At 67.6% G+C, this 453,074-nt stretch carries 421 protein-coding genes, 3 tRNA genes, 2 pseudogenes and 1 riboswitch (1 of these 427 running past the window's edge); of the genes and pseudogenes, 181 read left to right on the forward strand and 245 right to left on the reverse strand.

Translation table 11 applies throughout. The features are described from left to right. Positions 1-536: the start of a DNA topoisomerase III gene (locus CAL25_RS01285; protein ID WP_094798131.1), read on the reverse strand. Its footprint begins 2,155 nt before the window's first position; only the first 536 of its 2,691 coding nucleotides appear in the window; its start codon is at positions 534-536; the stop codon falls past the left edge of the window. Positions 537-598: 62 nt separating this feature from the next. Between CAL25_RS01285 and CAL25_RS01290 the strand changes: the two genes are divergently transcribed. After that, the gene (locus tag CAL25_RS01290) at positions 599-3,283 is read left to right on the forward strand and encodes a GDYXXLXY domain-containing protein (RefSeq protein ID WP_094798132.1); all 2,685 of its coding nucleotides are present in this window, start codon (positions 599-601) and stop codon (positions 3,281-3,283) included. Here CAL25_RS01290 and gluQRS read toward each other — a convergent pair whose 3' ends face one another. The 4 genes from gluQRS to CAL25_RS01310 form a co-directional block, all read right to left on the reverse strand. Beyond that, positions 3,284-4,195 (reverse strand): tRNA glutamyl-Q(34) synthetase GluQRS, encoded by a 912-nt coding sequence (gene gluQRS, locus CAL25_RS01295; protein ID WP_094798133.1) that lies wholly within the window; start codon positions 4,193-4,195, stop codon positions 3,284-3,286. 30 nt (positions 4,196-4,225) lie between these two features. Next, positions 4,226-4,684 (reverse strand): DUF494 family protein, encoded by a 459-nt coding sequence (locus tag CAL25_RS01300; protein ID WP_094798134.1) that lies wholly within the window; start codon positions 4,682-4,684, stop codon positions 4,226-4,228. Positions 4,685-5,023: 339 nt separating this feature from the next. Beyond that, a complete protein-coding gene (locus tag CAL25_RS01305) occupies positions 5,024-7,045 on the reverse strand; it encodes a TRAP transporter permease (RefSeq protein WP_094798135.1) in 2,022 nt (673 codons plus the stop codon). Between the two features lie 138 nt (positions 7,046-7,183). Further along, the gene (locus CAL25_RS01310; RefSeq protein ID WP_094798136.1) at positions 7,184-8,146 is read right to left on the reverse strand and encodes a TAXI family TRAP transporter solute-binding subunit; all 963 of its coding nucleotides are present in this window, start codon (positions 8,144-8,146) and stop codon (positions 7,184-7,186) included. A 181-nt stretch (positions 8,147-8,327) separates the two neighbouring features. Here CAL25_RS01310 and CAL25_RS01315 point away from each other — a divergent pair, with 181 nt between their 5' ends. Beyond that, positions 8,328-9,473: a DSD1 family PLP-dependent enzyme gene (locus CAL25_RS01315; RefSeq protein ID WP_283162753.1), complete on the forward strand. Its 1,146-nt coding sequence runs from the start codon at positions 8,328-8,330 to the stop codon at positions 9,471-9,473. Positions 9,474-9,532: 59 nt separating this feature from the next. On the opposite strand, the gene CAL25_RS01320 is transcribed toward CAL25_RS01315, so the two are convergent. The 5 genes from CAL25_RS01320 to CAL25_RS01340 form a co-directional block, all read right to left on the reverse strand. Continuing rightward, complete coding sequence (locus CAL25_RS01320; RefSeq protein WP_094798137.1) at positions 9,533-10,264, reverse strand: amino acid ABC transporter ATP-binding protein; 732 nt, start codon at positions 10,262-10,264, stop codon at positions 9,533-9,535. After that, positions 10,245-10,901 (reverse strand): amino acid ABC transporter permease, encoded by a 657-nt coding sequence (locus CAL25_RS01325; protein WP_094798138.1) that lies wholly within the window; start codon positions 10,899-10,901, stop codon positions 10,245-10,247. The genes CAL25_RS01320 and CAL25_RS01325 overlap by 20 nt, the downstream gene beginning before the upstream one ends. Next, a complete protein-coding gene (locus CAL25_RS01330; protein ID WP_094798139.1) occupies positions 10,898-11,566 on the reverse strand; it encodes an amino acid ABC transporter permease in 669 nt (222 codons plus the stop codon). Before CAL25_RS01330 ends, CAL25_RS01325 begins: the two co-directional genes overlap by 4 nt. A gap of 13 nt (positions 11,567-11,579) precedes the next feature. Beyond that, positions 11,580-12,362 carry a transporter substrate-binding domain-containing protein gene (locus tag CAL25_RS01335; RefSeq protein ID WP_094798140.1) on the reverse strand — a complete coding sequence of 261 codons (783 nt, stop codon included), beginning with the start codon at positions 12,360-12,362 and terminating at the stop codon, positions 11,580-11,582. A 186-nt stretch (positions 12,363-12,548) separates the two neighbouring features. Beyond that, the gene (locus tag CAL25_RS01340) at positions 12,549-13,511 is read right to left on the reverse strand and encodes a Bug family tripartite tricarboxylate transporter substrate binding protein (RefSeq protein ID WP_094798141.1); all 963 of its coding nucleotides are present in this window, start codon (positions 13,509-13,511) and stop codon (positions 12,549-12,551) included. A gap of 193 nt (positions 13,512-13,704) precedes the next feature. On the opposite strand from CAL25_RS01340, the gene CAL25_RS01345 reads away from it, so the two are divergent. Beyond that, the gene (locus CAL25_RS01345) at positions 13,705-14,895 is read left to right on the forward strand and encodes an acetylornithine transaminase (protein WP_094798142.1); all 1,191 of its coding nucleotides are present in this window, start codon (positions 13,705-13,707) and stop codon (positions 14,893-14,895) included. 102 nt (positions 14,896-14,997) lie between these two features. Then, positions 14,998-15,246 (forward strand): DUF1653 domain-containing protein, encoded by a 249-nt coding sequence (locus tag CAL25_RS01350; RefSeq protein ID WP_094798143.1) that lies wholly within the window; start codon positions 14,998-15,000, stop codon positions 15,244-15,246. Positions 15,247-15,364: 118 nt separating this feature from the next. Here the strand turns inward: CAL25_RS01350 and CAL25_RS01355 are convergent, their stop codons facing one another. Further along, positions 15,365-16,342, reverse strand: a complete 978-nt coding sequence (locus tag CAL25_RS01355) for a tripartite tricarboxylate transporter substrate binding protein (protein ID WP_094798144.1) — start codon at positions 16,340-16,342, stop codon at positions 15,365-15,367. Next, a complete protein-coding gene (locus CAL25_RS01360) occupies positions 16,339-17,178 on the reverse strand; it encodes an amidohydrolase family protein (RefSeq protein ID WP_249278907.1) in 840 nt (279 codons plus the stop codon). The genes CAL25_RS01355 and CAL25_RS01360 overlap by 4 nt, the downstream gene beginning before the upstream one ends. A gap of 140 nt (positions 17,179-17,318) precedes the next feature. Here CAL25_RS01360 and CAL25_RS01365 point away from each other — a divergent pair, with 140 nt between their 5' ends. Continuing rightward, complete coding sequence (locus CAL25_RS01365) at positions 17,319-18,209, forward strand: LysR family transcriptional regulator (protein ID WP_094798146.1); 891 nt, start codon at positions 17,319-17,321, stop codon at positions 18,207-18,209. A 227-nt stretch (positions 18,210-18,436) separates the two neighbouring features. Here CAL25_RS01365 and CAL25_RS01370 read toward each other — a convergent pair whose 3' ends face one another. The 6 genes from CAL25_RS01370 to CAL25_RS01395 form a co-directional block, all read right to left on the reverse strand. Further along, positions 18,437-20,473, reverse strand: a complete 2,037-nt coding sequence (locus CAL25_RS01370) for an acetyl/propionyl/methylcrotonyl-CoA carboxylase subunit alpha (protein ID WP_094798147.1) — start codon at positions 20,471-20,473, stop codon at positions 18,437-18,439. 72 nt (positions 20,474-20,545) lie between these two features. Then, positions 20,546-22,153 (reverse strand): carboxyl transferase domain-containing protein, encoded by a 1,608-nt coding sequence (locus CAL25_RS01375; RefSeq protein ID WP_094798148.1) that lies wholly within the window; start codon positions 22,151-22,153, stop codon positions 20,546-20,548. A gap of 152 nt (positions 22,154-22,305) precedes the next feature. Beyond that, a complete protein-coding gene (locus tag CAL25_RS01380) occupies positions 22,306-23,487 on the reverse strand; it encodes an acetyl-CoA C-acetyltransferase (RefSeq protein ID WP_094798149.1) in 1,182 nt (393 codons plus the stop codon). A gap of 36 nt (positions 23,488-23,523) precedes the next feature. Further along, positions 23,524-25,338, reverse strand: coding sequence for a bifunctional isocitrate dehydrogenase kinase/phosphatase (gene aceK / locus CAL25_RS01385; protein WP_094798150.1), 1,815 nt, complete (start codon positions 25,336-25,338; stop codon positions 23,524-23,526). Positions 25,339-25,345: 7 nt separating this feature from the next. Further along, a complete protein-coding gene (locus CAL25_RS01390; RefSeq protein ID WP_094798151.1) occupies positions 25,346-26,524 on the reverse strand; it encodes an isovaleryl-CoA dehydrogenase in 1,179 nt (392 codons plus the stop codon). 191 nt (positions 26,525-26,715) lie between these two features. Then, on the reverse strand, positions 26,716-27,096 hold the full coding sequence (locus CAL25_RS01395; RefSeq protein ID WP_094798152.1) for a MerR family transcriptional regulator: 381 nt from the start codon (positions 27,094-27,096) through the stop codon (positions 26,716-26,718). A gap of 77 nt (positions 27,097-27,173) precedes the next feature. On the opposite strand from CAL25_RS01395, the gene CAL25_RS01400 reads away from it, so the two are divergent. Next, complete coding sequence (locus CAL25_RS01400) at positions 27,174-28,238, forward strand: MBL fold metallo-hydrolase (RefSeq protein ID WP_094798153.1); 1,065 nt, start codon at positions 27,174-27,176, stop codon at positions 28,236-28,238. Between the two features lie 91 nt (positions 28,239-28,329). On the opposite strand, the gene CAL25_RS01405 is transcribed toward CAL25_RS01400, so the two are convergent. Beyond that, complete coding sequence (locus tag CAL25_RS01405) at positions 28,330-28,956, reverse strand: LysE family translocator (protein ID WP_094798154.1); 627 nt, start codon at positions 28,954-28,956, stop codon at positions 28,330-28,332. A gap of 118 nt (positions 28,957-29,074) precedes the next feature. On the opposite strand from CAL25_RS01405, the gene CAL25_RS01410 reads away from it, so the two are divergent. Next, positions 29,075-29,770, forward strand: a complete 696-nt coding sequence (locus CAL25_RS01410; RefSeq protein ID WP_094798155.1) for a nitroreductase — start codon at positions 29,075-29,077, stop codon at positions 29,768-29,770. A 4-nt stretch (positions 29,771-29,774) separates the two neighbouring features. On the opposite strand, the gene CAL25_RS01415 is transcribed toward CAL25_RS01410, so the two are convergent. Continuing rightward, entirely contained in the window at positions 29,775-30,461 is a 687-nt protein-coding gene (locus CAL25_RS01415) for a lipopolysaccharide kinase InaA family protein (RefSeq protein ID WP_094798156.1), read from the reverse strand. A gap of 283 nt (positions 30,462-30,744) precedes the next feature. On the opposite strand from CAL25_RS01415, the gene metC reads away from it, so the two are divergent. Continuing rightward, on the forward strand, positions 30,745-31,938 hold the full coding sequence (metC, locus tag CAL25_RS01420; protein WP_094798157.1) for a cystathionine beta-lyase: 1,194 nt from the start codon (positions 30,745-30,747) through the stop codon (positions 31,936-31,938). Between the two features lie 155 nt (positions 31,939-32,093). On the opposite strand, the gene CAL25_RS01425 is transcribed toward metC, so the two are convergent. The 3 genes from CAL25_RS01425 to argS form a co-directional block, all read right to left on the reverse strand. Further along, positions 32,094-32,726, reverse strand: a complete 633-nt coding sequence (locus CAL25_RS01425) for a thiol:disulfide interchange protein DsbA/DsbL (RefSeq protein ID WP_094798158.1) — start codon at positions 32,724-32,726, stop codon at positions 32,094-32,096. Positions 32,727-32,840: 114 nt separating this feature from the next. After that, positions 32,841-33,572, reverse strand: a complete 732-nt coding sequence (locus CAL25_RS01430) for an SPOR domain-containing protein (RefSeq protein WP_094798159.1) — start codon at positions 33,570-33,572, stop codon at positions 32,841-32,843. 7 nt (positions 33,573-33,579) lie between these two features. Further along, positions 33,580-35,265 (reverse strand): arginine--tRNA ligase, encoded by a 1,686-nt coding sequence (gene argS, locus CAL25_RS01435; protein ID WP_094798160.1) that lies wholly within the window; start codon positions 35,263-35,265, stop codon positions 33,580-33,582. 268 nt (positions 35,266-35,533) lie between these two features. Here argS and CAL25_RS01440 point away from each other — a divergent pair, with 268 nt between their 5' ends. Beyond that, complete coding sequence (locus CAL25_RS01440; protein WP_094798161.1) at positions 35,534-35,881, forward strand: DUF1840 domain-containing protein; 348 nt, start codon at positions 35,534-35,536, stop codon at positions 35,879-35,881. Between the two features lie 112 nt (positions 35,882-35,993). Then, positions 35,994-36,311 (forward strand): hypothetical protein, encoded by a 318-nt coding sequence (locus CAL25_RS01445; RefSeq protein ID WP_094798162.1) that lies wholly within the window; start codon positions 35,994-35,996, stop codon positions 36,309-36,311. A gap of 66 nt (positions 36,312-36,377) precedes the next feature. On the opposite strand, the gene CAL25_RS01450 is transcribed toward CAL25_RS01445, so the two are convergent. The 10 genes from CAL25_RS01450 to CAL25_RS01495 all read right to left on the reverse strand — a co-directional run bounded on the left by CAL25_RS01450 (position 36,378) and on the right by CAL25_RS01495 (position 46,144). Further along, positions 36,378-37,187, reverse strand: coding sequence for a carbohydrate ABC transporter permease (locus tag CAL25_RS01450; RefSeq protein ID WP_094798163.1), 810 nt, complete (start codon positions 37,185-37,187; stop codon positions 36,378-36,380). Further along, a complete protein-coding gene (locus CAL25_RS01455; protein ID WP_094798164.1) occupies positions 37,184-38,059 on the reverse strand; it encodes a carbohydrate ABC transporter permease in 876 nt (291 codons plus the stop codon). The genes CAL25_RS01450 and CAL25_RS01455 overlap by 4 nt, the downstream gene beginning before the upstream one ends. 17 nt (positions 38,060-38,076) lie before the next feature. Then, entirely contained in the window at positions 38,077-39,369 is a 1,293-nt protein-coding gene (locus CAL25_RS01460; protein ID WP_094798165.1) for an ABC transporter substrate-binding protein, read from the reverse strand. Positions 39,370-39,415: 46 nt separating this feature from the next. Continuing rightward, positions 39,416-40,468 carry an ABC transporter ATP-binding protein gene (locus CAL25_RS01465; RefSeq protein WP_094798166.1) on the reverse strand — a complete coding sequence of 351 codons (1,053 nt, stop codon included), beginning with the start codon at positions 40,466-40,468 and terminating at the stop codon, positions 39,416-39,418. 110 nt (positions 40,469-40,578) lie between these two features. Then, positions 40,579-41,400: a phosphodiesterase gene (locus tag CAL25_RS01470; RefSeq protein WP_094798167.1), complete on the reverse strand. Its 822-nt coding sequence runs from the start codon at positions 41,398-41,400 to the stop codon at positions 40,579-40,581. Between the two features lie 26 nt (positions 41,401-41,426). Continuing rightward, positions 41,427-42,410 carry an ABC transporter ATP-binding protein gene (locus tag CAL25_RS01475; protein WP_094798168.1) on the reverse strand — a complete coding sequence of 328 codons (984 nt, stop codon included), beginning with the start codon at positions 42,408-42,410 and terminating at the stop codon, positions 41,427-41,429. 2 nt (positions 42,411-42,412) lie between these two features. Next, on the reverse strand, positions 42,413-43,252 hold the full coding sequence (locus CAL25_RS01480) for an ABC transporter permease (protein WP_094798169.1): 840 nt from the start codon (positions 43,250-43,252) through the stop codon (positions 42,413-42,415). A gap of 21 nt (positions 43,253-43,273) precedes the next feature. Beyond that, positions 43,274-44,089 carry an ABC transporter permease gene (locus CAL25_RS01485; protein ID WP_094798170.1) on the reverse strand — a complete coding sequence of 272 codons (816 nt, stop codon included), beginning with the start codon at positions 44,087-44,089 and terminating at the stop codon, positions 43,274-43,276. Between the two features lies 1 nt (position 44,090). Beyond that, entirely contained in the window at positions 44,091-45,101 is a 1,011-nt protein-coding gene (locus CAL25_RS01490) for an ABC transporter substrate-binding protein (protein WP_094798171.1), read from the reverse strand. Beyond that, complete coding sequence (locus CAL25_RS01495) at positions 45,098-46,144, reverse strand: LacI family DNA-binding transcriptional regulator (RefSeq protein ID WP_094798172.1); 1,047 nt, start codon at positions 46,142-46,144, stop codon at positions 45,098-45,100. Before CAL25_RS01495 ends, CAL25_RS01490 begins: the two co-directional genes overlap by 4 nt. A gap of 405 nt (positions 46,145-46,549) precedes the next feature. On the opposite strand from CAL25_RS01495, the gene CAL25_RS01500 reads away from it, so the two are divergent. Then, positions 46,550-47,836 (forward strand): amidase, encoded by a 1,287-nt coding sequence (locus tag CAL25_RS01500; protein ID WP_094798173.1) that lies wholly within the window; start codon positions 46,550-46,552, stop codon positions 47,834-47,836. 130 nt (positions 47,837-47,966) lie between these two features. On the opposite strand, the gene leuA is transcribed toward CAL25_RS01500, so the two are convergent. Next, positions 47,967-49,676 (reverse strand): 2-isopropylmalate synthase, encoded by a 1,710-nt coding sequence (gene leuA, locus CAL25_RS01505; protein WP_094798174.1) that lies wholly within the window; start codon positions 49,674-49,676, stop codon positions 47,967-47,969. A gap of 497 nt (positions 49,677-50,173) precedes the next feature. Further along, positions 50,174-50,800 carry a hypothetical protein gene (locus CAL25_RS01510; protein WP_170948357.1) on the reverse strand — a complete coding sequence of 209 codons (627 nt, stop codon included), beginning with the start codon at positions 50,798-50,800 and terminating at the stop codon, positions 50,174-50,176. On the opposite strand from CAL25_RS01510, the gene rpoN reads away from it, so the two are divergent. Beyond that, positions 50,799-52,241: an RNA polymerase factor sigma-54 gene (rpoN, locus tag CAL25_RS01515; protein WP_094798175.1), complete on the forward strand. Its 1,443-nt coding sequence runs from the start codon at positions 50,799-50,801 to the stop codon at positions 52,239-52,241. The genes CAL25_RS01510 and rpoN overlap by 2 nt on opposite strands. A gap of 218 nt (positions 52,242-52,459) precedes the next feature. Further along, a complete protein-coding gene (locus tag CAL25_RS01520) occupies positions 52,460-52,783 on the forward strand; it encodes a (2Fe-2S)-binding protein (protein WP_094798176.1) in 324 nt (107 codons plus the stop codon). A 168-nt stretch (positions 52,784-52,951) separates the two neighbouring features. Here the strand turns inward: CAL25_RS01520 and CAL25_RS01525 are convergent, their stop codons facing one another. Further along, complete coding sequence (locus tag CAL25_RS01525) at positions 52,952-53,818, reverse strand: LysR family transcriptional regulator (protein WP_094798177.1); 867 nt, start codon at positions 53,816-53,818, stop codon at positions 52,952-52,954. Positions 53,819-53,958: 140 nt separating this feature from the next. Here CAL25_RS01525 and CAL25_RS01530 point away from each other — a divergent pair, with 140 nt between their 5' ends. Both CAL25_RS01530 and bfr read left to right on the forward strand, forming a co-directional pair. Continuing rightward, positions 53,959-54,867 carry a DMT family transporter gene (locus tag CAL25_RS01530; protein ID WP_094798178.1) on the forward strand — a complete coding sequence of 303 codons (909 nt, stop codon included), beginning with the start codon at positions 53,959-53,961 and terminating at the stop codon, positions 54,865-54,867. A 367-nt stretch (positions 54,868-55,234) separates the two neighbouring features. Then, complete coding sequence (bfr, locus tag CAL25_RS01535; RefSeq protein ID WP_094798179.1) at positions 55,235-55,711, forward strand: bacterioferritin; 477 nt, start codon at positions 55,235-55,237, stop codon at positions 55,709-55,711. Between the two features lie 233 nt (positions 55,712-55,944). Here bfr and CAL25_RS01540 read toward each other — a convergent pair whose 3' ends face one another. The 4 genes from CAL25_RS01540 to CAL25_RS01555 are packed head-to-tail and all read right to left on the reverse strand — an operon-like array spanning position 55,945 to position 60,492. Further along, positions 55,945-56,625 carry a hypothetical protein gene (locus CAL25_RS01540; protein WP_094798180.1) on the reverse strand — a complete coding sequence of 227 codons (681 nt, stop codon included), beginning with the start codon at positions 56,623-56,625 and terminating at the stop codon, positions 55,945-55,947. Between the two features lie 32 nt (positions 56,626-56,657). Beyond that, positions 56,658-58,265 (reverse strand): peptide chain release factor 3, encoded by a 1,608-nt coding sequence (locus CAL25_RS01545; RefSeq protein ID WP_094798181.1) that lies wholly within the window; start codon positions 58,263-58,265, stop codon positions 56,658-56,660. A 52-nt stretch (positions 58,266-58,317) separates the two neighbouring features. Further along, positions 58,318-58,947, reverse strand: a complete 630-nt coding sequence (locus CAL25_RS01550) for a LysE family translocator (RefSeq protein WP_094798182.1) — start codon at positions 58,945-58,947, stop codon at positions 58,318-58,320. Between the two features lie 30 nt (positions 58,948-58,977). Continuing rightward, positions 58,978-60,492: a DEAD/DEAH box helicase gene (locus CAL25_RS01555; protein WP_141217872.1), complete on the reverse strand. Its 1,515-nt coding sequence runs from the start codon at positions 60,490-60,492 to the stop codon at positions 58,978-58,980. Between the two features lie 393 nt (positions 60,493-60,885). Between CAL25_RS01555 and CAL25_RS01560 the strand changes: the two genes are divergently transcribed. Next, a complete protein-coding gene (locus CAL25_RS01560) occupies positions 60,886-61,542 on the forward strand; it encodes an N-acetylmuramoyl-L-alanine amidase family protein (protein WP_249278944.1) in 657 nt (218 codons plus the stop codon). A gap of 9 nt (positions 61,543-61,551) precedes the next feature. Here CAL25_RS01560 and CAL25_RS01565 read toward each other — a convergent pair whose 3' ends face one another. The 7 genes from CAL25_RS01565 to CAL25_RS01595 all read right to left on the reverse strand — a co-directional run bounded on the left by CAL25_RS01565 (position 61,552) and on the right by CAL25_RS01595 (position 70,558). Further along, positions 61,552-63,279, reverse strand: coding sequence for a dipeptide ABC transporter ATP-binding protein (locus CAL25_RS01565; RefSeq protein ID WP_094798184.1), 1,728 nt, complete (start codon positions 63,277-63,279; stop codon positions 61,552-61,554). A 19-nt stretch (positions 63,280-63,298) separates the two neighbouring features. Further along, positions 63,299-64,243 carry an ABC transporter permease gene (locus CAL25_RS01570; RefSeq protein ID WP_094798185.1) on the reverse strand — a complete coding sequence of 315 codons (945 nt, stop codon included), beginning with the start codon at positions 64,241-64,243 and terminating at the stop codon, positions 63,299-63,301. 9 nt (positions 64,244-64,252) lie between these two features. Further along, positions 64,253-65,224 (reverse strand): ABC transporter permease, encoded by a 972-nt coding sequence (locus CAL25_RS01575; protein ID WP_094798186.1) that lies wholly within the window; start codon positions 65,222-65,224, stop codon positions 64,253-64,255. Between the two features lie 71 nt (positions 65,225-65,295). Continuing rightward, on the reverse strand, positions 65,296-66,903 hold the full coding sequence (locus tag CAL25_RS01580) for an ABC transporter substrate-binding protein (RefSeq protein ID WP_094798187.1): 1,608 nt from the start codon (positions 66,901-66,903) through the stop codon (positions 65,296-65,298). A gap of 347 nt (positions 66,904-67,250) precedes the next feature. Then, positions 67,251-68,753, reverse strand: coding sequence for a GTPase/DUF3482 domain-containing protein (locus CAL25_RS01585; RefSeq protein WP_094798188.1), 1,503 nt, complete (start codon positions 68,751-68,753; stop codon positions 67,251-67,253). Further along, on the reverse strand, positions 68,746-70,200 hold the full coding sequence (locus CAL25_RS01590) for a DUF2868 domain-containing protein (protein WP_094798189.1): 1,455 nt from the start codon (positions 70,198-70,200) through the stop codon (positions 68,746-68,748). The genes CAL25_RS01585 and CAL25_RS01590 overlap by 8 nt, the downstream gene beginning before the upstream one ends. Then, positions 70,190-70,558 carry a YkvA family protein gene (locus CAL25_RS01595; protein WP_094798190.1) on the reverse strand — a complete coding sequence of 123 codons (369 nt, stop codon included), beginning with the start codon at positions 70,556-70,558 and terminating at the stop codon, positions 70,190-70,192. Before CAL25_RS01595 ends, CAL25_RS01590 begins: the two co-directional genes overlap by 11 nt. 232 nt (positions 70,559-70,790) lie before the next feature. Here CAL25_RS01595 and CAL25_RS01600 point away from each other — a divergent pair, with 232 nt between their 5' ends. Next, positions 70,791-71,741 carry a hypothetical protein gene (locus tag CAL25_RS01600; protein ID WP_094798191.1) on the forward strand — a complete coding sequence of 317 codons (951 nt, stop codon included), beginning with the start codon at positions 70,791-70,793 and terminating at the stop codon, positions 71,739-71,741. A gap of 30 nt (positions 71,742-71,771) precedes the next feature. On the opposite strand, the gene CAL25_RS01605 is transcribed toward CAL25_RS01600, so the two are convergent. Then, positions 71,772-72,557, reverse strand: coding sequence for an AraC family transcriptional regulator (locus CAL25_RS01605; protein WP_283162754.1), 786 nt, complete (start codon positions 72,555-72,557; stop codon positions 71,772-71,774). A gap of 266 nt (positions 72,558-72,823) precedes the next feature. Here CAL25_RS01605 and CAL25_RS01610 point away from each other — a divergent pair, with 266 nt between their 5' ends. Then, positions 72,824-73,717: a DMT family transporter gene (locus CAL25_RS01610; protein ID WP_094798193.1), complete on the forward strand. Its 894-nt coding sequence runs from the start codon at positions 72,824-72,826 to the stop codon at positions 73,715-73,717. 161 nt (positions 73,718-73,878) lie between these two features. Here the strand turns inward: CAL25_RS01610 and CAL25_RS01615 are convergent. From CAL25_RS01615 to petA, 7 genes are all read right to left on the reverse strand, one after another. After that, positions 73,879-73,954 (reverse strand) — tRNA-Asn (locus tag CAL25_RS01615). A 202-nt stretch (positions 73,955-74,156) separates the two neighbouring features. Then, positions 74,157-74,232: transfer RNA gene (locus tag CAL25_RS01620), tRNA-Thr, on the reverse strand. Between the two features lie 81 nt (positions 74,233-74,313). Continuing rightward, positions 74,314-74,757: a ClpXP protease specificity-enhancing factor gene (locus CAL25_RS01625; RefSeq protein WP_094798194.1), complete on the reverse strand. Its 444-nt coding sequence runs from the start codon at positions 74,755-74,757 to the stop codon at positions 74,314-74,316. Positions 74,758-74,766: 9 nt separating this feature from the next. Further along, positions 74,767-75,378 carry a glutathione S-transferase N-terminal domain-containing protein gene (locus tag CAL25_RS01630; RefSeq protein WP_094798195.1) on the reverse strand — a complete coding sequence of 204 codons (612 nt, stop codon included), beginning with the start codon at positions 75,376-75,378 and terminating at the stop codon, positions 74,767-74,769. 161 nt (positions 75,379-75,539) lie between these two features. Next, the gene (locus CAL25_RS01635) at positions 75,540-76,388 is read right to left on the reverse strand and encodes a cytochrome c1 (protein WP_094798196.1); all 849 of its coding nucleotides are present in this window, start codon (positions 76,386-76,388) and stop codon (positions 75,540-75,542) included. Positions 76,389-76,413: 25 nt separating this feature from the next. Beyond that, positions 76,414-77,802, reverse strand: coding sequence for a cytochrome b (locus tag CAL25_RS01640; RefSeq protein WP_094798197.1), 1,389 nt, complete (start codon positions 77,800-77,802; stop codon positions 76,414-76,416). A gap of 86 nt (positions 77,803-77,888) precedes the next feature. Further along, the gene (petA, locus tag CAL25_RS01645) at positions 77,889-78,530 is read right to left on the reverse strand and encodes a ubiquinol-cytochrome c reductase iron-sulfur subunit (RefSeq protein ID WP_094798198.1); all 642 of its coding nucleotides are present in this window, start codon (positions 78,528-78,530) and stop codon (positions 77,889-77,891) included. Positions 78,531-78,669: 139 nt separating this feature from the next. On the opposite strand from petA, the gene mscL reads away from it, so the two are divergent. Then, complete coding sequence (mscL, locus tag CAL25_RS01650) at positions 78,670-79,179, forward strand: large conductance mechanosensitive channel protein MscL (RefSeq protein WP_094798199.1); 510 nt, start codon at positions 78,670-78,672, stop codon at positions 79,177-79,179. Positions 79,180-79,304: 125 nt separating this feature from the next. Here mscL and CAL25_RS01655 read toward each other — a convergent pair whose 3' ends face one another. Then, positions 79,305-80,081: a Nif3-like dinuclear metal center hexameric protein gene (locus tag CAL25_RS01655; protein WP_094798200.1), complete on the reverse strand. Its 777-nt coding sequence runs from the start codon at positions 80,079-80,081 to the stop codon at positions 79,305-79,307. Between the two features lie 20 nt (positions 80,082-80,101). Between CAL25_RS01655 and CAL25_RS01660 the strand changes: the two genes are divergently transcribed. Beyond that, a complete protein-coding gene (locus CAL25_RS01660) occupies positions 80,102-81,250 on the forward strand; it encodes a trypsin-like peptidase domain-containing protein (protein ID WP_094798201.1) in 1,149 nt (382 codons plus the stop codon). Here the strand turns inward: CAL25_RS01660 and CAL25_RS01665 are convergent. The 28 genes from CAL25_RS01665 to CAL25_RS01800 form a co-directional block, all read right to left on the reverse strand. Next, the gene (locus CAL25_RS01665) at positions 81,247-81,642 is read right to left on the reverse strand and encodes a helix-turn-helix domain-containing protein (protein ID WP_094798202.1); all 396 of its coding nucleotides are present in this window, start codon (positions 81,640-81,642) and stop codon (positions 81,247-81,249) included. The genes CAL25_RS01660 and CAL25_RS01665 overlap by 4 nt on opposite strands. A 223-nt stretch (positions 81,643-81,865) precedes the next feature. Then, positions 81,866-82,660 carry a twin-arginine translocase subunit TatC gene (gene tatC, locus CAL25_RS01670; RefSeq protein WP_094798203.1) on the reverse strand — a complete coding sequence of 265 codons (795 nt, stop codon included), beginning with the start codon at positions 82,658-82,660 and terminating at the stop codon, positions 81,866-81,868. Continuing rightward, entirely contained in the window at positions 82,657-83,229 is a 573-nt protein-coding gene (tatB, locus tag CAL25_RS01675) for a Sec-independent protein translocase protein TatB (protein WP_094798204.1), read from the reverse strand. Before tatB ends, tatC begins: the two co-directional genes overlap by 4 nt. A 93-nt stretch (positions 83,230-83,322) precedes the next feature. Then, positions 83,323-83,556: a Sec-independent protein translocase subunit TatA gene (gene tatA / locus CAL25_RS01680; RefSeq protein ID WP_094798205.1), complete on the reverse strand. Its 234-nt coding sequence runs from the start codon at positions 83,554-83,556 to the stop codon at positions 83,323-83,325. A 15-nt stretch (positions 83,557-83,571) separates the two neighbouring features. Then, positions 83,572-83,940 (reverse strand): histidine triad nucleotide-binding protein, encoded by a 369-nt coding sequence (locus tag CAL25_RS01685; protein WP_094798709.1) that lies wholly within the window; start codon positions 83,938-83,940, stop codon positions 83,572-83,574. A gap of 14 nt (positions 83,941-83,954) precedes the next feature. Continuing rightward, a complete protein-coding gene (locus tag CAL25_RS01690) occupies positions 83,955-84,305 on the reverse strand; it encodes a phosphoribosyl-ATP diphosphatase (protein ID WP_094798206.1) in 351 nt (116 codons plus the stop codon). Next, positions 84,302-84,706: a phosphoribosyl-AMP cyclohydrolase gene (gene hisI / locus CAL25_RS01695; protein ID WP_094798207.1), complete on the reverse strand. Its 405-nt coding sequence runs from the start codon at positions 84,704-84,706 to the stop codon at positions 84,302-84,304. The genes CAL25_RS01690 and hisI overlap by 4 nt, the downstream gene beginning before the upstream one ends. A 7-nt stretch (positions 84,707-84,713) precedes the next feature. Then, complete coding sequence (hisF, locus tag CAL25_RS01700) at positions 84,714-85,517, reverse strand: imidazole glycerol phosphate synthase subunit HisF (protein ID WP_094798208.1); 804 nt, start codon at positions 85,515-85,517, stop codon at positions 84,714-84,716. Further along, positions 85,514-86,254 (reverse strand): 1-(5-phosphoribosyl)-5-[(5-phosphoribosylamino)methylideneamino]imidazole-4-carboxamide isomerase, encoded by a 741-nt coding sequence (hisA, locus tag CAL25_RS01705; protein ID WP_094798209.1) that lies wholly within the window; start codon positions 86,252-86,254, stop codon positions 85,514-85,516. Before hisA ends, hisF begins: the two co-directional genes overlap by 4 nt. Positions 86,255-86,519: 265 nt before the next feature. Next, positions 86,520-87,206 carry an imidazole glycerol phosphate synthase subunit HisH gene (gene hisH, locus CAL25_RS01710; RefSeq protein WP_094798210.1) on the reverse strand — a complete coding sequence of 229 codons (687 nt, stop codon included), beginning with the start codon at positions 87,204-87,206 and terminating at the stop codon, positions 86,520-86,522. Positions 87,207-87,294: 88 nt separating this feature from the next. After that, on the reverse strand, positions 87,295-87,882 hold the full coding sequence (hisB, locus tag CAL25_RS01715; protein ID WP_094798211.1) for an imidazoleglycerol-phosphate dehydratase HisB: 588 nt from the start codon (positions 87,880-87,882) through the stop codon (positions 87,295-87,297). Position 87,883: 1 nt separating this feature from the next. Then, positions 87,884-88,987, reverse strand: coding sequence for a histidinol-phosphate transaminase (gene hisC, locus CAL25_RS01720; RefSeq protein WP_094798212.1), 1,104 nt, complete (start codon positions 88,985-88,987; stop codon positions 87,884-87,886). A gap of 66 nt (positions 88,988-89,053) precedes the next feature. Continuing rightward, positions 89,054-90,358, reverse strand: coding sequence for a histidinol dehydrogenase (hisD, locus tag CAL25_RS01725; RefSeq protein ID WP_094798213.1), 1,305 nt, complete (start codon positions 90,356-90,358; stop codon positions 89,054-89,056). Between the two features lie 51 nt (positions 90,359-90,409). Continuing rightward, positions 90,410-91,084 (reverse strand): ATP phosphoribosyltransferase, encoded by a 675-nt coding sequence (hisG, locus tag CAL25_RS01730; protein ID WP_094798214.1) that lies wholly within the window; start codon positions 91,082-91,084, stop codon positions 90,410-90,412. Beyond that, on the reverse strand, positions 91,081-92,349 hold the full coding sequence (gene murA, locus CAL25_RS01735; RefSeq protein WP_094798215.1) for a UDP-N-acetylglucosamine 1-carboxyvinyltransferase: 1,269 nt from the start codon (positions 92,347-92,349) through the stop codon (positions 91,081-91,083). Before murA ends, hisG begins: the two co-directional genes overlap by 4 nt. Continuing rightward, positions 92,349-92,594: a BolA family protein gene (locus CAL25_RS01740; RefSeq protein ID WP_094798216.1), complete on the reverse strand. Its 246-nt coding sequence runs from the start codon at positions 92,592-92,594 to the stop codon at positions 92,349-92,351. Before CAL25_RS01740 ends, murA begins: the two co-directional genes overlap by 1 nt. Positions 92,595-92,597: 3 nt before the next feature. Then, the gene (locus CAL25_RS01745) at positions 92,598-93,401 is read right to left on the reverse strand and encodes an ABC transporter permease (protein ID WP_094798217.1); all 804 of its coding nucleotides are present in this window, start codon (positions 93,399-93,401) and stop codon (positions 92,598-92,600) included. Beyond that, positions 93,398-94,210: an ABC transporter ATP-binding protein gene (locus tag CAL25_RS01750; RefSeq protein ID WP_094798218.1), complete on the reverse strand. Its 813-nt coding sequence runs from the start codon at positions 94,208-94,210 to the stop codon at positions 93,398-93,400. The genes CAL25_RS01745 and CAL25_RS01750 overlap by 4 nt, the downstream gene beginning before the upstream one ends. 199 nt (positions 94,211-94,409) lie before the next feature. Continuing rightward, positions 94,410-95,039: an MlaC/ttg2D family ABC transporter substrate-binding protein gene (locus CAL25_RS01755; RefSeq protein ID WP_094798219.1), complete on the reverse strand. Its 630-nt coding sequence runs from the start codon at positions 95,037-95,039 to the stop codon at positions 94,410-94,412. 27 nt (positions 95,040-95,066) lie between these two features. Further along, complete coding sequence (locus CAL25_RS01760) at positions 95,067-95,855, reverse strand: MlaA family lipoprotein (RefSeq protein ID WP_094798220.1); 789 nt, start codon at positions 95,853-95,855, stop codon at positions 95,067-95,069. Between the two features lie 86 nt (positions 95,856-95,941). Continuing rightward, positions 95,942-96,487, reverse strand: coding sequence for an outer membrane lipid asymmetry maintenance protein MlaD (gene mlaD / locus CAL25_RS01765; RefSeq protein WP_094798221.1), 546 nt, complete (start codon positions 96,485-96,487; stop codon positions 95,942-95,944). Between the two features lie 12 nt (positions 96,488-96,499). Next, the gene (gene mlaE / locus CAL25_RS01770) at positions 96,500-97,288 is read right to left on the reverse strand and encodes a lipid asymmetry maintenance ABC transporter permease subunit MlaE (RefSeq protein ID WP_094798222.1); all 789 of its coding nucleotides are present in this window, start codon (positions 97,286-97,288) and stop codon (positions 96,500-96,502) included. Then, positions 97,285-98,121, reverse strand: a complete 837-nt coding sequence (locus CAL25_RS01775; protein ID WP_094798223.1) for an ABC transporter ATP-binding protein — start codon at positions 98,119-98,121, stop codon at positions 97,285-97,287. The genes mlaE and CAL25_RS01775 overlap by 4 nt, the downstream gene beginning before the upstream one ends. A 409-nt stretch (positions 98,122-98,530) precedes the next feature. Continuing rightward, complete coding sequence (locus tag CAL25_RS01780; RefSeq protein ID WP_094798224.1) at positions 98,531-99,514, reverse strand: Bug family tripartite tricarboxylate transporter substrate binding protein; 984 nt, start codon at positions 99,512-99,514, stop codon at positions 98,531-98,533. 92 nt (positions 99,515-99,606) lie between these two features. Then, the gene (locus tag CAL25_RS01785) at positions 99,607-100,251 is read right to left on the reverse strand and encodes an OmpW/AlkL family protein (RefSeq protein WP_094798225.1); all 645 of its coding nucleotides are present in this window, start codon (positions 100,249-100,251) and stop codon (positions 99,607-99,609) included. 244 nt (positions 100,252-100,495) lie between these two features. Next, positions 100,496-101,962, reverse strand: coding sequence for a glutamate synthase subunit beta (locus CAL25_RS01790; protein WP_094798226.1), 1,467 nt, complete (start codon positions 101,960-101,962; stop codon positions 100,496-100,498). 9 nt (positions 101,963-101,971) lie between these two features. After that, the gene (locus CAL25_RS01795) at positions 101,972-106,711 is read right to left on the reverse strand and encodes a glutamate synthase-related protein (protein WP_094798227.1); all 4,740 of its coding nucleotides are present in this window, start codon (positions 106,709-106,711) and stop codon (positions 101,972-101,974) included. Between the two features lie 345 nt (positions 106,712-107,056). After that, entirely contained in the window at positions 107,057-107,884 is an 828-nt protein-coding gene (locus CAL25_RS01800; RefSeq protein WP_249278908.1) for a hypothetical protein, read from the reverse strand. Between the two features lie 177 nt (positions 107,885-108,061). Here CAL25_RS01800 and fghA point away from each other — a divergent pair, with 177 nt between their 5' ends. After that, positions 108,062-108,916 (forward strand): S-formylglutathione hydrolase, encoded by an 855-nt coding sequence (fghA, locus tag CAL25_RS01805; protein ID WP_094798228.1) that lies wholly within the window; start codon positions 108,062-108,064, stop codon positions 108,914-108,916. A gap of 85 nt (positions 108,917-109,001) precedes the next feature. Here the strand turns inward: fghA and CAL25_RS01810 are convergent, their stop codons facing one another. Both CAL25_RS01810 and CAL25_RS01815 read right to left on the reverse strand, forming a co-directional pair. Then, entirely contained in the window at positions 109,002-109,610 is a 609-nt protein-coding gene (locus CAL25_RS01810) for an FMN-dependent NADH-azoreductase (RefSeq protein WP_094798229.1), read from the reverse strand. Positions 109,611-109,624: 14 nt separating this feature from the next. After that, on the reverse strand, positions 109,625-110,059 hold the full coding sequence (locus CAL25_RS01815; protein WP_094798230.1) for a GNAT family N-acetyltransferase: 435 nt from the start codon (positions 110,057-110,059) through the stop codon (positions 109,625-109,627). A 156-nt stretch (positions 110,060-110,215) separates the two neighbouring features. Here CAL25_RS01815 and CAL25_RS01820 point away from each other — a divergent pair, with 156 nt between their 5' ends. Further along, a complete protein-coding gene (locus CAL25_RS01820) occupies positions 110,216-111,724 on the forward strand; it encodes a PLP-dependent aminotransferase family protein (protein WP_094798231.1) in 1,509 nt (502 codons plus the stop codon). 86 nt (positions 111,725-111,810) lie between these two features. Here CAL25_RS01820 and CAL25_RS01825 read toward each other — a convergent pair whose 3' ends face one another. After that, positions 111,811-112,290, reverse strand: coding sequence for a carboxymuconolactone decarboxylase family protein (locus CAL25_RS01825; protein WP_094798232.1), 480 nt, complete (start codon positions 112,288-112,290; stop codon positions 111,811-111,813). Between the two features lie 249 nt (positions 112,291-112,539). Here CAL25_RS01825 and CAL25_RS01830 point away from each other — a divergent pair, with 249 nt between their 5' ends. Next, positions 112,540-113,229: a hypothetical protein gene (locus CAL25_RS01830; protein ID WP_094798233.1), complete on the forward strand. Its 690-nt coding sequence runs from the start codon at positions 112,540-112,542 to the stop codon at positions 113,227-113,229. A gap of 234 nt (positions 113,230-113,463) precedes the next feature. Further along, the gene (rpoH, locus tag CAL25_RS01835) at positions 113,464-114,348 is read left to right on the forward strand and encodes an RNA polymerase sigma factor RpoH (protein WP_094798234.1); all 885 of its coding nucleotides are present in this window, start codon (positions 113,464-113,466) and stop codon (positions 114,346-114,348) included. Between the two features lie 421 nt (positions 114,349-114,769). Here rpoH and CAL25_RS01840 read toward each other — a convergent pair whose 3' ends face one another. Beyond that, positions 114,770-115,621: a phosphodiesterase gene (locus CAL25_RS01840; RefSeq protein WP_249278909.1), complete on the reverse strand. Its 852-nt coding sequence runs from the start codon at positions 115,619-115,621 to the stop codon at positions 114,770-114,772. Between the two features lie 174 nt (positions 115,622-115,795). Here CAL25_RS01840 and CAL25_RS01845 point away from each other — a divergent pair, with 174 nt between their 5' ends. Then, positions 115,796-118,480 (forward strand): cation:proton antiporter, encoded by a 2,685-nt coding sequence (locus CAL25_RS01845; protein WP_094798236.1) that lies wholly within the window; start codon positions 115,796-115,798, stop codon positions 118,478-118,480. Positions 118,481-118,494: 14 nt separating this feature from the next. On the opposite strand, the gene CAL25_RS01850 is transcribed toward CAL25_RS01845, so the two are convergent. Then, the gene (locus tag CAL25_RS01850) at positions 118,495-119,523 is read right to left on the reverse strand and encodes a substrate-binding domain-containing protein (RefSeq protein WP_094798237.1); all 1,029 of its coding nucleotides are present in this window, start codon (positions 119,521-119,523) and stop codon (positions 118,495-118,497) included. Positions 119,524-119,666: 143 nt separating this feature from the next. Here CAL25_RS01850 and CAL25_RS01855 point away from each other — a divergent pair, with 143 nt between their 5' ends. The 4 genes from CAL25_RS01855 (at position 119,667) to CAL25_RS01870 (ending at position 124,444) form a co-directional block, all read left to right on the forward strand. Further along, complete coding sequence (locus CAL25_RS01855; protein WP_249278910.1) at positions 119,667-120,218, forward strand: TRAP transporter small permease; 552 nt, start codon at positions 119,667-119,669, stop codon at positions 120,216-120,218. 31 nt (positions 120,219-120,249) lie between these two features. Next, positions 120,250-121,527, forward strand: a complete 1,278-nt coding sequence (locus tag CAL25_RS01860; protein WP_094798238.1) for a TRAP transporter large permease — start codon at positions 120,250-120,252, stop codon at positions 121,525-121,527. 46 nt (positions 121,528-121,573) lie between these two features. Next, on the forward strand, positions 121,574-122,590 hold the full coding sequence (locus CAL25_RS01865; RefSeq protein WP_094798239.1) for a TRAP transporter substrate-binding protein: 1,017 nt from the start codon (positions 121,574-121,576) through the stop codon (positions 122,588-122,590). Positions 122,591-122,656: 66 nt separating this feature from the next. Continuing rightward, positions 122,657-124,444, forward strand: coding sequence for an IlvD/Edd family dehydratase (locus CAL25_RS01870; protein WP_094798240.1), 1,788 nt, complete (start codon positions 122,657-122,659; stop codon positions 124,442-124,444). A 6-nt stretch (positions 124,445-124,450) separates the two neighbouring features. Here the strand turns inward: CAL25_RS01870 and CAL25_RS01875 are convergent, their stop codons facing one another. Next, complete coding sequence (locus CAL25_RS01875; protein WP_094798241.1) at positions 124,451-125,281, reverse strand: NUDIX hydrolase; 831 nt, start codon at positions 125,279-125,281, stop codon at positions 124,451-124,453. A gap of 279 nt (positions 125,282-125,560) precedes the next feature. On the opposite strand from CAL25_RS01875, the gene coxB reads away from it, so the two are divergent. The 5 genes from coxB to CAL25_RS01895 all read left to right on the forward strand — a co-directional run bounded on the left by coxB (position 125,561) and on the right by CAL25_RS01895 (position 129,717). Then, positions 125,561-126,718, forward strand: a complete 1,158-nt coding sequence (coxB, locus tag CAL25_RS01880) for a cytochrome c oxidase subunit II (RefSeq protein WP_094798242.1) — start codon at positions 125,561-125,563, stop codon at positions 126,716-126,718. A 95-nt stretch (positions 126,719-126,813) separates the two neighbouring features. Further along, positions 126,814-128,421: a cytochrome c oxidase subunit I gene (gene ctaD, locus CAL25_RS01885; protein ID WP_094798243.1), complete on the forward strand. Its 1,608-nt coding sequence runs from the start codon at positions 126,814-126,816 to the stop codon at positions 128,419-128,421. 17 nt (positions 128,422-128,438) lie between these two features. Continuing rightward, positions 128,439-128,564: a cytochrome oxidase small assembly protein gene (locus CAL25_RS24160; RefSeq protein WP_212590865.1), complete on the forward strand. Its 126-nt coding sequence runs from the start codon at positions 128,439-128,441 to the stop codon at positions 128,562-128,564. A 1-nt stretch (position 128,565) separates the two neighbouring features. Continuing rightward, positions 128,566-128,790: a DUF2970 domain-containing protein gene (locus tag CAL25_RS01890; protein ID WP_094798244.1), complete on the forward strand. Its 225-nt coding sequence runs from the start codon at positions 128,566-128,568 to the stop codon at positions 128,788-128,790. 51 nt (positions 128,791-128,841) lie between these two features. Then, positions 128,842-129,717, forward strand: a complete 876-nt coding sequence (locus tag CAL25_RS01895) for a cytochrome c oxidase subunit 3 (RefSeq protein ID WP_094798245.1) — start codon at positions 128,842-128,844, stop codon at positions 129,715-129,717. Positions 129,718-129,753: 36 nt separating this feature from the next. Here CAL25_RS01895 and CAL25_RS01900 read toward each other — a convergent pair whose 3' ends face one another. Beyond that, positions 129,754-129,954, reverse strand: a complete 201-nt coding sequence (locus CAL25_RS01900) for a twin transmembrane helix small protein (protein WP_094798246.1) — start codon at positions 129,952-129,954, stop codon at positions 129,754-129,756. 34 nt (positions 129,955-129,988) lie between these two features. Between CAL25_RS01900 and CAL25_RS01905 the strand changes: the two genes are divergently transcribed. From CAL25_RS01905 to CAL25_RS01925, 5 genes are all read left to right on the forward strand, one after another. Continuing rightward, positions 129,989-130,774 carry an SURF1 family protein gene (locus CAL25_RS01905; RefSeq protein WP_094798247.1) on the forward strand — a complete coding sequence of 262 codons (786 nt, stop codon included), beginning with the start codon at positions 129,989-129,991 and terminating at the stop codon, positions 130,772-130,774. Positions 130,775-130,864: 90 nt separating this feature from the next. Next, entirely contained in the window at positions 130,865-131,494 is a 630-nt protein-coding gene (locus CAL25_RS01910; protein ID WP_094798248.1) for an SCO family protein, read from the forward strand. Between the two features lie 3 nt (positions 131,495-131,497). Then, positions 131,498-132,526 carry a COX15/CtaA family protein gene (locus tag CAL25_RS01915; protein WP_094798249.1) on the forward strand — a complete coding sequence of 343 codons (1,029 nt, stop codon included), beginning with the start codon at positions 131,498-131,500 and terminating at the stop codon, positions 132,524-132,526. Positions 132,527-132,551: 25 nt separating this feature from the next. Next, complete coding sequence (cyoE, locus tag CAL25_RS01920; RefSeq protein ID WP_094798250.1) at positions 132,552-133,448, forward strand: heme o synthase; 897 nt, start codon at positions 132,552-132,554, stop codon at positions 133,446-133,448. A 26-nt stretch (positions 133,449-133,474) separates the two neighbouring features. Continuing rightward, positions 133,475-134,086: an SCO family protein gene (locus CAL25_RS01925; protein WP_094798251.1), complete on the forward strand. Its 612-nt coding sequence runs from the start codon at positions 133,475-133,477 to the stop codon at positions 134,084-134,086. A 48-nt stretch (positions 134,087-134,134) separates the two neighbouring features. Here CAL25_RS01925 and CAL25_RS01930 read toward each other — a convergent pair whose 3' ends face one another. Continuing rightward, entirely contained in the window at positions 134,135-134,377 is a 243-nt protein-coding gene (locus CAL25_RS01930) for a DUF3717 domain-containing protein (RefSeq protein ID WP_094798252.1), read from the reverse strand. A 167-nt stretch (positions 134,378-134,544) separates the two neighbouring features. Here CAL25_RS01930 and CAL25_RS01935 point away from each other — a divergent pair, with 167 nt between their 5' ends. From CAL25_RS01935 to CAL25_RS01960, 6 genes are all read left to right on the forward strand, one after another. Further along, positions 134,545-135,237, forward strand: coding sequence for a glycine zipper 2TM domain-containing protein (locus CAL25_RS01935; RefSeq protein WP_094798253.1), 693 nt, complete (start codon positions 134,545-134,547; stop codon positions 135,235-135,237). Between the two features lie 30 nt (positions 135,238-135,267). Beyond that, on the forward strand, positions 135,268-136,170 hold the full coding sequence (locus CAL25_RS01940) for a PhaM family polyhydroxyalkanoate granule multifunctional regulatory protein (protein WP_249278911.1): 903 nt from the start codon (positions 135,268-135,270) through the stop codon (positions 136,168-136,170). A gap of 70 nt (positions 136,171-136,240) precedes the next feature. After that, positions 136,241-137,614 carry a bifunctional UDP-N-acetylglucosamine diphosphorylase/glucosamine-1-phosphate N-acetyltransferase GlmU gene (gene glmU / locus CAL25_RS01945; RefSeq protein ID WP_094798254.1) on the forward strand — a complete coding sequence of 458 codons (1,374 nt, stop codon included), beginning with the start codon at positions 136,241-136,243 and terminating at the stop codon, positions 137,612-137,614. Continuing rightward, complete coding sequence (locus CAL25_RS01950; RefSeq protein WP_249278912.1) at positions 137,611-138,990, forward strand: MFS transporter; 1,380 nt, start codon at positions 137,611-137,613, stop codon at positions 138,988-138,990. Before glmU ends, CAL25_RS01950 begins: the two co-directional genes overlap by 4 nt. Before the next feature lie 178 nt (positions 138,991-139,168). After that, positions 139,169-140,488, forward strand: coding sequence for a UDP-glucose dehydrogenase family protein (locus tag CAL25_RS01955; RefSeq protein ID WP_094798255.1), 1,320 nt, complete (start codon positions 139,169-139,171; stop codon positions 140,486-140,488). Then, positions 140,488-141,558, forward strand: coding sequence for a glycosyltransferase family 4 protein (locus tag CAL25_RS01960; RefSeq protein ID WP_094798256.1), 1,071 nt, complete (start codon positions 140,488-140,490; stop codon positions 141,556-141,558). Before CAL25_RS01955 ends, CAL25_RS01960 begins: the two co-directional genes overlap by 1 nt. Before the next feature lie 21 nt (positions 141,559-141,579). Here CAL25_RS01960 and CAL25_RS01965 read toward each other — a convergent pair whose 3' ends face one another. Further along, a complete protein-coding gene (locus CAL25_RS01965; RefSeq protein ID WP_094798257.1) occupies positions 141,580-142,089 on the reverse strand; it encodes an Lrp/AsnC family transcriptional regulator in 510 nt (169 codons plus the stop codon). Positions 142,090-142,241: 152 nt separating this feature from the next. Between CAL25_RS01965 and glmS the strand changes: the two genes are divergently transcribed. Further along, on the forward strand, positions 142,242-144,074 hold the full coding sequence (gene glmS, locus CAL25_RS01970; protein WP_094798258.1) for a glutamine--fructose-6-phosphate transaminase (isomerizing): 1,833 nt from the start codon (positions 142,242-142,244) through the stop codon (positions 144,072-144,074). 1,378 nt (positions 144,075-145,452) lie between these two features. Here the strand turns inward: glmS and CAL25_RS01975 are convergent. Beyond that, entirely contained in the window at positions 145,453-146,394 is a 942-nt protein-coding gene (locus CAL25_RS01975; RefSeq protein WP_094798259.1) for a LysR family transcriptional regulator, read from the reverse strand. A gap of 120 nt (positions 146,395-146,514) precedes the next feature. Between CAL25_RS01975 and CAL25_RS01980 the strand changes: the two genes are divergently transcribed. Continuing rightward, positions 146,515-147,360, forward strand: a complete 846-nt coding sequence (locus CAL25_RS01980) for a nitroreductase family protein (protein ID WP_094798260.1) — start codon at positions 146,515-146,517, stop codon at positions 147,358-147,360. Between the two features lie 216 nt (positions 147,361-147,576). Beyond that, positions 147,577-148,449: an AraC family transcriptional regulator gene (locus CAL25_RS01985; RefSeq protein ID WP_094798261.1), complete on the forward strand. Its 873-nt coding sequence runs from the start codon at positions 147,577-147,579 to the stop codon at positions 148,447-148,449. A 35-nt stretch (positions 148,450-148,484) separates the two neighbouring features. On the opposite strand, the gene CAL25_RS23955 is transcribed toward CAL25_RS01985, so the two are convergent. The 11 genes from CAL25_RS23955 to CAL25_RS02045 form a co-directional block, all read right to left on the reverse strand. Continuing rightward, positions 148,485-148,715: a hypothetical protein gene (locus tag CAL25_RS23955; RefSeq protein WP_141217873.1), complete on the reverse strand. Its 231-nt coding sequence runs from the start codon at positions 148,713-148,715 to the stop codon at positions 148,485-148,487. A gap of 263 nt (positions 148,716-148,978) precedes the next feature. Continuing rightward, positions 148,979-149,116, reverse strand: a complete 138-nt coding sequence (locus tag CAL25_RS01990; RefSeq protein WP_249278913.1) for a hypothetical protein — start codon at positions 149,114-149,116, stop codon at positions 148,979-148,981. 297 nt (positions 149,117-149,413) lie between these two features. Continuing rightward, on the reverse strand, positions 149,414-149,626 hold the full coding sequence (locus tag CAL25_RS01995; RefSeq protein WP_094798262.1) for a hypothetical protein: 213 nt from the start codon (positions 149,624-149,626) through the stop codon (positions 149,414-149,416). Then, positions 149,623-150,792: a PepSY-associated TM helix domain-containing protein gene (locus CAL25_RS02000; protein WP_094798263.1), complete on the reverse strand. Its 1,170-nt coding sequence runs from the start codon at positions 150,790-150,792 to the stop codon at positions 149,623-149,625. The genes CAL25_RS01995 and CAL25_RS02000 overlap by 4 nt, the downstream gene beginning before the upstream one ends. 10 nt (positions 150,793-150,802) lie before the next feature. Beyond that, positions 150,803-152,938 (reverse strand): TonB-dependent receptor, encoded by a 2,136-nt coding sequence (locus CAL25_RS02005; RefSeq protein WP_249278914.1) that lies wholly within the window; start codon positions 152,936-152,938, stop codon positions 150,803-150,805. A 536-nt stretch (positions 152,939-153,474) separates the two neighbouring features. Further along, positions 153,475-154,134, reverse strand: coding sequence for a GntR family transcriptional regulator (locus CAL25_RS02015; RefSeq protein ID WP_094798265.1), 660 nt, complete (start codon positions 154,132-154,134; stop codon positions 153,475-153,477). 35 nt (positions 154,135-154,169) lie between these two features. Further along, positions 154,170-155,240 (reverse strand): hydroxyacid dehydrogenase, encoded by a 1,071-nt coding sequence (locus CAL25_RS02020; protein ID WP_094798266.1) that lies wholly within the window; start codon positions 155,238-155,240, stop codon positions 154,170-154,172. A gap of 2 nt (positions 155,241-155,242) precedes the next feature. Beyond that, positions 155,243-155,914 carry an RraA family protein gene (locus tag CAL25_RS02025; RefSeq protein WP_094798267.1) on the reverse strand — a complete coding sequence of 224 codons (672 nt, stop codon included), beginning with the start codon at positions 155,912-155,914 and terminating at the stop codon, positions 155,243-155,245. A 36-nt stretch (positions 155,915-155,950) separates the two neighbouring features. After that, positions 155,951-156,916: a Bug family tripartite tricarboxylate transporter substrate binding protein gene (locus CAL25_RS02030; RefSeq protein WP_094798268.1), complete on the reverse strand. Its 966-nt coding sequence runs from the start codon at positions 156,914-156,916 to the stop codon at positions 155,951-155,953. Between the two features lie 59 nt (positions 156,917-156,975). Beyond that, on the reverse strand, positions 156,976-157,851 hold the full coding sequence (locus tag CAL25_RS02035; protein ID WP_094798269.1) for an NAD(P)-dependent oxidoreductase: 876 nt from the start codon (positions 157,849-157,851) through the stop codon (positions 156,976-156,978). Between the two features lie 474 nt (positions 157,852-158,325). Next, positions 158,326-158,793 (reverse strand): DUF1348 family protein, encoded by a 468-nt coding sequence (locus CAL25_RS02045; protein ID WP_094798271.1) that lies wholly within the window; start codon positions 158,791-158,793, stop codon positions 158,326-158,328. A gap of 120 nt (positions 158,794-158,913) precedes the next feature. Here CAL25_RS02045 and CAL25_RS02050 point away from each other — a divergent pair, with 120 nt between their 5' ends. Further along, positions 158,914-159,483, forward strand: coding sequence for a TetR/AcrR family transcriptional regulator (locus CAL25_RS02050; protein WP_141217875.1), 570 nt, complete (start codon positions 158,914-158,916; stop codon positions 159,481-159,483). Between the two features lie 17 nt (positions 159,484-159,500). Here the strand turns inward: CAL25_RS02050 and CAL25_RS02055 are convergent, their stop codons facing one another. Further along, positions 159,501-160,748, reverse strand: coding sequence for a benzoate/H(+) symporter BenE family transporter (locus tag CAL25_RS02055; protein WP_094798272.1), 1,248 nt, complete (start codon positions 160,746-160,748; stop codon positions 159,501-159,503). 284 nt (positions 160,749-161,032) lie between these two features. Between CAL25_RS02055 and CAL25_RS02060 the strand changes: the two genes are divergently transcribed. Continuing rightward, entirely contained in the window at positions 161,033-162,520 is a 1,488-nt protein-coding gene (locus CAL25_RS02060) for a PLP-dependent aminotransferase family protein (RefSeq protein WP_094798273.1), read from the forward strand. A gap of 23 nt (positions 162,521-162,543) precedes the next feature. Here the strand turns inward: CAL25_RS02060 and CAL25_RS02065 are convergent, their stop codons facing one another. Both CAL25_RS02065 and CAL25_RS02070 read right to left on the reverse strand, forming a co-directional pair. Further along, positions 162,544-162,882 (reverse strand): hypothetical protein, encoded by a 339-nt coding sequence (locus CAL25_RS02065; protein ID WP_141217876.1) that lies wholly within the window; start codon positions 162,880-162,882, stop codon positions 162,544-162,546. Positions 162,883-162,895: 13 nt separating this feature from the next. Continuing rightward, entirely contained in the window at positions 162,896-163,363 is a 468-nt protein-coding gene (locus tag CAL25_RS02070) for a hypothetical protein (RefSeq protein ID WP_094798275.1), read from the reverse strand. A gap of 172 nt (positions 163,364-163,535) precedes the next feature. Between CAL25_RS02070 and CAL25_RS02075 the strand changes: the two genes are divergently transcribed. Further along, complete coding sequence (locus CAL25_RS02075; protein ID WP_094798276.1) at positions 163,536-164,744, forward strand: MFS transporter; 1,209 nt, start codon at positions 163,536-163,538, stop codon at positions 164,742-164,744. 39 nt (positions 164,745-164,783) lie between these two features. On the opposite strand, the gene CAL25_RS02080 is transcribed toward CAL25_RS02075, so the two are convergent. Beyond that, positions 164,784-165,680 (reverse strand): oxidoreductase, encoded by an 897-nt coding sequence (locus CAL25_RS02080; protein WP_094798277.1) that lies wholly within the window; start codon positions 165,678-165,680, stop codon positions 164,784-164,786. A 172-nt stretch (positions 165,681-165,852) separates the two neighbouring features. Here CAL25_RS02080 and CAL25_RS02085 point away from each other — a divergent pair, with 172 nt between their 5' ends. After that, a complete protein-coding gene (locus tag CAL25_RS02085; protein WP_094798278.1) occupies positions 165,853-166,830 on the forward strand; it encodes a hypothetical protein in 978 nt (325 codons plus the stop codon). A 39-nt stretch (positions 166,831-166,869) separates the two neighbouring features. On the opposite strand, the gene CAL25_RS02090 is transcribed toward CAL25_RS02085, so the two are convergent. Both CAL25_RS02090 and CAL25_RS02095 read right to left on the reverse strand, forming a co-directional pair. Then, positions 166,870-167,292, reverse strand: coding sequence for a hypothetical protein (locus CAL25_RS02090; protein ID WP_094798279.1), 423 nt, complete (start codon positions 167,290-167,292; stop codon positions 166,870-166,872). Between the two features lie 52 nt (positions 167,293-167,344). Further along, positions 167,345-168,268 (reverse strand): LysR family transcriptional regulator, encoded by a 924-nt coding sequence (locus tag CAL25_RS02095; protein WP_094798280.1) that lies wholly within the window; start codon positions 168,266-168,268, stop codon positions 167,345-167,347. Positions 168,269-168,376: 108 nt separating this feature from the next. Here CAL25_RS02095 and CAL25_RS02100 point away from each other — a divergent pair, with 108 nt between their 5' ends. After that, entirely contained in the window at positions 168,377-169,261 is an 885-nt protein-coding gene (locus CAL25_RS02100; protein WP_094798281.1) for an aldo/keto reductase family oxidoreductase, read from the forward strand. Between the two features lie 55 nt (positions 169,262-169,316). On the opposite strand, the gene CAL25_RS02105 is transcribed toward CAL25_RS02100, so the two are convergent. Both CAL25_RS02105 and CAL25_RS02110 read right to left on the reverse strand, forming a co-directional pair. Continuing rightward, positions 169,317-169,817 carry a hypothetical protein gene (locus CAL25_RS02105; protein ID WP_094798282.1) on the reverse strand — a complete coding sequence of 167 codons (501 nt, stop codon included), beginning with the start codon at positions 169,815-169,817 and terminating at the stop codon, positions 169,317-169,319. A gap of 250 nt (positions 169,818-170,067) precedes the next feature. Then, on the reverse strand, positions 170,068-176,964 hold the full coding sequence (locus CAL25_RS02110) for an autotransporter outer membrane beta-barrel domain-containing protein (protein ID WP_094798283.1): 6,897 nt from the start codon (positions 176,962-176,964) through the stop codon (positions 170,068-170,070). A 269-nt stretch (positions 176,965-177,233) separates the two neighbouring features. Between CAL25_RS02110 and CAL25_RS02115 the strand changes: the two genes are divergently transcribed. The 6 genes from CAL25_RS02115 to CAL25_RS02140 all read left to right on the forward strand — a co-directional run bounded on the left by CAL25_RS02115 (position 177,234) and on the right by CAL25_RS02140 (position 182,497). Beyond that, positions 177,234-178,238, forward strand: a complete 1,005-nt coding sequence (locus CAL25_RS02115) for a helix-turn-helix domain-containing protein (protein WP_094798284.1) — start codon at positions 177,234-177,236, stop codon at positions 178,236-178,238. 56 nt (positions 178,239-178,294) lie between these two features. Beyond that, complete coding sequence (locus CAL25_RS02120; RefSeq protein WP_094798712.1) at positions 178,295-178,597, forward strand: ArsR/SmtB family transcription factor; 303 nt, start codon at positions 178,295-178,297, stop codon at positions 178,595-178,597. 87 nt (positions 178,598-178,684) lie between these two features. Next, on the forward strand, positions 178,685-179,659 hold the full coding sequence (locus CAL25_RS02125) for a zinc-dependent alcohol dehydrogenase family protein (RefSeq protein ID WP_094798713.1): 975 nt from the start codon (positions 178,685-178,687) through the stop codon (positions 179,657-179,659). 95 nt (positions 179,660-179,754) lie between these two features. Beyond that, positions 179,755-180,183 carry a DUF2231 domain-containing protein gene (locus CAL25_RS02130; protein WP_094798285.1) on the forward strand — a complete coding sequence of 143 codons (429 nt, stop codon included), beginning with the start codon at positions 179,755-179,757 and terminating at the stop codon, positions 180,181-180,183. After that, complete coding sequence (locus CAL25_RS02135) at positions 180,180-181,484, forward strand: PQQ-dependent sugar dehydrogenase (RefSeq protein WP_094798286.1); 1,305 nt, start codon at positions 180,180-180,182, stop codon at positions 181,482-181,484. The genes CAL25_RS02130 and CAL25_RS02135 overlap by 4 nt, the downstream gene beginning before the upstream one ends. A gap of 116 nt (positions 181,485-181,600) precedes the next feature. Then, a complete protein-coding gene (locus tag CAL25_RS02140) occupies positions 181,601-182,497 on the forward strand; it encodes a LysR family transcriptional regulator (protein WP_094798287.1) in 897 nt (298 codons plus the stop codon). Here the strand turns inward: CAL25_RS02140 and CAL25_RS02145 are convergent. The 3 genes from CAL25_RS02145 to CAL25_RS02155 form a co-directional block, all read right to left on the reverse strand. Beyond that, on the reverse strand, positions 182,482-183,522 hold the full coding sequence (locus tag CAL25_RS02145) for a Kelch repeat-containing protein (RefSeq protein ID WP_094798288.1): 1,041 nt from the start codon (positions 183,520-183,522) through the stop codon (positions 182,482-182,484). The genes CAL25_RS02140 and CAL25_RS02145 overlap by 16 nt on opposite strands. 138 nt (positions 183,523-183,660) lie before the next feature. Further along, a complete protein-coding gene (locus CAL25_RS02150) occupies positions 183,661-184,332 on the reverse strand; it encodes an FISUMP domain-containing protein (RefSeq protein ID WP_170948358.1) in 672 nt (223 codons plus the stop codon). 185 nt (positions 184,333-184,517) lie between these two features. Continuing rightward, positions 184,518-185,531, reverse strand: a complete 1,014-nt coding sequence (locus tag CAL25_RS02155) for an alpha/beta hydrolase (RefSeq protein ID WP_094798290.1) — start codon at positions 185,529-185,531, stop codon at positions 184,518-184,520. 101 nt (positions 185,532-185,632) lie between these two features. Between CAL25_RS02155 and CAL25_RS02160 the strand changes: the two genes are divergently transcribed. Both CAL25_RS02160 and CAL25_RS02165 read left to right on the forward strand, forming a co-directional pair. Beyond that, positions 185,633-186,478: an AraC family transcriptional regulator gene (locus CAL25_RS02160; RefSeq protein WP_094798291.1), complete on the forward strand. Its 846-nt coding sequence runs from the start codon at positions 185,633-185,635 to the stop codon at positions 186,476-186,478. 85 nt (positions 186,479-186,563) lie between these two features. Next, positions 186,564-187,259, forward strand: coding sequence for a hypothetical protein (locus tag CAL25_RS02165; RefSeq protein ID WP_094798292.1), 696 nt, complete (start codon positions 186,564-186,566; stop codon positions 187,257-187,259). 97 nt (positions 187,260-187,356) lie between these two features. Here the strand turns inward: CAL25_RS02165 and CAL25_RS02170 are convergent, their stop codons facing one another. Both CAL25_RS02170 and CAL25_RS02175 read right to left on the reverse strand, forming a co-directional pair. Continuing rightward, on the reverse strand, positions 187,357-188,175 hold the full coding sequence (locus tag CAL25_RS02170; protein WP_094798293.1) for a hypothetical protein: 819 nt from the start codon (positions 188,173-188,175) through the stop codon (positions 187,357-187,359). 100 nt (positions 188,176-188,275) lie between these two features. After that, positions 188,276-188,833, reverse strand: coding sequence for a hypothetical protein (locus CAL25_RS02175; protein WP_170948359.1), 558 nt, complete (start codon positions 188,831-188,833; stop codon positions 188,276-188,278). A gap of 87 nt (positions 188,834-188,920) precedes the next feature. Here CAL25_RS02175 and CAL25_RS02180 point away from each other — a divergent pair, with 87 nt between their 5' ends. Together CAL25_RS02180 and CAL25_RS02185 are read left to right on the forward strand one after the other, a co-directional pair. Continuing rightward, entirely contained in the window at positions 188,921-189,184 is a 264-nt protein-coding gene (locus tag CAL25_RS02180) for a hypothetical protein (RefSeq protein ID WP_094798295.1), read from the forward strand. 5 nt (positions 189,185-189,189) lie between these two features. Next, on the forward strand, positions 189,190-189,660 hold the full coding sequence (locus CAL25_RS02185) for a YaiI/YqxD family protein (protein WP_094798296.1): 471 nt from the start codon (positions 189,190-189,192) through the stop codon (positions 189,658-189,660). Between the two features lie 3 nt (positions 189,661-189,663). Here CAL25_RS02185 and CAL25_RS02190 read toward each other — a convergent pair whose 3' ends face one another. Further along, positions 189,664-190,392, reverse strand: coding sequence for a GntR family transcriptional regulator (locus CAL25_RS02190; protein WP_249278915.1), 729 nt, complete (start codon positions 190,390-190,392; stop codon positions 189,664-189,666). Positions 190,393-190,577: 185 nt separating this feature from the next. Between CAL25_RS02190 and CAL25_RS02195 the strand changes: the two genes are divergently transcribed. The 5 genes from CAL25_RS02195 to CAL25_RS02215 are packed head-to-tail and all read left to right on the forward strand — an operon-like array spanning position 190,578 to position 195,713. After that, positions 190,578-191,552, forward strand: a complete 975-nt coding sequence (locus CAL25_RS02195) for a Bug family tripartite tricarboxylate transporter substrate binding protein (protein ID WP_094798298.1) — start codon at positions 190,578-190,580, stop codon at positions 191,550-191,552. Positions 191,553-191,570: 18 nt separating this feature from the next. Continuing rightward, on the forward strand, positions 191,571-192,713 hold the full coding sequence (locus tag CAL25_RS02200; protein WP_094798299.1) for a mandelate racemase/muconate lactonizing enzyme family protein: 1,143 nt from the start codon (positions 191,571-191,573) through the stop codon (positions 192,711-192,713). A 4-nt stretch (positions 192,714-192,717) separates the two neighbouring features. After that, a complete protein-coding gene (locus tag CAL25_RS02205) occupies positions 192,718-193,602 on the forward strand; it encodes a fumarylacetoacetate hydrolase family protein (RefSeq protein ID WP_094798300.1) in 885 nt (294 codons plus the stop codon). A gap of 3 nt (positions 193,603-193,605) precedes the next feature. Then, positions 193,606-194,553: an NAD(P)-dependent oxidoreductase gene (locus CAL25_RS02210; RefSeq protein WP_094798301.1), complete on the forward strand. Its 948-nt coding sequence runs from the start codon at positions 193,606-193,608 to the stop codon at positions 194,551-194,553. Positions 194,554-194,570: 17 nt separating this feature from the next. Beyond that, positions 194,571-195,713, forward strand: coding sequence for a mandelate racemase/muconate lactonizing enzyme family protein (locus CAL25_RS02215; protein ID WP_094798302.1), 1,143 nt, complete (start codon positions 194,571-194,573; stop codon positions 195,711-195,713). Positions 195,714-195,791: 78 nt separating this feature from the next. Here CAL25_RS02215 and CAL25_RS02220 read toward each other — a convergent pair whose 3' ends face one another. The 4 genes from CAL25_RS02220 to CAL25_RS02235 all read right to left on the reverse strand — a co-directional run bounded on the left by CAL25_RS02220 (position 195,792) and on the right by CAL25_RS02235 (position 200,830). Next, the gene (locus tag CAL25_RS02220; protein WP_094798303.1) at positions 195,792-196,751 is read right to left on the reverse strand and encodes a Bug family tripartite tricarboxylate transporter substrate binding protein; all 960 of its coding nucleotides are present in this window, start codon (positions 196,749-196,751) and stop codon (positions 195,792-195,794) included. A 56-nt stretch (positions 196,752-196,807) separates the two neighbouring features. Beyond that, positions 196,808-198,010 (reverse strand): CaiB/BaiF CoA transferase family protein, encoded by a 1,203-nt coding sequence (locus CAL25_RS02225; protein WP_094798304.1) that lies wholly within the window; start codon positions 198,008-198,010, stop codon positions 196,808-196,810. Positions 198,011-198,090: 80 nt separating this feature from the next. Beyond that, the gene (locus CAL25_RS02230; RefSeq protein WP_094798305.1) at positions 198,091-199,236 is read right to left on the reverse strand and encodes an FAS1-like dehydratase domain-containing protein; all 1,146 of its coding nucleotides are present in this window, start codon (positions 199,234-199,236) and stop codon (positions 198,091-198,093) included. A 22-nt stretch (positions 199,237-199,258) separates the two neighbouring features. Beyond that, positions 199,259-200,830, reverse strand: a complete 1,572-nt coding sequence (locus CAL25_RS02235) for an acyl-CoA synthetase (RefSeq protein WP_094798306.1) — start codon at positions 200,828-200,830, stop codon at positions 199,259-199,261. A gap of 165 nt (positions 200,831-200,995) precedes the next feature. Here CAL25_RS02235 and CAL25_RS02240 point away from each other — a divergent pair, with 165 nt between their 5' ends. Next, a complete protein-coding gene (locus tag CAL25_RS02240) occupies positions 200,996-201,790 on the forward strand; it encodes an IclR family transcriptional regulator (RefSeq protein WP_094798307.1) in 795 nt (264 codons plus the stop codon). Between the two features lie 2 nt (positions 201,791-201,792). Further along, positions 201,793-202,248, forward strand: a complete 456-nt coding sequence (locus CAL25_RS02245) for a PaaI family thioesterase (protein WP_094798308.1) — start codon at positions 201,793-201,795, stop codon at positions 202,246-202,248. Positions 202,249-202,299: 51 nt separating this feature from the next. Here the strand turns inward: CAL25_RS02245 and CAL25_RS02250 are convergent, their stop codons facing one another. The 5 genes from CAL25_RS02250 to CAL25_RS02270 form a co-directional block, all read right to left on the reverse strand. Beyond that, a complete protein-coding gene (locus tag CAL25_RS02250; RefSeq protein WP_094798309.1) occupies positions 202,300-202,479 on the reverse strand; it encodes a DUF3606 domain-containing protein in 180 nt (59 codons plus the stop codon). Positions 202,480-202,674: 195 nt separating this feature from the next. Then, positions 202,675-206,424, reverse strand: coding sequence for a trifunctional transcriptional regulator/proline dehydrogenase/L-glutamate gamma-semialdehyde dehydrogenase (gene putA / locus CAL25_RS02255; RefSeq protein ID WP_249278916.1), 3,750 nt, complete (start codon positions 206,422-206,424; stop codon positions 202,675-202,677). A 192-nt stretch (positions 206,425-206,616) separates the two neighbouring features. Further along, complete coding sequence (locus CAL25_RS02260; RefSeq protein WP_094798311.1) at positions 206,617-207,156, reverse strand: GAF domain-containing protein; 540 nt, start codon at positions 207,154-207,156, stop codon at positions 206,617-206,619. Continuing rightward, positions 207,153-208,508 carry an MFS transporter gene (locus CAL25_RS02265; RefSeq protein ID WP_094798312.1) on the reverse strand — a complete coding sequence of 452 codons (1,356 nt, stop codon included), beginning with the start codon at positions 208,506-208,508 and terminating at the stop codon, positions 207,153-207,155. Before CAL25_RS02265 ends, CAL25_RS02260 begins: the two co-directional genes overlap by 4 nt. Positions 208,509-208,539: 31 nt before the next feature. Then, a complete protein-coding gene (locus CAL25_RS02270; protein WP_094798313.1) occupies positions 208,540-209,769 on the reverse strand; it encodes a metal-dependent hydrolase family protein in 1,230 nt (409 codons plus the stop codon). Between the two features lie 177 nt (positions 209,770-209,946). Between CAL25_RS02270 and CAL25_RS02275 the strand changes: the two genes are divergently transcribed. Next, positions 209,947-210,930, forward strand: coding sequence for a LysR substrate-binding domain-containing protein (locus tag CAL25_RS02275; RefSeq protein ID WP_094798714.1), 984 nt, complete (start codon positions 209,947-209,949; stop codon positions 210,928-210,930). A 25-nt stretch (positions 210,931-210,955) separates the two neighbouring features. On the opposite strand, the gene CAL25_RS02280 is transcribed toward CAL25_RS02275, so the two are convergent. Next, positions 210,956-211,480, reverse strand: coding sequence for a ferritin-like domain-containing protein (locus tag CAL25_RS02280; RefSeq protein WP_094798314.1), 525 nt, complete (start codon positions 211,478-211,480; stop codon positions 210,956-210,958). Positions 211,481-211,540: 60 nt separating this feature from the next. Continuing rightward, positions 211,541-212,434: a manganese catalase family protein gene (locus tag CAL25_RS02285; RefSeq protein WP_094798315.1), complete on the reverse strand. Its 894-nt coding sequence runs from the start codon at positions 212,432-212,434 to the stop codon at positions 211,541-211,543. Positions 212,435-212,882: 448 nt separating this feature from the next. Between CAL25_RS02285 and CAL25_RS02290 the strand changes: the two genes are divergently transcribed. Further along, complete coding sequence (locus CAL25_RS02290; protein ID WP_094798316.1) at positions 212,883-213,161, forward strand: hypothetical protein; 279 nt, start codon at positions 212,883-212,885, stop codon at positions 213,159-213,161. Here the strand turns inward: CAL25_RS02290 and CAL25_RS02295 are convergent. Further along, entirely contained in the window at positions 213,158-214,081 is a 924-nt protein-coding gene (locus CAL25_RS02295; protein WP_094798715.1) for a LysR family transcriptional regulator, read from the reverse strand. The genes CAL25_RS02290 and CAL25_RS02295 overlap by 4 nt on opposite strands. Before the next feature lie 115 nt (positions 214,082-214,196). Here CAL25_RS02295 and CAL25_RS02300 point away from each other — a divergent pair, with 115 nt between their 5' ends. Both CAL25_RS02300 and CAL25_RS02305 read left to right on the forward strand, forming a co-directional pair. Next, positions 214,197-214,673: a (R)-mandelonitrile lyase gene (locus tag CAL25_RS02300; RefSeq protein ID WP_094798317.1), complete on the forward strand. Its 477-nt coding sequence runs from the start codon at positions 214,197-214,199 to the stop codon at positions 214,671-214,673. Between the two features lies 1 nt (position 214,674). Next, positions 214,675-215,433 (forward strand): carboxymuconolactone decarboxylase family protein, encoded by a 759-nt coding sequence (locus tag CAL25_RS02305; RefSeq protein WP_249278918.1) that lies wholly within the window; start codon positions 214,675-214,677, stop codon positions 215,431-215,433. A 71-nt stretch (positions 215,434-215,504) separates the two neighbouring features. Here the strand turns inward: CAL25_RS02305 and CAL25_RS02310 are convergent, their stop codons facing one another. The 3 genes from CAL25_RS02310 to CAL25_RS02320 all read right to left on the reverse strand — a co-directional run bounded on the left by CAL25_RS02310 (position 215,505) and on the right by CAL25_RS02320 (position 218,723). Then, a complete protein-coding gene (locus CAL25_RS02310) occupies positions 215,505-216,512 on the reverse strand; it encodes a 3-hydroxybutyryl-CoA dehydrogenase (protein ID WP_432759221.1) in 1,008 nt (335 codons plus the stop codon). Between the two features lie 17 nt (positions 216,513-216,529). Continuing rightward, positions 216,530-217,633 (reverse strand): NAD/NADP-dependent octopine/nopaline dehydrogenase family protein, encoded by a 1,104-nt coding sequence (locus CAL25_RS02315; RefSeq protein WP_094798319.1) that lies wholly within the window; start codon positions 217,631-217,633, stop codon positions 216,530-216,532. A gap of 109 nt (positions 217,634-217,742) precedes the next feature. Then, positions 217,743-218,723, reverse strand: coding sequence for an AraC family transcriptional regulator (locus CAL25_RS02320; RefSeq protein WP_094798320.1), 981 nt, complete (start codon positions 218,721-218,723; stop codon positions 217,743-217,745). A gap of 169 nt (positions 218,724-218,892) precedes the next feature. On the opposite strand from CAL25_RS02320, the gene CAL25_RS02325 reads away from it, so the two are divergent. Next, the gene (locus tag CAL25_RS02325) at positions 218,893-220,311 is read left to right on the forward strand and encodes a spinster family MFS transporter (RefSeq protein WP_094798321.1); all 1,419 of its coding nucleotides are present in this window, start codon (positions 218,893-218,895) and stop codon (positions 220,309-220,311) included. Here CAL25_RS02325 and CAL25_RS02330 read toward each other — a convergent pair. Next, complete coding sequence (locus CAL25_RS02330; protein ID WP_094798322.1) at positions 220,270-221,184, reverse strand: LysR family transcriptional regulator; 915 nt, start codon at positions 221,182-221,184, stop codon at positions 220,270-220,272. The two genes, CAL25_RS02325 and CAL25_RS02330, sit on opposite strands and share 42 nt — an antisense overlap. A 143-nt stretch (positions 221,185-221,327) precedes the next feature. On the opposite strand from CAL25_RS02330, the gene CAL25_RS02335 reads away from it, so the two are divergent. After that, positions 221,328-222,452, forward strand: coding sequence for a mandelate racemase/muconate lactonizing enzyme family protein (locus CAL25_RS02335; protein WP_094798323.1), 1,125 nt, complete (start codon positions 221,328-221,330; stop codon positions 222,450-222,452). Positions 222,453-222,502: 50 nt separating this feature from the next. Here the strand turns inward: CAL25_RS02335 and CAL25_RS02340 are convergent, their stop codons facing one another. From CAL25_RS02340 to CAL25_RS02350, 3 genes are all read right to left on the reverse strand, one after another. After that, on the reverse strand, positions 222,503-222,928 hold the full coding sequence (locus CAL25_RS02340) for a hypothetical protein (protein WP_249278919.1): 426 nt from the start codon (positions 222,926-222,928) through the stop codon (positions 222,503-222,505). Between the two features lie 7 nt (positions 222,929-222,935). After that, positions 222,936-224,468, reverse strand: coding sequence for a glycine betaine/L-proline transporter ProP (gene proP / locus CAL25_RS02345; protein ID WP_094798324.1), 1,533 nt, complete (start codon positions 224,466-224,468; stop codon positions 222,936-222,938). A gap of 152 nt (positions 224,469-224,620) precedes the next feature. After that, positions 224,621-225,385 (reverse strand): sulfite exporter TauE/SafE family protein, encoded by a 765-nt coding sequence (locus tag CAL25_RS02350; protein WP_094798325.1) that lies wholly within the window; start codon positions 225,383-225,385, stop codon positions 224,621-224,623. Between the two features lie 128 nt (positions 225,386-225,513). On the opposite strand from CAL25_RS02350, the gene CAL25_RS02355 reads away from it, so the two are divergent. From CAL25_RS02355 to CAL25_RS02365, 3 genes are all read left to right on the forward strand, one after another. Beyond that, positions 225,514-226,851, forward strand: a complete 1,338-nt coding sequence (locus CAL25_RS02355; RefSeq protein WP_094798326.1) for a cytochrome P450 — start codon at positions 225,514-225,516, stop codon at positions 226,849-226,851. A 60-nt stretch (positions 226,852-226,911) separates the two neighbouring features. Next, the gene (locus CAL25_RS02360; protein ID WP_094798327.1) at positions 226,912-227,688 is read left to right on the forward strand and encodes a fused MFS/spermidine synthase; all 777 of its coding nucleotides are present in this window, start codon (positions 226,912-226,914) and stop codon (positions 227,686-227,688) included. A 323-nt stretch (positions 227,689-228,011) separates the two neighbouring features. Next, positions 228,012-229,628, forward strand: a complete 1,617-nt coding sequence (locus tag CAL25_RS02365) for a methyl-accepting chemotaxis protein (RefSeq protein WP_094798328.1) — start codon at positions 228,012-228,014, stop codon at positions 229,626-229,628. Between the two features lie 138 nt (positions 229,629-229,766). Here the strand turns inward: CAL25_RS02365 and ttcA are convergent, their stop codons facing one another. The 6 genes from ttcA to apaG all read right to left on the reverse strand — a co-directional run bounded on the left by ttcA (position 229,767) and on the right by apaG (position 235,636). Then, positions 229,767-230,675, reverse strand: a complete 909-nt coding sequence (gene ttcA / locus CAL25_RS02370) for a tRNA 2-thiocytidine(32) synthetase TtcA (RefSeq protein WP_094798718.1) — start codon at positions 230,673-230,675, stop codon at positions 229,767-229,769. Between the two features lie 117 nt (positions 230,676-230,792). Continuing rightward, positions 230,793-231,755 carry a D-2-hydroxyacid dehydrogenase family protein gene (locus CAL25_RS02375; RefSeq protein ID WP_094798329.1) on the reverse strand — a complete coding sequence of 321 codons (963 nt, stop codon included), beginning with the start codon at positions 231,753-231,755 and terminating at the stop codon, positions 230,793-230,795. Between the two features lie 99 nt (positions 231,756-231,854). After that, a complete protein-coding gene (locus CAL25_RS02380; RefSeq protein ID WP_094798330.1) occupies positions 231,855-232,685 on the reverse strand; it encodes a DsbC family protein in 831 nt (276 codons plus the stop codon). Positions 232,686-232,757: 72 nt separating this feature from the next. Further along, entirely contained in the window at positions 232,758-233,927 is a 1,170-nt protein-coding gene (locus CAL25_RS02385; protein ID WP_094798331.1) for a UbiH/UbiF family hydroxylase, read from the reverse strand. Further along, positions 233,924-235,216, reverse strand: coding sequence for a murein transglycosylase A (gene mltA / locus CAL25_RS02390; protein WP_094798332.1), 1,293 nt, complete (start codon positions 235,214-235,216; stop codon positions 233,924-233,926). The genes CAL25_RS02385 and mltA overlap by 4 nt, the downstream gene beginning before the upstream one ends. Positions 235,217-235,261: 45 nt before the next feature. Beyond that, complete coding sequence (gene apaG, locus CAL25_RS02395) at positions 235,262-235,636, reverse strand: Co2+/Mg2+ efflux protein ApaG (protein ID WP_094798333.1); 375 nt, start codon at positions 235,634-235,636, stop codon at positions 235,262-235,264. 127 nt (positions 235,637-235,763) lie between these two features. On the opposite strand from apaG, the gene rpe reads away from it, so the two are divergent. The 6 genes from rpe (at position 235,764) to trpC (ending at position 241,508) form a co-directional block, all read left to right on the forward strand. After that, positions 235,764-236,492: a ribulose-phosphate 3-epimerase gene (rpe, locus tag CAL25_RS02400; protein ID WP_432759215.1), complete on the forward strand. Its 729-nt coding sequence runs from the start codon at positions 235,764-235,766 to the stop codon at positions 236,490-236,492. A 22-nt stretch (positions 236,493-236,514) separates the two neighbouring features. Further along, positions 236,515-237,219, forward strand: coding sequence for a phosphoglycolate phosphatase (locus CAL25_RS02405; RefSeq protein WP_249278920.1), 705 nt, complete (start codon positions 236,515-236,517; stop codon positions 237,217-237,219). A gap of 313 nt (positions 237,220-237,532) precedes the next feature. Continuing rightward, positions 237,533-239,053, forward strand: coding sequence for an anthranilate synthase component I (gene trpE / locus CAL25_RS02410; RefSeq protein ID WP_094798335.1), 1,521 nt, complete (start codon positions 237,533-237,535; stop codon positions 239,051-239,053). A gap of 52 nt (positions 239,054-239,105) precedes the next feature. Beyond that, positions 239,106-239,669, forward strand: coding sequence for an anthranilate synthase component II (locus CAL25_RS02415; RefSeq protein ID WP_094798336.1), 564 nt, complete (start codon positions 239,106-239,108; stop codon positions 239,667-239,669). 19 nt (positions 239,670-239,688) lie between these two features. Beyond that, positions 239,689-240,720 (forward strand): anthranilate phosphoribosyltransferase, encoded by a 1,032-nt coding sequence (gene trpD / locus CAL25_RS02420; RefSeq protein ID WP_094798337.1) that lies wholly within the window; start codon positions 239,689-239,691, stop codon positions 240,718-240,720. After that, the gene (gene trpC / locus CAL25_RS02425; protein ID WP_094798338.1) at positions 240,717-241,508 is read left to right on the forward strand and encodes an indole-3-glycerol phosphate synthase TrpC; all 792 of its coding nucleotides are present in this window, start codon (positions 240,717-240,719) and stop codon (positions 241,506-241,508) included. Before trpD ends, trpC begins: the two co-directional genes overlap by 4 nt. A 61-nt stretch (positions 241,509-241,569) precedes the next feature. Here trpC and CAL25_RS02430 read toward each other — a convergent pair whose 3' ends face one another. Beyond that, the gene (locus tag CAL25_RS02430; protein WP_094798339.1) at positions 241,570-243,519 is read right to left on the reverse strand and encodes a sigma-54-dependent Fis family transcriptional regulator; all 1,950 of its coding nucleotides are present in this window, start codon (positions 243,517-243,519) and stop codon (positions 241,570-241,572) included. 326 nt (positions 243,520-243,845) lie between these two features. On the opposite strand from CAL25_RS02430, the gene adh reads away from it, so the two are divergent. The 10 genes from adh to puuE all read left to right on the forward strand — a co-directional run bounded on the left by adh (position 243,846) and on the right by puuE (position 255,004). Then, positions 243,846-245,375 carry an aldehyde dehydrogenase gene (gene adh, locus CAL25_RS02435; protein WP_094798340.1) on the forward strand — a complete coding sequence of 510 codons (1,530 nt, stop codon included), beginning with the start codon at positions 243,846-243,848 and terminating at the stop codon, positions 245,373-245,375. A gap of 93 nt (positions 245,376-245,468) precedes the next feature. Beyond that, positions 245,469-245,840 carry a DUF779 domain-containing protein gene (locus tag CAL25_RS02440; protein ID WP_094798341.1) on the forward strand — a complete coding sequence of 124 codons (372 nt, stop codon included), beginning with the start codon at positions 245,469-245,471 and terminating at the stop codon, positions 245,838-245,840. A 207-nt stretch (positions 245,841-246,047) separates the two neighbouring features. Next, entirely contained in the window at positions 246,048-247,319 is a 1,272-nt protein-coding gene (locus CAL25_RS02445) for a Zn-dependent hydrolase (protein WP_094798342.1), read from the forward strand. Between the two features lie 355 nt (positions 247,320-247,674). Then, positions 247,675-249,342 (forward strand): ABC transporter substrate-binding protein, encoded by a 1,668-nt coding sequence (locus CAL25_RS02450; protein ID WP_094798343.1) that lies wholly within the window; start codon positions 247,675-247,677, stop codon positions 249,340-249,342. Positions 249,343-249,398: 56 nt separating this feature from the next. Further along, entirely contained in the window at positions 249,399-250,352 is a 954-nt protein-coding gene (locus CAL25_RS02455; RefSeq protein WP_094798344.1) for an ABC transporter permease, read from the forward strand. 4 nt (positions 250,353-250,356) lie between these two features. Beyond that, positions 250,357-251,253, forward strand: coding sequence for an ABC transporter permease (locus tag CAL25_RS02460; RefSeq protein WP_094798345.1), 897 nt, complete (start codon positions 250,357-250,359; stop codon positions 251,251-251,253). Between the two features lie 11 nt (positions 251,254-251,264). Next, complete coding sequence (locus CAL25_RS02465; RefSeq protein WP_094798720.1) at positions 251,265-252,296, forward strand: ABC transporter ATP-binding protein; 1,032 nt, start codon at positions 251,265-251,267, stop codon at positions 252,294-252,296. Beyond that, positions 252,293-253,297, forward strand: a complete 1,005-nt coding sequence (locus CAL25_RS02470) for an ABC transporter ATP-binding protein (protein ID WP_094798346.1) — start codon at positions 252,293-252,295, stop codon at positions 253,295-253,297. Before CAL25_RS02465 ends, CAL25_RS02470 begins: the two co-directional genes overlap by 4 nt. After that, entirely contained in the window at positions 253,297-254,016 is a 720-nt protein-coding gene (locus CAL25_RS02475; protein WP_094798347.1) for an aspartate/glutamate racemase family protein, read from the forward strand. Before CAL25_RS02470 ends, CAL25_RS02475 begins: the two co-directional genes overlap by 1 nt. A 13-nt stretch (positions 254,017-254,029) precedes the next feature. After that, a complete protein-coding gene (gene puuE, locus CAL25_RS02480) occupies positions 254,030-255,004 on the forward strand; it encodes an allantoinase PuuE (protein WP_094798348.1) in 975 nt (324 codons plus the stop codon). Here puuE and CAL25_RS02485 read toward each other — a convergent pair. Both CAL25_RS02485 and CAL25_RS02490 read right to left on the reverse strand, forming a co-directional pair. Beyond that, complete coding sequence (locus CAL25_RS02485; RefSeq protein WP_094798349.1) at positions 255,001-255,756, reverse strand: SDR family oxidoreductase; 756 nt, start codon at positions 255,754-255,756, stop codon at positions 255,001-255,003. The genes puuE and CAL25_RS02485 overlap by 4 nt on opposite strands. A 41-nt stretch (positions 255,757-255,797) precedes the next feature. Continuing rightward, on the reverse strand, positions 255,798-256,421 hold the full coding sequence (locus tag CAL25_RS02490; RefSeq protein WP_170948362.1) for a 2-hydroxychromene-2-carboxylate isomerase: 624 nt from the start codon (positions 256,419-256,421) through the stop codon (positions 255,798-255,800). Between the two features lie 156 nt (positions 256,422-256,577). On the opposite strand from CAL25_RS02490, the gene CAL25_RS02495 reads away from it, so the two are divergent. Further along, positions 256,578-257,087 (forward strand): acyl-CoA thioesterase, encoded by a 510-nt coding sequence (locus CAL25_RS02495; protein ID WP_094798351.1) that lies wholly within the window; start codon positions 256,578-256,580, stop codon positions 257,085-257,087. On the opposite strand, the gene CAL25_RS02500 is transcribed toward CAL25_RS02495, so the two are convergent. The 8 genes from CAL25_RS02500 to CAL25_RS02535 form a co-directional block, all read right to left on the reverse strand. Then, positions 257,047-258,099, reverse strand: a complete 1,053-nt coding sequence (locus tag CAL25_RS02500) for a sterol desaturase family protein (protein ID WP_094798352.1) — start codon at positions 258,097-258,099, stop codon at positions 257,047-257,049. The genes CAL25_RS02495 and CAL25_RS02500 overlap by 41 nt on opposite strands. Positions 258,100-258,110: 11 nt before the next feature. Beyond that, complete coding sequence (locus CAL25_RS02505) at positions 258,111-258,917, reverse strand: polysaccharide deacetylase family protein (protein WP_094798353.1); 807 nt, start codon at positions 258,915-258,917, stop codon at positions 258,111-258,113. After that, complete coding sequence (locus tag CAL25_RS02510; protein ID WP_094798354.1) at positions 258,901-259,935, reverse strand: beta-propeller fold lactonase family protein; 1,035 nt, start codon at positions 259,933-259,935, stop codon at positions 258,901-258,903. Before CAL25_RS02510 ends, CAL25_RS02505 begins: the two co-directional genes overlap by 17 nt. Before the next feature lie 256 nt (positions 259,936-260,191). Then, a complete protein-coding gene (locus CAL25_RS02515; protein ID WP_094798355.1) occupies positions 260,192-261,220 on the reverse strand; it encodes a 2Fe-2S iron-sulfur cluster-binding protein in 1,029 nt (342 codons plus the stop codon). A gap of 17 nt (positions 261,221-261,237) precedes the next feature. Further along, positions 261,238-261,717: a GlcG/HbpS family heme-binding protein gene (locus CAL25_RS02520; RefSeq protein WP_094798356.1), complete on the reverse strand. Its 480-nt coding sequence runs from the start codon at positions 261,715-261,717 to the stop codon at positions 261,238-261,240. Positions 261,718-261,741: 24 nt separating this feature from the next. After that, positions 261,742-263,202 carry an aldehyde dehydrogenase family protein gene (locus tag CAL25_RS02525; protein ID WP_094798357.1) on the reverse strand — a complete coding sequence of 487 codons (1,461 nt, stop codon included), beginning with the start codon at positions 263,200-263,202 and terminating at the stop codon, positions 261,742-261,744. Between the two features lie 73 nt (positions 263,203-263,275). Then, positions 263,276-264,007: a TenA family transcriptional regulator gene (locus CAL25_RS02530; protein ID WP_094798358.1), complete on the reverse strand. Its 732-nt coding sequence runs from the start codon at positions 264,005-264,007 to the stop codon at positions 263,276-263,278. A gap of 139 nt (positions 264,008-264,146) precedes the next feature. Continuing rightward, the gene (locus tag CAL25_RS02535) at positions 264,147-265,661 is read right to left on the reverse strand and encodes a hypothetical protein (protein ID WP_094798359.1); all 1,515 of its coding nucleotides are present in this window, start codon (positions 265,659-265,661) and stop codon (positions 264,147-264,149) included. A 223-nt stretch (positions 265,662-265,884) separates the two neighbouring features. Here CAL25_RS02535 and CAL25_RS02540 point away from each other — a divergent pair, with 223 nt between their 5' ends. Together CAL25_RS02540 and CAL25_RS02545 are read left to right on the forward strand one after the other, a co-directional pair. Beyond that, positions 265,885-266,643 carry a sulfite exporter TauE/SafE family protein gene (locus tag CAL25_RS02540; protein WP_432759216.1) on the forward strand — a complete coding sequence of 253 codons (759 nt, stop codon included), beginning with the start codon at positions 265,885-265,887 and terminating at the stop codon, positions 266,641-266,643. Positions 266,644-266,729: 86 nt separating this feature from the next. Continuing rightward, on the forward strand, positions 266,730-267,449 hold the full coding sequence (locus tag CAL25_RS02545) for a GntR family transcriptional regulator (protein WP_094798361.1): 720 nt from the start codon (positions 266,730-266,732) through the stop codon (positions 267,447-267,449). 149 nt (positions 267,450-267,598) lie between these two features. Here the strand turns inward: CAL25_RS02545 and CAL25_RS02550 are convergent, their stop codons facing one another. The 4 genes and pseudogenes from CAL25_RS02550 to CAL25_RS02565 form a co-directional block, all read right to left on the reverse strand. Further along, a complete protein-coding gene (locus CAL25_RS02550) occupies positions 267,599-268,528 on the reverse strand; it encodes an ornithine cyclodeaminase family protein (RefSeq protein WP_094798362.1) in 930 nt (309 codons plus the stop codon). Continuing rightward, positions 268,525-268,824 carry a 2Fe-2S iron-sulfur cluster-binding protein gene (locus CAL25_RS02555; RefSeq protein WP_094798363.1) on the reverse strand — a complete coding sequence of 100 codons (300 nt, stop codon included), beginning with the start codon at positions 268,822-268,824 and terminating at the stop codon, positions 268,525-268,527. The genes CAL25_RS02550 and CAL25_RS02555 overlap by 4 nt, the downstream gene beginning before the upstream one ends. 7 nt (positions 268,825-268,831) lie before the next feature. Next, positions 268,832-269,131: a ferredoxin gene (locus tag CAL25_RS02560; RefSeq protein ID WP_094798364.1), complete on the reverse strand. Its 300-nt coding sequence runs from the start codon at positions 269,129-269,131 to the stop codon at positions 268,832-268,834. A gap of 290 nt (positions 269,132-269,421) precedes the next feature. After that, positions 269,422-269,733 (reverse strand): annotated as a pseudogene (locus tag CAL25_RS02565) (2Fe-2S iron-sulfur cluster-binding protein); the annotation flags it as partial. Positions 269,734-270,004: 271 nt separating this feature from the next. Here CAL25_RS02565 and CAL25_RS02570 point away from each other — a divergent pair. The 4 genes from CAL25_RS02570 (at position 270,005) to CAL25_RS02585 (ending at position 273,099) form a co-directional block, all read left to right on the forward strand. Next, positions 270,005-270,196 (forward strand): hypothetical protein, encoded by a 192-nt coding sequence (locus CAL25_RS02570; protein ID WP_094798365.1) that lies wholly within the window; start codon positions 270,005-270,007, stop codon positions 270,194-270,196. A 196-nt stretch (positions 270,197-270,392) separates the two neighbouring features. Beyond that, complete coding sequence (locus CAL25_RS02575; RefSeq protein ID WP_094798366.1) at positions 270,393-271,271, forward strand: heme/hemin ABC transporter substrate-binding protein; 879 nt, start codon at positions 270,393-270,395, stop codon at positions 271,269-271,271. Next, entirely contained in the window at positions 271,268-272,314 is a 1,047-nt protein-coding gene (locus tag CAL25_RS02580; protein WP_094798367.1) for a FecCD family ABC transporter permease, read from the forward strand. The genes CAL25_RS02575 and CAL25_RS02580 overlap by 4 nt, the downstream gene beginning before the upstream one ends. After that, positions 272,311-273,099 (forward strand): heme ABC transporter ATP-binding protein, encoded by a 789-nt coding sequence (locus CAL25_RS02585; RefSeq protein WP_094798368.1) that lies wholly within the window; start codon positions 272,311-272,313, stop codon positions 273,097-273,099. Before CAL25_RS02580 ends, CAL25_RS02585 begins: the two co-directional genes overlap by 4 nt. Before the next feature lie 9 nt (positions 273,100-273,108). Here the strand turns inward: CAL25_RS02585 and CAL25_RS02590 are convergent, their stop codons facing one another. From CAL25_RS02590 to CAL25_RS02620, 7 genes and pseudogenes are all read right to left on the reverse strand, one after another. Next, the gene (locus tag CAL25_RS02590) at positions 273,109-273,942 is read right to left on the reverse strand and encodes an IclR family transcriptional regulator (protein WP_094798369.1); all 834 of its coding nucleotides are present in this window, start codon (positions 273,940-273,942) and stop codon (positions 273,109-273,111) included. A 78-nt stretch (positions 273,943-274,020) separates the two neighbouring features. After that, positions 274,021-274,740 (reverse strand): SDR family NAD(P)-dependent oxidoreductase, encoded by a 720-nt coding sequence (locus tag CAL25_RS02595; RefSeq protein ID WP_094798370.1) that lies wholly within the window; start codon positions 274,738-274,740, stop codon positions 274,021-274,023. A gap of 153 nt (positions 274,741-274,893) precedes the next feature. Further along, positions 274,894-275,868 (reverse strand): tripartite tricarboxylate transporter substrate binding protein, encoded by a 975-nt coding sequence (locus CAL25_RS02600; protein WP_094798371.1) that lies wholly within the window; start codon positions 275,866-275,868, stop codon positions 274,894-274,896. A 52-nt stretch (positions 275,869-275,920) separates the two neighbouring features. Beyond that, complete coding sequence (locus CAL25_RS02605) at positions 275,921-276,682, reverse strand: SDR family NAD(P)-dependent oxidoreductase (protein WP_094798372.1); 762 nt, start codon at positions 276,680-276,682, stop codon at positions 275,921-275,923. Beyond that, a complete protein-coding gene (locus tag CAL25_RS02610) occupies positions 276,660-277,157 on the reverse strand; it encodes a 2,4'-dihydroxyacetophenone dioxygenase family protein (protein WP_170948386.1) in 498 nt (165 codons plus the stop codon). The genes CAL25_RS02605 and CAL25_RS02610 overlap by 23 nt, the downstream gene beginning before the upstream one ends. A 430-nt stretch (positions 277,158-277,587) precedes the next feature. Then, positions 277,588-278,064, reverse strand: coding sequence for a MarR family winged helix-turn-helix transcriptional regulator (locus CAL25_RS02615; RefSeq protein ID WP_094798373.1), 477 nt, complete (start codon positions 278,062-278,064; stop codon positions 277,588-277,590). 317 nt (positions 278,065-278,381) lie between these two features. After that, a pseudogene (locus CAL25_RS02620) lies at positions 278,382-278,888 on the reverse strand (DUF523 domain-containing protein); the annotation flags it as partial. Positions 278,889-279,142: 254 nt separating this feature from the next. Here CAL25_RS02620 and CAL25_RS02625 point away from each other — a divergent pair. The 7 genes from CAL25_RS02625 to CAL25_RS02655 all read left to right on the forward strand — a co-directional run bounded on the left by CAL25_RS02625 (position 279,143) and on the right by CAL25_RS02655 (position 286,358). Next, positions 279,143-279,913 (forward strand): 2OG-Fe(II) oxygenase, encoded by a 771-nt coding sequence (locus tag CAL25_RS02625; protein ID WP_094798375.1) that lies wholly within the window; start codon positions 279,143-279,145, stop codon positions 279,911-279,913. Positions 279,914-279,939: 26 nt separating this feature from the next. After that, a complete protein-coding gene (gene alkB / locus CAL25_RS02630; RefSeq protein ID WP_094798376.1) occupies positions 279,940-280,623 on the forward strand; it encodes a DNA oxidative demethylase AlkB in 684 nt (227 codons plus the stop codon). Between the two features lie 56 nt (positions 280,624-280,679). Then, positions 280,680-281,792 carry a bifunctional DNA-binding transcriptional regulator/O6-methylguanine-DNA methyltransferase Ada gene (gene ada / locus CAL25_RS02635; RefSeq protein WP_094798377.1) on the forward strand — a complete coding sequence of 371 codons (1,113 nt, stop codon included), beginning with the start codon at positions 280,680-280,682 and terminating at the stop codon, positions 281,790-281,792. Then, positions 281,785-282,459: a 2OG-Fe(II) oxygenase gene (locus CAL25_RS02640; RefSeq protein ID WP_249278921.1), complete on the forward strand. Its 675-nt coding sequence runs from the start codon at positions 281,785-281,787 to the stop codon at positions 282,457-282,459. Before ada ends, CAL25_RS02640 begins: the two co-directional genes overlap by 8 nt. A gap of 105 nt (positions 282,460-282,564) precedes the next feature. Further along, positions 282,565-283,707, forward strand: coding sequence for a GGDEF domain-containing protein (locus CAL25_RS02645; protein ID WP_094798378.1), 1,143 nt, complete (start codon positions 282,565-282,567; stop codon positions 283,705-283,707). A gap of 270 nt (positions 283,708-283,977) precedes the next feature. After that, positions 283,978-285,033, forward strand: coding sequence for an Lnb N-terminal periplasmic domain-containing protein (locus CAL25_RS02650; RefSeq protein WP_249278922.1), 1,056 nt, complete (start codon positions 283,978-283,980; stop codon positions 285,031-285,033). A 71-nt stretch (positions 285,034-285,104) separates the two neighbouring features. Continuing rightward, positions 285,105-286,358 carry an Hsp70 family protein gene (locus CAL25_RS02655; RefSeq protein WP_094798724.1) on the forward strand — a complete coding sequence of 418 codons (1,254 nt, stop codon included), beginning with the start codon at positions 285,105-285,107 and terminating at the stop codon, positions 286,356-286,358. Between the two features lie 22 nt (positions 286,359-286,380). Here the strand turns inward: CAL25_RS02655 and CAL25_RS02660 are convergent, their stop codons facing one another. Further along, positions 286,381-286,668, reverse strand: a complete 288-nt coding sequence (locus tag CAL25_RS02660; protein ID WP_094798379.1) for a hypothetical protein — start codon at positions 286,666-286,668, stop codon at positions 286,381-286,383. Positions 286,669-286,905: 237 nt separating this feature from the next. On the opposite strand from CAL25_RS02660, the gene CAL25_RS02665 reads away from it, so the two are divergent. Beyond that, positions 286,906-287,397, forward strand: coding sequence for a hypothetical protein (locus tag CAL25_RS02665; protein ID WP_141217877.1), 492 nt, complete (start codon positions 286,906-286,908; stop codon positions 287,395-287,397). 22 nt (positions 287,398-287,419) lie between these two features. Here the strand turns inward: CAL25_RS02665 and CAL25_RS02670 are convergent, their stop codons facing one another. Then, a complete protein-coding gene (locus CAL25_RS02670) occupies positions 287,420-288,673 on the reverse strand; it encodes an MFS transporter (protein ID WP_094798381.1) in 1,254 nt (417 codons plus the stop codon). 185 nt (positions 288,674-288,858) lie between these two features. Further along, positions 288,859-289,509 (reverse strand): TetR/AcrR family transcriptional regulator, encoded by a 651-nt coding sequence (locus CAL25_RS02675; RefSeq protein ID WP_094798382.1) that lies wholly within the window; start codon positions 289,507-289,509, stop codon positions 288,859-288,861. 138 nt (positions 289,510-289,647) lie between these two features. On the opposite strand from CAL25_RS02675, the gene CAL25_RS02680 reads away from it, so the two are divergent. From CAL25_RS02680 to CAL25_RS02690, 3 genes are read left to right on the forward strand one after another with little or no spacing between them, the layout of a single operon-like run. Then, positions 289,648-290,796, forward strand: coding sequence for an efflux RND transporter periplasmic adaptor subunit (locus tag CAL25_RS02680; protein ID WP_432759217.1), 1,149 nt, complete (start codon positions 289,648-289,650; stop codon positions 290,794-290,796). Further along, entirely contained in the window at positions 290,793-294,002 is a 3,210-nt protein-coding gene (locus CAL25_RS02685) for an efflux RND transporter permease subunit (protein WP_094798383.1), read from the forward strand. The genes CAL25_RS02680 and CAL25_RS02685 overlap by 4 nt, the downstream gene beginning before the upstream one ends. After that, the gene (locus CAL25_RS02690; protein WP_094798384.1) at positions 293,999-295,486 is read left to right on the forward strand and encodes an efflux transporter outer membrane subunit; all 1,488 of its coding nucleotides are present in this window, start codon (positions 293,999-294,001) and stop codon (positions 295,484-295,486) included. Before CAL25_RS02685 ends, CAL25_RS02690 begins: the two co-directional genes overlap by 4 nt. 89 nt (positions 295,487-295,575) lie before the next feature. Here CAL25_RS02690 and CAL25_RS02695 read toward each other — a convergent pair whose 3' ends face one another. Next, positions 295,576-296,742: a mandelate racemase/muconate lactonizing enzyme family protein gene (locus CAL25_RS02695; protein WP_094798385.1), complete on the reverse strand. Its 1,167-nt coding sequence runs from the start codon at positions 296,740-296,742 to the stop codon at positions 295,576-295,578. A gap of 106 nt (positions 296,743-296,848) precedes the next feature. Between CAL25_RS02695 and CAL25_RS02700 the strand changes: the two genes are divergently transcribed. Continuing rightward, positions 296,849-297,757 carry a LysR substrate-binding domain-containing protein gene (locus tag CAL25_RS02700; protein WP_094798386.1) on the forward strand — a complete coding sequence of 303 codons (909 nt, stop codon included), beginning with the start codon at positions 296,849-296,851 and terminating at the stop codon, positions 297,755-297,757. On the opposite strand, the gene CAL25_RS02705 is transcribed toward CAL25_RS02700, so the two are convergent. From CAL25_RS02705 to folB, 5 genes are all read right to left on the reverse strand, one after another. Continuing rightward, positions 297,744-299,351 (reverse strand): methyl-accepting chemotaxis protein, encoded by a 1,608-nt coding sequence (locus tag CAL25_RS02705; RefSeq protein WP_094798387.1) that lies wholly within the window; start codon positions 299,349-299,351, stop codon positions 297,744-297,746. The genes CAL25_RS02700 and CAL25_RS02705 overlap by 14 nt on opposite strands. 314 nt (positions 299,352-299,665) lie before the next feature. Next, positions 299,666-301,957: an FdhF/YdeP family oxidoreductase gene (locus tag CAL25_RS02710; protein ID WP_094798388.1), complete on the reverse strand. Its 2,292-nt coding sequence runs from the start codon at positions 301,955-301,957 to the stop codon at positions 299,666-299,668. A gap of 198 nt (positions 301,958-302,155) precedes the next feature. Then, a complete protein-coding gene (locus CAL25_RS02715) occupies positions 302,156-302,782 on the reverse strand; it encodes a YiiX/YebB-like N1pC/P60 family cysteine hydrolase (protein WP_249278923.1) in 627 nt (208 codons plus the stop codon). Beyond that, complete coding sequence (locus tag CAL25_RS02720) at positions 302,761-303,168, reverse strand: DUF4878 domain-containing protein (protein WP_170948363.1); 408 nt, start codon at positions 303,166-303,168, stop codon at positions 302,761-302,763. Before CAL25_RS02720 ends, CAL25_RS02715 begins: the two co-directional genes overlap by 22 nt. Before the next feature lie 274 nt (positions 303,169-303,442). Beyond that, a complete protein-coding gene (gene folB, locus CAL25_RS02725) occupies positions 303,443-303,832 on the reverse strand; it encodes a dihydroneopterin aldolase (protein ID WP_094798727.1) in 390 nt (129 codons plus the stop codon). Between the two features lie 240 nt (positions 303,833-304,072). Here folB and CAL25_RS02730 point away from each other — a divergent pair, with 240 nt between their 5' ends. Then, the gene (locus CAL25_RS02730) at positions 304,073-304,972 is read left to right on the forward strand and encodes an NAD(P)/FAD-dependent oxidoreductase (RefSeq protein WP_094798390.1); all 900 of its coding nucleotides are present in this window, start codon (positions 304,073-304,075) and stop codon (positions 304,970-304,972) included. A 24-nt stretch (positions 304,973-304,996) separates the two neighbouring features. Here CAL25_RS02730 and CAL25_RS02735 read toward each other — a convergent pair whose 3' ends face one another. After that, complete coding sequence (locus CAL25_RS02735; RefSeq protein ID WP_094798391.1) at positions 304,997-306,772, reverse strand: M61 family metallopeptidase; 1,776 nt, start codon at positions 306,770-306,772, stop codon at positions 304,997-304,999. A gap of 34 nt (positions 306,773-306,806) precedes the next feature. Here CAL25_RS02735 and CAL25_RS02740 point away from each other — a divergent pair, with 34 nt between their 5' ends. Both CAL25_RS02740 and CAL25_RS02745 read left to right on the forward strand, forming a co-directional pair. Next, on the forward strand, positions 306,807-307,583 hold the full coding sequence (locus CAL25_RS02740; RefSeq protein ID WP_094798392.1) for an enoyl-CoA hydratase: 777 nt from the start codon (positions 306,807-306,809) through the stop codon (positions 307,581-307,583). A gap of 361 nt (positions 307,584-307,944) precedes the next feature. Beyond that, positions 307,945-309,450 (forward strand): DUF1254 domain-containing protein, encoded by a 1,506-nt coding sequence (locus CAL25_RS02745; RefSeq protein WP_094798393.1) that lies wholly within the window; start codon positions 307,945-307,947, stop codon positions 309,448-309,450. Here CAL25_RS02745 and CAL25_RS23965 read toward each other — a convergent pair whose 3' ends face one another. Next, complete coding sequence (locus CAL25_RS23965) at positions 309,451-309,849, reverse strand: hypothetical protein (protein ID WP_141217878.1); 399 nt, start codon at positions 309,847-309,849, stop codon at positions 309,451-309,453. Between the two features lie 158 nt (positions 309,850-310,007). On the opposite strand from CAL25_RS23965, the gene CAL25_RS02750 reads away from it, so the two are divergent. From CAL25_RS02750 to CAL25_RS02810, 13 genes are all read left to right on the forward strand, one after another. Further along, complete coding sequence (locus tag CAL25_RS02750) at positions 310,008-310,424, forward strand: ATP synthase subunit I (RefSeq protein WP_094798394.1); 417 nt, start codon at positions 310,008-310,010, stop codon at positions 310,422-310,424. Between the two features lie 69 nt (positions 310,425-310,493). Beyond that, the gene (gene atpB / locus CAL25_RS02755; RefSeq protein WP_094798395.1) at positions 310,494-311,375 is read left to right on the forward strand and encodes a F0F1 ATP synthase subunit A; all 882 of its coding nucleotides are present in this window, start codon (positions 310,494-310,496) and stop codon (positions 311,373-311,375) included. Positions 311,376-311,490: 115 nt separating this feature from the next. Then, complete coding sequence (gene atpE / locus CAL25_RS02760; protein ID WP_003815363.1) at positions 311,491-311,733, forward strand: F0F1 ATP synthase subunit C; 243 nt, start codon at positions 311,491-311,493, stop codon at positions 311,731-311,733. Between the two features lie 138 nt (positions 311,734-311,871). Next, entirely contained in the window at positions 311,872-312,342 is a 471-nt protein-coding gene (locus CAL25_RS02765) for a F0F1 ATP synthase subunit B (protein ID WP_094798396.1), read from the forward strand. Between the two features lie 12 nt (positions 312,343-312,354). Then, the gene (locus CAL25_RS02770) at positions 312,355-312,894 is read left to right on the forward strand and encodes a F0F1 ATP synthase subunit delta (RefSeq protein WP_094798397.1); all 540 of its coding nucleotides are present in this window, start codon (positions 312,355-312,357) and stop codon (positions 312,892-312,894) included. Between the two features lie 34 nt (positions 312,895-312,928). Beyond that, positions 312,929-314,470 carry a F0F1 ATP synthase subunit alpha gene (gene atpA / locus CAL25_RS02775; protein ID WP_094798398.1) on the forward strand — a complete coding sequence of 514 codons (1,542 nt, stop codon included), beginning with the start codon at positions 312,929-312,931 and terminating at the stop codon, positions 314,468-314,470. A 100-nt stretch (positions 314,471-314,570) separates the two neighbouring features. Beyond that, entirely contained in the window at positions 314,571-315,476 is a 906-nt protein-coding gene (gene atpG, locus CAL25_RS02780; protein ID WP_094798399.1) for a F0F1 ATP synthase subunit gamma, read from the forward strand. A 36-nt stretch (positions 315,477-315,512) separates the two neighbouring features. Next, the gene (atpD, locus tag CAL25_RS02785; protein WP_094798400.1) at positions 315,513-316,913 is read left to right on the forward strand and encodes a F0F1 ATP synthase subunit beta; all 1,401 of its coding nucleotides are present in this window, start codon (positions 315,513-315,515) and stop codon (positions 316,911-316,913) included. A 9-nt stretch (positions 316,914-316,922) separates the two neighbouring features. Beyond that, the gene (locus CAL25_RS02790; protein WP_094798401.1) at positions 316,923-317,348 is read left to right on the forward strand and encodes a F0F1 ATP synthase subunit epsilon; all 426 of its coding nucleotides are present in this window, start codon (positions 316,923-316,925) and stop codon (positions 317,346-317,348) included. A gap of 307 nt (positions 317,349-317,655) precedes the next feature. Beyond that, positions 317,656-318,699, forward strand: coding sequence for a hypothetical protein (locus tag CAL25_RS02795; protein WP_094798402.1), 1,044 nt, complete (start codon positions 317,656-317,658; stop codon positions 318,697-318,699). Between the two features lie 126 nt (positions 318,700-318,825). After that, positions 318,826-319,899, forward strand: coding sequence for a uroporphyrinogen decarboxylase (hemE, locus tag CAL25_RS02800; protein WP_094798403.1), 1,074 nt, complete (start codon positions 318,826-318,828; stop codon positions 319,897-319,899). Between the two features lie 401 nt (positions 319,900-320,300). Further along, entirely contained in the window at positions 320,301-322,331 is a 2,031-nt protein-coding gene (locus CAL25_RS02805) for a primosomal protein N' (protein WP_249278948.1), read from the forward strand. Positions 322,332-322,378: 47 nt separating this feature from the next. Then, positions 322,379-324,442: a UvrD-helicase domain-containing protein gene (locus CAL25_RS02810; protein WP_094798404.1), complete on the forward strand. Its 2,064-nt coding sequence runs from the start codon at positions 322,379-322,381 to the stop codon at positions 324,440-324,442. 6 nt (positions 324,443-324,448) lie between these two features. Here the strand turns inward: CAL25_RS02810 and CAL25_RS02815 are convergent, their stop codons facing one another. Then, positions 324,449-324,838, reverse strand: coding sequence for a CPCC family cysteine-rich protein (locus tag CAL25_RS02815; protein ID WP_094798405.1), 390 nt, complete (start codon positions 324,836-324,838; stop codon positions 324,449-324,451). Between the two features lie 16 nt (positions 324,839-324,854). Further along, positions 324,855-325,868 (reverse strand): alpha/beta hydrolase family protein, encoded by a 1,014-nt coding sequence (locus CAL25_RS02820; protein WP_094798406.1) that lies wholly within the window; start codon positions 325,866-325,868, stop codon positions 324,855-324,857. A 234-nt stretch (positions 325,869-326,102) separates the two neighbouring features. Between CAL25_RS02820 and CAL25_RS02825 the strand changes: the two genes are divergently transcribed. Beyond that, entirely contained in the window at positions 326,103-326,873 is a 771-nt protein-coding gene (locus CAL25_RS02825; RefSeq protein WP_249278924.1) for an enoyl-CoA hydratase, read from the forward strand. A 74-nt stretch (positions 326,874-326,947) separates the two neighbouring features. Here the strand turns inward: CAL25_RS02825 and CAL25_RS02830 are convergent, their stop codons facing one another. Beyond that, positions 326,948-327,868 carry an AraC family transcriptional regulator gene (locus tag CAL25_RS02830; protein ID WP_212590863.1) on the reverse strand — a complete coding sequence of 307 codons (921 nt, stop codon included), beginning with the start codon at positions 327,866-327,868 and terminating at the stop codon, positions 326,948-326,950. 225 nt (positions 327,869-328,093) lie between these two features. On the opposite strand from CAL25_RS02830, the gene CAL25_RS02835 reads away from it, so the two are divergent. Beyond that, positions 328,094-328,834 (forward strand): SDR family oxidoreductase, encoded by a 741-nt coding sequence (locus CAL25_RS02835; RefSeq protein WP_094798407.1) that lies wholly within the window; start codon positions 328,094-328,096, stop codon positions 328,832-328,834. 48 nt (positions 328,835-328,882) lie between these two features. Then, on the forward strand, positions 328,883-329,356 hold the full coding sequence (locus CAL25_RS02840) for a nuclear transport factor 2 family protein (RefSeq protein WP_094798408.1): 474 nt from the start codon (positions 328,883-328,885) through the stop codon (positions 329,354-329,356). A 118-nt stretch (positions 329,357-329,474) separates the two neighbouring features. On the opposite strand, the gene CAL25_RS02845 is transcribed toward CAL25_RS02840, so the two are convergent. The 12 genes from CAL25_RS02845 to CAL25_RS02900 form a co-directional block, all read right to left on the reverse strand. Continuing rightward, a complete protein-coding gene (locus CAL25_RS02845; RefSeq protein WP_094798731.1) occupies positions 329,475-329,909 on the reverse strand; it encodes a DUF695 domain-containing protein in 435 nt (144 codons plus the stop codon). 136 nt (positions 329,910-330,045) lie between these two features. Further along, positions 330,046-331,050, reverse strand: a complete 1,005-nt coding sequence (gene dapD / locus CAL25_RS02850; protein WP_094798409.1) for a 2,3,4,5-tetrahydropyridine-2,6-dicarboxylate N-succinyltransferase — start codon at positions 331,048-331,050, stop codon at positions 330,046-330,048. Between the two features lie 54 nt (positions 331,051-331,104). Continuing rightward, the gene (locus tag CAL25_RS02855; RefSeq protein WP_094798410.1) at positions 331,105-332,235 is read right to left on the reverse strand and encodes a M20 family metallopeptidase; all 1,131 of its coding nucleotides are present in this window, start codon (positions 332,233-332,235) and stop codon (positions 331,105-331,107) included. 38 nt (positions 332,236-332,273) lie between these two features. Next, complete coding sequence (locus CAL25_RS02860; RefSeq protein WP_094798411.1) at positions 332,274-333,179, reverse strand: alpha/beta hydrolase; 906 nt, start codon at positions 333,177-333,179, stop codon at positions 332,274-332,276. A 2-nt stretch (positions 333,180-333,181) separates the two neighbouring features. Then, positions 333,182-334,192, reverse strand: coding sequence for an ABC transporter ATP-binding protein (locus tag CAL25_RS02865; RefSeq protein ID WP_094798412.1), 1,011 nt, complete (start codon positions 334,190-334,192; stop codon positions 333,182-333,184). Beyond that, a complete protein-coding gene (locus tag CAL25_RS02870) occupies positions 334,189-335,172 on the reverse strand; it encodes an ABC transporter ATP-binding protein (protein WP_094798413.1) in 984 nt (327 codons plus the stop codon). The genes CAL25_RS02865 and CAL25_RS02870 overlap by 4 nt, the downstream gene beginning before the upstream one ends. Next, on the reverse strand, positions 335,169-336,086 hold the full coding sequence (locus CAL25_RS02875) for an ABC transporter permease (RefSeq protein ID WP_094798414.1): 918 nt from the start codon (positions 336,084-336,086) through the stop codon (positions 335,169-335,171). The genes CAL25_RS02870 and CAL25_RS02875 overlap by 4 nt, the downstream gene beginning before the upstream one ends. A gap of 10 nt (positions 336,087-336,096) precedes the next feature. Next, on the reverse strand, positions 336,097-337,074 hold the full coding sequence (locus CAL25_RS02880; RefSeq protein ID WP_094798415.1) for an ABC transporter permease: 978 nt from the start codon (positions 337,072-337,074) through the stop codon (positions 336,097-336,099). Between the two features lie 81 nt (positions 337,075-337,155). Next, positions 337,156-338,127 carry a succinylglutamate desuccinylase/aspartoacylase domain-containing protein gene (locus CAL25_RS02885; protein ID WP_094798416.1) on the reverse strand — a complete coding sequence of 324 codons (972 nt, stop codon included), beginning with the start codon at positions 338,125-338,127 and terminating at the stop codon, positions 337,156-337,158. 124 nt (positions 338,128-338,251) lie between these two features. Then, positions 338,252-339,883, reverse strand: a complete 1,632-nt coding sequence (locus CAL25_RS02890; protein ID WP_094798417.1) for an ABC transporter substrate-binding protein — start codon at positions 339,881-339,883, stop codon at positions 338,252-338,254. An 868-nt stretch (positions 339,884-340,751) separates the two neighbouring features. Beyond that, entirely contained in the window at positions 340,752-340,985 is a 234-nt protein-coding gene (locus CAL25_RS02895; protein ID WP_094798418.1) for a hypothetical protein, read from the reverse strand. A 163-nt stretch (positions 340,986-341,148) separates the two neighbouring features. Further along, the gene (locus CAL25_RS02900) at positions 341,149-342,084 is read right to left on the reverse strand and encodes an NAD(P)H-hydrate dehydratase (RefSeq protein ID WP_094798419.1); all 936 of its coding nucleotides are present in this window, start codon (positions 342,082-342,084) and stop codon (positions 341,149-341,151) included. Positions 342,085-342,195: 111 nt separating this feature from the next. Between CAL25_RS02900 and CAL25_RS02905 the strand changes: the two genes are divergently transcribed. Beyond that, positions 342,196-343,071 (forward strand): enoyl-CoA hydratase/isomerase family protein, encoded by an 876-nt coding sequence (locus tag CAL25_RS02905; RefSeq protein ID WP_094798420.1) that lies wholly within the window; start codon positions 342,196-342,198, stop codon positions 343,069-343,071. 4 nt (positions 343,072-343,075) lie between these two features. Here the strand turns inward: CAL25_RS02905 and CAL25_RS02910 are convergent, their stop codons facing one another. Both CAL25_RS02910 and CAL25_RS02915 read right to left on the reverse strand, forming a co-directional pair. Continuing rightward, the gene (locus CAL25_RS02910; protein ID WP_094798421.1) at positions 343,076-343,825 is read right to left on the reverse strand and encodes an enoyl-CoA hydratase-related protein; all 750 of its coding nucleotides are present in this window, start codon (positions 343,823-343,825) and stop codon (positions 343,076-343,078) included. Continuing rightward, positions 343,822-344,814: an NAD(P)H-dependent flavin oxidoreductase gene (locus CAL25_RS02915; RefSeq protein ID WP_094798422.1), complete on the reverse strand. Its 993-nt coding sequence runs from the start codon at positions 344,812-344,814 to the stop codon at positions 343,822-343,824. The genes CAL25_RS02910 and CAL25_RS02915 overlap by 4 nt, the downstream gene beginning before the upstream one ends. Before the next feature lie 252 nt (positions 344,815-345,066). Between CAL25_RS02915 and CAL25_RS02920 the strand changes: the two genes are divergently transcribed. The 4 genes from CAL25_RS02920 (at position 345,067) to CAL25_RS02935 (ending at position 349,790) form a co-directional block, all read left to right on the forward strand. Beyond that, the gene (locus tag CAL25_RS02920) at positions 345,067-345,702 is read left to right on the forward strand and encodes a TetR/AcrR family transcriptional regulator (RefSeq protein WP_094798423.1); all 636 of its coding nucleotides are present in this window, start codon (positions 345,067-345,069) and stop codon (positions 345,700-345,702) included. 37 nt (positions 345,703-345,739) lie between these two features. Then, positions 345,740-346,888: an acyl-CoA dehydrogenase family protein gene (locus tag CAL25_RS02925; protein ID WP_094798424.1), complete on the forward strand. Its 1,149-nt coding sequence runs from the start codon at positions 345,740-345,742 to the stop codon at positions 346,886-346,888. Between the two features lie 112 nt (positions 346,889-347,000). After that, on the forward strand, positions 347,001-348,230 hold the full coding sequence (locus CAL25_RS02930) for a CaiB/BaiF CoA transferase family protein (protein WP_094798425.1): 1,230 nt from the start codon (positions 347,001-347,003) through the stop codon (positions 348,228-348,230). A 36-nt stretch (positions 348,231-348,266) separates the two neighbouring features. Next, positions 348,267-349,790, forward strand: a complete 1,524-nt coding sequence (locus tag CAL25_RS02935) for a 3-hydroxyacyl-CoA dehydrogenase (RefSeq protein WP_094798426.1) — start codon at positions 348,267-348,269, stop codon at positions 349,788-349,790. 155 nt (positions 349,791-349,945) lie between these two features. On the opposite strand, the gene CAL25_RS02940 is transcribed toward CAL25_RS02935, so the two are convergent. Continuing rightward, a complete protein-coding gene (locus CAL25_RS02940; protein WP_094798427.1) occupies positions 349,946-350,947 on the reverse strand; it encodes a c-type cytochrome in 1,002 nt (333 codons plus the stop codon). A gap of 278 nt (positions 350,948-351,225) precedes the next feature. Between CAL25_RS02940 and CAL25_RS02945 the strand changes: the two genes are divergently transcribed. Further along, positions 351,226-351,300: transfer RNA gene (locus CAL25_RS02945), tRNA-Arg, on the forward strand. 158 nt (positions 351,301-351,458) lie between these two features. Continuing rightward, on the forward strand, positions 351,459-352,580 hold the full coding sequence (locus CAL25_RS02950; protein WP_141217879.1) for a hypothetical protein: 1,122 nt from the start codon (positions 351,459-351,461) through the stop codon (positions 352,578-352,580). A gap of 90 nt (positions 352,581-352,670) precedes the next feature. Here CAL25_RS02950 and CAL25_RS02955 read toward each other — a convergent pair whose 3' ends face one another. The 3 genes from CAL25_RS02955 to CAL25_RS02965 form a co-directional block, all read right to left on the reverse strand. After that, positions 352,671-353,219, reverse strand: a complete 549-nt coding sequence (locus tag CAL25_RS02955; protein ID WP_094798429.1) for a lipocalin family protein — start codon at positions 353,217-353,219, stop codon at positions 352,671-352,673. Between the two features lie 202 nt (positions 353,220-353,421). Further along, positions 353,422-355,008: a glutamate--cysteine ligase gene (gene gshA / locus CAL25_RS02960; RefSeq protein ID WP_094798430.1), complete on the reverse strand. Its 1,587-nt coding sequence runs from the start codon at positions 355,006-355,008 to the stop codon at positions 353,422-353,424. Positions 355,009-355,044: 36 nt separating this feature from the next. Continuing rightward, a complete protein-coding gene (locus CAL25_RS02965) occupies positions 355,045-355,947 on the reverse strand; it encodes an alpha/beta hydrolase (RefSeq protein ID WP_094798431.1) in 903 nt (300 codons plus the stop codon). A gap of 66 nt (positions 355,948-356,013) precedes the next feature. On the opposite strand from CAL25_RS02965, the gene CAL25_RS02970 reads away from it, so the two are divergent. After that, a complete protein-coding gene (locus tag CAL25_RS02970; RefSeq protein WP_249278925.1) occupies positions 356,014-356,532 on the forward strand; it encodes a hypothetical protein in 519 nt (172 codons plus the stop codon). Here CAL25_RS02970 and CAL25_RS02975 read toward each other — a convergent pair. Then, positions 356,527-356,763, reverse strand: coding sequence for a response regulator transcription factor (locus CAL25_RS02975; protein ID WP_094798433.1), 237 nt, complete (start codon positions 356,761-356,763; stop codon positions 356,527-356,529). The two genes, CAL25_RS02970 and CAL25_RS02975, sit on opposite strands and share 6 nt — an antisense overlap. Before the next feature lie 137 nt (positions 356,764-356,900). On the opposite strand from CAL25_RS02975, the gene CAL25_RS02980 reads away from it, so the two are divergent. From CAL25_RS02980 to CAL25_RS03000, 5 genes are all read left to right on the forward strand, one after another. After that, entirely contained in the window at positions 356,901-357,794 is an 894-nt protein-coding gene (locus tag CAL25_RS02980) for an AEC family transporter (protein ID WP_094798434.1), read from the forward strand. A 55-nt stretch (positions 357,795-357,849) separates the two neighbouring features. Beyond that, positions 357,850-357,930: riboswitch (SAM riboswitch) on the forward strand. Further along, positions 357,921-359,192, forward strand: coding sequence for a homoserine O-succinyltransferase MetX (gene metX, locus CAL25_RS02985; RefSeq protein WP_094798435.1), 1,272 nt, complete (start codon positions 357,921-357,923; stop codon positions 359,190-359,192). It overlaps the preceding riboswitch by 10 nt. After that, entirely contained in the window at positions 359,189-359,803 is a 615-nt protein-coding gene (gene metW / locus CAL25_RS02990) for a methionine biosynthesis protein MetW (protein WP_094798436.1), read from the forward strand. The genes metX and metW overlap by 4 nt, the downstream gene beginning before the upstream one ends. A 98-nt stretch (positions 359,804-359,901) precedes the next feature. Continuing rightward, entirely contained in the window at positions 359,902-361,152 is a 1,251-nt protein-coding gene (locus tag CAL25_RS02995) for a muropeptide transporter (RefSeq protein WP_094798732.1), read from the forward strand. A gap of 173 nt (positions 361,153-361,325) precedes the next feature. After that, the gene (locus CAL25_RS03000) at positions 361,326-362,393 is read left to right on the forward strand and encodes a porin (protein WP_094798437.1); all 1,068 of its coding nucleotides are present in this window, start codon (positions 361,326-361,328) and stop codon (positions 362,391-362,393) included. Positions 362,394-362,592: 199 nt separating this feature from the next. Here the strand turns inward: CAL25_RS03000 and CAL25_RS03005 are convergent, their stop codons facing one another. Further along, the gene (locus CAL25_RS03005; RefSeq protein WP_094798438.1) at positions 362,593-363,462 is read right to left on the reverse strand and encodes a universal stress protein; all 870 of its coding nucleotides are present in this window, start codon (positions 363,460-363,462) and stop codon (positions 362,593-362,595) included. A 151-nt stretch (positions 363,463-363,613) separates the two neighbouring features. Here CAL25_RS03005 and CAL25_RS03010 point away from each other — a divergent pair, with 151 nt between their 5' ends. Further along, the gene (locus CAL25_RS03010; protein WP_094798439.1) at positions 363,614-364,252 is read left to right on the forward strand and encodes a trimeric intracellular cation channel family protein; all 639 of its coding nucleotides are present in this window, start codon (positions 363,614-363,616) and stop codon (positions 364,250-364,252) included. 173 nt (positions 364,253-364,425) lie between these two features. Here CAL25_RS03010 and gdhA read toward each other — a convergent pair whose 3' ends face one another. Then, positions 364,426-365,769, reverse strand: coding sequence for an NADP-specific glutamate dehydrogenase (gdhA, locus tag CAL25_RS03015; RefSeq protein ID WP_249278927.1), 1,344 nt, complete (start codon positions 365,767-365,769; stop codon positions 364,426-364,428). A 390-nt stretch (positions 365,770-366,159) separates the two neighbouring features. Next, positions 366,160-366,948, reverse strand: coding sequence for an exodeoxyribonuclease III (locus CAL25_RS03020; RefSeq protein ID WP_094798440.1), 789 nt, complete (start codon positions 366,946-366,948; stop codon positions 366,160-366,162). 301 nt (positions 366,949-367,249) lie between these two features. On the opposite strand from CAL25_RS03020, the gene pyrE reads away from it, so the two are divergent. After that, positions 367,250-367,924, forward strand: coding sequence for an orotate phosphoribosyltransferase (pyrE, locus tag CAL25_RS03025; RefSeq protein ID WP_094798441.1), 675 nt, complete (start codon positions 367,250-367,252; stop codon positions 367,922-367,924). 115 nt (positions 367,925-368,039) lie between these two features. Here pyrE and gatB read toward each other — a convergent pair whose 3' ends face one another. Genes gatB through gatC form a run of 3 tightly spaced genes read right to left on the reverse strand, consistent with a single transcriptional unit; the run spans position 368,040 to position 371,382 of the window. Then, the gene (gene gatB, locus CAL25_RS03030) at positions 368,040-369,497 is read right to left on the reverse strand and encodes an Asp-tRNA(Asn)/Glu-tRNA(Gln) amidotransferase subunit GatB (protein WP_094798442.1); all 1,458 of its coding nucleotides are present in this window, start codon (positions 369,495-369,497) and stop codon (positions 368,040-368,042) included. A 1-nt stretch (position 369,498) separates the two neighbouring features. Beyond that, positions 369,499-371,070 carry an Asp-tRNA(Asn)/Glu-tRNA(Gln) amidotransferase subunit GatA gene (gatA, locus tag CAL25_RS03035; protein ID WP_094798443.1) on the reverse strand — a complete coding sequence of 524 codons (1,572 nt, stop codon included), beginning with the start codon at positions 371,068-371,070 and terminating at the stop codon, positions 369,499-369,501. 3 nt (positions 371,071-371,073) lie between these two features. Beyond that, a complete protein-coding gene (gene gatC / locus CAL25_RS03040; protein ID WP_094798444.1) occupies positions 371,074-371,382 on the reverse strand; it encodes an Asp-tRNA(Asn)/Glu-tRNA(Gln) amidotransferase subunit GatC in 309 nt (102 codons plus the stop codon). 254 nt (positions 371,383-371,636) lie between these two features. Here gatC and CAL25_RS03045 point away from each other — a divergent pair, with 254 nt between their 5' ends. The 5 genes from CAL25_RS03045 (at position 371,637) to rodA (ending at position 377,252) form a co-directional block, all read left to right on the forward strand. After that, entirely contained in the window at positions 371,637-372,680 is a 1,044-nt protein-coding gene (locus tag CAL25_RS03045) for a rod shape-determining protein (RefSeq protein ID WP_094798445.1), read from the forward strand. A gap of 86 nt (positions 372,681-372,766) precedes the next feature. After that, positions 372,767-373,651, forward strand: a complete 885-nt coding sequence (mreC, locus tag CAL25_RS03050; protein ID WP_094798446.1) for a rod shape-determining protein MreC — start codon at positions 372,767-372,769, stop codon at positions 373,649-373,651. A 34-nt stretch (positions 373,652-373,685) separates the two neighbouring features. After that, complete coding sequence (gene mreD / locus CAL25_RS03055) at positions 373,686-374,204, forward strand: rod shape-determining protein MreD (protein WP_094798734.1); 519 nt, start codon at positions 373,686-373,688, stop codon at positions 374,202-374,204. Between the two features lie 10 nt (positions 374,205-374,214). Next, the gene (mrdA, locus tag CAL25_RS03060; protein WP_094798447.1) at positions 374,215-376,119 is read left to right on the forward strand and encodes a penicillin-binding protein 2; all 1,905 of its coding nucleotides are present in this window, start codon (positions 374,215-374,217) and stop codon (positions 376,117-376,119) included. Beyond that, a complete protein-coding gene (gene rodA / locus CAL25_RS03065) occupies positions 376,116-377,252 on the forward strand; it encodes a rod shape-determining protein RodA (protein ID WP_094798448.1) in 1,137 nt (378 codons plus the stop codon). The genes mrdA and rodA overlap by 4 nt, the downstream gene beginning before the upstream one ends. 71 nt (positions 377,253-377,323) lie before the next feature. Here rodA and CAL25_RS03070 read toward each other — a convergent pair whose 3' ends face one another. From CAL25_RS03070 to argB, 5 genes are all read right to left on the reverse strand, one after another. Beyond that, positions 377,324-378,382 (reverse strand): Ldh family oxidoreductase, encoded by a 1,059-nt coding sequence (locus tag CAL25_RS03070; protein ID WP_094798449.1) that lies wholly within the window; start codon positions 378,380-378,382, stop codon positions 377,324-377,326. A gap of 9 nt (positions 378,383-378,391) precedes the next feature. Continuing rightward, the gene (locus tag CAL25_RS03075; protein ID WP_094798450.1) at positions 378,392-379,882 is read right to left on the reverse strand and encodes a DASS family sodium-coupled anion symporter; all 1,491 of its coding nucleotides are present in this window, start codon (positions 379,880-379,882) and stop codon (positions 378,392-378,394) included. A gap of 325 nt (positions 379,883-380,207) precedes the next feature. After that, positions 380,208-380,780: a nucleoid occlusion factor SlmA gene (gene slmA / locus CAL25_RS03080; RefSeq protein WP_094798451.1), complete on the reverse strand. Its 573-nt coding sequence runs from the start codon at positions 380,778-380,780 to the stop codon at positions 380,208-380,210. Positions 380,781-380,825: 45 nt separating this feature from the next. Beyond that, a complete protein-coding gene (locus CAL25_RS03085; RefSeq protein ID WP_170948364.1) occupies positions 380,826-381,590 on the reverse strand; it encodes a pyrimidine 5'-nucleotidase in 765 nt (254 codons plus the stop codon). Next, positions 381,590-382,492 (reverse strand): acetylglutamate kinase, encoded by a 903-nt coding sequence (gene argB / locus CAL25_RS03090; protein WP_094798453.1) that lies wholly within the window; start codon positions 382,490-382,492, stop codon positions 381,590-381,592. The genes CAL25_RS03085 and argB overlap by 1 nt, the downstream gene beginning before the upstream one ends. Before the next feature lie 263 nt (positions 382,493-382,755). Here argB and CAL25_RS03095 point away from each other — a divergent pair, with 263 nt between their 5' ends. Next, positions 382,756-383,544, forward strand: a complete 789-nt coding sequence (locus CAL25_RS03095) for a MetQ/NlpA family ABC transporter substrate-binding protein (protein ID WP_094798454.1) — start codon at positions 382,756-382,758, stop codon at positions 383,542-383,544. Positions 383,545-383,646: 102 nt separating this feature from the next. On the opposite strand, the gene CAL25_RS03100 is transcribed toward CAL25_RS03095, so the two are convergent. The 4 genes from CAL25_RS03100 to CAL25_RS03115 form a co-directional block, all read right to left on the reverse strand. Next, on the reverse strand, positions 383,647-384,141 hold the full coding sequence (locus tag CAL25_RS03100; RefSeq protein ID WP_094798455.1) for a peroxiredoxin family protein: 495 nt from the start codon (positions 384,139-384,141) through the stop codon (positions 383,647-383,649). Further along, positions 384,138-384,878, reverse strand: a complete 741-nt coding sequence (locus tag CAL25_RS03105) for a BON domain-containing protein (RefSeq protein ID WP_094798735.1) — start codon at positions 384,876-384,878, stop codon at positions 384,138-384,140. Before CAL25_RS03105 ends, CAL25_RS03100 begins: the two co-directional genes overlap by 4 nt. Further along, complete coding sequence (locus CAL25_RS03110; protein WP_170948365.1) at positions 384,878-385,471, reverse strand: phosphoheptose isomerase; 594 nt, start codon at positions 385,469-385,471, stop codon at positions 384,878-384,880. The genes CAL25_RS03105 and CAL25_RS03110 overlap by 1 nt, the downstream gene beginning before the upstream one ends. 108 nt (positions 385,472-385,579) lie before the next feature. Continuing rightward, positions 385,580-386,083, reverse strand: coding sequence for a YraN family protein (locus tag CAL25_RS03115; protein WP_170948366.1), 504 nt, complete (start codon positions 386,081-386,083; stop codon positions 385,580-385,582). Between the two features lie 43 nt (positions 386,084-386,126). On the opposite strand from CAL25_RS03115, the gene rsmI reads away from it, so the two are divergent. Then, positions 386,127-387,059 carry a 16S rRNA (cytidine(1402)-2'-O)-methyltransferase gene (rsmI, locus tag CAL25_RS03120; protein ID WP_094798457.1) on the forward strand — a complete coding sequence of 311 codons (933 nt, stop codon included), beginning with the start codon at positions 386,127-386,129 and terminating at the stop codon, positions 387,057-387,059. After that, the gene (locus tag CAL25_RS03125; protein ID WP_170948367.1) at positions 387,056-387,733 is read left to right on the forward strand and encodes a methylated-DNA--[protein]-cysteine S-methyltransferase; all 678 of its coding nucleotides are present in this window, start codon (positions 387,056-387,058) and stop codon (positions 387,731-387,733) included. Before rsmI ends, CAL25_RS03125 begins: the two co-directional genes overlap by 4 nt. A 57-nt stretch (positions 387,734-387,790) precedes the next feature. On the opposite strand, the gene CAL25_RS03130 is transcribed toward CAL25_RS03125, so the two are convergent. Continuing rightward, the gene (locus tag CAL25_RS03130; RefSeq protein WP_094798458.1) at positions 387,791-388,738 is read right to left on the reverse strand and encodes a septal ring lytic transglycosylase RlpA family protein; all 948 of its coding nucleotides are present in this window, start codon (positions 388,736-388,738) and stop codon (positions 387,791-387,793) included. A gap of 16 nt (positions 388,739-388,754) precedes the next feature. After that, positions 388,755-389,627 (reverse strand): RNase adapter RapZ, encoded by an 873-nt coding sequence (gene rapZ, locus CAL25_RS03135; RefSeq protein ID WP_094798459.1) that lies wholly within the window; start codon positions 389,625-389,627, stop codon positions 388,755-388,757. Positions 389,628-389,799: 172 nt separating this feature from the next. Here rapZ and CAL25_RS03140 point away from each other — a divergent pair, with 172 nt between their 5' ends. Together CAL25_RS03140 and CAL25_RS03145 are read left to right on the forward strand one after the other, a co-directional pair. Beyond that, a complete protein-coding gene (locus tag CAL25_RS03140; protein WP_094798460.1) occupies positions 389,800-390,543 on the forward strand; it encodes a c-type cytochrome in 744 nt (247 codons plus the stop codon). 8 nt (positions 390,544-390,551) lie between these two features. Continuing rightward, complete coding sequence (locus tag CAL25_RS03145; RefSeq protein WP_432759222.1) at positions 390,552-391,823, forward strand: cytochrome c; 1,272 nt, start codon at positions 390,552-390,554, stop codon at positions 391,821-391,823. 110 nt (positions 391,824-391,933) lie between these two features. On the opposite strand, the gene hprK is transcribed toward CAL25_RS03145, so the two are convergent. The 8 genes from hprK to CAL25_RS03185 form a co-directional block, all read right to left on the reverse strand. After that, on the reverse strand, positions 391,934-392,860 hold the full coding sequence (gene hprK / locus CAL25_RS03150; protein WP_094798462.1) for an HPr(Ser) kinase/phosphatase: 927 nt from the start codon (positions 392,858-392,860) through the stop codon (positions 391,934-391,936). 18 nt (positions 392,861-392,878) lie between these two features. Continuing rightward, the gene (locus tag CAL25_RS03155; protein WP_170948368.1) at positions 392,879-393,334 is read right to left on the reverse strand and encodes a PTS sugar transporter subunit IIA; all 456 of its coding nucleotides are present in this window, start codon (positions 393,332-393,334) and stop codon (positions 392,879-392,881) included. Positions 393,335-393,613: 279 nt separating this feature from the next. Next, entirely contained in the window at positions 393,614-393,946 is a 333-nt protein-coding gene (gene hpf, locus CAL25_RS03160; protein ID WP_094798464.1) for a ribosome hibernation-promoting factor, HPF/YfiA family, read from the reverse strand. A gap of 438 nt (positions 393,947-394,384) precedes the next feature. Next, the gene (gene lptB / locus CAL25_RS03165; protein ID WP_094798738.1) at positions 394,385-395,179 is read right to left on the reverse strand and encodes an LPS export ABC transporter ATP-binding protein; all 795 of its coding nucleotides are present in this window, start codon (positions 395,177-395,179) and stop codon (positions 394,385-394,387) included. 26 nt (positions 395,180-395,205) lie between these two features. Next, entirely contained in the window at positions 395,206-395,844 is a 639-nt protein-coding gene (gene lptA, locus CAL25_RS03170) for a lipopolysaccharide transport periplasmic protein LptA (protein WP_094798739.1), read from the reverse strand. A gap of 5 nt (positions 395,845-395,849) precedes the next feature. Further along, positions 395,850-396,470 (reverse strand): LPS export ABC transporter periplasmic protein LptC, encoded by a 621-nt coding sequence (lptC, locus tag CAL25_RS03175; protein ID WP_094798465.1) that lies wholly within the window; start codon positions 396,468-396,470, stop codon positions 395,850-395,852. A gap of 31 nt (positions 396,471-396,501) precedes the next feature. Then, on the reverse strand, positions 396,502-397,110 hold the full coding sequence (locus CAL25_RS03180) for a KdsC family phosphatase (protein WP_432759218.1): 609 nt from the start codon (positions 397,108-397,110) through the stop codon (positions 396,502-396,504). After that, positions 397,107-398,093: a KpsF/GutQ family sugar-phosphate isomerase gene (locus CAL25_RS03185; protein ID WP_094798466.1), complete on the reverse strand. Its 987-nt coding sequence runs from the start codon at positions 398,091-398,093 to the stop codon at positions 397,107-397,109. Before CAL25_RS03185 ends, CAL25_RS03180 begins: the two co-directional genes overlap by 4 nt. A gap of 183 nt (positions 398,094-398,276) precedes the next feature. Here CAL25_RS03185 and purT point away from each other — a divergent pair, with 183 nt between their 5' ends. The 8 genes from purT to CAL25_RS03225 all read left to right on the forward strand — a co-directional run bounded on the left by purT (position 398,277) and on the right by CAL25_RS03225 (position 407,346). After that, entirely contained in the window at positions 398,277-399,500 is a 1,224-nt protein-coding gene (gene purT / locus CAL25_RS03190; RefSeq protein ID WP_094798467.1) for a formate-dependent phosphoribosylglycinamide formyltransferase, read from the forward strand. Positions 399,501-399,760: 260 nt separating this feature from the next. Next, positions 399,761-400,306, forward strand: a complete 546-nt coding sequence (locus tag CAL25_RS03195) for a GbsR/MarR family transcriptional regulator (RefSeq protein WP_094798468.1) — start codon at positions 399,761-399,763, stop codon at positions 400,304-400,306. Positions 400,307-400,431: 125 nt separating this feature from the next. Next, positions 400,432-402,009 carry a cytochrome ubiquinol oxidase subunit I gene (locus tag CAL25_RS03200; RefSeq protein WP_170948369.1) on the forward strand — a complete coding sequence of 526 codons (1,578 nt, stop codon included), beginning with the start codon at positions 400,432-400,434 and terminating at the stop codon, positions 402,007-402,009. 15 nt (positions 402,010-402,024) lie between these two features. Continuing rightward, a complete protein-coding gene (gene cydB, locus CAL25_RS03205) occupies positions 402,025-403,176 on the forward strand; it encodes a cytochrome d ubiquinol oxidase subunit II (RefSeq protein WP_094798470.1) in 1,152 nt (383 codons plus the stop codon). Positions 403,177-403,190: 14 nt separating this feature from the next. Then, on the forward strand, positions 403,191-403,316 hold the full coding sequence (gene cydX / locus CAL25_RS03210) for a cytochrome bd-I oxidase subunit CydX (RefSeq protein WP_094798471.1): 126 nt from the start codon (positions 403,191-403,193) through the stop codon (positions 403,314-403,316). Next, positions 403,313-405,052 carry a thiol reductant ABC exporter subunit CydD gene (gene cydD, locus CAL25_RS03215; RefSeq protein WP_094798472.1) on the forward strand — a complete coding sequence of 580 codons (1,740 nt, stop codon included), beginning with the start codon at positions 403,313-403,315 and terminating at the stop codon, positions 405,050-405,052. Before cydX ends, cydD begins: the two co-directional genes overlap by 4 nt. Continuing rightward, complete coding sequence (gene cydC, locus CAL25_RS03220) at positions 405,049-406,743, forward strand: thiol reductant ABC exporter subunit CydC (RefSeq protein ID WP_094798473.1); 1,695 nt, start codon at positions 405,049-405,051, stop codon at positions 406,741-406,743. Before cydD ends, cydC begins: the two co-directional genes overlap by 4 nt. Positions 406,744-406,797: 54 nt before the next feature. Further along, positions 406,798-407,346 (forward strand): adenine phosphoribosyltransferase, encoded by a 549-nt coding sequence (locus tag CAL25_RS03225; RefSeq protein ID WP_094798474.1) that lies wholly within the window; start codon positions 406,798-406,800, stop codon positions 407,344-407,346. A 48-nt stretch (positions 407,347-407,394) separates the two neighbouring features. Here the strand turns inward: CAL25_RS03225 and CAL25_RS03230 are convergent, their stop codons facing one another. Then, on the reverse strand, positions 407,395-408,294 hold the full coding sequence (locus CAL25_RS03230) for a LysR family transcriptional regulator (RefSeq protein WP_094798475.1): 900 nt from the start codon (positions 408,292-408,294) through the stop codon (positions 407,395-407,397). A 322-nt stretch (positions 408,295-408,616) separates the two neighbouring features. Between CAL25_RS03230 and CAL25_RS03235 the strand changes: the two genes are divergently transcribed. Together CAL25_RS03235 and CAL25_RS03240 are read left to right on the forward strand one after the other, a co-directional pair. Next, entirely contained in the window at positions 408,617-408,973 is a 357-nt protein-coding gene (locus tag CAL25_RS03235) for a DUF4148 domain-containing protein (RefSeq protein ID WP_094798476.1), read from the forward strand. Between the two features lie 263 nt (positions 408,974-409,236). Next, positions 409,237-410,343 carry a porin gene (locus CAL25_RS03240; RefSeq protein WP_094798477.1) on the forward strand — a complete coding sequence of 369 codons (1,107 nt, stop codon included), beginning with the start codon at positions 409,237-409,239 and terminating at the stop codon, positions 410,341-410,343. Between the two features lie 228 nt (positions 410,344-410,571). Here CAL25_RS03240 and ilvA read toward each other — a convergent pair whose 3' ends face one another. Then, entirely contained in the window at positions 410,572-412,080 is a 1,509-nt protein-coding gene (gene ilvA / locus CAL25_RS03245) for a threonine ammonia-lyase, biosynthetic (protein WP_094798478.1), read from the reverse strand. Positions 412,081-412,147: 67 nt separating this feature from the next. Between ilvA and CAL25_RS03250 the strand changes: the two genes are divergently transcribed. From CAL25_RS03250 to CAL25_RS03260, 3 genes are all read left to right on the forward strand, one after another. Beyond that, the gene (locus tag CAL25_RS03250; protein WP_094798479.1) at positions 412,148-412,765 is read left to right on the forward strand and encodes a YqaA family protein; all 618 of its coding nucleotides are present in this window, start codon (positions 412,148-412,150) and stop codon (positions 412,763-412,765) included. A gap of 183 nt (positions 412,766-412,948) precedes the next feature. After that, positions 412,949-416,911, forward strand: coding sequence for a DUF3683 domain-containing protein (locus tag CAL25_RS03255; protein WP_094798480.1), 3,963 nt, complete (start codon positions 412,949-412,951; stop codon positions 416,909-416,911). Positions 416,912-417,263: 352 nt separating this feature from the next. Then, positions 417,264-417,962, forward strand: a complete 699-nt coding sequence (locus tag CAL25_RS03260) for a GntR family transcriptional regulator (protein WP_432759223.1) — start codon at positions 417,264-417,266, stop codon at positions 417,960-417,962. Between the two features lie 78 nt (positions 417,963-418,040). On the opposite strand, the gene CAL25_RS03265 is transcribed toward CAL25_RS03260, so the two are convergent. The 4 genes from CAL25_RS03265 to CAL25_RS03280 are packed head-to-tail and all read right to left on the reverse strand — an operon-like array spanning position 418,041 to position 421,023. Next, on the reverse strand, positions 418,041-418,811 hold the full coding sequence (locus tag CAL25_RS03265) for a LamB/YcsF family protein (protein WP_094798482.1): 771 nt from the start codon (positions 418,809-418,811) through the stop codon (positions 418,041-418,043). Continuing rightward, complete coding sequence (locus CAL25_RS03270; protein ID WP_094798483.1) at positions 418,808-419,830, reverse strand: biotin-dependent carboxyltransferase family protein; 1,023 nt, start codon at positions 419,828-419,830, stop codon at positions 418,808-418,810. Before CAL25_RS03270 ends, CAL25_RS03265 begins: the two co-directional genes overlap by 4 nt. Then, positions 419,827-420,564 (reverse strand): 5-oxoprolinase subunit PxpB, encoded by a 738-nt coding sequence (gene pxpB / locus CAL25_RS03275; RefSeq protein ID WP_094798484.1) that lies wholly within the window; start codon positions 420,562-420,564, stop codon positions 419,827-419,829. Before pxpB ends, CAL25_RS03270 begins: the two co-directional genes overlap by 4 nt. Positions 420,565-420,591: 27 nt before the next feature. Continuing rightward, on the reverse strand, positions 420,592-421,023 hold the full coding sequence (locus CAL25_RS03280) for a VOC family protein (RefSeq protein WP_094798485.1): 432 nt from the start codon (positions 421,021-421,023) through the stop codon (positions 420,592-420,594). A gap of 123 nt (positions 421,024-421,146) precedes the next feature. On the opposite strand from CAL25_RS03280, the gene CAL25_RS03285 reads away from it, so the two are divergent. After that, entirely contained in the window at positions 421,147-422,010 is an 864-nt protein-coding gene (locus tag CAL25_RS03285; RefSeq protein WP_094798486.1) for a LysR family transcriptional regulator, read from the forward strand. A 51-nt stretch (positions 422,011-422,061) separates the two neighbouring features. Here the strand turns inward: CAL25_RS03285 and serA are convergent, their stop codons facing one another. From serA to phoB, 7 genes are all read right to left on the reverse strand, one after another. After that, positions 422,062-423,261: a phosphoglycerate dehydrogenase gene (serA, locus tag CAL25_RS03290; protein WP_094798487.1), complete on the reverse strand. Its 1,200-nt coding sequence runs from the start codon at positions 423,259-423,261 to the stop codon at positions 422,062-422,064. Positions 423,262-423,563: 302 nt separating this feature from the next. Beyond that, positions 423,564-424,058 carry a DUF411 domain-containing protein gene (locus CAL25_RS03295; protein ID WP_094798488.1) on the reverse strand — a complete coding sequence of 165 codons (495 nt, stop codon included), beginning with the start codon at positions 424,056-424,058 and terminating at the stop codon, positions 423,564-423,566. A gap of 59 nt (positions 424,059-424,117) precedes the next feature. After that, on the reverse strand, positions 424,118-424,645 hold the full coding sequence (locus CAL25_RS03300) for a cupredoxin domain-containing protein (protein WP_094798489.1): 528 nt from the start codon (positions 424,643-424,645) through the stop codon (positions 424,118-424,120). Positions 424,646-424,715: 70 nt separating this feature from the next. Then, complete coding sequence (locus CAL25_RS03305) at positions 424,716-426,125, reverse strand: heavy metal sensor histidine kinase (protein WP_249278928.1); 1,410 nt, start codon at positions 426,123-426,125, stop codon at positions 424,716-424,718. Further along, the gene (locus tag CAL25_RS03310; RefSeq protein ID WP_094798490.1) at positions 426,122-426,796 is read right to left on the reverse strand and encodes a heavy metal response regulator transcription factor; all 675 of its coding nucleotides are present in this window, start codon (positions 426,794-426,796) and stop codon (positions 426,122-426,124) included. The genes CAL25_RS03305 and CAL25_RS03310 overlap by 4 nt, the downstream gene beginning before the upstream one ends. 79 nt (positions 426,797-426,875) lie before the next feature. Next, on the reverse strand, positions 426,876-428,186 hold the full coding sequence (phoR, locus tag CAL25_RS03315) for a phosphate regulon sensor histidine kinase PhoR (protein WP_094798491.1): 1,311 nt from the start codon (positions 428,184-428,186) through the stop codon (positions 426,876-426,878). A 13-nt stretch (positions 428,187-428,199) separates the two neighbouring features. After that, positions 428,200-428,898: a phosphate regulon transcriptional regulator PhoB gene (phoB, locus tag CAL25_RS03320; protein WP_094798492.1), complete on the reverse strand. Its 699-nt coding sequence runs from the start codon at positions 428,896-428,898 to the stop codon at positions 428,200-428,202. A 161-nt stretch (positions 428,899-429,059) separates the two neighbouring features. Here phoB and ubiE point away from each other — a divergent pair, with 161 nt between their 5' ends. The 6 genes from ubiE to rfaE2 all read left to right on the forward strand — a co-directional run bounded on the left by ubiE (position 429,060) and on the right by rfaE2 (position 435,131). Next, positions 429,060-429,833: a bifunctional demethylmenaquinone methyltransferase/2-methoxy-6-polyprenyl-1,4-benzoquinol methylase UbiE gene (ubiE, locus tag CAL25_RS03325; protein WP_094798493.1), complete on the forward strand. Its 774-nt coding sequence runs from the start codon at positions 429,060-429,062 to the stop codon at positions 429,831-429,833. Between the two features lie 231 nt (positions 429,834-430,064). After that, a complete protein-coding gene (locus CAL25_RS03330) occupies positions 430,065-431,099 on the forward strand; it encodes a Tim44 domain-containing protein (protein WP_094798494.1) in 1,035 nt (344 codons plus the stop codon). A gap of 197 nt (positions 431,100-431,296) precedes the next feature. Further along, positions 431,297-431,962 (forward strand): ubiquinone biosynthesis accessory factor UbiJ, encoded by a 666-nt coding sequence (locus CAL25_RS03335; protein WP_094798495.1) that lies wholly within the window; start codon positions 431,297-431,299, stop codon positions 431,960-431,962. Continuing rightward, positions 431,959-433,512 carry a ubiquinone biosynthesis regulatory protein kinase UbiB gene (ubiB, locus tag CAL25_RS03340; RefSeq protein ID WP_094798496.1) on the forward strand — a complete coding sequence of 518 codons (1,554 nt, stop codon included), beginning with the start codon at positions 431,959-431,961 and terminating at the stop codon, positions 433,510-433,512. The genes CAL25_RS03335 and ubiB overlap by 4 nt, the downstream gene beginning before the upstream one ends. 169 nt (positions 433,513-433,681) lie before the next feature. Continuing rightward, positions 433,682-434,563, forward strand: coding sequence for a ferritin (locus CAL25_RS03345; RefSeq protein WP_094798497.1), 882 nt, complete (start codon positions 433,682-433,684; stop codon positions 434,561-434,563). Between the two features lie 76 nt (positions 434,564-434,639). Next, the gene (gene rfaE2, locus CAL25_RS03350; RefSeq protein ID WP_094798498.1) at positions 434,640-435,131 is read left to right on the forward strand and encodes a D-glycero-beta-D-manno-heptose 1-phosphate adenylyltransferase; all 492 of its coding nucleotides are present in this window, start codon (positions 434,640-434,642) and stop codon (positions 435,129-435,131) included. Between the two features lie 51 nt (positions 435,132-435,182). On the opposite strand, the gene CAL25_RS03355 is transcribed toward rfaE2, so the two are convergent. The 6 genes from CAL25_RS03355 to CAL25_RS03380 form a co-directional block, all read right to left on the reverse strand. Then, positions 435,183-436,511 (reverse strand): TolC family outer membrane protein, encoded by a 1,329-nt coding sequence (locus tag CAL25_RS03355; RefSeq protein WP_094798499.1) that lies wholly within the window; start codon positions 436,509-436,511, stop codon positions 435,183-435,185. 4 nt (positions 436,512-436,515) lie between these two features. Then, on the reverse strand, positions 436,516-437,196 hold the full coding sequence (locus CAL25_RS03360; RefSeq protein ID WP_094798500.1) for a protein-L-isoaspartate O-methyltransferase family protein: 681 nt from the start codon (positions 437,194-437,196) through the stop codon (positions 436,516-436,518). A 148-nt stretch (positions 437,197-437,344) separates the two neighbouring features. Next, positions 437,345-438,169, reverse strand: coding sequence for a bifunctional hydroxymethylpyrimidine kinase/phosphomethylpyrimidine kinase (gene thiD / locus CAL25_RS03365; RefSeq protein ID WP_094798501.1), 825 nt, complete (start codon positions 438,167-438,169; stop codon positions 437,345-437,347). Further along, positions 438,166-438,963, reverse strand: a complete 798-nt coding sequence (locus CAL25_RS03370) for a thiazole synthase (RefSeq protein WP_094798502.1) — start codon at positions 438,961-438,963, stop codon at positions 438,166-438,168. Before CAL25_RS03370 ends, thiD begins: the two co-directional genes overlap by 4 nt. Before the next feature lie 147 nt (positions 438,964-439,110). Then, entirely contained in the window at positions 439,111-440,025 is a 915-nt protein-coding gene (locus CAL25_RS03375; protein WP_094798503.1) for a cobalamin-binding protein, read from the reverse strand. 235 nt (positions 440,026-440,260) lie between these two features. Continuing rightward, a complete protein-coding gene (locus tag CAL25_RS03380) occupies positions 440,261-442,312 on the reverse strand; it encodes a TonB-dependent receptor (RefSeq protein WP_094798504.1) in 2,052 nt (683 codons plus the stop codon). Positions 442,313-442,716: 404 nt separating this feature from the next. Here CAL25_RS03380 and metH point away from each other — a divergent pair, with 404 nt between their 5' ends. After that, on the forward strand, positions 442,717-446,490 hold the full coding sequence (gene metH / locus CAL25_RS03385) for a methionine synthase (protein ID WP_094798505.1): 3,774 nt from the start codon (positions 442,717-442,719) through the stop codon (positions 446,488-446,490). A gap of 45 nt (positions 446,491-446,535) precedes the next feature. On the opposite strand, the gene CAL25_RS03390 is transcribed toward metH, so the two are convergent. Next, positions 446,536-447,306 carry a class I SAM-dependent methyltransferase gene (locus tag CAL25_RS03390; protein ID WP_094798506.1) on the reverse strand — a complete coding sequence of 257 codons (771 nt, stop codon included), beginning with the start codon at positions 447,304-447,306 and terminating at the stop codon, positions 446,536-446,538. 76 nt (positions 447,307-447,382) lie between these two features. Here CAL25_RS03390 and CAL25_RS03395 point away from each other — a divergent pair, with 76 nt between their 5' ends. Further along, positions 447,383-448,213, forward strand: coding sequence for a helix-turn-helix transcriptional regulator (locus CAL25_RS03395; RefSeq protein WP_094798507.1), 831 nt, complete (start codon positions 447,383-447,385; stop codon positions 448,211-448,213). Here the strand turns inward: CAL25_RS03395 and mutY are convergent. Then, entirely contained in the window at positions 448,206-449,285 is a 1,080-nt protein-coding gene (gene mutY, locus CAL25_RS03400) for an A/G-specific adenine glycosylase (protein ID WP_094798508.1), read from the reverse strand. The two genes, CAL25_RS03395 and mutY, sit on opposite strands and share 8 nt — an antisense overlap. Before the next feature lie 157 nt (positions 449,286-449,442). Here mutY and CAL25_RS03405 point away from each other — a divergent pair, with 157 nt between their 5' ends. Then, entirely contained in the window at positions 449,443-453,054 is a 3,612-nt protein-coding gene (locus CAL25_RS03405) for an indolepyruvate ferredoxin oxidoreductase family protein (RefSeq protein WP_094798509.1), read from the forward strand. Positions 453,055-453,074: the final 20 nt, after the last annotated feature.

Here is a 453,074-nt window from a genome sequence, read left to right on the forward strand (position 1 = left end):
GCCGTCATGGCGCGCGTGCCGTTGATGCCCACCAGCCAGTCGGCTTCGGCGCGCGAACGTGCGGCGGCCTCCAGCGGCTTGAGCTGGCTGTCGTCGCGCAGGTTGGCGAAGGCCTCGCGGATGGCCGCCTGGGTCATGGATTGCAGCCACAGGCGCTGGATCGGCTTGTTCACGCCCGCGTACTGGACGATGTAGCGGAAGATCAGCTCGCCCTCGCGTCCCGCGTCACAGGCGTTGATGATCGCATCGACGTCCTTGCGCTTGACGAGCTTGACGAGCAGCTTGAGCCGTTCGGCCGATCGCTTGTCGGTCGGACCCAGTTCGAAAGCGGGCGGAATCACGGGCAGGTGCGTAAAGCTCCACTTTCCCTTGACCGGATCGTTAGGCGCGACGAGACCGAGCAAATGCCCGATGCTGGACGCGAGCACGTAACGTTCGCTTTCAAAATAGTCGCCCTCGCGCGCAAAGCCTCCCAGGGCGCGTGATATATCGAGGGCTACCGAGGGCTTCTCGGCAATAATCAGCGTTTTGTTCATGTGTTTCCAGTGGCGGCAGTCCCGCCGTAGTAGCGCGGATGATAAGAGGGGAGATTCGCGAGATGCAAGTCGGCACCAATGGACACGCGGGATCGGAGTTGCACGCCTGGCGCGGATTTCTTGCGCGAACCACCCTCTGGCTGGGCGTTTTGCTCCTGGGCAGCGCCGTGGTTTGTGGCGTTGCAGCAAACTGGCAGGGCCTCTCGACGACACAGCGTTTCGCGCTGGCGCAGGGCCTGCTGATCGTCTCGACGCTGGCGGCCCTCTGGCTGCGGCTACGGCTTCGAGCCGTCCCCGATACCCGGCGCCGGGTCGCCGGCGCCGTCCTGACACTCTCAGGGCTGTTCCTGGGCGCCCTGCTCGCCCTCGTGGGTCAAACCTACCAGACCGGGGCCGACACGTGGGAACTCTTCGCCCTCTGGGCGGCCCTGCTGATTCCGTGGTGCCTCGCCGCCGCCAGCCAGGTGCTTTGGCTCTTGTGGGTGCTGGTGCTCAACCTGGCGGTGGCACTCTGGCTGGGCGAACAGGTGTTTTCCTGGTGGACCACGTTCGACGGCGCCGGCTTCCCCAGCCTGGTCATGGCCCTGCTCAATCTGGTGCTGCTGGCGGGCTGGGAGCTCGCTGCGCGCCGCCATCACCTTAGCACCAAGGTCGGGCCGCGCGTGCTGGTCCTGCTGGCCGTGGGCGTGCTGGTGTCGGGCCTGATCCTGGGCGATCTGTTCCTGGGCCTGCGCTCGCGCCACACGATGTACATCCTGCTGGCCTGGCTCGCCATCACCGGCGGCCTCGGCTACTACTATCAGCGGGTGCGCCTGGACCTGGTCATTCTGGCCGTCCTGGCGGCCGGCGTGATCGGTGTGTCGCTGCGCATGGTGGGCGAGTGGCTGGTGCGGCTGGAGCCCGGCGTGTGGGCCCTGTTGCCGCTGGCAGGCCTGCTGATGGCCGAGGCGGTCTGGGCGGCGCGCTGGCTGCGCCGGCTGGCCCAGCGCGCGCCCGCGCCTCTTGCCGGCGGCGTGGTGCGTGATCCCGCCGTCGCCGCGGATGCCGCGCTGGCGACCGCCGCCGACGCCGAGCCCGCCGGCGAATCGGCCGGCCTGGCCGTCGAACCGGCCGCGGCCGATGCCCCGGTCATCGCGCTCTCGGACAGCCCGGACGACGCCCATGCCGGTTCCCCGTGGTACATCCAGGGCCTGCTCGGCTTGTCGGCCTGGATTTCCACCCTGCTGCTGTTGGCTTTCCTTGCGCTGTCGGGCATCGTCATGAGCGCCGAGGGCGCCCTGGTCGTGGGCCTGGTGTTGTGCGCGGGCGGCGTGGCGGTGCTGCGCACCGAAGCGGGCCCCTTCTGGCGCCAATGCGCGATCGCCTCCGCCTTCGCCGGCCAGATCATGATCATGTACGGCCTGAGCGAGAGCACCTCGTTCTCGGGCGCCTGCCTGGCGCTGCTGGTGCTGGGCGCCGTGATCTACGTGGCCGCCCCCGATCATCTGCTGCGCTTCCTGAGCACCTGGATCATGGCGTTCGGCGGCACCGGTCTGCTGTGGGAGGCGCTGCGCCCGAACGTGATGGGCGACGGCATGATCGAACTGTTTTTCGCGTTCGACATGCTGCGCGCCACGTTCATCTGGCTGCCGGTCACGGTGATCGGCGCGTGGTGGGCCGCGGTCGCCTTCTGCGCCGACCGGCATTTCAAGCGGCGCTCGCATGTGCTCGACCCCATGGGCTGGGCGCTCGTTATCGCCGTGCAGGCGGTGGTCTGGCAGGCCGGCGGCGTGGCGCTGCGGCAGTTTCCGTCGCTCTGGAGCCTGCATCCGCAGACGGCCATCCTGAGTCTCGCGGGCGCGCTGTTGCCCGTGATCGCGGCGCTGTGGGTGTTGTGGCCGCGTCGGCGCGTGCTGACGCGCGCGCTGGTGTTCGGCGTGCCGCTGGGTCTGCTGGTGCTGGCGTTGTTCTGGCTGCCCAGTCCCGGTATCGCCTTCGCCCTCACGTGGCTCCTGCTGGGCTTCGGCCTGAACAAACCGCGTCTGACGGTGTTCGGCGTGCTCGCCATGCTGAGCTACCTGATGTTCTATTACTACCAGCTCGATGTGCCGCTGCTGGACAAGGCGATCTGGCTGGCAGGCGCGGCCGGCCTGCTGCTGGTGATGCGGCTGCTGGTGTGGCTGCTGCCGCGCTGGATGCGCACGGCCCCCGCGCCGCTCGCGCCGCGCGGGCCCATTCCCGGCGGGCTGCGCTGGCGCAGCGCCGTGATCCTTGGCGGCCTGGTGCTGGTGCTCGGCCTGACCAACTACGGCATCTGGCAGCGGGAACAGCTGCTGGCGCAGGGTCGCGTGGCCATCCTGGCGCTGGCGCCGGTGGACCCGCGTTCGATCATGCAGGGCGATTACATGGCACTGCGTTTTGCCGCCGGTGACGACGTGTACCGCCTGCGCGGGGATCTGCCCGCCTCCGAGACGCAGGCGCCGGGCGGGCTGCTGCGCACCGACGGCTATGTGGTGCTCAAGGCCGACGATCGCGGCGTGGCGCAGGTGCTGCGCGTGCAGGACGGCAAGGCGCCGTCGGCCCAGGACGAGATCGTGCTGCGATATCGCGTGCGGCCGATGGGGGTGCGCATCGTGACCGACGCGTATTTCTTCCCCGAGGGCGAGGCGCCCCGCTACGAGGCCGCGCGCTTCGGCGAAGTGCGCTACGACGGCAGCGGCACCGCATTGCTGGTGCGCATGCTCGACAAGGACCTGAAGCCGCTCTGATCAGCGCGGGAAGCGCGTGCGCCAGGGCGCCTGGGCACGCGCAAGAAAATCCCCGGCGCTGGTGGCCGAGATGGCCTCGAAACCCAGGCGCTGCCAGGCGCGCTGCAGCGTGGCCAGGGGATCGGCCAGGTCGAGCGCGGGCGCGTTGTTCTGTTTCGAGAGCTTCAGCCCGGATGCCGGATCGGTCACGAGCGGCACGTGCATCATGCGCGGCATGGGCACCTCCAGCAGCCGGCACAGCACGCGCTGACGCGCGGTCGATGACAGCAGGTCGGCCCCGCGGACCACATCGGTGACGCCCTGCGCGGCGTCGTCCACCACCACCGCGAGCTGGTAGGCCCACAGGCCATCGGCCCGCCGCAACACGAAGTCGCCGACGGCGCGCGCGACATCCTGCGTCTGCGGACCGAGCCAGCGATCCTCGAAGGCTTCCACGCCGTCGGGCACGCGCACACGGTACGCCCGCGCGCTGCGGCCGGGCGCCAGGCCGTGGCGGCAGGTGCCGGCATAGGGGCGCTCGCCATCGGCCGAGGCCGGCCCGCGCAGGGCCGAGTCGGCGATTTCGCGACGGGTGCAGCCGCAGCCATAGATCAGGCCGCGCTCGGCAAGCGCGTCGAAGGCGGCCTGATAGGCGTCGAAACGCTGCGATTGCCACCAGACCTCACCGTCCCAGTGCAGCCCCAGCGCGCGCAGCTGATCCATGATGACCTGATCGGCGCCCGGGACGGTGCGCGGCGTGTCCACGTCTTCGATGCGCAGCAACCAGCGGCCCGCGTGCGCGCGGGCGTCGAGCCAGCTCGCGAGAGCGGCCACGAGCGATCCCTCGTGCAAGGGGCCGCTCGGGCTGGGCGCGAAGCGCCCGACATAGGGGACAGCGGAACCGCGCGTGGCGGCGGATGACGTGACGATCACGGACGGCGCGGGCGGGCGTGGACGCCCTGCTCAATGCAGGCGGCGGCCGGCTTCGTCGTCGAGCAGCTCTTCGAGCACCAGGTTGTCGATCTCGGCTTCCTGGCTCCAGAGGACCATCAGCGCGATGATCTTGATCTTGGAGAGGGACACCGGCGCTTCGGGCGAGGCCAGGGCGCGGTCGATCACGATCTCGCGCAGCGGTGCGGGCAGCACGCCGGCGGTCTCGAGGAAGGTGATGAAGCCGATCGAATCGGTCCCGAGCTGCTGGTACTCGGCATCGGTGTAGATGCGGGTACCGGTGACGGGCGCCTGAGCGAGCTCGACGCAACGCTCGGTGGTTTCGGCCAGCCCGTAGAGCCAGCCCAGCGCGTCGTCGATGTCTTCGTGCTCGAAGCCGGCAGCGGCGAGGCGCTTTGCCAGCACGTCGGCCGCAGGACAGGCTTGCGGCGTGTAGTAATTCTCGAACAGATAAACCAGGATATCGAACATATGGCGCTTCAGGGTGCCTGTTTGCACAGTCGGCCCGCATATCGGCAGACCAGCAAACGTGATTTTACTGTACGCCGAAACCCGGACCGCGGCAACCGCGTCCCCCGAGGGGATTTCCCCTGAACGTTGCGCCCGCGGCACGGTGTTATTGGTCATGCGCGACCCCTCCTCTCGATAAAAAAGGGCCGCAGCTTTTGGGCTGCGGCCCCGATTGCCGGGCTGCGCTGCGGAGGGCCGGTCCGTGGCCGCTTGTCGCCCAGCCGCCCAGCCGCCCACCGCCCACGGCCCACCGCTCAATCGCGCGGCAGCCCGGCGACCGGGGCGGGGCCGGCGCGGGCGTCAGGCGGGCGCGACCCGCGCCAGGCGCAGCTGGCGATACTGGTTGATGAACACCGGCGTGCTGATGAGCAGCCCCACCAACCCGCTGGTCACCCCGGGCATGATGGTGAGCAACGCGCCCAGCGTGAACACCCAGCGTTCCCACGATTTCATCAGCACCAGGAAGTAGCGCGAGAAGGCCGCCGACAGCAACACCAGGCCCACCATGCAGCCGAACAACGTCACGAAGAAGTCGTACCAGGTGAAGCCCTGCACGGAGATCAGGAGCGACGGCGAGAACACGAACACGAACGGCACGATCAGCTTGGTGATACCCAGCCTGAACGCGGTGTTGCCGGTCTTGAACGGGTCGCTGCCGGCCATGCCCGCCGCCGCATAGGCGGCAAGCGCCACCGGGGGCGTGATGTCGGCCAGGATGCCGAAATAGAACACGAAGAAGTGCGCGGCGATGGGCTGTACGCCGAGCTGCACCAGGATCGGCGCGGCCACCGTCACCATGATCAGGTAGTTGGCGGTCGTGGGCACACCGCAGCCCATCAGCACGCACACGATGCCGGTCATGACCAGCGCGGCGATGAGCGTGAGCGTCTGCGCGTTGGCCACGACATCCGGGATGACGGCACCGAGGCCGCCGGAGATCGCCTGGGCCGCGCTGATCACGATGAACGAGATCTTGAAGCCCACCCCGGTGAGCGTGACGACGCCGATGACCAACCCCACCGTGCCGGCCGCCGCACCGACCGCCAGCGCGTACTTCGCGCCGGTTTCGAAGGCTTCGTAGAGGTCACGCCATTTCAGGCGCTGGAACGGATTGAGCAGGCCCACCACGATGCAGCCCGTGATGCCGGCGAACGCCGCGAGATACGGCGTGCGGCCGCTGGCCAGCACGCCGACCAGCAACACGAGCGGAATCAGCGTCGGCCAGCGCTTCTTGAACGATTCCTTCAGTCGCGGCATTTCGGCTTCGGTCAGGCCGCGCAGGCCCTCGCGCTTGGCCTCGAAGTGCACCTGCACGAACATGCCGAAGAAGTACAGGAAGGCCGGGAAGATGCCGGCGATCGCGATCTGCTGATACGGGATGCCCAGGAACTCGATCATCAGGAACGCGGCCGCGCCCATGATGGGCGGCGTGATCTGACCGCCCGTGCTCGAGGCCGCCTCGACGCCCGCCGCGAAGTGGCGCGGGTAGCCGATGCGGATCATCGCGGGGATGGTCAGCGAGCCCACGGTCACGGCGTTGGCCACCGATGAGCCCGACAGCATGCCGAACATGGCCGAGCCGAACACCGACACCTTGGCCGGGCCGCCGGCATAGCGCCCCGCGACCGTGGACGCCACGTCGAGGAACAGCTGGCCCAGGCCGATGCGGGTGGCCAGCACGCCGAACAGCACGAAGTGGAACACGTAGGTCGCCACCACACCCACCGCCACGCCGTAGATGCCCTGGCTGGTGAGGTACATGTGGTTGACGATCTGCGGCCAGCTGTTGCCCGCGTGCTGCAGCAAACCGGGGAACCAGGGGCCGAACGCCGCGTAGGCCACGAACACCAGCGCGATGATGGGCAGCGGCCAGCCCATCGCACGGCGCGTGGCCTCGAGCAGGCCGACGATCAGGATCGTGCCCATCGCCACGTCCATCGGCATGGGGTTGCCGACGCGGAACGCCAGGTCATCGAAGATGTAGGGGATGTACAACACGCTCAGCGCGAGCGCGACGGCGATGATCCAGTCGTAGAGCGGCACGCCGCCAGGCGCATACCAGGTCGACCGCGGCTCGCGCTGGTAGTGCGCCTTGGAGAAGCCGAAGACCAGGAAGATCAGCGAGAGCACGAAGGCGAGGTGCACGCCGCGATGCGTGGACTCGCGCAGCAGGCCGAAGCCCGCGGTGTAGTAATGGAAGATCGACAGCGTGACGAGCAGGATCGAGATGATCCAGGTCGCGGTCTTGTCGAGCGGGCGAAAGCGGATCTCGGCGTCGTATTTCTCGGCGAGCCGCTGGGTCTTTTCGTGATCAATTTCCATGGCGGAATCTTCAGGAGAACAGCTTGCGCCGTTCGCGCGGCGGGGCCGCGCAATGCGACGTCCGCTGCCAGGCAGCGGACGTCGGGGGCGCGGGCGAGCCGCGCGACTACCGTGGGGGCGATCGAGCGCCCGCGCGGCTTACTTCAGCAGGCCGATTTCCTTGTAGAACTTCTCGGCGCCCGGATGGAACGGGATGCCGGCGCCCTTCACCGCGTTTTCCTTGGTGATGAGCTTGCCCTTGGCGTGACCGCTGTCGAGCGTCTTGCGGGTGGCGTCGCTATACAGGGCCTTGGTGATGTCGTAGATGGTCTGTTCGGTCTGCTTGGCCGAGGTCACCATCTGCGCATTGACCGAGATCGTCTTGATCTCGCCCACGCCCTGATAGGTGTTGGCGGCAATCGTGTCGGGCGTGAAGAAATCCTGCTTGGCGCGCAGCGCGTCGATCTCGGCACCCACCAGCGGCACCAGCTCGATACCCGCGCCGCCCGAGGCGAGCTCGGAGATCGCGCCGGCCGGTGCGCCGCCCACGAAGAAGAACGCGTCCAGGCCGCCGTCCTTGAGCTTTTCGCCGGCCTGGTTCGGCTTGAGGTATTCGGCCTTCACGTCCTTGTCGGACATGCCATAGGCGCCGAGGATCAGGCGCACGTCGACCAGGGTGCCCGAGCCGGGTTCGTCCATCGACACGCGCTTGCCCTTCAGGTCGGCCACCGACTTGATGCCGGCGCCCTTGCGCGTGACCAGGTGGATGCTTTCGGGATACAGCGTGGCGATCAGGCGCAGGTCCTGAGCCTTGGGCTTGCCCTCGAAGGTGCCCGTGCCGGTATAGGCCCAGTAGGCCACGTCGGATTGCGTGAAGCCCGCTTCGAGCGAGCCGCCCACGATGCCGTTGATGTTGGCCACGGAGCCGTTCGAGGCGACGGCGGTGGCGATCAGCTTGCCCGGCTGGGACACGGCGTTGGCGATCATGCCGCCCACCGGGTAATAGGTGCCGGCCGTGCCGCCGGTGCCGATGCGGAAGAATTGCTGGGCTTGTACCGAGGTGGCGGCGCCAGCGAGGGCGACGGCGAGGGTCAGGCTTTTGATCCAGGTCTTGAGGTGCATGAGGGCTTCTCCAGGAGGGGACAAAGGCTCTCCCCATAGGAGGCCTTTCAACGCGCAAAATTTTGTCATGATGGCCGCTCGTGCGAAGCTATCGTTTACGCGAGGCTACCTACCCCGCAAAGTTATGGTTGCCCCCGTCCTGGTTATGGTCATCGCCCCCCTTCTGTTCTAGGAGTTTTCCGTGCACGCCTCTGTTTCTTCCGCCGATGACCTGCCGCTGCCGCCGCCCGCGCGGCCGGGCGATGCCTGGGACACCATCGATACGCCGTCGCTGATGCTCGATCTGGCCGCATTCGAGCGCAATCTGGCCGCGATGCAACGCTGGGCCGATGCGCACGGTGTGGCGCTGCGGCCACACGCCAAGGCGCACAAGTGCCCCGAGGTCGCGCTGCGGCAGATCGCGTTGGGCGCGCGCGGCATCTGCTGCCAGAAGGTCAGCGAGGCTCTGCCGTTCCTGCAGGCCGGCATTCGCGACATCCACATCAGCAACGAAGTGGTGGGCCCGGCCAAGCTGGCCCTGCTGGCGCAACTGGCGCTGCGGGCCGAGCTGAGCGTGTGCGTCGACCATCCCGACAACCTGGCCGCGATCGCGCGCGCCATGGCGCAGGCCGGCGCGCACATCACCGTGCTGGTCGAGGTGGACGTGGGCCAGGGCCGCTGCGGCGCGAGCGATGCCGAGACCGTCGTGGCCCTGGCGCGAGCCGCCCAGGCCGATCCGCATCTGCGCTTCGGCGGTCTGCAGGCTTACCACGGCTCGGTGCAGCACGAGCGCACGCGCGAAGCCCGCGCCCGCATCTGCGCATCGGCCGCGGCCACCGCGGCCGGTTACGCGGAGCTGCTGCGCGGCCACGGCATCGCCGTGGATCGCATCACCGGCGCCGGAACGGGCAGCGCGGAGTTCGACGCGGCCAGCGGCGTCTACACCGAGCTGCAGGCCGGCTCGTACGCCTTCATGGACGGCGACTACGGCGCCAATCAGTGGTCCGACACGCTGCGCTTCGACAACAGCCTGTTCCTGCTTTCCACCGTCATGAGCACGCCCACGCCCGAGCGCGTGGTGCTCGACGCCGGCCTGAAGTCCACCACCATCGAATGCGGCCCGCCGCGCGTGTGGCAACGCGACGGCCTCACGTACGTGGCCACCAACGACGAGCACGGCGTGGTCAAGGTGGATGCCGGCGCGCGTGCGCCGGCGCTGGGCGAGGTGGTCAAGCTGGTGGCCTCGCACGTGGATCCCACCTTCAATCTGCACGACAGGCTCGTGGCCGTGCGCGACGGCGTGGTCGAGGCCATCTGGCCGGTGGCCGCGCGCGGCCTGAGCCGCTGACGCGCACGCGCACGACCGGCGCGCCGGTCCGCCGGTCGGACCGCACAGGCGCCGCGGCGTCAGGCGCCGGTCACGCCCAGGAACTGCCGCAGTTCGGGCGTGACCGGTGCGCCGAACACGCGTTCGGGCGCGCCCTGCTCGTGGATGCGGCCTTCGTGCATGAACACCACGCGGTCGCACACCTCGCGCGCGAACCGCATTTCGTGCGTCACCATCAAGAGCGTCATGCCGTCGGCGGCAAGCTTGCGCACCACGCCCAGCACCTCGTTGACGAGTTCGGGATCGAGCGCCGACGTGATCTCGTCGCACAGCAACGCCAGCGGCTGCATCGCGAGCGCGCGGGCGATCGCCACGCGTTGCTGCTGGCCGCCCGAGAGCTCGCTGGGCCAGGCATCGAAGCGATGGGCCAGGCCCACCCGCTCGAGCATGTCGCGCGCCAGGCTGGCGGCCTCGGCCTCAGGCATCCTGCGCGCCACGATGGGCGCGAGCATGACGTTGCGCCCCGCGCTCAGATGCGGGAAGAGGTTGAACTGCTGGAACACCATGCCCACCTTCAGCCGCAGCGCGCGCAGGTGCAGATCGTCGGGCACGAGCTTGGCGTCGGCCACCATGACCGCGCCGCTGTCGATGTCTTCCAGCCCGTTGATACACCGCAGCAGCGTGCTCTTGCCCGAGCCGCTCTTGCCGATGATCGCGATCACTTCGCCGGGCTCGACCCGCAGGGTCACCCCTTTGAGAACCGTATTCGCGCCGTAGCTTTTGCGTACGTCTTCAAGAGCGATGAGAGGCATGCAACTTCCTTTCCAGCCGCAGGCTGAGACGTGACAGGGGCCAGCACAGCGCGAAATAGATCAGCGCGGTGCAGGCATAGACGGTGAAGGGACTGAAGGTGGCATTGGTGATGATCGTGCTGGCCTTGGACAGCTCGGTGAAGCCGATGATGGAGGTGAGCGCGGTGCTCTTGACGATCTGCACCGCGAAGCCCACGGTGGGCGCGACCGCCACGCGCGCGGCCTGCGGCAGGATGACGTAACGCATCTGCTGCATGCGGTCGAGCGCCAGGCTGGCCGAGGCTTCCCACTGACCGCGCGCGATCGACTCCACGCAGCCGCGCCAGATCTCGGCCAGGTAGGCGGCCGACCACAGCACCAGCGCCGCGCCCGCCGCGACCCAGGCCGGCACCTCGATGCCCACCAGCGAAAGCCCGAAGAACGCGAGAAACAGTTGCATCAGCAACGGTGTGCCCTGGAACAGCTCGATGTAGGCCCAGCTCGCGCGGCGCAGCAAGGGGGCGCGGGAGGTGCGCGCGAAGAGCAGCGCCAGGCCCAGCAGCGCACCGCCGATGAAGGCCGCGAGCGACATCAGCACGGTCCAGCGCGTGGCGAGCAGCAGATTGCGAACGATGTCCCAGAGGCTGAACTCGATCATGATCCCGGGCTCCGGAACAGCCGCGCGCCGGCCAGCCGCAGCAGCTGGCGCAACACGATGGCCAGCGCCAGGTAGATCGCCGTCGTCACGAAGTACACCTCGAAGGCGCGGAAGTTGCGCGACTGGATGAAGTTGGCGGCGAAGCTCAGGTCTTCGACGGCGATCTGCGAACACACCGCCGAGCCCAGCATCACCACCACGATCTGCGACGACAACGCAGGCCAGACGCGCTTGAGCGCCGGTGCCAGCACGATGTGACGGAACACCTGCAGGCGTGTGAGCGCCAGGCTGGCGCCGGCTTCGAACTGCCCTCGCGGCGTGGTGGCCACGCCGGCCCGCACGATCTCGGCGCTGTAGGCGCCCAGGTTGAGCGCCATGGCGAGGCAGGCCGCGGTCATTTCGCCCATCTGCACGCCCAGCGACGGCAGGCCGAAGAAGATGAAGAACAGCTGGATCAGGAAGGGGGTGTTGCGCATCGTCTCGATGTACGCCACCACCGCCAGGCGCGCCCAGCGCGGCCCCTGCGTGCGCACCCAGGCGCAGGCGATGCCCAGGGCCACCCCCGCCACCCCGCCCACGCCGATCAGCGTGCACGTCACCCCCACGCCCTTCATGAGCACGGGGGTGTAGCCGGCGAGCGCGCCGAAGTCGAACGCGTAGCCCATGACGTGCGCTGGCTCAGAGACCGGCGGGCAACGGCGCGCCCAGCCAGCGCTGCGCGACGGCGTTCAGCGAGCCATCCTGCTTGGACTGCGTGATGATCTCGTTGACCTTGGCGAGCAGCGCCGGCTCGTTCTTGGCCAGGCCGATGAAGCACGGCGAGTCCTTGATGAGGAACTTGGTCTCCGGCTTCTTGGGCGGATTCCTGGCCAGGATGGCCGCGGCGACGACGTTGCCGGTCGCCACCAGCTGCACCTGACCCGACAGGAAGGCGGTGATGGTGCCGTTGTTGTCTTCGTAGCGTTTGATGGTGGCGTCGGCCGGCGCGATCTTCGAGAGTTCGATGTCTTCGACGGCGCCGCGCGTGACGCCCACGGTCTTGCCGGACAGATCCGCCGCCGCCTTCACCGCCTGATCGGCCGGGCCGAACACGCCGTTGAAGAACGGCGCATAGGCCACCGAGAAGTCGATCGCCTTCTCGCGCTCGGGATTCTTGCCCAGGCTGGAGATCACGAGGTCCACCTTGCCCGTTTGCAGGTAAGGCACGCGATTGGCGCTCGTGACCGGCACGAGCTCGAGCTTGACGCCCATTTTCTTGGCGATCAGGGCGGCGGTATCGACGTCATAGCCGAGCGGCTTCATGTCGGCGCCGACCGATCCGAACGGGGGAAAGTCCTGCGGCACCGCCACCTTGAGGACGCCGCGCTTCTGGATGTCGGCCAGGGCGTCGGCGTGGCTTGCGCCCGCCGACAGCGTCAGCGCGCCGGCGATCAGGGTCAACAACACATGTCTGCGATTCATGGAGGTCTCCGGCGCCTGAGCGGCGCGATGTTGCACACCAGATCGGTATACAAAACAGAGCAAAGCAACATCCATGCCAATCGCGTTGCCCCGGCACCCTTGCCGGAGCGGCCTTACTTTGTGCGCCGTGGCGGTGCGGCGCGCCCCACGAGAAGGCGTGCCGCACCATCCTGGGCCGGTCGGGTATCAGTCGACCTGCGCGCCCGAGCGGCGGACCGTGTCACCCCACTTGGTCACTTCGCTGGCGACGAACGTGGCCGTGGCTTCGGGCGTGGTGGGCATCGGCTCGGCGCCGCGGTCACGCAGGAAGCGCGCCATATCCGGGTTGCGCAGCACGCGGCCGATGTGCTCGCTCCAGTAGGTGATGCGATCGGCCGGCGTGTCGCGCGGCGCCATCACGGCGGCCCAGCCGATGGCCTCGAAGCCGGGGTAGCCGGACTCGGCGACGGTCGGCACCTTGGGCAGCTGGGTCAGGCGCTTCGAGGTCGTGACCGCGAGCGGCACGGCCTTGCCCGTCTGGATGTGCGGCAGCGCGGCCGTCACCGAGTCGACCATCAGCGGCACCTGGTGGCCCAGGAAGTCGGCCTGGGCGGGGCCGCTGCCCTTGTAGGGGATGTGGCGGATGTCGATGTTGGCGGCCGCGCGGAACATCTCGGCCGAGAGGTGCTGGGTGCCGCCGATGCCCGCGCTGGCATACGCGAGGTCGCCGGGCTTGGCGCGGGCCTGCTTGACCAGCTTGTCGAGGCTGTCGATGCCGGAGGTGGGCGTGGCGAGAAACACCAGCGGCACGGAGAACACGCCCGAGACCGGCGCGAAGTCCTTCGTCAGGCTGTAGTTGATGTTTTTGTAGAGCGTCTGGTTGACGGCGGCGGCGCTGCCGGCCACCACGAGCGTGTAGCCGTCGGGCGTGGCGCGCGCGGCCTGCTCCATGCCGATGTTGCTGCCGGCGCCGGCGCGGTTCTCGACGATCACGGGCTGGCCGGTGTCGGCGCCTAGCTTTTCAGCCAGCGCGCGCGCGAAGATGTCGGTGGCCTGCCCCGGCGGGAACGGCACGATCAGGCGCAGCGGGCGCTCCGGAAAATCGGCGTGGGCGGTGGCGGCGAGGGTCAGGGCGACGCCGGCCAGAAGGCTGGGAAGAAGACGGTTCATGGTGCGTAGGATGGAATGATGGCAAGAAAAAAGCGCGGCCACGCCGGGATAGGAGGCCGCCTTTGCGATCCGTGACGCGCCTTGTGGGCCGCTTGCGGGAATGCAGGAAGGGATGCCGTCACGATAGCATTGCCCCGAGGGTGCTAAATTTCAGGTTTCCCCTCCCCTGTTTCTTTCCCTCGCAGGAACCGCCATGGAATTCAGCCAGTTCAACGTCAACACCCTCATGGAGATCACCTCCCGTCCGGACCTCGTGTTCGTGCGCGGCGAGGGATCCTGGCTGGAGGATCAGTCGGGCAAGCGATATCTCGACTTCGTGCAGGGCTGGGCGGTCAATTCGCTGGGCCACAGCGCGCCCGAGATGGTGCGCGCCCTGCAGGAGCAGGCCGGCAAGCTGATGAATCCGTCGCCCGCCTTCTACAACGTGCCCTCGCTCGAGCTTGCGCAGCGTCTGACCGACGCCTCGGTGTTCGATCGCGTGTTCTTCGCCAACAGCGGCGCCGAAGCCAACGAAGGCGCGATCAAGCTGGCGCGCAAGTGGGGCCGCGTGAATCGCAATGGCGCCTACAAGATCATCACGATGAACCACGGCTTCCACGGCCGCACCCTGGCCACGATGTCGGCATCGGGCAAGCCGGGCTGGGACACGATGTTCGCGCCGCAGGTCGAGGGTTTCCCGAAGGCCGAAATCAATGATCTGGATTCGGTGCGCGCGCTGATCGACGCGCAGACCGTCGCCATCATGCTCGAGCCGGTGCAGGGCGAGGCCGGCGTCATCCCCGCCACGCGCGAGTTCATGCAGGGCCTGCGCAAGCTGGCCGACGAGCACGGCATTCTGTTCATCGTCGACGAAGTGCAGACCGGCATGGGCCGCACCGGCACGATGTTCGCCTACCAGCAGTTCGACGTGACGCCTGACATCATGACGCTGGGCAAGGGCATTGGCGGCGGCGTGCCGCTGGCCGCCCTGCTGGCGCGCGAATCGGTCAGCGTCTTCTCGCCGGGCGAGCAAGGCGGCACCTACAACGGCAACCCGCTGTGCACGGCCGTCGGCGTGGCGGTGTTCGACGCGCTGGCCAAGCCGGGCTTCCTGGAATCGGTGCAGGCGCGTGGCCGCCAGCTCTCCGAAGGCCTGCTGGCACTGTCGGCCAAGCATGGCATGGGCGGCGAACGCGGCCTGGGTCTGCTGCGCGCGCTCGTGCTCGACCGCGACGACGGCCCCGCCATCGTCGACGCCGCCCGCAAGCAATCGCCGCAGGGCCTGCTGCTCAACGCCCCGCGCGGCAACCTGCTGCGCTTCATGCCCGCGCTCAATGTTTCCGAAGGCGAAATCAGCAGCATGCTGGAACAGCTCGACGCGCTGATCGTGGCTGTGCGCAAGTAAGCCTGCACGGCACGAGACAACGGCCGCGCGAGCGGCCGTTGTCGTTTTCACCCGCGCATTCCCAGCCGCACCGGTTGCGCGCACAACCTTTTGCACAATCCTATGACGAACGATCCCATCGACAGCTTCCGCCCCGGCGTCTATCGCCACTACAAGGGCCAACAATATCTGGCCCTGGGCCTGGCCCGCGCCGACGAGACCGACGAGACCGTGGTGGTCTATGTGCGGCTCTATCCGCGCGACGGCATGCCGATGAACACGCGCCTGCTGCGCATCTGGAACGAAACGGTGGAGACGGATGCGGGCGTGGTGCCGCGCTTCGCCTACGTGGGCCCGCAGAGCCCGGCGTGAGCCGCCGCGGCGCCGCCGCGCCACGCGTCCGCGCGCCCGCCGTACGCCGCGCGTCGGCGGGGCGGACCAAAAAAACGCCCGGCGAACCGGGCGTGTGATGCAGGTGAGGCGGCACTAATCAGTCGAGCTTGAGGTTCGCTTCGGTCACGACCTTCTTCCACTTGTCGATCTCGGCGCGGCGGAAGGTGTCGAGGTCGGCCGGGGTCGAGCCGATGGTCTCGGCGCCGATGCCGGCGAGCGTGTTGGCGACGGCCGGGTCCTTGAGCACTTCGGCCAGGGCCTGCGACACCTGGTCGATGATCTCGGGCGGCGTGCCGGCCGGCGCGAACACGGCGTTCCATTCATACGATTCGTAGCCCGGCACGCCCGCTTCGGCGAGCGTGGGCAGGTCGGGCGCGGTCGCCGAACGCTGGCTGCCGCCGACAGCCACGGCGCGCAGCTTGCCGTTCTTCACGTGCTGCCAGGCCGAGCCCATGCTGGCGAACATCACCGGCACCTGGCCGGCCATCACGTCGATCATGGCGGGGCCGCCGCCCTTGTAGGCCACGTGTTCGAGATGCGTCTGAGCCAGCAGGTTGAACAGCTCGCCGCCGAGATGCTGCGCCGAGCCGGGGCCGGCCGAGGCGAAGTAGATCGGCTTGTCCTTGTCCTGACCGGCCTTGATCAGGTCGGCCACGCTGTTGATCGGCGAATTCGGCGTGACCACCAGCACGTTCGGCACGCGCAGCAGCAGCGACACCGGCGCGAAATCGGCCAGCGTGTCGAACTGCATCTTGCTGTGGATCGCGGGATTCTGGGCGTGGTTCGAGGCGTCCAGCATCAGCGTGTAGCCGTCGGGCTTGGCCTTCGCGACGGCGGCACCGCCGATCATCCCGCCCGCGCCACCGCGGTTCTCGATCACGACCGGCTTGCCGAGCTTCTCGGCCAGCTTGGGACCGATGAGGCGGGCCACCACGTCGACGGTGCCGCCGGGAGGATAGGTGACGACCAGCGTCACGGGGCGGTCGGGGTAGGCGGCCATCGCGCTGGCCGAAGCGAGCAGGGTCGCGCCGAGGGCAACGGCGGCGCGACGCGCGAACGCGTTCAGAATGGTCATGGGTGGTCTCCTGTTATGCCAAATAGTGCCGACGGCGTGTCGGCCAATATGATGTGGCGCGTGGCGTCGTCATCGATCCAGGCGCGCAGCCAGTCGCACGCCAGACGGTAGTCGGCGCGGTCTCGGTTCTCGGTATGTGGCCAATCGCTGCCCCAGAGCAGGCGCTCGGCCGGGAATGCGGTCAGCAGTTTATGCGTTGCCTGGCGGCCCAGGGGCGCGCAGTCGGCCGGCTGCCAGATCCGATAGGGAGCGGACAGCTTGACCCACACGCGTTGGGTATCGGCCTGGTCCAGCAGGTACGTGAAACCCGGGTCGGCGATGCCCAGGGCCGGATCCGGCCGGCCGAAGTGATCCACCACCACGCGGCAACCCGCGGCCAGCAGCGGCGTCACGGCCTCGGGGAGGCGCGATGCCGGCATGTACACCTCCACATGCCAGCCCAGGGCATTGATCGCCTCCAGCAGCGTCTGCCACGGCGCGCTGTCGAGCGCCGGCGTCTCGCGGCCCATGAGGTTCAGCCGGATGCCGCGCACCCCGGCCAGATTCATGTCCGAGAGCTCGGCGGGCGTCGTGTCCGTGTCGATCACGGCCACGCCGCGCAACCGGCCGCGGGCCTGTGCAAGCGCGGCCAGCATGAAGCTGTTGTCCGTGCCCAGAAAGCTGGTCTGCACCAGCACGCCGTGTCTCAGGCCATGGGCGTCGAGCAGCGCCAGGTAATCGGCCAGCGTCGCGTCGTAATCGGGGGTGTAGCGGCGCACGCCGGCCAGCGGCAGCCCGCGGACAAAAATATGCGCGTGGGTGTCGATGGCGAGGGTGTGCGGGCGGGGCTGAGCCAAACCGATGTCTCCGGCGATGCCTGCCGCGGGGCCTCGAGGGGCGCGTCGCGCGGGGCGTGGGTTCTTTTGATGGCCGGATTCTAGGCACCCCATGTATATTGATCTATCCAGATAAAACGCTTTTTATATATCGTTTTGATATGCAAACCCGCCACCTGCGCCATTTCCTGGCCGTGATCGACTACGGCAGCATCAGCGCCGCGGCCGATGGCCTGGGCATCGCCCAGCCTGCCTTGTCGCAATCCCTGGCCCGCATGGAGCGCGAACTCGGCGTGAAATTGTTCGAGCGCAGCCGACGGGGCGCCGAGCCCACGACCGCGGCGCTGGCGATCCTCGAAGATGTGCGCGTGAGCATGACCCGCATCGACGCGGCGCAGCGCCGCGCGCAGGAGATCGCGCGCGGTAGCGCCGGCCAGCTCACCATCGGGCTGGTTTCGTCGGCGCTGTTCGATATCCTGCCGCGCGCGTTGCGGGCCTTGCGACGCGAGGCGCCGGGCGTGCGCGTGGTGCTGCGCGAGATGAGCAACGAAGAGCTCGCCGAGGCGCTGGTCAGCGGGTCGATCGATCTGGCCTTGATGCACACGCCGGTCGCCATGGGCGGGCGCATGCGCGAACGCCAGTTGCAGCGCGATTACCTGGTGGCGGCGGTGCCCGATGATTTCCCGGTGGGGCCCGACGGCAGCGTGACGCTGGCGCAGATCGCGCGGGCGGGACTGGTGCTGTTTCCGCAGGTCCAACTGCCGGTGCTCAATGCCGGCATTCTCGACACCATGCGCAAGGCCGGCCTGGAGCCGGTGGTGGCGCAGGAAGCCAACCGCACGCTGACGGTGCTGTCGTGCGTGGCGGGCGGCTGCGGCGTGGCGCTACTGCCGAGCTGGATCCGCGCGCTGGATTTTCGTGGGGTGCGTTTCTGCGAAGTGAGCGACGGCGCCGCCCTGCCCTCGTTCGACCTGAGCGCCATCTGGCCGGCCCGCTCGGTACCGACCCTGGCCGACCTGTTCGCCGACCTGAAGCTCGATCCGGCGCACTGAACAAACGCCGGGCCGTCCCAACGAAAAAGCGCCCCCTCGGGGGGCAGCAAGCCGCAGGCGCAGCGTGGGGGGCCCTTTTTCCGCCGGGCCGTCCCAACGAAAAAGCGCCCCCTCGGGGGGCAGCAAGCCGCAGGCGCAGCGTGGGGGCCCTTTTTCCGCCGGGCCGTCCCAAGGAAAAAGCGCCCCCTCGGGGGGCAGCAAGCCGCAGGCGCAGCGTGGGGGCCCCCCTATTTTTCGAGAGGGCTCACCGCGATCAGCGCGGCGCCCTCGGCCACCTGATCGCCGATGCCGTAATGCACCGTCTCGACGCGGCCGGCGGCCGGCGCCGTGATGGTGTGCTCCATCTTCATGGCCTCCATCACGAGCAGCGCCTGGCCCTTCTCGACCGTGTCGCCCACGGCGACCGACACCGCAATGATCTTGCCCGGCATCGGCGCCGTCAGGCCGCCCGCGTGCCCGTCCGCGGCGTCGTCGGCGTGCGCCAGCGCATCGTAGCGTTCGAGCACGTACGTGGCGCCATCGCGGAACACATGCGCGCGATCCGCATGCAGCACCACGTCGCCCGTGATCTCGCGCTCGTCGAGCGACACGCGCAGACCATGGCACAGCTCGGGATTGGCGCCGCGCACGGCCTGCCAGCGCAGGGTGTGGCTGCGTTCGCCGATCGACAATGTCCAGGTGGTGCCGTGGCGCGTCAGCACGACGTCGCGCGCTTCGCCCTGATCGATCCAGCGCAGCGTCTGGCGATAGTGGTCGCCGAGCCGCCAGCCGTCGCGCGCGCCCCAGGGATCGGCGGCCTGATCGCGCGGCGCGCGATCGCCGGGCGCGGCCAGACCCTGGCGCACCAGCGCGGCCGCGCTCGCCAGGGCGAGCGTGGCATCGTCGACCGGTTGCGGTTCGGGCAGCAGCGTGGCGCGACGGCGCTCGATGAGACCGGTGTCGAGATCGGCCGCGGCAAAAGCCTCGTCGCGCATGAGGCGCGTGAGAAACGCCACGTTGGTCTGCACGCCGACCGCCTGCGTCTGCGCCAGCGCCTGAATCATGCGGGCGCGCGCCTGATCGCGGTCGGCGCCATGCACGATGAGCTTGGCGATCATCGGATCGTAGTACGGCGTGATGGTGTCACCCATGCGCACGCCGCCGTCGACCCGGATGTCGCCGCGGGCGAACGCCGTGTGCGGGGGCAGGCCCAGGTAGCTCAGCGTGCCGATCGAGGGCAGAAAGCCCTTTTCGGGGTTTTCGGCATAGATGCGCGCCTCGATGGCGTGACCCTGGATGCGCAGGTCTTCCTGGCGCGCAGGCAGCGGTTCGCCCGCCGCCACGCGCAACTGCCATTCGACCAGGTCGTGGCCGGTGATCATTTCGGTCACCGGGTGCTCGACCTGCAGCCGGGTGTTCATTTCCATGAAGTAGAAGCGGCCATCGGGCTCGGCGATGAATTCCACCGTCCCCGCGCCCACGTAGCCCACGGCCCGTGCGGCGGCGCAGGCGGCCTCGCCCATCGCGCGGCGGCGCTCCTCGGTCATGCCGGGGGCGGGCGCTTCTTCGATCACCTTCTGGTGGCGGCGCTGTACCGAGCAGTCGCGCTCGAACAGGTACACGCAGTTGCCGTGGGTGTCGGCGAACACCTGGATCTCGATATGGCGCGGCTTCTGCAGATAGCGTTCGATCAGCACGCGGTCATCGCCAAAGCTGGCGGCGGCCTCGCGCTGGCAGGAGGTCAGCGCGTCCAGAAAGGCCGCGCCGGATTCCACCACGCGCATGCCCTTGCCACCGCCGCCGGCGCTGGCCTTGATCAGAACGGGATAGCCGATGGCGTCGGCCTGATCCTTGAGGAAGGCGGGGTCCTGGTTGTCGCCGTGGTAACCCGGCACCAGCGGCACGCCGGCGGTTTCCATCAGCGCCTTGGCCGCCGACTTGCTGCCCATGGCCGCGATTGCGCTGGCGGGCGGGCCCACGAACACGATGCCGGCGTCGGCGGCGGCGCGGGCGAAGGCCTCGTTCTCGGACAGGAATCCGTAGCCGGGGTGGATGGCCTGCGCGCCTGTGGCGCGCGCGGCGGCCAGGATCACGTCGGCACGCAGATAGCTCGCGCGCGGCTCCGGGCCGCCGATGTGCACGGCGGTATCGCAGGCGCTGACGTGGCGCGCATGCGCGTCGGCGTCGGAATACACGGCCACGGTGCGCAGACCGAGGCGCTGGGCGGTGGCGGCGACGCGGCAGGCGATTTCGCCGCGATTGGCAATCAGCAGGGTGGAGAACACATTGACTCCTTCTGCGCGGCGCTTCGGGCGCCGCGCGCGACAAGCTCGGGATGCGGGATACGGAATGCGGAATTACATGCGGAACACGCCGAATCGCGTGTCCTCGATGGGCGCGTTCAGCGCGGCCGACAGCGCCAGCGCGAGCACGCGGCGGGTCTGTGCGGGCGCGATGATGCCGTCGTCCCAGAGCCTGGCGGTCGCGTAGTACGGATGCCCTTCGCGCTCGTACTGCTCGCGGATCGGCGCCTTGAAGCCTTCTTCTTCCTCGCTGCTCCATTGCCCGCCGCGAGATTCGATGCCATCGCGGCGCACGGTGGCGAGCACGCTGGCGGCCTGTTCGCCGCCCATTACCGAAATGCGCGCGTTGGGCCACATGAAGAGCATGCGCGGCGAGTAGGCGCGCCCGCACATGCCGTAGTTGCCGGCGCCGAACGAGCCCCCGATCAGCACGGTGAACTTGGGCACATTGGCGGTGGCCACGGCGGTCACCATCTTGGCGCCGTGGCGCGCGATGCCTTCGTTTTCGTACTTTCGGCCCACCATGAAGCCGGTGATGTTCTGCAGGAACACCAGCGGGATCTTGCGTTGCGCGCAGAGCTCGATGAAGTGCGCGCCCTTCTGGGCCGACTCGGAAAACAGGATGCCGTTGTTGGCGACGATGCCGACCGGCATGCCGTGGATGTGCGCGAAACCCGTGACCAGCGTGGTGCCGTAGCGGGCCTTGAACTCGTCGAACTCGGAGCCGTCGACGATGCGGGCGATGACCTCGCGCACGTCGTAGGGCTTGCGGGTATCGGCCGGGATCACGCCGTTGAGCTCCGCGGGGTCGTAGCGCGGTTCGCGCACCGGCGCCAGCGCCAGCTGCGCGGGCTTGACGCGGTTGAGCCGCGCCACGGCGTTGCGTGCCAGCTGCAGCGCATGCAGGTCGTTGGCGGCCAGATGGTCGGCCACGCCGGACAGGCGCGTGTGCACGTCGCCGCCGCCCAGGTCTTCGGCACTCACTTCTTCGCCGGTGGCCGCCTTCACGAGCGGCGGACCGCCCAGGAAGATCGTGCCCTGGTCCTTCACGATGATGGACTCGTCGCTCATGGCGGGCACGTAGGCGCCGCCCGCCGTGCACGAGCCCATCACCACGGCGATCTGCGCGATGCCGCGTGAGGACATCACCGCCTGGTTATAGAAGATGCGGCCGAAGTGATCGCGATCGGGAAAGACTTCGTCCTGGCGCGGCAGGTTGGCGCCGCCCGAATCGACGAGATAGACGCACGGCAGGTTGTTCTGGGCGGCGATCTCCTGCGCGCGCAGATGCTTTTTCACCGTGACCGGGTAGTAGGTGCCGCCCTTGACCGTCGCGTCGTTGCAGACGATCACGCATTCGGTGCCCGACACGCGGCCGATGCCGGTGATGATGCCGGCGCCCGGGGCCTCGCCCTCGTACATGCCGTGCGCGGCCAGCGGGGAAAGCTCCAGAAACGGGCTGCCGGGGTCGATCAGCTGCTCGACGCGATCGCGCGGCAGCAATTTGCCGCGTGCCACGTGCTTGGCGCGCGCGGCCTCGTTGCCGCCCTGCGCGGTCTGCGCGAGCTGGCGGTCGAGGTCGTCGAGCGCGCTCTGCATGGCGCGCGCGTTGTCGGCGTAGTCGGCCGATCTCGGGTCGATGCGGGATTCGATGATGGGCATGGAGCCTGCCGTTTCTGCGTAGTGGAACTGCGGTGCCGCGCCGGCAATGGCCTGCCGGCGGGCTTGTCTCGTTGCCGCGCTGGCGGGCCTGCCGCCGCGCGGATTCTTGGAACACCGGCGGCGCGGGCGAGGCGCCCGCGCCGGCCCGGCGCTTACACCATCTCGATGGCCATCGCGACCGCTTCGCCGCCGCCGATGCACAGGGTGGCGACGCCGCGCTTGGCCTGCTTCTGGCGCAGCGCGCCGACCAGCGTGGCGACCAGGCGGGCACCCGACGCGCCGATGGGATGGCCCAGCGCCGTCGCGCCGCCGTGCACGTTGACCTTGTCGGCCGGCAGATCGAATTCCTTCATGGCGGCCATCGTGACTACCGCGAAGGCTTCGTTGATCTCGTACAGATCCACGTCGGACGCCGACCAGCCGGTCTGCTCGAACAGCTTCTTGAGCGCGCCGACCGGTGCGGTGGTGAACCATTGCGGATCGTGCGAGAACTGCGTCTTGCCGACGATGCGGGCCAGCGGCTTGACGCCGAGCTTCTCGGCCGTCGAGGCGCGCATCAGCACCATCGCGGCGGCGCCGTCGGAGATCGACGAGGAATTGGCGGCGGTGACGGTGCCGTCTTTCTTGAAGGCGGGCTTGAGCGTGGGGATCTTCTCCGGCATGGCCTTTTGCGGCGCTTCGTCGGTATCGATCACGGTGTCGCCCTTGCGGCCGGCCACCGTGACGGGGGCGATCTCCCACTTGAAGCTGCCGTCTTCGGTGGCGGCACGCGCACGGCGCAGCGACTCGAGCGAGAAGGCGTCCTGCTGCTCGCGCGTGAAGCTGTACTTGCCGGCGCAGTCTTCGGCGAACACGCCCATGGCCTTGCCGCGATCGTAGGCATCTTCGAGGCCGTCGAGGGCCATGTGGTCATACACGGTGTTGTGACCGTAGCGGTAGCCCTGGCGGCCCTTGAGCAGCAGGTAAGGCGCGTTGCTCATGCTTTCCTGGCCACCGGCCACGACGATATCGACCGAACCCGCGGTGAGCAGGTCGGCGCCGAACATGGCGGCCTTCAGGCCGGAGCCGCACACCTTGTGGATGGTGGTGCACGACACGCCGCGCGGCAGGCCCGCGCCCAGCGCAGCCTGGCGTGCCGGCGCCTGGCCCTGGCCGGCTTGCAGGACGTTGCCCATGATGACTTCATCGACCTGCTCGGGCTTGATGCCGGCGCGCTCGACCGCGGCCTTGATGGCGATGGCGCCGAGTTCGTGCGCGGCCAGGCCGGACAGGCTGCCCAGCATGCCGCCCATCGGGGTACGGGCAACGGAAACAATGACAATGGGATCGGACATGACGTGCTCCATGAAAACGTGGACAGATGATGCGGATCAGGCGGCGTGCGCCGCGACGGACCGCAGACGCCTGTCGGTATCGTAAGGGAAAAAATCGTCGATCCGGCCACGCGCGACACGCGCCTGGCAGGCCTGCCACCAGTCGGGCTGCAACAGCTCGGCATGGTGACGCATGAAGGCGCGCCGCACCCGCGGATCGCCCAGCAAGAAGGACTCGAACTCCTCCGGGAAGACATCGTTGGCGCCGACCGGGTACCAGGCTTCGCCCGACATCTCGGCTTCTTCGTCCGGCGCGGGCGGAATGGCACGAAACTGCATCTCGGTCAGGCGCTGGATTTCATCGTAATCATAGAAAACGACGCGGCCCAGCCGGGTCATGCCGAAGTTCTTGTACAGCATGTCGCCCGGAAAAATATTGGCGCTGGCCAGCTGCCGGATCGCGTCGCCGTAATCGCGCACGGCGCGGTCCACGTGCGTATCGCTGGCATGGCGCAGGTACAGATTGAGTGGCGTCATGCGGCGCTCGATGTAGACGTGCCTGATGATCAGCGTGTCGTCGGTTTCTTCGAGCAGGCTGGGTGCCGCGGCCCGCAGCTCGGCCAGCAGGCGCGGCGCGAAACGCGCGCGCGGCAGCGCCACCTGAGAGTACTCCCAGGTGTCCGCGAGCCGTCCGACGCGGTCGTGCAGCTTCACCATCTGGTATTTGCGCCGCACGGTGGCGGGCGTCATGCCGTCTTTTTCGCTGCGGTCGCGGATCAGCTTGAAGACATAGGGATACGACGGCAAGGTAAACACGCACATCACCATGCCGCGGATGCCCGGCGCGACATCGAAGACATCGTGCGAGTGCGCCAGATGCTGCAGGAAGTCGCGATAGAACAGCGTTTTGCCCTGTTTCTGCAGGCCGATCATGGTGTAGAGCTCGGCGGGTGGCTTGCGCGGCACCAAGCTCGCCAGAAACGCCACCACCGCCGACGGGGTCTCGGTGTCGACCAGAAAATAGGCGCGCGTGAAAGAAAACAGCGCCGAAAGATCGTCCGGCCCGGCGAGCAGCGCGTCGATCTCGGCCTGACCGGCCGCGTTGCGCACCAGCGCCAGCGCGAACGGATACACCATGCCCTGATTCACCAGCCGGCCCACCACGTAGGCGGCCGTGTTGCGAAAGAACAGCGTGGACAGCACCTGGATCTGGCAGTCGGCCGAGAGCCGGTTCGGACCGAGCCGGGGCAGTTGCGCGCGCAACTTGCCTATCGCCGCCCGCGCGAGCTGGCGCACGTCGCGCGGCAGATCGGCGAAAGGCAAGGCCAGCCCGAAGTCGGCCACCAGGCGTGTCAGGCTGGGCCGCAGGCCGTCGGCGAGTGGGTAGTACACGCGCCAGGCCGGCAGCCGGCTGTCGAGATAGTCGGTCGCGACGGCCGGCCGCACGAACAGGAAGGTGTTGTGAAAGTAATCGCGATGCAGCACGCGGCACGACACCGAGTTGTAGAAGGTCTCGGCGCATTCGGGCTGACGGTGGCCCGCCAGCAGCGACACGTATTCCTGCTTCACCGCCTGCCACAACGCGGTGTGCGCGGGTTCGCCGGTGACCGCGGCGCTCGCGGCAAGCGCCTGCTCGAGCTGGCGGGCGCATTCGCGCACCCGCGTGTCGTAGTACTCGATCCGCTCGCGCGAGAGCTGCGCGATGCCGTGCCAGTCACCCGACTCGAACAAGGCCTTGGCCCGCTGCGCGCTGTAGCGGAACAGCGCGTAATGACGATCGAAGCCGTCGAGGATCAGGCGCGCCAGCGCGGCAGGGGCCGGCGGCGCTGGCGCGGCCGGCTCGATGCGCAGGAGGTCGCCCGATGCGCTCATGGCAGACTCAGGCGGTCTCGGCGTAGAGTTCGCGGCCGATCAGCATGCGGCGGATCTCGCTCGTGCCCGCGCCGATTTCATAGAGCTTGGCGTCGCGCCACATGCGGCCCACCGGGTATTCGTTGATGTAGCCATTGCCGCCGAGCAGCTGAATCCCCTCGCCCGCCATCCAGGTGGCCTTCTCGGCGGTGTAGAGGATCAGCGCGGCGCAATCCTTGCGCACCTGGCGCACGTGTTCGCGGCCGAGGCGATCGAGATTCTTGCCCACGGTGTAGGCAAACGCGCGGCTGGCCTGCAGCGCCGTGTACATATCGGCGACCTTGCCCTGCACCAGCTGAAACTCGCCGATGGCCTGGCCGAACTGCTTGCGGTCGTGGACATAGGGCATGACGACGTCCATCACCCCCTGCATGATGCCCAGCGGACCGCCCGACAGCACGGCGCGCTCGTAGTCGAGGCCGCTCATCAGCACCTTGACGCCGCCATTGAGCTGGCCCAGCACGTTCTCTTCGGGCACTTCGCAATCCTGGAACACCAGCTCGCCGGTGTGGCTGCCGCGCATGCCGAGCTTGTCGAGCTTTTGCGCCACCGAGAAACCCGCGAAGCCCTTCTCGACCAGGAAGGCCGTGATGCCGCGCTGATTGGCCTCGGGGTCGGTCTTGGCGTAAACCACCAGGGTGTCGGCGTCCGGACCGTTCGTGATCCACATCTTGCTGCCGTTGAGGACGTAGCGGTCGCCCTTTTTGTCGGCGCGCAGGCGCATGCTCACGACGTCGGAGCCCGCGCCCGGCTCGCTCATCGCGAGCGCGCCCACGTGCTCGCCGGAGATCAGCTTGGGCAGGTAGCGCGCCTTCTGCGCGTCGGTGCCGTTGCGGTAGATCTGGTTCACGCACAGGTTGGAGTGCGCGCCGTACGAGAGCGCGACCGAGGCGCTGGCGCGCGAGATTTCTTCCATGACCACCATGTGGGCGAGGTAGCCCAGACTGGTGCCGCCGTAATCTTCGCTCACGGTCATGCCCAGCACGCCCAGGTCGCCGAACTTGCGCCAGAGATCCATCGGGAACTGGTCGTCGCGATCGATCTGGGCCGCCCGCGGGGCGATCTCGGCATCGGCGAAGGTGCGCACCGCGTCGCGCAGCATGTCCAGGTCTTCACCCAGATCGAAATTCAAACCAGGAATATTCATCGGCGTCTCCGTGATAGTGAACACCCACATTCTTGTGGTGGAGCAGGTCTGCGGCAGACGCGCGACCTCGCTCTCATCATGCGCTGGCGGTGGGCTATGGGGCAATGATGCAGTGCAAATATTACGTTTACGTAAACGTAAAGTTCAGTCGGGTTTTCCCGTAGCTTGGGATCGTGAGCACGGGGCGGGAATCAGCCGCGGCGGGCGAGCAGTGCCTGGCACTGCGCTTCCTGCTGGGCGATTTCCTGGAGGGTTTCGTCGATGTCGCGGCGCTGCTGCTCGAGCGTGGCGCGATGGCTGTCGAGCACGCTCAGGTACTGGCGCAGCTGGGGCTCGGTGGTGCCCGGGCCGTCGTACATGTCGATGAGGCTGCAGATCTCGGAGAGCTGCAGGCCGAGCCGCTTGCCGCGCAAGGCGAGCTTGAGCCGCGTGCGGTCACGCGCACCATACACCCGGTTGCGACCGTCGCGCTGCGGGCTCACGATGCCCTGATCCTCGTAGAAGCGGATCGTGCGGGGCGTGATGTCGAACTCGCGGGCGAGCTCCGAGATGGTCCAGGTTGACGAGGACATGCGGCGTGTGGCAGTTTACGTAAACGTAAATTATGACGGTTCGGCCGACCCGTCAAGCCAGAACACGAGACAGCGCCATGAATCCCAACGAGAGCAAACTGGAGTACCCCTGGGGCGACACGCAGCCCGAGCCGGGCCGCGCGATGGAGGTCGCGCCGGGCGTCAAATGGCTGCGCATGCCGCTGCCCTTCGCCCTGGATCACATCAACCTGTGGCTGATCCGCGATGAGCGCGACGGCCAGGCCGGCTGGACCATCGTCGACTGCGGCATCTCGCGCGACGAGGTCAAGGCGCGCTGGGAAGAGGTGTTCGCCAACGAACTCGAAGGTCTGCCCGTGCTGCGCGTGCTGGTCACCCACATGCACCCCGACCACATCGGCCTGGCCGCCTGGCTGTGCGAGCGCTGGAACGCCGAGCTGTGGATGAGCATGACCGACTACATGGTGGCGTCGCTGTGGTCGTCGCGCCAGGGCGAGAGCGGTGGCGGCCCCGGTGGCCAGTCCGCGGTCGAGCATTTCGCGCGGCATGGGTTGCTGGACCCCGAAGCGCAGGAGCAGATCCGCCAGCGCGCCGGCTATTACCCGGGTCTGGTGCCGTCCGTGCCGCGCCGCTATACCCGCCTGCTGGACGGCGATGTGGTGCGCATCGGCACCCACGGCTGGCGCGCCATCGTGGGCTACGGCCACGCGCCCGAGCATCTGTCGTTCTATTGCGCCGACCTGGGCGTGCTGATCTCCGGCGACATGGTGCTGCCGCGCATTTCCACCAATGTGAGCGTGTTCGACTACGAGCCCGACGCCAATCCCCTGCCCCTGTACCTGCGCTCGCTGGATCACTACGACGGTCTGCCCGATGCGGCGCTGGTGCTGCCTTCGCACGGCCGCCCGTTTCGCGGCCTGCACGAGCGCATCGCGCAGCAACATGCCCACCATGCCGATCGGCTGGCCGAAGTGCTGGAGGCCTGCGCCACGCCGCAGTCCACGAGCGACATCGTGCCGGTGCTGTTCAAGCGCAAGCTCGACCTGCACCAACTCACCTTCGCCATGGGCGAGGCACTGGCGCACCTGCATGCCTTGTATTTCGAGGGCAAGCTCACGCGCCGGACGGATGCCGACGGCATCGTGCGCTTCACGCGGGCGTGATCGGGGCGGTGCCGCCGGCCTGCGCGGCCCGGCCTGCGCGGCCCGGCCTGCGCGGCCCGGCCTGCGCGGCCCGGCCTGCGCGGCCCGGCCTCTAGCGGCTGGCGGTGGCGAGCCGCACCGCCAATCCGATGAACACGATGCCGGCCACGCGGTTCAGCAGGCGCTGCGCCCGCGGTGAGCGTTGCAGCAACTGACCGAACGCGCCGGAAAAGAACGCGATCGCACCGAACACCAGCAGGGTCGCCAGCATGAACACGGCGCCCAGCACCACGATCTGCGCCGCCATCGGTCCCGCGTCGGGACGCGTGAACTGCGGCAGGAAGGCAAAGAAGAACAGCAGCACCTTGGGATTGGTGAGGTTCATGATGATTCCGCGCCGGTACAGCGCGGCGCCATTCAAACGCGGCGCGCGGCCGGTCTCGGTTTCGCCCACGGGCGCGCGCAGCACCTGCCAGGCCAGATAGAGCAGGTAGGCCGCCCCGGCGAGCTTGAGTGCGGTGAAGGCCATCGGCGAGGCCGCGAACACCGCGGCCAGCCCGACCGCCACGGCGGCGGTGTGTCCGAGCAGGCCGGTGCACAAGCCGAGCACCACCCACAATCCCGCCCGCCGGCCCCACAGGGCCGACTGCATGAGGACGAACAGGTTGTCCGGACCCGGCGTCAGCGCCAGCAGGACGGCGATGCCGAAAAACGCGATCAGGAGTTCAAAGGCGGGCATGGTGGGACTCGTCGGACGGCAGGGAGACCGGCTGCGCCATGCGGGCCGGCTGCAGGCATGATACGTTCAAATGATCCCGCCGACCCGCGCGCCGCTGGCGCGCTTTCCAGGAGTCCGTATGAACGATCGCGCGGCCAACCGGCCCGATGCCCTGCTCGAATCCCTGCTCACCCAGCGTCACAGCTGCCGCGCCTTCCGGCCCGAGCCGGTGCCGCGCGAGGTGATCGAGCGGCTGCTCACGCTGGCGCAGCGCACGGCCTCGTGGTGCAACTGCCAGCCCTGGCGCGTCACCATCGCCAGCGGCGCGGCGCGAGACCGGCTGCGCGATGCGCTGCTCGCGCGCGCCACGGCGGGCGGGGAGTTCAATCCGGATTTTCCGTTTCCCGCGCAATACCGCGATGAATATCTGGCGCGTCGCCGCGAATCGGGCTTTCAGCTCTACGGCGCCGTCGGTGTGCCGCGCGGTGACCGCGAGGCCTATCGCCGCCAGGAGCTGCGCAACTTCGCGCTCTTCGATGCCCCGCACGTCGCGGTGATCACCTCGGATGCCGAGCTCGGCGTGTATGGTGCGATCGACTGCGGCGCCTATGTGGCCGACTTTCTGCTCGCCGCGCAGGCCCTGGGCGTGGCCACGGTGCCGCAGGCCTCGCTCGCCATGTATCCCGAATTGTTGCGCGAACAACTCGACCTGCCGGCGACGCACAAGGTGGTGTGCGCCATCTCGTTCGGCTTCGAGGACGAGACGCATCCGGCCAATCAGTACCGCACCCATCGCGCCGAGCTGGGCGAACTCGTCAGCTGGCGCGAGGCCTGAGCCTTCAGCGGCGGTTGAAGTCGCCCGGCAACGGCATGCCCTTGCGCGCGTAGGCGTCGCGGATCAGATCGAATTCCTGCGGGGCGAGACCGCGGCCCAGCAGCGAATTGACGAGCCTGCGCAGGTCGGAGCGCGCGGCGTGCCGGCGCGAGAGGTGGCGGCGGCTGAGTTCCAGATCGAGCAGGGCGACGTGCACCGTATCGGCCTGCGGCCGCACGAACACCTCTTTGGGATAAAGATGGCCGTGCTTGCGCCCCGCCGTGTGCAGCGGCGCGAGCGCCTCCAGCACGTGCGTCAGGATGCGCGCGCGCTCGGACTCGTCCCAGCGCGCACAGGAAAAGCCCTCTTCGAGGCTGATGTAACCCTCGAGCGCGCGCGTGACCAGCACGGCGTGCCAGCCATCGGCCTCGCGACGCATGTCGAAGGCCACGGCGGGGGCGGTGGGCACGCCCAGCCGGGCAAAAGTCTGAAGGTTGTTCCATTCGCGCAGCAGCGTGGGCGCGCCCAGCGGATAGCGCAGCGAGCGGAACGTGAAGTTGCGCTGCCGTTTGACGTAATAGCGCGTGCCGTCTTCGAGCGTGACGCGCTGGACCCCGCTCATGCCGCCGCGGCGCTCGTTCGGGGGCTCGGCCCATTCGCCCTGCACCGTCCACCAGAAATCGATCGGGGGAGTCTCGGGCGAATGCGTCATGGGGGCCTCCTGCGGTGTTGCTGCTTCTTGGAAATCGGCAATGGGGTACGCTTGGGGGCGACCCGCGTGGGGCGACCCGCTTGGGGCTGCCGCATCAGCAAGGCGCCTGCCCGTGGGTAACGCGTAACGGAATCCCGTCAGTGGCCGGATTAATACGGCATATTATGTAATTTTTCTGTAATAAATAGGGCGCCAAGCCGGGATTTTGAGCGAAATTCGGCTCAAATCGGCTCAGAAGTCGCGCTCTTGCGATCAGGTGTCTGTCTCACACCACATAACCGCCATGTCCAACGATACGTCCCACCACATCGATACCCTGCTCCAGCACATGGGCACCGCGCCCTTCGACCCCGCCACGGGCGCGGCGCCGGTCAATCTGCCTTCGATGCGCGCGAGCACGGTGCGCTTCCAGGATCTCAGCGCGCTCGAAAGCACGCAGCGGCGCAAGGCGGAGGGCACCCGTGCCGCGACCTACGGCCGCATGGGCATGGACACGCATGCGGCGCTCGAGCAGGTCTTCTGCGAACTCGAGGGCGGCACCCACTGCTATCTGGCGCCGTCCGGGCTGGCCGGGATCACGATGGCGATGATGGCGCTGCTGTCGGCCGGCGAGCATGCCCTGGTGGCCGATTGCGTGTACGGACCGGTGCACGAGCTCGACGCCGCCGTGCTCGAACGCATGGGCATCCAGACCACCTACTTCCATGCCGGCCAGGATCTGGAGGCGCTGCTGCGCCCCAATACCCGTCTGCTGTATGTCGAGGCGCCGGGCTCGCTGTTGTTCGAGATGCTCGATATGCCGCGTCTGGCGGCGTTCGCGCGCAAGCACAACCTCATCCTGGCCACCGACAACACCTGGGGCTCGGGCTATATCTATCGCCCGCTCACGCTGGGCGCGCAGGTGTCCATCATCGCCGGCACCAAGTATGTGGGCGGCCACTCCGACCTGATGCTGGGCGCCGTCGTCACCAACGACGAAGCGATCGCGAAGCGGCTCAATCGCACGCAATACGCCATGGGCTATTCCGTGAGCGCCGACGACGCCTGGCTGGCGCTGCGCGGCGTGCGCACGATGCCGATCCGCATGACCGAGCATGCGCGTCACGCGCTCGCGGTGTGCGAGTTCCTGGCGGCCCGCCCCGAGGTGGCGCGCATCTATCACCCGGCCTGGCACGCCGACCCCGGGCACGCCCTGTGGCAGCGCGACTGCACCGGCTCCAACGGCATGCTGGCCGTCCAGCTGCGCTTCAATCCGGCCCAGGCGCGCCGTTTCGTCGAGGCGCTCACGCTCTTCGGCATCGGCTTCTCGTGGGGCGGTTTCGAAAGCCTCGTGCAGCTCGTCACCCCCGGCGAACTCGCACGCCATGCCTACTGGACGGGCGGCAACGACGCCCTGGTGCGCCTGCACATCGGCCTCGAATCCCCGGCCGACGTCATCGCGGATCTGGAGCAGGCCCTGGCCCGCGCGGCAGGCTGATCCGGACCAAAAAAAAAGGCGGATGCATTGCTGCATCCGCCCTTTTTCTAATTGTCGGAGCCAAGTAGACCCCTTTTTCCGCCGGGCCGCCCCAAGGAAAAAGCGCCCCCCTGGGGGGCAGCAAGCCGAAGGCGCGGCGTGGGGGCCTTTCCGTTTTATTGCTGGCGTGCCATGGGGATCAGGCGATCGATCTCTTTCAGCGCGCCTTCGTAGCTGTTGCCCGCCAGCACCGGCGAGGTCATGAACTTGCCGCCCACCGAGAACGACGGCGTGCCTTCGATGCGGTAGGCCTGCGCGAGCTGGTTGGCGCGCTCGACCTGGGTCTGCACGCTGAACGAGTCGAAGACGGCGTCGAAGCGGGCGCGATCCACGCCTTGCGAGGCGGCCCATTCACCCATGGCTTTCTTGTCGAACAGGCGCTTGCGCTCGCCGTGGATGGCGGTGAAGACCTTGTCGTTCAGATCCAGGCGGTCGAGCGCGGCCAGCGTGTAATACAGCTGCTGCAGCGGCTTCATGCCGGCGTTGAAGGCGATCGGCACCTGCTTGAGCACGACGTCGGAGGGGGCGGTCTTGGCCCAGTCTTCGACCATGGGCTGCATGGCGGCGCAGTGCGGGCAGGAGTAGGCGAAGAACTCCAGGACCTCGATCTTGCCCGGGGTGTCGGACGGCAGCGGCGGATTGATGGCCACGTATTGCTGCGTGCCCTGCGCCTGGCTCATGGGGGCAAACAGGCTCGCCGCAGCCAGAGCGGTAGCGGCCAGCAGGCGGGAGAACGTATTGGACTGCATCGATCGATTTCCTGAGAAAGAAAGGGGGCGGTACCCGGACAGGGGCCGAACCCGAACGCGGGCTAGACCCGAACAGACCCGCGGACGGGCCGGAAGTTCCATCGCCCGCCGCGGCTACTGGCGCACGACGGCGGACTCGATTTTATTCTCGCCCAGCCGGCTGCGGGCGCGGTTCATCTCGTCGAGCTTGGCGAAGGGGCCCACCCGCACGCGGTTGAGCGCGACGCCATTGACCTCGGCGCGTTGCACGTTCACGGGCAGACCCATCATCAGAATCCGGGCCTTGAGCGCGTCGGCGTCTTCGGCCTTGCGGTAGGCACCGGCCTGCAGGAAGTACGTGCCGGACGATTGCGCGGCGGGTGCGGCGCTCGCCACGGCCGCCGGCTTGGGCGCGGGTTTGGCTGCCGGCTTGTCGGCCTGCGCCTCGCCACCGGAAAGGCCCGAGCCCGTGCCGGGCGCGGCCGGCGCGGCTTGCTCGCGCTGCTGCTGGCTGGGCAAGGTGGCGATCAGCGCGCCCAGGTCGTCGATCGGACCGGCGCGCGGCGTGTCGGGCTTGCCCGGCAGCGGCGTGGGCGCGGTGGCCGTGGGGCCGGTCGGCGCGGTGCCGGCGGGGCCGTCACGGCCATACAGGCCCTGATTGGGATCGGGCGCCGTACGCGGATCCGGAGGCTTGCTGTCGGAGGCGCCGCGCGAGGCGCGGTCGACGAAGGGCATGGGCGCCTTGGTGACGTAGAACGCCACCGCGGCCGCCACGACCAGGCCGATCAACAGACCGGCCAGGACGCCATACAGGGTGCTGCCGCCTTGGTTCGAGCGCTTGCTGCTGGGCTTGCGTTTGGTCGCCATGAATCCCTTACATCCGTTGCGGTGCGCTCAGGCCCAGCAATGCCAGGCCATTGGCCAGCACTTGGCGAGTCGAAGCGGCCAGGCGCAAACGGGCGAGCTTGAGCGACTCGTCGTCGACCAGCACGCGTTCGGCGTTGTACCAGCCATGGAAATCCGCGGCGCAGTCACGCAGCCAGAAGGCGATGTGGTGCGGCGCGAGCTCTTGCGCCGCCAGCCGGATCACCTGCGGGAACTCGGCCAGACGCTGCATCAGGGCGAACTCCGACGGGGCGGTCAGCAGGCTGATGTCGGCGGCCGCGATCGCGTCGTCGGCCATGCCGGCGTTGGCGATCATGGAGCAGATGCGCGCGTGGGCGTACTGGATGTAGTACACCGGGTTCTCGTCGCTCTTGGACAGCGCCAGATCGATATCGAACACGAATTCGGTATCGGCGCGGCGCTGGATCAGGAAGTAGCGCACGGCGTCGCGCCCGACCCAGTCGATCAGGTCGCGCATGGTCACGTAGCTGCCGGCGCGCTTGGAGATCTTGACCTCTTCGCCGCCGCGCATCACCTTGACCATCTTGTGCAGCACGTAGGCCGGGAATTCTTTCGGAATGCCCTCTTCGAGGCCTTGCAGCCCGGCGCGCACGCGCGCCACGGTGCCGTGGTGGTCGCTGCCCTGGATGTTCACGGCCTGGTGGAAGCCGCGCTCCCACTTGGCCTTGTGATACGCCACGTCGGGCACGAAATAGGTATAGCCGCCCTCGCTCTTGCGCATCACGCGGTCTTTGTCGTCACCGGTGCCGAGCTCGGTCGTGCGCAGCCACAGCGCGCCGTCCTGTTCGTAGGTATGGCCTTTGGAGACCAGCGTCTGCACGGTCTGCTCGACGCGTCCCGACGTGTACAGCGAGCTCTCGAGGAAGTAGTTGTCGAACTTCAGGCCGAAGGCCTGCAGGTCGAGATCCTGTTCGCGGCGCAGATACGCCACCGCGAAGTGGCGGATATCGTCGAGGCTGTCGACATTGCCGGTGGCCTGCACGGGCTCGCCGTCGGACGCCTGGACCGACTTGCCGGCCTTGAAGTCGTTGGCGATATCGAGGATGTAATCGCCCTTGTAGCCGTCGGCCGGCCATTCGGGGCTGTCGGTGCCCAGTCCGCGGGCACGCGCCTGGACGCTGATGGCCAGATTGTCGATCTGATTGCCCGCGTCGTTGTAGTAGAACTCGCGCGTGACGTCCCAGCCGGTGGCGTCGTACAGACGGCAGATGGCATCGCCGAGCGCGGCCTGGCGCGCATGGCCGACGTGCAGCGGGCCGGTCGGGTTGGCCGACACGAACTCGACCAGCACTTTTTCGGTGGTGCGCGGGGCGCGGCCGAACTCGGCGCCTTGCGTGTCGACGGCCTGGATCACGGCCTGGCGCGCGGCCGGCGTGATGCGCAGGTTGATGAAGCCGGGGCCGGCGATCTCGGCGCTCTCGACCAGCGCGCGGGCGGCCGGGTCGGCGGCCAGCGCATCGACGATCGCCTGCGCGAGTTCGCGCGGATTGCGTTTGGCGGGCTTGGCCAGCTGCATGGCCACGTTGGTGGCGACATCGCCATGGGCGGCCACTTTGGGGCGCTCGAGCTGGATCGTGGGCGTCGCGTCGGGCAGGCTCTGCGCAACGGCGGCCTGGATCAGGGAAATCAGTTGTTTCTGTTGCTCGAGGAGCATGTGCTGTCGGTCGTAAAAGGCGGCGGGCGGGACGGCGGCTCAGGGCCGGGGGCCGGGGCGCCAGGCAGGCCGCGGGGCCGTGTCTGGCGGGCGCCGGATCGGGTCCGGCGCGCACGGGCGCCGGGGGCATGGCCGAGGGTCCCGGAGATGGCTAGATCATAGCGTGAAATGGCTGGTTTCCCCTGCAACATGCTCGCAAACCGGCTTGGTTGGCAGGCTCGGCGCCTTGGGGTAGTGTATGTAATCACCCCCGACTGGAGACTATAAGATGCTGATCACCTTCCACTCCAAAGCCGCTCCTGAAGTGTTGATGCGTACCGAGGATGCCCTGCCCCTGCTGCAGGCCGCCGGCAAAGAATTCACCGATGCCATCCCCGAACGCGGCGTGTTCACGCCCGAGCAGCTGCGCGTCGCGGTGGCGGGCCTCGAGGCCGCCGCGCGTATCGACGGCAAGGCGGGCCGCCCCGACGACGACAACGATCCCGACAAGGATCCCGTGCACCCGATCGAGCGCCCGGTGGGCTTCTCGCAGCGCGCGTTTCCGTTGCTCGACATGATGAAGCAGTCGCTCCAGGCCGATACCGACCTCACCTGGGAAGTCAGCCGCGGCTGGTAACACCGGGCCAATGTCGCAGGCCTGACAGTCGGCGGCGCCGGTTTGCGGCATACTGCCGCGCCGGCCTCGCGCCGACGTCATCCGTCTTGACCGCCCGTTCCAGGAGAGCCCCATGCGCAGCGACGTCACCGTGATCTTCGATCCCCGTCACAAGCTCGACTTCAGCGTCGACGTCACGACCTCGCCGCAGGCCGCCGACGCGGCGCGCGACTGGTTCGACAGTGCCTGGGAAATGCTCGGCTGCGAGCCGCTGCGTCCGAGCGGCAAGGTGCTGCTGCTCGACAAGATCATGGGCGTGGCCGATGCGCTCGGCTACGACACCCTCTCGAGCGACACCAAAGAGAGCCGCGAGTTTGCCGAGCAGGCCGCGCTCGCGCTGGGCCGGCCGCGCATCACGGTCGATCTGCCCGGCCTCACCGTCGGCTATTGATCGCGCGATCGAATCGAAGTCGTGCCCAGACCGGCGCCGCGGCGCCGGTCTTTTCGTGTCCGCGCGTCAGCGTATGCCGGCGCGCATGAACGACTGCACGAACTGACGCTGGAACAGCAGAAAGGCCACCAGCAACGGCGCCGCCGACAGCAGCGTGGCCGCCGTGATCACCGACCAGTCGATGCCCTGGTCGGTCGACGAGAACACCTGCAGGCCGACCGTGAGCGGGCGCGACTCGACCGAGTTGGTGATGATGAGGGGCCACAGGAAGTTGTTCCAGTGGTGGCTCACCGACACCAGGCCATACGCGACGTAGATCGGCTTTGCCAGCGGCACGTATACCTTCATCAGGATCTGGAACGGGCTGGCGCCCTCCACCCGCGCCGCCTCTTCGAGCTCGCGCGGCACGGTCTTGAATGTCTGGCGCAGCAGGAAGATGCCGAACGCCGACGCAAAGTACGGCAGGCCCACCGCGAAGACGGTATCGCGGATCCCCAGCATGCTCATCGTGCGGTAGTTCTCGACGAGCAGCACGTCGGGCATGATCATCAGTTGCAGCAGCACCAGCATGAACACGAAATCGCGACCGCGGAACTCGAAGCGGGCAAAGGCGTAGCCGGCCAGCGTGGAAAGCACCAGCTGCGCGGCCAGCACCATCGTCACGAGCATGAAGGTGTTCAGGAAATAGCGCGGAAACGGCGCGGCATTCCAGGCACGCGCGAAGTTATCGAGCGTGAGCGGCGAAAACAGATCGAAGCGCGTGGCATAGGCCGGCGGATGGAATGCCGCCCATACCGCATAGGCCAGGGGCAGGATCCACAACAGGCCCAGAATCCAGGCGCCCAGGGTGTCGAGCAGTTCGGATTTGGTGTTCATTGGTAGTGCGTCCTGCGGTCGAGCCAGCGGAACTTGATCAGCGCCGTCACCGCGAGCAGGACCAGCAACACCACGGTCAGCGTGGCGGCATAGGCCGTGTCCCAGAAGCTGAAGCCCACCTGGTAGATGTAATAGAGCAGCAGCGTGCTGGCATTGTCGGGGCCGCCGCGGGTCATCACGACCACGTGGTCCACCAGACGGAAGGCATTGATCAACGCGTTGACCAGTACGAACAGCGTGGTCGGCATCAGGAGCGGCCACAACACACGCCGGAAATACTGCCAGCGTGAGGCCCCCTCCAGCATGGCCGCCTCGCGCAGCGACGGCGAGATCGTCTGCAGCGCGGCCAGGTAGAAGATCATGAAGAAGCCCGCTTCTTTCCAGACCGTGACGACCATCAGCGCGGGCAGCGCCGTGTCGCGGCTGCCCAGCCAGTTCGGGCCCTGCATGCCGAAGGTCTGCATCACCTGCGCGATCAAACCGTATTGCGGCGTGTAGAAAAACAGCCAGATATTGGCCACGGCCACCATCGGCAGCACAGTGGGCGTGAAGTACGCCATGCGCAGAAATCCGCGACCCGCCAGCTTGCGGTTCACCCACAAGGCCATCGCCAGCGCGATGCCGATCGAGGTCGGGATGGTGCCCAGCGCGAACCAGAGGTTGTTCCAGAGCGATTGCCAGAACACCGGGTCATCGCGCATGACGGCGTAGTTCTCCAGCCCCACGAACACCGCCGGGCGTTTGCCCTTGGGTGTCGTGAAGAAGCTGTGCCAGAAGGTGGCGATGGCCGGGTAGTGCGTAAAGGCGGCGAGCAGCACGACGGCTGGCAGCAGAAGCAGCCAGCCATAGACCGCCTGGCGTGTGCGATTCATCGTGCCGCCCTCCGTGCTTACTTGTACGGACGCAGGATGCGTTCCGCTTCGCGCTGCGCATCGCTGAGCGCCTGCTTCGGCTGCTTGGCGTCGGTCAGGATCGCCTGCAGCGCGTCGTTCAGCACCTTGGTCACGCGCTGGTTCTCGTGCGTCGAGAACTCAGCCACGCTCACGTCGAGCTGGTCGCGCGCCACGGCGGCCGCCGGCACTTCCTGCGCGTACTTCTTCATCTTCTCGGTTTCCCAGGCCGCCGGCGTGACGGCCACGTAGCCGGTCGCGATGCTCCAGTCGGCCGCGCGCTCCGGCGTGGTGACCCATTGCGCGAACTTCAGGGCCGCCTGTTGCTGCTCGGGCGTGCCGCTCTTGAAGATGTAGAAGTTGCCGCCACCCGTCGGGCTGCCGCCACGCTTCTGCTTGGGCATCATGGCCACGCCGAACGGGAAGTCGGCGTTCTTGCGGATGTTGGTCAGGTTGCCGGTGGTGGTCCAGACCATGGCGGCCTTCTTCTCGAGGAAGTCCTTGGGCGTGGTGCCCCAGTCGATCGTGCCCTTGGGCATGACGCCATGCTTGGCCGACAGGTCGTGCCAGTATTGCGCCGCCTCGATCACTTCGGGCTTGTCGAGGTAGGTCTGGTTGCCGGCCTCGTTCATGAGGATGGCGCCGTTCGGCGTGGTGAGCGCCTGGAACAGCCAGTAGGCGAATGCGCCGCCCGACGGGATCTCGAGACCCCATTGGGTCACGTTGCCCGAGGCGTCCTTTTTGGTGAGCTTCTTGGCGGTCTCGACCAGCTCGGCCCAGGTGGCCGGTGCACGCTCGGGATCCAGACCGGCCTGCTTGAACAGGTCTTTGTTGTAGTACATCACGATGGTCGAGCGCTGGAACGGCACGCCCCACACGTGGCCGCCGGTGCGGCTGTTCTGCATGAAGGCGTCGTAGAAGCCGCCGAGCCACTTCTTGTCGGCCTCGGTCTTGGCCAGGCCGTCGATCGGCACGATGGCATCTTCATCGATCAGCGTGAACATGTCGGTCGACAGCAGCACGGCCAGCTGCGGCGGCGTGCCGCCCTTGAGCGCGGTGAGCGCCTTGGCGATCGAGTCCTGATACGAACCCGCGTAGATCGGCTTGATCTTGATGCCGGGATTTTCTTTCTGGAAATCGGCGACCATGTCGTCGACGATCTTGGTGATGGGGCCGCCCACGGCGACGGGGTAGTAGAACTCGACCTCCACGGGCTTCTGCGCGAGCACGGGCATCGAGAGGAACGCGCCGGCCAGGCCGGCAACCAGAGTTTTCAGAACGGTGCGTCGCATGAGAGCAGTCCTAGAGAGGGGCAAAGTCGCGTGAAAGACAGCCGGCTCAGGCCGGCTGACGGATTGCCGCCTGATCGGCGGCGAAGAAATGCTGCGCGTCGCTGGCCCACGACAGGCCGACGCGCATGCCGGGGTCGGCGCGCAGGTGTCCATTGACGCGCACCGCGATCCCGCCGACGGCGCCGATGCGGCACACGGCGATCGAGTCGGCGCCGAAATACTCCACGCTCTCGATCTCGGCAGGAATGCCGTCGGCATTCAGCGTGATGTGTTCAGGACGAATGCCCATACTCGCGGCACCGGCGGGCGCCTGTTCGATCGCGGGCCCATGCGTGCCGGCGACGACCTGCTGGCCGTGCAGCGCGTCGAGCTTGATGATGTTCATGGGCGGCGTGCCGATGAAGCGCGCGGCGAACTCCGTCGCGGGACGCGCATAGAGTCCATCGGGGCTGTCGAGCTGTTCGATGCGGCCGCCACGCAGCAGCACCACTTGATCGGCCATGCTCATGGCCTCGGTCTGGTCGTGCGTGACATAGACCATCGTGATGCCCAGCTCGCGTTGCAGCGCGCGGATCTCGCGGCGCATCTCGTGGCGCAGCTGCGCATCCAGATTGGACAGCGGCTCGTCCATCAGACAGACCGGCGCATCGGAAATCACCGCGCGGCCGAGCGCGACGCGTTGCTGCTGGCCGCCCGACAGCTGCGAGGGCTTGCGATCCAGCAGGGCCGACAGGCCCAGCAGGCCCGCGACGCGATTCAGGCGGCGCTCGTAATCGCGCGCCGGCTCTTTACGCACCTTGAGGCCGAACAGAATGTTTTCGCGCACGGAGAGATGCGGGAACAGCGCGTACGACTGGAACACCATCGAGATACGCCGCTTCGACGGCTCGAGATGCGTGACGTCGCGGTCGCCGATCAGGATGCGTCCGCCGGTGGGCGTGTCCAGGCCGGCGATCATGCGCAGCGTGGTCGACTTGCCGCATCCCGACGGGCCCAGTAGGACCGTGAAGCTTCCCGCTGGCGCGGAGAAGCTCACCCCTTGTATGGCGGCGGCATCGCCATACTGTTTGCTCAGGTTTTCTAGGACGACATGGGACATGGCGGCTTTTCTTGTTCTGGAGATTTGCCATTCTGGCGGCAAATGAAATCCTTTTCATTCTGCGCTGCAAACATGACGTACGCGTTGCAGCGCAGCGACCGGGCCGTCGATTACTCGTCGATCAGCCCGCCGTCTTCATGAAACGGATACGGACCCGGGTAATCCCCGATGTAGGCGTGATGCGTGTTGAGCGAGCCGTCGAGGTAGTGATGCAGATGGAAGGCCGGCGGCTCCATGACGAAGGCGGACGGACCGCCCACGCGCAGGTCCAGCGCCACCTGATGCGCCGGGCTCGGGCAGGTCGAGGCGATGGTGCCGCCGAAGCGGCGGAAAATGGTGCGGTGCAAATGTCCGCACAGAATCCGCTCGATATTCGCGTAGCGGGAAACCAACGCTTCGAGCTCCGGCGCGCCCGCCAGCAGGCCGATGGCGTCCATGTGCTCGATCCCGGTGGCGAACGGCGGATGGTGCATCACGATGGCGGTCGGACGGCCGGGCTGTTCCGCCAGGCGATCGGCAAGCCAGTTCAATCGTTGCGCACACAACGAACCATGGCTCTGCATCGGCACCACCGTGTCGAGCACAATCAGACGCAAGGGGTGCTCTTCCACCGTGTATTGCAGGAACTCACCGGCCTCGCTCAGGTAGGCATGGTCGGGGAACGCATCGCGCAACCCGTCGCGGGCATCGTGGTTGCCGGGCAGCAGGAAGTACGGCATGCGCAGCGACTGCAACATGGCGCGCAGATGCGCGTACTCGGCCGGCCGGCCGAAATCGGTCAGGTCGCCGCTGATCATGACGAGATCGGGCGTCGGGTCCAGCGCGTTGAGCGCGACCACGGCCGGCGGCAGGTACTGATCCGTCTCGACCACGCGATAGGCCTTCTGGCCGGGCATGCGGATATGCAGGTCTGTGATTTGTGCGATGAGCATGATGAAACCGGAGTGAGGATGAAGGGTCAGTGGGCGGCGAGCGTCACGCTGACGCGCTGGCCGCGTTGATAGTGGCTGTCGGGACCGGTGATCGCGCTCAGGCGTTGCCCGTCGGCCAGGCCGATCTCGTAGCGCACCGAGCCGCCCAGGAAAAAGCGCGCCAGCACTTCGGCCTGGACCGCGTCCGCGCGCGGGTCGGCGAGGCCGACGTGATGCGGCCGAAAGCGCAGATCCTGGGCGCCTTCGATCAGCACGCCATCGCGCACGCCGCCGCGCAGCTTGCACAGCGTGCCCAGAAACTCGCCCACGAATTCCGTGTCGGGCTGGCGATAGAGCGTCTCGGCGTCGCCGATCTGCTCGAGCCGGCCGGCCGACATGACGGCGATGCGGTCGCCCAGCATCATGGCCTCGTCCTGGTCATGCGTCACGATGATGGTGGTGATGCCCAGCTGGCGCAGCATCTGCGCCAGCTCCACGCGCAGGTGCTCGCGCAGCTTCGCGTCCAGCGCGGTGAGTGGCTCGTCGAGCAGCAGCACGCGCGGCTCGATGGCCAGCGCACGCGCCAGGGCGACGCGCTGGCGCTGGCCGCCCGAAAGCTGGCTGACACGCCGTGTCGCGAAGCTTTCCATGCGCACCAGCGACAGCATTTCCATGGCGCGGGCGTTGCGCGTGGCGGCGTCCTGGCCGCGTACGCGCAGCCCATAGCCCACGTTGTCGAGCACGCTCATGTTGGGGAACAGCGCATAGCTCTGGAACACCACGCCCACGCCTCGCGCCTCGGGCGGAAGTTGCGTGACGTCCTCATCGCCATAGCGGATGCTGGCGCCGGCATCGGCCTGCTCCAGCCCGCAGATGAGGCGCAGCACCGTGGTCTTGCCGCAGCCCGAGGGGCCGAGCAACGCGAGGATTTCGCCACCGGGTATGTGCAGATCCAGCGGCTGCAGCGCACGGGTGCCGTCGGGCCAGGTCTTGCCGCATTGGCTCAGGGTGATCGAGACGGGAGCTTTCATGTTCAATGTCCTTGATTCTGGGCGGCCGCCTGGCGCTGCTGCAGGCGGGTGCGGCGTTCGCCGCGGGCGGCCAGCCATTGCAGGCCGACCAGCAGCGGCATCAGCATCAGCAGGAAGACCAGGGTGTACGCCGACGCGACTTCGAGGCGCATCGAGGCGTAGCTGTCGGCCAGGCCGACGGGCAGCGTCTTGGTGAGCGGCGTATGCAGCAACCAGGTGAGGTTGAACTCGCCGATGGAGAGGGTGAGCACGGTCAGGGCGCCCGTCACGATGCCGGGCATCGCATTGGGCACCACCACCGTCAGGAAGCGGTGCATGCGGCTGGCGCCCAGCGTGGCGGCGGCCTCGTCGAGCACGGCCAGGTCCGCGCCCGCCATGCTTGCACGCGCGGCCCGCACCATGAAGGGCAGCGTGAACAGCACATGGCCGATCACGATGAACCACATGCTGCCGCGCAGACCCGACACCGTGCCCCACGAGATGATCAGCGCGAGCGCCGAGGCGAGGCCCGGCACCGCGACCGGCAGGGTCAGCAATTCTTCGAGCGCGCGCGCGGCACGGCCGCGGTGCAACGTCAGCACCCAGGCCGCCGGCACGCCCACTAGCACGCAGACCAGCAGCGTGAGCAGCGCGACGGCGAACGAGCGCCAGATGGTGTCGCTATAGAGCTCCCACACCTGCTCGATCCAGCGCAGCGTGAAGCCGCTGGAAAAGCCGACGAAATAGTTGCGGGTCAGACCCGCCAGGATCGAGAGCACCACCGGTCCGATCAGGAAGGCGGCCACGGCGAGCGTGACGGCCAGTCCCAGGCGCATGTCGGTGCGCGAATGCAGTTCAGTCATGGCGATATGCGGTAAGAAATCTCAGGCCGCCGCGCCGGCGCGGGTGCCCGCGACGCTGTGCGCGACATACAGCACGGCCCAGGTCACCAGGCCCAACACGATCGACAGCGCGGCCGCGACCGGGATGTTGGCGTAGTTGGTGAACTCGTTGTAGATCGTGATGGGCAGCACGTCGATCTGCGTGGCCAGCGTGAACGCCGTGCCGAACGCGCCCATGCTCGTGGCGAAGCTCATGGCGCCCGCGCCCAGCAGCGCCGGCGTCAGCGCCGGCAATTCGATGTCGGCGAAGCGGCGCCATCCCGATGCGCCCAGCGTGCGCGCGGCTTCCAGCAGGCTGGTGTCGATCTGCTCGGCGGCGGCCGAGATCATGCCGATCGTGCGGGGCAACGAGAAGTACAGATAGCCCAGGAACAGACCCGCCATGCCGTAGGCGAACACCAGCGGCTCGGCGCCCAGCCAGCGGCTGATGGTGGCGGTCACGCCCTGGCGCCCGGCCAGCAAAATGATCAGAAAACCCACCACGACGCCAGGAAAGGCCAGCGGAAACATCAGCAGCGCGACCAGCGCGCGCCGGCCCGGAAACTCACGATGCCAGGCCAGGAAACGACCGACCGGCAAGGCGACCAGCAAGGTCGCCAGCGTGGCCACCAGCGACAGCACGACGGTATTGGCCAGACTGCGCCAGTACTGCATGCTGGTCAGCACCGTGACGTAGGCCGAGTGGCCCTCGGCGGTGCGCGCGCCGGTCAGCGCGAGCGCCGCCATGGGCAGCAGCCAGAACGCCAGAAAGAGCGCCGCGGCCGGCGCGGCGAACCAAAGCCATCCGCGGCGCGCCATCTCAGTTCACCTCTTTGGCGTAGCGCTCGGAGAAGCCGCGTTGCGCCGCCGCCATCTGCGCGTAGTCCACCGTGCCGGCACGGGCGTAGTCCGCGGCCGGGAGGAACTTCTTCTGCGCTTCGGCCGACATGGTTTCGGCGCGAACCGGGCGCAGGAAGGCATTGGCCCAGATCGCCTGGCCGGCATCCGAGAGCGTGAAGTCCAGCACCTTGCGGCCGTTGTCGGCGTGCGGGGCGTTGGCCACCAGGCTCATGGTGTAGGGCACCGCGATCGTGCCTTCGGCCGGGATCACGAACGCGACGTTGGCCTCGTCCTTGTACTTGGCGCGGTAGGCGTTGAAGTCGTAGTCGATCAGGATCGGGATCTCGCCGGACAGCACGCGCGCATAGGCGGTCTGCTTCGGCACGATGGGCTTGTTGGCCTGCATCTTCTTGAACCAGCCGATGGCCGGATCGAAGTTGTCCAGCGTGCCGCCCAGCGCGCCGTTCAGCGCCACCGCGCCCACGTAGCCGACGAAGGCCGACGACGGATCGAGGTAGCCCACCATGCCGCGGTACTCGGGCTTGAGCAGGTCATTCCAGGACTTGGGCACGGGCTTGCCGCGCAGCGCGTCCACATTGACCATGAAGCCCAGCGTGCCGGAGTGGATGGCGAACCACTTGCCGTTGGGATCCTTCATGCCGTCGGGGATCTTGTCCCAGTTTGCCGGCTTGTACGCCTGGATGAGATTGTCTTTGTCGGCCTGGATGCCGAAGGTCACGCCGTAGTAGACGACGTCGGCGACGGGATTGCCGCGCTCGGCCGCCAGCGAAGCGAGCGCCTGGCCGGAGTTCTTGTTGTCGCCCGGCACGGTGATGCCGGTGGCTTGTTTGATCGCCTTGATCTGCGTGGCCCAGTCGGCCCACTCAGGCGGACAGTTGTAGCAGATGGCGGATTGCGCCTGAGCGGCGCCGGCGCTCAGGGCCAGTACGGCCAAGGTGGCGCGCGTGAGGTTCTTGAGGAATCGTTTCATGCTTGCTTGATCCTGACGGAGGACGGTTTGGCGGGAGCGGCAGCGACCGTGCCGCCGGGGAAAACACGGTGCGCGAGCCGCACCGATTCAATGGGAATGTCGTTCTGCATGAAGTCGAGCAGACGCGCGCAGGCCTGCGCGCCGATCTCGCGGCTGGGCTGCGACACGCTGCTCAGCGGCGGCATCATCAGCGCGCCGATCGCGACGCCGTCGAAGCCGCACACCGACAGATCCTGCGGCACGCGCACGCCGAGCCCGATGAGCTGCGACAGCACCGAGCTGGCGAGCAGATCGTTGGAGCAGAACAGCGCGGTGGGCGCGTCCTTGCGGGTCAGGGCCATGCGCAGCACGCTGAGATCGGATTCGGTATGGGCCGGCATGGCGAGGTGGCCGACCGCGGGCAGCCCGAGCTTGCGGGCGCAGGCGCGCGCGCCTTCGAGCCGGCGGCGCGCGCGGTCGGACGCCGCCAGCGGACCGGTCACGAGCGCGATGCGCTGATGGCCCAGATCGGCCAGGCGTTGCACCATCTCGCTCGCGGCGGCGCGGTTGTCCACCGACACGAAAGGATGGTCCGGCGACTCGTTGTAGGCCAGCACATGCGGCATGCCGGTGTGCTGCAGAAACTGCAGCGTCGCGCTGTCGGCGGGATTGCCTACCGTGAGAATGAGGCCGTCGATCTGATGATCGATGAGCTCGCGCACGACACGATCTTCGATGTCGGGCTGGTAGCCCGTGGTGGCCATCATCACGCTGTAGCCCGCGGCGCGCGCGTATTGCTCCGCGCCTTCGAAGCAGTCGGCGAACACCGGATTGGTGAGCGTGGGCAGGATCAGGCCGATCGTGCGTGTGCTGCCGTTGCGCAGCGAGCGGCCGACGCGATTGGGCCGGAAACCGCTGCGCTGCGCCACGGCCTCGATGCGCGCGAGCGTTTCGGCACGCAGCAGCTCGGGCTGATTGAACGCCCGCGAGACCGTGGCGGGCGAGACGCCCGCCTTGCGGGCAATCTCGATGATCGAGGGCCGGCTTGGCGCTTTTTGGCTCACAGCAATCCTTGGCGACGAACAGCCTGATGAAAACGATTTCATTCTAGGAGCGCAGCATGACAGCGATATGTCATGCGCCAACTTAGTACAAATGCCGCATACCCGCCACAAGTGCGCGTGCCGCAGCGCCGCATACGCGCGGATCCGCAGTTGGCGAAAGCGCCGAAGGTCGTGGCGGTGCGCCGCATATCGCAACGCGTCACGGGCTTTGCCGGAGAGATGTCGCCGAATTGGTTGCGCACGCATCCTTCGCGGGTTAACCCGGAAACGCGATCCCGGTTCTTTGCATATACCCCGCGCTTGCTTCTACACTGGCCCCGATAGATTGAATGGCGGACGCTACATGGTCCGGCAATACACATACGCCAAGATAGGCGTACATCCGATGATCTGGGGAATTTGGGGATGGCGATAGCCTTGAATCAACTCGGTGCGCTCGATGCGGCGCGCCGGCTCAACCGCCGCGAACTCACCGCGGTGCAGATGGTGCGGGCCTGTCTGGCGCGCATCGAGCAGCGTGAGCCGCAGGTACAAGCCTGGGCCACGCTCGACCCCGCGCATGCGCTGGCGCAGGCGGAGGCACTCGACAACGGCCCCGTGCGCGGCGTGCTGCACGGTCTGCCGCTGGGCATCAAGGACATCTTCGATACGCATGACCTCCCCACGCGCTACGGGTCGAGCGTGTACAGCCAGCATCAACCCGTCGCGGATGCGGCCGCCGTTGCGCTCTGCCGCGAGGCCGGCGGGCTGGTGCTCGGCAAGACGGTCACGACCGAGCTGGCGGCCTATCAGCCGGGCCCGACGCGCAATCCGCGCAACGTCGCCTACACGCCGGGCGGCTCGTCCAGCGGCTCCGCCGCGGCGGTGGCCGACGAGATGTGCCCGCTGGCGCTGGGCACCCAGACCGCGGGTTCCATCATCCGGCCGGCCGCGTATTGCGGCGTGGTGGGCTTCAAGCCGACGGCCGGCCGCATCGCGCGCGGCGGCCTCAAATCCACGGCCGAGTCGCTCGATACGATCGGCGGCTTCGCGCGCAGCATCGACGATATCGGGCTGCTCGCCTCCGTGCTGATGCGCGACGCGCGCCTGCGCCAGCTCGACTACGACGGCACGCCGCGCATCGGCATGCTGCGGACCTTCCAGTGGCGCCTGGCACAGACCGAAAGCCGCGACGCGTTCGAGCAGGCCGCGCTGTTGCTCGCCCGGGCGGGCGCGGATGTGCAGGAGGCCGCGCTGCCCGCCGAAGATTGCGCGCTGGTGCAGTTGCACGCCGACGTCATGGCCTACGAAGCCGCGAGCGCCCTCACCTACGAGCGCACGCAGGCCCGCAAGCAGCTCAGCACGCGTCTCGTCGCCATGCTCGACGCGGGCGCGGAGATCGACACGGCGGCCCACCAGGAACGGCTCGCCCGTGCCGCCCGCGCGCGCGAGCGCGCGCTGCGCTGGTTCGACCAGTTCGACGTGCTGCTGATGCCCAGCACCACCGGCGAGGCGCCCTTCTTCGAGCAGGGCACGGGCGATCCGCTGTTCTGCCGGGTCTGGACCCTGTTCGGCTTCCCTGCCGTGCATCTGCCCTTCACGACCGGCCCGCAAGGCCTGCCCGTGGGCCTGCAGGCGGTCGGCGCGCCCGGCCAGGACCAGCGCCTGCTCGCCGTCGGGCGCTGGATGCACCGCGTGCTGCAGGAAGGTTGAGCGCGCAACCATAAAAAAACCCGGCGATCCGCCGGGTTTGTCTCTTGGGTGCTGCACCACCGGCCTTGTGGGACGGGGCTTGCCGCTGCCGCGCGCGCGATACGCCGCGCGCGGCCCTCGTGCCAGGTACTCAGGCGGCCTCGGCCTCCTGCGCCACGGGCATTTCGCCCTGGCTGGTGATGTGGCGGTTCACGGCGCTCAGGACAGCCTGGAACGACGCCGTCACGATGTCGCGATCGATGCCCACGCCGAAGCCGGTGGACGAGTCGCCCACGCGCAGCTCCACATAGCTCGCCGCGCGCGTATCCGTGCCGGTGCCGATGGCATGCTCGTGGTAATCCATGATGCGTACCGGTGCGCCCAGCGCGGCCACGAAAGCCGAGATGGCGCCGTCGCCGGTACCCGTGACGATGCGACGCTCGCCGTTGTATTCGAGTTCGGCCTGGATGCTGAAGTGCTTGCCTTCGCCCGCGCTGGGATCGCCGTCGATGCGATGGCGAATCAGCTTCCAGGGCGTGCGCTGGTCCAGGTACTCGGACTTGAAGATCGTGTAGACGTCGGCGCTGTTGACCTCGCGGCCGGTTTCGTCGGTGACGCGCTGGATGGCGCGGCTGAATTCGATCTGCAGACGGCGCGGCAACACCAGGCCGTGCTCTTGTTCGAGCAGGTACGACACGCCGCCCTTGCCCGACTGGCTGTTCACGCGAATCACCGCGTCGTAGCTGCGGCCCAGGTCGGCGGGGTCGATCGGAAGGTACGGCACTTCCCAGACCGCATCGGCCTTCTGCAGCGCGAAGCCCTTCTTGATGGCGTCCTGGTGCGAACCGGAGAAGGCCGTGAAGACCAGGTCGCCGGCATAGGGGTGACGCGGGTGCACGGGCAACTGATTGCAGTATTCGGCGCAACGGCGAACTTCGTCGATGTCGGAGAAGTCCAGGCCGGGATGCACGCCCTGCGTGTAGAGGTTGAGCGCGAGCGTGACCAGGTCGACGTTGCCGGTGCGCTCGCCGCTACCGAACAGGCAGCCCTCGATGCGATCGGCGCCCGCCATCACGGCGAACTCGGCGGCGGCCACGGCCGTGCCGCGGTCGTTGTGCGGGTGCACGCTCAGGATGATGCTGTCGCGGCGCTCGAGATTGTTGTGCATCCACTCGATCTGGTCCGCGTACATGTTGGGCGTGGTCGCCTCGATCGTGGCGGGCAGGTTGAGCGTGAGCTTGCGGGTGGGCGTGGCGTCCCATTCGCGGGCCACGGCGTTGGCCACTTCGAGTGCGAACTCGGGTTCGGTGGTCGAGAACACCTCGGGCGAGTACTCGTAGCTCCATTGCGTCTGGGGATGACGCGTCATGTGCTGCTTGATGAGCCGCGTGCCGGTCACGGCGATGTTCTTGATCTCGTCTTTCGACATCGCGAACACCACCTTGCGGAACGCGGGCGCCACGGCGTTGTACAGGTGGATCATGGCCTGCTTGGCGCCGGCTGCCGCGTCGGCGGTGCGCGAGATCAGGTCTTCGCGGGCCTGCGTCAGCACGATGATTTTCACGTCATCGGGAATGCGGTTTTCTTCGATGAGCTTGCGCACGAAGTCGAAGTCGGTCTGCGAGGCGGAGGGGAAACCCACCTCGATCTCCTTGAAGCCGATCTTCACGAGCTGCTCGAAGAAGCGCAGCTTGCGCTCCACGCTCATCGGCTCGATCAAAGCCTGGTTGCCGTCGCGCAGGTCGGTGCTCATCCAGATCGGCGGCTGCTCGATGCGGCGGCTGGGCCAGGTGCGCTCGGAAAAATCACGGGCGAACGGCTTGAACGGTACGTACTTGGTGGCGGGGTTGGCGAGCATCATCGGTACACCTCGGTCGGTATCTTGTGAATCCCGGGAACTTCCCTGCGCGACAGACCAGGATGGCGGTCCGTGTGCGGTGGCCAGGATGGCGGCCGGATTCGGTTTTAACGCGGATTCAAGTGGGTCGGCGTTGCGCTTTTGGGCGCGGCGCGGTCGGAATGCTTGTGTGTGGCGAACACGAGACGAACGTAGAAGGACGAACGTCGGGTTGCCGAGCTACCACTGGGGCACTAGGCCCGGCAACCGATCGGTAGGCGTAGCGATAGCGATAGCGCGCCGGCAGCGGGCACGAAGGCGGCGCGGGCGAGCTGTGCGAGAGGGGCGTGAGCAGGACGCAGGCCGCCGACCGAAGCACGGAAGGCTCCGGTGGTGTGCGCGAAAGAGGTGCGTTGAGCGGCCATAGACGCTAGTCAAACATATTTTTTCGGCCCGTGCAATCCTGTCGTGCCGGATCGGGATACCGGCCTCTGCATTGGGATTGCGGATCGCGGCGACGCTCAGCGATCGGGATCGTCGTTCAGGCGCGGCTCGACATAGCGGCCCGAGGGGCGGACCCGGTCGGCCTCGGGGCGGCCGCGGCTGGCATCGGCCACGGCGGGGGTATCGAGAATGACGGACTGCTCGGCCACGGCGGCGAGCTTGCCGATGCGGTTATGACGCAGCTCGGTACGGGCGCGCTGCAGGTCGCCGACCGTGAAGGGTTCGTCGCGATCGCCCCAGGTCCAGCGCAGCACGGCGACGGTCTCGTCGCTGAGCTGCGGGCGCAATTGCGCCAGCACGCCGGTGGGCAGCATGCGGGCGCGGGCGGCGGCCATATCGGCCATGAGCCAGGCACGCACCGCGAAGAACACGATCAGCGTCCAGATGCCGACCACGATCCACCAGAAGATCGGGTTGTAGCGGGTCAGCATGTCGACGGCCTGCTGGCCCATCGAATGCAGGCCCTCGAACGACAGATTGCGGCCGAAGGCCAGCAACCAGGAGGCGGCGAGCAGCCAGATCACGACCGCCACGGCGATGACGATCGCCCGGACGGTGAGGCGGGGGGCCGCTAATTTCAGCAAGGTTTGGCCGATCAACCGGCTGTCCTGGCGAATGCGTTCGGGCGAAGTGGGATTCATCATGCAAAATATTGTACCTATGACTCGTCCCGCACTAGAACTGCGTCCTGGTCAGCATCTGACGCTGACCCCCCAACTGCAACAGTCCATCCGGCTGCTGCAGTTGTCGTCGCTCGAGCTCGAGGCGGAGATCTCCCAGGTCCTCGCCGACAATCCGTTGCTTGAACGCGACGAAGACACGAGCGCTCAGGCCGAAAACGCCGATCCGCAACGCGAAGCCAGCGTCGAAAGCGACGATGCGCCCGACACCGAGCTGCGGATCGACGAGATGCCCGGCTCGGGCGGGGTGTATCCCGACGACGACAGCGAGACGCCGCAGCAGGCGCGCGACGACACGCTGCGCGAGCATCTGATCGCACAGCTCGCCCTCACCCGCGCCGCGCCGCGCGACCTGGCGCTGGTGTCGCTGCTGATCGACGAGCTCGATGACAACGGCTATCTGGGCTCGCCGCTCGACGAAATCCTGAGCTGGCTGCCCGCCGAGCTCGAGGTCGACGAAGACGAACTGCGCGCGGCGCTGACGCTGCTGCAATCGTTCGACCCCCCCGGTATCGGCGCCCGAGACATGGCCGAATGTCTGCTGTTGCAATTGCGCCACCCCGACCCGGTGCGCCTGCCCGAGGCGGTCAACCCCGCCGTGCTGGCCTGTGCCCGCGAAATCTGCGCGCGCCACCTGGCCCTGCTCGCCACCGGCAACCCCGCCCGGCTGCGGGAGGCGCTCTCGACCGATGACGCGACCCTGCGTGGCGCCCACGCGCTCATCCTGCGGCTCGAGCCGCGTCCCGGCCGTGCCTGGACGGTGCCCGCCGCCGACTACGCCATTCCCGACGTGATCGTGCGCAAGGGGCGTCATGGCTGGCAGGCGGTGCTCAACAGTGCCGTGGTGCCCCGGCTGCAGATCAACGGGCTGTATGCGCAGATGCTGGGCAACCAGCGCGAATCCAGCCATGCGGGCCTGCAGTCGCAGCTGCAGCAGGCGCGCTGGATGATCCGCAACGTGGAGCAGCGCTTCGACACCATCCTGCGCGTGTCGCAGGCCATCGTGGTGCACCAGGACGCGTTCTTCAGCCAGGGGCCGTCGGCCATGCGTCCGCTCATCCTCAAGGACATCGCGAGCGAGCTCGGCCTGCACGAGTCCACCATCTCGCGCGCCACGACCCAGAAGTACATGCTGACGCCGTTCGGCACGCTGGAGCTCAAACGCTTCTTCGGCACGGGGCTGGCCACCGAGAGCGGTGACTCCGCCTCCGCCACCGCCGTGCAGGCCCATATCCGCCAGATGGTCGCCGAAGAAAACCGCGCCAAGCCTCTGTCGGACAGTCAGATCATGGAGCGCCTGGCCGACCGCGGCATCGTGATCGCGCGCCGCACCGTGGCCAAGTACCGCGAAGCGCTGCGCATCGCGCCCGCGGCCGTTCGCAAGGCCCAGGCCTCGGCGCGCTGAGCGGGCCGGCGGGGCGCGGTTTGGCGAGGATCCCGGGTCAAAAAGTGACGGATTAGACGCCCGCAATGCTGCGCTGCGGTGTAAGCCGGGAGATCGCCGTCCGGGCCCGCGCCGCGCACTTTTGTCCCTTATTTCAAAGACATAGCCTCGAAACGCGTTGCAAATATTTCCTGCGGAAAGGCTTGCGTCCGACTGATTTATTTTCGATAATCATTCGCATGTACGTTTGTATCTGCAATGCGGTCACCGAACGCCAGATCCGCGCCTGCGTGGATTCCGGGGCCGCTACTCTGGGCGACTTGCAATTCGAGCTGGGTGTCGCATCCTGCTGCGGACGTTGTGCCTCCACGGCTACGGAATACCTGCCCGGTGGACGCAGCTCCAGCGTGTGCGATGTCCGTTCGCTCGCGGTGCCGGTCAATGCGCCGCCCGCGATGCTCGAGGCCGACGCGCTGGCCGCTAATGCCGGCGTCGATACCGAAGCCGCCGCGGCCAATTCGCCGTTGCGCGCGTTCCCGATCCCGCTGGTCGCCGCCGCCTGATTCCGCGCGCTCGCGGCGGGCCCCGGGCACTCAGGCCCCGTGCCTCGCTCGCCGACCCCCGAATCCCTGGCCCTCGCCGTCATGCATGCCGCCTGACGCCCGAGGGCCTTTTGCTGCCCGTTCGCCTGTGAGTGGGTTGCGTCGCCAGGCGCCTTGGCCGCGCCGCGCTCAGGCCACCTGACGCAGCGGCGCCCTGCCGGCTCCCTGATTGCAGAATGCCTGGATCCGCGCCGCCAGCCCGTGCGCGGCAGGCCCGGCATCGGGCGCCACGCGCAAGGCCAGCTCGCTCGGGGCGGGCGCCGGCAGGCGCTCGTCGTGGCGCAGTCCGGCGGCCTGACAGCGGGCCTCCAGCAGCGCCACCCCCAGCCCGCCCGCCAGCGCGGCCTGCAGGCCGTGCAGATTGGGGCTTTCGTAGCTGATGCGCCAGCGCAGGCCGGCGGATTCGAGCGCATGGATCGCGCGGTTGCGGTACAGGCAGCCTTGCGGAAACACGACCAGCGGCACGGGGTCGGGTAGAGGCAGCAGCACGCTGGCGTCGCTGCCCAGCCACAGCAGTTGTTCGGGCCAGGCGGCGATGCACGAGCCGCCTTCGGGTTCGCGCTTGTGGAGCACCACATCCAGCTCGCCACGGCTCATCGCGCGGACCAGCGCCACGCTCAGATCGCAGCGGACGGCGAGCCGTGCCTGCGGTTGCGTGCGGGCATAGTCGGCCACGAGCTCGGTGAGCGGCGCCACCGCGAAATCATCCGGAATGCCCAGCCGCACCACCTCCACCCGCTCCTGTCCGCCCACGGCCACTCGCAGCTCGGTCGAGAGCGCCAGCATGCGCCGCGCATAGCCGAGCAGGCGTTCGCCGTCTTCGGTGAGGCGCACCTGCCTGCCCTCGCGCACGAAGAGCGCGCAGCCCAGGTCGGCCTCGAGCTTGCGAATCTGCTGGCTGACGGTGGATTGCGTGCGATGCACGCGTTCGCCGGCACGGGTGAAGCCGCCCGCGTCGACGACGGAGACGAAACTGTGGAGCAGGTCGAGGTCCATGGTGGGGGGGATCACCCATCGATTTTTCAAATACTTTTGATCGGAATAAAGCGTTTGTCAATGGATTAGGGCAGGCACAGAATGCGCCTGACGCCTTGCCCGCCGGGCTGGCCCCCGCGGCAGGTTGCCCGCTTCCCGTCATGAACTCGACCCCGATCTCCGCTCCGACCGCCTCCCCCGACGAGGGCCGCACGGCCTGGGGCATGATCGCGCTGTTCTGTGTGCTGTGGAGCTCGGCGTTCGCGGCGGCCAAGATCGCGCTGCGCGACTGTCCGCCGCTCACGCTGCTGAGCATCCGCTTCGCCATCGCCGGCGTGCTCATGCTGGGCGTGGCCATGCTGACGCGGGCGTGGCGTCTGCCGGGCGCGCGCGACCTGGCGGTGCTGGCCGGTCTCGGTGCGCTCAACAACGGCATTTATCTCGGGTTGAGCTGGAGCGGCATGGCAACGGTGTCGTCGGCCTTCGCGGCCGTGCTCATCAGCACCAATCCCCTTCTCATCGGCATTCTCGCCGGCCCGATGCTGGGGGAGCGCCTGACGATGCGCAAGCTGGCGGGCCTGTGCCTCGGCCTGGTCGGCGTGATGATCGTGCTGCGCTCACGCCTGCAAGGCGGGCACGAAGCGCTGGAAGGCACCCTGATGGTCTGCGGCGGACTGCTGGCGCTGGTGCTGGGCACCCTCTGCTACAAGCGCGCCCGTCCCAGCGCGGATCTCTGGACCGCGACGGGCGTGCAGTCGCTCGCCGGCTGCCTGGTGGTGCTGCCCTTTGCGCTCGCCACGGAGTCGATCGGCGACGCCCATCTCACGCTGTCGCTGGTGCTGAGCATGCTCTACACCATCGTCGCCGTGTCGATGGGCAGCTATTACCTCTGGTTCCGCATTCTGAGCCGCACCAGCGCCACCTCGGCCAGCGCGCTGCATTTTCTGATGCCGCCGTTGGGCTTGTTGTTCGGCTGGGCGATATTGCGCGAGCCGGTATCGTGGATCGATCTGCTGGGCATCGTGCCGATCGCGCTGGGTATCTGGCTTGCCACGCGTGCGCGCACCTGACGTGCAATCGCCTTATTTGTTGGCCTGAGCCAACGCCGCGCGTTTGCCAAAAAAAGGCGCGCATATTCGCACTGCGCGGCGTGAGTCTGGAAGCGCTTGCGGCATTATCGGCGCGCGTTTTTCATCAAGCTCATGCCGTAGAGCACCACATGGCGTGATCCGGTGTCCAACGCATCCAGCATGCAGACTCATTCTCATTTTCTTATCGCTTTCTTGTTGCGCTCGTAAAGCGGTTTACCAAATGCAGAGCAAGGCTAGGCGCGGCCTGCCGGGCAGTGTTAGTCTGCCGGGGTTGCGCATGTCGCAAGCCGCATGCGTAGTGGTACCGCGCGGCCTAGCGCGCGCCAGACCGCATAAGGAGTCCATCATGAAAGGCGATAAAACCGTCATCCAGTATCTCAACAAGCAACTCACCAACGAGTTGACGGCCATCAACCAATACTTCCTGCATGCGCGCATGCTGAATCATTGGGGCCTGAAGAAACTGGGCAAGAAAGAATACGAAGAGTCGATCGGCGAAATGAAGCACGCCGACCGCCTGATCGAGCGCATTTTCATGCTCGATGGTCTGCCCAACCTGCAAGACCTGCACAAGCTGATGATCGGCGAAGACGTGCCCGAGCTGCTCGCCTGTGACCTGAAGCTGGAGCAAGGCGCCCAGCAAACGGTCAAGGACGGCATCGCTCACTGTGAGTCCGTGCGTGACTACGTCTCGCGCGATCTGCTGCAGGACATCCTCGACGACACCGAAGAGCACATCGACTATCTCGAGACCCAGATCGGCCTGATCGATCAGGTCGGCCTGCAAAACTACCTGCAGAGCCAGATGGAAGTCGAAGGCTGATCGCCGCGGGTGCGGCTTCGTTTCGCACCCCGCACCTGTCTTGCCCAAACCCCCGGTCCTCGCGCGAGGCCGGGGGTTTGTGTTTGGCCCACGCTGCACGGCGCGGCGTCATGGTCGCCAAGCTGATCGAAGGTGCCGCCGCGGGGCGACCGCGACCGGCGACTCGCGACCGGCGACCGGCGCGGGCAATAAAAAACCCCGCCGAGGCGGGGTTTGGCGCGATGCCGACGTGCTCAGGGGCGCGACGGGCATTCGGCGATGGTGCCCCAGGCGCGGTTGGGCGCGCAGTATTTATTGCGGGCGTTCCAGGAGCAGCTCGGGCGATCGAAGAAGCCCTGCTTCGCGCACTCGGCCAGTTCCTGGCGCAGCGCGCCCTGCCAGCCGGCTGCGGGAGCCGCGCCGCGGTTGGACACCGACCCCGGCACATTCTGGAGGGCGACCGGCGGATTCTGCTGGACCTGATTGCCGTTGCTGGGAATCTGCGGCACCGGGATGCCGAGCTGATTCTGCGATTGCACATCCAGCGTGGTGACGTCGGACGCACCGGACGGCAGCGGCACATCGGAATTGGCCGCGATCTCGCGCGCGCGATCCATCGAAATGGTGTCGCGCGAAATCTGCACGTTGGGATCGCTGTTCGAGTCGAACAGCGACACCGTGTTGACCTGCCATTCACGCGGCGGACCCTGTTCGGGCACGCCGAGCGTGCCGTCGACACGTGGCTGGGGTGGTTGCGCGGTATAGGGCCTGCCGTTGGCATCGAGGACGGGCTGCTGCGAGCCATCGCCGTCCTGGCCAGGGGCCGGGGCGGCCACGGGGGCGTGCGCCACCAGCCAGTCACCAAGTTGCAGGCCGCCCCAGGCGGCTGCGCCCAGAGCGATCAAAAGCGTTGCGATCAATAAACGCCAGGACATTGCTACCCTCTTCACTTCACGGTACGACCGGGTCAGGCCTTGTCTCCGAATACCTTACCGCCATGCTCGCGCATGGCGTGGAATTTCACATCCGGATACAGCTCTTCAGCGACCCGCAATTGCGCGGGCGACCCGATCAGGAATGCCGCGGCATCGACCACATCATAGGCGATATGGGCAGCATTGGCATCCATGAACTTACGCAGCGCGCGGGGATCTTCGGAGGTGATCCAGCGCGCCATGGTGTAGCGCGAAGGCATCATGCGCGCCTCCACGCCGTATTCGGTTTTGAGGCGATGCGCGACCACTTCGAACTGCAGTTGGCCCACCGCGCCGAGCAGCAGCGAACCGCCGGCGGCCTCGGGCCGGAAGACCTGAATCGCGCCTTCTTCGCCCAGCTGGGTCAGGCCGATGCGCAGCTGTTTGGTGCGCAGCGGATCCTTCACTTCGACGGCCTGGAACAGCTCCGGCGCGAAGAACGGCAGACCCGTGAAATGCAGGCTCTCGCCTTCCGTCAGCACGTCGCCCAGTTGCAGGACGCCGTGGTTGGGAATGCCGATCACGTCGCCGGCATAGGCCTCGTCGAGCAGCTCGCGCCGCTGCGACAGGAACGACACCACGTTGTTGGGACGCGTTTCTTTGTTGGTGCGCACGACCTTCAGGCGCATGCCGCGTTCGAAGCGGCCCGAACTCACGCGCACGAACGCCACGCGGTCGCGGTGCGCCGGGTCCATATTGGCCTGCACCTTGAAGACCAGGCCCGTGAACTTGGGCTCTTCGGGCTTGACCTCGCGCTCCATGGCCATGCGCGCGCCGGGCGGCGGCGCCAGCTCGACCAGCGCGTCCAGGACTTCCTGGACGCCGAAGTTGTTGATGGCCGAGCCGAAGAAAACCGGCGTCTGCCTGCCCGCGAGGAAGGCCTCGTGGTCGAAGGCCGGCGCGGCTTCGTTGATCAGCTCGATCTCGCCCGAGGCTTGTTCGAACGACGAGCCGAAGCGCTCGGCGATCGCCGGATTGCTCAGCCCTTCGATGAATTCGTCGTCGTCGTTGCGGCGCTCCTGACCGGCGCGGAACAGGCGCATGCGGTCGCGGCGGATGTCGAACACGCCGCCAAACGCCTTGCCCATGCCCACCGGCCACGAGAACGGCACCGCGTCCATGCCCAGATGCGCTTCGATCTCGGAGAGCAGTTCGAGCGGCTCGCGCACTTCACGGTCCATCTTGTTGATGAACGTGATGATGGGCGTGTTACGCGCCCGACAGACCTGCAGCAGGCGAATGGTCTGCGGCTCGACGCCGTTGGCGGCGTCGATCACCATCAGCGCCGCGTCGACGGCCGTGAGCACGCGATAGGTGTCTTCGGAGAAGTCCTGGTGACCCGGCGTGTCGAGCAGGTTGATGACGCAGTCGCGATATTCCATCTGCATCACCGACGAGGCCACCGAAATGCCGCGCTGCTTTTCGATCTCCATCCAGTCGGACGAGGCGTGGCGCGACGCCTTGCGCGCCTTGACGCTGCCGGCGATCTGGATCGCGCCTGCGAACAGCAGGAGCTTTTCGGTCAGCGTGGTCTTGCCCGCGTCCGGGTGGGAGATGATGGCGAAGGTACGTCGCCGCGCGACTTCGTTGGGTATGGTCATGGTCGAAGGATTGTACAGAGGCGCACACCGCGCCCCGGCGTGCGATGCAGGCTCAGGAATGGCGCCGGAACGTCGCGAGGAACACGCCGGCCAGGATGAACAGCGAGCCGAACACGCGATTCATCCAGCGGATGTGGCGCGCCTCGCGCAGCATGCGCAGCACCTTGGCCGCGAGCAGCGTGTACACGCCCATCGCGACCAGATCGGTGAACGCCAGGGTGCCGGCGAGCGTCACGTATTGCATGCTCAGCGGTTGCGCCGGATCCACGAACTGCGGCACCACGGCCAGCAGAAACACCGTGCCCTTGGGGTTCATGGTGTTGATCAGGAAACCGCGCATGACAAGCTCGCGGATCGACGCGCGCTGCGGATCGCCCGCATCGACGGCCACCGGGGCGGCGTCGGTGCGGATCTGGCGCCAGCCCAGATAGATCAGGTACGCCACGCCAAGATACTTGACGAGCGTGAAGGCCAGCTCGGAGGTGGCGAGCACGGCACCGAGGCCGACCGCCACGATCAGGAACTGGAACAGGATGCCCAGAATGAGGCCGGCCGTGTTCCAGTAACCGCGCGCAAAACCGTACTTCAATCCGGACGACATGGCCGAGATGGCCCCGGCCCCGGGCGAAAACGAGATCGCCCAGGAGGCGACAAAAAAGGTCAGCCAGGTGGATAGCGTCATGATGATCTCTGGTCTTGCGCGGTCGGGTCCTTATTTGCCGAGCAGCACGCCGCCGCGGCCGTTGCCGCTGGGCGCACGGCCCCCGCGGGGCGCGGCCGGACGGCTGCGCGCGGCGTCGTTGCCACCGGCAGCGTGGCGCGGCGCCGAGGCGCGGCCACCGTCGCCGCGCGGCGCGGCACCCGAGGCGTCGTTGCGGCGTTCGCCGCCCTGACCGGCCGGACGGCCCGCGGGCTTGGCGCCCTGACGCGGTTGCGCCGGGCGGCCTTCGCCACGTGCGGGGGCGCTGCTGCGCTGTCCCCGGCCACCGTCGCGGCCACCGCGGCCACCGGGGCGGCCACGGCCAAAGCCGCGCTCTTCGTCTTCCTCGTCGCGCTCGCGCTCGGCCGAGACGCCCACGGGCGGGACCCAGCCTGCGACGGTCTTGCGCTCGATGGTCTTCTTGATCAGGCGTTCGATGGCCTTGAGCAGTTTGACTTCGCTCTCATCGACCAGCGAGACCGCCGCGCCGGTGGCGCCGGCACGGCCGGTACGGCCGATACGGTGCACGTAATCTTCGGGCACGTTGGGCAGTTCGAAGTTGACGACCTGCGGCAGTTGATCGATGTCCAGGCCGCGCGCGGCGATGTCGGTGGCGACCAGCACGGTGACGGTGCTGTCCTTGAAGCCGGCCAGCGCGCGCGTGCGGGCCGATTGGCTCTTGTTGCCGTGGATCGCGGCGGCGGTCAGGCCGTCCTTGACGAGCTTTTCGGCCAGGCGATTGGCGCCGTGCTTGGTACGCGTGAACACCAGTACCTGGTGCCAGCCGCTTTCGCGGATCAGGTGGCTGACCAGGTCGCGCTTGTGATGCTGGGCGACCATGTGCACGGTCTGCGTCACGAGTTCGGTCGCGGTGTTGCGCGGGGTGACCGAGACTTCGCCCGGGTTCTTGAGCACGCCGTGCGCCAGCGCACGGATCTCGTCGGAGAACGTGGCCGAGAACAGCAGGTTCTGGCGCGTCTTGGGCAGCAGCGCGAGGACCTTGCGGATATCGCGGATGAAGCCCATGTCGAGCATGCGGTCGGCTTCGTCGAGCACGAGGATCTCGACGCCCGACAGATCGACCGTCTTCTGGCCCGCGTGATCGAGCAGGCGGCCGGGGGTGGCGACCAGGATGTCGAGCGGCTTGCGCAGCGCGGAGATCTGGGGATTGATGTTCACACCGCCGAACATGACCATCGAGGTCAGGTTGGTGTGCTTGCCGTACACCTGGACCGACTCGGCCACTTGGGCGGTCAGTTCGCGGGTGGGCGTGAGAATGAGGCAGCGCGGGCGTCCCGGCTTGCGCAGCTCGGGCTTGCTCGTGGACAGCAGATGCAGGATCGGCAGCGTGAAGCCAGCCGTTTTGCCGGTGCCGGTCTGGGCGGCGGCCAACAGGTCGCCTCCCTGCAGCACCAGCGGAATCGCCTGAGCCTGGATCGGGGTGGGTGCGGTATAGCCCGTGTCGGCGATTGCGCGCAAAAGCGAATCAGCCAGCCCGAGGTCGGCGAAAGTGGAAGAGGTAGTCAAAAAACAACTCCAGCGGCAGCCTGTCGCTCAAGTTGAGTGACTCCAATCCAGGCAACGTGTGAGGAGATAAAGGGATGAGCCGGCGGTTGTGCCGGACGGGGCGGCGCGCGCCCCGAATGACGTGTGCCGATTGGCACTGCACACGGGCTGGAATTGTAGCTGAAGGCCAGCCGCCTGCTGCACTGCAGCGGCCATAGTTGTAACCATGCAAGACAGCCCGCCGGCTCGGGCGGCCAAACGCGCGATTCCGGCATTTGCCGCGGGCCTCCCCGTGGGCGAGAATCCCGCGCAGCCGGCGTGGTCGCGCGCCGCCCCTTTTCGCCTTCCGAGGATGCTCCGTTGTTTCCTTCGTTGAACCGTACGTCGGCACGCCGTGCAGCCTGCGCGGCCTGGCTGGTCCTTCTGAGTGCATTCGTCCAGCCCGCGCTGGCGGCTCACATCGTGGTCGACACGGGGCACACCCCGAAGCGGCCCGGCGCGACCGGCGCCAGTGGCCGGGTCGAGTATCTCTACAACCTCGACCTGAGCGATGCCGTGGCGCGCGACCTGAAGGCGCTGGGCGCCACCGTGACGCGTGTGGCGGCCGACGGCAAGGAGATCGCGCTCACCCAACGCGCGACCCGCGCGCCCGGCGCGGATTTCTTCGTGTCGATCCATCACGACTCGATGCAGCAGCACTATATCGACGCGGGGCGGCAGCGCGAGTTCGCCGGCTTCGCGCTGTTCGTGTCGGAGAAGAATCCGCGCTATGAGCAAAGCCTGGCCTGCGCCCGCGCGATCGGCGAACAGCTGCTGGCCGCCGGCGAGAAGCCGTCGGAGTATCACGCCGAGCCGATCGAGGGAGAGAATCGGCCGTTCGTCGACCGGCGCCTGGGGATCCACCGCTACGATGGCCTCGCGGTGCTGCGCACGGCGCCGATGGCGGCCGTGCTCGTGGAGGCCGGCGTGATCGTCAATCCCGACGAAGAGCTGCGGTTGGCGCGGCCCGACACGATCGCGCGGCTGGCGCAGGCCATCGCGCAGGGAACGCAGGCCTGCCAGAAGCCGTGAAGAACGCGCTCAAGCCTCGACTTCGAGCCCGGCCTGCGACATCGCCTGCAGTTTAGGCATCAGGCCCAGCAGGTGCTGGCTGTAGGGGTGCCGGGGGGACTCGAACAGGGTCTCGGTGTCGGCCACCTCGAGCAGCTCGCCATGCCGCATCACGCCGACGCGATCGCACATCTGGCGGATCACGGGCAGGTCATGGCTGATGAACAGCATGGTGAGGCTCAGCTGCTCCTGCAGGTCTTTCAGCAGATTCAGGATCTGCGCCTGGATCGAGACATCGAGCGCCGAGGTCGGCTCGTCGCAGATCAGAAAGCGGGGGCGCGTGGCGAGTGCGCGTGCGATGCAGATGCGCTGGCGCTGCCCGCCCGAGAATTCATGCGGATAGCGCAGCGCCGCCTGCGCGCCCAGGCCCACGACGTCGAGCAGATCGGCCACGATGCGGCGCGCCTCGTCTTCGCTGGCGGCCAGGCGGTGAAAGCGGATCGGCTCCGCCACGATGTCGAGCACGCGCATGCGCGGATTCAATGACGAATACGGATCCTGGAACACCATCTGGATCTGGCGCCGGAACGCGTTGAGCTTGCGCTCGTCTTTCAGGCCGGTGAGCTCGGTGCCGGCGAAGCGCACCACGCCCGAGGTGGGCGTGTAGAGGCCGCTGATGAGGCGCGCGACCGTGGACTTGCCCGAGCCCGATTCGCCGACGAGGCCAAAGACTTCGCCTTCGCCGATATCGAGGTCGAGCTGTTTGACGGCGTCGAGGGTACGCCGGTTGCGCGGCAGCAGCGCGGGCCTGAGCACGAAGCGCATGCCGAGCTGCCGCACTTGTACCAGGGGCCCGTCGTGCTGCTGACCGAAGTCGCGGCGCTGTCCGAGCCAGTGGGTCGCGAGATCGAGCTCGACGCGCGCATGGCGCACGTCTTCGATGTAGGTCACCAGCGGAAAGCGCCGCAGTTTCACGTCGGGCCGGGGCACGGCCGAGATCAGGCTGCGGGTGTAGGGATGGTCGGGGTCGCCCAGGATCTTGCGTGTGGGCCCCTGCTCGACCAGCTTGCCGCGATACAGCACCGCCACGCGATCGGTGATGTCGGCAATCACCCCCATATCGTGCGTGATGATGATCATGCCGACCTGCTTCTCTTTGCAGAGCTTGCGCAGCAGCGCCAGGATCTGCGCCTGAATCGACACGTCGAGCGCCGTGGTGGGCTCGTCGGCGATGATCACCTCCGGCTCGCAGCACAAGGCCAGCGCGATCACCACGCGCTGGCGCATGCCTCCCGAAAACTGGTGGGGATACTGCTTCACGCGCAGCTCGGGCTGATCGATACCCACCTGGATCAGCAGCTCGACGGCGCGGGCGCGCGCCTGCTCCACGGTGAGGTCCAGATGCACCCGCATGGTTTCGACGAGCTGGCTCTCCACCGTCTGCAGGGGGTCGAGCGAGGTCAGCGGGTCCTGGAAGATCATGCCGATCCGCCGGCCCCGCACCTTGCGTTGCTCGGCGGGCTTGAGCGTGTCGATGCGCTGGCCGTCGAGGTTGACCTCGCCGCCCGTCACGCGGCCGGGCGCTTCGAGCAGGCCGATCACGGCATTGCCGATGGTGGATTTGCCGGCACCCGATTCGCCCACGATGCCGAGGATCTCGCCCTTTTCGAGCGAGAGCGAGACGTCGTCGATCGCCACCAGCGTGCCGCGGCGGCTCGGGAACTCGATGCGGATATGGTCGATGTCGAGCAAGGCCATGTGTTGTTCCTGAGGCGCCCTAGCGCAGCTTGGGGTTGAGCGCGTCGCGCAGCCAGTCGCCCAGCAGATTGACCGACAGCACCAGCATCACGAGCGCGATGCCGGGGAAGATCGAGATCCACCACATGCCGGAGAAGAGATAGCTGTTGCCGATGCGGATCAGCGTACCGAGCGACGGCGCCGTCGGCGGAACCCCCACGCCCAGGAACGAGAGCGTGGCCTCGGTGATGATGGCGACAGCGAGATGGATGGTGGCGATCACCAGCACCGGTCCCATGACGTTGGGCAGGATGTGCCGGCGCAGGATGGTGAACGGGCGGATGCCGATCAGGCGGGCGGCCTGGACATATTCTTTGTTGCGCTCGACCAGCGTCGAGCCGCGCACCGTGCGTGCGTACTGCACCCAACCCGAAATGCCGATGGCGAACACCAGCACGTAAATGGCGAGATCGTTGTGCATGTCGCGCGGCAGCAGACCGCGGGCCACGCCGTCGATCAGCAGCGCGACCAGGATGGCCGGGAACGACAGCTGCACGTCGGCCACGCGCATGATGAAACTATCGACGCGCCCGCCCGCGTAGCCGCTGATGAGGCCGAGCGTGACGCCCAGCACCATCGAGAACAGCACCGAGGCGAAACCCACCAGCAGCGACACGCGCGAGCCGTAGAGGATGGCCGACAGCACGTCGCGCCCCTGGTCGTCGGTACCGAGCAGGAAGCTCGCGCTGCCCTCTTCGGCCCAGGCGGGCGGTGTGTTGGCGTCCATGATGTTGAGCGACGCGAGATCGAACGGATTGTGCGGCGCCACGAGCGGCGCGCACACGGCGCCCAGCACGATCAACAGGGTGATGGCCGCCGAGATGATCGCGCTGGGTGATTGCTTGAAGCTGTGCCAGACGTCGCTGTCGGCGGCACGGGTCAGCCAGGCGCTCAGCCGCGACGGTGCGGCGATGGGTGTGGTCATGGCCTGTCCTTATTTGCTTTGCACGCGCAGGCGCGGATCGACGACGAAATACAGCAGATCGACGATGAGATTGATCACCACGAAGAAGAAGGCGATCAACACCAGATAGGCCGCCATGACGGGGATGTCGACCATGCTGATGGCCTGAATGAAGAGCAGGCCCATGCCCGGCCACTGGAACACCGTTTCGGTGATGATCGCGAACGCGATGATGGAGCCCAGCTGCAAGCCGGTGATGGTGATCACCGGCACCATGGTGTTCTTCAGCGCGTGGCGCACGTTGATGAGGCGTTCGGGCAGGCCGCGCGCGCGGGCGAACTTGATGAAGTCGGTGCGCAGCACCTCCAGCATCTCGGCCCGCACGAGCCGCATGATGAGCGTCATCTGGAACAGGGCGAGCGTGATGGCGGGCAGGATCAGCGCGGCGAGCCCGGAGGTCGTGAGCAGGCCGGTCGTCCAGCCACCGATCGATAGCACGTCGCCGCGGCCGAAGCTCGGCAGCCAGCGCAGTTGGACGCTGAACACAAGGATCAACAGAATGCCGATCAGGAAGGTCGGCAGCGAAATGCCGGCCAGCGACAGGGCCATGAAGGCCTTGGACAGCACGCCGTGGCGGCGCAGCGCGGTGTAGATGCCCATCGGAATGCCGAAGGCGAGCGCCATGACGGCCGACACGAAGGAGAGCTCGAGCGTCGCGGGCAGCCGCTCTTCGATCAGATCCGATACCGGCCGTCGATGGCGATACGAGATGCCGAAGTCGCCCTGCGCGGCATTGGCGACGAAGCGCGCGTATTGCACGACGAACGGATCGTTCAGGCCGAGTTGCTCGCGCAGCTCGGCGCGCTGCGCATCGGTGGTGTCCTGGCCCACCATGCTGGCGACCGGATCCCCGACATAGCGGAACATCGAAAAGGCGATCAACGCGACCGCCAGCATGACCAACAGCGACTGAAACAGGCGCCGCGCAATGAAACCTAGCATCTATGGGGCCCTGAAAGTTGGAACGACCACCGCCGTGGCCGGCGCGCAGGCGCGCCAGCCACGGAACGGCGTCAAGGCATCACCACGCTGCGCAGATCCAGCACGTCGTCGGGCCGCTGGATCAGCTGGATGCCGTCCTTGACGCCCCACGACATCGGCTGCTGGTGCAGCGGCAGGTAGCCCCAGTCCTTGCGGACGAGTTCGAAGGCTTCCTTGATCATGGCATTGCGCTTGGCCTGGTCGGTTTCGGTGCCGACCTTGGTCGTGAGCTCGTCGACCTGCTTGTTGCAGTAGCCGCCGAGGTTGAACTGCCCTGCCGCGGTCTTGGAATCGCGGCAGGCGGCCAGGTTGAGCAACGCGTTGTGCGCATCGATCGAGCTCGGCGTCCAGCCCAGCATGTACATGCTGGTCTGGTTGCCGGCCTGCAGCAGGATCTTGCCGAAGTACTTGGACTTGGTCTGCGCCAACAGGTTGATCTTGATCCCCACGCGCGCCAGCATGCCGGCAACGGCCTGGCACACCTTTTCGTCGTTCACGTAGCGATCGTTCGGGCAATCGAGCGTCACGGTGAAGCCCTTGGGATAGCCGGCATCGGCAAGCAGCTTCTTGGCGCGTTCGACGTCGGGCTTGAACGGGGTGCCGTAGGAGTCGTCGTAGCCGTTGATGGCGGTGGCCACCAGCGAGCCCAGCGGCTTGGCCGCGCCGCGCATGATCTTGTCGTTGATCGCCTTGGTGTCCACGGCAAGCACGACGGCCTCACGCACGCGCACATCCTTGAACGGGTTCTTGCCCTTCACGTCGGAGAAGAGCAGTTCGTCGCGGGATTGGTCCATGCCGATGAAGATGGCACGGGCCTCGGGCGCGGTCAGCGGCTTCACGCCGGGCGCGTCATCGAGGCGCTTCCAGTCCTGCACCGGCACCGGCTGCACGATGTCCATCTCGCCGGAGATCAGCGCGGCCACGCGGGTGGCTTCCTGCGTGATCGGCTGGAACACGACCTCGGTGACATTGCTCTTGATGTTTTTGTTCCAGTACCCGTCGTAGCGCTTGAGCACGGTCTTCACGTCGGGCTGGCGCTCGGTCAGCATGAACGGGCCGGTGCCGTTGGCGTGCAGGTTGGCGTAGTTGCCCTGGTTGTCGCCCTTGACGTTGGTGGCTTCGGTGGTCTTGTTTTTCTCGGCCCAGGCCTTGCTCATGATGTAGAGGAAGGTCCACTCGCGCGGCAGGATCGGATTGGGGGTGGGCGTGATCACCTCGATCGTGTGGTCGTCGACCTTGCGGATCTCGGAGGCCTTGGCGCCGTAGCCCTTCATGTCGGAGCCCGGCGTGAGGCTGCGCTTCCAGGAGAAGATCACATCGTCGGCGGTGAAGGGCGAGCCGTCGTGGAACGTGACGCCCTTGCGCAGCTTGAACACCCACTTGGTGGGCTCCGGATTTTCCCAGCTCTCGGCCAGCAGCGGCACCAGCTTGAGGTTGCCGTCGTAGCCCGCCAGCGTTTCGTAGATGTTGCCCTGGAAGCCGAGCGTGAACGTCTCGTTCAGTGCCATCGGATCCATCGAGGTGGCATCGCCCTGGTATGACCAGCGCAGCGTCTTGGCCTCGGCCGTGAATGCCACGCCCGCGCAGGCGCACAGGGCCACGGCGAGCGCCGTCTGCTTCAGATTGAGTTTGATACGCATAGCCCTTGAACTCCATGGCGCCGCGGTCTGCGGCTGAATTGAAAGACAGGCCCCGGCGGCGCGACGGCGCGGCCGGGCAAGGCGTACAGCTAGGGAGCAGGAAAGAAAAGGCGGGGGACGGGCAGCCAGGCGCCGGGCACGCCGGGGCTGGCGTCGCACGGGAAGACGCTCGCGGCGAGGCGAGCGGCGCGCCGCGTAAGGGCGTGCATGAATGATGCGCTGGACTTCGACAACACGATAGACCAACCCCTTGAGACGCGAAGGATCCGTTGTCCTTCGGTATGTAGGCGCATCTTATCGATGCGCTCGTTTAAGCGTCAATCGTTTTGGATTGGGGTTATCACGGGTTAGCGGGACGACGTGCCGCGTGCTTCATCCTGCATGAGCAGGCCGGCCAGCGCGGCGACGCATTGCTTGCGCCGTTCGTCATCGTCATGCCCCTGCGCCAACGCCGACCACTCGGGGCGGCTGCGCGCTTCTTTGAGCGGCGCGGGCAAGGGTGCGCGGCGCCAGTCGTCGTCGGTGGTGGTGGCCTCGCCCGCCGTGTGGGCCTGCAATTGCAGCGGCGCACGCGCCGCGTGGCCACGGCGTTCGAGCGCCGCGATGAGCTGGCGCGCGCGCAGCGCGAGCAGACGCAGCACGGGATCGTCGACGCTGAGTTCGCGGTAGCCGCGCACCTTGCCTGCCAGGCGCCGGCCATAGCGTTCGACGCCTTGCCACAGGCCGCCCGCGGCCGCGCCGATCAGGGTGCCGGTGCCCAGGCTCAGGCCGGCCGACAGCAGATCGACCGCTGCACCCGCCATGGCGCCGGCGGCCGCGCCCATGCTGACCTGCACGCCCATGCTTTTGAGCGCTTGCGGATGAAAGAGATCCAGCCCGAAGCGTTCGCCGCTGAGCGGGAGTTCGTCGGCGTGGTAATCGTCGGCGCGGAAGTTATAGAGCGCGAGCAGTGCCGTCACGCAGGCCTGCTCGCGTTCGCGCACGCGGTCGCGCAGTTGCGCGGCGGTGGCGGCCAGGGTGGCGTCGTCGTTGGCGCTCGTGAGGTGCAACGCGGCCACGTCCACCAGCAGTTCAGCGGCAAGCCGATACGCCGTGTCGCGCCGTGCCTGGCGGCCTTGCGCGAGTTGTTCGGCCAGGCGTTGCAGCATCGGCCCGTGCCGATCCAGCAGGACCACGAGCCGCGCGTAGAGCTGCTGCTCGCCGTCGAGCGCGGGTGCCACGGTATCGAACTCGAGCACCGCATGCAGGCCCAGCCGCGCCATCGCATCGCGCCAGGCCTGTGCTCGATGTGCCGGCGCGTTGACGAAGTTCAGCACCGGCAGCAGCGGGCGGCCACAGGCGGCCAGCAGCGCGAGTTCGTCGCGATGCTTGGCCAGCACCGGGTCGCGCGCATCGATCACGTACAGCGCGGCGTCGCAGTCGAGCAGCTTGGCCAACACCCGGGCCTCTTGTTCGAAGCGGCGATGCGCTTCGGGCGAAGCCAGAAAGCGCCGGATCCGCGCCGGGCCATCGAGCCGCTCGCGGGTGGCCTGCTCGGACGCCGTCGACGGATCCTGCGTGGCGTGAGCCGCGCCGTCGTCCTGCGCTGTCGGGCGCGTCGATCCGGGTGCGGGCGCGGCAAGCTGCTCCACATACTCGAGCAACGCGATGCTGTCTTCCATGCCGGGCGTGTCGAACCACTCGAGCGCGCCACCTCCGGTCACGCTGAGGCGCGCGCCCTCGACATGCCGGGTCGTGCCGGGCTGGTCGGCGACCTCGCCGAATCGGGGGTCGCGCGTGAGCGTACGCAGCAGGGAGGTCTTGCCGGTGTTGGTGTGGCCGACCACGGCGATACGCAGGGTGTCAGTCATGGCCCGTCTCCAGCCAGCGGATCGCGGCCTCGGTGTGCTGATGCAATGCCTGTTCCGGCAGCCCGGCCGCGTCGAGGCGCTCCTGCCATTGCCGGCGCCGCGTCTGCAACAGCTCCCGCGCTTCGTCGGTGGCGGGCGAGACCAGCAGGACGCGGGTCTGGCCGGCGTGCGCCGAGAGCGCGGCGATCAGCGCAAGCGTGCCTCGGTCGGGCGTCTGCCGGACATCGCAGGCCAGCAGCAGCCGCGGCGCTGGCGTTGTGGCCAGCGCGTCGAGGAGCGCATTGCGCTGCTCACGGTCATCGAGCATGCCGGCATCGTAATGCGCGGCATCGTTGGCGCTTGCGAGCGCGGGAGGCCAGGCGATGTCGTCCGGCAGCTCGAGCGCCGCGAGCACCGGGCGCTGGCCCAGGTCGGGCAGGCTTTGCCGCACGGTGACGCGAGGCGAATGCAGGGGATCCGCCGGGCGATCGATGCCGGTGTGCTGCGCCGGCGGCTCCAGCCGGTCGCGCAGGGCCGCGTAGCCGGGCAGATCCGGGTCGATGCGCAGCAGCGCCGCGCGGCGCAGGCACATGCCCAGGCAGAGCGCGGCGGCGAGCAGGCGCGGCAGCACGCCATAGCAGACCACCATGCCGATCAGCCAGATGGACCATTGCGTCTGCGCGATCGCGGGCAAGGCGGTGGTGCCGTCGCTCGCGGCCACGAACGCCGGGTCGGGCAAGGCGAAGCCCAGGGCCGCCGGAAACCAGCCGAGCAGCGCCGTGAGCTGCACGAAGGCCTGCGGATCGAGCAAGGTGGTGGCCCAGACGAAGCGATAGCTCTGCGTCGACAGGATCGTGAGCAGCGTGGCGAGCGCGGCCAGCATGGCGGCCAGCCACAGCAGATGGCTCACGGCGCCGAACAGCCACCGCAGCACGCCCGCGCGGCCGAGCAGGTTGAGCAGCGCCTGGGGAATCAAGGCGGCATCCGGACCGCGCGCGACGCGGCGCGTGGCCCACATCCAGATCCGGCCCAGGCCGGTCGCGCCCTTGGGCAAGGGCAGCAGCATGCCGACCAGCCACAGCAGGAACATGATGCCGTGCAGGCCCAGCAGGGCGCCCAGCGCCCACAGCACGTTGACCGGGCGGCTACCGTCGCCGAGCGCGCCGGCAGCGGTGGCTGCGCCTGCGCCCAGCACGAGCAATGTCAGCACCAGAAATGCGAGCGACGCCGATTGGCGCCAGCGGGCCAGCAGCGTGTCCAGCCCTTCCCGGCGGCCCAGCAGCGCGGCGCGCGTCAGGATCCGGTCGGACAGCGTGGGCGCCTTGCGCGCCACCCGCACGGCGCTGGCGTCTTCGAGCGGGCCCCAGTGTTCTTCGCGCAGCCGGATGGCTTCGGCCAGCCAATAGTGGCCGAGGGTCGGGCGCGTGGTGCGATCGGAGGCGGCGGGCGCCGCGGCGTCAGCCGGCACGATGGTCGGATTCCGCCGGACCGAACCATGCCGCGAGGCGCTCGCGGGCCTGTTGCTTGACGCTGTCGTCGATGGTGAAGGCCACGGTGGCGAGCGCCGCCGTCATCACGCTCAGATCGTCGGTGTAACCAATGAGCGGCGCGAGATCGGGAATCGCGTCCAGCGGCAGAATGAAGTAGCCGAGCGCGCCATAGATCACGCGGCGTGCCCACTTGGGCGTGGCGGGGTTCTGCAGCGCGTAGTAGAGCCACAGGGATTTTTCGAGTGCCTGCCGGCCCGCCTTGGTGGCGTGACCGCCCAGCTTGCGCCAGAAGCGCTGCTCGGAATAGGCGTTTTCGTAGCTTGCGTCCAGTGCCATGTCGTCTCCCGGTGAGATAAGAGGTCGCGTCCACGCGGCGCGCCGGGGGATATTCCATTGTAGGGCAAGGCCCGGTCCCGATCGGCACGGATACGCGTCGGCGCGGCGGCGATCGCGGCGTGCCGCCGGCGCGCGTCCGGTGGCGTCCGTATAAGATTCCGGGTCATCCGACCTGGCCCGGGCCCTTCCGGCCGGACCGCTTTCTCACCCCATACGAGACTCGCCCATCACAATGACCGTTACCGTCGACCGCGGTTCCCAGGATCTGCCTCGCGCGCTCGCGTTTGCCTGTGCGCTTGCGAGCGTGTTGTTCATCGGGCTGAACAATACGGTGTACCTGCGTCATGCGCTGCCGCCCGTCGACACGGTGCGTGCGCTGGCCTCCGCGCCGGGGTCGATCGTGCTGTCGGCGATCATCGTGTGGTGGACGGCGCATCGCTGGCTGGCCGCGCGCGGCTATCCCCCCATCGCCGCGGCCGTGGCGCTGCCCGTGTTCCTGGTCTTTCAGGTGCTCGCGATCATTCTGATGGCGTTGGCGGCGACGTTCGTGTTTTACACGGTCGATGCGGTGACGGCGATGTTGCGCGTGGTAGCGCTGCAGGGCGCGCTATCCCAGGTCGGTTGGTTCATCGTGATCTCCAAGCTGCAGGACTTGCTGCTGACGTGTGGGCTCGGCTGGCTGGCCACGCGAGCCACCCTCTTCCTGAGCGTGCGGCGCGCCGCGGTGCGCGCCCCGCTGCCCTGGAGACTGGATCGCGGCACGATCATCGCCGTGGCCGTGGGCACGCTGTACTTCTGGGAGACCTTCCTGGACGCGATGAACTTCGCCAACCTCGGCCTGCTCGATCAGACGCTGGCCGCCGCGATCCTCGACATGGTCGTGCAGCCGCTCATCTCCGCAGGCGTTGCCGCGCTCATCCTGCGCAAGCTGGTGCCGTTTGCCACGCGCGGCCTGACGGTGGGCAGCGCCTTCGGTCTGGGCAGTGCGATCGCGTGGCTGCTGTCAGGCAGCCTGGTGCTGCTGTTGGCGGCCGCGCTCTGGCTGTTGCCGGTCGGAGGTTCGTTGCAGGTGATCGGGCTGGTCCTGGCCAATCCGTGGCCGATGACGATCGTCTATGCGGCGTTGATGGGGCTGGCGACGCTGGGGCTGGGCATTCTGTTTCTCAAGCCCCGGCGGGCCTGACGCGGGCCGCCCGGCGTCGCGCCGGGTCGTTCAGCCGGTGGTTTTCAGACGCCGATACTGGCCGGGCGTGACGCCCAGGCTCAGCCGAAACGCGCGGCTCAAGTGGCTGGCGTTGCCGAATCCGGCCGACTGAGCCACGCTTTCGAGGTCGCCCGCGCGGCCGGTTTCGAGCAGCTCGCGCGCCCGCGCGAGCCGGCGCTGATGCACCCAGGCATGAGGCGTGGTGCCGAACGACACCGCGAACATGCGAGCAAAGTGATAGGTCGAGAGCGCGGCGATACCGGCCAGTTGATCGAGCGTGAGCGGCTCGGCCAGGTGTGCTTCGATGTGATCGCGTACCCGACGCCGCACGGCGGGCGCGAGGCCGCCTCGCAACGGGGCTGCGGCGCGGGCGGTATGGGGCAGCAGCTGATGCAGCACGTCTTCGGCGGCGCTGCTTGCGGCGAGCCGATCGGCCGGCGCATCCCAATGGCGGGTCAGCAAGGTGGCGCAGGCCTGCGCCAGCTCCGGCGCATCGATGTAGGTGCGGTCGCGCAGCTCGAGCGTGCGGGGATCGCGATCCAGCCGCAGCACGGCCTCGCTCGCGAGCCGCTCCGGCGCGATGTACAGATGCAGAAAGTGCACCTGGTCGTTCATGTTCCACAAGGAATAGTGCTCGGAGGGCAGCACGCAGAACTTGCCCGCGCCGCCGAAGCCGGGTCCGCCCACCCGAAACGACTTGTCGCCGCCTTGCAGATAGAGCGACACGGTGTGGTGCCCCGGCGCATCGTAGGCGATGACCTCATGGCCGTCGCGGCCCCAGATCGCCGCGGCCAGTCCCGCGCCCAGGTCGGTGGCACGGACGAGCCGGGCTCCCGTGCGCTGGGCCAGGGTGCCGAAAACCTTGAAATGGGACAGGCTCTGAGCCGGACTGCCGTTCATGATGGCCCTATGCTAGCCCGGCCGACCGCGCTGCGCGCGTGGACGCCGCCGGTCTGGCCGAAAAAGCGCAAGATTCGGCATTTCCGGGCCGGTGCTCAGGCGCAGACTCCCGTCTTCCGCGGCCGATGCCGTGACCCCGTCCGCCCCTCGCGCTCCTCGCCATGAACGCCTCGCTCTATCTCCTCACCGTCCTCATCTGGGGCACGACCTGGATCGCCATCAAGCTGCAGCTGGGGGAGGTCGCGATCCCCGTCTCGGTGTTCTATCGCTTCGCGCTCGCCGGCCTGTTGCTGTGGGGCGCCCTGGTCGTGATGGGCAAGCTGCAGCGGCTCGACCGCCGCGGCCATCTGCTGTGTCTCGGCCAGGGGCTGTGCCTCTTCTGCCTGAACTTCCTGTGTTTCTACACCGCGACCCAATGGATCCCGAGCGGACTGATCTCCGTGGTGTTTTCGGCGGCGACGATCTGGAACGCGATCAATGCGCGGATCTGGTTCGGTACGCCGATCTCGTCGCGCGTGGTGCTGGGCGGCGTCTTCGGTCTGGCGGGCCTGCTGCTGCTCTTCTGGCCCGAGCTCGCCACCCGCGAGGCCAGCCACGAAACCTGGCTGGGCCTGGGCCTCGCGCTGCTCGGCACGCTGTGTTTCTCGACCGGCAATATGTTGTCGAGCGCGCAACAGCGCATCGGCATCCGGCCGCTGACCGGCAACGCCTACGGCATGCTCTACGGATCGGCGCTGCTGCTGGCGGGCTGCGTGGCGAGCGGCCAGTCGTTCGCCTTCGACACCTCGCTGACCTACGTGGGCGCCCTGCTGTATCTCGCCGTCATCGGTTCGGTGGTGGGCTTTACGGCGTATCTCACGCTGGTGGGCCGCATGGGGCCGGCGCGCGCGGCCTACTGCACCGTGCTGTTCCCGGTGGTGGCACTGACCATCTCGAGCTTCGTCGAAGGCTATCAATGGACCGCCACCAGCCTGTGCGGCCTCGCCCTGGTCATGGGCGGCAATGTGCTCGTGTTCGCCCGCCTGCCGCGCCGGCGCGCGGCCCAGGCGGCCTGACATCGCGCCGCACACCGACACGCCGGATGCATGGCGACGCCAGGTGCGGATCTGATGCATGGCGCTGTGTCTGAGCGCGCGCCACGGACACCGCCAGGCGTGCGTCCGCGCGCCAAAGCAAAAAGCCCGGACGCTTGCGCGACCGGGCTTTTCTTGAATCTTGGCTCCCCGAGCTGGGCTCGAACCAGCGACCTGCGGATTAACAGTCCGTCGCTCTACCGACTGAGCTATCGGGGAACAGGTAGAGGGCCGCAATTATGCACGATTTTTTGACTTTGTGCAGAAGTGCCCACCAGCCGGCTTCGCCGACCGCGGAATCGCCTGGGCGCTGCGCCACGGCCGCGGGATTTCAGGCGTAGTCGGGGCGCGCGCATTCGAATCGGGATGGCTTGGGAGTGAGGTGCGCCGCGGAGGGCGGGCTGGCCGGGCGGCTGGAGAGTGGTGCCGGTGAAAGGAATCGAACCCTCGACCTTCTCATTACAAGTGAGCTGCTCTACCAACTGAGCTACACCGGCACGCGCGCTGCCGCCGGGAGGGGCGGCGCGAAGGGACTGTATTGTACGTAAAGATGCGCGAGCCTTGCGGCTCGCGCGGTCTTATTTGACGATGGTGAGGTGCGGGCGCTTGCCTTCGCCGCCCTCGTCGCCGTCGGCGGCGGGGGGCGCGACCGCGGGGGCCGCGGGTTCGGCGTCGGGCGTCTCGCCCTCTTCGCGCACCGGCGGCTCGTAGGGCTGCACTTCGAAGCCCATGCCGGCGCCGGTTTCGCGCGCGTAGATCGCGCTCACCGATGCCACCGGGACCAGCACGTTTTCGGTCACGCCGCTGAAGCGGGCCTGGAATTCGATGAATTCATTGCCCAGCAGCAGCTTGTTGGTCGCCAGCGTGCCGACATTGAGCGTGATCTGACCGTCGTGCACGTGGGCCATCGGCACCAGCGTGTGTTCGTCGACCTGCACGGTGATGTACGGCGTGTAGCCGTTGTCGGTGCACCACTCGTGCAGGGCGCGGATCAGATACGGTTTGGTCGAGGTCTCGCCCATGTCCCAGCCTTAGCGACGCATGACTTTTTCGGAAGGCGTGAGCGCCTCGATGTAGGCCGGGCGCGAGAAGATGCGCTCGGCGTACTTCTGCAGCGGTGCCGCGTTCTTCGGCAGTTCGATGCCGTAGTGATCCAGGCGCCACAGCAGCGGAGCCACGGCCACGTCGAGCATCGAGAATTCTTCGCCGAGCATGTACTTGTTCTTCAGCAGCAGCGGCGCGAGCTGAGCGAGACGGTCGCGGATGGCCTGGCGGGCCAGCACCATCTTCTTGTCGTCGGGCTTGGCGCTGCGGTCTTCGAGGGTCGAGACGTGAATGAACAGCTCTTTCTCGAAGTTGTACAGGAACAGGCGGGTGCGCGCGCGCATGACGGGGTCGGCCGGCATCAGTTGCGGGTGCGGGAAGCGCTCGTCGATGTACTCGTTGATGATGTTCGACTCATACAGGATGAGATCGCGCTCGACCAGGATGGGCACCTGGCCGTAGGGGTTCATCACCGCGATATCTTCCGGCTTGTTGTACAGGTCGATGTCGCGAATCTCGAAATCCATCCCTTTTTCGAACAGCACGAAGCGGCAGCGTTGCGAAAACGGGCAAGTGGTTCCGGAATAGAGCACCATCATGGCGGTAAGTCCTTCGTATTTAAAAGCGAAAGGCCAGCGCTGCCTTGAGGCGGGCGCTGGCCCCGGTTGCCAGGCGACGACAGGGGTGTAGCTTGCCGGTTTCGTCCGTCGCGCCAGGTTATGGGGACGGACGATACGTGCCGGGCGTTACGGTTTACAGGTTAGCGTACATGTTTCCAGTAGGAGGCATTCAGGCGCCAGGCGACGACCAGGAACAGCCCCAGGAAGATCAGAACGCCGACGCCGAGCTGGACCCGGAAGCGCTGAACCGGTTCGGACATCCACGTCATGAACGCGGTGAGGTCCGCGACGTCACGGTCGTAGGCAGCGGCTTGCGCGGGATTCAGGGCCTTGAATCGGGCTTCCGGGTGAGCGGCATGCCCGTGGCCGGCGACGGTTTCGACCTTGGAAGTGGAAAAACCTTGAGCATCATACAACGTCGTGACCTTTTCCCAGCTTTTCTTGCCGTCCGAGCCCTCGACGGACCGGGTGACGACCCGGGTCAGTTCGCGGGGGCCCTGGCGGTCCCAGAGGGCGTGCGGCATGCCCACGTTGGGGAAAACCAGATTGTTCCAGCCGGTGGCCGTGCTGGTGTCGCGATAGAACGTGCGCAGGTAGGTATAGATATAGTCGGACCCGCTCGGGCCGGCATTGATGGACTTCGCACGCGCGATCACGGACAGGTCGGGCGGCATGGTGCCGAACCACTTCTTGGCATCCGCCGGCGTCATGGCGACCTTCATCAGGTCGCCCACCTTGGTGCCTGTGAATAACAGGTTGTCCTGGATCTGCTTGTCGGTGAGCCCGATTTCCTGGAGCTTGTTGTAGCGCATCGATTGCGCGCTATGACAGTTCAGGCAGTAGTTGACGAACAGCTTCGCGCCGTTTTGCAGCGAGGCGAGGTCATTGACCTTGTTGGGCGCGCGGTCGAGGGGAGCGCCGAGCTCGGCGGCCTGCAGGGCGGTGCACGTGAGCATCAGGGCCACGGCGCCGATCAGTTTTTTGATCATGGTCGTTCCGTTTGCGTGTTGGGGCTCAATGGGCATGGAAGGTCACGCGATCCGGGACCGGCTTGAACGTGCCGAGCCGGCTCCAGATGGGCATCAGGAAGAAGAAGCCCAGGTAGATCAGCGTGCCGATCTGCGAAGTGAGGTTGAACGCATCACTGGGCGGCTGCGTGCCCAGGTAGCCCAACACCAGGAAGTTGACGATGAAGATGCCGTAGAGCCACTTGTGCCAGCCCGGCCGGTAGCGGATCGACTTGACGGGCGAGTGATCGAGCCACGGCAGGAAGAACAGGATCACGACGGCGCCGCCCATCGCGACCACGCCCCAGAACTTGGCGTCGATCTGGGTGAGCAGGACCGCGACCACGATCAGGATGACCGGCGGCACGAGGCGCATGATGCCGGTGGCCTTGCTCTTCCAGAGCAGCGCGATGGCACCGAGCAGGGCCAGGCCCGCCAGGACCCAGGTGAACTCCGCGGTGGTCGCGCGCAGCATCGAATAGAACGGCGTGAAATACCAGACCGGTGCGATGTGCGGCGGCGTCTTGAGCGGGTCGGCCGGCAGGAAGTTGTTGTACTCGAGGAAGTAGCCGCCCATCTCGGGCGCGAAGAACACGATCGCGAAGAACACGATCAGGAAGCCCGCCACGCCGACGATGTCATGCACCGTATAGAACGGATGGAACGGGATGCCATCCTTGGGCCGGCCGTATTTGTCTTTGGGGCCTTGCTTGATCTCGATGCCATCGGGATTGTTGGAGCCGACTTCGTGCAGCGCCACCAGGTGCGCGGCCACCAGACCGATCAGCACCAGCGGAATCGCGATCACATGGAAGGCGAAGAAGCGGTTGAGCGTGGCGTCGGACACGACGTAATCGCCGCGGATCCAGATCGACAGATCAGGACCGATGAACGGGATCGCGGAGAACAGGTTCACGATCACCTGCGCGCCCCAATACGACATCTGGCCCCACGGCAGCAGATAGCCGAAGAAGGCCTCGGCCATCAGACAGAGGAAGATCGCGACACCGAAGATCCACACCAGCTCGCGCGGCTTGCGGTACGAACCGTAGAAGAGGCCGCGCAACATGTGCAGGTAGACGACGACGAAGAACATCGAGGCGCCGGTGGAGTGCATGTAGCGCACCAGCCAGCCCCAGGGCACTTCGCGCATGATGTATTCGACCGACTGGAAGGCGCGTTCGGCGTCGGGCTTGTAGTGCATCACCAGGAAGATGCCGGTGACGATCTGGATCACCAGCACCAGCAGCGCGAGCGAACCGAAGAAGTACCAGAAGTTGAAATTCTTGGGCGCGTAGTACTCGGACAGGTGCGCTTTCCAGGTGGAGGTCACCGGGAAGCGTCGGTCCAGCCAGCCCAGCAGGCCTGTCGTCTCGACGATTTTGTCGCCAGCCATAACGGCTCCTTCTCTATTCTCTTGTATTGGCGTATTTGCTGCGATTACGAAGGCCTGAGTGTCCGCGGGAATGAATATTGCGGAGCTCAGGCCTTATTGTCTTCGTCGACGCCCACGATGATTCGGGTGTCGCTCAAATACTGATACGGAGGAACTTCGAGATTGTCTGGCGCAGGTTTGTTTTTGTAGACGCGGCCAGCGAGGTCGAACGTGGAGCCGTGGCAGGGGCACAGAAAGCCGCCTTGCCAGTTTGCGGGCATACCCGCGCCAGCACCGGATTCGAAATGAGGGGTGGGAGAACACCCGAGATGGGTACAGATGCCGACACAGACGAAGAGCTCGGGCTTGCGCGAGCGGTATTCGTTTTTGGCGTAGGCGGGAGTGTAGTCGGGGCGATCCGAGTTGGGATCGGCGACAAGGGCGTTTTGAGTCTGGATGCCCTTCAGCTGATCTTCGGAGCGGCGCATGATCCAGACCGGTTTGCCGCGCCATTCGACGGTGCGCAACTGGCCGGGAGCCAGATCGCCGACATCGACTTCGACGGGAGCGCCGGCGGCGCGAGCTTTTTCTGAAGGGGCGAATGTGCTGACGAATGGGACGGCTGCTGCGGCTCCTGCCACACCGCCCACCGCACAGGCGGTGGTTACCCAGAAACGTCGGGAAGGATCAGGCGGCAAATTGGGATCAACTGCACCGTCCTCGTCATGCAACAGCGTATCCTGACTCATTTCCTATCCTTGTTGGCACAGCATGGCCTGGACTAGCATCAGGACAGCTGCATCCGTTATGCGGGGAATATGTACAGCATAGCAACCGCGTATTATAGCCTTAGCCCAAGCACGGGCGTGTTGTTATTAGGGGGTATGCATGAGCAAAGCCAAAGGTTTTCTGCAGGAATTTCGTGATTTCGCCGTCAAGGGCAACGCAATCGACCTCGCGGTCGGTGTCATCATTGGCGCGGCGTTCGGTAAGATCGTCGACTCCATCGTCAAAGACATCATCATGCCCGTGGCCAACTGGATACTCGGTGGCCAGGTCGACTTCACGAACAAGTTCTGGATATTGCGGATGCCCGAAGGCTATACGGGCCCGATGAATTACGCCGACCTCACGAAGGCCGGCGCCGTCGTGCTCGCGTGGGGTAACTTCCTCACCATCTTCATCAACTTCATCCTGCTGGCCTTCGTGATTTTCTGGATGGTGAAGGCCATCAATTCGGCACGCCACAAGCCCGAACCCGCGCCCGCGAAGCCCGCCGCTCCGCCCGAGGACGTGGTCGTGCTGCGCGAGATCCGCGACCTGCTGCTCAAGCAGAATGCCGCGGTGCCGCATACGCCCGCCAGCCCGGATCCGCTGCGCCGACCCGACACGCTCTGACGTCGTCGTGACGCACCTCGCTCGCCCTGGCTGGCGAGGTGCGGTTGGCGAGGTGCGGTTGGCGAGGTGCGGCCGGCTAGGTGCGGCCAAGGCGCGGCCGGCAAGGTGCGCCGTCGATGCGCGTCTCAGACCGGATTGTCGATGTCGATGAACTCGACGCGGATGTCGAAGGCCTCTGCCACCGCTTCGCCCAGCGCCTGCACGCCATAGCGTTCGGTGGCGTGATGTCCGGCGCCGATGAAACCGGTTGCGGTTTCGCGCGCCAGATGCGTGGTGGGCTCGGACGCTTCACCCGTGATGTAGATCGTTGCGCCCGCATCCACGGCGTCGGCCATCATGCCTTGCGCGCCGCCGGTGCACCACGCCACGCGGCCCACCGGTTGACCGGCATTGCCCACGACCAGCGGCTCGCGGCCCAGCCGTGATTGCACCTGCGCGGCCAGCTCACCGAGCGTCGCCACGCCGGGCGCGCTGCCCAGCCACACGAGATTGTCGGGGCCACAGGTGAGCGGCGCACCGTCGTCGCGGCGTGCGGGCTCGAGACCCAGCACGCGCGCCAGCTGGGCGTTGTTGCCCAGCGTGGGATGCGCGTCGAGCGGCAGGTGGTAGCCGAACACGTTGAGGTCGTGCGCGAGGGTGAGCGCCAGCCGCGTGCGTTTCGGACCGCGCACCCGCGCGTCTTCGTTTTTCCAGAACCAGCCGTGGTGCACCAGCACGGCATCGGCGCCGCGTTCGATCGCGGCGCGCAGAAGTGCCTCGCTGGCCGTCACGCCGGTGATAATGTGGCCTATTTTGCTCTTGCCCTCGACCTGCAGCCCGTTCGGGCAGTAGTCGCGAAAGCGGCTGGCTTGCAGGGTGTCGTCCAGCCAGGCGGCCAGTGCGCGGGTCTCGATCGTATTCATTGCTTGCCCTGTGGAAATTTATGCGTCGCCTTTGGCTGATATTCGCTCAGGCCGTCACGGTCAGTCTGGCCATTTTATTCGTCGTCACCACCTTGCGCCCCGATTGGCTGCAGCTGCAGGGTACGCGTAGCCCGGCGCCGGCAACGCGGCCCAACGGCGCGGCGGGTCCGGCGGTGTCGAGCTACGCCGACGCCGTGTCGCGCGGCGCGCCTTCGGTGGTGAATATCTACACCACCAAACACGTCGACGTGCCGCTCGTGCCGCTCCCCGACGACCCGGCCTTGCGTCAGCTTTTCGGTCAGGTGCCCGGACTGTCGCGGCGCGAGTCCAGCACCAGCCTGGGCTCCGGCGTGATCGTGAGCCCGCAGGGTTATGTGCTCACCAACTTCCATGTGGTCGATGCGGCCGACGCGATCGAAGTGGCGCTGGCGGATGGCCGCGAGGTGCGCGCCAAGGTGGTGGGCGCCGATACCGAGACCGATCTGGCCGTCATCAAGCTCGAGGGCAAGCTCGATCCCCTGCCCGTCGCGGCCTTCTCGAACGCCAAGCTGCGCGTGGGCGATGTGGTGCTCGCGATCGGCAATCCGTTCGGCGTGGGCCAGACCACGACTCAGGGCATCGTGTCGGCGCTCGGCCGCAATGGTCTGGGCATCAACACCTACGAAAACTTCATTCAGACCGATGCCGCGATCAATCCGGGCAACTCGGGCGGCGCGCTGATCGATGCGTCGGGCAATCTGGTGGGCATCAACACCGCCATCTATTCGGAAACGGGCGGATCGCTCGGCATCGGATTCGCGATTCCCGCCGAGACCGCCCAGCGCGTGCTCGACGACATCGTCAAGACCGGCAAGGTCAAGCGCGGTTGGCTGGGCGTGGAGCCGCAGGACATGACGCCCGAACTGGCGCGGGCCTTCAATCTGCCGGCCACCACGCAGGGCGTCGTGATCGCTGGCGTGATGCGCGATGGTCCGGGCGGACGCGCGGGCCTGCGCGTGGGCGACATCGTGCAGGCGGTCGAGGGCCAAGCTGTGCGCGATACACGTGGCATGTTGGGCCAGATCGCGAGTCTCACACCCGGCCACAAGGCCGTACTCAAGGTGTTGCGGGCCGGCAAGCCGCTGGATCTGACCGTGACCGTCGGTACGCGGCCGTCGCGGCCCCGCTAAGGGCCGCGCCGGCCTCGGGAGGGAGGCCGCAGGCCCTTGACCAGCAGGCGCACCACTCCCACCACCTGGCGCCGCGCGGCGGCGTCCAGCGGCGCGGTCAGGGCGAGCAGCTCGCGCTGATAGCCGTCGGCCAGCGCCTGCTCGGCCGCGTCGGGTTCAGGGGGAACATGCTGGGGCGGCAGGTTGGTCACCAACCCTTCGTCGAGCCAGGCGACGGTGGTGTCGAGCGCCTGCGCGAGGCGCCGGAGCGTGTCGAGCCGAGGCGTGTAGTGCTCGCGCAGAAGGATGCGATGGATCGATGCCTGCGGCACGCCGGAGATCCGTGCCAGTTGGCTCTGGCTCTGGATCCCGCGCCAGCGCATCTGCTTGCGAAGTCGGTCGGATAGGCTCATGCCGCCGACTCTAACCACGCGAATGCGCCGCAGAACTCTCAGAATCCCGCAGCAGCGCGTTTGAAGGGCGGGGTGCCCGGCTAGCTAGGGCACCCGGTGAGGGGCGCCCGGCCAGGGGCGCCCGGCCAGGGAGGCCCGGTCAGGGACGCCCGGTCAGGGACGCCCGGTCAGGGGCACGCGGCGAGGGGTGCCCGGCCAGGAACGCCCGCTCAGGGACGCCCGCTCAGGGGCGCTCGGTGAGCGAGCCGCTTTCGGCGTCGGCCCCGCCCCGGGGGTTTGGCTTGATCATGCTGGCCACGATCACCCCGAGCTCGTAGAGCAGGCACAACGGCACGGCCAGCATGAACTGGCTCACGACGTCGGGCGGCGTGACGATCGCCGCGATCACGAACGCGCCCACGATCACATAGCCGCGCGCGGCGCGCAGCTTGGCCACGTTGACCAGGCCGGTCTTGACCAGCAGCACCACGGCGACCGGCACCTCGAAGGTGATGCCGAAAGCGAGGAACATGGTCATGACGAAGCTGAGATACGCCTCGATGTCCGGCGCGGGCGTGATCGATTGCGGCGCGAAGGTCGCAATGAAGTGGAACACCGTGCGGAACACGAAGAAGTAGCAGAACGCCATGCCCAGGATGAACAGCAGCGTGCTGGACACGATGAGCGGCATGGCGAGCCGCTTTTCGTGGCGATAGAGGCCGGGTGCGACGAACGCCCAGGCCTGATACAGCACCACGGGCAGCGCCACCACGAAGGCGGCCATCATCGTGACCTTGACCGGCACCATGAACGGCGTGATGACGCCGGTGGCGATCATGCGCGTGCCCTCGGGCAGCGACGACAGCATGGGCTGCGCCAGCACGTCGTAGATGGCCGAGGCGCCGGGATAGATGAACAGCACGATGAAGACGGCCAGCACCGTGCCGGCGGCCTTCAGCAACCGGGTGCGCAGTTCCACCAGGTGCGAGATGAAGCTGTCCTGCTGCATCTCTTCTTCGTTGTGGACTTGCTGGTTCACGTTGGCGTACCGGTGGACGGGTTCTTGGGCGCGGGCTCGGGGCTGTGCTCGGTGGTGGGCGAGACAGGCGCGGGTGCGGGGGCGGCCGGGGCCGGGACAACCTGGGCCGCGGGGGCCGACGGGACGGGGCTCGGCACGCTATTGCCCGCCGAAGGCGGCGCGATGGTCGGGTCGGGGGCGGCGGGCGATCCCGCGGCCGGCGATCCGGCGGCGGGCGATCCGGCGGCCGGCGATTCCGCGGCGGGCGAGGCGCCGCTCTGCGCCACGGCACGCGCCGTGTCGTCGAGTTCGGCCCGCAGGGCATCGCCGCTCGTGCGCAGCGAATCGGAGGCCTGGCGTACCGAGGTGTGGACTTCGCTGGCGGCGTCGTCCATGTCGCGCTTGAACTTGCGCAGCTCGTCGAGCTCGATCTCGCGCTGGATGTCGGATTTGACGTCGTTGACGTAGCGCTGGGCACGGCCGAGCAGGTGGCCCACGGTGCGGGCCACTTTGGGCAGCCGCTCGGGGCCGATGACGATGAGCGCCACGACGCCGACTACGAGCAGTTCTGTGAAGCTGACATCAAACATGCAGTTGCCGCCAGTGTAGGGAGATGCAAGCGGAACGACGCGCGGCGCGCGCGACCCGAAGGCGGCGCGCGGCCGTGCGAGCTCCGGCAAGGATCAAGGGTTTTGCTTTTCCTTGGCTTGCACGTCGATCGTGTCGTCGGCGCGCTGCTGGGTGTTGTTGGTGACCTGCTCGTTGGGCTTGTCGCCGTTGGCGTCTTTCATGCCTTCCTTGAAGCCCTTCACGGCGCCGCCCAGATCGGAGCCGATGTTGCGCAGTTTCTTGGTGCCGAAAATCAGGGCAACGATGACCAGGACGATCAACCAATGCCAAATGCTGAAGCTACCCATGAGGGATCTCCGTGGTTATGCGTTGGGGGCCGTGCGTCCCTGCCAGGGACGGGCGCCGCCGATGAGGTGGAAATGCAGGTGAGGTACTTCCTGGCCGCCTTCGACGCCCGCGTTCGCCAGGATCCGGAAGCCGCCTTCGGGCCCGGGATTGCAGCCGTTCTCGGCCGCCAGACGAGGAACCAACGTCATCATTCTACCCAACCAGTCGGCGTCCTGCGGCGTGACGTCCTGCATGGACACGACGTGCCGGCGGGGAATCAACAGCAGGTGGACGGGCGCGGCCGGATTGATGTCCTTGAAGACGACGAATTCATCGTCTTCGTAGACCTTGGTGGCCGGAATATCGCCGCGGGCGATCTTGCAGAAAAGACAGTTCTCGCTCATCTCGGGTTCCGTGATCAACCGGCGGGACGCCGGGCTTTCTCTTCAAGGCCCGACAGACCTTCGCGCCGGGCCAGCTCGGCCAGCACATCTTCGGGACGCAGATTGTAATGAGTCAAAGCCACCAGGCAATGGAACCACAGATCAGCGGTTTCACTAATAATGCGCTCGGGCTGATTGTCCTTGGCGGCCATCACCAGCTCGGTGGCCTCTTCGCCGATCTTCTTGAGAAACGAATCGGGGCCCTTGGCCAGCAGCTTGGCCACGTAAGAGGACTGAGGATCGCCACCGCGGTCGGGGCGGCGGCTCTCGAGGGTGTCGGCCACGCGGGCCAGCACGTCGCCGGTGGTGAGGGGGGATGCGCTCATTTGTAGATCAGCTCGGGGTCTTTGAGCACCGGGTCGACGGTGGTCCAGGTGGCGCTGTCGGCGGTGCCGTCGAGGCGGCGGTAGAAGCAGCTGGCGCGGCCGGTGTGGCACGCGATGCCGCCGGCCTGGCGCACTTTCAGCAGGATGACGTCGCCGTCGCAGTCGAGGCGCAGTTCGTCGACCTGCTGCTGGTGGCCGGACTCTTCGCCCTTGCGCCACAGGCGCTTGCGCGAGCGCGACCAATACACGGCGCGGCCGGTGGCGGCGGTCTCGGAAAGAGCGTCGGCATTCATCCAGGCCACCATCAGGATCTGGCCGTTGTCGGCGTCCTGGGCAATGGCGGGGATGAGTCCGTTGTCGTCGAACACGACGTCCGACAACCAGTTGGGGGCGCTAGTCATAAGGATCTCAACAGTCGAGCCGGACTTCGATGCCGCGGGCGGACATGAATTCCTTGCATTCGCGCACGGTGTGCTGGCCGAAGTGGAAGATGCTGGCCGCCAGCACCGCGCTGGCGCGACCGGTGGTCACGCCTTCGGCGAGGTGATCGAGGTTGCCCACGCCGCCGGAGGCGATCACGGGCACGGGCACGGCGTCGGACACCGCGCGGGTGAGTTCGAGGTCGAAGCCCGACTTGGTGCCGTCGCGGTCCATGCTGGTGAGCAGGATCTCGCCGGCGCCATAGGCCGCCATGCGGCGTGCCCACGCCACGGCGTCCAGGCCGGTGGCCTTGCGGCCGCCATGGGTGAAGACTTCCCAGCGCGCCGGCTCGCCCTCGCCGCTCACGCGGCGGGCGTCGATCGCGACGACGATGCATTGCGAACCGTGATAGTCGGCCGCGGCGCGCACCAGCTCGGGGTTGGTCACCGCCGCGCTGTTGATGCTGATCTTGTCGGCGCCTGCGTTGAGCAGCCGCTGCACGTCGGACACCTGCCGCACGCCACCCCCCACCGTCAGCGGAATGAAGACCTGCGATGCCACCTGCTCGATGATGGGCAGGATCAGATCGCGGCCATCGCTGGTGGCGGTGATGTCGAGGAACGTGAGTTCGTCGGCGCCCTGTTCGTTGTAGCGGCGCGCGATCTCGACGGGGTCGCCCGCGTCGGTGAGATTGACGAAGTTCACGCCCTTGACGACGCGGCCGGCGGTGACGTCCAGGCAGGGAATGATGCGGCGGGTCAGCGCCGTGGCGCTGCTGGCGGAAGCGTTCATTGGGTCAGTTCGTCGGCGCGGGCCTGCGCGGCCTGGAAGTCGAGCGTGCCTTCGTAGATGCTGCGGCCCAGGATCGCGCCTTCGACACCTTCGGACTCGACGGCGCAGAGCGCCTCGATGTCGGCGATGCCGGCGATGCCGCCCGAGGCGTAGACCGGAATGCGCACGTGCTGGGCGAGCCGCACGGTGGCTTCGACGTTCACGCCCGACAGCATGCCGTCACGGCCGATGTCGGTGTAGATGATGGCTTCGCAGCCGTAGTCTTCGAACTTCTTGGCGAGGTCGAGGACGTCGTGGCGGGTGAGCTTGCTCCAGCCATCGGTGGCGATCTTGCCGTCGCGGGCGTCGAGGCCGACGATGATGTTGCCGGGGAACGCGCCGCACGCGTCGTGCAGGAAGCCGGGGTTCTTCACGGCCGCCGTGCCGATGATCACGTACGAGATACCGGCATCGAGGTAACGCTCGATGGTGTCGAGATCACGAATGCCGCCGCCGATCTGCACCGGGATGTCGTCGCCCACGGCGTCGAGGATGGCCTTGATCGGCGCCTCGTTGAGGGGCTTGCCCGCGACGGCGCCGTTGAGATCGACCAGATGCAGGCGCCGCGCGCCCTGTTCGAGCCAGCGGGTGGCCATGGCGGCGGGGTCTTCGGAGAACACCGTTGCATCGTCCAGGTCGCCCTGGCGCAGGCGCACACAGCGCCCGTCTTTGAGGTCGATGGCGGGGATCAGGAGCATGATGGGTAGCGAAGGTAAAAAATCGGTTGGAAAAAAGACGGCGGCGCGAGAGTGTTGGCCCCCACGCTGCGCCTTTGGCTTGCTGCCCCCCGAGGGGGCTTTTTTCCTTGGGGCGGCCCGGGAGAAAATTGACCCCCACGCTGCGCCTTCGGCTTGCTGCCCCCCGAGGGGGCTTTTTTCCTTGGGGCGGCCCGGCGGAAAAATTGCCCCCCACGCTGCGCCTTCGGCTTGCTGCGCCTTCGGCTGCGTGGGGGACGTCCGAGGCTTACGGCTGCCAGTCTACAAAATTGCGATACAGGCGCAAACCGTGCGCGGCGCTCTTTTCGGGGTGGAACTGCACCGCGAAAATGTTACCGGCGGCCACTGCGCAGGTAAAGGCGAGTCCATAATCGCTTTCCCCCACGGTCAGGGCGGCATCCCGGGGCACCGCGTAGTAACTGTGGACGAAATAGAAATGGGTGTCGTCGGGAATGCCGTCCCACAAAGGGTGAGAGCGGGTTTGACGGACTTTGTTCCAGCCCATGTGCGGCACTTTGAGGCGCTCGGGGCTGCCCGGCGCCGGCGCGGGGCCGGTCTGGCCCTGCGCGTCGGCATGCACCACATCGGCAAACTGCGGGCCGGCGAATCGATGCACGGCGCCCGGAAACACCGACAGGCAGGGCGTGTCGCCCTCCTGGCTGGATTCGAACAGCATCTGCTCGCCCACGCACACGCCCAGCAGCGGCTTGCTGCGGGCCGCGTCGAGCACGGCTTCGCGCAGGCCGGATTCGTTGAGGGTGCGCATGCAGTCGGGCATGGCGCCCTGCCCCGGGAACACCACGCGGTCGGCGGCGGCGATCTGGTCGGGGCGATTGCAGATGCGGATGTCGGCGTCGGGCGCGGCGTATTGCAGCGCGCGTGCCACGGAATGGAAGTTGCCCATGCCGTAGTCGACGATGGCGATAGTGCTCACTGAGGTCTGCCTGGTGAGAGGTGAACGGCGAGGAAGGCGGGCGCGCGCGGCGCCAAACGGGACGCCGCCAGCGGCGCCCCTGCCCCGATTACAGCACGCCCTTGGTCGAGGGGATCACGTCGCCCATGCGCGGATCGACTTCCATGGCCATGCGCAGCGCGCGGCCGAAGGCCTTGAACACGGTTTCGCATTGGTGATGCGCGTTGAAGCCGCGCAGGTTGTCAATGTGCAGCGTCATGAGGGCGTGATTGACCAGGCCCTGGAAAAACTCGCGCGTGAGGTCGACATCGAAATCGCCGATGCGCGCACGCGTGAAATCGATGTGGTACTCGAGGCCGGGGCGGCCCGAGAAGTCGATCACGACGCGCGACAGGGCTTCGTCGAGCGGCACATAGGCGTGGCCGTAGCGGCGCAGGCCGGCCTTGTTGCCGATGGCCTTGGCGATCGCCATGCCCAGCGTGATGCCGACGTCTTCGACCGTGTGGTGCGCATCGATGTGCGTGTCGCCGTCGGCCTTGATGTCGAGGTCGACGAGGCCGTGGCGCGCGATCTGGTCGAGCATGTGATCGAGGAAGGGCACGCCCGTGTCGATGGTCTGCTTGCCGGTGCCGTCGAGATTGACGGCCACACGGATGCGCGTTTCGTTGGTATTGCGGATGATTTCGGCGGTACGCATGTCAGGACTCGGAGCTCAGGATGTCTTGCAGAGCGGCCAGCAGGGCCGCGTTCTCGTCTGGCGTGCCGACCGAGATGCGCAGGCATCCGGCCAGAAGCGGATGCGCCGCCGAGAAGTTTCTAACCAGTATTTTGCGCGTTTTCAGGGCGAGATGCACGGCGTTGCCATCGGGCTGGCCGCTGAAGCGCGCAAGGATGAAGTTGCCCCCGCTCGGATACACCTGCACGCCCGGCAAAGCGGCCAGCGCCCGGGCCAGCGGCGCGCGGTCGGCCCGCAGCCGCGCGGCCTGGGCGTCGAGCACGTCTTTATGGCGCAGCACGGTACGCAGCACCGCCTGGCTCAGGACGTCGAGGTTGTACGGGGGGCGGACCTTGTCGATCTCGGCGATCCAGGCCGGATGTCCGGCCAGGTAGCCGAAACGCAGACCGGCCAGGCCGATCTTGGACACCGTGCGCATGACCACCAGATTGGGCTGGGCCAGCAGTTCGGGCATCCAGGTGCCGTCGGCAAACGGTTGGTAGGCCTCGTCGATCACCACCAGGCCGGGCGCCGCCGCGAGGATCGCGCGGATCTGCGGTTCGGTCCAGGTGCCGCCCGTGGGGTTGTTCGGCACGGCCAGGAACACCACCTTGGGCTGGGTGCGCTCGATCGCGGCCAGCATGGCGGGCAGGTCGAGCTCGAGGTCGCTCGTCAGCGGGACGGCCTCGAAACGCGCATGGTCGAAGCGCGCGGCCATGTCGAAATAGACGAACGAGGGCCAGGGCGACAGCACGGTGTCGCCCGGCTCGCAACAGGCCTGGATCAACAGGTGGATCAGCTCGTCGGAGCCGTTGCCGAACAGCAGGCCGGCGCCGGCCGGCACGCCGAAGGCGGCGGCGACCTCGGCTTTGAGCGCCTGCTGATCGGAGGCCGGGTAGCGATTGAGTTCGGCCTCGCGTGCCGTGGCGGCGATGGCGTCGCGCACCGTATCGGGCAGCGGGTACGGGCATTCCATGGCGTCGAGCTTGATGCAGCCCGCCGCCTGGGCGACCGGGTAGGCCGTGAGCGCGCGGATATCGGCCCGCACGGTGCGGGCGATACGCGCGGCGACCGCGCTATCGTTCATGCGAGGACTCCCCTGTCCGTGACGAGAGGCCGCGGGCCGGCTCGGCGGCCGGCCCGATGCGGCCGGTCATTCCTTGTCGAGCCGGTACTGCGCGCTGGCGGCGTGCGCCTGCAGGCCTTCGCCCAGCGCCAGTTCGGCGGCGATGCGCCCGAGCGTCTGGGCGCCGGCGTGCGACACCTGGATCAGGCTGGAGCGCTTCTGGAAGTCGTACACGCCCAGCGGCGACGAGAAGCGCGCCGTGCGCGAGGTCGGCAGGACGTGGTTGGGGCCCGCGCAGTAGTCGCCCAGCGACTCGGAGCTGTAGCGGCCCATGAAGATCGCGCCGGCGTGGCGGATCTTCGCGGTCCAGATCTCGGGCTGCTCGGTGGAAATTTCCAGGTGTTCGGGCGCGATGTCGTTGGCGATGGCGCAGGCTTCTTCGAGGTCGCGCACCAGAATCAGCGCACCGCGGTTGGCCAGGCTGGTGCGCAGGATCTCGGCGCGCGGCATTTGCGGCAGCAGGCGCGCGATGGCGGCCTCGACGTCGGCGATGAAGTCGGCGTCCGGGCACAGCAGAATGGATTGCGCGAGTTCGTCGTGCTCGGCCTGAGAGAACAGGTCCATGGCGATCCAGTCGGCCGGCGTCTTGCCGTCGCAGATGACCAGGATTTCGCTCGGGCCGGCGATCATGTCGATGCCCACGGTGCCATAGACGCGGCGCTTGGCGGCGGCCACGTAGGCATTGCCCGGACCGACGATCTTGTCGACGGCCGGCACGGTGGCGGTGCCGTAGGCCAGCGCGCCGACGGCCTGCGCGCCGCCGATGGCGAAGGCGCGATCGACGCCGGCAATGGCGGCGGCGGCCAGCACGATGGGATTGCGCACGCCGTCAGGCGTGGGCGTGACCATGATGAGCTCGGGCACGCCGGCCACCTTGGCCGGGATGGCGTTCATCAATACCGACGAGGGATAGGCGGCCTTGCCGCCCGGCACGTACAGGCCCACGCGGTCGAGCGGCGTGACCTGCTGGCCCAGCGTGTTGCCTTCGGCGTCGGTGTAGGTCCAGGTCTCGATGCGCTGGTGTTCGTGATAGGCGCGCACGCGGTCGGCGGCGGCCTCGAGGGCATTGCGTTGCGCGGTGGGCAGCGCCGCCAGCGCCGACTGCCATTCGGACTTGGGAATCTCCAGCGCGGTCACGTCGGTGGCCGGCACGCGATCGAAGCGCTGCGTGTACTCGAGCAGCGCGGCGTCGCCGCGGCCGCGCACGTCGGCCAGGATGCCGGCCGTCGCGCGGTCGATGGATTCGTCCTGCGAAGCCTCGAAGGCCAGCAGCGTGGTCAGGGCGGATTTGAAACCCGGGTCGCGGGAGTCGAGACGTTTGATCAGAGCCATGATGTCATCGTACGGGCAAGGTCGCGGCGCGCCGGCGGGCGCGCCCGGGGGTCAGGCGTTGCGGGCGGCGGCGCGTTCGAAGGCGTCCAGCAGCGGTTGCAACCGTTCGCCGCGCGTCTTGAGCGAGGCCTGGTTGACGATCAGCCGCGAAGAGATCTGCATGATGTCTTCGACAGCCACGAGACCGTTGGCGCGCAGCGTGCCGCCGGTGGACACGAGGTCGACGATCGCGTCGGCCAGGCCGACCAGCGGCGCGAGCTCCATCGAGCCGTACAGCTTGATGATGTCGACGTACACGCCTTTGCTGGCGAAGTGTTCGCGGGCCGACTGCACATACTTGGTGGCCACGCGCAGGCGGGCGCCCTGGTGCACGGCAGCCGCGTAGTCGAAATCGTGGCGAACGGCGACCGACAGGCGGCAGCGCGCGATGTTGAGATCGATCGGCTGGTACAGGCGGCCGGGCTGCTGCGCGGCGTGCTCGATCAGCACATCCTTGCCCGCGATGCCGAAATCGGCCGCGCCGTACTGCACGTACGTGGGCACATCGGAGGCGCGCACGATGATCAGCTGCAGACCGGGGTCGCTGGTGGGGAGGATCAGCTTGCGCGAACTTTCGGGGTTCTCGCTGACCTCGATGCCGGCCTCGGCCAGCAGAGGCATGGTTTCTTCGAAGATGCGACCCTTGGACAGCGCCAGGGTCAACGGGCGGACAGTCGCTTGGCTCATGCCGATTCCTTGCCGGTGATACGTTGAATCCGGGCACCCAGGCCCTGCAGCTTGACCTCCATGCGGTCGTAGCCACGATCCAGGTGATAAATGCGATCGACCAGGGTGTCGCCTTCGGCGGCCAGGCCCGCGATCACGAGGCTGGCGGACGCGCGCAGGTCGGTGGCCATGACGGTGGCGCCCGACAGACGGGGCACGCCGCGCACCACGGCGGTATGGCCGTCGATGTCGATCTCGGCGCCCAGGCGGCAGAGCTCCTGCACGTGCATGTAGCGGTTTTCGAAGATGTTCTCGACGATGACCGCGGTGCCCTCGGCGATGGTGTTGAGCGCCATCAGCTGGGCCTGCATGTCGGTGGCGAAGCCCGGGTATTCGTGCGTGCGCAGACCGACCGCCTTGGGGCGGCCCTGCATGCGGGCGCGGATCCAGTCGGGGCCGGTTTCGATCTGCAAGCCGGCCTCGGCCAGCTTATCGAGCGTGGCGCCCATGGCCGCGGGGGCGGCGTCGCGCAGCAGGATGTCGCCACCCACGGCGCCGACGGCGCACAGAAAGGTGCCGGCCTCGATCCGATCGGACATCACGCGGTGGTCCGCGCCATGCAGGCGCTCCACACCGTCGATCACGATACGGTCGGTGCCATGGCCGCTGATGCGGGCGCCCATTTTGATGAGCAGTTCGGCCAGGTCCACGATCTCGGGTTCGCGCGCGGCGTTTTCGAGGATGGTCTGGCCTTCGGCCAGCACGGCCGCCATCAACAGGTTTTCGGTACCGGTGACGGTGACCATGTCGGTGCGGATCGAGGCGCCCTTCAGGCGCTTGGCCCGCGCCACGACGAAACCATGTTCGATGCTGATCTCGGCGCCCAGCGCGGCGAGACCCTTGATGTGCTGGTCGACCGGACGCTGCCCGATCGAGCAGCCGCCGGGCAGACTGACGCGCGCTTCGCCGAAGCGGGCCACCAGCGGACCCAGCACCAGGATCGAGGCGCGCATGGTCTTGACGAGCTCGTACGGGGCCTCGAGCTTGTCGACGCGATCGGCCTGCAGGATCACGGCGTCGGTGCCCGTCTGCTCGCTGCGCACGCCCATGGTGCCCAGCAGGCGCAGCATGGTCGTGGTGTCGTTGAGCTGCGGAACATTGGCCAGCGTGAGCGGCTCGGCCGAGAGCAGGCTGGCGCACAGGATCGGCAGCGCGGCGTTTTTCGCGCCCGACACCGTGACTTCGCCCGCGAGCGGGGCGCCGCCGGTGATGCGAAGCTTGTCCATCAGGTGCCTGCCTTGGCGTACTCGGCGGGGGTCAGGGTGCGCATCGACAGTGCGTGGATTTCGGCCTTCATGCGGTCGCCCAGCGCGGCATAGACCAGCTGATGGCGTGCGATCAGGCGCTTGCCTTCGAAGGCCGGGCTGACGATGACCGCGTCGAAGTGCGAGCCATCGCCCTGCACGTCCAGATGATCACAGGGCAGCCCATCCGCGATGTACTGACGGACCTGTTCGGGAGTGGGGAGCATGGGTCAATTCCTGAGTTTGTAGCCGCGCGAGAGCAGGCGCAGCGCGTAGAGCGACAGCACGACGAACACGCCCGCCACCACGGCGAAACTGCGCCAGGGCGAGACGTCCGACACGGAGAAGAAGCCGTAGCGGAAGCCGTCGATCGTGTAGAAGATCGGGTTGTAGTGCGACACCGCCTGCCAGAACGGCGGCAGCGTGTGAATCGAGTAGAACACGCCCGATAGGAACGTGGCCGGCATGATGAGGAAGTTCTGGAAGGCCGCCAGTTGGTCGAATTTCTCGGACCACAGGCCCGCGATCACGCCCAGCACGCCCATGATGCCGCAGGCCATCACGCCGAACACCAGCACCCAGCCGGGGTGGCGCGGCACCAGCGCGCCGAAATACAGCGCGACCAGCCACACACAGACGCCCACGGCGAGGCCACGCACGACCGCGGCCAGCACGTAGGCGCCGAAGATATCGCGGTGCGACAGCGGCGGCAGCAGCATGAACACCAGATTGCCCGTGATCCGGCTCTGGATGAGCGACGAGGACGGGTTGGCGAAGGCGTTCTGCAGCATGCTCATCATCATGAGCCCGGGAATCAGAAACGCCGTATAGGGCACGGTGTCGTACACCATCACCCGCCCTTCCAGCACGTGCGCAAACACCAGCAGGTAGAGCAGCGCGGTGATCACCGGCGCGGCGATGGTCTGGAAGCTCACTTTCCAGAAGCGCAGCAGCTCCTTGCGCAGCAGCGTCGGAAAGCCCGAGCCGGCGTCGAGACGGGGCTGAACGCGTTGTTCGGTGGCGGGCGTGGTCACGAGCGGGCCTCCTCGGGCGTCAGGTCGGCCGTCTGCGGGTCGTCCTGGTGCATGATGCGGACGAAGGCGTCTTCGAGGTCGACGCCGCCGACCCGCGCCAGCAGCGCCTGGGTGGTGTCGAGCGCGACCACGCGGCCGCCCTTGAGCATGGCGATGCGATGACAGAGCGCTTCGGCTTCTTCGAGGTAATGCGTGGTCAGCATGATGGTGTGACCCGCGCGGTTCAGGCGCGAGATGAATTCCCACAGCGTGCGGCGCAGATCGACGTCGACGCCGGCGGTCGGTTCGTCGAGCACGATCACCGGCGGACGGTGCACCAGCGCCTGCGCCACCAGCACGCGGCGTTTCATGCCGCCCGACAGGGCGCGCATGTTGTTGTCGGCTTTATCGGCCAGGCCCAGGTTGAACAGGATCTCGTCGATCCAGTCATCGTTGCGGCGCAGGCCGAAATAGCCCGACTGGATGCGCAGCGTTTCGCGCACCGTGAAAAAGGGGTCGTAGACAAGCTCCTGCGGCACCACGCCCAGCGAGCGGCGCGCTTCTTTGTAGTGCGTGACGACGTCGTAGCCACAGACGCTCGCCTGGCCCGCGCTGGCACGCGCCAGACCGGCCAGAATCGAAATCAGCGTGGTCTTGCCTGCGCCGTTGGGGCCCAGCAGGCCGAAGAACTCGCCGTGGCCGATGTCGAGGCTGACATCATTGAGCGCCTGGAAGCCGGGCGTACCCGTCTTGCCTAGGACTTTGCGCCAGCCGGCACTGCGCGGCGGGTAGGTCTTGGAGATGTGCTGGAGACTGACGGCGGCTGACATAGATGGGCGCAAGCGGCGCGGCGCCCGCAGGCGCCGAATCGGCCATTATATAAGGCGTGGCGCGCTTGCCCCGCCAAAGCCCCGCCCGGCCGCAGGGCCGGCGCCCCGGTCAAGCGCCGAAGAACGGCGATTTGCGGGCTTGTGACGCTTGGAACAGCCTGGGGAAGCTGGCCGCCCGGTGGACGGCCAGCGAGAGGGATCAGCGGTTACGCTGGTTCAGTGCGGCGATCAGGCCGTCGATGCCGTTCTGGTTGATCTGCTGCGCGAACTGGTTGCGGTAGTTCTCGATGAGCCAGATGCCTTCGACGTTCATGTCGTAGATGCGCCAGCCTTCGGGGGTCTTTTCGAGGCGGTAGTCCACCTGCACCGGTTGGGTGTTGCCCTGGCTGAACAGGCTGCGCACGACCACGTCGTTGGCGTTGGGGTCGCCGCGCTGGGGCAGCAGGGTCACCTTGGTGCTGCCGTCGACCTTGGCCAGCGCGCCGCTGTAGGTGCGGATCAGGGTGCCGCGGAAGGCGTCGGCGAGCGCCGTCTTCTGCGCGTCGGTGGCCTGGCGCCAGAAGCGGCCGGCCGCGAGGCGGGTGGTCTTGGTGAAGTTGACGTACGGCAGGATGTGCTGGTCGACGACCTCATTGATACGGGTGAGGTTGCCGGCGCGCACCGCGCCGTCGGACTTGATGACTTCGAGGGCTTCGTTGGCAGCTTGCTGCACGAACTCGCCCGGGGGGCCCTTGGGGTCGGGCTTGGCCAGGGCGGCGCTGCTGGCGCCTGCCAGCAGCGAGCAGGCCAGCACGACGCGGCCCATCAGAGGGAAAACAGAAAACCGCATGGATACTCCTTCTTGCGCCCGCGTGACTTACTTCGCGGGCGGGTTCGCCGGGGTGGCGGCCGGAGCGGTCGTGTCGGCTTCGTCGTCCTCGTAGTTCGGCAGGGAACCCTCGGCGTCGACGCGGTCGCCACGGACCATGGCCGCTCGTCGTTGCAGATAGGCATCGCGCACGAAACTGTACGGGTCGAGCGCCACGCGATCGACGGTGTCAGTGACTTCGAGCAGGCTGGCACGCGTATCGACGACCTGCAGACCCCAGAGGGAGTTGCGCAGGCGGACGTTGTCGATGGCGGAGACCGAGACGAATTGTCCGGCCTGCCAGTCGCCGGCCAGGCCAGCGCCGTCGCGGACGGTGCTCGAACCGTAAATCGGCAGTACCAGATACGGTCCCGAGCCGATGCCCCACACACCCAGCGTAACACCGAAGTCGTTAGGAATCTTTCGCGCTCCGTTAGCAGAAGCTACGTCGAAACAGCCGCCCACACCCATGGTGGTGTTGAACAAAAAGCGGCCCAGGGTGTTGATGAAATCGTGACCGCGGCCCTGCAGCATGCTGTTGGTGCCGGCCCAGAGATCGTTCACGTTGCTGAACATGTTGTGAACGCAGTCGCGGGCGGGCGACGGCACCACGTAGGTGTAGGCCTGGGCCACCGGCTTGAAGAGCGCGCGGTCGACCGTGTCGTTGAATTTGTACACGCCGCGGTTGAAGCCTTCCCAGGGATCGCGCGGGTCCGGATTCTGGGACGTGGCGCAGCCGGCCAGGAGCGCGCCGGCGAACGTGACGCTGGCGATACGGGACAGGGCTTGCATGGTCATGGTGTCAGGCCTTCAACGGATGCTGATATTTTTGTGAATATGAACGATGTGCGAGCAGACCCCGCCTGCGCGCGCCATCGCCCAATTTATTGCGCGGGTGCCGGTGCGGGCGCGGGTGCGGCCGGCGTGGCCGCCGGAGCGGCGGATGCGCCACCGGCATTGCCAGCGCTGCTGCCCTGCTTCTCGGCCGAGCCATACAGGAACTGGCTGATCAATTGCTCCAGCACCACGGCGCTTTGTGTATAGCGGATTTTGGCACCGTCAGCAAAATTTTCTTCCTCGGCGCCCGCGGTGAGGCCGAGGTATTGCTCGCCGAGCAGACCCGACGTGAGGATCGAGGCGGACGAGTCGGTGGGGAACTTGTAGGCCGTGTCCATGTGCAGCGTGACCACGGCCTGGAAGGTCTGGTCATCGAAAGAGATGTTGGACACGCGGCCCACGACCACGCCGGCGCTCTTGACCGCGGCGCGCGGCTTCAGGCCGCCGATGTTGTCGAAGTTGGCCGTGAGGGTATAGGTGGGGGCAAACGAGAACGTGCTCAGGTTGCCGGCGCGCAGCGCCAGAAACACCAGCGCGAGCGCGCCCAGCAACACGAAGAGGCCTACCCAGAAATCGGTTTTTTCACGAGACATGATGAATCCGTATCAATTGCCAAACATCAGGGCGGTGAGCAGGAAGTCGAGGCCGAGCACGGCGAGCGAGCCCACCACCACCGTGCGAGTCGTGGCCCGCGCCACGCCTTCGGGCGTGGGACGGGCCTGCCAGCCTTCGTAGAGCGCGACGAGGGTGACGGTCACGCCGAACACCACGCTCTTGATAACGCCGTTGGCGACGTCTTTCCAGACGTCGACGCCGCTTTGCATCTGCGACCAGAACGCGCCGGCGTCCACGCCGATCATCAGCACGCCCACGACCCAGCCACCCAGGATCCCCACCATGGAGAATACCGAGGCCAGGATAGGCATGGCGATCACGCCGCCCCAGAAGCGCGGCACCAGGACCCGGCGCACCGGATCCACGGCCATCACCTCCATGGCGGAGAGTTGTTCGCCGGCTTTCATAAGGCCGATTTCGGCGGTGAGCGAGGTGCCCGCGCGGCCGGCGAACAGCAGCGCGGTCACGACCGGCCCGAGCTCGCGCACCAGCGACAGCGCCACCAGCAGGCCGAGCGCTTCTTCGGAACCGTAGCGGTTCAGCGTGTAATAGCCCTGCAGGCCCAGCACGAAGCCCACGAACATGCCGGAGACGGCGATGATGAGCAGCGAATAGTTGCCAATGAAGTGAATCTGTTGCGATACCAGACGCGGGCGTTGCAGCGCCACGCCGCTGCGCGCCAGCAGGCCGCCGAAGAAACGGCTGAAGTAGCCGATTTCGGCGATCAGGCCACGCACCCAGCCGCCGGCCTTGCTAATCGGATTGCCGGTCGAGCTCATCGCTTGCGTCCTTCGTGTTTGGCCAGCCAGGCGCGGAACGCCGGCGTTTCGGGGTACTGGAAGGCCACCGGGCCATCGGGCGCGCCGTCGAGGAACTGGCGCACGTAGGGGTCTTGCGAGGCAGACAGCTCCGCCGGCGTACCGGCGGCCGCCAGCTGGCCGCGGCCGACGAGATAGACCTCATCGGCGATCGCGAAGGACTCCTGGACATCGTGCGTGATCAGCACCGAGGCGCAGTGCAGCCGGTCGGACAGGTGCCGGATCAGGCGCGCGGTGATGCCGAGCGAGATCGGGTCCAGGCCGGCGAACGGCTCGTCGTACAGAATCAGCTCGGGCTCGAGGACGACCGCGCGGGCCAGCGCCACCCGGCGCGCCATGCCGCCGGAGATCTCGGCCACCCTCAGGTGGGCCGCGGCGCGCAGGCCGACGGCGTCGAGCTTGTCGAGCACGCGGGCGGTGATGGTGGCTTCGTCGTCGCGGGTGTGTTCGCGCAGCGGGAACGCCACGTTCTCGAAGACGTTGAGGTCGGTGAACAGCGCGCCCTGCTGGAACAGCACGCCCATGCGCTTGCGCACGGCCTGCAGACCCTCGCGGTCGAGACCGCCCAGCTCCTGGCCGAAGACGCGAACCACGCCCTCCTTGGCGGCGAGCTGGCCGGTGGCGGCGCGCAGCAGGGTGGTCTTGCCGGAGCCCGAGCCGCCCATGACGGCGACCACCTGGCCGGGCTTGACCTGCATGGAAATGCCACGCAGCACCGTAAAGTCGCCGTACCCCAGGGATACGTTCTCCAGGGATAGGGCAAGTTCCGAGCTGTTGCGGGTAGATGCGGGCATAGGCAGCGGGAATGGGTGCGCGCGCCCACTATATATAGGGACGCTGTTACGGCGAGGGGCCATTGTAGCCCGGCCGACGCGTCGCGCCAGCGCCGCGACCAGGAGTGGGACAGAGTAGTCGTCCGCGCCGACAGATCGAAGGCCGGCGTTTCAGCCCGGGTCCGGCCGTGAGGGTCGGCCCTCGACACGCCCGTATCGCGGGGCGCAGCGGCCCGTCGGGCATCTGAAAGCGGGCTGAAACCGGTTGGGCCCCCCCCGGCCCTGCCCCGGGCAGTGGCAGACACCCGGCAATGTGCGGCGGATCGCCGCCCACGGCGATGATGCGCGCGCACAACGGATTCGGCCGGGGATGCGACCCCAGGGAGCGGGGTCCGCCCGCCCCTGCGTCGGGCGGGGCGGACGAGCCCAGTTATTGCAGCGTGATCTTGCCGGTCTTGATCACCTCGGCCCACTTGGCCGTCTCGCTCTTGATGAAGGCGCCGAACTCCTCGGGCGTGCCGCCGCCGGCCTGGCTGCCGGTGTCGGCGATCGCCTTGACCACCTCGGGATCCTTCAGGATCTTGTTGAACTCGGCGTTCAGGCGCGCGATCACCGGGGCGGGCGTCGCGGCCGGCGCCACGATGCCTTGCCAGTTGTACGACTCGAAGCCCGGCAGTCCCGATTCCGCCATGGTGGGCACGTCGGGCAGCACGGCCAGACGTTGCTTGGAGGTGACGGCGATCGGGTGGATTTTCTTGCCCTGGATGGCGGGCAGCGCCGAATAGCCCATTTCGAACATCATCGAGATGTGGCCGCCCATCAGATCGGTGGCGGCCAGGCTGCCGCCCTTGTAGGGCACGTGCACCACATCGACATGGGCCTGTTCGCGGAACATTTCGCCCGACAGATGGTGCGCGCCGCCCACGCCGGACGACCCGAAGGTGAGCTTGCCGGGTTCTTTCTTCGCCAGGGCGATCAGGTCCTGCAGCGTTTTGACCGGCAGGGTGTTGTTCACGCTGAGCACGAGCGGGCTGTTTTCGATCAGCACCACGGGCGCGAGGTCCTTGATCGGGTCGTACGGCATGTCGGGCATGAGGGTGGGGTTCACCGACATCGGGGCCAGGTTGCCGGTGCCGATGGTGTAGCCATCGGGGGCGGCCTTGGCGACCAGATTGGTGCCGATCACGCCACCCGCGCCCGCCTTGTTCTCGACCACCACGGTCTGCTTGAGGTTGTCGCTCAGCTTGCGGGCGAGCAAGCGCACCCGGGTATCGGCAAAGCCGCCCGGTGCATAGGGCACGATCAGGGTGATGGGTTTGCTGGGCCAGTTATCGGCGCTCTGGGCGCGGGCCGGGCCAGTGAGCAGGCAGGCGGCGGCAAGCGCGCCCGCCAACAGGGGGAACAGGGGTTTCATGCGCGGACTCCTCTATACATATTGTGTGTTGCGCGGCAGGAAAATCATTATGCCCTGCCGCCACACAACGCCCGCGCATGTGGCCTGAAAGCTTAGAAGCGATACCCCACGCCGACGGTCGCGACCCACGGATCGATCCGGGCGGTGCCGATGCGCTGGCCGTCGAGCTTCACCTTGGAAGAGATGTCGATGTAGCGCAGGTCGGCGTTCATGAACCAGCGCTCGCTGAGCTTGACGTCGACGCCCACCTGGCCTGCGATGCCCCACGAGTCGGACAGCTCGAGCTTCGAGCCCGACAGGGCGCCGTGGGTCTTGGTGTCGAAGAAGGTGGTGTAGTTCAGGCCGATGCCGACGTACGGCTGCACCGTGCTGTCGGGCAGGAAGTGCCATTGCAGGCTGAGCGTGGGCGGCAGCTGCTTGGTGCTGCCGATCTTGCCCAGGCCGCCGCTACCGCGGATGTCGTGTTCGAAGGGCCAGGCGCCCAGCAGTTCGATACCGACATTGCGCGTGGCCATGTAGGTGACCGTGAACGACGGACGCACGTTGTTGTTGACGTCGAGGCCGACGGCGCCGTTGAGCACGCTGCCGTTGTTGGACTTGGGGCGCACCTGCGTGGCCCCGACCTTCAGCAGCCAGTCGCCTTCTTCGTGAGCGACGGCGGGGGCGGTGGCCAGCAGGGTGCCCCCACAGAGTGCGGCCAGGATCAGGGCGCGGGTGCGCCGATACATCGGGAACATTTCCTCTCTCCGGTTTGCGTGACGATAGGCTGTCAGGTTCGCAGAGGGCGGAAAATGGGGTCTTGATGTGCATCAAGCCCCCGATGGCAGTGTGGTCTTGCCGCCACGCGTCTCGGACGAACGCGAGGTTTGCATCGAGGATCACGCGGCCTCGTGCGCGTATTGCGCCGCCGCTCGCGCGCAGAAAAACAAAACGGCCGGCTCCTTGCGGAGGCCGGCCGTTGCCTTGCCGTGATCGCGGGGATCAGCGCGGCAGGTCGGAGCTGCCCATCAGGAACTCGTCGACGGCGCGCGCGCACTGGCGGCCTTCGCGGATGGCCCAGACGACCAGCGACTGGCCACGACGCATGTCGCCGGCCGCAAACACCTTGTCGACGTTGGTGCGGTAGTCGTCGGTGTTGGCGCGGGCATTGCCACGCCCGTCGCGGTCCACGCCGAAGGCGTCGAGCACGGTTTGCACGGGCGACACGAAGCCCATCGCCAGCAACACGAGGTCGGCCTTGAGCTCGAACTCGGAGCCTTCGACTTCGCGCATCTTCATCTGGCCGGTGGCTTCGTCCTTGAACCACTCGACGCGCGCGCCGATGAGCTTCTCGACCTTGCCGTTGGCGCCCTTGAAGGCCTTGGTGGTCACGGACCAATCGCGCTGGCAGCCTTCGTCGTGCGACGACGAGGTGCGCATCTTGAGCGGCCAGTACGGCCACACCATGGGCTTGTTTTCGCTTTCGGGCGGCTGCGGCAGCAGTTCGAACTGCGTGATCGAGGCCGCGCCGTGACGGTTGCTGGTGCCGACGCAGTCGGAGCCGGTGTCGCCGCCGCCGATCACGATGACGTGCTTGCCCTTGGCCAGCGTCTGGTCGGTCAGGCGGTCGCCCGCCACGGCCTTGTTCTGCTGGCGCAGGAAGTCCATGGCGTAATACACGCCGGAGAGTTCGCGGCCCGGCACCGGCAGGTCGCGCGGGGTCTCGGAGCCGCCGCTCATGACGATGGCGTCGAACTCGGCCTGCAGCGATTCGGGGGTGCGCACCGTCAGGCCATCGGCCGCGGCGTCGCCCTGCTTGCCGATGTAGGTCGACGGCTGGAATTCCACGCCCTCGGCTTCCATCTGCGCCACGCGGCGGTCGATCTGGGCCTTCTCGAGCTTGAAGTCGGGGATGCCGTAGCGCAGCAGGCCACCGATGCGATCGCTCTTCTCGAACAGCGTGACGGCGTGGCCGGCGCGGGCGAGCTGCTGCGCGGCCGCCATGCCGGCCGGGCCGGAGCCCACCACCGCGACCTTCTTGCCGGTCTTGCGCGCCGGCAGTTGCGGCACGACCCAGCCTTCGGCCCAGCCCTTGTCGATGATCGCGTGTTCGATCGACTTGATGCCGACCGCGTCGCTGTTGATGTTCAAGGTACAGGCGGCTTCACACGGCGCCGGGCAGATGCGACCGGTGAACTCGGGGAAGTTGTTGGTGGAATGCAGCACGTCGAGTGCGGCACGCCAGTCCTGGCGATACACCAGGTCGTTCCAGTCGGGGATGATGTTGTTGACCGGGCAGCCGTTGTTGCAGAACGGGATGCCGCAGTCCATGCAGCGCGCCGCCTGTTGCTTGGCCTGATCGTCGCTCAAATGGAGGACGAACTCACGCCAGTGCTTCAGGCGCTTGGCCGGGGCTTCATACGCCTCCTGGAGGCGCTGAAATTCCATAAATCCAGTGATCTTTCCCATTGTCTTTCCTCACGCAGCCATCTGTTGCGGGTTGGCTGCACGCCACATTTCACCCAATGCGCGGCGGTATTCCGTCGGCATGACCTTCACGAACTTGCCGCGCGACGCTTCCCAGTCGCCCAGGATTTCGCGGGCGCGGAAGCTGCCGGTGTAGCGGAAGTGTTCTTCCACCAGACGGCGCAGGATCGCTTCGTCGGTATCGCGCTCGCCGCCGCGTTGCGCGCTGTGCCAGATCTCGATGTTGTTCTGCGACTGCTGCTCGGCGTGCGGCAGGATCGCTTCGAGTTCGACCATCGACAGGTTGCAGCGGTGCTTGAACGTGCGGTCCGGATCCCAGACGTAGGCCACGCCGCCGGACATGCCCGCGGCGAAGTTGCGGCCGGTGCTGCCGAGCACGACGACGGTGCCGCCGGTCATGTATTCGCAGCCGTGGTCGCCCGTGCCTTCCACCACCGTGGCGGCGCCCGAGTTGCGCACCGCGAAGCGTTCACCGGCCACGCCGTTGAAGAAGGCTTCACCGGAAAGCGCGCCGTAGAGCACGGTATTGCCGGCGATGATGTGATCGGGGCCGAAGCCGCGGAAGTCGTTGGGCGAGCGCACGATGATGCGGCCGCCCGACAGGCCCTTGCCGACGTAGTCGTTGCCTTCGCCCACGAGATCCATCGTGATGCCGTGTGCGAGGAAGGCGCCGAAGCTCTGGCCGGCGGTGCCGTTGCACTGGATGTGGATCGTGTCGTCGGGCAGACCGGCATGACCGTAGCGCGACGCCACGGCACCCGACAGCATCGCGCCGATGGTGCGGTTGCGGTTGCGCACCGGCGTGATGAACGAGACCTTCTCGCCGCGCTCGAGCGCGGGCTTGCTGCGCTCGATCAGCTGGTGATCCAGCGCGCCGGCGAGGCCGTGGTCCTGCTCTTCGGTGTGACGCACGGGCTCTTCGGAGACGGCGCGGTGGAACACGCGCTGGAAGTCCAGGCCTTGCGCCTTCCAGTGTTCGATGCCGTTGCGCATGTCGAGCAGATCGGTGCGGCCGATCAGGTCGTCGAACTTGCGCAGACCCAGCTGAGCCATGATCTCGCGCACTTCTTCAGCGATGAAGAAGAAGAAGTTCACGACGTGCTCGGGCTTGCCCTGGAATTTCTTGCGCAGTTCGGGATCTTGCGTGGCCACGCCCACCGGGCAGGTGTTGAGGTGGCACTTGCGCATCATGATGCAGCCTTCGACGACCAGCGGCGCGGTGGCGAAGCCGAATTCGTCCGCGCCCAGCAGCGCGCCGATGACGACGTCGCGGCCGGTCTTCATCTGGCCATCGGCCTGAACGCGGATGCGGTTGCGCAGGCGGTTGAGCACGAGGGTCTGCTGCGTTTCGGCCAGGCCCAGTTCCCAGGGCGTGCCGGCATGCTTGATCGAGGACACGGGCGATGCCCCGGTGCCGCCGTCATGGCCTGCGATCACGACGTGGTCGGCCTTGGCTTTCGCCACGCCGGCCGCGACCGTGCCCACGCCCAGTTCGGACACGAGCTTGACCGAGATCGACGACTTCGAGTTGACGTTTTTCAGGTCGTGGATGAGCTGAGCCAGGTCTTCGATCGAGTAGATGTCGTGGTGCGGCGGGGGCGAGATCAGGCCCACACCCGGCACCGAGTAGCGCAGCTTGGCGATGTACTCGGAGACCTTATGACCGGGCAGCTGGCCGCCTTCGCCGGGCTTGGCGCCCTGCGCCATCTTGATCTGGATCTGGTCGGCGCTGGCGAGGTATTCGGCGGTGACGCCGAAACGACCCGACGCGACCTGCTTGATGCGCGAGCGCAGCGAATCGCCCTTCTTGAGCGGCACATCGGCTTCGATGCGGTCGGCGCCGAGCACCGAGGCCAGCGTGTCGCCTTCTTTGATGCCGCTCTTGCCGGTGCGCATTTCGTTGCGGTAGCGCAGCTCGTCTTCGCCGCCTTCGCCGGTGTTCGACTTGCCGCCGATGCGGTTCATGGCCACGGCCAGCACCGAGTGCGCCTCGGTGGAGATCGAGCCCAGCGACATGGCGCCGGTGGCGAAGCGCTTGACAATCTCTTTGGCGGGCTCGACGTCGTCGAGCGGAATCGCACGGGCCGGATCGACGCGGAACTCGAACAGACCGCGCAGCGTCATGTGGCGCTTGCTCTGGTCGTTGATGATCTGCGCGTATTCCTTGTAGGTGCGGTAGTTGTTGGCGCGCGAAGCGTGTTGCAGCTTGGCGATGGAGTCCGGCGTCCACATGTGCTCTTCGCCGCGCACGCGGTAGGCGTATTCGCCACCGGCGTCGAGCGCGTTGGCCAGCACGGGATCGTTGCTGAAGGCGGCGCGGTGCAGGCGCAGCGCTTCTTCGGCGACCTGGAAGATGCCGATGCCTTCGATGTTGGAGGCGGTGCCGGTGAAGTACTTGTCGACCAGCTCGCGCTGCAGACCCACGGCTTCGAAGATCTGCGCGCCGCAGTACGACATGTAGGTCGAGATGCCCATTTTGGACATGACCTTGTTCAGGCCCTTGCCGCACGCCTTGATGTAGTTCTTCACGGCCTTGTCGGGATCGGCCATGCGGCCCAGCGACTCGAGCGCGAGATACGGGTGGATGGCTTCGGCGCCATAGCCGCCCAGCAGCGCGACGTGGTGCACTTCGCGCACCGAACCGGTTTCGACCACGAGACCGGCGTTGGTACGCAGACCGGCGCGGATCAGGTGCTGGTGCACGGCCGAGGTGGCCAGCAGCGCGGGGATGGCCACGCGCTCGCTGTCGACCAGGCGATCGGACACGATGAGGATGTTGTAGCCGCTTTGCACGGCATCGACGGCGCGGGCGCACAGCGCGGCCACGCGGGCTTCGATGCCCTCGGAGCCCCAGGCGGCCGGGTACGTGATGTCGAGCTCGTAGCTGCGGAATTTCTTGCCGGTGACCTGATCGATGTCACGGATCTGCGCCATGGCGGCGAAATCCAGCACCGGCTGCGAGACTTCGAGGCGCAGCGGCGGGTTGACGTTGTTGATGTCGAGCAGGTTGGGCTTCGGGCCGATGAACGACACCAGCGACATCACCAGCTGCTCGCGGATCGGATCGATCGGCGGATTGGTGACCTGGGCGAACAGTTGGCGGAAGTAGTTGTAGAAGGGCTTGGGGCGGTTCGACAGCACGGCCAGCGGCGCGTCGTTGCCCATGGAGCCGATCACTTCTTCGCCGGTGGTGGCCATCGGCTCGAGGATGAACTTGTAGTCTTCCTGGGTCCAGCCGAACGCCTGCTGCCGGTCGAGCAGCGAGACCGAGGTCTGCGTGGCCGGCGAGCCGTTCTTCGGCGCGGGCAGCGACTCGAGCTTGATCTGCAGCCGCTCGATCCACTGACGGTACGGACGGCTGTTGGCGAGCTGCAGCTTGATCTCGGCGTCGTCGATGATGCGGCCTTGTTCGAGGTCGATCAGGAACATCTTGCCGGGCTGCAGGCGCCACTTCTTGACCACGCGGTTCTCGGGGATCGACAGCGTGCCGGCCTCGGAGGCCAGGATCACCATGTCGTCATCGGTGACGAGGTAGCGCGCGGGACGCAGGCCGTTGCGGTCGAGGGTGGCGCCGATCTGGCGGCCGTCGGTGAAGGCCACGGCGGCCGGACCGTCCCAGGGCTCCATCATCGCGGCGTGGTATTCGTAGAACGCGCGGCGGCTCTCGTCCATCTGCGTGTGCTGTTCCCAGGCTTCCGGGATCATCATCATCATCGCGTGGGCGAGCGAGTAGCCGGAGTTCACCAGCAGCTCGAGGCAGTTGTCGAACGTGGCGGTGTCGGACTGGCCTTCGTAGACGATCGGGTAGAGCTTCTTGAGATCGTCGCCCAGCACGGCCGACTGCATCATGCCTTCGCGGGCGCGCAGCCAGTTGAAGTTGCCCTTGACCGTGTTGATTTCGCCGTTGTGCGCAATCATGCGGTACGGGTGAGCCAGCGGCCAGGCCGGGAACGTGTTGGTCGAGAAGCGCTGGTGCACCAGGGCCACGGCCGACACGGTGCGCGGATCGGCCAGGTCGCGGTAGTAGGCGCCGACCTGATCGGCCAGCAGCAGGCCCTTGTACACCACGGTACGGACCGAGGCCGACGGCACGAAGTATTCCTTGCCGTGCGCCAGACGCATGTTCTGGATGGCGTGGCTGGCGGTCTTGCGGATCACGTAGAGCTTGCGTTCCAGCGCGTCGGGCACCATGACGTCGGCGCCGCGGCCGATGAACAGCTGGCGGATCACGGGCTCGCAGTCACGCACGGCGGGCGACATCGGCATGTCGCGGTCGACCGGCACATCGCGCCAGCCCAGCACGATCTGGCCTTCGGCGCGCACGGAGCGCTCGAGTTCCTGTTCACAGGCCAGGCGCGAGGCGGTTTCCTTGGGCAGGAACACCATGGCGACGCCGTATTCGCCCGGAGGCGGCAGCGCCACGCCTTGCTGCGCCATCTCGTCGCGGTAGAGCGTGTCGGGGATCTGGATCAGGATGCCGGCGCCGTCGCCCATGAGCTTGTCCGCACCGACCGCGCCGCGGTGGTCCAGGTTCTCGAGGATCTTCAGGCCCTGCAGGATGATGGAGTGGCTTTTGCGGCCCTTGATATGGGCGACGAAACCCACGCCACAGGCGTCGTGTTCGTTGGCGGGGTCGTAGAGACCCTGCGCGGCAGGCAGTCCGATGCGACGGGCATCGATGGGGGCCGCCGCGACGGTGCGACAGGATTGGTCTTTCGAAGTATTGGACATAACGCGCTCCGCAGTGGCCTGCGTCGTGAATGTTGCAGTGCAGGGTGCGACATTACTGCGGTGCGAGTTGACGCGCAACAGAATTTTTGGGGGTGTGTCCCTTTTAAATCAAATGAGAAGAATTCTTGAATAATAATAGGGACACTTTAAACAGAGATATAAATCAAGCACTTAAAAAAGACGCCTTCATGACGTTTTTCGGTTTTGCACGAACATTGTGCAAAAATGCCGTTATGCGTCCCCGTTTGATGGAGCATTTTTAGCCCGCGAAAATTGTAAAAAGCAACAGTACCAAAGCAAAGACCCGGCGCGAGGCCGGGTCTGCAAGCACAACGGGGCGGTAGCTCAGCGGGACGCGCCGCCGCTGCCGTGAGGGCCGGCGCCACCATCGGTGGGCGCCACGGGCGGCTCGGTGCCGGGGCGATCGAGACCGCGCGCGGCGGCGGGCTCGGGGGACATATCAGGCTGCTCGTGGCCGGTGGCCGGCTTTTTGCGCGGGCGGCCACGCTGGCCTGGCGCGACACGGCGGCTGGCGGTATGGGCCAGGCTCGCGATGAATTCAGTGCCACCCAGGGCCCATTGGCCCGACACCGCCTGTTCGATGCGCTGCGACTGATCCCGCGAAAGGCCGTCTTGAAGCCGCTTGCGGTAATTGGCCTGGCGATCGAACGGGGTGTTGCCGCAGGCCCAGTAATCGGCGTGATCGGACTGCCATTGCGTGGGCGGGACCGAGGTGTTGCCGGTGTGACTGGCGGCCGAGGACCACGGCCAGGAATCGGGATCGACCGACGCGCCGCTGCGCACCGGGTAGGTTTCGAGCCAGACCAGCGCCGGCAGGACCCACACGCCCGGCTCGAGCAGGGCCGAGCGGTAGCGGCCCGCGAAGACGCGCCCGCCGCGCAGCCGCGCCGCGAGATTGCGGCCCAGCGTTTGCATCAGCCGGGGCAGACCTTCTTCGTCGGCCGGGGTGGCGAGCAGCAGAATGCGGTCGTTGGCGAGTACCCACCCATGAACCGCGACCTTGTGGCGCTGTGCCGACTCGCCGAGCCAGCCTGCCAGTTGGTTCAGGATGTCGCCGGGCGCTGGCTGCGATGGCGCGGCCAGCGACTGTACGAAATTGGCCTGCACCAGTTGGGGCAGCCCAGGGGCATACAAGCGGGGCAGTCGGGCCATAGTCGGGACTTGCGGGTAGCAAGCTCAGTAGATTGCACACACACTATAAATAGTGCCGGCGTGGTCGGCGGTCAAGCCCGGTTGACCCGAATCGGGGGTCGAATGAGTAACCGTCATCGCAGGTTAACATCGGGAACCGTTTTTCAGTACCCCGCAGATACACCTAGGAGTAATGCCATGACCGCCGCGACCGAACGACTTTCGCACCACCGTGCCTTTGGCGGCTGGCAGGGCTATTACCGGCACGATTCGGCCGAAATCGGACTGCCCATGCGCTTCTCCGTATTCGTGCCGCCGCAGGCCGAGCACGGCCCCGTGCCGGTGCTGTTTTTCCTGGCCGGCCTGACCTGCACCGAAGAGACCTTCATGATCAAGGCGGGCGCGCAGCGCCTCGCGGCCGAGCTCGGCCTGATGCTCGTGACGCCGGATACGAGTCCGCGCGGCGCCGGTGTGCCCGGCGAAGATCAGGACTGGGACTTCGGCACCGGTGCCGGCTTCTATCTCGATGCCACGCAAGCACCCTGGTCGACGCACTACCGCATGGAAAGCTATGTGGCGCGTGAGTTGTTCGACCTGATCGGCCGGGAGTTTCCCGCCGATCTGAGCCGTGCCGGTCTGTTCGGTCACTCGATGGGCGGACACGGCGCGCTGGTGCTGGCGCAGCGTCATCCGGGCCGTTGGCGCAGCGTGTCGGCCTTTGCGCCGATCGCCGCACCCACGCGCTGCCCGTGGGGCCACAAGGCGTTTGCCGGCTATCTGGGTGAAGACCGCGCCGCGTGGGCCGAGCACGACGCCAGCGAACTCATGCGCAAGCAAAGCGCGGCGCCCTATCCGCAAGGCATCCTGATCGATCAGGGGCTGGCCGACAATTTCCTGGCCGAGCAGCTCAATCCCGATGTGTTCGAGGAAGCCTGCCGCGCCGCGGGCCAGCCGCTCACGCTGCGCCGCCACGAGGGCTATGACCACGGCTATTACTTCATCTCGACCTTCATGGGCGACCATCTGGCGTTCCACGCCGAACGACTGAAGTAAGACGCGGCCCACACGCGACGAAAAGACGGCGCGTCCCGATGCGGGGCGCGCCGTCTTGCTTTGTGCCGTGCTTAAACCCTGCGGTTCAGGCGCACGCGAAGTGCGCGCGCACCTGGTCGTGACCATGCATGCGCGCCGCGGCGAGCGGCTCGGGTCCGCGCGCCGTGCCTTCGACACTGAACAGATGCACGTCGTGCAGGCCCATCGTGGCCAGCGCATGGCGCAGATACGGCGTGAGAAAGTCCGGCTGGCGCGCGAGCGGGCCGGAAAAGAGACCGCCCGACGATATGGCGATATAGACAGGCCGATCGCGCAGCGCGCCGACCTTGCCATGCGGCTCGATCGTAAAGGTATGGCGCACGCGCAGCACATGATCGATCCAGGCCTTGAGCGCGGAAGGCACCGTGAAGTTGTGCATCGGCGTGGCGATCACGAGGACGTCCGCCGCGCGCAGCGCCGCGATCAATTGATCCGACACGGCGAGCGCGCCGGTCGGCGTGTCCGGATCGTTGAGCGATGCCAGCGCCCGCGCATAGCCGCCATCCACATGCAGCAGGCTGTTGGTGTCGAAGTCGGTGATCGACAACGGCGTGCCGGCGTGGCGGCGCGTGAGGTGCTCGAGAATCTGATCGGAGAGCGAGCGGCTTTCGGAGTCGGCACCGCGGGCGCTGCACAGGAGTCGAAGAATATTCATGGTGGCGGAGTTCGTTAGAGGTCTTGGCCGAAGCGGATGGCGCTGGTGAGCAGGCCCTGACGGAAGTAAAAACGTTGTGCGAGGCTGTTGGCCAGGCCGGTGTCGAGCACCAGCCGGGCGCAGGCGTATTCGCGGGCGATGCGGGCGACCTCGGTGAGCAGCGTGGCGCCCCACCCCGCGCCCCGTTGCGGCGCGCTCACGACGAGATCGTCGACGTAGACGAAGGGCCCGTAGATCATGTTTTCCTGGAAACGGTAACCCGCCAGCGCGACCGGCGTGTCATCTTCCCAGGCGGCGAGGAGATGCCAGTCCTGCGCCTGCTGGCGGCGGCAGCGCGTCACGAAATCGTCGGGACGGTCGAGGTGAGGACGCAGTTCGCGCATCAGGCCGAAGCAGGCCTGCAGTTCCGCGTCGGTGGTGGCGTGCAGCAAGCGGGGTGAGGTGGACATGGTGCGTAAGAAAAGAGTGAGTCGGCCAGCCGTATCGCAGGGCTCGGGCATGTCGTCATCCTACGGAGGGCATGACATAATCCGAAGTGCCATATTCGGTGTTTTTGACTGGGACATGTTTTGCCGTTCGCCCGGTCTTTTTGCGGATCCGCTGCCGTGACGATCGATTCCTTCCCCACCGACCCCGCGACCACCGCCGGGGATCCGCCGATCTACCGCCAGATTTATTGGCAGGTCCGCAATGGCATCGAGTCGGGCACGCTCAAGCCCGGCGACCGGGTGCCGTCGGTTCGCGCCCTGGCCAAGGAACTCGGCATCGCGCGTGGCACGGTCGAGACCGCCTATGCCGTGCTCAATGGCGAAGGCTGGATTCAATCGCGCGGACAGGCCGGCACCGTGGTGACGCCCGGGTTGGCGACGCGGCGGCAGGCCGGGCGGCGGCCGGCCGGGCCGCGTGAGGCCGGGCCTGCGCCGGGATGCCCCGCGCCGGGATGCCCCGCGCCCACCGGCAGCGACGCGGCGCTGGAATCCGATCTGCCCATGTGGCCGCGGCCCAAGACGCCCATGCCGCTGCAGATGGGCCTGCCCGCGCTCGATGCCGTGCCGCGCAAACTGTGGGCCCGGCTCGGGGCGCGGTGTCTGCGCGGCATGCGCCTCCACGATCTGTCGTATCCCGCCACGGCCGGTCTGGACGCCTTGCGCGAGACCACGGCGGCCTATCTGCAAGTGTCACGCGGCCTGCATTGCACGCCGTCGCAGGTGTTCATCACCTCGGGCTATCACCAGAGCATGCAGGTGGCGACGAGTGCGGTCCTGAGCCCGCAGGATGCCGTGTGGGTCGAGGATCCGGGTTATCCGCCCACCCGCGCGTTGCTCGCGCAATTCGGCATGGACTGGCGCGCGGTGCCGGTGGATGAGCAAGGGCTCGACGTGGCCGCCGGCCAGGTCCTCGCGCCGCAAGCGCGCGCGGCCGTGGTGACGCCTGCGCATCAAAGCCCGCTATCCCTCACCTTGTCGCCCGCGCGCCGGCAGGCGCTGCTGGCCTGGGCGGCCGAGGGCGAACGCTGGATCGTCGAAGACGATTACGACGGCGAGTATCGCTACGTGAGCCGGCCCCTGCCCGCGCTCGCCAGCCGCGATACGGCCGGCAGAGTGCTGTACGCGGGCACGTTCTCGAAGGTGTTGTTCCCTGGCCTGCGGCTTTCGTACCTCGTCGTGCCGCCCGCGCTGGTGCCGCGCGTGGAACGCGTGCATGCGCTGCTGGGCGCCGGCGCGCCGTGGCTGACGCAGGCCACGCTGGCGCTGTTCATGAGCGAGGGGCACTTCGCGCGACACATTCAACGCATGCGTCGGCTATATACACAGCGCCGCAGCGACATGGCCGCGGCGCTGGACGCCGCGCTCGGCCCGGGGCTGGGCCTGCGGGTGGAGCCGCAGCCTGGCGGCATGCACATGGTGCTGCGCCTGCCGGCGGGCTACGACGACCGCGCGCTGGCTCTGCGACTGCGCGAGGCCGGGCTGTATGCGCAGCCCTTATCGAGCTGGTCGAGCCTGCCCGGCGCGCCGTTGGGCCTCTTGATGAGCTTTACCAACGTCGCTGATCGCGAGCAGGCCGATGCCCTGGCGGCGCGCATGCGGCTGCTGCTCCGCCCCGAGGTGGTGTAGGGGTGCGGGCGGCCGGCCAGGTGCCGCCGGCGAGGTGCAACCGGCGAGGTGCAACCGGCGAGGTGCGGCCGGCCAGGTGCGGCCGGTCAGACCAGCCCCGCCTTGTCCAGGCCATACTCGGCATCGAGCGAGCCCGGCACCGGCAGGAACGCCACGCTCAGACGGTTCCAGCCATTGATCGCCACGACCAGAAAGCTCAGCGCGCTCAGTTCTTCTTCGGAGAAGTGTTCGCGGGCGGCCGTGAAGTCCGCGTCTGACACACCATGGGCGGGCAGCTTCGTCAGCACTTCGGTCCAGGCCAGCGCTGCGCGTTCGCGCGGCGAGAACAGAGTCGACTCGCGCCAGATCGCGACATGGTGCAGGCGCAGTTCGCGTTCGCCATGAAGCTTGCCTTCTTTCACGTGCATGTCCACGCAGAACGCGCAGCCGTTGATCTGGGACGCGCGCAAGGTTACGAGCACGCCGAGCTCGCGTGCGATCGGGTTCTTGTTCAGCGTCATCTGAAACGCGGTGTATTGCTTGGCGAGATCGGGCGCGAGCTTGTAGTAGTTCAAACGTTGCGACATGACGGGGTTCCTGGTTGGGTGTCGGAGGTCCGGCGGCGATGCGCCGGGCATGGAAGTCATGATGCGGGAATGTGTCCTACCCAAACAGCGCCAAGAATGGCAATTGCAGCTGGGACAGAAGGCGCGCCCTCGCGCGCGTGCAGCCGGGTGGCACACATCCGGTTTCAGCTGGAACACAGGACTTGCGGTCGCGGCGCGGAGGCGCTTCTATACTGCGGCTGACCGTCGAGCCTGGAAGGAGCCTCGTCTTTGATGGATGCGTTTGCCCCGTTTGTTTGGATCGCCCTCGGGGCGGTCGTGGTGTTGCTGATCGGATTGCCGCTGTTGCTCGGGCGCGGCGGGCCGCGCGACGAAATGGGCCGCCGGGTATTTCGTCTGCGCCCGGTGCGCCGCCTGTTCGGTCTGGTGCTGATCGCGCTGGGCTGCGTCTCCGGTCTGTTGGCCTTGTCCCTGGTGCAGTTTTTCCGGCTCACCGACGACGTTCCGGTGGCGACCGTTCAGGTGCGCAAGCTCGCCGAGGGCCAGTACGACGTCGTCGCGCAGTCGCCCGGCCTGACCGGCAAGACCTACACGCTCTTCGGCGATCAATGGCAGATCGATGCCAAAGTGGTGCGCTGGCGCCTGCCGGCCCTGCTGGCCGGCGCGCCGCCGCTCTACCGTCTCGAGCGTCTGTCCGGCCGCTACGAAGATGCCCCCCGCGAGCAGACCGCGACGCGCTCGGTGCACGTGCTGGACGACTGGCCCGCGCCCGACATCGGCGCGGTCAAGCGTCTGATTCCGAACTGGCTGCCGTTCGTGGACGTGCAGTTCGGCAGCGCCGCCTACATGCCGCTGCTCGATGGCGCGCGCTACGAGGTGATGTTCGACCCGCGCGGTGCGCTGTTCATTCGCCCGTCCGACGACGCCACCCGGCAGGCCCTGAAGCAGGCCGGTTGGTAACGCACCCAGGGCGCCCCGGGCGCGCCGCGGAGCGGGTGCCTCGGGTCGGATACATTCCAGGGTCGACTGCCCTCTGGAAATCATATGGGGACGCATCTATACCTAGGTATATCCGCGCCTCCAGGGCGACGCCGGCGGGAACTCCGCTGCGTTGCGGCAGTCGAATTAGCACTCTCGTTATGGGAGTGCTAACATGAACCTATGTCTGTTCCCCGTACCCTGGAGGTCGCCAACATGATGCAAGCCAGTTCGTCTGCCCTTTCCGGCAATGCGTTGGCCTTGGCTGTGGCCAACCCCGGTGCGCTGGGCACCATCGACGCCTATATTTCGACGGTCAACCGTCTGCCGGTGCTGAGCGCCGAGCAGGAATCCGCGTTGGCCCGCCGTCTGCGCGACACCGACGATCTCGAAGCCGCGCGGGAATTGGTGCTTTCGCACCTGCGCCTGGTGGTTTCCGTGGCGCGCCAATACCTGGGCTATGGTCTGCCGCACGCGGACCTGATCCAGGAAGGCAACGTCGGCCTGATGAAGGCCGTGAAGCGTTTCGATCCCGAGCGCGGTGTGCGCCTGGTGTCGTTCGCCGTCCATTGGATCAAAGCCGAGATTCACGAATACGTGATCCGCAACTGGCGCATGGTCAAGGTCGCCACGACCAAGGCCCAGCGCAAGCTGTTCTTCAATCTGCGCAGCATGCGCCCGGATGGCCACACGCTCGATCCCGAGCAGGTTGACCACATCGCGGAGCAGCTCAACGTGCGCCGCGAAGACGTCAGCGAGATGGAAGTGCGCCTGTCGGGCCGCGATATGTCGCTCGAAAACCAGGACGACGACGATGACGCCTACGCGCCCATCGCCTATCTGTCCGACGAAGGCCGCGACGAGCCCACGCGCGTCATGGCGCGCAAGGCGCACGACAACCTGCAGGGCGAAGGCCTTGCCGGCGCGCTCGAGGCGCTCGATCCGCGTTCGCGTCGCATCGTCGAGGCGCGCTGGCTGCAGGACGACGGCGGTTCCACGCTGCATGAGCTGGCGCAGGAATTCGGCGTGTCGGCAGAGCGTATTCGCCAGATCGAGGCCGCCGCGCTCAAGAAGATGCGTGGCTCGCTGGTCCCGGCCTGACACACCGCTGCTAGTGCCCATAAAACGCGCCGCTCATGCGGCGCGTTTTGCTTTGGCGTCCGGGCCGCGGCGCGGTGTCATGAATTAATACAACTTTGTGCGGACCGGAGCCCGAATTCGCGAAACTTCGCGCCACCGCGCCTGACTAACTTACGTAGGCCGCAACTTTGGTGCATTCCAGGTCGCTGTCTTGACGTCCGTCTCGGCTTCTCCTCTTTCCCCTCCCCTATGAGACGGACGCTTACGGGGCACCTCCGCATATCGGTGCCCCGTTTTTTATTCTCACGCGTTGCGCCGCGCGCAACGTGTCCACCGCGACGCGGGGCCTTCGGGCCCCGCGCGTCGTTTGGGCCCTCGCAATAAGGGTGGTTCGGGATCTGTGGGGTAGCGGCCCGGAAAGGCCGCGCCCGCTTGCGCGCAATCAGGCAGCGCGGGCGTCGGTCTCGGGCTGGCGCACGGTCTGCCAGGCGGCTGCGTCGAGGCGCCGCACGCCGGTGGCGAAGGAGCCGTCGCCGTACAGCTTGATCCAGCGGTAGCCGGCGGGCTGAGGATCGATCGCGTGACGGCCGTCGCGGATCGTGAACTGGAAGCAGGTGGACGGCGTGGCGAGCAGGCGCAGGTTGTGGCGCCGGCAGTCGAACTCCTGGTGCACATGCCCCCACATCACCACCCGCACGTGCGGCGAGCGCTCCACCAGGCGGAACAGATCCAGCGGATTGTCGACCATCATCGGGTCATGCCAGTTGGCATCGACCTGGGCCAGGTTGTGATGCAGCGCGATCAGCACATGGCGGCCGGTGGCCTCTGCGTCGTCGACGGCCTGGCTCACGCGCGCGAGCTGCGCGGCGTCGAGATGGCCGCCGTCCGAGCCCGGCACGGTCGAATCGAGCGTCACGATGCGCCAGTTGGCAATGTCGGTGATCGGCGCGCTCCAGTCCGGAAGGGCCTGCCGCAGGACGTCGGGGGCATCGTGATTGCCGGGCAGGCAGCGCACCGGCCAACCCGTGGCCGAGAGGTGCCCGCGCAGGCGTTCGTACGACGCGAGGCTGCCGTCCTGCGACAGGTCGCCAGTGGCCAGCAGCAGGTCGGGGGCGTCTCCGTCGGCGGCGATCTGCGCCAGCACGGCGCGCAGGCTGGCGTCGGTGTTCACGCCCAGCATCAGGGCATCGGGATCGTCGAACAGGTGCGCATCGGTGAGCTGGACGAGCAGCACCGGCGCGTCGGCGGCGCGCGGCGAGCGCAAAGGGAGCTCGGTACTCGGCAGGACGGACAAGGGTTGCTCCTCGATTTGGGGGTGCTGACGCCACGGTAGCGAACAATGATGGCACATGGTGTGCCGCGAGCGCAGCCATGCGTAACGAAACGTGCGACGCTTTCAGGCGGATGGCGGGGAAAAGACGCTATTCTCTTTGCCTCTTTGTTGCCCGCGCATGCGTTTCGCAGTCCCATGGATATTGGTCTGATCGTCTTTGGCCTTGCCGGCCTGCTCACGCTGGTCTGCTTCATGCCGCCCCTGGCCGGCCGCCTGAAGCTGCCCTACTCCGTGCTGCTGGCCATCGTGGGCTGCCTGATCGGCATCGCCATCCACCTGCATGGCTGGGCGCCGCCGGTGCTCGGAGACCTGCTCGACACCATCGAGCGTTTCGAGATTTCTTCCGAAACCTTCCTGATGGTGTTCCTGCCCGTGCTGCTGTTCGAGACGGCGCTGTCCATGAACGTGCGCCGGCTGATGAACGACGTGGGCCCCATCCTCATGATGGCCATCGTCGCCGTCGTCGTGTGCACGGCGGTGGTCGGGTTCACGGTGAACGCGGTGTCGGATTACGGTCTGATCGTGTGTCTGCTGTTGGGCGCCATCGTGGCGACGACCGACCCGGCGGCGGTTATCGGCATCTTTCGCGACGTGGGGGCGCCCAAGCGCCTGACCACGCTGGTCGAGGGCGAGAGCCTGTTCAACGACGCCGCCTCGATCGCGCTGTATTCGGTGCTGCTGGCCGCGCTCGCGGGCAGTGGCGAGTTGTCGTTCTCGGCCGTGTTCAACGATTTCGTCGTGCACTTCATCGGTGGCGGCATTGCCGGCTGGCTGATGGGCCGGCTGGCGTGCTCGCTCTTCATGTGGCTGCGGGGCTTTCCGGCCGCGGAAATCACGCTGACCCTGACCCTGGCCTACCTCTCCTTCTTCATCTCCGAGCACTATCTCAACGTGTCGGGCGTGGTCGCGACGGTGGTGGCCGGGCTGGTGGTGGGATCCACCGGCCGCACGCGCATGTCGCCCACGACGTTCGAATACCTGGCCAGTTCGTGGGGGCAGTTCGGCTTCTGGGCCAACTCGCTGATCTTCGTGTTCGCGGCCATGCTGATCCCCAAGCTCATGGCGGCGGCCGACTGGCAGGAGCTGCTGCTGGTGGTCGTCGTGTTCTTCGCCACGCTGTTCGCGCGTGCGCTGGTGGTGTTCGGCCTGCTGCCGATCCTGCGCGTCTTCAAGATCGGCGCGGAGGTGAGCAACCCCTACAAGACCGTGATGCTGTGGGGCGGCCTGCGCGGCGCCGTGTCGCTCGCGCTGGCGCTCGCCGTCACCGAGCAGGCGTCGGTGCCCGAAGAGGCGCGCCAGTTCATCGCGGTGGCCACCACGGGCTTCGTGCTCGCCACGCTCTTCATCAATGGCATCACGCTGCGGCCGCTGATCCGTGTGCTGGGCCTCAACGAACTCTCGCCGGTCGAGCGCACGATCCGCAACCAGGCGCTTGCCGTGGCGCTCGAAAGCCTGCAGGGCAAGACCGACGAGATCGCCGCCGAAGACCGCGTCAGCACCGAGGCGCGCGATCGTATCCACGCCGTGTTCGACGCCAGCATGGCGAGCGTGCACGACAGTCAGGTGGGCCGCATGAGCGTCGAGCAGCGCACCGCGGTGGGCCTGGCGATCGTGGCGCGGCGCGAAGAAGAAGTGTTCTTCGACATTCTCAAGGCGCAGATCGTCGATTGGCGCATGGCCGAAGCCTTGCTGGCGCGTGCCGAACGCCTCGAAGACGCGATCCGCCAGGGCGGCATCGAAGGGTTCGAGCGCGGCATCGTGGCCGACGTGCGCTATTCGCGCGCGTTCCGGCTCGCCCTGCGCGTGCACTACATGTTCGGATTCCAGGGCTGGCTGGCGCGCGAGCTGTCGCAGCGGTTTGCCAACCTGCAGACCAAGCGTTCGGTGGCGCAGCGCCTCATGCAATTCGCGCGCGAGCAGATCGGCCCGCTGCTGGGCGATGACGCGGCCGCGCGCATCGTGGCGGCGCACCAGCGCCGCCTGGATCTGATCGACAGCTCGCTGCAGGCGCTCAATCTCCAGTATCCGTCGTACGCCCTCTGGTTGCAGGAGAGCTATCTCGGCCGCGTGGCGCGCGAACTCGAGCGCAATCGCTACCGCGACATGCTCGACCAGTCGCTGATCAGCGGGGAGGTCTATGCCGATCTGCTCGAGCAGCTCAAGGGCCGCTGGGCGCACATCGACCGCCATCCGCCGCTGGACATCGAGCTGGGCGCGGCCGAGCTCATCAAGCGCGTGCCGCTTTTTGAAGGCCTGAGCGCGGAGTCGTTGCGCGCCATCTGCAAACTGCTCAAGCCTCGCCTGGCGCTGCCCGAGCAGCCGGTGCTCGGCTACGGGCGTCAGGGCGAGGAGATGTGTTTCGTCGCGTCGGGCGCGGTGACGGTGCACCTGCCCGACAACACCACCATCGAGCTGGGCAGTGGCGAATTCTTCGGGGAGCTGGCCCTGCTGGGCAAAGAAGCGCTGACGCCCAACGTGACCTCGCTGGGCTACAGCAAACTCCTGATGCTGTCGTCGCGCGATTTTCATGCGCTCCTGGCACACGACGCCGACCTGCGCGAGCGCATCGAGGTCGTGGCGCGTCAGCGTCTGCGGGCCATCGAGGTCTGGAAGCAGTTTTCGGAAACCGGCGAGGTCTATCCCCCGCGCAACGGCCCCGCTTCGCCGCTGCCGCCGGCGCCCGGCGCCGGAACGCCGGCCGCCGGAACGCCGGCCGCGGGCACGCCCGGCACCTCGACGCCCGGCACCTCGACGTCCGGCACCTCCACGCCAGGCAACTCGACCCCCGGCGCCGTCCCGACCACCGACATGGGCATCTGAGCGCGGGCCACCGCTCAGGTGGTCTGGCGTCGCACGAGCGTGAAGCCGAGGTCGATGTGCGGGGCGTCGATCGGCTCGCCCGCCAGATGACGGGTGAGCAGCGTGGCGGCGGTATCGCCGATGTCGAAGCGCGGCGTGGCAATCGTCGACAGCGGCGGCGTGGTCCAGGCGCTGCCCGCCAGATCATGGAACCCCACCAGCCCGAGCTTGCCCGGCACCGCGACGCCCAGCCTTGCGCTCTGGAATACCGCGCCCTGCGCCAGGTCGTCGTTGCAGAAGAAGATCGCATCGCAGTCGGGATGATGCGTGAGCTGCTGCGCGAGCAGGTCGGCGCCCAGCGCGATCGATGACTTCTGCGGCGTCATGATCTCGAGCGCGGGATCGTAAAGATCCGCGTCGCGCAGGGCCTGCCGCCCGCCCTCGCAGCGCCGCAGCGACCGCGGATCCAGCTGCGCGCCGATGATGCCGATGCGGCGATAGCCGCGCTCGATCAGGTGGCGCGTGGCCGCATGGCCCGACTCGTACTGCGAGAAGCCCACGCTCATGCCCGGTTCGCCGGCGGGTAGCGTCTCGATCGTGTGGACGGCCGGAATGCCGCGGCTTTGCAGCAGGTCCCAGACCCCGGGGTTGTGGTCGATGCCCGTCAGGATGATGCCGTCGGGCGCGTGGCGCAGATAGGTGCGTAGCAGCGCCTCTTCGGCGTCCTGCGAGTAGCCGGTCACGCCCACCAGCAGGTGGTAGCCGTTGGCGTCGAGGTGCTCTTTGATGCCGGCCACGATATCGACGAACACGACGTTCGAGAGCGACGGAATCAAGGCGACGATGATGCGCGAGCGCGCCGAGGCCAGCGCGCTGGCCGCGTGGTGCACGACATAGCCCATCTCATTGCACAGCGCCTCGATGCGCTCGCGCAGGGCCGGCGCCACCTTGTCGGGGTCGCGCAGGGCACGGGAAACGGTGATGGCGGACACGCCCGCGCGGCGGGCCACGTCCTGCATCGTGACGCGGCCACTGTGGGCGCCTCGGGATTTGCGTAACGACATGGAAGTGGGGAAGACGGGCAAACCGCGAGTCTGCAACAAATTCGCGGCACGGGCACGTCTTAGGGCCTTTACTAGGTTTACAAGCCAAAAATGTTAGCGCTAACATTGGCACAAGCTTAAAAAAAGATCAATCGGAGACACTCATGCGGCCTGATCAGCCTCCATCCCGCGCGGGCTCCCTGCGCGAGGGCCTCGCGCGTGCCGCGCACTGGAGTTTCACCCTGCAGACCTGGCTGATGGTGGCCTGTCTGATCGTCATGATGGTGCTGCTCTTCGGCAACGTGACGCTGCGCTACGTCTTCAACTCCGGCATCAACGTCTCCGACGAGCTGTCTCGCCTGGCGTTCGTGTGGCTGATCTTCCTGGGCGCGGTGCTGGCGCTGCGTGAGCGCGCCCATCTGGGCGTGAACATGCTAGTCAAGCGTTTCGGACCGATGGCCCGTCGCGTCACGCATCTGTTCTGTCAGGGGCTGGTGCTGTGGGCGCTGTGGCTGATGATCGATGGCGGCTGGCAGCAGACCGTGATCGGCATGAGCACCGACCTGCCGGTCACCGGCCTGCCCATCGCGGTGTTCAACGCCGCCGTGCTCTACGCCGCCGTGTTCATGATGGTGCTCACCATCCTGGACGTCCTGAGCGTGCTGGCGGGCGGCCCCGTGCCCGTCGATGCCGAGCAGGACGATCCGCTGGCCTGAGCCGGCTTCGCGCAACCCCGCCGCCTACACCATGACACTCACAATCTTTTTGGTAGTCATGCTCGGACTCATCGTCCTGGGCATGCCGATCGCCTTCGCCCTGCTGCTATCGGCGATGGCGCTGATGATTCAGCTGAATTTCTTCGACGCGCAGATCCTGGCGCAGAACATGCTCAGCGGCGCCAACAGCTTCACGCTGATGGCCGTTCCGCTCTTCATGCTGGCCGGCGAGATCATGAACGCGGGCGGCATTTCGCGCCGCATCGTGAACCTGGCCACGATGTTCGTGGGTCATATTCGCGGCGGGCTGGGGTATGTCGCGATCTTCGCCAGCGTGCTGCTCGCGTCGCTGTCGGGCTCGGCCGTGGCGGATGCCGCGGCGCTGAGTGCGCTGTTGATCCCGATGCTGCGTCGCAAGGGCTACAGCGCCGCGCAGTCGTCGGGCCTCATCGCGGCAGGCGGCATCATCGCACCCATCATTCCGCCGTCGATCGCCTTCATCATCTTCGGCGTGGCGACCAACGTCTCGATCACGAAGCTGTTTTTCGCGGGGATCGCGCCCGGGATCATGATGGGGCTGACCCTCATGGCCGTGTGGGCCTGGACGGCGCGCAGCGGGCCGTCGGATGCCGAGCCGCGCCAACCCTGGAGCGCGCGTCTGAGCGCCCTGCGCGAATCGTTCTGGGCGCTGATGCTGCCCGTCATCATCATCGGTGGCCTGCGGGGCGGCATCTTCACCCCGACGGAAGCCGCGGTGGTGGCAGCGGTGTATGCCATGGTGATCAGCCTGTTCGTGTATCGCGAGATCAAGGTGCGCGATCTGTACCCGCTCTTCGTGAGCGCGGCGCGCACGACGGCGGTCGTGATGTTCCTGGTGGCCGCGGCCATGGTTTCGTCGTACATGATCACGCTGGCCGACGTGCCGCAGGATCTGATCGCGCTGCTCGATCCGGTGATGGATTCGCCCAAGCTGCTGATGTTCGCGCTGCTCATCCTGCTCACGCTGGTGGGTACCGTGATGGACCTGACGCCCACGATCCTGATCCTGGGCCCCGTGCTGATGCCGGTGGTCATCAAGGCCGGTATCGATCCCGTGTACTTCGGCGTGATCTTCGTGATGGTGGGCAGCGTGGGCCTGCTCACGCCGCCCGTGGGCACGGTGCTCAACGTGGTGTGCGGCGTTGCGCGCATCAATATGGAAACGATATGCCGCGGGGTGTGGCGCTACGTGGTGGCGTACACCCTGTTGCTGGTGTTGCTGGTGCTCTTCCCGGAACTCATCACGGTTCCGGCGCGCTGGCTGCACTGAGGCTGCACATAACGACACCACGCATCATCATCCCGAGGAGACAGACATGTTCAAGCACTTCAAGGCCGGCGTGATCGCCGTGGCCGCACTCACCGCCTGCACCATGGTCGGATCGGCCTGGGCGCAGGACATCAAGCCGCGCCTGATCCGGTTCGGCTATGGCCTGAACGACGACAGCGTACAGGGCCGCGCGGCCCGCCATCTGGCCCAGGAGCTCGAGAAGCTGTCCGGCGGCAAGATGAAAATGAAGACCTTCGGCTCGGCCAGCCTGGGACCCGACGAGCAGATGCAGAGCGCGCTCGTGGGCGGCGCGCAGGAAATGATGGTGGGCTCGACCGCGCCGCTGGCCGGCATGGTCAAGGACTTCGGCATCTTCGATCTGCCGTTCCTGTTCGAAAGCGAGAAAGAGGCCGATGCCGTGCTCGACGGCCCGCTCGGCACGCGCCTGCTCGGCAAGCTCGAAGAGAAAGGCCTGGTGGGTCTGGTCTACTGGGAAAACGGCTTCCGCAACATGACCAACTCCAAGCGCCCGATCGTGCGCGCCGAGGACATGCAGGGCATCAAGCTGCGCGTGATGCAGAACCAGATCGCGCTGGGCGTGTTCAATCAGCTGGGTGCCAACGCGGTGCCGATGCCGTTCTCGGAGCTTTTCACCGCGCTCGAAACGCGCACGGTCGATGGCCAGGAAAACCCGGTCACGACGATCCAGAGCAGCAAGTTCTACGAGGTGCAGCCGTACCTCACGCTCACGCGCCACGTCTACACGCCCTGGGTCGTGCTGGCCTCCAAGAAATGGTGGGACACGCTCAATCCCGCGGAGCAAAAGCTGATCCGTCAGGCGGCCGCCAACTCGCGTGACTTCGAACGCAAGGACAGCCGCGCCGATTCCACCAAGGCCATGGGTGTGCTCGAGAAGTCGGGCATGAAGATCAACACCCCCAGCCCCGAAGAAGTGGCGCGCATGCGCGAGAAGGTTCAGCCCGTGGTCGACAAATACACCCAGGAACTCGGCCCCGAGCTCGTGCGCGAACTCAACGAAGAAATCAAGAAGGCCCGCGGCTGATCGCCGCACCGGGCGGGCGCGCCGCTTGCTGCGCCCGCCTGTTCACCTGCCGTACCGGAACGCATCATGTCAGACACGCCTACCCCCAAGCGCCTGCGCAGCCAGAAATGGTTCGACGATCCTTCGCACGCCGACATGACGGCGATCTATGTGGAGCGATTGCTCAATTACGGTCTTACCCGGGCCGAACTGCAATCCGGCCGGCCCATCATCGGCATCGCCCAGACGGGCAGCGACCTGGCGCCGTGTAATCGGCACCACCTGGAGCTGGCGCGCCGGGTGCGCGAAGGCATTCGGGATGCCGGCGGCATTCCGATGGAATTCCCCGTGCATCCGCTGGCCGAGCAGGGTCGCCGCCCTACGGCGGCACTGGATCGCAACCTGGCCTATCTCGGCCTGGTCGAGATCCTGCATGGCTATCCGCTCGATGGCGTGGTGCTGACGACCGGCTGCGACAAGACCACGCCCGCCTGCCTGATGGCGGCCGCGACGGTCGATCTGCCCGCCATCGTGCTGTCCGGCGGACCCATGCTCGACGGCTGGCACGAGGGCCAGCGGGTGGGCTCGGGCACCGTGATCTGGCATGCGCGCAACCTGATGGCGGCGGGCAAGCTCGACTACGACGGCTTCATGGAGCTGGCAACGGCCTCGTCGCCGTCGGTGGGCCACTGCAACACCATGGGGACCGCGCTCTCGATGAACTCGCTGGCGGAGGCGCTGGGCATGTCGTTGCCCACCTGCGCCAGCATTCCCGCGCCCTACCGCGAGCGCGCGCAGATGGCGTATGCCACCGGCAAGCGCGCGTGCGAGCTGGTGCGCCAGGACATCCGCCCCTCGCACATCATGACGCGCGAGGCATTCGAGAACGCCATCGTGGTGGCCTCGGCGCTGGGCGCGTCGAGCAACTGCCCGCCCCATCTGATCGCCATCGCGCGCCACATGGGCATCGACCTCGGTCTGGACGATTGGCAACGGCTGGGCGAAGACGTGCCGCTGCTGGTGAATTGCATTCCGGCGGGCGAGTACCTGGGCGAAGGCTTTCACCGCGCGGGCGGCGTGCCCGCGGTGTTGCACGAGCTGCATCGCGCGGGGCGCCTGCACGGCGCGGCCCGCACGGTCGGCGACAAGACCATCGGCGAGATCGCGGAGGCGTCGCCCACGCACGATGCCAAGGTCATCAAGCCGGTCAGCGCGCCGCTGAAAGACCGCGCCGGCTTCATCGTGCTCTCGGGCAACTTCTTCGACAGCGCGGTGATGAAGATGTCGGTGGTGGGCGAAGATTTCCGCCGGGCGTATCTGTCCACGCCGGGCGACGAGAATGCCTTCGAAGCGCGCGCGATCGTGTTCGACGGCCCGGAGGACTATCACGCACGCATCGAGGACCCCGCCCTCGATATCGACGAAAACTGCATCCTGGTGATCCGCGGCGCCGGCACCGTCGGCTATCCCGGCAGCGCCGAGGTCGTGAACATGGCGCCGCCGGGGCACCTGATCAAGCGCGGCATCGATTCGCTGCCCTGCATGGGCGATGGCCGCCAGAGCGGCACGTCGGCCAGTCCGTCCATCCTGAATATGTCGCCGGAGGCCGCGGTGGGCGGCGGGCTGGCCCTGCTGCGCACGGGCGACCGGATCCGGGTCGACCTCAACCAGCGCAGCGTGACCGTGCAGCTCGATGCCGAGGAGCTCGCGCGCCGCCGCGAACACATGCATATCGACATTCCGCCCGCTCAGACGCCCTGGCAGGAGCTCTACCGGCAGAACGTCGGGCAGCTTTCGACGGGCGGCTGCCTGGAGCCCGCCACGCTGTATCTCAAGGTGATCGAGACGCGCGGCGACCCGCGCCACTCGCACTGACGGGCGTCAGGCCAGTCCGTGCGCGCGGCGGTGCAGAATGTCTTCGACGATCACGAGCGCGGCTTCGAGCGTGATCTCGCTGCTTTCGATGAGCTGCACCGCGCGCGCCTCGGACACGGCCGCGATCTCCATCACCTCGCCGTCGCGGTTGGCGGGTTCGGTGCCGGCGTCGAGCACGCAGCTGCTCGTGAGCAGGTCTTCGACCTGATAGCCCTCGGGCAGGCGGCGGTGCATGCGCAGCACCGTGCGCAGCGGCCCGCGCCGCGTGAGCTGATGCGGATCCAGTCCGGCTTCTTCGCCGCACTCGCGCACCAGCGCGGTTTCGAGCGGTTCTCCGCTTCCGACCAATCCGCCGACCAGCGTGTCCCACATGCCCGGGTCGGTGGATTTGCTGAGCGACCGGCGCGCGATCCAGAGCCGGCCGTCCGGCGTCCAGGCATTCAGATGCACGGCGCGTGTGACCAGCCCGAGCGGGCGCATGGCGGCGCGTTCGATCACGCCCAGATGATGTTCGCCGGCGGTGACGTCGAGCAGCTCGTCGCGCCAGCCGCGCAGGCAGCGGGCTTCGCGCAACACCTGAGCCACCTGGGCCAGCACGGCGTTGAGTTCGGGACCGGCGCGCAGGCCGGGGCCGATGCGCAGCGCATCGGCATCGAGCTGGGCCAGGCCGGTGGGCCGCAATGCATCGCAGGCGGCGAGCGTGGCCCAACCGCAGCAGTGGCCATCGATATAGAGCGGGCGGGCCAGCTCCGGCGGTTGTTGCTGGGCGAGGTCCTGCAGACGGGTATACAGTGCCTGCAGACGTGCCAGGGTGACGGGTTGGTTGGCTTCGGACATGGTGCGGATTTTAGTGCAGTGCCGCACGGCACTGCGGCAAAAAAACACAATATGCAGGGGAGATAATGAGACTTAGACGTCAATCATCATAAAGACCATTAGGATTTGTCTCCGTTATAATTCCGCGGTTTACGTTGTGAAATCTTGTGTGGGAGCGACAGGGTCGTCTTTCCCCTGTTTCGTGACTACCGTCTAATAATTGCGCGTTCCCCTGCCTTCCGGCGGCCCGTACGGCGTGCGCTGGGTATTGGGCCATCCGCGCCATGTTTCGAGGTAAGCATGAAGAAGTGGAGAGGGTTGCTGGGAGCTTGTGCATTACTGATGGGCAGCGCAGCGGTCGCTCAGGTGAAGGACATGCCTGGGGGGCCGCGGGTCAATCAACTCAATTTGCATGAAGGCGTCACGCAGATCGCGCGCGATGTCGTCTGGCTGCATTGGATGATGCTCACGATCTGTATCGTGATCTTCATCGGTGTGTTCGGGGTGATGTTCTACTCCATCTGGGCACACAGAAAGTCGCGCGGGGCCAAGCCCGCCACGTTCCACGAACATCTCGGCGTCGAAGTCGCCTGGACCGTGGTGCCGTTTCTCATCGTCATCGCCATGGCCCTGCCCGCCACCAAGACCGTGGTGGCCATGAAAGACACGTCCAGTCCCGATCTCACCATCAAGGTGACGGGCTACCAATGGAAGTGGGGCTACGAATACCTCGACGGCGATGCCGCCGGGCTCAAGTTCCTGTCCAATCTCTCCACCCCGCGCGCGCAGATCGAAAATCGCGAGCCCAAGGGCGAGTTCTACCTGATGGAAGTCGACAATCCCCTCGTGGTGCCGGTCGACAAGAAGGTGCGCATCGTCCTGACGGCCGGCGACGTGATCCACTCCTGGATGGTGCCCGACCTGGGCGTCAAGCAGGACGCGATCCCGGGCTTCCTGCGCGACACCTGGTTCAACGCACAAAAGGTCGGCATGTACCGCGGCCAATGCGCCGAGCTCTGTGGCAAGGATCACGCGTTCATGCCCATCGTGGTCGACGTGCGCAGCCAGGAAGACTTCGACAAATGGGCGGGCGAGCAGAAGAAGCTGATGTCCGCTCAGGCCGACGATCCCAACAAGGAATGGACCGGTCCCGAGCTGATCGCGCGTGGTGAGAAAGTCTTCGCGGGCAACTGCGTGGCCTGTCACCAGGCCAACGGCAAAGGCCTGCCGGGAACCTTCCCGCCGCTCGACGGCGACAAGGTCGTGCTCGGGCCCAAGGCCGAGCAGATCAACGTGGTGCTCAAGGGCAAGCCCGGGACGGCCATGGCCGCGTTCGGCGGGCAGCTCAATGATGTCGAGATCGCCGCTGTCATCACCTACACCCGCAATGCCTGGAGCAATGAGGGCAAGGGTCAGGACCCCATCGTCCAGCCCAAGGATGTCGCGGCCGCGCGCTAGGCGCGCGCTGTTCCAGAAGCTGTTTCCGTACCAAAAGATACGCCGCCGGCCACGGGGAGCACCCGGCCGACGGCTTCAGCAGGAAGGAGTCGATCATGAGCAGCGTCACTGTAGACCACGTGTCGCCGGGCCACGGCCACGGTCACGATGACCACCACCACGACATGCCTACGGGCTGGCGTCGCTGGCTGTTTGCCACCAATCACAAAGACATCGGGACGATGTATCTCATCTTCTCGTTCGTCATGCTGCTCGAGGGCGGCACGCTCGCCCTCTTGCTGCGCACCGAGCTGTTCCAGCCCGGCCTGCAGTTTTTCCGCCCCGAGCTGTTCAACCAGTTCACCACGATGCACGGCCTGATCATGGTGTTCGGCGCGATCATGCCGGCCTTCGTGGGCTTCGCCAACTGGATGATCCCGCTGCAGATCGGCGCATCCGACATGGCGTTCGCGCGCATGAACAACTTCAGCTTCTGGCTGCTGCCGGTGGCGGGTCTCATGCTGACCGCCTCGTTCTTCGTGCCGGGCGGCGCCACCGCCGCGGGCTGGACGCTGTACGCGCCGCTGTCGGCGCAGATGGGCCCGGGGATGGACCTCGCGATCTTCGCGATGCACATCATGGGCGCTTCGTCGATCATGGGCGCGATCAACGTCATCGTGACCATCCTCAACATGCGCGCGCCCGGCCTCACGCTCATGAAGATGTCGCTGTTCTGCTGGACCTGGCTCATCACGGCCTTCCTGCTGATCGCGGTGATGCCCGTGCTGGCCGCGGCCATCACGATGGTGCTGACCGACCGCCACTTCGGTACCGGCTTCTTCAATGCGGCCGCCGGCGGTGACCCGGTGCTGTACCAGCACGTGTTCTGGTTCTTCGGCCATCCCGAGGTCTACATCATGATCCTGCCGGCGTTCGGGATCGTGTCCGCCATCGTGCCGGCATTCGCGCGCAAGCGCCTGTTCGGCTACGCCTCGATGGTCTACGCGACCGCCTCGATCGCCGTGCTGTCGTTCATCGTGTGGGCCCACCACATGTTCACGACCGGCATGCCCGTGACGGGCCAGCTGTACTTCATGTACGCCACGATGCTGATCTCGATCCCGACCGGCGTGAAGGTGTTCAACTGGGTCGCCACGATGTGGCGCGGCTCCATGACCTTCGAAACGCCGATGCTGTTTTCGATCGGCTTCATCTTCGTGTTCACGATGGGCGGCTTCACCGGCCTGATCCTGTCGGTGGCGCCGATCGACATCCAGGTGCACGACACCTACTACGTGGTGGCGCACTTCCACTACGTGCTGGTGGCCGGCTCGCTGTTCGCGCTGTTCGCGGGCACCTACTACTGGCTGCCCAAATGGACCGGCCGCATGTACAGCGAGCGCCTGGGCAAGCTGCACTTCTGGTCGTCGATGCTGTCGTTCAACCTGACGTTCTTCCCGATGCACTTCATGGGGCTGGCCGGCATGCCGCGCCGCTACGTGGATTACGCGGCGCAGTTCACGACCTTCCACCAGATCGCCACCATCGGCGCGTTCTGGTTCGGCCTGTCGCAGCTGATCTTCCTGTACGCCGTGCTGCGCTGCTATCGCGGCAAGGGCGAACCGGCGCCTGCCAAGCCCTGGGAAGGCGCCGAAGGGCTCGAATGGACCGTGCCGTCGCCGGCGCCGTTCCATACCTTCGAGACGCCGCCCGAGGTCAAGTAACGATGGACAAGACGGTCATGACACCCGAGCAACGCCGCCGTAATCGCATCGCGGGCCTGATCCTGCTGCTGTTCGTGCTGGCGGTGTTCGGCTGGACCTTCCTGCGTGGCGCGTCATTGCTCACCAACATGATGGGCAACTGACATGAGCGACGACCTGCACCAGCTGTCTCGGCGCAAGCTGAGTTTTCTGCAGACGGTGCGGGCCGTGCTCTGGGCTTTTTTTGGCGTGCGCAAGGGCAAGGGTTACCAGGAAGACATCGCGCGGCTCAACCCGGTGCACCTGATCATCGCCGGCCTGCTGGGCGCCGCGATGTTCGTGATCGTGCTGGTGCTCATCGTGCGCTTTGCCGTGGCCAGCCTGTCCTGATCAAACGTATTCCCCAACGATCCTCCAATCATCGGCATCAGGGAGAACATCATGAGTGCAAGTCACTCGGCAACACACAAAGAGGCACCGTACTACTACGTCCCGGCGATGTCCGGCCATCCGGTGCGCATGGCGCTGGCGCTGCTGGCCACCGGCGTGGGCGCGGCCGGCTGGGTCAACGGCGTGCCCTACGCCAAGTGGCTGGTGCTGGCGGGCCTGCTGGCGGGCGTGGTGGTGCTGTATTACTGGTTCGGCGACGCGATCGCCGAATCCGAGAGCGGCCTCAACAGCAAACGCATCGACGCGTCGTACCGCTGGGGCATGAGCTGGTTCATCTTCTCGGAGGTGATGTTTTTTGCCGGCTTCTTCGGTGCCCTCTGGTATGTGCGCACCATCACCACGCCGTGGCTGGGCGACATCGATCACCGGCTGATGCTCTGGCCCGACTTCCAGGCGCAGTGGCCCAATTTCGGGCCCGCCGGCGTGGTCGAGGCCTTCCAGACGGTGGGGCCGTTCTGGTTGCCCACCATCAACACGGCGCTGCTGCTGACCTCGGGCGTCACGCTCACGATTTCGCACCATGCGCTGCGCGAAGACCATCGCGGCAAAGCCATTTTCTGGCTCGCCGCCACGGTGATCCTGGGCTTTCTGTTCGTGGGCTGTCAGGCGTATGAATACATTCACGCCTATCGCGACCTGAACCTGAAGTTCAACTCGGGCGCCTACGGCTCGCTGTTCTACATGCTCACGGGCTTTCACGGCTTCCATGTGATCATGGGGGCCACGATGCTGACGGTGATTCTGGTGCGGCTGCTGCGCGGGCATTTCCGCCCCGACCATCACTTCGGGTTCGAGGGTGCCGCCTGGTACTGGCACTTTGTCGACGTGGTGTGGCTGGGCCTGTACCTGTTTATTTACTGGTTCTAGCAAGGCCGGCGCCGGCCTGCCGGCCCGCCTGGCGGGTCAGCGCAGGCCGGTGCTTTCGATCCAGCCCAGGTGATGGGCCAGCAGCACGAACAGAAACAGCGCCACCGACAGGCCGATGCGTACGGTCAGTGCGTTGACCGTACGATTGGTCGAACCCTTGTCGCGCATGAGGTAGATCAACGCCGAGCCCAGGCTGACGAGGATCCCGATGAAAGCGACCACCACGATGATGCGCATACCGGCCTCCGGTTAAAACGAAATTATTGCAGACATGGCTTTTCCGCACTCGCGACGCAAGACGATTTTGGCGTTGTTGTTGCTTGCCGTCGTCATCGCCGTCACGGTGTCGATGGGCCGCTGGCAACTGCGCCGCGCCGACGAGCGCCGGGCGGTGGCCGCCGCGATCGAAGCGGGCCGGCAACAGGCGCCGCTGAGGCTGTCCGCCGGTCAGGGTGCGGCCGCCTATATGCCGTGGCGGGCGGCCGAAGCGCGCGGCGCCTGGCGGCCCGAGCTCAGCGTCTGGCTCGAGAATCGCAATCATCAGGGCCGGCCGGGATATTGGCTGGCCACCCCGCTCGTGTTCGACGATGGCCGTAACGCCGTGCTGGTGCTGCGCGGCTGGGTCGCGCGCCAGCCCGGCTCGCAGCAGGCGCCGGCCGTGCCCGCCGAGGCCGGGCCGGTCACGGTGCAGGGCGAGCTGGCCGAGCGCGTGCCGCGCCTCTTCGAGTTGTGGTCGTTCGGTGGCGCGGGCGCCGCGCGCCTGCCGGCACGCCTGGGCGACGGCCCGGCGCCGGTGCTGCAGAACCTTGATCTGAAGGCCTATGCGCAGTCGACCGGGCTGGCGCTCTTGCCCACCGTGCTGATGCAGACGGCCGCGAGCACTTCGCCCGCCGATGGCCTCGTGCGCGACTGGCCCGGGCCGTCTGTCGACTACAGCCAGAATCAGGGCTACGCGCTGCAGTGGTTCAGCTTCGCCGCCATCGCCGCGCTGGCGTGGCTGGTGGTGGCGGGCCGGGCCTGGAAGCGGGCGCGGCAGCGCGCCAATGCGCAGCCGTAGACGTGGGCGCCCAGCGGGCGCCCGTTGCTGTTTCATCGATCAGGGCGCCCCGCGCCGCCACGCCAGACCCTCAACGACAGATCGCCTTCCATGACTGCTTCCACCATGCCGACTGCCCAACCCAAACGCTCGCTCACGCCGCTGGTCCTGGTGTTTCTGTGCGCGCTGGCGCCGATCGTGGCTGCCTTCGTCGTCTACTTCAATCCGCAGTGGTGGCCGCAGGACCAGAAGAACTACGGCACCCTGGTGACGCCGCAGCGGCCGGTGCCCGAGGCCAGCGCGCTCGGACTCACCACGCTCGACGGCAAGCCCTTCGATCTGCGCAGCCTCGACGGCAAGTGGATACTGCTCTCGGTCGACCTGGGCGCGTGCCCGGAATCGTGTGCGCGTAAACTCTTCATCGCGCGCAATTCCCACGCGGCCCAAGGCAAGAACGTCGACCGGCTGGCGCGGGTGTGGATCATCACCGACGACGCGCCGGTACCCGAAAAGGTGCTGAACGCCTACCAAGGCACGGTGATGGTGCGGGCTCGTCCCGACGCGCTGCGGTCCTTCTTGCTGGGCCCGCAGGCCGCGACCGACGACGCGTCCGCGCTGCTGGGCCCGATCTGGGTGGTTGACCCGCTGGGCAACCTGATGCTGCAGTTCCCGGACAACGCCGATGGCGTGTCGGTGCGCAAGGACATCAGCCGGCTTTTGTATAACTCGCGTATTGGCTGATTCATGGATCGCATCAAAGAGCGCTATCGCAAGCTCGTCTTCTTCACCTGGTTTCTCACGCTGGACCTCATCATGTTCGGCGCCTTCGTGCGCCTGACCGACTCGGGCCTGGGCTGTCCCGACTGGCCCGGCTGCTATGGCAGCGTGACGCCGCTGGGCGCGCGCGCCGACATCCACGAAGCGGCCCAGGCCATGCCGTTCGGGCCGGTGACCCTGTCGAAGGCCTGGATCGAGATGATCCACCGCTATGTCGGCGCCTTCCTGGGCATGCTGATCATCGCGATCGTTTACATGGCGTGGCGCCACCGCCGCGTGCTCGGCCGCACGCCCACGCTGGCGACGGTGTCGCTGGTGGCCGTGTGCATCCAGGGCGCCTTCGGTGCCTGGACCGTCACGCACAAGCTGATGCCCGCGGTGGTGACCGCCCACCTGGTGCTGGGGCTGTCGCTGCTGGCCTTGCTGACCTGGCTCGCCGCGCGCGAGCGCCCGCACATCGCCCTGCCGGCCCAGGCGGCGCGCTTCATGGTGCCGCTCGCCTTTGGCCTGGGCTTGTTGGCCGTCCAGGTGACGCTGGGCGGATGGGTGAGCACCAATTACGCCGCGCTGGCCTGCATGGATTTCCCGACCTGCCACGGCGCCTGGGTGCCCGAGATGGACTTCCACGGCGGGTTCTCGGTGATCCGGGGCCTGGGCGAGCTGCCCTCCGGCGAAATGATCTCGCAGCATGCGCTCACGGCGATCCACTGGGTCCACCGCAATTTCGCCTTTGTCGTGCTGGCGTATCTGGGCGTGCTGGCCTGGAAAATGCAGCGTCTGGCGGGCGTGCGGGGTCCGGCGCGGCTGATCCTGGTCCTGCTGGCTGCGCAATTATTGACCGGCCTGACGACGATTTTCTTCCAGTGGCCGCTGCTGATCGCGGTGTTGCACAATGGGGGGGCTGCCGGCCTGACGCTGGCCTGCGTGGTGGCCCTGGTGCGGCTGGCAACGGCCGGCGGGCCGCCGGTGCGACAATTTGCCCCGGCAAGTCCTTGACTTGGTTGGTAAAATACTGAGCATCATGTCTTCAATCGCTGCTCCCCAACAGGGTTTGCTGCGTCAATACCTCGTGCTGACCAAGCCGCGGGTGACGCAGCTCGCCGTCTTCTGTGCCGTCATCGGCATGTTCCTCGCGGTTCCCGGTGTCCCCCCGCTCGACAAGGTCGTGTTCGGCACGCTCGGCATCTGGCTCCTGGCCGCCGCCGCGTTCGCCATCAACTGCCTGATCGAGCAGGAGGTCGACGCGCGCATGGCCCGCACGGCCCGCCGCGCCACGGCCCAGGGCACCATTTCGCCCGCGCACGTGCTGGCCCTGTCGGGTCTGCTCGGCGGCGCCGGCATGCTGGTGCTGTATCACCTGGTCAATCCGCTCACGATGTGGCTCACCTTCGCCACGTTCGTCGGTTATGCGGTGATCTATACCGTGATTCTCAAGCCGCGCACGCCGCAGAACATCGTGATCGGCGGCCTGTCGGGCGCGATGCCGCCCGCGCTGGGCTGGGCCGCCGTGGCCAACGCCACGCCCGCCGAAGCCTGGGCGCTGGTGCTGATCATCTTCATCTGGACCCCGCCGCACTTCTGGGCGCTGGCGCTCTACCGCTGCAAAGACTACGAGCAGTCGGGTCTGCCGATGCTGCCCGTCACGCACGGCAGCAAGTACACGCGTCTGCAGATTCTGCTGTACAGCTGTGTCCTGCTGGCGGTCACGATCCTGCCTTACGTGATCCGCATGAGCGGCCTGTTCTATCTGGCCGTGGCCGTCGTGCTGGGCACGATCTTCCTGGCGCATGCCTGGGGCCTTTACCGTCATTACACCGACGAGCGTTCGCGCCGTCTGTTCCGCTTCTCGATCCTGTACCTCGCGCTGCTGTTCGGCGCGCTGCTGGTGGATCACTGGGCCTTGGCGCTGCTGCGCTGAACGCCACTTACCGGAGACCTCGCCTGATGTCCTTGCTTTCCCCTGTCCGTCGCCGGCTGCTGTGCGCCGCGGCCGCCGCCACCGTCGCCTTCACCCTGGCCGCCTGCGGCGAGACCAAGCCGGCGTTCAAGGGTAGCGACATCACGGGCACGCAGCTGGGCAAAGGCCTGGATCTGGTCGACCACAACGGCACGCCGCGCAAGCTGTCCGACTTCTCGGGCAAGGCGCTGGTGGTGTTCTTCGGCTTCACGCAGTGTCCCGACGTGTGCCCGACGGCGCTCGCCGAATTGGCCCAGGTCATGGAAAAGCTCGGCCCCGACGCCGACCGCGTCCAGGTCATGCTGGTGTCGGTCGATCCCGAGCGCGATACGGCGGATATCCTGAAGCAGTATGTAACGACGTTCGATTCGCGCTTTCTGGGCCTGACCGGCACGCCGGAACAGGTGCGCAAGACGGCCGGCTCGTTCAAGGCCTATTACGCCAAGGTGCCGAGCAAGGATGGCAGCACCTACACGATGGACCACTCGGCGGGCTTTTACCTGTTCGATACCAAGGGCGATTCGCGCGTGCTGGCCAACAGCACCATCGGCGTGGACGCCGTGGCCCACGACCTCAAGCTGTTGCTCGACGCCAAATAATCGAGCGGGCGCCGCCGGGGCAATCCCGGCGGGCTCCCCTTGCGGAGCTCAGCGTGCCGCGCCCTGGTGGGCGCTTTCCCAGGATTGGAATGCCGTGCGCGCTGCCTCGGACAGCTCGGCGCGCGCGAACTCGCGTGCATGCGCCATGATCATGGCGGCATAAGGCACCGCCAGCGCGGCGGCCTCGGCGCACAACCGCGCCTCTTCGCCCTGCGAGGGCAGACGGTTGCGCCAGTAGTTGATGGCCTGCTCGAGGGCGGCCAGCGTGATGGGCGTTTCAGCGGAAGTCATAAGACCATTGTCCCAGAATCGGCAGGGCTGTCCAGCCGCGAGGAAGGGGCCCGCGAAAGGCGGCGTGACCGGTTTTGCAAAGGGTCACGAACGCAATACGCCGAAACCGCGACACGCCTGCCGGGGTGCTATACAACGGGCCGTTACCGTTACGCATGGAGCACGCCATGAACACTCCGTCTGCCGGGTCGTCGGGCCCGGGTCCGCGCCGCGGATTGCACCCGCTTTTCGCCGCTGCCGCGGTTGCCGTGATCGTGTTGTGCACGGTGGCGGTCGCCGCCATTCTGGGCTGGCTGCCCACCCCCGGGGCGCAGCAGCGGCCTGGCGACGCGCCGATGAGCGCGGAGCAAGCCGCCAATTCCGGCCCCGAAGCCGCCAATCTCGCGCCGGCCGATCCCGGCGCCGTCCCGGCCGCCCGCGCCCAGAACGGCCTGCCGTCGCACGTCGCCCAGGGGCAAGCCCAGCCCGCGCCGGCGCAGCCGGCCCCGCAGGCACGCCAGCCCGCGTCCTGCCCGAGCTGCGGCACCGTGGCATCGATCCGCACCGTGCAGGTGCCGGTGCGCGACAACAGCAATCACATCGTCGGCACGGTCGCGGGCGGCGTGGTGGGCGGCGTGGTCGGCAACCAGTTCGGCGGCGGACACGGCAAGGACGCGCTGACGGTGCTGGGCGCCGTGGGCGGCGCTTTGGCAGGCCGCGAAGTCGAGCGTAATATTAGGCAGCAACAGACGGTGACGCATTACGAAGCCGTGGTGCGCATGGACGACGGCAGCCAGCGCACTTTCCGTAGTGCGCAGCCGTTCGCCTTCGCCACCGGCGCGCCGGTGCGTGTCGAAAACGATCAATTGCTGCCGCGCTGAGCGCCGCCCCGACGCACCACAGGAGACCGAATGAGCGATTCGAACACCAACCCGTTCGTGATGCCCGGCATGGGGCAGGATTCCGATTTGTCGGGCAATCCGCTGCTCGCCAGCATGGAAATGATGCGTCAGGCCTGGGCCGGCCTCGCCGGGCCCGGCGGGCTGGCGCAATCGCTGCCCATGACGCCGCCGCTCAATGTCGAGGAGCTCGAGCGCCGCATCACCGAGCTGCGCGCGGTCGAAGGCTGGCTGCGCCTGAATCTGCAGATGCTGTCGTCCACGATCCAGGGCATGGAGGTGCAGCGCGCCACCATCGCCACGCTGCGTTCGTTCGTGGGTAGCGTGTCCAGCATGGACACCGGCTCGCCGCGTTCGTCGAGCGACCCCTCGCCGCTGGAAGTGGCGCTGGGCCTGAAGCCCGCGCCGGGCCAGCCGGCGGGCGCTTCGCCGTTCGGTCAGTCGCCCTTCGGCCAGACGCCGCCGCCGGACGCGACGGCCGAACCGCCCGCCGATGCGGATGCGGCCACCGGCGCGTCGGCCGCGGATGCCGGCGCGGAAGCGCTCAACCTCGCTGCCGCGCAGGCCACTCAGGCGTCACAGGCCTGGTGGGGGCTGCTGCAACAGCAGTTCAACCAGATCGCCGCGGCCACCGCCGCCACGCTGCCGCAGATGATGGGCGAGACCGGTGCCGATACGCCGGGGGCGGCCTCCGCCAAGCCCTCCGCGGGCACGGCGCCGGCCGGCAAGCCCGCCGGCAAGTCCGCCGCCAAAACGGGCGCAAAACGCGCCTCCAAGACCGCGGCCAAAACCCCGGTCAAGAAAGCCGCGAAGTCGGCCACCAAGACCACCGAGGCGGCCAAGAAGCCTGATGCCAAGCCCGCCGCGCGCGGCGTGGCCAAGACCTCGATCAAGCCGGCACGCCGCTCCACGTAGGGGCTGCGCCGATTCTTCCGAATCCAGGCGGACACGCCGTGTCCGCCCTTTTAACTTACGTGTTGGTTCTATGCTCAATGTAGTCATCCTCGCCGCTGGACTCGGCAAACGCATGCAGTCCGATCTCCCCAAGGTATTGCACACGCTGGCTGGCCAGCCGATGCTGAGCCACGTGCTCGGCAGCGCACGCCAGCTCGATCCCGCCCGCGTGATCGTGGTGGTGGGCCATGGCGCCGACCGCGTCAAGGCGGCGTACGAAGGCAAGGAAGACCTGGCTTTTGCGCTGCAGCAGCCGCAACACGGCACCGGCCACGCCGTGCAGCAGGCCGTGCCGCAATTGCTCGAGGGCGATGGCGCCGACGACGTCACGCTGGTGCTCTACGGCGACGTGCCGCTGGTGCAGCCCGAGACGCTGCGCAAGCTGCTCGAGGCGCGCGGCCAGGGCGTGGCGGTGCTGACCGAGGTGCTCGAAGACTCCACCGGCTACGGCCGCATCGTGCGCAGCCAGGCCGGCCAGGTGGTCGCCATCGTCGAGCACAAAGACGCCAGCGAGGCGCAGCGCGCCATCAAGGAAGTGAACACCGGCATCCTGTGCGCGCCCACCGCGAAGCTCAAGGACTGGCTCACGCGCATCGACAACAACAACGCCCAGGGCGAGTACTACCTGACCGACATCATCGGTCTGGCCGTCGCCGACCATGTGCCGGTCAACGCCGCGCAGCCCGGCGCCAGCTGGGAAACGCTGGGCGTGAACAGCCGCCTGCAACAGGCCGAACTCGAGCGCCGCTGGCAGCACGAACAGGCGCGTCGCCAGCTCGAGGCCGGTGTCACGCTGGCCGATCCGCACCGTTTCGACGTGCGCGGCAGCCTGACCTGCGGCCGTGACGTGTTCATCGACGTGGGCTGCGTATTCGAAGGCAAGGTGGTGCTCGGCAACGGCGTGCGCGTCGGCCCGCATTGCGTGCTGCGCGACGTCACCATCGACGCCGGCACCCAGATCGAGGCGTTCAGCCACCTGCAGCAGGCCAAGGTCGGCGCCGATGCGCGCATCGGCCCGTACGCGCGCCTGCGCCCGGGCGCCGATCTGGGCCCGCGCACGCACGTGGGCAACTTCGTCGAAGTGAAGAACAGCGTGATCGCCGAAGACAGCAAGGCCAATCATCTGGCCTATATCGGCGACAGCGACATCGGCGCGCGCGTGAACGTCGGCGCGGGCACCATCACGTGCAACTACGACGGCGTGAACAAGCATCGCACCGTCATCGAAGACGACGCTTTCATCGGGTCGGACACCCAGCTGGTCGCGCCGGTGCGCGTCGGCCGGGGTGCCACGCTGGCCGCGGGCACCACGCTCACACGTGACGCGCCGGCCGAGAAACTCACGCTTTCGCGCGCTCGACAGACCACGGTCGACGGCTGGAAACGCCCGGCCAAGAAGTCGTGAGCACGACGGGCGCGCCAGGCGGCGCGCCTGACGGCCTGCCCACGCCGCGGCGCTACTACGCCGCGGCCACCGTGCTGGTCGGCATGAGCCTCTCGGTGCTCGATGCCACCATCGCGAACGTCGCACTGCCCACCATCGCCGCCGACCTCGACGCCCTGCCGTCGCAGGCCGTGTGGGTCATCAACGCCTACAACCTGGCCGTGGTGATGATGCTGCTGCCGATGTCGGCGCTCGCCGAGCGCATCGGCTTTCGCCGCATGTTCACGTTCGGCCTGGTGCTGTTCACCTCGGCGTCGCTGGCCTGCGCGCTGTCGCAGTCGCTCTGGCAGCTCAGCATGGCGCGGGTGTTCCAGGGGGTGGGTGCGGCCACGCTGATGTGCATGTTCGGCGGCCTGGTGCGCAACATCTATCCGCTGCGCCTGTTGGGCCGCGGCATCAGCATCAACGCCACCACGGTGGCCGTGATGTCGGTGCTCGGTCCCACCATCGGCTCCTTCATCCTCACCGTGGCGCCGTGGCGCTGGATCTTCGCGGTCAATCTGCCGTTTTGTATTGCCGCGATGTTCGGGCTGCGGTTCCTGCCCGATGTGCCGCGCAGCAGCTCCCGGCTGGATTGGGTCGCCGCGGTGCTCAGCATGATCACGCTCGGCGTGTTCATCTCCGGCGTGGACATGCTGGGTCAGGATCCCCTGCGCGGGATCGGCCTGATCGCGATTGCCGCGGTGGCCGGCTTCGTACTGGTGCGGCGCGTGCGCGGCCAGCCCGCGCCGCTGGTGCCCGTGGATCTACTGCGCATCCGGCCGGTCGCCTATGCGGTCGCGGCGTCGGCCTGCACCTTCGCCGCGCAGATGGCCTCGTATGTGGCACTGCCCTTCTATTTTCAGCAGGTGCTGGGGCGTCCGCATCTGGAAGTGGGGCTGCTGATGGCGGCCTGGCCGGTGGGCACCGCGCTGGTCGCGCCGTTCGCCGGCCGCATGTCCGATCGCTACTCGGCCGCGGTGCTGAGCGGCGCGGGGGCGGCGGCCATGGTGATCGGGATGCTGTGGGTGACGGTGTTGCCGACCTCGGCGGGCAATGCCTGGATCATGGTGGGCATGTTCATCGCGGGTTGCGGCTTCGGCTTCTTCCAGACGCCGAACAACCGCGCCATGTTGTCGTCCGCGCCGCGCGAACGCAGCGGCGCCTCGGGTGGCCTGCAGGCCACTACCCGGGTGTTCGGCCAGAGCTTCGGCACCGCGCTGGTCGCCATCGCGTTCAGCCTGTCGGCCTCGCACGGGCCGACCGTGGCCCTGGTGCTCGGCACGGTCTGCGCCGTGCTGGCCGTGGCGGTCAACATGGTCAGAATCGCCCGAAAGGTCGGGTCGTCGGCGGCTTGAATCCGCGCCGGTGGCCCCCGCCGGCGCCCGCGCGGCCCTGGTTTTGCACGGCGAATCGGGGCCATGGTTGCCTGCCAAAGGGCCGTTTTTCGGGAATACGGCCTGCTGTCACGAACTGACTTTTATAATCCGCAGCGGTGGCGTATTGCCATCGTTTTGGCTAGGGATCAGGCAACACATGAAAATTACAGTCATCGGCACCGGCTATGTCGGCCTTGTTTCGGGCGCGTGCATGGCCGATATGGGCAACGACGTCATGTGTCTGGACATCGACGCGGCCAAGGTGGCCGGGCTGCGTGCCGGCCAGATTCCCATTTACGAGCCCGGCCTCGAAGACCTCGTGAGCCGCAACGTGGCCGGTGGCCGCCTGCATTTCACCGACGACATCGCCGAGAGCGTGGCGTTCGGCGACATCCAGTTCATCGCCGTCGGCACGCCGCCGGGCGAAGACGGCACGGCCGATCTGCAGTACGTGCTCGCCGCCGCGCGCAATATCGCGCGCCACATGGACGATCGCAAGGTCGTCGTGAACAAGTCGACCGTGCCCGTGGGCACGGCGGATCGCGTGCGCGAGGCCATTGCCGAAGAGCTCGCCGCGCGCGGCCTGGACCTGCCGTTCACCGTCGCCTCGAACCCCGAGTTCCTGAAAGAAGGCGCGGCCATCAACGATTTCATGAGCCCCGACCGCATCGTCGTGGGCGCCGACGACCCATACACGGTGGACGTGATGCGACGGCTGTACGCGCCGTTTCAGCGGACCCACGAGCGTCTGATGGTGATGGACGTGCGCTCCGCCGAGCTCACCAAGTACGCCGCCAACAGCATGCTCGCCACGCGCATCTCGTTCATGAACGAGATGGCCAATCTGGCCGAGAAGCTCGGCGCCGATATCGAACAGGTGCGCCGCGGCATCGGCGCCGATCCGCGCATCGGCTATCAATTCCTGTATCCGGGCGTGGGCTATGGCGGCTCGTGTTTCCCGAAAGACGTGCAGGCGCTGCTGCGTACCGGCGCCGAGCAGGGCGTGCCGATGCGCGTGATCGAAGCCGTGGAGGCCGCCAACGACGCACAGAAGCTGCGCCTGGCCGAGAAGGTGATCGCGCGCTTCGGTGAAGACCTGAGCCAGCGCAGCTTCGCCGTGTGGGGCCTCGCCTTCAAGCCGAATACCGACGACATGCGCGAGGCGCCCAGCCTCTCTTTGATCGCCGCGCTCACGCGCCGTGGCGCTCAGATCCGCGCCTACGATCCCGTGGCCATGCCGCAGGCGATCCGCGTGCTGGCCGATAACCCGAACGTGACCATGGCGCCGGACATGTACGCCGCTCTCGACGGCGCGGACGCCCTGTTGATCGTGACGGAGTGGAAGGTGTTCCGCGCGCCCGACATGTCGCGCGTGCAGAAGCTGCTCACGCGTCCGCTCATCATCGACGGCCGCAATCTGTGGACGCCGGCGGAAGTGCGGGCCCAGGGTTTCGAGTACGAGGCGATCGGCCGCTGATGAAAATCCTACAGCTCAATTTTGAGAAAGGCTGGCGCGGCGGCGAGCGCCAGACGCTGTACTGCATGCGTGCCTTCCGCAAGGCCGGTCATGAGGTCGAGATTCTGTGCCGTGCCGGTGGCCCGCTCGCGCAGCGCGCCACCGACGAAGGCTTCAAGGTGCACGCGGTGCGCAACGTGCCGGGCCAGCTCGCGTTTCTCGCGCGTCATGGCGCGGGCTACGACATCGTGCACAGCCAGACCGCCAACACCAATACCTGGGCCGTGCTCACCCGGCTGTTCCATCGCCGCCCGGTCGTGTTTTCGCGCCGCACCTCGTTCGTGGTCGAACCCAAGGACGAATGGAAGACCGGCTACAAATGGCGCAATGTCGATCTGTTCGTGGCGATCAGCGAGATGGCGGCCAGCGAGCCGCGACGTCTCGGCATCGAACCGGTGATCATCCGCAGTGCGGTCGAGCCGCACGAGATCGATCAGGCCAACGTGGCCGCGCTGGTGCAGGAGTTTGCCCTCACCGGCCGCCGCATGCTTGCCACCTCGGCCGCGCTGCTGCACGACAAAGACCCCGTCACGCTGGTGCGCGCCATCGGCGAACTCGCGCGCACGCGTTCCGACTTCGTGTTCCTGCATTTCGGCGCGGGCGGCAATCGCGAGGCCGAGGCGCGCGCCGAAGTGCAGCGCCTGGGCCTGCAGGACGTGTACCGGTTCGCCGGCTTTCGCAAGGGCGTGGAAGACTTCTACAGCGTGATGGACGTCTTCGTCATGGCCTCGCTGGAAGAGGCGCTCGGGAGCAGCGTCCTGGACGCGTTCCTGCAACGGGTGCCGGTGGTGTCGACCGATGCGGGCGGCCTGAAAGAAAGCCTCGCCGACGGCCGTGGCGTGCTGTGCGCGGTGGGCGATTATCAGGCGATGGCGGCCGGCATGGCGCGCTGCCTGGACGACGCGGCCTTCCGCGCCGACGTGACCGAGCGCGCCTACGCCTACGTGAAGACCGAGCACGACGTGACCGAGATGGGCCGCCGTTATCTGGCCCACTTCGACCGCCTGCTCGCGGCCAAGCCGCGGCGCTGAGCATGATGCTGCCGCCCGCGATCACGCCGGCGGCAGCTCGATCCGCGTCTCGAACTTGGCGCGATGCACCGAGAAGAAGGTGCGCACGTTGCGCACATTGGCATGCGCCGTGAAGGCCCGGTGCGCGAGTGCGTGATAAGCGGGCATGTCGCGCACCTGCACGATCACCACGAAATCCGGGCCGGGCGACACGCGGTAGCACTGCAATACCGCCGGCTCGGCGAGCAGGCTCGCCTCGAATTCGTCGAGCCGCTCGGCCGCCTGCACGTCCAGCGTGATCTCCACGATGGCGGTCAGCGTGCTGCCCAGCGCGGCGGGCGACAGAATCGCCACCTGCTTTTCGATCACCCCCGATTCGATCAGACGGCGCACCCGGCGCAGACAGGTGGGCGGCGAGGCATGCACGCGCTCGGCCAGATCTTGGTTGGTGAGCGAGCTATCCTGTTGCAGTTGTTCCAGAATGCGGCGATCAAGGTCGTCCAGCGGGGCACTGGCGGGCGCGGATTCGGGCGAAATCAGTTCATTTTGCATGATTCGTTCATAAATCAGGCTGTAGAGAAATTATATTTAATCACGTTCTTGTAAGAAATTAATCTTTCAGATGGCGCTAAATATAGAAATCTAATTTCGTGAAGGGGGATGCACAATGCGTCCACTTTCTCTATTTCTCAGGAGCACAGCATATGTGCGGCATCGTAGGCGCCGTCGCCCAGCGCGACATCACCCCGATCTTGGTCGAAGGCCTGAAGCGGCTGGAATACCGCGGCTATGACTCCTGCGGCGTGGCGCTGCACACGGACGGCCATCTGCGCCGCACCCGCAGCACGCAACGCGTGGCCGAGCTGGCCGACCAGGTGGCTGAAGAGTCGCTGTCGGGCTTCACCGGCATTGCCCACACCCGCTGGGCCACGCACGGCGCGCCGGCCACCTACAACGCGCACCCGCACTTCTCCTCGATCGGCAAGGACGAGCCGCGCATCGCGCTGGTCCACAACGGCATCATCGAAAACTACGCCGAGCTGCGCACCGAGCTGCAGCAGGCGGGCTTCGTGTTCGAAAGCCAGACCGACACCGAAGTGATCGCGCACCTGGTCAATCACCTGTACAACGGCGATCTCTTCGACGCCGTGCAACAGGCCGTGCGCCGCCTGCACGGCGCCTACGCCATCGCCGTGTTCTGCCGCGACGAGCCGCACCGCGTGGTCGGTGCGCGCCAGGGTTCGCCGCTGGTCGTGGGCCTGGGCAAGAACGAGAACTTCCTCGCCTCCGACGCGCTGGCCCTGGCCGGCACGACCGACCAGATCGTCTATCTGGAAGACGGCGACGTGGTCGACCTGCAGCTGCAGCGCGTCTGGATCGTCGACGCCGAAGGCAAGCCGGTCGACCGCAAGACCAACACCGTGCACGTGCATACCGGCGCGGCCGAACTCGGCCCCTATCGCCACTTCATGCAGAAAGAGATCTTCGAGCAGCCGCGCGCCGTCGGCGACACGCTGCAGGACATCGACGCCATCACGCCCGAGCTGTTCGGCGATGAAGCGTTCAAGATCTTCAAGGACATCGACCGCATCCTGATCCTGGCCTGCGGCACCAGCTATTACGCCGGCATGACCGCGAAGTACTGGATCGAATCGATGGCGCAGATCCCCGTGGCCGTCGAAATCGCCAGCGAGTATCGCTACCGCGACAGCGTGCCGAATCCCAAGACCCTGGTCATCACGATCTCGCAATCGGGCGAGACCGCCGACACGCTCGCCGCGCTGAAGCACGCGCGTTCGCTCGGCATGAACCACACGCTGACCATCTGCAACGTGGCCACCAGCGCCATGGTGCGCGAGTGCGTGCTGTCGTACATCACGCGTGCAGGCGTCGAGATCGGCGTGGCATCGACCAAGGCATTCACGACGCAGCTCACCGCGCTGTATCTGCTGACGCTGACGCTGGCCCAGACGCGCGGCCTGCTCAGCAACGAGCAGGAAGCCGAGTGCATGAAGGCGCTGCGCCACCTGCCGGCCGCCATCGGCTCCGTGCTCGCGCTCGAGCCGCAGATCATGGCCTGGGCCGATCGCTTCGCCACCAAAGAAAACGCGCTGTTCCTGGGCCGCGGCATGCACTACCCGATCGCCCTCGAAGGCGCGCTCAAGCTCAAGGAAATCAGCTACATCCACGCCGAGGCCTATCCCGCCGGCGAACTCAAGCACGGCCCGCTGGCCCTGGTCACCGACCAGATGCCCGTGGTCACTATCGCGCCCAAGGACGCCCTGCTCGAGAAGCTGAAGTCCAACATGCAGGAAGTGCGTGCGCGCGGCGGCGAGCTGTACGTGTTTGCCGATTCCGACAGCAAGATCAACAACGAAGAAGGCATGCACGTGATCCGCATGCCCGAACACTACGGCATGCTGTCGCCGATCCTGCACACCGTGCCGCTGCAACTGCTGGCCTACCACACGGCGTGCGTGCGCGGCACCGACGTCGACAAACCGCGCAACCTCGCTAAGAGCGTGACGGTGGAGTGATGTGAGGTGATGCGGCGGGAGGTCTGAAAACGAGAAATAAAGTCGGTCGCGCGGAATAAAGTCGGTCGCAGGCTGAACAGCTTCTATTTCCTAGAACGTCCCGTTTTCGTCTTGGATCTGGTCGTCATTATGAAGAAAGGACCGCATTACGCGGTCCTTTTTTATGTGGCTCGTTCTCCGCCGAGCATCACGGCCGCCGTGCTGGGAACCCGCGCTGGGCTTCGGCCGAAACTCGTGTATCGAAGACTCGGTCGAGCGGCAAATGCCGTCTACGTAACGGCTCGATCCCCAAAAAACAACCGAAGCACTGGATAGTAGAAATTTGCGAAAGCTGGATTGAATGCGATTCGATATCGTGTCTTGCAAGGACGGATCGCGACAAAAGATAGAAGTGGCCCATCGAACGAAAATTTGTCGAACACCAATCGGCTGTTCGACAGCCGCCAGAGTACTTGCTGAACTGTTAGGGGGCCCTCAGCAAACATCTCATCAAGCTCACATCCGTACATCTCGCTCAGCTGCGCGTGCGATGCCTCTATGACCTGACCGCATCTGGTCCCGCTTGCTATTCCTGTCAGCGCCATAAGAACAGGCTGATCGGAGTCAACCCGAAGTTCCTCACCGTAATACTGCATTGAGAGTTGGTCGAGGCGGAAGACTGTGCCTGCGAGTTCGCGGCGCGGCCCCTCGTTCACCGTAAACAACGCGCTTTCCGCGAAAGCATCAACCCATGCAACTTCGCCGGCAGGCACAGTTGGGATTGGCCAAGTCTGTTCCCAACGATACGGTACGCGGCCCCAACAGCGCTTGCCATCTAGTCGAGTGCGCCATTTTTCGTCCTCATAACCGCATAGTCGTGCATCCAACGACTCAATCTTTCGTTTCAAGGCGGTGTAGGTAAACCCATACTCTTCGCTTAGATGGTCTAGCCATTGAAGGTACGTGCGTGAAGAGTCGGCGCGAGACGCCAACCGCGCCCGCGTTCGTAGCCCTTCCAAAAATTCAAAGGGGTCTGTAAAGGAGGACATCGTCATTGCTCCATCGCCACGACCCATAGTGGACCCCCCACACCAAATGAGCCGCCTGGGGCGGTGTAGACAATTTTCGAGTATCAGACGGCGGTGAATAGACTTTGCAATGGGGGTCGCAGGCTTCCGCTCAGCCGGAGCTGAGTGTAACCCGGGCTGGGCGTTGCACGAAAACATCACGCAAGCAGGGGGACGCATGCAGCAGGTATTTCGAAGCGAGCCTCCACGCAAACTGACGATACGGCAGTGTGTATCAGATCGCGTTTGGGTTTTAAGGTGTCAGACTGCAATTTCGTTGCAGCCAGAGCACATAGACGCGATTCGCATGCAACGTCATGAGGGGCGGCAATTCATTGGCCTGTTTTCTTGGGGCGGCCACGCGCTGAGCCTGTCGCGACCGCGTAATGCTTCAGATAGCGCGTGAGCCACTCGACGAATAGTTTGGTGCGTCGGCTCACCCGCTTCGATGACGGATACATCACTGAAATGGGTGTGGTCAGGCCACCCCAATGTTCGAGGATGGGAGTCAACGCGCCCGCTTCGATCAACTTGTCGACGACCAGGCGGTGAGTTTGGCCGACGCCCTGGCCGCCGACGAGCATCGCAATCTGCCCGGCGCTATCGTTTGAAAGCATGTCGAAGCGCGTGGCCTGATGCACGATGTTCTTTTGCGATAGCGTCAACGGCCAGATCTCGCTCGTTGCCGATCCAAAATAACCTACGAGCTTGTGCGTGGCGAACAATTCATCGGGGCTCTGCGGCACGCCGAATCGCTCCAGGTAGGCTGGACTGGCGCAGGTGACCAACTGGTCGACAAATAGCGTTTTGGCGACCATCGCGCTGTCTGGCAAAGCGCCTGAACGGATGACGCAGTCCACACCCTCTTCGATGAGATCCACGGGTCGGTCGTTGATGCCCATGGCAACCTGCACGTCTGGACATTCTGCTTTGAAGTATCCCAGAGCGGGAATAAGCACGTGATGCGCGAATGAGGAATAAACGTCGATGCGGACTCGCCCTTGCGCAGCCGAACCCATGATGCGCAGCGCTTCGTCAGCCTCCTCCAGATGCGCCGTCACCTGTTGCGTCCTGCGGTAATACTCCGCGCCCTCGACGGTCAGCGACACTCGCCGAGTCGTTCGTTGCAGCAGCTTGGCGCCGAGGTGGGCCTCCAGCGCAAGCAGCCCTTTGCTCACGGTGGAGCGCGGCAGGCCGAGGTGCGACGAAGCCTGCGTGAAGGAACCCGTCTCCACGATTCTGTGAAAAATTCGGATGCTGAGCAGATGGTCCATGGCGTAAACGACTGGCGGGCGGCGTCGTCAATTGTGCACTGGTGTGCACAGATATTCCACTTTTACAGGCTAATTGGGCGGCGGCCACTTCCTAGAATGACGACAATGCTAGGAGAAATCATGGACCGCGAAGCTCATCACGCAGCGCTGCTTGCAGCACGATATGGCAACCAGCCGAAGCCGCAACACATCCACTGGACCAGTGTTGTGGAGCAGCAGCTGGCGCATAAATCCGTACGTACATTTCTGAATCACCCTCTGCCGGAAGGCACGCTCGATACGATGGTGGCCGCCGCTCAATCGGCGTCCACGTCGAGCGCGCTACATCTCTGGAGCGTGGTTGCCGTGACCGACAAGGCGATGAAGCAGCGCATCTCGGACACGATCGCCGCGACTGTACCGACAGATCGCATTCCATGGATCGAGGAGGCGCCCGCGCTGCTGCTATGGGTGGCGGACGCATCGCGGTCGGCGACGTTGACGCAGGAGCACGGGGAAGATCCGGTCGTGCTGGAGCATCTCGACAGCTTTCTGATGTCGTCGATCGACACGACACTCGCCGCGCAGAACGCCGCCCTCGCCGCAGAGTCGATGGGCCTTGGTATCGTGTTTCTGGGCGTGATGCGCAACGCGGCCAAACAGGTGGCCGAGTTGCTGGGGCTTCCTCCATACACCTTCGTGGCCTTCGGCATGGCCGTGGGGAAGCCGGATCCTGCTCGGGCCTCTGCCGCGCGCCCACGGATGCCGCCGGCGGCGGTGCTGCACCACAACGGCTTTCAGAAAGACCGGTATCGCGCCTACCTCGACGGGTACGAGGCGGCATACCTCAAGTTCCGGCAAGAGCAGAACATGAAGCCGAAAAGCTGGCAAAGCTCCGTTCGCGAGGCAGCCACCAGCATGAGTTACATGGGCGGGCGCGAGCACCTTCGCGAGATGGTGACCGAGCAAGGCTTCAAACTTCGTTAGCGTGCGCGGGGCTTTAAAGTGTCAGACTGCAATTTCGTGGCGGGATCACTGCGTGCAGCGCGCGAACGCTGGTGAGCGTTGGGGCATGCACAGCTACGGAATCAGGAAATCAGAGTCTGACACCATAGATTCCGTCTCACGATTGAGCAAGCGCGGCTAGGCGCGATAGATCGATTATGGACGAACATGACGCCTGTCGTTCAATCCAGATAAATCATGCCAACTCATGTCGGTTCCAAAAGTGCTTATGCAAAGCGCTTCAATGCCGTACTCACGTACATCGAGATGAACCTCGATGGCGACCTGTCTGTGGAAACGTTGAGTCGCGTGGCGAATTTCTCGAAATTCCATTTTCATCGACAGTTTGCAGCCTACGTGGGGACGCCGGTGGCGCGCTACGTGCAATGGATGCGTTTGCGGCGAGCCGCCCATCTCCTGGCAGCGCAGGACCCATGCTCGGTGCTTGACGCGGCGTTCGGTGCGGGATTCGACAGTCCGGAAGCATTCAGCCGCGCATTCAAACGTACGTTCGGCATGGCTCCGACTGTTTTTCGGCGACAGCCAAACTGGCAGATCTGGAGTGCAACGCTTGTCGTCCCCTACCTTTCAAGGAAACTCACCATGCAAGTAAGAATCGTCGATTTCTCGGCAACTCGCGTTGCCGCTCTGGAACACAACGGGGCGCCTGGGCTTGTCAGCGAAAGCGTGAACAGATTCGTCGACTGGCGCACGCGAAGCGGACAATCTCCTGTTGAGTCGAGCAGAACGTTCGGCATTCCGCACAACAATCCGGACACGACTCCTGCGGACGAATTCCGCTTCGATATATGCGGGGAAATCCACGAACCCATCATGCCGAACGCCCATGGAGTTCGCGAGTCCGTCATTTCTGGTGGTCGATGCGCAGTAATCCGGCATGTCGGCTCGACCGATCACATTGGCGAGACTATCTATCCAATCTACCGGGATTGGCTCCCCGCCAGCGGCGAGGAACTTCGGGACCATCCACTATTCTTTCACTACTTGAGCGTCTTTCCGGAAACGCCACAGGATCAGTGGCAGACGGACGTCTACATTCCCCTCAAGTGACGGGTTTTAAGGTGTCTGACACCATAGATAGGAAATCAGAGTCTGGCACCATAGATTAGAGGCACTTTACGGAGAAAGTATTGAAAATTGGCGTCCTTCTTGCGGTCAGTCTGGTTCTCGAGATGATGCTGTTTTCTGAGGCGGGTGCCGCAGAGAACGCAGCAAAGGCGGCATGGCGCGACAAACGCGACGCGTTCGAGCTTTGCCAGGCGCAGAACCGGGTTGCGGCTGAGTATTTCGCTGATGCGCAGGCGAGAGATAGACAAGTTCGCCCTCCCGTTCCTACGCCTCCGTGTGTTGACCCCGGGGCGTTCAACCAGGAGGGTGCGCCGAATCCGTTGGAGGGGGGAGGGGCGCATTCCCCTCCAGAAACCGCTGAGACTCCGCCCAATAACGCCTCGCCCCAAGCAGAGCCTCAGAGGGAGCAGCAGCCTGAGGCCAAGAGCTGAAGAGGTAGCAAGGGCTTAAGGCGTCAGATTGCAATTTCGCTTTGCTTTGGCGTCAGCCGAGTCTCGCAGCCACGGAAGAACTACTCCCCCGTCTTTCCATTCTTTCGATGCGAGCGAAACAGCAGGTGGGTCGCCGCTAGGTGGAAGCGCACCGCGATCTCCGCGCATGCGGGATCGCGCGCGCGTATCGCGGCGATGATCTGGCGATGGTGTTCCACGCTGCGCAGGGTTTTAAGGTGTCAGACTGCAATTTCGTGGCGGGATCACCGCGTGCAGCGCGCGAGCGCTGGTGAGCGTTGGAGCATGCACAGCCACGAAATCAGGAAATCAGAGTCTGACGCCATACATTAGTGGCGAGATCGCTGGCTGGCGGGAGCACTGCGTTCATGCAAATGCGCCGGCGAGCATGGCAGCATGCTCCTGAAAACGCGAAATAGAGTCGGTCGCGAAATAAATGTGCCTATGCTGATGGCCGCGCGCCACTGACGCCGGGCCGGCCGGATCAGAAGGGGGCCCTATCCGCCCCGGCACCGCCAAGCCCAGCAGACCGCCCCGATCGGCGCAAAGATCGCCAACCACGACACCCCGTCCCACACCCCATCGCCCAGCAGCGCCGACACCAGCCCCACCACCGAGGCCACGCCTAGCCAGAATGGCAGGCGGAACACATCGCCCGCCGATTGCAGGTTCTCGGTCCGCGCGCTGCGCACATCAACGTTCTTGCTCATTGCGCTGCCCCTTGCCGATCACCCTGCCGCAGCGCGCCGGCGGTCTCTGCGGCATCCTGGGCCAACGATTTCGAGGCCGTGGCCGCCTTGGGCTTGCGCAGCCATAGATAAAGCCCGCTACCCAGCACCACGATCGCAAAGAGATCCAGCACCGCCCAGAGAATCTTGAGCGGCAGGCCGCCGTAATCCCCAAAATGCAGCGGTTGCGAAAGGAACAGGGTCTTTACGTACCAAGGCATCTCTCGCGTGTCGGTCAGCTCGCCGTTAGTGGCGTCCACCAGCGCGGGCTTGAGCAGACGCGAGGTCACGGGCGTGTTGCCCCTCATGAAGAACGTGTAGTGATGCGGGCTGGAAAACATCGTCCCCGGAAACGCGACGAGGCGAACCGCCATGTCCGGCACCGCATCGCGTGCCGTGCGGATGGAGGCTTCCAGATGCGCGGGTTGCGTGACGGGCGGCAGGCCGCGGAACGGCGCGGTCATTTCCGCCATCTGGTCCATCTGCCAGAGGCTCAGCACGACGCGGTTCAGCGTATTGATGCTGCCCGTGATGCCAACGACCAGCAGCCACACCACGGTGACGATGCCCAGCAGGTTATGCCAGTCCAGCCATTTGACGCGGGTGCTGCGCTGAGTGCGCAGCGCGCCGAATTTCAGGCGGCGCATGAAGGGGTAATACAGCACCACACCGGACACGATGGCGACCGCCATCAAGAGGCCCATCGCGCCCAGGAACAGCATCCCAGGCAGGCCGGCGAACATGTCGGTGTGCAGCTTGAGCATGACGTACATGAAGCCTTCGTCGGTGGCCGGTTCGTCCAGGACCTTGGCCGTGCGCGAGTCGATGACGACGGCATTGTTTTCCTCGGGCGGCGCGTCGACGGCGCTGGCCATGGAGACATACGTGATGTCGGGATGCTCGTCCTGATCCCAGAACATGTAGCGAATGACTTCGCCCGGGCGGCGCTCCAGCGCGGTCTGGGCGATCCGGTCCATGCTGGCGTTGGGCGTGCCAGCGGGCATGGGCGGCGCTTCGACCACGCCCGACAGGTGCTCGATCTCTTCGTGGAAGATGAGGGGCAGCCCGGTCAGGCACAGCAGCAGCATGAAGACCGTGCAGACCAGACTGCTCCATTTGTGTACCCAGGACCAGGCTTGCGTGGACATCCCGACTTCCTTAGAACGCGATGCTGGTCGAGAAGGTGTAGGTGCGCGGCGATCCTACGAACAGGTAGCCTGCCGTGGCGGTGCCCCAGTAGTTCCGGTTGAACAGGTTCTCGACGTTGAAGCGGAAGGTGACGGGGGTGCCGCTGATCTTGGTCTCGTAGCGGGCGCCGGCGTCAACGCGGGTCCAGCTTGGCACCGACAACGTGTTGTCCGCGTTGGCATACGTCCTGTCGGTGTAGATGACGCGGCCCAACACCGTCAGACCCGGGAGGAATGGGGTGTCCCACTCGGCGCCCAGGTTGAATTGCCAGTCGGGCACGCCGACGGCCTTGTTGCCCTGTAGGCCGGGGGTGGTGGCCTTGTTGATGACGGCGTCGATGTAGCTGATGCCGCCCAACAGGCGCACGCCCTTGGTGACTTCACCGGCAAAGCTGGCTTCGACGCCGCGGTTGCGCTGTTCGCCGAATTCGCCAAAGGTGTTACCCGAAATGCCGGAGCTGGGGCGTGTCAGCTCAAAGAGCGCGACAGTGGCCAGCATGTCGTCGTTCAGGTTGTACTTGACGCCGAGTTCCTTCTGCTTGGACTTGAACGGCGACAGGGTCTCGCCCGGGTTGGTGATGGCCGCGGTGGTGGGCGCGGTGTCGCCTTGCGACAGGCCTTCGACGTAGCTGGCGTAGACCGACAGGTCCGGCCGCACCTTGAAGACGACGCCGGCCAGCGGCGTGGTCGCGCTTTTGTCGTAGCGCGCGCCGCTCGGCTCGCCGTTGGTGAAGTCGTAATTCTGGCCCTGCACGTTCTGGCGGCGCGCGCCCAGCGTCAGTTGCAGGCGGTCGTCCATGAAGCCCAGGGTGTCGGCCAGCGCGTAACTGGTCAGCTTGGTGCTTTGGTAGCGGTTCAGCGGATTGTTGCTGCCGGAGATCGACGGCGTATCGAAGACGGTGCCCGCGTAGATGTTGGAACTGCCCGACGGAAAGTTCCTGTCAAAGCCCAGCTCGGAGTCCTGGTCCAGCAGCGTGTAGCCGAAGGCGACCTTGTGGCTCACGGGACCCGTCTTGAAATTGCTGCGCAGGCCAGCCTCGGTGGACTTGCTGTCCACCGTCATCCGTTGCCATCCGCCAAAGAAATCGTAATCGCCTTGCGAATTCTGCAGCACGGGGTTGGCGGCAAAGGCGTCCCAATCCAGCTTGCGCTGGCCGTAGCCCGCGTAGGCAGTCAGGTAGTCGGTGATGTCGTATTCGATCTTGAAGACGCCGGCGGTGTTGCGGCCGTCGCTCCAACCGAGACCGGGATACGGGTTCTTGTTGGCGGGCGCCTCGGGAATCGAGGTCAGGTCCGCGCCAAGCTGGAACTGGCGCACGACGTTGTCGATGCGTTCCTTCTGCCAGATCAGGTCCAGGGACGTGCGCAGTTTCTGACTACGATAGTCCAGCGCGACCGAGCCCAGCGCTTCGCGCGTGGACTGGTCCTTGATTGGCGTGTCGCCGTCGCGCAGCATGCCGTTCACGCGGATGCCGAAGGCGTTATCGGGGCCGAAGCGGCGGCCGACGTCCGCATGCACGCCAAAGACGGAGTCGGACATGACCGAGCCCGTGAGCCGGGTGATGGGCTCATCGGTGGCGCGCTTGGGCACCAGGTTGACGACGCCCCCCACGCTGCCGCCCGGCGTCATGCCGAAGAGCGCCGCCGACGGTCCCTTGATGATCTCCACGCGTTCCAGGGTCTCGACCGGTGCGCGCCAATAGGGCGTCAGGCCGAACATGCCATTTAAAGCAAAGTCCGCGGTCGGCACATTGAAGCCGCGGATGGTGAGGTCTTCGTTGATGTTGGAACGGGCACTGCTCATGCGCACCGACGGATCCATGGTGGCCACGTCGGCGACCGACCGGGCCTGCTCGTTCTCGATCTTCTTGGCGGTATAGCTGGTGACGCTGAACGGGGTGTCCATGACGGACGTGTTGCCCAGGATGCCCATGCGGGCCCCGCCGCCGATCAGACCGCCGGCGATGGGCGCGGGCGCCTCGCCCAGGGCGACAGGCGCGCTGGTCACCGTGACGGTGGGCAGGACGCTGATCGCGGCCGGCGCCTGCGTCTGTGCCGATACCGAGGCGGCATAGAGCGCGGCACTGCCCGCCAACGCCTGTTTCACCGCCCGGGCGACGCCCTTCTGCCTGCCTTGACGGCCATTCGATGCCTTACCCACAGCCCCACCCCACGTGTTCTATTATTTAAAACACGCATAATAATCATTCTTATTCTCTGTTCCTAGCGGAGGTTTGTTCGGATGTGGCGTACGTACATCGGTTACGAGGGCTGTGCCGATGACGGTCGAACGAATCGCTATGGTTCGGGAAGCGTGGCCCCCCTTACACATCCGGGCTGCTGTTACGTAGACCAGTCCGGCAGCCGCCCGCTTTTTGCGCACGCCGCATATATCCAGCCCCAGTTCGCCAGCGGCCAGCCGCTTGCGCTGATCCGGTTCGTTGCGCCGGTGAGCATGGCAGCATGCTCCCGACGAAATCAGAGTCGGACGCCATATATAGGTGCGCGCATGAACCAAAGTCGCTGGCGCTTTCGACGGGGTCAGTGCTGAGGCCCGGGGTTGCTGCTCAGCGGGGGGGCCAAGAATGTCGGCGCCGTGTGCACGAGCTTCGCGGCTGATCGAGCCCCGGAGCGGCGAGAGAACTACTCCCCCGTCTTTCCGTCCTTTCGATGCGAGCGAAACAGCAGGTGGGTCGCCGCCAGGTGGAAGCGCACTGCGATCTCCGCGCATGCGGGATCGCGCGCGCGTATCGCGGCGATGATCTGGCGGTGGTGTTCCACGCTGCGCAGCATGTCTTCGGGGGTGTAGAAATAGAACGAGCCGATGATGATCGGCATGTCGAGCAGGTTGTCGACCAGGGACCGCACGCGCGCGGACTGCGCGGCTTCGAGCAGGGTGTGGTGAAAGAGGTTGTTGTAGTGCTGGACCTGCGCGACGTGGTCAGGTGCGCCGGAGTTCACGGCGTCGAGCATGCATTGGTTGATGCGCTCCAGCTCGTCGATCTGTTCGGGCGTGGCGCGCGTGGCGGCGGCCTTGGCGGCGTATGGCTCCAGCAGCATGCGCAGCTCGAAGGCCTCGTCGATGTCGCGGTCCTGCCAGCCCAGCACGACCGCGCCGCGGCGGCCTTCGCGGGTGACCAGGCCGTCGGCGATCAGGCGTTCGATCGCGTTGCGCACGGGCGTTCGGCTGACCGAGAGTTGCGTGGCGATGTGTTCCTCGCGCAGCGGCTCGCCGGGCAGGAACGATCCGGCCATCAGGCGGCGGCGCAATTCGCCGTAGACGTAATCACTGGCGCTCGACATGAGGAGGCTGGCTCTTCCCGGTTTCAAAGCTGCGACTATAACAACGGCGGGCGCGGCACCTTGATCCCGTGTTCGGCCAGGCGCGCCAGAAAGCGCGGCCAGACCTCGGGGTTGAGCAGGCGGTCGGGCCTGCGTCCGGCCAGCATGTCGATGATCTGCGTGGCCGAGCCCTGCGCGACCTTGCGCCGGCCCTCGTGCGTCACGCCGCCCGTATGAAAGGCGACGGCCACGTCACTGCGTTGCAGCAGTCCACTGTGCGGCGGCGGCGGCTCGACCTGCCAGACGTCCAGGCCCGCGCCGGCGAGGTGGCCGGACTCGAGCGCGGCCAGCAGCGCGTCCTCGTCATGGATGCCGCCGCGCGCGGTGGAAATGAATAGCGCGCCGGGCTTCATCCGGCGCAGCGCGGCCGTGCCGAACATCCCTCGCGTCCCGGCGTTCAGCGGGCAGTGCAGGCTCACGATGTCGGCCTGCTCCAACAGCGCGGCAAAGGTGACGGGCGCGGCGCCCCGGTCGGTGATCTGCGCGTCGGTCAGCAGCGGATCGTAGGCGATGACCTTCAAACCGAACCCGGCCGCGATGCGCGCGACGCGGCGCCCGATCTCGCCGATCCCGACGAGGCCGATGACGCGGCCTTCGATCTCTCGGCCCATCAACGCCTCGCGGCTGACGGCCGTGCCCGCCCGGAGCGCGGCTTCCGATTCGCCCAGCCGCTTCACGAGCGACAACAGCAGGGCGAAGGTCATTTCGGCCACCGACGCTGCGTTGGCGCCGGCCTGATTCACCACCGCCACGCCCGCACGGGTGCAGGCGGCCACATCGACGGTGTCGTAACCGGCGCCGCCCGACGACACGCACAGCAGCTCGGGGCACAGGGCCAGGAGGTTGGCGGACACCTGCCAGCGCGCGGGGACTTCGTCCTTGGCCGCGCTGACATGGTAGGCGTGGGCGCCGGCCAGGCCGGCCGCGGTCACCGCGTCGCCCTGGGCCGGGAGCACCCGCAGGTCCAGCCTGCTGTCCTGCGCGATCGCCGTGTCGAACGCGGGATCGATCCACAGATCCAGCCGCACGACGCGCAGATCGGGCCGGCCGACTGATGCACCGCCCATGGCTAGACTCCCGTGCAGCCCTGCGCACGCAGGCGGTCGTCGATCCACGAGGTGTCGAGCGTGCCGGCGGCGATGTCGGCCAGCATTTTGGTCTCCACGTCGTGCTTTGCCGCCGCCGCCTGATAGATGGCTTCGGCCTGTTCGTACGGCACGGCGAGCAGTCCGTCGTCGTCGCCGAGGATCAGGTCGCCCGGCGCGATGGTCATGCCGTCCAGCGCAACCACGCAGTTGATCTCGCCGGGGCCGTCCTTGTAGGGGCCGCGGTGCGTGACGCCGGCCGCATAGACGGGGAACGCGCTGCGGCGGATGGTGCCGCAGTCGCGGATGGCGCCGTTGATGATGATGCCCGCGATGCCGCGCGATTCGGCATAGGTGGTCATGATCTCGCCGATGATGGCGTTGGTCAGGTCGCCGCCGGCGTCGACCACGATCACGTCGCCGGGCTGTGCCAGGCTCAGCGCCTTGTGCACCAGCAGGTTGTCGCCGGGGCGCGTGCGCACCGTGAGCGCCGGGCCGGCCAACGGATGACCATTGTGCATGGGCCGCAGGCGCGCGCCGCCTGCCGTCATGCGCGACATGCAGTCGCTCACGTTGGCCACCGGCACCTCACGGAATTTGTCGACGAGTTCCTTGCTGACCGCGCGCTGGCGGGCGTGGATTTCAAAACCTGGCATCACTGCTCCTGATCGCTGAATGGATACGTGTCGGGCTTACTGCTTCGGAATACCGGCTTCTTCCACGACCTTGCCGAAGGCGTCGTGGTCGGCACGGTGGCGGCGGCCCAGGTCTTCGGGCGAACCCGTCAGGACGCTGTAGCCGGCCTCTTCGAGCTTCTTGATCAATTCCGGATTCGATTGCACCTTGCGCAGTTCGGCGTTCAGCGTGGCGATGACGTCGTCCGGCGTTTTGCCCGGCGCCATCAGGCCCCACCAGATCGACTGGTTGATGGTCGGAAAGCCGCTTTCCGGAAAGGTGGGCACGTCGGGCAGCGCGGGCGAGCGCTCGGTGGCGACGACGCCCAGCGCACGCACCTTGCCGCCACGGATCTGCGGCAGCAGCGACGCCACCGATCCGACATACATGTCGATCCGGCCGCTGGCCAGGTCGGGGAAGGCCTGGCTCCAGCCGCGATAGGGCACGTGCATGAGCTCCATCTTGGCCGCCTTGCGCCACAGATAGCCGGTCAGATCGCCGGTGCCGCCGATGCCGGGAATGCCGAGCGAGACCAGGTTGGGTCGCGCCTGGGCGGCTTTCACGACATCGTTGAGGGTTTTGTAGGGCGAGTCGGGCAGCACGACGAACACGCTGGGCGAGCTGGCCACCGGGCCCACCGGCTTGAAGTCCTTGAAGGTGTCGTAGCTGAGCTTGGTGTAGAGCCAGGGGTTCAACACGATGTTGTCGGTCTGTGCCATGACGAGCGTATGGCCGTCCGGACGCGCGCGCGACGTGGCGTCCAGCGCCAGGTTGCCGCCGGCGCCGGGCTTGTTTTCGACCACGATGTTCCAGCCGGCATCCTGGCTGATCGCGTTGCCGATCATGCGGGTCAGCGTGTCGGTGCCGCCGCCGGGCGGAAAGGGCGAGATCAGGGTGATCGGCGACGAGCCCAGGTCGGCGGCGTGCGCCGCGGCGCAGCCCAGCACCAGGGTGGCGGCCAGCATTTTCTTGAACAGTTTCATTGTCTTCCTCACGCAGTGTTTTTCGGATTGGGGTCCGCGCTCTGGGGCGCGGTGGCGGATCAGGACTGGCGGGCCAGTGTGGTGAGCCAGGCAAGGCGGGCTTCGACCGTGTCGGCGGCAGGGGCCTCGCCCTGGGCGCGCGCGGCTTCGACGCCGCGGGTGGATCGCGCGAAGAGCGCCTCGACGCCGTTGAGCGCCAGCGGTTCCAGGCCCGCTTCATGCAGTTGGTCGCGCGCTTCGCGCACCTCGGCCAGGCGGCGCGGCGCATGCAGCACATGCGAGCGCACGAACGAGTCCATGAACGCCGTGAGCGGCGTGCGGTCGATGTCGGCGAGCACTTCGTACAGAGAATCGCGCAGGCCCATGCGTTCGGCCGCGACCAGGCATTCGACGGAGAGGCTCTCCATGCCCTTGGTCATGATGCTGCGCAGGAGCTTCAGGCGCACCGCGTCGCCGGGCTGGCCTTCGATGATCCGGACCGTCGCGCCCGCGCTTTCGCCCAGCTCGGTCACGACCGCCGCGCCCTCCCCGGCGCACAGCAACGGCGTCTTCTCGGCCAGCAGGGCGATGGCGCCCATGATGGCGACGTCCATGAAAGGAATACCGCGCGCGGCGGCCGCGGCGGCGGCTTTCTGCATGTCGGGGGCGCTGGCGGTGGTGAAGTCCGCGTAGACCGCATCGGCGCGCAGGTGGGCGAGCGCCTGCGCGGCGACCTCGGCGGCGTTGTAGCCGTAAACGGCCGAGACCACGACGTCCGCCTCGGCCAGCCAGGGGCCGAGTTCCGCATGCAAGGGCGCGCCGGCTTCGCTGGCGCGCGCCGCCATTTCCTCGTCCGTCCGCCATTCGCAGATGCCGACGATGCGGTGGGCCGCGGCGGTCCAGGCGCGGGCATAGCAGTGCCCGACTTCGCCGCATCCGATCAGTGCAATTTTCATTTTAAAAAAACAATAAAAAAACAATGTGTGTTTATAGATCGGGAGTTATCCGCGTAATAGAGGGTGTTTACCCGTAGAGTTGGGCGGGTGCTGGTACATTAAAAAAACATTAGGACGGGTTGCTCTCCCCACGGGGGGGCAGCGCGCGGGCCACCCCCGGGGGGGCCCGCCGCGCGGGTTGAAAGCGATAGACCAGGGCCGGGGGCGACCCCACCGCCCCGGGCTCGAACCCGCACCCGCAGCCGGACCCGTATCCGCACCCGCAGCCGGACCCGCACCCGCACCCGGACCCGTACCTGCACCCGCAGCCGCGTATGCGCCTTGCCCTCGGCAATGTGGCAGGCAAGAAAAAAAAGGCCACTTGCGTGGCCTTCTGGTCTTCGGGTGTGGCGCCGTCGAAGGGACGAACGATGCGACAACCGGGCTGGGTGCCACCTCCGGGGGCAGCGTTGCGGAGCGTGCCGGCGCGATTGTTCAGAGCCCCAGCTCGGACAGCCCCGGATGATCGTCGGGGCGGCGGCCCAGAGGCCAGTGGAATTTGCGCTCGGACTCCTTGATCGGCATGTCGTTGATGCAGGCGTAGCGGCGGTGCATCAGTCCGTCGGGCATGAATTCCCAGTTTTCGTTGCCGTACGAGCGGAACCAGTTGCCCGCGTCGTCGTGCCACTCGTAGGCGTAGCGCACGGCAATCCGGTTGCCGTCGTGTACCCAGAGCTCCTTGATGAGGCGGTAGTCGAGTTCCTTCTTCCACTTCCTGTCGAGGAATGCCTGGGCTTCGGCGCGGTTGTTGGCGAACTCGGCGCGATTGCGCCACTTGGTATCGAGCGTGTAGGCGAGCGCCACTTTGGCGGCGTCGCGCGTGTTCCAGCCATCTTCGGCGAGTCGGACTTTCTGGATGGCGGTTTCTTTGGTGAACGGCGGCAGCGGGGGGCGGGTTTCCATGGTGGCTCCTGGGAGAAGGAAAGAAGTAGAACGATCTGTCTACCTGCGCAGATTAGCGCAGGTGGAACGACCTGTCTACTTCTGATTGCAGGAGGTGGACCGGTCTGTCTACAATGCGTCATGGCCCGCCACATTTCCCCCCCCGACGATCTTCCGCCGCGCGAGCGCATCCTGCATGCGGCCCATGCGCTGTTCTATGGGCAGGGCATCCGCGCCACCGGGATCGACAAGATCATCGAAGCCGCTTCCGTCACCAAGGTGACGTTCTATCGTCACTATCCCAGCAAGGAGCTGCTGGTGACGGCGTATCTCGAGTTTCGCCACGAGCGGTGGATCCGCTGGTTTCGCGAGAGCCTCGAGCTGAATCTGGCCGCCGGCACCTCGAAGATCGATGCGCTGGCCTTCACGCTGCGCGACTGGTTCGAGCGCGAGGAATTTCGGGGCTGCGCTTTTCTGAACGCGGCGGCCGAGTTCGGCTCGACCCATCCCGACATTCTGCAGGTGGTGCGCGACCACAAGAACGACGTCGCTACATGCCTGAACGAGGTCTTCGAGAGCCGCGACGCAGGCCTGGGGCGCTGCCTGACGGTCGCCATCGACGGCGCCATCGTGCACGCGCAGATGGGCGAATCGGCCGACCGCGCCATCGACGCGCTGCGCGGGCTCGCGCGCTGCGTGCTGGACGACTGAGCGCGGCGGCGACGGCCTCAGCCCGCGGCTTTTTTCTGGTGTGCGGGGGGCGAGGCCGTCGGCGCGGTTCCGGGTGCGGGCGCGAGGCGGCCGTTGAGGATGCCGTAGGCGAGCAGGCCGATCAGCAGGCCCCAGAATGCGCCGCCGATGCCGAGCATCTTGATGTTGGCGGCCGCGGCCAGAAAGGTGATCAACGACGCCTCGCGCGTTCTGACATCGGTCAGGGCGAGGGCCAGGCTCGTGCCGATGGTGCCGAGCAGCGCGAGCCCGGCGAGCGTCGCGATGAAGGTGGCCGGGAACGCCATGAAGACGGCAGCCAGCGTGACGCCGAACACACCGACGAGGATATAGAAAATACCCGCGGCGATACCCGCGACCCAGCGCTTGGACGGGTCTTCGTGCGCCTCTTTGCCGGTGCAGATCGCCGCCGTGATGGCCGCGACATTGAAGGCATGCGATCCGAACGACGCCATGACCAGCGAGCCGAGCCCGGTGACCGCCACGATGGGGTTGGCGCTGGTTCGAAAGCCGTCGTTGCGCAACACCAGCATGCCCGGCATGTACTGGCCCGTCAGCGTGATCAGGAACAAGGGAAGCGCGACGCTCAGTAGCGCGTTCAACGAGAACGCGGGCATGGTGAATACGGGCTGCGCCAGCTGCAGTTGCAGGCCGGCCAGATCCACGCGGTCTTGCAAGAGGAGGTAGGCCAGGCCGAGAACCAGGATGCCGACGATCGCGTAGCGAGCGGTGAAGCGCTTCAACACCACGTACGCGAGAATGAGCAGCCCCGCGAGCACCGGGTCGAGGCTCATGCTGCCGAATGCGCCGATGCCGAATTGCAGCAGGATGCCGGCCAGCAGGCCCGCCGCGATGCCGGGCGGGATGAGTCGGATGACGCGCTCGAAGCATCCGGACAGGCCGAGGACGACGAACGCCGCCGCCGAGATCAGATATGCGCCGATGGCTTCGGCGTAGGACGTGGTCGCCAGGGCGGTCACCAGAAACGCGGCCGCGGGTGTGGACCACGCCGTGATGATGGGCTCGCGGGTCACCCAGCTGAGAAATATCCCCGTGACGCCCACGCCGATCGAGATCGACCAGACCCACGAGGCGGTGAGCTCGGGGCTGAGGCCCGCGACCTTGGCCGCCTGAAAGACGAGCACGAAAGTGCCGCCGTAGTTGACGATGACGGAGATCAGCCCCGCGACGATGGGATGGGTAAGGTCGCTTGCGCGAAGCGAAAGGTGGGGGGCGGTGGATGCCATGGCGACGCGAAACTCCTGGGAACGGGCGGACTGCCTTCGGCGATTTTTTAACGCTAGAATGGTCCGAATAAGCCGACCAATATTCGGCAGTCGAGCAGACCATTGGCGCTTGCTCGCAGCGGCCGCCGCGGCAGGCGTGGCCCGCGTTGGGCTTACGGCGTGCGACGCCCGGCGCGGCGATCGCCGGGCATGGGAACGCCCGGCATGCGACCGCCCCGTGCGCCCCGACGCGAGGCGCGAACCGCCAGGCAATGTCTGGGCAAAGGCTTCAGGGGCCGACACATATGTTCAAACACGCACAGCTGGAGACCGTGAAGGCATGGATCGAGAATCCCGCCCACCGGTCCATGCCGCTGCATCTGCGGATCCAGCGCGCCGTGCGCGAACTGATCCTCAACGGCACCCTGGGCGTCGGCAGGCCGCTGCCCGCGTCGCGGGGGCTGGCCACGTCGCTCGGCGTGTCCCGCGATACGGTCGAGGCGGCCTATACACAACTGCAGCTGGAAGGCTTCATCGAGCGTCATGTGGGCGTGGGCAGCTTTGTCTCGCAACGCGCGAAGCGCTCGACCCGAAGGCTCGCGCCGCGCAAGTCCACCGGCGCCGAGGCTATCCGCCTGAGTCAGCGCGGCACGGCGATTTTCGAGAGCGGCGGTCTGCGGGAGTTTTCGTTTCCGCGTCCGTTCGCGCCCGGCGTGCCCGAGACCCGCAGCTTCCCGCTCCCGACATGGGAGCGGCTGCAACGCCAGATTCTGAAGGAGTACGACAGTCACGCCCTGGCCCATAGCCCGCCACAGGGTACGGAAAGACTGCGGCGCGCGATCGCCGACTACGTCAGCCTGGAGCGCGGGGCGCGGGCCACGGCCGAGCGTGTGCTCGTGCTGACCAGTTCGCAGCAGGCGTTGACGCTGTGCGCGACCGTGCTGTTGGATGCGGGCGATGGGATCTGCGTGGAGGATCCCGGATACCCGGGCGCGCGCAAAGCCTTCGAGGCCGCGGGGCTGCGATGCGCGCCGGTGCCGCTGGACGATCAGGGGATGCTCGTCGATCGCCTCGACGTGATCGGGAAGGACGCCAAGGCCGTGTCCCTGACGCCCTCGCATCAGTTTCCGACAGGCAGCACGCTTTCGCTGGAACGCCGTCTGGCGGCCATCGAGTGGGCCCATCGCAAGCGCGCCTGGATTCTGGAAGACGACTACGACAGCGAGTTTCACTATGCCGGCAAGCCCACGGCGTGCGTGCAGGGGCTCGATGCGCAGGAGCGCACCATCTACATCGGCACGTTCACCAAGTCCATGTTTCCCGGCCTGCGCATTGCCTACATGGTGCTGCCCGCGCCCCTGGTCGAGCCCATGACGGTGGCGCGCACGCTGCTCGACGGCCACAGTGCCACGCTTGCGCAACTGACCTTGGCGCGCTTTATGGAAGGCGGGCACTTTGGCGCGCATGTGCGGGCCATGCGCAACGTCTATGTCGAGCGCCGGGACACGCTGGTCCGTCTGGTGCGCAAGTACCTGGGCGATTACGTCGAACCCTGCGTGCCGGTCGGCGGGCTGCAAATGCAGTGCGTGCTGACATGCGACATTCGAGAGGAGCTGGCGGTGGCCGCGGCGGCGAAGGCGGGTGTGGACCTGCTGGGGCTCACGCCCCTGCATGCCTCACGCCGCGATCGCGCCGGCTTCTTGATGGGGTTCGCAGCCTACTCGCCGCGGGAGATGGAAATCGCCGTCAGGAAGCTGAGGGACGTGCTGCGCGCGCTGGCGCAACGCAAGTGAATCGCGGCGGCATGGCGGAGAGCTCAGCGCTTGCCGATCGCGATGCCGGTCACGACATGTTCCACGCCACCGGGCGGCGGTGCGGCGATCTGCCACGCGAGACTCAATTCGTTCGAGCCTTTGGTGGGTTTGATGAAAATCTGCACGTTGGCCGGAATTCCGTTTTCCAGATCCTTGATCAGCGTGAGCCCGCGCGGGCTTGTGCTGGATACGCTCAGCGGTTGAAGCGAGACCTGAGCGTAGCGCTCTGCGCTCGCGGGCACGGGCGCGAGACTTTCCGTCTGTGCGGGTGCGGCAGGTGACGCTTGCGCAGGGGCGTCGAGTCGGGAGAGGGAGTTGAGGTTGTTGGAATTGATCTGCATGGTCATTCCTATCTCAAACCCGCAAGCCGGGGCCGCCCATCCCGGGCAGTCTGTTCGCCCGTGATGCCGCACCGACCAGCTGCTGGTAGTGCCTGCGCGCTTCCGCCGCCAACAGGCCAAAATTGGTAAGCGTGTTCTGAAATCGAGCGAAATCCATGCCAGTGAGGTCGCCGACAAACCGGTAGATGGCCGACCTGTCACTCGGATCCAGCGCGAAAGCGCCAGACGACAGCGCCGGCTCGGCGTTGAGCTCCAGCATGGCCGACAAGACGGACGGCGATACCTGCACCTGGGCCTCGCCGAGCGGCGCCACCAGAATGAACGTTTCGCCCGGGCCAGGCGGGTGAACCAGATAGAACGGCTCGGACTGACCGGGCAGGCTCAGGGGCGCAATGGCCTGCTCGCCGTGCCAGGGGGGAGATGCGTCGCCCGACATGCGTCCAAGCCAATCGGTGAGCAACTGCCGGAAATCGTGCGCCATGCCCCACTCCTTCGAATAAACGGCCGGCGTAAGCCACGGCCTTGACAGGGTTTCCTGGCGTTGGTGACGCGACAGCCAAATAGGTTCCATTGGCCGAAATCGTGATGGCATCGTGGCGTCGAAGCCACCCCGAGTGGCATGATGCCGAGATCCGGAGAAAGCGGGGGGCAGGATGAGCCATAAGGATTTCGCGTCGGCCGACGGCGTCACGCCGAGGCAACGCTGGGGCGCGGTGCTGGCGATCGTCGGTGCGGGGATCGTCGCGGCCCTGCAGGTTGGCAAGGTCATTATCGCCGCGCCGCTGCTGCGCAAGGACCTGGGCCTGGACCTCGCCGCCATCGGCACACTGACGGCCGTGTTCTCGATCCTCGGCACGGTAGGTGGCATCGCGGCCGGCGGCGTGATCGCGCGTTTCGGCGCCCGGCGCATGCTGATGCTGGGCCTCCTCACCACCGCGGTAGGCACCGTGATCGGCGTGCTGGCGCCGGGGTATGGCGTGTTGCTGGCCTCGCGGGTGGTCGAGGGCCTCGGCTTCCTGATGATAACGGTGGCCGGGCCCGCCGCGCTGCAGCGCATCGTGACGGGCAACCGGCGCGATCTGGCCTTTGCGCTGTGGAGTTGCTACATGCCCGCCGGCATGGCGATCGCGATGCTTGCCTCCCAAGCCTTCGCCGACTGGCATGCCTATTGGTGGTGCGCGGGGGGAGCGGCAGCGTCCGCGTTGGTTGCCGTGCTGCTGCAGGCGCCTGCCACGCCCCGCGGTGCCGATCTGTCCTGGCGCGGCCTGCGCCAGGATACGGTGGACACCCTCGGCGCCGCGGGCCCCGTCCTGCTCGCGCTCTCGTTCACGCTGTACAGCCTGATGTTCTTTGCGCTGTTCGCGTTCCTGCCGGTGCTGCTCATGGAGCGGCTGGGGCTGACGCTCGCGCAGGCGGGGCTGTACAGCGCCATCGCCACCGCGGCAAACATGATCGGCAACCTGGGCGCCGGCGTATTGCTGGCGCGGGGATGGCGGCGTTCGACGCTGATCGCGTGCGCCAGCGCGGTGATGGTGTGCGTGGCGCTCGTGATCTTCGGCGCCGCGCTGCCGGCCATGTCCACCTTCTTGTTGTGCGTGCTGTTCTCGGCGGTAGGCGGTCTCATTCCGTCCACGCTGCTCGGCACGGCGCCGCTGGTGGCGCCACGCCCCGCGCTGGCGGCGGCATCCGTGGGCCTGGTCATGCAGGGCAGCGGCCTGGGCCAGGTCATCGGGCCGGTGTTGGTGGGTGGCGCGATCGACCGCCATGGTTGGACGGTCGGGTCCTTCATCGTGGCCTCGGTGGGGATCGCGGGCGTGGTGGTGGCGTGGCGATTGCGGCGGGTCAGGACGGCGAGCTTATAGGCATGGGCGTAGAGAACCTGTCCGGGCCTGAGGCCCGCGTCAGCCCGGGCCGTCGCTCGCTGCGGCGAGGAGCGGTACGACGACGTCGCTGATGGGCGTGGGGATGCCGTGGATCCTGCCGCGGCGAGCGATGACGCCGTTGCGCACATCCCATTCGAGCGGGCGACTTGCTTCGCGATCGGTCAGGATGGACGTGCTCATGTCCGCCGCTGAAGCCTGAAACTTGCGCAGGATCTCCTGCGGCACTTCGTCGCCGAGCTCGGCGCCTTCGGCGCGGGCGACGGCGAGACACTCATGCAGGTAGGCCAGTGTCAGCCGGGCGATGTCGGGCCGCGTGTACATGCCCGAGCGGCGGTGCGTCAGGGCCATGAGCCCGGCCACCGCGTTCTGCATCAGCTTGCGCCAGGCCTCGGCCTTGAAGTTCGCGGTGATCTCGACGGCGCAGCGCGTCTGGTCCAGTGCATCGCGCACGACGTGAGCGGCCGGTGTGTCGGGCAGGCTCAGGCGCGCGTCGCCACGCAGTCGCACGGCACCATCGGATTGCGCCTGCGCAGGAAACCACACGACGGCCGGAACGACGGTGGCGGGCGGAGCGTGCGGGGTGACTTGCTCCACCTGCTCGACACCGTTCTGAAGCACGCACACCACCGTCTGCGGCCCGCACAGCGAGGCGAGCCACGGCGCGGTGGCTTCGATCTGGGTGGCTTTGATCGCAAGAAAGACCAGGTCGGCCGTGCCGGTGAGCCGGGCGGGATCGGTCATGACCGGTCCGGGAACGATGACGCGGCGATCCCCATCCAGCAGCGTGAGCGCTTCGCGCGACGAGCGGCCGCAGAGCAGCGGTGTGCGGCCGGCCTCATGCAGCGCGGCGGCGATGGTGGTGCCAATGGCGCCGGGGCCAACGATGGCGATCGATGTGTCGGTGGCGGTAATCATGACCTCGCGCTCCTCTGTGCAGGCTCACTGTATCGCGACAGTAGCCCAACAGGCCGTCTGCCACCTGAATGCGTGTAGCGCCGATGAGCTGACGGGACGCAAGCGCCTGTTTTGTCATCGGCGGCGTTCTTCGGTATGGTGCCGGGTCCCCTGATTCTGTGCGCCCTTGCCAATGCTCTCGTTCCGATCGATTCTTGCCGCGTTTCGCATTCTGTCGCGGGTCGACGCGTGGCGCCTGCCGTTCGCGGCGCGCGGTGTGGCGCTGGTCTCGGCCGGGGCGCTGTGTGCCCTGCTGAGCGGTTGCGGGCTGACGTACATGGTCGGCAAGGCGGCGGTGACGGTGCCCGGCGATCTGGCGGCGAGGGGCAATCATGCGGCCGCGTCGAAGGCGATGGACCGCGGCGATGTCGATGCCGCCATCGGCCTGTTGTCCGACACGCGTTTCAACATGGTGGATAAGGCACAGATCCGTGGCCGTCCGGGGTGGGGCGAGGTCTATTACAAGGCCGCCGCGCTGGTGGATCGCGCGCACAACGACGGGCGCGTGATCGACGATGAGGTGCTGCTCACGGCCTATCAGATCCTGGCCCGGGACTACGACTACACGGTGGCGGCCCGGTATCTCACGCTGGCGCGTCCGCTGGTGGTCAAGCGCCATGGTCCGCGCAGCATGGAGCTGCTGGAGCTCGTGCTGGATGATCGGCTGATTCTGACCTCCTATTTCAAGGCAGGCGGCGCCATCGATCTGTACGGCACGCTCAACGAGATCACCATGATGGACATGGTCGATGCGCGCTCGCGCCGACCGGCGAGCAAGCTGTCCTACGATCCCGAGTTGCTGCTGGCGTTCCCGATGCGTTTGTCGCGCGAAGACCGCGAACTGTTTTTCGAGATGGGCCGCTTTGCCTTGCTGCCGCGCGCGCAGTGGCATGATCCGGCGGCGTTCAAGCGGGTGCTGGCGACCGACGAGTATCTGTGGTGGCTGGAAGAATGGCGCAGCTTCAACGTGTACTGGCGCCTGACGCGTGCGCTGAACGAGTTCAATGCACCGGCGTCGGTATGCTGGGCGCGCGCCGCGGGCTACAAGGTGATTCCGCACGCATCGGCTACGCCGGCAGAGGTCGACCCGCCGGGCTGCCTGCCGCGCTGAAGCCGGAGGCTGGCGCTGGCCTCAATGTTGGCCATGTGATCAACGCGGCTTCCAGGTCACGCCGTCGGTGCTCCGAAATTCCGGCTGACCCGTGCAGCAACCGCCGGCCCCCATCGCCTGCCGCCCGATGAAGGCGGTGACGCCGCTTTTGTCTGCCGTGAGCGACTGCCGCACGCAAGCGGTGGGCAGCGGATAGAAGTCCCCTTCCAGAACCTTGGTCCAGGCCACGTTGCCGGCCCCGGCGTCGTCGACCCGGTAGACCTTGCATTCGTGGACCAGCAGATGGATGGCCTGACCGGCGAGCACGCCCTTGAATTGCTGCCCGGGTGGCGTGTCGCGCGTGGCGATGGTCTCGGCGCTGAGTGCCGATCCGGCGGGCGGCGACGGCAGCGTGGGGTCGCACGCCGCGAGCGTGCCCGCGGCGCAGAGGGTCAGCAAGAGTCGATAAGGGGATGGTGTCATCGGGACGAGGTCCGGTCAGTGGGCACGGCGTGTCCGCGCGCGACGCCGCGAATCAGCGGCGCGGCGTGCCGGCGGCGGTGTTCGATTGCTTTACGTAGTCGACAAAGGCCTTGAGCGGCGCCGGCATGAACCGGCGGCCCGGGTAGTACAGGTAGGGGCCGGGAAAGCTGGGCCACCACTGTGGCAGTACCGGCGTGAGCGTGCCGCTCGCGAATTGCGGGCGCAACCATTCTTCGAAAAGATACACCACGCCGGTCCCGGCCACGGCGGCCGCGACGGCGAGGTCCACGGCACCGCCGAGCCGCACGACCAGCGGCCCGGCGGGCTCGAGCAGATGCCGCTCGCTGCCGCGCTCGAACTCCCATGCCGGCATGGCGCCGCTCGGAAACCGGCCCCGCAGGCAGGCGTGCTGCATGAGGTCGCGCGGGTGACGCGGTGTGCCGTGCCGCGCCAGATAGGCAGGCGCGGCGCCGGCCGCGAAGCGCTGCACGCGCGGGCCGATCGGAATGGCGATCATGTCCTGCTCCAGCCCTTCGCCATAGCGCACCCCCGCGTCGCAGCCTTCTGCCAGGATGTCGACGAAGCTCTCTTCGGCCACGATGTCGAGCCGGATGTCGGGGTAAGCCGCGAGAAAGCCCGGCACGAGGTCGGGCAAGACCAGCCGCGACACGCTCAGCGGTACGTTCAGGCGCAAGGTGCCGGCGGGACGGTCGCCGCTGCGGCTGAAGGTGTCGACGGCGGCGGCGACTTCGGTGAGTGCCGGGTCGAGGCGGGCGAGCAGGTTGCGGCCGGCCTCGGTCACGGCCACGCTGCGGGTCGTGCGGTGCAGCAGCCGCGTGCCCAGGCGCTCTTCCAAGCGCCGCACGGCGTCGCTTAGACGCGATGCGTTGGTGTTGCCCAATCGGGCCGCCTCGCGAAAGCCGCCCGCGCGCGCGACGGCGACAAAGGCGTTGAGGTCGTTCAGATCGATCTGCATTGTGCGATATCCCGTACACGCTGTGCAGATTGTACGGGCTTATCAACGGCCCGCCGCAGGTCTATCTTGAGGTCTGTCGTATCCCTTGATCCTCTGACGGAGCCTCTCATGACCTTCTCGCAATCCTCTATCGACGCCAGCGCTGACTGGCAACTCGGTGACCGCCGCGTGCGTCGCCTCGGCTACGGCGCCATGCAGCTGGCGGGCCCGGGCGTGTTCGGCCCGCCCAAGGACAAGGAGGCGGCGCTCGCCGTGCTGCGTCTGGCGGTGGAATCCGGCGTGAACCATATCGACACGAGCGATTTTTACGGGCCGCACATCACCAACCAGCTCATTCGAGAGGCGCTGGCGCCCTACCCCGAAGACCTGACGATCGTGACGAAGATCGGCGCGCGCCGCGGCGACGATGCCTCGTGGCTGCCCGCTTACACGCCCGAGGCGCTGACGCAGGCCGTGCACGACAACCTGCGCAACCTGGGCCGCGATGTGCTGGGGGTGGTGAATCTGCGCATCATGTTCGATGTGCACGGCCCGGCCGAAGGTTCGATCGAGGCGCCCCTGACTGCGCTGGCCGAGCTGCAGCGCCAGGGGCTCGTGCGCCACATCGGCCTGAGCAACGTCACGCCGAAGCAGGTGGCTCAGGGCCGGGAGATCGCCGAGATCGTGTGCGTGCAGAACCAGTACAACCTGGCGCACCGCGGCGACGACGCGCTGATCGATGCGCTTGCGCGCGACGGCATCGCCTACGTGCCGTTTTTTCCGCTGGGCGGCTTCAATCCGCTGCAGTCGCAGGCGCTGTCGGCGGTGGCGGACGAGCTCGGCCACACGCCCATGCAGGTGGCACTGGCCTGGCTGCTGCGGCGCTCTCCCAACATCCTGTTGATTCCGGGCACGTCGTCGACCAGCCATCTGCGCGAGAACCTGGCGGCGGGCGCACTGATGCTGCCCGAAGACGCAATGCGTACGCTGGACGGCATCGGTGGCGCGGGCTGACTGGCGCGGCGGGAGCGCGGTGTCGCGGCGGTGTCGCGCAAGCGCGCGCGCGGGGTCAGCCCTGCCGGCCGAAGCCGCCTGCCGCCCAGTCCGAGGCGCGTTGCACGGTGAGCTTGTAGTTGGGCGCCACCGTGATCTCGGCGAGCTGCTCGCCGGATTCGTCGTAGGCGCTGAGCAGAGCGTAGGGCTCGTCTTCGTCGGGCACGATGTCGAGCTTGATGGTCAGGCGGCCGGCGTCGGTGTCGATCTTCACGCTCTTGTGCAGCGTGGCGTGCAACTGCTGCTCGTGACGGCGCAGGACTTCGTTGGCGGTCTTGACCAGCGTAATGAAGGCGGGCGAGTCGAGCGGCTTGGGATTTTTCTTGTCGCGGCCCATGGTCCAGGGGCCGACCAGCGCGGGCTCGGCCTGGCCGTCGAGGGTCATTTCCACGGCCCAGCCGTCGTCGTCTTCGTTCTTGATGATGCGGGCGGTCCAGCCGTCGTCGCGCCAGAGGGTGGGCGTCTGTTCCTTGCGGTCTTCGGACGTATCGGCGTCCGACAGGGAGTCGTCATTCACGGGGGCACTGCTCCTGGATTCGTGCGCGGCACGGCCCGACCGCCGCGGGCGATCGCAGGCCGATGCCTTGGGATGACCGTCATTTTGGCACGTCCGGCCTGCTTCCCTGGCGGGGGTGTGACCGGGAGCGCCCGCCAGGGAGTGACCGCGAGGCCGCGCCGGTACGCGGCCCGGGCGCCCGGACGCCCGGCGCACGGATGCCCGGTGCCCGGCGCCCGGCGCCCGGTGCCCGGCGCAGCGATGCCCGTCGTCAGAACCGCCAGGTGGCCTTGACCGACCCGCCGGAGCTGCGCGCGCGATCGGAGAGCAGGCCGTCGTACTGCAGGCGCAGGTCGAAGCCCGCTTTGCTCGCGAGCTCGACGCCCACGGTCGCGTGCCCGAATACGCGGCCGGTCTCCAGCGTGGTGCGGAAGTCGCCGCTGCCGCCGGGCGCCGCGGCCAGCTGCGCTTTGGTCGTCCAGTTGTCGGTGCTGGCCAGCGATACGCCGACGTTGACGAAGGGCCGTGCGGTGTAGCCGTTTTTCATGTCGAAGCGCGCGCCCACTTCGACGCCGGGTGTCAGCAGCGCGGTGAACTTGTCCGCGCTCTTGACGTCCAGGTTCAGCGGGCCCGCGCCGCGCTCGCTGTACGAAGGCATGCGGGTATAGATCAGATCCAGGTTGGTGTAGGGCTTGATGTAGGCCGTGTCCGTGGCGTGGGTGTAGGCCGCGCGCAGTTGCTGTCCGATAGACCAGACATCCGAGCTGCTCTTGGCCTGCGCATTGGTCAAAGCAATGCGGCGGGTGTTGTCATACGAGCCGAAGCTGCCGTACGTGGCGCCCGAGAACGTCCATGGGCCCGTGTCGTACTTCAGCACCGCGCCCACATAACCGGCGTCGCCCTTGGTCTGGACCCGGCTGTCGTCCGCGCGCACGTTGCTGTGTTCGTAGGCGGCCGATACGCCGAAGACCCAGTTTGGCGCGATGCGCCGCTGGGCGCCGAGTTGGTAAGCCGTGGTCCGTGCCCGGGTCGCCGCGGTGCCGCGTCCGGCGTCCAGATGGGTGGTCTTGTCGCTGACGCGGCCCCACACGCAGTCGCCTTCGGCGGTCCGCGCGTTGGCGCCATCGAACCAGGGGCAGCTGAAGAGCGCGTCGGCGAAGCTTTTCATGGCGCCGGTGGCGAGTGCCGCCGGCGCGGCCGACAGGCCGGGCGATAGATCGCTCAGCGCCGAGGCGTATCCCGAACGTCCGGCGCTCGCTGCGTGATCCAGTTGCGCGTACAACGATCCCAGTGCTTCGTTGCTGCCGCGGTCCCAGATGTTCTGCAGATGTTCGCTGACCTCGCGCAGGTTGTTGCCCACGCCGTGCAGGTCGGACACGGCCTGGAAGTTTGCCTGGCCTGCCGACACCGCGGCGGTCTGCTCCGTGTAGCGGGTATTGAAGCTGAACAGCGACGATGCACCGCCGACGCTCGCACCCGAAGTGAGCGTTCCGGCCTGCAGGAACGGCAGTTCGCGGTTCGGCATCAGCGTGACGGCGTCGATCCGGACATGACCGCCGAGCGACGCGGCACCGTCGACGGTCAGGGTGTCCGCGCGCCGGCCGGAGAAGTCGGCGCTGACGTGCAGGGTGCCCGCACCGCGCTGCGTGTAGTCGTTGGTCACCCGCATGCTGTCGATCCGTGCTGCCGATCCGATGAGGACGTTGCCGTCGTTGAAGACCGACCCTCTGACGGTCTGCGCGTTGAGCAGGGTGCCGGTGTTGTTGATGGCGCCCACGGTGGCGGCGCCCTGCGCGGTCAAGAGCAGCGTTCCCGAGACCTGCCCCGCATTGTTCACCGTGGTGGTGCCGAAGCGGGTCTGCTGCACGGCCGTGGTCGAGAGAATCTTGCCGGTATTACTGACGGTGACCACGTTCGCATCGGAACCGCCATCGAGCCAGAGGCCGACGCCGTTGGGATCGTCGGTGGTGGTCTGGAGCAGCCCGCCTATGTTCAGCGAGATGGGAGATGCCATGGCGGTATTGCCGTCGCTCTGGGCGACCACGCCGACCGGGTCGGGGCCGTAGGAGAGGACTCTGCCATCGACGTCCTGGGTAAACGTGATGCTGCCCGCTTTGCCGCCTCTGCCCGACGCGTGGTCGAATACCGACCCCGCGAAGCTGCCTTGCGCCGTGCCGCCCAGTCCGCCGCCGTCGGCGATCGACTGCATGACGACGCCGATGCTGTTGGCGCCGTTGACGTACAACTGCGTATTACCCATGTCGAGCGTGATGTCGCCGCCCGAGGCCCGGTTGGGGCTCGGGCTGGTCTGCCCGCCGCCCTGCCACCCCATTTGCAACGGCGCGCCGGGGTCGCCCGCGATTCCGCCGCCGCCGCCGATCGATTGCAGCACGATGCCGTACGCTGCCGTCCCCTGGGTACGAATATCGTAGGGCGGCAGACCGGATGTCCCGGGAGCCACGGTGTTCAGGGTTACGTTGATCGTGCCGCCCGACGCGTCGTAGGCATTGCTCTGCTGCGAGGTGTCGATGGTCGCACTGGCGATGTTTGCCGCCTGACCGGCATAGGCGATCCCACCGCCGCCTCCGATGCTCTGCGCAACCAGGCCGTAGGCGCCGTCTCCGCTGGTGTACACCCGCAGCGCCGTGTCGATGTTGATCGCGCCACCGCCGCTGTCCCTGCCCGATCCTCCGCCACCGAGGTTCAGCACGAAGGCCTCGTTCACGAGCGACGCGCTGTTGCTGGCGTTGGCGCTGGCCGCGCCACCGCCGCCCCCGATCGACTGCAGCACCACGGCATGCGATCCCGTGCCCGAGGTCGCCGCGCCGAACAGGCTGTTCGGCGCGTTCAGATTGACGGTGCCGCCCAGGCCGCCGGCGCCGCCCTTGCCGCCCACACCGATCACGAGCGAGGGGGTGCTGCCGGTTTGATACGTCACATTGCCCGAGCCGTCGGCGGCCTGGCCGCCGCCGCCGCCGATGGATTGCGCCAGCACGCCGTACGAGACGTTGCCCTTCGTGATCACCTGTGCCGTGAGCACCTGCGGATTGGCGGCACTGGCCTGGCCCAGCATGTTGAGGTTGATTTCGCCGCCATTGCCTCCGGTGCCGCCCGCGCCGCCGACCGCGATCGACAGGTCCAGGTCGCCCTGGGCGCCCTTGGCGGTCGAGGTGCCGCCCACGCCGCCACCCCCGCCGATGGATTGCACGATCAGGCCGTCGGCGAGATCGCCCTGCGTGGTGATGTAACCCGTGTGGTTGACGGTGACCGTCCCGCCGTTGCCGCCGCCACCGCCTTTGCCGCCCACGGCGACCGACAGGGTGTAGGTGCCGACATTGTTGCCGTCGGGGTCATCGCCCGGATCATCGCTGCTGGCGACATCGGCATCGTCGGGGTCGTCCGAGGACGACGACGATGACGAAGGGCCCGACGATGCGTCCGAGCTGGCCGATCCGCCGAGCCCGCCGCCGCCGCCGATGGATTGCAGCAGGACGCCATCGCTGTCGTTGCCCGTCGTGTTGATCGTGCCGGCATGCGTGAGCTGCACGACGCCGCCGCTGCCGCCCGTGCCGCCATTGCCGCCGACGGAAACGCTGACCTCGGCCGCGAAACCCGGGGTGGCATCCGCATCGGCATCGTCGTCGCCGCCACCGCCGGAGTAGGACCCGCCGACATCCACGGTGGTGCCCTGCGAAGCGCCGCCTCCGCCGCCCACCGACTGCAGCAGCACGCCGCGCGAACCCGCGCCGTAGGTGGCCAGCGCGGTGTTCTGGGCCAGTCCGGCCTGCGCGGCGCCACCCGAGCCGCCGGCATAGCCCTTGCCGCCCACGCCGACGCTGACGTTGATCTTGTTGCCGTTGGCCCTGCCACCGCTGCCGCTGCTGCCTACGCCGGCATTGCCGCCGCCGCCGCCGACCGACTGGCCCATCAGTGCATTGGAGAAATCGCCGTAGGTCGCGATCTGCGCCTGGTCGAGCATCTGCAGGTTGACCAGCGCGGCGCTGCCGCTCACGCCGCCGTTGCCGCCCACGGACACATCGACATTGACCGCAAGGCTGGCGCCAGGAAGCGATAGGGTGCGGCCCATGGCCTTGGAATCGCCGCCGTGGCCGCCACCACCGCCGATGGATTGCGCCACCACCCCGTGCGAGCCCTGGCCGTTGGTGCGGACGAGGCTGGTGCCCGATAGGGTAGTGTCGGCTTCGGCGCCGTTGCCGCCGCTGCCGCCCGTGCCGCCGACCGCGACCGTCGAGCTGATCGCCAGTGTCATGTCCTCGTCCACCGGAATGGGCAAAGCGAGGCCACGCGATGCGACGCTGCCGCCGGCGCCACCGCCACCGCCGATCGATTGTGCAAGGATGCCGATGGAGTCGGTCTGCGTGACCACCCCGCCCGCGGCCGGTGCCGCCTGGCCCGCGACCAGCCCGCCGGTATTGATCTGCGTGTCGGCCAGCGTTACCGCGACCTTGTCGGCCGTGCCGCCCTCGCCGCCCGAGCCCCCGACGGCCACGCCCAGACTGAATCCCACGTTCACATCCATCGCGGTCGCGGTGCCGCCGCTGCCGCCTCCGCCGCCAATCGACTGGGCCACGATGCCCGATGCGCTGGCGCCGTTGGTCTGCAGGCTCGCGCCGGAGGTATTGACCGTGACGGTGCCGGCGTTTCCCCCGCCTCGCGCCGCGCCGCCGATCGACAGGGACACCGGATCCACGATGGCGACGTTGTTGGCGTTGCCACCGCTGCCGCCGCCGCCGCCGATCGACTGCGCCAGCGCGGCCGTTGCGCCGTCGCCCCAGGTCGTGAGCGTGCCGTCGTTGTTGACCACGAGCAGCACGTTGCCGCCGTCGCCCGCCGCGCCGCCACTGCCGCCGATGGCCGGTGTCGCGGTCGCGGTGGTCAGCACGAGGGCGTCGCCACCGTTGCCACCGCCTCCGCCGATCGACTGCGCGACGGCGCCGTAGGCGTAGTTGCCCGTCGTGCGCTGGGTGCCGTTCGCCGACACCGTGACAGCGCCGCCGATGCCGGCCGCGCCGCCTGAGCCACCAATGGCGAGCAGTCCCGCCGCCGATGCCGCGTTGCCGCCGCCGCCGCCGATCGATTGACCGAGCAGTGCGATGGCGGCCGCGCCCTGCGTGACAACGCTGCCGGTATTCGTCACGTAGACGGTGCCGCCATTGTTGCTTTGCGCGCTGGCGCCCGAACCGCCAACCGCGAACAGGCCGGTGCTGGAGCCTGCCGCGCCGCCGCCACCGCCGATCGATTGGCCGGCCATGCCGATGGCCCCGTAGCCATTGGTCGTGACCGCGCCCGCATTGTCGACGTTGGCCGTGCCGCCCGCGCCGCCGGCGCCTCCGTCGCCGCCGAGCGCCACGATCAGGCCTTCACCGACGCCGCCCGTGCCACCGCTGCCGCCGATGGACTGCGCGAGCAGGCCGTAGGCATGCTGGCCGGTGGTGGTGATCTGGCCCGAGGTGGAGATCGTCGAGTTGTTGCCCGAGCCGCCATTGCCGCCGTTGCCGCCCGCGCCGGCCAGCCCGATCGTGAAGTCGGTGCCGGTCCCGCCACCGCCGCCGATCGACTGCGTGACGATGCCGGCCGCGTAGTCGCCGATCGTCGTGACCGACGAATAGTTGAGGGTGGTTGCGAACGCGGTGCCTGCGTTCTGGCCGATGCCGCCTTGCGTGGTGCCGATCCCGCCGTAGCCGCCTACGCTTTGCGCGAGCAGGCCGTAGGCATTGGTGCCGTTGGTGGACACCGAGGACGCCTGGTCCGGCGGGCTGCCGGCGTAATCCAGTGAGATCGACACGGCGCCGCCCATGCCGCCGTTGCCGCCGTTGGTCGCGTGGTGCGAGGCATCGCCCGAACCACCATCGGCGCCGCGTGAGAGCGCAATCACGCCCGCGACGTTGGCGCCGTTGGACTGGACCGTGGTGTGGTTGAGTTGAATCGTGACTGCGCCGGCATTGCCGCCCAGGCCGCCGCCGGCACCGTGGGAGTCCTGGGCACCGCCCACGCCGCCTCTCGAGAGTCCCAGCACCGCCGCACTGGTGCCGGTCGGAGTCTCGGCGCTGTCGATCACCACCGAGGTCGGATTCGTGCTGGGCGTGCCTTGAGTCGGGCCCAGGTTGATCGTCACGGTGCCGGCGTTGCCACCATTACCGCCCGCGTCGTCGCTGAAGTTGCTCAGGCCGCCGCTTCCGCCTACGCTGCGAGCCATGATGCCGACCACGCCGTCAGGCGTGGTGTCGGTGGACAGGTTCTGCCAGTACACGCCCACGTTGCCCTGGCTGTTCACGGTCACGTTGCCGCCATTGCCGCCTTCGCCGGCCGCGTCGCTTGCCAACTGGCCTTTTGCGTACTCGCCTCCCATGCCGCCGAAGCTCTCGGCGGCCACCCCCCACGCGCGGGTACTGCCGGTGACACGCGTCGTGCTCGATCCGATGGTCACGCCGGCATAATTGTCCAGCGTGATCTCGGCTGCCGCGCCGCCATTGCCGCCGTAGTAATCGATGACATCCGAGTTGCTCGCGGCGCCATTGCCCCCGGCGGACTCCGCGTATACCCCCATCACCCCGGTGGAGTAGTCGGCGCTCGCGTCCTGAAACATCGAGACGGCGGCGTTGTTGGTCAAGGTGACCGGCATGCTGTAGCCGCCCACGCCGCCCGTGTCGAGGTCGCTTGGCGTGGCACCGATGCCTCCCCGACTGGATGCGCGCACGCCGATGCCCATTTGGCCGCCGCTGCCGGTCAACGTGACGGTGACGCTTCCGTTGTTGGTCAGTGTCACGGGATGACCTGCGCCGCCGTTGACGCTGCTGGGGGTGCCCGTCGCGCCATCGCTGATGACCTGCACGCCCGTGGCACTCGAATTGGGGGCCAACACCAGATCGGCGTTGTTGGTGACGATCAGGTTGTCGTTGTTCTGATTGAGAACCACCGGCGAGCTCAGCGACTGACCCCCGTCGTTGCTGCAGACCAGACCGCCGTTCTGCGGGCCGCAGCTGAGGTTCTGCTGGGCTTGGGCCACGGGCCAGGTCGAACACCATGCCAGCAGGAACAGGGTGCGGGCGTGGTTCAGGCTCAGCGCGGCGGGTCCGTGCGACGGGCGCGACGTGACCTTGCGTTGACGGCGGGCCACGCGTTTGGGCAACTTGGAGGGGGTCTGCATCGATACACTCATGAGATCACCCGGCCCTTGCGCAACGGGCGGGTGTGGCCGGATAAGTCATGAACGGGCGGGACGGCGCGCGGCCCGGGGGCGGGATGGCGGTGTCCGCCGTATCCACGTTCCTGACATGCACATAGCGCGTCATGGTCGTGGCGAGCTCGAGGAGCGTCTATCGGTTTCGCGCCGGCACCTGTCGGGAAAGCGCTTTTTTCGCATGCCGGCACCGCTCCCCGCTAACATGCGTGCTGTTTCCGTCCGAGTGATCTCAGATGCTTGCGTCTCTGTTCGACCCCGTGCCGTTCGAGCAACACCGTCTCGTGAACACCAGCGACCTCGACGAGGCGCGCCACGAGATCGGTCGGATCCTCAATTCGTATCGGCTGCAGGTCGTCAGCGGCCGCGTGGTTCACAGCCGGCTGGACCTGCTGCCCTGCGGCCGCATGTCATTGCTCAAGATGCGGCATGGCTACGGCGCGGACCTCGATATCGATCCCGATTGCGACGGCCTCGATGGGTACTACCTGCTGGTGCTGCCCACGCAGGGTCAGGCCGTTTTTTACTTCGATGGCAAACGCATCGAGGTGTCGTCCAATCAGGCCTTTCTGCTCAGCCCGGGCCGGCGTTTTTATTTTCGTGTCGGGCACGATTACGAGCAGGTGCTGCTGCGCCTGGATCGTCCGGCCATCGAGGAGGCCTGGCAACGGCTGACCGGCGAGGATCAGGTGCCGGACATCTGCTTCGACGCGGTCATCCCGCTCTACACCGCGGGTTGGCAGGCGTTGGTGCCGATGCTGCAGTGGGTCACGCGTTGCTCGGGGCTGAGCCAGGAGCAGAGCCTGGCCCAGGCGGCCCTGCTGGCGCAGACCGAAATGCTCGTGGCCACCACGCTCCTCCTGCATCAACCTCACAGCATGGCGGCGCGCCTGTGGCCAGCGCCGCCGCCCGCGGCGCCCAAAAGTCTGCGGCGCGCACAGGCCTACATGCTCGAGCATCTGGGCGATCGTGTGCCGGTCGCCATGGTGGCAAGTCACTGCGGTCTGTCGGTGCGGCGGCTGCAGGCCTTGTTCCAGGATGAGTGCGGGCAGTCCCCGCTGCAATGGTTGCGGCAGCAACGACTGGAGGCGGTTCGGCGCGCGCTGTCGCAGCCTTACCCCTCCGAGACGATCAGCGCCATCGCCACGCGCTTCGGCTTCAGCCACCTCGGCGAGTTTTCGCGCGCGTATCGCCAGGCCTTCGGCGAAACGCCGCAGGAAACACGCCGCAAGGCGGCATGAAGCAGAAAATCAGTGGGCATATTGACATATCGGGAAATCCCAATATGATGGAAGCCATGGAATTACTCGACATCTTCAAAGCGCTCTCGAATCGCACGCGCCTGGACATCCTCAAGGGCTTGAAAGATCCCGAGAACAGTTTCCCTCCGCAGGACGAGGGTGACGTTCACGAGGTGGGCGTTTGCGTGAGCAGCATCCAGGAAGGCATCGGGCTGTCGCAATCGACAGTGTCCGACTACCTGGCCACGCTGCACCGTGCCGGTCTGGTCGAGGTCCGGCGCATCGGCCCCTGGACGTATTACAAGCGCAACGAAGCCACCCTTCGCGCGCTGGCCGAGGTCATCGGCAAAGAGCTCTAAGCCCCTTTGTTTTATTGCCCGCAGTTTTTTTCATCTGCCGATATCGGAATTTCCCGATATCCCAATATACCGATATAAGGAATGAACATGAAAGCGATCGTACTGACTTCTTTTGGCGGCCCCGACGCCTTTGCGCTGCGCGACGTGCCCAAGCCGGTGCCGCAGGCCGGCGAGGTGCTGGTTCGCGTGCACGCCACCTCCATCAATCCGCTGGATTACCAGATCCGGCGTGGCGACTATCCGGAATCGGTACCCCTGCCCGCGATCACCGGCCATGATGTCTCTGGCGTCGTCGAGGCGGTGGGCCCTGGTGTGACCTCGTTCGTGCCGGGCGACGAGGTCTGGTACACGCCGCAGATCTTCCAGGGGTCCGGCAGCTATGCCGAGTACCACGTCGCATCCGAGACCATCATCGGCAAGAAGCCCGCCGCGCTGAGCCACCTCGAGGCGGCGAGCCTGACGCTCGTGGGTGGCACCGCCTGGGAAGCGCTGGTCGTGCGTGCGGGGCTGCGCGTGGGCGAAAGCATCCTGATCCACGGTGGCGCGGGCGGTGTCGGCCATGTGGCGATTCAGCTCGCCAAGGCCATCGGCGCGCGGGTGCTCACGACCGCACGGGCGTCCAACGCCGAGTTCGTGCGCGGCCTGGGCGCCGACGTGGTGATCGACTACGAACAGGAAGACTACGTGGCGGCGGTGCTGCGTGAAACCGGTGGCCGGGGCGTCGACGTCGTGTTCGACACCATCGGCGGCGACACGCTGTCGCGCAGCGCCGATGTGCTGAACCAATTGGGCCGCGTGGTCTCGATCGTGGACATCGCGAAGCCGCAGAACCTGCTGCAGGCCTGGGGCAAGAACGCCAGCTATCACTTCGTCTTCACCCGCCAGCATCGCGGCAAGCTGGACGAGCTGAGTGCGCTGATCGAACGCGGGCAACTGCGCCCGCATGTGGGGGCCGTGTATTCGCTGGCTGACATCCCGGCCGCGCATGCCCGGCTGGAGAGCCCCAACAATGGTCTGGTCGGAAAAATCGCCATTGCGGTCGAACCCAGCCTGGCGCCTTGAGGCAGGGACCGCGGGGCGCCCACACCGCCCCGCGGGCACAGGACTTGCGGGCCTTCGCGCCGCAATCCTGTGCCCCCTGTCCAAGAGGCGTCGACGTGAATCAACTCATCGAATACCGGTATTCCCCGACCGTGGGGCCCCTCCACGCGGTACTGCTCGCGGGGGCGCTGCCCCTGTTTCTGGGCGCGGCCCTGTCCGATTGGGCCTACGCCAAGACCTTCGAGATTCAGTGGAACAACTTCGCTTCCTGGCTGCTGGTGGGCGGCCTGATGATCGGCGGCCTCGCGCTGATCTTTGCCATCGTCGATCTGTTCCGGGCGCGCCAACGCGCACGCGGCATCGTGCTTTATGCCGTGGTGCTGCTGGCGGCGTGGGTGGTGGGATTCTTCAACGCGTTGATCCATGCGCGTGATGCCTGGGCCAGCATGCCCACGGGCCTGATCCTGTCTGTCGTGGGAACGCTGTTGATGCTCGTGGCCGTCTGGCTCGGCTTTCGCACGCCCCGTATCCGGAGCGCCGTATGAAAACCCTCAGCCTGCTTGCCCTCATTCCCCTGACCGCGGCGCTGGCCGTCGCCCATGCGCAACAACCGCCCGCTTCGCAGGTCGGCCCGAACCCTGACCTGCCCAAACCCGAACGCGGGCTCTTGCCCGACATGGTGATCGCCAAGCCCGCGCAGTGGGGCGACAAGCTGCCCACGGTGCCCGAGGGCTACACCATCAAGGCGATCGCCACCGATCTGAAGATCCCCCGGCAGACGCTGCTGCTGCCCAACGGCGACATTCTGGTTGCCGAGGGCAGAGGAGGCAACGCCGGCAAGCTCAAGCCCAAGGACGTGATCGCCGGCATCATCAAGGCGCGCGGCACCAGCCCGGTCAAGGGTGGCAATCGCCTGACCTTGCTGCGCGATCCCGAGGGCGACGGCACATACGAAGCATCGGTGTTCGCCGACAACCTCAACGCGCCCTACGGTCTCGCAGTGATCGACAACGCGATCTACGTGGCCAACCAGGACGCGCTGGTGCGCTTCACCTATCAACCGGGACAGACGAAGGCGAGCGGGCCACCCGAGACCGTGACGCTGCTGCCGTCGGAGTTGAATCATCACTGGACCAAGGCCATGACGGCGAGCGCCGATGGCCAGTATCTGTACGTGGGCATCGGCTCCAACAGCAATATCACCGAGCGCGGCATGGCCGTGGAGGCCGATCGCGCCATGATCTGGCGCATCAACGCACAGACCGGCGAGCACAAGCCGTATGCCACGGGGCTGCGCAATCCCACGGCGCTGACCATCCAGCCGGGCACGGATCAGCTGTGGGCGGTCGTGAACGAGCGCGACGAGATCGGCCCGGATCTGGTGCCCGACTACCTGACCTCCGTGAAGGAAGGCGCCTTTTACGGCTGGCCCTATAGCTACTGGGGCCAGCACGTCGATGATCGCGTGCGGCCGCAGGATCCGGCCAAGGTCGCGGCCGCGATCGCGCCGGATTACAGCCTGGGCGCGCACGTCGCCGCGCTGGGTGTGGATTTCTCGACCGACACCATGGGCGCGAAGTTCGCCAATGGCGCGTTCGTCGGCGAGCACGGCAGCTGGAACCGCAAGGATCCGGTGGGCTACAAAGTCGTGTTCGTGCCGTTCCAGGATGGCCGGCCGTCGGGCCCGCCGGTCGATTTCGTGAGCGGGTTTCGCGATGACGACGGCACCACGCGCGGCCGCCCGGTCGGCGTAACGGTCGACCCGAAGGGCGCGCTGATCGTTGCCGACGATCTGTCGAACACGATCTGGCGCATCACGCCCACGCAGGCGGGCGGCGCGCGCTAGGGCGCCGGCCGGGGCCGGGCTGAAGTGTCGTAAATTGGTGGGCTGCGACGGGTCGAGCGCGCCTCGTCCGGCGACATGCAGGCATCCTGCATCGGCCCACCTTTCTTCATTCCGCCATGTCATCCCTGCGTCTGGACAGTCTGGAAATCTTCGAAGATGTCGTACGGCACGGCGGCTTCCGTGCGGCGGCGGTGAAGCGCGGCGTATCGTCCTCGGCCATCAGTCAGTCGATCACCGCGCTCGAGGCCGCGCTCGGCATCCGGCTGCTGCACCGCACGACGCGCAGCGTGTCGCCCACCGAGGCGGGCGAGCGCCTGCTCGGGCGGCTCTCGCCCGCGCTGCTCGACATCCGTACCGCCATCGACGAGCTCAATCAGTTTCGCGAGAACCCCACCGGCACCCTGCGCATCAATGCGCCCGGTCCGGCGGTGGACCACGTGCTGTGTCCGCTGGCGTTTCGTTTCATGGAGACCTATCCGGACGTGAAGGTCGAGATCGTGAGCGATGCGGCGATCGTGGACATCGTGGAGCAGGGCTTCGACGCGGGCGTGCGGTTCGGCGCGCAGCTCGCGCAGGACATGGTCGCCATGCCGCTCGGCCCCGCGCTGCGCTACGCGATCGTGGCCTCGCCCGGCTATCTGCAGAAGTATCCGCGCCCCGTGCTGCCCTCCGATCTCGCGGCGCACGACTGCATCCGGCGCCGCTTCCCGGGCGGCACGACCGTCACGTGGAAGTTCGGCAAGGATGGCGAGACCCCCGAAATCGTGCCGCAGGGCCGGCTCACGCTGAGCTCCGCGCAACAGGAGCTGCAGGCCGCGCTGGCCGGCGCGGGCGTGGCGCATCTGTTCGAGGATTACGTGCGCGAGCACATCGAACAGGGCAGTCTCGTGGAGCTGCTGGTCGACTGGAAGCAGACGCTGCCGAGCTGGTGTCTGTATTACCCCAGCCGGCGGCATCCGAGTGCGGCGATGCGCGCGTTCATCGATTACGTGCGCGATTACGACTGGGTCTGAGCGTCCGGCAACACGAGCACTTCATGCACCGCGCTGGCCTGATCGCCACCCACGCGCAGACCACCGCCCACCACATGAATGCGATTGCCGATGACGGCCGCGCCCAGACCGTGCCGCGGCGTGGGCAGGGGCGGCAGCGCGCTCCAGCGATCGCTCGCGGGCTCGTAGACCCACGCATTGGCGAAGACCTTCTGCTCGGGCACCCACTGCTCGCCGCCAAACACATACAGGCGTCCGCCATGCGCGGCCGCGGCCAGTCCGCCTTGTGCCTGCGGCATCGGCGCGCGCTGCGACCAGCGATCCGTGCGCGGATCGTAGACCTCGAGCTGCGCCACATTGACCTGGCGCAGCGAGCCATCGGCCTGCTTGATCGCCTGGCGCCCGCCGACGACGAACAGGCGGCCACCGATCACCGCCGCCGCCGCGCTGTTGCGGGCGGTGGGCGCGTCGGCGATGGCCGACCAGCGCCCATTCGCCGGGTTGAACACCAGGCTGCGCGCGGTGTCGGCGTGATCGTTGAAGTGGCGTGCGTCATCGTGCGCGCGCACCCGCCCGCCCACGAGATAGAGCCGTTCCGCAATCGCGGCGAACACGCCCTCGGCCGTCGGATAGGGAATGGGCGTGCTGTCGCGCCAGCGGTTGGCGCGCGGGTCGTACACATAGGCCGAGGCCTGCGCGCGCCAGTTGGGGAAGCCGCCGCTGAAGCCGCCCACGCCGTAGATTAGGCCGCCCGTCGCGGCCAGGGCGATGTGATGCCGGGCCTCGGGCAGCGTTGCCAGGCGGGTCCAGGCGTCCGTGGCGGGGTCGTACGACTCGAAATGCGCGGAGTAGCCGGTGTTGGGCGTGAGCAGTCCGCCCGCGACATACAGCCGTCCGTCCAGCACTTCGGGATAGAGCTCCTGGCGGGCCACGGTCGGCGCGGCCGCCGTGGTCCAGCGCGGCGCGGGGGTTTGGGCGAAGGCGGGTCGAATGAAAGGCACGGCGGCCAGGGCAGCGCCCAGGCGCAGAATGTCGCGTCGTTGCATGGTCGGTCTCGTGCGTGGAAGGGTTCGACCATGGTAGGGAGACGCGGCGCGCGATACTAGACGCTCGGGCCTTAGCGGGCTGTTCAGCGTGGGTTAACAATCATGGCGGCTCGCTGGTTCCGCCGGACCCGTCGCCAACTAGCCGCCGAACAACGACCAGGGCTTCTTGATGCAACGCATCGAGAAGCCGTAGGCACGGCCCACGAAGTTCAGGTTGGCCGCCTTGGCGTCGGTTTTCAGGTAGTAGAAAAACACGTCGCCCTGCGTCGTGCGGCTCCAGTAGGCACCCTGCGCGGGGGCATACGAACGATCTTCACGCACCTCGAAGCCCATCCCCTGGGTTTGGCCCTCCAGGGCGCGATACATGGCCATCGGCAGGCGCAGCTTGTCGAAGGCATCGGCGGCATTTGCGATTTTCTCGGCTTCCCACTCGGCCTTGGTGGGGATGTCGAAGCCCTTGGGGCAGGGGTTATTGGCAGCCTGCCAGCCTTCGTCGCTCCATTCGACCTTCTTGCCTTCGAGTACGCCCGGCTTGAGATCGATGGACTCATCACCCCAGCTTTCGGGATCCCATTTTTCAAGGTCGTGGATGGCGTTGCCGATGTAGGCCTTGGCCCGGTTCCAGCGGTAGATCGATCCGAAAGCGTGATCGTCCATCGGATTCTCGGCGACGCGTTCCGCGCCGAGGTTTCGGTCCATCCAGAGCCGGCCGGTGACCGGGCTCTTGATCGTGGCAATGTCGGAAGCTGCGGCGCCCAGGGGCAAGAGCAGCGTCGCGAGCGAGACGCGCAGTGAAGCGGAAATAGACATGACTACGAAATGGGCGCGTGGCTGCGCCTGTACAGGGGTGACTGCGGAGGCCGCATTGTAGCGATGCATGCAAGGAGACGTGCGACACACGAACCGCTCCTTTGCGTTTGCGCATAAGTACGCCCGCTGTGACGGGCCCACTTCGCGTGGGCCCGTCGCAGCGGGCGTGGCTGCACCTGCCTCGATTACTTCAGACGCGCCTTCAGTTCCTCGGCGGCCTGGTGCAGTGCCGAGCGGGTGGCGGGCACGTCGGACAGCACGTTGAGCAGACCGAAGTCATGGATCATGCCGTTGTAGCGGGTCACGACCACGCTCACGCCGGCGGCGTCGAGCTTGCGGCCGTAGGCTTCGCCCTCGTCGCGCAGCACGTCCTTCTCCGCGGTCTGGATCAGCGTGGGCGGCAGGCCCTTGAGCTGGTCCGGGGTGGCGAGCAGCGGCGAGGCGTGGATGTCTTGGCGTTGCTTGGGATCGGTCGTGTACGCATCCCAGAACCACTTCATCATGTTGCGCGTAAGAAAGTGGCCTTCCGCGAACTCGTCGTACGAGGCGTTTTCGAAGTTGGCGTTGGTGACCGGCCAGAACAGCACCTGCGCGCGCAGTGCGGGCTTGCCCTTCTCCTTCGCCATCTGGGCCACGACCGTGGCCATGTTGCCGCCCACGCTGTTGCCGGCGATGGCGAGACGTTTGCCGTCGACGTTGATCTGCGCGCCGTTCTCGGACACCCACTTCGTGGCCGCGTAGATCTCGTTGATCGCGACCGGATAACGGGCTTCGGGCGACGGCGTGTAGTCGACGAAGATGGCGGCCGCGCCGGAGTCGGCCACGAGATCACGCACGAAGCGTTCGTGCGTGGGGAAGTCGCCCAGGATCCAGCCGCCGCCGTGCACGAAGATGAAGCCGGGCAGCACGCCCTTGGCGCCCGCGGGGCGCACGATGTGCAGCTTGATCTGCTTGCCGTCGACCGTGATCGTCTTTTCGCTGACGTCGGCGGCAGGCAGCTTGGCACCCTGCTGAGCGCCGACCAGCACCTGGCGTGCGGCGGCGGGCGTCAGCGTTTCGAGCGGCTGGCCCCCGCCCTTGGCGAGGGCTTCCAGGAAGGCTTGCGTGTTGTGCTCGACGCCGGCGCTGCCGGCGGCGAAGGTGGTCAGGGGAGCCAGAGCCAGCAGGGAGGCGGCGAGGAGCTTGCGGGGGAATGCCATGATGTGTTGTTCCGTGTGGGGTTGCGATGGGTGTCACTTTAGGCCCGTTGGCAAAACTAAAAGTCACGTATAGTCTTGAAAACTTGATTAGGAGTATTTTCATGGCGGACGTGTGCTCGGACCGGCTGGACGCCCTGCTGAACCGTTTTCCGGTGCGCGCGCATCTGTTCCACGCGGGAACGCTGTGCGGCATCAACGGCCTGGCCGACTCGGAGGGGGGGCGCGGCCAGCTGCATCTCGTCAAGGCGGGCACGCTGGATATCGTCCATCCCGGGCGCGACCCGCTGCGCGTCACGGAGCCCAGCCTGCTGATGTATCCGCGCCCCATGCCGAGGCAGTTCCACACCGACCCGGAGCGCGGCGCCGATATGGCCTGTGCCGATCTGGAGTTCGACGGCGGCGCGACCAATCCGCTCGCCGCGGCCCTGCCCGACGTGGTGTGCGTGTCGCTGCGCGAGATCGATGGCGCGGCGCCGATTCTGGGCGTGCTGTTCGACGAGGCCTTCGGTGAGAACTGCGGCCGCTATCCCTTGATCGACCGCCTGTTCGAGGTGGTGCTGATCCAGATGCTGCGCCACTTGATGGAGACGGGCCGCGTGGCGGGCGGCATGCTGGCCGGCATGTCGCATCCGCAGCTGCGCCGCGCGCTGGTCGCCATGCACGAGCAGCCCGCCCACGAATGGACGCTGGCCTCGCTGGCCGACGTCTCGGGCATGTCGCGCAGCGTGTTTGCGGGGGCGTTCCGGGACGCCGTGGGCTGTACGCCCGGGCATTACCTGCAGGGCTGGCGGGTGCGGCTCACGCAGCAGGCGCTGCTCTTGGGCAAGCCACTCAAGTCGATCGCGATGGACGTGGGATATGGCAGCGAGGCGGCGCTGTCGCGCGCGTTCAAGGCCATCAGCGGGATGACGCCGCGGGAGTGGCGGCAGGGGCAGGAGCGGGCCTGACCGCGCGCACCTCTGAAGGGCGGGCGTGCAAAAAAGGGGCCGCACCTGAGGTACGCTTGCGCCTTTCTCTTATCCCGGTATCCCCATGAAGTCGATTCCCTTCGCGCTGGCCGCGCTGTTTTTGCCCACCCTCGTGAGCGCGGCCTATACCCCGACGCCGCTCGAAAAGGCGTTGATCGAGCACGAAATCCGCGAAGAGCACAGTGAGTTGCTCAAGGGCGCGCGCCGCGTGATCGCGCAACGCATGGATCTTTCTCATGAGGAAGTGGCCGATGTGGCCAAGGCGTATGCCAACGGCCCCTCGGAGCGCTTGCCCGCGGTCATCGAAACGCCGATCCTCTTGCGCGGCAAGGTGGACACCTCCGCCACGCAGGGCACGCGCGTCACGTACGTCACCGAAGCCGGCGCGACGGTGCGCGCGGAGCTGCCGCAAGCCTTGGCATCGCAGACCGAGCCGGTGGTGCTGTGCGACAAGCTGACGTGGAGCGACGGCGCCGTGCTGTTCACCGGCTGCGCCGACTGGAAGACGGTCGTCGAACAGAAGATCGCGCAGTACCGTGCCGAGATCACGGACTTTTTGCAGGGCAAGCCCGCGCCGGCGGACGTGAAGCGAGTCGTGGTCCAGCTGTTCGTGGTGGCGGACGATATGCCCGGCATGAGCGGCTGCCCGGATGACTACGCCAGGTGCACGGCTGCCATCCGCAACACCGACATGACGCGCGAGGGCTACGCCGCCGTGCGCGCACGCCTGACGAAGGCCGGCGTCCAGGCGGAACGCTGATCGCGGGACAGGAGCCGCCGGGGTGCGGCCGGCCAGGCACGATGATCAGCGGCGCTGAGAAACGCCTGGGATCGTCGCTGCGCTGCCGGTCGCGCCCCTACTCGTTATCCATCGACACCAGCGCGATCGGAATCAGAAACTGGCCGTCTTCGTACGGCAGCGTGTAACGGTGGCGCGTGGTGGCGACGGTGGCTTCGACACATTCGCCGTTTTTCTCGTCGGCGCGCGTGGTCGTGACCACTTCGGTGGCCATCAGGTTGCGCCCGCTCATCGCGAGCGTGCGGCGGGTGCGGATGAATTCGCCTTTGCACTGCGTGTCGTACTCGCCCTGGAGCCGCTCCATCGACACACCGTCCAGCGCCATGCGCAGCGTGTCGCCCTCGGGCACGAACAGACGCAGACTCGTTTCCTGGAACGGGTTCGGCTGTGAGCCGTTGGCGCGCGCGATGCGCACGCCGAACGCGCGTTTGCCGTCGACGCCGTAGCGCGCCGTATCGAGCGTCACGTCGAAGATGCGCACGGCATCGTCGGTCATCAGGCCGGTGATGCGCAGCGACTGCCGCACCTGCAGGGTGTGGGCATCGAGCACATAGAGGCCCAGGTCGCCCGCGTTGCCGTCGTTGCTGTCCGGGACATCGGCCATCACGGGCACCGCGGCGAGCATGAGATTGGTGTCCGCCGGCCAGACCTTGCAGGCCACGCGTGGCACGCTCTCGAACTCGCGCAGCGCAATGCGCGCCATGCTGTGGCTGTCGCCCAGCGGCATGCGGCCATTGGCGTCGGGGCCGCTCGCGCTGGGCCAGATCGCCCGCACGATGTCGGCCGCCTGGGGACAGGGCGTGGCGGCGTGGGCCGCGCCGGCGCAGAGCACGGCGGTCAGCGCCAGGGCGGCGTGGCGCGCGAGGAGTCGGAACATGGCAACCCGTCCAAAATCAGATCCGGGTATTTTAGGGGGGCCCCCCTAGGCGGGCCCTGTGGCCCTCTGGCGCGTCGGCCGTCCGTGCCCGATGCGGTCGCTATTTCATCGCCAGTGAGGCGGCGTCGGTCTTCTGCTCATCGGAGAGTTCGAGTTTGCCCATGACCTCGCTGAGCTGCTGCGTGGCGGTGGCGAGCGCGCCGGACAAGGTGGTGATCATGGACTTGATCTGCGAGGCGCGTGCTTCCTTCTGCTCGGCGGAAAGCGAGCGGTCGGCCATCACCTCCTGCAGTTTCTGTTGTTGTTCGCGCAACTGTTCCTTCAGTTCCCGGATCATCTTGAGCACCCGCTTCACTTCATCGGGCAGGTTGCTCTCTTCGATGTCCTTGTCGCCGTCGGCCGATGGTGCGTTTCCCATGGCTGCGAGCGCCTTGCCGGGCGCCGACAGACGGATGGATTCCCGCGGCGCGTCCACGGCGTTGCGCTGGAGGGGGCCGCTCCCATCGCCCGGCGCCGCTGCGGCACTGGCGGCCGGCGTGCCGGCGGCCCGCGTACCGGTGCGCAGCGTCGTGAAGTCGGAAGGCAGGTCGGAAGAGGGCGCTACAGTGATCATGGAGGCGAGGTCCGGGATGTCGTCTGTCCCTATAACGGCATCCATCGGTCTTTCTTTAGAGCAGAGCCTCTTCCCCGAGGACAGGCGTCCCTCCCATTGCGCTTATGATGGCGCACTCTGTCAGGAATTCTCATGAACAAATTCGAACTCGAAAAGAACAAGTCGCTCAAGGTCGTGGGCCAGCTCAAGCAATCCAGCACGCCCGGCCGTTTCGGTGGCGACGCCGTGCCGGATCGCCGCGAGCAGCGCAAGCTGGATCAGGCCGCGGGTCTGGTGCCGTTTCCGCTCAAGCTCACGCAGGCCCAGGCCGACCGCGTGCGCGCCATCGCGCAGGAGCGCGGCGTGTCCACCAACGACGTCGTGGCCGAGTTGCTGCAGAAAGCGCTGGACGCCTGAGGCCCATGCATATCTGGGTCGACGCGGACGCCTGCCCGGCGGTCATCAAAGACATCCTGTTCCGGGCGTCGCAGCGCTGGCAGGTGCCGCTCACGCTGGTGGCCAACCAGATGCTGCGCACGCCGCCCTCGCCCCTGATCCGCGCGGTGCAGGTGCCGCGCGGCTTCGATGTGGCGGATGCGCACATCACGACCCATGCGCAGGCCGGGGATCTGGTCATCACGGGTGACATCCCGCTGGCCGCCGACGTCCTGGCCAAGGGGGCGATGGCGCTCAATCCGCGCGGCGAACGCTATTCGCCCGAGACCATCCGCGAGCGCCTGGCGTTGCGCGACATGATGGAAGAATTGCGCTCGAGCGGTGTGGATACGGGCGGCCCCTCCGCCTTCAGCCAGTCCGACCGCAAGGCGTTCGCCAACCAGCTCGACGCGCTGCTCGCGCGTCTGGCGCGCCAGCAGCCCAAGCCGGCCGACTGAGCCTTAATGCCGGCCGGACTCCTGCACCAGCAACCCGTGGATATACCGGCCCGCTTCGAGAATGTCGTCGCGGATCGCCTGGGCCACGCCCTGCGCGTCGCGCGCGGCCAGGGCTTCGACGGCCGCCGCGTGGTGATCGGTGGCCTTCAGGTGCGGCACGTACTCCGGCAGCACCATGTTGAGCACCGGCCCGCAGCGCAGCCACAGCGTCTCGATGCTGTCCTGGATCACGTCCAGACCGCTCAGCCCATAGAGATGGAAATGAAAGCGCCGGTGCACGTCGAGATAGCCCTGGCGCGGCTCGGCGTCGATCAGCTGCGCCATGCGCGCGTGCAGACCACGCATCGTCTGCACGTCGTCGTCGGTGGCATGGGCCACCGCGTCGTGCGCGGTGCGTGACTCGAGCTCGGCCCGCATGATCACCAGCTGCTGGAACACGCCCGCGTCGACGTGGGGCACGGTCGCGCCGCCGCCCTGGCCGCCGGTGCCGCGCTCGAGGATGCGCTCGGCGGTGAGGCGGTTCACGGCGTCGCGCACGGGTGTCAGGCTGATACCGAGCTCGGCGGCGACCTCGCGCAGCACGATGCGATGCCCGGGCGCGTAGCGGCCGTTGAGCAGCGCTTCGCGCAGCGCCGCATAGGCGCGATCCCAGAGCGTCTCGCGCTCCAGCGGACGCAGGATCGCGGTCCGTTTGGGGGCTTGCACGCCAGGCTGACGGGAAAAATCGGGCACGGAAACTTCCTCTGCAGATAGGGGCCGCGGATGCGCACATTCTCGCATTACGTGCTGCGCCGCATGATCGATGATGATTGTTGTTTGTTATAACGAATGATAGAGTAAGTCTCGAGTACCCACAAAAACAGCCCTGAGAGGCGGTTCACGAAGCGTCCTCATGGCGACTTTCGGAGGAGACTGAAATGTCGGTTCTGTCCAAGCTGATCCTGGGCGTGTCCGCCCTGGCGTGCTGCAGCATCCCGTTGGCAAATGCCGCGGACAAGACGTATCCGGCCCGGGAGATACGCTTCGTCGTTCCCTGGAATGCCGGCGGCTCCAACGACATCGCGGCGCGCATGCTGCAACAGCTGATCAGCGAGCAGGGCGTGACGGTCGTGGTCGAGAACGCGCCCGGCGCCACCGGCGCGATCGGCATGACCAAGGTCGCCAACGCGGATCGCGATGGCTACACGGTGGGCATGGGGACGAGTTCCACGCTGGCGCAGATCGCACAGAACCTGACGCCGCTGCGCAACGAGCAGTTCACCCACATCGCGCGGGTGTCCACCGATCCGCTGATGCTGCTGGTGCCGGCCGACGGGCCCGCCACGCTCGAGGCCTTCCTGGCCGAGATGAAGAAGAATCCCGGCAAGGTTTCGATCGGCACGCCCGGCAACAACAACCTCAATCACATCTTCGCCGAAATGACGGCGCGCGCCGCCGGCGTGCCTTACGTCAACGTGCCCTACCCCGGCGGCTCGCGCGTGATCGCCGATCTCTCGGGCAAGCAGATCAACGCGGCCGTGCTCAAGCCCTCGGAGAGCAAAGGACAGATCGACGCCAAGCATGTGAAGCCGATCGCGGTGTTCGCCAACGAGCGGCTCGCGCTCTATCCCGACGTGCCGACCCTCAAGGAAAAAGGCTACGACGCATTCCCCTACGGGCCGCTGGTGCAGATGGCCTATGTGGTGGCGCCCGCGGGCATCCCCGATGACGTGCGCAAACGCCTGATCGAGATCTTCGACAAGGCCATCCAGAGCGAGAAATTCAAGACCTTCGCCACGCAGAACGGGTTCCTGGTCGACGACAAGACCGGGGCCGCGCTGGACAAGGAAGTGCAGGGGGTGCAAACCACCCTGAACGACGTCGCCAAGAAAGTATTCGTGTCCGCCAAATAAGCATCCTGGGAGCAAACAGTGAGTCAGATCAAGAAAGTCACCTGCCATGTCGTCAGCGCACCGGTCGAGCGGCCGTTCACGTCGTCGCGCGGCTGGCTCTACAAGCAGCGCGGCTCGTGCATCGTGGAGATCGAGACGGCCGACGGCATCGTGGGCTGGGGCGAGTGCTACGGGCCTTCTCAGGTGGCGCGCGCCTACATCGAGTCGCAGTATGCCGCCCGCATCATCGGGCGCGATGCGTTCGACGTGGAGGTCATCTGGGAAGACCTCTACAACCGCATCAAGGACTACGGCAACAAGGGCATGGCGATCTCGGCCCTGAGCGGCATCGACATCGCGCTGTGGGACATCATCGGCAAGAGCTGCGGCAAGCCGATCCACAAGCTGATCGGGGGCGCCTACCGCACCGAGGTGCAGTCGTATGCGACCGGGCTGTATTTCATCGATATGGACCGCCTTATCGAGGAAGCCGTGGAAGAGGCCCAGGGCTATGTGGCCGAAGGCTTCACCGCGATCAAGATGAAGATCGGCCTGGGCTCGCCCAAGCTGGACCTCGAACGTGTGCGTGCCGTGCGCGAAGCGGTGGGCGGCGATGTGCGCCTGATGGTGGATGCCAACCATTGCTTCACGGTGCCCGCCGCGATCCGCCTGGGCCGCGAACTCGAGAAGCTCGACGTGGAGTGGTTCGAGGAGCCGATCTCGCCCGAAGACCTCGACGGTTACGTGGAAGTGACGCGTGCGCTCGACATGGCGGTGGCCGGCGGCGAGAACGAATTCACGCGCTGGGGCTTCCGCGACATCGTGGCCCGCAAGGCCATGGATATCGTGCAGCCCGACGTGTGCGCCGCTGGCGGGATCAGCGAGTGCCGCAAGATCGCGACCCTGGCCGCCGCGCACGGCGTGGAATGCGTTCCGCACGCCTGGGGCTCCGCGATCGGCCTGGCCGCCACCCTGCACTTCATCGCCGCGCTGCCGGATCAGCCTCCGAGCTTCCGCCCGATGCCGCCGCTGCTGGAGTTCGAGCAATGCGAGAACCCCTTCCGCGACCTGCTCACCGAAGAGCCCATCGTGCAGCATCGCGGCGTGGTGCAGATCCCGACCGGCGCGGGGCTGGGCATCGAGGTCAAGCGCGAGATCATCGAACGCTACAAGGTGGCCTGATCCCATGAAGTTCGTGACGTTTGTCTGCGAGGACGGGCAGCCGCGTCCGGGGTTTCTGTCGGCCGGGGACAGCGAGGTGGTGGACGCGCGGCATGCCGACGGGCCGGCATGGGCCCGTGCCCTGCCGCCCGCGTTGATCGACTGGATCGACCTGGGCTTGCCGGCGCTGGCCGCGAAGCTGGTCGACAGCACCTATCCGCCGCAAGCCCGCCGGCCCGTGTCGAGCGTGCGGCTGCTGGCCCCGCTGCCGCGACCGGGCAAGGTGGTGGGCGCGGCCTTCAATTTTCATGACGCCCTGCGCGAACGCGGCATGGCACCGCCCGAGGCGCCGGTGCTGTTCGTCAAGTCCGGACGCACGGTAATCGGGCCCGGCGAGGCCGTGCGCCTCGCGCCGGACGTGGGCAACGTGACCTACGAAGCGGAACTCGGCGTGGTGATCGGCAAGACAGCGCTGCGGGTGAGCGCGGAGACGGCGATGGATCATGTCGCGGGTTATCTCATCGTGAACGATGTGAGCGCCACCGATATGGTGCGCGCCGACAAGGGCTTCGTACGGGGCAAGAATCAGCCCACGTTCTGCCCGGTCGGGCCCTGGCTGGTCACGCCCGACGAGATCGCGGATCCGCACGCGCAGCCCATCATGCTGGAGCTCGACGGCGTGGTGCGACAGCAGGGCACGACCGCCGATCTGGTGTTCGATATTCCCGCGCTGATTGCCCACGCATCGACGCAGATGCCGCTGGATCCGGGCGACATCATCGCCACCGGCACGCCGGCCGGCGTGGCCGCGAACCATGAACCTCCCGCGTGGCTGCGGCCGGGGGCGCGCATGCGCGTCGTCCTGCCGGGTCTGGGCACGCTGGATACCCCTGTCATCGAGGACCGCTAGCCGATGCCTGACCTGCCTGTCGTTGCCCTGACGTCTCCCATTCATCCCGATGCGCACGCGCGGCTGGCCGCCGAGTGCGAGGTGCGCGTGGCCGCGGGGCCCGATGCCGACGCATTGCGCGCGGTGGTGCGCGAGGCCGACGGACTCATCGTGCGCAACCATCTGCCCGAGGATATCTTCGACCACGCCCCGCGGCTGCGTGCCGTGATGCGCCACGGCGTGGGCCTGGACATGATTCCGGTGGAACGCGCCACCGCGCGTGGCATCGCGGTCGGCAATCTGCCGGGCTCCAATACCGCCGCGGTGGTCGAGTACTGCCTGGGCGCGATGCTGCAATTGCGCCGTGGCCTGAGCACCATGGACGCCGCGTTGCGCGGCCAGGGCTGGGCGCCCGCCCGCGCCATGGCCGATCGCGGCACCGAGCTGCGCGGCACCACCTGCGGCATCGTGGGGGTGGGCACCATCGGCGCGCAGCTCGCGGCGCTGTGCCAGGCGCTCGGCATGCGCACCCTGGGGCTCACGCGCCGTCCCGACACCCTGCCCGCCGGCGTGCAGGCCGCCGACCTCGCCACGCTGATGCGCGAGTCGGACGTGATCGTGCTGTGTTGTCCGCTCACGCCGCAGACGCGCGGCCTGATCGATGCCGACGCGCTTGCGCTTGCGCGGCCCGACGCGATCCTGATCAACGTGGCGCGCGGTCCCGTGGTGGTTACCGCGGCGCTGGCCGATGCGCTGGCGCGCGGTGCGCTGGGCGGCGCCGCGCTCGACGTGCACGACATTCAATCCCTGCCCGCGGACGCCGCGATCCTGCACGCGCCGCGCACGCTGCTAACGCCGCACGTGGCGGGCAGCACCGCCACCAGCATGCGCCGCATGAGCGATGGCGCGGTGGACGACATGCTGCGCATGCTGCGCGGCCAGGCGCCGTCCCATCCCGTGAATACCCCCTGATTCCTTTCGGAGCTCTCATGAAGATCATCGATATCAAGGCCGTCCCGATCTCTTTTCCGGTGCCGGAGAACCGCTCGGTGCGGCTGGGCATCGGCCGCAGCGTGAAGCGCGACGCGGTGCTGGTGCGCGTGACGACCGACGAGGGCGTGTCGGGATGGGGCGAAGCGCATCACGGCCGTTGCCCGGGCGCGATCGCGCGCCTAATCGACACCACCTTGCGCGAGCTGGTGCTCGGCATGGATGCGCTCGACAACGTCGGAGTGACGGCGCGCGTGCTCAAGATGCAGTTCGCCAGCCATGGCATGGGCGCGGCGGCGGCGCTGGCGTTGAGCGGCCTGGATCTGGCGCTGTGGGATATCCGCTCGCAGGTCACGCAGTGGCCGCTGTACCGCCTGCTGGGCGGATCGGCCAAGCCGGTGAAGGCCTACGCCGGCGGCATCGCGCTCGGCTGGCAGCCCACGCAGCAGCTGGTGGACGAGGCCCGCGGACTGGTCGAGCTCGGCTATCGCGCGCTCAAACTGCGGGTGGGCGATTCTCCCAAACGCGACGTGGAGCGGGTGGAGGCCGTGCGCAAGGCCTTTGGCGACGACATCGAACTGCTGGTGGACGCGAACACCGGCTACAGCTTGGATGATGTGCGCCGCGTGATGCCCGCGTTCGAGGCGCTGGGCGTGGGCTGGCTCGAGGAGCCCTTCCCGGCGCACGATCACGATGCGTATGCGCGCGCCGCGAGGCTGGGCCGCGTGCCGCTGGCGGCGGGCGAGAACCACTACACGCGTTATGAGTTCGGGCCGCTGATGCAGGCTGGCCACGTGACGGCGATCCAGCCCGATCTGTCGAAGACGGGGGGCGTCACGGAGGCCATGCGCATTGCGGCCATGGCGGCGGCGCTCAAGCTCAGCATCAACCCGCATACCTCGGCCACGGCCATCAACATGGCCACCAGCATCCATTACCTTTGCGGCATCGACAACCCCGGCTACTTCGAGGCCGACGTCACCGTGTTGAACCCCTTCCGCGACGAACTTGCCGACCGCCTGCCGTACGAGCTCGATGCCGACGGCTGCGTGCGGCCGCTCGATGGCGTGGGCATCGGTCTGCGCATCGACGAAGACTTCATCGCCAGGCATCCGCTCATCGAAGGGCCCTGCTACGTGTAAGGCCACATCGAGCGAGCGCCGCGCCGTTGCGCGGCGGCCCGCGGCCCGCCCGGCCGGCGCCCGGGCGGGCTTCGTCGCTCAGTCCGCCTTCAGTCCCGCTTCCTTGATGAGCGGCGCCCACTTCTTGCGCTCGCTCTGTGCGAACTGGCGCAGCTCGTCGGCGGAGCCGCCGGCGGGTTCGTGGCCCAGTTCGAGCAGGCGTTTGCGCACATCGGGTTGTTTGAGGATCTTCGCCAGCGCCTCGTTGAGCGTGGCGACGACGGCGGGCGGCGTGCCGCGTGGCACGTATACGCCATTCCATGCGATCACCTGAAAGCCGTCGACACCCTGGCCCGCCACCGACGGCACGCCGGGCAGCAGGGCCGATGGCTTGAGCGAGGTCACGCCGAGCGGGATGAGCTTGCCGCTATCGATGAAGGCGCGCGAGGCGCTCACGGTATCGACGGCCACGCCGACCCGGCCGCCGATGAGGTCGGTCATGGCGGTGCTCGAGCCCTTGTACGGAATACCGGCGATGCGCGTGGAGGTCTGCTTTTCGAGCAGCTCCAGCACCAGCCGCGCGGTGGTGCTCGGCAGCCCCACATCCACCGCGTCGGGCTTGGCGCGTGCCGCCGCCAGCAGGTCCTGCAGCGATTTGTAGGGCGAGCCCGGCGGCGTGAGCAACACCATCGGGAACGAGCTCACGAGGATCACCGGTTCGAAGTCCTTTTCGGGATCGAACGGCAGCGTGCTGTACAGATACTGGTTCAGGACATGGGTGCCGTTGGTGCCCATGAGAATGGTGTAGCCGTCGCCGTGGGCTCGGCCGACCTCGGCGGTGCCGATGTTGCCGCCCGCGCCGGGGCGGTTTTCGACGACGAAGGTCTGGCCCAATGCGCGGCCCAGATGTTCGGCCAGGAAGCGCGTCGCCACGTCCGTGCCCTGCCCGGCCTGATACGGCACGATGACGCGCACGGGTTTGCCGGGATAGGTGTCGGCCCACGCGGGCCGCAGGCAGGCCACGGCGGCCAGCAGCGCCGCGCTCAACAGTGATTTCATGATTTGTCTCCGGGTGGATGGATCAGGCTTTTTTGTTGTGCTACCCGCCGCCACGTCTAGGTGGCGGACGGCAAGGCGCCGCACGCGCGCAACTGCGCGATGCGGTCCGGGTCGTACCCGGCCTCCTGCAGGATCTCCTCGGTGTGTTCGGCGTAACGGGGGGGCGCGCGGCCCGGGGCGCCCGGCGTGCGGCAGAGTTGATTCGGCAGGCCCACGCCGTGATAGCCGTCGCCGTCGACGCGCATCGCGGCCGCATGCGGCTGCGCGAACGCCTCGGGCACGGTGTTGACCGGACCCGCCGGCACGCCCAGCCCCATCAAGGCCTGACACAGCCCCTGGCGGTCCCGGTCGCGCAGCGCCGCTTCGATCGCCTCGCGCAGACTGTCGCGATGCGCCAGGCGGCCTGCGTTGTGGGCGTAGCGCTCGTCGGCCAGCACCTCGGCCAGGCCGAGGTAGTCGCAGAATCGCCGGAACTGCCGGTCGTTGAGGATGCCGAGAAACACCGGGCCGTCGCGGCACTGAAACTTGTCGTACGGCGCGATGTTGGGATGTGCGCTGCCCAGCAGACGCGGCGCCTGGCCCGATTCCATCCAGTTGGCCGCATGCGGCACCAGCAGGCTGAGTGCCGTGTTGAAGAGCGTGGCCTCCACGCGCTGGCCGCGGCCGCTGCGATGGCGTTCGACCAGCGCCATCAGAATGCCGGTCATGGCGGTGTAGCCCGTCAGGTGATCCACGATCGGGATGCCGATGCGGGTGGGCCCGCAGGATGGCTCGCCATTCACGCTCATGAGCCCGCACATGGCCTGCAGGATGGCGTCGTAGCCCGGCAGGCCGCCCAGCGGCCCGGTGTCGCCGAAGCCGGAGATGGCGCAATAGATGAGGCGCGGAAAGCGCTCGGCCAGCGCCTGCTCGTAATCGAGGCCCCAGCGCGCCATGGTGCCGGGCATGAAATTCTCGACCAGCACGTCGGCGTCGTCGAGCAGGCGCAGAAGCACCTCGCGGCCCTCGGGGTGGGCCAGATCGAGCGAGAGCGCGCGCTTGCCCCGGTTGACGGCGCCGAAGTAGGCGGCGTCGCCCGAGGCCGCGAACGGCGGGCCCAGCGTGCGGGTCTCGTCGCCCGACGGCGGTTCGATCTTGATGACGTCGGCGCCATTGTCGGCCAGCATCTGCGTGCATAGCGGCCCGGCCAGCACGCGCGACAGATCGACGATCTTCAGACCGGCCAACGCGCCGGTCTGCGGTACGGAAGCTTCGGACATGGTCGCCTCCAAGCGATGGGCCCCGGCGCGAGCCGGGTGTCCGGGGCCCCGGCGATGCCGGGGCGTCCGCAAGACGCGGGTCAGCCGCGCGAAGGCAGCTCCACCACGCCGGTGCCGAGTACCGAAAGCTCGTCATCCTGGTTGCGCGCCTCCTGCTCGATCTCGACCAGGTGCTTGCCGTCTTCGATGTACTTGCGCTTGACCCGGCCCTTGAAGAACAGCATATCGCCCTCGGGGTTGTGGCGGCGGATCTTGCAATGCGATTTGCGCAGGAACCCGTCGTCGCCCATCCAGTTGGTGAGGTGATGCGTCAGCCAGGAGTTGCGTTCGGGACCGTAGTCGTAGGCGCCCGGCGCGCCGACCTCGAGCGCGAAGTCTTCTTCCCAGTGGACGCGCTCGGGCACGTCCGGAATGCCGAAGCGGTTGGTGATGCCCACGCCGGGGTGCGCGTCGATCAACTGCCACGCGATCTTGTTGGCGCGGATGTACAGGCCGCCCCAACCCTGCGCGAAGGCGATGAAGCCCGTGACGGTCATGGGGCCCTTGAACAGCACGGGCAGCTCCTCGCCTTCGGTCACGTCTTCCCAGTAACGCGTGTTGGCGCCGCGCACCTCTTCCTGCGCATAGAGCTTGTAGGCCTCGCGGATCTCTTCTTCGCTGTAACGGCGCGGCTCGCGCGCGCGCACTTCCTTGTATTTGCTGCCTTGCTCGCGGGCATGGTCGCGCTCGGTGCGGAAGCACCAGCTGTCGGCCTCGGCCACCTTGTCGCCCTCCTGGTTGAAGAAGTCGACGTGGTAGATCTGCTGCACGGCGCGGCCCGCGAAGCGGGTCTGGTGCTCGATCAGGTCTTTGAGATGGGCCTCGGTGGAGATCGTGTCGTTGCGGCGCACGGGCTTGTGCCAGGTCCAGTCGGCGCCCGACCACATCGCATGCACGCCGGGCAGGCCGCCCACATAACCCGACACGATGCGGCTGGTCGAGAAGAGAAAGCTCGGCAATGCCACGATGCCGCCGTAGCGCGTGCCCGCGGCGTATTCCGGATCGCACCACAGGGGGTTGTCGTCGCCGATGCCGTGCGCGTAATGACGGATGTTGTCGCGCGTGGCCTCGTAGCACCAGGGCTCGGCGGTGGCGCCGATCTTGACGCCGATGCGGTCGCGCAGCTCTTCGAGCCCGCGCTCGGTGATCTTGGGAAAACTTCTGGGCGTTTGCGTCTGGGTCAACATGATGTCTCCGTAGCGTTATTCGTCATTGCACGGCGGCGGCCGTGGCGGGGGATGCAACAACTTCCTGCTCACGCAATTTCTTGCGATGGATCTTGCCGGCCGGGGTCTTGGGCAGTTCGGCCACGAAGGCCACCTGACGCGGGTACTCGTGCTGGCTCAATTGGGTGCGGACGGCGTCCTGGATTTCCTGGATGAACTGCGCATCGCCGGGGCGGCGTGCCACCACGAAGGCCTTCACGACCTGGCCGCGCAGCGCGTCGGGCACGCCGATCGCGGCGGCCTCGGTCACGTCGGGATGCTTGAGGATGGCGTCTTCGACCTCGACGGCGCTGATGGTCCAACCCGCCGAGATGATCACGTCGTCGGCCCGCCCGCCATGCCAGAAGTAGCCGTCGTCGTCGACGCGGCCGAGGTCTTTGGTGGGTACCCAGGCGCCGCGACGCCACAGCTTGATTTCGCCGGTGACGCCCGGTGCGCAGGGCGCGCCGTGGGCGTCCTGCACTTCGACGCGCAGGCCCGGCACGGGCTTGCCCAGGGAGCCGGGCTTGACCGGAAAGTCGGGTGCGCCGGGGTAGTTCACCAGGCAAACGCCGATCTCGGTGGTGCCGTACATGCTGCAGGCCGGCCGGCCGAAGGTCTGCGCGACGAACTCGGCGGTTTCGCTGTCGATGGGCTCGCCGGTGAAAGAGAGCTTTTGCAGGTGGTAGCGGAACTGGGGCGCGGCGCCCGAGTTGCGCATCATGCGGTAGTGCGTGGCGGCCGCCGAGAGGTTGGTGAAGCGATGATCCTGCAGCGCGCGCAGCAGGCGCTCTGCCTGATATTTGCCGGCGTAGGCGCCGATCGTGACGCCGAGGGCGAGCGGCGCGAGCGTGCCGTGCCACAGGCCGTGACCCCAGGCGGGCGACGACGGACACATGAACCGATCGCCGGGCCGCACGCCGGTGCCGTAGAGCGTGGCGAGCATCAGCGTGACCAGCGCCCGATGCGTGTGCTTGACGGCATCGGGCAGCTCGCGCGTGGTGCCGGAGGTGTACTGAAAGATCGCCAGATCGTCGGCGCGCGTGGCGGGCGCGTAGTGATCGGGCAGGTGCGAAAGCCCCGGCAGAAAGCCGGCGTCGGCCACGATCACCTCGAGCCCGGGCAGGGCCGGTACCTGCGTCGCCTTCTCGGCGTTGGTGATGAGCAACCGGGGCCGGCAGTCTTCGATGCGCAGCCGGATGCCGTCGGGGCCGAACAGCGTGAAGAGCGGCACCGCGATGGCGCCGTGCTTGATGGCGCCGAACAGCGCGACATAGAACTCGCGCGACGGCTCCAGCATGACGGCCACGCGGTCGCCGGGTTCGATGCCGCGTGCGGCGAGGGCGTGCGCGAAGCGGGCGGAATCGCGTGCCAGCGCGTCGAAGCCGATCTCTTCGTCGGTGCCGTCGGCCTTCACCAGGATGATGGCGGGGCGATCGGCGCCGGCGTGGCGATCGATGCACTCGTGTGCGATGTTCATCTGCGCCTTGTCGCCGTCGAACAGCTCCCACAGTTTGTCGGGAGAGCAATGCGCCTGCGCATCGGCGTAACTGAGGTACTCCGTCAATCGGGTCATGACGTTATGGCTCCTCGTGCTGGTGAGGCTCACTTTGCGCGCCGGCCCGATAATTGTCAATAGCTTCCGTGAATTGTATATGTACAATGAGTCAAAATGCGTCGGGGTACGGTCGCGCCGGATTCCGGCGTATCCTGTGCCATCGACGAACGGAGATTCCTGCGCATGACTGAAGTGACCGAAGCCCGCGAGAAGCCCGGCCCGCGCATTCGAGAAGTGCCCGCGGTGACGCGCGCCATCGCCATCCTGCGTCTGCTCGGACGCGGCGGCGAGCCGCTCACCTTGAAAGCCATCTCGCAAGAGCTGGACATGGTCACCAGCACCTGCCTGCACATCCTGCGCGTGCTGGTGGACGAGGGGCTGGTCAAGGTCGATGCGGGTAGCAAGCGCTACAGCCTCGGCGTGGGCATGCTGACGCTGGCGCGCAGCGTGATCGAAAGCAGTCCGTTTCCGGCCTTGGCGCAGCCGGTGCTCGACCGCCTGTCACGCGATGCCAACGTGACCGCGATCGGCGTGGAGATCGCGGGCCAGGATCACATGGTGGTGCTGGCGCTGTCGCGCTCGCATGCGCCCTTCCGCCTGCACGTGGATGTAGGCAGCCGCTTTCCTGCGCTCATCAGCGCCACCGGCCGGCTGGTGGCCGCCTACGGTGGCATGAGCGATGCCGAAGTCGAACGCCGCTTCAAGGCGCTGCGCTGGGATCAGGCGCCCGATATCGATAGCTGGCGCAAAGACGTGGAGCAGGCGCGCCGCAAGGGCTACAGCATCGACCGGGGCAACTACATCGATGGCGTGACCGTGCTGGCCGTACCGGTGCTCGACAGCCAGGGCCGTCTGTCGCATTCGCTGGTGGCCGCGGCGCTGTCGACCCAGCTCGGCGCGGCCAAGGCGCAGTCGCTGGCCAAAGAGATGCAGCACGAGGCGCAGAGCCTGTCGCACATGCTGGCGGCGCGGAGTTGACGATGAGCGAACACACGCAACAACACGATGACGCCTCGGCAGGGGCGCGCGACGCATTGCGCGCCGCCGGCTGGGCGGAGCGCGAGGGAATGGGATTCTCGGCGCACGTGGGCCCGATCTGGTCGCGCCAGGAAGGCGACGCGTGGGCCTATGGACTGCTCACGGGTCCGCAGCATGCCAATCGCGCGGGACTCGTGCATGGCGGTCTGATTGCCACGCTGATGGATCAGGGGCTCAGTGCGATCGCCTGGGAAGCCATACAACGCCAGCCCTGCGTGACCGTGCAGCTGGACACACACTATTTGTCCGCGGCGCGGCCCGGGCAATTTCTCGAGGCGCGCGGACGCGTCACGCGGGTGACGGCGAGTCTGGTGTTCGTGCAGGGCGAGATCACGGCCGACGGACAGGCCGTGTCCAGCGGGGTGGCGATACTCAAGCGCATCCGCCAGCGCGGCTGAGCGGCGCGGGGGCCGGCAGGCATTGCGCCCACCGCCCAGCGGCTTGGCCGCTCAGCTGCGTTGCAGGTACGCCTTGACCTTCTCGACGGAGGTCCCGGCCTGGGTGACCGCGTCGCGCAGCGCGTCTGTCGATACGCCGAGCTCTTTGGTCCAGTAATCGACTTCCCATTGCTCGCGCACATTGATGCGGCTGCGGTCCTGCGGCCCGCGGTTTTGCAGATCGTCGCTCATGGCTCACTCCAGGGGTTGAGGAGCCGCCTTCATCGCAATCGCCGTGCCTGTTACATCGCCGTTGAAGTTGCCGCCGTGGAACGGACGCCGTGGAACGGACCCCGTGGAGCGGCCGCCATCGCTGAGACCACGCGGCGCGGCGGGCGGGAAGGCCCGACGAGCACGGCGCACCCCGCTCACCCCCGCCGCGCCGTCTCACGCCATCGTCATCAGGCTCGCGTTGCCGCCCGCCGCGGCGGTGTTCACGCTCAGGGCGCGCTCATGCACGAAGCGCTCCAGCGGCACCCGCGTTTCGCCCGGCGCGAGACCGGTCAGCGTCACGATCGCGCCCGGCCGGCGCGCCAGCTCGGCAAGCGTCGCCTGCAGCGCCGCCGCATCGCCGTGTTGCACGGCGGCGTCGAACGCGGCCTGGCTCGGATCGTGCGCCAGCGTGACGCGGGCACGCACCTCCTGCGGCAGGCGAGCGTAGAGCTGGGCGGCCTGCGCGTCGGCGCCAGGCCAGACGGCGCGGCTGCCGGCGGCCAGCACCGCGGCAAGCTGCGTGAGACGGTCGGCATCGGTGGCGGCGAGGCACAGCACGGCGTCGCGCGGCGTCAGGCGGTAAGTGTTGCGCTCACCGGTGGGGCCGGCCAGCTCGAACACGGCACCCGTGAACAGGGGCTGGGGCCGCGCCAGCGCCACACCCTGCGCCTGGCACCATTGCGCGAGCGCGGCGCAAGCGGCGGCGTCAAGCGTCCGATCCGGTGCCGCGCTCTGTGCCTGCACGGCAAAAGGCCGCGCGAGCGCGCGCTCGGGGCGTTCGGACAGCAGACGATAGAGATACAGCGGACCGCCCGCCTTCGGGCCCGTACCGGAGAGCCCTTCGCCACCGAACGGCTGCACGCCCACCACCGCACCCACGATGTTGCGATTCACGTAGACGTTGCCGGCATGCGCGCCGTCGACCACGCGTTCGATGGTCTCGTCGATGCGCGTGTGCAGACCGAGGGTCAGGCCGTATCCGGTGTTGCGGATGCGTGCGAGCAGGGCGTCGAGCTCGGCGCGGCGGTAGCGCACCACATGCAGCACGGGCCCGAACACCTCGCGCTCGAGCTCGGCGATGTCGTTCAGTTCGATCAGCGTCGGCGCGATGAAGGTGCCCTGGCGCGAGCTTGCATCGCGCTGGCACAGCTGATGCACCGTGCGGCCCTTGGCGCGCAGGGCATCGATGTGGCGTTGGATGCCCGCCTGCGCGTCGGTATCGATGACCGGGCCGACGTCGTTGGCGATTTGTTCGGGATTGCCCAGGCGCAACTCGGCCATCGCGCCCTTGAGCATCGTGATCAGTCGGTCGGCCGCATCTTCCTGGACGCACAGCACTCGCAGCGCCGAGCAGCGCTGGCCGGCGCTGTCGAACGCCGAGCTGACGACGTCCACCACCACTTGTTCCGTGAGCGCCGACGAGTCGACGATCATGGCGTTCTGCCCGCCGGTTTCGGCGATGAGCGGCACCGGCTGGCCGGCCGGCGTGAGGCGCTGCGCCAGCGTCTTCTGCAGGATGCGCGCGACCTCGGTCGAGCCGGTGAACATCGCGCCCTGGACGCGGGCGTCGCCGATCAACTGCGCCCCGACGGTCTCGCCGCGGCCCGGCAGCAGCTGTACGGCCGCACGCGGAATGCCGGCTTCCCACAGCAGGCGCACGGCCTGCGCCGCGATGAGGGGCGTCTGCTCGGCGGGCTTGGCGAGCACGGTGTTGCCGGCCGCGAGTGCCGCGGCAACCTGACCGGTGAAAATGGCCAGCGGGAAATTCCACGGACTGATGCAGGTGACCGGACCGAGCGGCGTGTGCGTGGCGGCGTCGAACTCGCTGCCGGCCTGCGCGGCGTAATAGCGCAGGAAGTCCACCGCTTCGCGGACCTCGGCGATGGCGTTGGCGTAGGTTTTACCGGCCTCGCGCACCAGGATGCCCATCAGGGGCACCATGTCCGCTTCCATCGCGTCGGCGGCGCGCAGCAGCGCCGCAGCGCGCTCGCTCGTGGCCGTGGCTGCCCACACCGGCGCGTAGTCATGCGCGGCGCGCAGCGCGGCGTCGGCCTCGGCGGCCGACGCTTCGCGCACGGCCCCGACCACGTCGCCATGGTCGGCGGGATTGATGACGGGCGCGCTGGTACGCAGCTCGCCCGCGAGGTCGCCGGCGGTCGCCTGCGCCAGCATCGGGCCGGCCTCGTAGGAGGCGCGCGACGCCGTGCGCAGCGTGGCGCTCAGCTCGGCCAGCGTCTGGTCGTTGGCCAGATCCAGGCCGCGCGAGTTGGCACGATCGATGCCATAGAGTTCGCGCGGCATGGGAATGCCCGGGTGCGACTCGCCGAGCGTGCGTTCGGCCTGCGCCAGTTGCTCGATCTGCGCCACGGGGTCCTGCACCAGCGCGGCGATCGGATAGTCGTGGTCGGCCACCTGATTGACGAACGACGTGTTCGCGCCGTTTTCGAGCAGGCGACGCACCAGGTAGGCCAACAGGGTTTCGTGCGTGCCGACCGGGGCGTAGATGCGGCAGGGGCGGCCGAGCTTGCCCTCGGCCACCGGGCCCACCACCTGTTCGTAGAGCGGTTCGCCCATGCCGTGCAGACACTGGAACTCGTATTGGCCCGCGTGATAGGTCTCGGGGTCGGCGAGCTCGTACACCGTGGCCAGCGTCAGGGCGTTGTGCGTGGCGAACTGCGGATACACCGCGTCGGGCGCCGCCAGCAGCTTGCGCGCGCAGGCGATGTACGACAGATCGGTGTAGGGCTTGCGGGTGTAGACAGGGTAGTCGTCCATGCCGTCGAGCTGGGCGCGCTTGATTTCGCTATCCCAGTAGGCGCCCTTCACCAGTCGCACCATCAGGCGCTGCCCGCTGCGGCGCGCCAGATCGATGACAAAGTCGATCACGTAGGGGCAGCGCTTCTGGTAGGCCTGGATCACGAAGCCGATGCCCTTCCAGCCTTGCAGCTCGGGCTCGAAGCAGAGCATCTCGAGCAGGTCGAGCGAAAGCTCCAGGCGGTCGGTCTCCTCGGCATCGATGTTCAGGCCGATGTCGTACTGCCGCGCGAGACGGGCCAGCGCGAACACGCGCGGATAGAGCTCGGTCATCACGCGCTGCACCTGGGCGCGGCTGTAGCGCGGATGCAGTGCCGACAGCTTGATCGAGATGCCCGGACCTTCGTACACGCCGCGGCCCGCGGCGGCGCGGCCGATGGCGTGGATCGCCTGCTCGTAATCGTTGTAATAACGCTGGGCGTCGGCCGCCGTGAGCGCGGCCTCGCCCAACATGTCGTAGGAATAACGAAACCCCTGGGCTTCGAGCGACTGCGCATGCGACAGCGCCTCGGCCATGTTCTCGCCGGTGACGAACTGCTCGCCCATCATGCGCATCGCCATATCCACGCCCTTGCGGATGAGCGGCTCACCGCCGCGCGCGATCAGACGCGTAAGCGCGTTGCCCATGCCGCCCTCGCTGTGCGTGGCGACCAGCTTGCCGGTCAGCATCAGGCCCCAGGCGGCCGCGTTGACGAACATCGACGGGCTCTGGCCCACGTGTTCTTTCCAGTTGCCGCGGCTGATCTTGTCGCGGATCAGCAGATCGCGCGTCGCGGTGTCGGGAATGCGCAGCAGCGCTTCGGCCAGGCACATCAGGGCGATGCCTTCCTGCGACGACAGCGAGAACTCCTGCAGCAGGCCCTGGACCAGACCGGCCTTGCCGCCCGCGCTCTTGCGGGTCCGCAGGGCGGTGGCGATGCGTGTGGCGAGCGCCTGGCTGCGCTCGGCCTGCGTCGGGTGCAGCCGGGCACGCTCCAGCAGCCACGCGACGGCAACCGGCTCGGGACGGCGCCAGGCCAGCGTGATGGCCGCGCGCAGGGGCGTCTGCTCCGCCAGCGGCGTGATGTGGGTAAAGCGCTCGGCGCGGGGGGAGGACGATACGGTATTCATGGAGACAAACATCTGACAATGCGAGGGGCAGGATGGCGCGGCCGGGGCTTGGAGCGGCCGGGCGCGGGGATGCCACGAATGACGAAAGCGATTGCGGGACGGGGGTTCGGAACGGCGGGGTGCCAGACGCGGGAAAGCCGGACATCCCGAGGGATGGCCGGCGGTCTTGCTGGCGTGAAGCGCAACGCGGGATCAGACGCTGTCGAGCTGCGTCCGGTCCACGGCCAGGGCCTCGGCGCGGGCCGCTTCCACGGCCTGAAGAAACACCGGCGCGCACAGGCCGGCGATCACGGTCGCCAGGTCCAGGTCGGCGTGGTCATAGGCGTGGCGCCCCGCGAGCAGGTTGAGCGAACCGATGACCTTGCCCTGGTGGCGAACGGGAATGTTGAAGGCGGAGTGCAGACCGCGCTCGATCAGGAACTCGGCCTCGGAGAACACCGTGCGCACGTCGTCTTCGGTGCTGGCCACGCTGAACTCGCCCTGGTCGAGCACCTTGCGCGACCAGGGGCCGTTGCCGGTGGCCTTGAAGCCGCCCAGCGGGCTGATGGTCTCGTCGTTGGTGTAGAGCCGGCGCATCAGGCGCAGGTCTTCGAGGTAGACGAGGGCCGTGAGCAGCTGGTAGCCGAAGGCCTGTTCGAGCAGGGCCGAGATCGCGTCCCACTGGCCTTCGCGCGTTTGCGCCAGGGCCAGCGAGCGGGCGTGCGCGGCCCAGGGCTGGAAGGCGGCGCTCATCCGTTGATTTCCTCGAGCACCACGCCACGCGTGTTTTTGCCGTAGAACAGAATGCCCAGGCCGCCGATCAGCAGGATGCACGTCATCATGGCGAACACGCCGCCGAAGCCGAGCACCGGGTAGGCCACGCCCACGATGGTGGGCGAAGCGATGGAGCCGATCCGGGCGAAGGCCGAGGCGGCGCCCATGCCGGTGGCGCGGATCGCGGTGGGATAGATCTCGGCGGTGTAGGTGTACTGACCCGCGATCACGCCGTTCATGCCGAAGGACAGCAGCATGCTGAGCAGGATGATCTGCGTTTCACCGGTGGCGAAGGCCAGACCCAGGGCGGCCAGGCACGACAGCAGCATGTACGCCAGGATGGTGTACTTGCGGCCGACCTTGTCGTTGAAATAGGCCGCCGAGAAGTAGCCCGGAATCTGCGCCAGGTAGATCAGGATGGTGTACGAGAAGCTCTTGGTGATCGTGAAACCGCGCTCGACCAGCAGGCTGGGAATCCACACCAGGAAGGCGTAGTAGCAGAACAGCACGGTGATCCAGAACACCCACACCAGCACGGTGGTGCCCAGGTAGGTCTTGGAGAACAGCGTGGCCAGCTTCTGCATGGCGGTCTGCTGCGGCTGCGCGGACACGGGCTGCTTGCGGGTCGAGACCGGCGGGGGCAGCGGGCGACCAATGTGCTTCTGCACGTCGTTTTCGATCGCGGTGCAGATGCGGTCGGCCTCGGCGGTCTGGCCGGTGTGTTCGAGCCAGCGCGGCGATTCGAACAGCGACTTGCGCCACCACAACAGGAAGATCACCGGCACGGAGGCGATGATCATGATCCAGCGCCAGCCATCTTCGCTCATGGGCACGATGAAGTAGCCCAGCAGCGCCGACATCACGAAGCCGAACGAAAAGAAGCCGGCCAGCGCGCCGGTGAAGCGGCCGCGGTATTTGCTGCCTACGAACTCGGCGAGATACGGCGCAATGATGGCGCCTTCGGCGCCCATGCCGATACCGGCGATCATGCGCAGGATGTAGAACTCGTGATAGTTGCGTGCGAAGGCATTGATGAAGGTCGCCACGCAGAACAGCATCAGGGCGTACAGCATGACCCGCTTGCGGCCGTAGCGGTCGCCCAGAATGCCGGCGAACAGGGCGCCGACCAGGAAGCCGACGTAGGTGCTGCTGGCGATCCAGCCGATTTCACCGGTGGTGAGGCCCCACTGCGTGCGCAGCGACGGGATGATGAAGGCGATGATGCCGGCGTCCAGGGCCTCGAAGGCGAGACCCAGGCCGCCGATCAGCAGCAGCTTGAAGTGAAAGCGGCTGAAAGGTAGCCGCTCCAGGCGTTCCGAAACGGAAAACATGGGGTAAGTTCCGAGAAAATTGAGGGAGACTTCAGCAGTCGTTCTTGTGCAGCAGGCCGCGGTTGACGATCAGCTTGATCGACTCGGGCTGCGTGAGCAGCGCGATGTCGTCCAGCGGATTGCCGTCGATCAGCAGCAGGTCGGCGTGGGCGCCCTCCACCACTTCGCCCAGCAGCCCTTCCTGGTTCAGGATTTCGGCGCCGATCAGGGTTGCCTGCTGGATCACCTTGGCGTTGCCCAGCACGCTGGCGCGCAGGGTGAGCTCTTCGGACTGCATGTAGTGCGTCTCGCCCAGCAGATCACTGCCGTAGCCCATCTTCACGCCCACTTCGTCGAGGATCTCGAGCGCGCGCAGGCCGTGCGTGCGCACCGTCGCGATCTTCTTCACCGAGTCCAGCGGCAGGCCGTAGCGCTCGCCGTCGTTGGCCAGGCCCTCGTAGGTGATGAGCGTGGGCACCATGTAGGCGTTGTGTTCTTTCATGACCTGCGCGGCGTCGTGGTCGACCAGATTGCCGTGCTCGATCGTGCGCACGCCGCAACGCACGGCGCGCGTGATGGCGCGCGGCGTGTAGGCGTGGGCCATGACATAGGTGTTCGCGTTGTTGGCTTCTTCGACGATGGCGACCAGCTCGGCCTCGGAGAAGCCGAGGTTCTGGATCGGATCGTTGGGCGAGGCCACGCCGCCGGAGGCCATCACCTTGATCTGCGTGGCGCCCTTCATGATTTCTTCGCGCACCGCGAGGCGGCAGTTGTCGACGCCGTCGACCACGCGGCCGATGTTGCCGATCTTGACCGAGCACGGGCAGGGATCGAGTTCGTCGTTGCGCTCACGGAAGTCGCCGTGGCCGCCGGTCTGCGACAGGGCCTTGCCCGAGCAGAACAGGCGCGGGCCATCGATGAGGCCGGAGGTCACGGCCTCGGCCAGTGCCCAGTCGGCGCCGCCCGCGTCGCGCACGGTCGTGAAGCCGCGGTCGAGCATGCCTTGCATGATGGGCAGGGCGCGCAGCAGCGCCAGCGCATTGGGCATGGCGGCCACGCGGCCGAGGTTGAACGACGATGCGACCACGTGGACGTGGCAGTCGATCATGCCGGGCATGAGGGTCTTGCCGCCGGCGTCGATCACGTCGGCGTCGGGGTGAGCCAGCTCGTCGGAACTGATGCGGGAAATCATCCCGTCTTCGAGCAGCACGTTCGATGGGCCATCGAGGACGAGTGTCCGGGTGTTGAGGATCCTGCAGTTTTTGACGATAACCGGCTTCATAAATCAACCACGTAAATGCGTTGCCAAGGCGTGAAAAAAATGGCAGTGCGAACTCTACCGGTACAATCCGGGGGTCCGATACCGGGTCTCCCCTTATGTGTTCGACACAATTAAGAAGGCCCCTATGACCTTTACTCATACCCTGCGATGAGACGTCGCTGCCCTACCATTTCCGAGCTGAACGCCTTTACGGCCGCCGCGCGCCATTTGTCGTTCTCGAAGGCCGCCAAAGAGCTGTTCGTGACCCAGAGCGCCATTAGCCGGCACATCGCCACCCTGGAAAATTATCTGGGTCATACCCTATTTCTTCGGACGACGACCGGCCTGCAGCTCACCCGCATGGGCGCCACCTATCTGAGCCTGATCCGTCCGGCGCTGCACACGCTGGAGAGCGCGACGTCGCAGGTGATGACCACGCAGCAATCGGCCAAGTCGCTCAACGTGTCGGCGGCGCCGACGTTCGCGGCGCAGTGGCTGTTTCCCCGGCTGCGCGTGTTTCGGGAGGTGCATCCGGACATCTCGGTGAACTTCGTGCGCTACAGCGTGGCCGATTACAAGAGCACCGAATTCGATTTCGATGCCTCGATCCAGTACGGCTATGGCGATTGGCCGGACGGCACCGCCACGTACCTGACCGGCCGCGAGACCCGCGTGGTGTGCTCGCCCGACTATCTTGCGCAGCAAGGCATTCAGAGCCTGGAAGACCTGCGCCGCTGCACGCTGCTTCAGCACATCGAGATTCCGCTGTCCTGGGAATATTGGTTTTCGACCTATGCCGGCGAGTTCGACCGCTCGCGGTTCGGGCCGGGCTTCAGCCTGTTTTCGATGATTATCCAGGCCGCGTCGTCCGGTTTCGGCGTGGCGCTGATCCCGGACTGCCTGATCGAGAAAGAGCTCGAAAACGGCATCCTGGTCGATGTATTCGGGCGTACCTTCGAGAGTCCGCTCGGCTATTACCTGTGCGCGCCCAACTGGCGCAGCAACATGGAAAGCTACGACCTCCTGAGCGAGTGGCTCTCGCACGAGTGTTCGCATCCGGCCGGCGCGCTCGCCTCCGCCGGCAAGACGCTCGCGGTCACGCCCGGGCCGGCCGGCCGGAACCCGCCCGCGAGCGCCCTCGATTGCATCTACTGCAAGGCGGGGAGCGCGCCGGCCGCCTGAAGCCGGCGCCCTGCCCCGGGACGCCTCAACGTTTGGCCTCGTCCGGCGCGCGGCGCGACATCTCCAGAAACTGGGCCACCACCTGATCGGCGTGCTGGTCGATCCAGGCCGACATGGCGAGCTCCTCCTGCAGGATGTCTTCGCAGACCCGCGCCGTTTCGGTGTCGCCCACGAAGCGGGCCCCCGCGATGATGTTCTTGTAGGCCGCGATCTCCATGTTCTCGAAGGCGTAGCTGAACATGCTGCCCTTGACCACCTCGTCGGAGGCCATCGCACCCGCGAAGCCCTGCATCGTGGCCATGGCCTTGGCGGCCATGTCCTTCATCATCGACGTGTCGCCGCCCAGCCGCTCGATGCAGCCGCGCACGCGCTCCGCCTGGTTGCGCGTTTCTTCGATGTGCTGGCGGATGCGCGCCTCCAGCTCCGGATAGTTCTTCAGCCGGCCGGCCATCGACGTCAGCATGGTCTCGGCCTGCTCTTCCATGGCGTGCGCGTCGCGCAGCCAGTCGAGCACGTGTTCGCGCGCCCGGTCATATTCACGTTCCGTCATGAGGATCCCCTTGAAGATCGGGCGGCGGGCGGGATGCCCGGCCGCCCTGTTGCGCCCGCGTCAGGGCAGGTCCGGTTTGGCGGGCATGCCCGCGCCGAGGTCCACGCCCGTGGCCGGGTCCGAAGACTGATCGGACGCCGTACGCGAGGCATAAGCCTGCATGGCGGCCAGCTCGTCGGGCTGCAATGTCACCGACGCCTGTCCGTCGCCGCCGTCGACCGCACGCTGGCGCTCGCGGTCTTCGACGAAGTCGAAATTCTCGTCGCTGTTCCACGGACCGCGCTGGTCTCCGGGGCCTTGCGACATGTCGAAGTACGTGCGGGCGAAGCGCGGGTCGCCCGGCAGCTTGCCCGGCGGGAAATTGGGCTGCATGGAGTACAGCGCCTTCTCGAACGACTTCTGATGCGCCACTTCGCGCGTCATCAGAAAGCCCAGCGCTTCCTTGACGCCCGGATCGTCCGTGACGTTGATCAGGCGCTCGTACACGATCTTGGCGCGTGCTTCGGCCGCGATGTTCGACCGCAGGTCGGCCGACGGATCGCCGATCGTGTCGATGTAGGCGGCAGTCCAGGGCACGCCGGCCGAATTGGTGAGCGGCGGGCCACCGCCGTACAGAATCTGCGTCACGTGCGAGTCGTTGCCCGCGCCGTGGATCTTGCGGTAGAGCTCCGCTTCGCTGTCGATGGCTTCGGCCAGCTCGCCCTTCGCGCCCTTGTTGAGCATGGCCACGAGCGATCCGATGATCTCGAGATGGCTCAGCTCCTCGGTCGCGATATCGAAGAGCATGTCGCGGCGGCCCGGATCGTCTTCGGCCACCGCCTGAGTGAAGTATCGACACGCGGCTGCCAATTCTCCCTGCGGTCCGCCGAATTGCTCCAGCAGCAGATTGGCCAGACCCGGGTTGGTCTGCGAGACGCGCGCGGTGTATTGCAGGCGTTTGTTGTGCATGAACATGGAAGGCTCCTCGAATGGAAATGCCGGCCCGCGCCGGCGGGGAGCAAGTCGCACACGGCGTTCCCACGACGCACTTGTTGCCGGGATCGCAAATTGCGCCGAACCCTGCAAGCCATGGGCGCCAATCCCTGATGGAGGACACAGCATGAGCCGCTATCGATCGATGCTTTTCCTATTGCCGGGAAGGGCGCTGGAGATCGCCGCGATGCCGATGTTCGCGCCCGGGTGAGTACACCCCTTTTCACATGCATCGGCGGGCCAGCGCGCCTTCCAACGCATGGCGAGCGACACACTTACGGACAGCTACGCCATTAGATGCATGCCCATGCAACTAATCGAAAGCCGAGTCGGCCAGAGGCGGCGCGCCGCGCGCCCGGCGACTCAGGGCCGGGCGGGTGCTGTCCGCTCACTTCAGGAGAATGCCGTGAAGGAAGGACAAACCCTTATCTTGACCCTCGGACAGGCGCGTGGCATCGGTGCCGCCTTTGCCGACAACCTGTGCGTGCCCCCGCACCTGGGCGAAGAGATCGCCCGCCGCTGGTATGCCCGTACGCAGGGTCCGAATGCGAAAACCTGGAAAAGCCTCACTGCCACGCTGACCCGTGAGCTGACCGCGCTGCGCGATGCGCAGGCCCAGGGCGTGGACGATGGATCCGGCGCGCCGTCGGCGCAGGGGCCGCCGGCGGGCACGGAGGGCGCATCGCGCACCGAGCCCGCGGGCGGTTAGCCGCGCCGCGCGCGGGGCTTGCGGCCGGGCGGCTGGTAGCGCAGCGCCTCGACGACCCGCGCCAGCGCCGGTGCGATGGGGCTGCGGTTGGGGTAATAGAGGTGGTAGCCGCTGTGCTGGGGCCACCACTCCTGCAGCACGGGCGCGAGCGCGCCCGTGGCGACGTGCGGTTGTGCGAGGTCGGCGGGAACATAGGCCAGGCCGAGGCCGTCGAGCGCCGCCTGCATCATCAGGAATGTGTTGTTGAACACGGTCTGCCCGTCCACGCGCACGCGCACCTGGCGGCCGCCGCGTTCGAATTCCCACGCATACAAACCACCGTGGGTCGGCAGGCGCAGATTCACGCAACGGTGCTGGGTGAGGTCGCGCGGACGCGCTGGCGCGGCCTGTGCTCGCAGGTACGCGGGGGCGGCAAACACGCCCATGCGAAAGTCCGGGCCGATGCGTACGGCGATCATGTCCTTGTCGATGATGTCGCCCACGCGCACGCCAGCGTCGAAGTTTTGCGCGACGATATTGGTGAGGCCGTAGTCCACGCTCAGTTCGACGTTGATGCCCGGCTGCTCGAGCAGGAGTCGGCTCAGGCGCGGCCATAGCACCGTCTGGATGGCGTGATCGTGAGCGGTGATGCGCACGGTGCCCGCGGGCTTATCCTGCAGTGCGCGCAGCGCGGCAAGCTCGTCGTCGATCTCGCTCAGCCGCGGTCCGGCCGTGGCGAGCAGCCGTTGGCCGGCCTCGGTGAGTGCGACGTTGCGGGTGGTGCGGGTGAGCAGCCGCACGCCCAGCCGCGCCTCCAGGGCCAGCATGGCATGGCTGAGCGCCGAGCGCGACACGCCCAGCCGTGCCGCCGCACGGGTGAAGCTGCGTTCGTGCGCCACCATGACGAAGCCGCGCAGGTCGTTGAGGTTCTCCATCGCGATATGAATCCGGATATTGGTGAGCAAAATTCACCAAAGCATGCGGATTTTACTGTCTTATCGGCAGACGGTTCGCTCTCTACACTCGATTCCAGGCTTACAAGAAGGGAATCGATCCATGAAATCCATCGCAGCAACCGCGCTCTCGCTCTCCATGGCGGCGGCGAGCGTCGGCGCCCAGGAGCGCGGCACCTCCCTGACGGTCACGTCTGCGGGCACGCAGGCGTCGGTCAAAGGTCAGGCCGACTTTTTCACCGGCGCCGTCCGCGTGGACAGCCTGTTCCAGGCTCCCCAGCCGGCCCGCGTCGGCGGCGGCACGGTCACGTTCGAGCCGGGGGCGCGCACCGTCTGGCATACCCATCCGCTCGGGCAGACGCTGATCGTCACGGCAGGCGTGGGCCGGATCCAGGAGTGGGGGCAGCCGGTGCGCGAGATCCGCGCCGGCGATACCGTATGGATCGCACCCGGGGTGAAGCATTGGCACGGCGCGGCGTCCACGACCGCCATGACGCATATCGCGATCAATGAAGCGCTCGACGGCAAGGCCGTGGACTGGCTCGAACCGGTGAGCGAGGTGCAATATGCTGGCAAGTAAATTGCGTTCCGCTTCGATGTTCGCGTCGTTCGTGATGGCCGCGGGCATGACCGCCGCCTGCGCCGAATCCGCCGCGCCGAAGGCCGCGAGCGCGGGTGCGAATGGTGGTTCCACGGCGGCTTCCGCCGACAGCGCGACGCGGCTGTCGGCCGCGCAACTCGCCATTGCGCCGATCGGCGCGACGGCGGCGGTGGGCGATATCGCGGGGCTGGAGCGCGCGCTCGAGCGCGGCCTCGATGCCGGGCTCAGCATCAGTCAGACCCGCGAGATCCTCGTGCAGGTCTATGCCTATGCAGGCTTTCCTCGCAGTCTGAACGCGCTCAACACGCTGATGAAGGTGCTGCAAGCACGCAAGCAGCGCGGCATCACCGATACCGAGGGCACGCCGCCCACGGCCTTGCCGGCGGATGCCGACCTCACCGCGATGGGTACCGAGACGCAGACCAGGCTCTCGGGCGCGCCCGTGAAGGGGCCGTTGTTCGAGTTCGCACCCGCGATCGATCACTATCTCAAGGCGCATCTCTTCGGTGCGATCTTCGCGCGCGACAATCTGGATTGGCGCGCACGCGAGCTGGCCACGGTCGGCATGCTGTCGGGGATGACCGGCGTGGAGCCGCAGTTGCAGGCACACATCCGCATCAGCCTGAACGCGGGCCTGACGGCGGCGCAGCTGCGGCAGTTACCCGCCGCGCTGCGGGAGCAAGGCGCGGCGCAGGCCGCCACGCGGCTGGAGGCGGCGCTGGCGCAGGGCGCCCGCTGATCGCGCAGCCCGCCGAAACGACGGCGGCGACCGGGCGGCCGGGCGGCCGGGCCGCCGGGCCGCCGCCGCCGTCATGTCGGTTGCCGCGTTGCCGTGCCCTCGCGCGGTACGTGTCCCATCACCTCGAGCCGCCGCACCAGTTCGCCCAGGCGCCGCAGCCGGTAGGCGGCCACATCCTGGTCCCGATAATCGTAGAAGCCCAGGCCGTCGCGCAGTCCGTTGCGGCCCTGCTCCATATTGCGTTCGATCACGGCCGGCGCCTGGAAGCGCGGCCCCAGCGCCACGTCGAGGTAGCGCGACGCGTAATAGAGGATGTCGTTACCGCCCCAATCGATGAACTCGAGCAGGCCCAGCACCGAGAAGCGCAGGCCGAAGCCCAGTCGTACCGCCGTGTCGATGTCCTCGGCGCTGGCCACGCCTTCCTCGACCATGCGGGCGGCTTCGTTCATCGCCAGCGCCTGAATGCGCGGCACGATGTAACCCGCCGAGGGTGAGCAACGGACGGGCACTTTATGCGCCTGGCGCAGCACCGCTTCCAGGCCATCCACGACCTCGGGTAGCGTGTCCGGACCGGGACTCACTTCGACGAGCGGGATCAGATGCGCGGGGTTGAGCCAGTGTGCGTTGAGAAAACGCGCGGGGTCCGGCGCGGCGTCGGCGAGCTGGGTGACGAGAAACGTGGACGTGGTGGAAGCGAGCACGCAGTCCGCGCCGATGCGTTCGCCGAGCCAGCCGAACACGTCCCGCTTGGCGTCCAGCCGCTCGGGCACCGCCTCGAACACGACCGGCGTGGCGCGCAACGGCGCCGCCGCGGCATCGCGCTCGTGCAACGTGATCCGGGCGAGCACCGCGTCGATGCGCTCTTGTGCGAGCAGGCCCAGCTGCGCCAGCGTGTCGAGCTCCGCGCGCAGGGCCTGGCGCACGCCGTCGAACACGGCGTCTTGCGCCGGCGCGTGGCGCGGCTTGGCATCGATCAGCGCCACCGGTAGCCCGGCGAAGGCATACGACACCGCGATGCCGATGCCCATGCGGCCCACGCCGACCACGGCGATGGCCGCGTCCTGCGGCCTTGCGGCCAGCGATCGCGGGTCTTGGCTCATGCCGGCACTCCGTCATGCAGCAGCGCGCGCAGCTGCGCCGGCGTCAGATGGTCCAGGCCCAGCGCGGTCAGGGTGCGGCCTTCGGCATAGAGATCGCGCCCGGTCACGGCGCTGGCAAGGCTCAGCAGGCCCTGCGCCACCGGTGTGGGTACGCCTGCCCACCGTCCGACCGATACCAGAAACGACAGACCCAGCCGCGTGTCTTCGAGCATGTAGCGGTGCGTGTGGAGGTCGATGTGTTCGCGCCAGTCGCCACTGTCGGTGAGCTTGCCGTGCGCGCCACGGCCGTACATCCACTCGTCGCCCGTTCTAGCGTAGTGATCCGCCAGCGGAAAATGCGGCGCGCCATACCCGAGCGCCTCGCGGACGGCGACGCGCTCCGCGTCGAGCGCATCGGTGACGCTGCGGATCGCGGCTTGTGTGCCCTCGTTGTGGATGTCCCAGGACTCGAAGTGTTGCAGCGGCCCGGCGTTCATCATGATGAGCGGCGGATGAATGATCGGTCCGGCGTTCATCAGCGCGCCGGATAGCGCGTCTTCGATGGGTTCGACGCTGGGGTAGGCGGCACGCAGGATATCGAATGCCGGTTCGGACAGGCGGCGGGGCAGGACGCCGGTCGGCAGTCGCGTGGCGTACGCGCTCACCACCACCCGTTCGCCGTGCTTGCGTGCCAGATAGGGCAAGGTGCCGGTCTCCGCGAAGGCCACGTCGGCCGTGTTGCCGGCCTCGCGCAGCGCCCGGGCAAACAGGTAGCTGCCGAAGGTGCCCGGCGGCAGGAACACCACCTGGCCGTCGCGCAGCAACGGCGCCAGCGCGGGCGCGAGCGATTCGTGTGTCGTGGCGGGGAGCGGGATGACGATGAGCGCCGCGCCGGTCACGGCCGCGCCGAGGGCGTCGGCGATCTGGATGCGGCCGGGGCCCGCGCCGAGCGGCACGGTGCGCGTGCCGCGGTAGTCGGTGACGCCGAGCGAGCCGGCCTGGCGCAGCGGCGCGAAGGCGGCGCCGTCGCGGCGCCACCAGGTCACCTCGTGGCCGTTGCCGGCGAGTTCCGCGGCCGCGGCGTAGCAGCCGTGCCCGCCGCCGATGATGGTGATGCGCATGATGCGGACCCTCGAACAGTTGCGTTGCGGGTCATGCTATCGGCGCGCCGGCGCGGATCATGGCCGGAATGCGCAGGCGCCGTTCCAAATCGGCAGCGCCGTGGCGGTGTCAGTGGCTCGCCGCCCGCAAGGTGTCGGAGGGCAGGCAGCCGTAGCGCTTGCGATAGTGCTGCGCAAAGTGGCCGAAGCTCGCCACACCGTGCCGCAGCAGGATGTCGGTGACGCTGGCGCCCACCGGCGCGTCGCGCAGTGCGGCATGCACCTGGGCGAGGCGTTGGCCGCGCATGTAGTCGCTGGGATTTTGCCCCAGGAAGCGCACGAAGCCGTTTTGCAGCGTGCGCACCGACACGCCGCAGTGCGCGGCCAGGTCGGCGAGCGCGATGCTGGCGTCGGCATGCTCATCGATGTAATCGCGCGCTTTGCGCACGTGGGCCGGAAGCGGCTGGCGCCGGTCCTGGGTGAGCGCGTCGGTGTGGTTGTGCGGCAGTTGCGTGAGCAATAACGAGGCAAGGTAGTCGTCGAACCCGGCGGCGAGCGTGCGGGACACGCTGGGCAAGGGCTGCGCGTAGAGCTGGCACAGATAATCGAGCGTGGCGCGCACGGCGGCCGCTCCCGGGTGCGAGGCGGGCACGTCGACCTCGAACACGATGGGCTGGCGCAGCGGGCGTTGCAGAAGATCCTGCAGATGGCGCTCGAGCGTGGTGCGCTCCATCCGCAGAATGAGGCTGCGGCAGTCCTGGTCGATGCTGATGGCGCTGTGCTCGGACGGCGACGAGAGCGTGAGTGATCCGGCGCGCAGGCCGGCACGCCGCGTGCCCTGGCGCAGCTCGCCGCTGCCCTGCAGCGTGGCCCGCACCAGATAGCAGCTTGCGATGTCACCGGCATCGATCTCGACGGCGGCGCCGTAATGCAGATCGTAGAGCGCGGCGCCGCCGAAGCGTACGCCATACAGGCGCGAGTGCAGATCGACGCCGGGCGCCACGCGCATGCGGTGCGACCACAGATGCTGGCTCACCTGATCCTTGATCTCGGCGGCGTTGGCGGACTGAAGCAGACAATGGCGATGCAGCGGGGGAGGAGAGTCGAGCATGCTTTCCTGCGCAAGAAGAACAGTCGTTGCGCGCGCGGTATAGCTGCGGCGCCCGCAAGGGCCGTAAAACGGTGAGACTGAACAGAAGGACTGCAAACGGATCTGCGTGACGGCCGGTGACCGGATTCAGGCAACGCAAGCCGCGGGCAGCTTCATACAAGGGGAAACCATGAGTGCCGACACCCGCGGGGACACCCCGCCGCGTAGTCATGCCTATGAATGGTATGTCGTGCTGATCTGCATGCTAGCGTACATATTTTCGTTCGTCGACCGGCAGATCCTGGCCCTGATGATCGAGCCCATCAAGCGCGATCTGCAGCTCTCCGACACCCAGTTCAGCCTGTTGCATGGCCTGGCATTCTCGCTCTTCTACGCGGTGATGGGCCTGCCCATCGCGGTGCTGGCCGACCGCTACTCGCGGCCACGCATCATCGCCATCGGCGTTGCGTTCTGGAGCCTGGCCACGGCGGCCTGCGGCCTGTCCCGCAGCTTCGCGCACATGTTCCTGGCGCGCATCGGCGTGGGCGTCGGCGAGGCCGCGCTGTCACCGGCCGCGTACTCGATGATGAGCGACATGTTTCCGCGCGACAAACTCGGGCGGGCGGTGGGCGTGTATTCGATCGGCGCCTTCGTGGGGGGCGGGCTCGCCTTTCTGATCGGCGGCTACGTCATCGATCTGCTCAAGACCGTCGATAGCGTAGCGGTCCCCTGGGGCACGATGAAGCCCTGGCAGCTGACGTTCTTCATCGTCGGGCTGCCGGGCGTGCTGGTGGCGCTGCTGATTCTGCTCACTGTGCGCGACCCCGTGCGCAAAGGGGTGAGCCGCGACGCGAACGGTCAGGCGGCCCGGCCCGGCATGGGCGTCACGATGCGCTTCCTCGGCCGCCACCGCGCCACGTTCACGTGTCACTACCTGGGCTTCTCGTTCTACGCCATGATTCTGTTCTGTCTGCTGGGATGGGCGCCGGCGTACTACATGCGCGCCCACGGCCTCACGCCCACGCAGGTCGGCTACATGCTCGGCGTGGTGGTGTTGATCACGAACACCGCGGGGGTGTTCTGCGGCGGCTGGCTGATGGACGCGCTGGCCCGCCGGGGCCGTCGCGATGCGCCGTTGCGTGCCGGCGTGATCGGCGCATGTCTGATGGGCGTGCCGGCCGTGGCCTTCACGCAGGTCGACAATCTTTACGTCTCGGTCGCGCTGCTGGTGCCGGCGATGTTCTTTGCCTCGTTTCCGATGCCCACCTCGACCGCGGCCATGCAGATCCTGCCGCCCAATCAGTTGCGTGCGCAAATATCCGCGCTGTTTCTGCTAGTGTCGAATCTGATCGGTCTCGGACTCGGCACCACGCTGGTGGCGCTGCTCACGGATCGCGTGTTCGGCACGCCCGCCGCCGTGGGCGACTCGATGGCGGTGCTGATCGGATGCGCCACGCTGGCGTGCATCGTGTTGTTGGGCGCGGGGTGTGGCGCCTACCGGCGCAGCCTGGCGCGCGAAGAGGCGCACGAAGCCCAGCCTGCGCCCGATGGCGCGGGCGACGCCGGATCAACCGCCGGCGTTGCGCCCACGGCGGTGACCGTGCGCTGATGACGGCGCCGCCGCCATCAGCGTGTCCAGAAACGCCTGGGCCAGGGCGGCGCGCACGCCGTTGCGCGGCCACAGCATGCCGATCTGGCGCACCGGGCACGGCGCCGGCAGCGCCCAGCGGCGCAGTGCGGGATCGGGCGCGCCGATCACCGGCCAGTCGGGCAGCACCGATACGCCGAAGCCTTCGGCCACCAGGCGTGCGATGTGCTCGATGCCATCGAGCTCGAACTGCACCTTGGGCCGGATGCCATGGCTGCGCAGGTACTGGTCGGCCATCTTGCCCGCCACCACGTTGCGGTCATAGCGGATGAACGGTTCGCGGGCGGCCACCCGCAGCGGGTCTCGCACCCGCAGCCCGGCCGGGGTCAGCAGGATCAGCGCCTCTTCGCGCAGCGGATGCCACGCGTAGGTCTTGGTCAGCTCGAAGGCCGGATGCACGAGGATCGCCGCGTCGAGGTCGCCCGCCGTGACGCGATCGAGCAGCCGCGCCGACGTGCCGGGCTCGATGTAGATCGGGATGCCGGGATGGGCCTGCTTCCAGGCGCGCAGCATCGGCGGCAGCATGCCCATCAGCGCCGATGGGGTGGCCCCCAGGCGCAGCGGGCCCGCGGGCAGGCCCGTGGCCGAAGCGGCCGAACGCAGATCGCTGGCGTCGCGCAGCAGGGCGCGGGCGCGATCGAGGATGCGCTGGCCCGCCGCGGTGGGCTGCACGGTGCGGCCGGCGCGTGCCAGCAGCGGCGTGCCGATGTCGGCTTCGAGCGCGCGCAGCTGCTGCGTGACCGTGGTGGGCGCGAGGTCGAGCCGCCGGGCCGCCTCGGCGATCGAACCGAACTCGGCGACGGCGACGAAGCTCTGCAGGAAACGGGTGTCCATGACCGCGTATTTTACGTGGTCTGAAACTGGAAATCGCCGATTCTTGTGCGTTCTCGCACAGGGCAGACTGGCTGGGCTTTGTTTCTCGACACGCACTGTCCCGCTGCGCCGGGGCGCGTGTACCGATCACTCAGGAGACCCTCTTGCCCATCATCGCCTCTATCGACGTCTGCGCGGCCCGTGTGCCGCTGGACAAAGTCACTTCGTTCTCCAACCGTACCGTCACGGAGCGCCACTACGGCCTGGTGAAGGTGCGCAGTGCCGACGGCATCGAGGGCGTCGGTTTTTGTTATGTGGGCAGCGCCGCCGGCGAGCTGTTCCGCGTGGCCGTGGAGCAATTGCTCGCCCCGGTGGTGCTGGGCCGCGATTCGCTGGCCGTCGAGGCGCTGTGGCAGGAGATGTACCAGGAAAGCCTGCTGCAGGGCCGGGCCGGGACGGTGCTGCGCGCGATCAGCGCCATCGACATCGCGCTGTGGGATCTCAACGCCAAGAGCGCGGGGCTGCCCTTGCACAAGTATCTGGGCGCGGCCCAGACCGACAGCGTCGCGGCCTACGCCAGCGGCGGCTATTACGTGGAAGGCAAGACGGCCGAGATGCTGGGCGAGGAGATGGCCAGCTTCGTCGAGCTGGGCTTCTCCGCGGTGAAGATGAAGATGGGCCGCTGGTCGCCGCAGGGCGAAGAGTCGCGCGTGCGCGCGGCGCGCGAGGCGATCGGCCCCGACGTGGAGCTCATGCTCGATTGCAATAACGGCTGGGTCGACACCGTGCAGGCGATGCAGTACCTGCGCCGGATCGAGCAGTACGACCCGTACTTCATCGAAGAGCCGTTCAGCCCGGACGACATCGAGAGCCACGCGCGCCTCGCACGGCTTACCAAAGTGCCGGTGGCCACGGCGGAAATCGGCTACGGCCGCTGGTATCACAAGCAACTGCTGGACGCGGGCGCGGCGGCCATTCTGCAGACCGACGCCGCCGTCTGCGGCGGCATCACCGAATGGAAGCGTATCGCCGCGATGGCGGCGGGCTACGGCGTGCAGGTGTGCCCGCACTGGTTCCACGACGTGCATGCGCCGCTTGCGGCCGCCACGCCGAACGCGCGCTATGTGGAATTCTTCTGGGACGACCAGGTGCTGAATTTCCGTCGGCTGATCGACCGGCAGCTGGAGCATCGCAAGGGCCGCGTCGTGCTGCACCAGGAACCCGGCCTGGGCTTTGGTTTCGACGAGAAGCAGGTCGCGAAATACGGCACCTGGAACCGCGTGTCCTGAGCCGATAGCCGCGCGCTGACTGCCAGGTGCGCAGGGTGCCGCGCGCCGGCTCAGGCCGGGCGCTTGCGGGACCGGCCCGCGCCCGGCGCCACGCCGATGCGCGGGTCGCGCGCCCGCACCGCCGCGACGAGCCGCGCGGCCGTGCTTTCGAAATCTTCGTGGTCCTGCGGCAGATACAGCCACTTGCCCAGCACCGGGTGTGGGCGCAGCGCGGGATACGCCGCGGCGAGCGAAGCATGGTGGGCATGCTCGGTACACACGAGCAGGCCGCTCCAGGGCGGATCGCGGTCGGACACGGTCAGGCAGAGCTGGCCGTCGAGATAGGCCGCCTCGCTACCGAAGATCCGGCGCCGCGCGTAGCCAGGGTCGGACTCGAGCGGTTCGAGCACCCACAGCAGCGTATTGGCGACCGCCGCCCGCGTGCGCGCGGGCGGGGCGAAGGGGTCGGCGCGGCGGCTCACGCGCGAGTCTTCCACGAGCCTGTCATTCGAGATTCGGATGACGGTCGGCGAGCCGCTGACGGCGTTCGCGCAGGGCCTCGATTTCCTGCTCCAGCGTTTCGATCTCGGCGTCGATGTCCTGCACGCTCTGCTCGATATGCTCGTAAGCCTGCTGCAACAGCACCTTGGCCTCGCGCCGGCTCGACGCGGTGGGCGTGGCGCCGCGCATCGGCCGGTTGGCCGTCTCGGGCAGGAAGAACGAGGTGATCAGGCCGACCACCGAGGCCGCCATCAGATAGAAGGCCGGCATCATGAGATTGTCGGTTTCTTCGACCAGCCACGCGGCCACGGTAGGCGTGAGACCGGCCACGATGATGGCGATGTTGAACGAGCTGGCCAGCGCGCTGTAGCGGATGCGCGTGGGGAACAGCGCGGGCAAGGTGGCGGCCATGATGCCGATCAGGCAGTTGAGGAACACCGCGATCAGCAGCAGGCCCAGAAAGATCAGGCCGGTGTTGTCGCTGCCGATCAGGTGGAAAGCCGGAATGGCCGACACCAGCAGGCCCAGACTCCCCACCAGCAGGAAGGGTTTGCGTCCGACCTTGTCGCTGATGAAGCCGACCACCGGTTGCACGAACAACATCCCGACCATCACCACCACGATGATGAGCACGCCGTGGCCTTCGGTGTAGCCCAGGCTGCCCGACAGATAGGTGGGCATGTAGGTGAGCAGCATGTAGTAGGTGATGTTGGTCACCAGCACCATGCCCACGCTCACCAGCAGGGCGCGGCGATACTTCGAGAAGATCTCGCCGAACGCGACCTTGGGTTTTTCCTGCACGGCATCGCGGTCTTCCTGCTCCATCTTCTCGAGCTGCTGCGTGAACGCCGGGGTTTCTTCGGCGGCGTGCCGCAGGTACAGGCCGAGCAGGCCGAGCGGGCCGGCCACGAAGAACGGAATGCGCCAGCCCCAGTCGAGGAAGGTCTGCTCGCCCAGCATGGTCTGCAACAGCACCACCATGCCGGCGCCGATCACGAAGCCCGCGATGGAGCCGAAATCGAGCCAGCTGCCCAGGAAGCCGCGCTGGCGGTCGGGCGCGTACTCGGCCACGAAGACCGCCGCGCCGGTGTATTCGCCGCCGACCGAGAAGCCCTGCGCCAGCTTGCACAGCAGCAGCAGAATGGGCGCCCAGATGCCGATGGCGGCGTAGGAGGGAATGAGGCCGATACAGAACGTGCTGATGGCCATGATGATGATGGTGAGCGAGAGCACCTTCTGGCGCCCGAAGCGGTCACCCATCACGCCGAAGAAAATGCCGCCCAGCGGGCGCACCAGGAATGGCACCGAAAACGTACCGAGGGCCGCGATCGTCTGCACGGCCGGCGAGGCGTCCGGAAAGAACACCTTGCCCAGCGCGAAGGCCACGAAGCCATACACGCCGAAATCGAACCATTCCATCGCATTGCCGAGCGCGGCCGCGGTCACGGCCTTCTTGAGCTTGGAATTGTCGATGACGGTGATGTCGCCGATCTCGAGCGGACGAACTTCTTGCTGCGCCGGGGTAGTCTCAGCCATGGCCTGTTCCAGAGAATGCACACCCACTGATTATGACCCCGAAATCGGCCTGCGGGTCGGTACCGATAATTCAGGAAATAGTCAGGATTGGCGCGGTGTTCGGCGGTGTCGCGGGCTGCTGCGCCGGCGCGTGATCGATCGCCGGACCACGTTCAATGACGGGTGGCCATCCAGAAGAAGGTGATGCCCGACACGATCAACAGGCCGTCAAGCAGCCGGTCGTAGGTGGTCTTCGACAACGCGAGGACGAGCGGCTTGCCGAGCGCCGTGCCGAGCATGATGCCGGCGCCGGTGAGCAGGCCCTGGGCGAGCACCGGCCACGGCAACGCGCCCTGGCTCGCGAAGGTGATCACCTTGCCCACGTAGAGGAACAGCGAGCTCAACGCCTCGGTGCCGAGAAAAGCGCCGCCGCTCAGGCCGTACGCCGTGAACGCCGGCACGCTCAGCGGGCCGGTGGAGAGCACCAGGCCGGTCAGAAAGCCGATGCCTGCGCCGCAGGCCGCAAGCTGGGCGAGCGAGAGGCGGCGCTGCCCGCGCGCCAGATGCCGCCGTACCCACACCATCGTCAGGAAGAACACGCCCAGGCCCGCGTCGATCGACCAGGCGGGCAAGCTCAGCATGGTGCGGGCGCCGAGCGCGGCCGCGGGCACGCCGGGCAGCGCGAACGCGAGCGCCGCGCGCCAGTCGGTGTCGCGCCACCAGACCAGGGCGCGCGCCAGATTGCCCATCACCGCGGCCACCGCCATGATCGGGATCGCGGCCTTCGGGCCGTACACGGATACGAGCACGGGCAGCAGGATCAACGAGGAGCCCGTGCCGATGACGCCGCTGATGCCGCCGGCGAGCAACGCGATCGCGAAAACGAAGAGATAGAGCAAGGTGCGGAGGGAGGAGACGCGCAGCGTGGTGGCAGGCATCTTAACCAACCGTAACGTCACCGGGGGCGGGCTTTAGTAAGATCGCTCGACTGCCCCGGCCGCGGAGGTGCAGGCGCGGCCGCCGCGCGCATCGCCTCCGGATTCTCTACTCTGCTCACTTGGCGCCCATGAACGATACCGTCATCGCCTGTCCGATCCGACGCCGCCTGAGTGCCTGGCGCAACGGCGATTGGTCCGGCGCCAGCGCGGGGCTCGATAAATGGCTGGCCATTCAACGCGATCCGCTGGCGTGGCTGGCCAGCGTGCATCAGGCCCAGCCCGATATCAGCAGCATGCGCATGGGACCGCGTCGGGTCTGGTGCGTGTTCCATCCCGAGGCGGTGCATGCGCTGATGGTCACGCATCGCAGCGACCTGCGCCGCTGGGAGCCCAGCCTGTGCATGATGCGCCAATGGAACGGCCGCAGCTTCATGATGCGCGAAGGCGCGCAGGCGCGCGAGCAACGGCAGAAGGTGCGGCCGCACATCCAGCCGCCGCCCGTCGACGACATCCTGCGCCTGGCGCAGCGCTGGTCCGACGGCATCCCGGCGGGCGCCCGGCGCGATCTCGATCTGGAAATGGCCTGCTACAGCATCACGCTGACCGGGCACGCGCTGTTCGGGCTGGACCTGAGCGAATCGGCCGAGCCGATCGCGCGCGCGGTGCGCATTCTGTCGCGCGTGGCCCTGCTCGAAACCAGCACCGGCCTGCCGCTGGGTCATTGGTTTCCGAGCAAGCTGTGCCCGCGCAAGCGTTGGGCGCTGCGTACGCTGCGCACGCAGATCGAAAGCGTGGCTGCGCGCTCGACCCGGCCGCTCACGGTGCATCGCGAGGACCTCGCCACCCTGCTGATGGCGGCGCATCAGTCCACCGGCGCCACGCTGGCCTGGACGCAATTGTTGCTCGCGCAACATCCCACGATCCGCGATGCGCTGCGCGCGGAGCTCGACGGCATCGACTGGCGCGATATCACCCGGCTGCAAGATCTGCAGCGCGCGCCCTTGCTGCGAGCCGTGATCCAGGAGTCGATGCGGCTCTACCCGCCGGCGTATGCACTCGTGCCGCGCCAGCTCTCGCGTGCGTTGCAGGTGCAAGGCCACACCTTGCATCGCGGTGACATCGTGATGGTGTCGAGCTGGATCACGCATCGCGATGCACGCTGGTTTCCCGACCCCACGCGTTTCATGCCCGAGCGCTTTCTGGGCGAGCACGATCGGCCGCAGGGCGCCTATTTTCCGTTCGGTTTGGGCGACCGCGCCTGTCCCGGTACCGGCATGGCGATGCTCGACCTCGCGGTGTCGCTGGCCTACTGGGTCACGCATTGGGATATCGAGCCGTTGCAGCCGGTTCAGCCACAGGGCTGGTTTTCGCTGCGGCCGCGCCAGGCCGAGGTGCGCTTCGTGCCACGCGCCGGCGCGTCGCTGCGCGGCATGCCCGATCGCGCGCCGATGACCGTGGCCGCCTGATTGCCGTCATCGGATCGCGCGTGTCTAATGCGGGATGCGCTCCTTCAGCGCCCTGCCGCCATGACACATCAGCCAGATACCGACCACGACGACGATTCTTCTCTGCCCGACGCGCCGCACCGGCCTTTCGTGCAAAACGCCGGCAATCGCCGTTCGCTACATTTCACCGGCCAGGAAGTGCAGAGCAGCATGTCGGTGCTCAACCCCGACGCGCTCGAGATCGAATACACGCGGATGATGATGGGCTTCGTGCTGTGGCAGCCCGAGCCCGCGCGCATGTTGATGGTGGGTCTGGGCGGCGGATCCCTGCCGAAGTTCTGTCATCGCTATCTGCCGGCATCCGATATCACGGTCGTGGAAATCGATCCCGCGGTGATCGCATTGCGCGAGGCCTTCATGGTGCCGCCGGAAAGCGAGCGCTTTCGGGTGGTGCAGGCCGACGCGGCCGACTATATGGCCACGCTCGACGGCGAGATCGACGTGCTCATGCTGGATGGTTTCGTGACCGGCGGCATCCCGCCTCAGCTCTGCTCGGAAGCGTTCTATGCCGATTGCCATCGCGCGCTGCGCGACGATGGCATCCTCGTCATCAACTTCCACGTCAATCATCGCGAGCATCACACCTACCTGGACCGGGTGCGCGCGGCCTTCGGCCCGGCGATGTTCGAGGTGGTGGACGACGACATGACCAACAGCATCGTGTTCGCCTGCAAAGGCGATCTGCTCGACGACCCCGCGGCGGCCGCGCTGGCTCGCCCCGCCTCGCTCTCCAAGGATGCGTGGCGTCAGCTCATGCCCACCATGCGCGTGATCGGCGCGACGCTCGAGCTGCGCTGAACGCCGCCGCCACGGGCAATGATCGGCAACGCAAGGAAATGCCGCGATATATGCGGTTCCGCGCGAATTTGGCCCCGATTTTCATGACGACGCGTGGGTCGGCCAAACCAGAAAGATTGGCCTAAAACGCGCCGCTCCTCGCCTGATCTGTCCGCCACCCCGATTGCTAGCATTCGGGCTCCATCGCGCGATATGCCGCTACGGGCGCGTCCGCGCTGGCCATTACATCTATCTAACAGCATCATTTTGGAGGCGGATCTCCAGGGCAGGCGGGTGCGTGGGTTGCCGCGTTGCCATACGCCTTGGCAGCATTCGGGGCAGTCATGAAGAATCTGAAGCTTGGGACCCGGCTCGCGGCCGGCTTTGCCGTTCTGTTGGCGATGATGATCGTCATGTGCGTGGTGGGCCTGTACAGCCTGGCCGACATCAATCGCGCCGTCGACAATGTGACGCATCAATCGCTGACCAAGGATCGCATGGTCAACGACTGGAGCCGATTCATCCATACGGGCGTCACCCGCACCACCGCGATCGCCAAGAGCAGCGATCCCAGCCTCGCCGGGTTCTTTACGCAGGATGCCGCCGCATCCACCGCCCAGGCCTCCAAACTGCAACAGCAGATCGAGCCGCTGATCCAGGGCGACGCCGAGAAGCAGGTATGGGCCGGCATCGGCAAGGCGCGCACCGAGTACCTCAGCTCGCGCGACCGCATCTTCAAGGCCAAGCAGGAAGGCAATGTCGAGCTGGCCGAGCGCATCTTCACGCAGGAGTATCTGTCGGCCTCGCGCCGCTTCATCGATCTGATCACGCAGCTCTCCGACATGCAGCGCGCGGACATCGACGCGCAGGCGGTCAGCATCGAGAGCTCGTATAACGTCGCCAATCTGTGGATGATCGTCCTGGGCGCCATCGCCGTCCTGAGCGGTCTGGCGCTGTCGATCCTGCTCACGCGCAGCATCACGCGGCCGCTGGCCGACGCGGTGCGCGTGGCGCGCACGGTGGCCGACAACGATCTGACGAGCCGCATCACCGCGACGTCCAAGGACGAGATCGGCGAACTGATGCACGCGCTCGAGTCGATGAACAACAACCTGGCCCACACGGTCACCCGCATTCGCGCCGGCGTCGAGAACATCGCGTCGGCGTCGGGCCAGATCGCGGCGGGCAACACCGATTTGTCGTCGCGTACGGAGCAGCAGGCCGCGTCGCTCGAAGAGACCGCCGCGTCGATGGAAGAGCTGTCCTCCACCGTCAAGCAGAATGCCGAGAGCGCGCGTCAGGCCAACCAGCTGGCGGCTGCCGCGTCGGATACCGCCTCGCGCGGCGGCTCTACGGTGTCGGAAGTGGTCAGCACCATGAGCGCGATCTCGTCGAGCTCGGTGAAGATCGCCGACATCGTGTCGGTGATCGACGGCATCGCCTTCCAGACCAACATCCTGGCGCTGAACGCCGCGGTGGAAGCCGCGCGTGCCGGCGAGCAGGGCAAGGGCTTCGCGGTCGTGGCCGCCGAGGTGCGCACGCTGGCGCAGCGCAGCGCGCAGGCCGCCAAGGAGATCAAGACGCTCATCGAAGACACGGTGCAGAAGATCGGTCAGGGCTCGGACAGCGCGGCGCGCGCCGGCGCCACGATGCAGGAGATCGTGAGTTCGGTGCAGCGCGTGACGGACATCATGGGCGAGATCGCGGCCGCGTCGGCCGAGCAGGCCGATGGCATCGAACAGGTCAACCGCGCCGTGGCGCAGATGGACGAAGTCACGCAGCAGAACGCGGCACTGGTCGAAGAGGCCGCGGCCGCCGCGGGCTCGATGCAGGACCAGGCCGCCGATCTGCGCGGCGCGGTCAGCGCGTTCAAGCTGCAGGCAGGACAGGGCCAGGCGCAGGATGCGCGCGCCGCCGCCCCGCGCCTGAGTGGCGCGCCGCTGCAGCTCGCAGCCTACTGAGCGCCGGCCGGCCCACCGCGCATGCCGGGCCCAGGCCCCGCGTGCGCGTGACGCGGCCCGGCTCGCGACGAATCCCGCAAGAAAACTGCCCGCACGCCGTAAGGCGATGCGGGCAGTTTTCATGGGCGGGCGGGCGCGTCAGACGGGCAGGTCGAGTCGCTCGGGCCGCACGAAGGCGATGCGGTTCTCGCTGGACTGGCCGAATACCAGGGCGTCCTGTTCGTAAGAACTCTCGCCGAACAGCGAGGCCTCGTCGATCTTGGCGAGGCCGGTGGCCAGGCCCTTGAAGTCGAACAGGTTGGCGTCGACCAGATGCGAGGGCACCACATCGGTCAGGGCGCGGAAGACGTTCGCGACGCGGCCCGGGGTCTCGCGCTCCCAGGTTTGCAGCATTTCCTTCACGCGCACGCGCTGCAGGTTCTCCTGCGAGCCGCACAGGTTGCACGGGATGATCGGAAACTCCATCGCCTGCGCATACTTGGCGATGTCGCGCTCGCTGCAATACGCGAGCGGGCGGATCACCACGTGGGCGCCGTCGTTGGTGGCGAGCTTGGGCGGCATGGCCTTCATCTTGCCGCCGAAGAACAGGTTCAGGAAGAAGGTCTCGACGATGTCGTCGCGGTGATGACCCAGCGCGATCTTGTTGCAGCCGAGCTCTTTGGCGGTGCGATAGATCACGCCGCGGCGCAGGCGCGAGCACAGCGAACAGGTCGTCTTGCCCTCGGGCACCTTCTCTTTGACGATCGAGTAGGTGTCGGCCTCGACGATGCGGTACGGCACGCCGGTTGACGCGAGGTAGCGCGGCAGCACGTCTTCGGGAAACCCGGGCTGCTTCTGGTCGAGGTTCATCGCGACCAGCTCGAACTTGACGGGCGCGCGGCGCTGCAGCGCCATCAGCACCTGCAGCATGGTGTAGGAATCCTTGCCGCCGCTCATGCAGACCAGGATCTTGTCGCCGTCTTCGATCATGTTGAAATCGACGATGGCCTTGCCCGCTTCGGATTGGAGCCGATTCTCGAGCCGGTGGAAGTTGTTGGAGTCCTTCATGACCACGCAAAAATGCAGGAAAAACAGCATTTTAGCGCGGGCGCGCGGCGCCGGCCCGTGCCCTTGCCGGCGTTGCGGGCCGTGGGGCGCGATGCGCCCGGGCCCGCGTTCGGCCGTTCAGCTGGCGTTGAGCACGCGCACCGGCTGCCCGGCGGCGAAGCCGCGCACCGCCTCCAGCGCGTTGCGATAGAACGCCTGGAAGTTTTCCTGGCTGACGTAGCCCAGGTGCGGAGTCAGGATCACGTTGTCGAGATTGCGCACGGAGTCGGTGGGCGGGAGCGGCTCGACCTCGTAGACGTCCAGGCCGGCGCCGGCGATCCGCCCCTTGGCCAGCGTGTCCATCAGGGCGTCCTGGTCGACCAGGCCCGCGCGCGAGGTGTTCACGAGGAACGCGGTGGGCTTCATGGCGGCCAGTGCGGCCGCGTCGACCACGTTGCGGCTGCGCTCGCTCAGGATGAGATGCAGGCTGACCACGTCGGCGGTGGAGAACAGCGCGTGCTTGTCGACCCGGGTGACGCCGGCCTCGGCGGCGCGTTCGTCGGTGAGGTTGGGGCTCCAGGCCACGACCTCCATGCCGAACGCGCGGCCCACCTGCGCCACGGCCTGGCCCAGCTTGCCCAGGCCGACCAGGCCCAGCCGCTTGCCCGCCAGCGGGATCGGCATGCCGGTCTGCCACATGCCACGGCGCATGGCGTCGTCTTCCTGGGGCAGGTGCTTGAACAGCGCGAGGATGTGCGCCCAGGCGAGCTCTGCCGTCGCCGTGTTGGCGTCGGCGCTGCCGGGCGCGCCGCTCACCACGATGCCGCGCGCCGACGCCGCGTTCATGTCGATCGCGTTGTTGCGCATGCCGGTCGTGACGAGCAGGCGCAGACGCGGCAGGGCGGCGATCAGCTCGGCCGGGAACGGAGTGCGCTCCCGCATGGCCACGATCACATCGAAGGGCGCGAGCGCGTCGGCCCGCGCCTGGCCTTCGGGCAAGGCGTCATTGAACACGGTGACGCGGGCGTCGGGGCCGAGGCTGGCCCAGTCGGCGAAACGCTGCGCCACGTCGTGATAGTCATCGAGAATCGCGATATCCATTGCCAGTCTCCAGGTATTGTTTTCGAGCGGTTGGTGTCCGGCGGGTGAGCGCGCCCACCCGTGCAAAGCAATCGGCCCGCTGGGAGGCGGGCCGGAGAATCATTTGAGGCGTTCCTGCAGTTGCTCGATCGGCAATGCGCCGCTCGCGCGGCTGCCGTCGGCGAAGAAAAGGGTCGGGGTGCCCCGCACCATCAACTGCTTGCCGAGCGAGACCATCTGCTCGACCGGCGCGTCGCATTGCACCGAGGCCGGGCGCTTGCCGCGCAGCATCCAGTCGTCCCAGGTCTTGGCGGGATCGCTGGCGCACCAGACATCGCGCACCTTGGTGGTCGAGTCCGGCGACAGGATCGGGTACAGGAAGGTGTAGATCGTGACGTCGTCCACGTCTTCGAGCGTGTGGCGCAGCTGCTTGCAGTAGCCGCAGTTGGGGTCTTCGAAGATTGCGACCTTGCGCGTGCCCTTGCCGCGCACCTGCTTGAGCGCGAGGTCGAGCGGCAGCTGGTCGAACGACACCTGGCCGAGCTGTTCCTGGCGCTCCTGGGTGACATCGCGGCGGCTCGCGGCGTCGATCAGCGGACCTTCCATGACCCAGTTCACGCCCTCGTCGGTGTAAATGAGGTCCATGCCCAGCTGCACCTCGAAGAGGCCGTAGGGAGTGCGACGCACGGCGGTCACGTCGAAATTCGTGAAGCGCTCCTTGAAGCGCGACTTGACCGCATCGGCCACGGGATCCGGAGGCGTCACCGAGGCGGTGTTGTAGACCTTCTCGCCCGGCTTGGCGGGCTGGCCCATCTGGGTGGTGCCGGTGACCTTGTCGCCCGCGGCGGGGGCGGGCGGGTTGGCGGTGGAATAGACCTTGTCGGCGGCCTGTGCCCCGGCGGCGCCGCAGGCAAGCGCGGCGGCCAGGATCAGCGATACGCGAATATTCATGTGAACTCCTGTGGGATCGGGCGCGGCACCGGACCGCCTTGAGCCTGTCCTTGAGACCGCGCCCTGACCGGATTAGTTGCGCGAGGCGCCTTCGATGAGCTGGCGCTTCACGAAAGGCACGGCCTCGACCCAATGCATGCCCGCGTTGCGCAGCCACACCAGCGGCGCGGCGCGCGAGCCGAACAGCCGATGCAGGCCGTCGGTGGCCAGGCGCATGGCGAGCACGGGCTCGGCGCGGGCGCGCTGGTAGCGGCGCAGCACGCGCAGATCGCCGGCTTCGCGGTACGCCTCGCGCGCGGCCACGGTTTCGGCCAGGGCCTGGACATCGCCCAGGCCGAGGTTGAGCCCCTGGCCGGCGAGCGGATGCAGCCGGTGCGCGGCGTCGCCCGCCAGCGCGATGCCGGGCGCGACCATCTGCGCGCGTTCCAGCGTGAGCGGAAATCCATGCAGCTTGCTGCGCACGCGCAGCGCGCCCAGCCGGCCATGCGTGGCGTCCGCCAGGCGGCGTTCGAGTTCGGCGGTCTGGGCTTCGGGCGCAAGCGCCATCAGCGCGCGGGCGGGTTCTTCGCGCATCGACCAGACCATCGACACCTGGGCGCCGGCGCTCGTGTCGGGCAGCGGCAGCAGCGCCAGCACGCCGTCGTCGCGGAACCACTGGATCGCGGTGCTCTGGTGCGCGCGTTCGGCATCCAGATGCACGACCAGACCGATGTCGTGGTACGAGGTGGCCTCGTGCTTCATGCCGGCGGCCTCGCGCAGCGGCGACGCCGCGCCATCGGCGCCGACGAACAGCTCGGCTTGTAGCGTGCGGCCGCCGTCGGTCTGCACTTCGCCCGGACGCCAGCCCGTGCAGCGCTCGTCGATCCACGGAATGCCGAACATCTGCACGGCCTGGATCAGCACGCGTTCGATTTCGCCGGCCTCGACGATCCAGGCGAGCTGCGGTTGCGCCGCCTGCCAGGCGTTGAGGTCGACGCGGCCGTCGCCGTCGCCGTGGATTTCCATGGCCGTGACCGGCATCAGCCGTGCCTGCGGCATCGCGTCCCAGATGCCGAGCTCGGCCAGGAAACGCTGGCTCGCGGGCGAGATCGCGTAGACCCGCGGGTGGTAGTGGTCGGCCGCGGCGGGCGCGATCTGGTTGCGCGGCGACAGCACGGCCACGCGCTGGCCGCGTCGCGCCAGCGCCAGGGCGGTCGACAGGCCGACGATGCCGGCCCCGCAGATCAGGATCTGGTGTTTCATCGTGCGCTCGGTTCGCCAGCCTGCTTGGGCCACAGCAGCCACATCTGGCCGCGCTGCTTCATGCGCCCGGCCTGCTGCCCGGCTTCGTCGCCGAAGCCCCAGTAGAAGTCGGCGCGGGCGGCGCCCTTGATCGCGGTGCCGGTGTCCTGAGCGAACACCAGGCGCTGCAGCGGGCGCTCGGAAGCGGGATAGGTGGTGGACAGGAACACCGGCGTGCCCAGCGGCACGAAGGTCGGATCGACGGCGATCGAGCGGCCGGTGGCCAGCGGAATCGCGTAGGCGCCCTTGGGACCCTGCTCGGGATCGGTCACGGCTTCTTCGCGGAAGAACACCACGGCCGGATTGGCGTTGAGCATTTCCTGCGTGCGGCCCGGATTGCGCTGGGCCCAGGCCCGGATGTTCTGCATGGACGCCTGATCGGCCCGCAGCTCGCCCCGGTCGATCAGCCAGCGGCCGATGGACACATAGGGCTGACCGTTGTGGTCGGCGTAGGCGACGCGGATGGTCTTGCCGGCGTCGGGCCCTTCGGTGAGCTGCACGCGGCCTGAGCCCTGCACCTGCAGGAAGAAGTTATCGACGGGATCATCGACCCAGACCAGCACGGGCGGCTTGCGGTCGGACGCCTCGATGGCGGCGCGGGTGTCGTAGGGCACGACGCGGTGGCCATCGAGCTTGCCGCGGACACGCTTGCCGGCCAGGTCGGGGTAGACCGAGCCCAGGTCGATCGTGAGCAGGTCGGCGGGCACGGCATACAGCGGCCACTGGTGCTTGCCACCGGACTCGCGCGAGCCGCGTACGAGCGGCTCGTAGTAGCCCGTGACGGTGTTGGTGGCGGGGCGGCCGTCGGTGCCGAGCACACGCCAGGGCTGCAACCAGGTCTGGATGAAACGGCGTACCGCGGCGGCGTCGCCCGCGGCGGGCGCGCGGGCCGGATCGGCGGCCGCCGCGCAGACGGGCTGCCAGGCGCGCGGGGTGGCGCGCGCGGGCGCCGCGAGGTTGCCGCTGGTGGGCCGCATCAGGCCTTTGCAATTGCGCAGCACCAGAGGCCACAGGCGCGACAGGTCGTCGCCGTCCCAGCCGGGCAGTTCGCTGTAGTTGGCGCGCTGATAGCGGCCGGCCAGCGCGCGCGCCGGGGTGTCGGGCAGGGCCGAGACCGAGGGCACGACCAGCGGGCCATCGGTCGGCACGGGCGTGACGGTGCCGGGACGCTCGTCGGGCGGGATGCTGGAGGGGGTGGTACACGCCGCCAGCAAGACCGACAGCACAGACAGACTAAGGAGGCGCTTCATGGGCGGAACATCGGGTTGCGGCCGGCGCGGGGTGCGCCAGCGGGGTCAATGCAGGGTGCGGGGCATGGCGAGCACGAACTCCTCGATCGGCACTTCGAACGGAATGCCGTTCTCGCCCACGCAGTGATAGGTGCCGCGCATGGTGCCGACCGGGGTCGGCAGCGGACAGCCGCTGGTGTATTCGAAGGTCTCGCCCGCCGCCAGCAGCGGCTGCTGGCCCACCACGCCGAGACCACGGACTTCCTGCACCTGCTGGTTGCCGTCGGTGATGATCCAGTGACGGCTGATCACCTGGGCCGGATTCGAGCCGGTGTTGGTGATGCGCACGGTGTAGGCGAATACGTATTGCTGCTGACTGGGATCGGACTGCTCCGGCACGAATCGAGGGGTCACGGATACGGTCAGATCGTAAGGTTTCACAGGCCTTTCCCAGTGTGGCGTATGAGGGATGAATGCAGGGGATCGCGCAGTGCGAATGCGGCCGGCCGGGGGCGAAGAAGTAACGGCGCTCCCGGGCCTGGGCGGCAAGCTGCAATAATTGCACATTATGCCCCCGGAAATCCCGATCACCATGTCCACGCCGGCCACCTCCACCCGCATCGCTCCCAGCATTCTATCCGCCGACTTCGCCCGCCTGGGCGAAGAGGTCCGCAACGTCGTCGCCGCGGGCGCCGACTGGATTCACTTCGACGTGATGGACAACCATTACGTTCCCAATCTCACCATCGGTCCGATGGTCTGTGCGGCGATCCGTCCCCATGTCGAGGTGCCGATCGACGTGCACCTGATGGTCGAGCCGGTGGACGACATCGTGCCCATGTTCGCCAAGGCCGGCGCCAACATGATCACGTTCCACCCGGAGGCCAGCCGCCACCCGGATCGCACCCTGCAACTGGTTCGCGACCACGGCTGCAAGGCCGGTCTGGTGTTCAACCCGGCCACGCCGCTGAGCTACATGGACTACGTGATGGACCGCCTGGACCTGGTGCTGCTGATGTCGGTCAACCCCGGCTTCGGCGGCCAGTCGTTCATTCCGTCCACGCTCACCAAGCTGCGCGAGGCTCGCGCCCGCATCGACGCCTGGACCCGTGCCGGTGGCCAGCCCATCCTGCTCGAAGTCGACGGCGGCGTGAAAACCGACAACATCGCCGAGATCCGCCAGGCCGGTGCCGACACCTTCGTGGCCGGCTCGGCCATTTTCGGCAAGCCCGACTACAAGGCCGTGATCGACCAGATGCGCGCCGAGATCGCCCGCGCCGAATCCCTTTCCGCCTGACCCATACCGCAAGGAATACGCTGTGTCCGCCACGCCCCTGCTCGCCGTCCTGCTCGACCTCGACGGCACGCTGCTCGACTCCATTCCCGATCTCGCCCACGCGGCCAACGCCATGCGTGTGGAGCTTGGCATGGTGCCGCTGCGCGAAGACGTCATCGCCACGTTCGTGGGCAAGGGCGTGGACAACCTCGTGCGCCGCACGCTGGCCGGCAGCCTCGAGGCCGAAGCGCCCGAAGATGCGCGCTATGCCGAGGGACGCGCCTCGTTCCATCGTCACTACCACCTCGTCAACGGCGACAAGGCCCGGGTCTATGACGGCGTGATCGAAGGCCTGAAGGCCATGCGCGCCCAGGGCCTGAAGCTCGCCGTGGTCACCAACAAGCCCACCGAATTCACGCTGCCGTTGCTGCAACGCACGGGCCTGGCCGGCTTCTTCGACACCGTGGTCTGCGGCGATACCTGCGCCGCCAAGAAGCCCGATCCCGATCAGGTGCTGCACGCCTGCGCCACGCTGGGCGTGACCCCGGTTGAGGCCATCACGATCGGCGATTCGATCAACGACGCGCTGGCCGCCCGCCGCGCTGGCACGGTGGTGCTCGCGGTGCCCTACGGCTACAACGAAGGGATGGACGTGCGCTCGCTGGATGTGGATGGTATAGTTGACACGCTGCTTGACGCCGCCCACTGGATTTCCGCCCGCAACGCCACACTGGCCGCGGCCGAATAATCCAGAAAGCCGAGCCAGGTAGCCAAGCAGTAACCCCGGACGGCGACGCCAGGCACGAAGCCCCGGCGTCTCCTTACTCAGCCAGACACCCGAATCAATGAACGCTCGCCCCTCGAACCAAATGCGCAACGCCTCGTGGCGTTGGTGGCGTTTGTCTTCCGGGTGGCGATGATTCCCTTCCCGGCCCTGACGCGCACACCGCGCCAGCGCCGTAAGCTGTAAAGCCAGCAAAGCCAAGCCCGGAACCGTAACAGGACCGGGCTTTTTCACATGCGTGCCCGGTCTGTCGCAACCCTCACCGCCCCAGACCGACATGACCGAAATCGAATTCAAGGCGCTTGCCGCCCAAGGCTTTAACCGGATCCCGCTGGTCGCCGAGACCTACGCCGACCTGGACACCCCGCTGGCCATCTATCTCAAGCTGGCCCACAGCGGCCCTCAGGGCGGACGCATGAGCTGCCTGATGGAGTCGGTGGTGGGGGGCGAGCGCTTCGGGCGCTATTCCTTCATCGGCCTGCCGGCCCGCACCGTGATCCAGGCGCGCGGCACGCACACCGAGGTGCTGACCGACGGCAAGGTGGTCGAGACCCACGACGGCGACCCGCTGTCCTTTATCGAGTCGTACCAGGCGCGCTTCAAGGTGGCGCTGCGTCCGGGCATGCCGCGCTTCTGCGGCGGCCTGGCCGGCTATTTCGGCTATGACACCGTGCGCCACATCGAGACGCGCCTGGGCCCGGCGGTCAAGCCGTTCCCGGCCGGCATGGACGAAGGCACCCCCGACATCATGCTGCTGCATGTCGACGAGCTCGTGATCGTCGATAACCTCGCCGGCCGCATCTATCTCATGGTCTATGCCGATCCGGCCCAGCCCGAGGCCTACAGCCGCGCCCAGCAGCGCCTGCTGGACCTGCGCGCCCGGCTGCGCCGCGCGGTCGAGATCCCGTATAGCCACGCCAGCATGCAGACCGAAGAGCGTCGCGATTTCGCCAAGGCCGATTACCTCGCGGCCGTGCACCGCGCCAAGGAATACATCGCCGCGGGCGACCTGATGCAGGTGCAGGTGGGCCAGGTCATCGCCAAGCCGTTCCGCGATTCGCCGCTGTCGCTGTACCGCGCGCTGCGCTCGCTCAACCCCTCGCCCTACATGTACTTCTGGAACTTCGGCGACTTCCAGGTCGTGGGCGCCTCGCCCGAGATCCTGGTGCGCCAGGAGCAGGTCGTCGAGAACGACGTGCCGAAGTCGCAGATCACCATCCGCCCGCTGGCCGGCACGCGCAAGCGTGGCGCCACCCCCGAAGAAGACCAGGCCCTGGCGGCCGAGCTGCGCGCCGATCCGAAGGAGATCGCCGAGCACGTCATGCTCATCGATCTGGCGCGCAACGACGTCGGCCGCGTCGCGGAAACCGGCTCGGTGCGCGTGAGCGACACGATGGCGATCGAGCGCTATTCCCACGTGATGCACCTCGTGTCCAACGTGACCGGCAATCTCAACCCGGGCATGAGCAGCATGGACGTGCTGCGCGCCGCGTTCCCGGCCGGCACGCTGACCGGCGCGCCCAAGGTGCGCGCGATGGAGATCATCGACGAGCTCGAGCCCGTGCGCCGCGGCATCTACGGCGGCGCGGCCGGTTATCTGAGCTATGGCGGCGAGATGGACGTGGCCATCGCCATCCGCACCGGCGTCATCAAGAACGGCACGCTCTACGTGCAGGCGGCCGCCGGCATCGTGGCCGATTCCAATCCCGAAGCCGAATGGGCCGAGACCGAAGCCAAGGCGCGCGCCGTGTTGCGCGCGGCCGAGCAGGTCCAGCACGGCCTGGATGAGCCCATCTGAGCCCCGAGCCTCTTCAGGGCCCGCGGCCCGCACCGAAACAAGCGAGACAGACATGCTGCTGATGATCGACAACTACGATTCCTTCACCTACAACCTGGTGCAATACTTCGGCGAGCTGGGCGAAGACGTGCGCGTGGCGCGCAACGACCAGATCACCCTCGAAGAGATTGCCGCGCTCAAGCCCGACCGCATCTGCGTGTCGCCGGGGCCGTGCTCGCCGGCCGAGGCCGGCATCTCGGTGCCCGTGATCCGCGAGTTCGCCGGCAAGCTGCCGATCCTGGGCGTGTGCCTGGGGCACCAGGCGATCGGCGCGGCCTACGGCGGCGACATCGTCCGCGCGCAGCAGATCATGCACGGCAAGACCGTGCGCATCTCGCACACCGGCACCGACATCTTCACCGGCCTGCCCACCCCCTACACGGTGATCCGCTACAACTCGCTCACCATCGATCCCGCCACCCTGCCCGACGAGCTGCGCGTGACCGCCACCGCGCCCGACGGCGACATCATGGGCGTGGCCCACAAGACGCTGCCGCTGTACGGAGTACAGTTCCATCCGGAGTCGGTGCTGAGCGAGCACGGCCACGCGATGCTGCGCAACTTCCTCAATCTCTGACCCATCCAGGAGCCCCCACGTGACGATCACTCCCACCGAAGCGCTCGTGCGCTGCATCGAACACCGCGAAATCTTCCACGACGAGATGCTGCATCTCATGCGCATGCTGATGCGCGGCGAGATGTCGCCGCAGATCGCCAGCGCGCTGCTGATGGGCCTGCGCGTGAAAAAGGAAACCGTCGGCGAGATCACCGCGGCCGCGCAGGTGATGCGCGAGTTCGCCACCCCCGTGGTCACGCCCAACCCCGAAGACCTGCTCGACATGTGCGGCACGGGCGGCGATGGCAGCAGCACGTTCAACATCTCGACCACCGCCATGTTCGTGGCCGCGGCCGCGGGCGTGCCGATCGCCAAGCACGGCAATCGCAGCGCGTCCTCGTCGTCGGGCAGCGCCGACGTGCTCGAGGCCCTGGGCGCCAATCTGCAACTCGGCCCCGAGGAAGTCTCCGAGTGCATCGCGGCCACCGGCATCGGCTTCATGTTCGCCCCGGCGCATCATGGCGCGATGAAGAACATCGCGGCCGTGCGCAAGGAGCTGGCCGTGCGAACCATTTTCAATATCCTCGGTCCATTGACCAACCCCGCCGGCGCCGCCAACCAGCTCATGGGCGTGTTCCACGCCGACCTGGTGGGCATCCAGGTGCGCGTGTTGCAGCGCCTGGGCTCGCGCCACGTGCTCGTGGTGCATGGCAAAGACGGCATGGACGAGGCCTCGCTCGGCGCGTCCACGCTGGTGGGTGAGCTCAAGGACGGCGTCGTGCGGGAATATGAGATTCATCCCGAGGACTACGGGCTATCCATGATGTCCAATCGGAGTATCAAGGTGTCCAATCGCGATCAGTCGCGCGAACTTGTCATCGAAGCGCTGGACAATGTCGAAGGCGCCGCGCGGGACATCGTTGCCCTGAACGCGGGTCTGGCCATTTATGCCGGCAACAAGGCCGAGTCCATCCCCGCGGCGCTTACACTGGCGTTCGAGCTCTTGTCCAACGGCGCGGCCCGCGCGAAGCTGGAAGAGTTCTGCGCTTACACCCGGAAATTCCAAAAATGAACGATATCCTCGCGAAGATCCTGGCCGTAAAGGCCGAGGAAGTCGCCACCGCACGTCAATTGCGCAGCGAAGCCGAACTGCTGCGCGAGGCGCAGGCCAGGCAGGACGTGCGCGGCTTTGCCCAGGCGATCGAAGACAAGATCGCCGCGGGCAAGCCGGGCGTGATCGCCGAGATCAAGAAGGCATCGCCCTCCAAGGGCGTGCTGCGCGAGAACTTCGATCCGTCCGCCATCGCGTCCACCTACGCGGCGCATGGCGCAGCCTGCCTGTCCGTGCTCACCGATGTGCAGTTCTTCCAGGGCTCGCACGACAACCTGCGCCGCGCACGCGCCGCGTGCTCGCTGCCGGTGCTGCGCAAGGACTTCATCGTCGATCCGTATCAGATCATCTCGGCCCGTGCGATGGGCGCCGATTGCGTGCTGCTGATCGTGGCCGCGCTGTCGCCCACGCAGTTGCGCGAGTACGAGCAGGTGGCGTTCGACCTCGGCCTGGATGTGCTGGTCGAGGTGCACGATGCCGCCGAGCTCGAGGTGGCGCTCACGCTCAACACGCCGCTGCTGGGCATCAACAATCGCAACCTGCGCACGTTCGAGACCAGCCTGCAAAATACGCTGGACCTGCTGCCCCGCATCCCGGACGGCAAGCGCGTGGTCACGGAGAGCGGCATTCTCAAGCCCGAAGACGTCAAGCTCATGCGCGACCACAAGGTCGACGCCTTCCTGGTGGGCGAGGCCTTCATGCGTGCCCCCGATCCGGGCGTCGAGCTGGCGCGCATCATGATGCAGTGAGCGCCGCGCCATCGCATCGCCACGGGCTGCTCGGCAGCCCGTTTTTCATGGTGCGGCGGGATCAGTGGGCGCCGCGGCGCGCCTGCAGACGGCGGTACAGCGTGCTGCGGTGCAGGCCCAGCCGGCGCGCGGCCTGGCCGACGTTGCCCTCGCATTGGCGCAGCACGGCGTCGATGCGATCGTCCTGCAGGGCGGCGAGCGTGTCGGGCGCGGCGCGGGCGGGCGTGCCCAGATCGGCCGGCAGCATGTCGGCACGCGCCACGCCACCCTCTTCCGCCAGCACCGCCAGCGTGCGCAGCACCGAGACGAGCTGACGGACGTTGCCCGGCCAGTCGTGCGCGGCCAGCCGCGCCGCGAGATCGTCGGGCAGGCTGAACTCGGGAGCCAGCGTGCGCCAGAGCTGGCGTACCAGCCTCGTGCGATCGGCGCGTTCGCGCAGCGGCGCCAGCGTGACCGTGTACTCGGCAATGCGAAAGTACAGATCCGGTCGCAGTACGGGTTCGGCGTCGTGGTCGGCAAGCCGGCGATGCGTGGCGCAGACGAGCGCCACGTCGAGCGGCACCGCGTGGGCGCCGCCCAGCGGCACGACTTCGCGGGTCTGCAGCACGCGCAGCAGACGCGCCTGTAGCCCCAGCGGCATATCGCCGATCTCGTCGAGAAACAGCACACCGCCTTCGGCCTGGCGCAGCAGCCCCTTGCTGCCGTGGCGCCTGGCGCCCGTGAACGCGCCGTCTTCGTAGCCGAACAGCTCGGCCTCGATCAGGCTCTCGGGCAAGGCCGCGCAATTCACCGCCACGAAGGGCCGGTCCGCGCGCAGGCTGCGCGCGTGCATGGCGCGCGCGAACATCTCCTTGCCGGTGCCGGTCTCGCCTTGCAGCAACACGGCGACGCCGGCGTTCTGCATGCGCACCGCACGCGCGAGCGCGGCACGGCTTTGTTCGTCGAAGCAGGCCGCGGGCTCGCGCCGGGCGGGCAGGAACGGGGCGGGCGCGCGCCGCTGCGGCGCCTGCCGGGCGAGGTGCGGGACCAGTGCCCGGGCGGTGCTCTCGACGGGCCGCCCCGCATCGAGCGCACCCTCCGGCGCGCTCGACCACGCGGCGAGATCGGACGCTTGCCCGGTGGCCGCGGCGCGCAGGGGGGCGCGCACGCGGGCCTGCCAGCATTCTCCCGACACCGTGCGGCGCAGCGTGTCCGGGGTCTCGGGGCTGCCTTCGAACAGATCGCCGTAGCGCAGCACGCCGACGGCGGCCGGGTCGAGCATGAAGGCGGCACGCGCGTGGCGATTGGCGCCCGTCAGCAGGTCGCCGTCGAAGGCCAGGACGGCCTCGGCGGGCGTGCCCAGCTGGCTGCGATCCGCATGCAGGCCCAGCAGGGTGCAGTGCGCATAGTCGTGTTCGAAGAGCGTGTGCTCCGCGAGGTCTACTGCCTGCCGCACGCGGGCCAGGGCGTGGGGCACGGCGCCCGCCGGCCCGGACAGGTCGAGCACGCCGAGCAGACGGCCGCGCGCATCGGTGACCGGCACCGCGGAACACGTGAGGATGTGATTGGCGTCGAAGAAGTGCTCGCCGCCGTGCACGGCGATGGCGCGGTTCTCGGCCAGCGCGGTGCCGATGGCGTTGGTGCCGGCCATCGATTCGTCCCAGCGCGCGCCAGCCATCAGCGCCACGCGCGCGGCGCGTGACGCGAAGGCGGGGTCGCCGCGCGTGTCGAGCACCAGGCCCTGCGCATCGGTGAGGATCACGAGCCCGTCGCGTCCGGGCGCGCTCGCGGCCAGCATGTCCAGCACGGGGCGGCACATGCGCCGCAGCGCATCGCTGCGCTCCTGGGCGGCGCGCAGTTCGGGCGACGTGAGGGGTTCCTGGGGGCGCAGGCGGCGCATGTCGTGACCCAGCTCGGCGCAGCGGCGCCACGAGCGCAGGATGGGTTCGGCCACGATGCCGCCAGGCACCGCGCCCTGTTCGGCGAACAGCAGGCGGGCGGTGGCGAGTCCGGAAGGCGCGTGGCGGTCCATGGCATGTCTCCGAGGACCTGCGCGAGCGCGCGGCCCATGCTGGGGTTGCGGCGTTCTGCGACGCCGGCGGAATCGGTACTGCGAGCGCTGTCGCGTCGCGGGCGTGTCGCGCGACGTTGTCGCGATCTGCGACAACGCGCTGCGGCGGCCGGTGCCCGGCAGCGACGGCCTCACTTTCGCATGCACGGCCCGGCCCTGTAAAGACGCGGTCCGGCGTCGCGATCGGGGCCGGATCGAGGCCCTTCAGGCGATCTGGCATGGGCTTTGCTTGAACCCTGTCAGGCGCGGCGCAATGCGGCGCCGCACACAATAATGGAGACAAGGCTATGGACATCGCGACCCGACTCGCGCCGGATACTTACGGCACGCCCCTGGACATCAAATCGCAGTACGGCAATTTCATCGGCGGTAAGTGGGTGGAGCCGGCCACGGGCGAATTCTTCGACAACCTGACGCCGGTGACGGGCGCGGTGCTCTCGCGCCATGCCCGCTCCGGCGAGCGCGACATCGAGATGGCGCTGGACGCCGCGCACAAGGCCGCGCCCGCCTGGGGCGCAACGCCGCCCGCCGAGCGTGCCCGCGTGCTGCTGCGCATCGCCGACCTGATCGAAGCCAACCTCGAGCAGCTCGCCACCGCCGAGACCTGGGACAACGGCAAGCCCATCCGCGAGGCCCGTGCGGCCGACATTCCGCTCGCGGTCGATCACTTTCGCTACTTCGCGTCGGCGATCCGTGGCCAGGAGGGATCGCTCTCGGAGATCGATGCCGACACGGTCGCCTATCACTTTCGCGAGCCGCTGGGTGTCGTGGGCCAGATCATCCCGTGGAACTTCCCCATCCTGATGGCGGCGTGGAAGCTCGCGCCCGCCCTGGCCGCGGGCAACTGCGTGGTGCTCAAGCCCGCCGAACAGACGCCGCTGGGCATTCTGATGCTGGCCGAGCTGATTGCCGAGGTGGTGCCGCCGGGCGTGCTCAACATCGTGACGGGCTTCGGGCTCGAGGCCGGCAAGCCGCTCGCATCGAACAAGCGCATCGCCAAGATCGCGTTCACCGGCGAGACCACCACCGGCCGGCTCATCATGCAGTACGCCTCGCAGAACATCATTCCGGTGACGCTGGAGCTGGGTGGCAAGTCGCCCAATATCTTCTTCGAGGACGTCGGCGCGCACGACGACGACTTCTTCGACAAGGCCATCGAGGGCTTCGTGATGTTCGCGCTCAATCAGGGCGAGGTCTGCACCTGCCCGAGCCGCGCGTTGATCCATGAATCGCTCTACGACCGCTTCATGGAGCGCGCGTTGGCGCGGGTGGCGCAGATCAAGCAGGGCAATCCGCTGGACGCCGACACCATGATCGGCGCGCAGGCCTCGAGCGAACAGCTCGAGAAGATCCTGTCGTACCTCGACATCGGCCGCCAGGAAGGCGCCGAGGTGCTGGCCGGCGGCGCCCGCGCCACCTTCGACGGCGCGCTGGGCCAAGGCTATTACGTTCAGCCCACGGTGTTCAAGGGCAACAACCGCATGCGCGTGTTCCAGGAGGAAATCTTCGGGCCGGTGGTGGCCGTGACGACCTTCAAGGACGCCGACGAGGCGCTGTCGCTCGCCAACGACACGCTGTACGGCCTGGGCGCGGGCGTGTGGTCGCGCGACGTCAACACCTGCTATCGCATGGGCCGGGCCATCAAGGCCGGCCGCGTCTGGACCAACTGCTATCACGCCTACCCCGCGCATGCGGCCTTCGGCGGCTACAAGCAGTCCGGCATCGGGCGCGAGAATCACAAGATGATGCTCGACCATTACCAGCAGACCAAGAACATGCTGGTGAGCTACAGCCCGAAGAAGTTGGGCTTCTTCTGACGAAGCCGTGGCGCGGCCCGTCGTGGCCGCGCCACCGCCGCAGATCGCTGCGCGCGCAACGATCTGCGGCGCCCTGACGGAAGGAGATGTCGGATGACTACACCGAGAGTGCTCGTCACGCCCGCGGGGCAGGCCCTGATCGCCACCCTGCGCGCCAAGCACGGGCCGCTGATGTTCCATCAATCGGGCGGCTGCTGCGATGGCAGCGCGCCCATGTGCTACCCACAGGGCGAGTTCATGGTCGGCGGCGCCGACGTGCTGCTCGGCGAGATCGATGGCTGCCCGTTCTACATGAGCGCCGCGCAGTTCGAGTACTGGGAGCACACGCAGCTTCTGATCGACGCTGTGCCCGGCCGCGGCGGCGCGTTCTCGCTCGACAGCGCGGAGGGCCAGCGCTTTCTGGTGCGCTCGCGGCTCTACTCGGACGAAGAATGGGCCGACGTGGCGCCCGTCACGCGCGGCTAGTGGCGCGTGGCCAGCGGCGCGCGGCCAGTGGCGCGCGGCCAGCGGTGCGCTGCGAGCCGCGCATGCACGAAGGTGGTGCGCGCCGCACCGCGTTTTGCACCATCCCCCCTACGCGATTCCCTGGATAGGCGGACGCGCCCTTTCGCGCCAATATGTGCGGACACCGGCGCGCGGCGCCGGTCTTCGTTCATCGTCCCGGGAGTGATCATGAGTGTTGCCCTTACCGAAGCCCAGACCGACCTGCGCGTGGATGGCGCGCGGCTGTGGCAGTCGTTGATGGACCTGGCCCGCATCGGTGCCACCGACAAGGGCGGCGTCTGCCGCCTCGCGCTGACCGAGCTCGACCGGCAGGGCCGCGAGCTGTTCTGTGCCTGGGCCCGCGATGCCGGCTGCGAACTGCGGGTGGACGCCATCGGCAACATCTTCGCCCGTCGTGCGGGGCGCGACGACAGCCTGCCGGCCATCATGACCGGCAGCCACATCGACACCCAGCCCACGGGGGGCAAGTTCGACGGTAACTACGGCGTGCTCGCGGGCCTGGAGGTGCTGCGCACGCTCAACGACGCCGGCGTGCGCACCGAAGCCCCGATCGAGCTGGTGGTCTGGACCAACGAAGAAGGATCGCGCTTCGTGCCTGTGATGATGGGCTCCGGGGTCTATGCCGGCGCGTTCACGCTCGAGCATGCATTGTCCCAGGTCGACCGCGAAGGCGTCAGCGTGCGCGATGCGCTGTCGGCCATCGGCTTTGCGGGCGACACCGCCGTGCCGCCCGCGCGGCGCGATGGCGTTGCCGCGTATTTCGAGGCCCACATCGAACAGGGCCCGGTGCTCGAGAACGCCGACACGGTCATCGGCGTGGTCACCGCCGCGCTGGGCCAGCGCTGGTACGACGTGGTGCTCACCGGCGTCGAGGCGCATGCGGGTCCGACGCCCATGCCGCTGCGCCGCGACGCGCTGCTGGCGGCGTCCGACGTGGTGCGCGCGGTCAACGACATCGCCCTGGCCCATGCGCCCAACGCGCGCGGCACGGTCGGCTGGATGGATGTGTTTCCCAACTCCCGCAACGTGATCCCGGGCCGCGTGCGCCTCACCGTGGACCTGCGGGCGGCGGACGACGCCACGCTCACTGCGATGGACGCCGCGCTGCGCGCGGCCGTCGCCGAGGCGGCCCGTCGCGGCGGGGTGTCGGCCGAGATCGAGCAGGTGGTCTATTTCGCGCCGCAGCCCTTTGCAGCGCCGTTGGTCGATGCCGTGCGCGAGGGCGCGCAGGCTTTCGGTCTGTCGGCCATGGACGTGGTCAGCGGCGCGGGACACGACGCCGTATACATGGCGCGCGTGGCGCCCGCGGCGATGATCTTCGTGCCCTGCAAAGACGGCATCAGCCATAACGAGATCGAAGACGCGCAACCCGCGCATCTCGAGGCCGGCTGCAATGTGCTGCTGCACGCCATGCTGGCACGGGCGGGCGTGGCCGACTGAAGCCCGGGCGGCCGGCGCCCGTTGGCGTGGCATCGCTCCGTCTTCCCGTCGCGCACCACCATGAGGCCTGCCGCACCGCGCTGGTGCGGCAGGCCTACGCTTATCCACGCCGGCGTTTGCGGCGGCGCGCTGCCGTGTCGGCCCCGCACCGGGGAAGCGATCCTCGCATCGCTGCGAATTCCCCGTATTTACCCTGAAGTCCGCGCGATGTGCCGCGAAATGGCACGGATATTGCATGGAGTGGATTGTGTACTAACGCTGTGCACAGCTTTTCGGTCGCTCGCGGGCGATCTGTGCCTGGTGTTGGACCCCATCCCATCGCGCCTTGCCTAGGCAAGACTTCGGAGAACCAAAAATGCAGACACGGAGTATTCGCATCAAGACCCTGGCCGCCGCCCTGGCCTTCACGGCCGCCGGCGCCGCGCTGACCCTGCCCGGCATGGCCCGCGCGGAATCGGTATTGCGCATCGGCATGACCGCCGGCGATATCCCGCGCACGCTCGGGCAGCCCGACCAGGGCTTCGAGGGCAATCGCTTTACCGGCATTCCGATGTACGACGGCCTGACGCAATGGGATTTGTCCAAGCAGGATGCGCCCAGCGTGCTGATCCCCGCGCTGGCGCTCTCCTGGGAAGTGGACGCGGCGGACAAGACCAAGTGGGTATTCAAACTGCGCCCCGGCGTGACGTTCCATGACGGCTCGCCCTTCAACGCCGACGCCGTCGTCTGGAACGTGGGCAAGGTGCTCGACAAGAGCGCGCCGCAGTTCGATGCGAGCCAGGTCGGCGTGACGGCGTCGCGCATGCCGACGCTGGTCTCCGCGCGGAAGATCGACGATCTGACGGTCGAGCTCAAGACCTCGGAACCGGATTCGTTTTTGCCCATCAACCTGACCAATCTGTACATGGCCTCGCCCGCGCATTGGCAGAAGAAGCTGGCCGAGGTGCCGGCGGGTGTCACCGATGCCGCCGAGCGCTCGCAGAAGGCCTGGGCCGCGTTTGCGGCCGATGCGTCGGGCACCGGTCCTTTCAAGATGTCCAAGTTCACGCCGCGCGAGCGGCTGGAAATGGTCAAGAACGACAAGTACTGGGACGAGAAGCGGCGCCCGAAGATCGATCGCGTGGTGCTGCTGCCGCTGCCCGAGGCGAACGCGCGTACGGCCGCGCTCATCTCCGGTCAGGTCGACTGGATCGAGGCGCCCGCGCCGGACGCGTTCGACGCCATCAAGTCGCGCGGCTTCGTCATCTACTCCAACGAGCAGCCCCATGTGTGGCCGTGGCAGCTGTCGTTCAAGGAAGGCTCGCCCTGGCTCGACAAGCGCGTGCGTCACGCCGCCAACCTGTGCGTGAACCGTGGCGAGCTCAAGCAGCTGCTGGGCGGCATGATGGCCGAACCCAAGGGCACGGTGCCGCCGGGCCATCCGTGGTGGGGCAATCCCACTTTCGACATCAAGTACGACCCTGACACGGCGCGCAAGCTCATGACCGAGGCGGGCTATTCCAAGGCCAAGCCCATCAAGGTGAAGATCCAGACCTCCGCGTCCGGCTCGGGCCAGATGCAGCCGCTGCCGATGAACGAGTTCGTGCAGCAGAACCTGAAAGACTGCTTCTTCGATGTGAGCTTCGACGTCGTGGAGTGGAACACCCTCTTCACCAACTGGCGCAAGGGCGCCAAGGATCCCTCGGCCAACGGCAGCGATGCGATCAACGTGAGCTACGCCGCGATGGATCCGTTCTTCGCGATGGTGCGCTTCGTGAGCACCAAGACCTTCCCGCCGGTTTCCAACAACTGGGGCTACTTCGGCAATGCCGAGATCGATGCGCTGATCACCACCGCGCGCACCACGTTCACGCCCGCGGAGCGTGATGCCGCGCTGGCGAAGCTGCATGCGCGCGTCGTGGAAGAGGCGCCGTTCGTGTGGATCGCGCACGACGTCGGTCCGCGTGCGATCTCGCCCAAGGTGAAGGGCGTGGTGCAGCCCAAGAGCTGGTTCATCGACATCGCCACGATGTCGGTGCAGTAAGCGGTCAACCCGCCTGCCGCGCGCGCCGCGGCCGGCGACAACCTGGGTGATGCTCCATGCTCGGTTTCGTAATCCGGCGCGTCGTCTATGCCCTGCCCATCATGGTCGGGGTGGCGTTGCTCTGTTTCCTGCTCATCCATCTGGCGCCTGGCGACCCGCTGGTGTCCATCCTGCCGCCGGACGCGTCGGCCGATCTGCAGCGCCAGCTCATGACGCTGTACGGCTTCGATCGGCCGCTGCCCGAGCAGTTTTTCGCCTGGGTTTGGCGCGCGCTGCAAGGCGATCTGGGCGTGTCGATCGCCACCGGGCGGCCCGTCGCGACCGAGGTGTTCAATGCCGTCGGCAACACGTTGCGGCTCGCCTGTGTGGCGACCCTGCTGGGCTTTCTGGTGGGCGGCTTTCTTGGCTTTGTCGGCGGCTACTTCCGCAACTCGCTGATGGACCGCATCGCGTCGGTGGTGTCGGTGATCGGCGTGAGCGTGCCGCACTACTGGCTCGGCATGGTGCTGGTGATCGTGTTCTCGACGCAGCTCATGTGGCTGCCGCCCACGGGCGCGGGGCCCGGCGCCTCGGGCGACTGGACCGCCGACTGGGCGCACCTGCGGCACATGATCCTGCCGGCCGTGACGATGTCGGTGATTCCGATGGGCATCATCGCGCGCACGGTGCGCGCGCTCGTGGCCGAGACGCTGTCGCAGGAGTTCGTCGTGGGCCTGCGCGCGCGCGGGCTGTCCGACCTCGGCGTGTTCCTGCATGTCGTGAAAAACTGCGCGCCCACGGCGCTCGCCGTGATGGGGCTGCAGCTGGGCTATCTGCTGGGCGGCTCGATCCTGATCGAGACCGTCTTCTCCTGGCCGGGCACGGGCTTTCTGCTGAACGCCGCGATCTTCCAGCGCGATCTGCCGCTGCTGCAGGGCACGATCCTGGTGCTGGCGCTGTTCTTCGTCGTGCTCAACCTGCTGGTCGACATCCTGCAAGGATTGTTCGACCCGCGTATCGAACGGAGCTGAGGCCATGACGCCGACCACCGTTACGCTCCCCGCCGCTTCGGCCGCCACGCCGGTCGTGCGCTCGCCGGGCTATTGGTCCAACGTGTTGCGGCGGCTGCGCCGTGATCCGGTCGCGCTCGGCGCGGGCGCCGTGATCCTGCTGCTGATCATCGTTGCCGTGCTGGCGCCGTGGATCACGCCGGCCGATCCGTTCCAGGCGTCGATGCTGCGGCGCCTGCGGCCCATCGGCACCGAGGGCTACCCGCTGGGCGCCGACGAGCTGGGCCGCGACATGTTGTCGCGCCTGATGCTGGGCGCGCGCCTGTCGCTGTTCATGGGCATCATCCCGGTGATCCTGGCGTTCGCGATCGGCAGCGCCATCGGCATCCTGGCGGGCTACGCCGGCGGGCTCACCAACACCATCATCATGCGTGTGGTGGACGTGTTCTACGCGTTCCCTTCCGTGCTGCTGGCGATCGCGCTGTCAGGCACGCTCGGCGCGGGCATCTTCAATGCCATCGTCTCGCTCACCATCGTGTTCATTCCGCAGATCGTGCGCGTGGCCGAGAGCGTGACGACGCAGGTGCGGCGCAGCGACTACGTCGACGCGGCCCGGGCCTCGGGCGCGGGTCCGGTCACCATCGTGCGCGCGCATGTGCTCTCCAACGTGCTGGGCCCGATCTTCGTCTACGCCACGAGCCTGATTTCGGTATCGATGATCCTGGCATCGGGCCTGTCGTTCCTGGGCCTGGGCGTGCGGCCGCCGGAGCCCGAATGGGGCCTCATGCTCAACACCCTGCGCACCGCGATCTATACCCAGCCCTGGGTGGCGGCGCTGCCGGGCGTGATGATCTTCGTGACCTCGATGTCGTTCAACCTCTTGTCCGACGGTCTGCGCAACGCCATGGAGGTGAAGGAATGAATGCCGTCGCGATGCCTGTTCATGCCGACCTGGGTGGCCCGGCCCAGCCTTTGTTGCGCGCGCAAGGACTCGTCAAACACTTCCCGCTCAAGCGCGATCCGCTGTCGCGGCGCCAGGGCGGCAACGCCGTGCGTGCGGTCGACGGCGTGGACTTCGAAATCCGCAAGGGCGAGACGCTCGGCGTGGTGGGCGAGTCCGGCTGCGGCAAGTCGACCACCGCGCGCCTGGTGATGCAGCTCATTCTGCAGGACCAGGGCGAGCTGGTGTTCGACGGCGTGGGCGTGGGCACGCGGGCCCTGAGCCTGCGCGAGTTCCGGCGCCAGACGCAGATGGTGTTTCAGGACAGCTATTCGTCGCTCAATCCGCGCATGACCATCGAGGACTCCGTGGCCTTCGGTCCGCTGGTGCACGGAACCTCGCGGCGCGACGCGATGACCGGCGCCCGCGACCTGCTGGCGCGGGTGGGCCTGGACCCGGCGCGCTTCGCCGGCCGCTATCCGCACGAGCTCTCGGGCGGCCAGCGTCAGCGCGTGAACATCGCGCGCGCGCTGGCGCTGCGCCCACGTCTGGTGATACTCGACGAGGCCGTCTCCGCGCTGGACAAATCGGTCGAGGCCCAGGTGCTCAACCTGCTGCTCGACCTGAAGGCCGACTTCGGCCTGACCTATATGTTCATCAGCCACGACCTGAACGTGGTGCGCTACATCTCGGATCGCGTGATGGTGATGTATCTCGGCGAGGTGGTCGAGCTCGGTCCGGTGGAGCAGGTGTTCGACGCGCCGCGCCATCCGTACACCCAGGCGCTGCTGCGCTCCATGCCCTCGCTCGATCCGGGCCAGCGCACCGAGGTGGCGCCGCTGTCGGGCGATCCGCCGAATCCGATCGACCCGCCCTCGGGTTGCCGTTTTCACACGCGCTGTGCCCAGGCCCGTGCCGTCTGTGCGAAACAGGCGCCCGTGGTCACGCAGACGGACGGACACGCGGTGCGCTGCCTGATCCATCAACCCGGCTCCGGCTACGCGGCATCGGAGGCCCTCGCATGAGCAGCACTCCCGAATCCCTGGTCCACATCCGCAATCTGGACGTGCGGTTCACGGCCGGCTCGCGGACGGTGCACGCGCTCAACGGCGTGGACCTGCAGGTCGGGCGCGGTGAAGCCGTCGCGCTGATCGGCGAGTCGGGCTCCGGCAAGAGCGTGACGCTGCGCGCGCTGATGCGGCTGCATCCGCCGCGCCGCACGCGCATGCAGGGCGAGATCCGTGTCGAAGGCCGCGACGTGCTGGCGATGGGCCAGCGTGAGCTCGCGGCCCTGCGCGGGCCCATCGTGTCCATGATCTTCCAGGAACCTCTGCTCGCGCTCGATCCGGTGTATCCGGTGGGACGGCAGATCGAGGAGATGGTCCGCCGCCATACCGGCGCGAGCGCGGCCGAGGCACGCGCACGCGCGCTGGCGCTGTTCGAACGGGTGCGGATACCCAGCCCGGCGCGCCGCCTGCAGGCCTATCCGCACGAGATGTCGGGCGGCATGCGCCAGCGCGCCATGATCGCGCTGGCGCTGTCGTGCAATCCCAAGGTCCTGCTGGCCGACGAGCCCACCACCGCGCTCGACGCCACCGTGCAGATCCAGATCCTGTTGCTGCTGCGCGAGCTGCAGCGCGAGATGGGGCTGGCCATCGTGTTCGTGACGCACGATATCGGCGCGGCCGCCGAGATCGCGGATCGCGTCGCCGTCATGTATGGCGGCCGCATCGTCGAGCAGGGCTCGCTGGCCCAGCTTCTGCGGGCGCCGCGTCATCCGTACACGATCGCCTTGCTCAAGGGCCGCGCGCACGGCGCGATGCGCAAGGGCGAGCGGCTCGAGACGATACCGGGCTCGCCGCCCGACCTCGCCGCCCTGCCCCCGGGCTGCGCGTTCGCGCCGCGCTGCGCGCTGGCCGAGCCGGCCTGCACGGCCGCCGTGCCCGGCATCGTGGCGGTCGGCCCGGGCCACGAGGCGCGCTGCCGGCGCGTCGATCAGACCGAGCCCCTGCGGGAGATGGCGTGATGAGAGTGCTCGTCGTGAACGTCAATACCACCGCGGCGATGACCGAGGCGATCGCGCGGCAGGCGCGCGCGGTGGCCGCGCCCGGCACCGAGATCGTCGGCCTCACGCCGAGCTTCGGCGCGCCCTCGGTCGAAGGCAACTTCGAAAGCTATCTCGCCGCGCTGGCCGTGATGGAATGCGTGCGCGCCTATCCCGAACCGTACGACGCGGTGATCCAGGCCGGCTTCGGCGAGCACGGGCGCGAGGGCCTGCAGGAGCTGTTGACGGTGCCGGTGGTCGATATCACCGACGCCGCCGCCAGCATGGCGATGTTGCTGGGCCGCAGCTATTCGGTGATCACGACGCTGGATCGCGCGGTGCCCCTGATCGAAGACCGCCTGAAACTGTCCGGACTCTACGACCGCTGTGCCTCGGTGCGCGCCAGCGGCCTGGCGGTACTCGATCTCGAGAGTGCGCCGCGGCTCGCCAGCGAGGCCATCGTCGCGCAGGCGCGCATCGCGGTCGAGACCGACCGCGCCGAGGTGTTGTGCCTGGGATGCGGTGGCATGGCAGGCCTGGATGCCGAGGTGCGTGCCGCCACCGGCGTGCCGGTCGTCGACGGCGTGAGCGCCGCGGTGGCGCTCGCCGAGTCGCTGGTCCGCCTGGGCCTGAAAACCTCTAAGATCCGCACGTACGCGCCGCCGCTGTCCAAGACGCTGCTGCGCTGGCCGCCGACCTGAACGCCACCCGCTCATGCCCCATCACCCGCTTCCGAATGGCCTCCTTCCGCCCGCCGGCTACCCGCGCGATCTGATCGGGTACGGCCGCAATCCGCCGCAGGCGTGCTGGCCCGGCCAGGCGCGGGTGGCGGTGCAGTTCGTGCTCAACTACGAAGAGGGCGGCGAAAACAGCGTGCTGCATGGCGACGCGGGCTCGGAGCAGTTTCTGTCGGAGATGTTCAATCCCGCCAGCTACGCCGCGCGCCACATGAGCATGGAGAGCATCTACGAATACGGATCGCGCGTGGGCGTGTGGCGCATCCTGCGCGAGTTCGAGCGGCGCGGCCTGCCGCTGACCGTCTTCGGCGTGGGCATGGCGCTCGCCCGCCACCCGCAGCTTGCCGCGGCGCTGGTGGAACAGGGCCACGAGGTGGCCTGCCACGGCTGGCGCTGGATCTCCTATCAGGAGGTCGATGAAGACACCGAACGTACGCACATGCGGCAGGCGATCGAGGCCATCACCGCCCTCACCGGCACACGGCCGCTGGGCTGGTACACGGGCCGCGACAGCCCGCGCACGCGGCGTCTGGTGGCCGACGAGGGCGGCTTCGCGTACGACAGCGACTATTACGGTGATGACCTGCCGTTCTGGATGCCGGTGACCCGCAGCGACGGCGGCACGGCGCAGCAGTTGATCGTGCCGTACACGCTCGATTGCAACGACATGCGCTTCGCGCTGCCGCAGGGCTATTCGCACGCCGATCCGTTTTTCCAGTATCTGAAGGACAGCTTCGATACCTTGTACGAGGAAGGCGCCGAGACGCCCCGCATGATGAGCATCGGCATGCACTGCCGGCTGCTAGGACGGCCGGGCCGCATCACCGCGCTCAAGCGCTTTCTGGACCATCTCGCGGCGCACGATCGGGTGTGGATCTGCCGCCGCATCGATATCGCGCGGCACTGGCGTGCCGCGCACCCGGCGCCGGGGAGCCCCGCGCCCGGCGGCTAGCGCCCGCCGGATACTTCGATGAACGAGCCCGTGGTGTAGCCCGCCTCGTCCGAAAAGAACCACATCACCGCGCCGGCCACTTCTTCGGGCGTGCCGCCGCGCTGCAGCGGGATCGAGTCCTTGAGCCGGTCGACCCGCCCGGGCTCGCCGCCCAGCGCGTGCATTTCGGTATAGATGAAGCCCGGCCGCACGGCATTGACGCGGATCTGATCGGCGGCCACCTCGCGCGACAGGCCGATGGTGAAGGTGTCGAGCGCGCCTTTGGAGGCCGCGTAATCCACGTATTCGCCGGCGGAGCCCAGCCGCGCGGCGGCCGAGGACACGTTGACGATCACGCCGCCCTGCCCGCCGTGACGCGGCGCCATCAGACGGATCGCTTCGCGTGCGCACACCAGCGGTCCGGTCACGTTGGTCGCCAGGATGCGATTCACGCGCGCGGCGTCCATGTCTTCGACACGCATCTGGCGTTCGAGCACGCCGGCATTGTTGATGAGGCCGTCGAGCCGGCCCCATTCCTGTTGCACCCGCGCGAACAGCGCGATGACCTGCGCGTCGTCGGCCACGTCGGCCTGCACGACCATCGCGGTCCCGCCGTCGGCGCGGATCGCATCGGCCACCGCCTGCGCCGGCGCTTCGCGTTCGCGATAGTTGATGCACACGGCATAGCCGCGCCGCGCGGCCAGGCGCGCGCAGGCCGCGCCGATGCCCCGGCTCGCGCCGGTGATGATCATGACGGGTTGCTCGAGAGGCATGACAGGAAACTCCGGGGAATGAGAGCCCAAGCGTACCAAGCTCAGGCGCGGGCGGGGCGCCGGGCCCAGTCCAGCGCGTCTTCGAGACGATCGTTGCCCCAGAACATTTCGCCGTCGACGAGAAAGGTCGGCGCGCCGAAGATCCCGTGCTGGCGCGCCTGCTCGACCTGCCGCCGCAGCGCTTCCTTGGTGTGTTCGGTCTTGGCCTCGGCGATGAGCGTATCGGCATCGAGCGAGAGCCCGAGCAGGATATCGCGCACCACCCCCTCATCCTGGATCTCGCGGTCGGCGCTGAAGTTGGCCTCGAACACGGCGCGGCAGAATGCCGGGCCCCAGGCTTGATCCTGGCCGAGCAGCGCCACGCGCGACGGCAGCACGCCCATGCGCGGGAACACCGAGGGGCGCACGTAGGTCAGGCCGTATTTATCGGCCAGGCGCGCGACGTCGCGCATCATGTAGGCGCCCTTGCCCGGGAACAGGCGAAACGGCGAGTCGTTCCAGCCCTGCGCCTGGAAAATCGGGCCCAGCAGAAAGGGCCGCAGCGCGACCTCGACGCCGGCCTGCTGCGCCAGGGGCGCGAGGCGGGCGATGGCGAGATAGCTGTAGGGGCTGGCAAAGTCGAACCACATCTCGATGCGGGACGGGGCGGAGGCAGACGCGTTCAAGAGCACACTCCCAACGGGTGAGGTCCGCGCAGTGGGCGGGCCGGCCGCCCAAGCATACGGTCGGCCGCCCGCGGTTTCAACCGCAAGGCAGCGCGCGATGGTGCGGCGCGGGGCGAGCCAGTACCATTACGCTTTCTCACTCCGCGCAAGACCGCCATGGACGACGCCTTCAGCCACCAGCTTTCGATGACCATCCTGATGACGCCCGACATGGCGAACTTTTCGGGCAATGTGCACGGCGGCACGATTCTCAAATACCTCGACCAGGTGGCATACGCCTGTGCCAGCCGCTACGCGGGCCAGTACGTGGTCACGCTGTCGGTGGATCAGGTGGTGTTCCGCGAGCCCATCCACGTGGGGGAGCTGGTCACGTTCCTGGCCTCGGTGAACTACACCGGCCGTACCTCGATGGAGATCGGCATCAAGGTGGTCACCGAAGACATCCGGCGCAAGCTCGTGCGCCACACCAACAGCTGCTATTTCACGATGGTGGCGGTGGGCGACGATGGCCAGCCCACGCCGGTGCCGCAGCTCGAGCTGCGCACGCTCGAAGAGCGTCAGCGCTTCGAGGCGGCCAAGCAGCGCCGCGCGCTACGCCAGGAAATGGAAAACCGCCACGACGCCATCAAGAAGCAGGCGCACGTTGCGCCGGGGGCGTCGAGCTGATCTCGGCGGGGGCCGGCGGATCGCCGGCCGCGGGCGGCACGCCGCCGCCCGAGCGCGCCTGGCGGCCGAACAGGCGCTCCAGGCCACGCCACTGCTGGGCCCAGAAACCACGGCCGTAGTCGTGGCCGCCGTTCTCGGGCAGCTGATCGTGGATGCCGGTGGGGCCATACTGGCCGTTGAAGCGCGCGGTCCGGCCCAGGATGTCCCAGATCGGAAACAGCGGCGCGAAGTTGTAGCCGCCCACCGGGCCCGGCGACGACGCATCGTAGGCGATCGAATGATGCTCACGATGAAAGCGCGGCCCCGTCAGGATGCGCGAACCCCAGCGGCCGAAGCCCACGCGCAGGTTGGCGTGCGACAGGCTCTCGACCAGCTGGGTGATGGCCACGATGGCCACGAACTGCGCGGGCGGCACGCCCACCAGCTGCGACACCACCACGATGAGCGCGTCGCGCAGCATGTCGTCGAGCAGATGATTGCGGTTGTCGCTCCACATCGTCATCTGGCGCTGGCTGTGATGCAGCGAGTGCAGCGCCCAGAGCCAGGCGTAGCGATGCTGGGCGCGGTGATACAGATAATCGACCAGATCGAAGAGCAGCAGGTAGAGCAGCAGGCTCACCCACGGGCCGTCGGTCACGCCGGGCCACACCTGATCGAGCTGGAACGTGGCCAGGCCCCACAGATGGAACTGGCCGAACATCGCGTCGAAGAGCGGGTCCACCGCAAAGAACAGCGCCACGCGAAACAGCCCCAGGCGATGCACCAGCGTGTACAGCACGTCGACCCACACCTGCTGGCGGTCGCGCACCGCTTCGACCGGCCGCAGGCGCTGCAGCGGACCGAAGACGAGCACCAGCACCGCCACCTGGATCAGGCCCACCAGCAACCACATCGTGGCGTCGTAGGCATCTTCGATGAAGTTAGACATGCCGAGATGGAACAGCGCCGGCTGCACGACCGTCTCGAACAGCCATTGCTGACAGGTGGAGAAAAGCTGGGCCAGGTGATCCATGGTGCGATGACTCAGGGGTGCTTGGCGTACCACGCCGCGTAGGCGGGATGGTCGGCCAGGGTGGCGAAGCAGAAGCCTTTTTTCTGCAGGCCGGTGATCAGGGGTTCGAGTACGGCGGGCGCCCAGGGATCCTTGCGCGACCAGATGCCCAGGTGCGCGAGCAGGATGTCGCCCGGCTGGATGCGGCGCAGCGCCTGGTCCAGCAGCCTGGCGTTGGGGAATTTGTCGCTGGGCAGCTCGTCACCGAGGAAGCCGGCGTCGGCCCAGCCCACGTGGGCGTAACCGCAGGCGCGCGCCGCCGCCAGCAGCGCGGGCGAGGTCTTGCCGCCGGGGGCGCGGTAGATCGGCAGCATGCGCGCGCCGGTCATGGCCGTGAAGCGCGCGGTGGAGCGCTTGATCTCGTCGCAATACTGCGCGGCGGTGAAGGTGCGATTCTGGTCGGCCTGCGGGCCGGCGCTGGCCCGCACGCGGAACTGGCCATCGGGCAGGTCGCCGCGCCAGTACACATGATCGTAGGTGTGCGAGCCGAAGGCATGGCCTTCGGCCACGCGTGCCTTCCACCAGGGCGCCCAATGGTCGTCCAGGCTGCCACCGTCGGTCAGGGTGCGCTCGTTGGCCAGGAAGAACGTGGCGTGCACGCCGTGGCGTTTGAGTACGTCGGCCACGAGATCGGCCACGCCCATGTGGCCGGTATCGAACGTGAGGTACACCGGCTTGTCGCAGGCGGGCGCGGCCCGCGCCGGCGCGAGCGCGGCGGTGCCCACGGCCAGCGCCAGCGCCGCCGCGATCAGGCGGGCGGACTCAGTGCGTGGCCGCATGGTTGAGGGTCCAGACACCGTGCGGCGATTTGCCCACCTTGACCTGCTGGCTTACGGTCTTTTTCTCGAGGTCGACCACGGTCAGCTTGCCGGCCCAGCGCGAGGTGACGAGCAGGGTCTTGCCGTCGGCCAGGATGTCCATGCAGTCGGGGCCGCCCGGCACCGGGAAGGTGTCGACCGTTTCGAGCGTCTTCATGTCGATGCGGCTGATGCTGTTGGCGGTGCGGTTGCTCACGAAGATGTGGCGGCCGTCGCCCTGGATGCGGAACGCGTGCGCGCCGGCCGCGGTCTTGATGCGCTTGATCAGCTTGGCCGGCTTGACCGTGATGTCGTAGGCCTCGACGTAGCTGTCGCCGGTGAGGGCGACCAGCAGCGTCTTGTCGTCGGGCGTCACGTAGACGTCGGCGGGCGTCTTGCCGACCGGCATGGTCCAGAGCGGCGCCTGCGTGGCCAGATCGATGGCGATCACCTGATCGCTGTCCTGCAGCGATACGTAGGTGACGCGGCTCTTGCTGTCGATCGCGATGTGGCTGGGCGTCTTGCCCGCCGGCACGCGCTTGACCAGCTTCAGGTCGAAGGTCTTGCCTTGCGGCTGATAGGCGTAGATGTCGATGTGGTCGAGCCGGTTGGCGGCCGTGATGAACCACTTCATGTCGGGCGAGAAGCGCAGCTGGTACGGATCGACGATGCCGGTCAGCGTGCGCTGCACGTCGCCGGTGCGCGGATCGAGCAGCGTGATCGTGTCGGAGGTGGCATTGGCCACCATCAGCGATTGCTCGTCGGGCGTGAGGTACAGGTGGTGCGGTTCCTTGCCGGTGGGCACGCGCTTGATCTCGGTGTAGGTGGCCGGGTCGATGATGCTGACGTTGGCGTTCAACGAGTTCAGGACGAAGATCGGAGCCGCGGCTCCCGGAGCGGCGGCTGCCGGAGCGGCGGCTGCCGGGGCGGCGACGGTCGCCGCGCCCAGGACCATCCCCGCGCCAAGCACGGCGCAACGGATCAGATGCAGGGGATTCAAGATGAGCAATACCGTAAAGGTGTAGTCGACGCGCCCGCCCGAAAGGCGGGGCGGCCTGTGCGCGGCATGCCGGCGCGGCGATGCTCGCGGCGCTATTTTGTCATAGCGCGCGGCGTAAAAGTGCGCCGCTCAGGGCGGTGTCAGCAAACCCCGTCTCCTGTTGCCGTTCAGCAACAAATTTCCGCCCTAAGTTGTTGTTGTTACACCGTTTTTTGAGGCTGGAGAAGCTGCCCAGGAAGCGCCCGGCGGCGCCGGTTCAGGCCGCCTCGGCCAGCCCCCGTTGGAACAGGAACGCGTCGCTGTAGAGATGGTCGCCGCTGGCACCGTGGGCGAGGAACGCGGCCTTGGCATCCGCGATCATGTGGGGCGAGCCGCAGAGGTAGATCGCATGCTCCGACAGATCGGGGATGTCCTGCAGCACGGCATCCTGCACATAGCCCCGGCGGCCGGTCCAGCCGGCGTCGCCGCGCGAGAGCACCGGCACGAAGCTGAAGTCGTCCAGGCGCTGCGCCCACTGCGCGATCTCGTCCTGCAGATAGAGGTCGGCCTCGGTGCGCCCGCCCCAGTAGAGGGTGACGGGCGGACACTCGCCGGTGTCGAACATCGATTCGAGGATGGCGCGGATCGGCGCCAGGCCGGTACCGGTGGCCACCATCACGAGCGGCCGATAGTCGCGTTCGTGATAGCAGAAGCCGCCCAGCGGCGCCTCGATGCGCCAGGCATCGCCCGGACGGGTGGCGGCGAGCACGCCATCGGTGAAGAGGCCGCCCGGGATGCGGCGCACGTGCAGTTCGAGCAGGCCCGCGTCGCGGCCGCTGGCGGAGGCGAGCGAGAAGCTGCGGGTGCCGGCTTCGCCCGGCAGCAGCACATTGACGTACTGTCCGGGCAGGCAGGCCGGCAGCGCGGCCGGATCGACCTGCAGCACGATCTTCCAGACATCCGCGCTCAGGGTGCCGATGCTGTGCACCCGCGCGGCAAGCTCGCAGGGCTCGGCCAGCGCCGGACCGCTCGCCCGCTGAATCACCAGATCGGAGCAGGCCCGCGCCTGACAGGCCAGGGCGTAGCCCAGTTCGGCCTCCTCGGGCGTGAGCGCCATCGGAAACTCCTCGTACGCCACGCTGCCCGCGTCGACATGGATGCGGCAGGTGCCGCAACCGCCGAACGTGCATTCGCGCGGCAGCGCGACGCCGGCCCGGTCGGCGGCTTCGAGCAGGGATTCGTCGGGGGCGGCCGTGAAGCACGCGCGCGCGCCGTCGGGCTGGATCAGTTCGATGCGATGGTTCATGGCAGTCCCCGGCGTGATCACTTCTTGATGTCGGCGGTCACGGTGACCTTCAGACCTTGTTCGGCCAGCATGTCGGCCAGCGCCTGCAGCGCGGCCAGGCCGGCCTTCGTGTCCTGTTCGCCGTTGCCGCCCGACAGGCCGACCCCGCCCACGACCTCGTCGTCGATCACGATCGGAAAGCCGCCCACGAAGACGGCGAACTTGCCGTCGAAGCTCCACTGAATGCCGAAGGCTTCGTTGCCCGGCAGCGCCGGGCCGTTGGGCGGCGTATTGAACAGATGGGTGGAGCGCTTGTGGCCCGCGGCGGTGAACGCCTTGTTCCAGGCGATCTGCGGGCCGGTGATGCGCGCGCCGTTCATGCGTTCGAGCGCGATCGGATAGCCGCCGTCGTCGACGATGCAGATCGATTCGAGCACGCCGATTTCTTCGGACTTGGCGATGGCCGCGGCGATCATGACGCGCGCTTCTTCGAGTTCCAGGCGATAGACTTTTTTCATTGCTGCGATTCCTGTTGAGGCGGCTCAGCCGGCGCGATAGACCGTCTTGATCTGCGTGTAGAACTCCAGCCCGATGCGGCCGGATTCACGGAAGGTGGAGGTCGACGAACGCTTGAGGCCGCCGAACGGCGCGTTGATCAGATTGCCCGTGGTGGTGCGATTGATCTTCACGGTGCCCGCCTGGATGTCGCGCGCGAAACGGTGCGCATATTGCGCATTGGTGGTGGCGATCGCGGCGGCCAGACCGTACTCGGTGTCGTTGGCGCAGGCGATGGCGTCGTCGTAGCCCTGCACCTCGATCAGCGCAATGACCGGGCCGAAGATCTCTTCGCGCGCGATGCGGGCGTCACGCGCCACGTCGTCGAACACCGCCGGCGTGACGTAATAGCCGTGGGCGAAATCGCCGTCTTTCAGCTGCTCGCCGCCACACAGCAGGCGCGCCTCCTGTTTGCCGATGTCGAGGTAGCCCAGCACCGTGTCGAGCTGGCGCGCGGTGGCGAGCGGACCGAGATCGTGGCTGCCCGTCGCGCTGTTGCCGACCGTGAGCCTGGCGACGCGCGCCAGCAGCTTCTCGGTGAACGCGGCCTTCACGGGGGCGTCGACCAGCACGCGGCTGGTGCCGGTACACGCCTGCCCCGACAGCGAAAAGCCGCCCTTGATGACCAGGTCGACGGCGCGATCGAGATCCGCGTCGGCCATGACGATGAGGGGATTCTTGCCGCCCAGCTCCATCTGCGTGCGCGTGCTCATGTCGACCGCGCGGTGGATCTGCTCGCCCGCCTGGGTGGAGCCGGTGAACGACACGGCGCGCACCGCCTTGTTGCGGGTGATGGCCTCGCCCACGGCGCCGGCCGGTCCGGTGATGAAGTTCAGCACGCCCGCGGGCAGGCCCGCCTCGATCAGCGCCTCGGCCAGGCGCAGGCCGGAGAGCGGCGCGTCGGAAGAGGGCTTGAACACCACGGTGTTGCCCGTGATCAGGGCGGGGGCGATCTTGCGCGCCGGGATCGAGATCGGGAAGTTCCAGGGGGAAATCACGGTGACCACGCCCAAAGGTTCGCGCTGGGTGTAGACCACCATATCGGGATCGTCGTTGACGAAGGTTTCGCCGGCCAGCGATTGGCCCTCGGCGGCATAGAAACGCAGGGTCTGGGCCGAGCGCACGACCTCGTCGCGTGCGAGGTTGGCGGCCTTGCCCTCCTCGCGCATGAGCTCGTTGCCGATCTGGTCGGCGCGGCTCTCGAGCCAGTCGGCGGCGCGGTTCAGGATGCCGGCGCGCTTGGTGATCGAGGTGGCCTTCCAGGCGTCGAACGCGGTCTGCGCGGCGGCCACGGCGCGCTCGCCGTCTTCGGCGGCCGACATCTGGAAGTGGCCGACCACCTCGCGCGTATCGGCCGGATTGCGATTCGGCGCGGTCTTGCCCGAGGCGCAGGGCACCCAGGCGCCGCCGATGTAGTTCAGGAAAGTCTGCTGTTGCAAGTCTTGCACGCTGGCCTCACGGTGTCGGGGCCGGCGGCGCGGCGCGGATCGCACCGCGCCGCCAGCGGGTTCGTCGGGAAGCTCAGGCGGCGCGCTTGAGTTCGTCGAGCGTGATGTCGCCCTGCACGTAGTCGGTGTACAGCGCGGTCGTGTAGAGCAGACGCATCTGCGCGCCCACTTCGCAGATCTTCAGGCAGCGCTGCTGCAGCTCGGGCGTGTTGGCGTGCTCGAGGACGATCTGGTAGCCACGCTCGCCGTGGATTTCGTCGGACACGATGTGCAGATCGAAGAACTCGACCTCTTCGTCGGTGAAGCCGTATTTGTCGCGCAGCGTCGGGGTTTGCTTGCGGTAGATCGACGGCACCTGGGATTCCAGGCCGACCACCAGACCGGCGACGGCCACGATGGGGTCTTCGCGCATGGCGACCGAGTAGCACCAGCTCTGCAGGCCGCGCGTGGTGGGCGACATGTTGTCGGCGCTGGTCACGCGCTCGCGGGTGGTGCCGCAGGCTTCGGCAAATCGGATCAGCAGATCGGTGTGGCGGTCGCCGCCGATCTCTTCTTCGTACATATTGGCCAGCAGGAAGTCCTTGGCCTCGGTGTACGTGTCGGGCGTGCGGGCATAGATGTAGGCCAGGTAGTCGGCGAACGGGCCGACGTAGTGGTAGTGATTTTCTGCCCAGCGAGCCAGGTGTTCGCGGCTCAGCTGGCCGCCGGCCCACGCAATCGAGAAGGGCGACGCATTGGCGCTCTTGCCCTTGATGGCGTTTTCCAGGGCACTGCGAAATTCTTCACGGGTCATCAGTTCCGACATGATTCGCTCCTAATCGGGTCAGTCAGGGGGAAGACACCGCAAGGCGACACGGTTTCGCCTGCGGCCTGGTTGCATTAGTGGATATTGTATACTGTAAGCAGTTTGGGTCTGTCGGGATAAACCCGGAGCCGCGCGCGGCTCAGGCCCACATCAGCATCGCGAACAGGGTGGAGGCGCACAGGGCCAGCACCACCGGCAGCATCAGCGCGCGCACCATGTCCAGCACGTGCACCCGCGCGAATCCCGCCACCGCGATGAGCGACGACCAGGCGATGAGGGTGCCGCCGCCGGTCCAGACCGCGCCCATCTGCCCCACCGCCGCGAGCGTGGCGGGGTCGATCCCGGCCACCGGCCCCAGGGCGCCGGACAGGGTGCCGGTCAGCGGCAGCCCGGCGAAACCGGATCCGTCGATGCCGGTGATCATGCCGACCAGCAGCATGCCGAAGCCCACCAGCAGATGGTTGTCGGGGATCAGGTGTTGCGAGGCGCTGATCAGCTCGAACAGCAGCCCCGGCGCATGCGTGCCGGTGGGCACGCCCAGAATGGGGCCGGCCGTCTCGGCCGCGCCCACGAAGAAGAAACCCGCGATCGGCAATACCGAGCCCATGGCCTTGAAGGCGAACACGAAGCCGTCGGTCACGTGCTCGGGGCAGACGTCGAGCATGCGTCGCGGTCCTTCCGCGGCCAGCGTGGCCAGCATCATGAGCACGAACGCCACCCCGCCCACCAGCGCCGCGGCATCGCCACCGCGCAGCTCCGCCATGCCGCCCAGCGCCTTGGGCGCGGCCATCAGCACGATCACACCCATGAAGGTGAGCGGCGTCACGATGGCGAACACCGTGGACCAGCGCGCCAGATGAGCGGTGCGGTGCGGCGGCTCGGCGGGCTGACTGGTTCCGCGCGCGAGCTCGGCCTTGTCGAAGGTGCCGGCGTGCTCGAGCGGTTCGGCGGCGCCGCCCGCTGCCCGCGCCTGCCAGGCCGACAGCAGCGCCGGACTGCCGGGCACGATCTGGCGCCGCATGAAGAGGTAGGTCATCACCAGCGCGATCGCGCCGGTCACGAGCGACAGCACCAGCGCGCGGTCGGCCACCACGGCGGCGCTGACCGCGGCGCCGGCGGCCTTGGCGCTGATGCCGGGCGCGACGCCGATCACGTAGTCCGACGAGAGCGCCATGCCCTGGCCCGCGATTGCGATCGCCATGGCGCCCGCCAGCGGCGGCAGGCCGGCGGCCACGGCGGCGGGCAACAGGATGGCGCACACCAGCGGCACGGCGGGCGTGGGCCAGAAGAACAGCGACAGGCCGTAGGTACAGGCCGCGAGAATAACGAAGGAGGCGTGGCCGTTGGTCATCACGCGGCGCAGCGGCTGAACCATGCGCACGTCGGCGCGCAGCACCTTGAGCGCATTGAGCAGCGCGGTCATGAAGGTGATGACGAGGAAGATATTGAACAGCTCGCGCGCAGCGACAAAGCTGGCGTTGAAGATGCCGACCAGCCCGCTGATCGGATTCCCCGTGTAGGCCAGCACCACCAGAAACGTGCCGATCACCGAGGGGACCACCACGTTGGCGCGCAGAACCATCGTGAGGATGATGGCGGCCACGCTCGCGAGATACAGCCAGTGCGCGGCGCCGAGTACGACTTCGGATTGCATGCGACTTTCCCCTTACCTTTTAATCGGGCCGTATCGGCCGCGTTAAACGGTATACTATATTTTGTCGTTTCGACTCACCAGCGCTATCTGCCCATTTGAGGGAATACGCTAGGCCCGCGCACGGCATTTTCTTCCTCTTGCGGCCACATTTCCCAGGGTTTACCCAGGCATTGAGCAATCGGGCCTTGGCCGCCATAATTCATTGCATACCGTATACCAAATTATGTTGACGACAACCCTCCCCTGGCTGGCCGGCCAACCCCAAGTCTGGCAACTGCTGCTGATGGCAGGCGTGGTGGTGGCCGCGGCCGTGGCGCAGGGCATCGGGGGCGTGGGCTTCGCCATGCTGGCCGCGCCGGTGGCGGCGCTGTTCTTTCCGCCGCTGGCGCCGGGCCCGCTGCTTACGCTCGGCGGCTTCATCTCGCTGCTGGGCGCCATCCGTGAGCACTCGGCCATCGATTGGCGCGCGGTCGGTCACACCCTGGTCGGCCGCTGTCTCGGGACGCTATTCGCGGTCTATGCCATGTCGCACTACGCCCCGGACCTGCTCGCGGTGCTGTTCGCCCTGTCGATCCTGGCGGGCGTGGCCATCAGCGTGGCGGGGCTGCGGCTGCGCTATGCGCCGCGCAACCTGTGCGGCGCCGGGGTGGCTTCCGGGATCATGGGCACCCTGACCTCCATCGGCGCGCCGCCGCTCGCACTCATCATGCAGCACGAGACGCCGCCGCGGCTGCGCGCCACGATCGGCGTGATCCTGTTCATCGGCGCGTCGTTTTCGCTCGGCATGCTGAATCTGACCGGCCACTACGGGCTGCCGCAGTTCCTGTTGAGCCTGTGCCTGCTGCCCTGCCTGCTGCTGGGCTTCGCGCTATCGGGGCGGCTGAAATCCTGGCTCGCGCCCCGCACGGTGCGCCGCGTGCTGCTGGCGCTGTGCGCGGGTGGCGCGCTGGTGGTGCTGGGCCAGGTCGCGCTGCGTGCCTGAGGCGAGGGCCGGTTCGTCCGCGTCCGGCCTCCCGGGGTCTACAATGGATGCAGTATTCATTCTGCACATCCTGCACACCACGCGCCATGGCTCTCCCGGGTTACAGCATGCACTCCATCGATAGTGGTTCCGCCTCGTCCATGAAGATCGGTGATCAGCACACGCCGCTGTTCGCCGTTATCCGCGACCGCCTGCGCGAGCGCATCCTGAGCGGGGAGTTCACGCCCGGAGATCGCCTGATCGAAGGCCGCCTGTCCGAAGACATGGGGGTGTCGCGCATTCCGGTGCGGGAAGCCTTGCGCGCGCTGGCGGCCGAAGGCCTGGTCACGATCGAGCCGCGCCGCGGCGCCTCGGTGGCGGTGCTGTCCGACGAGATCGCCTACGACATGGTCGAAGTGCGCGCCACGCTTGAAGGGCTCAACGCCAAGCTGGCCGCCCAGCGCCGCGACGACAAAACCGTCGCCCGCCTGCAGGCCTTTCTGGCACAGGGCGCCGACGCGGTACGTGGCGATGACCTGCAGGCGTTCCTGGGCCTGAATTCGCAGTTCCACGAGATGCTGGCCACGATCGCCGGCAATGTGGTCCTGACCGATCTGATGCGTTCGCTGCGGGATCGCACGGCGCTGCTGTTCGCGCCGAGCAACATGCTGCGCGCCCGCCAGAACTGGGACGAGCATTCGCAGATTCTCGCCGCCGTGATCGCGGGCAACGGCGAGCTCGCCGCCCTGCTCGCCACGCAGCACGTGCACAACGCCGCACGCGCCTATACCGACGCGCAAAAGCACGCGCAGCCCTCGGCCGCCTGAAGCGCGGCGGCGGGTCCGCGGCGGCGTGCCTGCATGCCCGTCGGCGCCGTGCCGGGCGCTGCTCGCCGGGCACCGTATACGTCGTTGCCGCGCGTCGAATACCGCATACCGCACGCTGATCGCCGCTGGCCGGGCACCTTCCCCAGGCATTAGGGCAGCGGCCAGCCCTCGCGTTCGGCCGCGCGCCGATAGGCCAGGCCGGCCAGCGCAATATCTTCCAGCCCCACGCCCACCGACTTGTAGATCACGATGTCCTCGGGCGACTGGCGCACCGCCGCGCCCGCCAGCACCGCATCGAGCTGCACCAGCTTGTCGGCCACGCCGCAGCGCGGATCCGCGAGCACCAGATCCCCGGCTTCCGTCAGCGTCTGCTCGCGCCATTCGACCACGATGGCGCGGGCGCGCACGAGCGCGCGGTCATCGAGTTCGCGCGTGGTGGGCAGGCTCGATCCGATGGCCGCGACGAACGCGCCGGCTTTGAGCGCATCGCCCGCGAACAGTGGCGTCGTGGCGCGCGAGGCCGTGACGAGCACGTCGGCCTGCGCCGCGAGCGAGCGCGGTTCGGCCAGCGCCACCGGCACCCCGCATTGCCGTGCCAGCGTGTCCGCGAGCCCGGCCGGGGCGTGTGGATCATTGACCAGCACCTGCTCGAAGGCGAAGCGCGCGCACAGCTGCGCCACGTGTTCGCGCCCCTGCGTGCCCGCGCCGAACAGGCCAAGCACGCGCGGCGCCGCCGGCGCCAGCTTGCCGGCGGCCAGCACGGTGCACGCGGCCGTGCGGCGGCGCGTGAGGGCGGCCGCGTCGAGCGTGGCGAGCGGACGTCCATCGCGTGCCGAGAACAGCAGGATCACGAACTCGAACTGCCCGGCGATCGTGGTGTAGACCTTGGCGCCCACCACGCCCTGCCCGGGGATCACCGCGCCGAGCGTGGAGAGCTTCACGCCCGCCGCGTCGGTGCGCACCCGCCGTTGCATGGCGGCCTCGCCCTTGCCGAATGCGCCGAAGGCGTCGGCCAGCGTGGCCTGCGCGTCCTCCGGCGTCAGCACGGCCTCGATCATCGCGTCGCTGAGGTGCTTCATCGTGGCGCCGTCCGGGGCTGCCACGACACTTTGATGTCGCCGTTGACGAAGGTCTGGCAGGCCATGCGGTAGCCCTGTTCGAGGTCTTGCTCGGTCAGATGCTTGCGCTCTTTGGGTTTGACCGCGTCGGTGTGTTCGAGTCCCTGCTCGATGAGGCAGCGGCAGGTGCCGCACAGGCCGCCGCCGCACTTGAACGGGATGCCTCCCTGCTCCTTGAGCGACACGCGCAGCAGATTGCTGTTTTCAGGCGCCTGCACGACCTTGCCGCCGTTGCTGATGAAGGTGATCTCTACCATGTGATGCTCACTGCTCCCGGCGGACGAGCTCCGCCTGCATGCTGCCAAAATGGGTGAGGTGGCCGAGTTCGCCGCGCGCGGCGTCCAGCGTGTCGAAGTGCTCGAGGAATTTGCTCGGCACGAGATTGACCACGTGCGGGGGCGCGTCTTCGACGATGCGCACGCGCGTCGGCGCGTCGAGCGCGGCGATGTCGTAACGGGCGAGGCAACGGCCGTAAAAGAGGTAGTCGTAGCGCTCGAGGATGCGCAGCCCCTCGCCGGGCTCGGTATGAAACTGGCCGGGCTTGCTGGTGAGAATCACGAACATTTTGCGGTCTCCGGTACGGGGGCGCGGCGGGCGGAAGCGTCGGGCGCGTTGTTCGGGTTGTCGGCATTGGCCGGGTCGGCATTGAGCGGAGCGACCTCGGCCTTGCCGGTATTCGTCGGGGCGGCCTGTGCCGGGGCGGCCCTCGCCGGGTCGGCACTCGCCGGAGCGGCACTCAGGGGGGCGGCATTGGACGCCGGCTGCCCGGCGGCAGGTCCACCCGCGGGCCCGGACGCCGGCTTGGCCGGGGACGGCGGGCTGGTACGCAAGGTCGTGCCCACACCCACGCCCGCCCCTGCGGCGGCACCCGTGCGCACCGGCTGCGCGAGCTCGATGTCGTGCGTGATCCAGAGCTGGCAGGCCAGACGCCAGCCCTGTTCGACGCGCTCGCCCAGCTGCTTCTTTTCTTTCCAGTTGGGCGGGGGCAGGTGCTCGGCGCCGTGCAGCACCTGGCAGGCGCAGGTGGCGCATTTGCCCATGCCGCACTGATAGCTGAGGTTGGGGTACGGAAACTGCTTGATCCCGGCCCGTACCACCAGGTTGGTGTTGTCCTTGACGACATCGGTGTGCACCGCATCGCCCTTGCGAAATACCACGGTCGGCATGGCCATCCTCTCCCAGGCTCGTCTGGCGCCGGACGCAGAGCATCGGGCGCGTTATGAATATTGTATACCGTTGCTGCGGGAGGACCCAGCTAGGGTTAACACCGGACGCCGCACCACGGGCGGCGCGCCGCGTCGCACGTGAAGGGATTCGTCTGCGGAATCAAGGCGTTTGCGCAAGATCAAGCCAGCGTGACGTGCGCGGCACAGGGGAAAGCAGGACACCCCGAAAATCGGTACAATGAATACATAGTTCAAGCAATAGGTATTTGCCATGAAGTCCCGTTCCGCCCACCAAGAACCGCGCATTGGCGCCCAACTGATTCCCCATTTCGAGCAGCGCAACGCGCTGCGCCGCAGTGCGCCGCTGATTCCGTTCCGTTGGTCCGAGCTCGTCGCATTGTTCCGCGGCACCCGGCCCGCAGACCGCAAGCAGGCGCCGCAGACGCCCTGCCATTCCCACTGACGGTGCCGCGCGGGCATCGAGCGCCGCGCCAGCCATGGCGCCGGTCGTCCTGAAGCCGCCGCGTCAGCGCGCGCAGCGCCCGTAGCGCCGCCGGAGGCGGGCGGGGCGGCCGGGGTGCGCGCTGGATTCCTGTAGCCGGACGCAAGCTGGCAGAATGAGGTCTACGCCTCTTCGCGCCTTACGAGTGACCCGCCGCATGTCTGTCCGCCTTCGCCCCGCCGTCCGCCTGGTTCGTCATCTCACCTTCATGCTGGGAGCCGCTCTGGCGGCGAGCGCGGCCCAGGCCGCGGGCCCGGCGCGCATCGTCACGCTGGGCGGTTCCGTGACCGAGATCGTCTATGCGCTCGGTCAGGGCGAACGTCTGGTCGGTAATGACCTGTCGAGCATGTATCCCGAAGCCGCGCAGAAGCTGCCGCGCGTGGGTTACTACCGAGCGGTGCCGGTCGAGGGCGTACTGGCTCTGCAGCCGGATCTCGTGCTCGCCTCGGAGCAGGCCGGCCCGCCTTCGTCGCTGAAAAAGCTCGCCGATCTGGGCATCAAGGTCGAGACCGTCTCCGATCGCGCCAGCATCGACTCGCTCAAGCAACGCATCACGCAGATCGCCACCGCGCTGGACGTCCCGGCCCAGGGCGAGACGCTCGCGCGCGACGTGCAGACCCGTCTCGACGCGGCCGCGCGCCTGCCGGCCGCGCAGGCGCCCGCGCTTCTGCTGCTGGGCAATGGCGGCGTGTACATGGGCGCGGGCGGCGGCACCGCGGCCGATCTGCTTTTGCGCGAAGCGGGCCTGAACAACGTGCTGCACGACCAGAAAAGCTACAAGCCGGTGTCCGCCGAGGCGCTGAGCGCGCTGGCGCCGGCGGTCATCGTGGTGACGCAGACCACCGGCCAGGCCCCGGACGCCGCCGCGCTGCGCTCGCTTCCGGGCGCGGCCGCCACGCCGGCGGGCGCATCGCAATGCGTGGTGGGCCTCGATCCTCTGCTCGCGCTGGGCAATGGCCCGCGCCTGCCCGACGCGATCCGTCAGCTAAAAGAAACGCCCTGCGTGGCCGCCCTGTCGCGCGAGCGGGCGCGATGAGCGCACGCGGGACCGGCGCCCCGGCGCCCGATCCCGCGCCTCGCGGCCGGGGCCCCGCCATCCTGGCGGCATTGGCCGTCCTGACCCTGATCGCGGCGCTGCTCGCCGCCGCCAATGGCGCGGTCGATATCCCGCTGGGCCAGCTCGCCCGCCTGCTCGCCACCCCCGCCGCCGACCTGGCCGATCCGGCCGATCGTCTCGCGCGCAACGTATTCATCGATATCCGCCTGCCGCGGGTGCTGTTTGCACTGCTCGCGGGCGCGGGTCTCGCGCTGTGCGGCGCGGCCATGCAGGCGCTGTTTCGCAATCCGCTGGCCGAGCCCGGGCTCGTGGGCGTGTCGGCCGGCGGCGCGCTGGGTGCGGTCGCGGCCATCGTGTTGGGCGCGGGCGGGTTCATGCTCACGGCGGTGGCCGCCTTCGCCGGCAGCCTCGCGGCCACCGCGGCCGCCTATGCCCTCGGCCGCCGCGTACCCGGCGTGGCGGGTCTGCTCCTGGCCGGTATCGCGATCAACGCCGTGGCCGGCAGCTTCATCGGCCTGCTCACCTTCAATGCCAACGACATGCAGTTGCGCAGCCTCACCTTCTGGAGCATGGGCAGCCTGGCGGGGGCGCAATGGGACATGCTGACGCTGCTCGCGCCCTGGACCCTGTTGTGGGGCGGCTGGATGCTGACCCAGTGGCGCGTGATGAACGCGTTGCTGCTGGGCGAGCGCGAAGCGCTGCATCTGGGCTTCGCGCTTGCCGCCGTGCGTCGCAGATTGATCGCCGCCACCGCGCTGGTGGTGGGGCCGCTGGTGGCCGCGACCGGGGGCATCGGTTTCATCGGGCTGGTGGTTCCGCATCTGGTGCGCATGACGCTGGGCGCGAACCATCGCTGGCTGTTGCCCGCGTCGGTGCTCGCCGGCGCGCTCGCGCTGGTGCTGGCCGACTGGCTGGCACGCGTGCTCGTCGTGCCGGCCGAGTTGCCCATCGGCCTGCTCACCAGTCTGGTGGGCGGCCCGTTCTTTCTCTGGTTGCTCGCGACCGGGCGGGGGCGCGCATGAGTCTCGCCGCCAGCCAACTCGTACTCGCACGCGGCGGACGCGACGTGCTGTCGGACCTGACGCTCGACCTCGCGCCTGGCACCGTCACGGCATTGCTGGGCGCCAACGGCGCGGGCAAGTCGACCTTGCTCGGCGCCCTCGCCGGTGAGCTGGCGCCGCGCGCGGGCCGGCTCTCGCTCGACGGCGTCGATCTGCAGGACCTCGGGGTTCGGCGTCTGGCGCGCCTGCGCGCCGTGCTGCCGCAAAAGCCCGGCCTGGGCTTCGATCTGCCGGTGGCCGAGGTCGTGGCCATGGGCGCGTACCCGTTCCCGGAGCTCACGCCGGCCGAGGTCGATGGCCTGGTGACGCAGGCGCTCGCGCTGGCCGGGATGACGGAGCATGCGACGCGCCGTTATCTGGCGCTGTCGGGCGGCGAGCAGCAGCGCGTGCAGTTCGCACGTGTGCTGGCGCAGTGCCGGGCCGGGCGCCAGGCGGGGCAGGCGCGCTATCTGCTTCTGGACGAGCCCATCTCCAATCTCGATCCTCGCCATCAGGGCGAGCTGCTGCAGGTGGCCACGCGCCTGGCGCACGAAGAGGGCGTCGGCGTGCTGGTGATCCTGCACGACGTGAATCTCGCCGCGCGCTGGTGCGACAGGCTGGTGATGCTGGCGCAAGGTCGCCTGCTCGCGGCCGGGCCGCCGGCCGAGGTGCTCACGTCCGCCTTGCTGCGCGAGGTGTACGAGGTGGACGCCGATGTGATCGATCACCCCATCCTGCCGGGGCGGCGGCTGGTGCTGATGCGCTGAACCGCGCGGCTAGAGCACGCCCTTGCCCGACAGCGCGGGCGTATCCGCGATGCGTTGCGTGATGGCGCGGCTGGCCTGCAGCAGCGGCGCGACGTACACCGCCTCGGGGTCCGGCTTTTGCCGAAAGCGCAGCGTGCTCACGCTGATGGCGGCCACCGGCGCGCCGTCGGGGCCGAGAATGGGCGCGCCGAAGCAATAGATGCCCGCCTCGTTTTCTTCGTCGTCCACCGACCAGCCGCGTGCGCGCACGGTGTCCAGCTGGCGCACGAGTGCCGCGAGGTCGCGCACGGTGTTGGGCGTGTGTTGCTCGAACGGCTGGGGCAGGGTGGCGAGCACGGCGTCGCACTCCGCGGTGCCGAGCATCGCCAGCCAGGCCTTGCCCACCGCGGTGGAGTACAGCGACACCGTCGTGCCGATGCGCGAGCTCATCTGCACGGCGCTCGGGCTCTCGAGTTTTTCGATGTAGACCATGTGCGGGCCGTTGGGCACGGCCAGGTGCACCGTTTCGCCCGTCACGTCGCGCAGCTGCTTGAGCGCCTCGACGGCCGCGAGCCGGATTTCCGAGCGGCCCCAGCTGCGGCTGGCGAGCTGGATCAGGCGCGGGCCCAGGCCGAGCCGGCCCGTTTGCGGATGTTCGACCAGAAACCGCTCCGCCACGAGCGCCGCCACGAGCCGGTAGACGGTGGGCCGTGGATAGCCGCAGCGCTTGGCGAGCTCGGCCACGGTCATGGGCTCGGGCGTGTCGGCCACCGACTGCAGCACATGCGTGAACTTGGAGAACGCCGCGGTACCCGCGACGGGGGTGGCAGCCGCGGCGACGCCGCGGGACGGTAGCTTGGACATGGACTGAGGGCGAGGCACAAAACGAATCTGGCCCAAGCGTAGCGCATCGCGCCGCGCGCGACGCTTGGGGTATGCCCGTCAGGCGACCAGATAGCCGCCATCCACGGGCAGGATCACGCCGGTCATGAACGATGCCGCCGGCGTGCACAGGAACGCCACGCCCTCCGCCACGTCTTCGGGGCGGCCCCAGCGTCCGAGCGGCGTGCGCGCGAGGATCGGGCCGCTGCGCAAGGGGTCTTCCTGCAAGGCCTGGGTGAGCGGCGTGGCGATCCAGCCGGGCGCCACGGCGTTCACGCGGATACCGTCGGCGGCATAGGCCAGGGCCAGCGACTTGGTGAGCTGCGCCACGCCGCCCTTGCTCGCGGCATACGCCGGCACCAGCGAGCCGCCGAAGAAGCTCAGCATCGACGCCGTGTTCACGATGCAGCCGCCACGGCGGGCCAGCCGCTCGCGCGCGGCGCTGCAGACGCGCATCGTGCCGGTCAGGTTGACGGCGAGGACCTGCTCGAACACATCGGGATCGTGCTCCGCGCCGCGCCGGATCACGCCGGCGCAGTTGACCACGATGTCGAGCGTCTCGAGGTCTTCCATGATGCGATGCACGTCGGCGGCGACGCTGACGTCGGCGAGCCGCACCTCGACGCCCGCCGCCTGCGTCGCCGTGTCGGAGTGCAGGCCGACCGCGATGGTGCGCGCGCCCAGTGCCGCCAGCCGGCTGGCCACGGCGGCGCCGATTCCTTGCGTGGCGCCGGTGACGAGCGCTGTCTTGCCGGCGAACAGATCTGCTTGGAATGTCATGAGGGCTCTACAACAGGATGTCGATGGATGAGGCGCCTCGCGTTCCGGCTTCGGGTGCGCGAGGCGCGGCGGGGATGGCTTCAATGGGCCGTCGGCGCGGAGCTACCCGGCCGGAGCTACCCGCCCCGGCCGGCCCGCGGCCCGCACGTGCGCTTACTGGCGCAGGCCGAACTTGTCGATCAGGTTCTTGAACGTCGCGTTGTCACGCTCCATCAGCGCGGTGAACGTCTGCTGGTCGGCCACGACGTAGCCGAGGTTCTGTTCCGCCATGAAGCGCTTCAGGCTGTTTTCGGCGGCGGCGGCGCGGAATGCCTTGCCGAGCTGGTCGAGCACCGGCTGCGGGGTGCCCTTGGGCGCCGCGATGCCGCGCCAGGTGCCGATCGACAGGTCGACGTTGCGTTCCTTGAGCGTGGGCACGTTCTCGAACCCGGTCACGCGCTGGTCGGCCATCACGGCCAGGGTCTTGAGCTTGCCCGCCTTCACGTACTGGATCACTTCGGCCGGGCTCACGAACACCGCGTCGATGTGGCCGCCGAGCAGCGCGAGCACGGCGGGATTGCCGCCATTGAACGGGATGTGGCCGAATTTCGCGCCGGTCTTGTCTTCGAGCGCGGCGGTGGCCAGATGCCAGATCGAGCCCGTGCCGGCATTGCCCACCTGGATCGATTCCGGTTTGGCGCGTGCCGCCGCAAGAAACTCTTCCACCGTGTTGTAGGGCGAGTTGGCGTTTACGGTGATCGCCGCCGGATCGGCGTTGAGCTGGATAATCGGCGTGAAGTTCTGGTAGGTGGTCTTGGTGAGGTTCAGGTGCGGAATGATGACCATGTCGGCCGTGACCAGCGCGAGCTTGTATCCGTCGGCCTTGGCGTTGGCGACTTCGGTGAGCCCGATGGCGCCGGCCGCGCCCGGCTTGTTGAGCACCACCAGCGGCTGCGACAGGTGGGAACGCGAGGCGTCCGACATCGCCCGCGCCATGGCGTCGGTGCCGCCGCCCGCCGCGAACGGCACGACCAGTTCGATGGGACGCGCGGGATAGGACTGTGCATGGCCTGCGGCGGCCAGGCCGAGCGTGGCGGCACAGCCGAGCAACGCGGCGCCGAGATAGCGGTGGAACGCACGATGTTTCATTGTCTCTCCGAGGATCGGTTTTTGGTTGTATGACGGTCCGGAAGGTGAAGCTTCAGTACGTGGCGCGTCCTCCGGACAGGTCGAACACCGCGCCGGTATTGAACGAGCAGGCCGGTGAGCAGAGCCAGCTCACGAGTTCGGCCACCTCCTGCGTTTCGCCGAGCCGTTGCATCGGGCTCTTGGCGATCATGGTCTGGACGTGTTCGGGCGCCATCTGCGCCAGCAATTCGGTCTGCACGGCCGCGGGCGCCACTGCATTCACGCGGATGCCGGTGAGCGCGAGCTCCTTGCCCAGCGATTTGGTGAGCGCCAGCACGCCGGCCTTGGCCGCGCTGTAGGCGGCGGCGTTGGGCGTGCCCTCCTTGCCGGCGAGCGAAGCGATGTTCACGATGCGGCCGGCGTTGCGCTCGCGCATGGCCGGCACCACCGCCCGGCACACGTTGAACACGCCGGTGAGGTTGACCCGCACGATCGCGTCCCACACCTCCGGATCGATCCGATCCAGCGGCAGCGTGGGTCCGGCGTAGCCCGCGCTGTTGACGAGCATGCCGATGGCGCCGTGGCGGCGCAGCGTGTCGGCGCAGGCCGCGCCGACGCTGGCGCGATCGGTCACGTCCACGCGCAGCGCGGCCCCCTCGGCGACCGCTGCTTCTGCCGGGTGCAGGTCCCACACCACGACCCGCGCGCCATGCGCGCGCAGGTGGCGCACGACCTCGGCGCCGATGCCGTTGGCGCCGCCGGTCACCACCGCCACCTGGCCGGCGAAGTCGTAGCCGACCCGGGGCGGGGCCTCAGCGGATGAACTGGCGCACATAGTCTTCGCCCAAGCCCACGTCGCTGAAGTGCTTGCGGCACATGTCGATCTTGGTGAACACGTCTTCGTAGCCCATGCCCTTGCCCCAGGGGTCGGTGTAGTACATGACGCCGTTCACCTGGAAGTAAGTGATCATCTCTTCGACATCGGGTGGCACGTACAGCGTGTGGGTCTCACCGGGCGGCTCGTACACGTAGCTGCCTTCGACGGCCTCCCAATCGTGCTCGAGGTAGCGCCAGCGGCCCTTGAGCACGAAGCCATGCACGGCCTGCGGATGGCGGTGGCGGCTGAGCACCCCGGACTTGCGCACGCGCAGCAGGTTCATCCAGTAGCCCTGGCTGGCGTTCAGACAGAGCGGGCGGAACCACACGTTCTCGGCCTGCGGGACCCAGAGACGCTCGTCGGTCGGAATCGCGTGGGGGATCACCAGTTCCGGCAGCGCATCCACCGGATTGGGGTACTGGTACGGGGTCATCGGTTCAGCGTCGGCTTTCTCGATCGGCACGGCTCGGCACTCCTGTCTACTATATGGACAAAATGTCTGAGATATGGACAAGTTTAGCGAGACGCGAGCCGCTGGCGAGCCGGGGCTTACCCTCTGATGCAGCGCAGTATGGGGGCGGAGGAGGCGAGACGACGGGGGCGAGTCGAGCGGGCGAGGGCGGGGGCCAGCGTGCACGGGCGCAGCGTGACGAGCCGGCGACGACCGGCATGCGCGGGCGTGTCGAGCCGGGCCGGCGCGGGCCGGCATGCACGGGCGAGCCGAGCCGGGCCGGCAGGCAGGGGCGGGAGCAGGCGTACCTACGCCCGGCGCGGGCGCAGCGTGCTATGGAGGCGGGGCAGCCGGGGCCCGCGGCGGGGCCCGACGGCGAGGACGGCGCCGGCCGCGTGGGCCGGCGCACCGATCATTCGTCGATGTCGGCGGTGTCGAGGTGAGCCAGCACCTTGTCGAGCATCTGGCTCAGCGCCTTTTGCTCGCGCTCGGAAAGACAGCCGAACACTTCGTCATTGCGTTCCTGCATCACGGCCGCGATCTGCCGATAGCGCGTGAGACCGCGTGCCGTGGGGCTGAGCACCACGCCACGGCCGTCTTCGGGACTGACCGATTTGCGCACCAGGCCCGCATCGGTGAGCGCCTGCGCGCAGCGGCTGGCCTGGCCCTTGTTGAGGTTGGCCGCGATGGCGAGGTCGTTGACGGAAAGCGGGGCGTAGCGGCCGATGGCGGCCAGGCAGCGCGCCTCGCCGATGGGCAGACGGCAGCGTTCGGCGTAGGCCTGGGCGCTGTCGCGATCGGCGATTTTGTTGACGACGTGAAGACGGTAAGTGAGAAACCGTTCCAGGGCCGGCACTTGGGTATCGTTCTTGGATTTTTGCGCGGTCATGGCGAGTGCAGTAAGGGGTTGAGCCGGGATATTGCCACAGGCGGACAGACACGCGTCACCGCGGCAAGACCCCTTGTGGCAAGCGAGCGACGAGATTTGATCGCGGGCAGAAGATTTAGTTCAGCGATCTTGCGCGAACCAGGGTTGTCCCCTAGAAAATCGCCGGATGGTTGCCCGTGCAACGATATGAGGCAGGTGTCTCAGGCGGGCCGGGCGCGGCCCGCTCGCGTGATGTCGGCGGCGGTGTCGACCGTCGTGGCGGCCAATGCCGTGGCGGCGGATGCCACGGCACTGGCCGCCACGGCTTCGGCCGCCGCGGCATCCGCCGCATCGAATTCTTGTTCGCTGAAGACGCGCACGCCCGCCGCCGCGAGCAGCGCGGCCGTCACGCCCTGACCGGCGAGCCGCTGGCCGCTGAACGATCCGTCGTAGATGTAGCCGCTGCCGCAGGAAGGACTGCCTTCCTTGAGCACGGCCAGCGTGACGCCGTGTTGCCGCGCCGCGTCCAGCGCCGCCTGCGCCCCGTTCACGAACGGCGTGGTGACGTCGGCCCCGGTGATGTCGATCACCCGGGCCAGTCCGTCCAGCACGCGAGCGCCGCCGTCGCCATGCGTGATTTCGGCGGGCGGGCGCGGCGTGGGCAGGCCGCCCGCCATCTCCGGACAGATCGCCACGACGCGGCCCTCGGCCTGCCAGCGCGCAAGCACCGGATGCACGCGCGGCGCGCCGCGGCCGTCGTATCGCACCGGACGGCCGAGCAGACAGGCGCTGACGAGCACGCGCGTGGGAGGACAGGAGGGGGGCGGTTCGGAAGAGGTGGACATGCGAAAGCGAAGGGGAGCGAGACGGGGAGCCGGCGCGCGTCACGGGCGACACCGCCAGCATAACGCGCCAGGCTTGCCGTGCGGTGCGGTGCGGTGCGGTGCGCTGCGGTGCCGTGCCGTGCCATGCCGTGTCGGGCAGGGCAGGCCAGGCCAGGGCCGCCTTCGCAACCCTGTCCACGCCCCGCGGGCCACGGCCGAATTCGAGCGCAAGAGTCGGGAGGCCGCCGGGCCGGGGGGGGCGCTAGACTGATTGCATGCACAGGCAGGCCGATCTTCTTTTCGCAGCGCCGGCGCGGTCATCGGGCGAAGACGCCGATTCGGCCGTGGCCCGCCTGCGCGCCGCCGACTGGGACGCCGTCCTGGCCGAGCTCGACGCCCGCGGCAAGGCCATCGTGCCGGGGCTGTTCAGCGCCGACGAGTGCGCGCGGACAGCCTCCGCGTACGCCGACGACGCGCTGTTCCGCAGCCGCGTGGTGATGGCGCGCCACGGTTTCGGGCGCGGCGAATACCGCTACTACGCCTATCCCTTGCCCGCGCCGCTGCCGGCGCTGCGCGAGATCCTGTATGCGCGGCTGGCGCCGCTGGCCAATCAGTGGCGCGCGCGTCTGCGCGAGGCCGGTCCGGCCTTCCCGGAAACGTACGCGGCGTTCCTGGCGCGCTGCCATGAGGCCGGGCAGACGCGGCCCACGCCGCTCCTGCTGCGTTATGAGGCGGGCGACTACAACTGCCTGCATCAAGACCTGTATGGCGATCATGTGTTTCCGCTGCAAATGGCGGTGTTGCTGTCGGCGCCGGGCCGGGATTTCGACGGTGGCGAGTTCGTGATGACCGAACAGCGCAGCGGCCATCCGGCCACGGCCGAGGTGCTGCCGCTGGCGCAAGGCGACGCGCTGATTTTCGCCGTACGCGATCGCGCGGTGCGCGGTGCGCGTGGATGGCACCGGCGTACACTGCGTCATGGGGTCGCCGAGCTCATGCGTGGCCAGCGCCACACGCTCGGCATCATCCTGCACGATGCCCGTTGAGTCGGCGTCGTTTTCGATTTCGCGTCATGACACTCGACCTGTTCGAATCCACTCTCACCGGCGTGACCGAGCCCATCGGGCCGCGCGCCTACATTCTGCGCGGCTTCGCGCTGCCGTATGTCGAGCGCGTGCTGGCCGAGCTCGACGAGGTGCGCGCGGCGGCGCCGTTGCGCCACCTCGTCACGCCCAGCGGCCACACGATGTCGGTGGCCATGACCAACTGCGGCAAGCTCGGCTGGGTCAGCGACGAGGCGGGCTACCGCTACAGTGCGCGCGACCCGCTCACGCAGCGGCCCTGGCCGCCGCTGCCTCCGGGCATGCTGGCGCTCGCGCGCGCCGCGGCCGCCGAATGCGGTTTCGCCGACTACGATCCGGATGCCTGCCTGATCAATCAGTATGTGCCGGGCAGCCGTCTCACGCTGCACCAGGATCGCAACGAGCGTGATCTCGAAGCCCCGATCGTGTCGGTGTCGTTGGGCTTGCCCGCCACCTTTCAGTTCGGCGGGCTCAAGCGCACCGACCCCGTGCAGCGCATGGGTCTGTGGCATGGCGACGTGGCGCTGTGGGGCGGCGTCGACCGCATGCGGTTCCATGGCATCAGCACGCTAAAGGATGGCTGGCACGCGCAGCTGGGGCGTCAGCGCCTGAATTTCACGTTCCGCGTGGTGCTCGACAAGACGCGCCGAATTCAAGCGCAAGAGGCGGAGTGAAGGCGCCGCCGCGCCATCCTAGGATGACAAGCATGGCAAACCGCAAAGGAAAAACCATGACTGTCACACTCGATCCCCCCGCGGCGGGCCCCATGCCGCTGTCGCTTGCGCACGATCCACGCTGGGCCGCCGTGGTGGCGCGCGACCGCAGCGCCGATGGTCTGTTCGTGTACGCGGTCAAGACGACAGGCGTTTATGGCCGCCCCAGCAGCGCGGCCCGTCTGCCGCGCCGCGAGAACGTGGAGTTCTTCGACAGCCCGGCCGCGGCAGAAGCCGCGGGCTATCGGCCCAGCCGGCACATCGCGGCCGACCAGACCCAGGTCGGCCACCAGCACGCCGCGCTCGTGGCGCAGGCCTGCCGCCTGATCGACGCGAGCGACGAGATCCCCTCGCTGGCGCGGCTGGCGCAGCGGGCCGGCATGAGCCCCTATCACTTTCACCGCGTGTTCAAGGCCGTCACCGGCCTCACGCCCAAGGCCTACGCGGCCGCGCAGCAGGCGCGCCGTGTCCGCGAGCAGCTCGCCGACGCGGGCACCGTCACCGACGCGATCTACGCCAGTGGCTTCAATTCCAACAGCCGTTTCTACGCCAGCTCGAAAGAGCGGCTGGGCATGACGCCGCGCGCCTACAAGGCGGGCGGCGCCAACCAGGAGATCCGTTTCGCGGTGGCACAGTGCTCGCTCGGCGCGCTGCTGGTGGCCGCGAGCGAGGCGGGCATTTGCGCCATCCAGCTGGGCGATGACCCGGACGCGCTGGTGCGGTCTCTGCAGGATCGCTTTCCCCGAGCCGCGTTGATCGGCGCGGACGCCGCGTTCGAAACCGTGGTGGCGCGCGTGGTGGGCCTGGTCGAGGCGCCCGCCCTGGGCATGGCCTTGCCGCTCGATGTGCGCGGCACGGCGTTTCAAGAGCGCGTGTGGCAGGCGCTGCGCGAGATCCCTGCCGGACAGACGGCCACCTATGCCGACATCGCGCGCCGCATCGGCGCGCCGGGCGCGGTGCGCGCGGTGGCACAGGCCTGCGGCGCCAACCCGGTCGCCGTGGCCATCCCTTGCCATCGCGTGGTGCGTACCGATGGCGGTCTGTCGGGCTATCGCTGGGGCGTGGCGCGCAAGCAGGAACTGCTGCGCCGCGAAGGCGCCTGGCCATCGGCCGGGGCCGAGGGTGAATGACACCGGGCCCTCGGGCGCCCGGCTCGACGCCCTCACCGAGAGTCTGCGGACACGCGGCCATGCCCTGTGGCCCGAGGCGTTCGATCCGCAAGAATGCGAGGCCTTGGTCGCTGGCGCCGCCGTGCCGGCCGAACCGCGGCGCATCGCGCTTGCCGCCTCGTGGCTCGACAGGATCGAGGCCCTGCGCCGCGGACTCGCCCCGTTGGCCGCGCAGTGGCGGCCGGCGACGTACGCGCCGTTCGAAGGCGACGGCGCGGCAAGGCATCCGGCGCAGTCCGGGCCGCTCGAAGGCGAGGGTGTGGCTAAGCATCCGCCGCCGGACGTCTGGCTGACCCACACCGACGCGTCGACCGACTGCCCGGTCGTGACCTCGGGGGATGGCGACGCGGGCTTTGGCCTGTTGTTCATCGTGCTGCTCAACCGTGCCGGAGTGGATTTCAGCGGGGGCGAGCTGGTGCTGGCCGAGCAGCGGCCGCGCATGCAGACGCGGCCGCACGTGGTGCCGCTGGCACAGGGCGGGCTCGCGGTGATCGCCGCCGCGGGCCGTCCGGTGCAAGGCGCGCGCGGCCCCTACCGGGTGCTGATGCGCCATGGCGTGGCGCGCGTGCGCGAAGGCCGGCGGCTGGCGCTGATGCTGGGCTGGCCGCTATCGCGCGACGCGCTCTGACGCGCAGCGGCGCGGCGTGCGCGCCACGGCGGCGCGGATCGCGGTGGTGCGGGACGTGACTTCGGTATATCTTTGCCGGTCTACGTCCCTGGAGCCCGGGTCCGCATGTTTCCCGCCAGCAGCACCTATCGCATGCCGACCTGGCGCCTGACCCGTTGGCTCGTGTATGCGGGCGACGACGTCCCCGATGACATCCGCGTCGATCTCGTGGGCGGTCTCTTCGGCACCCTGCCTATTTTCCTGGGCGGCGTGATCAACAGCCTGATGATCGCGAGCATCGTGGCCTGGCGCATCCCGGAGCCGGCGTTCATTGCGTGGGTGGTGTTCGAGTTTCTCTGTTGTGCGATTCGCGGCGTGGTGCTCATGCGCGCGCGGCGCAACGCGCTCACGGGCGGGCCCACCTATACCGACCTCTATCTGCTCCTGACCTTGCTGTGGGCCGTGAGCGTGGGTTATGGCACGGTCATCAGCGCGCTGAGCGGCGATTGGGTCGCGATCCTGCTGGCCTGCCTGTCGGCGGCGGCCATGGTGGGCGGCATCTGTGTGCGCAACTTCGCGGCGCCGCGGTTGCTGGCGGTGATGATCTTCACGAGTCTCGGGCCGTGCATGACGGTCGCGGTGGTCTCGGGCCAGTCCGAGTTGTGGATCATCTGTCTGCAACTGCCGCTGTTCCTGCTCAGCATGACGCTGGCCTCGTACCGGCTCAATGCCATGCTCGTGACCACGATGCGTGCCGAGCGCGACAACGATCGCCTGGCGCGTCAGGACTCCCTCACGGGACTGCTCAATCGTTTCGGCTTGGGCGGCGTGCTGGCCCAAGCGGTGCGGCGCGCGCGTGACGATGCGGCGCGCTACACCTTGCTTTATCTCGATCTGGACGGGTTCAAGTCGGTCAACGACACCCATGGCCACGCCACCGGAGACCGGCTGTTGCGCGAAGTGGGCACGCGCCTGACCGAGCTCGCGCCGGCGGACGCGTCGATCGCGCGGATCGGCGGCGATGAATTCGTATTGGTGCTGCCCGAGGTGGACGGCTGGGAGGCGGCGCAGCTGGCCGACCAACTGATCCAACGCGTGGCGCAGCCCTTCGATCTGGGCACCGAACACGGCGTGCGGATCGGCGGAAGCGTGGGCATCGCCCTGATTCCGCGCCACGGGCACGATATGGCCGAGATTCTCAAGGCGGCCGACCGGGCCCTCTATCTGGCGAAGTCGGCGGGCAAGTCGCGCATGGCAATGGCGGACTGAGCCCGGCCGGCGCGGCGGCCGGCCGGGGGTGATGCGCTCGCGCTCAGTTCCAGAACAGCGCGATCAGAATAATGATGGGGATGGGCACACCCAGCAACCACAGCAGAATCGAACGCATATGAACCTCCTCATTGCTTCACGTTGAACCTCCACTACAGCAATTGACGTGCCTGACCCCGGCCTGAAGCTCGTCCGGCCGACTTGACGGTGCGGCGCTCAGCGGCAATCATCGGGCGGTCTTTGAATTTCCCGGCAGTGAGTGGGCACGCTATGACCCCTGAGTTTTCCGAAGAAAAGCGCCTGCGGGGCGCGCGCTGGCCCAGGGCCGTTGCGCGGGGGCTGGCCCGTGGCGTGGCATTGCTGGCGCTGATCGCCATCGGGGCATGGGGCATCGGCGCACTCAAGTACCAGATGCCGTTTCCGAGTTCGCTCACGGCGCTCGTGATCGTGGTGTGGGGCATGATCTGCGCGGCGATGGGCGGCCTGTTGCTGGGCCGCACGCGCCATTGGCGTCCGGTGCTGGCGCTTTACGTGGCGGCCTGCGCGATCATGGTGATCTGGTGGAGTTCGCTGCAGCCCTCCAACGATCGCGCCTGGGCCGCCGATGTCGGCCGCATGACCTACGGCGAGGTCGAGGGTTCGCATGTGTCGCTGCACAACGTGCGCGATTTCATCTGGCAGGGCGAGGCCGACTTCATGCCGCGCTGGGAGTCGCGCGAGTACGACCTCGATCAGCTGCGTACGGTGGATCTGTTCCTGTCGTACTGGGGCAATGAGGCGATCGCGCATACGCTGGTGTCGTTCGGCTTCGCCGACGGCGAGCGCGTCGTGTTTTCTGTCGAGATCCGCAAAGAGCAGCATGAGCGCTTCTCGGAGCTCGGCGGTTTTTTCAAGCAGTTCGAGATGAGCGTGATCGCGGCCGACGAGCGCGACATCGTCGGCGTGCGCACCTTCGAGCGCGGCGAAGACGTTTATCTTTATCCGATCCGCATGAAGCCCGACGCGATGCGCAGGCTGTTTGTCTCGTACGTGGAAACCGCCAACGCGCTGGTGCGCAAGCCGCGCTTCTATCACACGGTCACGGCCAACTGCACCACCATCGTCTATCGCATGGTGCGCGCCATCGTGCCGGATCTGCCGATGGATCCGCGCATTCTGCTGTCGGGCTATCTGCCCAGCTATCTGTACAAGATCGGCGCGATCGACAACCGCGTGCCGCTGGCGCAATGGCGTCAATGGGCCGCGATCGACGAGCGCGCGCAGTTGTCGCGCGAGCAGGCGGGCGATTTCTCCACGGCGATCCGGGCGGGGCAGCCGCTGCCCTGAGGGAGCGCTGCGGCGCCGGGCGGCTCAGGCTACACTTGGGCGCCGTTTTTCTGCCCGACCCGGTTTTTCCCATGACTTCCCCTGCCTGTGGCGTCGACTTCGGCACCTCCAATTCCACCGTCGGCCTGGCCCGCGCCGGCCAGCCCAGCCTGCTTCTGCTCGAAGACGGCAAAGGCACGCTGCCTTCCGCGATCTTCTTTCATGACGACGATGACGAGGTGAGCTACGGCCGCGCCGCCATCGCCGACTACGTGGCGGGTTACGACGGCCGCCTGATGCGCTCGATGAAAAGCCTGCTCGGCACCTCGCTGATGGAAGGCTCGACCGAAGTGCAGGGCCGCGCGGTGCCGTTTCGCGTCCTGCTCACGCGCTTTATCGCCGAACTCAAGCGACGCGCCGAACAGGCCAGCGGCCAGCCGCTGCGCCAGGCCGTGTTTGGCCGACCCGTGTTCTTCGTCGACGACAGCACGACGGCCGACCAGCTCGCGCAGGACACCCTCGGCGAGATCGCGCGCGATGTGGGCTTCACGCATGTCGAGTTTCAGTTCGAGCCGATCGCGGCGGCCTTCGACTATGAATCGCAGATCGACCGCGAAGAGCTCGTGCTGGTGGTCGACATCGGCGGGGGCACGTCCGACTTCACGCTGATCCGCCTCGGGCCGGCGCGCGCCGGCAAGGTCGACCGCCGCGACGACATCCTCGCGCACGGCGGGGTGCACATCGGCGGGACCGATTTCGACAAGCAGCTGAGCCTGGGTCACGTGATGCCGCTATTCGGCCTGGGCAGCCAGCTGCGCAGCGGCAAGGATGTGCCCAGCACGCAGTTCGGCAACCTGGCGTGCTGGCACACCATCAACCAGGCCTACACCAAGAAGGCCGCCGAGAATTTCGCCTGGATCCGCCAGCAGACAGCCGATCCGGCGCGCATCGGCCTGCTCGACGAGCTGGTGCGTCAGCGGGCCGGCCACTGGGTGGCGATCCAGGTCGAAGAGGCCAAGATCGCGCTGTCCGAAGCGCCGGCCACGCATATTCCGCTCGATCGCATCGCACCGGGGCTGGGTGTGGACGTGACCCGCCCGGGCTTCGACGGGTCGATCGAAGGCCTGATCGGCCGCGTCGAGCGCACCGTGAACGAGCTGATCGCGAGCGCGGGCGTGCCCGCCAGCGCCGTCGACACGGTGTTCTTCACGGGCGGCTCGAGCCGGGTGCCGTTGCTGCGTTCGAGCGTGGCGGCCCTGGTGCCGGCGGCGCGCAGCGTCGAAGGCGACCTGTTCGGCAGCATCGGCGCGGGTCTCGCGCTGGACGCCAGCCGGCGTTTCGCCTGATCGGCTGTCTGCCGGCAGGCGCCTACTGCGGCGGCACGCGAAACGCGGGCGCCGCGGCCGGCGCGCCGCAGTAGTCGGCGAAGGCCTCGGGGCCCGTGGCCAGGCCGCGCGCCCGCGCGAGCTCCCATGGGCGTACGCATTGCGCCAGCCGTTCGCACCAGGCGTAGCCCGCCGTGGGCTTGCAGCCGTGGGGATCGAGATCGGCCCCCGGCATCGGTGCGGCGGGTCGTGCGCCCGGCGCGCCTTCGTTGGCGCAGGCCGCCAGCAACAGCGTGAGCGCGGCAAGCGCGCAGCGTGTGGTGCTCTTCATTTCCTCTCCCCAGACACCGTGCCGCGTGGCCGGCCTCTCGCTGAGTATGGGCGCGCCCCTGCGCTTGTGCGCGGATGGAGATGTGTCGCCTTGTGACGTGTGCGCGCGGCTGCGGATGCTCTTGCGCGCCGGCCGGATGTAGCAGTTGCTAACGGTTCGAGGCGGCGGTGCGGGCCGGTCGGTCGGCGGGATTCGCTACCATGCCAGTCGAGGCGGACCGGGTGGCAGGAGGATGACGTGGCGAAGGCCAGGATGGGGCGGATAGGAGCGGCATGGGCGCTGGCACTGGCCTGCGCAGGCATCGGCGCAGGCGGGGCGCGCGCCGAGTTGCCGGTCGAGGTGGTGGTCTTCAACTACAGCCCGGACCACGAAATCGGCGAGATCAGCGTGCAGGGCCGCTATGTCGGCGGCGTGCACTGGCGCTATGGCGAAGGCGACATGAGCAGCGGCAAGAGCATGTGCTGCATCGACGTGACGCCGGGCCGCGCCGATGTGGCCTGGGAAGTGGGCTGGCCGGTGAGCCAGCCGATTCCCGACGAGGGCCTGGGCCGTTCGGCGGTGGCCGTCGTGCCCGCGGATCCGGGGCAGTCCCGTTACCTGGGTGTGCACGTGTATGCCGACGAACACGTGGAGCTCACACTGAGCCCCGACTGGCCCGCCGCGCGGCCCGATCCGGCCGCGGCCCCCGCCGATCCCGACGCGCCGTCCGAAGACGCGCCGGTACGCTGAGGCCGGGCTTGGCGCCGGCCGGTCAGGCCGTGCCGGCCGCCGCGCTCGCGGCCCGGCGCGACCGCAGTTGCGACAGCACCAGCAGCAGGCCCGCCGCGGCGATCGCGGCGCCCACCAGCGGCACCGCCGCATAACCCAGCCCCGCCGAAATTGCCGCGCCGCCGGCCGCCGCGCCCAGCGCGTTGCCGAGGTTGAAGGCGCCCACGTTCACCGACGAAGCCAGTCCGGGCGCGTGGGCCGCGGCGCGCATCACGCGCATCTGCAGCGGCGGCACCACCGCGAAGGTCGCGATCCCGAAGATCAACAACGCCACCGCGGCGCCGGCGGGCGAGCCCGCCACCCACGGGAACACCAGCATCACCAGGATCACCAGCGCCAGGAAGCCGATCAGGCTGCCGTCGAGCGAACGATCCGCCAGACGGCCGCCCGCCGTGTTGCCCAGCGTGAAGCCCACGCCGATCAGCACGAGCATGGCGGTCACGAATGCCGGCGACGCGCCGGTGATGGCGGCCAGCGTGGGCGCGATGTACGTGTAGAGCGTGAACATGGCGCCCGAGCCCAGCACGGTGGTGAGCAGGGCGACCAGCACGGCGGGTTGCAACAGCACGCGCAGTTCGCGTTTGACGTCGGGGCGGCTGCCGGCCTCGCCGCGCGGCAGGGCGAACAGCAACGCGGCCATCGCCAGCAGGCCCAGGCCGGCCGTGGCCGCGAACGACATGCGCCAGCCGATGGTCTGGCCCAGCCAGGTGGCGGCAGGGACGCCGCCCACGTTGGCGATGGTCAGGCCGAGGAACATGGTCGCGACCGCGCTCGCCTGTTTGTGGCGCGGCACCACGCTGGCGGCCACCAGCGAGCCCAGTCCGAAGAACGCGCCGTGGTTCAGGCTGGTGACGAGCCGGGCCAGCAGCAGGGTGGTGTAGTTGGGCGCGAAGGCCGACAGCAGGTTGCCCACCGTGAAGATCGCCATCAGCGCGATCAATGCCCTGCGCCGCGACCAGCGCGACAGCGCCAGCGTCATGAGGGGGGCGCCCAGCATCACGCCGATGGCGTAGGCGCTGATCAGCATGCCGGCGGTCGGGATGCTGACGTTTACGCCGTCGGCGATCACCGGCAGCAGGCCCATGGGGGCGAATTCGGTCGTGCCGATGCCGAAGGCGCCCACGGCCAGGGCGAGCAGCGGCAAACCGGCCTTCACCGGCGCGGCGGCGCCCGACGCGGCGGCGCCCGGCGCACCGGCGCCCGACGCATCGGCGCCGGAGGGTTGAGTTGTGGTCATGATGGTTGCGTTCCTGTTGAGCGGCCGGGGCGAGGTGCCGCCGGGCGCGCCGTCCTCGGGACGGCATTGAGCATGGAACGCAGTGTGCGCGTTATTGCAGTGCGGAAAAAGCAGCGCCGGACGAAAAGACCTTTGCCTTGGCGTCAAGAATCAGCCGCGCCATGACCCTGATCGTCAGAGGGGGATTATTGCGGGTCAGGCAAGGACGGGGCGGTGTCGGCGGGGCCCGGGCCGAACACCACGCGCTGGAAAAAGCCCGCCAGCACGGCCTGGGTCAGGTCGGCCGACACGGCCTGCGGATCGAAGGCGTAGCTGAACTGCATCCCTTCGGACAGGGCCAGCAGGCCCAGGGCCAGCTGCTCGGGGGGCATGGTGAGCGGCGTGCCCACGCGGGCCGAAAAATGCCGCGCGAAGTCGGCGATGGTGCCGCGCTGCTCGCGCTGGAACGAGAGAAACCCCAGACGGAAGGCCGGGTCGCGCGCGGCCTGCAGCTTGGCTTCCATCCACAGCAGAAAGCATTTGTTTTCGCGGTGGATCTGGCTGTAGTACGCGACCACCCGGGCTTCCATTTCGGCGCGCGAGGCCTGATCCTCGAACAGCGCGCTCATCTCGTTCATGTGCGATTCGTGATCGCGCCGCAACAATTCCAGGAACATCTCCGACTTGGAGCCGAAGTTCGAGTAGAACGCGCCCCGCGTATAGCCCGCGGCCTCGGCGATGTCCTCGACGCTGGTCGCCATATAGCCTTTGGCCAGGAACAGACCCTGTGCCGCGTCGAGCAGACGCTGGCGCGTCTGCTCCCGACTTTGCTCGCGTGTTAACCGGACTTGTGCCATCGGCCGAGTGTAGCATCGACACCCATTTCAGATTCAGGGTTGTATTTGAATACAGGACCGAATTAGAATCCGTCCTAGATTTCGTCCGACCCCAGGCAGGTCCGTCTGGCCGCCGCCCGAAACGCGTCGAGGTACTCCGTGTTCCGATCATCTGCCCGCGCCGCCCCGCGCCGACCCCTTTCCGGAGCCGGCGCGCGCCGCGTCGGCCTGTTGCTCGTGCCGTTCTGCCTGCTGGTGCTGGCAGGGTGTGGTGCCAAGGAAGAGCCGGCCGCCGCGCCGCGGCCCGTCGTGGCCATGCCGGCCCAGCCCGACCAGGCGGCCGCCGGCCTCAGCGTGCCGGGCCGCATCGACGCGCGCGACACCACGCCCTTGTCGTTCCGCGTGGGCGGCAAGATCATCGAGCGCAAGGTGCGCCTGGGCGACACGGTCAGCGCCGGTCAGGTCGTGGCGCGGCTCGATCCGGCCGATGCCGCGAAGAACGCGGCGAGCGCGAAGTCCCAGCTCGCCGCGGCCCAGCATCAGTTCGATTTCGCGCGCCAGCAGCTCAACCGCGACCGGGCCCAGGCCCGCGAGCAGCTGATCGCCGCGAGCCAGCTCGAGCAATCGCAGAATGCCTACGCAGCGGCCCTGGCGCAGCGCGACAGCGCCGCGCAGCAGGCGGCGCTCGCGGCCGACCAGCTCGCGTACACCACGCTGAAGGCCGACCACGCGGGTGTGATCACCGCCGAACAGGCCGACACCGGGCAGAACGTCGCCGCGGGTCAGGCCGTCTACAGCCTGGCCTGGGCCGGCGAGATCGACGCCGTGGCCGACGTGCCGGAAAACGTGCTGGCCGGACTGAAGGTCGGCCAGAAGGCGCGCATCACGCTGCCTGCCGCGCCCGACGCCCGCTACGAGGCCACCGTGCGCGAACTCGCGCCGGCCGCCGACCCCCAGCGCCGCACGTTCCGGGTCAAGCTTACGGTCCATGGCGCGGAGCAGGTCCGGCTCGGCATGACCGCCAACATCGCGTTCGACGGCGCCACGGCGCAAGGCACCACCTACACCGTGCCCGCCACCGCGCTCTTTCATGATGGCCCGGCGCCCGCGGTCTGGGTGGTCAAGGCCGGCGAAGACATCCTGGAGCTGCGCCGCGTGACGGTGTTGCGCTACACCGAGCGCCACGTGGTGCTGGCCGATGGCATTGCCGAAGGCGAGCGCGTCGTGTGGCAGGGCGTGCATGCGGTGGCGGCGGGGCAGAAGGTCCGGCCGGTGCCGCCGCTGCATCCCGAGGATTTCGCCTCGTGAGCGCGCCGGCACCCGGCGCGCACGACGCGCAGCGCCACGAAGAGGGGCGCTTCAATCTATCGGCCTGGGCGTTGCGCCATCAGGCCCTCGTCGTCTTCCTGATTGCGCTCGCAACGATCTTCGGCGTGCTGTCGTACTCGCGGCTCGCGCAATCGGAGGATCCGCCGTTCACGTTCCGCGTGATGGTGATCCGCACCTTCTGGCCCGGGGCCACCGCGGAGCAGGTGCGCGAACAGGTCACCGATCGCATCGCCAAGAAGCTCCAGGAAACGCCTTACACCGACTTCATGCGCAGCTATTCGCGGCCGGGCGAGTCGCTGGTGTTCTTCACCATGAAGGATTCCGCGCCCGCCAAAGAAGTGCAGCAGGAGTGGTACCAGGTGCGCAAGAAGGTGGGCGACATCCAGGCCACGCTGCCGCGCGGCGTGCAGGGGCCCTTCTTCAACGACGAGTTCGGCGACGTCTACACCAACATCTACACGCTCGAAGGCGACGGCTTCTCGCCGGCCACGCTGCGCGACTACGCCGATGCGATGCGCACGGTGCTGCTGCGCGTGCCGGGGGTGGCCAAGGTGGACTACTTCGGCGAGCAGGAAGAACGCATCTACGTCGAGATTCCGAACGCGCAACTCACGCGGCTGGGCGTGTCGCCCGAGGTGATCGGCCGCGCCATCGATGCACAGAACGGCGTCAACTCGACCGGCACGCTCACCACCGCCGACGACCGCATCTTCGTGCGGCCCTCGGGTCAGATCCAGGACGTGCGTGCGCTGGAAGAAACCTTGATCCGCCTGAACGACACGACGGTGCGGCTGGGCGATATCGCGACCATCCGGCGCGGCTATCTCGAGCCGCCCGCCACCGAGATGCGGGCGGGCGGCAAGCCGGTGCTCGGCATCGGCATCACCATGCAGCCGAATGGCGACGTGATCAAGCTGGGTCAGGCGCTCGACGCGCAGACCCAGCAGCTGCGCGACTTCCTGCCGGCCGGGCTCACGCTCACGCAGGTATCGAGCATGCCGCACGCCGTGTCGCATTCGGTCGACGAGTTTCTGCGCTCGGTGGCCGAGGCCGTGGTGATCGTGCTGTTGGTCAGCCTGGTCTCGCTGGGCCTGCGCACCGGCATGGTGGTGGTGATCTCCATCCCCGTCGTGCTCGCCGTCACGGCGCTCTTCATGTATCTGTTCGACATCGGGCTGCACAAGGTCTCGCTCGGCACCCTGGTGCTGGCGCTGGGCCTGTTGGTCGACGACGCCATCATCGCGGTCGAGATGATGGCGGTGAAGCTCGAACAGGGCTGGAACCGCGCCCGCGCGGCCGCCTTCGCCTACACCAGCACGGCGTTCCCGATGCTGACCGGCACGCTCGTGACCGTGGCGGGCTTTCTGCCGATCGCGCTGGCCAAGTCGGGCACGGGCGAGTACACGCGGTCGATCTTTCAGGTCTCGGCCATCGCGCTCATCGCCTCGTGGTTCGCCGCCGTGGTGTTGATCCCGCTGTTGGGATATCGCCTGCTGCCCGAGCGCAAAAAAGAAGAAGGCCAGCCCGACGACCACGAGCACGACATCTACGACACGCGCTTCTACCGCCGCCTGCGCGGCTGGGTGGCACGCTGCGTCGAGCGCCGCTACTGGGTGCTGGGCGGGACGACGCTCTTGTTCGTGGTCGCCATGGCCGCCTTCTCGCTGGTGCCGCAGCAGTTCTTCCCGAGCTCCGATCGCGCCGAGCTGCTGGTGGATGTGAGTCTGGGCGAGGGCGCGTCGTTCGATGCGACCAAGCGCCAGGTGCTGCGCCTCGAAGAGACGCTGAAAGACCGGCCCGAGATCGCGCATCTGGTGAGCTTCGTCGGCACGGGCGCGCCGCGCTTCTATCTGCCGCTCGACCAAAAGCTGCCCCAGCCGAACTTCGCGCAGTTCATCGTCACGACCCATTCCGTCGAGGACCGCGAGCAACTGGCACAGTGGCTCGCGCCGATTCTGCGCGAGCAGTATCCCGCCGTCCGGACCCGCATCTCGCGCCTGGAGAACGGCCCGCCGGTGGGCTTCCCGGTGCAGTTCCGCGTGTCGGGCGGCGATATCCCCACGGTGCGCGCGCTGGCCGAAAAGCTCGCCGACGTGGTGCGCGCCGATAGCCGCACGGCCAATGTGCAGTTCGACTGGGACGAGCCATCGGAACGCTCCGTGCGCTTCGAGGTGGACCAGAGCAAGGCGCGCGAGTTGGGTGTCACCTCGTCCGACGTGTCGGCCTTCCTGGCCATGACGCTGTCCGGCACCACGGTCACGCAATACCGCGAACGCGACAAGCTCATCAACGTCGACCTGCGCGCGCCGGCCAACGAGCGCATCGATCCCTCGCGCCTCGAAACCTTGTCGATGCCCACGCCGAATGGTCCCGTGCCGCTGGGCAGCCTGGGCCGCGCGCATTACGAGCTCGAGTACGGCGTGATCTGGGAGCGCGATCGTCAGCCCACCATCACCGTGCAGGCCGACGTGGTCGGCGGTGCGCAGGGCATCGACGTGACGCACGAACTCGACGCGCGACTCGCGGAGCTGCGCGCGGAGCTGCCGGTGGGCTATCGCATCCAGATCGGCGGTTCGGTCGAAGAAAGCGAGAAGGGCCAGCGCTCCATCATCGAGCAGATGCCGCTCATGGCGGTGGTCGTACTTACGCTGCTGATGATCCAGCTGCAGAGCTTCTCGCGCGTCATGATGGTGGTGCTCACGGCGCCGCTGGGCCTGATCGGCGTGGTCGGGGCGCTGCTGCTGTTCGGCATGCCCTTCGGCTTTGTCGCGATGCTGGGCGTGATCGCGATGTTCGGCATCATCATGCGCAATTCGGTGATTCTGGTGGATCAGATCGAGCAGGACATCTCGGCCGGACATCCCCGCGTGGACGCCATCGTGAGCGCCACGGTGCGGCGCTTCCGGCCCATCACGCTGACGGCCGCGGCCGCGGTGCTGGCCCTGATCCCACTGTTGCGCAGCAACTTCTTCGGTCCGATGGCGACCGCGCTGATGGGCGGCATCACGAGCGCCACCGTGCTCACCGTGTTCTTCCTGCCGGCCCTTTATGCGGCCTGGTTCCGCGTGCGCAACGACGAGCGCGACGAGCCTCCGGGCGTGCCGCCGGGCGCCGACGCAGGCCACCAGCATTCCCACCAGACGCCTGCCGGCCAGACCTCGGGCGCGACGGGCAACGCATCATGATGAGCCTCACACTTTCCCACGCACGTCTGGCGCTCGCGAGTGCCGTGGCGCTGGCCCTGGCGGGCTGCGCGCTCGGTCCCGATGGCCGGGCGCCCGCCACTCCCGAGCCCGCGCACTATGGCGTCGCGCCGACGCCTGCGCAAAGCGCCAGCGCGCAGGGCGTGGCTCAGCAGTTCGAGCAGGGGGCCGTGCCGGTCGCCGACTGGTGGACGCTGTACGGCTCGCCCGAGCTCGATGCCATGGTGCGCGAAGGGCTGGCCAACAGTCCCGACCTCGCGTCCGCCGACAGGCGCCTCGCGGCCGCGCGCGAGCAGTTGCGCGCGCAGATAGGCGAGTCGATGCTGCCCACGATCGATATGGGCGGGCAAGTCGATCGGCAACGCGCGCTAACCATGCCCATGGTCGAGCCGCCGACCATGCTCTACAACACCTTCGTCGGACAGATACGGGCGCAATACACGTTCGACCTGTTCGGCGCCGCACGCTATGCCAACACGGCGCTCGCGGCGCGCGTCGATCAGCAGGCCCATCGTCTCGAGGCTTCGCGCCGCGCGCTCGCCGCGAATATCGTGAGCGGTGCGATCCGGTCGGCCGCGCTGGCACGGCAGGTGGCGCTGAGCACCGAGCAGGTCGGGCTGGCGCGGCAGGTCGCGCAGGATGCCCGGCGGCGCTTCGAACTGGGCTCGGCGTCGCAGCAGGAAGCGCTCGATGCCGAGCAGAATGCAAGCGATCTGGCGGCCGCGCTGCCGGGCTTGCGCAGCCAGTGGCAGTCCACCCGTCATGCCCTCGCCGTTCTGCTGGGCCGCACGCCCGATCAGGCGCCGCCCGATCTGGATTTCACGCGGATCGTGGTGCCGGCGCGGGTGCCGGTGAGCGTGCCGTCGCAGTTGCTCGCCAACCGGCCCGACGTCCAGGCCGCGGCCGTGGCGCTCGAGGGCGCGGCTGCCGAGGTGGGCGCAGCCACCGCGCAGATGTTGCCGCGCCTGTCGCTGTCGGCCTCGATGGGCCGTGGCGGTTTCGACTGGCCCACCGCGCTGTCGGGTCCGGGCGGGGCGATCTGGAGCATCGGCGCGGGGCTGACGCAGCCGCTGTTCCATGGCGGCGCGTTGCGCGCGCAGCGCCGCGCGGCCATCGAGACCTTCGAAGGCGCGGCCGACCAGTATCGCCAGACGGTGCTGGCGGCGTTCCGCAACGTGGCCGACAGCCTCGCCGCGCTCGAGGCCGACAATGAGGCGCTCGCCGCGGCCGAAGCGGCCCGGCAGGCGTCCGAAGGCTCCTACCGCAACACCGCGCGGCGGGTCGAGCTGGGCGCCTTGCCCGGCTTTCAGGGGCGTGCCGCGCAGCAGGCTTATCTGCAGGCGCAACTGCGCGAGCTCAACTACGCGGCCGCCCGGCTGGCCGACACCGCGGCGCTGTTCCATGCCATGGGCGCGGCGCCGGCCGCGCCTGCCTCGCCCACGGGGCGCGCCGCGAGCGGGTCCTGATCGCAGGATGAAAAAGGGCGGCGCCACGGCGCCGCCCGGATGCGGGGCGCGGCCCGGAGTGGCTCCCGAGGCCGCGTCGGGGTCCAGGTTCAGTCGGACAGTTCGCGCATGACCTTGTACAGGTCGCTTTTGCCTTCGAAGCCGATGCCGGGCAGGTCGGGCATGGTGATGTGGCCGTTTTCGACGCGCACGCCGTCCGGAAATCCGCCGAAGGGCTGGAACAGATCCGGGTAGCTTTCGTTGCCGCCCAGGCCCAGGCCGGCCGCGATGTTCAGCGACATCTGGTGACCGCCGTGCGGAATGCAGCGCTTGGGCGACCAGCCGTGCTGGTGCAGCATGTCCAGCGTGCGCAGATATTCCACCAGGCCGTAGCTCAGCGCGCAGTCGAACTGCAGATAGTCGCGGTCGGCGCGCATGCCGCCATAACGGATCAGGTTGCGCGCGTCCTGCATCGAGAACAGATTCTCGCCGGTCGCCATCGGCTTGTCGTAGTAGTTGCGCAGCGTGGCCTGCAGCTCGTAGTCGAGCGGATCGCCGGCCTCTTCATACCAGAACAGATCGTAGGCCGAGAGCGCCTTCGCGTACTGCACCGCCGTATCGAGATCGAAGCGGCCATTGGCGTCCACCGCCAGCTTCTGGCCGTCCTGCAGCACGCTCAGGATCGAATCGATGCGGCGCAGATCCTCGTCTAGCGAGGCGCCGCCGATCTTCTTCTTCACCACCGTGTAGCCGCGGTCGATGTAGCTGCGCATCTCGTCCTTGAGCTTGCCGTGGTCCTGGCCGGGATAGTAGTAGCCGCCGGCGGCATAGACGAAGACCTTGCGATCGGGCTGGCCATTGCCGTAGCGCTCGGCCAGCAGCTGGAACAGCGGCTTGCCTTCGATCTTGGCGACCGCGTCCCAGACCGCCATGTCGATCGTGCCGATGGCCACCGAGCGTTCGCCGTGGCCGCCCGGCTTTTCGTTCGTGAACATCGCGTTCCAGACCTTGTGCGGATCCAGGTTGTTGCCGCTGGCGTCCTGCAGGTCTTCGGGGCGGGCTTCCAGGATGCGCGGGATGAAGCGTTCGCGCATCAACGTGCCCTGGCCGTAGCGGCCGTTCGAGTTGAAGCCATAACCCACCACGGGCTTGCCGTCGCGGATCACATCGGTGATCACGGCCACCAGACTCAGCGTCATTTTGCTGAAGTCGATGTAGGCGTTGCGGATGGGCGAGCTGATCGGCAAGGTGCGCTCGCGGATTTCCACGATCTTCATGGCAGGTCTCCTGGTGAGTTCGAATCGTGGCACTAGCTTAGACCTGCCCGACCTGCCTAAAATTGAACGAAATTCACTAGATTATTTACTTTGGGTGAAAAGTGCGGTGAAAACCGACCTCGCTTCCGAGCTGGACTTTTTCGTGCGCGTGGCGCGCCTGGGCAGCCTGTCGGGCGCGGCGCGCGAGCTCGACCTGAGCCCGGCCGCCGCCACCAAGCGGCTGGCGGGCATGGAAGACCGGCTGGGCGTGCGGCTGCTCAATCGCAGCACGCGCAGCATCAGCCTCACCAACGAAGGCGAGACCTACCTGCGGCACGCCACCCGCATCCTGGCCGACCTGCGCGACATGGAAGAGGCGGTGACCAGCGCCGGCACCGAGCCGCGCGGCCTGCTGCGGGTGAACGCCACGCTGGGCTTCGGCCGCACCGTGATCGCGCCGCTGGTGTCCGCCTTCTGCAAACGCCATCCCAATGTGGATGTGCAGCTCGACGTGACCGACCGGCCCGTGGATCTGGTGGAGGGCGGCATCGATCTCGCGATCCGCTTCGGCAGCCTGCCCGATCGGCGGCTGCGCGCCCGCCGCATTCTGAGCAACCGCCGTCTGCTGTGCGCCTCGCCCGCCTATCTCAAGCGCCACGGCGAGCCCGCCAGCCTCGCCGATCTGGCCGCCCACCGTTGCATCATCCATCGGCAGAACGACGAAGCGCACGGCGTCTGGCGCTTCGAGCACGCGGGCACGACCGAGGCGATCAAGGTCAGTGGCGCGCTCTCGAGCAATGACGGCGACATCGTGCTGGGCTGGGCGCTCGACGGGCACGGCATCCTGATCCGATCCGAGTGGGATCTGGCCAAGTATCTGGAGAGCGGCCGTCTGCGCGTGCTGTTGCCGGACTACACCTTGCCCTCCGCAGACCTGTACGTGTATTACCCGCAACGCCGCAGCCAGACGGCGCGCGCGCGCATGTTCATCGACTTTCTGGTGGAGCACCTCGAAGGGCCGCTCAAGGCCGGCTGAGCGCCGCGCGGGGCGGGGCGTCGAGCGCCGAGCCGGCGCCGCTGTCGATCACCATGCCATCGGGCAGCTTGAAGATCGAGACGGCTTCGCGCAGCTTCTCTGCCTGGTTCTCCAGCGAGCCGGCGGCGGCGGCCGCTTCTTCGACCAGCGCCGCGTTCTGTTGCGTCACGCTGTCCATCTGCGACACGGCCAGGTTCACCTGGTCGATGCCGCTGGCCTGTTCCTGCGAGGCGGCCGAGATTTCGCCCATGATGTCGGTCACGCGGCGCACCGACTCCAGAATCTCGGTCATGGTGCCGCCGGCCGCCTTCACCTGCTGCGAACCCTGCTCGACCTTGGCGGTGGAGTCTTCGATCAGACCCTTGATCTCCTTGGCCGCGCCGGCGCTGCGTTGCGCCAGGCTGCGCACTTCGGTGGCGACCACGGCAAAGCCCTTGCCCTGCTCGCCGGCACGCGCGGCTTCCACGGCGGCGTTCAGCGCCAGGATGTTGGTCTGGAACGCGATGCTGTCGATCACGCCCACGATTTCTGTGATGCGGTTCGAGCTGTCCGCGATCGCGCCCATCGTCTGCACCACGCCGGCCACGGCGGCATGGCCGCGCTCGGCGACGTTCGACGCGGTGGCCGCCATCTGGTTGGCCTGACGCGCATTCTCGGCGTTCTGCTTCACGGTCGACGACAGCTCTTCCATGCTGGAGGCGGTTTCTTCGAGCGAGGCGGCCTGTTCTTCCGTGCGTGCCGACAGATCGCTGTTGCCGGCGGCGATTTCGCGCGTGCCCACGTGAATCTCATCCACGCCATGACGCACCTTGCGCACCGTGCCGACCAGCCCGTCCTGCATGGTCTTGAGCGCGGCGAGCAGCGCGCCCACTTCATTGCGGCCGGCGTCGGGCACGCGATTGGCGAGGTTGCCCGCCGCGATGCGTTTGGCGAGTTCGCCGGCCTGTTCCAGCGGGCCCACGATGATGCGCCGGACCATGAGCGTGGTCGCGATGGCCACGGCCAGGCCGATGGCCAGCACCACCGCCAGCAGCGTGGTGAAGATCGACGAGAAGTCGTTGATCGTCTCCATCGCCGACTCACCGTTGGTGCCGGTGGTCTCGATGAAACGGCCGCGCGCCTTCAGGTAGGTGTCCTGCACGCCCTGCGTGCCCTGCTTCAGATAGCCTTCCATGTCGCCGGCCTGCAGCACGTCGCCGACCCGCTTCAGGTTGGCGCTGTAGGCGTGATACGACTGCACCAGCTCGGCCACGGCCGGGCGGTCGGCTTCGGTCAGCGCGCGCTCGAAAATGGCGAAGCTCTTGTCGGCGCTGGCCACGAAGTCACGTGCCGACAGCAACGACGCGTTTTCCGAAGCCTTGCCCTGCGCCACGCGGGTGGCGTAGCGGCTGAGGTCGGTGCGGGCGGCGACGAGCGACAGCGACGCCGCATTGACCGCATTGCTCTGGACCACCGAGGTGCGATAGAGGTCGCGCACGTCGGTGCCGACGCGCGACAGCGCGAAGTAGCCCGAGCCCCCCAGCAGCAGTTGAAATCCGAAGAACACGATCACCACACCCAACAGCGTGGTCGCGATCTTCATGTCACGAAACATTCCCATGGCTTATCCCTGGCGTAAAAAAGCGCGGCCGGACAGCGAGGCGCGCACGAGTGAACAGAATCGATGCGCCCCTCGGCACGGCCCTCGCGGGGCATGGGCCTGGATCCCTGGGTGCTGACGGACGATACCTCCGGATAACGGCAGTCCGTCCGGGATCTTTAGTGCTAACCCTGATTGACAGTTTTAAGACAGCGTAGGGAAAGCTGTGGCCGCGTGCGGCACTGGCGCGCGGGCGCCGGCCGCCGTCGACACGTGGGAAAGGATGATGACGGGACGCGTGCCGGACACGCGTCCCTGCAGCGCGACGATCAGGTGGCGCGCAATACCCGCACCGGCGCCGACTTGTACGCGGGCGTGCCGCTCTGCGGATCGCGATTGCCCAGGCCCACGAGCACGTTGGCCTCGGGGTAGTAGGCCGCCACGCAGCCGCGCGGGATGTCATAGGTCACGGCGGTGTAATGCGTCAGGCGCGCGGGCTCGCCGTGCATCGAGCCGTCGGCCGCCTCCAGCGTGATCAGATCGCCCTCGGCCAGGCCGCGTTCGGCCAGGTCGTCCGCGTTCATGAAGACCACGTCGCGGCGGCCGAACACGCCGCGATAGCGATCGTCGAATCCGTACAGCGTGGTGTTGTACTGGTCGTGGCTGCGCAGCGTGGTGAGCGTGAGCACGTCGGGCGCGCGCGGCGCATCTTCGCGCACGCCGCGGAACACGCGGAACTGCGCCTTTCCGCTAGGGGTGTGCCAGACCCGCTCGGTGGGGCCGAGGGGCAGGCGGAACCCGCCGGGCTCGCGCACCCGCTCGTTGTAGCGCGCGAAGGCCGGCAACACTCCTTCGATCGCATCGCGGATGCGGTCATAGTCGGCCACCATGTCTTCCCAGGCGATGCCGTGGCGCTCGCCCAGCACCGCGCGCGCCAGGCCGGCCACGATGGCGGGCTCGGAGCGCACGTGCGGCGACGGCGGGGGCAGGGCGCCGCGCGAGGCGTGCACCATCGACATGGAGTCTTCCACCGTGACCGACTGCGGGCCCGTGGCCTGCATGTCGAGTTCGGTGCGGCCCAGGCAGGGCAGCAGCAGGTTTTCGCGCGCCAGGAGCAGATGCGAGCGGTTCAGCTTGGTGGCGATGTGTACGGCGCAATCGAGCTTGCGCACCGCGGCGTGCGTACGCTGCGTGTCGGGCATGGCCACCGCGAGGTTGCCGCCCAGGGCCACCAGCACGCGCGAACGGCCCTCGTACATCGCCTCGATCGACTCCACGGCATCGTGGCCCTTCTCGGCGGGCGGCACGAAGCCGAACACGCGCTCGATGCCCGCGCGCAGCGCCGCCGGCGCTTTCTCGTCGATGCCCACCGTCCGGTCGCCCTGCACGTTCGAGTGCCCCCGCAGCGGACAGATGCCCGCGCCGGGCCGGCCGAAGTTGCCGCGCAGCAGCAGCAGATTGGCGATCTGCTGCACGTTTTCGGTGCCGCGCGCATGCTGCGTCACGCCCATGCCATAGCAGACCAGCGCCGACGGCGCGCGGCAGTACAGCGTGGCAACGTGTTCCAGGTCGGCGCGTGCGAGGCCGCTGATGGCCTCGATCGTGTCCCAGGAGGTGCCGCGCAGGTCTTCGATCAGTGCGTCCAGGCCTTCGGTGTGGGTGGCCAGGAAGTCGTGGTCGAGCGTTCCGGCGCCGCCGGCGGCGCGATCCGCCTCGTCCAGGGCCAGCACGGCTTTCATCACGCCCTTGAGCGCGGCGGCGTCGCCGCCCACGTTCACCTGCAGGTAGGTGGTGGCGATGGGCGTGGCCCCCATCGTGGCCATCTCCACCGGCGACTGCGGCGAGGCGAAACGCTCGAGCGCGCGTTCCTTGAGCGGGTTGAACACGACGATGGGCACGCCGCGGCGGGCCGCTTCGCGCAGGGTCGCCATCATGCGCGGGTGATTGGTGCCCGGGTTGTGCCCCATCGAGATGATGAGGTCGGTGTGATCGAAGTCCTCGAGCGAAACCGTGCCCTTGCCGATGCCGATCGCCTGCGGCAGGCCCACGCTGGTGGCCTCGTGGCACATGTTCGAGCAGTCGGGAAAGTTGTTGGTGCCGTAGGCCCGCACGAACAATTGGTAGAGGAACGCCGCTTCGTTGGATGCGCGGCCCGAGGTGTAGAACTCGGCCATGTTCGGGTCGGGCAGGGCATTGAGCGCCGCCGCGGCGCGCGCGAAGGCCTCGTCCCATTCGATCGGCAGATAGCGATCCGACGCCGCGTCGTAGGCCATCGGATGCGTGAGGCGGCCCAGGTCTTCGAGCGCGTGATCGTTCCAGCCGAGCAGCTCCGTCACGGTGTGGCGGGCGAACACCTCGGGCGAGGCCCGCTTCTTGGTCGCTTCCCAGGTGACGGCCTTGGCGCCGTTCTCGCAGAACTCGAAGGTGGAGGTGTGCTTGGGATCGGGCCAGGCGCAGCCGGGGCAATCAAAGCCATCGGGCTGGTTGTTGCGCAACAGGATGCGCGGCCCCGACACGACGGTCATTTGCGTGCGGATGGTCTGGGCCACGGCGCGCAGGGCGTCCCAGCCGCCGGCGGGGTGGTGATAAGGGCGAATGCCCTCGGGGGTATCGTTCGACATGGCTGCGTGGCCCGGCGTGGGCCGATGGGGTGACAGTGCCGTCATTTTTACACTTGCCGCAAGCGGCTTGCGTCAAGCGCACGTTAATGGCGTGGGTATCTTTGGTATGGCGTGCCGATGCGCACGTATGGCGCGATGCCTGGTTCGGGGCGCCCGGCCAGGGGCGCCCCTAGCCGGGCGCCCAGCGGCGCGAGTCGCTCAGCCCCGTGTCAGGACTTGCAGTCTCGGCGACGCCTGCAGCGCGCTCGGCAGCAGGTACTCGCCCTGCAGCAGCGGGATCGCCAGTCTCGTGAAGGGCACGTGCAGATCGACGCCGGCCGTGCGCCAGGCCTGCCAGACCAGGGCCGTGCAGTAGGTGCCGCCCGCGTGCGCGAGCTCGAAGCCCTGGCCGCGCGCGGCGAGCGCGGCAGCCACGGCGAGCGCATGCCGCGACGCGTCGGCCTGCACCCGGTACACGGCGTGGCGTTCGGCGCGCGCCGGATCCAGATAGAAGGCCAGGTCGTCGAGCACCACGCCGTCGCCGCGGCCCGGGACTTCGCTCGGGGTGGCGTGCACCACCTGCCACGCGCCGCGCTGGCCGACCAGCATGCCTACATGGCTGAATTCGCCCGGATCGACCGCCAGCACCGCGTCGCTGATGGCGGCGGTGCCGCGGCGAAAGATGAGATCGCCCGCCTGCGCGCCGTCCGGCACGGCGGGCTCGGCGGCGCCGGCCGCCCGCGCCACCGGCGTCAGCAGGGCGCCGAGCGTCAGCGCGCCGAGCAGGCGCCGGCGGGTTGCGGACGCAACGACCGGAGGCCGGCCTACTTCAGGCGCAGCTTCCACGCGCCGTCTTCCTGCACCAGGCGGTGCGTTTCGGTCACGTCCTTGCCGTTCTTGAAGGCCAGACGGGTGCGCAGCACGGCCGTCTTGGTGGCGTCGTCGATCGTGGAGTTCAGCGTCTCGATCTTGGCGATGCCGCCGTTCTGCGTGATGCGGCGCTGCATCTCGCCCACGATCATCTGCACTTTGCCCTTGGCCTGGACCTGCTGGTCGGCCGGCACCTGCGAGAACGAAATCTGCGCGATGGCCTTTTCGACGTCGCCCTTCTCGGCGGCGCGGTACAGCGCTTCGACGGTGGCGTCGGGCTTGCCGCCGCCCGAGCATGCCGTCAGGGCCACGGCGAAGAGCGCCAGCCAAAATCCATAGAACGCACGCGACACGACTTGCATTACCTCAGCTCCCGAAGATTCACGCGATGGAAAACGCGCGCATCTTAGCAACCGCGGTTTATCACCCATACGCGGCCACAGCAGCGGGAAAACACAATGGATACAGGGGTTTGCGTGGCGCCGCGTCGGGGCGGCAGACGGGTGCCGGCAGTTCTGACGCGATCATGCAAAATGTGACGACTTGATTCGCCGGCGCGGCAATGCTGTGCGGAGCGGTCGTGCGGCGCGGCCGCGCGGATCGGCCGCGCGGAGCGGTTGCGCGCGCAACCTTTGCTCAGGCCTGGAGATGGGCGCCGCTGGGGCCGTCACGCGAAATCTGGATCTCCACGCCCACGGCGGCGCAGTCGGCAAAGGCCATGGGCTTGCTGATGCGCAGACGCAGCGCCCGCACCTCGCTGAACTCGGCCAGCAGGCGCGCGGCCAGCTGCTCGATCAGCGTTTCGATCAGATTGACGTGCGCCTGCGTGCATTCCTCGACGATCGCTTCGCGCAGTTGCCGGTAATCCAGCACGCTGTGGATATCGTGGTCGTCGACGTTGCGGCTGATGTCGATGTCGAACTCGGCGTCGACGTGCAGGGGCTGGCTGGCCCGGCGCTCGTGTTCGAGGATGCCGATACGGGCATCGAGCGCGAGCCCGGAAATGAAGATACGGCGAGTGGGCATGGTGCGGTCTGGAATGGAACGATCGGGGAATTGTACGGCGGCGATGGCCGCCGCGGCATCGGCAACCGGGGCGACCGCAGAGGCGGCACCGGCCGCCGCGGCATCGGTCACCACGACGGCCACCAAAGCACAGGCCGCCGCGGCGGTGGCCGCCACGGCATCGGCCGCCGCTGCCACTGACTACAATCAACCGTGGATCACACCGGCCGCGCTCGTCGCGGCCGACCTCGGACAGAGCAAATGCAGCAAGTATTCGACGCGATCATTGTCGGCGCGGGGCCGGCAGGCGCCTCGTGCGCGGTATGGCTGGCCCGTCTGGGCCTCGCACCCCTGCTGGTCGAGGCGGGCGCGCAGGTCGGCGGACTGACGCACGACAACCCGTTCGCCGACGACTGGATCGTGGCCGTTCCGGGCAAGACCGGGCAGGAAGTGGCCGCCAATATCGCCGCCAGCGTAAGCGCGGCCGACGTGCCTCTGCACCTGGCTACGCGCGCCGTCTCGGTGCGCCCGTGCAAGGCAGGCGTCGACGTCGGCCTCGAGGGCCCGGCGGGCGCGCTCAGCGTGACCGGCCGCTCGCTCGTGATTGCCTCGGGCGTGCGCGCCCGTGGCCTGCCGGGCCATGCGCCTGGCGCGCGCTGGCCGGGCGTGCTGGTCGGACCCGGCTCGCCCATCGTGGCTCAGGACTACACCGGCCTGCGGGTCGCGGTGCTGGGCGGTGGCGACAACGCCTTCGAGAATTTTGTCTACGTGCGCAACCGGGGCGCCAGCGAAGTGCGGCTCTATGCGCGCAGTGTGCGTGCGCAGCAGCAGTGGGTCACGCGCGCGGGCACCGAATGCGTGCGTATCGGCCCGTATCAGGTCGATCCCGAGGCGCGCACCGTGGATGGCCACCCGTTCGATCTCATCCTGGTGTTCTACGGCTGGGAGCCTCAGGCGGCCTTTGCCGACAGCCTGGATCTGGCACGCGACGACCGCGGCTACATCCGCACCGATTTCGCCTCGGCCCAGACCAGCCTGCCCGATGTCTATGCCATCGGCGAGGTCTCGCACCGCATGCACCCGTGCGTGGTCACGGCCATGGCGGACGGCGTGGTGGCGGCCAAGGCGATCCAGCGCCGCTGGGAGCGGCCGGCGCGCTAGGGCGCACCGGCACGGCCCGCCGCCTTATCCGATCTGCGGCACGAGCGTGGCGTCCAGCGGCGCCGGCGCCGCCAGGCGCACCCGATAAGCGCGCAGCTCGTCGCGCCGGAACACATGCACCATGACGCGGTCGCCGGCCCGGTATTGCGCCAGCAGCGTGTCCAGGCCCGCGGGCGCTTCTACCTTGAGGCCGTCGATGGCGACCAGCACGTCGCCCGCCGACAGGCCGCCCTTGTGCGCGGCGCCGCCCTCGAACACCGTGGCCAGCGCGAGCGCATCGCCCTGTTTGCGCGTGCGCACGTCGAGCGACGGAATGTTCAGGCCGGCCTTGAACTGCAGGGCGTAACCCTGTGCGGACAGCAGCTCGGTCAGCGGCACGTCGGCCGTGCCATAGGCGTAACGCTGGATGAAGCGGCGGGTGTCGACGCCCGTGGCTTCCTGGATCAGGGCAGGCAGGCCATCCTCGGCCAGCCCGTGCGCGCGTCCTTGGTAGAAATCGCGGCCGAATCGCTGCCACAGCAGGCGCATCACGTCGTCGAGCGAGCGCGTGCCGCCGGACTCCTGGCGGATCAGCAGATCCAGGCCCAGCGCGACCAGCGAGCCCTTCGTGTAGTAGCTCACCAGGGCGTTCGGCGAATTCTCGTCCTGCTTGTAGTAGCGGGTCCAGGCATCGAACGAGCTCTCGGCCACCGATTGCTTGTGCCGGCCGGGGCTGCGCAGCACGCCCGAAATGGTCTTGGCCACCAGGCGCAGATAATCGGTCTGCGTGATGGCCTGGGCGCGCAGCAACAGCAGATCGTCGTAATAGGACGTGAAGCCCTCGAACACCCACAAAAGGCGGGTGAGATCGGGCGACTGCAGGTTGTACGGCACGAACGCCGCGGGCTTGATGCGCTTGACGTTCCAGGTGTGAAAGTACTCGTGGCTCACCAGTCCGAGAAACTGCCGATAGCCTTCGCCCTGGCCGGTCTGGCCCTGCACCGGCAGATCCTTGCGGGAGGTCATGAGCGCGGTGCTGGCGCGATGCTCGAGGCCACCGTATCCGTCGCCGGTCACCATGGTCATGAACACGTAGCGGTCGCTGCTGTCCAGGAACGGCGCGCGGCGCGTGCGCGGCTCGAAAAACTCGATCTGGGTCGCGCAGATTTTTTGCACGTCGTCGGCGATGCGGGCGAGGTCCAGGCGCGGTGCCACGCCGGTGAACACCAGCTCGTGTTCGGCGCCATGCGCCGTGAAGCTCACCACCTGCGGCGTACCCATCTCCACGGGATGGTCGATCAAGGCGTCGTAATCGGGGGCGCGATAGCGGCCGAAGCCGTGGCGCCGGGCCGCGCCGGCCATGCCGCGCGCTTCGGGCAGGCTGGTGTAGACCTTCCAGTCCAGGCCGGCCGGCGGCACCAGGTCGAGCACGCAGGGCTGGTCGTCCTGGCCATGCACCCGCAGGAATACGCTCGTGCCATTGAAGAAGCCGTGGGTTTCGTCCAGATGCGCGCCGCGCACGGATAGGTCCCAGGCATACACCGTGTAGCTCAGCTCCAGCGCGCCGGCGGCGGGCGCCGCCTGCCAGGTGTGGTTGTCGAGCTTTTGCAGCGCCACGGGGCGGCCGCCCGCGCGGGCCGTGATCGTCTCGATCTGGCGCGAGAAATCCCGCACGAGATAGCTGCCCGGGATCCAGGCAGGCAAGGAGAAAATCTGACCATCGCCCGCGGGCGCGGCGACCGTCAGGGTAATCCGGTAGCGATGACCTGCCAGGTCATGGGGCTCGAGGCGGTAAATTACGGGTGCGTCGTTCATCCGCATATCTTATTTCATACCTTTCACCGGAGACATTCTTATGAGCGAGTCGTTTGTGCTGGTCGAGACCCGGGGGCGTGTCGGCCTGCTGACACTGAACCGGCCCAAGGCACTCAACGCCCTGAACGATCAGCTCATGGATGAGCTGGGCGCCGCGCTGCTGGCCTTCGAAAACGACGCCGACATCGGCGCCATCGTGATCACCGGCAGCGAGAAGGCCTTCGCCGCGGGCGCCGACATCGGTGCCATGAAAAGCTGGACGTACATGGACGTCTACGGCAGCGAATACATCACGCGCAACTGGGAAACCCTCAAGCGCGTGCGCAAGCCGGTCATCGCAGCGGTGGCGGGCTACGCCCTGGGCGGTGGCTGCGAGCTCGCGATGATGTGCGACATCATCATCGCCGCCGACAGTGCCCGCTTCGGGCAGCCCGAGATCAAGCTGGGCGTGATTCCCGGCGCGGGCGGCACGCAGCGCCTGCCGCGCGCGGTGGGCAAGGCCAAGGCCATGGACCTCGTGCTCACGGCCCGCATGATGAATGCCGACGAAGCCGAGCGCGCCGGCCTCGTCTCGCGCGTGGTCGCGGCCGACAAGCTGCTCGACGAAGCGCTGGACGCCGCCACCGTGATCGCGTCGATGTCGCTGCCCTCGGTCATGCTGGCCAAGGAGTGCGTCAATCGCGCCTACGAGGTGCCGCTCAACGAAGGCCTGCTGTTCGAGCGCCGCGTGTTCCATTCGCTGTTCGCCACCGAAGACCAGAAAGAGGGCATGGCCGCGTTCACCGAGAAGCGCAAGCCGGAGTTCAAGCACCGCTGAGCGCCGTGCGGCGCGCTGCTCTCAGGCGTCGCCAACGGTAGGTTTCTGTTGATTCTGGTCATGCTTGTCATGGCTGGTAGCAGTGCATTGCCCCGTTTTTCTTACCGCCGTACCGGCTCGCCGGGCGGCGGTTTTTCATTCTGGCGTTGCTGCCGGGAACGCGGGTTGCTAAGGACTCGCCGCTTGTCCCTCCCGGGTTGCCCGTTGAAACCTTTGCATTGCACTCTGTTGCACGCGGCGCGCCTATGCTGAGTGGGCAATCTGGCAGTCGCCACCTCGTGACGCGCGTAGAAGCCTGAATGCTGCATCGCGCCCGCGCCGGCGGCTCGAACGTACCGACAACACCAACAAGGAGCTTCACATGCGTACCCGAGCAACCCCCGCCCGCCTGCGCTGGCAAGTCGTCCTGATGGCGGGAGCGTTGTCCGCCGGTCTGGCTTGCACCGCAACGGCACAAACGCCGTCGCCCCAGCCCACCCTGCGGCTGGTGTCCGAAACCCCGTATCCGGCGCAACCCGGCACTACCGCGGTCGCGAGCCCGCTGTCGGCCGAAGAGCTGCGCGATCTCGCCATCGACGCCTACGTCTATGCCTATCCGATGGTGCTCATGGAAATGACGCGCCGTCACGCCACCAATGTGCAGAGCCCGATCGCCGGCCGCGCGCCGATGAACCAGTTCGGTCACCGCACGGCCTTCCCCGATGCGAAGAGCACCGACGTGGTCTGGCCCAGCACCGACACGCTGCACTCCAGCCTCTGGTACGACGTGTCGCGCGAGCCGCTGATCGTGCGCGTGCCGGACGCCGGCAACCGCTACGTGCTGCTCAACCTGATCGACATGTGGACCGATTCGTTCGCGTCGCGCGGCACGCGCACCAACGGCAAGGGTGCGCAGACCTTCGCGATCGTCGGTCCCAACTGGCAGGGCACGCTGCCCGCCGGCGTCGACATGATCCGCAGCCCGACCTCGTGGGGGTGGGTGCTCGGCCGCGTGCAGGCCGGTGGCACCGCCGACTATCAGGCGGTCAACGAATTCCAGGCGGGCCTCGCGGCCGTGCCGCTGTCGCAGTGGGGCAAAAGCTACGGCTTCGTGTCGGGCGGTCCCGTCAATCCGGCCTGGAACGGTCAGGGCACGCCGGCCGAACAGGTCGCCGCGCTCGACGCCGCTTCGTACTTCACGCTGTTCGCCGACCTGGTTCGCTCGAACCCGCCGCATGCCAACGACTACCCGATCCTCGACCGCCTGCGTCGCGCCGGCATCGGTGGCTCGCAGCCGTTCATGTTCAATCGCCTCGACCCCGCCGTGCAGCAGGCCCTGGCCGAAGCCAAGCCGGTGGCCGGTCGCCGCATCGCCGACGCAGTCCATACGCTGGCCGATCAATCGGACAATGGCTGGGTGACCGTGCGTAGCGGCATCGGCACGTACGGCACCGACTATGTCCGTCGCGCCGCCGTGGCCTATGCCGGTCTGGGCGCCGCCACGCCGGAAGACGTGCTCTACCCCGTGACCTGGGTCGACAACAAGGGCCGCGTGCTCGAAAGCGGCAAGGACTACAAGCTGCACTTCGAGAAGGACCAGCTGCCGCCGGTAGACGCTTTCTGGTCGCTCACGCTGTACGACGCGCGCCAGGGCTTCGCCGACAACACGGCCAACCGCTACTCGCTGCGCAGCACCGACCCGCTCAAGTACAACTCCGATGGTTCGCTCGATATCTATATCCAGCGCGACTATCCGGGTGACAGCAAGGCCAGCAACTGGCTGCCGGCGCCGCGCGAAGGCAACCAGATGCTGAACCTGCGCCTGTACGCCCCGCGTGACATCGCCCTCGACGGCAAGTGGGTTCCGCCCGCCGTGGTGCGTGACTGATCAGCAGTCCAGCGCATGCCAAGACATGCGTTCTTCCAGCCCCGCCTTCATGGCGGGGTTTTTTTTGTCGTAGCGGGCGGGTTGCCGGCTTGCCGCCGAGTTGAGTTCCGTACGCCGGAAATCGACGCAAAATGGGGTCGGAAACGGTGTTGCTTGCACTCGCCACAGCCTGCTTTCCGATTTGTCGACGCTATCGTTTTCGGGATATACTCTGCGGGTTTGACGCATGCGGGATAACACGTGGCTGAATGCCGCGCCGCGGCGACCATCGCGATTTTTCGCGGTTTGGCAGACCTGAATCAACCCAGCGACCTGACTCCTGAGAGGCGGTGCAGAAAAGCGGCGCAGAAAAGCATCGCAGAAGCACCGGCTTCCGATTTCCAGAGTTGCCGTTTTCATCGAAGTTCCCTGCGCGAGTGTCCGGCAATCAGATTGCCTGTCTTGCGTGGCCGACCCGGCGAAAACGGCCCTTCGGAAGGGGAGGAGCGCGCCGGAATTTGGGAAGCAAGCCCGGTGGATGCCGGTGTCCGGTATCTAGATAGGGGCAGGAAAGCCGAATGCAAGAGGGTTTGGTACTTACCGACGCGGACCGCGCAGCGATCAATGCGCGGGCGTGCCGGGAACTCTTGATGGCCGTCGCAGCGCAAGGTGCCATGGGTCTTGCAGCGGCAGCAATCGCGGGGATTGTTGCGGGGACGACGGCTGGCGTGTCGGCGTTGCTGGGAGCGGGGGCGTATTTCTTGCCCAATGCATTGTTTGCATTGCGCTTGCTGGTGAATGTCGTCAGGTCGGTCCGGCCGAATCCTGTTGCTTTCTTCCTGGGTGAAATGATCAAGCTTGTCATGACGGCACTGCTGTTGTGGCTGATCTGGTACCTCACGCACGAATGGCTCGTCTGGCCCGCCGTGCTGCTGGGGTTGATCCTGACACTCAAGGGATATCTCCTGCTGTTGATGTTCCGCAAGCTGTCATAGCGCAATTAACAATCGTGCATCAGCCGGGCCGCAAGGGCCGGTGCACAAGCAAACAGGGTAGGATTTCACATGGCTGCAGCCAGTGGCGCGTCGCCTCAGTCCGAGTACATTCAGCACCATTTGGTGCACCTGAATAACCTCGGCGAGAAGCAAAGCATCATCGCCCAGTTCGACGTCATCAACTATGACTCGTTGTTCTGGTCGATCCTGATGGGTCTGATCGTCATCACGTTCCTGTGGATGGCCGCGCGCCGTGCCACGGCCGGCGTGCCGGGCCGCTTCCAGGCGTTCGTCGAGATGATCGTCGACATGGTCGATGACCAGGCCAAGGGCATCGTGCACAACGCCAAGAGCCGGCTGTTCGTGGCGCCGCTCGCCCTGACCGTCTTCCTCTGGATCGTTCTGATGAACGCGCTCGACCTGCTGCCGGTCGATCTGATGCCCTCGATCTGGCGTCTGACCGGCCTGGGCGCCGAGCACGGCGATCCGATGTACTACCACCGCATTCTCCCCACCGCCGACCTGAACGTGCCCATGGGCATGGCGCTGGGCGTGCTGCTCCTGATGTTCTATTACGGCATCAAGATCAAGCACCCGGGTGGCTTCATCAAAGAATTGTTCACGGCCCCGTTCCACGCTCACGGCATTGGCGCCGTGGCACTGGCTCCGTTCAACCTGCTCCTGAACCTCATCGAGTACGCCGCCAAGTCGGTTTCGCTGGGCATGCGGTTGTTCGGCAACATGTTCGCCGGTGAACTGGTTTTCATGCTGATCGCGCTGCTGGGCGGCGCCTGGACAGGCTTCAACGCGAGCAGCATCGGTTTGGGCATTGGGCACGTGTTGGCCGGTTCGGTGTGGGCGATCTTCCACATCATGATCGTGCTGCTGCAGGCTTTCATCTTCATGATGCTGACGCTGGTGTACATCGGCCAGGCACACGAAGGGCATTGATCCCAATTTTCGGCGCGGGCCGGTGTGGCGCGTGCCGAGTCGCAAGGTTTTCTTGCATTCAAGCAGTACCTGTTTTTAACAATCCTGATTTCAGATTCTTAACCAAGGAGTTGTCATGACCAACGTCGCTTTCGTTGCTCTCGCTTGCGGTCTCATCATCGGTCTGGGCGCTATCGGCGCTTGCATCGGTATCGCACTGATGGGTGGCAAATACCTGGAAGCTTCGGCTCGTCAGCCCGAACTGATGAACGCCCTGCAGACCAAGATGTTCCTGCTGGCCGGCCTGATCGACGCGGCGTTCCTGATCGGCGTGGGTATCGCCATGCTGTTCGCCTTCGCCAACCCGTTCGTCGGTTAATGGCATTGCCCGCCGGCGAAACAGGCGGGCCGTACGCTGGCAGTGGTGCGACCGATGCGCCACTTGCCGGCCAAGTATCGAGTGCTCCGGATTGCCCGTTGTGGGTGGCCGGGGCCGTAAGGTGTTAAAGGAACGACCGTGAATCTGAACGCGACGATCTTCTTCCAGATGCTCGTGTTCTTCGTTCTGGCGTGGTTCACGATGAAATTCGTGTGGCCGCCCCTGACGAAGGCGATCGATGAGCGCCGCCAAAAAATCGCCGACGGCCTTGCCGCCGCCGAGAAAGGGAAGGCCGATCTGGCCCAGGCCCAGGCGCGTGTCAGTCTGATCGAGGCTTCTGCCAAATCCGAAACCCACGCCCGCATCGTCGACGCTGAGAAGCAAGGCGCCGCGCTGATCGAACAGGCGCGTCGCGAAGCCGAGGCTGAGCGTGCCCGTATCGTGGCCCAGGCTGCCCAGGATGCCGCCCAGGAAGTTCAGCGTGCTCGTGATGCCCTGCGCGACGAAGTCGCTGCGCTGGCCGTCAAGGGTGCCGAACAGATCCTCAAGCGCGAGGTGGATGCCCGCGCCCATGCCGAGCTGCTCACCCAGCTCAAGGCACAGCTTTAATCCAGGAACGCCATGGCTGAACTTTCCACTGTTGCCCGTCCCTACGCCGAAGCGCTCTTCGGCGCAGCGCGCGACGACAAGGCTGGTCTGGCAGTGTGGGCTGGCCTGGTCGATGAACTGGCCCAGGTCGCCGCCAATGCCGACGTGCGCGAAGCGATGACCGACCCGCGTCTGGACGACACGCGACGTGCTCAGATCTTCACCGGTCTGATCAAGTCCGATCTGCCGCAGGCCGCGCGCAACTTCATCGACCTGCTCGTCCAGAACGACCGGTTGCTGCTTTTGCCCATCATCGCCACCCAGTTCGCTGAACTGAAAAACCGTCACGAGGGCACGGCGCAGGCGGAAATCACCAGCGCATTCGAACTCAGCGACGCTCAGGTCAAAGAGCTCATCAGCGCACTCGAAGTCAAATTCGGTCTCAAGCTCAAGCCGCACGTCGCCGTCGATCAGTCGTTGATCGGCGGGGTGCGCGTGGCTGTCGGAGACCAGGTGCTCGATACTTCCGTTAAAGCCCAACTGGCCCGCTTGCGCGATACGCTAGCCGCTTAAGGCAGGCGAGACTAATAGGATTCCAGGAGTCAATATGCAACTCAATCCCTCCGAGATCAGCGAACTGCTCAAGAGCCGCATCGAGGGCCTGGGCGCTTCGACTGATGTTCGTACCCAGGGTACCGTGGTCTCCGTGACCGACGGTATCACCCGCATCCACGGCCTGTCCGACGTGATGCAGGGCGAAATGCTCGAATTTCCCAACAACGTGTTCGGTCTGGCACTGAACCTCGAACGCGACTCGGTCGGCGCCGTTATTCTGGGCGACTACACCGGCGTGTCCGAAGGCGATCAGGTCAAGACGACCGGCCGCATTCTCGAAGTGCCGGTTGGCCCCGAGCTGCGTGGCCGCGTGGTCAACACGCTGGGTGCCCCGATCGATGGCAAGGGCCCGATCAACACCAAAGAAACCGACATCATCGAAAAAGTGGCGCCTGGCGTTATCGCCCGCCGCTCGGTGTCGCAGCCGCTGCAAACCGGCGTCAAGGCTATCGACTCGATGGTGCCGATCGGCCGTGGCCAGCGCGAGCTGATCATTGGCGACCGCCAAACCGGCAAGACCGCTGTTGCCGTCGACACGATCATCAGCCAGAAGGGCAAGGGCGTCACCTGCGTGTACGTCGCTATCGGCCAGAAGGCATCGACGATCAACAACGTGGTGCGCAAGCTCGAAGAGCACGGCGCCATGGAATACACCATCGTCGTGGCCGCTTCGGCCTCCGACTCGGCCGCCATGCAATACCTGGCTGCCTACTCGGGCTGCACGATGGGCGAATACTTCCGCGATCGTGGCGAAGACGCCCTGATCGTCTATGACGACCTGACCAAGCAAGCCTGGGCCTATCGCCAGGTCTCGCTGCTGCTGCGCCGTCCGCCGGGCCGCGAAGCCTACCCGGGCGACGTGTTCTACCTGCACTCGCGTCTGCTCGAGCGTGCCGCTCGCGTCAACGAAGAGTACGTCGAGAAGTTCACCAACGGTGCCGTCAAGGGCAAGACCGGCTCGCTCACCGCGCTGCCGATCATCGAAACCCAGGCAGGCGACGTGTCGGCCTTCGTTCCGACCAACGTGATCTCGATCACCGACGGCCAGATCTTCCTCGAAACCGACCTGTTCAACGCCGGTGTCCGTCCCGCCATCAACGCCGGTATCTCGGTGTCGCGCGTGGGTGGTGCTGCTCAGACCAAGGTCGTCAAGAAGCTGTCCGGCGGTATCCGTACCGACCTGGCGCAGTACCGTGAACTCGCCGCTTTCGCCCAGTTCGCCTCCGACCTCGACGACGCCACCCGCCGTCAGCTCGAGCGCGGCAAGCGCGTGGTCGAACTGCTCAAGCAGCCGCAATACCAGCCGCTGCAAGTGTGGGAACTGGCCGTCTCGCTGTACACGGTCAACAACGGCTACCTGGATGAAGTCGACGTGGCTCAGGTCCTGTCGTTCGAGAAGTCGTTCAAGGATCACCTGAAGGCCAAGCATGCGGCCATGATCCAGCGCATCGAAGACACCAAGGAACTGTCCAAGGATGACGAGGCCGAACTGGCTGCCGCCCTCCAGGATTTCAAGAAGCACGGTGCTTTTTAAGGCAACTGTCTGACGTAGCGATGGGCGGCGACGCCCATCCTACGGTAGGGCGGGGTTAGCCCCGGCTGCACCGCCCAAGCCGACTCAACAGGAAAGCGCAATGCCCGGAATCAAGGAAATCCGAACCAAGATCAAGAGCGTGCAAAACACGCGCAAGATCACCAAGGCGATGGAAATGGTCGCCGCATCCAAGATGCGCAAAGCGCAGGAACGGATGCGCGCGGGCCGTCCGTACGCCACGAAGGTGCGCGAGATCGCTGCGCACCTGATGCAGGCCAATCCGGAATACAACCACCCTTACCTCCAAGAGCGCGAGGTCAAGTCGGTGGGCGTGGTTCTGGTGACGACCGACAAGGGTCTGTGCGGTGGCCTGAACACCAACATCAGCCGCATCACGCTGGGCCGCCTGAAGGAATTCGAACAGCGCGGCATCGCCGTGCAGACGACCGCCTTCGGCAACAAGGGTCTGTCGCTGCTCACGCGCATCGGCGCCAAGCTGGTTTCCCAGGAAGTGCATCTGGGCGACAAGCCTGACCTTCACCGTCTGCTGGGCGCGATCAAGGTGCAGCTCGACGACTACCTCGAAGGTCGCATCGATGCGCTGTACGTGGCGACCACCCGCTTCGTCAATACGATGAAGCAGGAGCCGGTGTTCCTGCGTCTGCTGCCGCTGGCCTCCGGTTTGGATGATCCGTACCAGACGGGCGTCGAGACCCTGGCCAAGACCGCCGAGGTCAAGTCGGACTACAGCTGGGACTACATCTACGAACCCGACGCCAAGAGCGTGATCGACGATCTGCTTCAGCGCTACGTCGAAGGCCTTCTGTATCAGGCCGTGGCCGAGAACATGGCTTCGGAACAGTCCGCGCGGATGGTGGCCATGAAGGCCGCCTCGGACAACGCCAAGAAGGTCATCGGTGAGCTGCAACTGGTCTACAACAAGACCCGTCAAGCCGCGATCACCAAGGAAATTTCGGAAATCGTAGGGGGCGCTGCCGCGGTGTAACCCGGCAGTATCCCGTCAAAATATCAAGGAATCGACATGAGCAACGGAACCATCGTTCAGTGCATCGGCGCCGTGGTGGACATTCAGTTCCCCCGCGATCAAATGCCCAAGATCTACGAAGCGCTCACCCTGGCTGACGAGGGTTCCTCGTTCGCCGAAAAGGGTCTGACGCTGGAAGTGCAACAGCAGCTCGGCGACGGCGTGGTGCGTACCATCGCCCTGGGTTCGAGCGACGGCCTGCGCCGTGGCATGAAGGTTACCGGCACCGGCGCCCCGATCTCGGTGCCCGTGGGTCACGGTACCCTGGGCCGCATCATGGACGTGCTGGGTCGTCCGATCGACGAAGCCGGCCCGATCGCCTGCGAAGAGCGTCGTGGCATTCACCAGGCCGCCCCGAAGTTCGACGAGCTGTCGCCCTCCGTGGAACTGCTCGAAACCGGCATCAAGGTTATCGACCTGGTCTGCCCGTTCGCCAAGGGCGGTAAGGTCGGTCTGTTCGGTGGCGCCGGCGTCGGCAAGACCGTCAACATGATGGAACTGATCAACAACATCGCCAAGCAGCACAGCGGCTTGTCGGTGTTTGCCGGCGTGGGCGAGCGTACCCGTGAAGGCAACGACTTCTACCACGAAATGGAAGAGTCGAACGTTCTGGACAAGGTCGCGATGGTGTTCGGTCAGATGAACGAACCCCCGGGCAACCGTCTGCGCGTGGCGCTGACCGGCCTGACCATGGCCGAGAAGTTCCGCGACGAAGGCCGTGACATCCTGTTCTTCGTCGACAACATCTACCGCTACACCCTGGCCGGTACCGAAGTGTCGGCACTGCTGGGCCGTATGCCGTCGGCCGTGGGCTACCAGCCCACGCTGGCCGAGGAAATGGGCGTTCTGCAAGAGCGCATCACCTCGACCAAGACCGGCTCGATCACCTCGATCCAGGCCGTGTACGTGCCCGCGGATGACTTGACCGACCCGTCGCCCGCCACGACCTTCCAGCATTTGGACTCGACTGTCGTGCTGTCGCGTGACATCGCCGCGCTGGGTATCTACCCCGCCGTGGATCCGCTCGATTCCTCGAGCCGCCAGCTCGACCCGCAAGTCGTGGGCGAAGAGCACTACGCGGTGGCCCGTGGCGTGCAGCAAACGCTGCAGCGCTACAAGGAACTGCGCGACATCATCGCGATTCTGGGCATGGACGAACTGTCGCCGGAAGACAAGCAAAGCGTGGCTCGCGCCCGTAAGATCCAGCGCTTCCTGTCGCAGCCGTTCCACGTGGCCGAAGTGTTTACCGGTTCGCCCGGCAAGTACGTGCCGCTGGCCGAAACCATCCGTGGTTTCAAGATGATCGTCGAAGGCGAGTGCGATTCGCTGCCCGAACAGGCGTTCTACATGGTCGGCACGATCGACGAGGCCTTCGAGAAGGCCAAGAAACTGCAATAAGGACCTGATATGGCTACCCTGCATGTGGATGTGGTCAGCGCAGAGGAAGCGATCTTCACCGGTGAGGCGAAGTTCGTGGTGCTGCCTGGCGAGTCGGGCGAGCTGGGCATTCTGCCTGGTCACACCCCGCTCATTTCGCGCATACGCCCCGGGACGGTCAAGATCGTCCGTGCCGACGAAGGCGAGGAAACCATCTTCGTCGCCGGGGGCATTCTGGAAGTGCAGCCGGGCAGCGTGACCGTGTTGGCCGATACGGCCATCCGTGCCGCTGACCTGGACGAAGCCCGTGCCGTGGCGGCGCGCGAAAAGGCGGAAGACGCCCTGCGCAACGCCAAGAACAAGGAAGACATCGCCGTCGTCGAAGCGGAGCTGGCCATGCTGGCAGCTCAGGCCGCCGCGGCCCGTCGCCTGCGTACCGGTCGTTCTTCGCACTGATCCTGGGCAGTACGCCGGGCACGTCCCGGCACACGACAAAGGCGGCTTCGGCCGCCTTTGTCGTTTCCGCTTCCGTTGCGCCCGCAACGATTTTGCTGCCCTGCGCCGCTACGGCGTATGTCCGAGATCGATCAGACCCCGGGCCTGCCATCCCGCGAGCGCGCGACATGCCGGGCGTCGATGCGCCAGTGGCGCCGTGTCCGGCTCGCCGCGCATGCGTAGCGCGCCTACTGCGGCAAGCGCGCATAGTCACTCCGCGCGTCACTGGCTAGGCTGGTCTCCTGCTCAATCTCATCGGAGGTGCAGCATGCGGGATCTGCGAGAGTATGCCGTCGTGATGGTGCCGGGCCACGGGAGTTGGCTCGATCAGTGGATGAGTGCCCAGGAGGGCGTCGCTACGCCCGGCGTAACGACGCCCGACGTAACGACGCCCGACGGTTCGACGCACGGCCAGGTGACGCCTCTGTCCCGCACCCGGGGCGCCGTGGCGGATCCCGGCGTGCGGTTCTTCGCCGTCACGCCCGGCGAGGCCCCTGGCGGGTCCGCGCGCTGGCTGGGCCAGGCCGCGCTCATGTTGCGCCGCTTCGATGCCTGCCTGCTACCCGTCGAGCCTGCCACGCTCTCCTGGGCGCGCACGGCCCTGGCCGGCGCCCGCGGGCAGGTCACCACCCCGATGCTCGCGCTGGTGCGCAAGCTGCGGCCCGCGGGGCTGCTCGACCTCACCGGTCTGGGCATCGCCGATTTCCTCGAGGCGCCGCTCGATCCCGACGAGCTGCGGGTCCGTACCGAAATGGTGCTGTCCCGGACGCGCCAACGCCTGCCTCTGGCGCCCGTGCAGGAGCAGGCGGCGCAGGGCGAGGGCAAGGTGGCGTGGCGCTACGACATCGCGCGCGACGCCTTCCACGACCCCAGCCCCGACGACGCCGCGGCCGCGCGCATCGCCGAGCCCTATCCCTTCGACGCGGCCGCCGTGCGCCTGCTGCGTGAGCACGCGGCGCTGCTGCGCGAGCCTCCGCCGCGCCTGCACGACCCCGCGCCCGCGCGATGGCCGCACGCACACGCCGCCGCTGCCCCAGCCTCGGCCGTGTCCGCCTGGGACGAGACCGACCGCCTGATCGACACGCCGTTCGGGCGAGCCAAGGCCGAGATGGTGGGACGGTTCGAGCGTGCCTATCTGCACCGGTGCCTGGTTCGCCACGGGGGCAACGTCACGCAGGCGGCACGCGCGTCGGCCAAGCACCGGCGGGCGTTCTGGGCGCTCATGCGCAAGCACCACATCCGCGCCGCGCCCTATCGTCTGCCCCCGGACGCCGGCGCGGACGACGACGGAATACCCGCCCCTCCGGCCTGAGGCTCGCACGGCGCGCAACCTCCATTTGCCGGCGCTGACGTGCCCAGGATGCGTGCTTTGGCGAAGCGCAAGGGACGCATCCTCCATGGGCGGTAAAATCCCTGCTTCCCTTTGCCGAGGTCAGTCGTGTCCGCTCCCCTGAAGAACGATGTGTTCCTGCGCGCCTTGATGCGCGAACCCGTGCCGTATACGCCGATCTGGCTCATGCGCCAGGCCGGCCGCTACCTGCCGGAATACAACGCCACGCGGGCGCGCGCCGGTTCGTTCATGGGCCTGGCCCAGCATCCCGATTACGCGGCCGAAGTCACGCTGCAGCCGCTCGAGCGCTATCCGCTCGATGCCGCGATCCTGTTTTCCGACATCCTGACGGTGCCGGATGCGATGGGTCTGGGCCTGTCGTTCGCGCCGGGCGAGGGCCCGCGCTTCGCCACGCCCGTGCGCACCGAAGAAGACGTCGCGCGTCTGGCCGTGCCCGATCTCGAACGCCTGCGTTATGTGTTCGACGCCGTCAGCACCATCCGGCGCGAGCTCGACAATCGCGTGCCGCTGATCGGCTTCGCCGGCAGCCCCTGGACCATCGCGTGCTACATGGTCGAGGGCAAGGGCAGCGACGACTATCGCCAGATCAAGTCCATGCTCTACGCGCGTCCCGACCTGCTGCACCGCATGCTCGAGATCAACGCGCAGGCGACCGCCAATTACCTCAACGCCCAGATCGATGCGGGCGCCCAGGCGGTGATGCTGTTCGACAGCTGGGGCGGCGTGCTGGCCGACGGGCTGTTCCAGCAGTTCTCGCTGGCCTACACGCGCAAGGTCGTCGACGCCCTCAAGCGCGAGGCCGACGGCCGCCGCGTGCCGGTGATCGTCTTCACCAAGGGCGGCGGCATGTGGCTCGAAGAAATCGCCGCCTGCGGCTGCGATGCGGTCGGCGTCGACTGGACGGTCAACCTGGGCCGTGCGCGCGAGCGCGTGGCCGATCGGGTGGCGCTGCAGGGCAACCTCGACCCCATGACCTTGTTCGGCGGCGCGCAGGCCATCCGCCAGGAAGCCCGCCGCACGCTCGACGCCTTCGGCCCGGTGGGCAAGGGCGGGCACGTCTTCAACCTGGGCCATGGCATTTCGCAATTCACGCCGCCCGAGGCCGTGTCCGAGCTGGTTGACGAGGTGCATACGTACAGCCGGTCATTCCACGGTAAGTGAGTGTCCGCTAACCCCGGCATGGGCGTAAATTGAGCATGGCCCCGTATAGTTGTGCACAGCGGCGACGCCATCGGTGTTTACCCCAGAAATCTTGCTCCGGGTTTGTGTGTTTGGCGTAAGTTCATGAATTAAAACGATAAAGCCATGGGTTCCGCTGTGCGAACGGCTTGCGTTTGCGGCAGCGCGCCATGGCGGGGATGAATTATCCGACCGTTTTCCCCAAAGTTATCCACAGGCCGCCAGGTTTTGCGCGAGTTCCCCTCGGGGCCCTCGCACCTTAGCGACCACATCCAGAATTCACTTTAAGTTTGAACGCCTCCCTGTCCCTGCTCGAACCCGATTCCGACCCGTCCGGCGACGGCGATGACACCGCCGGCGCGACGCCGCCGGTCTGGCATCGCGTGGCGCTGGACGTGCCGCTCGACGGCCCGTTCGACTACCGCGCGGCCGAACGGATCGAGGCGGGCTCGCGGGTCATCGTGCCGTTCGGCCGGCGTACGCTGGTCGGGGTGGTCGTGGGACACCCCGAGGCGCCGGCGATCGCGCCGGCGCAGGTCAAGGCCATCGAGCAGGTGCTGCAGGATCTGCCGCCATTTCCCGAAGACTGGCTGCGCCTGGCCACCTTTGCGGCCGACTACTATCAGCGCCCGCTGGGCGAGGTCATGCTGCCGGTGCTGCCCGGGCCGCTGCGCAAGCCCACGGCCTATCAGGGCAAGCGCTCCGGGCTGGGCCCGGTGGCCCGGCTCGACGCGCGCAAGAGCCGCAAGGCGCGCGATGTCTCCGAGCCCGACCGGGCACCCGCGCTCAACGACGCGCAGCGTCACGCCACCGATGCCATCACCGCGATCGAGGGATTCAAGGCCGTCCTGCTGCACGGCGTGACCGGCAGCGGCAAGACCGAGGTCTATCTGCACGCGGCCGCGCATGCGTTGGCACGCGGCCGGCAGGTCCTGCTGATGGTGCCCGAGATCAACCTCACGCCGCAGCTCGAAAACGCATTGCGCGCGCGGCTGGAATCGGTGGTGGGCCCGGATGGCGTGGCCGTGATGCACAGCGGCCTGTCCGATGGCCAGCGCGTCGAGGCCTGGGCGCGGGCGCAGCGCGGCGAGGCCCGCATGGTGCTGGGCACGCGCATGTCGATTTTCGTGCCCCTGCCCGAGCTGGGCCTCATCGTGGTCGACGAGGAACACGACACCTCCTACAAGCAACAGGAAGGCCTGCGCTATTCGGCCCGCGACCTGGCCGTGTGGCGCGCGCGTGACCGCAATGTGCCCGTGGTGCTCGGCTCGGCCACGCCCTCGCTCGAGACCTGGAATCACGCGCAGCGCGGCCGCTATCTGTTGCTGCCGCTCGCGCATCGCGCGCGTGCCGCCGAGCTGCCCAGGATGCGGCTCGTGGACACGCGCCGGCTGCAGCTCAAGCACGGTCTCTCGCCCCAGCTGATCGACGCCATCACCGAGCGCCTCGAGCGCAAGGAGCAGGCGCTCATCTTCCTGAACCGCCGCGGCTATGCCCCGGTGCTGCATTGCGCCTCGTGCGGCTGGATCACGCATTGCCCGCGCTGCTCCACCTACACGGTGCTGCACCGAGGCCAGGGGGCCGGCTATCGCCTGCATTGCCATCACTGCGGCTTTCAGGCGCCCGTGCCGCGTGCCTGCCCCGAGTGCGGCGACCAGGATCTTCAGCCGATGGGCCGCGGCACGCAGCGCATCGAAGAGCATCTCGCCGAGCTCTTTCCCGAAGCCCGCATCGCGCGGATCGACGCCGACAGCACGCGCAAGAAGGGCAGCGCGCAGGCGCTCTTTGCGTCGGTGCATGCGGGCGAGGTCGATCTGCTGGTCGGCACGCAGATGGTGGCCAAGGGGCACGATTTCGCGCGGCTGGGGCTGGTCGGCGTGCTCAATGCCGACTCGATGCTGTTTGCCCAGGACTTCCGTGCTCCCGAGCGCCTGTTCGCACAACTGATGCAGGTGGCCGGGCGCGCGGGCCGGCACACGGGAGGCGGCGAGGTGCTGATCCAGACCGGCTATCCCGAGCAGCCGGTGTATCAGGCGCTGTTGCGGCATGACTTCTCCGGCTTTGCGCGTCACGCGCTCGAGGAACGCGAAGCCACCGGCATGCCGCCGTTCGCCTACCAGGCGCTCCTGACCGCCGAAGCGCGCGAGCTCGCCCAGGCGCTGGCATTTCTGCAACAGGCGCGCGATCTGGCCGAGGGCGGCTCACTGCCCGGTGCCGACGCGATTACACTCTACGATCCGGTGCCGTTGCGGGTCGTGCGCGTGGCCAACGTCGAGCGTGCGCAGTTGCTCGTCGAGAGCGCCAGCCGCCCGGCGCTGCAGGGCTTCCTGCATGCGTGGCTCTACGAGCTGCCGCCGCTGGCCTCGCAGGCGCGCGTGCGCTGGCAGCTCGAAGTCGATCCCATGGAAATCTAGCGGCGCCGTGCCGCGCCCGCTCGACCCCCCGTTTCTTCCGCCCTGCAATGTCCCAAGATACCCCGATCGGCCATGGCCTGAACCCCGCCCAGAAAGAGGCGGTGCTGTATCTGGACGGCCCGTGTCTGGTGCTCGCGGGCGCGGGCAGCGGCAAGACGCGCGTGATCACGCAGAAGATCGCCTACCTGCTGCGCGAGTGCGGCTACATGGGCCGCAACGTGGTCGCGCTCACCTTCACCAACAAGGCCGCGCGCGAGATGGCCGAGCGCGTGAAGGATCTGGTCGACCGCAAGCTCGCCAAGGGCCTGACCATCAGCACATTTCATGCGCTGGGCGTGCGTCTGCTGCGCGAAGAGGCCGTGCACGCCGGGCTCAAACCGCAGTTCTCCATCCTCGACGCCGACGACGCGCTGGCCATCATCCAGGAGCTGCTGGTCACGACCGACCGCAACCGGCTGCGCGAAGTGCAGGGCATCATCTCGCTCTGGAAAAACGCGCTGCTCGAGCCGGATCAGGCGGCGAACGTCGCGATCACGCCGACCGAAGTCGAAGCGGTGCAGATCTACCGCAGCTATGCGGCCACGCTGGCCGCCTATCAGGCGGTGGACTTCGACGACCTGATCCGCATTCCGGCGCTGCTGCTCGAGAACAACGAAGAGGTGCGCACGCGCTGGCAGAACCGCGTGCGCTATCTGCTGGTCGACGAATACCAGGACACCAACGTCTGTCAGTACCGGCTGGTGCAGTTGCTGACCGGCACGCGCGCGATGTTCACGGCGGTGGGCGACGACGATCAGGCCATCTATGCCTGGCGCGGCGCCACCATCGAGAACCTCGCCAAGCTCACCACCGACTACAGCAATCTCAAGCTCATCAAGCTCGAACAGAACTATCGTTCGGTGCAGCGCATCCTGCACGCCGCCAACAGCGTGATCGAGCGCAACCCCAAGCTGTTCGAGAAAAAGCTGTGGTCCGACCTCGGCTACGGCGAGCCCATCCAGGTGACCGCCATGGAGGGCGACGAGCACGAGGCCGAGTCGATCGGCATGAAGCTGTCGGCGGCGCGTTTCGAGCGCCAGTGCGAGTGGCGCGACTTCGCGATTCTGTATCGCAGTAATCATCAGTCGCGCATCCTCGAGCAGGCGCTGCGCAACCTCAAGATCCCGTACACGATCTCGGGCGGTCAGAGCTTTTTCGACAAGGCCGAGGTGCGCGACATCCTGGCCTACCTGCGCCTGGTGGCCAACGACGAAGACGATCCCGCTTTCATCCGGGCCGCCACCACGCCCAAGCGCGGCATCGGCCAGGCCACGCTGCAGGTGCTGGGCACCTATGCCGCCGGCCGGCAGATTTCGCTGCTCGCCGCCGTGGCCGAGACCGGCATCGAGTCGCTGCTGGCGCCGCGCCAGCTCGATCCCCTGCGCACCTTCGCCGAGTTCATCCGGCGCATCCAGTGGCGTGCCGGACGCGGCACCGACGGCAGCAGCACGCGCGCGGCCGAGCCCGCCGGGCCGCTGCTCGACGATCTGCTCGAGGCCATCCAGTACGAGCGCTACCTCTACGAGATGTTCGACGAGAAGCCCGCCCAGACGCGCTGGCACAACGTGCTCGAACTCACGGGCTGGCTCAAGCGCAAGGCCGACGAAGACGGCATGACGCTGTTCGAGCTGGTGCAGCATGTGGCGCTCGTGACCATGCTCGAGCGCGGCGAAGACGAAGAAGAGCCCGACGCGGTCAAGCTCTCGACGCTGCATGCCTCCAAGGGCCTGGAGTACCCGCACGTGTACCTGGCCGGCGTCGAAGAGGGGCTGCTGCCACACCTGGGCCGCGACGAAGAAGACACCGATCCCGACAGCGCCGCCAACACCCTGGCGGTGCGCATCCAGGAAGAGCGCCGCCTCATGTATGTGGGCATCACGCGCGCCCAGCGCAGCCTGCATCTGTCGTGGTGCAAGCGCCGCCGGCGTGCGCGCGAAGACCGCGTCTGCGAGCCGTCGCGCTTCATCGAAGAGATGGGCCTGGATCAGCCCGGCATCGTCGAAGACGAGGCGACCGCGGCACTCACGCCCAAGGCGCGTCTCGATATGCTCAAGGCGCTGCTCAAGAAATAACGCGGCTCAGTCGTCGTCCAGGCTCAGGCTGCTGGTGGCGCGGAACATGCGTTCGAGGCGGCGGGCCTCGTTGGCCAGCGCCGCGCGCGCCTCGGGCTCGGCATCACGCCAGGCGTCGTAGGCGGCCATCAGCTCGCGCTTGATCTTCTGCTGGGCCGGCGCGTTGCCCCGGCTATGCCCCTCGCGATACATCACCAGATGCCGGGCGAAATTGGCCCGGGCCTCGCGCAACGAATAATCGGAATTGGGACCGCCCCGCACCTCGTCGGCGTCGCGCTCGCCCTGGCCGTCGTCTTCCCAGTCGCAGAGCAGGCAGATCTCGAAATCGGCGCCTTGATCCAGGGTGGGGTAGCCGCAGCAGGGGCAGTCGCAACGCAGGAACGGGTTCAACGGCATGAGCGGGGCGCGGCGGTCAGAGGTGGGTGAGGAAGAAAGCCCGCACCGCGGCGTTGAGCTGTTGGTGAAAGGCCGGCCGGTCGAAGCCGCTGGCATCGCGGCACAGGGCCGGCAGGGCGGCGAGCTGTTGCGGCGTGCAGGGCGTCAGAAAGGCATAGTGCCCTGCCTGCGTGGCCAGGTGGTAGTCGGGATTACGCGGCAAATTGCGCCGCAGCGCGGTGATGTCCGAAGGCGTCACGCCGTCGCCACCGTATTGCGAGGCCCAGATCTGCACCGGCACGTCCACCCGCGCCAGCCCGGGGCGCGAGAACAGATTCAGCGGATCCGCGAGCACGATGGCTTTGACGCGCGGATCGGCCCCCGGCAGGATCGGCCAGGCGCGCTGCGCGATCTCGCCGCAATACGGAATCCGCGCGTTGCCCTGGCAGAACGGCGCCAGCAGCGTCAGATCGGGGCGCCCGCCCGCGAGCACCAGCGCGTCGTAGCCGCCGCGCGAGTAGCCGTAGATGCCCACGTTGTAGGGGATCAGATGCCTGGCGTAGCGCCATTGCTCCGTCATGTAGTCGATCAGGCGGGTCAGGTCGCCCGGACGGCTCGCGAAGATATCCAGGTGGCCGCGGCGCGCCGTGTCGCGGGCGTTGTCGCCGCGGTGGTCGATCGCCGCGACGACGAAGCCGGCCGCGGCCAGCATCTCGGCGGTGGCGCGGTGACCCTGAAAGGTGCCGCCGCTGCCATGCGACAGAATCACCAGCGGCCATTGCTGACCGGCGGGAGGATCGCAGGCCAGCAGTCCCTGTAGCGTGCTGGCGCCCAGCGGCGTGGCGCCGGGCGTGCCTGCGCAGGGATACCAGACCGCGCCGGCGAGGGGCGGACGGGCGGCCTGGGCGGGCACCTCGATCAGACCGAAGCCGGCGGCCTGTGCGCGCGGCAGCGAGGCCAGCGCTATCAGAAGCAGCAGGAGCAGGAAAAAAGAGACGTAGGCGGCGGGCGCGCTGCGCGCCGCGGGATGAGCAGAATGAGACCCGGGCATGAGGTAACGGACTGGCAAGCCAGCCCAGAGCGTAACGGACACCCGCCCCTGCGCAATCGCCCGATTAAGCCCGCATCCGGCCCCGTCCCCGTTGTATCGGGCCGCAACCGGCCCGTTTACGTTGTAATCCCGGTTTACAGCGTGCGCGGCGCGCCAGTAGCATGGGCCAGCGCGACGGCGCGAACACGCCGGCAGTGGATTTTCCGAGGAGGTTCAGCGGTGGATACGGAGCAATTGAGTCATCCGCATGCGCGGGTGCATGTGACGTCCGAAGGCGTGGCCACAATATGCATCACGGGGGCGGGCAGCCTGAATGTGCTCGGTTCGGCCGTGATCGCAGACCTGACCCGGGCCTTCAACGGCCTGGCCGCGGCCGAGGCCGTGCGCGTGGTCGTGCTGCGCGGCGACGGAGAACGCGCCTTCGTCGCGGGCGCCGATATCGCCGAGATGGCCGAGCTCGATAACACCCGTGCCCAGCATTTCATTGCCGGGCTGGCCGAGCTCTGCGATACGGTGCGGTTCTTTCCGGTGCCGGTCATCGCGCGCCTCGGCGGCCACTGCCTCGGCGCGGGCCTCGAACTGGCCGCGTCCTGCGATCTGCGCATCGCGGCGGACTCGGCGCGTTTCGCCATGCCCGAAGTGGCGGTGGGCATTCCGTCGGTGGTGCACGCCGCGCTCCTGCCCGCCCTGATCGGCGGCTCGCGCGCCCAGTGGCTGCTGCTCACGGGCGAGGCCATCGATGCCGACACCGCGCGCGAGTGGGGCCTGGTCCATCAGGTGGTATCGGCCGACAACCTCGACCTCGCCGTGCAGGCGCTCGCCGCCCGTATGGCGGGCTTCGGACCGCAGGCCCTGCAGCAGCAGAAGCGGCTGCTGCGCCGCTGGGAGCGGATGAGCGTCGAAGAGGCCATCGCCGACAGCGTGCCCGAATTCGGCGCGGCCTTCGACACGGGCGAACCGCAGCAACACATGCGCGCGTTTCTGGCGCGCAAGCGCCAGAGCTGAGGTCCCCGCAGGGCAGGGCGGCTGTGCGGATCGCCACGGCGAGCCCGCCGCCATGGCTAGCGGCCTGCCTTCCGTCAGGATCGCGAGGCCACAGTCACCGGCGCCGCCAGCGTCAATATCTCCTTCAGATGCCGCAGCTCTTCCGTGGGGCTGCGGCCGAACATGCGCTTGAATTCGCGGCTGAATTGCGAGGGGCTTTCGTAGCCGACCTGCACCGAGGCGCTGGCGGCCGTGACGCCGTTGCGGATCATCAGCAGGCGCGCGTTGTGCAGGCGGATCGCCTTGATGTACTGCAGCGGCGAGCTCTGCGTGACGGCCTTGAAGTGCACGTGAAACGCCGCGACGCTGAGGCTGGCCTCGCGCGCGAGCGTGGCCACGTCGAGCGCCTGACCGTAGTGCGTGTGGATCTTGCGCAGCACCTTGGCGATGCGGCCGAAGTTGCCGCCTTGTTGCAGGGCCGCCCGCAGCGCGCCGCCCTGTTCGCCGGTTAGCACCCTGAACACGATCTCGCGGATGATGGCGGGCCCGAGCAGGCGCGCCTCGATCGGAGAATTCAGCGCTTCGAGCAGCCGCAGTGTGGCGTCGCTCAGTTTGTCGTCGATGGGCGTGGCGTACAGACTCAGCGGCCGCGCATCGAGCTGGGAGTAGAGCGTGTCCACCTCCATCGCGACTTCGGCGGTGGTGGTGGGATCGATGCGCAGCGCCACGCCCAGCATGGGCTCGGCTTCGCTCGCCTCGGTCTGGGTGGTGAAAGGCAGCGGCACCGCCATCACGAGGTAGTGGTCCGCGTCGTACACGTACAGATTGCCGCCATGCACGCCGCGTTTGCGTCCTTGCAGCACGATGACGATGCTGGGCTCGTAGAGCGCCTGGGTGGTGTCGAGCGGACGGTTGGACCGCATCAGGGTCACGCCGTCGAGCCAGGTTTGCGTGTAACCCTCGGCGGGGGCGAGTTGCTTCACCAACTCGATCATGCGGGCGGATCGCGCGGACATCGGGGCTCCTGCGAGAGAGGTGCCGCCTGCTGCGCGGCAATAGAAACAGTCTAGCAGCGAGCCGGTTTTATGCGCATCCCGCCACGTTCCAAATAGAAATGGGCAAGGATGGCAGACGTTCCGGTCTTAGCCTGCGCCCCGCCTCTCCCTACCATGGAAGCCATGCCGTACCCGTGTGGACACGCACCCGGCGCCGGCCCCTTCCATCACTGAGAGGACTCTGCAATGAACGCACTCCAAAACGCTTCTCCCAAGGTCATCCTCATTACCGGCGCCAGCAGTGGCATCGGCGAAACCACCGCCCGCGTGCTGGCGGCGCAGGGCCACAAGCTGGTGCTCGGCGCGCGCCGCACCGACCGCCTCGAAGCCCTGGCGCAAACGCTGCGCGCCGAAGGCGGGCAGGTGGACTTCCAGGCGCTGGACGTGACGTCGCGCCAGAGCTTCGACGACTTCGCGCAGTACGCGCTCGGCCTGCACGGCCGCATCGACGTCATCGTGAACAACGCCGGCGTGATGCCGCTCTCCCGCGTGGCCGCGCTCAAGGTCGATGAGTGGGACCGCATGATCGACGTGAACATCCGCGGCGTGCTGTACGGCGTCGCGGCCGTGCTGCCCACGCTGCAGGCGCAGGGCGGCGGCCAGATCATCAACATTTCGTCGATCGGCGGACTGGAGGTCGTGCCGACGGCGGCGGTGTACTGCGCCACCAAGTACGCGGTGCGCGCGATTTCCGACGGGCTGCGCAAGGAAAACGACAAGATCCGGGTGACCTGCGTTTACCCCGGCGTGGTCGAGTCGGAGCTGGCGCACACCATCACCGACGCCGAAGCCGCGCGCGCGATGGAAACCTACCGCGAGATCGCGCTCAAGCCGGAGGCCATCGCCGCCGCCATCGCGCACGTGATCAACCAGCCCGAAGACGTCGACACGAGCGAGATCGTCGTGCGCCCCACGGCCAGCGTCTGATCGTTGCGCGCGCAACATCCCGGACCCACCTTTTCAGGAGCACCCATCATGAAACCATCGATTCAATCGCTGTTGCTCGCGATGACCCTGGCCGCGCCGGCGGGCGCGGGCGCGTCCACCACCGAGCACGCCCGCGCCACGAAGAACGCGGCGCTGGTGGAGCAGGCCTTCGACAACTGGCAGCAAGGCAAGGGCAGCGTCTTCGACCTGTTGGCGGAAGATGTGCAATGGACCGTCGCCGGCAACAGCCCCGTGTCCGGTGTGTATCGGTCGCGCGAGCGCTTCCTCGCCGACGCCGTGCAGCCGATCACCGACCGCCTGGCGACGCCCATCACGCCGGACGTGAAGCAGATCGTCGCGCAGGGCGATCAGGTCGTGGTGATCTGGGATGGCGTGGCCACCGCCAAGAGCGGCGCGCGCTACGAAAACAGCTATGCCTGGCACATGACGCTGTCCGACGGGCGGATCACCAACGTCGACGCGTTTCTGGATACCTGGCGGCTGGTGCAGTTGATGGAGTAGCGCTGGGCGCCGCCGTCGGGCGCGGGCACCGGAGCCGCGTGCCCCGCCCCGCGGCGGCTTTGGACAGCGCCGGACCGCCGGCCGCGTCGATGCGCGGCGGTCGACGGCCCTGAGCGCGTCAGTGTTCCGTGTTCGGGAACAGCTCCGACAGGCCGGCCCAGTCCGGGTCCTGGAACACGCGGATCTCGAGCGGGTATTCGGGATGGCCGGCGAGGCCGAGGTTGAAGCGCGACATGAAGGCATCGACATCGCGCGCGTAGTAGCGCCATTCCTTCTTGCCGTTGCCGGTGATGCAGCCGGTCAGGTAGCCGACGTCCTGATCCTGAAGCGACTCGTCGATCGCGTCCTCGAACTGGATCGTCTGCTGGTTGTCCTCGTCCTGCGGCATGCCGACGTCGTTGGCGGTGTACGACCACGAGACGATGATGAGCTTGTCGAAGACGTGGCGGTCGGCCTCGTCGGGCAGCGCGGAGCGGCTGCGCACGATGAGCGGTTGACCGTCGAGCTGGCCTTCGGCCATGGACCAGTCGTCTTCCTTGAAAATATCGGGCATGAGGTAAAAATTCTCCAGAGGGGACAGCGTGGGGTCCATTCTACGAGACGCGCGCGACATGCCGCGCCACGACCCTGCTCAGGCCGGACGCGATTGCGCCGTCAGTGCATGCCCCGCGCCGCGAGCGCCGCCACGCTCAATGCCCCGCGTGCAGATCCGGATTGAGCGTGCCCCAGGCGGCAGTGCGCACGATGGCCTCCACCACGCCGGTCTGGGAGTTGCGCCGGAACAGCAGGCCGTGCTGGCCCGACAGCGACACGGCCTTCACCACCATGCCTTCCGGCATGAGCACGCGGGTGCCGGCGGTGATGTAGGTGCCGGCCTCGACCACGCAGTCGTCGCCGAGCGCGATGCCGACGCCGGAGTTCGCACCCAGCAGGCAGCGTTTGCCGATCGAGACGATCTGCTTGCCGCCGCCCGACATGGTGCCCATGATCGAGGCGCCGCCGCCGATGTCGCTGCCGTCATCGACCACCACGCCCGCGCTGATGCGGCCTTCGACCATCGAGGCGCCCAGCGTGCCGGCATTGAAGTTGCAGAAGCCTTCGTGCAGCACGGTGGTGCCGGGCGAGAGATAGGCGCCCAGCCGCACGCGGCCCGCGTCGGCGATGCGCACGCCCGGCGGGACCACGTAATCGGTGAGGCGCGGGATCTTGTCGATGCCGTAGATGTCGAGCATCTGGCGCGCGCCGCGCAGATGCCAGCGCAGCGCGTCGACCTGTTCCACCTTGCAGGGGCCGGCCGAAGTCCAGGCCGCGTTGTTCAGCACCGCGAAGAGCCCGTCGAGGTTGAGCTCATGCGGACGCAACAGACGGTGGCTCAGCAGATGCAGACGCAGGTACACATCATGCGGGTCGCGCGGCGGCTCCGCGCAATTCGCGATGTGGGTGCGGACGGCCACCACGTCGACATCGCGGCGCGCGTCCGGGCCCAGCGCGGCCAGGGCCGCCTCGCCGAGTTCGGCGCGCGCCTCGTTGTCGTGCAGGCGGGTGGTGGCGGACAGGCCCGCCGCCTCGTCGAGCAGGCGCGGAGCGGGATACCAGGTGTCGAGCACCGTGCCGTCGCGGGCGATCGTGGCGATGCCGCAGGCGACGGCGCCGACGGCGCGCGGTTCGGGGCGGGGATGGGCGGGGGCGCTCATGGCGGGCTCCGGCAAGAAAAAAGGGCATGGCCTGCGCCATGCCCCGGGTGGCGTTTACGCCAGGTCGCGCAACAGCAGGTGCCAGAAGCGCGCGCGCATTTCCAGCGTCGACACGAGGATGTATTCGTTGAGCGTGTGGGCGCCGTCGCCGTCCGCACCCAGGCCGTCCAGCGTGGGCACGCCGAGCGCCGACGTGAAGTTGGCGTCGCTGCCGCCGCCCGTCATGGGTGCGTCTTCGAGCGGGAAGCCGGCTTCGGCCGCGTAGCCCTGAACCAGCGCCAGCAACGCGGCCGACTCGGGCGTCTTTTCCATGGGCGGGCGGTTCAGTTCGACATCGATGTCGAGTTCCACGTCCGGGCCCACGGCGCACAGCTCGCGCATGCGGCGCAGCACGTCCTGCGCGGCGCCCATGTCGGGCACGCGGAAGTCGACCACGCAGCGGCACAGCGCCGGCACGGTGTTGGTGGTGGTGCCACCGGCGATCGTGCCCACGCTGACCGTGACGCCGCGGTCGTAGTCGGTCATGGCTTCCAGCGCCAGCACCTGATGCGCCATTTCGCGAATCGCGCTGCGGCCCTTCTCGTGCTGCATGCCGGCGTGCGCCGGGCGGCCCTTCACGCCCAGGCGCAGCATGCCGGTGCCCTTGCGGGCGGTCACGCACTTGCCGCCGTTGGGGCGCGCGGGCTCGCACACCAGCCCGTACTTGGCCTGCTTGGCGTAGTGCTCGATGTACTCGCGCGACGCATGGCTGCCGGTTTCTTCGTCGGGCACCATCAGGAAATCGATCGGCAGGCGGGTGCCGTCCTTGCCGGCCAGGCCCGTCATGCCGGCGAGCGCGAGCACGATGCCCGACTTCATGTCGTAGGTGCCCGGGCCGTACAGGCGGTCGCCGTCGATGCGCACCGGATTGTCGTTGAGCGTGCCCACCGGATGCACGGTGTCCAGGTGACCCAGGATCAGGATGCCGGGACGCGTGTCGCCCGGCTCGCGGGTCGTGGCGATCACCATCGGGCCGGCCTGTTCACCGAGCGGCTTGACCTCCACCCGCATGCCCACGGCACGCGCCTTCTCGGCGGCCAGGTGGGCCATGGCGGCGACGCGTTCGGGCATGTGCGAAGGCGATTCGCACTGGACCCAGGTGATGATGTCGGAGACGAGCTGATCGGTGTTCGGAAGCGAGGACATGGTGTGCGATGCTCAGGGTAAGTAAAGGGATGCGTGAATCAGGCGACCTTCTGGCCGGCCAGCTGGGCCAGCGTGGCGGCGTCGGGCAAAGACCCGTCGAACCACAGGCTGGCGGCCACGGCCGACATGGCGCGGCCATCGTGGCCGATACCGGGCACGGTCACGAGCTGCCAGTTGAACGGCACGCCGCGGCGCTCGGCTTCGCGCTTGCCGGCCTCGAAGTAGTTCTGGGCGCGGGCGTAGCGGTGCGGACCCTGGCGCAGGGCTTCCGGTTCGCTCGGCAGGTGCGGGTCGGTGGTGTCGATGTCCTGGTCGCCCGCCAGAATGGTCATGGGATAGGCCAGCAGGCGCTCCACATGGGCGTCGGTCAGGCCGACCTTGCCCATGCCTTCGGGATAGGGCAGGTCGAGCGTGGGCAGCGTGTACCAGCCGGGGTTGCCGGCGGTCACGGCGGCGAAGGGCTCGTGCGACTGGCTGCTCATCAGACGGTGCACGAATTGCCCGCCGGCCGAATGGCCGAACAGATACACGGGCTTGGCCAGCGACACTTCAGAGGCACGCAGATCGTTCAGCACGCGTCCCACCAGGGCATAGGTCCAGCCGTCGATGTGGCGCGGGTTGCCCGAGGGCGTGAAGACGCGGCCGTTGTTGTAGCTTTCGACGCCGGGCCAGATCTCGTCGGAGAAGGTCAGGGCGATGATCAGCAGACGGTGCTTGTCGGCGGCGGGAATCCAGAAATCGCGGTATTCGTCGCCGTTGCGCAGCACGCCGTGCTGCACGATCACCACCGGATCCTCGGGCTGGTAGCCGTAGGGCATGTAGGTGTTGAGCGTGAACGGACGATCGGCGTTGCGGTCTTCGTCGATGTACGGAAAGCTGTTGCGACCCGCATGGCCCAGTTCGATGGCGATGCGTTCGGCGTTGGTGAGTTCGACAGGCTTCATGATCAGGCGGGGGCGTCGTTGAGGTGACAGGCCGAAATATGGCCAGAAGCAATGGTCTTGAGTTCGGGTACTTCTTCGCGGCAGCGCGGCATCGCATGCGGGCAGCGCGGATGGAAGGTGCAGCCCGAGGGCGGGTTCAGCGGCGACGGGATCTCGCCCTTGATCGGCGTGAACTGCCGGCCGCGTCGCTCCACATCGGGCACTTCGGCCATCAGGGCCTGGGTGTACGGATGATTGGGCCGCGCGAAGATCTCGGTGGCGCTGGCCTGTTCGACGATGCGGCCTAGATACATGATGGCCACGCGATCCGAGATGTGGCGCACCACGCCCAGATCGTGGCTGATGAACAGATAGGTGAAGCCGTGCTGCTCGCGCAGGTCCATGAACAGGTTGATGACCTGCGCCTGGATCGACACGTCGAGCGCGGCGACGGGCTCGTCGCACACCAGGAACTTCGGCGCGACCATCAGCGCGCGGGCGATGCCGATGCGCTGGCGCTGGCCGCCCGAGATCTGATGCGGGAAGCGATCGCGGTATTCGCGGTCCAGGCCCACTTCGGCAAGCGCGCGATCGACGCGCGCCCCGATCTCGGCCTTGGGCGCGAGCTTGTGCACCTTGAGCGACTCGCCCAGGATCTGACGCAGGCGCTGCCGCGGATTGAGCGAGGCCTGCGGATCCTGGAAGATCATCTGCACGCCCAGCGTGTAGGCGAGCTTGTCGGCGCCGCGCAGGCTGTCGACCGGGCGGCCCTGGTACAGCAGCTCGCCCTCGGTCTGGTGATGCAGGCCGGCCACGACGCGGCCCAGCGTCGATTTGCCGCAGCCGGATTCACCGACCAGGCCCACGACTTCGCCGCGCGCGAGCGAGAGCGACACGCCGTTGACCGCGTGCACGGTGCGCTTGTCGATCGGCTTGCCGGCCAGCGCCAGAATGCGCTGCGCCACGTCGGGACGATTCTCGAAGCGCTTGTGGACGTTGCGCAGTTCGATGACGGGAGTTTCAGCTTGGGTCATGCGGATACGGTCTCGCTGGCGATGGGCACGTAGCAGCGATAGCTGCGCGCGCCTTCGGTGGTGACGGCCGGCGCCTTCTCGGTACAGCGCGGGATCACATTGGGGCAGCGCGGCCGGAACGCACAGCCCGAGGGGCGCGCGGACAGGCTGGGCGCCATGCCGTTGATCTGATGCAGGCGCTCACCTGGCAGGGAGCGGGCGGGCATCGAATCGAGCAGGCCGCGCGTGTAGGGATGGCGCGGGCTGGTGAGGATCTGTTCGACCGGGCCCACTTCGACGATGCGCCCGGCATACATCACGGCCACGCGGTCGGCGAGCTCGGCCACCACGCCCAGATCATGGGTGATCCAGATCAGTGCGGTGTTGTGCTCGCGACAGATGTTCTGCATGCGATACAGAATCTGCCCCTGGATCGTCACGTCGAGCGCGGTGGTGGGCTCGTCGCAGATGATGAGGTCGGGGCGGTTGAGCATCGCGATCGCGATGGCCACGCGCTGGCGCATGCCGCCCGAAAACTCATGCGGAAAACTGTGCAGGCGCTTTTCGGGCGAGGGGATGCCGACCATCTCCAGCGCCTCGCGGCAGCGCTCGAGTGCGTCCGCCTTCGAGACCTTGGCATGGGTCTGGATCGCCTCGATCATCTGCTCGCTGATCCGCAGCACGGGGTTCAGCGTCATCAGCGGATCCTGGAAGATCATCGAGATGCGATCGCCGCGCAGCTGGCGCATGCGCTCTTCGCTCGCGCCGCGCAGGTCTTCGCCCTTGAAACGGATCTCGCCTTCGACCACTTCGCCCGGCGGGTCGATCAGGCCCAGCAACGAAAAGCCGGTGACCGACTTGCCCGAGCCGGATTCGCCGACCAGGCCCACGATCTCGCCGCGGCGCACGGTCAGGTCCACGCCATCGACGGCCGGCCAGGCGCCGGCTTCGGTATGAAATGCGGTGCGCAGGCCGCGCACGTCCAGAAGAATGTCGCTCATGCTCGTCGCGGATCCAGGGCTTCGCGCAGGCGGTCGCCCACGATGTTGATGGTGAGGATGAGGAGCAGCAGCGCCAGACCCGGGAACATGCTGATCCAGTAATCGCCCGAGAGCAGGTACTGGAAGCCGTTGGCGATCAACAGGCCGAGCGACGGCTCGGTGATGGGCACGCCCACGCCCAGGAACGACAGCGTGGCTTCGAGCGCGATGGCGGTGGCGATCTGGATGGTGGCGAACACCATGACCGGGCCCATGCAGTTGGGCAGCAGATGCACCAGCATCACGCGCCAGGCCGGGTAACCGAGGTTGGCGGCGGCCTCCACGTATTCCTTGCGGCGTTCCTGCAGCGCGCGGCCGCGCATGATGCGCGCGTAATGCGCCCATTGCACGACCACCAGCGCCAGAATCACCTTGTCGACGCCGCGGCCCATCATGGCCAGCAGCACCAGCGCCACCAGGATGGTCGGGAAGCCGAGGATGAAGTCGACCAGACGCATCAGGATGGCATCGACCACGCCGCCGACGTAGGCGGCCAGCAGGCCCACCAGGCTGCCGATGGCGGTGGCGAGCACCACGGCCGACAGACCCACCATGAGGCTGATGCGCAGGCCATACAGAATCGCGCTCAGCATGTCGCGGCCCTGGTCGTCGGTGCCGAGCCAGTAGAAGCCGCCATCCATCATGGGCGAGCGGGGCGGCAGGCGGCCGTCGAGCAGGTTGAGGTTGGCGAGGTCGTACGGATTCTGCGGCGCGAAGTACGGCGCCACCATCACGAAGACGATGAGAACCAGCAGGGCCAGCACCGAGCCGCGCACCGTCGGGCGCGCGTGCAGCTTCTTGAGGATCTGGGCGCGCCGCGGCGTCTGCTCCAGCGGCGGCATGGTCCGGGTGCGACCGGGATTGGAATTGGACATGTCGATGGCCTTAATGAGCGGGGGCGACGAGTTGCACGCGCGGATCGAGCGCCGCGTACAGGATGTCGACGATCAGGTTGATCACCACGAAGATCAGCGTGACCAGCATCACGTAGGCCACCACCACCGGGCGGTCGAGCTGGTAGACGCTGTCGATGAGCAGCTTGCCCATGCCGGGCCAGGCGAACACGGTTTCGGTGATGGTCGAGTAGGCGATGAGCGTGCCGAACTCCATGCCGATCACGGTGACGACGGGGATCAGGATGTTGCGCAGGATGTGGCGGCGCACGATGCGGCCCGGCTTGATGCCCTTGGCCCGCGCGAACTTCACGTAGTCCTGCGACTGCGCCTCGGCCACGCCGGTGGCCGTCATGCGCAGCACCAGCGCGATGTTGGCGAGCGCCAGGTTCACCGCGGGCATCATCACATGCGACCAGCCGTCGAGCGTGAAGATCGACAGCGGCACGCCCAGCACGGTCACGGTGTCGCCGCGGCCCGACGAGGGCAGCCAGCCGAGCCACACCGAGAACATCAGGATGAGCATCATGCCCTGCCAGAAGTTCGGCAGCGAGAAGCCCAGGATCGAGGTGCCCATGATGCCGCGCCCGAGCGGACGGTCGCGGTGCAGGCCGGCCACCAGACCCAGCGGGATGCCGATCACACAGGTGAGCGTGATCGCCACCACCACCAGCTCGAACGTCGCGGGGATGCGTTGCACGATCAGCTGGATCGCGGGGATACCGTGGACGAACGACGTGCCCAGGTCGCCATGCAGCGCGCGCCACAGGAAGCCGGTGTACTGCTGCCACACCGGCAGGTCCAGGCCGAGGCGCGCGATCATGGCCTGGCGCGCTTCTTCGCTGGCTTCGGGGCTGACGAGCAGCTCGATCGGATCGCCCACGGCATACACCGCGAGAAAGACCACCAGCGATACCGCCAGCAGCACGAACAGGCTTTGAATCAGCCTGCGCAAGATAAACAAGGCCACGTTATGGATTCCTAGGTGGTCTCAAAAAGGCGCCGGCTCGCGAGCCGGACACCACGAATGCAGTGCGTGCGCATGACGGGCTCAGGCGATTTCCTGGGCCAGGCGCACCACGGTCACGCCGGGGCGCAGATTGGTGAGCGACGGCATGATCAGCACGCAGCGGTCATAGGGAGTGACGACCGGCTCGCCCTCGGACCAGCCGATCACGGTGCCGGCCTGCTCCAGGCATTCCAGACCCTTCCAGGGCTGGGCGAAGCGGAAGTCGGGGCTGCGCGCCGCGATGGCGTGCGTCACGCGCAGCGCCTGCTGGCGCGGGGCGGCGCGTTGCAGCCAGCCGGCCGGGATATCGGCGGCATCGACGCAACCCGAGGCGGGCAGGAAGCGCGCGAGTTGATCCAGCGCCACGCCGTGCGCGGCCGGGTCGCCATGAAAACCGCATTCGATCAGCAGCGACCGCGTTTGCGGATCGCCGTCGACCGCGAAGCGGCCATGGTCGCGCAGCCGCACGCCCGCGGCGTGGCCGGCATCCGCCACGATGTACGCGGGGTTGCCCAGGGCCAGGGCGAGCTCGATGTTGCGCGGCGCCAGACCGGTGAGCTGCAGCGGCACGTCGGCATTGCTCATCGAATGAAAGTCGAGCAGCCAGTCGGCCTGGGCCACCCAGGGCGCGAGCGCGCGGGCGCGCTGCACATCGGGGCTGGCGGAGTCGTCCGCCAGGCGGGCCTCGCTCCACACGCGGTTCATGTCTTCTTCGACGAAGCGCGAGCCCGCGTATTTTTCCGGGTCGAAACGATCGAAGGCGGCGAGATTACAGAAAGCCAGGGTGAGCTTGCCGCGGCGCGGACGCAGTCCGGCGGCGAGCAGGTCTTTCAGGGCCCAGGCGCCGCACAGTTCGTTGCCGTGCACCAGGGCGGTGAGCAGGACGTGGCGGCCGGGCACGCCCGAATCGAAGTGCCACACGCCTTCGGTCCCGGTGTTGCCGGCGCGTTCGAGACGCAAATCCGGACAGGGAAGCAGGAAGGGGCGAGGCGTGGGGGACTGAGCGGCAGACATGAAAACTCCGGCAAGGCCCGGCGATTGTATCGGGGATACAGAATCGACGTTCCAAAAGGCAAGGGCGCCGCCTCGGCGGCGGCGCCCTTCGCGCGGGTAGCGCGAGGCCACCCGGTGATGCTGATTACTTCTTGTCGGCCGGCTTGACCGACATGGCCAGCGTGTACTGATCGCGGCGGCCTTCGTACACCAGACCCTTCTTGAAGGCCCAGATAGTGCTCTCGAAGTGCAGCGGGATCAGCGGCACGTTGTCCAGCGCGATCTGCGTGGCCTGCTGCAGCAGCTTCTCACGCTTCGCGGGATCCACGGTCACGATGGCCTGCTGGTACACCTTGTCGAAGTCGGCGTTGCTGAAGCCGCCGTAGTTGCTGGTGCCCAGGCCCTTGGGCGAGTCGAGCGAGGCGACCCACAGCTGGAACAGACCCGAGGCTTCGCCCACTTCCGACGGCCAGCCACCCATGGAGAAGCTGAACTCGCGCTTGGCGCGCTTGGGGAAGTAGATCGAGGCCGTCATGGCGTCGACGTTGGCCTTGATGCCCACGCGCGACAGGTACTGTGCCACGGCCTGCGCCACCTGGCCGTCGTTGATGTAACGGTCGTTGGTGGTGGAGATCGTCAGCTCGAAGCCGTTGGGGTAGCCGGCTTCGGCCAGGAGCTTCTTCGCGCCTTCCGGATCGAACTTGAGCTCGGGGGCGTTGGGCAGGCCGCCGAACATGCCGTCAGGCATATATTGGTTGGCCTGGGTGGCGACGCCGTCCATGATGCGGGCCACGATGGTCTTGCGATCGATGGCCATCGAGATGGCCTTGCGCACGCGCAGATCCTGCAGCGGATTCTTGCCGTCGGCCGCCTTCACGAAGGGGCTCGGCACGCGCGCCACGTCGGGCTGGAAGAAAACCAGACGGGTGGAGGGCGTAGCGACATAGGCGAACTGGGCGTTGCCCTTGATACGGGGCAGGTCGCGCGCGGCCGGGTTTTCGACCACGTCGAAGTCACCCGAGAGCAGGCCGGTCAGGCGCGGGCCGGCGTTGGGCACGGGCACGAAGCGCACGTCCTTCCAGGCCGGCTTTTCGCCCCAGTAGTTGTCGTTGCGGGTCAGCTCGATGCCGGTGCCCTTGACGTACGACTTCAGCAGGTACGGGCCGGTGCCGATGGCGTCCTTGCCGTTGTTGAAGTCGGCCACGGTGGGCCACTTGCCGGTCACGCCGCAGCCCTGTTTCGGGTCGAAGTGCAGTTTGCCGTGTTCGACGATGCCGTTCCAGATGATGGGCAGGCTGCGGGCGAACTCGGCCGGCAGCAGCGGCAGCGGCTCGGCCGTCTTGATGATCACGGTGTGGGCATCCGGCGTTTGCACGTCGACGATGCGCTTGGTCGTGTCCATGTACGACTGCGAGATGTTGGTCTCGTTGTTCAGCGTGCGGCAGATCGTGAACAGCACGTCTTCGGACGTGAACGGCTTGCCGTTCGAGAACTTCACGTCGTCGCGCAGCTTGAATTCCCAGGTCAGGTCGTCCAGCGTCTTCCACGACGTGGCCAGCGAGGGCTTGAGCTTCATGTCGGGATCGCGGGCCACCAGCGAATCGTAGACGTGCGCCGCGAAGGCGTCGTTCTGCGTCATCTTGTGATAGTGGGGATCGGCCGAGGTCGGCTCGGACGAGAGGGCGATCTTGATCGACTGAGCCAGCGCCGGGCCGGCGGGCACGGTGGCGATGCCGACGCCCGCGGCCAGCAGGGCCAGGGTGGTGCGCAACTTCATGGGGACACTCCGGGTATACGAGCCCGGGATTATCAATACCCCGTTTACGCATTGTCAACGGAGGACACGTCACTCATACATTTCCCTGTGACCGCTCTCATAGGAGAGAATCGGGGCCATATCAGGGGAATCCCCGAGAGCCGGAAGCGAAATCGGTGACACAAGGGGAGGGCGGCATGGGGCCGCGGGGAGGGAGGGGCGTCGCACCCGGCGTGAGCCGGGCGCGTCGCAGGCGGCGCCGAAAAGAGAGGAGAGGGCGGCGCCGCTACCAGCCGGGTGAGGTGTGTTGCGGCAGACCTGGCTGCGGCTGGGTACCACCCCCGAGGCGTCGCGCGAACGTGCGGCGCGGGCGGCCTCGGGGTCTTGCTTCTACTGCGACGGCGGCGCATTGCGCGCGGCCTCTACGACAGACGACGTCTTGCTGCTCAACAACCGCGGGTACTGCTACGTCAACTTGCTCGGACTGCAGACTACAACTGCGGGAACTGCGGACTACAACTGCGGTGCTGCCACTTCAACTGCTGGGACTGCCAACTACAACTGCGGTGCTGCCACTTCAACTGCGGGACTGCCAACTACAACTGCGGTGCTGCCACTCCAACTGCTGGGACTGCCAACTACAACTGCGGTACTGCCACTTCAACTGCGGGAACTGCCAACTACAACTGCGGTGCTGCCACTTCAACTGCGGGAACTGCCAACTGCAACTGCTGAGCCGCCACTCAAACGGCTCGGGCACTGCCACTCAACGTCTTTCACGCGCCGCCGGAGAGGTGCGACGCGTGAGGCGGCCCGCGGATGCTGCTTGCGGTGGCCGCCGTACTGCTCCCGCCGGGGCGGGTACTGCCTGGAAATCAGATCCAGCGAATTACCACTGCGAACCGCTGTAGTGGGCGCTTTGGGCGCGAGCACGATTCATCGAATCGTTGACTTCGGCCACGAAGTCGGAGAACTGGGCGATAACGCGCGAAATCTTGCTGCCGGCGGTCTTCAGAGCGGCAACAGGGTGGGCATTGGGCTGCGATTCCATGGCGCCGCGAAGCAGGTCGCGCTCGAGGGAATCGGTCAGGCGGGCATTTTGGTTCAGGCTAAGGTCGGTCATGGTGTGCTCCAGTGATGTGTCGTCTCGGTAGAAACCATTATAGGGATTACCCTAGGACCATAGCAACAAGATTCTAGGGTTTTCCCTAGGAATGTTGTAAATACCCATTTCTCCCTATGAGCGGGGGCGAAAAAAAGCCCGGATGACCGGGCTTTGGGGGGCTTCAGCGGCCGTTTCTGATGGCTCGCGCGGCGTCGGCGAGTTCGCCGGCCGTCAGGCCGATCGGCCCGATGCCTGCCGCGGCCAGCGCGTCGGCCGCCGCCCCGTGCAGCCAGACCGCCGCAGGGACCGCGATCTCCGGCGGCATGCGCTGGGCCAGCAGCGCGCCCAGCATCCCGGCCAGCACATCGCCGGTGCCGGCCGTGGCCAGGCCCGGGTTGCCGGTGGGGTTGATCCGGCACGTGGTGCCGCCGGGGGCGCAGATCAGGGTGCCGGCACCCTTGAGCACGATCCAGGCCGGGTAACGGGCGGCGAGGGCGATGGCGGCGGCGGGCCGGTCGGCCTGCACCTCGTGCGTCTCGCAGCCCAGCAGGCGTGCCGCCTCGGCGGGATGCGGCGTCAGCACCACCGGCCCCGCGCCCCAGTCCGGCGCCAGCCCGCCATGGGCCAGCCCTCGATGGGCCAGCCCTCCATGGGCCAGCCCACGATGGGCCAGCCCCCCATGGGCCAGCAAATTCAACGCATCGGCGTCCAGGACGAGCGGGGCGTCGCCGCGCTGGGCGAACAGGCGCGCGAGGATCTGTTCGGCGGCGGGGCTCTGGCCGATGCCGCAGCCGGCCGTCCAGGCGGAGATCGGCACGGCCCCCGTCAGCAGATCCTCGGCCGTGCGCAGCATCAGCTCGGGCTGCAGCGGATCGCAGGGCCAGGGCAGCGCTTCGTCGAGCAGACCGATCAAGACCTTGCCCGCGCCCAGGCGCAAGGCGGCGCGTCCCGCCAGCAACGCTGCCCCGGCCATGCCGGGCGCGCCGCCGACGATGGCGAGCGTGCCATACGTGCCCTTGTGGCCCGCCGGATCGCGCGCCGCGAACAGTTCGGGGAAATTGGCGCGGCCTAGCGGCCGGGGCGGTTCGGGGGGCGTGGACGTCGGTGTCTGCGGCATGGGCGGTAAGCGGGGCGGGTCGGGTGCTATCCACTATAGTGCCCAAAAAACACCGCGGCCCGCCGGCCGCTTCATCGTGCGGGACGACTGCCGTCCCGCTGGAGAGACGCGATGTCAGAGAATCACCCCGCTTCGTCCGCCGCCGAGGGCGACCTCAGCCCCGAGGGCGACCTCAGCCATTACGCCCGCTATCAGGCGCTCAAGTTCCGCCGTCACCCGCACGGGGTGCTCGAGCTCATCATGGGCGCCAAGGATGCGTCGGGCAAGCTGTCCACGGCCGATCACCGCATGCATCGCGAGCTGGCCGATGTCTGGCGCGATATCGACACCGACGCGCAGACGCGCGCCGTGGTCATCCGGGGCGAGGGCAAGGGCTTCTCGGGCGGGGGCGACCTCGGCCTGGTGCAGGAGATGGCCGACGACTTCGACGTGCGGGCACGGGTGTGGCGCGAGGCGCGCGACCTGGTCTACAACGTGATCAACTGCGGCAAGCCGGTGGTCTCGGCCATGCACGGCGCGGCCGTGGGCGCCGGCCTCGTGGCGGGTCTGCTCGCCGACATCTCGATCGCCACGCCCGACGCGCGCATCATCGATGGCCATACCCGCCTGGGCGTCGCCGCCGGCGATCATGCCGCCATCGTGTGGCCGCTGCTGTGCGGCATGGCCAAGGCCAAGTACTACCTGCTTTTGTGCGAGACGGTCAGCGGCGCCGAGGCCGAGCGCATCGGCCTGGTCTCGCTGTGCGTCGAAGAAGAGCAGCTGCTGCCGCGCGCGTTCGAGATCGCGACCCGTCTTGCGACCGGGTCGCAGACGGCGATCCGCTGGACCAAATACGCGTTGAACAATTGGCTGCGTCAGGCGGGCCCCACGTTCGACACCTCGCTCGCCCTCGAATTCATGGGCTTTGCCGGTCCGGACGTGCGCGAGGGCGTGAAGTCGCTGCGGGAGAAGCGTCCGCCCGCCTTCGATACCGACGCGCCTTTTTGAGCGATCAGCCTTTGCGCGCCGCGAAGAAGCGCGCGAAGGCGGCCTGCGCCTCGTCGCTGCGCAGGCGGGCGCGAAACTGCTTCGCCTCTTCGTCGAGCGTGGCGTGCAGCTGGGGGCGCAGCGCGCGCTTGAGCAGCGCCTTCGACACACGCAGCGCCTCGTGCGGCTGCGCGGCCAGCGACTGCGCGGTTTCGCGGGCGCGAGCCAGCGCGCCGCCCGCCGGCACCACGGCGTTGGCCAGCCCGTGTTCGTGCGCCGCCTGCGCGCCGAACTTCTCGCCCAGCAGCAGCCACTCGGTGGCCTGGCGCACGCCCGCGATCTGCGGCAGCAGCAGGCTGGAGCCGCCTTCGGGGCACAGGCCCAGCGCGGCGAACGGCAGCCGCAACACGGCGCCTTCGGCCACATAGACGAAATCGCAGTGCTGCAGCAGCGTGACTCCCACGCCGACCGCGTTGCCCTCGACCGCCGCGATGACCGGCGTGTCGAGGTCGATCAGCGCGCGCAGGAATCGCAGCGCCGGGCTGTCGCCCTCGGGTCGGTCTGCCTGGAAGTCGCGCAGATCGTTGCCTGCCGTGAAGTGACCTCCCGCGCCGGTCAGGATCACGGCCGCGACGCCGGGGTCGGCCGCCGCATCCGTCAGCCCCTGCGTGAGGGCATCGTAAGCGGCGCGATCGAGCGCATTGCGGGCCTCGGGCCGGTTGATGGTGAGGGTCAGGATGGCGCCGTCGCGCGCCTGCAGGACCGGCGCGCTCATGCGAACGTGCGCGCGGCGAGGGTCGCGCGGGCGGCGTCGAATTCGCGGCGCAGGTTCGCCACGATATCGGCCGCGGGCTCGACGCTGCCGATGCCGCCCACGCCCTGGCCGGCGCCCCAGATGTCCTTCCAGGGTTTGGCGCGGCCGCTGCCGAAATTCGATGCGCCGGGCTCGGGCTGCGGCAGATTGGCCGGATCGAGGCCGGCATTGACGATGCTGGCCTTCAGGTAGTTGCCCGGAATGCCCGTGAAAAACGGGGTGTAGAGAATGTCGGAGGCGCTGGCCTGCACGATGGCGCTCTTGTAGTCGTCGGAGGCATTGGCTTCGGCGCTCGCGATGAAGCGCGTGCCCATGTAGGCGAAGTCGGCGCCCAGCGCGAGCGCGCCCAGCACGTCCGCGCCCGAGGTGATGGCGCCGGAGAGGATCAGCGGGCCGTCGTAGAAGCGCCGCACTTCGGACACCAGCGCAAAGGGGCTGAGCGTGCCCGCGTGCCCACCGGCGCCCGCGCACACGAGGATGAGCCCGTCGACGCCCGCTTCGAGCGCCTTCTCGGCGTGGCGCAGCGTGGTCACGTCGTGGAAGACCTTGCCGCCCCAGGCGTGGATGCCCGCGACCAGATCACCCGGCGCGCGCAGGCTGGTGATGATGAACGGCACCTTGTGGCGTGCGCATTCGGCCAGGTCGTGCTCGAGCCGGTCGTTGGACTGGTGGATGATCTGGTTGACCGCATACGGCGCCACCGTGGCGCCGGGATGGGCGGCGCGGTGCCCGGCCAGGCCTTCTTCGACTTCGGCCAGCCAATCGGCCAGCAGCGTCTGGGGGCGGGCGTTGAGCGCCGGGAACGAGCCCATGATGCCGCTCGTGCTCTGCGCGATCACGAGTTTGGGATTGGACACGATGAACATCGGTGACGCGATCACCGGCAGGCTCATGCGGCCATAGAGGTCGCTGACCAGGGCGTGAGGAACAGTCTCGGCGCGGGCATTCATGACGTTGCGGTACCTGTGCGTGATTGAGGGCTGCGGGGACATGCGCGGTCGCGGCGCGCGCGAGGCGCGCCTGCGTTCATCCAGAAAGCGTCGAAGAAAAATACCGTGCCTTCGACCGCTTGTCTGCGGAAAACAAGTCTGCCTATAATTACCTACCGGTCGTCCGGTAATTAACTCGATTATTTAACGGCAAGCCATCGCGGCCTGTCAATGCGGGCCTGCCATGGTGGGCCGGCGCCGCCCCATCCGCCCATGACCGCTGCTCCTCCCGCCGAAGCTCCCAAGCGCGCCCGCGCCGGCCGGCCGCCCACCCTGCCTGCCGCGCGCGAGCGCATCCTGGCCGAGGCCGCGCGTCTGTTCGCGCAGAGCGGCTACGAAAACAGCTCGATCGCGGATCTGGCGAGTGCCCTGGGCGTGTCCAAGGCCGCGATCTATCACTACTACCCGACCAAGCAGGACATCTACGACGCGATCATCCTCGAGGTGCTGGCGGGCCTGGCGGCCGCGGTCGACGCGGCGGTGGCCGAGGCGGGTGACGCCGATCCCGCCGGACAACTGCGCGCCTTCATGCTGGCGCACGCCGGTTATTTCGAAAGCCACCACCCCGAGTTCGTGACGATGCTGGTGGGCTATTCCGGCATGGCCTTGCCCGAGCAGGCCGACGCGGCGCGCATGCGCGACACCTACGAGCAGCGCCTGCGCGCCATTCTCGAGGCCGGCGTGGCGCGCGGCGTGTTCCGCGCGCAGGAAGTGGCCGCCACCGGGCGCGCGGTGCTCTCGATGCTCAATTGGATGGTGCGCTGGTACAAGCCAGGCCAGCGCGACAGCGCGCGCACCATCGCACAAGGTTATTTCGATCTGTTGACCCGGGGTCTGATGGCCGCGTGACGCGCGCCTCGCCCGTAACCTCTGCAAAGGGAAGCTCATGGCTCTGGACCAAGAAACCCTCACCCTGCTGATCGACGCCGTGCGCCGCTTCGTGACCGAGCGCCTGGTGCCGGCCGAAGACGAACTCGCGAACTCGGGCGCCGTGCCCGAGGACATCGTGCGCGAGATGCGCGACCTGGGGCTGTTCGGCCTGTCGATCTCGCCCGACTACGGCGGTCTCGGCCTCACCATGGAAGAAGAAGTCCGCGTGGTGTTCGAGCTCGGCCAGACCTCGCCGGCGTTCCGCTCGCTTGCGGGCACCAACATCGGCATCGGCTCGCAATCGATCGTGCTGGCCGGCACCGATGCCCAGCGCGCGGAGTACCTGCCGCGGCTGGCGAGCGGCGAGCTGATCGGTTCGTTCGCGCTCACCGAGCCCGACGCCGGCTCCGACGCGATGTCGTTGCGCACCACGGCCCAGCGCGACGGCGACGACTACATCATCAACGGCACCAAGCGCTACATCACCAACGCACCCATCGCGGGCCTGTTCTCGGTGATGGCGCGCACGGCGCCCGAGCGTCGCGCCGATTCGATCTCTTGCTTCCTGGTGCCGGTGGGCACGCCCGGCATCACGCTGGGCAAGCCCGACAAGAAAATGGGGCAGGCCGGCGCGCTCACCTGCGACGTGGTGTTCGACAATTGCCGCGTGCCGGCCAGCGCGCTGCTCGGCGGGCAGGAAGGCACGGGTTTCCGCACGTCGATGCGGGTGCTCGACAAGGGGCGGCTGCACATCGCCGCGCTGTGCGTGGGCATCGCCGAACGCCTGCTGCGGGACGCCGTGCGCTACGCGCTCGAGCGCAAGCAGTTCGGCCAGCCGATCGCCGAGTTCCAGCTGGTGCAGGCCATGATCGCCGATAGCCAGGCCGAGCTGTACGCGGCGCGCTGCATGGTGCTGGACGCCGCGCGCCTGCGCGACCGCGGCGAGAACACCACCATGCAGGCCGCGTGCTGCAAGATGTACGCCACCGAGATGGTCGGCCGGGTGGCCGACCGCGCGGTGCAGATCCATGGGGGCGCCGGCTACATCTCCGAATACGCGGTCGAACGGTTCTATCGCGACGTGCGCCTGTTCCGCCTGTTCGAGGGCACGACGCAGATCCAGCAACTCGTGATCGCCCGCGAGGCGCTCAAAGCCTACGCCTGACCCGGCCGCCATGATGTGCGTTGGCTGCACATTCTCGTGCACAAAACGGAACACATCCCGGCGCCTCCGGGGCTAAGATGCCTGATTCTCGATGTCTACCGCACACCCGACCATGTCGCAACGTCCCGCTCCCCTGACTGGCATTCGCGTGCTCGACCTGACCCGCGTTCTCGCGGGGCCCTGGTGCACGCAAAACCTCGCCGACCTTGGCGCCGAGGTGATCAAGATCGAACGCCCGGGCGCGGGCGACGATACCCGGGCCTGGGGCCCGCCCTATCTCAAGAACGAGTCGGGCGAGAACACCTCCGAGGCCGCCTATTACCTCTCGGCCAACCGCAACAAGCTCTCGGTCGCGCTCGACATCGCGTCCGAGCGCGGCGCGGCCCTGGTGCGCGAGCTCGCCTTGAAGTCCGACATCCTGGTCGAGAACTTCAAGGTCGGCGGGCTGCGCAAGTACGGCCTCGACTACGACAGCCTCAAGGAAGTGAACCCGCGCCTGATCTACTGCTCGATCACGGGTTTTGGCCAGACGGGGCCCTACGCCAGCCGTCCGGGCTATGACTTCATGATTCAGGGCATGGGCGGGCTGATGAGCATCACCGGCGAACGCGACGATCTGCCGGGCGGCGGTCCGCAGAAGGCCGGCGTGGCCGTGGCCGATCTCATGACCGGCATGTATTCCACGGTGGGCATCCTGGCCGCGCTGCACGAGCGCAACCGCAGCGGCCTGGGTCAGCATATCGACATGGCCCTGCTCGATTGCCAGGTCGCCATGCTGGCCAACCAGAACCTCAATTTCATGACCTCCGGCGTCGCGCCCAAGCGCGCCGGCAACGCCCACCAGAATCTCGTGCCCTATCAGGTCTTCGCGGCCGCCGATGGTCACCTGATCGTGGCGGTGGGCAACGACAGCCAGTTCCGCAACTATTGCCGCGTGATCGGCCTGCCCGAGCTGGCCGACGATCCGCGCTTCGCCATCAATCCGCAGCGCGTGCGCAATCGCGCCGAGCTGGTGCCGATTCTGGTCGAACGCATGGCCACCGGCGCGCGCGACACCTGGCTCATCGAGCTCGAGAAAGCCGGCGTGCCGGCCGGCCCGATCAATACGCTCGACCAGGTGTATGAAGATCCTCACGTGCTGGCGCGCCAGATGAAGCGCGAGCTGCCGCATCCGCTGGGCGGCACGGTGCCGGTGGCGGCCAGCCCGCTCAAGCTTTCCGGCAGCCCGGTGCAGTATCACCGCGCGCCGCCCGTGCTGGGCGAGCACACCCGCGAGGTGTTGAGCGGCATGCTGGGCCTGTCCGACGACGAGATCGACGCCCTGGCGCGCAACGCCGGCTGACCGCGACGGCATACCCATAAAACAGGAGTAGAGACGATGGCAGAGATTCAAACCGTGGGCGTGGTGGGCGCCGGCGCCATGGGCCGGGGCATCGCCCAGATCGCGGCGCAGGCCGGCATTACCGTGCGCCTGTACGACACCAGCGCGCAGGCCGTGGAGGCCGCGCGCACGGCGCTCGCAGATACCTGGGCCAAGCTTGCCGCCAAGGGCAAGCTCACGGCCGAGCAGGTCGAGGCCGCCCAGGCTCATGTCGTCGCGGCGGCCGACCTGAACGCGCTGGCCGATTGCCAGCTCGTGATCGAAGCCATCGTCGAGCGCCTCGATGTGAAGCGCGAGCTCTTCGGTCAGCTCGAAGGCATCGTCGCGCCCGATTGCATCCTGGCGTCCAACACCTCCTCGCTGTCGATCACCGCCATCGCGGCCGGCTGCAAGACGCCGCAACGCGTGGCGGGCTACCACTTCTTCAATCCGGTGGCGCTCATGAAGGTGGTCGAGGTGATCGACGGCCTGCGCACCGACCCCGCCGTCGGCGACGCGCTGATGGTGCTCGCGCGCCGTATGGGTCACACGCCGGTGCGCGCCAAGGATATGCCCGGCTTCATCGTGAATCACGCGGGCCGCGGCATGAACACCGAAGGCCTGCGCGTGGCGCAGGAGGGCGTGGCCTCGTTCGCTCAGGTCGATGCCATCATGCGCGAGCAGGCGGGCTTCCGGATGGGGCCATTCGAGCTGCTCGATCTCACCGCGCTCGACGTCTCGCATCCGGTGATGGAATCGATCTATCGCCAGTTCTTCGACGAGCCGCGCTTCAAGCCCTCGCCCATCACCACCGTGCGGTTTGCCGGTGGCCTGATCGGCAAGAAGGCCGGCGAAGGCTTCTACGTCTATCGCGACGGCCAGAAGCAGATGCCCGACGAGCCGCACGTGCCGGCCCTGCCGGCGGATCTGATCGTGTGGGTGAGCCCGGCGCATGCCGAGGGCCATGCCCGCGCCCGCGCGCAGCTGCAGGCCATGGGCGTGCGTCTGCAAGAGGGCGCCAAGCCCGGTGACGCCGCGCTGATCGTCGTCACGCCTTACGGTGAAGACGTCTCCACCTGCGTGGCGGAGCAGGGGCTCGATGGTGCGCGCACGGTCGGCATCGACACGCTGCACACCTTCGATCCGAACCGCCGCCGTACCGTGATGGTGTCGCCCGCGACGCTGCCGGCCTGGCGCGATGCCGCGCATGCCGTGTTCGCGCAGGACGGCGCGCCCGTGAGCGTGATCGACGACTCGCCGGGCTTCGTGGCCCAGCGTATCGTGGCCTGCATCGTGAACATTGCCGCCGACATCGCGCAGCAACGCATCGCCACCGCTGACGACATCGACCGTGCCGTCACGCTGGGTCTGGGCTATCCCAAGGGTCCGCTGGCCATGGGCGACGCCCTCGGCGCCGCGCGCATTCTGGAGATCCTGCGCAATGTGCAGCGCGTGACCGGCGATCCGCGCTATCGCCCCAGCCTGTGGCTGCAACGCCGCGTACAGCTCGGTCTTTCGTTGCTGACCGAACACGCGGCCTGAAGCCGGGTGAGCCCGGCTGGCCGATGCCGGCCGGACTGATAAACAAAACGCCAGGCGATGCCTGGCGTTTTGCATGGTGCGTCATGGTCCGGGGCGATGCCGGCGGCCGAGGCGCGTGCCCGCGGTGGGCGAGCCCGCAGCGAGCGAGTGATCCGCTACTTGGCGGCGCTCACCATGTATTCGACCGCGGCGCGCAGGTCTTCGTCGGAGGCGTTCATCGCGCCACCCTTGGGCGGCATCGCGCCCTTGCCGGTTTTCACGACCTTGAGCATTTCGTCCATGCCGGTGGCGATGTACGGTGCCCAGGCTGCCTTGTCGCCGAAACGGGGCGCATTGGCCACGCCGGTGCCGTGACAGGCGAAACAGGTGCTCTTGTAGAGCTTTTCGCCCGCGGCGTTGGCCGTGGCGGTGTTGGCGGGTGCTGCGGCGGCCGGTGCTGCGGCGGCCGGTGCTGCGGCGGCCGGAGCAGCCGGTGCCTGGGCCGGGGCTTCGGCTTGAGCCGGTGCGGGGGCGGCGGCGGGCGGGGTGGCCTGGGCCGCGGCGGGCGCCCCGGCGGAGGCCGCAGCAGCCGGGGCTGCACCAGCGGGTGCCGCACCAGCGGGTGCCGCCGGCGCAGCCGCCGTCGCGCCGTCCTGGCCTTCCTGCTTGGGCTCGGGCGGCTCGGGCAGCTTGCCGCCGGACTGGTTGGCCATGTAGACCACGGCGCGGGCGACTTCGTAGTCGGACAGGGCGGGGTTGCCGCCCTTGGCCGGCATCGCGCCCTTGCCGTGTATGGCCACGCTCAGCATCGCTTCGAAGCCGGTCTTGATGAAGGGCGCCCAGGCGTTGGCATCGCCCATCTTCGGCGCGTTTGCCACGCCGGCGGCGTGGCAGGCCATACAGACGGATTGATAGACCTGCTCGCCGGTCTTGAACACGCGCGGCGCATTCGCATCGACCAGCTCGAACCCGGCGACGGGCGCGATACGGCGGGCAATGGCTTCTTCGGTGAGGGTGCCCGATCCAGCGCCGACCTTGGTGCCGGACGTCACCATGCTGACCAGCAGAAAGATGATGACGATGGGGATGATGAACGCCAGAACGACGGTGACAGCCAGTTGTTTGGGCGTTTTGATGGGCGAGTTGTGTTCTTCGGTATGTTCCTGCTCGTTGCTCATGACCAAATCCTGCTAATCGGGTACAGGGGCGCCTTGCGGCGGCAACAGACGTGCGACAACCAGATTCGACAACAACACTACGAGTGAGAGGCTCCGACGCTCTGCGTGGCGTCTCGATCCACAACGCAGGCGGCCGATGAACCGGCCCGCCTGAAAGTAAACGCTGGATTATATAACGTCATATCGGGGGCATAACATGCATGCCCGGGCATTCCCCGAGTCGTCCGCCGGCATGCCGCAGGCACGGCGGGCAAAAGCAGGTACAATACCGCCTCTCCGTGCCCGTAGTTCAATGGATAGAATGAGAGTTTCCGAAGCTCTTGATACAGGTTCGATTCCTGTCGGGCGCGCCAGATTGCAGGATCGAGGCGCCGCGTGATGATCACGCATCAGGCGGCCTCGGCCATGCGGCAGTCAGCGCCACCGCGCTGCCGCAAATAAAAAGACGCCCAGGGCGTCTTTTTTTTCGTCTGCGCTACGATGCCGCAATCGCAACGCGGGGAGTCGTGGCATGACGCAGCAGGGCCGTCGACGCGGGGTCGCCCCTCGCAGGACCATTCATTCGGGCGTGGCGGCCATGGCGCTCGCCCTGGCCTGCATCGTCGGTGCGAGTGCGGCCCAGCCGGCGCAACCGGGCGCGCGCACGTCGCAGGGCTCGGGCCCGAACCGGACAGATCCCGCACCCGCCGCCCAGACTCCCACGCTGCCCGCACGCGCCCAGCGGCTCCTGGACGCAGCCGATCGCAGCAGTCCGCTGATGGATCGCTGGAGCGAAGCGCGCATCGGCGCTGCCGTGGAGCCGGCGTTGCGCGCGACACTCGCGGCGCACGGGTGTGCGCTGGCGGGGGATCCCGAGCGTTATTTCGCGCCGGCGTACCGCGCTTACTACGACACGCTGCACGCAGGGTTCGTGAAGCAGGCGCGCGCGGACCGGGCGTCGCCGCATCAGCGCGCCGCGATGGCGCCGCTGGCCTGGGCCGTGGACCGGCTCGATGCCGCGCAATATCAGGAGACGCTGGATTGGTTCGTCTCCGCCCGGACGCGCAGCGCCCGTCAGTACTACGACCTCTTCACCGCCATCGGCGACATGCAGCGCGGCGCGCTGGACCCGGCGACGGGCGAGCCTGCGTATGCGCTGTTGTTCGACTTCAAGGAGGCAGTGGACGCGGGCGGCCTGACGCGCGTCGTGGCCGAAGCGATCGGCCGGCTCGATGCGGCGCAGGCTGAAGTCTTTCTGTCGGTGGATCGCGGCGCGGCGGCGTCGGATCGGCGGCGCGCGCAATGGGCGGAGCTGCTGCGCGGCTTTGCCCGCAATGGCGCGAAGCTCTCGGGCGAGCTGTTCAACCACACCCTGACGCCGGCCGAACGCGAGGCCATGCTGGCGTTCAACCACGGGCGCTACACCGAGGCCCTGGCCGTGGGCGCCACCGCGCTGCACGCCTGGCGGCTGCGCGCCGGGGCGGGACAGGCGCCCGCGGACGACAAGGAGCGGCTGGGCCGGGAGATCGACCGCTATTTCGGTAAGCCGATCGGTCAGTACGCGGCCGATCCGGCGACCGACCCCGAGGCCTGGCTGCGCACGCAGTCCGTGCAGTATCTCGACGCGCACCGGGCCGCCCTGTGTCCGCGCTGAGCGTGCCGCAGGCGTCGCCGGCCCGCCAGACAGCGCAGTAGCGAGCACGCGCCTCGATGAAAACGGGCCGCTTGTCGCGGCCCGTATGCTTTATTTCTGCGGCGTGTAGCGCAGCTCTTCGAAGGTGTATCCCTGGTCGCTCGCGGCCTTGAGCGCGAGGTCGAGCTGGTCCTTCGGCAATTGCGGCGAGCGCGACAGGATCCACAGGTATTTGCGGTTGGGCGCGCCGACCACGGCCCAACGATATTCCGGGTCGAGACCGATCACCCAGTAGTCGCCCTTGAACGGCTTGAAGAACGACACCTCGAGCTTGGTGTTGTTGCTGCCGGGCACGACCGTCGCGGTGCCGTTGGCCGAATCGATGCTGCCGTCCTTGGTGCGGCAGCGGTTCGTGACGGACACGGTCTGATCGGGGTTGAGCGCGTACTCCGCGGTCGTGTCGCCCACGCATTTGCGCTGGAAGAACATCGGGAAGTTGGCGATTTCGTACCACTTGCCCACATACCGCGAGATGTCCAGCGACGGCACGGTCTGAACGGGCGGTTGGGCGGCGACGGCGGCCGCGCCCAGCGTGGCGCCCAGCACGACCACACAGGCACGCGCACACAGGCGCGCGGATCGAACAACATTGCTCAGCATAAGGTCGTCTCCTAAAGGGGGCGGCGCCCGGTCGACCGGAGCGGACGGGGCAGGCCGCGGCTGCTGGCGCGCGGACTGATGTGCGGCGCCGCAGCATCGTTCAAGGATACCGCGAAGCCGTGACGCAGGGCGGGAGGGCGCGGCCGGCCAGGCATGGCCGACGAGGCGCGGGCGCGCCGACGCGCCCGCCCTCCCGGCATTCTCAGCCCGCGTCGCGCGCCGGCAGCGGGTTCTTCAGCGCGGCGTGATACTGCGCCACGTACTCGTCGAAATCGACCGTGTCCGAGGCCTCGAGGCGCTGCTGTTCCGCAATCGACTCGCTGGCCGTGCGGGCATAGACGGCGGCCTGCTCGGGGGCGAGCGGTTGCGCGCGCAACGCGTCGGCGTGCGCGCGGCTCTGCGCCAGCGTGTAGTCATGGAACGACTGCTTGCTCGCGCGCAGCGCGGCCAGCAGGCGTGCCGACGGCGTGAGGTCGGGATTCGCCAGCTTGGCGCGCTGGGCCTCGAGGGCGCGCGCGTAGGCATCGCCGCCGAGTGCCTGGTCATACAGCGCGGCGTAGGGCGCGATGGCGTCGAGCAGCTCCGCGCCCCATTGTTGCAGCGAGATCGACTGGCAGTCCCGGTCGAGCATGAGGCCGGGTTTGCGGCCCTCTTTCACGACCACCGAGAAGTTGTCGGCGCTGCGCTGACAGAAGCCGTTTTCGGTGAAGTACGGGCTGTCGGAAACGGTGCAATAGAGCAGGAAGGCGTCGACGAAGCGCGCCGTGTCGGCGGCCAGTCCCGCGGGCTCGTACGGGTCGATGTCGAGGCAGCGCACTTCGACGTACTGCACGCCGCGCTCGGCCAGCGCCGTGATCGGGCGTTCGCAGCGGCCCGTCGCGCGTTTGGGACGAATGCTCGAGTAGTACTCGTTTTCGATCTGCAGGACGTTGGTGTTGAGCTGAATCCACTCGCCCTCGCGCTTCGTGCCGAGAGCCTCGTACGCGGGCCACGGCTGCGTCACGGCGCCATAGATGCGGGCGAGGAACGTGTTCAGGTCGTTGTAGCAGGGCTTGAGCTGCGACTGCGCCTTGTTCTGGTAGCCGAGATCGCTCATGCGCAGGCTGGTGGCGTAGGGCAGATACAGCGTGTCGGCGTCGAGCGACTCGAGCCCGTGCGCGTCGCCACGCAGAAATGCGCGCGAGAGCGCCGGCGCCGCGCCGAACAGATACATCAGCAGCCACGAATACCGCGTGAAGTTGCGGATCAGGCCGATGTAGCCGCTGGAGCGGCTCTGCTGCACCGAGCTCGCCTGCGGATCGAGCAGGGACCAGATGGCGTCGGGCAGCGAGAAGTTGTAGTGCACGCCCGCGATGCATTGCATGGTCTTGCCGTAGCGCTCGGCCAGGCCGCGGCGATAGACGTGCTTGAGCATGCCGGTGTTGGAGGTGCCGTACCAGGCGATCGGGATGTCGGCCTCGGGCGGCAGATGCGCCGGCATGGACTGATTCCAGATCACTTCGTCTTTGAGCTCGCCATAGACGAAGCGGTGGGTGTCGGTCAGCTCGGTCAGCAGGGTGTCGACGTTGGCATGGGTGCCGGTGATCAGCTCGAGCAGGGCTTCCGAGTAATCGGTCGTGACGTGCTCGTTGGTCAGGGCCGAGCCCAGGGCCGCCGGATGGGGCGTTCGGGCCAGGTCGCCCTGGAGGTCCACACGCAGGCCTTCCTTCTCGACGCCGCGCAGTGTCTGCGCGAGGAGGGCGGTATTGGCCTGCAGGCGGGCCAGTCGGGTTGCGGCGGTATCAGTCACGGATTGTTCTTGTGTGCGTAAGGTCGAGGCGGGATTTTACGGGGAGCCGACGAGCTCCGTCAGGCTTGCCCCGGGGGCCGGCAGGGGATTTGGATCCAGTGTGCCCCCAAAATGCCCGTCGAGCCAGCGATGCAGGTCGGCGTAGACCGGGCCGGCGATGGCGGGCGTCTCATTGAAGAGTTCGTGCCAGGCAGTGTCGTACCAGCGCAACCGCAGCAGCCCGGCGGGCGCGCGCTGGGCGAACAGGCGGCTGCCCTCGGGTGCCACGATGCGGTCGTCGCCCGCCACCAGCAGCAGCGTGGGATGGCAGAGCATGGCCGCTTCGGCGAGCACTTCGCCACCGGCCTGGTCGATGAAACGCGCCAGCCGGCCGGTAATGCACCGGTGCACCAGCGGATCGGCCTTGAAGGCCGCCACGACCTGCCGGTCGTGCGAGACCCGCGCAGGGGTCAGCCCGTAAGGGACCCGCCGGTCGGGATGGCGCTCGGCCAGCCATTGCAGGGCGCGCCGGGTCCAGCCGGGCACCCGCACCATGAAGGGCGGGCTGGCCAGCACCAGACCCCCGACGCGGGCGCGGTGCCGCAGCGCGAGCCGCAAAGCCACCAGCGCGCCCAGGCTATGGCCCAGCACCACGGGCGGGCGGCCCAGTTCTTCGGTCCAGGCGCTGATACAGGCGGCGGCGTCCTCCACCAGGTCTTCCTGTTGCCGCAGGCTGGCCGGCGGCCCCCCGGACTGGCCGTGACCGCGATGGTCGTGGGCCGCCACGCGCCAGCCCCGCCGTGTCAGATCCCGGGCCAGGTGCTCATAGCGGCCCATATGCTCGGAGAGCCCGTGCAGCAGGTAGATCCCGCCCTCGCGCGGCGCGGGGCCGGCGGCGGGCCAGCGATAACAGGCGAGGCGGGTGCCGTCGGCTGCGAGGGTGTAGGAATTCGGCGACACTGTGCGGACCTGTCTGTCGAAACGGCACGAGGCCGGACAACGATGATTTCACTGCGGTTTCGTTTCATGCTCAAGAATGCCGGCTGCGCGCTTGCCGGCATCGCATTGCTGCTGGCGCTCGCGGGCTGCAGCCCGAGTTACAACTGGCGCGAGCTGCTGCTGGCCGATGGCCGCATTCAGGCGGCGTTTCCGGCCAAGGTGCAGGCCGAGACGCGCGACCTCGATGCGCAAGGCACGAGCCTGCGTTTCACCCTCACGTCGGCGCGCGTCGGCGATGGCGTGTTCGCGGTGGGACATGCGCCGCTGCCCCCCGGCCTGCCGGCGCGCACGCGCGAACAGCTGGCCGAGGGCGTCCAGCGTTCGTTGTATGCCCGCATCGGCGCGGCCCCGCCCGCGGCCTGGCCCGCGCCGGGCACCGTGCTGCACGCACGCTCGGCCGAAGGCGAGCCGGCACGCTGGATGTACGCCCGGGTCTGGGTGGACGATGGCCTGCTGGTGCAGGCGGTGGCGGTTGGCACCGTGGCCGGCTTGCCCGAAGCCGAGGCGCGAACGTTCCTGGCGTCGATCAAGCGGCTGCCGTTATGATGCCGGCTTCTGGGCAGGCAGCGGTACCGGCGGGGTCAGCAGACCCAGTTGCTGGGCCCGCGCCACGGCGGCGCAGCGATTGCGGCTGCCGAGCTTTTCGCGCGCGTTGGTCAGGTGAAACTCGACCGTACGTGGCCGGATGCCCAGACGCACGCCGATGGCGTTGCTCGGATAACCGGCAGCAGCCCAACGCAGACATTCGATCTCGCGCGGCGTAAGGAGGAGGGTCATGAACCGGTGCCTTGCCCGACGAGGCGGAGCGGTCGGAGCGCGCATTTGAACAGGTGCCCCGGCGCCCGCCGCGCGCCCATTCGCCGTGGCAAAAGCACGTTGATTACCTCATTCCTTTTTACGTAGAGCGCTGTTCCATGTTTGCCATCGCGCAGTTTTATCTGTCCGCCATCGTCATGCTGGCGCCGCTACTGACGTGCGTGGGCATCGGGGTGTTCTGGGGCAAGCGCGACTACCCGTTCGGCGGCGCCTTCGTGACCATGCTGGTCACGTCCGTCACGACGCCGGCGCTCGTTTTCCACACCTTCGTCACCACCGAGCTCGATGACCGCGCGCTGGCCGACATCGCGATGGCGTCGCTGCTGGCGCTGTTCCTGTGCGCGGCCATCTGCGCGATCTTGCTGAAGGTGCTGAAACTGCCCGTGCGCAAGCTGCTGCCCACGGCCTTCATGCCCAATGCCGGCAACCTCGGCCTGCCCGTGTCCCAGCTCGCCTTCGGTGACGTGGGCCTGTCGGCCGCGGTCGCCTTCTTTGCCGTCAACTCGTTCGTCATGCACACGCTGGGCGTGCGCCTGCTGCCCGGCGCAAGCACCAGCGGCGGCTGGCGCAGCCCCGTGCTGATCGCGGCCGTGGCCGCGGTCGCGCTGCGCGTCGCCGGCATCCCGGTGCCCGGCTGGGTGATCGAGACGGCCAGCATGCTGGGCGCCGTCACGGTGCCGCTGATGCTGCTGAGCCTGGGGCACGCGCTGGCCTTGATTCCGTCGAGCGGCCTGCGCACCGGCGCGGTGGTCGGCATGATGCGCCTGCTGGTCGGGATCGGCGCCGGCTGGGCGGCCGTCTGGATGTTGGGCCTGACGGCGCCGCTGGCGGGCGCGCTCGCCCTGCAGATGGCCATGCCCTGCGCGGTCGTGAGCTATATGTACGCGCGGCGCTACACCGACATGGGCGACACCGCCGCCGGCGCGGTGCTGATCTCCACCGTGGTGTTTCTCGTGCTCGCGCCCGCGCTGCTCTGGTTCACCCGCCATTGACCCGCCTGCGCACACCTCGCCACACTCATGTGCCGCGAGAGTGCTAGAATTCCTCCTCATTGTCGGCGCCGATTTGCCTGATCCGCTTGCGGGCGCCTTTTATAAATCCAGCTAAAGAGGTCTGTGATGACCAGCCCAGCTTCCCCTGTGGCGACCGTCGCGCACCCCGCGTCGGCCTCGCTGCCCGTCACCCCGCCGCATGCCACCGCCCCGCAAGGCGCCGTAGGCTCCGCCGGCGTGGTATCTCCCGTCTTCCTGCGTTTCGACGAGCCTCTGGCCCTGGCCAGCGGGCAGTCCCTGGCCGGCTATGAAGTCGCCGTCGAGACCTACGGCACGCTCAACGCCGAGCGCACCAATGCCGTACTCGTGTGCCATGCGCTCAATGCCTCGCACCACGTGGCGGGCATCGCCGCCGATGATCCCAAGGACATCGGCTGGTGGGACAACATGGTGGGCCCCGGCAAGCCGGTCGACACCAATGTGTTCTTCGTCATCGGCGTGAACAACATCGGCTCGTGCTTCGGCTCGACCGGCCCCGCCAGCATCAATCCCGCCACGGGTCAGCCGTGGGGCGCCGCCTTTCCGGTGCTCACGGTCGAAGACTGGGTGCTGGCGCAGGCCCGGGTCGCCGATCATTTCGGCATCGAGCGCTTCGCCGCGGTAATGGGCGGTTCGCTGGGCGGCATGCAGGCGCTCTCGTGGGCCGTGACCTGCCCCGAGCGCGTGGCGCATTGCGTGGTGGTGGCGAGCACCCCGCGCCTGTCGGCCCAGAACATCGGCTTCAACGAAGTGGCGCGACGCGCCATCATCACCGATCCGGATTTCCACGGCGGCGACTACTACGCGCACAACACCGTGCCGCGGCGCGGTCTGTCGGTGGCCCGCATGATCGGCCACATCACGTACCTGTCCGACGACGACATGGCCGAGAAATTCGGCCGCACGCAACGTTCGCCGGCCGAGAACGGCGCCTACCGTTACGGCTACGACGTGGAGTTCGAGGTCGAGTCGTACCTGCGCTACCAGGGCGAGAAATTCTCGCGCTACTTCGATGCCAACACCTACCTGCTGATCACGCGCGCGCTCGATTACTTCGATCCCGCGCGCGAGACCGGCGGCGATCTGGCCCGGGCGCTCGCACCGGCCACGGCCGACTTCCTGCTGGTGTCGTTTTCCACCGACTGGCGGTTTCCGCCGGAGCGCTCGCGCGAGATCGTGCGGGCGCTGCTCAAGAACAACAGCCCGGTCACCTACGCCGAGATCGACGCGCCTCACGGCCACGATGCGTTCCTGCTCGAAGACGCGCGCTATCACGCGGTGGTGCGCGGCTACTACGAACGCATCGCGCTCGCGCTCGGCCTGACCGGCGCGGCCCAGACCCAAGGATTGCCCGCATGACGACCCAGCCTCGAACGGGCGTGACGCCGAGCCTTCGTCCCGACCTGGCGCGCATCGCCAGCTGGATCGAGCCCAAGAGCCGCGCGCTCGACCTGGGCTGCGGCGACGGCGCGCTGCTCGCGTACTTGCGCGACGTGCGCCAGGTGCAGGGCGCCGGCGTCGAGATCGATGATCATCACGTGATCGAATGCGTGCGCCGCGGCGTGCAGGTCATTCAGCAGAACCTCGAAGACGGCCTGGCGCTGTTCGACGACAAGCAGTTCGAGACCGTGGTGCTGTCGCAGACGCTGCAATCGATGCACCGCACCGAGCACATCCTGCGCGAGATGGCGCGGGTGTCGCGCTATGGCATCGTGTCGTTTCCCAATTTCGGCTACTGGCCGCACGGCTGGTCCATCCTGCGCGGCCGCATGCCGGTGACCGGGCAGATGCCCTACGCCTGGTACAACACGCCCAACATCCATCTGTGCACGTTGCGCGACTTCGAGGATCTGGCGCGTTCGCTGAACCTGCGCATCCTGGAACGCGCCACGTTCAACGAAGACCGCGAGGTCCGGGTGCTGCCGAGCTGGCGCAGCACGCTGGCGGTGTATCGCTTCGCCGCGCCCTGACGGCAAAGCCGCCCGGGTTGGTAATATGCCGGTAGTTGTTGCAGGCCGGCGCGCGAGGCGAGCCGGCGCCATCGAAGGAGCGCGCCATCGCCGATCTTATTGAGGCCACCCGGGTCTATCGCAATCGCCGTGTGGCGCCGCTGCTGGCGCTCGGGTTCGCCAGCGGCCTGCCGCTCGCGTTGACCAGCGGCACCCTCCAGGCCTGGGCCACGGTCGACGGCGTCTCGCTGCAACAGATCGGCATGCTGACCCTGGTCAACACGGCCTATACCCTCAAGTTTCTGTGGGCGCCGCTGGTCGACCGCTACGTGCCGCCGCTGCTCGGCCGCCGCCGGGGCTGGATGCTGGTCACGCAGTTGCTGCTGGCCATCTGCATCATGATCATGGGCCTGATGTCGCCCTCGCAGGCGCTGCTGCCGCTGGCGCTGCTGTCGGTGCTCGTGGCGTTTCTGTCGGCCACCCAAGACATCGCCTTCGACGCGTACTGTACCGACGTCCTGCATAAATCGGAGCGAGGGGCGGGCGCCGCGGTCAAGGTGCTGGGGTATCGCGTCGCCATGCTGGTCTCGGGCGGCCTGGCCCTGATCCTGGCGGACCATCTGCTGGGCTGGGGCAATACCTACATCCTGATGGGCCTGCTGATGCTGCTGTGCGTGCTGGCCACGCTGAGCGCGCCCGAGCCCGAGAAGCCCGCCGCCACGCCGCGCAGCCTGCGCCTCGCCGTGGTCGAGCCCTTTCGTGAGTTCTTCACCCGCCGCGGCGCGTACACGCTGCTGCTGCTCATCGTGCTGTACAAGCTCGGCGACGCCTTCGCGGGGGCGCTGTCCACCACCTTTCTGATACGCGGCGCGGGCTTCAGCGCGACCGAGGTCGGCACCGTGAACAAGGTGCTGGGCCTGATCGCCACCATCGTGGGCGCGCTGGCGGGCGGCGCCATCATGACGCGCTGGGGGCTGTATCGCTCCCTCATGGCCTTCGGGCTGCTGCAGGCCGTGTCCAATCTCGGCTACTGGCTGATCGCCATCAGCCCGAAAAGCCTGGTGATCATGAGCGCCGCGGTGGGCATCGAAAACCTCTGCGGCGGGCTCGGCACGGCGGCGTTCGTGGCCTTGCTGATGGCCCTGTGCCGACAGGAGTTTTCGGCCACGCAGTTCGCGCTGCTCTCCGCCTTGTCGGCGGTGGGCCGCACCTATCTGGCTGGCCCGCTCACGCCTGTGCTGGTGGGCTTTCTGGGCTGGCCGGGCTTCTTCATGGTCACGGTGCTGATCGCCGTGCCCGGGTTGATTCTGCTGTGGTTGCGCAGGCGCGATATCGACGCGCTCGAGAGCGAAGCGGCCAACGCTTCCTGACCTTGCGCTGACTGTCGCACCGATGCAACTTTCGTGGTTTTCCTGACGTGTTCGGTCTGACCCCCGGTGATATGGTAGCGCCCTGCGTTACCCGCGCATCCGGTCTCGGAGAGGGATCGGTATAACGACACAGCGGCCGCCACCCATGCGTCCGCACGGAGGAGAAGACCCACATGAAGCGAATCGCATCCGCGCTCGCGCTTGCCGGCCTGTGCGCCACGGCCGCCCACGCCGCCGAAACCAGCGTCACGCTCTACGGCATCGCCGACGTCAGCCTGCGCTATCTCAGCACCGGCAGCGGCACCAACACCGACAACAGCCGCGTCAGCCTGGCCAACGGCGCCATCTCCAACAGCCGCTTCGGTCTGCGCGGCGTCGAGGACATCGGCAACGGCAATTCCGTGTTCTTCCGCCTCGAAGGCGGCTTCAACATCCAGGACGGCCAACGCTCCGATCCCAACTCGTTCTTCAATCGCCACGCCTATGTCGGCGTCGATGGCAACGAGTGGGGCGCGATCTCGCTGGGCCGCCAGGACACGCCGATGTTCACGATCCTGGCCGATCAATACGATCCGCTGACCGTGGGCAACTACGACCAGAATTCCTGGCTGCCGGTGGCCATGTCGCGCGCGCGCAGCTCGAACTCGGTGCGCTACCGCAACAACAAGCTGGCCGGTTTCGACGTCATCCTGTCGTACGCGTTCTCGGACAGCTTCGAAGACCACAAGCTGGGCCGCCAGTACGGTGGCACGCTGTCGTACACCACCGGCCCGCTGTCGGTGGGCGGCGGCTATCAGCTCACCAACTCCGCCGGCAACTCCGATTACGAACAGCGCGTCTGGAACCTCAACGCCAGCTACAACTTCGAGCCGGTCAAGGTGTTCGCGGGCTACTTCAATGGCCGCGACGAAACGGGCTGGGTCAATGCCGTGATGGGCAGCCCGGTGCCGAACGCCGGTGTCCAGCGCAAGGACCAGGGCTACTTCGCGGGCGCGACGTGGCAGGCCACGCCGCGCTGGGCGATCACCGGCGCGGGCTACTACGACCGCAGCGAAAACGTCCAGGTCGACGGCGACAAGGGCAAGCGCTACGCCTTCGTGGCCGTGGCCGAATACGCGCTGTCCAAGCGCACGCAGGTCTACGGCACCGTCGACTACAACAAGGTCAAGGACGCCGCCAGCCTCGAGATCGCGCGCAGCAGCCAGGTGGGTGCGGGCGTGGGCATTCGCCACATCTTCTGAGCACAGGTCGTCCCGGCGCCAGCCGCGTCGGGACGGCTCGGAACAACGGCCGCGCTGCCTGGCAGCGCGGCCGTTTTCGTTGGGTCGTGACTATGCACGCCGCTGCCGCGGGCCCCGGGCTCGGGCGGCGGGCTCGGGCCGAGGGCTCGGTCGTGGGCTCGGGCCCACGGGCCGTGCCGCAGGCCCGGTGCCGTTGCGTTCAGCCGCGGGCCGGACCGCTCTGGCGCACCACCAGCACGTCGCAGGTCAGCGCCTCGATCAGCTTCTCGGCGACGCTGCCCAGGGCGGTGCGCAGAATGCCGCTCAGGCCATGCGTGCCGGTCACCACGAGGTCGCAGCGGCGCTGGAAGACGAACGGCGAGAGCTGCGCTTCGGGTTGGCCGGCTTCCAGCACCACGTCGGGCCGGGGCAGGCCGGCCAGCTCGGGCGTGTCGCGCAGAAAGGCCTCGGCCTTGAGCTCGGCTTCCTTGTGGCAATGCACGGCGATGTCGTCCTGACTCATCGTGTCGGCCTTGCCGGGCACCGCGAAGGCATGGAACAGCGTCAGGCGCGCGCCCGGCGCCACGGCCAGCGCGGCGCGCAGGGCCTGACGCGAGCCTTCGGAAAAGTCGGTGGCGATCACCACGTCCTGATACGGCCGGCGCGGCCGCGCCTTGACCACCAGCACGGGCTGGCGGGCCACCCGCGCGAGGCGCTCGACGGTGTTGCCCAGCAGCAGACGGCCCAGCGTGGTTTCGCGGGCGATGCCCGTCACGATGAGCTGGCAGCCGAAGTGAGCGGCGGTATCGAGGATCACGTCGACCGAATGGCCGCGGGCCACCACGGCCTCGGTGGGCACGGCGGCGTCGGCCAGGTCTTCGGCGAGGCGCTGCTCGGCCAGCATTTTGTGGTCGGGGGCCAGGCGGCGCCAGGCCGGGGCCGCCAGCGCCGTGGCGGGCGGCGGCTCCATCACGTGCAGCGCCACGAGGCGGCTGTCGTGCTGGCGCGCCAGCATCAAGGAACGGTCGAGAGCGCGATCGCTGCGCGCGCTGAGGTCGGTGGCAAGCAAGAGGGGCCCGAGAGTGCTCATGGTGTGTTCTCCTTGTGGCGCGCCTCGCTCCGGGTAGAAGGGGCGCGATCGTCCCATTCTCGGACCAACGGGCGTGCGCCGCCTTGACACGCATCAAGACCACCGACTCACCTAGAATACGGACTTTCGTCGCCAGCCCCTGCTGACTCCCATGCCCGCCGAAGCCTCGACCCTGCTGCTGCACTCGCTCTACCTGGTGGCCATCGTGGCCGAAGCCATGACGGCCGCGTTGGCGGCCGGCCGGCGCGACATGGACTGGTTCGGCGTGTGCGTGATTGCCTGCGTGACAGCGCTCGGCGGGGGATCGCTGCGCGACGTGCTGCTGGGGCACTACCCGCTCACCTGGGTGGCGCATCCCGAGTATCTGGGCATGACCGCGGGCGCGGCCATGCTGACCGCGCTGTGCGCGCGCGTGCTGCGGCATCTGCGCAGCCTCTTTCTGCTGCTGGACGCGCTCGGCCTGGTGGCATTCACCGTGATCGGCTGCAAGGTGGCGCAGCAGATGGGGCTCTCGCTGCCCATCATTCTGGTGAGCGGCATGATCACCGGCTGCGCGGGCGGGGTGCTGCGCGACGTGCTGTGCAACGACATTCCGCTGCTGTTCCGGCGCGAGCTGTACGCCAGCGTGTCGCTGCTCACCGGGCTGGTGTATATCGGCCTGGACTTCATGCTGGGCCTCACAAGTCTGGCCGTGCCGGTGGCGCTCACGGTGGGACTGGCGCTGCGTCTGCTGGCCCTGCGCTTCAACTGGCAGATGCCGAAGTTCGTCTACCGCGACGACTGGCATTGAGGGGGTAGTGCAACGGGCGCCGTGCAACCGCGGAGTGCAACCGCGGAGTGCAACGGCGGAGTGGGACGGCGGAGTGGGACGGGCGCCTCGCCACGCAAAAACGCCAGCGCGATGCGCTGGCGTTTTTGTTTGAAGCCTGACGGGGCGACGCGTCTACGCGCTGCCCGTGCCGATCAGTACAGACCCTGCAGGCGCATGGCGTCGGCGACCTTCACGAAGCCGGCGATGTTGGCGCCGTCGAGGTAATTCACGTAGCCCTCGGAAGCATGGCCGTGGCGCACGCAGTTCTCGTGGATGTCGCGCATGATGGCGTGCAGGCGGGTATCGACTTCGTCGCGCGTCCAGCCCAGGCGGGCCGAGTTTTGCGCCATTTCGAGACCCGAGACCGCCACGCCGCCGGCGTTGCTGGCCTTGCCCGGTGCGTACAGCACGCGCGCGTCGATGAAGGCATGCGCGGCCGCCAGCGTCGCCGGCATGTTGGCGCCTTCGGCGACGCACTTCACGCCGTTCTTGATCAGCGTGGCGGCGTCGTCGCGGTCGAGTTCGTTCTGCGTGGCGCAGGGCAGGGCCACGTCCACCGGCACATGCCACGGGTTCTTGCCGGGCACGAAGGTCAGGCCGAACTTCTTGGCGTAGTCTTCGATGCGGCCGCGCAGCTCGTTCTTCACGTGCATCAGCGCGCTCAGCTTTTCCTGCGTGAAGCCGGCCTCGTCCACCACGGTGCCGCTCGAGTCCGAGGCGGTGACGACGCGCGCACCCAGCGCCATGGCCTTCTCGATGGCGTATTGCGCCACGTTGCCCGAGCCGGACACCGATACCCGCAGCCCGTCGAACGACGAGTTCACCCGGCGCAGCATTTCTTCGGCGAAGTACACCGTGCCGTAGCCGGTGGCCTCGGGGCGGATCAGGCTGCCGCCGAAGCTCAGGCCCTTGCCCGTGAACACGGCGGCCGAGGAGTTCGACAGCTTCTTCATCATGCCGGCCATGAAGCCCACTTCACGCGCGCCCACGCCCATGTCGCCGGCCGGCACGTCGGTGTCGGGACCGAGGTGGCGGTACAGCTCGATCATCAGGGCCTGGCAGAAGCGCATCACTTCGGCGTCGGACTTGCCCTTGGGGTCGAAGTCCGAACCGCCCTTGCCGCCGCCCATGGGCAGCGTCGTCAGCGCGTTCTTGAACGTCTGTTCGAAGCCCAGGAACTTCAGCACCGAGAGGTTCACGGTGGGGTGAAAGCGCATGCCGCCCTTGAAGGGGCCGATGGCGGAGCTGTGCTGGACGCGGAAGGCGCGGTTGACGCGGGCGCGGCCCTGGTCGTCGGTCCAGCACACGCGGAACTGGATCACGCGCTCGGGTTCGACCAGACGCTCGAGGATCGCCTGCTCGGCATACTGCGGATTCTTCTCGAGGAACGGCCAGAGGCTTTGCATGACCTCTTCCACCGCCTGCATGAATTCGGGTTGGTGCGGATCGCGGGCGGCCACGCCCTTCAAGAAGTCATCCATGCCCTGCAGTTTCACGTCGTCCTCCAGATGCCGCGGCGAGGGCGGCAATGTTCCTGATTGGTGCACAAAAGAACCAAAATGGTGCGAATGAGATGCATCGCACTGATTTGGTGCGCGGCGATTGTGTAGGAAAAGACAGGCGATCGCAAAGGTTCGTTCCTGGGCGCGAGCGCGGGTCCGAGGCGGGGAATAAATAGGGACGTATATGGTGGCGGGCGGAGCGACGCGGCACCGGAATCGCGGCCGTGACCGGGCCGTTTCATAGGCGAATTAGATATGTCACCTATTTTTGGTGGTGATTCGGCGGGGCCGGTATGGATGCCTGGTGCCGCACGCCCGCCGTTAGTCCACGGAAACAGGGACGGGCGAAAAAATATTTTCCGCCACATATGTCCCCATTATTTTTTACAGCTTCACGTCGTAGTCGATCGTGAGCGGTGCGTGGTCCGAAAAGCGCTCGTCCTTGTAGATCGCCGCCGTCTTGGCGCGGGCGGCGATGCCCGGCGTGGCGATCTGATAGTCGATACGCCAGCCTACGTTCTTGGCCCAGGCCTGGCCGCGATTGCTCCACCAGGTGTACTGGTCCGGGCGCTCGTCGATCTGACGGAACACGTCCACGAAACCGCGCCTGTCGAACACCTCGCTGAGCCAGGCGCGCTCTTCAGGCAGGAAGCCCGAGTTCTTGAGGTTGCCCTTCCAGTTCTTCAGGTCGATCTCTTTGTGAGCGATGTTCCAGTCGCCGCACACCACGAACTCGCGCCCGGTCTTGCGGTGTTCGTCCATCAGGCCTTCGAGCCAGGGCGCGAAGGTGTCGAGGAAGCGGTATTTCGCCTGCTGGCGCTCGTCACCGCTGGAGCCGGAGGGCAGGTAGGCGCTGATGACGCTGAGATCCTTCCAGTCGGCGCGGATGATGCGGCCTTCGAGGTCGAACTCTTCACACTCGAAGCCGTTGACCACGCGCTCGGCGGGATTGCGCAGGTAGATGCCCACACCGCTGTAGCCCTTCTTCTGCGCATGATGGAAGTGGCCGGTGTAGCCGGGCGGGTGGCGCAGCTCGTCGGTCAGGTCGGCGTCGGCGACCTTGATTTCCTGCAGGCACAGGATGTCGGCGGCGTGGCTTTCCATCCACGGTTGCAGGCCCTTGCGGAAGGCCGAGCGGATGCCGTTGAGGTTGAGCGAGGTGATACGCAGCAAAGCAGGACTCCTGAAATTTCCGGGGGGCTGAACGTGTACCGGCCGGCCCTTCGGGGGACGCCGGCACGGGCACGGTCGCGTCAGGCCAGCACTGTAACCGACGCGGCGGCCCGGGGGGCGGCGCGGGTGCAGCGCCGGCGCAGCGCGGCGCGCGCCCGGGGCGAGCCCATTGCCGACCACGGTGTCCCGACGCGTGGCGGCCATGCGCCCCGATGCGGCCTGTCTGCCGCTGCCAGGCGAAAAGTGCCCGGATCGCGGATAATGGCGGGGTTTCGTCACCCCTCTGCCAGGAATCCCCCGCATGTCCGCCGCCGCCTCCACCGCCCTTCAATTCGTTCGATTCGCGCTCGACGAGAGCGTGCTGCGATTCGGCAGCTTCAAGGTCAAGTCGGGGCGCACCAGCCCGTACTTCTTCAATGCCGGCCTGTTCAACACCGGCCGCTCGGTGGGCCAGCTGGCGCAGTTCTATGCGCAGGCGCTGCTCGAGTCGGGCGTCGAGTTCGACATGCTGTTCGGGCCGGCCTACAAGGGCATCCCGCTGGCCACCGCGACCTCGGTGGCGCTGGCCGCGCATCCGCAGGCTCAGGGCCGCGATTTTCCGTTTGCCTATAACCGCAAAGAAGCCAAGGATCACGGCGAAGGCGGCACGCTGGTCGGCGCGCCGCTCGCGGGCCGTGTCGTCATCATCGACGACGTGATCACCGCCGGCACCTCGGTACGCGAGTCGGTCGAGATCATCCGCGCCGCGGGCGCGCAGCCGGCCGCCGTGCTGATCGCCATGGACCGCATGGAACGCGCCGGCGCCGACGACGCGCTCTCGCCGCACTCCGCCGTGCAGGACGTCGCGCGCACCTACGGCATCCCCGTGGTGAGCATCGCCTCGCTGGCCGACATCATGGCGCTGCTCCAGGACGACGCGCAATTCGCGCAGCATCGCGACGCGGTGCAGGCCTATCGCGACAAATACGGCGTCTGATCGACGCCGGCGTCCGTGGCTGCGGCCACTGACCCACGAAAAAAAAAGGCCGCCGGCCCGGCAACGGGCGGCGGCCTCTTCACGTCGGCGCGGCGCGAGGCGCCGGCCGTCGTCGTCAGGCGTCGAGCTTTTGCTTGAGCAGATCGTTGACCTGCTGCGGGTTGGCCTTGCCGCGGGCTGCCTTCATGATCTGGCCCACGAGCGAGTTGAACGCCTTCTGCTTGCCCGCTCGGTACTCGGCCACGATGGCCGGATTGGCCGCCAGGACCTCGTCGATCATGCCGCCGATCGCGCCCGTGTCGCTGATCTGCTTCCAGCCGTTGGCCTCGATGATCGCGTCGGGATCGCCGCCGTTTTCGCCGGCCCACATCTTGGCGAAAACATCACGGGCGATCTTGTTCGAGATCGTGCCGTCGACGATGCGGTTGATCAGCAGCGCCAGCGCGGGCGCCTGCACCGGCGCGTCGGCGAGGTCTTTTTCTTCGCGGTTGAGCGTGGCCGACACCTCGCCCATGATCCAGTTGGCCGCGAGCTTGGCCTGACCGGCCGGCAGCGCGCGGGCCACCGCTTCGAAGTACGCGGCGAGATCGCGGCTCGTGCTGAGCTGCGCCGCATCGTAGGCGGGCAGACCGAAGTCGGCCTCGAAGCGCGCGCGCAGCGCGGCGGGCAGCTCGGGCATGGTGGCGCGCACCTGCTCGATCCAGTCGGCGCCGATCACGAGCGGGGGCAGGTCGGGATCCGGGAAGTAGCGGTAGTCGTGCGCGTCTTCCTTGCTGCGCATGCTGCGGGTTTCGTCGGCATCCGCGTCGTACAGACGGGTTTCCTGGACGACGGTGCCGCCGTCTTCGATCAGATCGATCTGGCGGCGCGCCTCGAACAGAATGGCGCGCTCCAGGAAGCGGAACGAGTTGACGTTCTTGATCTCGGTGCGGGTGCCGAACTCGGCCTGGCCGACCGGGCGCACGGACACGTTGGCGTCGCAGCGGAACGAGCCTTCCTGCATGTTGCCGTCGCAGATGCCGAGCCAGACGACCAGGCTGTGCAGCGCGCGGGCATAGGCCACGGCTTCGGCGGCCGAACGCATGACCGGCTCGGTCACGATCTCGAGCAGCGGCGTGCCGGCGCGGTTCAGGTCCACGCCGCTGGCCGGGCGGCCGTCGGGCAGGGACAGCTCATCGTGCAGCGACTTGCCGGCGTCTTCTTCGAGGTGAGCGCGGGTCAGCTCGACCGTGTGCTCCTGTTCGCCCACGAAGAACGAGATCGAGCCGCCCTGGACCACCGGCAGCTCGTACTGGCTGATCTGGTAGCCCTTGGGCAGGTCGGGGTAGAAGTAATTCTTGCGGGCGAAGACCGAGCGCGGTGCGATGGTCGCGCCCACGGCCAGGCCGAAGCGGATCGCGCGCTCGGCGGCGCCGCGGTTCATCACGGGCAGGCTGCCGGGCAGGGCCAGGTCGACGACGTTGGCCTGCGTGTTGGGCGCCGCGCCGAAGCGGGTGCTGCTGCCCGAGAAGATCTTGGAGTCGGTGGAAAGCTGGGCGTGGGTTTCCAGGCCGATGACGATTTCCCAGTTCATGTCAGGCGTCCTGCGTTGCCGGCGTGCGTTGATGCCAGTCGGTCACTTGTTGATAGCGGTCGGCGAGGGCGAGCAAACGGCCTTCGTCGAAGTAGTTGCCGATGATCTGCAGACCCACCGGACGGCGGCCGTCGGCGCCGAAGCCGCAGGGCACGGACATCGCGGGCAGGCCCGCGAGGCTCACGCCCAGCGTGTAGATGTCGGCCAGCCAGTCGGCGGTCGGATCGTCGCGGTTGTCGCCGATGTTCTTGGCCACGGTCGGGGTGACCGGGCCCATGATCACGTCGCACTGGCCGGCGAAGGCGCGCTGGAAATCCTGCGCGATCATGCGGCGCAGGCGCTGTGCCTGCAGGTAGTAGGCGTCGTAATAGCCGTGCGACAGCACGTAGGCGCCGATCAGGATGCGGCGCTTGACCTCGGCGCCGAAACCCTCGGCGCGCGAGCGGCTGATCATGACCTCGAGCTTGTTGTCGATGGTCTTGCCGCCGCCATAGCTCACGCTGTCGAGATTGGTGGTGCGATGGCCGTAGCGCACGCCGTCGTAGCGGGCCAGGTTGCTCGAGGCTTCGGCCGGCGCGATCACGTAGTAGGCGGGGATGGCGAGCTCGGTGCGCGGCAGCGAGATCGACACGCGCTCGGCGCCGAGCTGTTCGAACTGTGCCAGCGCGGCGTCGACCGCGGCGGCGACGTCGGGCGCCAGGCCGGCGCCGAAATATTCGGCGGGCACGCCAATGCGCAGGCCCTTCAGCGGCTGGCTGCCGGCGGCGTCATAGCCTTGGGCCGCACGGTCGAACGCGGCGCGCACGCGGCCGGGGGCGTTGGTCTCGCCGTCGCAGGTTTCGAGGCTGGTGGCGTCGCGCGGATCGAAGCCGCTCATGGGATCGAGCAACTCGACCAGATCGCGGGCGCTGGGGGCCAGCGGACCCGCCTGGTCCAGGCTGGAGCCGAACGCCACCATGCCGAAGCGCGACACGGTGCCGTAGGTGGGCTTGATGCCGCTCACGCCGCACAGGGCGGCGGGCTGGCGCACCGAACCGCCGGTGTCGGTGCCGGTGGTGGCGGCGACGAGACGTGCGGCCACGGCCGCGGCGGAGCCGCCCGACGAACCGCCCGGCACGGCCTGCGTATCCCACGGATTGCGGACCACGCCGTAGGCGGAGTTTTCGTTGCCCGAACCCATGGCGAACTCGTCGCAATTGAGCTTGCCCAGCGAGACGGCACCGGCCGCCTCCAGGCGCTCGACCACCGTGGCGTCGAACGGGCTGACGTAGCCCTCGAGCATGCGGCTGCCGGCGGTGGTACGCCACTGGCGCGTGACGAACGCGTCTTTGTGGGCGATGGGGATGCCGGCGAGCGGGCCAGCCGTGCCCTGAGCCAGGGCGGCATCGGCCGCGCGGGCCTGGGCCAGCGTGAGCTCGGTGTCGATGTGCAGGAACGCGTTGAGCGGCGCGGCCGCTTCGGCGGCCGCCAGCGCGCTCTGGGCCAGTTCGACGGCGCTCACCTTGCGCGCGGCCAGCGCGGCGCGCTGGGCGGCGATGTCGCCGATCTCGGTATGCAATGCGGGTTTAGCCATGACTTACTCGATAACCTTGGGTACCAGGAACAGCCCGTCGGCCTCGGCCGGGGCGTTGGCCAGCAGTTCGGCGCGGCGCTCGGCCGTGGCCGGTTCGGTGGGGGCGTCGTCGCGCAGGCGCAGGACGATGTCTTCGTGCGCCGACAGCGGGTGGGCGAGCGGCTCCACGCCGGTGGTGTCGACGGCCTGCAGCTTCTCGATCAGGTCCAGGATGCCATTGAGCTCGGCCTGAGCCGTGTCCTGCTGTTCGGGGGTCAATTCGATGCGGGCCAGCCGGGCAATGCGGGCCACGTCTTGTGCGGTGAGCGCCATGGAAAGAAGACCAAAATGAAGGGGGGTGTGACGGAATGGCGGAGCTGGCAGTATGCACAGGGCCAACCCGTTACAAAGCTTGAATAGCCTGCATTTAAGCGCTATTTCCGGTGAAATTATAAGTTATGATTCACGGTTTAATCGCTGCAGTCAGGCGGACCCAATACCGAACCGAGGCCAGAACTCGCGTTTGTGCCCCCGGGTTGCCGCGCCGCGTGGCGTCACCTCTAATACCTGAATCTAGCTGAGCTCCCATGTTCGGATTCCTCCGTAGTTATTTTTCCAGCGATATGGCGATCGACCTCGGTACCGCCAACACGCTGATTTACGTCCGGGGCAAGGGCATCGTGCTGGACGAACCTTCGGTGGTCGCCATTCGTCACGAAGGCGGCCCCAACGGCAAGAAAATCATCCAGGCCGTGGGCCAGGAAGCCAAGCAGATGCTGGGCCGCGTGCCGGGCAACATCGAAGCCATCCGCCCCATGAAAGACGGCGTCATCGCCGACTTCACGGTCACCGAGCAGATGCTCAAGCAGTTCATCCGCATGGTGCACCCCCGCAACATGCTCGCGCCCAGCCCGCGCATCATCGTGTGCGTGCCCTGCGGTTCGACCCAGGTCGAGCGCCGCGCGATTCGCGAGTCGGCGCTCGGCGCCGGCGCGTCGCACGTCTACCTCATCGAAGAGCCCATGGCCGCCGCGATCGGCGCCGGCCTGGCGGTGTCCGATGCCAGCGGCTCGATGGTCGTCGACATCGGCGGCGGCACCACCGAAGTGGCCGTGATTTCGCTGGGCGGCATGGTTTACAAGGGCTCCGTGCGCGTCGGCGGTGACAAGTTCGACGAAGCCATCGTCAACTACATCCGCCGCAACTATGGCATGCTGATCGGCGAACCCACCGCCGAACTCATCAAGAAGGAAATCGGCTCGGCCTTCCCGGGCTCCGAAGTCCGCGAGATCGAGGTCAAGGGCCGCAATCTGGCCGAAGGCGTGCCGCGCAGCTTCACGGTGTCGTCCAACGAGATCCTCGAGTCCCTGACCGATCCGCTCAACCAGATCGTCTCGGCCGTCAAGATCGCGCTCGAACAGACCCCGCCCGAACTCGGCGCCGACATCACCGACAAGGGCATCGCCCTGACCGGCGGTGGCGCACTGTTGCGCGATCTGGATCGCCTGCTCCAGGAAGAAACCGGTCTGCCCGTCGTGGTGGCCGACGATCCCCTGACCTGCGTGGTGCGTGGTTGCGGCGAAGCGCTCGAGCACCTTGAAAAGCTCGGCGCCATTTTCATCAACGACTAAGCCCGTGCGGCTGACCGGATGCCGCCTTTGCGGCGGCACCGGACAGCATGGCAGCACCGGGCCGCACTGCCCGGGCTGAGTATTTCATGCAACGACAAGGGACGACCCCACCGCTATTTCGCCGCGGCCCGCCGGCCGAGGTGAGGCTGGCCGTCCTGGTCCTGATGGCGCTCGTCCTGATGGGCGTGGATTCGCAACTGCGCATCCTCGAACCGGTACGCCGCGCCGTCTCCGTGGCCCTCTATCCGTTCCAGCGTGCCGTCATGGCACCGCGCGACCTCGTCCAGCAGGTCGACGAATGGGTCAATGCGGCCAACATGATCCGCAGCGAAAACGAAGCGTTGCAGCGCCAGCGCATCGAGCTGGCCCAGGTCGCCACGCATGCCGTGCAGCTGGCCGCCGAGAATTCCCAATTGCGCCGCCTGCTCGGTGTCACCGACAACATCACCCAGTCGGCGGTGGTCGTCGAGGTGCTCTACGAGCCGCCCAATGCATTTCATCAGCGTCTGGTGTTCAATAAGGGCAGCAACGCCGGTCTGCAGCCTGGCATGCCCGTGATCGACGAAGGCGGCGTGGTCGGGCAAATCGTGCGCACCACGCCCATGACGGCCGAGGCCGCGCTGGTCACCGACGAGCGCGTCTCGATCCCGGTGCAGGTGCTGCGCAACGGGCTGCGTCTGATTGCCTTCGGCAGTAACACCCCCGGCGTCATCGAGGTTCGCTATCTTGCGGCCAACGCCGACATCAAGGCCGGCGATACCATCGTCACCAGCGGCGTGGGCGGGCTGTTCCCGGCCGGCCTGCCGGTGGCCAAGGTCGCGTCGGTCGAGCGCGATACCGCGTCCGGCTTTGCCCGCGCGTTGTCCGAGCCGCTGGCTCATCCCGAGCGCTATCGCCACTTCCTGGTTCTGCAGGTCGACGTGGCGCGCGCTGAACTGAATCGACAGGAGGCCGACGGTGGCGGAAAGTAAGCACGACGCCAGCCGGGGCCGCCGCGCCCTGGGCATGCCCAGCAACGTCGAGCCCGAGCGCCTCGCGCACGCCGCGCATGGCGCCTTCGTGTGGGGCACGCTGTTGCTGGTCTGGCTGGCCTCGCTCCTGCCCTGGCGCCAGTGGGCGGGTGCGCCCGACGTGCTGGCCCTCGTCATCGCCTTCTGGTGCGCCCACGAGCCGCGCCGCGTGGGCATGGTGGCGGCGTTCATCTTCGGGCTGCTGCTCGACGTGCACGATGCCGGTCTGCTCGGCGGCCATGCCCTCTCGTACACCCTCGTGGCGTACGGCGCCTTCGCGCTGCACCGCCGGCTCCAGCGTTTCGATCTCTGGAGCCAGGCCATGCACATGCTGCCCGTGTTCTTCGTGGCCCAACTGGTCAGCCAGCTCATCATGGCCTGGCTGGCCGGCGCCTGGCCGGGCTGGCAATGGGCCCTCGGCGCTCTCCTGACCGCGGCCATCTGGCCGCTCGGTGGCTGGGTGCTGCACCTGCCCCAACGACGTTACGACGACGTCGAGTCTTCCGCCGTCTGAGGCGTCTCGCATGTTCGAGTTCAAGAAGACCGGCCAGCAGCAGAAGCAACGCTTCAAGCTGCGCGCCTGGGTGGGCGGGCTCTTTGCCCTGGTCTGCTTCGGCCTTCTGATCTCGCGCTTCTGGTTCCTGCAGGTCGAGCGCTTCGAAGGCTATTCCGAACGCGCCGACCGCAACCGCATCGCCGTCCAGCCGATTCCGCCGCGTCGTGGCGAAATCCTCGACCGCAACGGCGTGGTGCTCGCGCGCAACTACCGCACCTACACCATCGAGGTCGTGCCGGCCAACATCGGCAGCTCGATCGACGACCTGTTCTCGCGCCTGACGCCGGTGCTGTACGTGTCGCCGGCCGATCAGCGCCGCTTCAAGCGGCGCGTGCAGGAGTCCAGCCGCTACGCGAGCCTCGTGCTGCGCAACAACCTCAACGAGACCGAGGCCGCCTGGTTCTCGGCGCACGCGTTCGAGTTTCCGGGCGTCGAGCTGCGCGCGCGCTGGGTGCGCGAATATCCGCAGGGCGAGGCCGCCGCGCACGTCGTGGGCTTCATCGGCCGCATCGCCGACGGCGACCAGGAAGAACTCGAGCGCACCGGCCGCGCGGGCAACTATCGCGGTACCGATGTCATCGGCAAGAAGGGCATCGAAAAAACCTGGGAAGAAACGCTGCACGGGCGCACCGGTCTGGAAGAGGTCGAGGTGACGGCCACCGGGCGGCCCGTGCGCACCTTGCGCCGCATCGATCCGGTGCCGGGTTCCGACATCATGCTGTCGATCGACCTGAACCTGCAGCGCATCGCCGAGAAAGCCTTCGAAGGCCGGCGTGGCGCGCTGGTCGCCATCGATCCCGACACGGGCGAAGTGCTGGCCTTCGTGTCGCAGCCCTCGTTCGACCCCAACCTGTTCGTCGACGGTATCGATGTCGAAAACTGGCGCCGTCTCAACGAATCGCCCGACCATCCGCTGATCAACCGGCCGCTGTACGGCACCTATCCGATCGGCTCGACCTACAAGCCCTTCGTGGCGCTCGCCGCGCTCGAGCTCAACAAGCGCCGCGCCACCGATCGTTTCCCGGATCCCGGCTACTACGAGTTCGGCGGCCAGCGCTTCCGCAATGCCGCCGGTGCGGTGTTCGGCATGACCGACATGCACAAGGCCATCGTGGTTTCTTCCGATACCTACTTCTATTCGCTGGGCCCCGAGATCGGGGTCAACGCGCTGCACGATTTCTCCAAGCAATTCGGATTCGGCCAGATCACCGGCATCGATCTCGAAGGCGAGAAGGCGGGCGTGCTGCCCTCAACCGACTGGAAGCGCCGTGCCTACAAGGATCGCGAGCGCCAGCGCTGGTATGCCGGCGAAACCATCTCGGTGGCGGTGGGCCAGGGCTATAACTCGTTCACGCTGCTGCAGCTGGCGCAGGCGACCTCCACGCTGGCCAACAACGGCCTGTACCGCAGGCCGCATCTGGTGCACGCGGTGCGTGACGCCCGCTCGCTGATGATCACGGCCACGCCGTCGGCCCCGGACTACCGCATTCCGCTCAAGCAGGCCAACGTCGACGTCATCAAGCACGCCATGGCCGACGTGATCCGGTCGGGCACCGCGCGCCGCGCCTTCGCCAACGCGCCCTATCAGGCCGCCGGCAAGACCGGCACGGCGCAGGTGTTCAGCCTGCGCGGGGGCCAGTACCGGGCCAACGCGATCGACGAACGCCTGCGCGATCACGCGCTGTTCATGGGATTCGCGCCCGCGGAGCATCCCCGCATCGCGGTGTCGCTGATCGTCGAGAACGCCGGCTGGGGTGCGAGCGCGGCCGCGCCGGTGGCGCGCACGGTGATGGACTACTGGCTCAGCACCGAGCGTGAAGACAAGATCGAGCGTGGCGCCAAGGCCGCGGCGGTCGCGGAGAACGCGCAATGAAGCGCATCGGGCTCATCCTGCTGCGCGTGTTCACCGCGTTCGACTGGCCGCTGCTGTTCGTGCTGGTGCTGTTCGCCGCGCTCGGTCTCACGGTGATGCATTCCGCCGTGGGCGGCACCGATTGGCGCTTCGCCGAGCAGTCGCGCAATTTCACGATCGCCTTCGTGGCCATGTGGGCCATGGCCCTGGTGCCCCCCCAGACCCTCATGAAGCTGGCCTTGCCGTTCTATGCGGTCGGGGTGGTGCTGCTGCTCGGCGTCGAGTTCGCCGGCGAAACCAGCAAGGGCGCGACGCGCTGGCTCAACCTGGGCGTGACGCGCATCCAGCCTTCCGAGATGATGAAGATCGCCGTGCCCATGATGCTGGCCTGGTACTTCCAGCGGCACGAAGGGCAGGTGCGCATCCGCGACTTCTTCGTGGCGGCCGCGATGCTCATCGTGCCGTTCGGCCTGATCGTGCTGCAGCCCGATCTGGGCACGGCGCTGCTGGTGTTCGGCGCCGGTTTCTTCGTGATCTACTTCGCCGGCCTGTCCTTCAAGCTGCTGGTGCCGGTGATGGTGGCCGGCATCGTCGGATTGGGCACGCTGGTCTACTACGAAGACCAGCTCTGCGAGCCGGACGTCGACTGGGTCGTGCTGCACGAATACCAGAAGCACCGGGTCTGCACGCTGCTCAACCCCAGCTCCGATCCCTTGGGCAAGGGCTTTCACACGATCCAGTCGATGATCGCGGTGGGCTCGGGCGGGCTGTACGGCAAGGGCTACATGCAAGGCACGCAGACCCACCTCGACTTCATTCCGGAGCGCACCACCGACTTCATCTTCGCGGTCTACGCCGAAGAGTTCGGCCTGTACGGCGGGGTGGCGCTGCTCGTGCTCTACGGCCTGCTGATGGCGCGCGGCCTGGCCATCGCCTCGCGCAGCGCGACCCAGTTCGGGCGCTTATTGGCGGGGTCGGTCACGATGATGATGTTCATCTATGTGTTCGTGAACGTCGGGATGGTGACCGGCATTCTGCCGGTGGTGGGCGTGCCCTTGCCCTTCATGAGTTATGGCGGCACGGCCTTGCTCACCATGGGGATCGCCTGCGGCATTCTCATGAGTATCAGCCGGCACCGCGCGCGCAAGACCTGACGTTCCGGCTCCGCGCAAAAGCAACGGCGCCCGAGGGCGCCGTTGTGCTTTCTTCACGTGCGTGACGCGGACTACTCGGCGTAGACGCTGGGCGGTGCCACGCCCAGGGTGTCGCCCAGCTTCAGCATCGTGTCCCAGATGGCGGGCGCGAAGGTCAGCGCATCGCGGTTCAGCTCGCGATTGTGGGCCTCGTACTCGCCCGGGTACTGCACCCGGTCGACGCCCGGCTGGGGCGGGCAGGCCTGCAGGTAGTCGATGAACGCGCCGACCTCCTGCGTGCGCCAGTCGGCGTCGAAATCGACCTGCGGATCGAGCAGAATGGCGAACATGTTGTTGGTCGCCACGCCATTGCGCGGATGCTCCGGCTGGATCGTGCCGCCACCCGACAGCACGCCGGCCAGCAGCTCGGCCACGAGGCCGAGCGCATAACCCTTGTGACCGCCGAAGGGCAGCAGCGCGCCGGGGGGATCGGTGAACAGCGCGCCCGGATCCGTGGTGGGATTGCCCTGCGCATCGATCAGCGCGCCGGCGGGCGCCGGCTGGCCGTTGGTCGCCAGCACGCGGGCCTTGTTGACCGCGATGGAGCTGGTGGCCATGTCGACCAGGATCGGCGGCCGGCCGCCCGGCAGCGGGCCGGCGAAGCACAGCGGATTGGTCGTGAGGCAGGCGCGCGCGCCGCCGAACGGCGCCACGGTGGGCGACCGGTTGATCACGTTGGTGAAGGCCAGCAGGATCTGGCCGGCCGCGGCGACCATCTCGCCGTAGTAGCCCATGCGCCCCAGGTGGTGCGTGTTGCGCAGGGTCAGGATGCACTGGCCATGCTCGGCCGTGCGCGCGATGGCCTGCTGGATGGCGGTCTTGCCCACGTGCTGGCCGAAGCCGCTGTTGCCCTCGAAGGCGAGCAGCGTGCCGCGGTCGTTGACGAGCTCGGCCCGGCCGTCGGCGCGCACGAAGCCTTCGCGCAGCACCCGTTCGTAGTTCGGCAGGATCGACAGGCCGTGGCTGGTGTAGCCCACCCGGTCGGACTCGACGAGGTGTTCGGCGACGTCGCGGGCGATGTCGGCGGGCACCCCCTGGGCGGCCAGCAGACGCTCGCCGTAGGCGATGGCTTCGTTGATGGCGATTTTCATGATGACTCCTTACATCCAGCCCAGCCAGCGCCAGTAGGTGGCACCGAACACCAGCATCAGCAGATAGCCGACGATGGTGATGATGATGCCGACGCGGGCGAACTGTTTGGCGGTGAAGGTTTCGGTACCCAGGCAGACCATGTTCTGCGGTGCGTTGATGGGCAGGATGAAGCCGTAGCTCACCACGAAGCCCAGCAGCATGGTCATGCCCAGCCGGTTGAATTCACCCGGCAGCGTGGCCAGCACCGAGATCAGGATCGGCAGCATGGCCGAGGTGAGCGCGGTGGCGCTGGCGAAGCCCAGATGGATCACGATCAGGAAGGCCGACAGGATGGCGAAGATCGCGAGCGGGCCGAGGTGATCCAGGCCGGTGTGCGTCACGACCTGATTGCCCATCCATTGACCGGCCTGGGTGGTGAGCAGGGCGGTGCCCAGGCTGATACCCACGCCGAACACGATCACGGTGCCCCACGGAATGCGGCTTTGCACGTCCTTCCATGTCATCACGCCGAAGCGCGGCAGCAGCAGCAGCACGAGGCCGAAGTAGGTGGTCGAGGTGGTGTCGAAGTTGTGCAGCGACTTCTCGGTGGCCCACAGCATCAGCAGCATGAGCGACACGCCGAGCAGGCGCTTCTGCGGACCGGTCATGGGACCGAGCGCGTCGAGTTCGGCCTGCACCGCTTCCTTGCCGCCGGCGATGTTGTCGGCTTCGGGGGGCAGCAGCTTGAGCACGATGAAGACGAGCACGACCGACATGATGACCGACCACGGCGCGCCGGCGATCAGCCATTCGGCCCACGACACGCGGTCACCGAGCATCTTCTCCATGAAGCCCTTGGTCAGCAGGTTCTGGGCGGCGGCGGTCTGGATGCCGACGTTCCAGATGCTGGTGGCCTGGGCCACGATGATCATGATGCCGGCGGCGATGTTGGAACGCTTGTCCACGCCGAACGCGGCGATCACGCCCATCATGATGGGCACGACGGCGGCGCTGCGCGCGGTGGCGCTCGGCACGACCAGGCTCAGCACGATGGTGACGGCGATCGCGCCGATCATGATCCGCGTGGTGCTGGTGCCGATGCGCGAGAGCGTGACCAGCGCGATGCGCCGGTCCAGCCCCGTGAAGGTCATGGCGGCCGCGATGAACAGCGCGCCGGTGACCAGCGCGAGCGCCGAGTTCGAGAACCCGGTCAGCGCCATGCTGATGGCCGCCGAGGTGCCGTAAAGCACCTCGGGATTCTTGATGGTGGGCGCGGTGCCCAGCAGGAAGGCCATCAAGGTGGTGATCATGATGGCACTGGCTTCGTACGACACCGCCTCGGTGATCCACACGACCACCGCGAACGCCAGGATGGCGATCATGCGATGACCCGCGGGCGGCAGGTCGGCGGGCATGGGCAGCATCAATACGATGATGAGCGCCAGCAGGCCGGCCACAAGGCCTATCGGTATCTTCTTCTTGGGGACTTGTGGGGCAGGGACAGCGGCTTGCGCAGTCATATCCATCTCCGATCTAGGTCAATCGACGTCAGAAGACGGTGCCAGCCACGTAAGAAATGCTGTACTAGCAACGTCAGAACACGGGACTAGCTTGGCAGTACTAAGGAAAACCCGCATTGATGCAGGTCAAGGGCGAGCGGAAGCGGCTATTGAAGGGCCGGATCAGGTGCGATTATGCTGGCCGGTTCGCCCGGACCGCAAGCCCAATGACACGTGGCCGGTCCGGCTTATCGGGCCGTCACCGCGCCGCGGCGCCTTCAACAGGCGTGCAGGATCGGCCGGGATGATGGCAGGAAAGCGTGACGTGGTGACGACGCCATCGCGCTCATCCCAGCGCCAGCCGCAGCTGGTCGTCGAGCATGGCGGTGGGCGTGACGCGCCAGCCGCTCTGCGCATAACGCAGCCAGCGGCCCAGCACGAGATGCGTGAGCAGGCTGGCGTGCGCCGCCACATTGGCGTCTTCGGGCAGGCCGCCGTCGGTCACCGCATTGCGCAGGCACTGCTTGAAGGTGGCCTCGATGCGGTCGTTGATGTGGTTGATGCGGTCCTGCAGCCGGTTGTCTTCGGTGACGAGGGCGTCGCCGGTGAGCACGCGCGTCATGCCGCGGTTGCGTTCCGAGAAGGCCAGCAGCATCGATACCGTCTTGCGCGCCTGGCCCAGCCCCTGCGGCTCGGCCGCGCTGATCTGATTCACCAGGGTGAACAGCGTGGTCTCGATGAACTCGATCAAGCCCTCGAACATCTGCGCCTTGCTGGCGAAATGACGGTAGAGCGCGGCCTCCGACACCTGCATGCGCGCGGCGAGCGCGGCCGTGGTGATGCGGGCGGCATGCGGCTGCTCCAGCATTTCGGCCAGCGTTTGCAGGATCTGGGTTTTTCTCTCGCCGGGTTTCGCCATGGGACGGGCTGGGTATGCGGGACGGACGGGGTAGGGGACGCGGGGTCAGCCGCGCAGCGGCCGGCGGCGCAGCAGCAGGTCTGTAACCGAGTTTACCCGCAAGTCGACGTACGAAGGTCGTGACCTGTGCCCGCGGGCGAACGGCGTGCCGGGATGGTACACATGCACCGTGCGCAGACCGATCCGGCGCGCGCTGCGCAGATTGTCGAGCGTGTCTTCGACCAGCACCGTCTGGCGCGGCGTGGCGCCTTCGCGCGCCAGCACGTAGCGCAGCAGCGCCGCCGAGGGCTTGGGACGAAACTCGCCGTGCAGGCGCATCTCTTCGATGCCCCAGAGGCTGTCGAAGTAGCGCAGGATGCCCATGTGGCGCAGCACCGCGCGGGCGTAATCGAGCGGCGCGTTGGTGAGCAGCACCTTGCGCCCGGGCAGGGCGCGCAGCATGGCGGGCAGCCCTTTCTCGGCGCGCACCAGCGTGGTTACGTCGAAATCATGGCTGTCGCGCAGAAACGCGTGCGGGTCTACGCCATGGTGGCGCACCAGGCCGATCATGGTCGCGCCGTAGCGCTGCCAATAGAGCTTGCGCAGCCGGTTGGCCTCGTCGGCCTCGACGCCCAGCGCCGTCATGACCGCGCGCGTCATGCCCGCGTCGATCTGCGGGAAGATGGCGTGCGAGGTGTCGTGCAGCGTGTTGTCGAGATCGAACAGCCAGAGCCGGCCACCGTGCCCGGGGCCGGCGCCGCCGGCCTCGGACACGCGGCGGCCGCGGCGTATGCGCGCCGCGGGCCGCAGCAGAAGGCGCCGTAACGCCATCAGTGCGAGCTGATCATCGTGCCGACGCCCTGGTCGGTCAGGATCTCCAGCAGCAGGCAGTGCGGCACGCGGCCGTCGACGATGTGGACCGAGTTGACGCCGTTTTTCGCGGCATCCAGCGCCGAGGAGATCTTGGGCAGCATGCCGCCCGAGATCGTGCCGTCGGCGAACAGCTCGTCGATGGTCTGGGCCGACAGGCTGCGCAGCAGCTTGCCGCTCTTGTCGAGCACGCCCGGGGTGTTGGTCATCATGAGCAGCTTTTCGGCGCCCAGCACCTCGGCCATCTTGCCGGCGACCACGTCGGCGTTGATGTTGTAGGCGGTGCCGTCTTCGCCGTAGCCGATCGGGGAGATCACGGGAATGAACTGGTCATCCTGCAGGGCCTTGACCACGGCGGGCTCGACCTGGGTGATGTCGCCCACGAAGCCGATGTCGATCGGCTCGTTGGGGTTGTCCTTGTTGTCCATCAGCTTCTTGCGGGCCTGGATGAGCATGCCGTCCTTGCCGGTCAGGCCCACGGCCTTGCCGCCGACTTCGTTGATCATCATCACGATGTCTTGCTGGACCTGGCCGCCCAGCACCCACTCGACCACTTCCATGGTCTCGGCATCGGTGACCCGCATGCCCTGGATGAAGGTGCCTTGCTTGCCGATACGGCGCAGGGCGTCATCGATCTGCGGACCGCCGCCGTGCACCACGACCGGATTCAGACCCACCAGCTTCAGCAGCACGACGTCGTGCGCGAAGCTGCGCTGCAATCGTTCTTCCGTCATGGCATTGCCACCGTATTTCACCAGGATCGTCTTGCCGTGAAATCGTCGGATATACGGCAGGGCTTCCGAAAGAACGGCGGCTTTGACAGCAGGAGACATTACGGCGGCAGGGTCGGGGGTGTCGGTCATGGCAGTGATATATACGAGCCGAAAAAAAGGTGGAAAAAATGCCTGCGCCCATGTCTGGACAGGCATGGTGGCAAGCATACGGCAGATTGTAATCGCCTCGGCTGTCATATGCCGTAAACCCATGTCCTTATGCCCGACAAAAGGCGGGCATTCAGGTAAATTGGGGTCGTTTTTGCAACGGCCGGCCATGGGGCGGACACTTCCGGACCCCGTCGGCGCGGGCCGCAACCCCCGTATTTCACGACACATCAACGAGGCAAATCATGCGTTTCTCCTTCATCCGGTCGGCCCTGGTGGCATCGGCCCTGGTCCTGGCCACGGGCGCGGCGCACGCCGAAAAGCTCACGATCGGCGCCACCCAGGTGCCCCATGCGGAGATCCTCGAAGTGGTCAAGCCCGTGCTGGCCAAAGAAGGCGTGGAGCTCGACATCAAGGTGTTCACCGACTACGTGCAGCCCAACCTGCAACTGGCCGACAAGCAGCTCGACGCCAATTTCTTCCAGCATCAGCCCTACCTCGACACCTTCAACAAGGATCGCAAGACCAACCTGGTCTCGGCCGGCCTGGTCCACGTCGAGCCGTTCGGCGCCTATTCCAAGAAGATCAAGCGCATCGCCGATCTGAAGGACGGCGCCACGATCGCGATCCCCAACGACCCGTCCAACAGCGGCCGCGCGCTGGTGCTGCTGCAGAAGCAGGGCCTGCTCAAGCTGAAGGATCCGGCCAACATCGTCGCCACGCCGATCGACATCGTCGAAAACCCCAAGAAGCTCAAGTTCCGCGAACTCGAGGCCGCCATGCTGCCGCGTTCGCTCGATGACGTGGACGTCGCGCTGATCAACACCAACTACGCGCTGGAAGCCGGCCTGGTACCCACCCGCGACGCGCTCTTCATCGAAGGCGCGGACTCGCCCTACGCCAACCTGGTCGCCGTGCGCCAGGAAGACAAGGACGCGCCCAAGATCAAGAAGCTCGTGAACGCGCTGCACAGCGAGACCGTGAAGAAGTTCATCCAGGAAAAGTACAAGGGCGCCGTGGTTCCGGCGTTCTGAGCGGCGGCGGCCGGATCGGCCGCCCCACGAAAAAGCCCTCGGCGCCAGTGTGGCACCGAGGGCTTTTTTTACGACCCGGCGAGCGGGCAGTGGCAGAGCCGGTCAGCCCGCCGCCAGCGCCTTTTCGACCGTGGCGTGGAACTCGGCCACGTCGTATTCGCCGAGATAGCGCTTGATGATGCGGCCTTCCTTGTCGATCAGGAACGCGGTGGGCGTGAGGCGGATGTCGCCGAAGGCCTTGGCGATCTCGCCCTGCGCGTCGATCACGACCGGGAACGGTAGCTTGCGCTGCTGCACGAAGTTGGCGACATAGTTGGGCGGGTCGTACTGCATGGCCACGCCGATTGCCTCGTAACCCTTGGGCGCGTATTCGTTGTAGGCCGAGATCGCCTCCGGCATCTGCTTGACGCAGGTGACGCAACTGGTGGCCCAGAACTTGACCAGCACCACCTTGCCGCGCAGGTCCTGCGTGGTGAAGCGCTTGCCTTCGAGCGTGGTGAAGGTCACGTCGGGCGCGGGCGCGGCGGGGCGCCAGACGAACCAGGCGCCGATGCCGGCCGCCACCAGGACGACGAGCGAGAGGATGACTTTTTTCATTTGATGGGCATTGCCTGTACGCCGGAATCGCCGGCCGGAGCCGCGTTTTCCGTGGGAGCCGGGGTGCCGCCCGTGGTCGACTCGATCGGGGCCTTGCCGTCTTTGGACGACCCGGAGCCCGACAGGCGAATGGCTTCATCGCGGCTGATGATCTCGAACAGTTTTACCACTTTCGTCACACCGCCGACGTCGGCGGCCGCGTTGGCGGCGTACTCGCTCTCGGCCTGGGTGACCTTGCCCATCAGGTAAACGACGCCCTTGTCGGTCGTGACCGCGATCGTGCCGGACGGGACGAACTTGGTATTGATCAGGGCGGTTTTGACCTTGGACGTGATCCAGGTGTCGTTGGAGCGGGTGGTGAACGATGCGGCCGGGCCGACCGTGAGCTGGTTGCTCACGCTGCGCACTTTTTGCACACCCTGGGCGATCGTGCCTGCCTCGGCGCGGGCAGCATCGGTCGGGACGTCGCCGGTGAGCAGCATCTGGCCGTTGTAGACCATGGCGTTGACGCGGGCACCCTCGCCGAGCTTCTGGCTGATCTGGGTTTCGGCGCGGAACGTGGCGTTCTGGTCGTCGAGCTGGGTGCCCGAGGAGCGACGGTCGGTGGCGACGACGGCCGTGGTGGCGGCGGCGCCGCCCACGACCAGCGGGGCGCAGGCCGACAGACCCGCCACGGCGGCTGCGAGCACGGCGGCCGCGAGCAGGGGGCGTACGGCGGTTCGGGAGGAAGGCATCATCATTCGGTGTCTCCGAGGAGTAGGGCGTCGATACCGTCGCACAGGGCGTGCAGCAACAGGATGTGGACCTCCTGGATGCGCATCGTTCGGTCGTGCGGGACACATAGATGGACGTCGTGCGGCGTAATGAGTTCCCCCATGACGCCGCCGCCCTTGCCGGTCAGGGCGATCACGTGCATTTCGCGATCGCGGGCGGCTTCCATGGCGCGCACGACATTGGGCGAGTTGCCGCTGGTGGAAATGGCCACCAGGACGTCGCCCGGCTGGCCCAGCGCACTGACCTGGCGTTCGTAGATTTCGTCGAAGCCGTAGTCGTTGCCGACCGCGGTCAGGATCGAGGTGTCGGTATTGAGGGCGATGCCGGCCAGCGGCAGGCGGTCGCGCTCGAAACGGCCGACCAGCTCGGCGATGAAATGCTGCGCATCGGCGGCCGAGCCGCCATTGCCGCAGGCCAGGATCCGGCCGTTGTTGGCCAGAGCGGCGAAAAGCAGGTCCACCGCCGTGGCCAGCGTGGGGGCCAGGGTGTGCATGCTCTGTTCGTGCAGAGCGATTGCATCGCGGAAATGCGACGTCATGCGCAAGGTCATATCCATGGCGCGGATTATCTCACGCGGTAAGCCTCTGTTTCTGTCCACGCGTAACCGGAGTCGCGGCGGGCGTAAAGTCTGTGAGCGGCCGTGCGCGGCCGTTTCGGGGGCGCGTCAGTCCAATTCGGCGGGCAGCCGCACATCGCGCAGCCACTCCGCCTGCCCCTCCTGCACCAGCACGGCATCGAGCCGCACCGGCGGGTCCTGGCCGGGCCAGTGGCGGGCGCGCCAGATCGGCAGCCAGTGCCGGGCGGTGCGAACGATGCTGGCCAGCTTGGCGGGCGTGAGGCTGCCGGCCGCGACGCCGGGCGGACCCCGGCGCGAGCGCACCTCGACCAGCACCACCGTGGCGCCGTCGCGCATGACGAGGTCGATCTCGCCCCGGCGGCCACGGACGTTGCGGGCCACCAGCTTGAGACCGTGCGCCTGCAGCCAGGCCAGCGCGCGATCCTCCATGGCGCGTCCGGTCAGATGGGCGGTCCGTGCCACCGGCCGGGCCCGGCGTGCACGCTTGCGCGGGCCGCGTTCGCGGATCTCGCGGGCGAGCGCAAAGGGAGCGTTATCGGACGGATCCGGGGATGGGGCCGCCGCCGAGGGCGGATCGTGGGGAGCGCGCATGGCGGCTACACTGGCATGGTTTTTCATCGCAGTCGAAGCCCCCATGAATCCGGATGTCACACCCGCAGGCGATGCCTGGAACCGCGTAGCCGAACGCGTCGCGGCCCAGCATTGGCCGCCCGGCACGCTTTACGTGGTCGCCACCCCGATCGGCAACCTCGGCGACCTCGGGCTGCGCGCCTGGCAGGCGCTGGCCCGCGCCGATGTGATCGCGGCCGAGGACACGCGCGCCACCCGCACCTTGCTCGATGCCTGGGGCGTGGGCACGCCGCTCATGGCCGCGCATCGTCACAACGAGGCACAGGCGGCCCAGGCCATCTGCGAGCGTCTCGCGCAAGGCCAGCGCGTGGCCCTGGTGTCCGATGCCGGCGCGCCCGCCGTCAGCGACCCCGGCGCCCGCGTGGTCCGCACCGTGCGCGCGGCGGGCCACCCCGTCGTCCCGGTGCCCGGCCCGAGCGCCGTCATCACCGCGCTGATGGGCAGTGGTGTCACGTCCGACGAAAATCCCGCATTCGCGTTCGCCGGTTTCGCGCCGCCCAAGGCGGTGGCGCGGCAGCGCTGGCTGCGCCAGTGGTGCGCCTTGCCCGCGCCGGTGCTGATGTTCGAATCGCCGCATCGGTTGGCCGCCACGCTGGCGGACCTGCTCGAGGTCTGCGGACCGGCGCGCGAGGTCACCGTGGCGCGCGAGCTGACCAAGCGCTTCGAAGAGATCGCCACCGTGCCGCTCGGCGAGGCCGCCGCGTGGCTGGCCGCCGATTCGCATCGTGGGCAGGGTGAGTTCGTGCTCATCGTGCATGCCGAAGCGCGCACGGAGGCCGACGATGCGCTGGCCGATCCCGCCACCGACACATTGCTCGACGCCTTGCTCGAGACCGTGTCGGTGCGCGATGCCGCGCGCGTGGCCGCGCGCGTCACCGGACTGCCGCGCGATGCCCTGTATCAGCGCGCCCTGGCGCGCAAGGAAGACGCAGAATGACCGCACCGCTGCCCTTGTTGCGGGTGGAAGATCCCGCTGCCCAACCCGCCACCCTCGACATCGACAGCCCGCTCGGACCGATGCGCCTCGCCGCCAGCGACGCGGGCCTGTGTGGGGTGTGGTTCGTCGACCAAAGCGATGCCGCCGCCATCGGCCGGGCCGAGCACAGCGCCGCCGAGGCGAGTGTGCTGGCGCGCACCCGCGAGCAACTGGCCGAGTGGTACGCCGGCGAGCGCCAGGCTTTCGACCTGCCGCTGGCCCCGCTCGGCACGCCGTTTCAACGTCTGGTCTGGGAAGGGCTGCTGAGCCTGCCCTTCGGCACGACCACCACCTACGGCGATCTGGCGCACCGCATCGAGCGTCCGCGTTCGGTGCGTCCGCTGGCGCAGGCGTTGGGTCGCAACCCCATCTCCATCATCGTGCCGTGCCATCGCGTGATCGGCTGGAATACCGCGCTCACCGGCTTCGGCGGTGGCCTCAAGCGCAAGCGCGCGCTCCTGATCCACGAGGGCAACCGCTATCCGGGCCATGCTGCCCGCACGCGCCGCATCTGCGATGGCCAGCAGGAGCTGGCGCTGGTCGAGTCGGCCGCCAGTCTGGCTTGGGCGACCTATCTGCAGGCCGAAAACGAACCGGCTCCGCGCGCCGCGGGCTCGGATACGCCACGGCGCTGAAGCTGGCGCCTGCGAGGCGCCGCGGGTGATTCACGCGATGATGAGTCGCCGCCCCGTTCAGGGCGCGGCGAGGCTGGGCATGATGCCCGTGCGGTCGGAGACGCGCTGCACGGCTGACAGGGCCGCGTCGCGGTCGCTGTAGGGGCCCATGCGCACGCGATACATGTTGTTGGCCTGCTCGACGATGGCCGGGGGCGCGCCCTCGGCCGCGAGCAGTCCATTGACGCGCGCCACCAGCGTGTGCGCGTTGGCGGGCTGCGAGAAGGCGCCGAGCTGCAGGTAGATGCCGCCCGCCTGCGCCGCGGGCGGAGCGCTGCTCACCGGTTGTGCCGACAGCGGCGTGGCGGCCAGCGCGCTGCCGCCGCCCAGATCGACCGGCGAGGACACGATGGTGCCGGTCGCGCTGTCCGGGCGCGGTGCCGGCGCGGGGGCGCCGCCCTGGGCCATCAGGGTGCGGATCTCGTCGGGCAGAATGCGTTCGACCGTCACCGCGCCGCTGCCCGGCCCGATGATGCCGAGCTTGTACGCCGCCACATACGACAGATCCATGATGCGGTTGTCGTGGAACGGGCCCCGGTCGTTCACGCGCACGATCACCGTGCGGCCGTTGAGTTTGCTGGTCACGCGCGCATAGCTCGGCAGCGGCATCGTGGGATGCGCGGCCGTCATGGCGTACATGTCGTAGCTCTCGCCGATCGAGGTGGAGTTGCCGTGAAACTTCTTGCCGTACCAGGAGGCCACGCCCTGCTGGCGGAAGGGCTTTTCGGTGGTGTCGGGCACATAGCGCTTGCCGAAGACCACATAAGGCCGGTTCGCGCCACTGGCGAGCGGCTCGATGCGCGGCTGCGCGTCGGGAATCGCTTCGATGTCGGCGGGCGGACTCGAGCCCGGGCCGTCATCCTTGTAGTAGCCGCCGCCGCGTTTCTTGCCGGGCGAGGAACAGCCGGCCACGGCGATGGCCAGCATGAGGATCGTCAGCAGGGTGAGCGGGCGGGGCAGCGTCATGCGGAAACGGAGAGGGTCAGGCGGATTCGTCGGGCAGCTGGGTGCGGTGGCGCACCAGCAGCGGTTCGTGATCGGAGAAGCGCTGCGCCAGTTGTTCGACCACATACACGGAGCGATGCTGGCCGCCCGTGCAGCCGATCGCGATCGTGAGGTAGTTGCGCGTGTCGGCCGTGTACTGCGGCAACCAGCGGCGCAGAAACGCGGCGATGTCGTCGATCATCGCGCCCACGATATCGAAACTCGCGAGCCAGTCGGCCACCGGCTGATCGCGGCCGGTGAGCGGGCGCAGGTTGCGATCGTAGTAGGGGTTGGGCAGGCAGCGCACGTCGAACATCAGGTCGGCGTCGCTCGGCACGCCGCGCTTGAACGCGAACGACTCGAACGTGAGCACGAGCGGCGGGCGGTCGGCCTGGATCAGGTCGCGAATCCAGCTGCGCAACTGCCCCGGCGTGAGGTCCGAGGTGTCGATCACGTGTTCCTGGTCGCGCAGCGGTGCCAGCAGCTCGCGCTCGGTGGCGATGCTCTCGACCAGCGAGGGCGTCTTGCCGTTGCGCGTGAGGCGATCGGTGAGCGGATGGCGCCGGCGCGACTCGGAATAGCGTTGTGTGAGGGTGTCGGTGCTGGCGTCGAGAAAGACCACCGAGAGGTCGGTGCCCATCGAGCGCAGCGCGGTGATCACGTCGGGCAGCTCGGCCAGCTCGCCGGGCGACCGTACGTCGATGGCGACGGCGACGCGTTCGAGACCGTCGTCGCGGGCGTTGGCGACGAACTCGGTGAGAAAGCGCACGGGCAGGTTATCGACGCAGGTAAAGCCGCCGTCTTCGAGCATGCGTAGCGCGACGGACTTGCCGGACCCAGAAATGCCGGTGATAAGGACGACTCTCAACATGGCAGTGATTGTGGCATGGAATGGTGCATCCCGCCCGGGGGACGGATAAAGGCTTACACTGCTGCATCTGTCCGTCTGTCCGATAAGGACACGCCGCCGCAGTGCACCGACGTCTACCCACCCGCCCGCGCGCCCCGCGCCGTCGAGATCAGACCCGATGTCAGCCTTTACGATGTTAGCCGTCAAATCCCTCCGCCATATTGCAGTTGCCCTGACGTTGTACGTCTGTGGCGCCGGTGCCGCGCATGCACAGAACCCGGGCAGCACGCTCGAGCCCAACACGATGGGCGCCCGGCTCGCGGCCTGTACCGCCTGCCATGGCGCGCAGGGCCGCGCCGGCCCCGACGGCTACTACCCTCGCATCGCGGGCAAGCCCGCCGAGTACCTGTTTCATCAGCTCCTGAGCTTTCGCGATGGCCAGCGCCAGTACCGGCCCATGACCCATCTGCTCACCGGTCTGCCCGACGCATATTTGCGTGAAATGGCCGAATACTTCGCATCGCGCCACGTGCCCTATCCGCCGCCCGCCCAGCCGCGGGCCGACGCGGCCGCGCTGGAGCGCGGTCGTGCCCTGGTGTTCGACGGCGACCGCAGCCGGCGCCTGCCGGCCTGTGCCGCCTGTCACGGCGCCGATCTGTCCGGCGTGGCACCCGCCATCCCCGGTCTGCTGGGCCTGCCGCGCGACTATCTGGTCGCGCAGATCGGCGGCTGGCAGCAGGGCCTGCGGCAGGCCTCGGCGCCGGATTGCATGGCCGACGTGGCGCGTCAGCTGAGTCCGGAAGACGTGGCCGCGGTGTCGGCCTGGCTCGCGGCGCAGCCGGTGCCGCCGTTCTACGTGGCGCAACCCTCCGGCACGCTCAAGCTGCCAACGGCCTGCGGCAGCCAGACGCGCAGTGCCGTCGGAGGCACGCGATGAGGCTCGTGTTGAAGTGGCTGGGCCGGTTCATCGTGGGGCTGGGGGCGCTGTGCATCCTGCTTGCCCTCACGCTGTATTTCTTCGGCACGCGTGAGGACGCGGGCCCCGCGCCGGTGGCCGTGAGCGACCCGCAGGCGCAGATCCTGCGGGGCCGCGACATCGCGCGGCTGGCCAACTGCGCGGCCTGCCATACCGTCTCGGGCGGCCAGGCCTATGCGGGCGGCACGCCGATTCCCACGAAATTCGGCACGCTGTACGGTCCCAACATCACCCCTGACCGCGAGACGGGCATCGGCGCCTGGAGCGCCGACGATTTCTGGCGCGCGCTGCACAACGGCAAGGGGCGCGACGGCGAGCTGCTGTATCCGGCGTTCCCGTATCCGCAGTACACGCGCATGACGCGCGCGGACGCCGACGCGCTGTATGCCTATCTGCGTAGCCTGCCCGCCGTGCGGCAGCAGAACCGCGCGCACGCGCTCGAGTGGCCGTACAACCGCCGCGCCTTGCTGGAATTCTGGCGCGTGCTCTATTTCAACCCCGGCGTGCACGAAGACGACGCCGGCCAGACGGCGCAATGGAATCGCGGCCGTTATCTGGTGGAGGGGCCGGGCCACTGCGCGGCCTGCCATGCGCCGCGCAACAGCCTGGGCGCCACGGTGGACGCCGCGCGTCTGCCGGGCGGCATGATCGACGGGCTGGGCTGGTATGCGCCGCCGCTCAATGCCAATCAGGATGCGGGCCTGAGTCGCTGGAGCGCCGCGGACGTGGCCGTGCTGCTGAAGTCGGGCCGCACGCCGCACTCGGTGGCCAACGGCCCGATGGCGGAAGTGATCACGGGCAGCACGCAGTACCTCTCGGATGCCGACGCGCTCGCGATCGGCACCTATCTCAAGACCCTGCCGGCGACCGACACGCCGCGCGCTGGCGCCGCCGCCAGCGCCGGCCTCATGACCCAAGGCTCGAAGCTGTACACGCAGCACTGCGCGCAATGTCATCAGGCCGACGGCCGCGGGCGCGACTCGGCGTGGCCCGCGCTGGCGGGCAATCCGTCGGTCACGGCGCCCAACGCGATCAATGCGATCCGCGTGGTGCTGGACGGCGGCTTCGGACCCGCCACGCAGATGGAGCCGCGGCCGCACGGCATGCCGCCGTTCGGTCAGATGCTGAGCGATAACGACGTCGCCGCGGTGGTGTCGTATGTGCGAGGCAGCTGGGGCAACGCGGCCAGCGCGGTGACGGCGCCCGAAGTGCGGCGCGCGCGCGACGCCGCGTCGCGCTGACGCTCGGCGTTGAGGCGTCGCGCCGACGCGTGATGCGGACGCGCGGAGAACAGAAAGGGCGCAGAGACGGGGCGGCGCCGGCAGCGCCGTGCCCCGCGTAGGGCTGGGCTTTACTTGCTGCTTTGCAGGATCGCCATCGCCTGGCGTTCCATGAATTCGCCCAGCGTGTCGATGCCGCGCAGCTTGAGGATGGTGTTGCGCACGGCTGCTTCGACCAGCACGGCGAGGTTGCGGCCGGCCGCGACCTGCAGCATCACCTTGCGCACCGGCAGGCCCAGCATGTCCTGCGTGATGTCCTGCAGCGGCAGGCGTTCGAACTTGTCCTGCGCGCTGGCGCGCACGAGATGCACGATGAGCTTGAGCCGCATCTTGCGGCGTACCGAGGTCTCGCCGAAGATCGTGCGGATGTCGAGCAGGCCCAGGCCGCGTACCTCGAGGAGGTTTTGCAGCAGCTGCGGGCAGTGACCCTCGATCATGTTGGGCGCGGTGCGCGAAAACTCGACCGCGTCGTCGGCCACCAGGCCGTGGCCGCGCGAAATCAGTTCGAGCGCGAGCTCGCTCTTGCCCAGGCCGGATTCGCCGGTGATGAGCACACCCAGTCCCAGCACGTCGAGAAATACGCCATGCACGGTGGTGGTGGGCGCGAGCTTCTTGCCGAGATAGATGCGCAGCAGGTCGATCAGCTGCGCCGCGGCCACCGGCGTGGAGAGCAGCGGCACCTGATGCTGGTCGCATTGATCGATCAGATCCTGCGGCGCGTTCAGGCCGTCGGCGAGCAGGATCGCCGGCACGCCGCCGATCAGCAGCTCGTCCATGTGGTGCATGCGGCGGCGCAGGTCGAAGCGCGTGTAATACGCGAGCTCTTCCTGGCCGAACACCTGGATGCGAGAGGGGTGGATCAGGTTGAGGTGGCCGACCAGATCGGCGGCCGCCATCCCGTCATCGGGAATGGAGCGGTCGGCCGCGCCGTGTCCCGCGACCCAGTTGAAAGGGATTTTGTCGGCGTTGTCGTCGACCAGTTCCTGCACGGTAAGCATGGCAGCGCTCCGCGTTGCTCAGAGTTGGCCGGTCGTGAGCATGCGGTGCACGACCGCCGGATCGGTTTCGGTGGCCAGGGCTTCACGCAACGCCTTGTTCGACATCAGCTGCGCCAGTTCGGCGAGGATGTCCAAGTGCTGTTGGGTGGCGGCCTCGGGCACCAGCAGACAGAGCAACATCGATACGGGCTGACCATCGGGGGCGTCGAAGGGGATGGGCTGCGCCAGACGGACAAAAGCCGCCAGCGCCTGCTCCAAGCCCTTGACCCGGCCGTGCGGTACAGCGACACCCTGGCCCAGCGCGGTCGACCCGAGTCGTTCGCGTGCGAACAGACTGTCGAACACGACCGAGCGAGCGAGACCGTGATGGTTTTCGAAGAGCAGACCGGCCTGTTCGAACGCCCGTTTTTTGCTGGTGGCCAGCATATCGAGCACGACGTTGCCGGCGGGCAAAATGCGCGACAAGTGATTCATGCGGATCATTATAGGGGTTTATGACGCAGTGCAAAAAAACAAAAGTTGCGCCGGTTCGCCATCAAGGAGGCAAAGCATAGACCGAGCGGGCGGTTTGGGAAAGCCAAGGCCGCGCGCCACAAGGGCAGCAGTGCGATTGGATGGGGTGGGGACAGATGGGGCGGAGGGCCGATGCCCGGCAAGACGGATCCTGGGGCATCGGTGTCCGGGGAGCTTCAAGAGCTCATGGTGACGAGGGTGTGACGCTCGCGAGTGTTGATAAAGCGCGGGACTGCGGGATTACTGCGCGCTGAGCGCAGCGACTTGTCGCTTTACCGACTCGGTGGCGTGGCTTTGCACCTTGTCTTTGTGCTTGAGGACCTGGCGGTCGATCTTATCGGAGAGAAGGTCGATTGCCGCGTAGAGGTTTTCGTCGACTGCCTCGCAGTGGATGTCTTTACCGCGCAGGCGCATCGTGATTTCGGCTTTGTGCCGCAGGGGCTCCACCGAGAGCATGACCTGGGTATCGATGACGTGATCGAAATGCCGCAGCACTCGCGCCAGTTTGTTCATGACATATTCCCGGATGGCCGGGGTGACGTCGAGATGACGACCGCAGATGCTCAGGTTCATAGTGTGCTCTCCTTCGAAAAGAGAAGTAGGAAAGGTTGCGCAACGGGTGCGCGATGTGGGCGTTAGGGGTTCTCCTTCTGTTGGTTGATAGGCTTGCCGTTAGTACTAGTGTATAGACTCCAACCGCGAAAACAAGTTGATCCAGCGCATAAAAATGTCTGTTTCGTGAATGAAAGCCTAGGGCTTTCCCTGAGGTGTTTTCGCATGACGGGAAGCCCTGCCATGCACGCACGAAACCCCATAAAAATAGGAGTCGGAGCGCCTTCGCGGGGTTCCCGCGCAGTGCGCAACAGTCGGTGTCAGAGCTTTGCCGTAACACGAAGACGCAGGACGATCGTCGCGTGTGGCACTGCCGCATGGCGCGCCGCCCGCCCAAGAAAAAACCGCGCCTCGGCGCGGTTTTTTTCGATGCGGCGTTGCGCCATCACGAGCGGCACATCACATGCGGAAATGCTCGCCCAGATAAACACGGCGCACGGCGGGATCGCCCACGATTTCGTCGGGGTGGCCATCGGTCAGCACCTTGCCTTCGCTGATGATGTAGGCGCGATCGCAGATGCCGAGCGTCTCGCGTACGTTGTGGTCGGTGATGAGCACGCCGATGCCGCGGCTCTTGAGGAAGCGCACGATGCGCTGGATCTCGATCACGGCGATCGGGTCCACGCCGGCGAAGGGCTCGTCGAGCAGAATGAAGCGCGGGCTCGTGGCCAGCGCACGCGCGATTTCGACGCGGCGGCGCTCGCCGCCCGACAGCGAGATCGCGGTGTTGCTGCGGATGTGGCCGATCTGCAGCTCGTCGAGCAGGGACTCCATGCCCTCTTTGATGGCCGACTGCGTGAGGGCCTTGCCGTTGGCGTCCACCTGCAATTCGAGCACGGCGCGGATGTTCTGCTCGACCGTGAGGCGGCGGAACACGGAGGCGTCCTGGGGCAGATAAGACAGACCCATGCGCGCGCGCTTGTGAATCGGCATCGCGGTGATCGTGTTGCCGTCGATCTCGATGCGGCCGGCGTCGGCGGGCACCAGGCCCACGATCATGTAGAAGCTCGTGGTCTTGCCCGCGCCGTTGGGGCCCAGCAGGCCGACCACCTCGCCGCTCTTGACCGATAACGAGACGTCCTGCACGACGGTACGGCCGTTGTAGGTCTTGCGCAGGCCCGTGGCCGTGAGGTTGCCGGAGGGCGGAGTAGTGGACTTGCCCGAGGCAGCAGTCGGCTTGAGGGGGGAGTTCATCGTGGCGTCGAGGGGATCGCGGGTGTTCAGCGGGTGGTTTTGGCGGCGGCCGGCTTGCCCTTCTGGGCGCGGCACTCGGCGATGGCCGCATCGCTCTTGGCGCGCGGCGGCGCGAACGAGCGCACGCGTCCACCCGGGGCCGAGGAGTTCGGGCCGCCCATGGCCTGGTAGGTGCCGGACTTCTCGTTATAGCGCACGCGTTCACCACGGATGGTGTCGAAGGGTTTGCCACAGATGAAGCGCGTGACCACGGCCTGGCCGATCAGATCGAACTCGCTGGTGCTGCTGTTGTATTCGGCGCGCAGGCCTTCGCCCTCGAGCACCTCGAAGGTCTCGGGGCGTTCCTGGCGAATGCGCACGAGTTTGCCCTTGTTGGCCGTGGCCACGCCGAACTGCGTGCCCTTGGCGTCTTCGCGGACTTCGAGTTTGTCGCTGTGCAGCGTCATGAGGCCGCGGGTAAGCGCGACGTTGCCGGTGAAGGTGCTCTCGCGCTTGATGTCGTCGTAATGCAGCGTGTCGGACAGGATGAGCGTGTCCGGCTCCTCCGCCGCGCCACCGCCTTGCTGCGCGTTTTGCGCGGCGGCGGGCGCACACGTCGCGACGGCCAGCAGCAGTCCGGCGAGCAGGCGCGAGGGCGAAAAGGAGCGGATCCGAAGTTCGGTCATGGTGTTCACGGTTTTGAGTTGGCGGGCGTGTCGCCGGGCGGGGGCTTACGGCCTTCCGAGCCAGCGATCTCGACATCGGTGGACGCCGAGACCCGCAATTGCCGGGTGGTGTTGTTGTAATGCATGCCAGTGCCGTTCATGCGCGAGGCGCCCTTGTGCACTTGTGCCGGCAGATCCGTGTATACCACGTCGTCGTCCGGCACGATGATGAGTTGTTGGCTGCGCACGTCGAGCGCGTCGTTCTTGGCGTCGGGCAGGCGTTTCACGTGCGCGTCGCCGTTCATGATGATGCGCTTGCCGCCCGCTTCCATGACGGCGGTCTTGGCCACGCCGATGGTCACGGGGTTCCCGATCTGCTGTCCGACCGCGCGCGGCTCGGTCACGTGATACGAGTCGTCGTCGGGAAAATGCTCGACGTAGGTGCCCTCGAGCCGGTTGATCGGGTTGCCGCCGGGATCGGTGCGCAGCATGACGAAGTCGCGCGCCCACGAGTCTTTTTCGTGGGTGATGCGGCGCGGCGGGTCGATCGGAATGGCCCGCTGGGCGTAGTCGGCCGCCCACCAGGTGCCGGCGACGAGCAGCAGCAGCAGGGACAGCGCGATCAGGGACGGGAAGCGTTCTTTCATGGCTGGCGGGCGCGGCGCGGGCCGCGCGGTGTCATTGGATGGCGCCCGGACCGAGCAGGGCAGGGCCGGCCAGGAAATGGCCGAGTCGGCCCTGCGCGGCCAGCAGCAGGTCGCAGCACTCACGCACGGCGCCGCTGCCGCCGGGTTGGGTGGCGACCCAATGCGCGGCCTGGGCAATGTAGCCGGGCGCGCTCGGCACGCTGGCCGCGAAGCCGGCGCGATGCATGGCGGCCAGGTCGATGATGTCATCGCCCATGTAGCCGACCTGATTCAGTTGGACGCCATGGCGCTGCGCAAGTTCAGTCAGGGCGGTGGCCTTGTCACGCACGCCCTGCTGCACATCGGCGATGCCCAGCTCGGCGGCGCGGCGGTCGACGATCGGTCCGGAGCGGCCCGTGATCAGCGCCACCTTGAGGCCGCCTTCCATCAGCAGACGCAGGCCGTGGCCATCCAGCGCATGGAAGCGCTTGAACATCTCGCCGTTCTCGCCGTAGTAGAGACTCCCGTCGGTCAGCACGCCATCGACGTCGAACACCATCAGGCGAACGGCGGCGGCGCGCTCGCGCACGGCCGCGGTCACGCGGGCAAGGACCAGAGCTTCGGCGGGGTGGGGAATGCTGGAAGGAGGCGTCATGTTCATACCACTTTTGCGGCCATCAGATCATGCATGTGCAAGGCTCCGACCAGGCGGCCATCGGCGTCGATGACCAACATCTGGTTGAGCCGGCGGTCGTCCATCAGCTTGGCCGCCTGAACGGCCAGGGCGTCGGGGGAAATGGTGCGGGGTTGGCGGGTCATGCCCTGGGCCACGGTCAGGCCCCGGATGTCGCCCTCGCGCTCGATCAGGCGGCGCAGGTCGCCGTCGGTGAAGATGCCGACGGGATGGCCGGTGGCGTCGAGCACGGCGGTCATGCCCATGCCCTTGGCCGAAATTTCTTCGAGCGCGCGGAACAGCGGCGCGTCGGACGCGACGGTGGGCAGGGCGGCGCCGCTGCGCATCACGTCACGCACGTGCGTGAGCAGGCGGCGGCCGAGCGCGCCGCCCGGATGCGAACGGGCGAAGTCTTCGGGCCCGAAACCGCGGGCTTCGAGGCAGGCCACGGCCAGCGCGTCGCCCAGCGCCAGCGCGGTGGTGGTGCTGGCGGTGGGGGCGAGGTTGAGCGGACAGGCTTCCTGGGCCACGCTGGCGTCGAGGTGCACGTCGGCCAGGCGGGCGAGCTCCGAGCTGGGGTTGCCCGTAATGGCGATCAGCCCGGCGCCCATGCGGCGCACGACGGGCAGGATGGTGAGCAGCTCTTCGCCCGAGCCGGAATACGAGATCGCGATCAGCAGATCGTCCTGCGTGATCATGCCCAGGTCGCCATGGACGGCCTCGGCCGCGTGCATGAAGAACGCCGGCGTCCCGGTGGAGGCCAGCGTGGCGGCGATCTTGCGGCCGATGTGGCCGGTCTTGCCGATGCCGCTGACGACCACGCGGCCCCGGCAGGCGAGCAGCATGTCGACGACTTGCGTGAAGCTGGCGTCCAGGCGCGCGGACAGATCCTGGATGGCGCGGGCCTCGGTCTGCAGGGTCCGGCGCGCGGAGTCGAGCGCGCCGGCGGAAGTGGGGACATGATCAGTCATGGCGCGATTTTAGCCGCAGTGTCCGCCCGGGCGCCGCCCCGTCTTGCCGGAGGTTGCCGGTGGCGGGTCGCTATGGCATTCTGGCGGCGATTTTGCGGCCAGCAGATGGCCATTTTCGTCCTTTTTCCGTCCGCGCCCCGGCTCACGCGCTGAGTCCACGGCGCACCCCTCCAGGCTTTCCTCATGTCTACCTTTCCCGCGCCGGTGCTCGGCACCCCCCTGTCTCCTTCCGCCACCCGCGTCATGCTGCTGGGCTCGGGCGAACTGGGCAAGGAAGTGATCATTGCCCTGCAACGTCTGGGCGTCGAAGTGATCGCGGTGGACCGCTATGCCGATGCGCCGGGCCACCAGGTGGCGCACCGTGCGCACGTCGTGTCCATGACGGACGCGCAGGCGCTGCGCAAGGTGATCGAGCAGGAGCAGCCGCACGTGATCGTGCCCGAGATCGAGGCCATCGCGACCGACCTGCTCGTGGAGCTGGAGGCGGCCGGTCAGGTCCGCGTGACGCCCACCGCGCGCGCCGCGCAGCTCACCATGAACCGCGAAGGCATCCGCCGGCTCGCCGCCGAGACGCTCGGCCTGGCCACGTCGCCGTACAAGTTCGTCGACACCGAGGCCGAGCTGCGCGCCGCGATCGATGGCGGCATCGGCTATCCCTGCGTGATCAAGCCCGTCATGTCCTCGTCGGGCAAGGGGCAGTCGGTGATCCGCGACGAGGCGGGCGTGGCCCAGGCCTGGCGCTACGCCCAGGAAGGCGGGCGCGTCGGCGGTGGCCGCGCCATCGTCGAGGGCTTTATCAAGTTCGACTACGAGATCACGCTGCTGACCGTGCGCGCGCGGGGCGCCGACGGCACGATCGAAACGCGCTTCTGCGAGCCGATCGGCCACAAGCAGGTCGACGGCGACTACGTCGAGAGCTGGCAGCCGCATCCGATGTCGCCGACCGCGCTCGAGCGTTCGCGCGAGATCGCGCTGGCGGTCACGAGCGAGCTGGGTGGCCTGGGCATTTTCGGCGTGGAGCTGTTCGTGGCCGGCGACGAGGTGTGGTTCTCCGAGGTCAGCCCGCGTCCGCACGATACCGGCATGGTCACCATGATCACGCAGGCGCAGAACGAATTCGAGCTGCACGCCCGCGCCCTGCTCGGCCTGCCCGTGGACACCTCGCTGCGCCAGCCGGGCGCCAGCAGCGTCATCTACGGCGGCCTGGACGACCGTGGCGTGAGCTTCCATGGCGTGGCGCAGGCCCTGGCCGAGCCGGGCACCGACGTGCGCCTGTTCGGCAAGCCCGAGGCCTTCACCAAGCGCCGCATGGGCGTGGGCCTGGCCACGGCCGGGACGGTGGACGAGGCGCGCGCCAAGGCGTTGCGCGTGTCCGGCGCGGTCAGCGTGCAGGCTTCCAAGAAATAAGTGACGTAGAAACAACACTCAATGTGTTGCAGACCGGCCGGTTGGGCGGTGCTGTAACAAACCAGCGGTCGTTTAACGGGCCGGCTTGTTCCAGATCAAAGGAGCAAGCCGGCCCGTCGTCATTCTGACGCACCGAGCGGCGACAATTTCTTTGCGCGGGCACCAGGAAAGCCCACAGGAATGTGGGGGTTTGTTGCGTTTTCTTCCAGTACCTTCGATAATTTCAGGAATCTCTGAATTCAACGTAACAAGACGCTGCCGTGCCGCTTTCTCCGCAAATTGAACGTTTTGTCCTGCACTTCGGCGAAATGGGTAGCCGCTGGGGCGTGAACCGCACCGTCGGCCAGATCTATGCCCTGCTGTTTCTGTCGCCCGATCCCCTGCACGCCGACCACATCGCCGAGTCCCTCAGCTTTTCGCGCTCGAACGTCAGCCTGGGCCTGAAGGAGTTGCAGTCGTGGCGGCTCGTGAAGCTGGTGCACCAGGTCGGGGATCGCCGCGACTACTTCGAAACGCCGAAAGACGTCTGGGAGATCTTCCGGATCCTGATGGAAGAGAAGCGCAAGCGGGAGATCGATCCCACGATGACGCTGCTGCGCGACACGCTGCTGGCCCCGCCCGCCGATAACAACGAAGCCTATGCGCAGGAGCGCATGGGCGAAATGCTCGAACTCATCGAACTGTCGACCGGCTGGTTCGATGAGGTGCACCACCTGCCCCCTCAAACCCTGCAGAACCTGATGAAGCTCGGGTCAAGGGTGCAGCGCGTGCTTGATTTTGCCGGGAAGCTGCGCGGCAAGGACTGACATGCCGTTCGTATTCGGGAAGATTGCTATGAAGTTGTATCCAAGAACCGTAACATGGCCGCCGAGCGCGCCGGAGGGCCATGTCGGCTCCTTCGCGGTCGTCTCGTCCGTCTGGGAGCGTATTCATGATTGACCTCGATGTCGTCAATCTGTCGCGGTTTCAGTTCGCCGCCACAGCGCTTTACCACTTCCTGTTCGTTCCGCTCACGCTCGGCCTGTCGTTCATGCTGGCCATCATGGAGAGCGTGTATGTCATGACCGGACGCGCCATCTGGAAAAAGATGACGATGTTCTGGGGCACGCTGTTCGGCATCAATTTCGCCCTCGGCGTCGCGACCGGCGTGGTCATGGAATTCCAGTTCGGCATGAACTGGTCGTACTACAGCCACTACGTGGGCGACATCTTCGGCGCGCCGCTCGCGCTCGAAGGCCTGATGGCGTTCTTCCTCGAAGCCACGTTCGTGGGCCTGTTCTTCTTCGGCTGGAACCGCATGTCGAAGATCAGCCACCTGGTCGTGACCTGGCTGGTGGCACTCGGCACCAACCTGTCGGCCCTGTGGATCCTGATCGCCAACGGCTGGATGCAGAACCCGGTCGGCGCGATTTTCAATCCCGACACCATGCGCATGGAAATGACCGACTTCACGGCGGTCATCCTGAACCCCGTGGCGCAGGCGAAGTTCGTGCACACGGTCAGCGCCGGCTACACCACGGGCGCCATGTTCGTGATGGCCATCAGCGCCTGGTATCTGCTGCGCGGCCGCCACATCGATCTGGCCAAGCGTTCGATGGCCGTGGCGGCGAGCTTCGGCCTGGCCGGCGCGCTGTCGGTCGTGGTGCTGGGTGACGAAAGCGGTTACCTCACGACCGAACACCAGAAGATGAAGATCGCGGCCATGGAAGCCATGTGGCACACCGAGCCCGCGCCCGCCAGCTTCAATCTGTTCGCCATTCCGAACCAGGCCGAGCGCAAGAACGACTTCGCCATCGAGATCCCGTACGTGATGGGTCTGATCGGCACGCGTTCGCTGACCACGCCGATGCTGGGCATCGACGACCTGGTGCGGCGCGCCGAGCAGCGCATCCGCGAAGGCATCACGGCCGACGCCGCGCTGCAGCGCATCCGCGCCAATCCGAAGGATGTCGAAGCGCGTCTGCTGTTCGACAAGACCTGGCAGGACCTGGGCTACGCGCTGCTGGTCAAGCGCTATCAGCCGGATCTGTCGAAGGCCACCGAGGAAGACATCAAGCGCGCGGCGATCGACACGATCCCGACCGTGGCGCCGCTCTTCTGGACCTTCCGCATCATGGTGGCCATCGGTATCTACCTGATCGCGTTCTTCGCCATCGCGTTCTACCTGTCGTCGCGCGGCCGTCTCGCTTCGTGTCCGCGTTTCCTGAAGGTGGCGGTGTGGAGTCTGCCGCTGCCCTGGATCGCGATCGAATGCGGCTGGTTCGTGGCCGAGTATGGCCGTCAGCCGTGGGTGATCGAGGGCGTGCTGCCCACGTACTACGCGGCGTCGGGGCTGACCCTCGTGGATCTGGCCGTGAGCCTGAGCATCTTCCTGGTGCTCTACACGATCCTGCTGATCGTGGGCGTGAAGGTGATGCTGCATGCCATCAAGGCAGGCCCGAAGTCCGACAGCCCGCTGCCCTCCACCCATCCTCGTGCGGACGCGGTGCACGCCGCCGATGCCGCCTGAGCCAGGAGCATAAAGATGGATAGCTTGATTCCGCTCGATCTGGAAACGCTGCGCGTGATCTGGTGGGTGCTGCTCGGCGCTCTCCTGATCGGCTTCGCCGTCATGGACGGCTTCGACCTGGGCGTGGCCGCGCTGCTGCCCGTGGTCGCCAAGACCGACGCCGAGCGTCGTGTCGTCATCAACGTCGTCGGCCCGGTCTGGGAAGGCAACCAGGTGTGGCTCATCACGGCGGGTGGCGCGATCTTCGCCGCCTGGCCGCTGCTGTATGCCGCGTCGTTCTCCGGGTTCTACCTGGCGATGATGCTGGTGCTGGTCGCACTCATCCTGCGTCCGGTGGCGTTCAAGTACCGCAGCAAGATGGAAGCCACGCGCTGGCGCAACAGCTGGGACTACGTGCTGTGCTTCTGCGGCGTCGTCGCCTCGCTCGTGTTCGGCGTCGCGATGGGCAACATCATTCTCGGCGTGCCGCACGGCTTCGATCCGGCCTCGCTGCGCCCGATGTATGCGGGGCATTTCTTCCAGCTCTTCATGCCCTTCGCGCTGCTGGCCGGCGTGCTGAGCGTGGTGATGTTGGGCATGCATGGCGCCGTGCTGCTCGCGTGGCGCACGGGCGACCCCGTGTCGGGCCGCGCGCGCAAGTGGGGCCAGCTGCTGGCGCTGCTGACGGCGCTGCTGTTCGCGGCCGGTGGCTTCTGGGTGGCCCAGTTGAACGGCCACGTCATCACCAGCACCATCGACCCCAATGCCCTGGTGAGCCCGCTCGCCAAGACGGTCGAGTTGCGTGAAGGCGGCTGGCTCAGCAACTTCGCCCGCTGGCCGCTGATGTGGATCGCGCCGGTGCTGGGCGTGGGCGGCGCGCTGCTGACCCTCGTGCTGCTGACGCTGCGTGCCAACGTGCTGTCGTTCCTCGCCTCGTCGTTGTCGATCACCGGTGTGATCCTGACCGTGGGCTTCGCGCTGTTTCCCTTCATCATGCCGTCGTCGAGCAACCCCTCGGCCGGCCTGACCATCTGGGACGCGTCCTCGAGTCAGCTGACCCTGTGGATCATGGTGATCGCAACCGCGATCTTCCTGCCGATCATCACGGTGTACACCGCCTGGGTGTATCGCGTGATGCGCGGGAAGGTGACGATCGAAAGCGTCACCGGCACCCCCAACTCGTACTGATAAGGAGCCCGGTCATGTGGTATTTCTCGTGGATTCTCGGCCTGGGCCTGGCCTGCGCCTTCGCCATCCTCAACGCGATGTGGTTCGAGCTGCGTGAAGGGCACGAGCACGATCCGTTCAAGAAGCCGGTCGAAGAGTGAACAGTCCTTCCGGCATCGAGCACGACCCCGGCGCCACGCTGCTGAAGCTGCCGCGCGAGCAATCGCGCTGGATGATGACGCGCACGCGGCTGGCCCGGGTGCCGCTGGCGCTTGCCGCCGGCGCGCCGCTGGTCTCCGGCGTCCTGCTGGTCTGGCAGGCGTGGCTGCTGGCGGGTGTGCTCGATCGCGCCATCGTGGGCGGCGCGTCGCGCGCCGAGCTCGCGCCGGCGATCGCCGGCATCGTGCTGCTCGTGCTGGCGCGCGCCTGCCTGGCCTGGCTGGGCGAGCGCGCCGGCGCGCATGCGGCCGAACGCATCAAACACCGTCTGCGCCTCGCGCTGTTCGGTCACCTGCTGGCGCAGGGTCCGCAATGGTCGCGCACGCGGCCGTCGGGCGAGCTGGCCAGCGCCGTGGTCGATCAGGTCGAGGCGTTCGACGGTTTCTTCTCCAAGTATCTTCCCGCCATGGGCGCGGCCGCCGTGCTGCCCGTGGCGTTCGCCGTGGTCGTGCTGCCGATGGACATCGTGTCCGGGCTGCTGCTGCTCGTGACCGCGCCGCTCATTCCGGTGTTCATGGCCCTGGTGGGTTGGGGCGCCGAAGCCGCGAGCCGGCGTCACATGCAGGCGCTCGCGCGGCTCTCGGGTTTCTTTGCCGACCGGTTGCGCGGTCTGGCCACGCTCAAGCTGTTCGGGCGCGCTCAGGCCGAGGCCGACAGCGTGGTGGCGGCGAGCGAAGGCGTGCGACGCCGCACGCTCGCGGTGCTGCGCATCGCATTTCTGTCGTCCGCCGTGCTGGAGTTCTTCGCCGCGTTGGGCGTGGCGGGCGTGGCCGTGTATATCGGCCTGACCTATCTCGGCTATCTCGATGTGCGCAGCGTGCCGCTCACGCTGTCCGCGGGCTTTTTCTGCCTGCTGATGGCGCCCGAGGTCTACGCGCCGCTGCGCCAGTTCGCGGCCCACTATCACGACCGTGGCGCCGCGCGCGCGGCGGTCACGCAACTGGCTCAGGTGTTCGACGGCCTGCCCGAAGACGGCGCGGCGCCGATGCGCGCCGGCCGCGAGGCCGGCGCGGGGGCGCTGAGCGTGCGCACGCGCGGCCTCGAGGTCTTGGCCGAGGGCCGGCCCGCACCGGTGCTGGCCGGCCTCGAACTCGATCTGCCCGCCGGTGCGCACGTCGCGCTGATGGGCGCGAGCGGCGCGGGCAAGACCACCTTGCTGGACGCGCTCGCGGGGCTGCGCACGGCGGGCGGGCACATCGTGCTGGGCGACGTGCCGCTGGTGGACTGGAACGAACACCGCCTGCACGAGCGCGTGGCCGTGATCGGTCAGCGTCCGTACCTGATGGCCGGCACGCTGGCCGACAACATTCGTCTGGCCCGCCCGGACGCGAGCGATGCGCAGGTGACCGATGCGGCGCGACGCGCGGGCGTGATGGCGTTCGCCGAGGCCCTGCCGCAGGGTCTCGACACGGCGCTGGCGAGCCGCGGTCATGGCCTGTCGGGCGGCCAGGCGCAGCGCCTCGCGCTGGCGCGGCTGTTTCTGCGCGATCCCGATCTGATCCTGCTCGATGAGCCCACCGCGCATCTCGATGCCGAGACGCAGGCGCAGGTGCTGGATGCGGTGCTCGATTTCGCGCGCGGCCGCACCCTGATCCTGTCGACCCATTCCGAGGCCGTCGCACGCCGTCTGCCGCGCGTCTGGCGCCTGCGTGACGGGCGCGTGGAGGTGTCGGCATGAAGCGCGGTTCGCTGCTCTGGCAGGTGTATGGGCGCCGCAAGCGCGGCTTGGCCCTGACGCTCTTCCTGTCCCTGCTCACGCTGGCCGCCGGGGTGGCGCTGCTGGGCGTGTCGGGCTGGTTCCTGACCGCCGCGGCCATGGCCGGGGCCGGTGCCATGTTCAATCTGTTCGTGCCCTCGTCGCTGGTGCGCGGGCTGTCGTTCGTGCGGATCTGCTCGCGCTATGCCGAACGCCTGGCCGGCCACGCCACCACCTTGCGGCTGCTGGCCGATCTGCGCGGCACCGTGTTCGGTGCGCTGGTGCGCCTCACGCCGAGGCAGCTCGCGCGTTACCGCGCGGGCGATCTGGTCGCGCGGCTCACCGGCGACGTCGATGCGCTCGATACAGTGTTCCTGTTCGTGCTCGCGCCGGTTGCCACCGCGGTGGTGGGCGGCGCGATCGTGTGCGCCGTGCTGGGCTACTGGATTCCGTCGGCCGGCCTGCTGCTGGCCGCCGCGTTGTTGATCGCCTGCGTGCTGGTGCCGTGGTGGCTCGCGCGCGCCGCGCGCCAGGCCGGCAGCCAGGCCCAGGCCGAGGCGGCGGCGCTGCGCAGCGCGGTGATCGACGCGGTCGAAGGGCACGGCGACATCGCCGCGCACAACGCGCAGGCACGGGTCTGCGCGCAGTTCGACGCGGCGTGCTCGGGGCTCGCGCAGGCGCGCGGCGTGCAGGCGCGCGTGGCCGCCCGCGGCCTCTGGCTGGTGCAGGCCTGCGCCGGTCTGTCGATGGTGGGCGTGCTGTGGTTCGGCATTCCGGCCGTGGCCGCCGGTACGCTGTCCGGTCCGTTGATGGCCGGTCTGGTGCTGGCGACGCTCGGGGTGTTCGAGGTGGCCGGTCCCATCATGCGGGGCGTGGCGCGGCTGGGCGGCGCGCGCGCCGCGGCCGGACGCATCGCCGCCATCGTGGAGGCCGATCCCGATATGCGCGATCCGCTCGAGCCCAGGCGCCTGCCGGAACAGGGTGTGCTCGCGATGCGCGATGTGTCGTTCGCCTATCCGGCCCGCGAAGGTCAGGGCGAGCCCGCGTCGTTGCTGCATGACGTGTCATTGACGGTCGAACCGGGCGCGCGCGTGGCCATCGTCGGGCCGAGCGGCGCCGGCAAATCCACGCTGCTCGCCCTGCTGCTGCGCGTGGAGGATCCGCGCGCGGGCGCGGTGACGTACGGCGGCGTGCCCTTGCGCGATGTCGAACAGGCGCAGGTGCATCGCCGCATCGCGCTGCTCTCGCAGGACGCGCCGGTGTTCATCGGCACGCTGCGCACCAATCTGCTGATCGGCGATCCCGCGGCCTCCGACGAGCGCCTGTTCGATGCGCTCGACCGCGCGCGTCTCGGTGACTTCGTACGCGGACTGCCGCAAGGCCTGGGCACCTGGGTCGGCGAGGGCGGGGCGGGCCTGTCGGCCGGGCAGGCGCGGCGCCTGTGCCTGGCGCGTGCGCTGCTGTCGCCCGCGACCGTGCTGCTGCTCGACGAGCCGACCGCGGGGCTCGACGCGCCCACCGAGGCCGCGTTCCTGGCGGATCTGGCCCGCGCCACCGAAGGCCGGGCCGTCGTGCTCGCCACGCACGCCACGCTGCCCGCCGGCGCGGTGGATCGTGTCTATGCGATGCGCGAGGGCGGGCTGACGCTCGAGGCGGACAAGTTGCTGGCTTAAGCGGGTGGCCCCGGTTATAGTGCGCCTTGCTCGATATCTTGCGGGACGTACAGTATGCAGACCGAATCCGCCGAATTCATCCGGCGCACCATCCGCAGCGTCCCCGACTGGCCCGCCGCCGGCGTGACGTTTCGCGACATCACGCCCGTGCTCCAGGATCCGCGCACCTTCCGTGTGCTGATCGACCTCTTCGTCTATCGCTACATGCGTCAGCGCCTCGACCTCGTCGCGGGCGTGGATGCGCGCGGCTTCATTCTGGGCAGCGTGCTGGCCTACGAGCTCAATCTGGGCTTCGTGCCCGTGCGCAAAAAGGGCAAGCTGCCGTTTCGCACGGTGGCCGAAGAGTATTCGCTCGAGTACGGCAACGCCAGCGTCGAAATGCACACCGATGCGGTGCGCACCGGTCAGCGCGTGCTGCTGATCGACGATCTGGTGGCCACGGGCGGCACCATGGTGGCGGCGATCAAGCTGCTGCAGCGCCTGGGCGCCAACGTGGTCGAAGCGGCCGCGGTGATCGACCTGCCGCACCTGGGCGGTTCCGGCCAGATCAAGGCCACCGGCACGCCGCTCTTCACGGTGTGCGCGTTCAACGAAAACGAGTAATTGGGTCGGGTCGGGCCGCGCAGGCCGGGCCGCGCAGGCCACGCCGCGCTAGGCTGCTTCGGCTTCGTTCAGCCTGGGCTGGATGAAATCGAGGAACGCGCGCGTCTTGGCCGGAATGCGGCGCGACGGCAGGAGCGCGAACAGCGGCATCGGCGTGAGGCTCCATTCGGGCAGCACGCGCACCAGCCCGCTTTGCGCGATCGCGCGCTCCATCGCATCGAACACCAGCAGCGGCGTGATGCCCATGCCGTGGCTGGCCAGGCGGCCCAGCATCCCGACGTTGTTGGCCGCGAGGCGGCCCGTCACCTGCACGCGCTCGACCTTCTCGCCCGAGTGCAGCACCCAATACGAAAACGCTTCGCTCATGGCCGGACGCAGGCACTCATGGTGGCCGAGGTCCGCCGGCGTGCGCGGCGCGCCGTGCAGCTCCAGGTATTGCGGCGAGGCGTAGAGCTGCTGCGTCATCAACACGATCTGTTTGGCCACCAGGCTCGAGTCCGGCTGCTGGCCGAAGCGCAGCACCAGATCGAACGGATTGCTGATCGGATCGATCGGGCGCAGGCTCAGGTCGAAATCGCACTCGATGTCGGGATACTGCTGGCGGAACTCGCGGATCACGATGGGCAGGAACAGCTGCGCCAGGCTGGTCGGCATCGAGATGCGCAGCCGGCCCTTGGGCTGCGCCGCCATGTCCTGCAACTGCTCGTGCGCAACCCGCGCTTCTTCGACGATGTGGCGGCAGCGCTCGAAATACACCGCGCCCGCTTCGGTCAGATCGATGCGACGCGTGCTGCGGTTGAGCAGCTTCATGCCGATGTTGCGCTCCAGCTCGCTCACGCGGCGCGACAGGGTGGAAGTGGGGATGTTCAGCGCTTCGGCGGCATGGCTGAAGTTCTTGCGCTTGGCCACTTCGACGAAAAGCGCAATGTCGTTGAGCTGGATATCCATATGTCTGTCTCTGTCTTGCGTGGGCTACCCTGCCTGGCCGCCCCTGCGCGGGCCGCCGGCATGGGCCGCCCATGATACGAGGAATGCGCCGCACGGCGGGGCGATGAGGACGGGCGCGCCCAGATGGCCGCGCGCGACGATGCCCTGGGCTACATCATATTTGGTTGGTACTGACAATTTTCTGATTTATTTTCCCATCAGTGGAATGATGTTAACCAAAATCAGGGTTTTTACCAGGGTGCTGCAGCGGGATACTGCCTCGCACGTCGTGACCCGGTGCGCCGAGGGGCGCAGGGCACGAGGAACAAGATGGAGAAGACCTATGAAGAACAAGCTCGCCGCCGCCACGCTGGCCGTCATGGCACTCGCCGGCCTATCCGCCGCCCACGCCGAGGGCAAGTCCCGCGAGCAGGTGCAGACCGAACTGCGCGACGCCAAGGCGGCCGGTCAGGTCACGTCCGGTGAACTCGACTACCCGCCCGCTGCTGCCAGTGTCACGCAGGATGCGCGCGCGGCCGGCACGACCGGCGTGAGCACCGGTGATCGCACCGCGCCCGCGGCGGCCCCGGCGACGCGCGGCGGCAAGACGCGCGACGAGGTTCGTGCGGAATTACAACAGGCCAAGGCCGCCGGCAAGGTCACCTTCGGCGAGCTCGACTACCCGCCCGCCGACGACTGAGCGGGGATTGCAAAGGCGCCTTTCGAGGCGCCTTTTCTCTATGGCGGGGCGCCCGGCTGGGCGGTTCCATGAGTGGTGCCGGTTTCTTGGTTTGCAGCTTATCTTTCCAATTATGGAAAGGTGTTCTCAGATTTCGGCGTTACTCCTCGTCATATCCGCGCCCACACTGCGGTCTGTGCGTGCTGGTGCCGATGCGGCGGCCCCGGCGCCTTCCACGGCGCGGCACGCGAGCCTGTCAAGTTATCCGCATTGGGAAACGAATCATGAAAAAGACGCTATTGGGCGTGGCGCTGCTGGCTGGCTTCGCCGGCGCGGCCCAGGCCGCCGACTCGGTCACGCTGTATGGCCTGATCGACGCCGGTATGGGTTACGAGCAAGTGAAGTTCCGGGGCGACAAGCAAAGTCGCGTGGGCGCGGTGCAGGGCGTGAGCAGCGGCTCGCGTTTCGGCATGCGTGGCACGGAAGATCTGGGCGACGGCCTGCGCGCCGTGTTCACCCTGGAAGCCGGTTTCGGCCCGCTGAACGGTAGTTCGCTGCAGGGTGGCCGTCTGTTCGGCCGCCAGGCCACCGTCGGTCTGGACAGCGACACCTGGGGCCGCCTCGAATTCGGTCGTCAGACCAACATGGCCAGCAAGCTGATGGGCCAGATCGATCCGTTCTCGATCAGCTACAACAACGCCAACATCGGCACCACGTTCAGCGCCGCGAACACCATGCGCCTGGACAACATGGTCCTGTATCAAACCCCGAACCTGAGCGGCTTCAAGTTCGGCGTGGGCTATTCGTTCAGTGCCGACGACACGCTGCAGGATGGCAGCACCGGTTTCCAGACCAACGACAACAACCGTGAAATCACCGCCGGCCTGCAATACGCCAACGGCCCGGTGAACCTCGCGCTGATGTATGACCGCCTGAACCCGAGCAACACACGCGTCGGCGCCGACGGTTCGAGCATCCAGTCGTACGCGCTGGGTGGCACGTACGACTTCGAAGTGGTCAAGCTCGCGGCCGCGGTCGGCCAGACCCGTGATGGCTGGTTTATCGGCCAGAACATGGGCACCACGCCGGACGGCATGCAGCGTCTGGGCACCTTCAAGCTGGCTGACGGCTTCCGCGCCAACTCGTACATGATCGGCGCGACCGTGCCGCTGGGCCGCCACGCCGTGTTCGGTTCGTGGCAGCGTGCCGAGCCCAACAGCGACAAGCTCACGGGTGATGACGCCACGTTCAACGTGTACAGCCTCGGCTACACCTACGACCTGTCCAAGCGCACCAACCTGTACGCGTACGCCTCCTACGGCGACAACTACGCGTTCCAGCACGATGCGCGCGACACGGCGGTTGCGGTCGGTATGCGTCACCGGTTCTAAGCGCCAGCCGCGCCCGGCCCACACCGCTGGATTCGCGGGTTATCTCCGTAACCCGCTTGAGTGACATCGAACCCCCCCAGTCTTGTCCCGGGCGCGACCGACGTGCAGAAAGAGCAGGGCCTCCGCAAGGAGGCCCTCTCGTTTTTCTGGGTGGCGCCGGCCGCCCGGTCGCGGCCCGGCCGACCGCGGCCCGGCCGACCGCGGCCCGTCCGACCGCGGCCCGTCCGTTCAGAGGAACAGGCGGTAGGCCGGATTGTCGGTTTCGTTCCAGTGCGGATAACCGAGTTCGGAAACGAACTGCTTGAACTGCTTCTTATCGGACGAAGGCACCTGGATGCCGATCAGGATGCGGCCGTAGTCGGCGCCCTGATTGCGGTAATGGAACAGGCTGATGTTCCATTCGGGATTCATGGCATTCAGGAAGCGCATCAGTGCGCCGGGGCGTTCCGGAAACTCGAAGCGGTACAGCAGCTCGGCGCCCGCCAGCGACGAACGTCCGCCCACCATGTGCCGCAGGTGGGTCTTGGCCATTTCGTCGTGCGTCAGGTCCAGCGTATCGAAGCCCGCGCGGCGAAAGTGCGCCGCGATGCGCGCCGGTTCGGCCGGCGAGGCGACCTGCAGGCCGACGAACACGTGCGCCTTGTCGGCATCCGAAATGCGATAGTTGAACTCGGTCACGCTGCGATCGCCCACCAGCTCGCAGAACTTGCGGAAGCTGCCGCGCTGCTCGGGCATCGTCACGGCGAACACCGCCTCGCGCATTTCGCCGACCTCGGCGCGTTCGGACACGAAGCGCAGACGGTCGAAGTTCATGTTGGCGCCGCAGGCCACGGCGATCAGATTCTTGCCCTTGAGCTTGTTTTCGGCGGCGTATTGCTTGGCGCCGGCCACCGCGAGCGCGCCCGCGGGTTCGAGCACGCTGCGGGTTTCCTGGAACACGTCCTTGATCGCGGCGCAGATGGCATCGGTGTTGACGATGACGAAGTCGTCGACGTACTGGCGAGCCAGGCGGAAGGTCTCGGCCCCGACCAGCTTGACGGCGGTGCCGTCGGAAAACAGGCCCACGTCGTTGAGCTGCACGCGGCGGCCGGCGCGCACGCTGCGCGCCATGGCATCCGAGTCTTCGGTCTGCACGCCGATGATCTTGATCTCGGGGCGCAGCTGCTTCACATAGGCAGCCACGCCGGCGATGAGACCGCCGCCGCCCACCGCCACGAAGATCGCGTCGATCGGGCCGGGGTGCTGGCGCAGGATTTCCATCCCGATCGTGCCCTGGCCGGCGATCACGTCGGGATCGTCGAAGGGATGCACGAAGGTGAGCTTTTCTTTTTTCTCGAGCGTCTGGGCGTGCTGGAAGGCGTCGGTGAAGCTCTCGCCCGCTAGCACGACCTCGCCGCCCAGACGGCGCACGGCGTCGATCTTGACCTGGGGGCTGGTGGTGGGCATCACGATCACGGCGCGGCAGCCCAGCCGCGTGGCCGACAGCGCCACGCCCTGGGCGTGATTGCCGGCCGAGGCCGCGATCACGCCGCGGTCGCGTGCGGCGGGGGCAAGGTTCGCCATCTTGTTATAGGCGCCGCGCAGTTTGAAGCTGAACACCGCCTGCGTATCTTCGCGCTTGAGCCAGACCTGGTTGCCGATGCGTTGCGACAGCAGCGGCGCTGCCTCCAGCGGCGATTCAACCGCGACGTCATAGACTTTGGAGGTAAGAATGCGCTTGAGATAGTCGGTAGACATGGAACGGCAGGCTGCGTAAAAAATGAGCGTCGGGCAGGTTAACACAGCGGGTACACTGCCTCGCATCATGGAAGAAACCCTGTTGTCGGCCGTGCACGGCATGCTTGGATGGCTCGCGCTGCCCACGGTCGGGCTGGGCGCCGTGTTCCTTATCTGCCTGGTGTCGGCGACCCTGCTCCCGCTCGGCTCCGAGGCGGTGGTGTTCGGCTATCTGAAGCTGCAGCCCGATATGTTCTGGGCCACCGTGCTGGTGGCGACGCTGGGCAACACGCTGGGCGGGGTGATCAGCTACGGCATGGGGTGGTGGGCCCATCGGGCGCTGGAGCGCTGGCGCGAAAAGCATCCTCACCCGCATCCCGGCCCCGCCGACCGCGACGCGGCCGCGCGCTCGGGCGTCGCGCTCGACAGCCCCGACAGCCCGGCCTCGCCCGGATCGGCGCATCCGTCCGCGCCCACCTCCCGCTTCGGCGCCACCGCCAACCGCTGGAATGTGCGGGCACACGCGTGGCTGCATCGCCTCGGTCCGCCCGCGCTGCTGTTGTCGTGGCTGCCCGCGGTGGGCGACCCGCTCTGTGCCGTGGCGGGCTGGCTGCGATTGGCTTTCTGGCCGTCGGTGCTCTATATCGCCCTCGGCAAGTTCCTGCGCTATGTGATTCTGACCGCGGGGCTGCTCTGGGTGTTGTGACCGGCGCGGCCCCTTGTTTTATTATGCTGCGTTGTCATGCTGCGACGCAGCAATTCTCCCATCATGATCGCCTCTGACAGTGGCCTTAAAACCCTGTCCGGGCAGCGTCCTTTGTCAGGTGCCTGGCCCGCGCCTGCTGCGATGCCGTAAAATGGTTTTTTAAGGGCCCTCTCCGCTGCTCTCATGAATGCCCCCCTCGCCAGCCAAATTCTGACCGCGGCGATTCCGCCCGCACCCGGCGCGCGCCTGCGCGAAATCCCGTACAACTACACGTCGTTTTCCGATCGCGAGATCGTGGCGCGGCTGCTGGGCGACGACGCCTGGCAACTGCTGGCCGATCTGCGCGGCGAGCGCCGCACGGGCCGATCCGCGCGCATGCTCTACGAGGTGCTGGGCGACATCTGGGTGGTGCGGCGCAATCCGTATCTGCAGGATGACCTGCTCGACAATCCCAAGCGCCGCAAGCTGCTGATCGAAGCGCTGCATCACCGCCTGGGTGAGATCGACAAGCGGCGCGAGCCCGGCGCGGCCGCCGACGACGGCCACGATCCGCTGCGCGACACCAAGGTGGTCGAGCTGCTGGCGCGCGCGCGCCGTGCGATCGCCGCGTTCGAGGGCGAGTTCGACCAGACCGCGACGCTGCGCAAGCAGGCGCAGCGCGTGCTGGGCCGCATCACCGCCAAGGACAACATCAAGTTCGATGGCCTGTCGCGCGTCTCGCACGTGACCGACGCCACCGACTGGCGCGTCGAGTATCCCTTCGTGGTGCTCACCCCCGATTCCGAAGACGAGATCGCCGCGCTGGTGCGCGCCTGTATCGAATTGGGCCTGACGATCGTTCCGCGTGGCGGCGGCACCGGCTACACCGGCGGCGCGATTCCGCTCACCTGGAAGTCGGCCGTCATCAACACCGAGAAATTCGAAGCGCTGGGCGAGGTCGAATCCTGTCTGCTGCCCGGGCTCACGGAGCCCGTGGCGGTGATCCGCGCCGGCGCCGGCGTGGTCACCAAGCGCGTGTCCGAAGCTGCCGAACGCGCGGGCTATGTGTTCGCCGTGGATCCCACCTCGGCCGAGGCCTCCTGTGTGGGCGGCAACATCGCCATGAACGCCGGCGGCAAGAAGGCCGTGCTGTGGGGCACCGCGCTCGACAACCTGGCCTGGTGGCGCATGGTCGACCCCGATGGCAACTGGCTCGAGGTCACCCGCCTGGCCCACAACATGGGCAAGATCCACGACGTCGACGTGGCCCGCTTCGAGCTGAAATGGTTCGACGGCAATGGCAAGCCGGGCGAGCGCCTGCTCAAGACCGAGACGCTCGAGATTGCCGGCCGCGTGTTCCGCAAAGAGGGCCTGGGCAAAGACGTCACCGACAAATTCCTCGCGGGTCTGCCGGGCATCCAGAAAGAAGGCTGCGATGGCCTGATCACCGCGGCGCGCTGGGTGCTGCACCGCATGCCCAAGCACACCCGTACGGTCTGTATGGAGTTCTTCGGCCAGGCGCGCGACGCGATTCCGTCGATCGTCGAGGTCAAGGACTACCTCGACGGCGAAGGCCGCAAGCTGGGCGCGATCCTGGCCGGCCTGGAGCATCTCGACGAACGCTATCTGCGCGCGGTGGGCTATGCCACCAAGAGCAAGCGCGGCGTGTTGCCCAAGATGGTGCTGATCGGCGACATCGTCGGTGACGACGACAACGCGGTGGCCGTGGCCGCCAGCGAAGTGGTCCGTCTGGCCAACACCCGCCATGGCGAAGGCTTCGTGGCCGTCAGCGCCGAGGCGCGCAAGAAGTTCTGGCTCGACCGTTCGCGCACCGCCGCGATCGCGCGCCACACCAACGCCTTCAAGATCAACGAAGACGTGGTGATCCCGCTCAACCGCATGGGCGAGTACACCGACCACATCGAACGCATCAATATCGAGCTGTCCACGCGCAACAAGCTGCGTCTGGTCGACGCCCTCGATCAGTATCTGTCGGGTCCGTTGCCGGTGGGCAAGGCCGAAGACGCCGAAGACGCCGAGATCACGCGCGCCGAAGTGCTCGCCGACCGCACGCGCCAGGCGCTCGAGCTGCTCGCCTCCACGCGCAAGCGCTGGCAGTGGCTGCTCGACAACCTCGATCTGCCGCTCTCGGCCGTGTTGCCCGAGCTGCAGTCCCTGGGTCTGTCGCAGCACGAGGTGGTGCTGGCCGAGCGGCTGCAGCGCCAGCCCGCCGCGCGCCTGTTCGACGTGGTGCAGGACCGCACCGTGCGCGTGTCCTGGAAGGTCGAGCTGCTGCCCGGTCTGGCCGGTCTGTTCTCGGGCGCGGCCGGTCAGGAAATCATGGACGAGGTGCGCGAGACGCACGCCCGTGTCCTGAAGAGCCGCGTGTTCGTCGCGTTGCACATGCACGCGGGCGACGGCAACGTCCACACCAACATCCCGGTCAATTCCGACGACTACGGCATGCTGCAAGAGGCCCATCAGGCGGTCGAGCGCATCATGCAGATCGCGCGCGACCTCGATGGCGTGATCTCCGGCGAGCACGGGATCGGCCTCACCAAGTACGAGTTCCTCACCGAGGCCGAGCTGGCGCCGTTCCAGGCCTACAAGCGCCGCGTCGATCCCAACAACCACTTCAACGCGGGCAAGCTGATGCCCGGCGCCGACCTGCGTCACGCCTGGACGCCCAGCTTCAACCTGATGGGCCACGAGTCGCTCATCATGCAGCAGAGCGACATCGGCGCGATCTCCGAGTCGGTGAAGAACTGTCTGCGCTGCGGCAAGTGCAAGCCGGTCTGTTCGACCCACGTGCCGCGCGCCAACCTGCTGTACTCGCCGCGCAACAAAATTCTCGCCACGTCGCTGCTGGTGGAGGCCTTCCTTTATGAAGAGCAGACGCGCCGCGGCGTGAGCCTCAAGCACTGGGAAGAGTTCGAGGACGTGGCCGACCACTGCACGGTCTGCCACAAGTGCTACACGCCCTGTCCGGTCGATATCGATTTCGGCGACGTGTCGATGAACATGCGCGCGCTGCTGCGCCGCATGGGCCGTAAGTCGTTCAACCCCGGCACCGCGGCCGCGATGTTCTTCCTGAACGCCAAGGATCCGGCCACCATCAACGCCACGCGCAAGGCAATGGTCGGCGTGGGCTACAAGGTGCAGCGCGCCGCGCACGACCTGCTGTCGGGTCTGGCGCGCAAGCAGACGGCCCATCCGCCCGCCACGGTGGGCAAGGCGCCGCTGCGCGAGCAGGTGGTGCACTTCGTCAACAAGAAGATGCCCGGCGGGCTGCCCAAACAGACGGCGCGCAAGCTGCTGGACATCGAAGACGCCAACTACGTACCGATCATCCGCGATCCCAAGAGCACCTCGGCCGATACCGAAGCAGTGTTCTACTTCCCGGGTTGCGGATCGGAGCGGCTGTTCTCGCAGGTGGGCCTGGCGACGCAGGCGATGCTCTGGCATGCCGGCGTCCAGACCGTGCTGCCGCCGGGCTACCTCTGTTGCGGCTATCCGCAGCGCGGCAACGGCATGACCGACAAGGCCGAGCAGATCATCACCGACAACCGCGTGCTGTTCCATCGGGTGGCCAACACGCTCAACTACCTCGACATCAAGACCGTCGTGGTGAGCTGCGGCACCTGCTACGACCAGCTCTCGGGCTATGAATTCGAGAAGATCTTCCCGGGCTGCCGCCTGATCGACATTCACGAATATCTGCTCGAGAAGGGCATCAAGCTCGACGGCGTGAAGGGTACGCGCTACGTCTATCACGACCCGTGCCACACCCCGATGAAGCTGCAGGATCCCATGAAGACCGTGAAGTCGCTGGTGGGCGATAGCGCGATCAAGAGCGATCGCTGCTGCGGCGAATCGGGCACGCTGGCGGTCACGCGCCCCGACGTCTCGACGCAGGTGCGCTTCCGCAAGCAGGAAGAGCTGCTGAAGGGGCAGACGGCCCAGCGCGCCGACGGCTTCGATGGCGACATCAAGGTGCTGACCTCCTGCCCGTCGTGCCTGCAGGGCCTGTCGCGCTACGAGGGCGACACCGCCATGGACGCCGACTACATCGTGGTCGAGATGGCCAAGCACATCCTCGGCGATGGCTGGATGGAGGAGTACGTGCGCCGCGCCAACGCGGGCGGCATCGAGCGCGTGCTGGTCTGACGCGTCGACGTACCCCAACAAACAGGACGGCCACGGCCGTCCTGTTTGTTTTTGGGGCGGCCACGAGGCCGTGCCCGCCGCGCCGCCGCGAACGCTGCGCGCGGATTTCTTGTTGCACTTCAGCGCGGTCGTGATCGGCCCGCGTGAGTGTCGGGCGCTCATCTCGCGGCGCCGATGTTGGTAACTTGCCGCGAATCTTTACTGTTGCAATTGACCCTGCTCTCTGGGGCCGCGAAGAATTCGTACTGTTTCACATTAAGTCAGCTCTGTCCCTTTGTGTTTCAATGTTTATCTAGTATCTTCTTAATATTTAGAAGATCCGCCGCGGTCTGCAAAGGGATTTACTTTGGACGTGAAAGCGCCGGCCACGATTCCGTACTTTCTCAAGGAACAGATTCGTGAGCTGATAGTCGACGGTACGTTTCGGCCTGGACAGCCCCTGCGCGAGCAGGAACTGGAGCAGCGTTTCGGCACGAGCCGCAGCCCGATCCGCGAGGCGCTCCGGCTGCTCGAGCTGAGCGGGCTGGTGGTGCATCTGCAGCGCAAGGGCTTTCGCATCCGCCGCTATACCGAAGACGAGATCCGCGACATCTTCCTGCTGCGTGCCGAGCTCGCTTCCTACAGCATCGCCCAGCTCGCGGGTCAGCCCGACCTGGTGCGCCTGCTGCGCGCCCTCAAAGACCACGATGCCGTGCTCGCGCGCACGCATGCCGCCCGTGACGTGGTCGGCTACATCAACGCGCTGCGCGCCTTCTATCTCGCGTGCGCCCGCTACACCGACAACGTGCCGCTGGCCGACACGCTCGATCGTCTCACCGAGCAGGTCGAACCGCTGCGCTTCAACCTTCTGCGGCATCAACTGGCGGATATCGCTTACGACACCTATCACTCGGGGATCGCCGAGGCGCTGGGTCAGGGCGAGCTGAACCGCGCGGCACAGGTCGCGCGCGACCACGTGCAGGAGATGCTGGGGCAGGTGCTGCACGCCTACGCCCAGGTCGTGGTCGACGTGGCCGACGACGAGGCCGAGGAACGCCTGCGCGCGTATTGAGCGCCCGGCGCGCGATCCGCTGCAACGAAAAAACGGCCGCTCCAGCGGCCGTTTTTTATCGGGGGCTCGGCGTGGCGTTCAGCGGCGTTTGCCCGGCGCGCGCACGGTGATGCCCGCCTGCTCGAGCGCGGCCCGGATGGCCGTGGCGAAGGCCAGCGCATCGGGCTGGTCGCCATGCAGACACAGCGTGTCGGGCTCGAGCGGCACACGCTTGCCGTTGAGCGAGGTGACGGCGCGCTGCTGCACCATGTGCAGCACCTGGGCCACGGCCTGATCCACATCGGTGATCATGGCGCCCGCCTGAGTACGCGGGGTGAGCGAACCGTCGTCCTGGTACGAGCGGTCGGCGAACACTTCCTGGGCCAGTTGCAGCCCCGCGCCCTGTGCCGCGTCGACCCACTGGCTGCCCGCCAGACCATACAGCACCAGCTCGGCATCCACATCGCGCACGGCGGTGCAGATCGCCCGGGCCAGCGCGCCGTCTTTGGCGGCCATGTTGTAGAGGGCGCCGTGCGCCTTTACGTGATGCAGACGCGCGCCTTGCGACGCGGCAACGCCGGCCAGCGCGCCGACCTGCACCACCACCATGTCGTAGGCCTCCTGCGGCGAGATCTGCATGGGACGGCGGCCGAAGCCGACCAGATCGGGCAGCGAAGGATGCGCGCCGAGCGCGACGCCGTGCTCGAGCGCCGCCGCCACCGTGCGGCGCATCGTGGCGGGGTCGCCACCGTGATACCCACAGGCAATATTGGCCGACGACACGAAGGGCAGAATCGCCGCGTCGTTGCCCATGGTCCAGGCGCCGTAGCTTTCGCCCATGTCGCAATTGAGGTCGAGAGTGATGCTCATGCGGACTCCCCGGTGTGCTGTGTGTGGTGGGCCAGCTGCGCGCGCATCGGGGCGAGCGACTCGGCCAAGGTATGGAATGCCCGCGCGCGCGCCGCGTCGAGCGACTGGGCCTGCGCGAGCTCGATCGGACTGAACTGCAGCGATTGGCCGGGCGCGCACTGCGCCAGCACGGGCAGGTCGACCGCCGCGATCTGCGCGAGCTTGGGATAGCCGCCGGTGGTCTGGCGGTCGGCCATCAGCACGATGGCCTGTCCGCCCGCGGGCACCTGCACCGTGCCGAAGCTGGTGGCCTCGGAGAGGATCTGGCGCGGCGTCGTCATGACCAGCGTGGGGCCGTCGAGCCGGTAGCCCATGCGGTCGGACTGCGGGCTGATGCGATAGCTGCCGGTGCTGAAGGCGTGGCGCGACGCTTCGTTGAATTCGTCCCAGTGCAAGCCGGGCAGGAATCGCACGCTGGACCGCTGCAGCGCGCGCAGCGTGGCCGGCAGGTAGATGCGCAGGTCCCAGAGCTCGCGCGCGAGCGCGTCGATGCGCGGCGTGTCGTCGATGAGCGTGCGCTTGAAGGCGATCTGATCGCCGCGCCGCAGCGCGCGACCCTCGAGGCCACCAAAGCCGCTGCGCAAATAGGTGCTGTAGCTGCCCATCACCGGCGTGAGCGCGAATCCGCCATGCACGGCGAGGTAGGCGCGGGCGCCGACCTGCGGTGCGCCGAAGGCCAGCGTGGCGCCCGCGCGCACCACCAGCGGGCGCGAGAGCGGCAGCGGCTCGCCATCGAGCGTGGCGCTCAGGTCAGCGCCGCTCAGGGCGATACAGGCCGGTGCGTCGAAGCGCAGGGTCGGGCCCATCAGCGTGATCTCGAGCGTGGCTTCGTCGGCTTCGTTGCCGGCCAGCGTGTTGGCCAGGCGGTGCGACCGCGCATCCATGGCGCCGGCCGCCGGAATGCCCTGATGCTGATAGCCCGCGCGCCCTTCATCCTGGAAGGTGGACAGCAGGCCGGGCTTTTGAACGGTGATGCTCATGGCGTTTCCTGGGCGCGCAGGCGATCGAACTCGGCCTCGTCGATGGCCACGAAGCGGATGCGGTCGCCGGGCTGCAGCAGGGCGGCCGGATCGCGCGCAGGATCGAACATCGTGAGCGGGGTGGCGCCGATGATGTTCCAGCCACCCGGGAGGCGATTGGGATAAATGACGGACTGGCGATTCGCGATGGCGACCGAGCCGATCGGCACCACCGAGCGCGGCGTGTCCCGGCGGCCGATGCCCAGGCGCTCGTCGTGCACGCCGATGTAGGCATGGCCGGGCGCGAAGCCGAGCATGTAGACCATGGCGCCCGGCTGGGTATGCAGATCGATGACGGCCTGCGGCGAAATGCCTGCGGCCCGCGCAACGTCGTCGAGGTCGGGGCCGTGCTCGCCGCCGTAGCAGACGGGAATGCTCACCTCGCGGCTGGCCCGTTCGGCCACCACGATGCCGTCCCGAAGACGGGCCTCGATGAGGGTGCGCAGTGACGCGAAGGTGGGGCCACTGCCGTCGGGCAGCGGGCGGTAATGCACGGCCACCTTGGTGAACGACGGCACGACGTCGGTGACGCCGGGCCAGGCGGCGTCGCGCAATGCCTGAGCGAGGCCCAGGCATTGCTGGCCGACGGCCTCGCTGATCGTATCGCCCAGCTGGAACACCAGGCAGCGATCACCCTGCGGCAGGATCTGCCACGCGGTTTCGGCCGGGGAGGAGGGGTTTGAAGACTCTGGCAACGGCGAAACCTGCGTGGCAATGAGGCGTTATTTGGCAAACAGCGATTCTATGTTCTTGAAGGCCTTGAATTCCAGTGCGTTACCGGATTGATCCAGGAAGAACATCGTGGCCTGTTCGCCGACTTCGCCCTTGAAGCGGACATAGGGCTCGATGACGAACTCGGTGCCGGCGTCGGTCAGCTTCTTGGCCATGGCTTCCCATTGTTCCATCGACAGGACCACGCCGAAGTGGCGCACGGGCACGTTGTGCGAGTCTACGGCATTGGTGGCGTTGGCGCCGCATTCGGAGGGAGCCAGGTGAGCCACGATCTGGTGGCCGTAGAAGTTGAAGTCGATCCACTCGGGGGAGCTGCGCCCCTCGCTACAGCCCAGCAGGTCGCCGTAGAACTGACGGGCTTCGGCCAGATCGCGGACCGGGAAGGCAAGGTGGAACGGGGGGATGGCGGTTTGGGCGGTCATGGCGGCTCCAAAAGCGGATTGAGCAGCGAATTGCTGCGATGTCGTTAGTTTACTGATTGGTTTTTTGATAGAAAAACGATTAATTTCTGGCCTGAGCATCGAAATTATTGAGACTCGGGCGACATGATCCGCGAACTCCGCACTTTCCTGGCCGTTGCGCGCGACGGCACCTTCACCGGCGCCGGGCGGCAGCTGGGCCTGACCCAGTCGGCGGTGAGCGCGCAGATGCGCAGGCTCGAAGATCAGCTTGGCGTGACGCTGTTCGAGCGCACCGGCAAGTCGGCCGTGCTCAATGCCCATGGGCGCGAGATGGTGCCGCAGGCCGAAGAGATGCTGGCCCTGGCCGAGCGCATGGCCAGCGATGTGGGCGCGGCCCGCGTGAGCGGCTTGCTGCGCATCGGCGCGATCGCCTCGGTGCAGCAGGATCTGCTGGTGCGCGCGCTGGCCTCGTTTCGCGCCGCCTATCCCGAGGTGCGGGTGCGGCTGGTGCCCGGCGTCTCGCTCAATCTGCTCGGTCAGGTGGACTCGGGCGAGGTGGACCTCGCCGTGCTGATCCGCCCGCCGTTTTCCCTGCCGCCGGAACTGGGCTGGCGCAGCCTGGTGCGCGAGCCGGTGCTGCTGGCCGTGCCGCAGGCCTGTCCCGAGGCGCCGTGGCGCGAGCTGATCACGCAGCAGCCCTTCCTGCGCTACGACCGTTCATCGTTCGGCGGGCGGGTGGTGGATCTGTTTCTCAAGCGTCATCGCCTGGCGGTGCGCGACGCGATCGAGCTCGACGAGATCGACGCGCTCGCCAATCTGGTGCGAGCGGGGCTGGGGGTCGCGCTGCTGCCGCACGCGCGTCATCTGGACCTGCGCGGCATGCGGCTGCTGCCGCTGGGCGATGCGACGCTGGAGCGCGAGATCGGGGTGATCGGCCGCTTGCCGATGGAGCGTTCGCCGCTGGCGGCGAAGATGGTGGCTTGCCTGGAAGAGGCCGCGCGGCCATAGGTACGCGCGGCGCCTCGACCGCCAGGGCGCGAGGCGCCTTGGCCGCCGGCCTCAGATGCGGTCGCAGCGGACCGTGATGGGATGGCTGCGCAGGGCGCTCAGCACGGTGTCGCTGACCTGGCCGTCGACGTCGGTGATGACGTAGCCGATCTGGCCGCGCGTCTGCAGGGTCTGGCTCAGGATGTTGAGCCCCTGCTCGGCCAGCAGGTTGTCGAGCGTGCCGAGCGCGCCCGGCGCGTTGCGGTGCACGTGCAGGATGCGCGTGGAGCCGGCCGGTTCGAGGTAGGGCAGCTCGGGGAAGTTGACCGCCGTCTTGGTCGTGCCGGCCTGGATGTAGCGCACCAGCTTCTCGGCCACTTCGCGGCCGATGTTTTCCTGGGACTCCTGCGTGCTGCCGCCGATGTGCGGCGTGAGGATCACGTTGGGCAGGCCGATGAGCGGGCTTGCCAGCGGTTCGCCCGCGCCCTTGGGCTCGGTGGGGAACACGTCGAGCGCGGCGCCTGCCAGATGCCCGCTGGTGAGCGCGCCGTGCAGCGCGTCGATGTCGACCACCGTGCCGCGCGAGGCGTTGATCAGGATCGCGCCACGCTTCATGAGCGTGAGCGTCTCGGCGTTGATGATGTTCTCGGTGCTCTTGCCGCCGGGCACGTGCAACGTGACCACGTCGGACTGCTCCAGCAACTCGGCCAGCGACGCGGCCGCGCGAGCGTTGCCCAGCGGCAGCTTGGCTTCGACGTCGTGATAGACGACGCGCATGCCGATCGCTTCGGCCAGCGTGCTGATCTGCGAGCCGATGTTCCCGTAGCCCACGATGCCGAGGGTCTTGCCGCGCGCCTCGAAGGCGCCGGCGGCGGTCTTGTCCCAGTAGCCCTCATGCACGCGGGCGTTCTTTTCGGGGATGCGGCGCAGCAGCAGGATCGCCTCGCCCAGCACCAGCTCGGCCACCGAACGGGTATTGGAGAACGGCGCGTTGAACACGGGCACGCCGCGCTTCATGGCGCTGTCGACGTCGACCTGGTTGGTCCCGATGCAGAAGCAGCCCACCACGCGCACGTCGGGATTGGCGGCAAACAGCTCGGCATCCAGGTGAGTGCGAGAACGGATCCCCACCACTTCGGCACCGGCGAGGGCGGCACGCAGCTCCGAGGGAGGCAGGGCGGCGCCGTAGGTGGCGATGTCGGTGTAGCCGGCGGCCTCGAAGACGGCGCGGGCGCTGGGATGGATGTTCTCGAACAGGACGATACGGGCCATGGAGTTACTCGTGTCGGCGGGGCGAACCCCGGGTTGGGGAAAAACCGAATGGCGGATCGATGAGGATCCGCCCCGGCCTTTCATTGTGACGCAGAGCCGACCGTCCGGGGCCTATGCCCATTTGGGCCTTGTGGAGAATCGTTCTCGATTGGGCACCGGCCGGCGGTGCTGGCCAGCCCTCACGGGGCAGGCCGGGCCGCGCAGGCCGCGCCGGGCAAGCGTCAGGTCATGACTCGCAGCACGCGCCATACCCGGGAAGCGTCAGCGCGCGGCCCCCACCGCGCCCATGCTCAGCGAAAGCTTCAGCTCGCGGCCCGCACCGCGCGCCACACGCGGGCGCTGCCGTCGCGCTGCACCAGCAGCACGTCGTAATCGTCGCGCCGGTCGCCATACACCTCGCCGTCCATCCCGGGCGAGCCCACGGGCATGCCCGGCACCGCGAGGCCGGAACCGGCCGGGCGCTGCGCGAGCAGGGTGGCGATGTCCTCGGCGGGCACGTGACCTTCGAGGCCGTAGCCGTCGATCAACGCGGTGTGGCAGGAGCCATACCGGGGGGCGATGCCGACGCGTGCGCGCACCCGCGCCGTGTCGTTCACCTCGTGAACCTTCACGTGATAGCCGGCCTGTTCCAGGTGGCTGACCCAGTCGCCGCAGCAGCCGCAGGACGGCGTTTTCCAGACATCGACATGGCGGGGGGCGGCTTGCGCGCGCAATGCCAGCGGCGTGAGCGCGAGGGCGCCCACGGCGCCGAGGAGCAGACGGCGGCGCGCGCCGTGCGAAGAAAGCGGGAGAGACATGGTGTCGTCCTGTGAAGGGCGCGCGTGGCGCGGGCGTGCGGCGCTGCGCAGGGTCGGTATCAGCGTACCCTGACTTCGCCGCGCATGCCGGCCGGATAGTGGCCGGGCTCGAGGCAGGCAAAGCTCACGGTGCCGGCGTCGGTAAAGCGCCAGAGCAGCTCGCCCGTTTCGCCGCCGTCCAGCGACAGGGCGTTCGCGGTGTGTTCGTGCGTCATGCCGGGGCGCGCCAGCATGGCGTCGTAGTGGGCGGCCAGGGTCTGGGCATTACCCAGCACGAGCTCGTGACGCAGCATGCCGCGGTTGCGCAGCGCGATGCGCACGGTCTCGCCCGCGCGCACGTCGAACGCCGCCGGCGTGAAGCGCATGTCGTCGCCCATATCGACCTCGATCGTGCGCGTGACCGCTCCCGCCTGTCCCGGCACACCCGTTCCGTCTTCGGCGGGGGCGGGATGCTCGGGGTCGTGCGCACGGTCGTGCGCGGCGCCGTGCGTGTGCGGCGCGCCGGGCGCGGCGTGCAGCGGCAGGGCGGTCGTGGCCAGCAGCAGCGCGGCCAGCGGCAAACGGAGTGAATGCAAAAGAGAGGGCATGAGCGCGTCGGCGAGGAGGGGGATCCCTGCACTGTAGGGCCCGCCCGGTGACCCCTGCCTGACGCCCACATTACTTTTCGGTAATGTGCGCCGCGGGCAGCGCCAGGCCGATTTCGGTGGCGCCGTCGCCGCTGCGGGCGTGCACGGTGCCGCCATGCATGCGTGCGATCGCCCGCACGATCGCCAGCCCGAGCCCGTGGCCCGGCACGCGTTCAGGTCCGGCCGCGGGCGGCGGTCCGCCTCGGAAAAAGCGGTCGAACAGCCGCGGCAGCTCGGCCGCCGGGATGGGCGTGCCGGGGTTGCGCACCGTGATGTCGATCACGCCGCCTGCTGCGTCCGGTGCCGGCGTGCAGACGATCACGATCTCGCCGCCGGCCGGTGTGGCGCGGACCGCGTTGGCCACCAGATTGGCCAGCGCGCGGCGCAGCAGGCGGGCGTTGGCCTGTGCCGTGGCACGGCCCTCGATACGCAGGCGCAGACCACGGTCTTCCAGATCGGCGTCGTAGAATTCCGCGACGCGCCGCGCCTCCTGTTCGATCGGCACGAGGCCGAGCTCCGCGGCGCGTTCACCGCCGTCGGCCCGCGCCAGAAAAAGCATGTCGTTGACGAGCGAGCTGAGGTTTTCGAGCTCTTCGAGATGCGAGGCCAGCGTGTCGCGCAGTTCGTGCGGCGAGCGCTCGGAGGCCAGCGTCACCTGGGTGCCGTTGATCAGCGTGGCGAGCGGCGTGCGCAACTCGTGCGCGACGTCGGCATTGAAGCCTTCCATCTGCTGATAGGCGGACTGCAGGCGTTCGAGGGTGTGATTGAACGCGGCCACCAGATCGGCCAGCTCGCGATCGATGCCCGCGACGGGCAGCCGCTCGTGCGGCTGATCGGCGCGGATCGCCGCCGCCAGGCGCGACAGCCGGCCCACCGGTGCGAGCGTGCGCCGCACCGCCCAGGCCGCCAGCGCCACGGTGGCGCCGACCCACAGGGCGCAGATGAGCGCGACCACGGAGCCATACGCGACCAGGAATTGCCCGCCCGCGCGGGTGCTGACGGCCACCGTCAGGCGCGCGCCGGGGCGCTCGTGGGCGTCGAGCGGCACCTGCACGCCGCGCAGCACCTGGCCGTCGGGGGCTTCGATCTCGATTTCGTCGCCCCGCAGCGCGCGCAGCCGCGGCGCGGCCGGACCATAGAGCACCTGATCGCCGTCGGTCAGCCAGATAGCGAGGTTGCCGTGGCCGGTGCGCATGTTGTCCAGCGTCGCGTCCAGGCTATGTCGATCGTGCGAGCCGGGCGTCATGCCGACCAGATGCGCGATCAGCTCGGCCTTGCCGCGCGCCTCGGTCACTTCCTGCTGCCGCATTTCGCGCTCGAGCGCCCACAGCAGCGTCATGCCGGCCACGGCCGACAGGGCGAGGGAGATGGCGCCCAGCCAGAGGATCAGGCGCGTCTGCATGGACGGCGCGCGGTGCGCGCGCACGGGCCCGGCACTCATGCGCGCGATTCCAGGACATAGCCCATGCCCCGCACCGTGTGCAGCAGGCGCTGTGCGTAGGGATCATCGAGCTTGCCCCGCAGCCGCCGCACCGCGACCTCGATCACGTTCGTGTCGCTGTCGAAGTTCATGTCCCAGACCTGCTCTGCCAGCGTGGCGCGCGACAGCACCTGGCCCTGCCGGCGCAGCAGCAGGCTGAGCAGGGAGAATTCTTTGGCCGTGAGGTCGAGGCGCTGGCCGCCGCGCTGCGCCTTGCGGCTGACGAGGTCGAGTTCGAGGTCGGCCAGGCGCAACACCGTGGGCTCCTGGCTGCGGCCGCGCCGGCCCAGCGCATGCACGCGGGCGAGCAACTCGGAAAACGCGAAAGGCTTGACCAGATAATCGTCGGCGCCGCCCTCGAGGCCGCGCACGCGGTCTTCGATCTTGTCGCGCGCGGTGAGCATCAGGACCGGCGTGTCGGCGCGCCGGGCCCGCATCTCCGCCAGCACACCGAACCCATCGATACCGGGCAGATTCACGTCCAGCACGACGAGGTCGTAATCGCCCTCGATCGCCAGATGGCGGCCATCGACGCCGTCGCGGGCCAGGTCGACCACGTGGCTTTGTTCGGACAGGCCTTTATGCAGGTAGTCGGCGAGCTTGAGCTCGTCTTCGATCACGAGGATGCGCATGATGCCGGTGAGAGCAGGGAAGACACAGGCCGCATTATGCCGCCGGGGCGGCGTGGCCTGTGTCCTGCCATCACGCGAATCAGTCGGACAGCTCCGCGCCCGCGATGCGCTCGGGGGGGAACTGCAGCGAGAAGAGGCTGCCCTTGCCGGGCTCGCTCTCGATCAGCAGCTCGGCGTCGTGCCGCATGGCGATGTGCTTGGTGATGGCCAGGCCCAGGCCGGTGCCGCCCACGGCCCGCGAGCGGCCGCGGTCGACGCGGTAGAAGCGCTCGGTCAGGCGCGGGATGTGGCGCGCCGGGATGCCGATGCCGGTGTCCTGCACGCTGTAGCGCGCGCCGCCGTCGGGGGTGCCGGCCCAGTGGACCGTGATCGTGCCCTCGTCGGGCGTATAGCGCACGGCGTTGGTCAGCAGATTCGAGAAGGCCGAGGCCAGCTCCGAGGCATTGCCGAGCACGTCGAGCGTCTCGTCGATGTGCCACTGGAACACATGCCGTCCGCCGGACAGCGCCTCGACCTGCTGACGCGCGGTCTGCAGCAGCGAGGCGGTGTTCACGGCGACCGGATCCGAGCCGGGCGAGGATTCGAGCGTGGAGAGCGTCAGCAGGTCTTCGACGATGGCCTGCATGCGCTGCGCCTGCTCGAGCATCATGCCGAGATACTGTTCGCGCTGCTCGGGGCCGATGGCCTCGGACGGCATGTCGCGCAGGGTTTCGAGAAAGCCCGCCAGTACGGTGAGCGGCGTGCGCAGCTCGTGCGAGACGTTCGCCACGAAGTCGCGCCGGGTGGTTTCGAGCCGTTCGATCTGCGTGACGTCGCGCGAGATCAGCAGGCGCTGATTGCGTGCATACGCGGCCAGCTGCATCATCATGACGCGCTCCTGGCCGTTGAGCGTGAGCCGCACCAGCAGGGGCTCGGGCCAGTCACCGCGATGGGCGTAGGCCACGAACTCGGGCGCGCGCAGCAGATTGAACAGGTTGTGCCCCCGATCGGCCGGCAGCCGCAGCCCGAGATGGCGGCGCGCCATCCGGTTGGCCCAGTCGATCTGGAAGTCTTCGTTCAGTGTCACCACGCCGTCGGGCAGGGCCTGCGCGGCCGCCAGCATGCTTTGCATGGTGTCGCGCATTTCCTGGATCTCGCGCGAGCGGCGCCGCGTGTAGCGGTAGAGCGGCGCGAGGATGTCGTCCCAGGGGCCGACCGACGCGGGCGGCGCCGTGTCGGGGTTGTGCGCCCAGTGCGACACCAGCTGCAGGCGCCAGCTGCGCCAGACCAGCATCACCAGCAGGGCCGCCGAAAACACCATCCAGCCCGCGGGGGAGCCGATGGCCCAGTTCGCGAACAGGGCCACGACCGCCCAGAACGCGGCCAGTATGAGAGTGCGTAGCCAGATCATCGTGAGCGGATTTTTACCGCGCCGGGACCTGTGCCGTAAACCGGTACCCGCTGCCGCGCACCGTCTCGACGTGCGCATCGTGGCCGCTGGGTTCCAGGGCCTTGCGCAGGCGGCGGATGTGGACGTCCACCGTGCGCTCTTCGACGAACACGTGGTCGCCCCAGACCTGATCGAGCAGTTGCGAACGCGAGAACACGCGTTCCGGGTGCGTCATGAAGAAGTGCAGCAGGCGGAACTCGGTGGGGCCGATCTGCAGCGACTGGCTGTTGCCGGCCAGGCGGTGCGTGACCGGATCCAGGCGCAGACCCGCGACGTCGATGATGTCGTCGGTCAGCTGCGGCGCGCGGCGGCGCAGCACGGCCTTGATGCGGGCCATCAGCTCCTTGGGGGAGAACGGCTTGGTGATGTAATCGTCGGCCCCGGCTTCGAGGCCGTCGACCTTGTCCTGCTCCGCGCCCTTGGCGGTCAGCATGATGACCGGCACGCTGCGGGTGCGCTCTTCGTCGCGCAGCTTGCGGGCCAGCGACAGGCCCGACATGCCGGGCAGCATCCAGTCGAGCAGGATCAGATCGGGCAGTTCGGCGCGGATGAGCGTCTGGGCCTGCTCTGCGTCAAAGGCCCGGAGAACCTTGTGACCGGCAAACGAAAGATTGACGGCGATAAGTTCCTGGATGGCGGGTTCGTCTTCGACGACAAGTATGGTGCTGGACATGGTGTTACACATCAGTCGGGCGCAGGCGCTGCGCGAACATTGCGATAGTATGGCCGCAATATTTCAGGTATGTGACGGATCCTTCAGGCCGCGCCTCTGCCATGTTCGCGTAAGGATGCCGGTCCGATCGGCTACCATTGGGTGATACCCGAGATCCGACTATGCAAAACCCCCATCCCTCTTCCGATACCGGCGACGCCGGCCAGTCCACCCACTTCGGCTTCCAGTCCGTGCCGGAGGCCGACAAGGCCCGCAAGGTCGCCGAAGTGTTCCACTCGGTCGCCGCCAAATACGACGTCATGAACGACCTGATGTCGGGTGGCCTGCATCGCATCTGGAAAGCGTTCACGATCAGCCGCGCGGCCATCCGCCCCGGCATGAAGGTGCTGGACATCGCCGGCGGTACCGGCGATCTGGCCCGTGCGTTCGCCAAGCGCGCCGGCGTCACCGGCGAAGTGTGGCTGACCGATATCAACGACTCCATGCTGCGCGTGGGCCGCGACCGTCTCACGGATGGCGGCATGATCCTGCCCACCGCCGTCTGCGACGCCGAGAAGCTGCCGTTCCCGGATGGCTATTTCGACCGCGTGAGCGTGGCCTTCGGCCTGCGCAACATGACCCACAAGGACCGTGCGCTGGCCGAGATGACGCGGGTGCTCAAGCCCGGCGGCAAGCTGCTGGTGCTGGAGTTCTCGCGGGTGGCCAAGCCGCTCGCGCCGGCCTACGACTGGTATTCCTTCAACATCCTGCCCTGGCTCGGCAAGAAGGTCGCCAACGACGAGGCCAGCTACCGCTATCTGGCCGAATCGATCCGCATGCATCCCGACCAGGACACCCTGGCCGACATGATGCGCACCGCTGGCCTGGATCGGGTCCAGTACTTCAACCTGACGGCCGGCGTCGCCGCCCTCCACGAAGGGGTCCGTCTGGGCTGAGCGCTCCCCCCGGGGAACTTGTGGCGGACTGCCTTGTCCGTTATGCTTAGACCATTCAGATTTCTGTAAGAAAAGGTCAGGTTACCTTCACGCCGGCAGGGCACCCCGCCCGGCGCGCGCAGTCCCCGACCCTTACACCACAGAATCACTAATGTGTGCCCCGGCCACAGGCCGGGCGCGCTGCGCTCCTGCGGGGGAGCGCTCATGCTTGTATACGAGGAGCATATTGCGATGTCCCGAATCGGTTTTTCCCGGGGTCTCTCCCGAACTCTCGCCGCGGCGCTGATCGCCGTGTCGGGCGCCGTGCTGATCACGGCTTCCTTCGACGCTGAAGCCCGCCGTGCAGGCGGTGGCAGCAGCGCCGGCCGTCAATCGAGCAACGTGACCACGCAACGCCAGGCCACCACGCCGCCGGCCACGCCGGGCGCGGGCACCACCGCGGGCGGCACCGCCGCCACCGCCGGTACCGCCGCCGCGGGCACCGCTGCCGCCGGCGCCGCCGCGCGCAGCGGCGCGTCGCGCTGGCTCGGTCCCATCGCCGGCATCGCCGCCGGTCTGGGTATCGCCGCGCTGCTGTCGCACATGGGCCTGTCGGGCGCCTTCCTCGAGTTCCTGAGCAGCGCGCTGCTGATCGCACTCGTCGTGTTCGCCGTGATCTTCCTGGTTCGCCGTCTGCGTGGCGGTGGCCAGCGTCCGGCCATGCAAGGCGCCTACGGCAACAACAACGCCAACGGCAACAACAACGGCCAGGGCAACCAGCCGATGTGGCGTGAGGCGCTCAAGCCCACGCAGCCGGCTCCGGCCGCCGCGCCGGTGGCTGCCGCCGCCGCTGCACCGGCCGCTGCCGCGCTGCCCAAGGCAGGCGAGGATGGCAACTGGTTCATCCCGGGCGACTTCGACACGCCGCGCTTCCTGCAACAGGCCAAAGAACAGTTCGTTCGCATCCAGGGCATCTGGGACAGCGGCAACGTCGAAAGCCTGCGCGACCTGCTGACCGATGACCTGATCATCGAACTCAAGCCGCAGCTCGAGGCCCGTGCCGGCGACGCCAACAAGACCGAAGTCGTGCTGCTCAACGCCGAGCTGCTGGGCATCGAGACCGTCTCCGACGGCCACCTGGCCAGCGTGCGCTTCTCGGGCATGCTGCGCGAAGAGGCCGGCGCCGAAGCCTTCCGCTTCGAAGAGGTCTGGAACCTGTTCAAGCCCGCGAATGGCGGCTGGCTCCTGGCCGGCATCCAGCAGATCCCGGTGGAATACGCGAGCTGATCGCGCCTTCCGGCGCCGGCCCCGGCCGGCGCCCGGTCCACCTCGATGCTTTACCCCTGAACCGGTCTTGTGGCGCATGCCCTGGGCCGGTTCGCTCGTTAGGGAGAGGGCCGCGATTAGCGCGGCGTATTAAACCGGTAAACTGCCTAAGTTCATACCGGACCTCCCTGGCCGCTCGCGCGGCCGCATGATTCCCGATGCTGCCTTTGCCCGCGCCCTTTTCCGTCCTGCCCCCGCCATCGCGATTCGTCGTGCGCCTGCTCAACGCGCTGCTTGCGCGCGAGCCGTGGGCGAGCGCGCGTCTCGTGCGTCACGCCGGCAAGACCGTGCGTTTCGCGCTGGGCAATTTCTCGCTCTCGCTCACCATCACGAGCGATGGGCAGGTGGACGTGGCCGATCCTGCGGTCGTGGCCGACGTCACGCTGTCGGGCGTGCCCGAGCGCCTGAGCCTGGCGAGCCTGCTGCCCGGCGTGCGCCCGGCTGGCACGCGGCCCGACGTGGCCGAGCTCACGCACATTTCCGGTGACGCCGCGCTGGCGCAGGTCGTGGCCGACCTGGCGCGCGATCTGCGCTGGGACGTCGAAGACGAGCTCGCGCAGCGCATCGGCGACGTGCCCGCGGCGCGCCTGCTGGGCGGTGCCCGCGCGCTTAACGACTTCGTGCGTGGCGCCGCGCTGCGCCTGGCACAGAACATCTCCGAATACCTGGCCGAAGAGCGCGCCGTGCTGACCAGCCGGCCCGCCCTGGCGCAGTGGCGCCTCGACCTCGATCAGCTCGGCACTGACACCGATGCGCTGGCCCGCCGGCTGAGCGCGCTCGATGCCCGCCTGGGCCGTCAGGCCGCGGTGAGGGGCGCGCGATGATGACTCTCCTGCGTCTGCTGCGCATCATCGTCGTCTCGCTGCGCTATGGGCTCGACGAGCTGGTGCTGTCGAGCATCAACCATCCCGTGGCCACGCTGCTGTTGCGCGTGATGCGCTTCGGCACGCGGCCGCGTACGCCGCGTGGCGTGCGCCTGCGCCGCGCGCTCGAGTCGCTGGGCCCGATCTTCGTCAAGTTCGGTCAGGTGCTCTCGACCCGGCGCGATCTGATTCCGGCCGACATCGCCAACGAGCTTGCGCTGCTGCAGGACCGCGTGCCGCCGTTTCCGTCGGCGCAGGCCGCCGCCATGATCGAGGCGGCGCTCGGCGCGCCGCCCGCGCAGCTGTTCGCCCAGTTCGACGTCGATCCGGTGGCCTCGGCCTCGATCGCGCAGGTGCACTTCGCCGTGCTGCACGATGGCCGCGAAGTGGCCGTCAAAGTGCTGCGGCCCGGCATGCTGGCCGTGATCGAACAGGACATGTCGCTGTTGCGCATCGTGGCGCGCGTGATCGAGCGCCTGGGCGACGACGGCCGCCGGCTCAAGCCGCGCGAAGTGGTTGCCGAGTTCGACAAGTACCTGCACGACGAGCTGGATCTGGTGCGCGAGGCCTCGAATTGCAGCCAGTTGCGCCGCAACTTCGGTCCCGAATCGGGCCGCGGCGACATGCTGATCGTGCCCGAGGTGATCTGGGAATTCACGGCGAGCACCGTCTTCACGATGGAGCGCATGTACGGCATTCCGGTGGGGCAGGTGGATCGCCTGCGCGCCGCCGGCATCGACATCGCCACGCTGGCCCGCAGTGGCGTCGAGATTTTCTTCACCCAGGTGTTCACCGACGGCTTTTTCCATGCCGACATGCACCCGGGCAACATCTATGTGTCCGATAAGCCCGAGACGCTGGGGCGCTACATCGCGCTCGATTTCGGCATCGTGGGCTCGCTGTCGGAGTTCGACAAAAACTATCTGGCGCAGAACTTCCTCGCCTTCTTCCATCGCGACTATCGCCGTGTGGCGCAGTTGCACATCGAGTCGGGCTGGGTGCCGCCCGACACGCGCGAAGAAGAGCTCGAGGGCGCCGTGCGCGCGGTGTGCGAGCCGTACTTCGATCGGCCGCTTTCCGAGATTTCGCTGGGGCAGGTGCTGCTGCGCCTGTTCCAGACTTCGCGCCGCTTCAACGTCGAGATCCAGCCGCAGCTGGTGCTGCTGCAAAAAACCCTGCTCAACGTCGAAGGCCTGGGGCGGCAGCTCGATCCCAACCTCGATCTCTGGAAGACCGCCAAACCCTATCTCGAGCGCTGGATGCGCCAGCGCATGGGGTTCGATGGTCTGAAGAAGGCGATGTCCAAGGAAGCGGTGCAGTGGGCGCAGATGCTGCCCGCGATGCCGCGCCTGGTTCATGATTACCTCAGCCGTCCTGTCGTTGCGCCGCAACTGCTCGACGAGCTGAACAAACTGCGGCGCGCCCAGGAACACAGCAACCGTGTCCTGATCGCGCTCACGGCGGTGGTGGCGCTGGGCATAGTGGTTGCTTTCTGGGCACTGACGCGATGAGCGCGGCCTGTCACGGAAACGTCACCGAAATGTCATCACAGCTTCGCCTGCACCGGCGATAACTCACTCCTATGAGGTGTACCGGCATCATGCTCACAAGGCATGACGTCCGCAGCACCCATTTTTTGACCCACAAGCCCCTCAAGCGGGAAATTTCAAGGGCTAAATCATGCTTTATCCTGAACTCTTCAAGACCATGGAAGCCGTGCGCTGGAATATGGCGACCGACATTCCCTGGGACGACTTCGACCGCAGCAAGCTGACGGAGGAGCAGGCCCAGACCATCAAGATGAACGCCATTACCGAATGGGCGGCGTTGCCAGCGACCGAGATGTTCCTGCGCGACAATCGGGCCGACAGCGACTTCTGCGCGTTCATGTCAGTGTGGTTCTTCGAAGAGCAGAAGCATTCGCTGGTATTGATGGAGTATCTGCGTCGCTTCCGTCCCGACCTCATGCCGACCGAAGAAGAGCTGCACAAGGTGCGCTTCGAGTTCGATCCGGCGCCCGAGCTCGAGACGCTGATGCTGCACTTCTGCGGCGAGGTGCGCCTGAACCACTGGTACCGTTGCGCCGCCGACTGGCACACCGAGCCGGTGATCAAGGCGATCTACAAGACCGTGGCCCAGGACGAGGCCCGCCATGCCGGCGCCTATCTGCAGTACATGCGCCGCGCGCTGCACGACCGCGGCGAAACGGTGAGCGGCGATGCCCGTCACGCGTTCGCCAAGATCGGCGTGCTGATGGCGTCGGCCAGCCGCAGCGCCCAGGCGATGCACCCGACCAATCTGCACGTCAACAAAGACCTGTTCCCCAACGACACCGTTCAGTCGCGTCTGCCCGAACCGGGCTGGCTGGAGCATTGGCTGGACACGCAGATCCGCTTCGACGGTCTGTGGGAGCAGAAGGTCGCCACGCGCATCCTGCACATCCTGTCCAAGCTGCTCGACAGCAACTTCGCCTCGGTCAAGGATCTGAACCGCTACCGCAAGGAAGTCGCCGCGCGCCTGCGCCCGGCCACGCCCGGCGGTTCGGTGCTGGTCGGCGTCTGAGTGCGTTGATCGCGGGATAGCCGCGCCGCGTCCCGCGGCTATTCGAAGCGGCGGGCAGGCCGCGTACAATCGCCGCATGACGACGACCGCCCGCTTCGAATCCAAGATCCTCAGCCGCGAAGACCTCGTGGCCGCCGTGGCCTCGGGCCGCCTGCCGCGGCCGCTGGTGTTCACCAACGGGGTGTTCGACATCCTGCATCGTGGCCATGTCACCTATCTCGACGCGGCCGCGCAGCTGGGCGCCACGCTGGTGGTGGCCGTCAATACCGACGCGTCGGTGCGCCGGCTGGGCAAGGGCGCCGAGCGCCCGCTCAACGCCGAGGGCGACCGCGCGGCCCTGCTGGCCGCGCTGGCCTGCGTCGACGCCGTCACCACCTTCGCCGAAGACACGCCCACCGAGCTGATCGGCGAGCTGCGGCCCGACATCATCGTCAAGGGCGGCGACTACGACATGGAAACCCTGCCCGAAACCGCCCTGGTCAAGACCTGGGGTGGCCGGGCGGTGGCGATTCCGTTCGAGTTTCAGCGCTCCACGACGACGCTGGTGCGCAAAATCCAGGCGGGCTGAGGCAGGGCCCAGGTCAGGCAGGCCGACGCGCGCTGGCGGGGTCTGAGGGCCTCAGCGCGGCAGCCGCAGCAGACGGTTGACGGCGTCGAGGTCGGACTCGGCCAGGATGCCGCTCACGGCCTTCAGGCGCAGCCCGTCGAGCAGGGTGTTGTAACGCACCACCGCGAGGTCGCGTTGCGTGGCGTAGAGCTGCTGCTGGGCGTTGAGCACGTCCAGGTTGATGCGCACGCCCAGCTCGTAGCCCGTCTGGTTGGCATCGAGCGATGCGCGGCTGGAGCGCTCGCCGGCCTCGAGCGCACGCACGCGCGCCAGACCGGTCATCACCCCATTGAAGTACAGCCGCGACGCGGTCACGGCCTGGCGCCGTGCCGTCTCGAAATCGTGGCGCGCTTTTTGTTCGAGCTGGACGCGTTCTGTTACCTGAGAGGAGATGCCGCCACCGGCGTAAAGCGGGATCGACAGGGTCACGCCGACGCTGCTGTCGATGGGCCGGCCGGACCCCGAGCGCTGCAGCGAACCATCGGTGGCGCTGCCGCTGCTGGCGTACATGTTGAGCGTGGGGTAATGGCCGCTCTTGGCGATCTCGGTATTGCGCGCCGCGATGCGGGTGGACAGTTGCGCGCGCAACACCTCGAGGCCGGCCGCTTCGGCCTGGGTCGACCAGTCGGCCAGCCGCGCCGGCTGCGGCGCGGGCAGCGCGACCCCATGCGGCAGTTCGGCCAGCGCGCCCGGCGCGCTGCCCATGATCTTGGCCAGCTCGTCGCGCAGCGTCATCACCTCGTTCTGCAGACGCAGCTCTTCGGCCGACAGCAGGTCGTGGCGCGCCTGGGCTTCGTAGGTATCGATGATGGTGGCGTTGCCGAGCTCGAAGCCGCGTTGGGCCGCGGCGAGCTGTTCGGCCACGGCGGCCTTCTCGGCTTCGGTGGCGGTGAGGGTTTCCTGGGCGGCCAGGATGCCGAAATAGGCGCCCGCGACGCGCAGGATCAGGTCCTGGAAAGCCTGCTGCAGCTGCACCTCGGCGTCGGCCACCACCAGCTTGGATTGCTCGAAGCGCTGCCAGCGGTTCCAGTCGAACAGGGGCTGCGTGAGCACCAGGTCCCAGGTGCCTCGGCCACGCCCCTGGTCATAGGCCAGGCCGCGCGTGCTGCGGCTTTCGTTGTAGGCGCCGGAGGTTTCGCCGGTGATGTACGGCAGCAGCTCGGCGCGTGCCTGCGGCAGCTTTTCGGAATTGGCCCGGTACTCGGCGCGCGCGGCCGCATAGAGCGGGTCGCGCGCCAGCGCCTCGCGCCAGACCTGCATCAGGTCCTGCGCGCAGGCCGACACGCCGGCCGTTGCGGCGCAGAACCCGATCAGTACTGCTGCAACGTGCCGGGCGCGCATCGCGTCAGAATTTGAAGTGCGATACGGTCGCGCCGCGCAGCGGCTTGATCACGGTCTCGAAGAGCTGGACGGTTTCGAAGCTTGCCGCCGTGGTGCGGGTGATGCGACAGGCGGTCTGGATCGGGGCATCGCCCACGATCACGACCAGACGGCCGCCCACGCGCAGCTGATACTTGAGCGCATCGGGCACGGTGGGCACGGAGCCGGTGACCAGGATGGCATCGTATTCGGTGGAGCCCCAGCCGTTGCGGCCGTCGCCCGTCTCGACCTTGACGTCGGTGACGTTGTTCATCTGCAGATTGGTCTGCGCGAACGCGACCAGACGCGGATCGATCTCGACGGTCGTGACTTGCTGGGCCAGATGGGCCAGCAGGGCCGCCTGATAGCCCGATCCGGTACCGATTTCGAGCACGCAGTCGGTGGGCTGCAGCTGCAGCTCCTGGGCCAGACGCGCCTCGAGCTTCGGCGTCAGCATGGTCTGGCGCGTATTGACGGCGTTGATCTCGAGCGGAATCTCGAGGTCGGAGAAGGCGATCGAGCGCAGGGCCGGCGGCACGAACAGCTCACGGCGCACGGCGAACAGGGCGTCGAGGACGCGCGTATCGAGTACGTCCCAGGGGCGGATCTGCTGTTCCACCATGTTGAAGCGGGCTTGTTCTACGTCGGGCAGGGTCGAAGCGTTCATGACGGCAAAAGAGAATCGGACAAAGGGATTAGCGTCCCATTGTAGCGGCTACTACCCTTCATGGGCATGAAGCCGGGCCGCGGCGCGGCCGGGGCCGCGCGCGGAGCGTGTACCGGCCCGCGCGCCGGGGCGCACGGGCCGGGGGGAATCACCACCAACCGTGGAAATGATGGACCGGGCCGTGACCCTCGCCCACCTGCAGGCGCTCCGCGTGGCGGATGGCCTCGGTGAGATAGGCCTTGGCGCGGCGGGCGGCCTCGGGCACCTCGTCGACCTGCGGCAGCAGGGCGGCCAGCGCCGCCGACAGCGTGCAGCCGGTACCGTGGGTATTGACGGTGTCGATGCGGTGGCCCGGCAGCTCGATCATGCGGTCGCCGTCGTGCAGCAGGTCGATGGTCTCGGAGCCGGGCAGATGCCCGCCCTTGACCAGCACCCAGCGATGGCCCGAATGCGCCATGCGGTTGCGCAGGCGCTCGGCCACCCGTCGCATTTCCTTGACGGTCTCGACGGGCCGCTCTTCGAGCAGCACGCCGGCCTCGGGCAGGTTGGGCGTGAGCAGCGTGGCCTGCGGCAGCAGCGACTCGCGCATCGCGCCCACGGCGCTGCGTTCGAGCAGGTGGTCGCCGCTCTTGGCCACCATGACGGGGTCGACCACGACGTGCGGCGGCGTCCAGCGCGCGAGCTTTTCGGCGACCACCCGGATCACGGGCTCCTGGCCCACCATGCCGATCTTCACGGCATCGATGCGCACATCGGCGAACAGGGTATCGATCTGCTCGCCCACGAAGGCGGGAGGGACCGGCGCGATGCCGCTCACGCCGCGCGTGTTCTGGGCGGTGAGGGCGGCAATCACGGCGCAGCCGTAGGCGCCAAGGGCGCTCATGGCCTTGACGTCGGCCAGCACGCCGGCGCCGCCGGAAGGATCGACGCCCGCGATGCTCAGGGCGTTGGGAATGCGACGCGGGGCGTTCATTGCTTGGCGGCGATCAGGCCTTCGGTGGGCGAGCTGGGCGCGCCGCTGTACAGCTTGCGCGGCACGCGGCCGGCGCGGAAGGCCTCGCGGCCCGCCTCGACGCCCTTTTTCATGGCGCTGGCCATCAGCACCGGATCCTGGGCGCCGGCGATCGCGGTGTTCATGAGAACGGCGTCGCAGCCGAGCTCCATCGCGATGGCGGCATCCGAGGCGGTGCCCACGCCCGCGTCGACCACCACCGGCACCTTGGTCTGGTCGATGATGAGGCGCAGGTTCCAGGGGTTGAGAATGCCCATGCCCGAGCCGATCAGCGAGGCGAGCGGCATGATGGCGACCACGCCCATGTCTTCGAGCATGCGGGCCTGGATGGGATCGTCCGTGCAATACACCATGACCTTGAAGCCGTCGTCGATCAGGGTCTTGGCGGCCTTGAGGGTCTCGGGCATGTTGGGGAACAGCGTGTGCGGATCGCCCAGGACCTCGAGCTTGACCAGGTCGTGGCCGTCGAGCAGTTCGCGCGCCAGGCGCAGCGTGCGCACGGCGTCGTCGGCCGTGTAGCAGCCGGCGGTGTTGGGCAGCAGCGTGAAGCGCGAGGGCGGCACGTAGTCGAGCAGGCTGGGCTCGCCGGGGTTCTGGCCGATGTTGGTGCGGCGGATGGCCACCGTGACGATATCGCAGCCGGAGGCGTCGAGCGCGGCGCGCGTCTGTTCGAAATCCTTGTACTTGCCGGTGCCGACCAACAGGCGCGACGCGTATTCGCGGCCGGCGATGGTGAGGGTATCTTGAGTGCTCATGGCGATGCTAGGCAGATGCGGCGGGACGGCCCCGGAGGACAGCGCCGCGCGTGAATGAAGCGATGCAGGTATCCATCATAAAGCACCGGGCCTGCGGCGGCCCGGAAGAGCCGGCTCGCGGCGCGGGTATCCGGTGGGGACCGCGGGCTACGGACGCACGCGGTCGAGCATCTCGCACAGGGCGGCGCTCAGGTCGACCAGACGCGGACCGGGGCGGTATAGCGCGTCGGCGTCGAGCGCGTACACATGGCCGGCCAGCGCGGCCGGCAGGCGGGTGTCGTGCCAGCGGCGGCGCAGGGTCTCGGCCTCGGCGGCCGACTGCACGCCCGCGATCACCGCATCCGGACGGGCCGCCAGCACGCTTTCGAGCGATACCTGCGGTGCGACCACCGGCGCCTGACCGAACACATTGACCCCGCCGCAAAGCGTGAGCGCATCGCTCACGATGCTGCTGTCGTTCAGGGTGTAGAGCGGGTCGGTGCCGGCCTGCACGAACACGCGCACCTTCGGCTTGCCGGCATAGGCCGCGCGCAGGCCGGCCAGCCTGGCACGCAGGCGCGCGGCTTCGGCGTCGGCCGTGGCCGTGGTGCCGAACAGCCGACCATAGCGTTCGATCGAGCTCGGGATGTCGTCGAGCCGCTGCGGATCGGAATAGAAGATCGGCGTGCCCAGCTTGCCGGCGATGCCGGTCAGGCCGGCCGCGGTGGCGGGCTGCCAGCCGAGGATCAGGTCGGGGTTCAGGCGGACCACGCGTTCCGGATCGGGCTGCATGGCATCGCCGATGCCCGGCAGCGCGCGCGCGGCGGGCGGGTAGTCGCTGGCGCGTACCGTGCCGGCCAGATAGGCGCCCGCGCCGGCGGCATAGACCAGCTCGGTCGCGTGCGGTGTCAGGGTGATGGCGCGGCGCGCGGGCGCGGCCAGCGTGACCTGGCGCCCGAGATCGTCTCGAACCTGGATCGGTGGCGTCGCGGCCGGCGCGTGGGCCGGCGCCGTTGCGACCTGCACCTGGAGCTGCGGCGTCGTCGCCGATGCCTGAGCCCACACGGGGATGACGCCCGGCATCAGCGCCGCGGCCAGCGCGCCGGCCCGCAGCGCGGCCCGCAGTGCGGCCCTAGCCGGCGCCCTGTCCGGCGCCCTGTCCGGCGCCCGTGCCCACGCCATGCGCGGTACGGGCCGGGGATGGCCGGGAGCGTGGACGGGGGCGGTGCGCCAGGGCGCGCGGGGGGCATTCATCGTGGAGCTCACGTCCTGCCGATACAGCCGGCGTCGAAACGCCGACTATATCGGATCAGGCGCCTCAGTAACGCAGGGTGAGCGAGGCGTAGAAGTTGCGGCCCGGGGCGGGGTAGAGGTTGTAGCGTGCCTCGGAACCGAGCATGGCGAAGTCAGCGTTGCCGCCGCGGATGCCGTACGTGGCGTACTGACGATCGAAGATGTTGTTCACGCCCACGGCGGCTTCGACGTTGCGGGTGAACTTGTACGCGAGCTTGGTGTTGAACAACACGTACGCATCGAGCTGCTTGCCGAATTGATTGGCCTGGTCGTTGTCCATGCGCGACTTGCCCACGTATTGCGCCGAGACGTTCCACAGGAACGCGTCGGTGGGGCGCCAGGTGACGCCGGCGTTGGCCAGCCACTTGGGTGCCAGGGGCACGTCCTTGCCGGCCAGATCCACACCCGCGTAGTTGCCGGAGCGGAACTCGGCTTCCATCCAGGTGACGTTGGCATCGAGCGTCAGGCTGCTCGACAGCGCGTGATGACCTTCGAGCTCGATGCCCTGGCGGCGGGTCGGGTCGAGGTTGGTGTTGGCGCCCGTGCCCGGGCCCCACATGCCGTCGGCCAGCGGGTTGTACTGGATCTCGTTGGTCAGGTCATAGCGGAACCACGACAGGCGCGCGCTGCTGCGCTCGGACTGCCAGGTCACGCCGAGTTCCTTGTCCGTCGAGGTCTGCGGCGAGAGCGGCGATTGCACCGACAGCAGTTCGTCGGCGTTGGGCAGGCGGAAGCTGCGGCCGATCTTGCCGTAGACGCCGAAGCCGCGGCTGAGGTCCTGGCGCACGCCCAGTTGCCAGGCGGTCAGGTGGTTGCCCCGGTCGGAGGGCGTGCCGGCGTCGCCCGACAGCGCCGACAGATCGTCGGAGGCGTATTGACGGCGCACGCCGGCGGTCACGTAGGTGCTGTCGGTGGCGCGGACCTGGCCTTCGGCGAACAGGCCGTACTGATGCTGGCGCGATTGCCACTTGGCCTGCTCGAACGCGTAGTAGGCGTCCTGGGTCGAGGTGGTCTTGGCTTCCAGCGCATCGGCGCCCACGATCAGGCTGTGGCCGCCGTCGAACGGCAGGCGGTAGCGCAGGCTCAGGTTGTTTTCTTCGAGCTTCTGGTCGCGCAGCGTGTCGCCGAAGCCGTCGAACGAACGGCCGTTCAGCTTCTTCTCGCGGCTGGAGGCGTCGGCGTACAGGGTGCCGGGGCCGATGTCCTGCACGATCTGGGTGCCGAAGATCGTGGAGGTGCTCTTGACGTAATCGATGTCGTTCTTCGAGCCGCGCGGATCGTCCTGGTATTCGTTCAGGCCGGTGAACGGATCGATCGCGCGCGCGCCGGGCAGGTCCAGGCGCTGCGTGGTGGTGCGGGCGTAGAGGCGGATCGAGCCGTTGTCGTGGCGGAAGGTCAGGCCGCCGCCGCCGCCTTCGCGGCGTTCGCCGCTGTGGTCGCGGTAGCCATCGGTGTGCAGCGACTGCACGAACGCGTCGACGCCGACCTTTTCATTGTTGAGCGCGGCCGAGGCGTCGTATTGGCGCAGGCCGTAGCTGCCGAACGTGGCCGTGGCGCTGGCCGTGACGGGTTCTTTGTTGAACGGGCCGCGCGTGATGATGTTGATCACGCCGCCCGTGGTGCCGCCACCGTACTGCACGGAACCGCTGCCGCGCACGATTTCCACGCGTTCGACCTGGCCGAGCGGGATCACGCCGAGATTCGGCGCGGAGAGGTCGTTGGTGTTTTGCTTGACGCCATCGATCAGGATCAGCGTGTTGCTGAAGCCGGTGATGCCGAAGCCGCGCAGGTCGACGATGGCGTTGTCGTTCGAGCTGGTCGTGTTGACCAGATGAATGCCGGCCTGGGTCGACAGCAGATCCTGCATCGTGCGGGCGCTGCTGGCGGCGATGTCCTGGGCCGTGATCACCGAAATGGAGACGGGCAGGGTGCGGCCATCGGTGGGCACGCGCTGCGCGGTCACGGTGACGGTGTCGAGTTCGGAGGGGGCGGGGTTGCCGGCCTGCTGGGCGCTGGCCAGCGCGGGAGCGGTGCACAGCAGGGCGCCGGCGTAACGCCGGATAGAGCGGGATTTCATCAACTAGACCTCGATGCGACCCGCGACCCCGCAGGTCATACCAATGGGAGAACGCTGATGGCGCGGCGGGCGCGCACGGGCAGGCGTTCTGACGAGCGAACAGGCCGGTATCGGGCTGCCACGCGTGAGACGCGTGGGGACCGTTGCGGGGGCAGCACAGGCTGGGCGTGGCGGGGCGCGAGCTGTCGTGACGACAGGCGCGTCCGGCCCGGAGGCCTTCCTGTTTCCCGTTTATCTTTCGCACGCGGCGGGCAAGTGTTGTGCGCTTGCCCGTTCAGTGCGCCGAAAGCACCCGTTCGGGGCCGAAACTGTATCACCGGCGGGCGCGAGATGACCGGTTTTGTTACGATCCAGGACTGATTTCAAGGGGTTTTCCCCTTTTCGCCACACACCAGGATCTCTTCGTGCCTTATCCCAGCCTGCCCTACCCGCCCGAGGCCTTCACTCACGGTGCCGAGTTCGCTCGTCTGCTGGAGCGGCGCATCCTGATCCTGGACGGCGCGATGGGCACGATGATCCAGCGCTACAAGCTAACCGAGTCCGATTTCCGTGGCGAGCGCTTTGCCGAGCACCACAAGGATCTCAAGGGCGACAACGAGCTGCTGTCGCTGGTGCGGCCCGACGTGATCAGCGAGATCCACCGTCAGTATCTGGCGGCCGGCGCCGACGTGATCGAGACCAATACCTTCGGCGCGACCTCGATCGCCCAGGGCGACTACGATCTTCCGGAGCTGGCCTACGAACTGAACCTGGCGTCGGCCAAGCTGGCGCGCGAGGCCTGTGACGCCTACAGCACGCCCGAGCGGCCGCGTTTCGTGGCCGGGGCGCTGGGCCCGCAGCCCAAGACCGCCTCGATCTCGCCCGACGTCAACGACCCGGGCGCGCGCAACGTCACCTTCGAAGAGCTGCGCGTCGCGTATGTCGAGCAGCTCAATGGTCTGCTCGATGGCGGCATCGACGTCGTCCTGATCGAAACCATCTTCGACACGCTCAACGCCAAGGCGGCCATCTTCGCGGTCGAAGAGGTGTTCGAGGCGCGCGGCGTGCGCCTGCCGGTGATGATCTCCGGGACCGTCACCGATGCCTCGGGCCGCATTCTGTCGGGCCAGACCGTCGAGGCATTCTGGAACTCGGTGCGGCACGCACGTCCGGTCACGATCGGCCTGAACTGCGCGCTGGGCGCGGCGCTCATGCGCCCGTATGTGGCCGAGCTCGCCAAGATCTGCGACACCTATCTGTGCGTGTACCCCAACGCCGGCCTGCCCAATCCCATGGCCGAGACCGGCTTCGACGAGACGCCCGCCGACACCTCGGCGCTGCTCGAAGAGTTCGCGCGCTCGGGCCTGGTCAACATGGCGGGCGGTTGCTGTGGCACCACCCCCGATCACATCAAGGCCATCGCCGACAAGGTGCTGAGCCTGACGCCCCGCGTGGTGCCCGAGGTGCCGGTCAAGACCCGCCTGTCGGGCCTGGAACCGCTCAACTTCGACGAAGACTCCCTCTATGTGAACGTGGGCGAGCGCACCAACGTCACCGGCAGCAAGATGTTCGCGCGGCTGATCCGCGAAGAGAAGTACGACGAGGCGCTCGCCGTCGCGCGCCAGCAGGTCGAAAACGGCGCGCAGATCATCGACATCAACATGGACGAGGCCATGCTGGATTCGGTGGCCTGCATGCACCGCTTCCTCAACCTCATCGCCTCCGAACCGGACATCGCACGCGTGCCGGTGATGATCGACAGCTCGAAGTGGGAAGTGATCGAGACCGGCCTGCGCTGCGTGCAGGGCAAGCCCGTGGTGAACTCGATCTCCATGAAGGAAGGCGAGGCGCCGTTCCGCGAACACGCCCGCCTGTGCCGCCGCTACGGCGCCGCCGTGGTCGTGATGGCCTTCGACGAGCAGGGTCAGGCCGACACGCTCGAGCGTCGCAAGGAAATCTGCGCCCGCGCCTATCGCATCCTGGTCGAGGAAGAGGGCTTCCCGCCCGAAGACATCATCTTCGATCCCAACGTGTTCGCGGTGGCCACCGGGATCGACGAGCACAACCACTACGCGGTCGACTTCATCGAAGGCACGCGCTGGATCCGCGACAACCTGCCCCATGCCCGCATTTCGGGCGGCGTGTCGAACGTGAGCTTCTCGTTCCGCGGCAACGAGCCGATGCGCGAAGCGATCCACACGGTGTTCCTCTACTACGCCATCAAGGAAGGCATGACGATGGGCATCGTCAACGCCGGCCAGCTCGGCGTGTATTCCGACCTGGCGCCGACGCTGCGCGATCTGGTCGAAGACGTGGTGCTCGACCGCGCCGAGCCGGTCGGCAAGACCGACCCGGCCGATGAGCGCACGCCCACCGAGCGTCTGGTGCAATTCGCCGACACCGTGAAGGGCTCGGGCGCGAAGAAAGAAGAAGACCTGGCCTGGCGCAACCAGCCGGTCCAGCAGCGCCTCTCGCATGCCCTGGTGCACGGCATCACGACCTTCATCGTCGAAGACACCGAAGAGGTGCGGCAGGAAATCGCCGCGCGTGGCGGCCGTCCGATCGAGGTGATCGAAGGCCCGCTGATGGACGGCATGAACGTCGTGGGGGATCTGTTCGGCGAGGGCAAGATGTTCCTGCCGCAGGTGGTGAAGTCGGCGCGCGTCATGAAGCAGGCCGTGGCCCACCTGATCCCGTTCATCGAAGAAGAGAAGCGCCAGATCGCGGCGGCGGGCGGCGACGTCCGCGCCAAGGGCAAGATCGTCATCGCCACCGTCAAGGGCGATGTGCACGACATCGGCAAGAACATCGTGTCGGTGGTGCTTCAGTGCAATAACTTCGAGGTGGTCAACATGGGCGTGATGGTGCCCTGCGCGCAGATCCTCGAGACCGCCAAGAAAGAGAATTGCGACATCATCGGCCTGTCGGGCCTGATCACGCCCAGTCTCGAAGAGATGGCCTACGTGGCCTCCGAGATGCAGCGCGACGAGTATTTCCGTTCGCGCCGCATGCCGCTCATGATCGGCGGGGCCACCACCAGCCGCGTGCACACCGCGGTCAAGATCGCGCCCAACTACGAAGGCCCGGTGATCTACGTGCCCGACGCCAGCCGTTCGGTGGGCGTGGCCACCAACCTGATGTCGGATCAGGCGCAAACCTATCTCGACGAGCTGGCACAGGAGTACGAAGACGTGCGCCGCCGCCACGCCAACCGCAAGGCCACGCCGCTCGTGTCGATCCAGGAAGCGCGCGCCGCCCGTCCGCAGATCGATTGGGACGCCTACACGCCGCCGCGCCCGAAGTTCATCGGCCGCCGCACCTTCAAGAGCTACGACCTCGCCGAGATCGCGCGTTACGTCGATTGGGGTCCGTTCTTCCAGACCTGGAGCCTGTTCGGGCCGTTCCCGGCCATCCTCGACGACAAGGTCGTGGGCGAGCAGGCGCGCAAGGTCTACGCCGACGGCCAGGCCATGATGAAGCGCATCATCGAAGGCCGCTGGCTGACGGCCAACGGCGTGGTGGGCTTCTATCCCGCCAACCGGGTCAACGACGAAGACATCGAAATCTATCGCGACGAGACGCGCAGCGAGGTGCTGTTCACCTATCGCAATCTGCGCCAGCAGGGCGTCAAGCGCGAGGGCGTCACCAACAAATGCCTGGCCGATTACATCGCGCCGAAGGAGAGCGGCAAGCTCGACTATGTGGGCATGTTCGCAGTGACCGCGGGTCTGGGCATCGAGAAGAAAGAGGCCGAGTTCGAGGCCGCGCTCGATGACTACTCGAGCATCATGCTGAAGTCCCTGGCCGACCGTCTGGCCGAGGCCTTCGCCGAATGCCTGCACGCCCGCGTGCGGCGCGACCTGTGGGGCTACGTGCCCGACGAGGAACTCGACAACGAGGCCATGATCGCCGAGAAGTACGTCGGCATCCGGCCCGCGCCCGGCTATCCGGCCTGCCCCGAACACGTGGTCAAGAGCGACATGTTCGAGGTGCTCGACGGCAACGAAATCGGCATGCAGCTCACCGACAGCTACGCGATGTACCCCGCGTCCAGCGTCTCGGGTTTCTATTTCAGTCATCCCGATTCGCAGTACTTCAACGTGGGCACGATCGGCGAAGATCAGCTCAAGGACTACGCCGAGCGTAGCGGCCGGTCGCTCGAAGATCTGCGCCGCACGCTGGCGCCCAACCTCGGCTGAGCCTGCGGGTCGTGAAAAAAAAAGGGAGGCTCGCGCCTCCCTTTTTTATGCCGGCTTCACGGCCACCAGGGTGAGCGAGTCGCTCGCGAACGAGCCGTCGGGCTGAATGTCGAAATGCTGCCGTACCGGCGCGGGCGCGATCGCGAGCATGTCTCGCAGCGCCTGCACGAGCGGCGCGGGCGTGCGCATGCGCGTCACCCACGATTCGAACTCGAGCGCCAGGCGCCGCGGCGTGAAGCTCTGCACGACGAAGCCGGCGTCGGCCAGCAGCGTGAGCCACTCGGCCTGCGAATAGTCGCGCACGTGCGAGGTGTCGCGCAGCACTTCGATCGTCTGCAGCCAGGTGTCGAGCAGCGCCTGTCCCGGCGAGGCGATGTCGGCGAACACGGCCGTGCCGCCCGGCTTGAGCACGCGCCAGGCCTCGCGCAGGCCCAGGCCCGGATCCTCCCAGTGATGCGCCGAATAGCGGCTCATCACCAGATCGAACGCGCCGTCGGCGAACGGCAGATGCTCCGCCTTGCCGCGACAGGTCTCCAGCTGCGTCAGGCCGCGCTTGGCGGCCTCGGCGGCCACCACGTCGAGCATGGACTGCGACAGATCGTAGGCGGTCACGTGCGCGACGTGCGGCGCGACATGGAAGCTCACGTGGCCGCCGCCACAGCCCAGGTCCAGCACGCGGGCGTCGGGGTGCGCGCGCGCGATGTCCGCCATCTGCAGCAGGTCCGCGCCCTGCGCATGCACGGCACTGGTGAGGTAGGCGTGGGCCTGAGGACTGAACTGCCGCTCGACGGCGGCGTCGTGGGTGGGGCGCGTCATGGTGATCCTTCGGTAAGTGACAGCGCGTAAGATAGGGGGATCACAGTACCCGTACAAGCCCATTGCCCATCCTGGTATGAACAGTGCCACCCACCTCGCTACCGACGGCTCGACGCTGCGGCGCCAAAACCTCGGCGAATTCGTGCGCAGTGCGCGCTCCCGCATCACCCCGCAGATGGCCGGCCTGCCCGCCGGCAGCCGGCGCCGCACGCCCGGGCTGCGCCGCGAAGAGGTCGCGCAGCTCTCCGGCATCAGCGTGACCTGGTACACCTGGATCGAGCAGGGCCGCGAGGTGTCGGTGTCGCCCGCGGTGTGGTCGCGCATCGGCAATGTGCTGCAGCTCGGCCGCGCCGAGCGGGCCTATCTGTTCGAGTTGGCCGAATCGGCCGATCCCCAGCATCCGCGCGACGAGGCGGGCGGTCCGGCCGGCCTGCCGCTGCAGGTCTGCGTGGATGCCATCGAGGCGCCGGCCTACGTGCTCGATCGTGCCTGGAATGTCCTGGCCTGCAACGCGGCCCTATCCGAGTTGTTCGATCACTGGCCGCGCCGCGATGGCGCGCCCAACCTGCTGCGCTACATCTTTCTGGATCCGGCGGCGCGCACCCTGGTGGTCGACTGGGAGCAGCGCGCGCGCCGCGTGGTGGCCGAGTTCCGTGCCGACGCGGGGGCGCACCTCGACGAGCCGGACGTGCTGGCCCTGCTCGACGCGCTCAATCGCGCCAGCCCCGTGTTTCATCATTGGTGGACCCGTCACGCCGTGGTCGAACGCGAAGGCGGCGTGCGCGAATTCGAACACCCGCGCCGCGGCCGCCTGCAGTTCCAGCAGATCACCTTCCGCCTCGCCACGCATCCCGAGCTCAAGCTGGTGATGTTGCTCGACGAGCCGCGCGACCCGGCGTCTACCTGAGCACGAACGCGCTGTCGGGCTCCATCAGCCCGGCGGCCACCAGGCCATCGAGCAGCTTGCGCACCGGCGCGGGCAGGGCCTGATCCGCCAGGTCGGCGGCGGCCACCCACTGCTGCGGTTGCGCGCTCTCGCGCAGTGACGCGCCCTCGACCTCGATCAGCCACGGCCGCACGTGCAGCTTGAAATGAGTGAAGGTGTGCGAGAAGGCCGCCAGGGCGGTCCGGCTTTTCACGCGCAGGCCCAACGCCTGCGCGGCCGCGCCCGGGTCGGCATCGGCCTCGCATTCGGGCAGCGTCCAGAGTCCGCCCCAGATGCCCGGCGACGGCCGCTGCGCCAGCAGGACCCGGCCGGCGTCCAGCAGCACCAGCATGGCCGTCTCGCGCTCCGGCACGGCCTTGCGGGTCTTGGGGGTGGGCAGTTCGAGCTGGCGGCCCTGGGCGCGCGCCGTACAGGTGTCGGCCACCGGACAGCGCCCGCAGTCGGGCTTGCCGCGCGTACAGAGCGTGGCGCCGAGATCCATCAGGCCCTGCGTATAGGCCGTCATGTCGAGCGCTGGCGCGGCCTCCACCTGTGCACGCGCCAGCGCCCACAGCCGCTGCTCGACCTCGCGCCGCGTCGGATCGCCTTCCACCCCGAAATGCCGCGCGAATACGCGTTTGACGTTGCCGTCCATGATGGGTGAGCGCTCGCCGTAAGCGAAGGCGGCGATGGCCGCGGCGGTGGACGGGCCGATGCCCGGCAGCGTGGCGATGCGTTCGGCGTCGGGCGGGAATTGCCCGCCCCATTGCGCCACGATCTCCTGCGCGCAGCGATGCAGATTGCGCGCGCGGGCGTAGTAGCCCAGCCCGGCCCAGAACGGCATGACCTCTTCCTGGCTGGCGGCGGCCAGGGCCCGCACATCGGGAAAGCGTGCCAGAAAGCGCTCGTAGTACGGAATCACGGTTGCGACCTGAGTCTGCTGCAGCATGATTTCGGAGAGCCAGATCCGATAGGGATCGCGCGTGTTCTGCCACGGCAGGGCGTGGCGTCCGTGCGCGGCTTGCCAGGAGGTGATGCGTAGGGCGAATGGCATGGGCGAATTATCGCATTGCCCTATTGCGGGGACGGATTGGCGGCATGTAAAAGAGAGACATAACAACAAGGCGGTTAAGTCCGACCTCGGCGCCGGCGCCCCAAAAGGGCGACTCCGTGACACCTGGGCTGGATAGTCTCTTACAACGGAGTAGACAATGAATGCCCCTCTTACGCCCGCGCAACGCGCGGCGCTCGAATCCGTCCACCTGGACGACAAGTTCACCCTCGAACAAGGCCGCGCCTGGATGAGCGGCATCCACGCTCTGGTGCGCCTGCCCATGATGCAGCGCGTGCGCGATGCGCGGGCCGGGCTCAACACCGCCGGCTTCATTTCGGGCTATCGCGGGTCGCCGCTCGGCGGGGTGGACCAGAACATGTGGAAGGCTGCGAAGTACCTCAAGCAGCATCACATCGAATTCCAGCCCGGCATCAACGAAGACCTCGCCGCCACCGCCGTCTGGGGCTCGCAGCAGGTGAACCTGTTCCCCGGAGCCAAGTACGACGGCGTGTTCGGCATGTGGTACGGCAAGGGGCCGGGCGTGGACCGCTGCGGCGACGTGTTCAAGCACGCCAATGCCGCGGGCACCTCGCGCCATGGCGGCGTGCTGGTGATAGCGGGCGACGATCACCCGGCCAAGTCGTCCACGCTGCCGCACCAGAGCGACCACATCCTCAAGGCCTGCATGATCCCGGCGCTGTTCCCGTCGAGCGTGCAGGAGGTGCTCGATTACGGCATTCATGGCTGGGCCATGAGCCGCTACGCGGGCGTGTGGGTCGGCCTGAAGACGATCACGGATATCGTCGAGGTGTCGGCCTCGGTCGAGGTCGATGCGGAGCGCGTCTCCATCGTGCTGCCCGAGGATTTCCAGCTGCCGCCGGATGGGCTGAACATCCGCCTGCCCGACACGCCGCTCGCCCAGGAGGCGCGGCTGCTCGATTACAAGCTCTATGCCGCGCTCGCGTATGCGCGGGCCAACGGCCTGAACCGCGAGCTGTGGCAGGTGCCCCAGGACCGCGCGCGCTTCGGCATCATGACCTCCGGCAAGGCTTACCTCGACACGCGCCAGGCGCTGCTCGACCTCGGGCTGACCGAATCGGTCTGTCAGCGCATCGGCCTGCGCCTGTTCAAGGTCGGCATGGTCTGGCCGCTCGAGGCCACCGGCATGACCCGCTTCGCCGAGGGGCTGGACGAGATCCTGGTGGTCGAAGAGAAGCGCCAGGTGCTCGAGTATCAGCTCAAGGAAGAGCTCTTCAGCTGGATCGGATCGGGCAAGAAGATCCCGCGCGTGGTCGGCAAGTTCGACGACAAGGACGGCGGCGAGTGGTCGGTGCCGCAGGGCAACTGGCTGCTGCCCGCGCATTATGAGTTCTCGCCCGCCATGGTCGCCAAGGCCGTCGGCGCGCGGCTGCTGCGCTTCGAGTTGCCCGCCGACGTGCGGGCCGGGATCGAGGCCCGCCTCGCTTTCATCGAAGGCCGCGAGCAGGCGCTCGCCAAGCCGCGCGTGGTGGTCGACCGCAAGCCCTGGTTCTGTTCGGGCTGCCCCCACAACACCTCGACGCGTCTGCCCGAGGGCTCGCGTGGCATGGCCGGCATCGGCTGTCATTACATGGTGACCTGGATGGGCCGCAACACCCAGGTGTTCACCCAGATGGGCGGCGAGGGCGTGCCCTGGATCGGCCAGGCGCCGTTCACCGAAGAAAAGCATGTGTTCGCCAACCTCGGCGACGGCACCTACTACCACTCGGGCCTGCTCGCGATCCGCGCCGCGGTGGCGGCCAAGGCGCCCATCACCTACAAGATCCTGTTCAACGATGCCGTCGCCATGACCGGCGGGCAGCCGGTGGACGGCCCGATCAGCGTGCCGATGATCACGCAGCAGGTCGCCGCCGAAGGCATCGACAAGATCATCATCGTCACCGACGAGCCCGAGAAGTACGACAAGGTGCAGGGCCTGGCGCCCGGCGTCCCCGTGCACCATCGCGACAAGCTCGACGAGGTCATGCGCGAGCTGCGCGCCTATGCGGGTGTCTCGGTGCTCATCTACGACCAGACCTGCGCCACCGAGAAGCGCCGCCGGCGCAAGCGCAACGCCTATCCCGATCCGGCGCGCCGGGTGGTCATCAACGAGCGCGTCTGCGAGGGCTGTGGCGATTGCTCCGAGAAGTCGCACTGCCTGTCGGTGGAGCCGCTCGAGACCGAGTTCGGGCGCAAGCGCACCATCAATCAGTCCAGCTGCAATAAAGATTTTTCCTGCCTGAAGGGTTTCTGCCCGAGCTTCGTGACGGTGGAGGGCGGCAAGCTGCGCAAGCCCAAGGCCCTCGCGCAGCAGGACGGCATCGCGGCCGGCCTGCCCGAGCCCACGCCTGCGCCCATCGCGGGCCACTACGGGGTGTTCATCGCCGGCGTGGGTGGCACCGGCGTGGTCACGATCGGGCAGTTGCTCGGCATGGCCGCGCACCTGGAAGGCAAGGGCTGTTCGGTGCTCGATATGGCCGGCCTCGCGCAGAAGGGTGGGGCGGTGTATTCGCACGTGGTGCTGGCGCCTACGCCGGGCGAGCTGCTCAACACCCGAGTGGCGATGGGCGAGGCGGATCTGGTGCTCGCCGGCGACCTCGTGGTGGGCACGAGCGCGGACGCGGTCGCGCGGATGCGCGCCGGACGCACGCGCATGCTGCTCAACAGCGACGTCGCGCCGACGGCCGCCTTCGTCCACAACCCTGACTGGACGCTGCCGGGCTCCGACCTGCAGCGCGATCTGGCGCAGGCCTGTGGTCCCGAGAACGTCGCCAGCATCGACGCCGCGGCGCTCGCCGTGGGCCTGCTCGGCGACGCCATTTATGCCAACCCGCTCATGATGGGCTATGCCTACCAGAAGGGCTGGCTGCCGCTCGGCGAAGCCGCGCTGCTGCGGGCGATCGAGCTCAACGGTCAGCAGGTGCCCAACAACCTCACGGCATTCGCGTGGGGCCGTCGGGCCGCGCAGGACCTGGCAAGCGTGCAAAGCCTGCTCGGCGTGGCGGCGCAACCCGCCGCGCACGAGCCGCAGATCGTCGAGGTCAAGCGCGGCGAGCGCCCGGCGGTGGTCGACTTCAAGCGGCCCGCCACCGAGCTCGATCAGCTCGTGGCGCGCCGGCGCGAGGTCCTCGTGGCCTACCAGAACGAAGCCTACGCCAGGCAATACACCGATCTGGTGGAGCGCGTGCGCGTGGCCGAGCATCAGGCCACCGGCACCACGCGCCTGGCCGAAGCCGTGGCGCGCTACTACTTCAAGCTCATGGCCTACAAGGACGAGTACGAGGTGGCGCGGCTCTACAGCGATGGCGAGTTTCTCAAGCGCATCGCGGCGCAGTTCGAGGGCGACTGGAAGCTCAATTTCCATCTCGCTCCGCCGCTGACCGCCGGCCGCGACGGCGACGGTCATCTCAAGAAGCGAGCCTATGGCCCGGCGATGCTCAAGGTATTCGGCGTGCTGGCCCGGCTGCGCGGCTTGCGCGGGACCGCGTTCGACGTGTTCGGCTATACGGCCGAACGCCGCGCAGAGCGCGCGCTCATCGTGCAATACCGCGAGCATATCGGCGCGATCCTGGGCAAGCTCAACCGCGGCAACCTCGAACAGGCGGTGGCGCTCGCCAGCCTGCCCGAAGAGATTCGCGGCTATGGCCACATCAAGGAGGCGGCGATGGCGCGTGCCGCGGTCAAGCGCGAGGCGCTGATGCAGCAGTTCAGCGCCTCGGTCGTCGGCATCGGCGGCGCACGCGCTGCGTGAGGGCGGCGGCCGGCTAGGTG

It is taken from the genome of Bordetella genomosp. 5, assembly GCF_002261315.1.
In the GTDB taxonomy this organism is placed as follows: Bacteria; Pseudomonadota; Gammaproteobacteria; order Burkholderiales; family Burkholderiaceae_B; genus Bordetella.

Bases quoted from the DNA above. Each gene is read 5' to 3' on its own strand.
- CAL25_RS01290 (WP_094798132.1), top strand. From the start codon at position 599: ATGCAAGTCGGCACCAATGGACACGCGGGATCGGAGTTGCACGCCTGG.
- CAL25_RS01300 (WP_094798134.1), bottom strand. From the start codon at position 4,684: ATGTTCGATATCCTGGTTTATCTGTTCGAGAATTACTACACGCCGCAA.
- CAL25_RS01305 (WP_094798135.1), bottom strand. From the start codon at position 7,045: ATGGAAATTGATCACGAAAAGACCCAGCGGCTCGCCGAGAAATACGAC.
- CAL25_RS01310 (WP_094798136.1), bottom strand. From the start codon at position 8,146: ATGCACCTCAAGACCTGGATCAAAAGCCTGACCCTCGCCGTCGCCCTC.
- CAL25_RS01320 (WP_094798137.1), bottom strand. From the start codon at position 10,264: ATGCCTCTCATCGCTCTTGAAGACGTACGCAAAAGCTACGGCGCGAAT.
- CAL25_RS01325 (WP_094798138.1), bottom strand. From the start codon at position 10,901: ATGATCGAGTTCAGCCTCTGGGACATCGTTCGCAATCTGCTGCTCGCC.
- CAL25_RS01330 (WP_094798139.1), bottom strand. From the start codon at position 11,566: ATGGGCTACGCGTTCGACTTCGGCGCGCTCGCCGGCTACACCCCCGTG.
- CAL25_RS01335 (WP_094798140.1), bottom strand. From the start codon at position 12,362: ATGAATCGCAGACATGTGTTGTTGACCCTGATCGCCGGCGCGCTGACG.
- CAL25_RS01340 (WP_094798141.1), bottom strand. From the start codon at position 13,511: ATGAACCGTCTTCTTCCCAGCCTTCTGGCCGGCGTCGCCCTGACCCTC.
- CAL25_RS01345 (WP_094798142.1), top strand. From the start codon at position 13,705: ATGGAATTCAGCCAGTTCAACGTCAACACCCTCATGGAGATCACCTCC.
- CAL25_RS01350 (WP_094798143.1), top strand. From the start codon at position 14,998: ATGACGAACGATCCCATCGACAGCTTCCGCCCCGGCGTCTATCGCCAC.
- CAL25_RS01355 (WP_094798144.1), bottom strand. From the start codon at position 16,342: ATGACCATTCTGAACGCGTTCGCGCGTCGCGCCGCCGTTGCCCTCGGC.
- CAL25_RS01365 (WP_094798146.1), top strand. From the start codon at position 17,319: ATGCAAACCCGCCACCTGCGCCATTTCCTGGCCGTGATCGACTACGGC.
- CAL25_RS01375 (WP_094798148.1), bottom strand. From the start codon at position 22,153: ATGCCCATCATCGAATCCCGCATCGACCCGAGATCGGCCGACTACGCC.
- CAL25_RS01380 (WP_094798149.1), bottom strand. From the start codon at position 23,487: ATGTCCGATCCCATTGTCATTGTTTCCGTTGCCCGTACCCCGATGGGC.
- aceK (WP_094798150.1), bottom strand. From the start codon at position 25,338: ATGAGCGCATCGGGCGACCTCCTGCGCATCGAGCCGGCCGCGCCAGCG.
- CAL25_RS01390 (WP_094798151.1), bottom strand. From the start codon at position 26,524: ATGAATATTCCTGGTTTGAATTTCGATCTGGGTGAAGACCTGGACATG.
- CAL25_RS01395 (WP_094798152.1), bottom strand. From the start codon at position 27,096: ATGTCCTCGTCAACCTGGACCATCTCGGAGCTCGCCCGCGAGTTCGAC.
- CAL25_RS01400 (WP_094798153.1), top strand. From the start codon at position 27,174: ATGAATCCCAACGAGAGCAAACTGGAGTACCCCTGGGGCGACACGCAG.
- CAL25_RS01405 (WP_094798154.1), bottom strand. From the start codon at position 28,956: ATGCCCGCCTTTGAACTCCTGATCGCGTTTTTCGGCATCGCCGTCCTG.
- CAL25_RS01410 (WP_094798155.1), top strand. From the start codon at position 29,075: ATGAACGATCGCGCGGCCAACCGGCCCGATGCCCTGCTCGAATCCCTG.
- CAL25_RS01415 (WP_094798156.1), bottom strand. From the start codon at position 30,461: ATGACGCATTCGCCCGAGACTCCCCCGATCGATTTCTGGTGGACGGTG.
- metC (WP_094798157.1), top strand. From the start codon at position 30,745: ATGTCCAACGATACGTCCCACCACATCGATACCCTGCTCCAGCACATG.
- CAL25_RS01425 (WP_094798158.1), bottom strand. From the start codon at position 32,726: ATGCAGTCCAATACGTTCTCCCGCCTGCTGGCCGCTACCGCTCTGGCT.
- CAL25_RS01430 (WP_094798159.1), bottom strand. From the start codon at position 33,572: ATGGCGACCAAACGCAAGCCCAGCAGCAAGCGCTCGAACCAAGGCGGC.
- argS (WP_094798160.1), bottom strand. From the start codon at position 35,265: ATGCTCCTCGAGCAACAGAAACAACTGATTTCCCTGATCCAGGCCGCC.
- CAL25_RS01440 (WP_094798161.1), top strand. From the start codon at position 35,534: ATGCTGATCACCTTCCACTCCAAAGCCGCTCCTGAAGTGTTGATGCGT.
- CAL25_RS01445 (WP_094798162.1), top strand. From the start codon at position 35,994: ATGCGCAGCGACGTCACCGTGATCTTCGATCCCCGTCACAAGCTCGAC.
- CAL25_RS01450 (WP_094798163.1), bottom strand. From the start codon at position 37,187: ATGAACACCAAATCCGAACTGCTCGACACCCTGGGCGCCTGGATTCTG.
- CAL25_RS01455 (WP_094798164.1), bottom strand. From the start codon at position 38,059: ATGAATCGCACACGCCAGGCGGTCTATGGCTGGCTGCTTCTGCTGCCA.
- CAL25_RS01460 (WP_094798165.1), bottom strand. From the start codon at position 39,369: ATGCGACGCACCGTTCTGAAAACTCTGGTTGCCGGCCTGGCCGGCGCG.
- CAL25_RS01465 (WP_094798166.1), bottom strand. From the start codon at position 40,468: ATGTCCCATGTCGTCCTAGAAAACCTGAGCAAACAGTATGGCGATGCC.
- CAL25_RS01470 (WP_094798167.1), bottom strand. From the start codon at position 41,400: ATGCTCATCGCACAAATCACAGACCTGCATATCCGCATGCCCGGCCAG.
- CAL25_RS01475 (WP_094798168.1), bottom strand. From the start codon at position 42,410: ATGAAAGCTCCCGTCTCGATCACCCTGAGCCAATGCGGCAAGACCTGG.
- CAL25_RS01480 (WP_094798169.1), bottom strand. From the start codon at position 43,252: ATGACTGAACTGCATTCGCGCACCGACATGCGCCTGGGACTGGCCGTC.
- CAL25_RS01485 (WP_094798170.1), bottom strand. From the start codon at position 44,089: ATGGCGCGCCGCGGATGGCTTTGGTTCGCCGCGCCGGCCGCGGCGCTC.
- CAL25_RS01490 (WP_094798171.1), bottom strand. From the start codon at position 45,101: ATGAAACGATTCCTCAAGAACCTCACGCGCGCCACCTTGGCCGTACTG.
- CAL25_RS01500 (WP_094798173.1), top strand. From the start codon at position 46,550: ATGGCGATAGCCTTGAATCAACTCGGTGCGCTCGATGCGGCGCGCCGG.
- leuA (WP_094798174.1), bottom strand. From the start codon at position 49,676: ATGATGCTCGCCAACCCCGCCACCAAGTACGTACCGTTCAAGCCGTTC.
- rpoN (WP_094798175.1), top strand. From the start codon at position 50,799: ATGCAAAATATTGTACCTATGACTCGTCCCGCACTAGAACTGCGTCCT.
- CAL25_RS01510 (WP_170948357.1), bottom strand. From the start codon at position 50,800: ATGATGAATCCCACTTCGCCCGAACGCATTCGCCAGGACAGCCGGTTG.
- CAL25_RS01520 (WP_094798176.1), top strand. From the start codon at position 52,460: ATGTACGTTTGTATCTGCAATGCGGTCACCGAACGCCAGATCCGCGCC.
- CAL25_RS01525 (WP_094798177.1), bottom strand. From the start codon at position 53,818: ATGGACCTCGACCTGCTCCACAGTTTCGTCTCCGTCGTCGACGCGGGC.
- CAL25_RS01530 (WP_094798178.1), top strand. From the start codon at position 53,959: ATGAACTCGACCCCGATCTCCGCTCCGACCGCCTCCCCCGACGAGGGC.
- bfr (WP_094798179.1), top strand. From the start codon at position 55,235: ATGAAAGGCGATAAAACCGTCATCCAGTATCTCAACAAGCAACTCACC.
- CAL25_RS01540 (WP_094798180.1), bottom strand. From the start codon at position 56,625: ATGTCCTGGCGTTTATTGATCGCAACGCTTTTGATCGCTCTGGGCGCA.
- CAL25_RS01545 (WP_094798181.1), bottom strand. From the start codon at position 58,265: ATGACCATACCCAACGAAGTCGCGCGGCGACGTACCTTCGCCATCATC.
- CAL25_RS01550 (WP_094798182.1), bottom strand. From the start codon at position 58,947: ATGACGCTATCCACCTGGCTGACCTTTTTTGTCGCCTCCTGGGCGATC.
- CAL25_RS01565 (WP_094798184.1), bottom strand. From the start codon at position 63,279: ATGGCCTTGCTCGACATCGACCATATCCGCATCGAGTTCCCGAGCCGC.
- CAL25_RS01570 (WP_094798185.1), bottom strand. From the start codon at position 64,243: ATGACCACACCCATCGCCGCACCGTCGCGGCTGAGCGCCTGGCTGACC.
- CAL25_RS01575 (WP_094798186.1), bottom strand. From the start codon at position 65,224: ATGCTAGGTTTCATTGCGCGGCGCCTGTTTCAGTCGCTGTTGGTCATG.
- CAL25_RS01580 (WP_094798187.1), bottom strand. From the start codon at position 66,903: ATGCGTATCAAACTCAATCTGAAGCAGACGGCGCTCGCCGTGGCCCTG.
- CAL25_RS01585 (WP_094798188.1), bottom strand. From the start codon at position 68,753: ATGACTGACACCCTGCGTATCGCCGTGGTCGGCCACACCAACACCGGC.
- CAL25_RS01595 (WP_094798190.1), bottom strand. From the start codon at position 70,558: ATGGCACTGGACGCAAGCTACGAAAACGCCTATTCCGAGCAGCGCTTC.
- CAL25_RS01600 (WP_094798191.1), top strand. From the start codon at position 70,791: ATGACCGTTACCGTCGACCGCGGTTCCCAGGATCTGCCTCGCGCGCTC.
- CAL25_RS01610 (WP_094798193.1), top strand. From the start codon at position 72,824: ATGAACGCCTCGCTCTATCTCCTCACCGTCCTCATCTGGGGCACGACC.
- CAL25_RS01625 (WP_094798194.1), bottom strand. From the start codon at position 74,757: ATGGGCGAGACCTCGACCAAACCGTATCTGATCCGCGCCCTGCACGAG.
- CAL25_RS01630 (WP_094798195.1), bottom strand. From the start codon at position 75,378: ATGATGGTGCTCTATTCCGGAACCACTTGCCCGTTTTCGCAACGCTGC.
- CAL25_RS01635 (WP_094798196.1), bottom strand. From the start codon at position 76,388: ATGATCAAAAAACTGATCGGCGCCGTGGCCCTGATGCTCACGTGCACC.
- CAL25_RS01640 (WP_094798197.1), bottom strand. From the start codon at position 77,802: ATGGCTGGCGACAAAATCGTCGAGACGACAGGCCTGCTGGGCTGGCTG.
- petA (WP_094798198.1), bottom strand. From the start codon at position 78,530: ATGAGTCAGGATACGCTGTTGCATGACGAGGACGGTGCAGTTGATCCC.
- mscL (WP_094798199.1), top strand. From the start codon at position 78,670: ATGAGCAAAGCCAAAGGTTTTCTGCAGGAATTTCGTGATTTCGCCGTC.
- CAL25_RS01655 (WP_094798200.1), bottom strand. From the start codon at position 80,081: ATGAATACGATCGAGACCCGCGCACTGGCCGCCTGGCTGGACGACACC.
- CAL25_RS01660 (WP_094798201.1), top strand. From the start codon at position 80,102: ATGCGTCGCCTTTGGCTGATATTCGCTCAGGCCGTCACGGTCAGTCTG.
- CAL25_RS01665 (WP_094798202.1), bottom strand. From the start codon at position 81,642: ATGAGCCTATCCGACCGACTTCGCAAGCAGATGCGCTGGCGCGGGATC.
- tatB (WP_094798204.1), bottom strand. From the start codon at position 83,229: ATGTTTGATGTCAGCTTCACAGAACTGCTCGTAGTCGGCGTCGTGGCG.
- tatA (WP_094798205.1), bottom strand. From the start codon at position 83,556: ATGGGTAGCTTCAGCATTTGGCATTGGTTGATCGTCCTGGTCATCGTT.
- CAL25_RS01685 (WP_094798709.1), bottom strand. From the start codon at position 83,940: ATGAGCGAGAACTGTCTTTTCTGCAAGATCGCCCGCGGCGATATTCCG.
- CAL25_RS01690 (WP_094798206.1), bottom strand. From the start codon at position 84,305: ATGAGCGCATCCCCCCTCACCACCGGCGACGTGCTGGCCCGCGTGGCC.
- hisI (WP_094798207.1), bottom strand. From the start codon at position 84,706: ATGACTAGCGCCCCCAACTGGTTGTCGGACGTCGTGTTCGACGACAAC.
- hisF (WP_094798208.1), bottom strand. From the start codon at position 85,517: ATGAACGCTTCCGCCAGCAGCGCCACGGCGCTGACCCGCCGCATCATT.
- hisA (WP_094798209.1), bottom strand. From the start codon at position 86,254: ATGCTCCTGATCCCCGCCATCGACCTCAAAGACGGGCGCTGTGTGCGC.
- hisB (WP_094798211.1), bottom strand. From the start codon at position 87,882: ATGCGTACCGCCGAAATCATCCGCAATACCAACGAAACGCGCATCCGT.
- hisC (WP_094798212.1), bottom strand. From the start codon at position 88,987: ATGAACGATAGCGCGGTCGCCGCGCGTATCGCCCGCACCGTGCGGGCC.
- hisD (WP_094798213.1), bottom strand. From the start codon at position 90,358: ATGGCTCTGATCAAACGTCTCGACTCCCGCGACCCGGGTTTCAAATCC.
- hisG (WP_094798214.1), bottom strand. From the start codon at position 91,084: ATGAGCCAAGCGACTGTCCGCCCGTTGACCCTGGCGCTGTCCAAGGGT.
- murA (WP_094798215.1), bottom strand. From the start codon at position 92,349: ATGGACAAGCTTCGCATCACCGGCGGCGCCCCGCTCGCGGGCGAAGTC.
- CAL25_RS01740 (WP_094798216.1), bottom strand. From the start codon at position 92,594: ATGCTCCCCACTCCCGAACAGGTCCGTCAGTACATCGCGGATGGGCTG.
- CAL25_RS01750 (WP_094798218.1), bottom strand. From the start codon at position 94,210: ATGTCAGCCGCCGTCAGTCTCCAGCACATCTCCAAGACCTACCCGCCG.
- CAL25_RS01755 (WP_094798219.1), bottom strand. From the start codon at position 95,039: ATGCGGTTTTCTGTTTTCCCTCTGATGGGCCGCGTCGTGCTGGCCTGC.
- CAL25_RS01760 (WP_094798220.1), bottom strand. From the start codon at position 95,855: ATGACCATGCAAGCCCTGTCCCGTATCGCCAGCGTCACGTTCGCCGGC.
- mlaD (WP_094798221.1), bottom strand. From the start codon at position 96,487: ATGTCTCGTGAAAAAACCGATTTCTGGGTAGGCCTCTTCGTGTTGCTG.
- mlaE (WP_094798222.1), bottom strand. From the start codon at position 97,288: ATGAGCTCGACCGGCAATCCGATTAGCAAGGCCGGCGGCTGGGTGCGT.
- CAL25_RS01775 (WP_094798223.1), bottom strand. From the start codon at position 98,121: ATGCCCGCATCTACCCGCAACAGCTCGGAACTTGCCCTATCCCTGGAG.
- CAL25_RS01780 (WP_094798224.1), bottom strand. From the start codon at position 99,514: ATGAAACCCCTGTTCCCCCTGTTGGCGGGCGCGCTTGCCGCCGCCTGC.
- CAL25_RS01785 (WP_094798225.1), bottom strand. From the start codon at position 100,251: ATGTTCCCGATGTATCGGCGCACCCGCGCCCTGATCCTGGCCGCACTC.
- CAL25_RS01790 (WP_094798226.1), bottom strand. From the start codon at position 101,962: ATGGGAAAGATCACTGGATTTATGGAATTTCAGCGCCTCCAGGAGGCG.
- CAL25_RS01795 (WP_094798227.1), bottom strand. From the start codon at position 106,711: ATGTCCAATACTTCGAAAGACCAATCCTGTCGCACCGTCGCGGCGGCC.
- CAL25_RS01800 (WP_249278908.1), bottom strand. From the start codon at position 107,884: ATGGCCCGACTGCCCCGCTTGTATGCCCCTGGGCTGCCCCAACTGGTG.
- fghA (WP_094798228.1), top strand. From the start codon at position 108,062: ATGACCGCCGCGACCGAACGACTTTCGCACCACCGTGCCTTTGGCGGC.
- CAL25_RS01810 (WP_094798229.1), bottom strand. From the start codon at position 109,610: ATGAATATTCTTCGACTCCTGTGCAGCGCCCGCGGTGCCGACTCCGAA.
- CAL25_RS01815 (WP_094798230.1), bottom strand. From the start codon at position 110,059: ATGTCCACCTCACCCCGCTTGCTGCACGCCACCACCGACGCGGAACTG.
- CAL25_RS01825 (WP_094798232.1), bottom strand. From the start codon at position 112,290: ATGTCGCAACGTTTGAACTACTACAAGCTCGCGCCCGATCTCGCCAAG.
- rpoH (WP_094798234.1), top strand. From the start codon at position 113,464: ATGATGCAAGCCAGTTCGTCTGCCCTTTCCGGCAATGCGTTGGCCTTG.
- CAL25_RS01845 (WP_094798236.1), top strand. From the start codon at position 115,796: ATGGATATTGGTCTGATCGTCTTTGGCCTTGCCGGCCTGCTCACGCTG.
- CAL25_RS01850 (WP_094798237.1), bottom strand. From the start codon at position 119,523: ATGTCGTTACGCAAATCCCGAGGCGCCCACAGTGGCCGCGTCACGATG.
- CAL25_RS01855 (WP_249278910.1), top strand. From the start codon at position 119,667: ATGCGGCCTGATCAGCCTCCATCCCGCGCGGGCTCCCTGCGCGAGGGC.
- CAL25_RS01860 (WP_094798238.1), top strand. From the start codon at position 120,250: ATGACACTCACAATCTTTTTGGTAGTCATGCTCGGACTCATCGTCCTG.
- CAL25_RS01865 (WP_094798239.1), top strand. From the start codon at position 121,574: ATGTTCAAGCACTTCAAGGCCGGCGTGATCGCCGTGGCCGCACTCACC.
- CAL25_RS01870 (WP_094798240.1), top strand. From the start codon at position 122,657: ATGTCAGACACGCCTACCCCCAAGCGCCTGCGCAGCCAGAAATGGTTC.
- CAL25_RS01875 (WP_094798241.1), bottom strand. From the start codon at position 125,281: ATGTCCGAAGCCAACCAACCCGTCACCCTGGCACGTCTGCAGGCACTG.
- coxB (WP_094798242.1), top strand. From the start codon at position 125,561: ATGAAGAAGTGGAGAGGGTTGCTGGGAGCTTGTGCATTACTGATGGGC.
- ctaD (WP_094798243.1), top strand. From the start codon at position 126,814: ATGAGCAGCGTCACTGTAGACCACGTGTCGCCGGGCCACGGCCACGGT.
- CAL25_RS24160 (WP_212590865.1), top strand. From the start codon at position 128,439: ATGACACCCGAGCAACGCCGCCGTAATCGCATCGCGGGCCTGATCCTG.
- CAL25_RS01890 (WP_094798244.1), top strand. From the start codon at position 128,566: ATGAGCGACGACCTGCACCAGCTGTCTCGGCGCAAGCTGAGTTTTCTG.
- CAL25_RS01895 (WP_094798245.1), top strand. From the start codon at position 128,842: ATGAGTGCAAGTCACTCGGCAACACACAAAGAGGCACCGTACTACTAC.
- CAL25_RS01900 (WP_094798246.1), bottom strand. From the start codon at position 129,954: ATGCGCATCATCGTGGTGGTCGCTTTCATCGGGATCCTCGTCAGCCTG.
- CAL25_RS01905 (WP_094798247.1), top strand. From the start codon at position 129,989: ATGGCTTTTCCGCACTCGCGACGCAAGACGATTTTGGCGTTGTTGTTG.
- CAL25_RS01910 (WP_094798248.1), top strand. From the start codon at position 130,865: ATGACTGCTTCCACCATGCCGACTGCCCAACCCAAACGCTCGCTCACG.
- CAL25_RS01915 (WP_094798249.1), top strand. From the start codon at position 131,498: ATGGATCGCATCAAAGAGCGCTATCGCAAGCTCGTCTTCTTCACCTGG.
- cyoE (WP_094798250.1), top strand. From the start codon at position 132,552: ATGTCTTCAATCGCTGCTCCCCAACAGGGTTTGCTGCGTCAATACCTC.
- CAL25_RS01925 (WP_094798251.1), top strand. From the start codon at position 133,475: ATGTCCTTGCTTTCCCCTGTCCGTCGCCGGCTGCTGTGCGCCGCGGCC.
- CAL25_RS01930 (WP_094798252.1), bottom strand. From the start codon at position 134,377: ATGACTTCCGCTGAAACGCCCATCACGCTGGCCGCCCTCGAGCAGGCC.
- CAL25_RS01935 (WP_094798253.1), top strand. From the start codon at position 134,545: ATGAACACTCCGTCTGCCGGGTCGTCGGGCCCGGGTCCGCGCCGCGGA.
- CAL25_RS01940 (WP_249278911.1), top strand. From the start codon at position 135,268: ATGAGCGATTCGAACACCAACCCGTTCGTGATGCCCGGCATGGGGCAG.
- glmU (WP_094798254.1), top strand. From the start codon at position 136,241: ATGCTCAATGTAGTCATCCTCGCCGCTGGACTCGGCAAACGCATGCAG.
- CAL25_RS01955 (WP_094798255.1), top strand. From the start codon at position 139,169: ATGAAAATTACAGTCATCGGCACCGGCTATGTCGGCCTTGTTTCGGGC.
- CAL25_RS01960 (WP_094798256.1), top strand. From the start codon at position 140,488: ATGAAAATCCTACAGCTCAATTTTGAGAAAGGCTGGCGCGGCGGCGAG.
- CAL25_RS01965 (WP_094798257.1), bottom strand. From the start codon at position 142,089: ATGCAAAATGAACTGATTTCGCCCGAATCCGCGCCCGCCAGTGCCCCG.
- glmS (WP_094798258.1), top strand. From the start codon at position 142,242: ATGTGCGGCATCGTAGGCGCCGTCGCCCAGCGCGACATCACCCCGATC.
- CAL25_RS01975 (WP_094798259.1), bottom strand. From the start codon at position 146,394: ATGGACCATCTGCTCAGCATCCGAATTTTTCACAGAATCGTGGAGACG.
- CAL25_RS01980 (WP_094798260.1), top strand. From the start codon at position 146,515: ATGGACCGCGAAGCTCATCACGCAGCGCTGCTTGCAGCACGATATGGC.
- CAL25_RS01985 (WP_094798261.1), top strand. From the start codon at position 147,577: ATGCCAACTCATGTCGGTTCCAAAAGTGCTTATGCAAAGCGCTTCAAT.
- CAL25_RS01995 (WP_094798262.1), bottom strand. From the start codon at position 149,626: ATGAGCAAGAACGTTGATGTGCGCAGCGCGCGGACCGAGAACCTGCAA.
- CAL25_RS02000 (WP_094798263.1), bottom strand. From the start codon at position 150,792: ATGTCCACGCAAGCCTGGTCCTGGGTACACAAATGGAGCAGTCTGGTC.
- CAL25_RS02015 (WP_094798265.1), bottom strand. From the start codon at position 154,134: ATGTCGAGCGCCAGTGATTACGTCTACGGCGAATTGCGCCGCCGCCTG.
- CAL25_RS02020 (WP_094798266.1), bottom strand. From the start codon at position 155,240: ATGGGCGGTGCATCAGTCGGCCGGCCCGATCTGCGCGTCGTGCGGCTG.
- CAL25_RS02025 (WP_094798267.1), bottom strand. From the start codon at position 155,914: ATGCCAGGTTTTGAAATCCACGCCCGCCAGCGCGCGGTCAGCAAGGAA.
- CAL25_RS02030 (WP_094798268.1), bottom strand. From the start codon at position 156,916: ATGAAACTGTTCAAGAAAATGCTGGCCGCCACCCTGGTGCTGGGCTGC.
- CAL25_RS02035 (WP_094798269.1), bottom strand. From the start codon at position 157,851: ATGAAAATTGCACTGATCGGATGCGGCGAAGTCGGGCACTGCTATGCC.
- CAL25_RS02045 (WP_094798271.1), bottom strand. From the start codon at position 158,793: ATGGAAACCCGCCCCCCGCTGCCGCCGTTCACCAAAGAAACCGCCATC.
- CAL25_RS02050 (WP_141217875.1), top strand. From the start codon at position 158,914: ATGGCCCGCCACATTTCCCCCCCCGACGATCTTCCGCCGCGCGAGCGC.
- CAL25_RS02055 (WP_094798272.1), bottom strand. From the start codon at position 160,748: ATGGCATCCACCGCCCCCCACCTTTCGCTTCGCGCAAGCGACCTTACC.
- CAL25_RS02060 (WP_094798273.1), top strand. From the start codon at position 161,033: ATGTTCAAACACGCACAGCTGGAGACCGTGAAGGCATGGATCGAGAAT.
- CAL25_RS02065 (WP_141217876.1), bottom strand. From the start codon at position 162,882: ATGCAGATCAATTCCAACAACCTCAACTCCCTCTCCCGACTCGACGCC.
- CAL25_RS02070 (WP_094798275.1), bottom strand. From the start codon at position 163,363: ATGGCGCACGATTTCCGGCAGTTGCTCACCGATTGGCTTGGACGCATG.
- CAL25_RS02075 (WP_094798276.1), top strand. From the start codon at position 163,536: ATGAGCCATAAGGATTTCGCGTCGGCCGACGGCGTCACGCCGAGGCAA.
- CAL25_RS02080 (WP_094798277.1), bottom strand. From the start codon at position 165,680: ATGATTACCGCCACCGACACATCGATCGCCATCGTTGGCCCCGGCGCC.
- CAL25_RS02085 (WP_094798278.1), top strand. From the start codon at position 165,853: ATGCTCTCGTTCCGATCGATTCTTGCCGCGTTTCGCATTCTGTCGCGG.
- CAL25_RS02090 (WP_094798279.1), bottom strand. From the start codon at position 167,292: ATGACACCATCCCCTTATCGACTCTTGCTGACCCTCTGCGCCGCGGGC.
- CAL25_RS02095 (WP_094798280.1), bottom strand. From the start codon at position 168,268: ATGCAGATCGATCTGAACGACCTCAACGCCTTTGTCGCCGTCGCGCGC.
- CAL25_RS02100 (WP_094798281.1), top strand. From the start codon at position 168,377: ATGACCTTCTCGCAATCCTCTATCGACGCCAGCGCTGACTGGCAACTC.
- CAL25_RS02110 (WP_094798283.1), bottom strand. From the start codon at position 176,964: ATGCAGACCCCCTCCAAGTTGCCCAAACGCGTGGCCCGCCGTCAACGC.
- CAL25_RS02115 (WP_094798284.1), top strand. From the start codon at position 177,234: ATGCTTGCGTCTCTGTTCGACCCCGTGCCGTTCGAGCAACACCGTCTC.
- CAL25_RS02120 (WP_094798712.1), top strand. From the start codon at position 178,295: ATGGAATTACTCGACATCTTCAAAGCGCTCTCGAATCGCACGCGCCTG.
- CAL25_RS02125 (WP_094798713.1), top strand. From the start codon at position 178,685: ATGAAAGCGATCGTACTGACTTCTTTTGGCGGCCCCGACGCCTTTGCG.
- CAL25_RS02135 (WP_094798286.1), top strand. From the start codon at position 180,180: ATGAAAACCCTCAGCCTGCTTGCCCTCATTCCCCTGACCGCGGCGCTG.
- CAL25_RS02140 (WP_094798287.1), top strand. From the start codon at position 181,601: ATGTCATCCCTGCGTCTGGACAGTCTGGAAATCTTCGAAGATGTCGTA.
- CAL25_RS02145 (WP_094798288.1), bottom strand. From the start codon at position 183,522: ATGCAACGACGCGACATTCTGCGCCTGGGCGCTGCCCTGGCCGCCGTG.
- CAL25_RS02150 (WP_170948358.1), bottom strand. From the start codon at position 184,332: ATGTCTATTTCCGCTTCACTGCGCGTCTCGCTCGCGACGCTGCTCTTG.
- CAL25_RS02155 (WP_094798290.1), bottom strand. From the start codon at position 185,531: ATGGCATTCCCCCGCAAGCTCCTCGCCGCCTCCCTGCTGGCTCTGGCT.
- CAL25_RS02160 (WP_094798291.1), top strand. From the start codon at position 185,633: ATGGCGGACGTGTGCTCGGACCGGCTGGACGCCCTGCTGAACCGTTTT.
- CAL25_RS02165 (WP_094798292.1), top strand. From the start codon at position 186,564: ATGAAGTCGATTCCCTTCGCGCTGGCCGCGCTGTTTTTGCCCACCCTC.
- CAL25_RS02170 (WP_094798293.1), bottom strand. From the start codon at position 188,175: ATGTTCCGACTCCTCGCGCGCCACGCCGCCCTGGCGCTGACCGCCGTG.
- CAL25_RS02175 (WP_170948359.1), bottom strand. From the start codon at position 188,833: ATGGATGCCGTTATAGGGACAGACGACATCCCGGACCTCGCCTCCATG.
- CAL25_RS02180 (WP_094798295.1), top strand. From the start codon at position 188,921: ATGAACAAATTCGAACTCGAAAAGAACAAGTCGCTCAAGGTCGTGGGC.
- CAL25_RS02185 (WP_094798296.1), top strand. From the start codon at position 189,190: ATGCATATCTGGGTCGACGCGGACGCCTGCCCGGCGGTCATCAAAGAC.
- CAL25_RS02195 (WP_094798298.1), top strand. From the start codon at position 190,578: ATGTCGGTTCTGTCCAAGCTGATCCTGGGCGTGTCCGCCCTGGCGTGC.
- CAL25_RS02205 (WP_094798300.1), top strand. From the start codon at position 192,718: ATGAAGTTCGTGACGTTTGTCTGCGAGGACGGGCAGCCGCGTCCGGGG.
- CAL25_RS02210 (WP_094798301.1), top strand. From the start codon at position 193,606: ATGCCTGACCTGCCTGTCGTTGCCCTGACGTCTCCCATTCATCCCGAT.
- CAL25_RS02215 (WP_094798302.1), top strand. From the start codon at position 194,571: ATGAAGATCATCGATATCAAGGCCGTCCCGATCTCTTTTCCGGTGCCG.
- CAL25_RS02220 (WP_094798303.1), bottom strand. From the start codon at position 196,751: ATGAAATCACTGTTGAGCGCGGCGCTGCTGGCCGCCGTGGCCTGCCTG.
- CAL25_RS02225 (WP_094798304.1), bottom strand. From the start codon at position 198,010: ATGTCCGAAGCTTCCGTACCGCAGACCGGCGCGTTGGCCGGTCTGAAG.
- CAL25_RS02230 (WP_094798305.1), bottom strand. From the start codon at position 199,236: ATGTTGACCCAGACGCAAACGCCCAGAAGTTTTCCCAAGATCACCGAG.
- CAL25_RS02235 (WP_094798306.1), bottom strand. From the start codon at position 200,830: ATGACCCGATTGACGGAGTACCTCAGTTACGCCGATGCGCAGGCGCAT.
- CAL25_RS02240 (WP_094798307.1), top strand. From the start codon at position 200,996: ATGACTGAAGTGACCGAAGCCCGCGAGAAGCCCGGCCCGCGCATTCGA.
- CAL25_RS02245 (WP_094798308.1), top strand. From the start codon at position 201,793: ATGAGCGAACACACGCAACAACACGATGACGCCTCGGCAGGGGCGCGC.
- CAL25_RS02250 (WP_094798309.1), bottom strand. From the start codon at position 202,479: ATGAGCGACGATCTGCAAAACCGCGGGCCGCAGGACCGCAGCCGCATC.
- putA (WP_249278916.1), bottom strand. From the start codon at position 206,424: ATGAATACCGTATCGTCCTCCCCCCGCGCCGAGCGCTTTACCCACATC.
- CAL25_RS02260 (WP_094798311.1), bottom strand. From the start codon at position 207,156: ATGAGCGCCGCCTTCCAGCCCTGGGCCGCGCACGCCCGCTCGCTGGCC.
- CAL25_RS02265 (WP_094798312.1), bottom strand. From the start codon at position 208,508: ATGTTTTCCGTTTCGGAACGCCTGGAGCGGCTACCTTTCAGCCGCTTT.
- CAL25_RS02270 (WP_094798313.1), bottom strand. From the start codon at position 209,769: ATGAAGCCGGTTATCGTCAAAAACTGCAGGATCCTCAACACCCGGACA.
- CAL25_RS02280 (WP_094798314.1), bottom strand. From the start codon at position 211,480: ATGACGGAACGTGAATATGACCGGGCGCGCGAACACGTGCTCGACTGG.
- CAL25_RS02285 (WP_094798315.1), bottom strand. From the start codon at position 212,434: ATGTTCATGCACAACAAACGCCTGCAATACACCGCGCGCGTCTCGCAG.
- CAL25_RS02300 (WP_094798317.1), top strand. From the start codon at position 214,197: ATGAAATCCATCGCAGCAACCGCGCTCTCGCTCTCCATGGCGGCGGCG.
- CAL25_RS02315 (WP_094798319.1), bottom strand. From the start codon at position 217,633: ATGCGCATCACCATCATCGGCGGCGGGCACGGCTGCTACGCCGCGGCC.
- CAL25_RS02320 (WP_094798320.1), bottom strand. From the start codon at position 218,723: ATGCTCGACTCTCCTCCCCCGCTGCATCGCCATTGTCTGCTTCAGTCC.
- CAL25_RS02325 (WP_094798321.1), top strand. From the start codon at position 218,893: ATGAGTGCCGACACCCGCGGGGACACCCCGCCGCGTAGTCATGCCTAT.
- CAL25_RS02330 (WP_094798322.1), bottom strand. From the start codon at position 221,184: ATGGACACCCGTTTCCTGCAGAGCTTCGTCGCCGTCGCCGAGTTCGGT.
- proP (WP_094798324.1), bottom strand. From the start codon at position 224,468: ATGGCTGAGACTACCCCGGCGCAGCAAGAAGTTCGTCCGCTCGAGATC.
- CAL25_RS02350 (WP_094798325.1), bottom strand. From the start codon at position 225,385: ATGCCTGCCACCACGCTGCGCGTCTCCTCCCTCCGCACCTTGCTCTAT.
- CAL25_RS02355 (WP_094798326.1), top strand. From the start codon at position 225,514: ATGAACGATACCGTCATCGCCTGTCCGATCCGACGCCGCCTGAGTGCC.
- CAL25_RS02360 (WP_094798327.1), top strand. From the start codon at position 226,912: ATGACACATCAGCCAGATACCGACCACGACGACGATTCTTCTCTGCCC.
- CAL25_RS02365 (WP_094798328.1), top strand. From the start codon at position 228,012: ATGAAGAATCTGAAGCTTGGGACCCGGCTCGCGGCCGGCTTTGCCGTT.
- ttcA (WP_094798718.1), bottom strand. From the start codon at position 230,675: ATGAAGGACTCCAACAACTTCCACCGGCTCGAGAATCGGCTCCAATCC.
- CAL25_RS02375 (WP_094798329.1), bottom strand. From the start codon at position 231,755: ATGGATATCGCGATTCTCGATGACTATCACGACGTGGCGCAGCGTTTC.
- CAL25_RS02380 (WP_094798330.1), bottom strand. From the start codon at position 232,685: ATGAATATTCGCGTATCGCTGATCCTGGCCGCCGCGCTTGCCTGCGGC.
- CAL25_RS02385 (WP_094798331.1), bottom strand. From the start codon at position 233,927: ATGAAACACCAGATCCTGATCTGCGGGGCCGGCATCGTCGGCCTGTCG.
- mltA (WP_094798332.1), bottom strand. From the start codon at position 235,216: ATGAAGCGCCTCCTTAGTCTGTCTGTGCTGTCGGTCTTGCTGGCGGCG.
- rpe (WP_432759215.1), top strand. From the start codon at position 235,764: ATGCCCCCGGAAATCCCGATCACCATGTCCACGCCGGCCACCTCCACC.
- trpE (WP_094798335.1), top strand. From the start codon at position 237,533: ATGACCGAAATCGAATTCAAGGCGCTTGCCGCCCAAGGCTTTAACCGG.
- CAL25_RS02415 (WP_094798336.1), top strand. From the start codon at position 239,106: ATGCTGCTGATGATCGACAACTACGATTCCTTCACCTACAACCTGGTG.
- trpC (WP_094798338.1), top strand. From the start codon at position 240,717: ATGAACGATATCCTCGCGAAGATCCTGGCCGTAAAGGCCGAGGAAGTC.
- CAL25_RS02430 (WP_094798339.1), bottom strand. From the start codon at position 243,519: ATGGACCGCCACGCGCCTTCCGGACTCGCCACCGCCCGCCTGCTGTTC.
- adh (WP_094798340.1), top strand. From the start codon at position 243,846: ATGGACATCGCGACCCGACTCGCGCCGGATACTTACGGCACGCCCCTG.
- CAL25_RS02440 (WP_094798341.1), top strand. From the start codon at position 245,469: ATGACTACACCGAGAGTGCTCGTCACGCCCGCGGGGCAGGCCCTGATC.
- CAL25_RS02445 (WP_094798342.1), top strand. From the start codon at position 246,048: ATGAGTGTTGCCCTTACCGAAGCCCAGACCGACCTGCGCGTGGATGGC.
- CAL25_RS02450 (WP_094798343.1), top strand. From the start codon at position 247,675: ATGCAGACACGGAGTATTCGCATCAAGACCCTGGCCGCCGCCCTGGCC.
- CAL25_RS02455 (WP_094798344.1), top strand. From the start codon at position 249,399: ATGCTCGGTTTCGTAATCCGGCGCGTCGTCTATGCCCTGCCCATCATG.
- CAL25_RS02460 (WP_094798345.1), top strand. From the start codon at position 250,357: ATGACGCCGACCACCGTTACGCTCCCCGCCGCTTCGGCCGCCACGCCG.
- CAL25_RS02465 (WP_094798720.1), top strand. From the start codon at position 251,265: ATGCCTGTTCATGCCGACCTGGGTGGCCCGGCCCAGCCTTTGTTGCGC.
- CAL25_RS02470 (WP_094798346.1), top strand. From the start codon at position 252,293: ATGAGCAGCACTCCCGAATCCCTGGTCCACATCCGCAATCTGGACGTG.
- CAL25_RS02475 (WP_094798347.1), top strand. From the start codon at position 253,297: ATGAGAGTGCTCGTCGTGAACGTCAATACCACCGCGGCGATGACCGAG.
- puuE (WP_094798348.1), top strand. From the start codon at position 254,030: ATGCCCCATCACCCGCTTCCGAATGGCCTCCTTCCGCCCGCCGGCTAC.
- CAL25_RS02485 (WP_094798349.1), bottom strand. From the start codon at position 255,756: ATGCCTCTCGAGCAACCCGTCATGATCATCACCGGCGCGAGCCGGGGC.
- CAL25_RS02495 (WP_094798351.1), top strand. From the start codon at position 256,578: ATGGACGACGCCTTCAGCCACCAGCTTTCGATGACCATCCTGATGACG.
- CAL25_RS02500 (WP_094798352.1), bottom strand. From the start codon at position 258,099: ATGGATCACCTGGCCCAGCTTTTCTCCACCTGTCAGCAATGGCTGTTC.
- CAL25_RS02505 (WP_094798353.1), bottom strand. From the start codon at position 258,917: ATGCGGCCACGCACTGAGTCCGCCCGCCTGATCGCGGCGGCGCTGGCG.
- CAL25_RS02515 (WP_094798355.1), bottom strand. From the start codon at position 261,220: ATGAACCATCGCATCGAACTGATCCAGCCCGACGGCGCGCGCGCGTGC.
- CAL25_RS02520 (WP_094798356.1), bottom strand. From the start codon at position 261,717: ATGAAAAAAGTCTATCGCCTGGAACTCGAAGAAGCGCGCGTCATGATC.
- CAL25_RS02530 (WP_094798358.1), bottom strand. From the start codon at position 264,007: ATGTCGGAACTGATGACCCGTGAAGAATTTCGCAGTGCCCTGGAAAAC.
- CAL25_RS02535 (WP_094798359.1), bottom strand. From the start codon at position 265,661: ATGCAATCCGAAGTCGTACTCGGCGCCGCGCACTGGCTGTATCTCGCG.
- CAL25_RS02540 (WP_432759216.1), top strand. From the start codon at position 265,885: ATGTTGACGACAACCCTCCCCTGGCTGGCCGGCCAACCCCAAGTCTGG.
- CAL25_RS02545 (WP_094798361.1), top strand. From the start codon at position 266,730: ATGGCTCTCCCGGGTTACAGCATGCACTCCATCGATAGTGGTTCCGCC.
- CAL25_RS02550 (WP_094798362.1), bottom strand. From the start codon at position 268,528: ATGAAGCACCTCAGCGACGCGATGATCGAGGCCGTGCTGACGCCGGAG.
- CAL25_RS02555 (WP_094798363.1), bottom strand. From the start codon at position 268,824: ATGGTAGAGATCACCTTCATCAGCAACGGCGGCAAGGTCGTGCAGGCG.
- CAL25_RS02560 (WP_094798364.1), bottom strand. From the start codon at position 269,131: ATGTTCGTGATTCTCACCAGCAAGCCCGGCCAGTTTCATACCGAGCCC.
- CAL25_RS02570 (WP_094798365.1), top strand. From the start codon at position 270,005: ATGAAGTCCCGTTCCGCCCACCAAGAACCGCGCATTGGCGCCCAACTG.
- CAL25_RS02575 (WP_094798366.1), top strand. From the start codon at position 270,393: ATGTCTGTCCGCCTTCGCCCCGCCGTCCGCCTGGTTCGTCATCTCACC.
- CAL25_RS02580 (WP_094798367.1), top strand. From the start codon at position 271,268: ATGAGCGCACGCGGGACCGGCGCCCCGGCGCCCGATCCCGCGCCTCGC.
- CAL25_RS02585 (WP_094798368.1), top strand. From the start codon at position 272,311: ATGAGTCTCGCCGCCAGCCAACTCGTACTCGCACGCGGCGGACGCGAC.
- CAL25_RS02590 (WP_094798369.1), bottom strand. From the start codon at position 273,942: ATGTCCAAGCTACCGTCCCGCGGCGTCGCCGCGGCTGCCACCCCCGTC.
- CAL25_RS02595 (WP_094798370.1), bottom strand. From the start codon at position 274,740: ATGACATTCCAAGCAGATCTGTTCGCCGGCAAGACAGCGCTCGTCACC.
- CAL25_RS02600 (WP_094798371.1), bottom strand. From the start codon at position 275,868: ATGAAACATCGTGCGTTCCACCGCTATCTCGGCGCCGCGTTGCTCGGC.
- CAL25_RS02605 (WP_094798372.1), bottom strand. From the start codon at position 276,682: ATGTGCGCCAGTTCATCCGCTGAGGCCCCGCCCCGGGTCGGCTACGAC.
- CAL25_RS02610 (WP_170948386.1), bottom strand. From the start codon at position 277,157: ATGACCCCGTACCAGTACCCCAATCCGGTGGATGCGCTGCCGGAACTG.
- CAL25_RS02615 (WP_094798373.1), bottom strand. From the start codon at position 278,064: ATGACCGCGCAAAAATCCAAGAACGATACCCAAGTGCCGGCCCTGGAA.
- CAL25_RS02625 (WP_094798375.1), top strand. From the start codon at position 279,143: ATGCACAGGCAGGCCGATCTTCTTTTCGCAGCGCCGGCGCGGTCATCG.
- alkB (WP_094798376.1), top strand. From the start codon at position 279,940: ATGACACTCGACCTGTTCGAATCCACTCTCACCGGCGTGACCGAGCCC.
- ada (WP_094798377.1), top strand. From the start codon at position 280,680: ATGACTGTCACACTCGATCCCCCCGCGGCGGGCCCCATGCCGCTGTCG.
- CAL25_RS02645 (WP_094798378.1), top strand. From the start codon at position 282,565: ATGTTTCCCGCCAGCAGCACCTATCGCATGCCGACCTGGCGCCTGACC.
- CAL25_RS02650 (WP_249278922.1), top strand. From the start codon at position 283,978: ATGACCCCTGAGTTTTCCGAAGAAAAGCGCCTGCGGGGCGCGCGCTGG.
- CAL25_RS02655 (WP_094798724.1), top strand. From the start codon at position 285,105: ATGACTTCCCCTGCCTGTGGCGTCGACTTCGGCACCTCCAATTCCACC.
- CAL25_RS02660 (WP_094798379.1), bottom strand. From the start codon at position 286,668: ATGAAGAGCACCACACGCTGCGCGCTTGCCGCGCTCACGCTGTTGCTG.
- CAL25_RS02670 (WP_094798381.1), bottom strand. From the start codon at position 288,673: ATGACCACAACTCAACCCTCCGGCGCCGATGCGTCGGGCGCCGGTGCG.
- CAL25_RS02675 (WP_094798382.1), bottom strand. From the start codon at position 289,509: ATGGCACAAGTCCGGTTAACACGCGAGCAAAGTCGGGAGCAGACGCGC.
- CAL25_RS02690 (WP_094798384.1), top strand. From the start codon at position 293,999: ATGATGAGCCTCACACTTTCCCACGCACGTCTGGCGCTCGCGAGTGCC.
- CAL25_RS02695 (WP_094798385.1), bottom strand. From the start codon at position 296,742: ATGAAGATCGTGGAAATCCGCGAGCGCACCTTGCCGATCAGCTCGCCC.
- CAL25_RS02705 (WP_094798387.1), bottom strand. From the start codon at position 299,351: ATGTTTCGTGACATGAAGATCGCGACCACGCTGTTGGGTGTGGTGATC.
- CAL25_RS02710 (WP_094798388.1), bottom strand. From the start codon at position 301,957: ATGTCGAACGATACCCCCGAGGGCATTCGCCCTTATCACCACCCCGCC.
- CAL25_RS02720 (WP_170948363.1), bottom strand. From the start codon at position 303,168: ATGCAAGTCGTGTCGCGTGCGTTCTATGGATTTTGGCTGGCGCTCTTC.
- folB (WP_094798727.1), bottom strand. From the start codon at position 303,832: ATGCCCACTCGCCGTATCTTCATTTCCGGGCTCGCGCTCGATGCCCGT.
- CAL25_RS02730 (WP_094798390.1), top strand. From the start codon at position 304,073: ATGCAGCAAGTATTCGACGCGATCATTGTCGGCGCGGGGCCGGCAGGC.
- CAL25_RS02735 (WP_094798391.1), bottom strand. From the start codon at position 306,772: ATGCGGATGAACGACGCACCCGTAATTTACCGCCTCGAGCCCCATGAC.
- CAL25_RS02740 (WP_094798392.1), top strand. From the start codon at position 306,807: ATGAGCGAGTCGTTTGTGCTGGTCGAGACCCGGGGGCGTGTCGGCCTG.
- CAL25_RS02745 (WP_094798393.1), top strand. From the start codon at position 307,945: ATGCGTACCCGAGCAACCCCCGCCCGCCTGCGCTGGCAAGTCGTCCTG.
- CAL25_RS23965 (WP_141217878.1), bottom strand. From the start codon at position 309,849: ATGAAAACGGCAACTCTGGAAATCGGAAGCCGGTGCTTCTGCGATGCT.
- CAL25_RS02750 (WP_094798394.1), top strand. From the start codon at position 310,008: ATGCAAGAGGGTTTGGTACTTACCGACGCGGACCGCGCAGCGATCAAT.
- atpB (WP_094798395.1), top strand. From the start codon at position 310,494: ATGGCTGCAGCCAGTGGCGCGTCGCCTCAGTCCGAGTACATTCAGCAC.
- atpE (WP_003815363.1), top strand. From the start codon at position 311,491: ATGACCAACGTCGCTTTCGTTGCTCTCGCTTGCGGTCTCATCATCGGT.
- CAL25_RS02770 (WP_094798397.1), top strand. From the start codon at position 312,355: ATGGCTGAACTTTCCACTGTTGCCCGTCCCTACGCCGAAGCGCTCTTC.
- atpA (WP_094798398.1), top strand. From the start codon at position 312,929: ATGCAACTCAATCCCTCCGAGATCAGCGAACTGCTCAAGAGCCGCATC.
- atpG (WP_094798399.1), top strand. From the start codon at position 314,571: ATGCCCGGAATCAAGGAAATCCGAACCAAGATCAAGAGCGTGCAAAAC.
- atpD (WP_094798400.1), top strand. From the start codon at position 315,513: ATGAGCAACGGAACCATCGTTCAGTGCATCGGCGCCGTGGTGGACATT.
- CAL25_RS02790 (WP_094798401.1), top strand. From the start codon at position 316,923: ATGGCTACCCTGCATGTGGATGTGGTCAGCGCAGAGGAAGCGATCTTC.
- CAL25_RS02795 (WP_094798402.1), top strand. From the start codon at position 317,656: ATGCGGGATCTGCGAGAGTATGCCGTCGTGATGGTGCCGGGCCACGGG.
- CAL25_RS02810 (WP_094798404.1), top strand. From the start codon at position 322,379: ATGTCCCAAGATACCCCGATCGGCCATGGCCTGAACCCCGCCCAGAAA.
- CAL25_RS02815 (WP_094798405.1), bottom strand. From the start codon at position 324,838: ATGCCGTTGAACCCGTTCCTGCGTTGCGACTGCCCCTGCTGCGGCTAC.
- CAL25_RS02820 (WP_094798406.1), bottom strand. From the start codon at position 325,868: ATGCCCGGGTCTCATTCTGCTCATCCCGCGGCGCGCAGCGCGCCCGCC.
- CAL25_RS02830 (WP_212590863.1), bottom strand. From the start codon at position 327,868: ATGTCCGCGCGATCCGCCCGCATGATCGAGTTGGTGAAGCAACTCGCC.
- CAL25_RS02835 (WP_094798407.1), top strand. From the start codon at position 328,094: ATGAACGCACTCCAAAACGCTTCTCCCAAGGTCATCCTCATTACCGGC.
- CAL25_RS02840 (WP_094798408.1), top strand. From the start codon at position 328,883: ATGAAACCATCGATTCAATCGCTGTTGCTCGCGATGACCCTGGCCGCG.
- CAL25_RS02845 (WP_094798731.1), bottom strand. From the start codon at position 329,909: ATGCCCGATATTTTCAAGGAAGACGACTGGTCCATGGCCGAAGGCCAG.
- dapD (WP_094798409.1), bottom strand. From the start codon at position 331,050: ATGAGCGCCCCCGCCCATCCCCGCCCCGAACCGCGCGCCGTCGGCGCC.
- CAL25_RS02855 (WP_094798410.1), bottom strand. From the start codon at position 332,235: ATGTCCTCGCTTCCGAACACCGATCAGCTCGTCTCCGACATCATCACC.
- CAL25_RS02860 (WP_094798411.1), bottom strand. From the start codon at position 333,179: ATGAAGCCTGTCGAACTCACCAACGCCGAACGCATCGCCATCGAACTG.
- CAL25_RS02865 (WP_094798412.1), bottom strand. From the start codon at position 334,192: ATGACCCAAGCTGAAACTCCCGTCATCGAACTGCGCAACGTCCACAAG.
- CAL25_RS02870 (WP_094798413.1), bottom strand. From the start codon at position 335,172: ATGAGCGACATTCTTCTGGACGTGCGCGGCCTGCGCACCGCATTTCAT.
- CAL25_RS02875 (WP_094798414.1), bottom strand. From the start codon at position 336,086: ATGTCCAATTCCAATCCCGGTCGCACCCGGACCATGCCGCCGCTGGAG.
- CAL25_RS02885 (WP_094798416.1), bottom strand. From the start codon at position 338,127: ATGTCTGCCGCTCAGTCCCCCACGCCTCGCCCCTTCCTGCTTCCCTGT.
- CAL25_RS02890 (WP_094798417.1), bottom strand. From the start codon at position 339,883: ATGAAGTTGCGCACCACCCTGGCCCTGCTGGCCGCGGGCGTCGGCATC.
- CAL25_RS02895 (WP_094798418.1), bottom strand. From the start codon at position 340,985: ATGACCGACCTTAGCCTGAACCAAAATGCCCGCCTGACCGATTCCCTC.
- CAL25_RS02900 (WP_094798419.1), bottom strand. From the start codon at position 342,084: ATGCCGCAGACACCGACGTCCACGCCCCCCGAACCGCCCCGGCCGCTA.
- CAL25_RS02905 (WP_094798420.1), top strand. From the start codon at position 342,196: ATGTCAGAGAATCACCCCGCTTCGTCCGCCGCCGAGGGCGACCTCAGC.
- CAL25_RS02910 (WP_094798421.1), bottom strand. From the start codon at position 343,825: ATGAGCGCGCCGGTCCTGCAGGCGCGCGACGGCGCCATCCTGACCCTC.
- CAL25_RS02915 (WP_094798422.1), bottom strand. From the start codon at position 344,814: ATGAATGCCCGCGCCGAGACTGTTCCTCACGCCCTGGTCAGCGACCTC.
- CAL25_RS02920 (WP_094798423.1), top strand. From the start codon at position 345,067: ATGACCGCTGCTCCTCCCGCCGAAGCTCCCAAGCGCGCCCGCGCCGGC.
- CAL25_RS02925 (WP_094798424.1), top strand. From the start codon at position 345,740: ATGGCTCTGGACCAAGAAACCCTCACCCTGCTGATCGACGCCGTGCGC.
- CAL25_RS02930 (WP_094798425.1), top strand. From the start codon at position 347,001: ATGTCGCAACGTCCCGCTCCCCTGACTGGCATTCGCGTGCTCGACCTG.
- CAL25_RS02935 (WP_094798426.1), top strand. From the start codon at position 348,267: ATGGCAGAGATTCAAACCGTGGGCGTGGTGGGCGCCGGCGCCATGGGC.
- CAL25_RS02940 (WP_094798427.1), bottom strand. From the start codon at position 350,947: ATGAGCAACGAGCAGGAACATACCGAAGAACACAACTCGCCCATCAAA.
- CAL25_RS02950 (WP_141217879.1), top strand. From the start codon at position 351,459: ATGACGCAGCAGGGCCGTCGACGCGGGGTCGCCCCTCGCAGGACCATT.
- CAL25_RS02955 (WP_094798429.1), bottom strand. From the start codon at position 353,219: ATGCTGAGCAATGTTGTTCGATCCGCGCGCCTGTGTGCGCGTGCCTGT.
- CAL25_RS02970 (WP_249278925.1), top strand. From the start codon at position 356,014: ATGCTCAAGAATGCCGGCTGCGCGCTTGCCGGCATCGCATTGCTGCTG.
- CAL25_RS02975 (WP_094798433.1), bottom strand. From the start codon at position 356,763: ATGACCCTCCTCCTTACGCCGCGCGAGATCGAATGTCTGCGTTGGGCT.
- CAL25_RS02980 (WP_094798434.1), top strand. From the start codon at position 356,901: ATGTTTGCCATCGCGCAGTTTTATCTGTCCGCCATCGTCATGCTGGCG.
- metX (WP_094798435.1), top strand. From the start codon at position 357,921: ATGACCAGCCCAGCTTCCCCTGTGGCGACCGTCGCGCACCCCGCGTCG.
- metW (WP_094798436.1), top strand. From the start codon at position 359,189: ATGACGACCCAGCCTCGAACGGGCGTGACGCCGAGCCTTCGTCCCGAC.
- CAL25_RS03000 (WP_094798437.1), top strand. From the start codon at position 361,326: ATGAAGCGAATCGCATCCGCGCTCGCGCTTGCCGGCCTGTGCGCCACG.
- CAL25_RS03005 (WP_094798438.1), bottom strand. From the start codon at position 363,462: ATGAGCACTCTCGGGCCCCTCTTGCTTGCCACCGACCTCAGCGCGCGC.
- CAL25_RS03010 (WP_094798439.1), top strand. From the start codon at position 363,614: ATGCCCGCCGAAGCCTCGACCCTGCTGCTGCACTCGCTCTACCTGGTG.
- pyrE (WP_094798441.1), top strand. From the start codon at position 367,250: ATGTCCGCCGCCGCCTCCACCGCCCTTCAATTCGTTCGATTCGCGCTC.
- gatB (WP_094798442.1), bottom strand. From the start codon at position 369,497: ATGAACTGGGAAATCGTCATCGGCCTGGAAACCCACGCCCAGCTTTCC.
- gatA (WP_094798443.1), bottom strand. From the start codon at position 371,070: ATGGCTAAACCCGCATTGCATACCGAGATCGGCGACATCGCCGCCCAG.
- gatC (WP_094798444.1), bottom strand. From the start codon at position 371,382: ATGGCGCTCACCGCACAAGACGTGGCCCGCATTGCCCGGCTGGCCCGC.
- CAL25_RS03045 (WP_094798445.1), top strand. From the start codon at position 371,637: ATGTTCGGATTCCTCCGTAGTTATTTTTCCAGCGATATGGCGATCGAC.
- mreC (WP_094798446.1), top strand. From the start codon at position 372,767: ATGCAACGACAAGGGACGACCCCACCGCTATTTCGCCGCGGCCCGCCG.
- mreD (WP_094798734.1), top strand. From the start codon at position 373,686: ATGCCCAGCAACGTCGAGCCCGAGCGCCTCGCGCACGCCGCGCATGGC.
- mrdA (WP_094798447.1), top strand. From the start codon at position 374,215: ATGTTCGAGTTCAAGAAGACCGGCCAGCAGCAGAAGCAACGCTTCAAG.
- rodA (WP_094798448.1), top strand. From the start codon at position 376,116: ATGAAGCGCATCGGGCTCATCCTGCTGCGCGTGTTCACCGCGTTCGAC.
- CAL25_RS03070 (WP_094798449.1), bottom strand. From the start codon at position 378,382: ATGAAAATCGCCATCAACGAAGCCATCGCCTACGGCGAGCGTCTGCTG.
- CAL25_RS03075 (WP_094798450.1), bottom strand. From the start codon at position 379,882: ATGACTGCGCAAGCCGCTGTCCCTGCCCCACAAGTCCCCAAGAAGAAG.
- slmA (WP_094798451.1), bottom strand. From the start codon at position 380,780: ATGGCGAAACCCGGCGAGAGAAAAACCCAGATCCTGCAAACGCTGGCC.
- CAL25_RS03085 (WP_170948364.1), bottom strand. From the start codon at position 381,590: ATGGCGTTACGGCGCCTTCTGCTGCGGCCCGCGGCGCGCATACGCCGC.
- argB (WP_094798453.1), bottom strand. From the start codon at position 382,492: ATGACCGACACCCCCGACCCTGCCGCCGTAATGTCTCCTGCTGTCAAA.
- CAL25_RS03095 (WP_094798454.1), top strand. From the start codon at position 382,756: ATGCGTTTCTCCTTCATCCGGTCGGCCCTGGTGGCATCGGCCCTGGTC.
- CAL25_RS03100 (WP_094798455.1), bottom strand. From the start codon at position 384,141: ATGAAAAAAGTCATCCTCTCGCTCGTCGTCCTGGTGGCGGCCGGCATC.
- CAL25_RS03105 (WP_094798735.1), bottom strand. From the start codon at position 384,878: ATGATGCCTTCCTCCCGAACCGCCGTACGCCCCCTGCTCGCGGCCGCC.
- CAL25_RS03110 (WP_170948365.1), bottom strand. From the start codon at position 385,471: ATGGATATGACCTTGCGCATGACGTCGCATTTCCGCGATGCAATCGCT.
- CAL25_RS03115 (WP_170948366.1), bottom strand. From the start codon at position 386,083: ATGCGCGCTCCCCACGATCCGCCCTCGGCGGCGGCCCCATCCCCGGAT.
- rsmI (WP_094798457.1), top strand. From the start codon at position 386,127: ATGAATCCGGATGTCACACCCGCAGGCGATGCCTGGAACCGCGTAGCC.
- CAL25_RS03125 (WP_170948367.1), top strand. From the start codon at position 387,056: ATGACCGCACCGCTGCCCTTGTTGCGGGTGGAAGATCCCGCTGCCCAA.
- CAL25_RS03130 (WP_094798458.1), bottom strand. From the start codon at position 388,738: ATGACGCTGCCCCGCCCGCTCACCCTGCTGACGATCCTCATGCTGGCC.
- rapZ (WP_094798459.1), bottom strand. From the start codon at position 389,627: ATGTTGAGAGTCGTCCTTATCACCGGCATTTCTGGGTCCGGCAAGTCC.
- CAL25_RS03140 (WP_094798460.1), top strand. From the start codon at position 389,800: ATGTTAGCCGTCAAATCCCTCCGCCATATTGCAGTTGCCCTGACGTTG.
- hprK (WP_094798462.1), bottom strand. From the start codon at position 392,860: ATGCTTACCGTGCAGGAACTGGTCGACGACAACGCCGACAAAATCCCT.
- CAL25_RS03155 (WP_170948368.1), bottom strand. From the start codon at position 393,334: ATGAATCACTTGTCGCGCATTTTGCCCGCCGGCAACGTCGTGCTCGAT.
- hpf (WP_094798464.1), bottom strand. From the start codon at position 393,946: ATGAACCTGAGCATCTGCGGTCGTCATCTCGACGTCACCCCGGCCATC.
- lptB (WP_094798738.1), bottom strand. From the start codon at position 395,179: ATGAACTCCCCCCTCAAGCCGACTGCTGCCTCGGGCAAGTCCACTACT.
- lptA (WP_094798739.1), bottom strand. From the start codon at position 395,844: ATGACCGAACTTCGGATCCGCTCCTTTTCGCCCTCGCGCCTGCTCGCC.
- lptC (WP_094798465.1), bottom strand. From the start codon at position 396,470: ATGAAAGAACGCTTCCCGTCCCTGATCGCGCTGTCCCTGCTGCTGCTG.
- CAL25_RS03180 (WP_432759218.1), bottom strand. From the start codon at position 397,110: ATGAACATGACGCCTCCTTCCAGCATTCCCCACCCCGCCGAAGCTCTG.
- CAL25_RS03185 (WP_094798466.1), bottom strand. From the start codon at position 398,093: ATGACTGATCATGTCCCCACTTCCGCCGGCGCGCTCGACTCCGCGCGC.
- purT (WP_094798467.1), top strand. From the start codon at position 398,277: ATGTCTACCTTTCCCGCGCCGGTGCTCGGCACCCCCCTGTCTCCTTCC.
- CAL25_RS03200 (WP_170948369.1), top strand. From the start codon at position 400,432: ATGATTGACCTCGATGTCGTCAATCTGTCGCGGTTTCAGTTCGCCGCC.
- cydB (WP_094798470.1), top strand. From the start codon at position 402,025: ATGGATAGCTTGATTCCGCTCGATCTGGAAACGCTGCGCGTGATCTGG.
- cydX (WP_094798471.1), top strand. From the start codon at position 403,191: ATGTGGTATTTCTCGTGGATTCTCGGCCTGGGCCTGGCCTGCGCCTTC.
- cydC (WP_094798473.1), top strand. From the start codon at position 405,049: ATGAAGCGCGGTTCGCTGCTCTGGCAGGTGTATGGGCGCCGCAAGCGC.
- CAL25_RS03225 (WP_094798474.1), top strand. From the start codon at position 406,798: ATGCAGACCGAATCCGCCGAATTCATCCGGCGCACCATCCGCAGCGTC.
- CAL25_RS03230 (WP_094798475.1), bottom strand. From the start codon at position 408,294: ATGGATATCCAGCTCAACGACATTGCGCTTTTCGTCGAAGTGGCCAAG.
- CAL25_RS03235 (WP_094798476.1), top strand. From the start codon at position 408,617: ATGAAGAACAAGCTCGCCGCCGCCACGCTGGCCGTCATGGCACTCGCC.
- CAL25_RS03240 (WP_094798477.1), top strand. From the start codon at position 409,237: ATGAAAAAGACGCTATTGGGCGTGGCGCTGCTGGCTGGCTTCGCCGGC.
- ilvA (WP_094798478.1), bottom strand. From the start codon at position 412,080: ATGTCTACCGACTATCTCAAGCGCATTCTTACCTCCAAAGTCTATGAC.
- CAL25_RS03250 (WP_094798479.1), top strand. From the start codon at position 412,148: ATGGAAGAAACCCTGTTGTCGGCCGTGCACGGCATGCTTGGATGGCTC.
- CAL25_RS03255 (WP_094798480.1), top strand. From the start codon at position 412,949: ATGAATGCCCCCCTCGCCAGCCAAATTCTGACCGCGGCGATTCCGCCC.
- CAL25_RS03265 (WP_094798482.1), bottom strand. From the start codon at position 418,811: ATGAGCATCACTCTCGACCTCAATTGCGACATGGGCGAAAGCTACGGC.
- CAL25_RS03270 (WP_094798483.1), bottom strand. From the start codon at position 419,830: ATGAGCATCACCGTTCAAAAGCCCGGCCTGCTGTCCACCTTCCAGGAT.
- CAL25_RS03280 (WP_094798485.1), bottom strand. From the start codon at position 421,023: ATGACCGCCCAAACCGCCATCCCCCCGTTCCACCTTGCCTTCCCGGTC.
- CAL25_RS03285 (WP_094798486.1), top strand. From the start codon at position 421,147: ATGATCCGCGAACTCCGCACTTTCCTGGCCGTTGCGCGCGACGGCACC.
- serA (WP_094798487.1), bottom strand. From the start codon at position 423,261: ATGGCCCGTATCGTCCTGTTCGAGAACATCCATCCCAGCGCCCGCGCC.
- CAL25_RS03295 (WP_094798488.1), bottom strand. From the start codon at position 424,058: ATGTCTCTCCCGCTTTCTTCGCACGGCGCGCGCCGCCGTCTGCTCCTC.
- CAL25_RS03300 (WP_094798489.1), bottom strand. From the start codon at position 424,645: ATGCCCTCTCTTTTGCATTCACTCCGTTTGCCGCTGGCCGCGCTGCTG.
- CAL25_RS03305 (WP_249278928.1), bottom strand. From the start codon at position 426,125: ATGAGTGCCGGGCCCGTGCGCGCGCACCGCGCGCCGTCCATGCAGACG.
- CAL25_RS03310 (WP_094798490.1), bottom strand. From the start codon at position 426,796: ATGCGCATCCTCGTGATCGAAGACGAGCTCAAGCTCGCCGACTACCTG.
- phoR (WP_094798491.1), bottom strand. From the start codon at position 428,186: ATGATCTGGCTACGCACTCTCATACTGGCCGCGTTCTGGGCGGTCGTG.
- phoB (WP_094798492.1), bottom strand. From the start codon at position 428,898: ATGTCCAGCACCATACTTGTCGTCGAAGACGAACCCGCCATCCAGGAA.
- ubiE (WP_094798493.1), top strand. From the start codon at position 429,060: ATGCAAAACCCCCATCCCTCTTCCGATACCGGCGACGCCGGCCAGTCC.
- CAL25_RS03330 (WP_094798494.1), top strand. From the start codon at position 430,065: ATGTCCCGAATCGGTTTTTCCCGGGGTCTCTCCCGAACTCTCGCCGCG.
- CAL25_RS03335 (WP_094798495.1), top strand. From the start codon at position 431,297: ATGCTGCCTTTGCCCGCGCCCTTTTCCGTCCTGCCCCCGCCATCGCGA.
- ubiB (WP_094798496.1), top strand. From the start codon at position 431,959: ATGATGACTCTCCTGCGTCTGCTGCGCATCATCGTCGTCTCGCTGCGC.
- CAL25_RS03345 (WP_094798497.1), top strand. From the start codon at position 433,682: ATGCTTTATCCTGAACTCTTCAAGACCATGGAAGCCGTGCGCTGGAAT.
- rfaE2 (WP_094798498.1), top strand. From the start codon at position 434,640: ATGACGACGACCGCCCGCTTCGAATCCAAGATCCTCAGCCGCGAAGAC.
- CAL25_RS03355 (WP_094798499.1), bottom strand. From the start codon at position 436,511: ATGCGCGCCCGGCACGTTGCAGCAGTACTGATCGGGTTCTGCGCCGCA.
- CAL25_RS03360 (WP_094798500.1), bottom strand. From the start codon at position 437,196: ATGAACGCTTCGACCCTGCCCGACGTAGAACAAGCCCGCTTCAACATG.
- thiD (WP_094798501.1), bottom strand. From the start codon at position 438,169: ATGAACGCCCCGCGTCGCATTCCCAACGCCCTGAGCATCGCGGGCGTC.
- CAL25_RS03370 (WP_094798502.1), bottom strand. From the start codon at position 438,963: ATGAGCACTCAAGATACCCTCACCATCGCCGGCCGCGAATACGCGTCG.
- CAL25_RS03375 (WP_094798503.1), bottom strand. From the start codon at position 440,025: ATGCCGGGCGTCATCCCCGTGTGGGCTCAGGCATCGGCGACGACGCCG.
- CAL25_RS03380 (WP_094798504.1), bottom strand. From the start codon at position 442,312: ATGAAATCCCGCTCTATCCGGCGTTACGCCGGCGCCCTGCTGTGCACC.
- CAL25_RS03390 (WP_094798506.1), bottom strand. From the start codon at position 447,306: ATGACGCGCCCCACCCACGACGCCGCCGTCGAGCGGCAGTTCAGTCCT.
- CAL25_RS03395 (WP_094798507.1), top strand. From the start codon at position 447,383: ATGAACAGTGCCACCCACCTCGCTACCGACGGCTCGACGCTGCGGCGC.
- mutY (WP_094798508.1), bottom strand. From the start codon at position 449,285: ATGCCATTCGCCCTACGCATCACCTCCTGGCAAGCCGCGCACGGACGC.
- CAL25_RS03405 (WP_094798509.1), top strand. From the start codon at position 449,443: ATGAATGCCCCTCTTACGCCCGCGCAACGCGCGGCGCTCGAATCCGTC.